At 52.7% G+C, this 455,494-nt stretch carries 466 protein-coding genes, 7 tRNA genes and 3 pseudogenes (2 of these 476 only partly in view); 244 read left to right on the top strand and 232 right to left on the bottom strand.

Features of this window, described 5'->3' with window-relative positions:
* From MCON_RS07480 to MCON_RS07455, 7 genes are all read right to left on the bottom strand, one after another.
* Positions 1 to 173, bottom strand: the start of a protein-coding gene (locus MCON_RS07480) for a hypothetical protein (RefSeq protein WP_232844361.1). The gene continues 343 nt to the left of window position 1, outside the view; 173 of the gene's 516 nt are visible here — the first part of the coding sequence; its start codon is at positions 171 to 173; its stop codon lies beyond the left edge, outside the window.
* A 95-nt stretch (positions 174 to 268) separates the two neighbouring features.
* A tRNA-Leu gene (locus MCON_RS16115) sits at positions 269 to 332 on the bottom strand.
* 76 nt (positions 333 to 408) lie between these two features.
* Positions 409 to 849 carry a nucleotidyltransferase domain-containing protein gene (locus MCON_RS07475; RefSeq protein WP_013719396.1) on the bottom strand — a complete coding sequence of 147 codons (441 nt, stop codon included), beginning with the start codon at positions 847 to 849 and terminating at the stop codon, positions 409 to 411.
* A 69-nt stretch (positions 850 to 918) separates the two neighbouring features.
* Positions 919 to 1,833 carry an ornithine carbamoyltransferase gene (gene argF / locus MCON_RS07470; RefSeq protein ID WP_013719395.1) on the bottom strand — a complete coding sequence of 305 codons (915 nt, stop codon included), beginning with the start codon at positions 1,831 to 1,833 and terminating at the stop codon, positions 919 to 921.
* Between the two features lie 30 nt (positions 1,834 to 1,863).
* The gene (locus tag MCON_RS07465) at positions 1,864 to 2,250 is read right to left on the bottom strand and encodes a molybdopterin dinucleotide binding domain-containing protein (protein ID WP_013719394.1); all 387 of its coding nucleotides are present in this window, start codon (positions 2,248 to 2,250) and stop codon (positions 1,864 to 1,866) included.
* 1 nt (position 2,251) lies between these two features.
* Positions 2,252 to 3,490 carry a formylmethanofuran dehydrogenase subunit B gene (locus MCON_RS07460; protein WP_013719393.1) on the bottom strand — a complete coding sequence of 413 codons (1,239 nt, stop codon included), beginning with the start codon at positions 3,488 to 3,490 and terminating at the stop codon, positions 2,252 to 2,254.
* A gap of 10 nt (positions 3,491 to 3,500) precedes the next feature.
* A complete protein-coding gene (locus tag MCON_RS07455; protein ID WP_013719392.1) occupies positions 3,501 to 3,962 on the bottom strand; it encodes a (Fe-S)-binding protein in 462 nt (153 codons plus the stop codon).
* Positions 3,963 to 4,066: 104 nt separating this feature from the next.
* On the opposite strand from MCON_RS07455, the gene MCON_RS07450 reads away from it, so the two are divergent.
* From MCON_RS07450 to yciH, 3 genes are all read left to right on the top strand, one after another.
* Positions 4,067 to 5,809, top strand: a complete 1,743-nt coding sequence (locus MCON_RS07450) for a BatA domain-containing protein (RefSeq protein WP_013719391.1) — start codon at positions 4,067 to 4,069, stop codon at positions 5,807 to 5,809.
* On the top strand, positions 5,806 to 8,166 hold the full coding sequence (locus MCON_RS07445; RefSeq protein WP_013719390.1) for a vWA domain-containing protein: 2,361 nt from the start codon (positions 5,806 to 5,808) through the stop codon (positions 8,164 to 8,166). The genes MCON_RS07450 and MCON_RS07445 overlap by 4 nt, the downstream gene beginning before the upstream one ends.
* A gap of 69 nt (positions 8,167 to 8,235) precedes the next feature.
* Positions 8,236 to 8,544, top strand: coding sequence for a stress response translation initiation inhibitor YciH (gene yciH / locus MCON_RS07440; protein ID WP_013719389.1), 309 nt, complete (start codon positions 8,236 to 8,238; stop codon positions 8,542 to 8,544).
* A gap of 89 nt (positions 8,545 to 8,633) precedes the next feature.
* Here the strand turns inward: yciH and MCON_RS07435 are convergent, their stop codons facing one another.
* The 4 genes from MCON_RS07435 to MCON_RS07420 all read right to left on the bottom strand — a co-directional run bounded on the left by MCON_RS07435 (position 8,634) and on the right by MCON_RS07420 (position 9,914).
* A complete protein-coding gene (locus MCON_RS07435) occupies positions 8,634 to 9,035 on the bottom strand; it encodes a helix-turn-helix transcriptional regulator (protein ID WP_013719388.1) in 402 nt (133 codons plus the stop codon).
* Between the two features lie 9 nt (positions 9,036 to 9,044).
* Entirely contained in the window at positions 9,045 to 9,269 is a 225-nt protein-coding gene (locus MCON_RS07430) for an LSM domain-containing protein (protein ID WP_048132106.1), read from the bottom strand.
* Between the two features lie 83 nt (positions 9,270 to 9,352).
* Positions 9,353 to 9,580: a NifU family protein gene (locus tag MCON_RS07425; protein WP_013719386.1), complete on the bottom strand. Its 228-nt coding sequence runs from the start codon at positions 9,578 to 9,580 to the stop codon at positions 9,353 to 9,355.
* Positions 9,564 to 9,914 (bottom strand): MJ1244 family protein, encoded by a 351-nt coding sequence (locus MCON_RS07420; protein ID WP_013719385.1) that lies wholly within the window; start codon positions 9,912 to 9,914, stop codon positions 9,564 to 9,566. The genes MCON_RS07425 and MCON_RS07420 overlap by 17 nt, the downstream gene beginning before the upstream one ends.
* A 95-nt stretch (positions 9,915 to 10,009) precedes the next feature.
* On the opposite strand from MCON_RS07420, the gene cobZ reads away from it, so the two are divergent.
* From cobZ to MCON_RS07400, 4 genes are read left to right on the top strand one after another with little or no spacing between them, the layout of a single operon-like run.
* Positions 10,010 to 10,489 carry an alpha-ribazole phosphatase CobZ gene (gene cobZ, locus MCON_RS07415; RefSeq protein WP_052297539.1) on the top strand — a complete coding sequence of 160 codons (480 nt, stop codon included), beginning with the start codon at positions 10,010 to 10,012 and terminating at the stop codon, positions 10,487 to 10,489.
* Entirely contained in the window at positions 10,486 to 11,250 is a 765-nt protein-coding gene (cobS, locus tag MCON_RS07410) for an adenosylcobinamide-GDP ribazoletransferase (protein WP_013719383.1), read from the top strand. The genes cobZ and cobS overlap by 4 nt, the downstream gene beginning before the upstream one ends.
* On the top strand, positions 11,250 to 11,837 hold the full coding sequence (locus MCON_RS07405) for an NTP transferase domain-containing protein (protein ID WP_013719382.1): 588 nt from the start codon (positions 11,250 to 11,252) through the stop codon (positions 11,835 to 11,837). Before cobS ends, MCON_RS07405 begins: the two co-directional genes overlap by 1 nt.
* A complete protein-coding gene (locus MCON_RS07400) occupies positions 11,834 to 12,196 on the top strand; it encodes a hypothetical protein (RefSeq protein ID WP_013719381.1) in 363 nt (120 codons plus the stop codon). Before MCON_RS07405 ends, MCON_RS07400 begins: the two co-directional genes overlap by 4 nt.
* Positions 12,197 to 12,438: 242 nt before the next feature.
* On the opposite strand, the gene MCON_RS07395 is transcribed toward MCON_RS07400, so the two are convergent.
* Together MCON_RS07395 and MCON_RS15175 are read right to left on the bottom strand one after the other, a co-directional pair.
* Positions 12,439 to 12,888: a hypothetical protein gene (locus MCON_RS07395; RefSeq protein WP_013719380.1), complete on the bottom strand. Its 450-nt coding sequence runs from the start codon at positions 12,886 to 12,888 to the stop codon at positions 12,439 to 12,441.
* Positions 12,889 to 13,038: 150 nt separating this feature from the next.
* Positions 13,039 to 14,082 carry a C1 family peptidase gene (locus tag MCON_RS15175; RefSeq protein WP_157863718.1) on the bottom strand — a complete coding sequence of 348 codons (1,044 nt, stop codon included), beginning with the start codon at positions 14,080 to 14,082 and terminating at the stop codon, positions 13,039 to 13,041.
* Between the two features lie 325 nt (positions 14,083 to 14,407).
* Here MCON_RS15175 and MCON_RS07385 point away from each other — a divergent pair, with 325 nt between their 5' ends.
* Together MCON_RS07385 and MCON_RS07380 are read left to right on the top strand one after the other, a co-directional pair.
* Positions 14,408 to 14,959: a hypothetical protein gene (locus MCON_RS07385; RefSeq protein ID WP_162145008.1), complete on the top strand. Its 552-nt coding sequence runs from the start codon at positions 14,408 to 14,410 to the stop codon at positions 14,957 to 14,959.
* A gap of 68 nt (positions 14,960 to 15,027) precedes the next feature.
* Complete coding sequence (locus MCON_RS07380; RefSeq protein WP_013719377.1) at positions 15,028 to 16,365, top strand: signal recognition particle protein Srp54; 1,338 nt, start codon at positions 15,028 to 15,030, stop codon at positions 16,363 to 16,365.
* Between the two features lie 83 nt (positions 16,366 to 16,448).
* Here the strand turns inward: MCON_RS07380 and MCON_RS07375 are convergent, their stop codons facing one another.
* From MCON_RS07375 to MCON_RS07365, 3 genes are all read right to left on the bottom strand, one after another.
* Entirely contained in the window at positions 16,449 to 16,985 is a 537-nt protein-coding gene (locus MCON_RS07375) for a hypothetical protein (RefSeq protein ID WP_048132100.1), read from the bottom strand.
* Positions 16,986 to 17,185: 200 nt separating this feature from the next.
* Positions 17,186 to 17,779 (bottom strand): hypothetical protein, encoded by a 594-nt coding sequence (locus MCON_RS07370; protein WP_013719375.1) that lies wholly within the window; start codon positions 17,777 to 17,779, stop codon positions 17,186 to 17,188.
* Positions 17,780 to 17,879: 100 nt separating this feature from the next.
* Positions 17,880 to 19,955 carry an acetate--CoA ligase family protein gene (locus MCON_RS07365; RefSeq protein ID WP_048132098.1) on the bottom strand — a complete coding sequence of 692 codons (2,076 nt, stop codon included), beginning with the start codon at positions 19,953 to 19,955 and terminating at the stop codon, positions 17,880 to 17,882.
* Positions 19,956 to 20,113: 158 nt separating this feature from the next.
* On the opposite strand from MCON_RS07365, the gene MCON_RS07360 reads away from it, so the two are divergent.
* The 10 genes from MCON_RS07360 (at position 20,114) to MCON_RS07315 (ending at position 27,536) form a co-directional block, all read left to right on the top strand.
* Positions 20,114 to 20,857: a proteasome assembly chaperone family protein gene (locus tag MCON_RS07360; protein WP_013719373.1), complete on the top strand. Its 744-nt coding sequence runs from the start codon at positions 20,114 to 20,116 to the stop codon at positions 20,855 to 20,857.
* A gap of 6 nt (positions 20,858 to 20,863) precedes the next feature.
* The gene (locus tag MCON_RS07355; protein WP_048132096.1) at positions 20,864 to 21,253 is read left to right on the top strand and encodes a DUF473 domain-containing protein; all 390 of its coding nucleotides are present in this window, start codon (positions 20,864 to 20,866) and stop codon (positions 21,251 to 21,253) included.
* A gap of 52 nt (positions 21,254 to 21,305) precedes the next feature.
* On the top strand, positions 21,306 to 22,757 hold the full coding sequence (locus MCON_RS07350; RefSeq protein ID WP_013719371.1) for a dihydropteroate synthase-like protein: 1,452 nt from the start codon (positions 21,306 to 21,308) through the stop codon (positions 22,755 to 22,757).
* A 28-nt stretch (positions 22,758 to 22,785) separates the two neighbouring features.
* On the top strand, positions 22,786 to 23,643 hold the full coding sequence (locus tag MCON_RS07345) for a hypothetical protein (RefSeq protein ID WP_013719370.1): 858 nt from the start codon (positions 22,786 to 22,788) through the stop codon (positions 23,641 to 23,643).
* A gap of 113 nt (positions 23,644 to 23,756) precedes the next feature.
* Positions 23,757 to 24,125, top strand: a complete 369-nt coding sequence (gene rpl7ae / locus MCON_RS07340) for a 50S ribosomal protein L7Ae (protein WP_013719369.1) — start codon at positions 23,757 to 23,759, stop codon at positions 24,123 to 24,125.
* A gap of 10 nt (positions 24,126 to 24,135) precedes the next feature.
* Complete coding sequence (locus tag MCON_RS07335) at positions 24,136 to 24,348, top strand: 30S ribosomal protein S28e (protein ID WP_013719368.1); 213 nt, start codon at positions 24,136 to 24,138, stop codon at positions 24,346 to 24,348.
* 5 nt (positions 24,349 to 24,353) lie between these two features.
* Entirely contained in the window at positions 24,354 to 24,524 is a 171-nt protein-coding gene (locus tag MCON_RS07330; protein WP_013719367.1) for a 50S ribosomal protein L24e, read from the top strand.
* Between the two features lie 12 nt (positions 24,525 to 24,536).
* Positions 24,537 to 24,986: a nucleoside-diphosphate kinase gene (ndk, locus tag MCON_RS07325; RefSeq protein ID WP_083804686.1), complete on the top strand. Its 450-nt coding sequence runs from the start codon at positions 24,537 to 24,539 to the stop codon at positions 24,984 to 24,986.
* 98 nt (positions 24,987 to 25,084) lie between these two features.
* Entirely contained in the window at positions 25,085 to 26,893 is a 1,809-nt protein-coding gene (gene infB, locus MCON_RS07320) for a translation initiation factor IF-2 (RefSeq protein ID WP_013719365.1), read from the top strand.
* Between the two features lie 43 nt (positions 26,894 to 26,936).
* Positions 26,937 to 27,536: a TMEM165/GDT1 family protein gene (locus MCON_RS07315; RefSeq protein ID WP_013719364.1), complete on the top strand. Its 600-nt coding sequence runs from the start codon at positions 26,937 to 26,939 to the stop codon at positions 27,534 to 27,536.
* A gap of 86 nt (positions 27,537 to 27,622) precedes the next feature.
* Here the strand turns inward: MCON_RS07315 and MCON_RS07310 are convergent, their stop codons facing one another.
* A complete protein-coding gene (locus tag MCON_RS07310) occupies positions 27,623 to 27,817 on the bottom strand; it encodes a cold-shock protein (protein ID WP_013719363.1) in 195 nt (64 codons plus the stop codon).
* 174 nt (positions 27,818 to 27,991) lie between these two features.
* Here MCON_RS07310 and thsA (MCON_RS07305) point away from each other — a divergent pair, with 174 nt between their 5' ends.
* The 3 genes from thsA (MCON_RS07305) (at position 27,992) to MCON_RS07295 (ending at position 31,253) form a co-directional block, all read left to right on the top strand.
* The gene (thsA, locus tag MCON_RS07305) at positions 27,992 to 29,671 is read left to right on the top strand and encodes a thermosome subunit alpha (RefSeq protein ID WP_013719362.1); all 1,680 of its coding nucleotides are present in this window, start codon (positions 27,992 to 27,994) and stop codon (positions 29,669 to 29,671) included.
* Between the two features lie 191 nt (positions 29,672 to 29,862).
* Positions 29,863 to 30,648 (top strand): phospholipase D-like domain-containing protein, encoded by a 786-nt coding sequence (locus MCON_RS07300; RefSeq protein WP_013719361.1) that lies wholly within the window; start codon positions 29,863 to 29,865, stop codon positions 30,646 to 30,648.
* A gap of 32 nt (positions 30,649 to 30,680) precedes the next feature.
* Positions 30,681 to 31,253: a HemK2/MTQ2 family protein methyltransferase gene (locus MCON_RS07295; protein ID WP_202795847.1), complete on the top strand. Its 573-nt coding sequence runs from the start codon at positions 30,681 to 30,683 to the stop codon at positions 31,251 to 31,253.
* A 23-nt stretch (positions 31,254 to 31,276) separates the two neighbouring features.
* On the opposite strand, the gene MCON_RS07290 is transcribed toward MCON_RS07295, so the two are convergent.
* The gene (locus MCON_RS07290) at positions 31,277 to 32,239 is read right to left on the bottom strand and encodes an NOG1 family protein (protein ID WP_013719359.1); all 963 of its coding nucleotides are present in this window, start codon (positions 32,237 to 32,239) and stop codon (positions 31,277 to 31,279) included.
* A gap of 153 nt (positions 32,240 to 32,392) precedes the next feature.
* Between MCON_RS07290 and MCON_RS07285 the strand changes: the two genes are divergently transcribed.
* Together MCON_RS07285 and MCON_RS07280 are read left to right on the top strand one after the other, a co-directional pair.
* On the top strand, positions 32,393 to 32,677 hold the full coding sequence (locus tag MCON_RS07285) for an H/ACA ribonucleoprotein complex subunit GAR1 (protein ID WP_013719358.1): 285 nt from the start codon (positions 32,393 to 32,395) through the stop codon (positions 32,675 to 32,677).
* Complete coding sequence (locus MCON_RS07280; RefSeq protein ID WP_013719357.1) at positions 32,656 to 33,669, top strand: transcription initiation factor IIB; 1,014 nt, start codon at positions 32,656 to 32,658, stop codon at positions 33,667 to 33,669. The genes MCON_RS07285 and MCON_RS07280 overlap by 22 nt, the downstream gene beginning before the upstream one ends.
* A gap of 43 nt (positions 33,670 to 33,712) precedes the next feature.
* Here the strand turns inward: MCON_RS07280 and MCON_RS07275 are convergent, their stop codons facing one another.
* Positions 33,713 to 34,432: an acylphosphatase gene (locus tag MCON_RS07275; protein ID WP_013719356.1), complete on the bottom strand. Its 720-nt coding sequence runs from the start codon at positions 34,430 to 34,432 to the stop codon at positions 33,713 to 33,715.
* A gap of 199 nt (positions 34,433 to 34,631) precedes the next feature.
* On the opposite strand from MCON_RS07275, the gene MCON_RS16110 reads away from it, so the two are divergent.
* The 3 genes from MCON_RS16110 to MCON_RS07260 all read left to right on the top strand — a co-directional run bounded on the left by MCON_RS16110 (position 34,632) and on the right by MCON_RS07260 (position 37,083).
* The gene (locus tag MCON_RS16110; protein WP_157863717.1) at positions 34,632 to 34,940 is read left to right on the top strand and encodes a hypothetical protein; all 309 of its coding nucleotides are present in this window, start codon (positions 34,632 to 34,634) and stop codon (positions 34,938 to 34,940) included.
* 218 nt (positions 34,941 to 35,158) lie between these two features.
* Positions 35,159 to 35,926: a heparan-alpha-glucosaminide N-acetyltransferase gene (locus MCON_RS07265; RefSeq protein WP_013719355.1), complete on the top strand. Its 768-nt coding sequence runs from the start codon at positions 35,159 to 35,161 to the stop codon at positions 35,924 to 35,926.
* Positions 35,927 to 36,102: 176 nt separating this feature from the next.
* Positions 36,103 to 37,083: a carbohydrate kinase family protein gene (locus MCON_RS07260; RefSeq protein WP_157863716.1), complete on the top strand. Its 981-nt coding sequence runs from the start codon at positions 36,103 to 36,105 to the stop codon at positions 37,081 to 37,083.
* Positions 37,084 to 37,126: 43 nt separating this feature from the next.
* Here MCON_RS07260 and MCON_RS16105 read toward each other — a convergent pair whose 3' ends face one another.
* The 3 genes from MCON_RS16105 to MCON_RS07250 form a co-directional block, all read right to left on the bottom strand.
* Positions 37,127 to 37,288, bottom strand: coding sequence for a hypothetical protein (locus MCON_RS16105; protein WP_013719353.1), 162 nt, complete (start codon positions 37,286 to 37,288; stop codon positions 37,127 to 37,129).
* 140 nt (positions 37,289 to 37,428) lie between these two features.
* Positions 37,429 to 37,587, bottom strand: a complete 159-nt coding sequence (locus MCON_RS16490; RefSeq protein ID WP_193373742.1) for a hypothetical protein — start codon at positions 37,585 to 37,587, stop codon at positions 37,429 to 37,431.
* A gap of 57 nt (positions 37,588 to 37,644) precedes the next feature.
* Positions 37,645 to 38,652: an ATP-grasp domain-containing protein gene (locus tag MCON_RS07250; RefSeq protein WP_232844360.1), complete on the bottom strand. Its 1,008-nt coding sequence runs from the start codon at positions 38,650 to 38,652 to the stop codon at positions 37,645 to 37,647.
* A 62-nt stretch (positions 38,653 to 38,714) separates the two neighbouring features.
* Between MCON_RS07250 and MCON_RS07245 the strand changes: the two genes are divergently transcribed.
* Genes MCON_RS07245 through MCON_RS07210 form a run of 8 tightly spaced genes read left to right on the top strand, consistent with a single transcriptional unit; the run spans position 38,715 to position 45,093 of the window.
* On the top strand, positions 38,715 to 39,227 hold the full coding sequence (locus MCON_RS07245) for a methyltransferase domain-containing protein (RefSeq protein WP_013719350.1): 513 nt from the start codon (positions 38,715 to 38,717) through the stop codon (positions 39,225 to 39,227).
* Positions 39,221 to 39,829 (top strand): cobalt-factor II C(20)-methyltransferase, encoded by a 609-nt coding sequence (locus MCON_RS07240; protein ID WP_013719349.1) that lies wholly within the window; start codon positions 39,221 to 39,223, stop codon positions 39,827 to 39,829. The genes MCON_RS07245 and MCON_RS07240 overlap by 7 nt, the downstream gene beginning before the upstream one ends.
* A complete protein-coding gene (cobM, locus tag MCON_RS07235; protein WP_013719348.1) occupies positions 39,826 to 40,536 on the top strand; it encodes a precorrin-4 C(11)-methyltransferase in 711 nt (236 codons plus the stop codon). Before MCON_RS07240 ends, cobM begins: the two co-directional genes overlap by 4 nt.
* On the top strand, positions 40,503 to 41,414 hold the full coding sequence (gene cbiG / locus MCON_RS07230; protein ID WP_332829096.1) for a cobalt-precorrin 5A hydrolase: 912 nt from the start codon (positions 40,503 to 40,505) through the stop codon (positions 41,412 to 41,414). Before cobM ends, cbiG begins: the two co-directional genes overlap by 34 nt.
* Before the next feature lie 29 nt (positions 41,415 to 41,443).
* Positions 41,444 to 42,874 carry an SAM-dependent methyltransferase gene (locus MCON_RS15170; protein ID WP_013719346.1) on the top strand — a complete coding sequence of 477 codons (1,431 nt, stop codon included), beginning with the start codon at positions 41,444 to 41,446 and terminating at the stop codon, positions 42,872 to 42,874.
* Positions 42,875 to 42,885: 11 nt separating this feature from the next.
* Positions 42,886 to 43,518 carry a precorrin-8X methylmutase gene (locus MCON_RS07220; protein ID WP_013719345.1) on the top strand — a complete coding sequence of 211 codons (633 nt, stop codon included), beginning with the start codon at positions 42,886 to 42,888 and terminating at the stop codon, positions 43,516 to 43,518.
* The gene (locus tag MCON_RS07215; protein WP_013719344.1) at positions 43,499 to 44,524 is read left to right on the top strand and encodes a cobalt-precorrin-5B (C(1))-methyltransferase; all 1,026 of its coding nucleotides are present in this window, start codon (positions 43,499 to 43,501) and stop codon (positions 44,522 to 44,524) included. Before MCON_RS07220 ends, MCON_RS07215 begins: the two co-directional genes overlap by 20 nt.
* Complete coding sequence (locus MCON_RS07210) at positions 44,521 to 45,093, top strand: cobalt-precorrin-7 (C(5))-methyltransferase (RefSeq protein ID WP_013719343.1); 573 nt, start codon at positions 44,521 to 44,523, stop codon at positions 45,091 to 45,093. The genes MCON_RS07215 and MCON_RS07210 overlap by 4 nt, the downstream gene beginning before the upstream one ends.
* Before the next feature lie 10 nt (positions 45,094 to 45,103).
* Here MCON_RS07210 and MCON_RS15165 read toward each other — a convergent pair whose 3' ends face one another.
* Together MCON_RS15165 and MCON_RS15160 are read right to left on the bottom strand one after the other, a co-directional pair.
* Positions 45,104 to 46,054 (bottom strand): Ada metal-binding domain-containing protein, encoded by a 951-nt coding sequence (locus MCON_RS15165; RefSeq protein ID WP_052297538.1) that lies wholly within the window; start codon positions 46,052 to 46,054, stop codon positions 45,104 to 45,106.
* A 315-nt stretch (positions 46,055 to 46,369) separates the two neighbouring features.
* A complete protein-coding gene (locus MCON_RS15160) occupies positions 46,370 to 46,840 on the bottom strand; it encodes an Sjogren's syndrome/scleroderma autoantigen 1 family protein (RefSeq protein WP_013719341.1) in 471 nt (156 codons plus the stop codon).
* A 96-nt stretch (positions 46,841 to 46,936) separates the two neighbouring features.
* Here MCON_RS15160 and MCON_RS07195 point away from each other — a divergent pair, with 96 nt between their 5' ends.
* A complete protein-coding gene (locus MCON_RS07195; protein WP_193373741.1) occupies positions 46,937 to 47,212 on the top strand; it encodes a UPF0147 family protein in 276 nt (91 codons plus the stop codon).
* Positions 47,213 to 47,985: 773 nt separating this feature from the next.
* On the top strand, positions 47,986 to 49,215 hold the full coding sequence (locus MCON_RS07190) for an ORC1-type DNA replication protein (RefSeq protein ID WP_013719339.1): 1,230 nt from the start codon (positions 47,986 to 47,988) through the stop codon (positions 49,213 to 49,215).
* 139 nt (positions 49,216 to 49,354) lie between these two features.
* Here MCON_RS07190 and MCON_RS07185 read toward each other — a convergent pair whose 3' ends face one another.
* From MCON_RS07185 to MCON_RS07175, 3 genes are read right to left on the bottom strand one after another with little or no spacing between them, the layout of a single operon-like run.
* Positions 49,355 to 49,597 (bottom strand): pro-sigmaK processing inhibitor BofA family protein, encoded by a 243-nt coding sequence (locus tag MCON_RS07185; RefSeq protein WP_013719338.1) that lies wholly within the window; start codon positions 49,595 to 49,597, stop codon positions 49,355 to 49,357.
* 42 nt (positions 49,598 to 49,639) lie between these two features.
* A complete protein-coding gene (locus MCON_RS07180; RefSeq protein ID WP_013719337.1) occupies positions 49,640 to 52,825 on the bottom strand; it encodes a sodium:solute symporter family transporter in 3,186 nt (1,061 codons plus the stop codon).
* A complete protein-coding gene (locus MCON_RS07175) occupies positions 52,822 to 53,028 on the bottom strand; it encodes a hypothetical protein (RefSeq protein ID WP_013719336.1) in 207 nt (68 codons plus the stop codon). The genes MCON_RS07180 and MCON_RS07175 overlap by 4 nt, the downstream gene beginning before the upstream one ends.
* Positions 53,029 to 53,175: 147 nt before the next feature.
* On the opposite strand from MCON_RS07175, the gene aspS reads away from it, so the two are divergent.
* Positions 53,176 to 54,438 carry an aspartate--tRNA(Asn) ligase gene (gene aspS / locus MCON_RS07170; protein ID WP_048133015.1) on the top strand — a complete coding sequence of 421 codons (1,263 nt, stop codon included), beginning with the start codon at positions 53,176 to 53,178 and terminating at the stop codon, positions 54,436 to 54,438.
* Positions 54,439 to 54,601: 163 nt separating this feature from the next.
* On the opposite strand, the gene MCON_RS07165 is transcribed toward aspS, so the two are convergent.
* Positions 54,602 to 54,868 carry a non-histone chromosomal MC1 family protein gene (locus MCON_RS07165; protein ID WP_013719334.1) on the bottom strand — a complete coding sequence of 89 codons (267 nt, stop codon included), beginning with the start codon at positions 54,866 to 54,868 and terminating at the stop codon, positions 54,602 to 54,604.
* 219 nt (positions 54,869 to 55,087) lie between these two features.
* A complete protein-coding gene (locus tag MCON_RS07160; RefSeq protein ID WP_013719333.1) occupies positions 55,088 to 56,500 on the bottom strand; it encodes a sodium:solute symporter family protein in 1,413 nt (470 codons plus the stop codon).
* A 309-nt stretch (positions 56,501 to 56,809) separates the two neighbouring features.
* Here MCON_RS07160 and MCON_RS07155 point away from each other — a divergent pair, with 309 nt between their 5' ends.
* The 5 genes from MCON_RS07155 to MCON_RS07135 all read left to right on the top strand — a co-directional run bounded on the left by MCON_RS07155 (position 56,810) and on the right by MCON_RS07135 (position 61,947).
* Positions 56,810 to 57,043 carry a hypothetical protein gene (locus MCON_RS07155; protein WP_048132087.1) on the top strand — a complete coding sequence of 78 codons (234 nt, stop codon included), beginning with the start codon at positions 56,810 to 56,812 and terminating at the stop codon, positions 57,041 to 57,043.
* 378 nt (positions 57,044 to 57,421) lie between these two features.
* Positions 57,422 to 58,192: an MFS transporter gene (locus MCON_RS07150; RefSeq protein ID WP_013719332.1), complete on the top strand. Its 771-nt coding sequence runs from the start codon at positions 57,422 to 57,424 to the stop codon at positions 58,190 to 58,192.
* Positions 58,193 to 58,194: 2 nt separating this feature from the next.
* Entirely contained in the window at positions 58,195 to 59,865 is a 1,671-nt protein-coding gene (locus MCON_RS16100) for a hydantoinase/oxoprolinase family protein (protein WP_048132085.1), read from the top strand.
* Entirely contained in the window at positions 59,866 to 61,230 is a 1,365-nt protein-coding gene (locus tag MCON_RS16095) for a histone deacetylase family protein (protein WP_013719330.1), read from the top strand.
* A 105-nt stretch (positions 61,231 to 61,335) separates the two neighbouring features.
* Positions 61,336 to 61,947, top strand: coding sequence for a hypothetical protein (locus MCON_RS07135; protein ID WP_048132083.1), 612 nt, complete (start codon positions 61,336 to 61,338; stop codon positions 61,945 to 61,947).
* A gap of 34 nt (positions 61,948 to 61,981) precedes the next feature.
* Here MCON_RS07135 and MCON_RS07130 read toward each other — a convergent pair whose 3' ends face one another.
* Complete coding sequence (locus MCON_RS07130) at positions 61,982 to 63,076, bottom strand: glycosyltransferase (protein WP_013719328.1); 1,095 nt, start codon at positions 63,074 to 63,076, stop codon at positions 61,982 to 61,984.
* Positions 63,077 to 63,153: 77 nt separating this feature from the next.
* On the opposite strand from MCON_RS07130, the gene MCON_RS07125 reads away from it, so the two are divergent.
* Together MCON_RS07125 and MCON_RS07120 are read left to right on the top strand one after the other, a co-directional pair.
* On the top strand, positions 63,154 to 63,408 hold the full coding sequence (locus tag MCON_RS07125) for a hypothetical protein (RefSeq protein WP_013719327.1): 255 nt from the start codon (positions 63,154 to 63,156) through the stop codon (positions 63,406 to 63,408).
* Positions 63,409 to 63,461: 53 nt separating this feature from the next.
* The gene (locus tag MCON_RS07120) at positions 63,462 to 64,130 is read left to right on the top strand and encodes a site-2 protease family protein (RefSeq protein WP_013719326.1); all 669 of its coding nucleotides are present in this window, start codon (positions 63,462 to 63,464) and stop codon (positions 64,128 to 64,130) included.
* Between the two features lie 66 nt (positions 64,131 to 64,196).
* Here MCON_RS07120 and MCON_RS07115 read toward each other — a convergent pair whose 3' ends face one another.
* Positions 64,197 to 65,510: an IS4 family transposase gene (locus tag MCON_RS07115; protein ID WP_083804753.1), complete on the bottom strand. Its 1,314-nt coding sequence runs from the start codon at positions 65,508 to 65,510 to the stop codon at positions 64,197 to 64,199.
* Positions 65,511 to 65,688: 178 nt separating this feature from the next.
* Here MCON_RS07115 and MCON_RS07110 point away from each other — a divergent pair, with 178 nt between their 5' ends.
* Together MCON_RS07110 and MCON_RS07105 are read left to right on the top strand one after the other, a co-directional pair.
* A complete protein-coding gene (locus tag MCON_RS07110; protein ID WP_013719325.1) occupies positions 65,689 to 65,919 on the top strand; it encodes a hypothetical protein in 231 nt (76 codons plus the stop codon).
* Positions 65,920 to 66,135: 216 nt separating this feature from the next.
* Complete coding sequence (locus MCON_RS07105) at positions 66,136 to 66,846, top strand: DNA alkylation repair protein (RefSeq protein WP_013719324.1); 711 nt, start codon at positions 66,136 to 66,138, stop codon at positions 66,844 to 66,846.
* A gap of 12 nt (positions 66,847 to 66,858) precedes the next feature.
* Here MCON_RS07105 and MCON_RS07100 read toward each other — a convergent pair whose 3' ends face one another.
* Positions 66,859 to 68,889, bottom strand: a complete 2,031-nt coding sequence (locus tag MCON_RS07100) for an adenosylcobalamin-dependent ribonucleoside-diphosphate reductase (RefSeq protein ID WP_013719323.1) — start codon at positions 68,887 to 68,889, stop codon at positions 66,859 to 66,861.
* A 168-nt stretch (positions 68,890 to 69,057) separates the two neighbouring features.
* Between MCON_RS07100 and MCON_RS07095 the strand changes: the two genes are divergently transcribed.
* Positions 69,058 to 69,834 carry an ATP-binding protein gene (locus MCON_RS07095; protein ID WP_013719322.1) on the top strand — a complete coding sequence of 259 codons (777 nt, stop codon included), beginning with the start codon at positions 69,058 to 69,060 and terminating at the stop codon, positions 69,832 to 69,834.
* A gap of 27 nt (positions 69,835 to 69,861) precedes the next feature.
* On the opposite strand, the gene purM is transcribed toward MCON_RS07095, so the two are convergent.
* Both purM and MCON_RS07085 read right to left on the bottom strand, forming a co-directional pair.
* Positions 69,862 to 70,857 carry a phosphoribosylformylglycinamidine cyclo-ligase gene (gene purM / locus MCON_RS07090; RefSeq protein WP_013719321.1) on the bottom strand — a complete coding sequence of 332 codons (996 nt, stop codon included), beginning with the start codon at positions 70,855 to 70,857 and terminating at the stop codon, positions 69,862 to 69,864.
* Positions 70,854 to 72,248 carry an aspartate kinase gene (locus MCON_RS07085; RefSeq protein WP_048132081.1) on the bottom strand — a complete coding sequence of 465 codons (1,395 nt, stop codon included), beginning with the start codon at positions 72,246 to 72,248 and terminating at the stop codon, positions 70,854 to 70,856. The genes purM and MCON_RS07085 overlap by 4 nt, the downstream gene beginning before the upstream one ends.
* A gap of 207 nt (positions 72,249 to 72,455) precedes the next feature.
* Here MCON_RS07085 and MCON_RS07080 point away from each other — a divergent pair, with 207 nt between their 5' ends.
* The 4 genes from MCON_RS07080 to MCON_RS07065 all read left to right on the top strand — a co-directional run bounded on the left by MCON_RS07080 (position 72,456) and on the right by MCON_RS07065 (position 76,534).
* Positions 72,456 to 74,651, top strand: coding sequence for an elongation factor EF-2 (locus tag MCON_RS07080; RefSeq protein ID WP_013719319.1), 2,196 nt, complete (start codon positions 72,456 to 72,458; stop codon positions 74,649 to 74,651).
* Between the two features lie 72 nt (positions 74,652 to 74,723).
* Positions 74,724 to 75,998: a translation elongation factor EF-1 subunit alpha gene (gene tuf / locus MCON_RS07075; RefSeq protein ID WP_013719318.1), complete on the top strand. Its 1,275-nt coding sequence runs from the start codon at positions 74,724 to 74,726 to the stop codon at positions 75,996 to 75,998.
* Positions 75,999 to 76,020: 22 nt separating this feature from the next.
* Positions 76,021 to 76,329 carry a 30S ribosomal protein S10 gene (gene rpsJ / locus MCON_RS07070; protein ID WP_013719317.1) on the top strand — a complete coding sequence of 103 codons (309 nt, stop codon included), beginning with the start codon at positions 76,021 to 76,023 and terminating at the stop codon, positions 76,327 to 76,329.
* Between the two features lie 131 nt (positions 76,330 to 76,460).
* Positions 76,461 to 76,534 (top strand) — tRNA-Arg (locus MCON_RS07065).
* A 165-nt stretch (positions 76,535 to 76,699) separates the two neighbouring features.
* Here the strand turns inward: MCON_RS07065 and MCON_RS07060 are convergent.
* Both MCON_RS07060 and MCON_RS07055 read right to left on the bottom strand, forming a co-directional pair.
* Positions 76,700 to 76,909, bottom strand: a complete 210-nt coding sequence (locus MCON_RS07060; protein WP_013719316.1) for an AbrB/MazE/SpoVT family DNA-binding domain-containing protein — start codon at positions 76,907 to 76,909, stop codon at positions 76,700 to 76,702.
* Between the two features lie 214 nt (positions 76,910 to 77,123).
* The gene (locus MCON_RS07055; protein ID WP_232844359.1) at positions 77,124 to 77,819 is read right to left on the bottom strand and encodes a hypothetical protein; all 696 of its coding nucleotides are present in this window, start codon (positions 77,817 to 77,819) and stop codon (positions 77,124 to 77,126) included.
* 134 nt (positions 77,820 to 77,953) lie between these two features.
* Between MCON_RS07055 and MCON_RS07050 the strand changes: the two genes are divergently transcribed.
* The gene (locus MCON_RS07050; protein WP_013719314.1) at positions 77,954 to 78,817 is read left to right on the top strand and encodes an HAD family hydrolase; all 864 of its coding nucleotides are present in this window, start codon (positions 77,954 to 77,956) and stop codon (positions 78,815 to 78,817) included.
* A 79-nt stretch (positions 78,818 to 78,896) separates the two neighbouring features.
* Positions 78,897 to 79,451, top strand: coding sequence for a hypothetical protein (locus MCON_RS07045; RefSeq protein ID WP_013719313.1), 555 nt, complete (start codon positions 78,897 to 78,899; stop codon positions 79,449 to 79,451).
* Between the two features lie 301 nt (positions 79,452 to 79,752).
* On the opposite strand, the gene MCON_RS07040 is transcribed toward MCON_RS07045, so the two are convergent.
* On the bottom strand, positions 79,753 to 82,131 hold the full coding sequence (locus MCON_RS07040; RefSeq protein WP_013719312.1) for an efflux RND transporter permease subunit: 2,379 nt from the start codon (positions 82,129 to 82,131) through the stop codon (positions 79,753 to 79,755).
* A gap of 100 nt (positions 82,132 to 82,231) precedes the next feature.
* On the opposite strand from MCON_RS07040, the gene MCON_RS07035 reads away from it, so the two are divergent.
* Together MCON_RS07035 and MCON_RS15155 are read left to right on the top strand one after the other, a co-directional pair.
* The gene (locus MCON_RS07035) at positions 82,232 to 82,738 is read left to right on the top strand and encodes a GbsR/MarR family transcriptional regulator (protein WP_048132077.1); all 507 of its coding nucleotides are present in this window, start codon (positions 82,232 to 82,234) and stop codon (positions 82,736 to 82,738) included.
* A gap of 208 nt (positions 82,739 to 82,946) precedes the next feature.
* On the top strand, positions 82,947 to 86,519 hold the full coding sequence (locus tag MCON_RS15155; RefSeq protein ID WP_324322217.1) for an ATP-binding protein: 3,573 nt from the start codon (positions 82,947 to 82,949) through the stop codon (positions 86,517 to 86,519).
* 16 nt (positions 86,520 to 86,535) lie between these two features.
* Here MCON_RS15155 and MCON_RS07025 read toward each other — a convergent pair whose 3' ends face one another.
* From MCON_RS07025 to MCON_RS07015, 3 genes are read right to left on the bottom strand one after another with little or no spacing between them, the layout of a single operon-like run.
* Positions 86,536 to 87,549, bottom strand: a complete 1,014-nt coding sequence (locus MCON_RS07025) for a pentapeptide repeat-containing protein (protein ID WP_013719309.1) — start codon at positions 87,547 to 87,549, stop codon at positions 86,536 to 86,538.
* 50 nt (positions 87,550 to 87,599) lie between these two features.
* Entirely contained in the window at positions 87,600 to 88,337 is a 738-nt protein-coding gene (locus MCON_RS07020; RefSeq protein ID WP_013719308.1) for a thymidylate synthase, read from the bottom strand.
* Positions 88,331 to 88,558 (bottom strand): hypothetical protein, encoded by a 228-nt coding sequence (locus MCON_RS07015; RefSeq protein ID WP_048132075.1) that lies wholly within the window; start codon positions 88,556 to 88,558, stop codon positions 88,331 to 88,333. The genes MCON_RS07020 and MCON_RS07015 overlap by 7 nt, the downstream gene beginning before the upstream one ends.
* Positions 88,559 to 88,687: 129 nt before the next feature.
* On the opposite strand from MCON_RS07015, the gene MCON_RS07010 reads away from it, so the two are divergent.
* From MCON_RS07010 to MCON_RS06995, 4 genes are all read left to right on the top strand, one after another.
* Entirely contained in the window at positions 88,688 to 89,242 is a 555-nt protein-coding gene (locus MCON_RS07010) for a hypothetical protein (protein ID WP_193373740.1), read from the top strand.
* 129 nt (positions 89,243 to 89,371) lie between these two features.
* Complete coding sequence (locus MCON_RS07005; protein WP_013719306.1) at positions 89,372 to 89,869, top strand: rubrerythrin family protein; 498 nt, start codon at positions 89,372 to 89,374, stop codon at positions 89,867 to 89,869.
* Positions 89,870 to 89,908: 39 nt separating this feature from the next.
* Positions 89,909 to 90,928, top strand: a complete 1,020-nt coding sequence (locus MCON_RS07000; RefSeq protein WP_157863715.1) for a DUF6612 family protein — start codon at positions 89,909 to 89,911, stop codon at positions 90,926 to 90,928.
* 206 nt (positions 90,929 to 91,134) lie between these two features.
* Complete coding sequence (locus MCON_RS06995; RefSeq protein ID WP_013719304.1) at positions 91,135 to 93,105, top strand: ATP-binding protein; 1,971 nt, start codon at positions 91,135 to 91,137, stop codon at positions 93,103 to 93,105.
* Positions 93,106 to 93,357: 252 nt separating this feature from the next.
* Here MCON_RS06995 and ribC read toward each other — a convergent pair whose 3' ends face one another.
* From ribC to MCON_RS06965, 5 genes are all read right to left on the bottom strand, one after another.
* Positions 93,358 to 93,846 (bottom strand): riboflavin synthase, encoded by a 489-nt coding sequence (gene ribC, locus MCON_RS06990; protein WP_013719303.1) that lies wholly within the window; start codon positions 93,844 to 93,846, stop codon positions 93,358 to 93,360.
* Between the two features lie 336 nt (positions 93,847 to 94,182).
* Complete coding sequence (locus tag MCON_RS06980) at positions 94,183 to 94,443, bottom strand: hypothetical protein (RefSeq protein ID WP_013719302.1); 261 nt, start codon at positions 94,441 to 94,443, stop codon at positions 94,183 to 94,185.
* A gap of 1 nt (position 94,444) precedes the next feature.
* Entirely contained in the window at positions 94,445 to 95,689 is a 1,245-nt protein-coding gene (locus MCON_RS06975) for an ABC transporter substrate-binding protein (RefSeq protein WP_013719301.1), read from the bottom strand.
* Between the two features lie 162 nt (positions 95,690 to 95,851).
* Positions 95,852 to 96,616: a hypothetical protein gene (locus MCON_RS06970; protein WP_013719300.1), complete on the bottom strand. Its 765-nt coding sequence runs from the start codon at positions 96,614 to 96,616 to the stop codon at positions 95,852 to 95,854.
* 351 nt (positions 96,617 to 96,967) lie between these two features.
* Positions 96,968 to 97,831 (bottom strand): ion transporter, encoded by an 864-nt coding sequence (locus tag MCON_RS06965; RefSeq protein ID WP_013719299.1) that lies wholly within the window; start codon positions 97,829 to 97,831, stop codon positions 96,968 to 96,970.
* A 53-nt stretch (positions 97,832 to 97,884) separates the two neighbouring features.
* Between MCON_RS06965 and MCON_RS06960 the strand changes: the two genes are divergently transcribed.
* From MCON_RS06960 to MCON_RS06915, 10 genes are all read left to right on the top strand, one after another.
* A complete protein-coding gene (locus MCON_RS06960; protein ID WP_013719298.1) occupies positions 97,885 to 98,619 on the top strand; it encodes a nitrilase-related carbon-nitrogen hydrolase in 735 nt (244 codons plus the stop codon).
* A gap of 24 nt (positions 98,620 to 98,643) precedes the next feature.
* The gene (locus tag MCON_RS06955) at positions 98,644 to 99,831 is read left to right on the top strand and encodes a DNA primase small subunit domain-containing protein (protein ID WP_013719297.1); all 1,188 of its coding nucleotides are present in this window, start codon (positions 98,644 to 98,646) and stop codon (positions 99,829 to 99,831) included.
* 72 nt (positions 99,832 to 99,903) lie between these two features.
* Positions 99,904 to 100,470 carry a hypothetical protein gene (locus MCON_RS06950; RefSeq protein WP_013719296.1) on the top strand — a complete coding sequence of 189 codons (567 nt, stop codon included), beginning with the start codon at positions 99,904 to 99,906 and terminating at the stop codon, positions 100,468 to 100,470.
* A gap of 6 nt (positions 100,471 to 100,476) precedes the next feature.
* Complete coding sequence (locus MCON_RS06945; RefSeq protein WP_013719295.1) at positions 100,477 to 100,758, top strand: 50S ribosomal protein L44e; 282 nt, start codon at positions 100,477 to 100,479, stop codon at positions 100,756 to 100,758.
* Between the two features lie 2 nt (positions 100,759 to 100,760).
* Positions 100,761 to 100,928 carry a 30S ribosomal protein S27e gene (locus MCON_RS06940; RefSeq protein WP_013719294.1) on the top strand — a complete coding sequence of 56 codons (168 nt, stop codon included), beginning with the start codon at positions 100,761 to 100,763 and terminating at the stop codon, positions 100,926 to 100,928.
* A gap of 6 nt (positions 100,929 to 100,934) precedes the next feature.
* Entirely contained in the window at positions 100,935 to 101,708 is a 774-nt protein-coding gene (locus tag MCON_RS06935) for a translation initiation factor IF-2 subunit alpha (RefSeq protein ID WP_013719293.1), read from the top strand.
* Complete coding sequence (locus tag MCON_RS06930) at positions 101,705 to 101,866, top strand: RNA-protein complex protein Nop10 (RefSeq protein ID WP_048132069.1); 162 nt, start codon at positions 101,705 to 101,707, stop codon at positions 101,864 to 101,866. The genes MCON_RS06935 and MCON_RS06930 overlap by 4 nt, the downstream gene beginning before the upstream one ends.
* Positions 101,863 to 102,633: a proteasome assembly chaperone family protein gene (locus MCON_RS06925; protein WP_013719292.1), complete on the top strand. Its 771-nt coding sequence runs from the start codon at positions 101,863 to 101,865 to the stop codon at positions 102,631 to 102,633. The genes MCON_RS06930 and MCON_RS06925 overlap by 4 nt, the downstream gene beginning before the upstream one ends.
* Positions 102,608 to 103,942 (top strand): TldD/PmbA family protein, encoded by a 1,335-nt coding sequence (locus MCON_RS06920; RefSeq protein ID WP_013719291.1) that lies wholly within the window; start codon positions 102,608 to 102,610, stop codon positions 103,940 to 103,942. The genes MCON_RS06925 and MCON_RS06920 overlap by 26 nt, the downstream gene beginning before the upstream one ends.
* A 13-nt stretch (positions 103,943 to 103,955) precedes the next feature.
* Positions 103,956 to 104,807 carry a ribose-phosphate diphosphokinase gene (locus tag MCON_RS06915; RefSeq protein WP_013719290.1) on the top strand — a complete coding sequence of 284 codons (852 nt, stop codon included), beginning with the start codon at positions 103,956 to 103,958 and terminating at the stop codon, positions 104,805 to 104,807.
* Positions 104,808 to 104,825: 18 nt separating this feature from the next.
* Here MCON_RS06915 and MCON_RS06910 read toward each other — a convergent pair whose 3' ends face one another.
* From MCON_RS06910 to MCON_RS06895, 4 genes are read right to left on the bottom strand one after another with little or no spacing between them, the layout of a single operon-like run.
* Complete coding sequence (locus MCON_RS06910; protein WP_013719289.1) at positions 104,826 to 105,329, bottom strand: adenylate kinase family protein; 504 nt, start codon at positions 105,327 to 105,329, stop codon at positions 104,826 to 104,828.
* Between the two features lies 1 nt (position 105,330).
* Positions 105,331 to 106,386 carry a histidinol-phosphate transaminase gene (gene hisC, locus MCON_RS06905; protein ID WP_013719288.1) on the bottom strand — a complete coding sequence of 352 codons (1,056 nt, stop codon included), beginning with the start codon at positions 106,384 to 106,386 and terminating at the stop codon, positions 105,331 to 105,333.
* Positions 106,373 to 107,521 carry an acetylornithine transaminase gene (locus tag MCON_RS06900; protein WP_013719287.1) on the bottom strand — a complete coding sequence of 383 codons (1,149 nt, stop codon included), beginning with the start codon at positions 107,519 to 107,521 and terminating at the stop codon, positions 106,373 to 106,375. Before MCON_RS06900 ends, hisC begins: the two co-directional genes overlap by 14 nt.
* Positions 107,522 to 107,540: 19 nt before the next feature.
* Positions 107,541 to 108,179, bottom strand: a complete 639-nt coding sequence (locus tag MCON_RS06895; protein ID WP_013719286.1) for an MBL fold metallo-hydrolase — start codon at positions 108,177 to 108,179, stop codon at positions 107,541 to 107,543.
* A 53-nt stretch (positions 108,180 to 108,232) separates the two neighbouring features.
* On the opposite strand from MCON_RS06895, the gene thiC reads away from it, so the two are divergent.
* Positions 108,233 to 109,522 (top strand): phosphomethylpyrimidine synthase ThiC, encoded by a 1,290-nt coding sequence (thiC, locus tag MCON_RS06890; protein ID WP_013719285.1) that lies wholly within the window; start codon positions 108,233 to 108,235, stop codon positions 109,520 to 109,522.
* A gap of 79 nt (positions 109,523 to 109,601) precedes the next feature.
* Here thiC and MCON_RS06885 read toward each other — a convergent pair whose 3' ends face one another.
* From MCON_RS06885 to MCON_RS06875, 3 genes are all read right to left on the bottom strand, one after another.
* The gene (locus MCON_RS06885) at positions 109,602 to 110,117 is read right to left on the bottom strand and encodes a hypothetical protein (RefSeq protein WP_013719284.1); all 516 of its coding nucleotides are present in this window, start codon (positions 110,115 to 110,117) and stop codon (positions 109,602 to 109,604) included.
* A gap of 32 nt (positions 110,118 to 110,149) precedes the next feature.
* The gene (locus MCON_RS06880) at positions 110,150 to 110,539 is read right to left on the bottom strand and encodes a hypothetical protein (protein ID WP_157863714.1); all 390 of its coding nucleotides are present in this window, start codon (positions 110,537 to 110,539) and stop codon (positions 110,150 to 110,152) included.
* A gap of 269 nt (positions 110,540 to 110,808) precedes the next feature.
* A complete protein-coding gene (locus MCON_RS06875; protein WP_013719282.1) occupies positions 110,809 to 112,431 on the bottom strand; it encodes a DNA-directed DNA polymerase II small subunit in 1,623 nt (540 codons plus the stop codon).
* 32 nt (positions 112,432 to 112,463) lie between these two features.
* Between MCON_RS06875 and MCON_RS06870 the strand changes: the two genes are divergently transcribed.
* Positions 112,464 to 113,237 (top strand): S24/S26 family peptidase, encoded by a 774-nt coding sequence (locus MCON_RS06870; RefSeq protein ID WP_013719281.1) that lies wholly within the window; start codon positions 112,464 to 112,466, stop codon positions 113,235 to 113,237.
* A 25-nt stretch (positions 113,238 to 113,262) separates the two neighbouring features.
* Here the strand turns inward: MCON_RS06870 and MCON_RS06865 are convergent, their stop codons facing one another.
* Both MCON_RS06865 and nikR read right to left on the bottom strand, forming a co-directional pair.
* On the bottom strand, positions 113,263 to 113,943 hold the full coding sequence (locus MCON_RS06865; protein WP_013719280.1) for a fibrillarin-like rRNA/tRNA 2'-O-methyltransferase: 681 nt from the start codon (positions 113,941 to 113,943) through the stop codon (positions 113,263 to 113,265).
* A gap of 45 nt (positions 113,944 to 113,988) precedes the next feature.
* Positions 113,989 to 114,411, bottom strand: a complete 423-nt coding sequence (nikR, locus tag MCON_RS06860) for a nickel-responsive transcriptional regulator NikR (protein ID WP_048132064.1) — start codon at positions 114,409 to 114,411, stop codon at positions 113,989 to 113,991.
* 127 nt (positions 114,412 to 114,538) lie between these two features.
* Here nikR and MCON_RS06855 point away from each other — a divergent pair, with 127 nt between their 5' ends.
* Both MCON_RS06855 and MCON_RS06850 read left to right on the top strand, forming a co-directional pair.
* The gene (locus MCON_RS06855) at positions 114,539 to 115,099 is read left to right on the top strand and encodes a hypothetical protein (protein ID WP_013719278.1); all 561 of its coding nucleotides are present in this window, start codon (positions 114,539 to 114,541) and stop codon (positions 115,097 to 115,099) included.
* Positions 115,063 to 115,362 (top strand): hypothetical protein, encoded by a 300-nt coding sequence (locus MCON_RS06850; protein ID WP_157863713.1) that lies wholly within the window; start codon positions 115,063 to 115,065, stop codon positions 115,360 to 115,362. The genes MCON_RS06855 and MCON_RS06850 overlap by 37 nt, the downstream gene beginning before the upstream one ends.
* A 99-nt stretch (positions 115,363 to 115,461) precedes the next feature.
* Here the strand turns inward: MCON_RS06850 and MCON_RS06845 are convergent, their stop codons facing one another.
* Positions 115,462 to 115,794, bottom strand: a complete 333-nt coding sequence (locus MCON_RS06845; RefSeq protein WP_162145006.1) for a hypothetical protein — start codon at positions 115,792 to 115,794, stop codon at positions 115,462 to 115,464.
* A 542-nt stretch (positions 115,795 to 116,336) separates the two neighbouring features.
* Here MCON_RS06845 and MCON_RS06840 point away from each other — a divergent pair.
* From MCON_RS06840 to MCON_RS06775, 14 genes are all read left to right on the top strand, one after another.
* The gene (locus MCON_RS06840) at positions 116,337 to 116,606 is read left to right on the top strand and encodes a monovalent cation/H+ antiporter complex subunit F (RefSeq protein ID WP_013719274.1); all 270 of its coding nucleotides are present in this window, start codon (positions 116,337 to 116,339) and stop codon (positions 116,604 to 116,606) included.
* Positions 116,594 to 116,908 (top strand): monovalent cation/H(+) antiporter subunit G, encoded by a 315-nt coding sequence (gene mnhG / locus MCON_RS06835; protein WP_048132059.1) that lies wholly within the window; start codon positions 116,594 to 116,596, stop codon positions 116,906 to 116,908. Before MCON_RS06840 ends, mnhG begins: the two co-directional genes overlap by 13 nt.
* Before the next feature lie 16 nt (positions 116,909 to 116,924).
* Positions 116,925 to 117,449, top strand: a complete 525-nt coding sequence (locus MCON_RS06830) for a Na+/H+ antiporter subunit E (RefSeq protein WP_013719273.1) — start codon at positions 116,925 to 116,927, stop codon at positions 117,447 to 117,449.
* A 13-nt stretch (positions 117,450 to 117,462) separates the two neighbouring features.
* Positions 117,463 to 117,708, top strand: coding sequence for a Na(+)/H(+) antiporter subunit B (locus MCON_RS06825; RefSeq protein WP_048132057.1), 246 nt, complete (start codon positions 117,463 to 117,465; stop codon positions 117,706 to 117,708).
* Complete coding sequence (mbhE, locus tag MCON_RS06820) at positions 117,705 to 118,304, top strand: hydrogen gas-evolving membrane-bound hydrogenase subunit E (RefSeq protein WP_048132055.1); 600 nt, start codon at positions 117,705 to 117,707, stop codon at positions 118,302 to 118,304. The genes MCON_RS06825 and mbhE overlap by 4 nt, the downstream gene beginning before the upstream one ends.
* Complete coding sequence (locus MCON_RS15150) at positions 118,301 to 118,786, top strand: MnhB domain-containing protein (protein WP_052297537.1); 486 nt, start codon at positions 118,301 to 118,303, stop codon at positions 118,784 to 118,786. Before mbhE ends, MCON_RS15150 begins: the two co-directional genes overlap by 4 nt.
* A 50-nt stretch (positions 118,787 to 118,836) precedes the next feature.
* Positions 118,837 to 119,211, top strand: coding sequence for a sodium:proton antiporter (locus MCON_RS06810; protein WP_202795834.1), 375 nt, complete (start codon positions 118,837 to 118,839; stop codon positions 119,209 to 119,211).
* 8 nt (positions 119,212 to 119,219) lie between these two features.
* The gene (locus tag MCON_RS06805) at positions 119,220 to 119,579 is read left to right on the top strand and encodes a hypothetical protein (RefSeq protein ID WP_048132053.1); all 360 of its coding nucleotides are present in this window, start codon (positions 119,220 to 119,222) and stop codon (positions 119,577 to 119,579) included.
* Positions 119,580 to 119,676: 97 nt separating this feature from the next.
* The gene (locus MCON_RS06800; protein WP_052297536.1) at positions 119,677 to 120,921 is read left to right on the top strand and encodes a proton-conducting transporter transmembrane domain-containing protein; all 1,245 of its coding nucleotides are present in this window, start codon (positions 119,677 to 119,679) and stop codon (positions 120,919 to 120,921) included.
* Positions 120,921 to 122,423: a monovalent cation/H+ antiporter subunit D family protein gene (locus MCON_RS06795; protein ID WP_013719271.1), complete on the top strand. Its 1,503-nt coding sequence runs from the start codon at positions 120,921 to 120,923 to the stop codon at positions 122,421 to 122,423. Before MCON_RS06800 ends, MCON_RS06795 begins: the two co-directional genes overlap by 1 nt.
* A gap of 137 nt (positions 122,424 to 122,560) precedes the next feature.
* A complete protein-coding gene (locus tag MCON_RS06785) occupies positions 122,561 to 123,790 on the top strand; it encodes a hypothetical protein (RefSeq protein WP_052297609.1) in 1,230 nt (409 codons plus the stop codon).
* 34 nt (positions 123,791 to 123,824) lie between these two features.
* Positions 123,825 to 123,986 (top strand): hypothetical protein, encoded by a 162-nt coding sequence (locus tag MCON_RS16090; protein WP_157863711.1) that lies wholly within the window; start codon positions 123,825 to 123,827, stop codon positions 123,984 to 123,986.
* Between the two features lie 43 nt (positions 123,987 to 124,029).
* On the top strand, positions 124,030 to 124,344 hold the full coding sequence (locus MCON_RS06780) for a hypothetical protein (protein WP_048132048.1): 315 nt from the start codon (positions 124,030 to 124,032) through the stop codon (positions 124,342 to 124,344).
* Positions 124,345 to 124,349: 5 nt separating this feature from the next.
* Positions 124,350 to 126,071: a Na(+)/H(+) antiporter subunit D gene (locus MCON_RS06775; RefSeq protein ID WP_048132998.1), complete on the top strand. Its 1,722-nt coding sequence runs from the start codon at positions 124,350 to 124,352 to the stop codon at positions 126,069 to 126,071.
* Positions 126,072 to 126,484: 413 nt separating this feature from the next.
* On the opposite strand, the gene MCON_RS06770 is transcribed toward MCON_RS06775, so the two are convergent.
* From MCON_RS06770 to MCON_RS06755, 4 genes are all read right to left on the bottom strand, one after another.
* Positions 126,485 to 126,802 (bottom strand): DUF1646 family protein, encoded by a 318-nt coding sequence (locus MCON_RS06770; protein ID WP_013719267.1) that lies wholly within the window; start codon positions 126,800 to 126,802, stop codon positions 126,485 to 126,487.
* A 97-nt stretch (positions 126,803 to 126,899) separates the two neighbouring features.
* On the bottom strand, positions 126,900 to 128,072 hold the full coding sequence (locus MCON_RS06765; protein WP_048132045.1) for an RNA-guided endonuclease InsQ/TnpB family protein: 1,173 nt from the start codon (positions 128,070 to 128,072) through the stop codon (positions 126,900 to 126,902).
* A 135-nt stretch (positions 128,073 to 128,207) separates the two neighbouring features.
* On the bottom strand, positions 128,208 to 128,585 hold the full coding sequence (locus MCON_RS06760; RefSeq protein ID WP_013719265.1) for an LIM domain-containing protein: 378 nt from the start codon (positions 128,583 to 128,585) through the stop codon (positions 128,208 to 128,210).
* Between the two features lie 119 nt (positions 128,586 to 128,704).
* Positions 128,705 to 129,148, bottom strand: coding sequence for a zinc ribbon domain-containing protein (locus tag MCON_RS06755; protein WP_048132043.1), 444 nt, complete (start codon positions 129,146 to 129,148; stop codon positions 128,705 to 128,707).
* A 206-nt stretch (positions 129,149 to 129,354) separates the two neighbouring features.
* Here MCON_RS06755 and MCON_RS06750 point away from each other — a divergent pair, with 206 nt between their 5' ends.
* Complete coding sequence (locus MCON_RS06750; protein ID WP_013719264.1) at positions 129,355 to 129,660, top strand: DUF2551 domain-containing protein; 306 nt, start codon at positions 129,355 to 129,357, stop codon at positions 129,658 to 129,660.
* On the top strand, positions 129,657 to 130,058 hold the full coding sequence (locus tag MCON_RS06745; protein ID WP_013719263.1) for a hypothetical protein: 402 nt from the start codon (positions 129,657 to 129,659) through the stop codon (positions 130,056 to 130,058). Before MCON_RS06750 ends, MCON_RS06745 begins: the two co-directional genes overlap by 4 nt.
* A 64-nt stretch (positions 130,059 to 130,122) precedes the next feature.
* On the opposite strand, the gene tfe is transcribed toward MCON_RS06745, so the two are convergent.
* The 9 genes from tfe to MCON_RS06700 all read right to left on the bottom strand — a co-directional run bounded on the left by tfe (position 130,123) and on the right by MCON_RS06700 (position 141,648).
* Positions 130,123 to 130,620 (bottom strand): transcription factor E, encoded by a 498-nt coding sequence (gene tfe, locus MCON_RS06740; protein WP_013719262.1) that lies wholly within the window; start codon positions 130,618 to 130,620, stop codon positions 130,123 to 130,125.
* A 515-nt stretch (positions 130,621 to 131,135) separates the two neighbouring features.
* Positions 131,136 to 131,525: a hypothetical protein gene (locus MCON_RS06735; protein WP_013719261.1), complete on the bottom strand. Its 390-nt coding sequence runs from the start codon at positions 131,523 to 131,525 to the stop codon at positions 131,136 to 131,138.
* Between the two features lie 366 nt (positions 131,526 to 131,891).
* Entirely contained in the window at positions 131,892 to 133,214 is a 1,323-nt protein-coding gene (locus MCON_RS06730) for an AIR synthase-related protein (RefSeq protein ID WP_013719260.1), read from the bottom strand.
* 42 nt (positions 133,215 to 133,256) lie between these two features.
* Positions 133,257 to 134,972, bottom strand: coding sequence for a DNA mismatch repair endonuclease MutL (gene mutL, locus MCON_RS06725; protein WP_013719259.1), 1,716 nt, complete (start codon positions 134,970 to 134,972; stop codon positions 133,257 to 133,259).
* A 3-nt stretch (positions 134,973 to 134,975) separates the two neighbouring features.
* Positions 134,976 to 137,609, bottom strand: coding sequence for a DNA mismatch repair protein MutS (gene mutS, locus MCON_RS06720; RefSeq protein ID WP_013719258.1), 2,634 nt, complete (start codon positions 137,607 to 137,609; stop codon positions 134,976 to 134,978).
* Positions 137,610 to 137,742: 133 nt separating this feature from the next.
* A complete protein-coding gene (locus tag MCON_RS06715) occupies positions 137,743 to 138,426 on the bottom strand; it encodes a hypothetical protein (RefSeq protein ID WP_013719257.1) in 684 nt (227 codons plus the stop codon).
* A 182-nt stretch (positions 138,427 to 138,608) separates the two neighbouring features.
* Entirely contained in the window at positions 138,609 to 139,100 is a 492-nt protein-coding gene (locus tag MCON_RS06710) for a hypothetical protein (protein ID WP_013719256.1), read from the bottom strand.
* Positions 139,097 to 140,914, bottom strand: coding sequence for a PINc/VapC family ATPase (locus MCON_RS06705; RefSeq protein ID WP_013719255.1), 1,818 nt, complete (start codon positions 140,912 to 140,914; stop codon positions 139,097 to 139,099). The genes MCON_RS06710 and MCON_RS06705 overlap by 4 nt, the downstream gene beginning before the upstream one ends.
* Before the next feature lie 50 nt (positions 140,915 to 140,964).
* Positions 140,965 to 141,648: a hypothetical protein gene (locus tag MCON_RS06700; protein ID WP_013719254.1), complete on the bottom strand. Its 684-nt coding sequence runs from the start codon at positions 141,646 to 141,648 to the stop codon at positions 140,965 to 140,967.
* Positions 141,649 to 141,920: 272 nt separating this feature from the next.
* On the opposite strand from MCON_RS06700, the gene MCON_RS06695 reads away from it, so the two are divergent.
* Together MCON_RS06695 and MCON_RS06690 are read left to right on the top strand one after the other, a co-directional pair.
* Complete coding sequence (locus tag MCON_RS06695) at positions 141,921 to 143,129, top strand: ammonium transporter (RefSeq protein ID WP_013719253.1); 1,209 nt, start codon at positions 141,921 to 141,923, stop codon at positions 143,127 to 143,129.
* Positions 143,130 to 143,144: 15 nt separating this feature from the next.
* Entirely contained in the window at positions 143,145 to 143,474 is a 330-nt protein-coding gene (locus MCON_RS06690; RefSeq protein ID WP_048132997.1) for a P-II family nitrogen regulator, read from the top strand.
* A 15-nt stretch (positions 143,475 to 143,489) separates the two neighbouring features.
* Here the strand turns inward: MCON_RS06690 and MCON_RS06685 are convergent, their stop codons facing one another.
* The 8 genes from MCON_RS06685 to MCON_RS06650 all read right to left on the bottom strand — a co-directional run bounded on the left by MCON_RS06685 (position 143,490) and on the right by MCON_RS06650 (position 151,786).
* A complete protein-coding gene (locus MCON_RS06685; protein WP_013719251.1) occupies positions 143,490 to 144,614 on the bottom strand; it encodes a geranylgeranyl reductase family protein in 1,125 nt (374 codons plus the stop codon).
* 53 nt (positions 144,615 to 144,667) lie between these two features.
* Positions 144,668 to 145,171 carry a hypothetical protein gene (locus tag MCON_RS06680; RefSeq protein ID WP_013719250.1) on the bottom strand — a complete coding sequence of 168 codons (504 nt, stop codon included), beginning with the start codon at positions 145,169 to 145,171 and terminating at the stop codon, positions 144,668 to 144,670.
* Positions 145,172 to 145,360: 189 nt separating this feature from the next.
* On the bottom strand, positions 145,361 to 146,680 hold the full coding sequence (locus MCON_RS06675; protein WP_013719249.1) for an SdrD B-like domain-containing protein: 1,320 nt from the start codon (positions 146,678 to 146,680) through the stop codon (positions 145,361 to 145,363).
* Between the two features lie 288 nt (positions 146,681 to 146,968).
* Positions 146,969 to 147,823, bottom strand: a complete 855-nt coding sequence (locus MCON_RS06670) for an SPL family radical SAM protein (RefSeq protein ID WP_013719248.1) — start codon at positions 147,821 to 147,823, stop codon at positions 146,969 to 146,971.
* Positions 147,820 to 149,460, bottom strand: a complete 1,641-nt coding sequence (locus MCON_RS06665) for an ATP-dependent DNA ligase (RefSeq protein ID WP_013719247.1) — start codon at positions 149,458 to 149,460, stop codon at positions 147,820 to 147,822. Before MCON_RS06665 ends, MCON_RS06670 begins: the two co-directional genes overlap by 4 nt.
* Positions 149,461 to 149,769, bottom strand: coding sequence for a winged helix-turn-helix transcriptional regulator (locus MCON_RS06660; protein ID WP_013719246.1), 309 nt, complete (start codon positions 149,767 to 149,769; stop codon positions 149,461 to 149,463).
* Positions 149,770 to 149,987: 218 nt separating this feature from the next.
* Positions 149,988 to 151,100, bottom strand: coding sequence for a cell division protein FtsZ (gene ftsZ / locus MCON_RS06655; RefSeq protein ID WP_013719245.1), 1,113 nt, complete (start codon positions 151,098 to 151,100; stop codon positions 149,988 to 149,990).
* A 290-nt stretch (positions 151,101 to 151,390) separates the two neighbouring features.
* On the bottom strand, positions 151,391 to 151,786 hold the full coding sequence (locus MCON_RS06650; RefSeq protein WP_048132993.1) for an ArsR family transcriptional regulator: 396 nt from the start codon (positions 151,784 to 151,786) through the stop codon (positions 151,391 to 151,393).
* A 199-nt stretch (positions 151,787 to 151,985) separates the two neighbouring features.
* On the opposite strand from MCON_RS06650, the gene MCON_RS06645 reads away from it, so the two are divergent.
* Positions 151,986 to 152,831, top strand: coding sequence for a methanogenesis marker 8 protein (locus tag MCON_RS06645; RefSeq protein ID WP_013719243.1), 846 nt, complete (start codon positions 151,986 to 151,988; stop codon positions 152,829 to 152,831).
* Positions 152,832 to 152,882: 51 nt separating this feature from the next.
* On the opposite strand, the gene MCON_RS06640 is transcribed toward MCON_RS06645, so the two are convergent.
* Entirely contained in the window at positions 152,883 to 153,518 is a 636-nt protein-coding gene (locus MCON_RS06640) for a hypothetical protein (protein ID WP_013719242.1), read from the bottom strand.
* A 43-nt stretch (positions 153,519 to 153,561) separates the two neighbouring features.
* The gene (locus MCON_RS06635; RefSeq protein WP_013719241.1) at positions 153,562 to 154,455 is read right to left on the bottom strand and encodes an NOP5/NOP56 family protein; all 894 of its coding nucleotides are present in this window, start codon (positions 154,453 to 154,455) and stop codon (positions 153,562 to 153,564) included.
* Positions 154,456 to 154,678: 223 nt separating this feature from the next.
* On the opposite strand from MCON_RS06635, the gene MCON_RS06630 reads away from it, so the two are divergent.
* From MCON_RS06630 to MCON_RS06585, 10 genes are all read left to right on the top strand, one after another.
* A complete protein-coding gene (locus MCON_RS06630) occupies positions 154,679 to 155,908 on the top strand; it encodes a replication protein A (RefSeq protein WP_013719240.1) in 1,230 nt (409 codons plus the stop codon).
* A 1-nt stretch (position 155,909) separates the two neighbouring features.
* A complete protein-coding gene (locus MCON_RS06625) occupies positions 155,910 to 156,800 on the top strand; it encodes an RPA family protein (protein WP_013719239.1) in 891 nt (296 codons plus the stop codon).
* A gap of 48 nt (positions 156,801 to 156,848) precedes the next feature.
* Entirely contained in the window at positions 156,849 to 157,079 is a 231-nt protein-coding gene (locus MCON_RS06620) for an Lrp/AsnC ligand binding domain-containing protein (protein WP_013719238.1), read from the top strand.
* 19 nt (positions 157,080 to 157,098) lie between these two features.
* Complete coding sequence (locus MCON_RS06615) at positions 157,099 to 158,934, top strand: DNA topoisomerase VI subunit B (protein WP_013719237.1); 1,836 nt, start codon at positions 157,099 to 157,101, stop codon at positions 158,932 to 158,934.
* A gap of 47 nt (positions 158,935 to 158,981) precedes the next feature.
* Complete coding sequence (locus MCON_RS06610; protein ID WP_013719236.1) at positions 158,982 to 160,109, top strand: DNA topoisomerase IV subunit A; 1,128 nt, start codon at positions 158,982 to 158,984, stop codon at positions 160,107 to 160,109.
* Complete coding sequence (locus MCON_RS06605; RefSeq protein WP_013719235.1) at positions 160,110 to 160,901, top strand: amidohydrolase family protein; 792 nt, start codon at positions 160,110 to 160,112, stop codon at positions 160,899 to 160,901.
* Between the two features lie 106 nt (positions 160,902 to 161,007).
* Positions 161,008 to 161,190, top strand: coding sequence for a methytransferase partner Trm112 (locus MCON_RS06600; protein ID WP_013719234.1), 183 nt, complete (start codon positions 161,008 to 161,010; stop codon positions 161,188 to 161,190).
* Between the two features lie 148 nt (positions 161,191 to 161,338).
* Positions 161,339 to 162,616 carry a hypothetical protein gene (locus MCON_RS06595; protein ID WP_013719233.1) on the top strand — a complete coding sequence of 426 codons (1,278 nt, stop codon included), beginning with the start codon at positions 161,339 to 161,341 and terminating at the stop codon, positions 162,614 to 162,616.
* 3 nt (positions 162,617 to 162,619) lie between these two features.
* Positions 162,620 to 164,224 carry a CTP synthase gene (locus MCON_RS06590; protein ID WP_013719232.1) on the top strand — a complete coding sequence of 535 codons (1,605 nt, stop codon included), beginning with the start codon at positions 162,620 to 162,622 and terminating at the stop codon, positions 164,222 to 164,224.
* Positions 164,225 to 164,312: 88 nt separating this feature from the next.
* Positions 164,313 to 164,663 (top strand): hypothetical protein, encoded by a 351-nt coding sequence (locus MCON_RS06585; protein ID WP_048132033.1) that lies wholly within the window; start codon positions 164,313 to 164,315, stop codon positions 164,661 to 164,663.
* A gap of 167 nt (positions 164,664 to 164,830) precedes the next feature.
* Here MCON_RS06585 and MCON_RS06580 read toward each other — a convergent pair whose 3' ends face one another.
* The 3 genes from MCON_RS06580 to MCON_RS06570 all read right to left on the bottom strand — a co-directional run bounded on the left by MCON_RS06580 (position 164,831) and on the right by MCON_RS06570 (position 166,098).
* Entirely contained in the window at positions 164,831 to 165,337 is a 507-nt protein-coding gene (locus tag MCON_RS06580) for a type II toxin-antitoxin system VapC family toxin (protein ID WP_013719230.1), read from the bottom strand.
* 2 nt (positions 165,338 to 165,339) lie between these two features.
* Complete coding sequence (locus tag MCON_RS06575) at positions 165,340 to 165,552, bottom strand: hypothetical protein (RefSeq protein WP_013719229.1); 213 nt, start codon at positions 165,550 to 165,552, stop codon at positions 165,340 to 165,342.
* Positions 165,553 to 165,879: 327 nt separating this feature from the next.
* Complete coding sequence (locus tag MCON_RS06570; RefSeq protein ID WP_157863708.1) at positions 165,880 to 166,098, bottom strand: AbrB/MazE/SpoVT family DNA-binding domain-containing protein; 219 nt, start codon at positions 166,096 to 166,098, stop codon at positions 165,880 to 165,882.
* Between the two features lie 376 nt (positions 166,099 to 166,474).
* Here MCON_RS06570 and MCON_RS15145 point away from each other — a divergent pair, with 376 nt between their 5' ends.
* Positions 166,475 to 166,834 carry a type II toxin-antitoxin system death-on-curing family toxin gene (locus MCON_RS15145; RefSeq protein ID WP_013719227.1) on the top strand — a complete coding sequence of 120 codons (360 nt, stop codon included), beginning with the start codon at positions 166,475 to 166,477 and terminating at the stop codon, positions 166,832 to 166,834.
* A 2-nt stretch (positions 166,835 to 166,836) separates the two neighbouring features.
* Here MCON_RS15145 and MCON_RS16870 read toward each other — a convergent pair whose 3' ends face one another.
* Positions 166,837 to 166,971 (bottom strand): hypothetical protein, encoded by a 135-nt coding sequence (locus MCON_RS16870; RefSeq protein ID WP_269798853.1) that lies wholly within the window; start codon positions 166,969 to 166,971, stop codon positions 166,837 to 166,839.
* Positions 166,972 to 167,227: 256 nt separating this feature from the next.
* Here MCON_RS16870 and MCON_RS06555 point away from each other — a divergent pair, with 256 nt between their 5' ends.
* Positions 167,228 to 167,650, top strand: coding sequence for an SOUL family heme-binding protein (locus MCON_RS06555; RefSeq protein WP_052297535.1), 423 nt, complete (start codon positions 167,228 to 167,230; stop codon positions 167,648 to 167,650).
* A 97-nt stretch (positions 167,651 to 167,747) separates the two neighbouring features.
* Here MCON_RS06555 and moaC read toward each other — a convergent pair whose 3' ends face one another.
* From moaC to MCON_RS06540, 3 genes are all read right to left on the bottom strand, one after another.
* On the bottom strand, positions 167,748 to 168,176 hold the full coding sequence (moaC, locus tag MCON_RS06550) for a cyclic pyranopterin monophosphate synthase MoaC (protein ID WP_013719224.1): 429 nt from the start codon (positions 168,174 to 168,176) through the stop codon (positions 167,748 to 167,750).
* A 148-nt stretch (positions 168,177 to 168,324) separates the two neighbouring features.
* The gene (locus MCON_RS06545; RefSeq protein WP_013719223.1) at positions 168,325 to 169,722 is read right to left on the bottom strand and encodes a bifunctional ADP-dependent NAD(P)H-hydrate dehydratase/NAD(P)H-hydrate epimerase; all 1,398 of its coding nucleotides are present in this window, start codon (positions 169,720 to 169,722) and stop codon (positions 168,325 to 168,327) included.
* 103 nt (positions 169,723 to 169,825) lie between these two features.
* Positions 169,826 to 170,839, bottom strand: coding sequence for a sulfurtransferase (locus tag MCON_RS06540; protein WP_013719222.1), 1,014 nt, complete (start codon positions 170,837 to 170,839; stop codon positions 169,826 to 169,828).
* A 283-nt stretch (positions 170,840 to 171,122) separates the two neighbouring features.
* Here MCON_RS06540 and MCON_RS16085 point away from each other — a divergent pair, with 283 nt between their 5' ends.
* Entirely contained in the window at positions 171,123 to 171,377 is a 255-nt protein-coding gene (locus MCON_RS16085; protein ID WP_013719221.1) for a hypothetical protein, read from the top strand.
* A gap of 8 nt (positions 171,378 to 171,385) precedes the next feature.
* Positions 171,386 to 172,423, top strand: a complete 1,038-nt coding sequence (locus tag MCON_RS06535; protein ID WP_013719220.1) for a glycosyltransferase — start codon at positions 171,386 to 171,388, stop codon at positions 172,421 to 172,423.
* Between the two features lie 338 nt (positions 172,424 to 172,761).
* On the opposite strand, the gene MCON_RS16400 is transcribed toward MCON_RS06535, so the two are convergent.
* A complete protein-coding gene (locus MCON_RS16400) occupies positions 172,762 to 172,977 on the bottom strand; it encodes a hypothetical protein (protein WP_162145005.1) in 216 nt (71 codons plus the stop codon).
* Positions 172,962 to 173,270, bottom strand: coding sequence for a winged helix-turn-helix domain-containing protein (locus tag MCON_RS06525; RefSeq protein WP_013719219.1), 309 nt, complete (start codon positions 173,268 to 173,270; stop codon positions 172,962 to 172,964). The genes MCON_RS16400 and MCON_RS06525 overlap by 16 nt, the downstream gene beginning before the upstream one ends.
* 872 nt (positions 173,271 to 174,142) lie before the next feature.
* Here MCON_RS06525 and MCON_RS06515 point away from each other — a divergent pair.
* The gene (locus MCON_RS06515) at positions 174,143 to 174,616 is read left to right on the top strand and encodes a hypothetical protein (protein ID WP_013719218.1); all 474 of its coding nucleotides are present in this window, start codon (positions 174,143 to 174,145) and stop codon (positions 174,614 to 174,616) included.
* Positions 174,617 to 174,677: 61 nt separating this feature from the next.
* Here the strand turns inward: MCON_RS06515 and pstA are convergent, their stop codons facing one another.
* From pstA to MCON_RS06490, 5 genes are all read right to left on the bottom strand, one after another.
* Positions 174,678 to 175,925, bottom strand: a complete 1,248-nt coding sequence (gene pstA, locus MCON_RS06510; RefSeq protein ID WP_013719217.1) for a phosphate ABC transporter permease PstA — start codon at positions 175,923 to 175,925, stop codon at positions 174,678 to 174,680.
* A gap of 1 nt (position 175,926) precedes the next feature.
* A complete protein-coding gene (gene pstC, locus MCON_RS06505) occupies positions 175,927 to 176,835 on the bottom strand; it encodes a phosphate ABC transporter permease subunit PstC (protein WP_157863707.1) in 909 nt (302 codons plus the stop codon).
* A 100-nt stretch (positions 176,836 to 176,935) separates the two neighbouring features.
* Positions 176,936 to 178,039: an ORC1-type DNA replication protein gene (locus tag MCON_RS06500; RefSeq protein WP_013719215.1), complete on the bottom strand. Its 1,104-nt coding sequence runs from the start codon at positions 178,037 to 178,039 to the stop codon at positions 176,936 to 176,938.
* A gap of 26 nt (positions 178,040 to 178,065) precedes the next feature.
* Positions 178,066 to 179,970: a Glu-tRNA(Gln) amidotransferase subunit GatE gene (gene gatE / locus MCON_RS06495; RefSeq protein ID WP_013719214.1), complete on the bottom strand. Its 1,905-nt coding sequence runs from the start codon at positions 179,968 to 179,970 to the stop codon at positions 178,066 to 178,068.
* 3 nt (positions 179,971 to 179,973) lie between these two features.
* On the bottom strand, positions 179,974 to 180,204 hold the full coding sequence (locus tag MCON_RS06490; protein ID WP_013719213.1) for a histone family protein: 231 nt from the start codon (positions 180,202 to 180,204) through the stop codon (positions 179,974 to 179,976).
* A gap of 333 nt (positions 180,205 to 180,537) precedes the next feature.
* Between MCON_RS06490 and MCON_RS06485 the strand changes: the two genes are divergently transcribed.
* Both MCON_RS06485 and MCON_RS06480 read left to right on the top strand, forming a co-directional pair.
* Positions 180,538 to 180,873, top strand: a complete 336-nt coding sequence (locus tag MCON_RS06485; protein WP_013719212.1) for a hypothetical protein — start codon at positions 180,538 to 180,540, stop codon at positions 180,871 to 180,873.
* A gap of 67 nt (positions 180,874 to 180,940) precedes the next feature.
* Positions 180,941 to 181,189, top strand: a complete 249-nt coding sequence (locus MCON_RS06480) for a glutaredoxin family protein (protein ID WP_013719211.1) — start codon at positions 180,941 to 180,943, stop codon at positions 181,187 to 181,189.
* Here the strand turns inward: MCON_RS06480 and MCON_RS06475 are convergent.
* Positions 181,186 to 181,851 carry a DUF5612 domain-containing protein gene (locus MCON_RS06475; protein WP_013719210.1) on the bottom strand — a complete coding sequence of 222 codons (666 nt, stop codon included), beginning with the start codon at positions 181,849 to 181,851 and terminating at the stop codon, positions 181,186 to 181,188. The genes MCON_RS06480 and MCON_RS06475 overlap by 4 nt on opposite strands.
* An 84-nt stretch (positions 181,852 to 181,935) precedes the next feature.
* Here MCON_RS06475 and MCON_RS06470 point away from each other — a divergent pair, with 84 nt between their 5' ends.
* Genes MCON_RS06470 through MCON_RS06460 form a run of 3 tightly spaced genes read left to right on the top strand, consistent with a single transcriptional unit; the run spans position 181,936 to position 184,051 of the window.
* Positions 181,936 to 182,244 (top strand): transcription factor S, encoded by a 309-nt coding sequence (locus tag MCON_RS06470; protein ID WP_013719209.1) that lies wholly within the window; start codon positions 181,936 to 181,938, stop codon positions 182,242 to 182,244.
* A 50-nt stretch (positions 182,245 to 182,294) separates the two neighbouring features.
* A complete protein-coding gene (gene pcn / locus MCON_RS06465) occupies positions 182,295 to 183,029 on the top strand; it encodes a proliferating cell nuclear antigen (pcna) (RefSeq protein ID WP_013719208.1) in 735 nt (244 codons plus the stop codon).
* Positions 183,026 to 184,051 (top strand): DNA primase large subunit PriL, encoded by a 1,026-nt coding sequence (locus MCON_RS06460; protein WP_013719207.1) that lies wholly within the window; start codon positions 183,026 to 183,028, stop codon positions 184,049 to 184,051. The genes pcn and MCON_RS06460 overlap by 4 nt, the downstream gene beginning before the upstream one ends.
* Here the strand turns inward: MCON_RS06460 and MCON_RS06455 are convergent.
* Genes MCON_RS06455 through MCON_RS06445 form a run of 3 tightly spaced genes read right to left on the bottom strand, consistent with a single transcriptional unit; the run spans position 184,020 to position 188,153 of the window.
* On the bottom strand, positions 184,020 to 185,789 hold the full coding sequence (locus MCON_RS06455; protein WP_013719206.1) for a molybdopterin biosynthesis protein: 1,770 nt from the start codon (positions 185,787 to 185,789) through the stop codon (positions 184,020 to 184,022). The two genes, MCON_RS06460 and MCON_RS06455, sit on opposite strands and share 32 nt — an antisense overlap.
* A gap of 32 nt (positions 185,790 to 185,821) precedes the next feature.
* Complete coding sequence (gene aroC, locus MCON_RS06450; RefSeq protein ID WP_013719205.1) at positions 185,822 to 186,910, bottom strand: chorismate synthase; 1,089 nt, start codon at positions 186,908 to 186,910, stop codon at positions 185,822 to 185,824.
* Positions 186,900 to 188,153, bottom strand: a complete 1,254-nt coding sequence (locus MCON_RS06445) for a PAS domain S-box protein (RefSeq protein ID WP_013719204.1) — start codon at positions 188,151 to 188,153, stop codon at positions 186,900 to 186,902. Before MCON_RS06445 ends, aroC begins: the two co-directional genes overlap by 11 nt.
* Positions 188,154 to 188,270: 117 nt before the next feature.
* Between MCON_RS06445 and MCON_RS06440 the strand changes: the two genes are divergently transcribed.
* The 7 genes from MCON_RS06440 (at position 188,271) to MCON_RS06410 (ending at position 195,653) form a co-directional block, all read left to right on the top strand.
* Positions 188,271 to 190,409: a right-handed parallel beta-helix repeat-containing protein gene (locus MCON_RS06440; protein WP_013719203.1), complete on the top strand. Its 2,139-nt coding sequence runs from the start codon at positions 188,271 to 188,273 to the stop codon at positions 190,407 to 190,409.
* Positions 190,409 to 190,867 carry a siroheme decarboxylase subunit beta gene (gene ahbB / locus MCON_RS06435; protein WP_013719202.1) on the top strand — a complete coding sequence of 153 codons (459 nt, stop codon included), beginning with the start codon at positions 190,409 to 190,411 and terminating at the stop codon, positions 190,865 to 190,867. The genes MCON_RS06440 and ahbB overlap by 1 nt, the downstream gene beginning before the upstream one ends.
* 24 nt (positions 190,868 to 190,891) lie before the next feature.
* Entirely contained in the window at positions 190,892 to 191,593 is a 702-nt protein-coding gene (locus MCON_RS06430) for a precorrin-2 dehydrogenase/sirohydrochlorin ferrochelatase family protein (RefSeq protein WP_013719201.1), read from the top strand.
* On the top strand, positions 191,535 to 192,782 hold the full coding sequence (gene hemA / locus MCON_RS06425; RefSeq protein ID WP_048132023.1) for a glutamyl-tRNA reductase: 1,248 nt from the start codon (positions 191,535 to 191,537) through the stop codon (positions 192,780 to 192,782). The genes MCON_RS06430 and hemA overlap by 59 nt, the downstream gene beginning before the upstream one ends.
* Positions 192,779 to 193,735 (top strand): porphobilinogen synthase, encoded by a 957-nt coding sequence (gene hemB, locus MCON_RS06420; RefSeq protein WP_013719199.1) that lies wholly within the window; start codon positions 192,779 to 192,781, stop codon positions 193,733 to 193,735. The genes hemA and hemB overlap by 4 nt, the downstream gene beginning before the upstream one ends.
* Positions 193,736 to 194,067: 332 nt before the next feature.
* Positions 194,068 to 194,514: a hypothetical protein gene (locus MCON_RS06415; RefSeq protein WP_048132021.1), complete on the top strand. Its 447-nt coding sequence runs from the start codon at positions 194,068 to 194,070 to the stop codon at positions 194,512 to 194,514.
* Positions 194,511 to 195,653, top strand: coding sequence for a PDDEXK nuclease domain-containing protein (locus MCON_RS06410; RefSeq protein WP_013719197.1), 1,143 nt, complete (start codon positions 194,511 to 194,513; stop codon positions 195,651 to 195,653). Before MCON_RS06415 ends, MCON_RS06410 begins: the two co-directional genes overlap by 4 nt.
* A 266-nt stretch (positions 195,654 to 195,919) precedes the next feature.
* On the opposite strand, the gene rnhA is transcribed toward MCON_RS06410, so the two are convergent.
* Together rnhA and MCON_RS06400 are read right to left on the bottom strand one after the other, a co-directional pair.
* Entirely contained in the window at positions 195,920 to 196,369 is a 450-nt protein-coding gene (gene rnhA / locus MCON_RS06405) for a ribonuclease HI (RefSeq protein WP_013719196.1), read from the bottom strand.
* Between the two features lie 72 nt (positions 196,370 to 196,441).
* A complete protein-coding gene (locus tag MCON_RS06400) occupies positions 196,442 to 196,693 on the bottom strand; it encodes a hypothetical protein (RefSeq protein WP_013719195.1) in 252 nt (83 codons plus the stop codon).
* Between the two features lie 196 nt (positions 196,694 to 196,889).
* On the opposite strand from MCON_RS06400, the gene MCON_RS06395 reads away from it, so the two are divergent.
* Together MCON_RS06395 and MCON_RS06390 are read left to right on the top strand one after the other, a co-directional pair.
* Positions 196,890 to 197,333: a winged helix-turn-helix domain-containing protein gene (locus MCON_RS06395; protein WP_013719194.1), complete on the top strand. Its 444-nt coding sequence runs from the start codon at positions 196,890 to 196,892 to the stop codon at positions 197,331 to 197,333.
* A gap of 302 nt (positions 197,334 to 197,635) precedes the next feature.
* The gene (locus tag MCON_RS06390; RefSeq protein WP_013719193.1) at positions 197,636 to 198,700 is read left to right on the top strand and encodes an NAD(P)/FAD-dependent oxidoreductase; all 1,065 of its coding nucleotides are present in this window, start codon (positions 197,636 to 197,638) and stop codon (positions 198,698 to 198,700) included.
* Positions 198,701 to 198,722: 22 nt separating this feature from the next.
* Here MCON_RS06390 and MCON_RS06385 read toward each other — a convergent pair whose 3' ends face one another.
* From MCON_RS06385 to MCON_RS06365, 5 genes are read right to left on the bottom strand one after another with little or no spacing between them, the layout of a single operon-like run.
* A complete protein-coding gene (locus tag MCON_RS06385) occupies positions 198,723 to 199,187 on the bottom strand; it encodes a phosphopantetheine adenylyltransferase (RefSeq protein WP_013719192.1) in 465 nt (154 codons plus the stop codon).
* A gap of 41 nt (positions 199,188 to 199,228) precedes the next feature.
* On the bottom strand, positions 199,229 to 199,660 hold the full coding sequence (locus MCON_RS06380) for an adenylyltransferase/cytidyltransferase family protein (protein ID WP_013719191.1): 432 nt from the start codon (positions 199,658 to 199,660) through the stop codon (positions 199,229 to 199,231).
* A 34-nt stretch (positions 199,661 to 199,694) separates the two neighbouring features.
* On the bottom strand, positions 199,695 to 200,111 hold the full coding sequence (locus tag MCON_RS06375; protein ID WP_013719190.1) for a Mov34/MPN/PAD-1 family protein: 417 nt from the start codon (positions 200,109 to 200,111) through the stop codon (positions 199,695 to 199,697).
* Positions 200,108 to 200,977 carry a biotin--[acetyl-CoA-carboxylase] ligase gene (locus MCON_RS06370; protein ID WP_013719189.1) on the bottom strand — a complete coding sequence of 290 codons (870 nt, stop codon included), beginning with the start codon at positions 200,975 to 200,977 and terminating at the stop codon, positions 200,108 to 200,110. The genes MCON_RS06375 and MCON_RS06370 overlap by 4 nt, the downstream gene beginning before the upstream one ends.
* 2 nt (positions 200,978 to 200,979) lie before the next feature.
* A complete protein-coding gene (locus tag MCON_RS06365; RefSeq protein ID WP_048132018.1) occupies positions 200,980 to 202,464 on the bottom strand; it encodes an acetyl-CoA carboxylase biotin carboxylase subunit in 1,485 nt (494 codons plus the stop codon).
* 65 nt (positions 202,465 to 202,529) lie between these two features.
* Between MCON_RS06365 and MCON_RS06360 the strand changes: the two genes are divergently transcribed.
* From MCON_RS06360 to MCON_RS06320, 9 genes are all read left to right on the top strand, one after another.
* Positions 202,530 to 202,967 (top strand): pyridoxamine 5'-phosphate oxidase family protein, encoded by a 438-nt coding sequence (locus MCON_RS06360; RefSeq protein ID WP_232844355.1) that lies wholly within the window; start codon positions 202,530 to 202,532, stop codon positions 202,965 to 202,967.
* Positions 202,968 to 204,572, top strand: a complete 1,605-nt coding sequence (locus tag MCON_RS06355; RefSeq protein ID WP_013719186.1) for a replication factor C large subunit — start codon at positions 202,968 to 202,970, stop codon at positions 204,570 to 204,572.
* A gap of 200 nt (positions 204,573 to 204,772) precedes the next feature.
* Positions 204,773 to 205,471, top strand: coding sequence for an RAD55 family ATPase (locus MCON_RS06350; protein ID WP_013719185.1), 699 nt, complete (start codon positions 204,773 to 204,775; stop codon positions 205,469 to 205,471).
* Positions 205,472 to 205,478: 7 nt separating this feature from the next.
* Positions 205,479 to 207,263, top strand: coding sequence for a glycosyltransferase (locus MCON_RS06345; RefSeq protein WP_013719184.1), 1,785 nt, complete (start codon positions 205,479 to 205,481; stop codon positions 207,261 to 207,263).
* Positions 207,264 to 207,328: 65 nt separating this feature from the next.
* The gene (locus MCON_RS06340) at positions 207,329 to 208,567 is read left to right on the top strand and encodes a glycosyltransferase family 4 protein (protein WP_048132014.1); all 1,239 of its coding nucleotides are present in this window, start codon (positions 207,329 to 207,331) and stop codon (positions 208,565 to 208,567) included.
* A 2-nt stretch (positions 208,568 to 208,569) separates the two neighbouring features.
* Complete coding sequence (locus MCON_RS06335) at positions 208,570 to 209,553, top strand: galactose-1-phosphate uridylyltransferase (RefSeq protein WP_013719182.1); 984 nt, start codon at positions 208,570 to 208,572, stop codon at positions 209,551 to 209,553.
* 208 nt (positions 209,554 to 209,761) lie between these two features.
* Positions 209,762 to 210,925 (top strand): glycosyltransferase family 4 protein, encoded by a 1,164-nt coding sequence (locus MCON_RS06330; RefSeq protein WP_013719181.1) that lies wholly within the window; start codon positions 209,762 to 209,764, stop codon positions 210,923 to 210,925.
* A gap of 130 nt (positions 210,926 to 211,055) precedes the next feature.
* Positions 211,056 to 211,129, top strand: a tRNA-Thr gene (locus MCON_RS06325).
* Between the two features lie 87 nt (positions 211,130 to 211,216).
* On the top strand, positions 211,217 to 211,663 hold the full coding sequence (locus MCON_RS06320; protein WP_048132974.1) for an RDD family protein: 447 nt from the start codon (positions 211,217 to 211,219) through the stop codon (positions 211,661 to 211,663).
* Between the two features lie 110 nt (positions 211,664 to 211,773).
* Here the strand turns inward: MCON_RS06320 and MCON_RS16865 are convergent, their stop codons facing one another.
* The 3 genes from MCON_RS16865 to MCON_RS06310 all read right to left on the bottom strand — a co-directional run bounded on the left by MCON_RS16865 (position 211,774) and on the right by MCON_RS06310 (position 213,793).
* Positions 211,774 to 211,905 carry a hypothetical protein gene (locus tag MCON_RS16865; RefSeq protein WP_269798851.1) on the bottom strand — a complete coding sequence of 44 codons (132 nt, stop codon included), beginning with the start codon at positions 211,903 to 211,905 and terminating at the stop codon, positions 211,774 to 211,776.
* Positions 211,906 to 212,094: 189 nt separating this feature from the next.
* Positions 212,095 to 212,874, bottom strand: a complete 780-nt coding sequence (locus MCON_RS06315) for a tetratricopeptide repeat protein (protein ID WP_013719179.1) — start codon at positions 212,872 to 212,874, stop codon at positions 212,095 to 212,097.
* Positions 212,875 to 212,995: 121 nt separating this feature from the next.
* Positions 212,996 to 213,793 carry a 2-amino-3,7-dideoxy-D-threo-hept-6-ulosonate synthase gene (locus tag MCON_RS06310; protein WP_013719178.1) on the bottom strand — a complete coding sequence of 266 codons (798 nt, stop codon included), beginning with the start codon at positions 213,791 to 213,793 and terminating at the stop codon, positions 212,996 to 212,998.
* A gap of 155 nt (positions 213,794 to 213,948) precedes the next feature.
* Between MCON_RS06310 and MCON_RS06305 the strand changes: the two genes are divergently transcribed.
* Both MCON_RS06305 and MCON_RS06300 read left to right on the top strand, forming a co-directional pair.
* Positions 213,949 to 214,647, top strand: coding sequence for an SIMPL domain-containing protein (locus tag MCON_RS06305; RefSeq protein ID WP_013719177.1), 699 nt, complete (start codon positions 213,949 to 213,951; stop codon positions 214,645 to 214,647).
* Positions 214,648 to 214,683: 36 nt separating this feature from the next.
* Complete coding sequence (locus MCON_RS06300; RefSeq protein WP_013719176.1) at positions 214,684 to 215,385, top strand: SIMPL domain-containing protein; 702 nt, start codon at positions 214,684 to 214,686, stop codon at positions 215,383 to 215,385.
* A gap of 54 nt (positions 215,386 to 215,439) precedes the next feature.
* Here MCON_RS06300 and MCON_RS06295 read toward each other — a convergent pair whose 3' ends face one another.
* The 8 genes from MCON_RS06295 to MCON_RS06260 form a co-directional block, all read right to left on the bottom strand.
* A complete protein-coding gene (locus MCON_RS06295; RefSeq protein WP_048132010.1) occupies positions 215,440 to 215,928 on the bottom strand; it encodes a DUF2299 domain-containing protein in 489 nt (162 codons plus the stop codon).
* Positions 215,929 to 216,022: 94 nt separating this feature from the next.
* Complete coding sequence (fhcD, locus tag MCON_RS06290; protein WP_013719174.1) at positions 216,023 to 216,913, bottom strand: formylmethanofuran--tetrahydromethanopterin N-formyltransferase; 891 nt, start codon at positions 216,911 to 216,913, stop codon at positions 216,023 to 216,025.
* A gap of 33 nt (positions 216,914 to 216,946) precedes the next feature.
* Positions 216,947 to 217,558, bottom strand: coding sequence for an IMP cyclohydrolase (locus MCON_RS06285; protein ID WP_013719173.1), 612 nt, complete (start codon positions 217,556 to 217,558; stop codon positions 216,947 to 216,949).
* Between the two features lie 2 nt (positions 217,559 to 217,560).
* The gene (locus tag MCON_RS06280) at positions 217,561 to 218,436 is read right to left on the bottom strand and encodes a thiamine pyrophosphate-dependent enzyme (RefSeq protein ID WP_013719172.1); all 876 of its coding nucleotides are present in this window, start codon (positions 218,434 to 218,436) and stop codon (positions 217,561 to 217,563) included.
* Positions 218,437 to 218,449: 13 nt separating this feature from the next.
* Positions 218,450 to 219,667: a transketolase C-terminal domain-containing protein gene (locus MCON_RS06275; protein ID WP_013719171.1), complete on the bottom strand. Its 1,218-nt coding sequence runs from the start codon at positions 219,665 to 219,667 to the stop codon at positions 218,450 to 218,452.
* A complete protein-coding gene (locus MCON_RS06270; protein WP_013719170.1) occupies positions 219,667 to 219,924 on the bottom strand; it encodes a 4Fe-4S binding protein in 258 nt (85 codons plus the stop codon). Before MCON_RS06270 ends, MCON_RS06275 begins: the two co-directional genes overlap by 1 nt.
* Positions 219,924 to 220,460, bottom strand: a complete 537-nt coding sequence (locus MCON_RS06265) for a pyruvate ferredoxin oxidoreductase subunit gamma (RefSeq protein WP_013719169.1) — start codon at positions 220,458 to 220,460, stop codon at positions 219,924 to 219,926. Before MCON_RS06265 ends, MCON_RS06270 begins: the two co-directional genes overlap by 1 nt.
* A 97-nt stretch (positions 220,461 to 220,557) precedes the next feature.
* Positions 220,558 to 221,190 carry a hypothetical protein gene (locus MCON_RS06260; RefSeq protein WP_013719168.1) on the bottom strand — a complete coding sequence of 211 codons (633 nt, stop codon included), beginning with the start codon at positions 221,188 to 221,190 and terminating at the stop codon, positions 220,558 to 220,560.
* A gap of 227 nt (positions 221,191 to 221,417) precedes the next feature.
* Here MCON_RS06260 and MCON_RS06255 point away from each other — a divergent pair, with 227 nt between their 5' ends.
* Complete coding sequence (locus MCON_RS06255; protein ID WP_048131613.1) at positions 221,418 to 222,770, top strand: IS110 family RNA-guided transposase; 1,353 nt, start codon at positions 221,418 to 221,420, stop codon at positions 222,768 to 222,770.
* On the opposite strand, the gene MCON_RS15595 is transcribed toward MCON_RS06255, so the two are convergent.
* Complete coding sequence (locus MCON_RS15595) at positions 222,665 to 223,276, bottom strand: pentapeptide repeat-containing protein (RefSeq protein ID WP_157863704.1); 612 nt, start codon at positions 223,274 to 223,276, stop codon at positions 222,665 to 222,667. The genes MCON_RS06255 and MCON_RS15595 overlap by 106 nt on opposite strands.
* Positions 223,277 to 223,488: 212 nt before the next feature.
* Entirely contained in the window at positions 223,489 to 223,923 is a 435-nt protein-coding gene (locus MCON_RS15140) for a lamin tail domain-containing protein (protein WP_013719166.1), read from the bottom strand.
* 185 nt (positions 223,924 to 224,108) lie between these two features.
* Between MCON_RS15140 and MCON_RS16080 the strand changes: the two genes are divergently transcribed.
* Entirely contained in the window at positions 224,109 to 224,249 is a 141-nt protein-coding gene (locus tag MCON_RS16080) for a hypothetical protein (RefSeq protein WP_157863703.1), read from the top strand.
* Between the two features lie 39 nt (positions 224,250 to 224,288).
* Here MCON_RS16080 and MCON_RS06240 read toward each other — a convergent pair whose 3' ends face one another.
* Genes MCON_RS06240 through mcrC form a run of 13 tightly spaced genes read right to left on the bottom strand, consistent with a single transcriptional unit; the run spans position 224,289 to position 236,635 of the window.
* Positions 224,289 to 225,113, bottom strand: a complete 825-nt coding sequence (locus MCON_RS06240) for an ABC transporter ATP-binding protein (protein WP_013719164.1) — start codon at positions 225,111 to 225,113, stop codon at positions 224,289 to 224,291.
* Between the two features lie 2 nt (positions 225,114 to 225,115).
* Positions 225,116 to 225,877, bottom strand: coding sequence for an ABC transporter permease (locus MCON_RS06235; RefSeq protein WP_013719163.1), 762 nt, complete (start codon positions 225,875 to 225,877; stop codon positions 225,116 to 225,118).
* A gap of 17 nt (positions 225,878 to 225,894) precedes the next feature.
* Complete coding sequence (locus MCON_RS06230) at positions 225,895 to 226,839, bottom strand: glycosyltransferase family 2 protein (RefSeq protein ID WP_013719162.1); 945 nt, start codon at positions 226,837 to 226,839, stop codon at positions 225,895 to 225,897.
* Positions 226,840 to 226,841: 2 nt separating this feature from the next.
* Positions 226,842 to 227,942 carry a glycosyltransferase family 4 protein gene (locus tag MCON_RS06225; protein WP_013719161.1) on the bottom strand — a complete coding sequence of 367 codons (1,101 nt, stop codon included), beginning with the start codon at positions 227,940 to 227,942 and terminating at the stop codon, positions 226,842 to 226,844.
* Between the two features lie 15 nt (positions 227,943 to 227,957).
* Positions 227,958 to 228,662 carry a class I SAM-dependent methyltransferase gene (locus MCON_RS06220; RefSeq protein WP_013719160.1) on the bottom strand — a complete coding sequence of 235 codons (705 nt, stop codon included), beginning with the start codon at positions 228,660 to 228,662 and terminating at the stop codon, positions 227,958 to 227,960.
* Positions 228,663 to 228,701: 39 nt separating this feature from the next.
* Positions 228,702 to 229,601 (bottom strand): NAD-dependent epimerase/dehydratase family protein, encoded by a 900-nt coding sequence (locus MCON_RS06215; protein ID WP_013719159.1) that lies wholly within the window; start codon positions 229,599 to 229,601, stop codon positions 228,702 to 228,704.
* Positions 229,602 to 229,606: 5 nt separating this feature from the next.
* Positions 229,607 to 231,073 carry an argininosuccinate lyase gene (argH, locus tag MCON_RS06210; protein ID WP_013719158.1) on the bottom strand — a complete coding sequence of 489 codons (1,467 nt, stop codon included), beginning with the start codon at positions 231,071 to 231,073 and terminating at the stop codon, positions 229,607 to 229,609.
* Between the two features lies 1 nt (position 231,074).
* A complete protein-coding gene (gene argJ / locus MCON_RS06205) occupies positions 231,075 to 232,238 on the bottom strand; it encodes a bifunctional ornithine acetyltransferase/N-acetylglutamate synthase (RefSeq protein WP_013719157.1) in 1,164 nt (387 codons plus the stop codon).
* Complete coding sequence (locus MCON_RS06200; RefSeq protein WP_013719156.1) at positions 232,225 to 232,707, bottom strand: CBS domain-containing protein; 483 nt, start codon at positions 232,705 to 232,707, stop codon at positions 232,225 to 232,227. Before MCON_RS06200 ends, argJ begins: the two co-directional genes overlap by 14 nt.
* Positions 232,708 to 232,737: 30 nt before the next feature.
* A complete protein-coding gene (gene argC / locus MCON_RS06195; RefSeq protein ID WP_013719155.1) occupies positions 232,738 to 233,763 on the bottom strand; it encodes an N-acetyl-gamma-glutamyl-phosphate reductase in 1,026 nt (341 codons plus the stop codon).
* A gap of 39 nt (positions 233,764 to 233,802) precedes the next feature.
* Positions 233,803 to 234,768 (bottom strand): ADP-ribosylglycohydrolase family protein, encoded by a 966-nt coding sequence (locus MCON_RS06190; protein WP_013719154.1) that lies wholly within the window; start codon positions 234,766 to 234,768, stop codon positions 233,803 to 233,805.
* Positions 234,768 to 235,943, bottom strand: coding sequence for a cofactor-independent phosphoglycerate mutase (locus MCON_RS06185; RefSeq protein WP_013719153.1), 1,176 nt, complete (start codon positions 235,941 to 235,943; stop codon positions 234,768 to 234,770). The genes MCON_RS06190 and MCON_RS06185 overlap by 1 nt, the downstream gene beginning before the upstream one ends.
* 38 nt (positions 235,944 to 235,981) lie before the next feature.
* Positions 235,982 to 236,635, bottom strand: a complete 654-nt coding sequence (mcrC, locus tag MCON_RS06180) for a methyl-coenzyme M reductase I operon protein C (protein WP_013719152.1) — start codon at positions 236,633 to 236,635, stop codon at positions 235,982 to 235,984.
* Positions 236,636 to 236,720: 85 nt separating this feature from the next.
* Between mcrC and dph5 the strand changes: the two genes are divergently transcribed.
* From dph5 to queD, 3 genes are all read left to right on the top strand, one after another.
* Complete coding sequence (gene dph5, locus MCON_RS06175; RefSeq protein WP_013719151.1) at positions 236,721 to 237,518, top strand: diphthine synthase; 798 nt, start codon at positions 236,721 to 236,723, stop codon at positions 237,516 to 237,518.
* Positions 237,519 to 237,670: 152 nt separating this feature from the next.
* Entirely contained in the window at positions 237,671 to 237,841 is a 171-nt protein-coding gene (locus MCON_RS06170) for a ribbon-helix-helix domain-containing protein (protein ID WP_013719150.1), read from the top strand.
* Positions 237,838 to 238,185, top strand: a complete 348-nt coding sequence (gene queD, locus MCON_RS06165; RefSeq protein WP_013719149.1) for a 6-carboxytetrahydropterin synthase QueD — start codon at positions 237,838 to 237,840, stop codon at positions 238,183 to 238,185. Before MCON_RS06170 ends, queD begins: the two co-directional genes overlap by 4 nt.
* 19 nt (positions 238,186 to 238,204) lie before the next feature.
* On the opposite strand, the gene MCON_RS06160 is transcribed toward queD, so the two are convergent.
* Positions 238,205 to 238,618: a hypothetical protein gene (locus MCON_RS06160; protein ID WP_013719148.1), complete on the bottom strand. Its 414-nt coding sequence runs from the start codon at positions 238,616 to 238,618 to the stop codon at positions 238,205 to 238,207.
* A 241-nt stretch (positions 238,619 to 238,859) separates the two neighbouring features.
* Between MCON_RS06160 and MCON_RS06155 the strand changes: the two genes are divergently transcribed.
* The 8 genes from MCON_RS06155 (at position 238,860) to MCON_RS06120 (ending at position 247,280) form a co-directional block, all read left to right on the top strand.
* Positions 238,860 to 238,933: transfer RNA gene (locus MCON_RS06155), tRNA-Ile, on the top strand.
* An 80-nt stretch (positions 238,934 to 239,013) separates the two neighbouring features.
* The gene (locus MCON_RS06150; protein WP_157863702.1) at positions 239,014 to 241,797 is read left to right on the top strand and encodes an oligosaccharyl transferase, archaeosortase A system-associated; all 2,784 of its coding nucleotides are present in this window, start codon (positions 239,014 to 239,016) and stop codon (positions 241,795 to 241,797) included.
* The gene (locus tag MCON_RS06145) at positions 241,794 to 242,513 is read left to right on the top strand and encodes a creatininase family protein (RefSeq protein WP_013719146.1); all 720 of its coding nucleotides are present in this window, start codon (positions 241,794 to 241,796) and stop codon (positions 242,511 to 242,513) included. The genes MCON_RS06150 and MCON_RS06145 overlap by 4 nt, the downstream gene beginning before the upstream one ends.
* 171 nt (positions 242,514 to 242,684) lie before the next feature.
* Positions 242,685 to 244,322 carry a thermosome subunit alpha gene (gene thsA, locus MCON_RS06140; RefSeq protein WP_013719145.1) on the top strand — a complete coding sequence of 546 codons (1,638 nt, stop codon included), beginning with the start codon at positions 242,685 to 242,687 and terminating at the stop codon, positions 244,320 to 244,322.
* Between the two features lie 82 nt (positions 244,323 to 244,404).
* Positions 244,405 to 245,319, top strand: coding sequence for a phosphoribosylaminoimidazolesuccinocarboxamide synthase (locus MCON_RS06135; RefSeq protein ID WP_013719144.1), 915 nt, complete (start codon positions 244,405 to 244,407; stop codon positions 245,317 to 245,319).
* Positions 245,320 to 245,378: 59 nt separating this feature from the next.
* Positions 245,379 to 246,344 (top strand): hypothetical protein, encoded by a 966-nt coding sequence (locus tag MCON_RS06130; protein WP_157863701.1) that lies wholly within the window; start codon positions 245,379 to 245,381, stop codon positions 246,342 to 246,344.
* 29 nt (positions 246,345 to 246,373) lie between these two features.
* The gene (locus MCON_RS15135) at positions 246,374 to 246,829 is read left to right on the top strand and encodes a helix-turn-helix domain-containing protein (protein WP_013719142.1); all 456 of its coding nucleotides are present in this window, start codon (positions 246,374 to 246,376) and stop codon (positions 246,827 to 246,829) included.
* 181 nt (positions 246,830 to 247,010) lie between these two features.
* Positions 247,011 to 247,280, top strand: coding sequence for a winged helix-turn-helix domain-containing protein (locus MCON_RS06120; protein ID WP_013719141.1), 270 nt, complete (start codon positions 247,011 to 247,013; stop codon positions 247,278 to 247,280).
* Between the two features lie 124 nt (positions 247,281 to 247,404).
* Here MCON_RS06120 and MCON_RS06115 read toward each other — a convergent pair whose 3' ends face one another.
* Both MCON_RS06115 and MCON_RS06110 read right to left on the bottom strand, forming a co-directional pair.
* Complete coding sequence (locus tag MCON_RS06115) at positions 247,405 to 249,750, bottom strand: lamin tail domain-containing protein (RefSeq protein ID WP_048132002.1); 2,346 nt, start codon at positions 249,748 to 249,750, stop codon at positions 247,405 to 247,407.
* A 305-nt stretch (positions 249,751 to 250,055) separates the two neighbouring features.
* A tRNA-Gly gene (locus tag MCON_RS06110) sits at positions 250,056 to 250,127 on the bottom strand.
* A gap of 143 nt (positions 250,128 to 250,270) precedes the next feature.
* Here MCON_RS06110 and MCON_RS06105 point away from each other — a divergent pair.
* The 8 genes from MCON_RS06105 to MCON_RS06075 all read left to right on the top strand — a co-directional run bounded on the left by MCON_RS06105 (position 250,271) and on the right by MCON_RS06075 (position 257,915).
* Entirely contained in the window at positions 250,271 to 251,161 is an 891-nt protein-coding gene (locus tag MCON_RS06105) for an NAD(P)/FAD-dependent oxidoreductase (RefSeq protein ID WP_232844379.1), read from the top strand.
* A gap of 3 nt (positions 251,162 to 251,164) precedes the next feature.
* The gene (locus MCON_RS06100; RefSeq protein ID WP_013719138.1) at positions 251,165 to 252,124 is read left to right on the top strand and encodes an archaeosine biosynthesis radical SAM protein RaSEA; all 960 of its coding nucleotides are present in this window, start codon (positions 251,165 to 251,167) and stop codon (positions 252,122 to 252,124) included.
* 51 nt (positions 252,125 to 252,175) lie between these two features.
* A complete protein-coding gene (locus tag MCON_RS06095) occupies positions 252,176 to 253,039 on the top strand; it encodes a universal stress protein (RefSeq protein WP_013719137.1) in 864 nt (287 codons plus the stop codon).
* A 400-nt stretch (positions 253,040 to 253,439) separates the two neighbouring features.
* Complete coding sequence (locus MCON_RS06090; RefSeq protein WP_013719136.1) at positions 253,440 to 254,576, top strand: DUF1646 family protein; 1,137 nt, start codon at positions 253,440 to 253,442, stop codon at positions 254,574 to 254,576.
* 237 nt (positions 254,577 to 254,813) lie between these two features.
* Entirely contained in the window at positions 254,814 to 255,689 is an 876-nt protein-coding gene (locus tag MCON_RS06085) for a universal stress protein (protein ID WP_013719135.1), read from the top strand.
* Between the two features lie 83 nt (positions 255,690 to 255,772).
* Positions 255,773 to 255,901 (top strand): hypothetical protein, encoded by a 129-nt coding sequence (locus MCON_RS16860; RefSeq protein ID WP_269798850.1) that lies wholly within the window; start codon positions 255,773 to 255,775, stop codon positions 255,899 to 255,901.
* 232 nt (positions 255,902 to 256,133) lie between these two features.
* Entirely contained in the window at positions 256,134 to 256,523 is a 390-nt protein-coding gene (locus MCON_RS06080; protein ID WP_157863700.1) for a hypothetical protein, read from the top strand.
* A gap of 636 nt (positions 256,524 to 257,159) precedes the next feature.
* Positions 257,160 to 257,915, top strand: coding sequence for a DUF1646 family protein (locus MCON_RS06075; protein ID WP_013719133.1), 756 nt, complete (start codon positions 257,160 to 257,162; stop codon positions 257,913 to 257,915).
* 42 nt (positions 257,916 to 257,957) lie between these two features.
* On the opposite strand, the gene MCON_RS06070 is transcribed toward MCON_RS06075, so the two are convergent.
* Complete coding sequence (locus tag MCON_RS06070) at positions 257,958 to 259,067, bottom strand: RNA-guided endonuclease InsQ/TnpB family protein (protein ID WP_048131998.1); 1,110 nt, start codon at positions 259,065 to 259,067, stop codon at positions 257,958 to 257,960.
* Positions 259,068 to 259,795: 728 nt separating this feature from the next.
* On the opposite strand from MCON_RS06070, the gene MCON_RS06065 reads away from it, so the two are divergent.
* Both MCON_RS06065 and MCON_RS06060 read left to right on the top strand, forming a co-directional pair.
* Positions 259,796 to 260,896, top strand: a complete 1,101-nt coding sequence (locus MCON_RS06065) for a DUF1646 family protein (protein WP_013719131.1) — start codon at positions 259,796 to 259,798, stop codon at positions 260,894 to 260,896.
* 178 nt (positions 260,897 to 261,074) lie between these two features.
* Complete coding sequence (locus MCON_RS06060; protein ID WP_162145004.1) at positions 261,075 to 262,358, top strand: CBS domain-containing protein; 1,284 nt, start codon at positions 261,075 to 261,077, stop codon at positions 262,356 to 262,358.
* 6 nt (positions 262,359 to 262,364) lie between these two features.
* Here the strand turns inward: MCON_RS06060 and MCON_RS16075 are convergent, their stop codons facing one another.
* Entirely contained in the window at positions 262,365 to 262,523 is a 159-nt protein-coding gene (locus MCON_RS16075; RefSeq protein ID WP_157863698.1) for a hypothetical protein, read from the bottom strand.
* A gap of 71 nt (positions 262,524 to 262,594) precedes the next feature.
* Between MCON_RS16075 and MCON_RS16070 the strand changes: the two genes are divergently transcribed.
* The 5 genes from MCON_RS16070 to MCON_RS06040 all read left to right on the top strand — a co-directional run bounded on the left by MCON_RS16070 (position 262,595) and on the right by MCON_RS06040 (position 268,709).
* A complete protein-coding gene (locus MCON_RS16070) occupies positions 262,595 to 262,762 on the top strand; it encodes a hypothetical protein (protein WP_157863697.1) in 168 nt (55 codons plus the stop codon).
* A 688-nt stretch (positions 262,763 to 263,450) separates the two neighbouring features.
* Positions 263,451 to 264,587 (top strand): DUF1646 family protein, encoded by a 1,137-nt coding sequence (locus tag MCON_RS06055; protein WP_048131996.1) that lies wholly within the window; start codon positions 263,451 to 263,453, stop codon positions 264,585 to 264,587.
* 107 nt (positions 264,588 to 264,694) lie between these two features.
* On the top strand, positions 264,695 to 265,483 hold the full coding sequence (locus MCON_RS06050; RefSeq protein ID WP_013719128.1) for a DUF1646 family protein: 789 nt from the start codon (positions 264,695 to 264,697) through the stop codon (positions 265,481 to 265,483).
* 795 nt (positions 265,484 to 266,278) lie between these two features.
* Positions 266,279 to 267,379, top strand: a complete 1,101-nt coding sequence (locus MCON_RS06045; RefSeq protein ID WP_013719127.1) for a DUF1646 family protein — start codon at positions 266,279 to 266,281, stop codon at positions 267,377 to 267,379.
* A gap of 157 nt (positions 267,380 to 267,536) precedes the next feature.
* On the top strand, positions 267,537 to 268,709 hold the full coding sequence (locus tag MCON_RS06040) for an RNA-guided endonuclease InsQ/TnpB family protein (protein ID WP_013719126.1): 1,173 nt from the start codon (positions 267,537 to 267,539) through the stop codon (positions 268,707 to 268,709).
* 1 nt (position 268,710) lies between these two features.
* Here MCON_RS06040 and MCON_RS06035 read toward each other — a convergent pair whose 3' ends face one another.
* Positions 268,711 to 269,187, bottom strand: coding sequence for a bifunctional nuclease family protein (locus MCON_RS06035; RefSeq protein ID WP_013719125.1), 477 nt, complete (start codon positions 269,185 to 269,187; stop codon positions 268,711 to 268,713).
* Between the two features lie 28 nt (positions 269,188 to 269,215).
* Positions 269,216 to 272,377: an isoleucine--tRNA ligase gene (gene ileS / locus MCON_RS06030; RefSeq protein ID WP_013719124.1), complete on the bottom strand. Its 3,162-nt coding sequence runs from the start codon at positions 272,375 to 272,377 to the stop codon at positions 269,216 to 269,218.
* A gap of 129 nt (positions 272,378 to 272,506) precedes the next feature.
* Here ileS and MCON_RS06025 point away from each other — a divergent pair, with 129 nt between their 5' ends.
* Positions 272,507 to 273,478, top strand: a complete 972-nt coding sequence (locus tag MCON_RS06025; RefSeq protein ID WP_013719123.1) for a replication factor C small subunit — start codon at positions 272,507 to 272,509, stop codon at positions 273,476 to 273,478.
* 45 nt (positions 273,479 to 273,523) lie between these two features.
* Here MCON_RS06025 and MCON_RS15130 read toward each other — a convergent pair whose 3' ends face one another.
* The 3 genes from MCON_RS15130 to MCON_RS06010 form a co-directional block, all read right to left on the bottom strand.
* Positions 273,524 to 276,841 carry a PAS domain S-box protein gene (locus MCON_RS15130; RefSeq protein ID WP_083804678.1) on the bottom strand — a complete coding sequence of 1,106 codons (3,318 nt, stop codon included), beginning with the start codon at positions 276,839 to 276,841 and terminating at the stop codon, positions 273,524 to 273,526.
* Positions 276,786 to 277,484, bottom strand: a complete 699-nt coding sequence (locus MCON_RS06015; RefSeq protein WP_162145003.1) for a cyclase family protein — start codon at positions 277,482 to 277,484, stop codon at positions 276,786 to 276,788. The genes MCON_RS15130 and MCON_RS06015 overlap by 56 nt, the downstream gene beginning before the upstream one ends.
* 344 nt (positions 277,485 to 277,828) lie before the next feature.
* Positions 277,829 to 278,113, bottom strand: coding sequence for a peptidylprolyl isomerase (locus MCON_RS06010; protein ID WP_013719120.1), 285 nt, complete (start codon positions 278,111 to 278,113; stop codon positions 277,829 to 277,831).
* 155 nt (positions 278,114 to 278,268) lie between these two features.
* On the opposite strand from MCON_RS06010, the gene MCON_RS06005 reads away from it, so the two are divergent.
* A complete protein-coding gene (locus MCON_RS06005) occupies positions 278,269 to 278,886 on the top strand; it encodes a 2,3-bisphosphoglycerate-dependent phosphoglycerate mutase (protein ID WP_013719119.1) in 618 nt (205 codons plus the stop codon).
* A 36-nt stretch (positions 278,887 to 278,922) separates the two neighbouring features.
* Entirely contained in the window at positions 278,923 to 279,867 is a 945-nt protein-coding gene (locus MCON_RS06000) for an HPr kinase/phosphorylase (protein ID WP_013719118.1), read from the top strand.
* A gap of 31 nt (positions 279,868 to 279,898) precedes the next feature.
* On the opposite strand, the gene MCON_RS05995 is transcribed toward MCON_RS06000, so the two are convergent.
* Positions 279,899 to 281,704 carry a YgiQ family radical SAM protein gene (locus MCON_RS05995; protein WP_013719117.1) on the bottom strand — a complete coding sequence of 602 codons (1,806 nt, stop codon included), beginning with the start codon at positions 281,702 to 281,704 and terminating at the stop codon, positions 279,899 to 279,901.
* A 224-nt stretch (positions 281,705 to 281,928) separates the two neighbouring features.
* Complete coding sequence (locus MCON_RS05990) at positions 281,929 to 282,183, bottom strand: hypothetical protein (RefSeq protein ID WP_048131994.1); 255 nt, start codon at positions 282,181 to 282,183, stop codon at positions 281,929 to 281,931.
* A 76-nt stretch (positions 282,184 to 282,259) separates the two neighbouring features.
* Here MCON_RS05990 and MCON_RS05985 point away from each other — a divergent pair, with 76 nt between their 5' ends.
* The 3 genes from MCON_RS05985 to MCON_RS05975 all read left to right on the top strand — a co-directional run bounded on the left by MCON_RS05985 (position 282,260) and on the right by MCON_RS05975 (position 285,910).
* Positions 282,260 to 282,892 (top strand): acylphosphatase, encoded by a 633-nt coding sequence (locus tag MCON_RS05985; protein ID WP_013719116.1) that lies wholly within the window; start codon positions 282,260 to 282,262, stop codon positions 282,890 to 282,892.
* Between the two features lie 412 nt (positions 282,893 to 283,304).
* On the top strand, positions 283,305 to 284,450 hold the full coding sequence (locus MCON_RS05980; protein WP_013719115.1) for a right-handed parallel beta-helix repeat-containing protein: 1,146 nt from the start codon (positions 283,305 to 283,307) through the stop codon (positions 284,448 to 284,450).
* A 146-nt stretch (positions 284,451 to 284,596) separates the two neighbouring features.
* Entirely contained in the window at positions 284,597 to 285,910 is a 1,314-nt protein-coding gene (locus MCON_RS05975) for an IS4 family transposase (protein WP_083804753.1), read from the top strand.
* Between the two features lie 190 nt (positions 285,911 to 286,100).
* On the opposite strand, the gene MCON_RS05970 is transcribed toward MCON_RS05975, so the two are convergent.
* Positions 286,101 to 287,966: a threonine--tRNA ligase gene (locus MCON_RS05970; protein WP_013719114.1), complete on the bottom strand. Its 1,866-nt coding sequence runs from the start codon at positions 287,964 to 287,966 to the stop codon at positions 286,101 to 286,103.
* A 553-nt stretch (positions 287,967 to 288,519) separates the two neighbouring features.
* Here MCON_RS05970 and MCON_RS05965 point away from each other — a divergent pair.
* Positions 288,520 to 289,464, top strand: a complete 945-nt coding sequence (locus MCON_RS05965; RefSeq protein WP_157863695.1) for a hypothetical protein — start codon at positions 288,520 to 288,522, stop codon at positions 289,462 to 289,464.
* Positions 289,465 to 289,561: 97 nt separating this feature from the next.
* On the opposite strand, the gene MCON_RS05960 is transcribed toward MCON_RS05965, so the two are convergent.
* On the bottom strand, positions 289,562 to 290,248 hold the full coding sequence (locus tag MCON_RS05960; RefSeq protein ID WP_232844353.1) for a DUF169 domain-containing protein: 687 nt from the start codon (positions 290,246 to 290,248) through the stop codon (positions 289,562 to 289,564).
* 239 nt (positions 290,249 to 290,487) lie between these two features.
* On the opposite strand from MCON_RS05960, the gene MCON_RS05955 reads away from it, so the two are divergent.
* Positions 290,488 to 290,934 (top strand): DUF3795 domain-containing protein, encoded by a 447-nt coding sequence (locus MCON_RS05955; protein WP_048131988.1) that lies wholly within the window; start codon positions 290,488 to 290,490, stop codon positions 290,932 to 290,934.
* 585 nt (positions 290,935 to 291,519) lie between these two features.
* On the opposite strand, the gene MCON_RS05945 is transcribed toward MCON_RS05955, so the two are convergent.
* On the bottom strand, positions 291,520 to 292,824 hold the full coding sequence (locus MCON_RS05945) for an alkaline phosphatase family protein (protein ID WP_013719110.1): 1,305 nt from the start codon (positions 292,822 to 292,824) through the stop codon (positions 291,520 to 291,522).
* A gap of 93 nt (positions 292,825 to 292,917) precedes the next feature.
* Between MCON_RS05945 and MCON_RS05940 the strand changes: the two genes are divergently transcribed.
* Together MCON_RS05940 and MCON_RS05930 are read left to right on the top strand one after the other, a co-directional pair.
* Positions 292,918 to 293,103: a hypothetical protein gene (locus tag MCON_RS05940; protein WP_013719109.1), complete on the top strand. Its 186-nt coding sequence runs from the start codon at positions 292,918 to 292,920 to the stop codon at positions 293,101 to 293,103.
* Positions 293,104 to 293,380: 277 nt separating this feature from the next.
* On the top strand, positions 293,381 to 294,439 hold the full coding sequence (locus MCON_RS05930) for an IS5 family transposase (RefSeq protein ID WP_013718487.1): 1,059 nt from the start codon (positions 293,381 to 293,383) through the stop codon (positions 294,437 to 294,439).
* Between the two features lie 237 nt (positions 294,440 to 294,676).
* On the opposite strand, the gene MCON_RS05925 is transcribed toward MCON_RS05930, so the two are convergent.
* From MCON_RS05925 to MCON_RS16065, 3 genes are all read right to left on the bottom strand, one after another.
* A complete protein-coding gene (locus MCON_RS05925; RefSeq protein WP_013718494.1) occupies positions 294,677 to 296,242 on the bottom strand; it encodes an IS1634 family transposase in 1,566 nt (521 codons plus the stop codon).
* 209 nt (positions 296,243 to 296,451) lie between these two features.
* Entirely contained in the window at positions 296,452 to 297,639 is a 1,188-nt protein-coding gene (locus MCON_RS05920) for a bifunctional 5,6,7,8-tetrahydromethanopterin hydro-lyase/3-hexulose-6-phosphate synthase (protein WP_013719108.1), read from the bottom strand.
* A 35-nt stretch (positions 297,640 to 297,674) separates the two neighbouring features.
* Positions 297,675 to 297,815 carry a hypothetical protein gene (locus tag MCON_RS16065; protein ID WP_157863694.1) on the bottom strand — a complete coding sequence of 47 codons (141 nt, stop codon included), beginning with the start codon at positions 297,813 to 297,815 and terminating at the stop codon, positions 297,675 to 297,677.
* A gap of 49 nt (positions 297,816 to 297,864) precedes the next feature.
* On the opposite strand from MCON_RS16065, the gene MCON_RS05915 reads away from it, so the two are divergent.
* Positions 297,865 to 299,049 carry an RNA-guided endonuclease InsQ/TnpB family protein gene (locus MCON_RS05915; protein ID WP_013719107.1) on the top strand — a complete coding sequence of 395 codons (1,185 nt, stop codon included), beginning with the start codon at positions 297,865 to 297,867 and terminating at the stop codon, positions 299,047 to 299,049.
* Between the two features lie 28 nt (positions 299,050 to 299,077).
* Here MCON_RS05915 and MCON_RS05910 read toward each other — a convergent pair whose 3' ends face one another.
* Together MCON_RS05910 and MCON_RS15125 are read right to left on the bottom strand one after the other, a co-directional pair.
* The gene (locus MCON_RS05910; protein ID WP_162145002.1) at positions 299,078 to 300,316 is read right to left on the bottom strand and encodes a cytochrome c biogenesis protein; all 1,239 of its coding nucleotides are present in this window, start codon (positions 300,314 to 300,316) and stop codon (positions 299,078 to 299,080) included.
* Between the two features lie 101 nt (positions 300,317 to 300,417).
* On the bottom strand, positions 300,418 to 301,005 hold the full coding sequence (locus MCON_RS15125; protein ID WP_013719105.1) for a CBM96 family carbohydrate-binding protein: 588 nt from the start codon (positions 301,003 to 301,005) through the stop codon (positions 300,418 to 300,420).
* Positions 301,006 to 301,191: 186 nt separating this feature from the next.
* Here MCON_RS15125 and MCON_RS05900 point away from each other — a divergent pair, with 186 nt between their 5' ends.
* The 6 genes from MCON_RS05900 (at position 301,192) to MCON_RS05875 (ending at position 308,939) form a co-directional block, all read left to right on the top strand.
* The gene (locus tag MCON_RS05900) at positions 301,192 to 302,709 is read left to right on the top strand and encodes a right-handed parallel beta-helix repeat-containing protein (protein ID WP_157863693.1); all 1,518 of its coding nucleotides are present in this window, start codon (positions 301,192 to 301,194) and stop codon (positions 302,707 to 302,709) included.
* A 54-nt stretch (positions 302,710 to 302,763) separates the two neighbouring features.
* Entirely contained in the window at positions 302,764 to 303,912 is a 1,149-nt protein-coding gene (locus MCON_RS05895; RefSeq protein WP_013719103.1) for a sulfurtransferase, read from the top strand.
* Positions 303,893 to 305,782, top strand: a complete 1,890-nt coding sequence (locus tag MCON_RS05890; protein WP_232844352.1) for a S8 family peptidase — start codon at positions 303,893 to 303,895, stop codon at positions 305,780 to 305,782. The genes MCON_RS05895 and MCON_RS05890 overlap by 20 nt, the downstream gene beginning before the upstream one ends.
* A 4-nt stretch (positions 305,783 to 305,786) precedes the next feature.
* Positions 305,787 to 306,392 (top strand): aldolase, encoded by a 606-nt coding sequence (locus tag MCON_RS05885; protein ID WP_013719101.1) that lies wholly within the window; start codon positions 305,787 to 305,789, stop codon positions 306,390 to 306,392.
* Positions 306,393 to 306,538: 146 nt separating this feature from the next.
* A complete protein-coding gene (locus MCON_RS05880) occupies positions 306,539 to 307,636 on the top strand; it encodes a site-2 protease family protein (protein ID WP_048131983.1) in 1,098 nt (365 codons plus the stop codon).
* Complete coding sequence (locus tag MCON_RS05875; protein ID WP_157863692.1) at positions 307,563 to 308,939, top strand: TraB/GumN family protein; 1,377 nt, start codon at positions 307,563 to 307,565, stop codon at positions 308,937 to 308,939. The genes MCON_RS05880 and MCON_RS05875 overlap by 74 nt, the downstream gene beginning before the upstream one ends.
* Positions 308,940 to 308,943: 4 nt before the next feature.
* Here the strand turns inward: MCON_RS05875 and npdG are convergent, their stop codons facing one another.
* The 4 genes from npdG to MCON_RS05855 form a co-directional block, all read right to left on the bottom strand.
* A complete protein-coding gene (gene npdG / locus MCON_RS05870) occupies positions 308,944 to 309,615 on the bottom strand; it encodes an NADPH-dependent F420 reductase (protein ID WP_013719098.1) in 672 nt (223 codons plus the stop codon).
* Positions 309,616 to 309,932: 317 nt separating this feature from the next.
* A complete protein-coding gene (locus MCON_RS05865) occupies positions 309,933 to 310,994 on the bottom strand; it encodes a tRNA (guanine(10)-N(2))-dimethyltransferase (protein ID WP_013719097.1) in 1,062 nt (353 codons plus the stop codon).
* Positions 310,995 to 312,512 carry a right-handed parallel beta-helix repeat-containing protein gene (locus MCON_RS05860; protein WP_162145001.1) on the bottom strand — a complete coding sequence of 506 codons (1,518 nt, stop codon included), beginning with the start codon at positions 312,510 to 312,512 and terminating at the stop codon, positions 310,995 to 310,997.
* Entirely contained in the window at positions 312,460 to 313,812 is a 1,353-nt protein-coding gene (locus tag MCON_RS05855; RefSeq protein WP_013719095.1) for a phosphoribosylaminoimidazolecarboxamide formyltransferase, read from the bottom strand. The genes MCON_RS05860 and MCON_RS05855 overlap by 53 nt, the downstream gene beginning before the upstream one ends.
* A gap of 130 nt (positions 313,813 to 313,942) precedes the next feature.
* On the opposite strand from MCON_RS05855, the gene MCON_RS05850 reads away from it, so the two are divergent.
* From MCON_RS05850 to MCON_RS05840, 3 genes are read left to right on the top strand one after another with little or no spacing between them, the layout of a single operon-like run.
* Positions 313,943 to 314,260, top strand: a complete 318-nt coding sequence (locus tag MCON_RS05850) for a DUF167 domain-containing protein (protein ID WP_013719094.1) — start codon at positions 313,943 to 313,945, stop codon at positions 314,258 to 314,260.
* A 13-nt stretch (positions 314,261 to 314,273) separates the two neighbouring features.
* The gene (locus MCON_RS05845; RefSeq protein WP_013719093.1) at positions 314,274 to 314,714 is read left to right on the top strand and encodes a toprim domain-containing protein; all 441 of its coding nucleotides are present in this window, start codon (positions 314,274 to 314,276) and stop codon (positions 314,712 to 314,714) included.
* Complete coding sequence (locus tag MCON_RS05840; RefSeq protein ID WP_013719092.1) at positions 314,704 to 315,216, top strand: NTPase; 513 nt, start codon at positions 314,704 to 314,706, stop codon at positions 315,214 to 315,216. Before MCON_RS05845 ends, MCON_RS05840 begins: the two co-directional genes overlap by 11 nt.
* Before the next feature lie 31 nt (positions 315,217 to 315,247).
* On the opposite strand, the gene MCON_RS05835 is transcribed toward MCON_RS05840, so the two are convergent.
* Positions 315,248 to 315,970 carry a tetratricopeptide repeat protein gene (locus tag MCON_RS05835; RefSeq protein ID WP_013719091.1) on the bottom strand — a complete coding sequence of 241 codons (723 nt, stop codon included), beginning with the start codon at positions 315,968 to 315,970 and terminating at the stop codon, positions 315,248 to 315,250.
* Positions 315,971 to 316,020: 50 nt separating this feature from the next.
* Positions 316,021 to 316,254, bottom strand: a pseudogene (locus tag MCON_RS15590) (zinc ribbon domain-containing protein); the annotation flags it as partial.
* Positions 316,255 to 316,471: 217 nt separating this feature from the next.
* Between MCON_RS15590 and MCON_RS17110 the strand changes: the two are divergent.
* The 6 genes and pseudogenes from MCON_RS17110 (at position 316,472) to MCON_RS05810 (ending at position 322,088) form a co-directional block, all read left to right on the top strand.
* Complete coding sequence (locus MCON_RS17110; RefSeq protein ID WP_157863879.1) at positions 316,472 to 316,519, top strand: helix-turn-helix domain-containing protein; 48 nt, start codon at positions 316,472 to 316,474, stop codon at positions 316,517 to 316,519.
* 204 nt (positions 316,520 to 316,723) lie between these two features.
* Positions 316,724 to 317,977, top strand: coding sequence for an IS110 family RNA-guided transposase (locus MCON_RS05830; protein WP_048131817.1), 1,254 nt, complete (start codon positions 316,724 to 316,726; stop codon positions 317,975 to 317,977).
* A 53-nt stretch (positions 317,978 to 318,030) separates the two neighbouring features.
* Positions 318,031 to 319,106: pseudogene (locus MCON_RS05825) on the top strand (RNA-guided endonuclease InsQ/TnpB family protein).
* Entirely contained in the window at positions 319,087 to 319,668 is a 582-nt protein-coding gene (locus MCON_RS05820) for a NosD domain-containing protein (protein WP_013719090.1), read from the top strand. Before MCON_RS05825 ends, MCON_RS05820 begins: the two are co-directional and overlap by 20 nt.
* Before the next feature lie 16 nt (positions 319,669 to 319,684).
* Positions 319,685 to 320,425: a DcrB/PsbP domain-containing protein gene (locus MCON_RS05815; protein WP_013719089.1), complete on the top strand. Its 741-nt coding sequence runs from the start codon at positions 319,685 to 319,687 to the stop codon at positions 320,423 to 320,425.
* 172 nt (positions 320,426 to 320,597) lie between these two features.
* Complete coding sequence (locus MCON_RS05810) at positions 320,598 to 322,088, top strand: pentapeptide repeat-containing protein (protein ID WP_013719088.1); 1,491 nt, start codon at positions 320,598 to 320,600, stop codon at positions 322,086 to 322,088.
* Positions 322,089 to 322,326: 238 nt separating this feature from the next.
* Here the strand turns inward: MCON_RS05810 and MCON_RS05805 are convergent, their stop codons facing one another.
* The gene (locus MCON_RS05805) at positions 322,327 to 324,396 is read right to left on the bottom strand and encodes a heavy metal translocating P-type ATPase (protein WP_083804673.1); all 2,070 of its coding nucleotides are present in this window, start codon (positions 324,394 to 324,396) and stop codon (positions 322,327 to 322,329) included.
* Between the two features lie 249 nt (positions 324,397 to 324,645).
* On the opposite strand from MCON_RS05805, the gene mauJ reads away from it, so the two are divergent.
* The 3 genes from mauJ to MCON_RS05785 all read left to right on the top strand — a co-directional run bounded on the left by mauJ (position 324,646) and on the right by MCON_RS05785 (position 329,012).
* Entirely contained in the window at positions 324,646 to 325,680 is a 1,035-nt protein-coding gene (gene mauJ / locus MCON_RS05800; protein WP_013719086.1) for a methylamine utilization protein MauJ, read from the top strand.
* Between the two features lie 60 nt (positions 325,681 to 325,740).
* The gene (locus MCON_RS05795; RefSeq protein ID WP_013719085.1) at positions 325,741 to 326,736 is read left to right on the top strand and encodes a hypothetical protein; all 996 of its coding nucleotides are present in this window, start codon (positions 325,741 to 325,743) and stop codon (positions 326,734 to 326,736) included.
* A gap of 788 nt (positions 326,737 to 327,524) precedes the next feature.
* Entirely contained in the window at positions 327,525 to 329,012 is a 1,488-nt protein-coding gene (locus MCON_RS05785) for an ATP-binding protein (protein ID WP_048131977.1), read from the top strand.
* 447 nt (positions 329,013 to 329,459) lie between these two features.
* Here the strand turns inward: MCON_RS05785 and MCON_RS05780 are convergent, their stop codons facing one another.
* From MCON_RS05780 to iorA, 6 genes are all read right to left on the bottom strand, one after another.
* On the bottom strand, positions 329,460 to 330,575 hold the full coding sequence (locus MCON_RS05780; protein ID WP_013719082.1) for a glycosyltransferase family 4 protein: 1,116 nt from the start codon (positions 330,573 to 330,575) through the stop codon (positions 329,460 to 329,462).
* A 3-nt stretch (positions 330,576 to 330,578) separates the two neighbouring features.
* Positions 330,579 to 331,703: a glycosyltransferase family 2 protein gene (locus tag MCON_RS05775; protein ID WP_013719081.1), complete on the bottom strand. Its 1,125-nt coding sequence runs from the start codon at positions 331,701 to 331,703 to the stop codon at positions 330,579 to 330,581.
* A gap of 78 nt (positions 331,704 to 331,781) precedes the next feature.
* On the bottom strand, positions 331,782 to 332,018 hold the full coding sequence (locus MCON_RS05770) for a dodecin family protein (RefSeq protein WP_013719080.1): 237 nt from the start codon (positions 332,016 to 332,018) through the stop codon (positions 331,782 to 331,784).
* Between the two features lie 61 nt (positions 332,019 to 332,079).
* A complete protein-coding gene (locus MCON_RS05765; protein WP_013719079.1) occupies positions 332,080 to 332,709 on the bottom strand; it encodes a HEAT repeat domain-containing protein in 630 nt (209 codons plus the stop codon).
* Positions 332,710 to 332,726: 17 nt separating this feature from the next.
* Positions 332,727 to 333,314 (bottom strand): indolepyruvate oxidoreductase subunit beta, encoded by a 588-nt coding sequence (locus tag MCON_RS05760; RefSeq protein ID WP_013719078.1) that lies wholly within the window; start codon positions 333,312 to 333,314, stop codon positions 332,727 to 332,729.
* Positions 333,311 to 335,095: an indolepyruvate ferredoxin oxidoreductase subunit alpha gene (gene iorA / locus MCON_RS05755; protein ID WP_013719077.1), complete on the bottom strand. Its 1,785-nt coding sequence runs from the start codon at positions 335,093 to 335,095 to the stop codon at positions 333,311 to 333,313. The genes MCON_RS05760 and iorA overlap by 4 nt, the downstream gene beginning before the upstream one ends.
* Positions 335,096 to 335,149: 54 nt before the next feature.
* Here iorA and MCON_RS05750 point away from each other — a divergent pair, with 54 nt between their 5' ends.
* The gene (locus tag MCON_RS05750; RefSeq protein ID WP_232844350.1) at positions 335,150 to 336,289 is read left to right on the top strand and encodes a radical SAM protein; all 1,140 of its coding nucleotides are present in this window, start codon (positions 335,150 to 335,152) and stop codon (positions 336,287 to 336,289) included.
* A gap of 38 nt (positions 336,290 to 336,327) precedes the next feature.
* Complete coding sequence (locus MCON_RS05745; RefSeq protein ID WP_013719075.1) at positions 336,328 to 336,630, top strand: DUF2551 domain-containing protein; 303 nt, start codon at positions 336,328 to 336,330, stop codon at positions 336,628 to 336,630.
* Positions 336,631 to 336,795: 165 nt separating this feature from the next.
* Here MCON_RS05745 and MCON_RS05740 read toward each other — a convergent pair whose 3' ends face one another.
* The gene (locus tag MCON_RS05740; protein ID WP_013719074.1) at positions 336,796 to 338,298 is read right to left on the bottom strand and encodes a B12-binding domain-containing radical SAM protein; all 1,503 of its coding nucleotides are present in this window, start codon (positions 338,296 to 338,298) and stop codon (positions 336,796 to 336,798) included.
* 89 nt (positions 338,299 to 338,387) lie between these two features.
* Here MCON_RS05740 and MCON_RS05735 point away from each other — a divergent pair, with 89 nt between their 5' ends.
* The 3 genes from MCON_RS05735 to MCON_RS05725 all read left to right on the top strand — a co-directional run bounded on the left by MCON_RS05735 (position 338,388) and on the right by MCON_RS05725 (position 344,459).
* Positions 338,388 to 339,890, top strand: coding sequence for a homocysteine biosynthesis protein (locus MCON_RS05735; RefSeq protein ID WP_048131975.1), 1,503 nt, complete (start codon positions 338,388 to 338,390; stop codon positions 339,888 to 339,890).
* Positions 339,891 to 339,901: 11 nt separating this feature from the next.
* Positions 339,902 to 340,279, top strand: a complete 378-nt coding sequence (locus tag MCON_RS05730; RefSeq protein ID WP_232844377.1) for a 4Fe-4S binding protein — start codon at positions 339,902 to 339,904, stop codon at positions 340,277 to 340,279.
* Positions 340,280 to 340,598: 319 nt separating this feature from the next.
* Positions 340,599 to 344,459, top strand: a complete 3,861-nt coding sequence (locus tag MCON_RS05725) for a tetratricopeptide repeat protein (RefSeq protein WP_013719071.1) — start codon at positions 340,599 to 340,601, stop codon at positions 344,457 to 344,459.
* Here MCON_RS05725 and MCON_RS05720 read toward each other — a convergent pair.
* From MCON_RS05720 to cobD, 4 genes are read right to left on the bottom strand one after another with little or no spacing between them, the layout of a single operon-like run.
* Entirely contained in the window at positions 344,456 to 345,106 is a 651-nt protein-coding gene (locus tag MCON_RS05720; protein WP_157863690.1) for a hypothetical protein, read from the bottom strand. The genes MCON_RS05725 and MCON_RS05720 overlap by 4 nt on opposite strands.
* A 39-nt stretch (positions 345,107 to 345,145) precedes the next feature.
* On the bottom strand, positions 345,146 to 346,063 hold the full coding sequence (locus MCON_RS05715) for a cobalamin biosynthesis protein (protein ID WP_013719069.1): 918 nt from the start codon (positions 346,061 to 346,063) through the stop codon (positions 345,146 to 345,148).
* Complete coding sequence (locus MCON_RS15120; protein ID WP_052297531.1) at positions 346,060 to 346,302, bottom strand: cysteine-rich small domain-containing protein; 243 nt, start codon at positions 346,300 to 346,302, stop codon at positions 346,060 to 346,062. Before MCON_RS15120 ends, MCON_RS05715 begins: the two co-directional genes overlap by 4 nt.
* The gene (gene cobD / locus MCON_RS05710) at positions 346,290 to 347,384 is read right to left on the bottom strand and encodes a threonine-phosphate decarboxylase CobD (protein WP_052297530.1); all 1,095 of its coding nucleotides are present in this window, start codon (positions 347,382 to 347,384) and stop codon (positions 346,290 to 346,292) included. Before cobD ends, MCON_RS15120 begins: the two co-directional genes overlap by 13 nt.
* Positions 347,385 to 347,618: 234 nt before the next feature.
* Between cobD and cdhA the strand changes: the two genes are divergently transcribed.
* The 9 genes from cdhA to MCON_RS05675 all read left to right on the top strand — a co-directional run bounded on the left by cdhA (position 347,619) and on the right by MCON_RS05675 (position 356,590).
* Positions 347,619 to 350,036, top strand: coding sequence for a CO dehydrogenase/acetyl-CoA synthase complex subunit alpha (gene cdhA, locus MCON_RS05705; RefSeq protein WP_048131971.1), 2,418 nt, complete (start codon positions 347,619 to 347,621; stop codon positions 350,034 to 350,036).
* A 19-nt stretch (positions 350,037 to 350,055) separates the two neighbouring features.
* The gene (cdhB, locus tag MCON_RS05700) at positions 350,056 to 350,619 is read left to right on the top strand and encodes a CO dehydrogenase/acetyl-CoA synthase complex subunit epsilon (RefSeq protein WP_013719067.1); all 564 of its coding nucleotides are present in this window, start codon (positions 350,056 to 350,058) and stop codon (positions 350,617 to 350,619) included.
* 40 nt (positions 350,620 to 350,659) lie between these two features.
* A complete protein-coding gene (gene cdhC, locus MCON_RS05695; protein WP_013719066.1) occupies positions 350,660 to 352,066 on the top strand; it encodes a CO dehydrogenase/CO-methylating acetyl-CoA synthase complex subunit beta in 1,407 nt (468 codons plus the stop codon).
* 32 nt (positions 352,067 to 352,098) lie between these two features.
* A complete protein-coding gene (locus tag MCON_RS16050) occupies positions 352,099 to 352,269 on the top strand; it encodes a hypothetical protein (protein WP_157863689.1) in 171 nt (56 codons plus the stop codon).
* 84 nt (positions 352,270 to 352,353) lie between these two features.
* Positions 352,354 to 352,527, top strand: a complete 174-nt coding sequence (locus MCON_RS16045; RefSeq protein WP_157863688.1) for a hypothetical protein — start codon at positions 352,354 to 352,356, stop codon at positions 352,525 to 352,527.
* 13 nt (positions 352,528 to 352,540) lie between these two features.
* Complete coding sequence (locus MCON_RS05690; RefSeq protein ID WP_013719065.1) at positions 352,541 to 353,299, top strand: ATP-binding protein; 759 nt, start codon at positions 352,541 to 352,543, stop codon at positions 353,297 to 353,299.
* An 11-nt stretch (positions 353,300 to 353,310) separates the two neighbouring features.
* Complete coding sequence (gene cdhD / locus MCON_RS05685; RefSeq protein ID WP_013719064.1) at positions 353,311 to 354,663, top strand: CO dehydrogenase/acetyl-CoA synthase subunit delta; 1,353 nt, start codon at positions 353,311 to 353,313, stop codon at positions 354,661 to 354,663.
* Between the two features lie 5 nt (positions 354,664 to 354,668).
* On the top strand, positions 354,669 to 356,084 hold the full coding sequence (acsC, locus tag MCON_RS05680; RefSeq protein WP_013719063.1) for an acetyl-CoA decarbonylase/synthase complex subunit gamma: 1,416 nt from the start codon (positions 354,669 to 354,671) through the stop codon (positions 356,082 to 356,084).
* A 104-nt stretch (positions 356,085 to 356,188) separates the two neighbouring features.
* Positions 356,189 to 356,590, top strand: a complete 402-nt coding sequence (locus MCON_RS05675) for a hypothetical protein (RefSeq protein WP_013719062.1) — start codon at positions 356,189 to 356,191, stop codon at positions 356,588 to 356,590.
* Positions 356,591 to 356,617: 27 nt separating this feature from the next.
* Here the strand turns inward: MCON_RS05675 and MCON_RS05670 are convergent, their stop codons facing one another.
* On the bottom strand, positions 356,618 to 357,331 hold the full coding sequence (locus MCON_RS05670) for a class I SAM-dependent methyltransferase (protein ID WP_157863687.1): 714 nt from the start codon (positions 357,329 to 357,331) through the stop codon (positions 356,618 to 356,620).
* Between the two features lie 116 nt (positions 357,332 to 357,447).
* Here MCON_RS05670 and MCON_RS05665 point away from each other — a divergent pair, with 116 nt between their 5' ends.
* Positions 357,448 to 357,882, top strand: coding sequence for a flavodoxin domain-containing protein (locus tag MCON_RS05665; RefSeq protein ID WP_013719060.1), 435 nt, complete (start codon positions 357,448 to 357,450; stop codon positions 357,880 to 357,882).
* Positions 357,883 to 358,196: 314 nt separating this feature from the next.
* Here MCON_RS05665 and truA read toward each other — a convergent pair whose 3' ends face one another.
* Genes truA through MCON_RS05650 form a run of 3 tightly spaced genes read right to left on the bottom strand, consistent with a single transcriptional unit; the run spans position 358,197 to position 360,981 of the window.
* Positions 358,197 to 359,012 (bottom strand): tRNA pseudouridine(38-40) synthase TruA, encoded by an 816-nt coding sequence (gene truA / locus MCON_RS05660; RefSeq protein ID WP_013719059.1) that lies wholly within the window; start codon positions 359,010 to 359,012, stop codon positions 358,197 to 358,199.
* A gap of 55 nt (positions 359,013 to 359,067) precedes the next feature.
* Positions 359,068 to 360,357 (bottom strand): 3-isopropylmalate dehydratase large subunit, encoded by a 1,290-nt coding sequence (locus MCON_RS05655; protein ID WP_013719058.1) that lies wholly within the window; start codon positions 360,355 to 360,357, stop codon positions 359,068 to 359,070.
* A 45-nt stretch (positions 360,358 to 360,402) separates the two neighbouring features.
* Positions 360,403 to 360,981 carry a uracil-DNA glycosylase gene (locus MCON_RS05650; protein ID WP_013719057.1) on the bottom strand — a complete coding sequence of 193 codons (579 nt, stop codon included), beginning with the start codon at positions 360,979 to 360,981 and terminating at the stop codon, positions 360,403 to 360,405.
* 111 nt (positions 360,982 to 361,092) lie between these two features.
* Here MCON_RS05650 and MCON_RS05645 point away from each other — a divergent pair, with 111 nt between their 5' ends.
* On the top strand, positions 361,093 to 361,329 hold the full coding sequence (locus tag MCON_RS05645; RefSeq protein ID WP_013719056.1) for a hypothetical protein: 237 nt from the start codon (positions 361,093 to 361,095) through the stop codon (positions 361,327 to 361,329).
* A gap of 4 nt (positions 361,330 to 361,333) precedes the next feature.
* Here the strand turns inward: MCON_RS05645 and MCON_RS05640 are convergent, their stop codons facing one another.
* The gene (locus MCON_RS05640) at positions 361,334 to 362,599 is read right to left on the bottom strand and encodes a sugar phosphate nucleotidyltransferase (RefSeq protein ID WP_013719055.1); all 1,266 of its coding nucleotides are present in this window, start codon (positions 362,597 to 362,599) and stop codon (positions 361,334 to 361,336) included.
* Positions 362,600 to 362,876: 277 nt separating this feature from the next.
* On the opposite strand from MCON_RS05640, the gene MCON_RS05635 reads away from it, so the two are divergent.
* The 3 genes from MCON_RS05635 to MCON_RS05625 are packed head-to-tail and all read left to right on the top strand — an operon-like array spanning position 362,877 to position 366,988.
* Positions 362,877 to 364,094: an isocitrate/isopropylmalate family dehydrogenase gene (locus MCON_RS05635; RefSeq protein WP_013719054.1), complete on the top strand. Its 1,218-nt coding sequence runs from the start codon at positions 362,877 to 362,879 to the stop codon at positions 364,092 to 364,094.
* Between the two features lie 24 nt (positions 364,095 to 364,118).
* On the top strand, positions 364,119 to 364,988 hold the full coding sequence (locus MCON_RS05630) for an RIO1 family regulatory kinase/ATPase domain-containing protein (protein ID WP_013719053.1): 870 nt from the start codon (positions 364,119 to 364,121) through the stop codon (positions 364,986 to 364,988).
* Positions 364,985 to 366,988, top strand: a complete 2,004-nt coding sequence (locus tag MCON_RS05625) for a DUF460 domain-containing protein (protein ID WP_013719052.1) — start codon at positions 364,985 to 364,987, stop codon at positions 366,986 to 366,988. The genes MCON_RS05630 and MCON_RS05625 overlap by 4 nt, the downstream gene beginning before the upstream one ends.
* Before the next feature lie 335 nt (positions 366,989 to 367,323).
* Here the strand turns inward: MCON_RS05625 and MCON_RS16655 are convergent, their stop codons facing one another.
* On the bottom strand, positions 367,324 to 367,572 hold the full coding sequence (locus MCON_RS16655) for a hypothetical protein (protein ID WP_048131967.1): 249 nt from the start codon (positions 367,570 to 367,572) through the stop codon (positions 367,324 to 367,326).
* 205 nt (positions 367,573 to 367,777) lie between these two features.
* Here MCON_RS16655 and dgt point away from each other — a divergent pair, with 205 nt between their 5' ends.
* A complete protein-coding gene (gene dgt, locus MCON_RS05615; RefSeq protein WP_013719051.1) occupies positions 367,778 to 369,448 on the top strand; it encodes a dGTP triphosphohydrolase in 1,671 nt (556 codons plus the stop codon).
* Between the two features lie 143 nt (positions 369,449 to 369,591).
* On the opposite strand, the pseudogene MCON_RS05610 reads toward dgt, so the two are convergent.
* Positions 369,592 to 369,987 (bottom strand): annotated as a pseudogene (locus MCON_RS05610) (transposase); the annotation flags it as partial.
* 276 nt (positions 369,988 to 370,263) lie between these two features.
* Here MCON_RS05610 and MCON_RS05605 point away from each other — a divergent pair.
* The 5 genes from MCON_RS05605 to MCON_RS05585 all read left to right on the top strand — a co-directional run bounded on the left by MCON_RS05605 (position 370,264) and on the right by MCON_RS05585 (position 373,992).
* Entirely contained in the window at positions 370,264 to 371,085 is an 822-nt protein-coding gene (locus tag MCON_RS05605) for a TIR domain-containing protein (protein WP_013719049.1), read from the top strand.
* Between the two features lie 1,051 nt (positions 371,086 to 372,136).
* Positions 372,137 to 372,238: a hypothetical protein gene (locus tag MCON_RS17105; RefSeq protein ID WP_394296215.1), complete on the top strand. Its 102-nt coding sequence runs from the start codon at positions 372,137 to 372,139 to the stop codon at positions 372,236 to 372,238.
* A gap of 388 nt (positions 372,239 to 372,626) precedes the next feature.
* Positions 372,627 to 372,899 carry a hypothetical protein gene (locus MCON_RS05595; RefSeq protein ID WP_157863686.1) on the top strand — a complete coding sequence of 91 codons (273 nt, stop codon included), beginning with the start codon at positions 372,627 to 372,629 and terminating at the stop codon, positions 372,897 to 372,899.
* Positions 372,896 to 373,261 (top strand): toxin-antitoxin system TumE family protein, encoded by a 366-nt coding sequence (locus MCON_RS05590; RefSeq protein ID WP_013719045.1) that lies wholly within the window; start codon positions 372,896 to 372,898, stop codon positions 373,259 to 373,261. The genes MCON_RS05595 and MCON_RS05590 overlap by 4 nt, the downstream gene beginning before the upstream one ends.
* Before the next feature lie 410 nt (positions 373,262 to 373,671).
* Positions 373,672 to 373,992: a nucleotidyltransferase domain-containing protein gene (locus MCON_RS05585; RefSeq protein ID WP_013719044.1), complete on the top strand. Its 321-nt coding sequence runs from the start codon at positions 373,672 to 373,674 to the stop codon at positions 373,990 to 373,992.
* 154 nt (positions 373,993 to 374,146) lie between these two features.
* Here MCON_RS05585 and MCON_RS05580 read toward each other — a convergent pair whose 3' ends face one another.
* From MCON_RS05580 to trpD, 5 genes are read right to left on the bottom strand one after another with little or no spacing between them, the layout of a single operon-like run.
* The gene (locus tag MCON_RS05580; protein ID WP_013719043.1) at positions 374,147 to 374,878 is read right to left on the bottom strand and encodes an indole-3-glycerol-phosphate synthase; all 732 of its coding nucleotides are present in this window, start codon (positions 374,876 to 374,878) and stop codon (positions 374,147 to 374,149) included.
* On the bottom strand, positions 374,866 to 375,447 hold the full coding sequence (locus MCON_RS05575) for an anthranilate synthase component II (protein ID WP_013719042.1): 582 nt from the start codon (positions 375,445 to 375,447) through the stop codon (positions 374,866 to 374,868). Before MCON_RS05575 ends, MCON_RS05580 begins: the two co-directional genes overlap by 13 nt.
* Positions 375,444 to 376,898: an anthranilate synthase component I gene (trpE, locus tag MCON_RS05570; RefSeq protein ID WP_013719041.1), complete on the bottom strand. Its 1,455-nt coding sequence runs from the start codon at positions 376,896 to 376,898 to the stop codon at positions 375,444 to 375,446. The genes MCON_RS05575 and trpE overlap by 4 nt, the downstream gene beginning before the upstream one ends.
* Positions 376,880 to 377,521 (bottom strand): phosphoribosylanthranilate isomerase, encoded by a 642-nt coding sequence (locus MCON_RS05565; RefSeq protein WP_013719040.1) that lies wholly within the window; start codon positions 377,519 to 377,521, stop codon positions 376,880 to 376,882. The genes trpE and MCON_RS05565 overlap by 19 nt, the downstream gene beginning before the upstream one ends.
* Positions 377,518 to 378,552: an anthranilate phosphoribosyltransferase gene (trpD, locus tag MCON_RS05560; RefSeq protein ID WP_232844349.1), complete on the bottom strand. Its 1,035-nt coding sequence runs from the start codon at positions 378,550 to 378,552 to the stop codon at positions 377,518 to 377,520. Before trpD ends, MCON_RS05565 begins: the two co-directional genes overlap by 4 nt.
* Before the next feature lie 383 nt (positions 378,553 to 378,935).
* On the opposite strand from trpD, the gene modA reads away from it, so the two are divergent.
* Both modA and MCON_RS05550 read left to right on the top strand, forming a co-directional pair.
* The gene (modA, locus tag MCON_RS05555; protein ID WP_157863684.1) at positions 378,936 to 379,817 is read left to right on the top strand and encodes a molybdate ABC transporter substrate-binding protein; all 882 of its coding nucleotides are present in this window, start codon (positions 378,936 to 378,938) and stop codon (positions 379,815 to 379,817) included.
* A gap of 105 nt (positions 379,818 to 379,922) precedes the next feature.
* Positions 379,923 to 380,684: a Rossmann-like domain-containing protein gene (locus tag MCON_RS05550; protein WP_013719037.1), complete on the top strand. Its 762-nt coding sequence runs from the start codon at positions 379,923 to 379,925 to the stop codon at positions 380,682 to 380,684.
* A gap of 75 nt (positions 380,685 to 380,759) precedes the next feature.
* Here the strand turns inward: MCON_RS05550 and MCON_RS05545 are convergent, their stop codons facing one another.
* Positions 380,760 to 381,038, bottom strand: a complete 279-nt coding sequence (locus tag MCON_RS05545; protein ID WP_048131963.1) for a hypothetical protein — start codon at positions 381,036 to 381,038, stop codon at positions 380,760 to 380,762.
* A gap of 82 nt (positions 381,039 to 381,120) precedes the next feature.
* Between MCON_RS05545 and MCON_RS05540 the strand changes: the two genes are divergently transcribed.
* Positions 381,121 to 382,281, top strand: coding sequence for an EF-Tu/IF-2/RF-3 family GTPase (locus tag MCON_RS05540; RefSeq protein ID WP_013719036.1), 1,161 nt, complete (start codon positions 381,121 to 381,123; stop codon positions 382,279 to 382,281).
* Positions 382,282 to 382,291: 10 nt separating this feature from the next.
* Here the strand turns inward: MCON_RS05540 and MCON_RS05535 are convergent, their stop codons facing one another.
* The 6 genes from MCON_RS05535 to MCON_RS05510 form a co-directional block, all read right to left on the bottom strand.
* On the bottom strand, positions 382,292 to 382,546 hold the full coding sequence (locus MCON_RS05535; RefSeq protein WP_048131959.1) for a hypothetical protein: 255 nt from the start codon (positions 382,544 to 382,546) through the stop codon (positions 382,292 to 382,294).
* Positions 382,547 to 382,617: 71 nt separating this feature from the next.
* Positions 382,618 to 383,592: a methenyltetrahydromethanopterin cyclohydrolase gene (gene mch, locus MCON_RS05530; RefSeq protein WP_048131957.1), complete on the bottom strand. Its 975-nt coding sequence runs from the start codon at positions 383,590 to 383,592 to the stop codon at positions 382,618 to 382,620.
* A gap of 100 nt (positions 383,593 to 383,692) precedes the next feature.
* Positions 383,693 to 384,202 (bottom strand): hypothetical protein, encoded by a 510-nt coding sequence (locus MCON_RS05525; RefSeq protein WP_162145000.1) that lies wholly within the window; start codon positions 384,200 to 384,202, stop codon positions 383,693 to 383,695.
* Between the two features lie 112 nt (positions 384,203 to 384,314).
* Positions 384,315 to 385,091 carry an ABC transporter ATP-binding protein gene (locus MCON_RS05520; RefSeq protein WP_013719033.1) on the bottom strand — a complete coding sequence of 259 codons (777 nt, stop codon included), beginning with the start codon at positions 385,089 to 385,091 and terminating at the stop codon, positions 384,315 to 384,317.
* Positions 385,084 to 386,241, bottom strand: a complete 1,158-nt coding sequence (locus MCON_RS05515; RefSeq protein ID WP_013719032.1) for an ABC transporter permease — start codon at positions 386,239 to 386,241, stop codon at positions 385,084 to 385,086. Before MCON_RS05515 ends, MCON_RS05520 begins: the two co-directional genes overlap by 8 nt.
* A gap of 21 nt (positions 386,242 to 386,262) precedes the next feature.
* Positions 386,263 to 387,450, bottom strand: a complete 1,188-nt coding sequence (locus MCON_RS05510) for an ABC transporter permease (RefSeq protein WP_013719031.1) — start codon at positions 387,448 to 387,450, stop codon at positions 386,263 to 386,265.
* A gap of 109 nt (positions 387,451 to 387,559) precedes the next feature.
* On the opposite strand from MCON_RS05510, the gene MCON_RS05505 reads away from it, so the two are divergent.
* Complete coding sequence (locus MCON_RS05505; RefSeq protein ID WP_048131955.1) at positions 387,560 to 388,000, top strand: hypothetical protein; 441 nt, start codon at positions 387,560 to 387,562, stop codon at positions 387,998 to 388,000.
* Between the two features lie 104 nt (positions 388,001 to 388,104).
* Here the strand turns inward: MCON_RS05505 and MCON_RS05500 are convergent, their stop codons facing one another.
* The 13 genes from MCON_RS05500 to MCON_RS05440 all read right to left on the bottom strand — a co-directional run bounded on the left by MCON_RS05500 (position 388,105) and on the right by MCON_RS05440 (position 399,748).
* Positions 388,105 to 388,710 (bottom strand): class I SAM-dependent methyltransferase, encoded by a 606-nt coding sequence (locus tag MCON_RS05500; RefSeq protein WP_013719030.1) that lies wholly within the window; start codon positions 388,708 to 388,710, stop codon positions 388,105 to 388,107.
* Between the two features lie 96 nt (positions 388,711 to 388,806).
* A complete protein-coding gene (locus tag MCON_RS05495) occupies positions 388,807 to 389,364 on the bottom strand; it encodes a 30S ribosomal protein S7 (RefSeq protein WP_013719029.1) in 558 nt (185 codons plus the stop codon).
* A 5-nt stretch (positions 389,365 to 389,369) separates the two neighbouring features.
* Positions 389,370 to 389,798, bottom strand: coding sequence for a 30S ribosomal protein S12 (locus MCON_RS05490; protein ID WP_013719028.1), 429 nt, complete (start codon positions 389,796 to 389,798; stop codon positions 389,370 to 389,372).
* 29 nt (positions 389,799 to 389,827) lie between these two features.
* A complete protein-coding gene (locus MCON_RS05485) occupies positions 389,828 to 390,259 on the bottom strand; it encodes a NusA-like transcription termination signal-binding factor (protein WP_013719027.1) in 432 nt (143 codons plus the stop codon).
* The gene (locus MCON_RS05480) at positions 390,256 to 390,564 is read right to left on the bottom strand and encodes a 50S ribosomal protein L30e (protein WP_013719026.1); all 309 of its coding nucleotides are present in this window, start codon (positions 390,562 to 390,564) and stop codon (positions 390,256 to 390,258) included. Before MCON_RS05480 ends, MCON_RS05485 begins: the two co-directional genes overlap by 4 nt.
* A 5-nt stretch (positions 390,565 to 390,569) precedes the next feature.
* Positions 390,570 to 391,709, bottom strand: coding sequence for a DNA-directed RNA polymerase subunit A'' (gene rpoA2, locus MCON_RS05475; RefSeq protein ID WP_013719025.1), 1,140 nt, complete (start codon positions 391,707 to 391,709; stop codon positions 390,570 to 390,572).
* Positions 391,706 to 394,333: a DNA-directed RNA polymerase subunit A' gene (locus MCON_RS05470; RefSeq protein WP_013719024.1), complete on the bottom strand. Its 2,628-nt coding sequence runs from the start codon at positions 394,331 to 394,333 to the stop codon at positions 391,706 to 391,708. The genes rpoA2 and MCON_RS05470 overlap by 4 nt, the downstream gene beginning before the upstream one ends.
* 8 nt (positions 394,334 to 394,341) lie before the next feature.
* Positions 394,342 to 396,171, bottom strand: a complete 1,830-nt coding sequence (gene rpoB, locus MCON_RS05465; protein ID WP_232844348.1) for a DNA-directed RNA polymerase subunit B — start codon at positions 396,169 to 396,171, stop codon at positions 394,342 to 394,344.
* Complete coding sequence (locus MCON_RS05460) at positions 396,164 to 397,654, bottom strand: DNA-directed RNA polymerase subunit B'' (protein WP_013719022.1); 1,491 nt, start codon at positions 397,652 to 397,654, stop codon at positions 396,164 to 396,166. Before MCON_RS05460 ends, rpoB begins: the two co-directional genes overlap by 8 nt.
* A 10-nt stretch (positions 397,655 to 397,664) precedes the next feature.
* The gene (locus MCON_RS05455) at positions 397,665 to 397,901 is read right to left on the bottom strand and encodes a DNA-directed RNA polymerase subunit H (RefSeq protein ID WP_013719021.1); all 237 of its coding nucleotides are present in this window, start codon (positions 397,899 to 397,901) and stop codon (positions 397,665 to 397,667) included.
* Between the two features lie 53 nt (positions 397,902 to 397,954).
* Positions 397,955 to 398,045: transfer RNA gene (locus MCON_RS05450), tRNA-Lys, on the bottom strand.
* 87 nt (positions 398,046 to 398,132) lie between these two features.
* On the bottom strand, positions 398,133 to 399,257 hold the full coding sequence (locus MCON_RS05445) for a 3-isopropylmalate dehydrogenase (protein ID WP_013719020.1): 1,125 nt from the start codon (positions 399,255 to 399,257) through the stop codon (positions 398,133 to 398,135).
* Complete coding sequence (locus MCON_RS05440; protein ID WP_013719019.1) at positions 399,254 to 399,748, bottom strand: 3-isopropylmalate dehydratase small subunit; 495 nt, start codon at positions 399,746 to 399,748, stop codon at positions 399,254 to 399,256. Before MCON_RS05440 ends, MCON_RS05445 begins: the two co-directional genes overlap by 4 nt.
* A 723-nt stretch (positions 399,749 to 400,471) precedes the next feature.
* On the opposite strand from MCON_RS05440, the gene MCON_RS05435 reads away from it, so the two are divergent.
* From MCON_RS05435 to MCON_RS05420, 4 genes are all read left to right on the top strand, one after another.
* Positions 400,472 to 401,617: a formate--phosphoribosylaminoimidazolecarboxamide ligase family protein gene (locus MCON_RS05435; protein ID WP_013719018.1), complete on the top strand. Its 1,146-nt coding sequence runs from the start codon at positions 400,472 to 400,474 to the stop codon at positions 401,615 to 401,617.
* 14 nt (positions 401,618 to 401,631) lie between these two features.
* Positions 401,632 to 402,072 (top strand): hypothetical protein, encoded by a 441-nt coding sequence (locus MCON_RS05430; RefSeq protein WP_013719017.1) that lies wholly within the window; start codon positions 401,632 to 401,634, stop codon positions 402,070 to 402,072.
* 58 nt (positions 402,073 to 402,130) lie between these two features.
* Entirely contained in the window at positions 402,131 to 402,709 is a 579-nt protein-coding gene (locus MCON_RS05425; RefSeq protein WP_013719016.1) for a DUF523 domain-containing protein, read from the top strand.
* Positions 402,710 to 403,309: 600 nt separating this feature from the next.
* Positions 403,310 to 403,394, top strand: a tRNA-Leu gene (locus MCON_RS05420).
* 80 nt (positions 403,395 to 403,474) lie between these two features.
* On the opposite strand, the gene MCON_RS05415 is transcribed toward MCON_RS05420, so the two are convergent.
* Complete coding sequence (locus MCON_RS05415) at positions 403,475 to 404,182, bottom strand: hypothetical protein (protein ID WP_013719015.1); 708 nt, start codon at positions 404,180 to 404,182, stop codon at positions 403,475 to 403,477.
* A gap of 879 nt (positions 404,183 to 405,061) precedes the next feature.
* Between MCON_RS05415 and MCON_RS16040 the strand changes: the two genes are divergently transcribed.
* Entirely contained in the window at positions 405,062 to 405,493 is a 432-nt protein-coding gene (locus tag MCON_RS16040) for a hypothetical protein (protein WP_013719014.1), read from the top strand.
* 135 nt (positions 405,494 to 405,628) lie between these two features.
* On the opposite strand, the gene MCON_RS16855 is transcribed toward MCON_RS16040, so the two are convergent.
* Positions 405,629 to 405,760 carry a hypothetical protein gene (locus tag MCON_RS16855; RefSeq protein ID WP_269798846.1) on the bottom strand — a complete coding sequence of 44 codons (132 nt, stop codon included), beginning with the start codon at positions 405,758 to 405,760 and terminating at the stop codon, positions 405,629 to 405,631.
* 135 nt (positions 405,761 to 405,895) lie between these two features.
* Between MCON_RS16855 and MCON_RS05405 the strand changes: the two genes are divergently transcribed.
* Positions 405,896 to 407,041, top strand: coding sequence for an RNA-guided endonuclease InsQ/TnpB family protein (locus MCON_RS05405; protein WP_013719013.1), 1,146 nt, complete (start codon positions 405,896 to 405,898; stop codon positions 407,039 to 407,041).
* A gap of 204 nt (positions 407,042 to 407,245) precedes the next feature.
* Here the strand turns inward: MCON_RS05405 and MCON_RS05400 are convergent, their stop codons facing one another.
* The 5 genes from MCON_RS05400 to MCON_RS05380 form a co-directional block, all read right to left on the bottom strand.
* Positions 407,246 to 407,674: a hypothetical protein gene (locus MCON_RS05400; RefSeq protein WP_013719012.1), complete on the bottom strand. Its 429-nt coding sequence runs from the start codon at positions 407,672 to 407,674 to the stop codon at positions 407,246 to 407,248.
* A gap of 73 nt (positions 407,675 to 407,747) precedes the next feature.
* Positions 407,748 to 408,227 carry a peptidylprolyl isomerase gene (locus tag MCON_RS05395; RefSeq protein ID WP_013719011.1) on the bottom strand — a complete coding sequence of 160 codons (480 nt, stop codon included), beginning with the start codon at positions 408,225 to 408,227 and terminating at the stop codon, positions 407,748 to 407,750.
* A gap of 19 nt (positions 408,228 to 408,246) precedes the next feature.
* The gene (locus tag MCON_RS05390; RefSeq protein WP_269798845.1) at positions 408,247 to 408,786 is read right to left on the bottom strand and encodes a peptidylprolyl isomerase; all 540 of its coding nucleotides are present in this window, start codon (positions 408,784 to 408,786) and stop codon (positions 408,247 to 408,249) included.
* A gap of 152 nt (positions 408,787 to 408,938) precedes the next feature.
* Positions 408,939 to 409,193, bottom strand: a complete 255-nt coding sequence (locus MCON_RS05385) for a PRC-barrel domain-containing protein (RefSeq protein ID WP_013719009.1) — start codon at positions 409,191 to 409,193, stop codon at positions 408,939 to 408,941.
* 95 nt (positions 409,194 to 409,288) lie between these two features.
* On the bottom strand, positions 409,289 to 411,502 hold the full coding sequence (locus MCON_RS05380) for a CDC48 family AAA ATPase (RefSeq protein ID WP_013719008.1): 2,214 nt from the start codon (positions 411,500 to 411,502) through the stop codon (positions 409,289 to 409,291).
* Positions 411,503 to 411,659: 157 nt separating this feature from the next.
* Here MCON_RS05380 and ade point away from each other — a divergent pair, with 157 nt between their 5' ends.
* The 5 genes from ade to MCON_RS05355 all read left to right on the top strand — a co-directional run bounded on the left by ade (position 411,660) and on the right by MCON_RS05355 (position 417,301).
* On the top strand, positions 411,660 to 413,384 hold the full coding sequence (gene ade / locus MCON_RS05375) for an adenine deaminase (RefSeq protein WP_013719007.1): 1,725 nt from the start codon (positions 411,660 to 411,662) through the stop codon (positions 413,382 to 413,384).
* 384 nt (positions 413,385 to 413,768) lie between these two features.
* Positions 413,769 to 414,986: a Shedu anti-phage system protein SduA domain-containing protein gene (locus MCON_RS05370; protein WP_013719006.1), complete on the top strand. Its 1,218-nt coding sequence runs from the start codon at positions 413,769 to 413,771 to the stop codon at positions 414,984 to 414,986.
* A gap of 297 nt (positions 414,987 to 415,283) precedes the next feature.
* Positions 415,284 to 415,514 (top strand): hypothetical protein, encoded by a 231-nt coding sequence (locus MCON_RS05365; protein ID WP_013719005.1) that lies wholly within the window; start codon positions 415,284 to 415,286, stop codon positions 415,512 to 415,514.
* A gap of 381 nt (positions 415,515 to 415,895) precedes the next feature.
* Positions 415,896 to 416,171: an amphi-Trp domain-containing protein gene (locus tag MCON_RS05360; protein WP_013719004.1), complete on the top strand. Its 276-nt coding sequence runs from the start codon at positions 415,896 to 415,898 to the stop codon at positions 416,169 to 416,171.
* Positions 416,168 to 417,301, top strand: coding sequence for a TIGR04013 family B12-binding domain/radical SAM domain-containing protein (locus MCON_RS05355; protein WP_013719003.1), 1,134 nt, complete (start codon positions 416,168 to 416,170; stop codon positions 417,299 to 417,301). Before MCON_RS05360 ends, MCON_RS05355 begins: the two co-directional genes overlap by 4 nt.
* A 54-nt stretch (positions 417,302 to 417,355) precedes the next feature.
* Here the strand turns inward: MCON_RS05355 and MCON_RS05350 are convergent, their stop codons facing one another.
* The 4 genes from MCON_RS05350 to MCON_RS05335 form a co-directional block, all read right to left on the bottom strand.
* Entirely contained in the window at positions 417,356 to 417,682 is a 327-nt protein-coding gene (locus MCON_RS05350; RefSeq protein WP_232844375.1) for a hypothetical protein, read from the bottom strand.
* A 68-nt stretch (positions 417,683 to 417,750) separates the two neighbouring features.
* Complete coding sequence (gene mmp10, locus MCON_RS05345) at positions 417,751 to 419,094, bottom strand: methyl coenzyme M reductase-arginine methyltransferase Mmp10 (protein ID WP_013719001.1); 1,344 nt, start codon at positions 419,092 to 419,094, stop codon at positions 417,751 to 417,753.
* A 417-nt stretch (positions 419,095 to 419,511) separates the two neighbouring features.
* Complete coding sequence (locus MCON_RS05340) at positions 419,512 to 420,168, bottom strand: type I 3-dehydroquinate dehydratase (RefSeq protein WP_052297528.1); 657 nt, start codon at positions 420,166 to 420,168, stop codon at positions 419,512 to 419,514.
* Positions 420,165 to 421,286, bottom strand: a complete 1,122-nt coding sequence (locus tag MCON_RS05335) for a 3-dehydroquinate synthase II (RefSeq protein WP_013718999.1) — start codon at positions 421,284 to 421,286, stop codon at positions 420,165 to 420,167. Before MCON_RS05335 ends, MCON_RS05340 begins: the two co-directional genes overlap by 4 nt.
* 93 nt (positions 421,287 to 421,379) lie before the next feature.
* Between MCON_RS05335 and MCON_RS05330 the strand changes: the two genes are divergently transcribed.
* Together MCON_RS05330 and MCON_RS05325 are read left to right on the top strand one after the other, a co-directional pair.
* Positions 421,380 to 422,081 (top strand): DUF1614 domain-containing protein, encoded by a 702-nt coding sequence (locus MCON_RS05330; RefSeq protein WP_013718998.1) that lies wholly within the window; start codon positions 421,380 to 421,382, stop codon positions 422,079 to 422,081.
* A 105-nt stretch (positions 422,082 to 422,186) separates the two neighbouring features.
* Entirely contained in the window at positions 422,187 to 423,446 is a 1,260-nt protein-coding gene (locus MCON_RS05325) for a UbiD family decarboxylase (RefSeq protein WP_013718997.1), read from the top strand.
* A gap of 249 nt (positions 423,447 to 423,695) precedes the next feature.
* Here MCON_RS05325 and ftsZ (MCON_RS05320) read toward each other — a convergent pair whose 3' ends face one another.
* Complete coding sequence (ftsZ, locus tag MCON_RS05320; protein WP_013718996.1) at positions 423,696 to 424,778, bottom strand: cell division protein FtsZ; 1,083 nt, start codon at positions 424,776 to 424,778, stop codon at positions 423,696 to 423,698.
* A 72-nt stretch (positions 424,779 to 424,850) separates the two neighbouring features.
* On the opposite strand from ftsZ (MCON_RS05320), the gene MCON_RS05315 reads away from it, so the two are divergent.
* Both MCON_RS05315 and MCON_RS05310 read left to right on the top strand, forming a co-directional pair.
* Positions 424,851 to 425,288 carry a UPF0146 family protein gene (locus MCON_RS05315; RefSeq protein WP_013718995.1) on the top strand — a complete coding sequence of 146 codons (438 nt, stop codon included), beginning with the start codon at positions 424,851 to 424,853 and terminating at the stop codon, positions 425,286 to 425,288.
* Between the two features lie 136 nt (positions 425,289 to 425,424).
* Positions 425,425 to 426,126 carry a type 1 glutamine amidotransferase gene (locus tag MCON_RS05310; protein WP_013718994.1) on the top strand — a complete coding sequence of 234 codons (702 nt, stop codon included), beginning with the start codon at positions 425,425 to 425,427 and terminating at the stop codon, positions 426,124 to 426,126.
* Positions 426,127 to 426,168: 42 nt separating this feature from the next.
* Here the strand turns inward: MCON_RS05310 and MCON_RS05305 are convergent, their stop codons facing one another.
* Positions 426,169 to 426,672, bottom strand: a complete 504-nt coding sequence (locus MCON_RS05305; protein ID WP_013718993.1) for a hypothetical protein — start codon at positions 426,670 to 426,672, stop codon at positions 426,169 to 426,171.
* A gap of 422 nt (positions 426,673 to 427,094) precedes the next feature.
* Between MCON_RS05305 and MCON_RS05300 the strand changes: the two genes are divergently transcribed.
* Entirely contained in the window at positions 427,095 to 427,451 is a 357-nt protein-coding gene (locus tag MCON_RS05300; protein ID WP_157863682.1) for a hypothetical protein, read from the top strand.
* An 8-nt stretch (positions 427,452 to 427,459) separates the two neighbouring features.
* Here the strand turns inward: MCON_RS05300 and MCON_RS05295 are convergent, their stop codons facing one another.
* Positions 427,460 to 428,713, bottom strand: coding sequence for a lipopolysaccharide biosynthesis protein (locus MCON_RS05295; RefSeq protein WP_048132930.1), 1,254 nt, complete (start codon positions 428,711 to 428,713; stop codon positions 427,460 to 427,462).
* 378 nt (positions 428,714 to 429,091) lie between these two features.
* Here MCON_RS05295 and MCON_RS05290 point away from each other — a divergent pair, with 378 nt between their 5' ends.
* Complete coding sequence (locus tag MCON_RS05290; RefSeq protein WP_013718991.1) at positions 429,092 to 430,411, top strand: glycosyl hydrolase family 28-related protein; 1,320 nt, start codon at positions 429,092 to 429,094, stop codon at positions 430,409 to 430,411.
* Positions 430,412 to 430,461: 50 nt separating this feature from the next.
* On the opposite strand, the gene asnB is transcribed toward MCON_RS05290, so the two are convergent.
* The 16 genes from asnB to MCON_RS05210 form a co-directional block, all read right to left on the bottom strand.
* On the bottom strand, positions 430,462 to 432,297 hold the full coding sequence (gene asnB, locus MCON_RS05285; protein WP_013718990.1) for an asparagine synthase (glutamine-hydrolyzing): 1,836 nt from the start codon (positions 432,295 to 432,297) through the stop codon (positions 430,462 to 430,464).
* Between the two features lie 70 nt (positions 432,298 to 432,367).
* On the bottom strand, positions 432,368 to 433,543 hold the full coding sequence (locus tag MCON_RS05280; protein ID WP_013718989.1) for a glycosyltransferase: 1,176 nt from the start codon (positions 433,541 to 433,543) through the stop codon (positions 432,368 to 432,370).
* Positions 433,544 to 433,707: 164 nt separating this feature from the next.
* On the bottom strand, positions 433,708 to 434,172 hold the full coding sequence (locus tag MCON_RS05275; protein ID WP_013718988.1) for a glycosyltransferase: 465 nt from the start codon (positions 434,170 to 434,172) through the stop codon (positions 433,708 to 433,710).
* Complete coding sequence (gene pssD / locus MCON_RS05270) at positions 434,169 to 434,612, bottom strand: PssD/Cps14F family polysaccharide biosynthesis glycosyltransferase (RefSeq protein WP_013718987.1); 444 nt, start codon at positions 434,610 to 434,612, stop codon at positions 434,169 to 434,171. The genes MCON_RS05275 and pssD overlap by 4 nt, the downstream gene beginning before the upstream one ends.
* A gap of 75 nt (positions 434,613 to 434,687) precedes the next feature.
* Complete coding sequence (locus tag MCON_RS05265; RefSeq protein ID WP_013718986.1) at positions 434,688 to 435,575, bottom strand: NAD-dependent epimerase/dehydratase family protein; 888 nt, start codon at positions 435,573 to 435,575, stop codon at positions 434,688 to 434,690.
* Positions 435,565 to 436,287, bottom strand: a complete 723-nt coding sequence (locus tag MCON_RS05260) for a nucleotidyltransferase family protein (protein WP_013718985.1) — start codon at positions 436,285 to 436,287, stop codon at positions 435,565 to 435,567. Before MCON_RS05260 ends, MCON_RS05265 begins: the two co-directional genes overlap by 11 nt.
* An 8-nt stretch (positions 436,288 to 436,295) precedes the next feature.
* Positions 436,296 to 437,285, bottom strand: coding sequence for a GDP-mannose 4,6-dehydratase (locus MCON_RS05255; RefSeq protein WP_013718984.1), 990 nt, complete (start codon positions 437,283 to 437,285; stop codon positions 436,296 to 436,298).
* Positions 437,286 to 437,510: 225 nt separating this feature from the next.
* Positions 437,511 to 438,953, bottom strand: coding sequence for a hypothetical protein (locus MCON_RS05250; protein ID WP_157863681.1), 1,443 nt, complete (start codon positions 438,951 to 438,953; stop codon positions 437,511 to 437,513).
* A 113-nt stretch (positions 438,954 to 439,066) separates the two neighbouring features.
* Positions 439,067 to 440,173, bottom strand: a complete 1,107-nt coding sequence (locus MCON_RS05245; RefSeq protein ID WP_202795831.1) for a glycosyltransferase family 2 protein — start codon at positions 440,171 to 440,173, stop codon at positions 439,067 to 439,069.
* 14 nt (positions 440,174 to 440,187) lie between these two features.
* On the bottom strand, positions 440,188 to 441,120 hold the full coding sequence (locus MCON_RS05240; protein ID WP_232844347.1) for a glycosyltransferase family 2 protein: 933 nt from the start codon (positions 441,118 to 441,120) through the stop codon (positions 440,188 to 440,190).
* Between the two features lie 291 nt (positions 441,121 to 441,411).
* A complete protein-coding gene (locus tag MCON_RS05235) occupies positions 441,412 to 442,389 on the bottom strand; it encodes an MBL fold metallo-hydrolase (RefSeq protein WP_013718980.1) in 978 nt (325 codons plus the stop codon).
* Positions 442,390 to 442,667: 278 nt separating this feature from the next.
* Positions 442,668 to 442,940, bottom strand: coding sequence for a thioredoxin family protein (locus MCON_RS05230; RefSeq protein WP_013718979.1), 273 nt, complete (start codon positions 442,938 to 442,940; stop codon positions 442,668 to 442,670).
* Positions 442,940 to 443,404, bottom strand: coding sequence for an Lrp/AsnC family transcriptional regulator (locus MCON_RS05225; RefSeq protein WP_013718978.1), 465 nt, complete (start codon positions 443,402 to 443,404; stop codon positions 442,940 to 442,942). The genes MCON_RS05230 and MCON_RS05225 overlap by 1 nt, the downstream gene beginning before the upstream one ends.
* A 2-nt stretch (positions 443,405 to 443,406) precedes the next feature.
* Entirely contained in the window at positions 443,407 to 444,372 is a 966-nt protein-coding gene (locus MCON_RS05220) for a radical SAM/SPASM domain-containing protein (protein ID WP_013718977.1), read from the bottom strand.
* A 39-nt stretch (positions 444,373 to 444,411) separates the two neighbouring features.
* Positions 444,412 to 445,440, bottom strand: coding sequence for an aspartate-semialdehyde dehydrogenase (asd, locus tag MCON_RS05215; RefSeq protein WP_013718976.1), 1,029 nt, complete (start codon positions 445,438 to 445,440; stop codon positions 444,412 to 444,414).
* Positions 445,441 to 445,539: 99 nt separating this feature from the next.
* Positions 445,540 to 446,109, bottom strand: coding sequence for a gamma carbonic anhydrase family protein (locus tag MCON_RS05210; protein ID WP_013718975.1), 570 nt, complete (start codon positions 446,107 to 446,109; stop codon positions 445,540 to 445,542).
* Between the two features lie 417 nt (positions 446,110 to 446,526).
* Between MCON_RS05210 and MCON_RS05205 the strand changes: the two genes are divergently transcribed.
* Positions 446,527 to 447,771: an L-lactate MFS transporter gene (locus MCON_RS05205; RefSeq protein ID WP_013718974.1), complete on the top strand. Its 1,245-nt coding sequence runs from the start codon at positions 446,527 to 446,529 to the stop codon at positions 447,769 to 447,771.
* A 143-nt stretch (positions 447,772 to 447,914) separates the two neighbouring features.
* Here the strand turns inward: MCON_RS05205 and purF are convergent, their stop codons facing one another.
* Genes purF through MCON_RS05195 form a run of 3 tightly spaced genes read right to left on the bottom strand, consistent with a single transcriptional unit; the run spans position 447,915 to position 449,737 of the window.
* Positions 447,915 to 449,324 (bottom strand): amidophosphoribosyltransferase, encoded by a 1,410-nt coding sequence (gene purF, locus MCON_RS05200; protein WP_013718973.1) that lies wholly within the window; start codon positions 449,322 to 449,324, stop codon positions 447,915 to 447,917.
* 13 nt (positions 449,325 to 449,337) lie between these two features.
* Positions 449,338 to 449,508, bottom strand: a complete 171-nt coding sequence (locus MCON_RS15585; RefSeq protein ID WP_013718972.1) for a 50S ribosomal protein L37e — start codon at positions 449,506 to 449,508, stop codon at positions 449,338 to 449,340.
* A gap of 10 nt (positions 449,509 to 449,518) precedes the next feature.
* Entirely contained in the window at positions 449,519 to 449,737 is a 219-nt protein-coding gene (locus tag MCON_RS05195) for an LSM domain-containing protein (RefSeq protein ID WP_048131937.1), read from the bottom strand.
* Between the two features lie 91 nt (positions 449,738 to 449,828).
* Between MCON_RS05195 and MCON_RS05190 the strand changes: the two genes are divergently transcribed.
* From MCON_RS05190 to MCON_RS05160, 7 genes are all read left to right on the top strand, one after another.
* Positions 449,829 to 450,311, top strand: a complete 483-nt coding sequence (locus MCON_RS05190) for a PUA domain-containing protein (RefSeq protein ID WP_013718970.1) — start codon at positions 449,829 to 449,831, stop codon at positions 450,309 to 450,311.
* Positions 450,312 to 450,382: 71 nt separating this feature from the next.
* A complete protein-coding gene (locus tag MCON_RS05185; RefSeq protein WP_013718969.1) occupies positions 450,383 to 451,126 on the top strand; it encodes an aspartate/glutamate racemase family protein in 744 nt (247 codons plus the stop codon).
* 337 nt (positions 451,127 to 451,463) lie between these two features.
* The gene (ectA, locus tag MCON_RS05180; protein WP_052297527.1) at positions 451,464 to 452,033 is read left to right on the top strand and encodes a diaminobutyrate acetyltransferase; all 570 of its coding nucleotides are present in this window, start codon (positions 451,464 to 451,466) and stop codon (positions 452,031 to 452,033) included.
* A 12-nt stretch (positions 452,034 to 452,045) separates the two neighbouring features.
* Positions 452,046 to 453,398, top strand: coding sequence for a diaminobutyrate--2-oxoglutarate transaminase (gene ectB / locus MCON_RS05175; protein ID WP_013718967.1), 1,353 nt, complete (start codon positions 452,046 to 452,048; stop codon positions 453,396 to 453,398).
* Positions 453,395 to 453,856, top strand: a complete 462-nt coding sequence (locus MCON_RS05170; protein ID WP_013718966.1) for an ectoine synthase — start codon at positions 453,395 to 453,397, stop codon at positions 453,854 to 453,856. Before ectB ends, MCON_RS05170 begins: the two co-directional genes overlap by 4 nt.
* A gap of 19 nt (positions 453,857 to 453,875) precedes the next feature.
* Positions 453,876 to 455,114 carry an ornithine cyclodeaminase, nickel-pincer nucleotide-dependent gene (locus tag MCON_RS05165; RefSeq protein ID WP_048131935.1) on the top strand — a complete coding sequence of 413 codons (1,239 nt, stop codon included), beginning with the start codon at positions 453,876 to 453,878 and terminating at the stop codon, positions 455,112 to 455,114.
* A gap of 338 nt (positions 455,115 to 455,452) precedes the next feature.
* Positions 455,453 to 455,494, top strand: the 5' portion of a protein-coding gene (locus MCON_RS05160; protein ID WP_157863680.1) for a DUF7847 domain-containing protein. The gene runs 852 nt beyond the window's last position; 42 of the gene's 894 nt are visible here — the first part of the coding sequence; its start codon is at positions 455,453 to 455,455; its stop codon lies beyond the right edge, outside the window.

Here is a 455,494-nt window from a genome sequence, read left to right as displayed (position 1 = left end):
CTAATATTAAGATCTTCAGGTTGTTTAGGAGTATGAGTAGCCCTACGTAAAATTATATAGGTACTCTCGCCCTCGTTCCAAGACCACTCTAAGGTATCTGGGCCGCTCACTTCAGCATCTAAAGGTGGCGAATAGGCGCCCGTATCGATTGTATAGTTTTTCAGGTCGAACATCTTTGACGCTGCTGGTATTGTAGCCACTAACAGGCATGCAATAGCGAAAATCAAATATTTGGATCGCATAGTCCCTGGCCTCTTCCTGAGTTAGTTGCAGGATAGGGTTTATCCACAGGGTCCTAAGCCCTGCGCCTTTAACCACTTGGCAACCCCCGCGTTCTTCGGCATGCACCCCTTTTTGGGGCTCGGCCACATTAAAGAACTCAGCTCTACTAGAACTTTGCGATCCCCTTTAGGGCCCGCCTCCCGCCCGCGCCCTCCTGGCCGCCGCTATCAGCTCTCTCATCTCCCCAGGGGAGAGATCGTGCCTGTGCTTCTGATCATCCCACTCCCGCCGGAAGGGATAAAAGTACTCATAAAGCTCCAGAATAACCCGGGACCAGAGAACCGAACCCTCTTCTATCACTGCCATCTTGATATAAAGCGGCAGGATCTCGAAGATCCTCAGGTCGTACTTCTCGGAACGAAGATGGGAGACGAACTCCCTCCACAGCCCTGCCCTATCCTCTGCCTCCGGGGCCACCAGGCAGAGGTCTATGTCGCTATCCGGCCCGGCATCGCCCCGCGCCCAGGAGCCGTAGAGCAGCACTCCTAAAACCCTCTTCTCCCAGGAGGGCTCTGCCAGAAACTGCAGCTCTTTTCCTAGCCGTTCGGTAACGACCTCTCCAGCCATCCCTCCACCTCCTCTCCGAAGGCGACAATCCCACCCTCCAGATCCTTCATGCTCTGCATGGCCAGGAGATCACTTCTCGTTCTGCTTCTCTCCCATCAGCCAGGCCATCACCGCTTTGCTGGTGTGCATCCGGTTCTCCGCCTCATCGAATACCCGGGACCTGGGCCCGTCCATCACCTCATCGGTGATCTCCTGACCTCGGTGGGCAGGCAGGCAGTGCAGGGCAATGGCCCCATCACCTGCCAGGTCCATGAGCTGGGAATTGATCTGATACCGGCCGAATACCCTCAGCCGCTCTGCCTCCTCCGCCTCATCCCCCATGGAGACCCAGGTGTCGGTGACCAAAACGTCCGCTCCTCCGGCCGCCTCCTCCGGCTCCTCGACCACCCGCGGGCTTCCGCCCAATGCCCGGGCCTCTTCCAATATCTCGGCCTTTGGCCCATACCCGGGTGGGGAGGCTACAGTGATCTCCATCCTCAGGATGGCCGAGGCCAGAATCAAGGAGTTGCAGACGTTGTTCCCATCCCCAATCCAGCCGATCTGCAGGCCATCCAGAGCCTGGAAGTTCTGGCTCATGGTCTGGAGGTCGGCCAGTATCTGGAGCGGATGCTCCCAGTCGGACAGGGCATTGATCACCGGGACGCTGGCGTGCTCCGCCAGCTGGAGCACAGTGCCGTGAGAGTGGACCCGGGCGGTGATGCCATGCACATATCTGGACAGCACCCGGGCCGTATCGGCTATGGTCTCCCCCCGGCCCAGCTGCAATTCGTTGGCCGATAGGTATAGGGGATGGCCGCCCAGCTCCCAGGCTGCCACCTCCAGGCTGACCCGGGTCCTGGTGGAGGGCTTCTCGAAGATCATGGCCAGGCTCTTTCCCTCCAGGGGCTGGCCATGCCGGCCGCGCCTGGCCCGGAAGGCCTCAGCGCTCTGGATCAGCCGCAGTATATCCTCTCCAGAGAGGTCGGCAATGGAGATCAGATTCATGTCAGAATCCTCCTTTCCGGGGCCCTTGCCCTAGGCCCGCAGCCTCTGCAGGATCTCATCCATCTGGGTGATGCCCTCACTGCTGGGGGATACCACTGCCCGAATCCCCCTGAACCCCGAAGCACCGGCCGGGCAGGACTCATCCCCCTCCAGCTGATTGGACCAGGGGCTTTTTATCATGAACGCCAGACCCGGATGGGGCTTATCGACAGAGGCTGTGGCATTCAGCACAATCCGGTTCAGCTCGTTTTCCAGCAGAACCTTCCCCCCCTCTGCTACCCCCAGGCTGGCCATATCCCCCTTGTCCAGGATGATGCTGGCACTGAGTTTGAGATACTCCTCCGAGTGCAATCCCATCTTTCCCGCCCCGTACTGGAAGATATCCTGGTAGGTGACAACCTTCACATCCACTGCCATTTCAAATCGCCTCCATGATCCTGGTCAAAATCTGTTCATCCGCAAGCTGGTTGGTCTTCATTGATGGCTCGAAGGTGATCCGCACCCCATCCGTTCTCAGCGCCGTGCCCTTGGTCTCCAGACCTGATATGGCAGAAGGAATCACCACCCGGGCAACATCTGCGGTCAGGGACCGGCGGGGATCGATGGCGACGATGGGGGCAGCAGCAAAAGCCCTCGCCAGGCCAAGAGGCAGATCCAGCAGGGGATCAGAGCCCAGAACCAAAATGCCGTCCGCCCCCTTCACCGCCTCCACCAGGCTGGGGGCCTCCGCCGCCTCTCCGGAGGCAGTGAACTTGACCCCTTTGACCCTTCCTGTCCGGTCGAACAATAGCTGGCTGTACCCGCGGGAATTGTATTGGCCGGTCATGGGAACCACCTTGAATGTGGTGATCTCATTCAGCCGTCGAACCAACTCCTCGAACCGATCCATCTGATCCTGCAGGGAGACGAGCATAGCCGGACCGGGGAAGATCACCCCGTACTCGGTCTTCTTGATTATGGAGCCAAGCTCAATCATCTTCTTCTTGTCCCCGAACTTGGGGATTTTCCCCTCCAGCACCGCCAGGATCGCCTCCAGGAACTGCAGATCCTCTCCAGGCAAGACCCGATAGGTGGTGTTGGGACAAAGCCGGGCGGTGGGCGACTCCCTCACATCCACCACGATACAGGTCCTCTCCTCCTCGTAGCTCTTCTGCCTTTTCTCGCCTCGGGGGAAATAGGAGAACCGGGACAGATGCCTGGGCTGGGTGCTGGATGGGTCCGAACCCCAGAAGATGGAGGTATCAGCGAAGTTGCGCACATCATCCAGAGTGCAACTGGGAATCTTCCCGGAGAGGATCCTCTCCATGAGCTGCCCCTCGCAATAACTGGAGGGATCATCAACGAACGCCCCGATCTTCGCCGCCAGGGCGAGCCCCACCTCCTGCGCCTCCAGGGTGCAGTTGGACCAGCCGTAGATCACGGGCGCGCTGGCGTTCCTTAAAATCTCCGCCGCCCTTTCTATCGCCTGATCTAAAGAAACCTCACTGCCCTCCACCAGAGGCCCCGTCCTCTCGCTGAATAGGGCCTGATAGTGGGCCTGGCCTTTGCGGCAGAGGTTCCTGGCCTGGGAGACAGACCCAGAGCCAGCGTCCGGAAAAAGTATGTCCTCGCATATGAGCGAGCAGCCTGTACAGGTCTTATAATTGAATTCTGTCATCTGCATCACCTCAGACGAACTCTATGGCCTTGCTCGGACAGGTCGCAGTGCAGGCATTGCACAGAATCTTATTCGGCCCGAAGCGCTTGCATTCTTGCAGGTTATTGGCCACTACCACCCCGTCCTCCACCCGGAGGATGACACGATCCCCCTCCGGACCGAGGCCAGCGCCGACCCTGGTGGGCTCGGCCGCCACATTCACCGGACAGGCGATCACGCAGTTGCCGCAGCCAAAACACTTCTCCGGATGAATGACAAGGCCGGTCTCTGAGGCGCTCTCCAGTGGAGCCACGATCTCCTTCAGCTTGGCGAGCTTCGCCTCATATTTCTTCTCTTCGAATAGAGGAGTGCACTCCTCCAGCTTCTTCTCCCGGCCCAAGAGGCCCACGGCAAAAGCCATGCAGGTGGGAAGCCCGCACTTCTTGCAGTTGGTCTTGGGCAATAGCATATAAATCTCCATGGCGCTTACCATAACCAGATACCTCAGTTTGGGAAGGATACAGCAGTAACATCAATCTCGATCATATTTATTGCCTGCGCAAAGCTTTTCATACTTCTTCAGGAATTGTCTTTTCAATGCCCTTCAGCAATCCCATTGCCCTTTTGGGCCTCCTTGGCATAATACCCCTGGTAATAATCTACCTCATCCGGCCCCAGCCAAAGGAGATCCGCTTCTCCTCCATCCAGTTCTTGCGAGAGGGGGAGGCGAAGCGCACCGCCGTCCTCAGCCGTCTGATAAGCGATCCCCTCTTCTGGGTGCAGCTCTTGGCCATCTGCTCTCTCTCCCTCGCCGCAGCCGGGCCCTACACCAACGAACAGGGGCCGGCAAGCAGCCATCTGGTAGTAGTCCTGGACGGCTCTGCGAGCATGCAGTCCTCATTCTCCCCCGCCCAGAACATCATCCGTTCATACCTCGACCGCTATGAGAGAATCAGCATCATCTTAGCAAAAAACGTTCCACAAACGGTCCTCACCGAGGGCAGTCCAGCTGAGGCCCGAGATCAACTCCCACAATTTAAGCCGGCTGCAGTCTCAGCAGACCTCTCCAGCGCACTGACCCAGGCCAGCATACTCCTGGGCAGCACCGGGGGGGATATTCTTCTGGTCTCGGATTTCATCAGCTGGACGGGAGACGATCCCGATGTCACCCGCAATCTCATCGAGGCCGGCGGCCGGGTGGGAATAGTCTTTGCCGACTCATACCAGGGAGGGAACAACCTGGCCCTGACAGAGGGCTGGAATGTGCCGGGAACGGGATACGTAAACCATACTGCTCTGATTCACAACTACGGCCCGACAAGAACCATACCCATTACCATCACCGGCCCGGGCGGCAAGACCAGCCAGGCAGCTGCAATCCCACAGGACGGCGACTACTACCTATCCTTCACCGCCTATCCCGGGGTGAATGAGATCTCTCTGGACATTGAGGACGCCATCTCCTGGGACAACCGGGCTTATGTCTATGTGCCAGACCAGGCTAAGAGGGACGTTCTTTATCTGGGCGAGGCCGGGCCAGCCCTAAAAGCCCTCCAGTCCCTGCCAAATGTTATTGTTATGACCTCAGGCAGGTACTCGGACTTCGATCTGATCGTCCTGGCAAGGAATGCCTCGGCCGATGGCGAGCTCAACCGCTACATCGACGGCGGCCGGGTGATCTACCTCCCCTTCGATCTTGAGAGCCCCCAATATCTCCCGGTGAGGGTGACGGGAAAGCTCCCCGGCCCCACCAGGCTTTGGGTGAGAAATTTTGGTTTTGCCGAGGGCCTGCACTTCGATGAGATCGGGATTTACAGCTACCCGGACGCTGCTGCTCGCAGGGGCGCGACCACCATGGTGGAAGCCAATGGTGCCCCCATCCTCGCCTACTGGCGGCTGGGCGAGGGGATTGTGATCTATGACGGCCTGGAGATGGACTCGGACTTCTATCTGCGCCCCGAATACCCCATATTCTGGTATCAGATGATCAACTGGATGACGGGGGTGCCGGATATAGAAGACTCCAACCGGAAGACCGGGGAGATCATAGCCACAGGCGAGCAATCCACCATCCAAACCCCCAGCATCAGCCTCATCGCCAGCACTATTTCCCTGGACGAGGTGGGAATCTATCGCTTCCAGGGACGAACGGTGGCGGCGAACATGTACAACCCCACCGAGTCCTCCCTTCTCCGCAGCCGAGATTTCGAGCAGGGTGAATTTCTAGGAGTGGTTCGCAATACCATTGTACAGAGGGATTTATCCCCCTGGGTGATAGCCCTAGCCGCCCTGGCCATCATTCTGGAGCTGGCCATCATGCGCTGGAGGAGGGAGACATGATCCAGGATCTCTATTTCGCTCGGCCGGAACTCCTCTGGGCCCTGCCACCCCTAGCCCTGTTGGGGCTGGTCTACGTCCACCTTCGGGCCAGGAATAAGATCCTCGCCCTCTCCAGGCTGCTGATCTTCTGCTTGATACTGGCAGCGGCTGCAAACCCCTATTTTGTTCAAACCCAGGTCGTCCAATCGCAAAAGCCGAGCATCACCGTCCTGGATGACAAGACCGGATCGATGACGGTATTCGATCCCGATGTGGCGGCACGAGTTGCCGATCTGACCGGGGCTTCTTTGCGCACATTCTCCGGTGACTCGACTCCCCTGGGGGACAGGATCCTCCAGCATGCCCTTCCAGGAAGCACAATCCTCCTGGTGACGGATGGCTACAGCAATAGCGGCCGATCGCTAGAAGATGCCCTCGCCCTGGCCAGGAGCTCGAATAGCACTGTCTTTGCCCTGGACATCGATCCGGTGAAAGGCGATGCCGGGGTGGAGATATCAGGACCAAACACCGCTGTCCTGGGAGGGGACTACCCCTTCCGGGTGATGGTGAGAAGCTCCCTTGACTACAGCGGACCCCTATCGGTCTATGCCGATGAGAAAAAGATCTACAGCGACCAGATCCAGGCCAATGGGAGCGCCTCGATCAAGATCTCTCATTCCTTCCTGGAGACGGGAAACCATATCCTCAGAGCGGTGATCGCCCCGGATATGCAGCCGGCAAACGATGTTTACCAGAAGTCGATATATGTCGTCCCCAAGCCGGAGGTTCTCCTCCTCACCTCAAGCGACTCGTCCCTGGCCCAGAACCTGGATGATCTTTATAAGCTGACTGCAGCCTCTGAGCTTCCCCCCAGCCTGGATAGCTATAAGTCCATTATCCTTGACGATATCGAATACAGCTCGAGCCTCGACCGGCTGGAGGATTATGTGCGCGAGGGTGGCGGCCTGGTGGTAGTGGGAGGCAAGAATTCCTACGACCTGGGAGAATACCGCAACTCGACTCTGGAGAGGTTCCTGCCTGTGCAGTCCTTTCCCAGCCGCTTTGAGGGAGGCAAGACGCTCATCTTCGTCCTGGACATCTCCTTCAGCCTGCTGTCCACTCTCACCAAGGACGGGACCACCCTGCTAGACTATGAGAAAGCCCTGGCGGTGGAGCTGTTGCATTCCCCCCAGTTCCAGGATTACAATGTGGGACTGGTGGTCTTTGGAACCCGGGCCTATAATGTGATCGATCCCGTGCCCTTATCCCGGAGCCAGAACGTCCTCGCGGACAGAATCGCTACCCTTGCCCCCACAGGAACGGAAAACAGCTATCTTGACTCTGGCCTCGAGCTGGCCAGAGATATGATCCAGGCCAGCGGAGGCGAGGGGGAGATGATTGTCCTCTCCGATGGAAACCTCCAGAACTATGGGGATGTCGTAGTACGATCCAAGGAGCTGATCCGGGAGATGAACATCACCACCAGGCTGATTCAGGTCCAGGCCATCCCTGGCGCGACGGGTAGCTTCCCGGATATCGCCAGCAGCACGGGCTCGGAGTTCACCTATTTCGTTTATCCCGACTCTCTGACCACCATCAGCACCCCTCTGCCCGAGGAGACGAGGCCGCCGGAGAAGAACATCACTAGCTACGACCTGGCAGTGGTCAACCAGAACCACTATATCACCACCGATCTGGAGCTGAACGCCACCATCACTGGCTTCAATGATGTCACCCCCAAACCCGGCTCTTTGAGGCTGGTGGCACTGACCGATGGCAAGCCCGTCCTCACCGTCTGGCGTTACGGCCTGGGGAGGGTAGCGGCCCTGACCACAGACAACGGCATTTCCTGGGCCGGTCTGCTATATCGCAGCCCCAGCTCTCAGCTGATATCCTCCGTCGTCAACTGGGCGGTGGGCGATCCCCGGCCGCAGGAAGACAGAGTGGAGGGAGAGGATGGATGGCAGAACACTCCCTTGCAGATCACCATTGCCAGCAACTCCCGGCCCAGCCTGCCCGGGGCGAACGTGGAAAAGATAGGGGACAATAGATACACGGCGACGTTTACTCCCAACAGCAGCGGCATCTACTATATAGGAGACTACGGAGTTGCTGTCAACTACCCCCTGGAGTACAGATACATCGGATACAATCCAGATCTTCCCAGCCTGATCATGGCCAATGGAGGCAAGGTCTTCACCGAGGAGGAAGCGGGGAGGAGCCTGATTGCAGAAGCATCTCGGGTCAGCCAGAGGATGACAGAAGAGAGGGTATCCAGAAGGGACGCTCTGCTCATCATCGCCCTCTTGATATTCCTGTTGGAGATTGTATCAAGAAAGATCAATGACATACGAAGGCAGGGGCGGACAAAGCCGTGAGGTCACCATCAGATTTTAATAGCATAATCAGCCTGTAGTGAGATATATTATGGAGGTAACTGCCACCAAATGAGTTCTCAAATGTGTGCCGTCTGCGGCCTTCCACAGGAGCTATGCATCTGCGAGGAGGTTGCCAAGGAGCAGCAAAGGATCGTAGTCAAAGTTCAGAAGCGTAGATATGGAAAAGAGGTGACAGTTATCCAGGGCATTGATCCTCATGAGATCGATCTGCAGGAGCTGTGCACTCACCTGAAATCCAAGCTGGCCTGCGGCGGGACGGTAAAGGACAGTCTGATCGAGCTTCAAGGCAATCATATACAAAGGATCAAGGATATCCTGGTCAAGAAGGGATTCGGCGCAGACCAGATAAGCACCTGAATCCCATTTCGCAGGTTTTTATCGATGGGCAGGCAGATCCTAACTTACGTATTTTCTTTGCTCATTTTCTTTTCTTAAAAAAGGATTGATTATGATGAGGGAGAGCGCAATGCCTGGCTGCCCCCCTCCTCTTGAATTGCATTGGAAGGAGCCACCTCGTCTGAGCTCATAACAATTGAGAATATCCACTCGCTCAGGCTGGCGCAATGCTCGGGAATGCATTCCTCTATGCAGCCGGCGCAGGGCTCAAAGGCATCCAGAGCCATAAGAGGATCGAAACGTCTGCCGCTAGTCCTGCTGACGCAAAAGAGCCTATAAGTCCTGATGCCGTCGACCGACTCCACCTCTCGGGTAATATGGCGATCTTTGAGCAGCTTGGCCACTATGCGAGAGCATTTTCTGGAATCGATCTTCAGAGCCTTCCATAGATCGCTTTGCAGGGCTCCCTCAGGATGCGATTTAATGTAATCTAATGCTTCCTCGACAGACATCCCCGACACTCACTCCACTGGGCTGATTAGAATGATGTTATTGCCGCGCAGGATGACCGATCCCAAAGAGCGAGTCTTCTCGCCCCCGATCAGCTCCACGGTCTCCAGCAAGTGCAGGTTCAAGTACTCATCTACGCTGTTGAGAACACCCTCCAGCACGTATCGGGGTGATCCCTTCATCTCTACCTGAATCTTGCTACCTACCAGACTCTGTACCTTCTTAGTTGGGAACATATTTCAGACTCCTTGGCCACTTCGACGGATAACCCTTATGCAGTTTCACTGGTCTATATTGATGCGGTCGATACCCGTCATATCTAGACGGATACCACACCTTTTATCCCAGCGACGCTCTTCACGAGCTCCTTCTCGATGAAGTTCTTCAGGGTCATCTGGGAGAATGGACAGCCCGCACAATGCCCCTGCAGCCTTACGGTCACAATGCCATCACTGATATCGACGAGCTCAACATCTCCGCCGTCCACGCGAAGGCCCTCCCGGATCTTTCCCAGGGCCGCCTCCACCTCGTCATTTAGGTTTTGCATGAGTATTATCGTCTCCTTTAACCTTTATGGAATTAACCTGGTGCCCGATTATGGTAAACCTTATCCCTTTTAAAGCTTCCTCGAGCTCTTTTATGAGCCGCTGACACTTATCTGGGCCTACAACGGTATTGACCATGACTCCGGGCTCTGAATGATCTCGGATGGCCTTCAATGCCATATCGGGATCCTCGCTCAGCTGGAAGCTCTTCCAGTTGGTGGGTGCCATTCCTTGATACTCAATGAGATAAAAGCCGGTGATTCCAAGCTCCGTCAAGCTGTTGATGACTCTGACGAGATGCTCGTGATCTACAAAAATCTTGACCATGGTCTTCATGGAGTTTCCTCACCTATATATCGGCCATAAGACCTTATAAAACTTCGCGATACCGGGATATTCTTTTATCCTACCCAGGCCATGCATTCCCTACCATGCCATCCAGAGATATCAGAGACGTGCTGAAGAGCAGGGGAATCACTGAGGAAGAGATCATATCTGCAGCAATGGAGCTATACTTCCCCCATCCCGGAGTGGAGACGCGCGAGCGAGCAGAAGCCGTATTCCGCCGGGAGATGAACCTAGCTCTGTCCGACCCCAATCTGGCCCTGCTCATATACGCCGCCCTCCTCCTGGAGGTGGAGGGAGAAAGGCGCAACCTTCCCAACCTGAAACCGTCCGACTATGAGAACGATCTGACCTGCCTCATCGCGGACGAGGTCATAGGCCTGAGCATAGCCAAGTACGTGGGCGGATATAAGGGGCTGTTCGATTATGTGCGCTACGACAAGGCCAAACCGGGAATACTCTCCCGGCTGGGACCCTTCCTGGATGATGCTCTGGCCGGGCTTATCGGCGGAGTCTCAGCCAACATGTACACCAGAGCGGCAACGAATCCGGGGAGCGGGAATTGAAAGGCCTCTTGTTCGCCCTTAAATCCGGCTTCGGATGGCTATCCGCCATACCGGTAGGCATATCCATGGAGGGGGTGGAAGCCCTGATGAACCATGTCTATGTCTTTCCCCTGGTGGGCTTGGTTTTGGGGGCGATCCTGGGAACGGTATCCTACATCGCTCTGCAGGCATTTCCGGCGAGCCTGGTTGCCGTAGTGGTAATAGTCGCTATCTACTGGCTATGCGGCATAAACCACATCGACGGCCTGGCAGACTTTGCTGATGGTGTCATCGCTCACGGTACAAGGGAGAAGAAGATCGCTGCGATGAAGGACGTATACATGGGAACCGGAGGAGGACTGTATATCGTCGTTTTAATCCTGGCGGCATTTGCCGTCCTGTCCAGCCTGCCGGAAAGGCTCTTGCCCCTGGCACTTCTCACCGCAGAGGTCAGTGCCAAAGAGGCTATGATATCCTTTGCTGCCTTCTCCAGCTCCCTGCAGAAGGGATTTGGGCAGATAATGATTCAGAGGACGGATAAGGGCCAATTCCTCCTGGGCCTGGTCATATCGGCGGTCATCTGCTCACTCGCCCTTGGAGCTCTCGGACTGGCGATCCTGGCCGCAGCCCAACTGGCCGCACTTTACCTGGTATGGGTCTCGAAGAGAAACTTCGGCGGAGCGACTGGTGACGGCATTGGAGCGACAAATGAGATTGCACGGGTGACTGCTCTCGCTGCCGCCCTGGCGTTAGGAGGTGTTCTGCCCTGGACGCTCTGGTGATGGCTGGAGGAAGGGGCTCCCGTCTGAATAGGGGAGAGAAGCCCATGGTGACGATCTTCGGCAGGAGGTTGATTGAGTATGTAGCCCTGGCCCTGGAGGATAGCTCAGTGGAGAAGATCTACGTCGCCACCACTGAGAATGTGCCCCTCACTCGGGCCTGGGCACGGGATTGGAGCCTATCCGTGGTGGATACTCCGGGGATGGGCTTTGTCCCGGACATGATCTCTGCGGTGAATGAGGCAATGGTTACCGATCCCATAATGGTCATCATGGCCGATCTGCCCCTGATCACAAGCGAGCTCATCGATACTATAATCGAGGTCTATGAAGAACGTCCTGAGCCAGCCCTCTCCACCCACACTCCACTGGATCTGCACCGCCGTCTGGGCCGGAGGCCCGACTCCCTCTTCAACTACCGGGGCCAGCTGATCGTGCCCTCAGGGATCAATGTGCTGGACGGAGGAGAGATCGAGAGAGAGCAGGAGGATTATCATCTGATAATGGAGAGGATAGAGCTGGCAGTGAATGTGAATGTGGCAGAGGACCTCCGCCTCTGCGAGCGGATACTGCAAGGTGATTTTATTTGAATGACACCATAACGATTAACGGCGAGAAGTTCTCTCTCGGAGACCTGATGTTGCTCACCGGCGAGGATGAGGTAAAAGAGCCGAAGGGCTATATTCTCCTCGTGGCCCGAGCATTGCGCAACCCATTGAGGCTTCCCTGGCTGCTCAAAGAAATATGCAGCCTCTGCATCAAGGAGGATGAGCAGAGGGATATGAGGCTTAGCCTGATCCGAGTGCAGGTCGATGCCGAGCTGAAGATGAACCAGGATATCCAGAGATTCCAGCAGAGGCGTTATGTTGCCCAGGTGATTGAGATCCTGCTGTTCAACGATCTGATGCTTGCCCCCAGGGAGGCAGTGGAAGAAGGCGATATGGAGTAGACGATGCCTGTGCCCATGGACCATTCCATATCTATGGCGCAAGGGAACTCCGGTCTTTAGGCCGGAGAAGCTGACCTTCCTTTCATATAACACACAGGAGCAAAAAAATCTGATTTCCGGGGAGAGGACCACCTGCCCAAGAAGCCCTTCCTGACCTTAAGGGCCCCGAGGCCTTAATTCCGGCATGGTACGACGCCGGGATCATGCCAGGGGGGCCTGGAAGGTCCTCGCAAGCTCAAGATCTAAGTGGTCTCATTCTGCATTTCTGCGGCGCTCGGTGATGCTGCAGTGCTCCCGGGTGCGGATGGGCTCCCTCGCACACTGCTTCCAACAAAAGCGGCCTTTGTCGTCAATCCCACTCTGGCGGCATTGACGGTGATGTTGCTCTTGCCGGCATCAGGATCGCGGCTCAAAAACTCATTGATGCTCTCGGTATATAGTGCCGATGAAACGCCACCGGGGCTCTTGGCGAAGGCGATGTTCCCAAATACTGCCGGACTGATCCCGGATAGATCCAAAGCATATGGATTCTTCCATACATACGTGGGATCGAATTGATTTATGATGCTCCTGTTTATTGCAGAAATATCTTCGCGATTACTAGCTACTGCCTCAGAAGGCAGCTGGGCAATTGCAGGCGCTATCAATGCCAGCATGGTCGCCAGGACCATTATGCTAAAAATCTTTGCCATATTAATCCTCCTAAATGCGCATCCTGCCCTCATTCCCACTCCCTGGCACAGATGCGATCGGTGATCGATTGATGCTTCTATCGCGGGAGATGAATGCTATTTCATCACCGCAGATAGCGGTTCGAACTATAATGATAATAAACCTTGTGGTTATCGTTTATCCCGCTCCAGAACCCGGAACTCGTACTTTCCTCCATCCATCCTGAGAGTCCATATCCTCCAGCCCGATGGGAAGCAGACGTTCTTATGAGCGATTCCCACAAGGTCGAACTGGATGGTATCACCCCTCTTGAACTCCCCTGCAGTCAGGGTCTCGCCCAAGGTGAGCGCCCCGATCTCCCTATTGTTCACCAGCAAGATCACATCGCGTTCTCCGGCTCTGGTCATGGTTACATACAAGGTGCCGTCGATCGGGGCGGCGATGTCTGGTGACGGTGGGAAGGCTAGAACTGGACTCAAGCCTATGGCAGCGGAATAGAATGGGAAAGCTGAGCCTATGCCGCACTCTCCCTGCTTGATTCTGAACCACCCTCCCTCCCCCCAAGTGAGACCCCAGGAGTTCTTCCCTATCCAGCAATCCTCCCCTTCGTCATAGCCAACGATCAGAATGGCATGGTTGCCTACGAAGTTCCCATAATCCTGACTATAAATCCCCCCATCATGCTCGAAGAAGTCTGCATAGACCGCCATGCCGCTCATTAGAGGGCCGGTTGAGGCGATATGGGCTTTGGCCTGCTCCGGGCTGAAGATCGTCTCAGAGAATGTGATGGCAGTCAATCTGCTCTTGAAATCCGGGCATGGCTTCCAGTCTCCAGCATAAGGACAGCAGAGCTCATCGCAAACCCCGGACTCTGCAGCCGTGAGCATCCGCCCGAATTGAGCACCGCTCTCGCATTTTCCACCTCCTCGGGGAAAAAGATAGGCCTCAGAGAGATCGGGCTGCAATTTGGGGTCCTGATTTGCGATCTTTATCATGGACTCCATCAGGGCGATGGTGGCGAAGGCAACGGAGCTACTGCATTTTCCCTGATCGCGGATGGGGGTGGTAAAGTCTTCGCCCTCAATACTCCTCCAGTCAAAGGAAGAGGGATGCTCCACCGCCCTCAGAAGCTTTGCCATGGCAACAAACATGGCCATATTATGCTGAATCTCTGCTGGCGATACTATCAGCCCGGTCGAATATGTCTTTCCCATTGTCTTCATCTCCAATCAATGCTCAGACGGCAATTCTGCCAACATCGCTATCTCCGCCGCACAGTCTATTGGTGGCTAAGACGAAATGCATACGAAATATCCAATCCCCGGGGCTGCATTCCTTGGCTTGAGTTCATTTGGAGGGACGACATTTCTATAGCATAATAGGCTGGATGAAATATATACTTGTCCGCTTTTCAGGTAATGCCAACCGACTGGAGGTGGACGCCTCTTCCCTGGGATACGTTTAAAATTATAACGAAGATAATTGACAGGCAGGTGGGCAAAAGTGAGACGAACTGACATGCAAATGGCATTTGTTTTGATGTTGCTATCATGCTTATCGATTCAGGCCATAGCCCTGGATCCCGGCACCATCGCAGTGCCCAGTATCACCGGAGCCAACATGGATATGCCCAAGCCCCTGATCACTCCCCCCAGCATGGATATGGCAAATTCCCCCACCAAAGTCACCGTGGTGGAAGGGAAGAGAGATCCGTTCTCTGATGGATCGCCATTCAATGAGACTGAAACCAGCGAAGCAGATAAAGTGAGCGGGGATTGGACGGTGAGATTTGCCAATCGGAGCGATGTCTCCCTGGGCCTCGACCTCTGGGCCTCCGGTGGGAGCAAGGTGATGGGCTTTGGCGAACTGAGAGAGGGCCTGGCGAAGAACTCCGTATCTGCCAGCGGCTCCTTCGAGGGAGAACTGCTAATGCTGAAGGTCAAATCGGCGGCGCCAAAATTCCCGGATCAAAGGTATGACGGATGCGATCTTGATCTGGTTTTAGCGAATGAAACGCTATTTGGAGCTTATATACTGAAGTGGAATGGTGAGATCATGGACGAGGGAAATGCCACCGCCGTGAGGATATAGGCCCCTGGAATGGCTTTGCATCGAGAAACAATTTATATGGCTTAAAGACCACCAGAAATGGAAGCATTATGGTCCTGGACAACTTAGGCGGATCGCTGCGCAATGCCCTAAAGAAGATTGCCTCAGCGAATAAGATAGATAAAGCACTGGTCGACGAAGCGGTACGGGAGATTCAGCGTGCCCTCCTGCAAGCAGACGTGAATGTGAAGCTGGTGATGCAGCTATCCAACACCATCAAATCGAGAGCATTGGACGAGAAGCCCGCTCCGGGCATGAACCCAAGGGAGCATGTGATCAACATCGTCTACCAGGAGCTGATAAACCTTGTAGGCCGCGGTGCCGACATCCCTCTGAAAAAGCAGAACATCATGCTCGTGGGCCTGCAGGGCTCGGGAAAGACGACTACCGCAGCGAAGCTCGCCACCTTCTTCCAGAGGAAAGGCTTACGCACTGCGGTAATATGCGCTGACACCTTCCGGGCAGGAGCCTATGACCAGCTCAAGGCTCTGTGCGAGAAGCAGGGCATATTCTTCTACGGCGAGAAGGGCAACACCGATGCCCCGGCAGTAGCCAGGAACGGCCTGGAGGCCACAAAAAAATACGATATACGGATCGTCGATACCGCAGGGAGGCATGCCCTGGAGGGGGACCTGATCCAGGAGATGAAGGACATCCACGCAGTGGTAAACGCCGATCAGAAGCTGCTGGTGATGGACGCCGCTTTAGGCCAGCAGGCCAGCGAGCAGGCGAAAGCGTTTAACGAGGCGGTCAACATCACCGGGGTTATCATCACCAAGCTTGACGGCACTGCCAAGGGCGGCGGAGCCCTTTCTGCGGTGGCGGAGACCAAGACCTCGGTGGCCTTCATCGGAGTGGGCGAGACGCCTGCGGATTTAGAGCGGTTTGAGGCCGATCGCTTCATCTCCCGCATGCTGGGGATGGGTGATATCAAAACCCTCATCGAGCGGGCCCAGGAGGTTCAGACCGAGCAGGAGGTGGATGTCGAGTCCTTGATGCGGGGCAAGTTCACCCTCAAGGATATGTACCAGCAGATGGAGGCCATGAACAAGCTCGGACCATTAAAGCAGATCATGCAGATGCTGCCCATGGGAGGTCTGGGCTTTGAGCTATCGGACAAAGAGTATCAGATGACCAAGGACAGGCTGGACAAATACCGGGTAGTCATGGACTCCATGACCGCCGCAGAGCTGGATGACCCCAAGATCATCACCGCCTCGCGCATCAAGCGCATATCCCAGGGCAGCGGCGCTTCGCCTGACCTCGTCCGCGAGCTGCTCAAATCCCATCAGGCCATGCAGAAGGCGCTCAAGGGGATGAGAGGAGGCATGGGCAAGATGAACATGAAGAGGATGATGAAGAGGTTCAACCCAGGCGCCAAGACATAACGATGCTCTGGCCATTGCTGCTTTTGTAGATGCTCTTATCGATTCGGCCCGATTGGCTGCCTTTTCTCTAGATCACTGGCTGCCTATGCATAAGAGGTGCTTGCCGCCGGTAATGGTGTGGCGGCGCTGATGATGGTTATCTCTTTATCTTGGGGTGCGGAAAGGATCACACTTCCAGTCAACGTTCCCGATTCGATCGGCATCCCCCGGGAAAATGCCTCATACACCCCGGTGATGGCAGTCTTGCTTGCGGACAGCTCCATTCTTATGACCTCCTCCCCTCCCGCAGCCATGACGAACACCATCAGGTCCTTTGTCCCAACCGACCCGGCGGCAGTGATGTTAATTCTTCGGCCTTCAGAGCTAAGCTGCCCTGAGCCCATAACCAGGTCATCCTGCTGAAACATCTCCAGATCCAGATGTCTGGCGGGGCTGCCCTTAAGATTCGCCGACCAGCTTCCGGTGAGGTTTAGCCCCCCGGAGAGGCCGACCTGTGCCTGCGATGACTCTTCCTCTCCCACGGTGATTGGGGTGAGTATTCCCCTGCCGGTAGAGACGGTACCCATATATCCTTGTGATGCTGCCCCCGAGAGGAGGATCAGCAAGACCAAGATCGCCATCGGAATTCCTTTCAAATGCAATTGCATTCACCACTCAAGCCTCTTTTCCACAGATGATACGGCAATCAAATGATATAGCAATCTCTGGTATAATAATCGTGGGCTTGAAAGGCGCAACTGAAAAAAAGGGGGATCTATTATATCCCGCCAGGGTATTTTGCGATTTTGCCGGGCCGGCTCTTGCCGGCCTTAAGTCCGCACTATGCCATCGCTGGAACGGCCACCGGCTGAACCGACAGCAGCTTTCCAGAGGCTATGCCCGGTTGGGTCACTCCCGGAGCGGTGTAGACGAAGCTGCCGTTCATGGATCCCGGGGTTATGGTCAGGCTCAAGCGATAAAGGCCCTGGCTCTGCACCGGGGACACGAACAGGGCCACTCTGTCGCCCAGTATAGTGCCCGCAGCGGTTACCTGAGCTGCGTTTCCATTCTGCATCAGTATACCATATCCCGATACTGCATCTTGGTTTTGGTACAGATTAAGGGTGAGGTAGCTGGTAGCTGCTCCGGTAAGGGTAAAGGACCAGTTCCCTGCTATTGCTACATACCTAACAGGCACCTTGGTGACGGCATTGGGGCTCATCCCCGTCTGTCTGTCGATATAAAACAGGCTCTCATTTCTAAAAGATAGCGATGGATCATCTGCAACGCCATAGACTCCTTCTTGAACCTCTTCTCGGATCACACTGCCGGACATATCCTCAGTGGGAAACTCCGGAACTGCATTGGCGCCAAGAGCCGCAGCCGATAGGCATGCGACCAGGGCCAACGTCATCAATACAAACTTGAATCCCATTCTCCTAATACCTCCATGTCATAGCATACCTGGGAGATCTTAAACCTTGTCTCTTCTGGAAGGAGGCGATCATGCGAAATGATAAAAAAAAATTGGAAATTCAGTTCTTCGCCTGTTTAACCCTCTTGTAGTGCCGGTACATGATCCCCAGGGCATCTGCCACCTGCTCTGGGGTCGAGAAGACCGGTATTCCCGCCTTCTCCATCTTTATGACCCCGGGCATCTCAAACTCCTTTCCGGCAACGCAGGCGATGATGGGTTTTCCCTTGTAGTCGATGCTCTTCAGGGTATCAACATAGCTGTCCAGGATCTCCGCCTGGAGGATGACAATGAAGCTGCCCACATCAATGCTATCCACCCCGATCTCTATGGTGCTCTTCACAATCCTGGCATCCTGGCTGAAGGTGTAGTCCACCGGGTTCATGCCGCAGACATAGTCCGGCAAAAGGTCCATCAGCCTCTTCTTCAGAGGCTCCTCCAGCTCGGAGAGGCGCATGCCATTGTCGATGATGGCATCGGCAGCTATCACCCCCAACGAGCCGGCATAGGTTATGATGAAAACCCCCTCCCGGTCAGGCAGGGGCTGCTTGGATATGGCTCTGGAAAGGTTGAACATATGCTCATAGTCTCGGGCGCGGATGATCCCCGACTGGCGGAAGACGGCGCTGTAGATCTGGTCGTTTCCGGCCAGAGAGGCAGTATGGGAGGCCACGGCCTTCTTTCCCGCCTCGGTCCGGCCGGACTTTAGCACCACTATGGGCTTTTTCATGGTGATTTGGCGAGCCTGGTCTATGAACCTCCTGCCGCCTTTCACCGACTCCAGATACATGCAGATGACATTGATGTTCTCGTCCTTGCTCACCGCCTCCATGATATCGGTCTCATTGATGTCCAATTTGTTGCCAATGGTGGCTATGATGCCGAAGTCCATGATATGGCGCAGCCCCCAGAGCATCCCGGCTGCACACACCCCTGCCTGGGAGACCAGGCCGATGTTGCCCTGACTCAAGGCATCCACAATCCCTATGGACTGCACCATGCTGCAGTGAGTGTTGATGATCCCCGAGCAGTTCGGTCCGAGCAGCCGCACGCCATACCTATCTGCGATCTCTTTCATCTGCAATTCGATCTTCTTGCCTTCCGGCCCCAGTTCCGCAAACCCGGCCGACTCGACTACGATATAGCGCACGCCGCACTGGCAGCACTCCTCCACTACATCCGCGGTCATGCCTGCAGAGACCAGAATGATGGCCACATCCACTCGCTCGGGCACCGCGCTGATGCGGGGATAGGCCTTGATGCCATGAATCTCCTCTGCCCGGGGGTTAATGGGATAGAGCATACCCTTGAACTTGTGGCTGACCAGATTGGTGAAGACATTCCAGCCCAGCTTTCCGGGCGTACCCGAAGCCCCGATCACCGCTATGCTCTGAGGATAGAAGAGGTCATGCAGATCCTGCTTCTCTTTCCCGGCGGGTGGACTGGCCCTGGGCTCGCCCAGGATGATTCTGGCATCGACCACAGTGCAACCATGGGGATAGAGGAACACGGGATTAAGATCCATCTCCCAGATGCGGGGCTCCAAGTTCACAAAATCCGATATCCTCATCAGTAGATCCTTCAAGGCCTCGATATCCGCAGAGTGGCCCCGGCTGCCCTTGAGCAGGGAATACCCCCGGATCTCCTCGATCATCTCCTGTGCATCTGAGCGGGTGATGGGGATGGAGCGGAAGCTGACATCCTTCAAGACCTCAACGAATACCCCCCCCAGGCCGAACATCAGAACCGGCCCGAAGGTGGGGTCGTTTGCCACTCCCACGATGGCCTCTATTCCCGTCGGGGCCATCTTCTGCACAGAGATGCCCTCCACCGGCTTTCCCTGAAATGAGCTGACAATATCCCGGTAGGCTCGCCGGACGTCGTTCTCCTCATTCAAATGGAGCTTGACCCCACCTGCATCGGATTTATGGACTACATCAGGAGAGAGAACCTTCAAGGCCACTGGACTGGCCAGAGACTTGAATATCTCCACTGCCTCCTCTTCGGTTCTTGCTACCACGGAGCCGGTTGTGGATATCCCCAGCTCCTCCAAAATGGCCTTGCTCTCATGCTCCATGAGGTAAGTTCTGTCTGCTGATTTTGCCTGATCGATAATGTCTTTGATTACTTCTGCCATTTTCAACCCCAGATTGCTCTTTATCGTTCTGCTCTGCTCATCAATAGGAGAGACATTATTTTAAGAATACGCCCCGCCCATTGTCCTCTTTTGTCCAGTCCCTCGATCCCTCCAGGGGAAGCGATGATCTTATCTTAGATAAAAGGTTATTATCTTTCATGGAGAAGGATATTGTCCAGGTCATCCTTGAAAAGGAGCTCACTGTCAAAAACCCTATTCTGATAGAGGGATTCCCGGGAATCGGCCTGGTAGGTAACATCGCCAGCCAGTACATAGTCAACGATCTGAAGATGACCTATATCGGAGCGATGAACTCCAAATACTTCCCGCCACTGGCAGTCCTTTTGGGAGGAGTAGTGAACATGCCGGTCCGCATCTATGAGGATGCGAGCAAGGGGGTAGTGGTTCTGACCGCTGACATTCCCATCCATCCCCTGGCCTCCTATGAGGTTGGAAGGGAGATAGTGGCCTGGGCAGAGTCCATCGATGTACAGGAGTTGATCTGCCTGGCAGGAATAACCGTGATGGATGATCAGAACCGGGTCTTTGGCGCTGTAAGCCGCCAGGAGCTGCTGGATAAGATAAGGGGCAAAGCAGAGATCTTTGAGATAGGAACGATCACCGGAATTACCGGTAGCATCATGAATGAGTGCCGCATAAGAAACCTCCCTGCGGTCTGCCTGCTGGGGGAGACGGCATCAGCAGAACCTGATCCCCGCTCGGCGATCGCTGCCATCGAGACCATTAACAAGATCTATGGCCTGGGAGTGAACACTGCAAAGCTCGCTGAACAGGCAGAGGAGATCGAGGTGCAGATGGCTCAACTGGCCCAGCAGATGAAAGCGGCCGCACCCGAGGAACAGCAGACCCAGTTGCCGAAAGAGTTCCCAATGTACGGGTGATGCCAGATGATTTACACAAGCCTAACCGGATTATCCAGACATGTGATAAAAGAGATTCTCGCCGCCAGGGTGAGGACGGTGGAGATCAGGAGCCCGAACAATTTCTTTGCCATCTACAACTGCCAGCCTGGCGAGAGGATATTCATCACCGATTCAAGCGCCCTGGATGTAGTTCCAGGCACTACCGGCCTTATCACCACCATAAAGGCCCTTCAGGTCATAACCCACAGAACCATCCAGTCTGGGGAGAATTATTATGAGGAGAGCGAGTCTCAGGCAGCAAGGCTGCAGCTTCAGCTGGTGGGCGTCGGTCGGGTGAGAAGGATTGCGTCCATTGAGCCAGCAACGCCCCTCACTTTAGACGTGGATGAGGTGAGGTACTGCGGGGCACGGTAAAAGCCTCTTTTTTTAGAGGAGAACGACCGAGAAGATCGGCTTTGCTCAAGAGATGAAGGTTCTTCTCGTCACCGGAAGGCTGGCCTCTGAGCAGGTCAGAAGATCAGCCTGTGGCGCGGATGTGCTGGTGCTGGATGTCGATGTAGCAGCGTTTATCACCCCGGAGATGCTCTGCCGGGCAGGGCCTCAAGGATACGACCTGATTCTGATTCCAGGAGCCATAACCGCCGATTTCCGAGGGGCGGAGATGGCTCTTGGCACCAGTATCCGCCTGGGTCCGAAGCATGCTGTAGACCTGATATCGCTCTTGCCCCGCCTGGATGAGGTTGAGCTCTCCACTACTGTTCCGGCCTGCGTCCTATTGGAGGCGAAGAGAAGGCAGGAGGCCATCATTCAGCTGGAGCGGCAGGAGGCACAGGCCAGAGGGCAGTTGACCATTAAAGGTGTCAAGATCGGCGGCAGCTCGCGGATGAAGGTCCTGGCGGAGGTAGTCGATGCCACCAGGCTCCGGGATGAGGATCTGGTGGAGCGGATCAGATACTTCGAGGAGCAGGGTGCCGATCTGATTGACCTGGGCGCATCCTTGGACGCCACCTCTGCCAGCGTCAAAAGAGCGCTGAAGAAGGCAAGGGAAGTCACTGCCCTTCCCATAAGCATAGATGCCGTTCGGCCGGAGCTCATCTGTGCCGGCATTGAGGCTGGGGCGGACATGATACTCAGCCTGAACGGTGAAAACCTTCCCCTGGTGGGAAGCAGGGTGGCAGAAGCGGGTATACCGGCAGTGGTCATACCGGGACCTGGATCCGTCACCCTGGAGGAGAACCTGAACAAAGCAAAGGATTATGCAATCCAGATTATTGCCGATCCGGTCCTCGATCCCCCCTTGATGGGCCTGGCCCGGTCGATGATCAGATACATCAGCCTCCGTGAGGCCGATCCTGATATCCCTCTTTTCTTCGGGGTGGGCAATGTTACTGAGCTCTTGGATGGAGACAGCCAGGGGGCCAACCTGCTCCTATCCGTCCTGGCAATGGAGGTGGGGGCCTCATTGCTCTTCACCCCCGAATACAGCGCCAAGGCAAAGGGCTCCATTCACGAGCTGGCTGTGGCCTCGCGGATGATGGTTCTGGCCAAAGGGCGCCAGACTCCTCCAAAAGACCTGGGCCTAGACCTATTGATACTCAAAGAGAAGAGGAGAATTCCAGAGGAGGTTCCTCCCCGGGAGCTGGTGGAGGCCTCGGCAGACCATAAATTCGAGGCTGACCCTGCCGGAAGCTTCAGAATCTTCCTCTCCGAAGGGAGGATCGTGGCTGGAAACGGCAGGATCACAGTAGCTGGCACGAGCGCCCGGAAGGTGCTTAATACCCTCATCGACCGGGGATTGATAGGAAGGCTGGACCATGCCGGCTACCTGGGCCGGGAGCTGGAGCGTGCGGAGATAGCCCTGCGCCTGGGCCGGAGTTATATACAAGATGAGCCCCTATGGCCGATAGAGAAAGGTTAAATAATAACTATTTCGTGAGGGAGAGAGGATGAATCAGAAGGCTTTCGCTATCTTCGTAGGCGCTCTTATGGTGCTCTCAGGAATTGCTTATTTCCTACCCCTGGGCACCAACCAGAAAGAGATTGCTGTTACATCAGATGCCAATTCCCCTGAGACCTTTGGCGTTAAGGGGAGCCTGGTGGACTGGAGCTTCGATGGACTGGGAGACGTGCTGGAGATGGCACCGCAGAACACTGATATGGCATACTGGATAAATATCAGTTCATCTCAGAATCTGACCAATGCAGCAAGTATCGCCCTCCCGCAGTCCATCGGCCTGATCTATGGGGACCAGCTTTATTCCACCAGGATCGAAAGGCTGGGGGAGGTTCGCTTCAATAACACCTGGGCGGAGTTCCACTGGATCGAGCCTTATCCGATGGGCTACAACAGCCTGGTCATTCCCTATGAAGGCTATATGATGATCCCCATGGGCACCGACTTTGTCATGGTCATGGGCAGGCCAACTCTATTCGGGCCGCAAGAAGCAGTACAGCAGTCCATCGATGTCATATCCGGTGGCCAGCCATCGGAGAACTTCACCCTGGTTGATGACAGCGGAGCCGACCTGCAGGTAGCAGCCCTAGGTCGCGGTGGAGCGAGCATGCCCATGGCTGGCGGATATAAGGAGTTCAACCTGAGGATCACATCGTCCAGGAACGGTGAGGATGGTTTCGACATCGTCGCCCGGTATATCCAGCCAACAGCAGATACCAGCCGGAAAGCAAGCGATCTAGCTGAAAAGAGCGACCTAGAGTATTCCAGCAGTGGATCAGAAGGAGAGTTATCCGGATTTGTTTCCGAGGAAAACATTCGGTTTGTGCTGATGGGGCTTCTTGGGCCCTAGCGCAACCTTTTTACATGTGGAACTAATGGCAGATCTAGTCTTGAGGTATAATCCAAAAGGCGCTTTTGCGATGAATGATGATGGGCGTTGTCGCCCGGAAGGAGAATTAAGTTATGGCAAGACCAATATATGTAAGGTTTGATGTTCCAGCAGATTTGGCCACAAAATCCCTTGAGGCCTTAGAGCTGGCTCGCGATACCGGCCGAATAAAGAAGGGCACAAACGAGGCCACCAAGGCCATAGAGAGGGGTGTGGCCCGTCTGGTCATAGTAGGCGAGGATGTTCAGCCACCTGAGATCGTCGCTCATATTCCCGCTCTATGCGAAGAGAAGAAGACCCCCTATATCTACGTCAAGAAACAGAGCGAGCTTGGTGCCGCTGCAGGCCTGGGCGTTAAGAGCGCAGCCGCTGCGATCGTGGAGCCGGGGAAAGGAAAAGAGATTCTGGATGAGATCGTCCAAAAAATTGGATCTCTGAAGTAGGTGATATCCTATGGAGGACGATAACGGAATACCAGCAGAGGTAATCGAGGTCATCGGCGTCACCGGCATGCATGGAGAAGCAATGCAGATCAAGTGCCGTATTCTTGAGGGCAATAACAAGGGGAGAATCATAACCAGGAACAGCATGGGGCCCATACGAATCGGCGATGTCCTTATGCTGCTGGAGACGGCAAGAGAAGCAAAGAAGCTTACCAGCAGGTGAGGAAGATGGAAGAGAGAAAGTGCAGCTTCTGCAATAAGACCATTGAGCCTGGCACGGGCAAGCTCTATGCCAAGAAGGACGGAACGGTATTTTTCTTTTGTTCTGCCAAATGCGAGAACAACGTTGCCCTTGGCCGGGTAACGAGAAGAATAAAGTGGGCCCGCAAGGGGGCATAAGGCCTGGCGGATATCGAAAGAACATTCGTCATGGTCAAGCCCGATGGAGTGCAAAGAGGCCTGGTGGGCAAGATCCTGCAACGTATTGAAGAGAAGGGCTTCAAGATCGTTGCCATGAAGCTCGCTGCGATGCCTGAAGCGAAGGCTAAAGAGCATTACGCAGAGCATGTGGGCAAGAAGTTCTACCAGGATCTGGTGGACTTCATCACCTCAGGACCATCCGTCTCCCTGGTGGTCGAGGGAAGGGGTGCCATTGCCGCCATGAGAAAGATGAACGGCGCCACAAATCCAGTGGAGGCCGTACCGGGAACCATTCGCGGCGACTGGGGCATTGAGACGGGACGGAATGTGGTGCACGGCTCAGACTCCCCGGCGTCAGCATCTCGCGAGATCGCTCTTCACTTTGATCCCTCCGAGCTGGTGACATACAAGCGAATAGATGAAGAATGGCTCTACGAGTAGCTCCTGGCAGATGCTTCTGTCAAGCCCTCATGGGAGCCTTTAAATTCCCAAAAAATAAATCACTTTTTTAGGGCTAATTCTGTGAGAAGCGATATTTCATGCAGCAGAAATCCAAAAAGGCCGGCAAGGCAAAGGGCAAGCAATCAAACCTCAGGACACCGATAGTAGTGGTGATGGGGCATGTGGACCATGGCAAGACCACACTCCTGGATAAGATCCGAGGTACCGCAGTAGCCAAGGGAGAGGCCGGCCTGATAACCCAGCACATTGGCGCCACAGAGGTTCCTTTAGATGTGGTTCAGGATTTCTGTGGATCGCATTTCGGAAAGGAGATCGAGATACCGGGACTGCTGTTCATTGATACGCCGGGCCACCATGCATTCACATCCATGCGCAGCCGGGGCGGCTCCCTGGCCGATCTGGCAGTGCTGATCGTGGATGTAAACGAGGGCTTCCAGCCCCAGACCATCGAGTCCCTGAGCATTCTCAAGCGCTTCAAGACCCCATTTGTGGTTGCTGCCAACAAGATGGACCGCATTGGCGGATGGCATACCACCACCAATGCTCCTTTCGCCAAGAGCCTGAAGGTGCAGAGCGAGAGGGTCTCAGAGATCCTCGATACCAGGCTCTATGAGCTTGTGGGAGAACTCTACAAATATGGCTTTGACGCAGACCGCTATGATCGCATCACCGATTTCACCCGGACGGTGGGCATCGTGCCCATCAGTGCCATAACCGGAGAAGGGGTTCCTGACCTTCTCATGATCCTGGTTGGCCTGGCGCAGAGATTCCTCAAGGATAATCTGCAGCTCACCGCCACCGGTCCAGGGGTGGGCACCATTCTCGAGGTCAAGGAGGAGAAAGGGCTGGGCACTACATTGGATGTCATACTCTACAATGGGGAGTTTTTTGCCGGGGATACTGTAATCGTCGGCACCTCGCGCGAGCCCCTGGTTACCAAGATCAGGGCCTTGCTCAAGCCCAAACCGTTGGCTGAGATCAGGAGCGAGGAGAGGTTCCTTCCGGTAAAGCACGTATCTGCCGCTTCTGGGGTGAAGGTCTCCGCTCCAAAGCTGGATAACGCCCTGGCCGGATCAACCATCCGGGTGGTCTCCAATCCCGACGAGGTAGAGGCCCTATCCCTGGAATTGAAATCCGAGTTGGACGCAGTCAGGATTGACACCGAAAACGAGGGTTTAATCATCAAGTCGGACACCATCGGCTCGCTGGAGGCCCTGGTAGGGGAGCTAAAGGCAAGGGATATTCACATTCACTATGCAGATGTGGGGCCCATATCCAGAAGGGATGTGATAAGGGCCGCTGCCATCAACGATCCCCTTCTTTCCGCCATCCTGGGATTCAATGTGGATATACTGCCCGATGCCTTGAACGAGATACAGAAGACGAATGTACCTGTCTTCTCCAGCGATATCATCTACACCATCATCGAGAGCTACGAACGCTGGGTGGAAGATCAGAAGAATAAGATGGAGCAAGAGCGCCTTGAAGCGGTCATCCGGCCGGGGGCAGTGCGCATACTTCCAGATTGTGTCTTCCGGCAATCTAAGCCCGCTGTGGTGGGAGTTCAGGTGATCGGCGGGATCGTCAGGACCCAGGTCAATCTAATGAGAGAGGACGGGGCCAATGTAGGAGTGATCAAGGGAATCCAGGCCCACAATGAGAACCAGGGATCGGCAACCGTCGGCCAGGAGGTGGCCATATCCATCGACGGGCCCACTGTGGGCCGGCAGATCCATGAAGGTGATATCCTCTATGTCAATATCCCGGAAAAGCATGCCCGCATTGTGGAGCTGGAGCTGAAGCCGAAGCTGGCCGAGGATGAGAGAGAGGTGCTGGAGAATTTCCTGGAGATCAAACGCAAGAAGGACCCATTCTGGGGAAGGTAGGATATGACCTTGCAGCGAACTGCTTTTGAGCGGGATGACTCCAATGGCCATGCCGCTTAACGAGATCATAATTCCCCTCATCGCCATCGGCCTGGCGGAGATGGGCGACAAAACTCAGCTCTCTGTGATACTCCTCTCCTCCCGCACCCGGGAGTACATCCCGCTCCTGGCCGGAGTCATGCTAGCTTTTCTGATCACAGATGGATTTGCCATTCTCATAGGCTCCTGGATGACAGGCATAATTCCCCTCGATCTGCTAAAACTGATATCTGGCGGGGTGTTCATTCTGTTTGGAGCATTGATTCTCAGAGGAGACCAAAAGGAGGCAGAAGAAGAGAGGGGGCTATCGTCCGGGAACGCTCTTCTATCCGGATTTTCCCTTATCTTTTTATCGGAGTGGGGAGACAAGACCCAGATCGCATCCGCCCTCTTTGCCACGGAGTATAATCCAATCATGGTCTTCATAGGGGTTATGGCAGCGCTATTCATCCTCTCCGTTATGGCAATCTATCTGGGGCAAATCATCTCTCAGAAGGTCGACAGGAAGCTGGTATCCAGGATAGCGGGCACCCTATTCTTGATAATAGGCATCGCTATCATCCTCTCTCTGTTGGCGCCATATGCGTTTGCTATTGGATTATAACGGCCCAATAAAATAGATTATTGCAATAGCAAGGACCCTTGCCCTGCTATCGCTTTGCTGAATTTATGTAGTGGCTATATTATTATCTAAACCTTTTCTACCTTATCGGCCTTGGGGCCTTTCTCGCCCTCAATGACATCGAAGCTCACCTTGTCGCCCTCATCGATTGCGACACCGGGCTTCAAACCAGTCACATGAACGAAATAGTCCTTACCATCGTCACCAGCAATGAATCCAAAGTTCTTGACTCGATTGAAAAACTTAACTGTTCCATCTACCATTTTTTATTCCTCAATAAGATTAGACCCTCTGGAGGAGCTTCAACTACTTAAAGTTGCTGGCAGCTTCCCTTCAGGAGGCAAATAACAGCCATGTGAAGCCCAATCTATAAGAAAAGGTTTTATAGAAGAGCAAATACTGCTTAACGAGAATCATTTGCTGGAGGATTATTATACATGGCAGGAATGGGTGGAACACCAGTTATCATTTTAAGAGATACCCGCAGAGAATCGGGAAACGAAGCCATTTCGAATAATATAATGGCCGCCCGCGCAGTGGCCAATGCCGTGCGCAGCTCAATGGGCCCCAAAGGCATGGACAAGCTGCTGGTGGATTCCATTGGCGACGTCACCATCACCAACGATGGGGTGACCATCCTCAAGGAAATGGATGTGCAGCACCCTGCTGCCAAGATGCTCATCGAGGCTGCCAAGACCCAGGATAAAGAGGTGGGTGACGGCACCACCACTGTAGCTGTGCTGGCGGGGGAGCTTCTCAGGAAAGCGGAGGTGCTCTTAGACCAGAAGGTCCACCCCACTATGATCGTGCAGGGCTATAGAATGGCAGCTGATGAAGCAGTAAAGATCGCAAAGTCAATCGCCTTCGAGGCCCAGGAGTCAGATCGGGTGCTGCTGGAGAGAATCGCCCGGACCGCTATGACCGGCAAGCTGGCAGATTCTCCTGACAGCAAGATGGCCGGATATGCCGTTGATCTGGTCCTCAATGCCACCGAGGACTATGGGGATAAGAGGGTCTTCGACATGGACAGGGTCAACGTGGAGAAGAAGGTGGGCGAGAGCACAGCAGACTCAGAGATCATCGAGGGAGTGGTGATCGACAAGGAGATCGTCCACCAGAATATGCCCCGCAAGGTCACAGATGCCAAGGTGGCCCTGCTCTCCTGCCCCATCGAGTCCAAGGACACTGAGACCAAGACTGAGGTCCAGATCACCTCCTCCGATCAGTTCCAGATGTTCATGGAGCATGAGAAGAAGAGGGTAAAAGAGGCAGCAGATAAGGTGATCGCCAGCGGCGCAAATGTGGTCTTCTGCCAGAAGGGCATCGACGACCTGGCCCAGCATTACCTTGCACAAGCGGGGGTCCTCGCCCTGAGAAGGGTGATCAAGAAGGACCTGGACAAGCTTGCCAAGGCCACGGGAGCTAACATCGTCACCAGCCTGGATGAATTGAAACCCTCGGACCTCGGATCCGCCGCTCTGGTGGAGGAGCGGAGGGTGGGAAGTGGGATAATGACCTTCATCACCGGCACCAAGAAAAGCGCTGCAACCCTACTCCTCCGGGGAGGAACCCAGCAAGTCCTGGATGGCCTGGAGAGGGCCCTTGACGATGCCTTACATGCGGTGGCAGACGTGGTGGAGGACAAGAAGCTGGTGGTTGGCGGTGCAGCCCCGGAGATCGAGATCGCATTGCGCCTGCGCGAATATGCCGCCACCCTGAAGGGAAGGGAGCAGCTTGCCGTCGCCAAGTTCGCTGAGGCGATGGAGATCGTGCCCAAGACTCTGGCCGAGAACGCTGGCTTTGATGCCATCGATAAGGTGGTTGAGCTGAAGAGCAGGCACTCCAGCAACAAGAACATAGGGCTCAATGCCTATACCGGGGAGACGGTGGATATGTATGAGCTGGGCGTGGTCGAGCCCCTGCGGGTTAAGATTCAGGCCATTTTGTCAGCCACTGATGCTGCTTGCTTGATACTGCGCATCGATGATGTCTTAGCCTCCACCAAGGAACCTCCTGCACGCGGTGCAGGCGGCATGCCTCCTGGGATGGGGGGCATGGGTGGAATGGGAGGAATGCCCGGAATGGGGATGGGAGGAATGCCTCCCGGGATGTTCTGATCATCCCGAAACCATTTTTTTTATGGTACAGACATACTCTTTTGGTTTATTTTGGTTTGTTGATGATGCCGTTTTGGCTCAAGCATCCATTTTCACCTAATGAAAATGCAATAGTGCAAATCCGTTATGTATATCGATCACGTTATCTATATATAACTTACAATGAGATTTGCTTCTGAGGTCAAGCAGCAATGGAAGGATATTGGATCTGGCTGGCATTTCTGGCTTTAGCGGTGATATCCCTCAGCATCATCCAGCTGGAAGCTGGTCGCAATAAAAGGCTGCTAGCAGGCTATCGCCAGATGCAAATGGACGTAGAACAGCTGCGGGGCCGGCTCAGGGAAAAGGAGATGAAGCTGGACCAGCTCCAGCGGGAATGCGCACATCTGCTCAAGCTCAAGAGCCGCAACCTGGATCTGGAAGAGGAGCTCAAGAAGACGAAAAGATCGGCAGAATACAATTCGTCGGAAAGGCTGCAATACCTGGAGAGCTACCTTGCCCGCCAGGAGCAAAATCCTTCAGCCATCTTCCTGGGCACCTTTCCACCCCTTCGCCTCCACTCCATTGAGGACAGACTCTGCAGGATGCTGGAGGCGGCCAGGTTCGAGGTGGTGGTTGTATCCCCCTGGATAAAGAGGCAGACCTGGAATCGGATTGCTGCTCCATTGCAGAAGTTCTTCCGCCGGGGAGGGAGGCTGGTGGTGTTCATGAGGGGACGGGAATCGGACTACAGCTCAGGAATGAGCGATGACATCCAGGATGAGGTAAGAAGGCTGGGAGGAGAGCTCCTTTTCGTCCGGCCGCTCCATGCTAAGATCTATATGATCGACAGAAAAGAGGCGATAGTGACCTCTGCCAATCTCTCCCAGGGAGGGATCGATGACAACTACGAGGCAGGGGTATGGTTGAACGATCCCCAGGTCATCCATGATATCTGCTCTTATGTGGATGACCTGTACAGGTGCCGGCAGAGTTGAAAAAGGAAAGGAGCATTTAGGCGCGTTGGAGGATTGAGATAATTTGTCCAGGATTCGGGTCTTGTGAGGTTTATCATCCGGACGAGGATACATTTCTCCTCTTGCAGGCGGCCATAAAAGAGGCCCGCCCAGAGGATCATGTGCTCGAGGTAGGCTGCGGTTCGGGTCTCGTATCCCTGGAATTGGCCAGACAGGTGGAGAGCCTTGTCGCCCTGGACATAAATCCTCATGCAGTCAGGGCGACCAGGGAGAGAGGGGTGGAGGTGATAAGATCCGACCTCTTCGAAGGAATAAGAGGGAAATTCGATCTGATCATCTTCAATCCCCCTTACCTTCCCACAAAACAGGCAGAGAGAAGCGATCAATGGATCAACTATGCCCTGGACGGAGGGGAGAGCGGCAGGGAGACCATAGGCCGGTTCTTGCTCGATCTGGCGGAGCATCTCCGGCCGGGGGGAAGAGCACTGCTGCTCATATCCAGCCTGAGCGGACCGGAGGAGGTGGAGATGATGGCAGGGGACGCCGGGCTTATCACAGAGCGGGTGGCCAGCAAGGGATGCTTTTTTGAAAAGCTCATGGTGCTGAGGATCACAGTCCGCAATTGAGTTCTCCGGCGGGATAGTAGATATCATTTTATAAATATAGACTTATCAGCATCAGAACTGCCCGCAAGTCCATCGCCTTTACTATCCAGGAGAGCGATCAGCCTCTCCAGCACTAGAGAGACGCCTTCTCCGGTCTCGGTGGACATCTCTGCCAGATCACTGTATCTCTTGATATCAACCTTATTGGCGACGATCAGCATGGGCAGCCTGATCCAATTGGATAGATCCTCGGCCAGACGAAGCTGTGAATCCAGAGGATAGCCGCAGTGCTCGCTTGGGTCCAGAATGTATAGCACTACCCCCTGCAGATGGCTGAGGGCAGCCACGGTCTGCCTCTCGATCTCATTTCGCTCCGACATTGGCCGGTCGAGCAATCCGGGAGTGTCCACCACCTGATACCTCTTATCGTCCCGAACGAAGTGGCCCACAATTATCCCCCGAGTGGTAAAAGGATAGCTTGCCACTTCTGGTTTTGCCCCAGTGATGCGGATGATGAAGCTTGATTTCCCCACATTGGGATAACCGGCGATGAGAATGGTTGGAGCTTCCGGGTCTATGGTCGGCATCTTGCGAAGCAGATTCCGGGCAGAATTCAGGAACAGCATATCCTTTTCAATCGATCTCATCACCGATGAGAAGCGCCCAAAGGCCGACTTTCGGAGGGGAGTGCTGTCCGTCCCCCTGGCCCGCCGGATCTTTCCCACATATTCTCTGGTTATCAGTCTTGTCTGCCTGGAGGCCCAGCGCAGGCGAGATAAGCTGATACGGATCTTATCTACGCCAACCGTTATCTCCACCATCTCTCTGTAAAAAGGAGGCAGGTTCTCAAAGGAGGGAAACTTCCGGATCAAATTGGCAAGGTTATCTGAGAGGATATTGCCTGCATTCAGGACCATGGACTCATTGTCGGCAGCACGGGTGGCGCGCCGGAATGATTTATCTAAAAGCTCCTGCGATGTGGGGATAGTTGGAAGACGCTCAAACATCAGTGAGGACTAGCCGGCATTAACAGATAAAGCTTCGGTCCGGCCTTCCGTCTCCTTTGGGGCATGCGCGGCGCGGATTGCAGGATTCATTTAATAAATGGTTTTCGGAAGGCTTAAATAGTACTTCTTTATCTATATAGATGAGGTGACCTTTTGAAGAGACTAGGCACCGCGCTTCATGTCGTGCAGAATAAACTGATAGTCCAGAGTGAAGAGATCGTTGGAAGCGAGACCGCTATCCCCAGGGGTAACTCCTGGGTGGTGGATCAGAAAAGGACCAGGGTCGGAAAGGTTTTCGATATATTCGGTCCCATCGATCGTCCATATATAATCGTTCGGCCGAATAGAGGAACAGATGCCGCTGCCCACATCGGAAAGAAGCTCTATATCGATGAGGCGCCGGGGAGAGATAGCAAGTGGAAGAAATTGAAAAGCTGAGAGAGATAGAGAGGGCAGAGCCGGAGAAGCTCAAGGAGCGTACCCGGCTCAGACGCGAGAAAGAGAAGGTAGACGAGTTTGAGAAGTTTACAGTCGAGTGCCCAGAGTGCAAGAGCCACACCCTGGTGCGCGACTATGAACGAGCAGAACTGGTTTGCTCCGACTGCGGCCTGGTGATCGATGAGAACTTCATAGATCAGGGGCCGGAATGGAGAGCCTTCGACCACGATCAACGCATGAAGAGGTCGAGGGTTGGGGCGCCCATGACGTACACCATCCACGACAAGGGACTCTCCACCATGATCGACTGGAGGAACAGGGACTCATATGGCAAGACCATATCCTCCAAGAATAGGGCTCAGCTCTACCGCTTGAGAAAATGGCAGAGGCGCATCCGGGTCAGCAATGCCACAGAGCGAAACCTAGCCTTTGCCCTGTCTGAGCTGGACCGAATGGCATCAGCTCTAGGTCTATCCAGAAATGTGCGGGAGACGGCGGCGGTTGTCTACCGCAAGGCTGTAGACAAGAACCTCATCCGGGGGCGGAGCATTGAAGGCGTGGCAGCAGCAGCGCTCTATGCCGCCTGCCGCCAGTGCAATGTGCCTCGTACCCTGGATGAGATCGCAGAGGTATCCAGGGTATCGAGAAAAGAGATCGGCAGGACATACCGGTTTGTGTCCCGGGAGCTGGCCTTGAAGCTCATGCCCACCAGCCCCATCGACTACATCCCCCGCTTCTGCTCCGGCCTGAATCTGAAGGGCGAGGTGCAGGCGAAGGGAATTGAGATCCTCCGCCAGGCCGCGGAAAAGGAGCTCACCAGCGGGCGCGGGCCCACTGGCGTGGCCGCAGCCGCTATATATATCGCCTCCATCCTCTGCGGGGACCGGCGCACACAGCGCGAGGTGGCAGATGTGGCAGGAGTGACAGAGGTCACCATCAGGAACCGCTACAAAGAGCTGGCAGAAGAGCTGGACATAGAGATAATCCTTTGAAGGGATATCTCTAGCATCTTTTTTTCAGGCAATTGCCCTAGAATCAGATTCCTGTTTTAGCCTTTATCTGCGAGATGTCCTCTTCTATCTTTGCCAGCCTCTCGGTTAGATCATCTCTATAATCTGAACGGATATCATCAATACTAACTGCGATTTCCTCTTTGGCGGAGTCTATTTTTTCTGCCAGCAGATCTGCGGATGATTTGACCTGATCTCTTACCCCAACGATCTCCGCTTTCAGGTCGTCTCTTGTGACCCTTATCTCGTCCTTTAGTTCTACGCGGGTGGCTTTGACCTCGTCACGCGTGGCTTTCACCTCATCGCGAGTGGCCCTTATCTCTTCCTTGAGCTCCTCGCGAGTGGCTCGTATCTCATCTTTCAGTTCCACTCTGGTGGCTTTTATCTCCTTCAGCACATCCTTGTTTACAGAGATCAGCTCCTTGAGCAATTCCGCTGCTTGATCGATCCTCTGATCGGTCTCTCCACTGCCCGAGACCACCTTAAAAAATCCCTGGAACTCATTTGCTGCAGCTGAATACTCCTTCTGGATATCTGCCACCTGAATCAGAGTATTCTTGATGTCTATGGCGGCAAGTAGGCTCCCCAGGTCGTAGTCTTGCCCTTCTGCCACCACCTTGACCCGGCCGTCATCGAGGTTCTGGACGTAGCCGGTCAGTCCAAAGTCCCTGGCAATGGAAACCACCCTGGCCCGGTAGCCAGTCTTCTGAACCTTGCCGGAGATATAAGCGGTCAGCCTGCGCATTATAGTTAATTTTCTCACTCTCTTTATTTAAGCCTATGACCTGCCGTATTTTAGAGTAAGAAGGAGGGAGGCAAAAGTCAGTGATGTAGGAGGAAAAGATGCTTCGACCTTTGCCAATTACTATATACGGCAATTGCCGATATAAAAAACTTTCGCTTGATGGCAGCGGACGATTCCAGGGCAAAGAGATGCTCGGCTGGTGAAAAGATGTTGGAAGAAGATCCTCTGGGCGACATTGCAGTTCTCACAACTATTTGCCAGCAGCCTCCTGCAGCAGCAATTGTGCATCCCCATGCATGCCTGTGAGTTTTTTGGTGATGATGTGCTGCGGGCCATACTCCTGCTCCGCCAGCCCTTTAATCCGCCAGATATCGGAGAGGAGCCTGCCGATCTCCTTTTGAACGTACCTGCGGTTCTGCTCGCTCATGGTCAAAACATCTCGGTCTTCTCAAAGCCCCTCTTTCATTTTACCCTTTTCGCCGTCCTTCCCAAAGCCTGGGACAACTGACAGATCTAATTTGGCATAGTGGCAGCCGGGTGGGGCCTCTCCGAGCGCATGGCTAGAAACCTTCCTGGCGGCGGCACAGGAGAAAGGAATGCCGCTGTTGACACTGGACAGAAGACTGTACGAGAAAGTAAGAGGGAAAAGAGATGTCCGTTTGGTCTGACAAGAAAATTTAGCGATCAGAACCATACCTATTAAGCACTGGCCGCACATCATGCTCTATGGATGACCGCCGGACGGTCTGCCTCTGGGAGGTGGATTTTCTTCGAGGACTGGCCATTGTAATGATGGTCATCTTCCACCTGGCGTATGACCTGGACTTCTTCAGGATCCATGAGATTGATCTGTCCGGAGGATTCTGGTTTTATCTGGCCCGCTTCACTGCCTCCCTCTTTCTCCTGCTGGTTGGCATCTCCCTCACCCTGAGCTATTCCCGGGCGAAATTGGCCGGCCAGCGGAATCAATACCCTTTCAGGCTCTTGAAAAGAAGCCTCTGGATAATGAGCCTGGCCCTGGGAATTACCCTTGTAACCTATATCGTCATTGGAAGGGGATTTATTGTCTTTGGAATACTCCACCTCATCTCCATTTCCATACTCTTAGCCTATCCCCTCCTCCGCCTGGGCAGAATGAACCTCCTTTTAGGGCTGGCAGCGATCTTGCTGGGCCTGTACATCCAGGAGCTTGAGGTCGACTTTTTCTGGCTCATCTGGCTGGGCCTGGCTCCCCGAAGCTTCACCTCCCTGGACTATGTGCCTCTATTGCCCTGGTTTGGGGTGGTGCTGATGGGTATGGCCGGGGGAGCATTGCTCTACAAAGATCTCGGCCGCCGCTTTCCCCTGCCCGATATCAGTGCCTGGCCTCCGGTCAGAGGGCTCATATTCTTGGGCCGCAACTCTCTGGCCATCTATATCCTCCATCAGCCTCTGCTGCTTGGCCTGATCTACCTGGCAGAAGGCCCGTCTCTCTTCTCTTTTGCCTGGAAATGAAATGAGGAGAAATTATGATGAAATGAGGATGAAATAGGAATGAACCAAGGGAAAAGAGAGCCTTGTATACGACCGAAGATGATGGCCAGCATTCTGGAAAGCGTGAAGGCTCCCTTCGGCCCTTCGGGCGGATAGGGCCCTTAATGTTATCTATCAGCAGAGCTATCCATATCAGCATGCCATTTGAAGAATGCAGCATTAGCCATAAGGGCGTGCTCGTAGTGGGCGGTATAATCGTAGACCTGATTGCCAGATCTGAGAAGTTCAAGGTGGTAAATGACAACCTCTGTTTTCCCTTCGACTCCAAGATCACCCTCGATCAGCTCAGCCAGGATACCGGAGGCTCAGCACACAACCTGGCAACCAACCTGGCAGAATTGGGCACAACCACTTACATCCTCGGTTCAGTGGGCAAAGAGGACCACGGCGAGGAATACCTGAGAAACCTGAGGATTCACGGCGCAATCACCAAATATGTCACCTTAAAGGAGGGCCTGACCGGGATGTCTTTGGTCTTTCTCTATAACGGCGAGAAGACCGTTCTGACCAGCAGAGGGGCCAATGCCCTGCTGGGTGAAGAGGACCTCAATCCTGAGGTCTTTGATAAGATCGATACCATGGTCCTTACCAGCCTGATAAGCCAGGAGAATATGGCGCTGATGAAAAAGGCCATAGAAGAGGCGAAAAAAAGAGGTATCTACATCATCACGAATCCCAGCATGAGCATGGTCAACCACCGACCAGAGGAGCTGAAGCATGCCATGCATAACAGCCAGGTGATAATCATGAACGGCAAGGAGTCGATGCTGATAACCGGGGAGAAGGATGTCGATTCCGCTATCAAGAAGCTGAAGGATTATGGAGCAGAGACGGTGATCGTCACCCTGGATGTCAGAGGCGCGCTGGTTTTGGATAATGAACGGACCTTCCGGGTGCCCTCCTACAAGGTCAAAGTGGTGGACACGACCGGCGGGGGAGATAGCTTCACCGCTGGATTCATCCATGCCAAATACCATGGATACTCGAATGAAGAAGCTGTAAAGTTCGCCTCCGCTGTGGCCGCCCTGAACATCGTCACCCCGGGAGCGAGCACCGACCTGCCCAGCGAAAACGATGTGGTCGAGTTCATGAAGACGGCGGAGTTTCTGGAGGCTTGATTTGGGGGGCGAAGGGAGGGATCGCACCCGCATGGAAATCTCATCAGGCCATAAGGGCTAAGTCCCCTTTGCGGAATATGCTCTCTCCCCCCAGGTGCACCATCTCCGGCAATCCCCCAAACCGGGCCCTGACGATCAGCTCTCCGATCTTTTCTTTCATCACCCTGGCGATGCCGATGATGGATGTCGTGGGCCGGGCGTTCACATCCACCGCCTAGGGTCGTTCCCCCAGCACGAAGTCGATCAAACGCCATTTGGCGAAGACCAAAACGCGTGGCCGAATGTTGCATCACGATCCGATACAGGGAGGGGCCATTTTTTCCTCATATTCGTGGCTTAGCAGATTTAGCGGGATGCCGTCTCAGCCAGCGACACCTGATAGGCCTTCCAGCCGGGGCACCAACCGGTATGCCAGCGCCAGATTCTGGCTACCACGGAGTCTGGGTGCTTGTCAGAGTATCTTCGCAGGGGGCAGGAGTCGCAGGCGTGCTTTTTTTCGGACATGGTTTCCAATCTCTTATGCTCGCTATTATGCTTATCTCTCAATGGGATTACTCTTAATCAACCGAGCTCTCCCTTCAGGAACGTGTACTCCCCTGTCACATGCACCCGCTCCGGCATCCCGCCAAACTTTGCCTGCAGTATCAGCTCCCCGATCTCCTCTTTCATCACCCGGGCGATGCCGATGATGGATGTCGTTGGCCGGGCGTTCACATCCACTGCCCACGGTCGTTCGCCCAAAACATAATCTATGCCCGCGTAACCGCGCAAAGCCAGGACATCTGCCGCCTTCTCCGCCGCCTCCCAGATCTCCGCCGCCCGGGGAGTGCGGTAGGGCACCTGGCTTCCCTGATATCTCATCTTCCCATCGGCAAAGTCGATCAGCTGGCGGTTGAGGGTTAAGGGCAGAAAACCCTCTTTCCCCACGATGAAGCTGGCGGAGAGGTGCAGCCCCTCATGGTAGCGGGTGACGATCTCCTCCGGGCCCGCCCGGACAAAGGAGCTGATCCTCACCCCTTCCGAGCCCGAGCCGGTGCGCGGCTTGACCACATACTGCAGGCAGCCCTTATCCACCGGATCGGGCCGGTCCACGATTTCTGCCACTGGAACGCCGGAGCGCGCGAGCGCCTGGGTAGAGAGTAGCTTGTCCGCAGCCAGACTGGCGGCAGCGGGGCTAGAGCCAAGATTGGCCGTCCGGCCTTCGATTATCTCCAAAAAATGCGGCTGCAGGCCATCAGGAGCGATCAGCAGGCATGCTTCTGCCTCGATCGACTGCAGGAGAGACCCAAAATCCCTCCCAGCCTCAAGCATTATGGGCTTGCCCTCTTTTAACCTGGGCCCAGAGGTGGGATAGGCCACCTCGTGTCCGCTGGACGCGAAGCTCTCCACCAGACAGGAGAGCATGGCTCTGCCCTCCAGCTCATGTGTGCCGCCCAGACCCAGGGCGGATGCATACTCGGCAACGAAGATGTCCATGAATTCTCGAACTGCCAATGAAGAGCAGGCTATACTAGTCTTATGGCCGAAGAGGCCGAAAGACAGGGCTATTGAGAGGAGGGAGATCGGCAAGAGACAAAGAAGCAAGAGATCATCAATTAACCTTTTATTCCAGCCCACTTCTCCTAAAGCCCATGAAGCTTCCGGGCACGGCGACAGCAGAGGAGAACATCCACATCGCCATGGGGAAGCTGGCCATCAGGCCTGGCGATCTGTTCCTGGATATAGGCTGCGGCTCAGGGGCAGTCTCCCTGGCCGCCTCATGCTACACAGACAGGATCTACGGCCTGGACCGCCGACCAGAGGCGATAAATCTCAGCAGAGAACTGGTTGAATGCGGGAAATTCCTCCTGGGCGAGGCAGAGGAGATCATACCCCGGCTGCCAGCGGTGGACAGATGCTTTATCGGCGGCACCCGAGGAATAGACAGATTCCTTCCCCTTCTGCTGGAGAAGGCCAGCCCGGGATGCATGATCGTCGTCGACCTGGCCAGGATAGGAATTGCCAGCAAGGTGGCAGAGCTGATGAAAAAGGAAGGCATTTTCAGGGAGATCCTGCAGATTCACATCAATCGGGGCTACGACCTGGCGGGGGACATTGCCTTCAAGCCCATAAACCCCATATTCATGGTGATCGGCAAATGTTAATCGGCATAAGCCTAGGACCGGGCGATCCGCAGCTATTGACCTTCAAGGCAGCAGCGGCCTTGAAGAGCTGCAAGCGGGTCTATGTTCCAGGGGAGATGGCAGCAGAGCTGGCCAGGCCCTACTCCTCCCCCCAGATCCTGGATTTCCCCATGATCCAGGATGAACTGGAGTTGAAAAGGATCTGGCAGAAAAATGCAGATATCATCGCCCAGGACGCTGGCACCAGCCAGGTGGGCTTTGCCTGCATCGGCGACATCAACACCTTCTCCACCTTCAGCCATCTGAAGAGGGTGATAGAAGAGCGCCATCCGGGAATAGAGATCCAGACCATTCCCGGGGTGGGAGTGGTCCCAGCCCTGGCCTCCAGATTCGATGTACCTTTGGAGAGGTCTTTTCTGGTCTCGGACGGATCCCAGGTGCAGTCGGTGATCAGGATAAAGGCCACCAGGCCCAGGAAGCTGGCTGAGGAGCTACGAGAAGAGGGTTATGAGGATTTCACATTGGGCATGAGGCTCTTTACCCCGGAGGAGAGGATCGTCCGGGGAGAGATGCCGGAGAGGAGCGATTACTTCAGCGTCCTCTTGGCCCGGAGGAGAGAATGAAGGTCTACTTCGTAGGGGCGGGACCGGGCGACCCGGAGCTGATCACCGTCAAGGGCAAGAGGCTCTTGGAGGAGGCGGACCTGGTGGTGTACGCCGGCTCTCTGGTCAACCCCCAGCTCCTGGAGGGATTGAGAGCCATCAAGGTCGACAGCAATGGACTGTCTATAGAGGAGACCCAGGCAAAGATGGTCGAGTTCCTGCGAGCGGGAAAGAAGGTAGTGCGACTGCACAGCGGCGACCCTTCGATCTATGGCGCCATATTAGAGCAGATGAAACCCCTGGAAGAGATGGGAATAGAGGTGGAGGTGGTTCCCGGAGTCTCCTCCCTCTTTGCCGCCTCCGCCGCTCTGAAGACCCAGCTTACCCTCAAGGGGATCTCTGAATCTCTGATCGTAACCAGGCCCAAAGGGACCACGCTGGCAAAGGACGACCTGCCCACCCTCAGCCGCCTGGGAACGACCATGGCCATATTTCTGGGAATCGACAAGATCAGGGACATAGTCCAGTCCTTAGACCTGCCGGGCACAACTCCGGTGGCGGTGGTCTATCACGCCTCCTGGCCGGACCAGCAGGTATTGTGCGGAACAATAGATGATATCGCCGATAAGGTAGAAGAGGCGAAGATAGACCACAGCGCCCTCATACTGGTGGGCGATGTGGTTAAGAGAACGGGATACAGGAGGTCTCACCTATACCGGAGCCGCTGAAGTCCCTGGCCATCCTGGTCTTCCCCCGGGATAGGGATAAGGGAGAGAGGATTGCCCGGGCCTTAAGCGATCGCTATCAATCTACTCTAGTCCTTTATGAGGAGGAGAGGATGAAGAGGCTCCTTGAGAAATACGATCTGCTGGTAGCGATCATGGCGGTGGGGATCGTGACCAGAAGCCTCTGCCGCCATCTGCAGGACAAATGGCGAGACCGGCCGGTGGTGGCCGTCGACTCCGCCCTCAGCTGCGCTGTGCCGGTGGTAGGAGGCCACCACGGGGCCAATGACCTGGCCCTGCTTTTAGCAGAAAGGATGGGGCTCTATCCGGCCATAACCACCGCCACCGATGCCTCGGGCCGGCCCTGCCTGGAGAGCGTGGCCGGGCGGCTGAAGGCTGATATCGTGAACAAAAGCTCCTCAAAATCCATCAACCTCGCATTCTTGACAGAGGACGTCCCAATATTGAGGCTGAAGGGGCCTAAGATACTGCTGGTGGATGAAGATGTGGCGGTGCTCAAGGCAAAGGGGCTGGTTTTGGGTGTGGGGGCCAGAAAGGGCGTATCCTCTGAGGAGGTCCTCCAAGCGATAGACCAGGCCCTGGCGGAATCCGGCAGGAAGAGAGAGGATATAGCATTCTTAGCCACCGCCTGGCTAAAGAAGGAGGAGGAGGGCCTGCTGGAGGCGGCGAAGTCTCTAGACAGGGAGATCGTCTTTCTCTCCCGGGAGGAGCTCAACTCCCAAAAACCTTCCACTCCCTCGAGGGCAGAGGACCTGGGACTGGCGGGAGTTGCCGAGCCCGCAGTCCTCGCCCTGGCAAAGAGGCTCATTCTTCCCAAGAAGGCATACGGAAGGGTGACCGTTGCCATTGGAGAAAATTAAAATGACTGCCGAAAAGGGATTGGGATTCAATGAATGATTCTGCACTCAGCCGATCAATAGACCGTCATTGCGCTAACAGGCTCTCAATCGTTGGCATCGGGCCGGGTGATGCCTCCCTCCGCACCCTAGCGGCAGTGGATGCCATAAAAGGAGCTGATTATGTGGTCGGCTACCGGCCCTATCTGAAGCTCATAGAAGACCTCTTGCCGGGAAAGGAGGTCTACTCCAGCGGCATGGGAAAGGAGACAGACAGGGTCCGAGCGGCTTTGGATCTGCTCAGCCGGGGACCTGTGGCCCTGGTGAGCTCGGGAGACGCTAACGTCTACGGCATGGCAGGCCTGGGCCTGGAGATGGCAGAGCATCCAGCTGAGGTGGAGGTTATTCCTGGGGTCACATCATTTACCGCTGCAGCTTGCCGGGCCGGCCTTCTCTTCCGAGAATGCGTGGCGGTGATAAGCCTCAGCGACCTTCTCACCCCTTGGCAGGATATCGAGGGCCGATTGCGACAGGCAGCGGATTTTGGAATGCCCGTCGCCCTCTACAATCCCAGAAGCCGGAAAAGAGACTGGCAGCTATTGCGCGCCCTGAATATCTATGAGAAAAGAGATGTTCTGGTGGCAAAAGAGGTGGGAAGAGAGGGAGAAAGGCTCTTTTGGACCACAGCCGCTGCCCTCATGGATAGCGTTTCCCTGAGAGAGGAGATCGATATGACCACGCTTCTCATCCTCCCGGGCAGGGGCACTTACAGGGGGGATGTTGCTCGAGAGGCAGAGGTGAACCTGGTGGGCACCGGCCCGGGAGGTCAGGCAAACCTCACCGCAGAGGCCCGGACCATCCTCAGCTCATCTGAAAAAATTCTGGGAGCAGAGCGTTACCTGAACCTGATCGGGGACTATCCAGGGGAGAAGGTCGCTCATGCGGGTCCCTGCCCGGAGAGATCATACGCCCGCTTCCAGGAGGCAGAACAGCTCGCCCGCTCGGGAAAGAAGGCGAGCATCCTCACCGGCGGCGACCCGAGCATCTTTTCCGCGGGCTGGCGGATCATGGACCTGGCCAGAAATCGGCTTCCCGTTCACATATCTCCTGGAGTGAGCGCCTTCTCGTCAGTTGCCGCAAGGGCAGGAGCTCCCCTCTCCGGGGACTTCGCCCTTCTCTCCCAGCTGGATAATCCAGAAGCGCCATCCCTGCTGGCAGCAGCAGGCTTCGGCGTTGTGATCTATAATGTGAAAGGGCATGAGGTGCAGGCCTTCCTCCAGGAGCTGGAACCGGAGAGAGCGGTGGCCCTGGCCAGGGACGTGGCCCGGAAGGGAGAAGAGATGATCATAATGAAGGCAGAAGAGCTGATGGAGACAAAGCCATCAGGCTTCCGGTTCACCCTTCTGGTATCCTGCCCGAAGGCGGAGATAAGAGAGGGCAGGATCATAGCCCGAAGGGGATATGATACCAAATACAGCTACTAGAGCTGATTGATATGATAGAGAACTATACCGATATTGGGGCCAGCACACCTGAGGCGATAAAGATCAGCAGAAAAAGCCGGGAGCTCATATCCAGCATGATCGGGGACCGGAGCCTGGAGGACAGGATCACCCAGAGATGCGTCATTGCCACCGGCGACCCAAGCACAGCCGATATCATGAGATTTCAGAATGACCCTTTTCAGGCAGGCCTTAAGGCCCTGGAACGAGGCGCTCCCATCTACGTGGATATCAAGATGGTCCAGGCGGGGGTGCTAAAGAAAGGCCATACCAGCCCCATAGAGGCGTTCATCGATAAGGGAGACGAGCTGGCGGCATCCAGGGGGATCACCCGCACCTCAGCCGGTGTATTTGCCCTGAATGAGAAGCTCTCCGGATCAATAGCGGTGATAGGAAATGCCCCCTCTGCCCTGCTGACCCTCTGCGAGCTCATGGAGTCGGGACGGGTCCAGCCCGATCTGGTGATAGGAGTGCCAGTGGGCTTTGTCAATGCCCTGGAGAGCAAAGAGAGGCTCCGCGAGATCCCCGTCCCCTCGATATCCACTGCCGGTACCCGCGGCGGAACCCCCATCGCCGTAGCAGCCATAAACGAGATCATAAACACCTATGCCAGAGAAAGACCCTGAGCTGATAGCCGATCCAGTCAGCGGCTTTAGCATACCCCTCTCCTGGATCGAATCCTGTTCCGATCCCCGGGCCCGGGAGAAGATCCTGTCGGGCAGATGGACCATCCTCTCAAGCGGCCAATTATTAAAGCGCGGCCTTACCACGGGAACCACCGCCGCCGCCGCAGCGAAAGGGGCAGTCGTATCCCTGGTCCGGGCGACCGAAAGCCTGGAGGTGATGACGCCAGCCGGAATACCGGTCTCGGTTTCCGTTAAGGCAGAGAACGGCTACTGCAATGCTCGCAAGGACGGAGGGGACCATCAGTCCGATGTCACCGCCGGCCTGGGGATATCGGCCCGGGCAGAGCCATCTGGAGAGACGGTTCTGCTCGCCGGGGCGGGAATTGGAAGGATAGGAGCCGGAGGCCTGTGCGACCAGATCGGTCGACCGGCCATAAGCCCCTCAGCAAAAGGGCAGATCATGATGGCTATATCCGAAGGGCTGAAGGTGACAGGTCTTGAGCATGTTCGGGTGGAGATCTGGGTTCCCCAAGGAGAGAGGATTAGCCGCCAGACCCTCAACCCCAAATTGGGGATAATGGGAGGCATATCCATCCTGGGATCGACCGGATTTGTGGAGCCCTGGAATGAGCACCTGATAAATGAGAGGGCTGAGGAGCTGAAAGGGGCGAAGAAGGTGGTGGTCAGCACGGGCAGAACCGGACTCAAGCTCAGTCGAATTCTCTTTCCCGATCACGAAGCGGTGCTTATGGGAAACCAGCTGGGCCGGCTGGAGTTTGAGCCTGATCAGGAGAGCATCTTATGTGGCCTTCCCGCTCTGATACTAAAATGGGCTTGGCCCGAGATACTAAAGAATACGGATTACAATACCGTGGCGGAGATGGTGGAAAAGGAGCCGGAGCATGAGAACATTGCCCTGGGATTGAGGAGGGCCAAAGAGAAGCTGCCTTACACCCGGATAGTTCTCCTCCAAAGGGATGGGCGGATCTTATTGGAGGCTCCATGATCATTGTAGGAGTGGGCATCGGCCCGGGCATGATGACCCAGGAAGCCGAGGAGGCCATCGGCCGGGCGAGGTTGATCTATGGATCGAAGAGGTCGATAGACCTGGCCAGGGAATATATCGACCCGGACTGCATTGTCAGGGAGATAGAGGACTACAAGAGGCTCTCATCTCTGCCAGAGGAGGCCGTGGTTCTGAGCACCGGTGACCCCATGCTCTCCGGCCTGGGCTATCTGCCGGGCAGGGTGATCCCAGGGATATCCAGCCTGCAGGTGGCCTGCGCTCGCCTGAAGATCAGCGAGCTTGATGTGGTCCCCATCACAGTCCACGGGCGGAGGATGGACCCAGAGGCAATAGCATCGGAGCTGAGCCGGAACAAATCCGTCTTTCTTCTCACCGATGACAGCACCGATCTGGAAGGGGTCTGCCGGCTGCTGGAGGAGAGGGGGCTCGCGCGAAGCGTGCTCGCCCTAACAGATCTTGGCTACCCCCAGGAAAGGATCGAGAGAGGGAGCACTGCCTCTCCCCCTCAGGCCCCCGGTCTCTCCTGCGTTCTCATCGGACCGCTGTGAACGGATGAATTCAGGGATGGCAGCTCTTGCAGGGAAGATATCCCTGGCTTTTTGCCTCCTCGGCGCTCTGGAAATAGACCTTGTTCTCCTGCTTGATCTTCAAGGCATAGCGGCAGTCAGGGAGATGGTACTTCTTAGAGGTGCTGCTGCCTACGAAATTCCCTTCTGACTCCTTCTTTCCATCTGATTCATCCATGACCACAACGCTGCTGACTGATGCTTCGCCACCATCGGCATCGGCGCCGGCGCTACCATCAAAAAGCTCAGGATCCCCTGCACCATCTCCATCTTCGCCTGAACCAACTGATGCATCAAATTCATCTGCGACGCGATCATCGGCCTCATTCTCATCCTCTGACCTGGAGTCTTCTCCTTCTGCCGATATCTCTGCCTTTGATTCCTTCGAATCCTCTTGCTCGGCCTCTTCTGGAGCCTGAAGCTTGGTGGTTAGCCCTTCTCCTGACGATATCAGAGCACGAGCTTTCGTACTCTCGACACGCTCGATTTTTCTCTCTTTCTCGCCCTCTCTCCCTGCATCCTCCTCTGGCTCTTCTTCATCCTCATTTGACTCATATCTATAGAGAGATCTGCCGGCATAAAGGGCACGAGCATCAGAGATCGATATCAATTCCCCAGAGGAGATCCTTTTAGAGATCAGATCCTCCTGATCCTCAGCCAGGCTGCACCTTCTGTTCTCGCTGGCCAGAATGCCGCCAGGGCCTGATGCCTCCAGGGTGCAGGTGTAGTTGCCGGGAAGTAGTTCGAGGTTCTTGGCGATCTCGAAGCTGTAATCCCTGTTCGTCTCCAGCCTCATCAGCAGGTACTTGGTGCTTGAGATTGAGGCCTTCCCCTGGCGGAGGGTGGCATTGAGCAATAGATAAGGTAGAGTGCCATTCCCGGTGAGAACGACATTTCCCCGCAGGCTGAAGAGATCGATATCCAGATTGGGGTCTATCTCCATTTTCAGCTGACCCGACCACGCCTCTGACTGCTGAGCTGCACCGCCAGCGGATGAGGCATGCTGTGGTTGGGATCCCAATTCGATGCAGCCAGTGATGGACGATAATACCAGTATAAGGGGAAATAATATCGGAGCTATACCACACTCTCTAAACTTTTTCAAACACAATTGACCAACCCCTTGATTTCCAGTGGAAAGCAGAAGCCCTGAAATGCGCGCCTTATGAAACTGGCCCGAGCAAGGCAATCTTGAGCAGAGGGCCATTTGATCCTCACAGGAAGCTGCATTGCCTTCGAAAAAAGAGCTTGATTCTATTCACATCGATCGGAGCACACGCAGCAGTCCTTCTGCACAGTCCAGCATCTTTTTCAGCCTATCCAGATCCTGCTCAGATCTTATGCCTGCAGAGAGCTCGTCCAGCCGCGCGATCAATGATGCGCGCAGCCCAGCCTTCGCCTCCATAAGCCCGCCATCCATCCTCTCCTCATCAAAGGGGCCCGTACTCCTCGTTCCGCCAGGCAAACTCTTCCCTGCCGCCTGCAAGAGAGGCATACCGGGCTCGTGATCCGGCCGATCCTCTTCTGATCCCGAAGGCTCCGGAGCCTCTCTTCCAGCTCCGGAAAGCTGCTCACCATGGACCTGCTCATCCTGAAATGAACAGACCGGGCAGACTATCTCTCCCTGACAGCGAAATAGGGGCGCTCCGCAGTCATGGTGCGTAGCCAGCATTGTGCATCCCCTCTCAAGAAGCCTGGTTATCTTGCTGAGTACTTCATCTTCTTCCATCGTCCCATCACCAGCATTACCACATACGTTTAAATACAACGATATATCATCCTTGAATCAAAGGCAGATAAACATCATAACCTTTTTCCCATAGATATGGGTGGTGGTTCTATGACAGCTGAAAATGTCCTTAAGCAATGTGTTGAGGTATTAGAACGTATTATGAGCGATGATGCAGTCCCGAGGAATATCAGGCGCTCTGCAGAGAGCGTCAAGACCATCCTCATGGACGAGAGCGTAAACGAGGCGATAAAGGCCGCATCTGCCATTTCCATACTCGATGAGATAAGCAATGACCCTAATATTCCACTTCATACCAGAACCCTGATCTGGAATGTTGCTAGCCAGCTTGAGACCATACCAGTCAGCTAAATCCCTCTTTTGGACCAGATAGCCAAGCAGCTTTCCACGGCCTATGAGAGGGACCGTATGGTTTCCACTGGAACTCAAGCCTATGTGACCTCTGTCCCTCCGCTAATCGTTCTTGGTTGGATATGCAGGATGAGTTTGACTCTTCGATCCTGCATTCACTGAGGTCATCTTGGGCTCCATCCATTTTTTTGTCGGCATTCTCTATGCTTCAGTTCCTGCTATTCAAATATCTTCCATCCGATGGCAATAGCTGTAAATCCTTCGTGGTGATGCTCTTGAGATATCAAGGTTCAATTTCATCGGTTTAGCGCTTGCATTCAACTGGACGTGATCTGAAATTGCGATGAAGACGCTAGCTACGGATTCTGGTTTCATTAGCGTTTATTGATCCTGTTACTAACAGTCGACAAAAACTATTGAACTATCATCCGTATCGCGAAGAATATAATCGATATTCTCAGTAACTACTTACTTAAATTGCAGCTTTTTTATGTGGTTACGTATCATTTAGCTATAGATTTAAGATGTTTATCTGCATAGATTAAAACATAGTCTCTTTCTCTGTAGAGAGGAAGATATATATATGAATAAAAGAGAACCTAGAAATAGCTAGTTTTATTTTATTATCTATCAGGGTATTCGCTGGAGTTTTATCTCTTTTCCAGAGGAAATCATGGGGTAGGAGGCCAATATTTCCAGAGGAAATGAAGGGGAGTTAACCATAACTCTTAATATCCACCAGGACGATTTTAAAATGTTCAAGGGGAATTATCTTGGTACCTATATCCAGAGGGTTATTTGCTGATTTATTGGCGCAAGGGGAGATATTTCAATCCAGAGACATCCTGCGTCCTACATATACACCATCCAAACTGCCTCACAGAGAAGAGCAGATCAATAACCTTGCATCGATTCTGGTCCCAGCTCTGAGAGGTGAGACGCCCTCTAATGTCCTCATATACGGAAAGACTGGCACCGGAAAGACAGCGGTGGCCAAATATGTGGGAAAAGAACTGGAAGAGGCCAGCTTTGAAGATATGAAGTGCGTTGTGATCTACATCAACTGCGAGGTAGTCGATACCCAGTACAGGATTCTGGCCCACCTGGCAAGGCACTTCGACAGAGATATTCCGATGACCGGTTGGCCCACAGACCAGGTTTATGCAGAGTTTAGGAATGCCCTAGATGAGGAGAAGCAAGTTGTAGTGATAATGCTGGACGAGGTGGATAAATTGGTGCGAAAGGGAGACGATGTTCTCTATAACCTCTCCCGGGTAAACTCCGACCTCCTCCGATCGCGGGTGAGTATCATCGGCATATCCAATGACCTCAAGTTCACAGAGTTTCTTGATCCCAGGGTGAAGAGCTCTCTTGGTGAGGACGAGATCATCTTTCCGCCCTACGATGCTGAGCAGATAAGAGAGATCCTGGAACAGAGGGCCAATGTCGCATTCTGTTCCGGATCCTTGCAGGAGAGCGTAATACCTCTTTGCGCGGCATTCGCAGCTCAAGAGCATGGAGACGCCCGCCGAGCCCTTGACCTCTTGCGCATCTCTGGAGAGCTGGCGGAAAGGGCCCGATCTACTGTGGTCACGGAGGTTCATGTCCGCCAGGCCAGAGATAAGATAGAGCAGGATCGGGTAGAAGAAGTCATCAAGACCCTGCCCACCCAATCTAAGCTAGTGCTCTATAGCATCATTCTCTTAGAGGAGCAAGGAACGAGAAACATCACTACTAGTGCGGTCTACAATATGTACAAACAGCTCTGTCCTCTGGTAGAGACCGATTTTCTCACCCATCGCCGGATCACAGATCTCATTGCGGAGCTGGATATGCTTGGCATCTTGCATACCATTGTGATCAGTAAGGGCAGATATGGCCGGACCAAAGAGATAACATTGAGTGTGTACTCCGGCAAGCTCAAGTCAATACTGCAACAGGATTACCGGCTGAAGGATCTGACCAATGTCACTGTCCCCCAGCAAGCTCGTTTGGGGCTCTGATATATTTCCCAATATACATTTTTATTTATCTGATTGAATCTCCTTCTATGGCTTTCCTATCTCCGTTCATCCGGTTCCTGATGCCTCTCATCTCGATTGGGCCAATATGCTTTGTTCACCTCTCAGGGCACTCTCTATTCTAGATGCCTAATCCTATGAAATGAAGGGCTAACAAGAGGATTGCTCCAACTGCCCCGCCGATTCCGCAAATCAGTATGACCAGCCAGCTATAGCCGATATCCGCGCTGATGAACTGATTGGCCAGGAAAAGAATAAAGAGGCCGGCGATTGCGTTTATGACGAAATTTTTAAGGGACCTCAGCAAAAGAAAGGCTCCGAATATGAGAACGACCGCCAGCAAGACTATTCCAACTTCGATCATAGCTGTATATTAGGGTAGTCTAGCTATTAAAAATTCTCCTAATCAGCCTCTGAACGGCTCCATCTCGCTTGCCAGACGGTGGAGCTCTTTTGTATCCAAGGATAACGGATCAATGTGGATCAGCATTATTGCGTTCTTCATGGCAATCTCATCTCTCTGGAATTGAACGAACCGGAGCACAGTCTCATAGTTGCTCTGGGTGATCAGGTAGCCCATGCCTTCCAGGAGGATGATTGGATAGTTGGCCTGGTCGAGGAATTCGGAGATCATGCCGCTCAACCTGGGAAAGTTCGTGGGGTCCACCGTTCTGTATCCTGGTTCGCTCTTTTGAGTCAGCCATATCACAGTCTCCGGAGGTATGCTGAATCTCTCTTGCAGAGTCTCGGGATTGTGTCGGCTGAGGCATAACCCTTCCATTCCATGAGCTACCAGCTCGCTGAATACCTCCAGGCTCTTTTTGGGCTTCTCCTCCTCTACGATATACGTGGTCCCTGGGATAAGCGATACCTCAAATGGGCTCCTTCCATAGCTCTTCATGATCTCAGCCAATGTATCCTTGATATCGAAGGTGGGATCAAATGTTCTGATGATTCTGTCCAGCCTCCTTAAAGCGAGGAAAAAGCTATGCCTGGTCAGAACCAGTCCTGGTCTGATATTCAAACTGGGAATGGCGGTCAGAGCATCCTGCATATCTGGCTCGCAGGCCGGCCCGGCTTCGTCAGAGGGCCGATCTCTCTTTGGAGCCACCTCAAAGAATCCGCCTGCTGCAATAAGTTCATTGGCTTTCATGACCACCTCTCTTCTCACCCCTTCATTCAGTGCGGAGAGCATCGTATCTGAGAAGAGCCGAAAGAGGTACTCTGAGAGGGGACCCAGGGTGAACAATAGCTCCTTTGCCTCATTGACGCTGGAATTCAGTTCCATATGGACGAAATCCTCTCCCTCAGCCAGGATCAGATGAGTCCTTTTTCCCAGCAGCTCCATCTGATAGACGAAGTCCAGCATCTCCCTCTCTGGAACCTTGAACATGTTCTCATTCACCAGCTTTTCTATGCTGTCGATGAGCACAATGCTGTTTCTGCTGGAGTCGACGAACGATTTTATGGTTATGAATAGGAGGGGCAGATTTCGGGGTGAGATGTATCGATCGCTTCTCTTCTCGTCGCTCAGCTTGATGATGGGCGTCTCCTTGAATCCCCAGCGGAGCCTGACCTCCTCCGGGGAGGAGTGGGTGATACACAGCCCTTCTACACCGTGGGTGATCTGGTCGGTGAAGACCTCATAAGCGATATCAGGCACTATGTATATCCTTCCCCTCGTCAGATCATAGGTGGGAAGGGTCTCCTTCTTCTCTTCCACCACTGGCTTAACGGGAACCTGTTCCTCTACAATCATTCTGGTGGCAGAAGGTCCTACTGACCCGGTGAGGGTCTTTTCGAACTGGTTCCAAAGCTCCTGAAGTTGCCTGGGGCTAACCGTCTCTCTGGTCGCTCCCAGTTGCCTCAGATATAGATCGACCTGACGATTTGCTCTTTCCTCTCCTATATACTTTGCAAGGGTCGTCTCGATCTCGCTTATTGTCCCATAAAGCATAGCTCGGGGCTCAACTGGCAGCTCCTCGCCCTGTGCCATCGCTTTTTCTGCACCGTATATGAATGATTTAGCGATGCTTTCCTCCTCGAGACTGGGCTTAGTGAGAAGGGATACGAGGATGTAAAGGCTGGTGTTGACCAGCAGCGTCCAGAATACGGAGTTGGTCCACTGGTCAAGGCCGAGGCCGAATAGGTCTGTGGGTCTGAGGAAAGACAGGCCGAAGGCTCCATCTCTAACCAGGCTTGAGAGCATGCCATCGTCCCCGGCCATGGTGGGTATCAAGGCGGTGTAGGACCAGAGCAGAAATCCTGAAACGAGACCTGCCATAGCTCCTTTTCGGTTTCCTCCTCTCCAATAAAGGCCTCCGAGAGCAGCTGGCGCCAGCTGACTGGCAGCGAGAAATGAGACGATTCCGATATCTGCCAGTATCTGATAGGCAGCAACATGGGAGAAGAGGTATCCTAATAGGACAACCAGGAGTATATTCAGCCTTCTGGTGTTGAGGAGTGCATCGGCCAGGTTCTTCTGCTTTTTAATATGGCGCAGAATATAGGGGAGCTCCAGGTCGTTGAGCAGCATCGTGCCGACGGCCACGGACTCGACTAGGATCATGGCAGTGGCTGCCGATGTCCCTCCTATGAAGACCAAAAGAGATAGAAGGTCTTGATTGTGGCTATAAGGTATGGTTATTATGAAGGAGTCCTTGAGGCCGGGGGTATTGAGGAGCAACCCGCCCCAGGCGATGGCCGGAACGAAAAGGTTGATCAGCAGGAGGTAGAGGGGGAAGAGCCACATCGCCTTTTTCAGATGGCCCACTTCTGAGTTCTCCACAACCATGACATGAAACTGTCTGGGCAAGAATAATATGGCAAAAAAGGACACGAGGGTCAGGGAGAACCAAAGAGGATACTCCACGTCCATGAGGTTGGAATAATTCGGATTACTACGAGCCTGTTCAGCCATCTGGCTGAAGATATCCCCATAGCCTCCAAAGATTCCATAGGCAACGAATAGCCCTATCATCAGAAAAGCCACCAGCTTCACCAGGGATTCGAAGGCCACCACAGCAATCAGCCCCTCATGCCGCTCCATGGGGTCTAGCTGGCGGGCGCCGAAGATCATGGCGAATATGCCCAGGAGGAGGGCCACCACCAGGGTGCTCTCCCAGGAGAAGCTCAGGAGGGTATGGGATTCGGCCAGAGTCTCTAATGAGGTGGAGATGGCTATCAGCTGCAAAGCCACATAAGGGGTTACCATGACCAGGCTGAGCAGAGCAACCACTGCGCCGATGGCATAGCTCCTGCCGTAGCGAAAGCTCAAGAAATCGCTGATGGAGGTGAGGCGGTACTCCTTGGATACGCGAACCATCTTTCTGATGAGCACCCAGCCCAATGTCATAGCCAGGACGGGCCCTAAATATATAGGCAAAAATTCCAGGCCGGTAGATGCTGCTCTTCCTATGGAGCCGTAAAAGGTCCATGCTGAGACATATACGGATAGGGAGAGGGCATAGACATAGGGATTGCTGACGATGCTCTTGCCCTCTAGCTTTCTATTATCTGAGAACCTAGCTATTGCGAAAAGAAGGAGCAGATAGAGCACCATAACCACAAGAGCGGTATTCTGGCCTATCAACCAGAATTCCCCCGGTCAAAGAGGTACATCAGGAGAATGAGTATCATCCAGACTGCAGATATATAGACGAGTATCGCAGGCATGCCCAGCAGAATTATGGCATCGGCCAAGGAAAGCATAGGCCAGTTGAGCAGCACCCATCCTAAGAAGAAGAGCAAAATCCAGAAATCCTTCTGGCTCAGGAGGTCGTGGAGTGAGGCCATGGCTATAAACCCGGATAGGTTATAATCCCCTTAGCAGATATATCTACTGCATGTAGATCAGACTGCTTTTATATCAGGAATTCATTCTCGCAGCCGTGAGATGAATTGATCCTCAGAACTCATTATTCAGGCCAAATATCTGCGGATATGGACGGAAAAGAGGTCATGCTGGCGGGCTTCGCCCATGAGATCAGGGACCTGGGGGGCATAGCTTTCCTGGTGCTCAGGGACAGAGAGGGAATGGCTCAGATAACTCTGGTCAAGAAGCTCCTGGGAAAGGATGTTTTCAAGATGGCGCGCTCCATCAGCCGGGAGAGCGTGGTTATGGTCCGGGGGAATGTTAAGGCGGAGGCCAAGGCTCCGCGAGGATATGAGATCCTTCCCACGGAGATTCAGGTTTTGAGCGCCGCCCAGGTGCCTCTTCCTTTGGATCCCACGGAGAAGGTGGAGTGCGAGCTTGACACCCGCCTTGACTCCAGGTTCATGGACATCCGCCGGCCCTGCGTCCTGGCCGCATTCGAGATCGAGAGCGCAGTCCTTTGCAGTCTCAGGGACTATTTCCATAAGAAGGGGATAGTTGAGGTCTTCACCCCCAAGATCGTGGCCGCAGCCACAGAGGGAGGGACAGATCTCTTTCCCATCAGCTACTTTGAGAAGGAGGCCTTCTTGAACCAGAGCCCGCAGCTCTACAAACAGATGCTGATGGGAGCGGGCATGGACCGTGTTTATGAGATCGGTCCCATATTCCGGGCGGAGGAGCATGATACCAGGCGCCATCTGAATGAGGCCATCTCCATAGATCTGGAGGTGAGCTTTGCCGATGACAAGGATGTAATGGAGATCCTGGAGGAGGCGGTGGCCGGGGCATATAGCTATGTGGCTGATAACTGCCGCCGCCAGCTGGAGGTCTTGAATATGGAGCTGGAGGTGCCCCGGCTTCCCTTCAAGAGGATCACCTACACCCGTGCTCTGGAGCTGGCGGAAGAGAAGGCTGGGGCCAGGATGCAATGGGGCGACGACCTGGATACAGAGACGGAGAGATTCTTAGGAGAGAGCATTGGAGAGCATTACTTCCTGATAGATTGGCCATCATCAATCAAGCCCTACTATACTCTGCCTTATGAGGATAAGCCTGAGATCTGCCGGGGATTCGATCTCATGCACCCGAGGATGGAGCTGGCCAGCGGGGCGCAGAGGGTGCACGACTACAGCCTGCTGGTGGAGAGGATAAAGGAGAAGGGGCTGGATCCTGATGGCTTTGAATTCTATCTTCGGGCTTTTCGCTATGGAATGCCCCCTCATGCTGGTTGGGGTCTGGGGCTGTCCCGCCTGGTGATGACCATGCTCAATCTGGAGAACATTCGTGATGCGGTGATCTTTCCCAGAGATCGAAGGCGCCTTGTGCCTTAGGATATTCCTGGAATGGAGAGGGATTATAGTAGCGTAAGCTCAATTCATCCCCATTCTTATAAAATAAATATTTATGCCATTTTTGTTTTAGAGGCAAGGATGCGGCGCAGACCCGATAAGAGGGCTGCGCTCCTTTGCCTGAGGCTCCTGATATGGCTTAGACCTAATCCAGCTTCTCGATGCCCTCTTTCTTCACCTTTGGCTTCCATATTTTATCCGGCATCCAGGCAGGTGCTCCCGCAGGCTTGTCTACCTGCACCCTCTCTCCTGAGAAGATGTGTACCTTCTTGGTGCCACGCTCACGCAACTTAATCTCTGTGTAGCCGCGGTTGGCGGCTTTCAGTGCCGCTTGCCTGGGCGATTTTCCTGTGAAGACTCCAATCTCATTTCCCTGGGCGTCCCTCAGGGCAAAGTTTCTCATTTCAGCCAAATTTTTCCCTCCTGATGGTTATGATATGCCTCTCTGATTCGGTATATTAATTTAATCCAAAAGTGCTTTCCCCTGTCTCCTCAATGAGGTGGCGAGCAGCTGCCTGATCACTGCCAATTGATCTTCCATTCAGTCCATAATTCAATGGTATTCGGCAAAAAAATTGGCAAAATAGGCGGAAGAACGGGGCTGATCATCCTCCTATTAGCTGTTTTATATCTAACCTGTGGTCTTCACCCCTTCCGGCCGGCTCGTCGCCAGGCTGCCGATGAGATATGCTGCCGTTCCGCAGATCAGCCCTACAAATACGGGGTGGATGAGGGGGTAGCCGTAGAAGTACCAGACCACCACCGAGAGGAAGGAGGCAAGCAGGCTGGCAATGAAGCCGGTCTCATTGCCCCTCTGCCAGAAGATGCCCAAGAACAGTGGCACCAGGACGCAGCAGGCGATGATACCCATGCTGACCGCCACCAGGGGCACGATCTGTTGTGGCACATTGATCGCCGAGACGGCGGCGATGATCAGTATAGCCACCCCAATCATGCGGGTGAGTAGGAGAACCTTCCGGTCGGCAATTCCTGGATTCAGATAGCGCAGGATGTCCGAGGTGAGGGAGGTTGCAGTGACCAGCACAATGGCGCTCATAGTGGACATGGCTGCAGATATGGCTGCCAACAGGATGATCCCGTCAAAGCCCTTGGGCAGGATCAGTGTGGCGACGAATGGCACCAGGCCGTCGGGATTCTTGAGGAATGGAGCTATCTGCTCGGCGCTCAATGCTCCATAGGCCAGGATTCCCAGGGAGAAGATGCATACTGAATAGATGGCGATGGAGATGGGTCCGTAAATGCCCGCGAAGCGAACGACCCTCTTGTCCCGGGCGGAGAATATCATAATCAGCAGATCGGGAAGGGCGAGCAGTCCCAGACTGATGGAGAAGGCCTGTCCAAATGTCTGCTGCCAGGGGATATTAAGGCCATTCATGCTGAGCACATCAAGGGGAATTCTCTCCCAGATATCCAGTCCGCCGCCAGCGGAGATCAGGCCGCCGTAGAGGAAGACGGCCCCTATCAGCATCAATACGCCCTGGATGAATCCCACCCAGATTATCGCCGGCAGCCCGCCGATGGCGTAGTAAATGGCCACTATGGCTACGGTGATCAATAGACCCTCCAGGTAGGATACGCCAATCATTCCCTGAAATAGGGTAGCGCATCCTTTGAAGATGGGGACCAGGTATACGGTATAGAGGATGAGCATGATGATAGCAAGTATGACCTTTCCCAGGGGAGAGTTGTATCTTCTCTCCAGCAGCTGGGGAACCGTCTTGGCATCGTACTGCTTTGCCATGGTCCATATCCTCCCTGCCATGATCCAGGCGATGCAGGCGAATCCGACATGAAATAGGGAGCAGAAGATCACCCAGGGCATGCCGGCGGCAAGTCCGTAACCGCCTCCTCCCAGGAAGGAGGCTGCGCTGAAGTAGGCAGCAGTATAGGCAATGCCGATGACGGCAGGATAGGCGATGTTGCGGTTGGAGAGGACAAAGCCTGAGAATGTCCCCTGTCGCAGCTTAAGTGAGAGCAGGATTATCGCCAGGACGTAGGCCAACAGCAGCAATTGATTAATCATGGTATTTCCTCATTAATATAAATATAGTTGTGGATATCATAACTATAAGAGCGATCAGTAGCGCAATGTAGGGGGTGGGCATGCTCATTTTTTCTCACCCTGAAGTAGTCGATCACAGAGCAGGAGAAATGGCTGATCTGTGTCCCTCCATATCGAATTCATGTCTATGTCATTCTCCAATTTTGTACCTTAATGCACATTTTTTGACAGCGTATTGCTGCCTGGTTTAAAAAGCTTGTCTTCAGCCTCCGATCGGAAGATAGAAGTAGTAGCAAGATACAAATATAACAATAAATGAGGTGAAACTCTATGGAGCCTCGAATTCTTAAGGTCGGCGAGAAGGTCACAGGCAGATATAGCGGCATGGAGCTGGGCGAGAGCAGGAAGTTCTTCCGGGTGAAGCTCGGGGAAGAGGAGTTTTATCTGCCAAAGGACGTGGGGAACTCCCTTCTCAAGAGCCATCAGATGGGCAATCAGCTGTTTACCATTCAAAGGCAGCTGGATGTCTATGAGATAAAGCCGCTCATTGGTGCGCTGGATTAGATGGGACTGAAGCCTTTTGGCCTATCCCTCGCTCCCGGCAAAATGGCCATATATGAATCGCATGACTCTGATGGCATGATGAAATAGATCGGCATATTCCACTTAGCTATGCTTAGCAATATTTATATAAGACTTCATGCTGAAAAACATTGATGATTCAGAATATGGATATCTATCGTCTGAATTTTAAGTCCATATTGATATAACATCCTTCTATTCTAGCTCTGCCAAGAGCTTCCTTGGTCTGATTATCGCGTAGGATGTCGATAGGAGGGCGGAGAATATTTCGTTAGTGCAATGGCCGGATGATGCTATTGTATTTTTATCTTGTTTAATAATTAATAAATGATTGAAATTACGGATCGGAGGTGATTCGTTATGATGAACCGCACCATGAAACTGCTTATGCTGTCGGATATATTCGTCCTCACCGGATTTGGACTGATTCAGCCCATAATTGCCATTTATATTAATGGTGGCGGTGTAGCTGGAGGCAGCATGCTTTCCGCGGGACTTGCCAGTGCTCTCTTCCTATTCACCAAGTCCCTGGTGCAACTCCCCTTTGGCCATTATGTGGACAGGCAGTCTGATAAGACGAAGTGGCTGTTCGTGGGGACGATTCTCATGGCTGGTGTCCCCCTCATCTATGTCTCTGCCAGCAGCATATATCATATTTATATCGCAGAGGTTATTTATGGATTGGGAAGCGGACTCGCCTATCCAACCTGGCTTGGTTTGTGGTCTGCAAATCTCGATAAGGGACAGGAGAGCTTTCAGTGGTCAGTATACTCAACCGCTACCGGCCTGGGCACGGCAGCAACCGGGGCGTTGGGTGCAGCCGTGGCCAGCTTTGTTGGCTTTTCTGCTACTTTCATCCTGGCGGGAGTTCTATGCCTGTTGGGTTGCATAGCCCTGTTTTACCTGGATTATAAGAATGGCTGGAGGAGGATAATGGCAATGCTCGTGCCCTCTATTTGCTGGGGCGGCGGCAACTCCATCCGAAAGCTTTCAGACCTCCTCCACGGGAAGGGTCGGCACAATTTCGGCCTATGCCTCTATGGTTTAGCAAAGCCCTCTTTCATATATCCTCCAAAAGACCACAAAGCCGATATATATCCTGATCCAGAGCGCCTATCGAAAGGCGAATGAAAATGCTTATTGGAATAGATGTCGGCGGAACCACCACTGATGCTGTTTTGGTGGATGGCAGCCGGGTGGAGAAGACGGCCTATGTGCCTACGGATCACAATGATCTGCTGGGATGCTTGCTGGGGGCTCTGGATGAGCTGGTCAGAGGAGTGGACGTCAGCAAGATCGAGAGGGTGGTTTTAAGCACCACTCTGATCACAAATATGATTGCCGAGAAGAAGACGGATCCTGTGGCCCTGGTGCTGATACCGGGTCCGGGGACCAATCCTCAGGACTACAACCTGGGCCAGTCCATCATTCTTGATGGGGCCATAGACTTCCGGGGCAAGGAGATCGACCGGTTGAACGAATCCCAGATAAAAGATGCAGCCGCCAGGATAAAGGAGAGTGGAGTCTCGAGGGTGGCAGTGGTGGGAAAGTTCAGCCAGAGAAATCCGGCTCACGAGGAGAAGGTATCCCAGATCATGTCCCAAATCCTGCCCGGATCCAAGATCGAACTGGGCCACCGGGTATCTGGTCACCTCAACTTCCCCCGGAGGGCGGCCACCACAAAGCTCACCCTGGCCACCAAAGAGAGCTATGCGAGGTTCGCTCTAGCGATATCCAGGGCTCTGGAGGAGAGGCGGATCACCGCTCCCGTTTATATCCTGAAGGCAGACGGCGGGACATTGCCTTTAGAGGGATCGCTCCAGATGCCAGTGGAGACCATATTCTCCGGGCCTGCGGCCAGCATCATGGGGGTCATGGCCCTGACTCCTCCCGGCCAGACCTCGGTAGTGGTGGACATCGGCGGCACGACGACAGACCTAGCTCTCATCCTCTCCGGCAGTCCGCTGCTCTCCTCTAAAGGGGCGCGAGTGGATTCTATGCTGACTCATGTGCGCGCTTTTGCCGTAAGGTCCGTGGCCATTGGCGGGGACAGTGCAGTGGACGTCGCCGAGGACGGCCTGACAGTGGGCCCGCAGAGAAACGGCTCGCCCTTCTGTTTGGGGGGCACGGGCCCCACTCCCACCGATGCTCTGCGCGTCTTGGGCCGGTCGAGCGTCGGCGACCTGGAGCGAGCAAAGGAGGCGATGGCAGGGGTGGCAAGCAGGATGAACTGCACTGCAGAAAAGGCAGCAGAGATGGTGTTAGATTCTGTGGTGGAGAAGATCGCCTCACAGGTCAATGAGATGTTTCGGGAGTGGGAGCAAGAGCCTGCTTATCGCATCTGGGAGATCATGAAAAAGGAGAAGCTCGAGGCGCAGAATGTGGTTGGGGTGGGGGGAGCTGCCCCCGCTCTGGTGCCCCTCATCGCCTCCCGGCTGAAGGTGGCCTCGATTGTGCCTGAGCATGCTGCGGTTGCCAATGCCATTGGTGCTGCCGTTGCCCGGCCTACCATCACCCTTAACCTTCATATCGATACCGAGAGGGGTGAGTATGTGACTGCAGAGGATGGGATCATGGGCAAAGTGAATGAGAAGCAGATGTCTCTGGCTCAGGCTGAGCAGCTGGCCCGGAGGCTTCTCGTGGAGAGAGCAGGCCGCCTGGGGATTGAGGAGTATGCCGCTGAAGCTCTGGTCACTTCAAGCGAGGTCTTCAATATGATTCGGGGATGGTCGACGGTAGGAAAGCTCCTGGACGTCCGAATGGAGATTCCTGCTGGCCTGCTATCCTCATGGAGGTGCACGTAAATGGCTTCTAATGCAGGAGCGGGAAAGACCGGCCTGATATTCTTCCCCGCCTTCGACTGGGCCATCTCGCCCACCCATCCAGAGAGAGAGGAGAGGCTGCTTTATACCCGGGACCAGATCTTTGAGGAGGGGCTGATGGACCTCCCTCAGATCGAGGAGTACAAGCCCCGATTGGCAGAGAACAAGGACATCGCTCGCACCCATTTCTGCGTTCCAGATGTGGAGAGCCAGGTGACCGAGGCCCATCTCATTGCCGCCGGAAGCACCCTCACCCTGGCCGATGCCCTGGAGAAAGGGGAGATCAGAAATGGCTTTGCCCTGGTGCGCCCGCCAGGCCACCACAGCATGCGGGTGGTGCACGGCAACCGGGGATTTTGCAATATCAATAACATGGCCATACTGGTGGAGTACCTGAGGACCAAATACGGCCATAAGAGGCTCGCGGTGATCGATACGGATGTGCATCACGGCGACGGCACCCAGGAGATCTTCTGGCATGATCCCGAAGTCCTGTGCATATCCTTCCACCAGGACGGGCATACCCTCTATCCTGGATCCGGTTTCGTCAATGAGATCGGCGGGCCGCAGGCACTGGCTCGCACCCTGAACGTTCCATTGCCACCGGGAACTACCGATGAGGGCATCCATTATGTTCTGGACAATCTCATCCTGCCCATTCTGGAGGAGTTCAAGCCGGATCTGGTCCTGAACTCCGCCGGCCAGGACAACCACTATACTGATCCTCTAGCTAATATGCGGTTCTCTGCCAATGGCTATGCCCGGCTCAATGAGAAGCTTGCTCCGGATATCTGCGTCCTGGAGGGAGGCTATGCGGTGGAAACCGCGCTTCCCTATGTGAACACCGGCATCATCCAGGCCATGGCCGGCCTTGACTACTCCCATGTACGCGAGCCGGATTATGTTCCGGGAGCCTTTGTGCAGACCGATGCCATGTGGCGGGAGATCAAAAAGACGGTGGACCAGGTGAATGAGGCCTGGGCGAAGAGGGAGGAGATGGTCCAGATGGTGCGGGAGAGTCTGGGCGACTTCTACCGCCGGAAGAAGAGGGTCTTTTACGATACGGACATGATCAATGAGAGCCAGGAGGAGTCGGTCAGGCTCTGTCCGGACTGCCCGGGATACATGACCATCACCAGCTCTGCCCAGAGGGGATATGGCACTTTGAACAATGCCTTCTGCGTCTCCATCCCTCGTGGCGCCTGCTCGTCCTGCCGGGAGGATGCAAAAGAGGAGTATGAGGAGCATCTGGAGGACCGCAGGATTGGGTATGTCTATCTGCAGGACAAGGACCGGGACAAGTTCAAGTTCTGCAACAATATGACCCATACCCAGAAGGGGTACTGAGGGCCAGGCATATTGAAAGTTGGGCCATACTGGCCTATACTTGCCTTTTTATCCTTTCTTTTATTCTCTATTTTCCGGTTGTTTCTCCCGGAGTCTGAGAACTGTATGAGCGATAGAGCAAGAGAACTGGAGGCGGCGGCGGCATCGATCGATGCAGCCTCCCTTGAAGTGGCCAGGAAGGGGATCGTCACCGGCTGCCAGGAGCTGATCTACTGGCTGGAACTCTTATCCCGCCGCCTTGAAAAGGTCCCGCCCGAAAAGGAGCATAAGTTCGCCCGCGCATTCTCTCTTATAATGCTCGGCCACTTGCCCACCCGGCCCGAGACCTGCCCTTTTTGCGTCCAGTACGGGCAGAGCCGAAGCTGCCGGGGTTGCGGCTATGCTGCCACTCACGGGCGCTGCGATTCGGATCAGTCGTCTTTCAGCCTGTTCATCGAGGCCTTCAGTGAGTTGGGAAGGGTGATTTATCAGGATACAGGAGGCCTGAACTGCCATCCGGATGATGCCCGGCTGAGGCTTGATCATTGCATTCGCTCCTGCTGCCTACTGGCAGCGGATATGATGGAGGATATTGATTCCTCCTCCGCCGAGCGGCTGATGGAGAGGAAGGCCAGGTACCTAGAGCAGATGATCGATCTTTTGCCGAAAGAGCTCTTCGGTCCAGAGATAATGGAGAGTTGGCGTCGAGTGCATGAGATGCTTCGCAATTACTGGTAGTACTCAGTCTGCTGTAAAATAGTCAAATCACATTTCAGCTCAGATGCTGCACGAAGAGCTCCTCATAGAGCCTCTTGACGTTCTCCGCCGTCTTAGTCATCTCCGGGAAGCCCTGGTAGTTCATCGCCTCCTGCACGTCCTGGGGAAGGCGGAGCTTGTACTGGCTGCGGGAGAAAAACCAGCCTTGCCGGGCATAGTAGCGGGAGAGATACTCCTGCTCCGTCTGGCCGGGGGTGGGGATGAACAGCCCATGCTTTTTGTCCAGCTCCACCATCTCCATCATGGTGGTATAGCCGGACCTGGTGATCAGAAAGCGGGCCCGGTTCATCATCTCCACTTTATCCTCCGTTGATAGGTAAGAGTGAACTGTGGTATGCTCATCCAGCTTCTCGTGCCTCTCCTTCTGAGGGCTTCCCAGGAGCACCACCTTCTCCCCGGGGAGCTTTTGCACCTGCTTCATGATGATCTCCTCCAGCTTCGTCCTCTGGGGCTCGGGTCCTGAGACGATGATCAGATAATCCAGGTCTTCATCCAGATTCATCTTCCTGGTGCTGGTGAAGATTCCGGCGAAATAGGCTCTTTTGTTGGTGGCATCCAGGCGTGATCGGCTGAGCTTGCCGCTCAGGTTCGGCTGGCCCGCCCAGGGATAAATATCCGGCACAATGACTCCGTCGAACTTGACATGAACGAAGCTGTTCACGGGAATGGTGAGCATCTCAAAGGGGTAGAGGTACTGGGGCAGGCTGAAGCGGAGCTGATGGGAGATGAAGTAGCTGGGAATGTCGTGGCTGTAGACCCCCATGCGGTTGTCGCTTATTATCAGATCAAACTTATTCACAGAGAGGATCTCGTCCAGCTTCTTTCTCTCCCTGGCCAGAGCGCGGAGGAGGATGGGAATGCTGGCAGCGAACTTGGGCAGGAAGAACCGGGTGGAGCTGTAGGGGGCAGGATAGTCCTTGAATGTTATGAAATCGCATTCCGGGAATTCCCTCTTCAGAAGCGTCAGGGCATTGCCGCTGGTGCCAATGGTGACCTCGTGGCCCCTTCGTATTAGCTCCTCAATGATGGGAATGTCCCTGGTGGAGTGGCCCAAACCCCAGTTCAGAGGGCTCACGAATACTTTTCCCATGAGGCGGGAGATCAAGCTCTAGGTATAAATCGTTTTCTTGATAAGAGCTAAATATCAACCTGTTCCACCAATAGCCCGTGTACGAGCAGATAGTTCAAGCCGTCGACAAGATGAAGAAGGGAAGCCCTGGCTATGAAGGGATCAGCGCCATCCTGAATAGATATGCCAGGGGCGAGATCGATCTGGATGAGGCCTACTACGACCTCTTGGAGGCGGAGCTGATTGCTATGCCCAAGAGGTGCGGCATGTCCGCAAAGCGCCCGGTGACTGCAGAGGACGAACTGCGCCTGAAAGAGAAGATCCATGAGAAGATCAAAGAAGATCTCCATTAGACGGCCAACAGAGATGCAAAGCAAAAGCGGCAAGGGTAACAGGTCAAGAGCATATGTTGGGAATAAGCGTCACTGAATTGAGGGATCTGGTCATATCATTGATCGCCCTGGTAATAGCCTTCTCGGTGCTTTTTGGAGGGGCGGTGCTTGATATGAATATGATCATCGTCTCCACTCTGGGTGTTGCCAGCGGATTTCTCCTCCATGAACTGGCTCATAAGTTCACTGCCCAGCATTTTGGATATCTGGCCGAATACAGGGCCAATCTCCTGGGCCTTGGTCTGGCGGTGGCTTCAGCCTTCGCCGGCCTTCTCATTGCCGCTCCGGGAGCGGTGATGATCAGCCGGTCCCGGCCCCCTGTCCAAACATATATTCAAGATAGCATCTACGGCTCTACCGTCCCCGATCCGTTTCATCAGGAGGAGCTGGCCAGCCAGCTGAAAAGAGAGATGCTCTTAATATCTCTGGCCGGGCCGATGACCAACATCGTGCTGGCAGCTTTCTTCTTCATTCTGGGGATGAGCGGTCTGGCAGATGGCGAAGTCTGGGCGCAGGCGATTACATTTGCCCTCTTCATCAACCTGATCCTGGCGGCCTTCAATATGCTGCCCTTCGGACCCCTGGACGGCAAGAAGATCTTCGACGGCGACCGGCGGGTCTGGGCTTTGATCGGCCTGCCTGTGATACTGATCGCTCTGCCGGTTTATTTGGGGATTATATAAAAGAAGGCTGGTTCAATTCTGCAATTGTGCTGCTATCGAGGGTCAGTTATTTCCATGCGTCTTCGGTTAAGACCACAATCCCTCCCTGAATCGTTCTCTATTGACATGCGGATCAAGTGCCTCACTTGAACACACATTTAAGACTGTAGAGAAATCATGCTCTATTCCAAGGTAATCCAATATCGCAGACAATAGATGCGAGGAATTTTGGACAAAGATGTTACTCCATCTCAATTGAGTAAAGCGAACCATTTTGGCACCGGGATTTAGTTTTCGCACTATCGAATACAATTTTCTGCTGACAAGAAGCGTCAAAATTGAGACCCAGATTAAGGCCTCAATCGCGTATGGGCTCTTTGTTGTTATCTGATCTAGCGCATATCTGCTCTTCAATTCTTTGAAGATGAGTTCGACTTCCCATCTCCCAGAATAAACCGCTGCAACCTCTGAAGCATTTAATATATCTGATGAAATATTAGTTAGATAAAAGTGATGTTCTTCTGCTTCGGTATTATAAATGGCGACTAATCTAAATATCTTATTATCTTTTTTGCTCTCGCCGCGATAGGATCTTCGGTCAAATGATACTTCCACATTTACATCAAAAATATCATCGGATTTTTCTAGTTTAATATCTTTCAAATGTTTCCCGTTTAGATCAACGCCACGGGTATTGCGTACCTGATTTGTTCCTACTATTAAGGGATTTGCATTGCTCTTGAGGCGAGAGACAAAGGATCCGCCGTTTTCAACTATCCTGCTGAACAGTTGATATTTGTAAAATCCTAGATCTATTAATAATATTATATCTTTTACCCAGGGACCTATTTTTAAGGTCTTTACATCGTTGGTATTCTCAGGCAGTATCGAAATGCTTTTTGGACTATTGGCTATGGCACTTGTTAAAAATGCCACTTTTACTCCTGCAGCCACTTTTCGGGAACGAGTGGCTGGCCACTTATCAGCAAGGCTTTTATGAAGCCGAATAATAGTGCTATCTTGAATCATTACATCCCGAAAGCTAGCTAGACGGTCACCCAAAATCCTACTGGGTTCTTCAGAAATGTGCTCTATGCCGTGAATCACACATTCTCTGAGAAATTTTACCAGTTCTGGAGTGAAACGATCATGCCAACTGCTGTCTGAAATTGATACTTTCCCTCTGACTTCGTAAACGCGTTTCAACTCCACTATAGTTCGATACAACTGTGAGCCATAGCCGATAGCGAGAGTCCAAAACATTATCACTGGATCAATCTTTCTTTCTCTTTCGATCAATCCGCTCTCTCTTGCTTTATCTCGAATCCACTTGGATTCAAACATCCTGGTTAGTTCTTGCTCGACTATATCTTTCTCAATTTGTGATACTCCTTTTCGCATGCTAATCCCTTGGATTGAATATAGTATCACATATTCCATATAAATCTTATTAGATGAACTATTCCAGAAGATAAATTAATGTGCATTTATAACGATTGTGCTAGGAATGATCTGCTAACCGAAGACGCATGCAGTTATTTCAATACTCCATGCAGGACGGGAAGTAGGTGTTGAATGAATGACTCAAATTGAGGTTCTGCAGGAGATCTCTGATACCCTCATTTCCATCAATGATTGCCTGGAAGGGATTGGTGAAGAGCTTGAGGAAATCAGCATGGCCAGCAAGATGATGATATTCTTCAAGCTGATCGAATTGAAGCCGGAGATGAAGGACAAGCTCGGGCCTTTGATCAATGAACTGGCAGAATCTATGGATTTCACGATGGATGAGGCAGCAGGAGAGGAATAGCGAAAAAGCCCTCACTGAAAGGGCCGCCTGAGAAATTCAGGGAGGAGGTGGGCCCCGAATCTCTCGCGCATCTGATGATTTGATTTACTTAACAAAAACATCATAGATGTTTATTTTATTTAGCCCTTTCCATTTGAGAATGCTCGCCCTCCCATTTTTCTTGAGCCCTACTTTCAGCGAAGATCTTTTGATCTAAGCGATTCTGCAGTTGAGGACATGGATGAGCATGTCCTGACCAGGTTACGCCAAGAGCTGATTGAGGGAATCGATGAGAAGACCAGAGACGGAGCATCACGTTTTTTCAAGGAGGAGGTCAGGTTTTACGGTGTCAAATCCAGCCTGGTCAGGAAGATCGCGACCAAATACTTCCGGGAGATAAAAGGGAGGGACAAAGGGAAGATCTTCACCCTGTGCGAAGAGCTCCTCTGCTCAGACTATGGGGAGGAGGCGTTCATCGCTTTTGAGTGGGCCTATTCCCTGCGCAGCCAATATGAGCCCTCCGATTTCTTCATCTTTGAGGGCTGGCTTGAGAGGTATGTGAACAACTGGGCGAAGTGCGATACCCTATGCAACCATACCCTGGGAAGCTTCATTGAATTGTATCCTCAATACATGGAGAAGCTCTTTGGCTGGGCCCGGTCAGACAACCGATGGGTGCGGCGGGCCTCAGCTGTGACCCTCATCCTACCCGCTCGCAGGGGCGACTTTCTGCCGGAGGCATTCATGATCGCTGACATCCTCCTTCTGGATAAGGACGACATGGTGCAGAAGGGATATGGCTGGCTTTTAAAAGAAGCGAGCCGGGCTCATCAGGCTGAGGTCTTCGACTATGTGATGAAAAACAAGGCCGTCATGCCCAGAACGTCTCTGCGCTATGCCATAGAGAAGATGCCCGCGGAATTGAGAAGAAAAGCGATGGAGAGATGATATCCTCTGGAACTATCCGCAGTACTTGCACCCAGGAACTGTCTCCCCATTTCCTAGATAGAGCACCTGGCTTCGGCTTCCATATCTGAATACCGTTACTCCCTTACACCCTAAGTCGTAAGCCAGTCTGTAAACCTGGAGCACATCGCTTACCGTTGCCTCTGCAGGCAGGTTCACCGTCTTGGATACTGCATTGTCCGTATATTTTTGGAAGGCGGCCTGAATGCGCACATGCTGCTGAGCAGAGATGTCAAGAGCAGTGCGGAACAGCTCCTTTAGATCCTGGGGCAGGCCAGCGATCTCCTGCACACTGCCCCTCCAGGCCAGCTCCACCTTGAGATCTGGGGTATAAATCCCCCTTTCCATCGCCATCTTCTCAAAGAGCGGTGAGACCTCCAGCAGCCGCGCCCCCTCCAGCACCCGGCGCACGAATGCCAATGCAAAGAGCGGCTCAATGCCGCTGCTCGTCCCGGCGATGATGCTGATGGTGCCAGTGGGGGCGATGGTGGTCACCGTGGCGTTTCTCATTGCGCTCCACCCCCGCAGGCGCGAGCTATCAAACAGGGGGAACGATCCCCTCTCCTCACCCAGGCGCGCCGACTGGGCACGAGCGTGCTCGCTGATGAATCCCATCAGCTTCTCTGCCAGGGCCACAGCCTGGGGCGAGGCATAGGAGATGTTCATCTGGATGAGCATATCGGCAAAGCCCATCACACCCAGGCCGATCTTGCGGCGGCTCAGTGTGGCCTCTTCTATTTGCGGCAGGGGGAAGCGGTTCATATCGATGACATCATCCAGAAACCTCACCGCCAGGCTGACCAGCTCAGCCAAACGATCCCAGTCCAGCTCTCCTTTTCTTACCAGCCGGGAGAGGTTGATCGAGCCCAGGTTGCAGGACTCATACGGCAGCAAGGGCTGCTCCCCGCAGGGGTTTGTGGCCTCGATCTCCCCGGGGAGGGGGTGGGCGGCATTGATGCGATCGATGAAGATGATCCCCGGGTCGCCACCCCTCCAGGCGGAGGTGGCGATAAGGCCCAAAAGCTCCGCTGCCTTCAGCCGGCCCCCCGCCAGGCCCGTGCGCGGATTGATCAGGTCGATCTCGCCCTCACCCCGCGATTTTTCCATAAATTCGTCTGTCGCCGCCACAGAGAGGTTGAAGTTCTCCAGGAATCCCGGCCGCTCCTTGGCCTCGATGAACTCCATGATATCGGGATGGTCGACCCTCAATATCCCCATGTTCGCTCCCCGGCGACGCCCGCCTTGCTTGATCACATCGGTCGCTGTATCGAAGATGCGCATGAAGGAGACCGGTCCGCTGGCCACTCCCCCAGTGGCCCGGACGACATCGTCCTTGGGCCGCAGTCGAGAGAAGGAGAATCCTGTGCCTCCGCCGCTCTGGTGGATGAGGGCCATGTTCTTCAGAGCGTCGAATATGCCTGGCAGCGAATCCGTCACTGGAAGGACGAAGCATGCCGATAGCTGCCCCAGCTCCAGCCTGGAGTTCATCAGGGTGGGGGAGTTGGGCAGAAACTCCAGGTTCCTCATCATCTGCAGGAAAAGAGATCGATAGCTTTCAACATCGCCGCCATATTTGGACTCAGCCTTGGAGATATGATCGGCCACCCGTCCAAACATCTCACCCGGGGTCTCCACCACATCTCCCCGCTCGTCCCTTAAGAGATACCTCTTCTTCAACACCTCCGCAGCATTGACCGAGAGCTTCAGGTCATCTGCCACTCCTAGATAGCGTTTGGCTTCTCTGATCTCCGTTCTTTTTTGGCGGTAGAGGATATAGGCCTTGGCCACATCGGCGTAGCCAGCGGATATGAGCGCTCTTTCCACCAGGTCCTGGATCTCCTCCACTCCGGGAATGGTGCGGGAGAATCGTTCTTCTGCCTCTTTAGCCACCCTCTCTGCCAGCCTGAAAGGAGCATCTTCCTCCTCTCTGCCCACGGCTCGAAAGGCTTTGGATATGGCCAGAGCAATCTTCTCGGTCTGGAACTCGACCACCCTTCCCTCCCGTTTTCTGATGCGCTCGATCATCCCTGTTCATCCTGCGGATTCGAAATCCATCAGCTCTATTAAATCCGGATTATCCCGCATCCTATACCTATCATGCATAATCGATATAAACCTGCATCTCTCTTGCCCGAGCCGTTAAATTTCTATGGCTTGACCGCTGACTTACTACAATTACAGAGGTTAAATGAAATGAAAATTGCCATCTCAGGAAAAGGAGGCGTGGGCAAGACCACCCTCGCCGGAACCCTGGCCCGTTTATTTGCGCGCGACGGCTACAACGTCCTGGCGATCGACGCCGACCCGAGCATGAACCTGGGCTCGGCTCTGGGCATTCCTGATCTGCCCAAGCCGGTCACTGAACACAAGGACCTGGTTGAGGAGCGAGCGGGCATGCCCATGGGCATGTTCAAGATGAACCCCAAGGTCGACGATGTTGTAGGCATGTGCGGCTGCACCGGGCCGGACAACGTCAAGCTGGTGGTCATGGGCACCATCGACTCCGGAGGATCGGGCTGCATGTGTCCTGCCAATGCCTTCGTCAAAGCCCTCCTTCGACATGTGATAACCCGGGAGAAGGATCTGGTGATCCTGGATATGGAAGCGGGCATAGAGCATCTGGGCCGGGCTACTGCCAGAGGCGTAGACGCCATGATCGCAGTGGTGGAGCCGGGGATGAGGTCCATTGAGACCGTGGAGAGGATAATGCAGCTGGGCAAAGAGATAGGCATCTCCAGGTACTTTGCTGTCATTAACAAGGCGGACGACCCCGGTCCTGTGGCGGACAAGCTCTCGGCAATGGGAATTCCAGTCCTCGGAACCATACCCTTCGATCGCTGCCTGGTGGAGGCGGACCTGGCAGGCACCCCTCCTATAGATGCCGACTGCCCTTCGGTCCAGTCCATCAAGAGGATAAAAGAGAAGCTTGAAGAGATGTTCGGCGAGAATAAAATAGAGAAGAATGAATAGATCGAGAAATAGATGAAACAGGCAGGCCTAGAAGGCCAGATGGCCTGCTCTTAATCCCTCTCCTACCACCGACCCTATGACCCGAGAGCCAGGTCCCATGATCCGGCAGGCTTCCTGGGCCTCTTCCTCCGCCAGCACCACTAAAAAGCCCATTCCCATGTTGAACGTCTGGTACATCTCCAGATCCTCCACCCTGCCCTGCTCTTGCAGGAAATGGAATATGGGCTGGGGTTCCAGCGGATCGGTGATCTCGAATCCGAGATTGCTGATCCGGCGCAGCTTTAGTAGTCCCGAGCCGGTGATGTGCGCGAGGCCGTGGACATCGCACCTTCCCACCAGCTCTACCACTTCATGATATATTCTGGTGGGAACTAAAAGCTCCTCTCCTATGCTTTTTTCCCCTCCGGGCAGGCGATCGAAGTAAGTGTATCCGGATTGGGCCACTATGGCCCTGGCCAGAGTGTAGCCGTTGCTGTGCAGGCCGCTGCTGGGGACCCCAACCAGCACATCCCCCTTCTTGATCTTCTCCCCGGTCACCACCTTATCCTTGTCCACGACGCCGATAGCGGTTCCGGCCAGGTCGAATCCCCGGATGATCTCCGGCAGGGAGGCGGTCTCTCCTCCCACGATGGTCATATTGGAGAGTTCAGCACCCCGGGCGAGACCTATGGCTATCTGCTCAGCGCGTTCGGGATCGACCTTCTCCACCGCCAGGTAGTCGACAAAGGCTATGGGCTCCGCGCCGATGGCATACAGGTCGTTCACATTCATGGCTATGCAGTCAATTCCCACGGTATCCCACTTGGAGATGGCATTGGCGATCAGAACCTTTGAACCCACCCCGTCTGTGGTCATGGCCAGGGCAAAGCTTCCCATATCCAGGAGGCCTGCATAATGGCCTATATCGGTCAATGGCGCCCCGAACCCTTTGCGCCTGGTGGTGAGAACGGACTTCATGGCCTCGATGGACCTATTCTCCAGGCTGATGTCCACTCCTGCCTGGGCATAGGTGAGCTTCTTCATGCTTCACCACCCAGACCGAACTCGCGATGAAGCTCCCGGACTGCTCTTTCCCCATCCGCCGATGCCACCACAAAGGAGATGTTATGCTGGCCAGATGCCTGGCTGATCATGACCACATTGATCTTAGCCTGACCCATGGCCTTGAACACCCGGGCGGCTACCCCAGGAGTCCCGGCCATTCCCGAGCCTGTCACCGCTACTGTGCAGACATCATGGTCATGGGAGATCTCCTTGACCACATCTCTGGGGAACTCGGATCGCAGAGCCTCATCCGCTCGATCTGCCTGTCCCTCCTCTATGACCATTGATATGTTGGCCTCAGAGGAGCCCTGGCTGATCATCACGATATTGATCCCCGCTTCGGCCAGAGCGGTGAAGGCGCGAGCAGCAACGCCCAGTGTCCCTATCATCCCAGCGCCGGAGATGTTCAGAAGCTCGACTTTCTGATGCAGTGTGACCGCCTTGATCACATCCTCTTTGGGAACATCGTCCCTCACGATCTGAGTTCCTGGGTCCTCGGGATCGAAGGTGCACTTAACCCTCACAGGGATACCCTTTTTTATGGCTGGCTCGATGGCTCTGGGATGGAGGACCTTAGCCCCGAAGTAGGAGAGCTCCATCGCCTCCCGGTAGGAGATGGTGGGTATCGTCTTGGCCTCTGGCACTATCTTGGGATCAGTGGTCATGATGCCGGAGGTCTCCTTCCAGAACCAGATCTCATCCGCATTGATCGCCGCACCGATCAGTGATGCGGAAAGGTCGGAGCCACCACGGCCAAGGGTGGTATTCGTCCCCTTCTCGTCCTGGGCTATGAATCCGGTGACCACTGGGACGCCCTTCAACGGCAGTAGCTTCTGGGGGATAAGGCCATAGGTCTTCTCCAGGGGTCTGGCATCCCCGTAATTGCTGTCGGTGATGATTCCCGCCTCTCTTCCGGTATAATGCTGGGATTCGATTCCCATATCCCGCAGCACCCCGGATAGAATGGGTGCAGCCAGCTGCTCGCCATAGCCGGAGATATAGTCGAGCGAGCGTCTGGTTAGCTCTCCCAGATAGCAGATGCCGATGTAGGCCTTCTCGAGCAATGAGAGCTTCTCAGATATTATACCCTGTACCTCTTTGGCGATTGCAGGATTCTGGATTGCATCTGCTATCGCTTGGTTGTGTCTATCTGTGATCCTCTCCATGAAGTCCATCACATCTGAGACATTGCCTTCGCTGGCCGCCCTTCTGGCACAGGCCAGAAGCTCATCCGTTACCCCTTGAAGGGCAGAGGTGACGAGGACTATCTCATTGTCGCGATGGAAATGCGCGACAAGATCGCCCACATGCCTCAGCCGGTTTCCGTCAGCAACGGAAACACCACCAAACTTCATTACCAAGCGCGCCATCTTAAAAACCGAACCACAGCTATCTTCGCATCGATTTAAGCTTTGTCCAGCGATGGTTCAAGAGGGCGGTCTGCCAATATGAAGGATCGTATATTTCCCTTTACAAACCGCCCGAAGAAGGGGCCGAAGGCTTAAATACATTGAGCCCGAGGAGTCTCAGTCCTAGTCAGGATTATATGATTTATCTCAAACTTCGCGAGGCGTATTATGGGCAAGAGGAAGAAGATAGCAGAACGCGTAACCACTCTGATGGATAAACCCCAGTTTATCAGGAACATCGGAATCGTAGCACATATCGATCACGGCAAGACAACCCTTTCTGATAACCTGTTGGGCGGGGCAGGCATGATCTCCATGGATCTGGCAGGAAAGCAGCTATTCATGGATTTCGATCCCCTGGAGCAGGCCCGAGGAATCACCATCGATGCCGCCAATGTCTCCATGGTCCATGAGGTGGACGGCAAAGAGTATCTGATCAATATGATTGACACTCCCGGCCACGTGGACTTCGGGGGCGACGTCACAAGAGCCATGCGCGCTGTGGACGGTGCTGTGGTGGTCGTGGACGCGGTAGAGGGCGCCATGCCCCAGACGGAGACCGTGCTCAGACAGGCTCTGAAGGAGGGCGTTCGGCCGGTCCTTTTCGTCAATAAAGTGGACCGGATGATCAACGAGCTCAAGGTGGAGAAGAAGGACATGGCCGCTCGCCTGGGCAAGGTCATTGACAATGTCAACAAGCTCATCTTAGGAATGGATGAGGAGAAATATAAAGCCGGCTGGAAGCTGGATGCCGCCAAGGGAAATATCGCCTTCGGGTCAGCCCTCTATAATTGGGCAATAAGCGTTCCCCAGATGAAGAAGACGGGGATCGGCTTTGATCAGGTGGTAGACTACTGCCATGAAGGAAAGATGAAGGAGCTGGCAGAGAAGGTTCCCCTGTACATTGCAGTCAACGATATGGTGGTCAAGTTCCTGCCCAGTCCCATCGAGGCCCAGAAGGAGCGGGTCGGGGTCATCTGGCACGGCGATTGGGACAGCCCGGTGGGGAAGGCCATGGCTTCATGCGATCCGAATGGGCCGGTGGCTTTCATGATCAACAAGGTCAAGGTCGACCCTCATGCTGGCGAGGTGGCCACAGGAAGGCTCTTCTCCGGGACACTCAGGCGGGGCATGGAGCTTTATGTATCTGGCTTCGGTGGAACCAACCGCATTCAGCAGACCGGCGTGGTAATGGGTGCGGAGAGGGTAGAGGTAGAGGAGATCCCGGCAGGGAACATCGCAGCGGTTACCGGCCTTAGGGATGCGATCGTCGGATCCACTATATCCTCAGAGGAGAATATGACCCCCTTCGAGCAGATCAAGCATGTCTCCGAACCGGTCATGACCGTGGCGGTCGAGGCCAAGAACACCCGCGACCTGCCCAAGGTGGTCGAGGTATTGAGGCAGATCGCCAAGGAGGACCCAACTTTGCAGGTCACCATCAATGAGGAGACCGGAGAGCATCTCATGGCAGGCATGGGTGAGCTGCATTTGGATGTCACCGTCACCAGGCTCCAGCGCGATCGCGGTGTAGAGCTGAAGACCTCTCCGCCCATTGTGGTATACCGGGAGTCCATAGCCGGCCATGCGGGGCCAGTAGAAGGAAAGTCGCCCAACCATCATAACCGCTTCTATATCGAGTTTGAGCCTCTGGAAGAAGGAGTGATCCAGTCCCTGAAAGAGGGCAAGATCAGCATGAAGATGGAGGAGATTGAGCGCAGAAAGCTGCTCATCGAAAATGGCATGGATAAGGATGAGGCCCGGAACATATCCGGCTACTACGGGACCAATATCCTTCTTAATATGACCAAAGGCATTCAGTACCTGAGAGAGACCATGGAGCTCATACTGGAAGGCTTCGAGGAGGCCTTGAAGAACGGCCCCATCTGCAGGGAACCGGTCCAGGGGATAAAGGCCAAGATCATGGATGTGAAGCTGCACGAGGATGCAGTGCACCGCGGCCCGGCTCAGGTCATTCCCGCAGTCAGGCAGGCAGTGCAGGCAGGGATCCTAATGGCAGATCCCGTGCTGCTCGAGCCCTTCCAGAACGTCTATATACAGGTGCCTCAGGATCAAATGGGTGGAGCCATGTCTGAGATCCAGGGGAGAAGAGGCGTCATCCTAAACATGGACAGCCAGGGCGATATGGTGATCCTTAAATCCAAGATGCCTGTGGCTCAGATGTTCGGTTTCTCCGGGGCGATAAGATCGGCCACCGAAGGGAGAGCCCTCTGGTCGACGGAGTTCGCAGGATTCGAGCCCCTGCCCGCAAACCTGCTCTTAGAGACTGTCAAGCAGATCAGGACCAGAAAGGGCTTGAAGCCGGAGATGCCCAAACCCAGTGATTACCTGAAGGTCGTATAAGCGAACCCTTCGAAAGGATTAAAAGCAGAAATACCGAAAAATATGGATAGTGCCAGTTGGAGGAGATAAGTTATGGCAGATACTAAGCCGCATCTCAATCTAGCATTCATTGGACACGTCGACCACGGAAAGTCGACAACCGTAGGCAGATTGATGTTCGAGACAGGGGCTGTAGACCCCCACGTCATTGATGAGTATAAAAAAGAAGCAGCAAGCAAAGGTAAGGCAACCTTCGAGTTCGCCTGGGTCATGGACAGCCTGAAGGAAGAGCGCGAGAGGGGCGTTACCATCGACATCGCCCATCATCGCTTCGATACCGCCAAGTACTACTTTACCGTGGTGGACTGCCCTGGCCACAGGGACTTCGTGAAGAACATGATCACCGGGGCCAGCCAGGCAGATGCTGCCGTATTGATCGTGGCCGTCCCGGACGGAGTCATGGCTCAGACCAAGGAGCACGTCTTCCTGTCCAGGACCCTGGGAGTCAACCAGCTGGTTGTGGCTATGAACAAGATCGATGCCACCACCCCACCCTACGACGAGAAGAGGTACAACGAGGTCAAGGAAGAGGTAGGCAAGCTCCTCAAGATGGTTGGATACAAGGTAGATGATATACCATTCATACCCCTCTCCGGTCTGATGGGAGATAACCTGGCCAAAGCCAGCACCAATACGCCCTGGTACAAGGGCCCAACCCTACTCGAGGCCTTAAACAACCTCAAGGTCCCGGATAAGCCCACCAACCTGCCTCTGCGCGTACCGGTGCAGGACGTCTATACCATCTCAGGTGTCGGCACTGTGCCCGTGGGCAGAGTAGAGACCGGTGTCATGAGAAAGAACGATAAGATAGTCTTCCAGCCCGCAAATGTGACCGGCGAGGTCAAGTCCATTGAGATGCATCATGAGGAGGTGCCTGAGGCATTCCCCGGAGATAACATCGGATGGAATGTGCGTGGCGTCTCCAAGAAGGACATTCGCCGGGGAGATGTCTGCGGATCGGTGGAGAAGCCCCCGACCGTTGCCAAGGAGTTCAAGGCCCAGATAGTGGTGCTGCAGCATCCAAGCGCCATATCCGCTGGATATACTCCAGTATTCCACTGCCATACAGCTCAGATCGCCTGCACCCTGACAGCCATTCTGGCCAAGCTGGACCCGAGGTCCGGTGCAGTTAAGGAAGAGAATCCCGCCTTCATCAAGGCTGGAGATGCGGCCATCATCATGGTCACTCCCTCCAAGCCCATGGTCATTGAGCCGGTGAAGGAGATTCCCCAGCTGGGCAGGTTCGCCATTAGAGACATGGGCACGACCGTCGCAGCCGGCATGTGCATGAGCGTGGTACCACGCTGAACCAACTTTTTTTGGTGTAAACATGCAAAAGGCTAGAATTCGGCTCTCTGGCACCAATCCCTTGATGCTGGACGATATCTGCAATCAGGTCAAAGGGATTGCCCAGAGGACGGGCGTCCATATGGCGGGCCCCATCCCTCTTCCCACTAAGAGAATGGTTGTACCATGCAGAAAGAGCCCTGATGGAGAGGGAACAGCGACCTGGGACCACTGGGAGATGAGGGTGCACAAGAGGCTTATCGATCTAGATGCCGATGAGCGCGCTCTTCGGCAGCTCATGAGGATTCAGGTTCCTAAAAACGTGAATATAGAAATCGTTCTGGAAAGCTGAGATCAGTAGGTGGGGGTGCTTCCCGGGAAGAGAGCCCGCTGCCTATATCATTCTAAATTTTCAGAGGAATGTTCCAGTATCATAGGATTATTTGCATAAGATGCTGGATTGAATGAGATTAAAGGGGATGTGGACTCGTAGTATAGTCTGGATAGAATAGAGGCCTCCGGAGCCTCGGGCCCGGGTTCGAATCCCGGCGGGTCCGTAACATTTTTGCAGTTGATTCTAAATTTTGGGCTTTCTGGGATTTACTGAGTCTCGCTAAAGATTTCCAGAAGTGACCGCTGTGGCAGTACACTCTCCGGAAATTTCTTAAGTTAATTAAGCAGGATCGCCGATCGGTAGATTCCGGTTGATCTTCTCTCCGCTATCAGCTGCTGGATGCCTTTTCTGCCCTGGCATTTGACCTGTCTGCTCCTTTTAGAGTAACCCCATCATCGATCTTTTTGAGAATGATGGTCCCATCGCCCAAATGGTCTATGGCAATCCTGTCTCCAGTGCATAGGTCAAGGCCATATCTGATGGCTAGGGGAAGCTGAACCCTGCCGTTAGCATCGATATTGGTAATCAATCCACTCACCTAGGCCATCCATCCCTCTTGTTTATAAAAGGCTTATTCTGAGATGAGGTTCATATGAAGGCAATGCGATAAGATGTCTGATCTAGAAGATGGCAAAACCGTGAATTTCTTGTCGATCCATCGGGGAAGCAGGCTGCCGGCAAGGAGGCGGTCGCAAGAGCTGCCCTGCTCGCTGGCATGGCCGGAGAGCATGACTTTTCATCGAATGAACTCTCTAGCAGTCTATGCCCTCGCATCCCGCCTCTCGCTTCTCCTTAGCTGGATCGTCCCGGAAGACCAGCCTCTTTTCCACATCGAACGTGCCGGTAAAGGACTCGTGCACCTTGACATCCTTGGAGAACATCTTGTGCAGATGGGCATCGGTCTGCCAGGTTCCATTAAACGAGTTCCTGGTCGATATGCCTACCGAGTCAACCGGGCTGGTGCTGAGGAGCCGTGCGATCTCATTCGGGTCAGCGGTATAAGAGGAAGGATTTGTGGAGGCGAAGAATGTGCTTCCTTCCCTCTCCATCTCGGTGACGGAGAAGGACTCCTGAACCTCAGCTCCTATTCCTCCCCAGAAGGATTTGGAGTTGATGTACTTGGTTCCCACCATTGGGGTGGTGCCGGAGTAGGTGATCCGAGTGTTCTCCCAGAGGTTCAGGGGAATAGTTGAGTCATTGCTCATGCCCGGCATCCGCCCAGCTCTCTGGGATTCAACGGTTCCCGTATCCATCTCCAGGTCGCCGTCACCGGTCATGAAGCTGTTATACTCCAAAGCCAGGTTTCTGTCCTTTACTGAGACGCCAACCTCGAAATAGCCCGTTCCTGCCACCTTCAGGCCGTTGGTGAACTCCCCCTCCTGGACCTGCCCGGATAGAGCAGATGCTATGCCAGTTTGCTCCAGGGTGAAGAGGAATATCAGCAACAAAGCCAACGCTACTCCCCTCGTAATCCTACCCCATTTTTCTTACTGGAGATCTATTTGGATCTTCTAGATAAAAAAGTTATTGCACTGGGGGGGGCGATAGTTTGATCTCATTCCTTTGCCCAAACTCATGGCTGATGTCAGGGGATCTCGCTGTGGTCATGGATGTAGCAGGGACCATTATGAGGATGTATCGCGTGGCCAAGGACATACCAGGAGATATTATCCTGGAGAAGGTCGTCACCTGGGAGCTTATCATGGAGAAGAGTGGCCGGGCACTGGTAGTGCCTCAGATCGATCCGGATATGATAATATCCTGCAATCCCGACCATCCCATCAGAGTGCTGGTCTTGGGTCGCGAGGATTGCATCAAGATCAGCTGCTCATCCTCTCAGATCTCCCCAGATGAGGTCTTGAGGATTCTGAAGAGCTCTCCGGTCAAGATGCGCGAGCTGCAGGAGGCCTGTGCAATAGTGAAAGCGAAATGCCCGGGGAACTATCGCACTGCAGGATTCATCGTTGACCATGATCATGGAGAGATCGCCTATGCAATCAGCACTGGTGGCATTCCATTTCCTGGATTGGAGAGGGTACTGCTTGATTTAAAGGCTATGGGCGCAGATGTTTATCTAGCCTCAGGAGATAGCAGAAGGAGCCTGAACAGCCTGGACGATCTGGGCATAGATCCATCGCGAATGAATCCAGTAGCCAACCCCTGGCGGAAGAAGGAGATTGTAGCAGAGCTCAAGGAAAGGTATGGCCATGTGGTCATGGTTGGCGATGGCTTGAATGATATCTATGCCTTGAAGGCGGCAGACCTGGGAGTTTTGACGGTGGAGCAGCACACTCGCCCCTCTCCCAGGTTGCTGGATTCCGCTAGTGTCATCATCAAGAGCATCCGTGACCTTCCCCGAGTCATTAAAGAATCTGGATCTATCGGCCAGAACGAATCTACTCCTTCCCGACAAGGCGAACTACAAGAAAAGTATTATATACCTTGACAGTTGACCCTCTGTCCGGCAACCTTTTAATTCGCTTCGAAATGAGATTGAACTAGAAGATACTAGGAGTAGCCAATAAATGTTCGAAGAGCTTTTAGAGCTATACAAAACAAAGGCCGAAGAGATTGAAAGAGATCGTCGAGAAGCACAGGCTATGATAATGCTCGTCTCCGCTATCGACAAGATGTCCCAGGACATGGACTCTAAGAAGAGCGATGTCGAGCTTTTGGGCAGGCTGATCGATCAGGTTGACCGCTTATCCAAAGAGGTATCCGACCTGAAGAGCCAGTTTCGCACCAGGCAGGCCCGGCCTTCTGCTGCAGTGGAGTCAGGCGCAGGCGATGGTAAGGCCCTGGATAATCATGCCCGATCTCTGATCGATATCATGGCGGAGAAGCCGGGCAGATACACCACCAGCGAGCTGGTGGACATGCTAGGTCTGAATAAGACAACGGTCATAAGCGTGATGAAGCGCGCTTTGGAGCTTGATCCCAAGCACGTCAAGATGAGCCAGGGCAAGAGGCGTAAGCTCTATTTGTCCTATGTCTCCGATGAGGATACGCAAAAGGTAGAATCCTCATCTGGGACTGGTGAATCTGACCGGATGAAGCTTGAGCTCATGGCCATGACCTGAGGGTGAAGCTCATATAAGCTGCAAAATTTGATACGATCGAGGCCGAACAGCCGGAAAACATCCGGCAGCCTTTCGCTTTGCGGGTTGCCCTTATGCCGGACTTTCAGAGATGTTTTCTCCCCAAATCGCCCTAATTCTATTTAGTCATTTAATGTCGACCTGCATATTAACAGTGGATCTTGGGTATCTTGCTACTTATATATAGCAATCTTGACTTATTATGATATTCGGTTATGACATCCGCAGCAGATGATTATGATCCTGACCGGCAATATAGAATCTCGAAATGATGGGAATCATTTCAGCTCTCCTCTGGACGGATGAGCCGGAAGGCTTTGAATATTCCGGCAATTGCATTCTTCACTAGCTCTCTTCTCAATTCCATGCGGTAGATCAGCACCACAAATACGGTGAAGGTGGTGGCCAGGGCGAAGACTATGGCCAGAACGGTCACCATGCCGAAGTTATTGGTGATCAGAAATGGGGATGATATCAAGGCGGCAAATCCGAATATGGTGGTAAGCCCTGAGGCGATCAATGCCGAGCCTATGGCCCTGGTGGCTGTGGAGAGGGCCTTTCTAGGTTCGCCGATCTTCTCCAGCTCTTCATAGAACCGCTCCATCATCAGGATGGCGTACTCTGATCCTACTCCCAGGATCAGGGCTCCCAGGCACGCAGTAAGAGGGGTGTATTTCATGCCTGATATGTACATCACACCACCCATCCAGCCTATCACCACCAGCATGGGAAGCACAGGAAGCAAGGCCTTTATCAGATCCCGGTAAATCGCCAAGAGCACAATGAATATCAGCAAGAGTCCGAAGAGAGTCATCTCTGTTCTTCCTTTGGTCAGGGCGGTTATGACCGTGGTCATCACCACTGCGTCTCCAGTCATTCTCACCGAGACCCCTGCGGGAGGAGGATTCCAGGCGATGTCTTTATCGATCTCTTTCATCAGCCGGTCTGAGCCCTCGGTGCCCAGGTTGGTTATGGTCTGGCCTACATTGAGGTCGATTATGGCGGTGTTGTGTCCATCCAGGTATATATCCCGCCAATTGGCAGGAAGGGCCTCGATTAGCGTGCGGATGATTGTCCTATCCGTGGGGAGAGTTCCCTGGTTTGCCTCTTTTGTCAGGCTGGCAATGCTCGTATATCCCAATATCTGATCTCTGGAGCCTTTCAGATAGATGGAGAACTCCTCCATCCACTCCAGCACCCGCGGATCGGTGACATCATCGGCCTGCACCAGCAGCTGGATGCTGTCAGTGCCCCCGAAGGTCTCGCTCATATGCCAGTAATCTATCAGAGGAGGCAGATCCTGGGGCACATAGTTCTTGAAGTCGGTGTCCACGGGGACCTGGGTATCTGAATATATGCCGGCCAGGGAAAGAAGTAGGGCTAAAGCCAAAACGAGCTGCCACCTCTCAATGCAAAAGCCTGAGATTCCATCCAGCATCCTCTCAAAGATCGTCTCCTCTTCCCTCCGGCTGCCTTCTCCCCGGTCGCCTGCATTCGTATCTTGGGTCGAATGCTTATCTATTGGCTGGTGGTTCAAGCGCTTTCCCACGGCAATGTAGAGGATGGTCACCCCCACGAAGAGGGCAGAGAGGAAGCAGAGGATCAGTCCGATCAAGCAGAGCAATCCGAAGTCCCTGATCATGGGGATGGAGGATGTGAGCAGAGAGATAAAGCCAATGGAGGTTATGATCAGGGCGATGATCACCGGTTTGGTGACGTGTTTGACCGTTTCTACCACCGCTTTTTGCGGCTGGCCGGTGCGAGTGAACTCCTCATTTATCCGGTTTTGGAACTGGATGGCATAGTCGATGCCTATGCCTATCAGGACTGGAAATGCGGACATCGACACCATGGTGAATGGTATATGCAAGAGGCCCATGGCACCGAAGGTCCAGCCAACTCCCAGGAAGACGATTGGTATAGGAAGTAGGGACCACTTCACCTGGTTGAAGGTGATCAGCAATGCCACGATCATCAGAAAAGCTGCCAGGAGAAGAATGGGACCGTTGCTCTCGGCCATCTCTGCAGTTATCGAATTCATCAGGGCAGGATCGCCGGTGACCGTCAGCCTGGTGTCAGCAGGAAAGCTGGCCAACAGCAGCTGGCCTTTTGTCTCCTGGTACAGCTCCCCTTGCTCGCTTTCCGTGAGGGAGACCGGCAGCTCTATGGAGAGCATGGTATGGCTGCGATCGGGCAATATAGCCGCCAATATGAGATCGTCCGCGGACAGGATCTCATCTATCCTCTCCTGATCGGGAATGGCTCTTATTCCGCTGCTCTCTTTCTCTGTATCGGCCACTATATCGGCTATGCTGGTGACGGAGAGGACATCCGGAGCCTCTTTCATCTTATCGGAGAAGGTGAGCATCGACCGGAGGACCTCTGGCTTTGCCACATCATCCGCCTCGATCAATACGGCGATGGATGCGGTTCCAAAGTTCTGCACATAGAGATGGTCATAGACCTGATAAAGGGCGGAGTCCTTGCCCACCATGCTTTCGGTGGTCAGCCCTTGCATCTCGATCTGTTGGGCATAGTGGACGGCGCTGAGGGTGATGAGCAGTGTGGCAAAGATGATAATAATGGGATTGTCTGAGATCCACCGGCCGAGCTGTTCTGAGCCGTTCATTGCATATGCCTCGTTTCCTCTTTGAACTGCCATAGCCCGGGATCTTCCCGAGCCAGCATGGCAAAAGTTCGGATATTATCGACCAATCGAAACATGCGAAAGATAGATAAAAGTTGTGGTCTTCTCTATATTGATGGAGCAAGAGGCAAGAGCCGTCTTGAAGAGGCATATGATAGATGCCTGTGTCAAAGGGGCCAATAACCGCGGCTGCTGTGATGCAGTTGGGGTTTTGCAGGGCACACTCTTTCTGACGGGTGTTCCCCTGTCCATGGACCAGCTGGTGGAGGAGACTGGCTACAGCAAGTCCACGGTTAGCACCAATATGGGCATCTTAGAGAGGATAGGCCTGGTCAAGAGGGTGGTCATACCGGGCGATAAGAGATATCACTATATTCCCGTCACAGATGCCGATTCATTGAGGGGAGATATGATAGCCAACATCCGCCAGAATCTGCAATGCATACTGAATGCACTTGACCGAACGGAGGCAGATCTGAGGGCCTGGGAGAGTCCAGACCCATCGGTCATGCAGAGGATTGAGGAAATTAGGCATTTTTATCGGCAGAACGATAAGTTGTTGGATCTGATATCAAGGCACAATACCGAGGATTTGATCCAGCTGCTAGAGACGTCCTTCTGAGGGTATGAATTTTTTTAAATGGAATGAAATAAACATTTTTCTACTATGATTAGCTCGAAGCTTAGACCAGAGGGCTTCATCGATTTTGAATACGTTATAAGGTGCATTCAATACATTGATTAAGGAGTTGATATGTTAATGAACTGAAGAGCTGAAATATAATGGATTTTAATTGGAGAGGAGCTTTGGGCATTGGGATCTTGAAGAGATGATCGGTCAGATGCAGTGGCGCATAGATAGTTGCACGAATGGCGAGGGTGATGATCAGTCGCGGATCGCCCTCTTTAAGAGCGATCTGGATAGGATCTCTGCCCGTTTATGTGAGCCAAATAGCAGTAATCTTGGCAATACCCTCCTAGATGATCTGATTTCAGATAATCCTTGCTGCCTCTTTTTGCAGGATCGAGGTCTTCGCTACACCTGGCTTTCATTTGAGAGGCCTCCTGGAATGGATGGCTTGCTGGCCCTGGGAAAGACGGATGAGGACATTTTTTCGCCAGCGGAGGCAGATCGGCAAAGGAGGATCAAAGAGAGGGTGATAGAGACTGGGAATCCCGCCCGGGGCGAGGTCCATATCTCGAAGGATGGGATGGAGCAATATCTTGATTACGTCTACTATCCCTGGCAAGACGAAGACGGAAGGACTCTGGGTGTGGCAGGCTGCATCAAGGATGTAACCGAGCGAAGGATAGCCCAGATCCAGCTGCAAAGAATGGTGCAGTCGGTGGAAAGCTCTCCAACAGCGATCGTTTTATTTGATTTCGAGGGCAGGATCGAGTATGTAAATCCCCTCCTCCTTCAAAGCTGTGGATATGATGATGCCTCTCCTGTGATGGGCTGGTCAATATTCGATTTCACCAATGAGGATGGCAAAAGCAAGCTGCGAGAGGTGATCATTCCTGTCCTTCTATCCCAAGGGAATTGGCAGGGAGAGCTGCCCATACAGGGGACTGACGGACAATATTATACTGCAGAGATGATCTGCACCAGGATCGCGGCGTACTCTGGAGGTTCAGTCTATTTCCTGGCCAACTTCTGCCATTTATCCGATAGCATGAGGGCTGAAGAGGCACTGCTTTTAGATGAGTCGGGGCTGGGGGCATTGCTCCAGCTTAATCCGATGGATGAAGCCTTCCTCAAGGAGCTTGCCGACTATGCTATTCAAGCGGGTGCAAAGCTCACTGGCTCGAGATTTGGCTATCTCACCTTTATGGATGAAAGCGAGGGCATCATTTTCATGAGCCACTGGTCCAAAGATCCCCTGCCTGAGGATGGCGCGGATCGGAGCAAGATGGCATATCATCTGGGTGAGCCCTGCCTCTGGGGCGAGTCCCTGAAAAGGCGTCGAGCGGTGATCGTCAATGACAATTCCATTTATTGCGGCAAATCTCACCTCTCGCCGGATGAGGCTTGGGTCCTGCGATATATCAGCGTTCCCATCATGGATAAGGGAAAGATCGCCATCGTAGCTGCAGTCGGCAATAAGGAGGAGGAATATAATGATGCCGATGTGCGCCAGCTCACATTGCTCATGAGCGGCATGCACAAGCTCATTCAGAAGCGCAGGACCGAGGAGGAGCTGCGCCAGCGGGACCTGCTGCTCAGGAGGGTGGCCACCGCCACCACAAATCATCTTCTTGCCACCGATCCTGATGCTATCAAGAAAGCTCTGGGAATTCTGGGGATTTCAATAGGCTCTGATCGGATTACGATCCTGGAGAGCGCTGAATGGACGGGCACCGAGTCCGTATTTGAGGAGTCGATCCAGTGGCTTAGGGAGCCTGCAGAGCCATTCCGGGGAAGGATCTCCTGGGACCAATTCATCGGATGGCAGGATGCTCTCTCCCGCGGCAATCCCATTCAGGGCATAACATCCAAGGTCATCGATCCGGGACGGAAGCTCCTGGAGGATAACGGTATCATCTCCTTTCTCCTTCTGCCTGTATTCATCGAGAGGCGTTTTTGCGCCGTCATCTCCATTGATGACTGCCATTTTGAGCGGCGGTGGACGGAGAACGAGGTAGCAATTCTACAGGCGGCAGCGGAAAGCATAGGAAATGCTTTGCTGCGCCGGCGGACTGAGGTGGCCCTGAGGGAGAGCAAGAGAATGCTCACCACCCTTATGAGCAATCTGCCTGGGATGGCTTATCGCTGCAGGAACGATCGCCAAAGGACCATGGAGTTTGTAAGCGATGGATGCCTGGAGCTGACCGGCCGCCCATCACCCGAGCTTCTTCATAATAGCGCAATTTCGTATGCCGATCTGATCCATCCTGATGACCGGGATCGCGTCTGGAGTGAAATCCAGCAGGAAACGGAAAAGGGAACTCCGTTCCGTCTCACCTACCGGATTAATGCAGGCTCAGAAACGAAATGGGTCTGGGAACATGGTCAGGGGATCTTTGACGCCTCTGGAAAGCTTCTCGCCCTTGAGGGCTTCATCCATGATATCACTGAGAGGAAGCTGGCAGAGGATGTGCGGAAAAGGACCCAGGAAGAGCTGGAGATGAGGGTATCAGAGAGGACTGCCTGGCTTTTGAGGATCAACAGGGCCCTCAACGAGGAGATGTTAGAGCATAAGGAGACGGAAAAGAAGCTTCTTCAGGCTCAGCAGGCAGCGGATGCAGCATCCCGCTCGATGGGGGAATTTTTGGCCTACATGAGCCATGAGATACGCACTCCCATGAACTCTGTTATCGGTCTTGCCGGCTTGCTGCTGGAAACCAATCTGTCGCCTGAGCAGCGCGATTACGTGCAGACCATTCACAGCAGCGGCGATGCCTTGCTGAGCATCATCAATGATATCCTCGACTTCTCCAAGATCAACGAGGGAAAGATGAAGCTGGAGCTCGAGCCCTTCTCCCTGCGCAAGTGCATTGATAGATCTATCAACATGGTGGCGGCAAAGGCGGCTGAGAAGGGTCTGGAGATGGGGTTCTATCTGGATGATCTCGTCCCTCAGACCGTAGTTGGAGACTCAGTCCGGCTGCAGCAGATCCTGGTCAATCTCCTGGGCAATGCGGTCAAGTTCACAGAAAGGGGCATGGTATCCCTTGAGGTGAAGATGGGTGACGAACCAGGAATGCTACACTTCTCAGTGACCGATACCGGCATCGGCATCTCCAAAAGCGACATGAAAAAGCTGTTTCACTCCTTCAGCCAGGTAGATGCCTCCACCAGCAGAAAATACGGTGGCACTGGCCTGGGCCTGGCCATCAGTCGCATGCTGGTGGAGCAGATGGGGGGAAGGATATGGGTGGAGAGCGAGATGGGGAGCGGCTCCACATTCCATTTCCAAATAAAGGTTGAGGAATCATCCGGGGATGATGCATCCAATCGAATCCTGGCGGGCAAGAGGATAAGCGCGATAAAACCCGGCTATCAGGAGGTTGATCACCGGGATTTGAAAATTCTGCTGGCTGAGGATAATCCGGTCAACATGAAAGTTGCTCTCCTCATGCTCAATAAGCTGGGATACAAGGCAGATGTGGTCTCCAACGGGGAAGAGGCGGTTCAGGCTCTGAGCCATAAGCATTATGATGTGGTTTTAATGGATGTGCAGATGCCTAAGATGGATGGCCTGGAGGCGACAAGGGCTATATTGGATATGGATCTAGTTGATCGCCCCCGAATCCTGGCAATGACCGCTTATGCTCTGGAGGGGGATCGGAAGAGATGTCTGGACGCCGGCATGGATGGCTATATCTCCAAGCCTGTGCAGATCGATGAACTCCGGGCCGCCCTTCAGGCATTAAATATCGGCCGCCAGAGGGCGGATTGAGCGGGGGAGGATCCCCTCACCGGAGCATCACCTTGCTCATGGTCACCAGGAAGAGGGCCATTAGCAGCCATCCGGCCAGGGTCTCAAAAACGGTCAGGAACTCGAAGCCCTCAATGATGCTGATGTTCTGGGGGGCCCGGCCAAGAAACCACATGCTGCTGAAGTAGAAGGCATCGTTTATCGATATGCTGCTACCGGGGCTTGCAGAAGCAGAAGGTTGCAGGGCGTGTGCTCCCCAGAAGATCGCTGTGAAGAGGATGATCAGAGACAGGCTGAGGATCACGGTGTGGGATGGACGGACTCCATAGCCGCAGGAGAGCCAGGCCAGGCGGTCGATGATTCTGGGAAATGCCTTCGTGGTCCGGGCATGCTTCTCCTTTCGATACTGATAGTAACAGTCGTCCTCGTCCTCGAACTGCTCCAAGTTTCTGAAGTTCTTTATCAGGGTGAGATAGACTGAGCCGTTGTAGGGCAGATGTTCGCGGATGGTGTTCCAGCGGACCACAATGCGGTTGTAGTTCAGGTCCTTTAGGTGGATGCTGGCGTCCTCTTCGAAGATGGCGTCGGAGAGCCGCAGGGTGTACACCCTGGCATTGGAGAGGTGAAAGCTGCGATGGAATTTCGCCCGGCCGAAGTCACCATCGTTGAACCTGGCTCGGGAGAAGTTGGCCTCGGTAGTGAAATGAGCGCGGGAGAAGTTGGCTTCCCCGTGAAACTGGGCCTGGGAGAAACCGGCGTCTTCCTGGAAGAAGGAGTCAGAGAAGTTGGCCGCCTGAGAGAATACGGTGCCGTCAAAATCCACCAGCCCCTGAAAGGCGGAGTGGTCGAAGAACACATTTCCCTTGATCACAGAGTACTCTATCTTGATTATCGATTCTACGATCTTCCGCTTGTTTCTGTTCAAAGGTAGGTCCAGATTGTGCAGGTCCAGGTCACCGTAGATGATGACATTCTCATACTCAACCGGCTTGCCCTCTTCTATCCTTTTGTGGATCTCCTCTGCCTTGATCATCAGAAGGCTATCGACCATAAGCGTAATGAGTATTCGATAAATGCAGATATGCCTTTCGCTCGACCGGTCTATGCCTCGCCTCTTCCCAGGAGCATCTCCTCGATCCAGTCCCAGTCGTGCTCATAGATGTGGGCAGAGGAGCTGGTGGTGGAGATGGAGCCCGGCTGGGCACCCACTTCTCGTGCTGCATATTCCAGCAGCCTGGCCAGACCGTAGAGGTTGGCGGGATAGGCCCCGGCGAAGTCATGGCTGCGAAAGAAGATGGCCAGGTGCAGCCTGCCGCCGCGTAATTTGAAATCATCAACGATCATGCAGGGGACTTCATTCCTCTCCCCATCCACCGGGGGGATCCAGGTCACTGACGTGGCCCGGCGGGTGGCAGGAGATTCCTTCAGCCGTTGAATGGCCATATCGATCTGATCCAGGGGTGGGGTGCCTGGCAGGCGCCAGGCGCGCAGCCTCTCGCCATAAGTATACTCAAATCCGGGATTGTCGCCGCAGAGCAGTTGATGGGCATACTCCTCCAGCCGCTCCTCATTCCAGGAGTACTCCTCCGGAATCATCTCTTGATATGGATTCTCCACCACTACCTGCAAGGATAGAAGCTCTCGTATCTTGGTCCCTCTCTCATCCGAGATCTCTTCACCCTGTCTCCAGATGAGGTTCAGACCTCGATGCCAGGCATCGGAGATGGAGCGGGCGCGTATAAACCTGCCCAGCCCATTGCTCTTCAGCTCTGATGATGCCGTATGCGGCAAGATCTGTCCACCCCTCCGTCCATGTGTTGTTAATCCACTTTTCAACATATCAAGATAACCCTCTTCGCCAGATGACTGGTGAGATGGTGGATCGCCAAGCCCAGTTCGCTGTAGCTGAACTCTATCTCGATCAATCCTGAGTATGCCATTAACAATATGATTATCAATATTAACTCAATAAATATTAGCAAAGCTATGAGAAATAAGCCGAATCCCGGCGTGCGAATGACCTCAAATGCAAAGTCCCACAGAGTCCTTCCCACAACCATATGAATCCTCACAGAGAGCAACAGGAAGTGTTACTGTCCAAAGGCTATAAAGTGTAGCAATGAGGGAAGGGCGAAAGTGAGTTACACGGGAAAAGATACTTTAATAAGGGCTTTGAAATATCTTTGCTGATGGGTGACTTTGAGTGGGCAATGGTCAATTCTCTAAACTCCTTCTTCGAGAGGGAAGGCATTAAAGCCATAGCCTACCGGCTCCGACAGTCGCGGTTTGCCACCCAGCTGGCCGATATCCTGGTGGACTCTAAAATTGCCGAGTACTACCTGGCAATCGAATGCAAAAGCCTTGATGCCCGCAAGACCCGGTCGCTTTATTTCAAACAGCACTTCAGCGAGGCCTCCGGCGGCCATCAGATAGAGAGGGAGACGGATTTCATCACCCGTTCTGGCCGTCAGGGCATACTGGCGGTGGAGCTGCGTTATGGGGTGGGGAAGAGCAGAACTGCCCATCTCGTCCCCTGGGGGCAGATATTCGACCGCTACAATGAGGGTGAGGCGGGGATAACATTGCAGGAGGTCCAGGTCAATCCTCCACTGGAGAGAAGGGGTGGAGCTTATGAGATATCCCGTCTGGACATACTCAGGATCACCGGATACTATGATCTGGCAGGTAACGGTCTCTTGCATGAGGTCGATCTTTACCCCGAGGACCTCAGTTTGGAGGAGTAAGCGGTGCGGGACAGATCTGAAGGCCCGGAAATCAGTGGCTGGATTCCAAGCCAGCAATTTTCAAAAGCTTTATCTCACTAAAAAAACCGAATCAAATATCGACAGAATCATGCACAGGAGTGAAAGGATATGACCCGAACAGAGGATTTCTTGAGGGAGGCGTTTGCCGGCGAATCTGGAGCGAACAGGAAGTACAGCATATTTGCCGCTCAGGCGGATAAGGAGGGCTACGCTCAGGCCGCCAGGCTCTTTCGGGCCGCTGCCGAGGCGGAAGCGGTGCACGCAGCCAACCACCTGCGCGCCCTAAAGGCCATCAAGACCACCAAAGAGAATTTGCGTGAGGCGATCGCCGGAGAGACGCATGAGTTCAAGGATATGTATCCAGAGATGATAGCTATAGCAAAGGAGGAGGGCGCCCGGGATGCTGAGAGGTCGTTTAACTATGCCAATGCGGTGGAAGAGCATCATGCCTGGCTATATCATGATATGCTCGAGGGGCTGGATATCCAGAAGGAGCCATTCCCCTATTACGTCTGCCCGGTATGCGGCATGACTGTGGATCACAAGGCTCCCGACAAGTGTCCGGTCTGCGGGGTCAAAGGAAGCATGTTCAAGAAGATCGAATAGAGCAAAACGGATTTATCCTGCACCCCCATAATCATCCATATGAGATATCTAATGATTCTGGCAATGGCCCTGCTGCTTTCAAGCTCTTGCGCTTTATGCCAGTCAACTGACCGCTCCCTGGATGATCCGGTATCAACCATTTTGAGGGAGCTGGTGGTCGCATCATCGGACGACCTGAAATCCTACACCTTCTCCATGGAGATGGAGCAGGATATGACGCTTGAGAACCTCTCTTCTGGCCAGTCTCAGCAGGTTCAAACCCGGTCCATCGGCTTTGGCCTGGTAAATGTGACCGATCAGGCCCTAAAGCTCGTCATGGCCACTCTGACTTTTATTCCCGGTGATGAAGGCAACTCCACGGCATCAGCCCTGGAAGAGTATCTGCAAAACGACACCATTTATATGAAGATGGATGGCAACTGGACCGCTATGGAGCTATCCGGATTGGGTGATGCATGGTCCCAACAGAATTCCCTGGACCAGCAGATCGATATGCTCAATCAGTCCCGGCTCACTTTAGTCGGCTCGGAGATGGTGGGGGACGAGGACTGCTATAAGGTGCGAGCAGAGATTGACATTGCCTCTTATGCTGATCCCCTTTCCCAGGAGGTGGCTTCCATTGTGCCATTCATCCCCCTGAATTTCTCCGATATCCTGCGTAATATGACCATGGAGGTCCATTACTGGATATCCAAAGAGAGTCAGCTCTTAAAGAGGGCGGATGTGTTTGAGACCCTTTATATGACTCCCCAGTCACTGGGATTGCAGCCATCAGAGGAGGAGAACATGGCGGTTCGCATGAGCTCCACCACTTCCGTGGTCTTCGATGGATTCAATGAGAGCGTAAATATCGTTCTGCCGCCCGAGGCCAGCGCTGCTCAGCTCTTCAATATGTCATCTTATCCTGAGAGCGAGGCGGTTGCAGTCTCTTTATTGGATCAGGACGGACTGAACGAGACTGCGGTCATCGAGGCGCTCCCCGCAACGGTGTCCGATGATGCTCTGCCCCAGGATGAGGCAAGCGTTGTTCTGCCGGAAAACCAGTCCCTCTCGGCCTGAGGGCTCACAATAGGACGATTGCGCCATCCGAATCGAGCCTTCACCTGTTCGATCAGCGCAGCTGATCATCCTGGGTGGGCTCAACCATACCTTTTCCGAGAAAAAACTCACAAGCTGCAGAGCCCTTGCAGCTCTATCGAATAGTTATTATATGCCATACTCCGTATCGACCTTTCAACGCTCAGCAAGCACTGATGGTGCGACAGATGGCAACCTTGGACAGAGATAAAGTATCAACGGCCGGCGATAACTGTGACCAGCAAACAGATCCTGAAATAGACAAGGACTTTGCCCACCAGGTCATGGCAACTGTAGGGCAGGGAATAGTGGTAAGCAGTGAAGGATGGCGCTTTGAATACGTAAATCCTGCCTTTGCCCGCATGGTAGGCAGGATGCCAAAAGAGCTTATTGGCAGATCCATGGATGAGCTCATCCACCCCCATGACCGCCCTATCCTGATCCAGGCAAGGTCAAGGCGGCAGGCGGGAGAGACATCTTCCTACGAGGCCAGACTGATACGGTCCGATGGATGTGTGTTCCCCGTTCAGGTAACCGGCACGCCGCGCTGGCAGGATGGCAAATTTTTTGGATCCATTGTCGCAGTCACAGACTTAACAGAGCGCAAAAGGTTTGAGGACGAACTCAAGAAGAGCGAAGCCGAGAACAGGTTGCTCCTCGATTCAATTCCCGATTCCATCTTTCTCCTCGACAAAGAGGGCAACTTCCTTGATTATAGAACCCCCAATTCTTCAATCCTTTACGCCCCTGCGGAGCTGTTCATGGGGAAGAATATACACAGTATAATGCCGCAGGATCTGGTAGAGTTAACGATGAATAATATCGAGATGGCAAGGCAAAGCGGAAAAATGCAGGTCTTCGAATATCAGCTGCCGGCAAATGGTGAGATAAAACATTTTGAGGCGCGCATTAACCTCTGCGAAGGGGGGGATTTCCTGGCACTGGTACGGGACGTGACAGAGCGCAAAAGGTCTGATGAGATGCTCTGGAAGGCCAAAGAAGAGGCTGAGGCTGCTGCCAAAGCCAAAAGCGAGTTTTTGGCCAACATGAGCCATGAGATAAGAACCCCTTTAAACGCCGTCATAGGCCTGACAGGGCTTCTCCTTGATACCGATCTGACTCCTGAACAAAGGAATTACTTGGAGATCGTCAGGAACAGCAGTGATTCATTGCTCAGCGTCATAAACGACATACTGGACTTCTCCAAGATCGACGGAGGCATGATGGAGCTTGAACATAGCCCCTTCGATCTGCGCAGATGCATAGAGTCTACAATGGACCTGATGGTGACAAGAGTGGCGGAAAAGGGGCTGGTGCTAAAAGTTGTCCTGGACGACCAATTGCCGACGATGCTGGTGGGCGATGCCAGCCGGCTCCGCCAAGTGCTAGCAAACCTATTGAGCAATGCCGTCAAGTTCACAGATAAAGGATTTGTAGAGGTCTCAGTTAGAGGAAATGCCATTCCGGAAGGATTTGAGCTTCGCTTCGATGTGTTGGATACTGGCATTGGCATGCCCCAGGATAAGCTGGACCGCCTGTTCATGCCGTTCAGTCAGATCGATTCATCAATAACTCGAAGATATGGTGGCACGGGCCTGGGACTTGCCATCTCAAAGCGCCTTGTGGGGATGATGGGGGGAAGGATCTGGGCTAAAAGCAATCCAGGAGTGGGCAGCACATTCACATTTACAATAAAAGTCAAACTGCCATGCATGCAGCCGGTGCAACATGAGGTCAAGGACTTAAAACCTGATATAAAGCCTCCAATCGAGGGACATTTTCAACAGGCCCTACCTTTGAGCATACTTCTTGCCGAGGATAACGCCGTCAACCAGATGGTTTTGCTGCAGATGTTGCGCAAGATCGGCTACCAGGCAGATCTTGCTTCCAATGGTTTCGACGTCCTGGCGGCCCTGGATAGGCAGGCCTACGACGTTGTTCTGATGGATATACAGATGCCCGACATGGACGGCTTTGAGGCAACCAGGAGGATTTTGGCGCGTTTCCCCAAGATGAAGCGCCCCAGGATCATCGCACTCACTGCTCATGCTTTAAATGGAGATAGGGAGAGATGTCTGGAAGCAGGCATGGACGGCTATCTCAGCAAGCCTGTAAAGATAGAGGATCTGCAGTCAGCGCTGCGGCCCACAGGGCATTGAAACAAGTCTTTCCCCAATCAGGCTTGCCTATGATCCGCCTGGTTTTTCATCTTTTGGGCATGATCCCTGCCTGAGGATCATGTTTTTTTTTTGGCTTTTCGCTGAATTAAGTGGGTGGGCCCAGCAGAGATTATAGCCTCTGTTTCTCTGTGTCTCTGCGGTTGGGTCAGAGCATAGCGTTTCACCACGAAGGCGAAAAGATACAGAGAATTTCCAATTCAAGTTCACCCATGCCAAGTGGCGAGGGGCCGCTCAATGTCCCGGGTAGCCAGCCGAGCCGCCCTCGATGGGGCCAGCGTCCTCGTAGCCCTGCCGCTGTCCAGTTCCTGCCAGGCGAGTGAGTGTCTGGGGATGAAACACCAGACTGAGAGCGTTCAAGGCGTGCTCTGCCGTCCTCTTCTCCGCCAACCAGGCGAGCGTCTTCTCGTCCTTGGCCTCATCCTCATGCACGAATACCTCCAGGATATGCTTGTTGGTCATGAGCTGGGCCATGATCAGGCCGCTGGATGCCTCATGGGCGCACATCTTGTCCTTATCTGCGGGGCCGGGCATCCCTAAAGCGATGACGATATCGCAATCATCTTCCTCCAGCAGCCTTTTGGCTGCCACAGGCAGGTCTTTGATTCCGGGGACGGTGTAGCGGACGATCTGGACTGATGCCTCCTTCTTGATGGTGCTCACTGCCGCCCGGGCCATATCGACCCGGGCGAAGGTGGTGTCGGCAATGCCGATGCGTTTCATAAAAGTACAGTTAGATGGGTTGGCTTTTAGGTTTATCGGCATCGTCTGGACCGCAGAGCACTCTTGAGTGCCTGCTGGCTGCTAGATGAGAGGCGGCAGCATAAGCGTGAACTGAGCGAAAGAATTAATTAGTATTAATATCTTCGCTACAGTTCCGTGGCCAGGGGCGGCTTTTCCTAACAATCTTCCTCCTTTACCTTTCGCCGCTCTCGGCCCTCTTCTCATTATTTTCATTGTCAGGATGACTGGATTTGCGGTCATGTGGCTATTATGGATAGATTATGGATGTGGACCAAAAGATTGAAGCATATTTGTGGTTGGGTGAGCTTTGGCGCGTCAAATATCAGCCCGATTTTTTAGTGCCGCACTGAAATTTGTTGGATGAACGCTCCCCGGGCAGAGGGCGGGAGGCAAAAGGGCTGCTAATTCTCCCGCCCCCTGAGCGTTCTTCCGGCCCGAAATTGACTCTCTCCAGGCGTCCAGACATATAGGGCCGATGAGATCGTTCATCCTGCTCTCTCTGCAGACAAGATTGCGGTCATATCTCTGGCCGCAGAGTCGAACAGTGCTCTTTCTGAGCTTTTGCTTCCCTCTCATCTCATTCTGGATAGACGAAGGCTCCATTTTCAGTCGGATCGTAGTCCAGTTTCATCAGATCGCTGAGGAACTCTCTATGGACCTGGACCGGATCGACATCCTGGAACTGCTCCGGGTAGAGCCACTTGGCCACGGTCAATGCACCCACCACCAGCTGGGGGCCGATGGAGAAGTCTCCGGAGATGATATGGACCCGTCCATCCCTCACTGCGGATATATTTCCGAATCCCTCGGTTTTCATGATCTCATCGTAGTAGGCCTTCATCGATTCGGGGTCGCTTGACTTGTAGCCGCCCTTATAGGAGAGGCCGATGATGACCTGAGGATCCTTATCGATGACGAACTCCGTCTCCAGATCTTTGTTGCCTTCCATATAGCCGCTGGCGATGTTTATGCCGCCTGCCAAATCCACCAGATCGGTAAAGCCGGTGCCGCTGGCATAGGCCCATCGGGCAGTAGGACCGGTATCGGCGCTCCTCTCCCTCTCCATTAGGACCCTCGCCCTGTCTTCGTCCTCTATTCTTGCTGCCTTATCCTGAATCTCTCCGATGTAGCGATCATACCAATCCAGATATCTTTGGGTTGAATCGGGATCGTCCAGCAGGAATCCCAGGACTGCCATCTCCTCTCTTAAGCTGGATGATCGGGATAGGTCGAATCTGAGCACCGCCATTCCTTCTGGCAGCTTGTCCTCAAGCGCATCGGTCGATGGAGCATTGGTAAAGGTGACCACCAGATCGGGCTGCAATGAGATTATGCTCTCGATATCCGGCTCGCTTGTGGTGCCCACAGCGGGAAGCTGGCTCAGCCTGGGAAAGAGCTCCACTCTCTCTCCTACGGTATTGTCCACTCCTACCGCCTTCTCCTCCCCGCCCAGCACGGCCAATGCAATGGCATGGCGCATGTTAAGGGTCAGGATACGCTCCAGGGGCAGCTCCAGGGTCAGGTTCTGCTTGTTGCCATCGATCAGGCTGATCCTCTCCGCTCTGTCTTCTATGAGCTCCTCTGCCAGCTGAAGGTCGGACAAATCCACAGTGCCATCCAGGTTAACATCGGATAGCATGGTGGCCTCCTTTGAGCCATTGATGATCTCCTGGATGTAGTCGATATCTGTTTGGTCTATTCTGTCGTCCATATTGGCATTGCCGAAGATATTCAGGGTGAAATCGGAGCCGATCGCTATGCCAGCCATTGATGCGGTCAAGGCGATCAGCAGTGTTGAGGCGATACATATTGGTCTATTCATGAAATTCCTCCTGAGGTTCATTTAATTATACCAAACATTTGCTTCTTATTATCTTATACGAATCAAATCAGGCATTTATAGCTATCTGCGATGAATAATCCGGGCTATGTCTGTTCTCATGCCCGCAGAGCAAAAAATAGATTTTAGCGATTGAAGCTGGATTTAGATCTTGAAATTCTCCTCCCCACTGATCGCTTCCATCTGCCTCTGACAGGCTTTCAGCTCCTCGGGGCTGCCCTGCACTGCCAGCCAGACCGCTCCCTCTGCCCCTCCTACCCCGCCTGCGGCCAGGATCTCCGCTTTGGCTCCAGATAACAGCCTTATGGCCTCGATCTCGGTGAAGACCTCACCTGGCAGGGGCAGAAGCCTGTGGCCATTGCTGCCGGGGGCGTTCAATCGCGCCGCCAGATCGATCAGATCTCCTGGTATACGTTTTTCCAGCCCCACGGGAAGGATCAGACTCACCCTGCGGCCCACTGCCGCCTGCAGGGCGGCGATTGCCGTGCCCCCCTGGGGATGGCCGATTAAAACTCCTGCCTGATGGCGGACGAGATCCAGAGCATTGGCCCCCTTGAGGATGACATCCCCCTCCTTCAGTCTGGCGGAGACATCGAATATGGTAGCGCCCTTCATCCAGATCCCCTCCTCTATCACCACGTCTCCAGGAAAATGGCTCTGGTCGGCCAGCCTGCCTTCAATTGTGGTCCTTCCCGGCAGGAGGGTGACCCCGCGGAAGAACCGATTCTTAGAGAAGCCCTTCTCCTGGCCCAGTGCCTTTAAAATCTCCTCTGCAACGTAGCCGTTGGTAGTGCCGGCGATGATGACTATGGTATGGGAACGCATCGCTTCTAAAATGGCAGGGTGGGAGGCCAATGCTTTAGCAATCAGCCTTTTTCCTGCCGCCGGGGTGAGGACGAACTGGTACATACCATTAGTGTGGCATCTTGATCAAGATAAATCCAATGACCAGAGATCTGGGGGGAATTGCACTCTCTCCCTTCAACCGATAGAATTAATAAGCATAATAGCACCGCTACTGGTTTGTGGCCAGGGGCGGCTTTTCCTTACAATCTCTTCCTTTACCTTTTGCCGCTCCCGGCCCTCTCCTCATTGCATCCAACCATCCGAACGGCTGGACCGAGGAATCTTATGGCAATTATGAGAAGATCAATTTGTCGGACGAATCCCCCAGGGGCAAAAGGCTTTCATCTGATATCTTCGAGCATAAAGGAGCCTGTTCTGCTGCAAAAATGATGCCCCTGAGGCCAAAGACCAAGGTCACCGCATTCGCCACTCCAGAATCCTTCCATCCTCCTCCGGGTCTCGGCTGCGTCCTTCTATCTGGCGGCCGCAGTAAGGGCAGACCAATCCCGGCGAATGTTCTGCTTCCTTTCTCTGGGCCTGCACCTGGACAAATCCCATGGCCAATAGCCCTGCTGGCAGGGCAAACAGGCCAATTCCCAGGATGACCACCACCGAGCCGATCAGCCTGCCCCAGGGAGTGATTGGATAGATATCTCCATACCCTACAGTGGCTAGTGTCACAATGCCCCACCACATGGCATCAGGAATGGAGGCGAAGGCCTCGGGCTGGGCGTCATGCTCCGCCTCGTACATCAAGCCGGCGGATGTGATAAGCAGAACGATTATGGTGAAGAGCATAAGGCCGAGCTCCTCCTTCTTCAGCCGGAGGACGTCATCGAATGTCTGCAGGGCGCGCGAGTAATGGGCCAGCTTCAAAATCCGGAAGAGACGGAAGAGGCGCATGGCTCGAACGAACCTCAGATCGGCGATGACGAATGGAAGATAGAAGGGAAGCACAGCTATAAGGTCCACCATAGCCAGGGGAGTTATCGCAAAGCGCAGTCTGTTGCCCTGAGGAGCGCGGTATATTGGATCTTCAATGCAGCTCCAGATGCGCAGGATATACTCGATGGTGAATATTCCTATGGAAAATACATTGAATGCTTCAAAAATGGGTCCGTAGGCGGAGTAGAGCCATTGCACCGTCTCCATGATCACCGCTACGACATTGAGAACCACTAAAAGCATGAGTGCGAGGTTGACCCGATTCGGCCAGCCGTTTGCATGGTTCTCCTCTTCCAGGATCTCATATATCCAGCGCCTATAGCTCTTGGGCATCCAGGCCTAGCTTATGTTCATCTTAATATATACGAACTTGCCTCTTTTTCAGCATGCGTGCTGCTCTCCTTCAGCAGACCGTCCTGCCCTGCCAGGATCTGAAAAACCTTTCTCAAGCCCTCTATTTGGCCAGCTCCGCTCTTGAGATGGGTGCAGAGATACTGGTCTATCCGGAGCTCTTCCTATCCGGATTTTGCTATGAGCCCATAGATCGCTTCTGGGAAAGAGGGACCCGCGCATTTGAGGAGCTCGATCCCTTCCGTGCTCTGGCAAAAGATTCTGACTGCCTGATCATCGGCTCGGTGCGCGGCGGCCGGTCAAACCTCGGCTTCTGCCTGGACCGCACCGGCCTGAAGCTGCGCCCCAAAATCCATCCCTTCGGCGAGGAGAAGAAGCACTTCGATGGGGGGGATTCGATCTCCCCCATAGCCACCAGGTGGGGCCGGGTGGGGCTGGAGATCTGCTACGACCTGCGCTTTCCCGAGGTGGCCCGCTCCCTTGCCCTGCAGGATGCTGACTTCCTGGTGACCGTGGCCCAGTTTCCCGCGCAGCGGGAGGAGCAGTGGCGGGCGCTAAGCCTAGCCCGGGCGATAGAGAACCAGATCCCTCACCTGGCCTGCAACTGGGCAGAAGGAGGCGGCTCCATGATCATCAGCGCCCGGGGCACTGTGCTGGCAGAGGCGGAGAGCGGCGAAGAGATCATATTCGGCGAGGTCGATCTATCCGAGAGGGACCAGGTACGAGGTGAGATCCCCTGCTTTTCCGACCGCCGGCCCGAGGTGTATTGAGGTGATGGCATAAACCCCCTGACCATGAACTTCCTCATATCGAAGTTCCGGGAGTATTATATCCAGGCCACCCTGGATGCCCCTCCAGGCCTCCAGTCCAGGGAATGGGGTTTTCTCTTCTTCGATGACTCAGGCATGCGCCGGCACAAGTCCTTCTTCAGCCGGGGGGAGCTGGTGGACTATGTGCGCTCCATGATTCCTCGCCATGTCTATCATTCCGCCGCCTATTACCAGCGGCCCGGTGCGCCGACGATGAAAGAGAAGATATGGCAGGGAGCGGACCTAATATTCGATTTGGATGCCGATCACCTGCGCGGTGCAGCCAGTAGCTATGCCGGGATGCTGGAGCAGGTCAAGAGGGAGACCCTAAAGCTCCTCTCCTTTTTGCTATCCGATTTCGGTTTTGCGGAAAGTAAAATTAGCGTCGTCTTCTCCGGCGGCCGGGGATATCACATCCATGTCCGGGACCCGCGGATCTATAGCTTCGGGGGGGATGAGCGCCGGGAGGTGGTAGACTACTTATCAGGCAGGGGCTTGGTTTTGGACCGATTCATTCACGAGGCTCCGGTTGAAGGATGGGGGCGGGAGGGGGGCAGGCGTCTTATAGCTCCTGCTCGGGATTCGCCTGGCTGGGGGGGGAGGATCAACCGCTCGATCATCTCCTTTGTGGAAGGGCTGCGCACCCTCGACGAGCCCGGAGCGGTAGCCGTCCTCACCAGGGTCCGAGGCATCGGCCCCAAGAAAGCCTCCAGCTTCTACCGCAGCCTAGAGGGTGAGGGGGTGATAGAGGAGATCCGCCGGGGGAACCTGGACCTCTTTCGGGGCAGTGCAGGCATCTGGAAGCTTCTCTTGAAGGAATGCCTGGACAGCGAAGGAGTGGTAGTGGGACTGAACCTGAACCAGGAACGGGGGGAGACCGACGAGCCGGTGACCGCTGATGTCCGTCGGCTGATTCGATGCCCTGGGAGCCTGCACGGCGGCTCGGGGCTGAGGGTGACTCCCTTATCGATTAGCGGCCTGGAGGAGTTCAACCCCCTGGAGGATGCGGTGGTCTTCGGGGATGAACCGGTTTTTCTAGAGATCTCAAAGCCCTTCAGCACTCAGATGAAGGGGAACAGCTACAGCCTGAAGGAGGGCACCGAGGAACTGCCAAGTTGCGTGGCCGTATTCCTCATGGCCAGAGGGGTGGCAGAGGCTAGGACAAGACACTAGAACGATGAAAAGCTATTATACTATCCAGCCACTTAAGATCAGTCCGCATAAATTTGATGATGAGGTGGTGAAATGGATCTGGCCAATGCGCTCCGGGAAGAGCGCAAGTCCGCGGAGCTTCAGCCGTTGGATGAGGATTTCTATCAGCAGGTTGGCACTTATCTGACCGGCATGGGCCAGGAGCTCTCTCAAATCATAGATCCCTTCAGCGTTGAGGCTCAAATCCTGCAGGATACCCTCAAGAGTGAGAGAAGCAGTCTGAACAAGCTCATCGACCAGAGGATAAAGAAGATCGTCCGCCGGGCGCTCCGCAATGCGAGATCAGCTTCTCGGGAGGAGGTCTTCTCCGGCATGACTGCAGAGGAGACGGAGATCTACCGGCAGATGCTCTCGACCATTGCCCTCGGCCGGGAGTCCATCCTCTCCCATATGACTCCCACCGAAAGGCCTTTAACGGGCAAAAAAGATATATTGCGGGAATACGAAGTCGTGCGGTTGCTGGATGATGTTCCTATGTTTGCGGGAGTTGACGGGAAGAATTACCTTCTCGCCAGGGACGACGTGGTCGTCCTCCCTGCCGTCCATGCCAGAAATCTGCGCAACAAAAATTTAGCTTCAGAAGTGAAGATCCAGAGATGATAAGAAGTGAAGATGCCAAAGAAGCTTAACGCTTACTGTCCGTTCTGCAAGAAGCACACCGCACAAACGGTGGAAAGGGTGAGAAAAGGCCGGGCTTCAACCTTGACCCGCATTACCAGGCAGAAGCTCAGAGCCAATGGAATAGGGAATCAGGGCAAGTTCTCCAAGGTTCCAGGCGGAGACAAGCCCACGAAGAGACTTAACCTGAGATATCGCTGTGGTGAGTGCAAGAAGGCCCACAACCGCCCTGGATTCAAGGCGGGCAAGTTCGATCTGGTGGAGAGCTAGATATGCCCAGCAAGTTCGTCAAGGTAAAATGCAACGACTGCGAGAATGAGCAGGTGATCTTCGCCCATGCCTCAACTGTGGTGAAATGCCTGGTATGCGGGCGCACATTGGCTGAGCCCACTGGGGGCAAGGCATTGATCAAAACTACCGTAGTAGAAGTGCTCGAGTGATTTCTAATGCAACGTGAGGGCTGGCCAGAGCCCGGATCTCTTGTGGTCTGCACCGTCACTCAGGTGGTGGACTTCGGTGCTTTCGTCTCCATAGACGAGTATGCAGGCAAGCAGGGCCTGATTCATATCTCCGAGGTAGCCAGCGGATGGATCAAGTACATTCGCGACCATGTGCGAGAAGGGCAGAAGATAGTTTGTAAGGTACTGAATGTAGATACCTCCCGCCATCACATCGATCTATCTCTCAAGGATGTGAATGAGCATCAGAGGCGGGAGAAGATCCAGGAGTGGAAGGCGGACCAAAAAGCCTGGAAATGGCTGGAGATGGCCTATAAAGACCGGCCCGAGGATGCCAAGAGGGTGGCTGATTCTCTCATGGCCGCCTACGACAGCCTCTATCTGGCCATGGAGGAGGCGGCGATCAGTGGCGCTGAAGCTCTGAACGAAGCCGATCTCACCGAAGAGGATGTCAAGATCTTAGAGAGCCTATCTCGAGATAATGTCAAGATACCGTCGGTTGACATCAGCGGCTATGTGGATATCACCTCTCCCGCTCCGGATGGTGTAGAGGTTATCCGCAAGGCTTTAAAACAGGCCAGAAGGACCAAGGACAAGGATGCTACCCTCTCAGTTTCGTATATCGGAGCACCGCGATACCGCATTCATGTAACTGCTCCGGACTATAAGCATGCAGAGTCTGTTCTCAAAAAGGCCGCTCAGGCCATAGTAAGCTACATAGAACAACACGGCGGAGAGGGCGCTTTCCACAGAGAGGCATGAGATCCAAGATCCTGCGGTGCGAGTCCTGCGCTCGATACACCCTGAAGGAGATATGTCCAGCCTGTGGCGGCCGTGCCGCGCCAACCAAACCAGCGAGGTTCTCCCCTGATGATCCTTATGGCAGATACAGGAGAGCCCTAGCCCTGGAGGCAGAATGAAAGAGACCCTGGTTTTTCGCATAAAAGATGTAGATCTCACCGATCCCATTATGATTGAGGGGCTGCCTGGGGTAGGCCACGTGGGAAAACTGGTGGCAGATCACATGGTAGAGGAGCTGCATGCCGAGAAGATCATTGAGATCTACTCTCCCCATTTTCCTCCCCAGGTGATGGTGAAGGAGGATGGAACCATCAAGCAGGTGAAAAATGAGATCTATGCGCGACGGGGGCAGAATGGGGAGCCCGATCTATTGATCATCATCGGCGACTATCAGAGTGCCACCAATGAGGGCCATTACGAGCTGACCAGCATATTTCTGGACATCGCCGAGAGCTACAAGGTTCGGCGAATCTATGCTTTGGGCGGCTATGGTACCGGCCAGTTCGTGGATAAGTCCTCGGTGATGGGCGCGGCCACCAGCATCGAGCTGGTGGAGGAGATGAAAACGCAGGGGGTTCTCTTCCAGGAGAACGAGCCCGGTGGGGGCATTATAGGCGTCTCCGGCCTCTTGCTGGGCCTGGGAGCCCTTCGTGGTTTGGATGTGATCTGTCTGATGGGTGTTACCAGTGGCTATCTGGTCGATCCAAAGGCAGCATCAGAGGTCCTGCGCGTTCTGTCCGGGATCCTGGGCATAGAGGTGGGAATGCATGCTCTTGAGGAGAGGGCGAAGGAGATGGAGAAGATCATAGGCAAGCTCCAGGAGATGGAGCGGGCCCAGTCTCCCTTCGAAGCGGGTGGGGATGAGGATCTCAGGTACATCGGATAGCCTCATTGAATCCGCCCACCGGCTACTATCCCTGGCCTTAAAAGAAGGGGCAGCAGAGGCTGAGGTCTATGGTATGGTGGGACGCTCGGTTGATGTCGACCTCCGCAGGGAATACGTGGAGATGGCGAGCGAGAGCTACCACTGCGGTCTGGGATTGCGCGCGGTAGTGGATGGTGCTGTCGGATTCTCCAGCAGCAGCGACATGGCTCAGCTGAAGTTCGTAGCCATGAGCGCTGTTCGATCGGCCAGGGCACGGGGCAGGGATGACACCTGGATCGCTCTCCCTCAGCCGGAGAGGGTAACAGAGCCCGAGGGGATCTATGACCGGCGGCTGGATAAGATCAGTCCCGAGGAGTGCATCGACATCGCCCATAGCCTCTTGGCGGGCTGCAATGAGGTCGATGGTGCAGAGCCGGTCTCCGGCGGTGTGGCCTGTGTCTCAGGCACAGGATTTGTGCTCAATTCTCAGGGGATAGAGCTGGTGGAGACTTCGACCCTCATGCAGGCCTCAATGGAGGCCATAGCCCGGAGGGAGGACGTGGCCACAGGCAGCGAGTTTTTCAATTCCCGCCACTTAGAGCTATCGATGAAGTCAGTGGGCCGCTTGGCAGGGGAGATGGCCCGTGCCTCGTTGGGTGGAGCTACAGGGGAGGGCGGAAGGTTCGATGTGCTGCTCAGGCCGCTGGCGGTAGCGGAGCTCTTAGAGGGTGCATTCCTGACCTCACTAGAGGCGGATAGCATTCAGAAGGGGCGTTCCTCTCTTCGGGGTCGGCTGGGGGAGATGATAGCCTCCGAGGATCTCATGATCGTAGACGACGGCCTTCTTCCCGGGGGCATAGACTCTTCCGCCTTCGATGGGGAGGGAGTGCCCTCCCAGAGGACGGTCCTGGTCGAGCGTGGGATCCTGAAGGGATTTCTCTACGATAACTATACTGCAGGGAAGGACGGCGTCCGCTCCACAGGAAACTCGGTGCGTTCGGGCTACTCCGATCTCCCTCGGGTGGGATCGAGAAATCTGATCATTGACTCACCCTCAGCCTATGACCTCCAGGCGGAGACAGAGGGCTACCTGGTCCATGGCCTCATCGGCGCTCATACCGCCAACCCCATATCTGGCGACTTCTCAGTCGAGGCGCGCAATGCTTTTCGAATCTCCCCGGGTGGAGAGGCCCAGCCGATCAGATCCTTGATGCTCGCGGGGAACATATTTGAGATCCTGAAGACGATTGAGGTGGGCATTGACCGCCGGTCCATAGGCTCCATAGTCACCCCCACATTGAAGGTTAAAATGATGGTAGTAGGAAGCTAAAGGAGGATAAAGAGTGATCATAGGAGGTCCGGCTTCCCAGCTTTTGGCGGGCAGGGTGGCGGCGATTTTGGGTGAGGTGCTGGCGTTATGCGACTACAAGACCTTTCCCGATGGGGAGTCATATACCCAGGTGACGGCACCGCTCGACGATAAGGTGGCAATAATCCAGTCCACCCCTACTGATAGGGATCTGGTCTATCTGCTCCAGCTCCTGGATATCTGCCAGGAGAGCAGCATCGATCTGGTTATACCCTACTTCGGCTATGCCCGCCAGGATAAGATCTTCAAGCCCGGGGAGCCCATGACCGCCAGGGCGGTGGCCAGAGCTCTGAATCCCTTCTTGAAAGAGGGCCGGGTCCATCTGGTAAACATCCATTCTCCATCCATCCTGAATCATTTCTGCTGTCCGGCGGACAACCTGGATGCAACGCCGCTTTTAGCGGAAAATGTGGCCTCCCTCGGCCTGAAGGACCCGGTGGTCATATCCCCGGACAAGGGAGCAGTGGCCATGGCCAGGACTGCCGCCGCCGCCCTGGGAGCGGATAGCGATTACCTGCAGAAGACCCGCCTCTCCGGCACCGAGGTCCGCATGGCTCCTAAAGAGATCGACGTCCGGGATAGAGACGTGGTGATATTCGATGATATGATCGCCACCGGCGGCACCATGGCCACGGCCATAGAGATGCTGCGTGCACAGGGCGCCGCCCGGGTCTATCTGGCAGCAGTGCATCCCGTCCTCACCGGATCGGCGGTCCTTAAGCTTTACCGCTCCGGGGTTGAGGGCGTCTTGGCCACTGACACCCTGGATAAGGGAGTGAGCACCGTCTCTGTGGCTCCGATAATTGCCCGGGCGCTCGAGTCCTGAATTTTGAGATAACTCGATTTACCCAAAGAACTCCTCCAGCCAGTCCACCTGGCCTGGAGGCATCACCAGTTTTCCCTCGATTATCTTTGCCACCAGATCGGCCACTTCCTGGGGGGTCCGTCCGGTGGCATCTATCTCGTCCACCCGCTGGCAATACTCAACGGCCTCCACTAAGATCACGTCCAGAGCCTCAGCCTCCAGGTTCTCCCTTATCTTTTCGGGCGAGTAACCTCTCTCTTCCAGCCGGGATTCCAGCTTCCGTGGAGCCAGCCGGAGGACTATCGACCATTGGGCGAAGTGATGGGAGAAGTGGCCTTCAAGGATAGAGATCTGGTCAGAATCCATCTCCACCAGGCGCTCAGCCAGTCCATCCATGTCCGCCTCCAGGCAGCCCCTTTTCGGATCGGTGCCGAAGTTCAGGCCCTCCCTAACTAAGGCGTTGATGTCTATCACCCGGTAAGGCAATAGATGAGCAACGGTGGTCTTGCCCGTCCCTGGAGTGCCGGTCAGGGCGATCTGCATATCAGCGCCGGATCTCCCTGAAGGCGGCGAGGAACCGGTCGTTCTCCTCTGCCGTTCCCACTGTTACCCGGACGTGATTTTCTCCCGCTCCCCGGAATGAGCGGCAGTCGCGGATGATGATACCTTTTTGCAGGAACTTCTCTGCAAATGAGTCCGAGGCTTCCTCGGTTTTCAGGTAGAGGAAGTTGGCCTGGGAGGGATAAGACCTGATCTCTTTTTGCAGGCGACTGCGCTCCATTCTTATCTTTCTCACCGATTCGTTCATAAAGTCCAGATCCGCGAGCGCTGCTGCGCCGGCAGCAACTGAGGCGCTGGAGATGCCAAAGAAGGGCGGAGCCGCCCGGCAGAACTCCTGGGCTATCCACTCGGGCATCAGAGCATAGCCCAGGCGCATCCCCGCCAGGCCGAAGGCTTTGGATAGAGTCCGTCCCACCACCAGGTTCTCGTATCTACTCACCAGCTCCGCCAGGCTCCGCTCTGCAAACTCTACATAAGCCTCGTCCAAAAAGACGATGGCTTCCGTCGTCTCCAGCAGACGGCACAGCTCCTCTTCTTTAAGGGCGTTTCCGGTGGGATTGTTCGGCGAGCAGATGAAAGCCATCTTTGCCTCCTTTGGAACCGTCTCCTGAATCCGGAAGTCCGGTCCCAGGGGGGAGAATACCGGCTCTGCCCCTGCCAGAACGGTCAGGATCTCATAGTAGCTGAAGGTGGGGGTGGGGATGAAGGTTCGGTCGCCCTTCTCCAAAAAGAGCCGGGTCAGGGTGTCCATCACCCCGTCCATGCCCGCTCCTATGACCAGCATCTCCTCCGGAGAGCCGGTGTATCTGGCCAGCCCTTCCATCAGCTCCTCGGGCTCCGGATACCTCTCCGGGGAGACATTCTGCAGGGCTTCAAAAACCTTAGGGCTGGGACCGTATGGATTCTCATTGCTTCCCAGCTTTACGATATCCGCCGGGTCGAGACCATAGCGGCGTGAGATCTCAGTGAAACCCTTGCCTGCCACATAGGGGCGCAGCCTCTTCAGGCTCTCCCTGGCGCTTTGCCTAGAGGAGCTCACCTATTACCTCCACCACTCTGTCTATCTCCTCCTTCGTAACCACCAGGGGCGGGATGAGGCGGAGGGTATGCTCTCCAGTGTTGTTGATCAGCACTCCCTTTTGCAGGGCCTTCTCCACCAGCGATTTGCAGTCGCAATTCAGATCCAGGCCGACCATCAACCCCAGGCCGCGAACCTCCCTGGGATTGAGCTTCTCTATCTCTGACTTAAGATATCTGCCCAACTCCTCTGAGCGCTCGACCAGCTTCTCCTCTCGTATGACATCGATCGTTGCCAGGGCGGCAGCACAGATCAGGGGGCCGCCGGCGAATGTCGAGCCGTGGTCTCCTTTCTGGAAGGACTCAGAAGAGCTGCCACGGGCGAGCATCGCTCCCATGGGCAGGCCTCCGGCAATGGCCTTGGCCAGGCAGATGATATCAGGGACAACCCCGGAGTGCTCCTTGGCAAACCACCTGCCGGTCCGTCCAAATCCGGTCTGCACCTCATCCAGGATGAGAAGGGCTCCTTGGTCATCGCATATGTCTCGCGCTGTTCTGAGATAGTCCCCGTCCGGCACATAGACTCCTGCCTCACCCTGTACCGGCTCCAGGAACACCGCTCCGGTCTCGGAGGTGACTGCTGCCTTCATAGCCTCGCTATCGTTGTAGGGGACGAACTCCGCTTCCCTCAGCGGCCGGAACGGCTCCCTATAAGCGGCTTTATGTGTTAGGCCAAGGGACCCCAGGGTGCGACCGTGAAAGGCCCTCTCCGCCGCCACGATCTTCGCCCTGCCCGTTGCCCGGCGGACGAGCTTGAGCGCCGCTTCTATGCTCTCCGCTCCAGAGTTGCAGAAGTATGCCCGGTCCATGCCGGTGAGCCCCTTCAGCTCTTCCGCTAAAAGGACCTGGTTTTCGGTGTAGTAGAGGTTGGAGGTGTGGATGAGAGCTGCAGCCTGGCGGCTGACCGTCTCCACCAACTTCGGATGGCAGTGGCCTATGCTGTTCACCGCTATGCCGGCGACGAAGTCCAGGTATTCCCTGCCTTCGCAGTCCCAAACATGAGCACCGCTTCCCTTGACGAGGAGCACGTCCTGGCGGCCGTAGGTCTGGAATATGGATTCGGATTCCCTTTTCACTAGATCTTTCTTGTCTGTCATGAGATTGACACCCATCCCGCTAGATGCTCTTGGCAAACCTCAGGCTCATTTGAATCTGGCGATTGACATTTTGGCTGGTTATATCCATATGGCCGGGATACATAACCTTGACATCCAGCTCTGTCAGCCTCTGGATGGAGCGGACCAATTCGTCGGTGCTTCCGCCGAACATATCCGTCCGGCCGATGTTACCGTCAGGGAATACTGTATCTCCGGAGAATAGCACCTTTTCCGTTCGCTCATAAAGGCACAGGCTTCCGGTGGAGTGCCCTGGGGTCTCCATGACCTCCAGCTTCCATTCCCCAATATCCAGGACCATCCCCTCTTTCAGGGTCTCGTCCACTTTGTACTCCGGGGCCTGCTGGCCGAAGAGGTATGCAACCGATGCCAGCTCATCTCCTATGCAGCCCACCTCCTTCTCGCTCAGCATCAGGCGTGCTCCTGTCGCCTCCTTAAGGGCGGGAGCGGCACCGGAGTGATCGTGATGGCAGTGAGTGAGGACGATCAGCTCGATCTTGGCTGGATCGATGAATTTCTTGATGTTCTTTAAGGTCGGCCCTGCCATCATGCCCGCGTCCACCAGAATGGGCTTCTCATCCAAGACCAGGTAGACATTGCCATCGAAGGCGGCACCGCTAACCTTATGCACTTCAACCATTGATAAACACCTGCAGCGAGAAAGTTGCTCCTACAATATATTAGTTGGTAACAATGACCCTGATGGAAGAGGCAAGCAGTGGGCGCGTGCCCCAAAGTATCGAACGGGTGGCAAGAAAAGAGGGAATAGATCCGGCAAAGCTGGCCCGGCTGGTGGCCGCGGGCAGGGTGGTCATCCCGGGAAATGTCCGCCGCGAGGGGCTGGATCCGGCAGGCATAGGGGAGATGCTAGCCGTTAAAGTGAATGTCAACCTGGGCACATCCCAGAACCTCGACTCCGCGGAGGTAGAGGTGGAAAAGGCTCTGGCTGCATCTGAGGCGGGAGCGGATGCTGTGATGGACCTGTCCACTGGAGGTGACCTGGACCTGGTGCGCAAGAAGATCTTGGCAGCAGTGAAGGTGCCTCTGGGCACAGTGCCCATCTACCAGGCCGCCGTCAAACAGGAGCTGACCAGCCAGGGGATGTTTGATGCCCTGGAGCGACATGCTCGAGATGGGGTGGACTTCGTCACCGTTCATGCCGGGGTGAACAAGATATCCCTGGAGCGGCTCAGGCAGGACCCTCGACTGATGGGGCTGGTGAGCCGGGGCGGCTCTTTGACCATGAAATATATCGCCGATACTGGAGAGGAGAATCCCTACTATCAGGAGTTCGACTACCTGCTGGAGATAGCTAGGGAGTATGAATTGACCCTCTCGCTGGGCGACGGTCTGCGGCCAGGGTGCATCGAGGATGCATCTGACCGGGCCAAGTACATGGAGTTCATCATGCTCGGTGAGCTGGTTAAAAGGGCGCGAGCTGCGGGAGTGCAGGCCATGGTGGAGGGGCCGGGGCATGTGCCCGCGGATGAGATCGAGACCAGTGTGAGGGCGATGAAGCATTTGACCGGCGGAGCGCCCTTATACCTTCTCGGACCCCTGGTGACGGACGTCGCCCCCGGGTACGACCATATCACCGCTGCCATGGGTGGCGTGATCGCTGGCATGGCGGGAGCGGACTTCCTCTGTGCCACAACCCCCTCCGAGCACCTCGACCTGCCCAATAGAGAGGACGTGATCGAGGGAACCTATGTCACCCGGATCGCTGCCCATGCAGCCGACCTCACCCGGCCGGGGGTGCGAGAAAGAGCTAGATCCTGGGATCTGCAGATGTCCCGGGCGCGAGCCGCTCTGGACTGGGATGGCCAGTTCCAGGCGGCGATAAATCCGGCAAGAGCTAAGCAGATCAGACACAGGCGAGGATTGGAGACCGACACCTGCACCATGTGCTCTGAGCTGTGTGCCATCCGGCTGGCAAAAGAGGCGATGGAGAAAGAGAGGGATAAGGATCCGAAGCGTGCCTGATACAGCCATCCCGGCTCTTGTCGGGACACTGTCGTGATCTTCTGGACCCCTTCTCCCCATAATCTTTAGCGGCCCTTGATCATCTCAGCTTATCTGCTGCTTGGCAAGGGAGCTGGATGATCTGCACCGGCTCGATGATTATGTTGGAGGTGGCGGTGGCCTTCCCACCTTCCACGGTGTTGATGGCGCGAACGGATATTCCTGATACTCTTATGTCCAGGCGGTTTCGAAGCTGGCCCTCAAGGCCTATATCCTGATAGCTGAGATCCGGATCGCTGCAATTGCTGCTGCTCTTCTGGAGGCTGTTGGGAAAAAGCTCCCCTTGCCTCTGGGCGTAGGCTGCGGATAGATTTTCCAGTTTTGCGGTTAAAGCAGCCATATCTGGCATGAGCATCTCTCTGGGTTGTGAGAGCAGAATGGAATCTGTTCTTGGGCCGATGAAGGCATCGGTTGGCGTTTGATCAAGGTGATTTGAGATCTCACATGAGGTGATGGGCCTGTCTTGGCTCTGCCCGGCTAAGACTGGGCCCGATAAGAGAAAAACTATTAGAAGACCCGCTTTTATTGCATCGGCGGGTCTCCTTGAAATCTTCATGTCCAATCCTGTCTGATTCGACTGGCTTGATATCACTGCTGGTTGGCTATCACCTTGACGTTGTTGGTGGCGGAGGCAAATCCGAATGCAAGAGCGTCTCTATTGCCGATCTTGATCTGGTCTATATTGACCTTGATGCAGCAGTCCTGGCATTCTTCCTCGCAGCATTCACAGTCACCAGTGTCTTGGTTCTTTATGACCTCCAGGTTATTGGTAGCTAAAGTTACTGGAGCCCTGTGCCATGGCACTCCAAAGGCCATTGCTCTGTCATTTCCGATTACCATCGTATCCGCATTGGTATCCTGAAATTCCGGGAAAAGGTATGCTGAACCTTCTGTCTGGAATATCACGCCGTTCTTTCCGAAGATATCTATGCTGCCACTGCCGCCCATGCCCTGTGCAAATGCAGGTATTGACAGCATAGCTATGGCCAGCACTAAAATAACACCCTTCTGTCTAATAATTTCACCCCTTTCGTTGTTTGATATCGATACAATTTCTCTCTATAATATTTATCTTTTTTGGTAAGAGATACTAACCGCCATCGATTGTACCTGCAGTTTGAGGAGCACTCATTGCCCGGTGATTTATTCCGCCATATTCGTATTCCTCCTACCTATGATCGTATTCGCCGGATATACTACTCTCTCTATTACTATAAAAATTTTTTTGTTGTGTTTATAAAGATGAATCAGGCGAATATTAGCTTTCGAACCTTTAATGTGGCCAGGTCTACCATTGGCGCCACTGCACAAACCGGCTGAATGTTCATCTTCTTCTGAAAATCAGTCTGCGACTGCCAAGTGCCACTGTTTATCGCTGCCACTCCTTTATAGCGGGCGATTCCCACGGTATGGACGTGCCCGCAATGGAGAATTGCCGGGGGATGGGAGATGACATAATGATCCTCGTTCTCCGGTGCGATAGACACCCGGCTGCCATAGATTGGGGAGAGGTGCCTTCTTCTCAGCATCTCTATCATCGCCTTCTCTGGGTTGGCATAGGCGATTCCGGGCAGGCGGAGGACGAGATCGTCTATGCTCCGGCCATGGTAGATCAACACCGATATGCCGCTCAATGTAACCCAAGCGGGATTGCCCACGAAGAGCATATCAGGTCGGAAGTATTTCTGCACCTCGGGAGGGAGTGCGGGCTGGGGTTCCGCCTGGCGCACTATGTCGTGATTGCCCGGGGAGATGATGATCTTGATGTCGCTTCTTATGGCATTTAGCAGCCCTGCAGCCGCCTCGTACTGGGAATAGATATCCATTATCGCCAGATCGTTCTGCTGGCCAGGATAAATTCCAATCCCATCCACCAGGTCTCCGGCGATCACCAGGTATTCCACCTGGGAGGCAAGCCCACTGGGATCATCCGCTTCTCCGTTCAGCCAGTCGGAGAACCTCTGCCAGGCCTCATCCATGAAATACTTGCTCCCCACATGAAGATCGGATATGAGTATGGCATGGCCGCTACCTTTCTCCAGGGAGGCGGTCTGATTGGGCATATCGGGCCAGAGCAGCGATTTGACGAAGATCCTTCCATTACCGTCTGAAATGCCCGTGACTCCTATGACCTCATCCGGAATTATCTGTCCTGACTCCTCATAGGCCTCCCCATCCTTTTGGATGACCGCCACTATCATCCCGGTGGGATCCTCCAGCTCTATCACCCGGTTGCCTTTGGAGGTATTTCTGATATCCAGGACCATGCCGATTAGAGAGACCTCTCTGCCCGATGTGCTCTTGCTCAAGGACTCTATCGGCCGGGAGTTGATCCGGCGGGAGAGGATCTCTCTGATCTTTGCATATCTGTCCCGAAAGTAGCAGACGAAATCATCGTACTCGCCTACACAGGTCGACCGCCCGGTTATGTCGCAGCTCAATTGAGCAGAGCCCTGGGTATGAGGATCGGAGGGCGCTGAGTCCAAGGTGATCTCAGATGCTGATGGTTCGATCGAGGAGGGCGGGGTCCTGGAGGCGGAAGGGAAGGATGGACGGGAAGGAGTTCTGGATGAAGCTGGCAGGATGTGGGTGCTCCTTCTCTGGATGGGGGTGGTGGATGCGGCATGACCAATTCCATTTTTTGGAGAGGACTGGATGAGGCCGTTGATGTGCTGCATTCCGATCACCGCCAGGGATCTATCTATGCTGCCGATTATGCGCCGGAAGAGCTCTTCCTGGCTGCCCTGATAGCGGCATATGGCCTCAAGGGCCTCCGGCTCCAGCTGGTAGCCCTGTTCGGCGAACCTCTGCACAGTCTCCCTGCCCTGGGCTGGAACGCTCTTGGCCGACTTGGGGGATATCTGCAGCATCGAAAGGAGTATAAGAATGTACCAACTGATAAATGTGGCTGATGAAGATCGGAGAATGGTTTGACAGTCTGCCTATCCCCCAGCTGGCCAAAGATATAATTTTCGTTGTAGTGGTGGTGGGAGCCATATCCCTCCTCTCCCAGATAACTCTGGGCCTCTGGACGCCTATGGTGGCTGTGGAGTCGGGAAGCATGGTGCCCAATCTCAATGTGGGAGATATTATCCTCGTTCAGGGGGCAAGCCGCACCGAGGTGATTCCCTGGGATGAGGGAGAAAAGATGAACTACACTGCATTCAACAATCCTGGGGACGTCATCCTCTATCGGCCTTATGGCAAGGAGAGCCTGAACCTCTTCGACCAGCTCAAAATGGTCCTGGGAATGCCTCCCGGCCAGGGCAAGGCCATACCCATAATCCATCGTGCTCTATATCACGTGGAGGAGAATGAGCCGATGTGGGAGGGAGGGCCTGGAGCGCCGTTTGCTGGCTATATCACCAAAGGGGATCATAATGAGGTCATCGACCAGATGGCAGGCCAGACCCTGGGCATGGCAAATATGTCGTACTTCGATCAGCATCGCGATGATATCATGCGGGTGGGCGATGACGTGTATCTGGACAAGAACACCGGCCTGCTCCTTTACCAGACCGAGAATGGAACCTTTGTGGGAGATGGGATCAGCTATCTGACCCCGGTGAAGGATGAGTGGGTCATAGGGGTGGCCAGGGTGAAGATACCATTGGTGGGCTACGTCAGGCTGCTGCCCAATATAATCTCTGATGAGATTCACAAGATAATCGGTTAAATAAAATAAATATAATATCCGGGTATCAATGGCCCTCTTCTGATGGGCCCGGATTCCACCTGGCCCGCACCGCCCAGTGGTCCAGGTGGAATGGCTCCAGGTTCATGATCTTAATAAGCTCCAGCCCTTCCAGCTTTTTTAGCTCTGACTGGAGAACTGCTTGAGGCGGGGCGGTCGTGTCCACCGAGCGGCTCTTGAGCATGAGACACAGCTCGCCTCCCTGGCCCAGGTACCTCGCGCAGTTGAGAGAGGCGATCTGGGCCTGATTCTTCTGAGCTACATCCTGGTAGACCAGATCCACCGGTTCCAGGAGAGGAGCATACTCCTCCGGCTTTGCCGCATCGGCGAGGATGGGAATGATGTTTTTGCGTCTCTCGCACAGCCGGACCAGGTCGCGCATGGAGCGGGCCGAGAACTCCACCGCATAGACCAGGCCTTCTGAGACAATATCCGCCACGTGGCTGACGGTGGTGCCAGTGGATGCTCCCAGGTAGAGTACCCGGGAGTTGCTCTTCAAGGGGAGAGTCTGCCATTTTCCCTTCAGGATGAGGGCGGCGAGCTTCGAGCGATATGGGTCCCAGAGGCGATATCCATTGTGGATGCGTTCGCCGTAAACGGGCACGGGATCGGACGATCTCGTCGCTAGCCGCGCACCATCCCTTTCATGCAGGATATATATCCCTGGAGCAATCTCTTCCGGTGGCATCGGGATATTGCTTTTCTCTTGGGTGCCAACTTCTCGATGCAGAGCCTACAGCTCCTTTCCCATGGAGGTGGTGGTCAGTTTGACATGCTTCACACCCTTCAGGGACATCATCTTCTCCGCCGCCACTCTCACGTCCTTGCCCTCTCCCCGCAAGACAATCACCTCCAGGCAGTTGTCGTGGTCCAGATGGACATGGAGGCTGGACTGGATGATATCGCCCGAATCATGCTGGATCTCAGTCAGATTCTCCACCAAGCCCCTTTGGGAATGGGAATAGACCAGGGTGATGACCCCTACTCTCTCCCCCTGCACGTCGCTCATCCATTCGTAGTGGACGATGTAGTTTCTGATTGCATCCCTTATACCCTCGGAGCGCGAGGAGTAGCCGCGCTTCAATATTATCTCGTCGAACCTGGAAAGAAGCTTTTCAGGTAGCGAGACGCCTATCCTCATTAATTCCTGTTCCATGTATAATCGCGTTTAAAATACAGGTGATATTTAGTAATAAGCTTTATGGAGCAAAATCATAATTGCAGAGATATTAAACCATGGGAACCATAAAGATTTTCCCCTTGCCTGGCTAAGATAATGGCATATGCCAGACATCGCACTCATCGGCCAGAGGACTCTGCTCTTCGAGAAGCTCTTCCAGGATGTAGGGGCCAGCTACCAGTTCCTGTCGCCAAACATCCTGGGAAGCCCATTTTTGCCCCAGTACAAGATGGTGATGATTCCCTCCGGCTTTGCCAATCCGGATTATTCCCAGATCCTTCCCGGTCTGGAGAGGATGAAATCGAATATAGAACGCTTTGTCATGAATGGCGGGGTGCTGACGGTGTTCGGCCCCCTGGTCCCGGAGCATGACTTTGATTGGCTACCTCTCCCCTTGAAATACAAGTGCGAAATGAGCACTCAGAGTGTCAATCCCTCTGAGGGGGATTGCTCCTGCCTGATCTGCACCACCAACCCGGAGTGCGACGGCTACCTCATTCCAGGAGAGGGCTTCGAGACGGTGATAAAGGACGATAAGGGCAGGGCCATTCTGGTCATGGCCAGGCACGGAGAGGGTCTCATTGTGGTCACCACGGTGCATGAGTTTCCTGCGGCAGAGTACATAAGGTGGGCTTTGGAGTTGGCCAGGCCCGCCCGTATATGAGGGATGCGGCGGCGATGCCAGACTGCAGTCCTGAGAAAGAGCATCTCCTGATCAAAAAGAAGAGCAAGCTGCGCCAGGAGGTCGAGGATTTGCTGGAACAGAAGGGATTCGTCATGGAAAGGAGGATCTCTGTGATAAATTTGGATAGTGGAGAAGCTCATTACTTTGAAGACTATGCGGCATCCATGGAGTTCCTGAAAGGCAAGAAGGGAAGGTGGTATATTACTACACCTGGTTTAAGGCACTCCAGAAAAGATCGCTAATGCCGCAGATAACATTCTTCTATATTTATTCAATAAGATTTATTCTAAGTGATCGCTGCTATATGCAAATGTAGTTCTCCATGTCGGAATCCTCTCGCATCACCTCAAGCGCGCCAAGAGGTCTTTGGTTTTTGAGGTTATTGCAGCTTGCATCCCTTGTTTCCTCCTGGAGGGATAAGTTTCCTCATCGATGCTTAAAGCCAGAGCATCCAGCGCTTCAATAGCCTCTGATTCATCTATTCCCCTGATCCGGCAGACTTCGGGCAACACCTCTTTGGGATCTTTTTGTTTAGATTTGGCGAGTACTATGGTCTCCCTGCATACCGCGGCATATTTGCGAGGAAGCTCCATCCGTCCAGGAAACTCAGGGTCCCAGGATCTGGCCGCCCTAGCGATCAGCTCGTCTTGAGAATGTGAAGTCTTAGACCTCACTAAATGCAAGATCTCCATGCTATTTACTCCAATCATGATCAATAACATTTATTAATTAAGAAGTTTTCGCCAATCTCGTTGAATTTATCAAAAACAAAAAGATAATTATCATGTTGTGCGTTTGGTTGCAGGTGACGTCTGCTGAAATCATCGCCGGAAAGCAGTAGCAAAAGGTATATTTCTTCCAGCAATATTCACCATCTCGTATGTTGGCGGTTTTCAGCCACTCCTGTGCGCGACCAGGGATTCGATAGACTCCGAACTCACATCTACGAGTCGATATGCATTAACTCAGGCGACTTATCAATTACACTGTTATTATCATTAAATCTATATTCCTAAATTCAATATTTACAAGGATCATCATCTCACTGAGCTAGTAAATTAATTTAGTTTCAATTGACACGATAAATTATTGACTAAGTGCAGATAATTGTTCGCAGAGACTCGTCGAATCTATATATATTTCCAATTAAGAATATACATATCGTCGAACACGGCTTCGAAAACTACATATATAAGTATTATCAACATTATCAGTGATGATTATCCCATTTCTTGTCGTTGGAATTATAATAGCGAGCACAATTCTAGTGTGCTCGTACAGAGCTATCTATGGACCGGGGACGTTCAACCGTATCGTTGCTGCGAATGTGATAGGCACGAAGGCGATTGTGCTCTTGATCGTGGTGGGCTATATCATCGAAAGACCGGAATTCATCGACATTGCACTCATGTATGCTGTAATTGCATTTATTGGAACGATAATTATCGCCAAATATGCAGAAAGAGGAGAACTATGCTTGCGATAGACTTGGTAGCTACAATGTTTTTGGCGGCAGGAGCCTTCTTCATGATAATTGGAACAGCGGGGCTGTTGAGGTTTCCTGATTTCTATACCAGGTTGCATGCTACGGGAAAATGCGACACACTTGGACAGATCCTCATAATAGTAGGTTGCATGACCTATGAAGGATTGAGCTTTATCACGATTAAACTGATCTTCGTGTCGGCTTTTTACCTGTTGGTCGGTCCTACAGGTACGCATGCCTTGATGAAAGCTGCATATGCTAGCGGCTTGCCGGTTTGGAGGAAGGGCGACAAGAGGATGTGATGGAGAGATGACAGCTATGAAAAAAGAAAGCATGGCCTTCTCAATTGCCCTGACTTTTTGCGTCATGTTCGCATTCTGGATGCTCCTATCTGCCTGGACCGTTTATCTTCTCGAACCCTACGATCTCTTAAAAGTATCGTCAAGAGGTATATTGGCAGCATTGATTGTCTCATTCCTCACCTACGAGATCTTCGTGCCCAGCCGAGGCGAGAATGTGCTCTTGAAGATACGAAGATTAATTCCTTATATCGGATGGGAGTTATGGCAAATTTATCTGGCCACTATTGATGTGACAAAACGTGTCCTGGGCATTCTGCCGGTAGACCCCAGAATCATAGAATTTGATACAACTCTGAGAAGCGACTTCGCCCTAGTCACATTTGCAAACTCCATCACATTGACTCCAGGGACAATAACCATAGATATCGAGCCTGAGAAAGGGAGATACATAGTGCATGCCATTGCCAAAGAGCCTGCAGAATCTCTTACCGTAGACCAGACCATGCAAAAAAAAGTGGGTCATGTCTTTATGGAGGAATAAAGGAGGCAAAGAAATGATACTTCCTATTGACTTATTGTTACTGTTATTCCTTCTTATTATTGCCGTGGCAGCGTTATGGGTAAAGGACCTTTTGGCTGCCATCGTCCTGATGGGCGCTTATAGCTTTATTATGGCCAATGTTTGGCTGCAGATGGGCTCATGCGATGTAGCATTTACCGAGGCGGCAGTAGGTGCCGGTGCCTCGACTGCCCTAATGATGGCCTGTTTATCGAGAGTGCCGAGGTGGGAGAAGAAATGAAACCATCCGCAATGAAACCACTGACGATATCGGGATTCATTACCGCCATCCTCTTGATTGCCTTGTCGATATATGTGGTCGAGGACCTGCCAGCTTTCGGTGATGAGAATTCTCCTGTTAATAAATATGTGAAGCTTTTCAACGTTGATGCCGATGGCCTGGTGGAGAGCTTAAATGCAGGCATTCTTCCTTTGCAAATCAAAATCAAAATAGAAGATATGGGATTTAATAAAGAGGAGAATTATCCAACCCTGGAAGAGGGGAATTACAGGATCGAGTGGAGCGAAAAGGGATCGTTCGAGGGGGGTCGGCTCTCAGAAGGGGGTTGGGATGTTCTTATCAATGAAGGCGAGATATTTTATAATGAACTTATACGATATTATTTTATTAAAGAAGAAAATAGAAATTTGACCGTCTACAGATATAATTTTCCGGTTAGGATCAATGAACTGACTGAAGAGGAGACGGCCACCATAAACATCGTGACTGCCGGGCTTGCTGATTACAGAGGTTACGATACAATGGGCGAGGAGACCGTCATCCTCACCGGCGCTATTGGCGTTATATTGCTGCTGAGGAGGCGAGGGAGACTATGACCCAGGAGAAGAGGGCATATAAAAGGGATGTCGTAATTGAGGTGACGGCGAGTCTGATGTTCCCTTTTATCTTGTTATTTGGGCTCTATGTTATGATGGGGACGGGTGGGACTGGAGGCGGATTTCAAGGTGGGACAATACTCGCCACAGGATTCATCCTTTACATAACCGTCTTTGGCACGGACAAAGGCAGAGAAAAAATGCCCGAGTCAGTGAATGTTTTCTTCAAGAGCTTCGGCTTGTTCCTGTATAATGGTGCCGGTTGGTTGTGTATCCTTTTCAGCCTCGCCACTGCGCAGTGGCTTAATATGCCCGCATTTTGGCCTGTGACGGAATTTACAGGCATAGCAGGAGCTAGGGGGTTTCTAATAGCATACATGATCTCTGTGGGGATTGGATTGACGGTGATGGCGTCATTCGTCTCTCAATATTTCGACCTGTCTATGAAAGAGGATGATGAGATGGACGGTGATGAAGGATGATGGAATGGCTAATTCAACACGTCCTCGAAAAATATAATTTCTGGATTGCCATGCTCATCATCATCATAGGCCTTACTGCAACGATAGTAAAGGAGAACTTGCTTAAAAAGCTCATCGGCTTAAGCATATTTCAGACGGCTATGTTCCTTTGGTTTGTATCCCTTGGAGATGTGGGGCGGAATATTTTAACCACCTGGGGATTGAAAACGGGAACTCCGCCCATTTTATGGGAACAAGCAGCAGAGAAAGGCTACATATACGTTAATCCGCTGCCTAATGTGCTGATGCTGACGGGAATTGTGGTGAGCGCAGCCACAACCGCAGTCGCCCTAGCCATTGTGATAAGAATATATCAAAAGTATGGGACCATAGAAGAGGACGAGATAATAGAGAAAGAGAAGGAATTTGAGCGAGTGGGGGGGTGATGTGAGAAATGTATCCAGTTGAACATTTCCCCGTGCTCATAGTCGGACTGGCATTGTTTTGTGGCTTTACTATGCTGCTTGCTGGATACACGAGCAGGAGGCTGCCCTTCTTCATGTCTTTGGCCATGAACTCGGTCTTCCTCATCATGTCTCTATTCATATTGGATCATGTCCTTACAGTGGGACCCATCCGCTACTGGCTGGGGGGGTGGAGGCCGCCCTGGGGCATTGAGTACGTTGTAGATGCGATGAATGCCTACCTGCTGATCATAGTTATATCAATAGTTATATTAGGATTAATATATTCTCGTGGTAACGTAACTGTACTTTCCAAGTTTTTCATTTCAACCACCAACTTTATAAACTGAATCCGATTCCCACATAATTGACCAGTGATAGATATCTTTTTTGTGCTAATATCTTGTTATTTAATAACATTTGCTTTACCTCTCGACTGCATTGCGTATGCAAAATCAAAAACTTGGAAACTACAGTAACGTAAGGCATGAGATAGAGGAAAGGAAGCATGTCACCTTCTATACCCTTGTCCAGCTCATGGCTGCCGGGATGTACGGAATAACCGTTACTGGTGACCTGTTCAACATGTTCATATGGTTGGAGATTGCGTCCTTGACCGCATATGCATTGATAGCTGTGGCCGGTGGAAGAGCATTGCGGCCGGCTTATAATTATGTGATAATGGGTTCCATCGGTGCAGTCTTATACATCTTTGGCGTTGGTTGGATTTATTCCGTCACGGGCACCCTCAATTTCGCTGATATGAGGCTTTTGCTTCCACTCGTATATGACAGTAGAGCAGTTCAAATGGGCTTTGCCATGATTGTTGTGGGTGTTATGATAAAGGCATATATTTTCCCTCTTCATTTATGGCAGCCCGATGTGTATACCTATGCGCCGTCCACTATAAGCTCAATGATGGCTTCAGTGCATGTGAAGGTCATGTTTTACATGCTTCTTAGGATGTTTTACTCCGTCTTTACATTGGATTTCATTAGACATTATATCGGTCTAGATTTGTTGATATGCTGGGTTGCGGCGATAGCCATATTGGCCGGTTCAATTTGGGCCATTAAGCAGAGAAATCTGAAGAGAATGCTCGCCTACTCCTCGGTATCACAAATGGGGTATATACTCTTGGGGTTGGGGCTGTCTCCCTTATCTCCTTGGGGGCTGGTTGGCGTTGCGGCTCACATACTAAATCATGCCATCGGGAAAGGCTGTCTCTTCATGTGCGCCGGCGCTATCAGTCAGCAAGAGGGACTGAGGGACATAAGGGACTTTGAGGGCCTCGGGAAAAAGATGCCGCATGTCTGTGCAGCCTTTACTATTGCCGCACTCTCGATGATAGGAATTCCGCTTACTGCGGGGTTCGCATCCAAGCTTTTCTTGATTGTTGCCTCCCTGGATGCCGCACAATACCCCTTCGTGGCCGTATTGCTGCTAAGCGGCCTCCTCAACCTGGTATATTTTTGGAGGGTGATTGATCAAATGTACTTTGTGAAGCACAAGGGGACAGAGAATGCGGCAGAGGTCAGAGAAACGGGCAAATCTCTCCCGCTCTCTATGGTTGCACCGATACTGATCCTGGCGTCTCTTTGTATCATAATGGGCATCATCTGGCTCACAAATATTCCTATGCCTTTGATTAATCACATATTATCGAATCTGAGAATGGGGGTGACGCTCTAATGGAGCTAATGACGCCGCTTTTTGCCATCCTGTGCCCAGCGATCGCGGCCGCTTTAATTCTGCCATCCCGGAATCATCCCAACATAAGAGAGGCTTGGACAATAGCCGCAAGCTTAGCGATGTTCCTGCTCGTTCTGTCCATGGCACCATTGATCGTGAAAGGAGAGACGATAAAACTCATCTTATTCCAGTCGATGTTCAAGGATATCTATATTGGATTCAAGGTTGATGCCTTTGGCGAAATCTTCGCCATAACTGCATCCTCCCTCTGGGTGCTGGTCTCCATTTACTCCATAGGATATATGCGAACGCTCAAGGAGCATGCTCAAACTAGATACTACTTCTCATTCTGCTTTGCCATAATGGGTGCGGTGGGTGTTGCGTTATCGGCAAATTTGGTTACTCTGTTCATATTTTTTGAGATAATAACAGTCTCTACCTACCCACTGGTGATTCATGAGCAGACGCCGGAGGCACTGCGGGCAGGGCATAAGTACCTGGCCTATCTGATGCCAGCAGGCGCCTTCCTCCTTTTCGGCATCATGATCACTTATTACCTGGCAGGCACTAAGGATTTTACCCCCAGCGGGATAAGGCAACTCGCTGATGCCTCACCACTGGTAGTAACCGTGCTATTCTTCGCCTTCCTTCTAGGATTTATGAAGGCGGCGTGGATGCCCTTTCATTCCTGGCTGCCCTCGGCGATGATTGCACCTTCGCCCGTGAGCGCGCTACTGCACGCCGTGGCTGTGGTCAAGGCGGGAGTCTTTGGAATCGTGCGCATAGTAGGCTACGTCATAGGTATGGACCTGATGCAGGAGCTGGGGCTTTGGCTGATCCTGGCAGGCATTGCCGGCTTCACCATGATCGTTGCCTCCTTCTTCGCCATCACCCAGGACAACCTCAAGAGGAGGCTAGCCTACTCCACCATAAGCCAGTTATCCTACATAATCTTGGGTGCGGCATTGCTGACCAGAGACAGCATGCAAGGGGCGATGTTACATATCCCATTCCACGGATACATGAAGATAACCCTCTTCCTTTGTGCCGGTGCCATATTGGTGGCTACAGGTAAGACGAGAATAAGCGAGATGGCGGGAATAGGGAAGAGGATGCCCCTGACCATGCTCGCATTCAGCATAGCTGCCATAGGCATGGCGGGAATTCCCCCCGTTTGCGGATTTATCAGCAAATTGTATCTCTGCCTGGGCGCATGGGCAGTGGGCTCTCCATATGGGATGATATTCTTAGCAGTCATCCTGATAAGCTCTTTGCTGGATATAGTTTATTTCTTTCCTATAATACTGACAGCTTTCTTCAAGAAACCTGCTGAGGATATCAGCGTATTTGGAGAAGAAAAGATGAAGGAGGCACCACCGTTGGTGGTCGTCCCCTTGACAATAACTGCAATTTTTTCCCTAATATTTTTCATATATCCAAATATGTTCTATATATATGATTTGGCAAAAATGGCTATATCAGAGCTGTTCGGAGGTGTATGAAAGAATAATCCAAGACAGCATCAGAATGATAATTATAGGCAGATATATTGGGATTGATGATAGAAAATATGGAGAATGCATCGATTCGGACATAAGGGGGATGCATGATTATAGGGAGATTTGTGATTGTGCTGTGGATGGCGATATGCTTAGCATCAGCCAATCCCGATACTATGACTTCCGGCCAGCTTAACACATCCCTCAGCGGCCCAATTCCTCAAGAGGAATGGAACAGAACCTATGGCGGCTCCAGTGACGATGTGGGCACCTATGGCCAGCAAACCAAGGATGGCGGCTACATCATTACCGGCTATACCTCCTCTTATGGCGCCGATGCACCATTTTCCTGGCTTATCAAAGTCCAGCACAGGGGAGATCTCTGGCTGATAAAAACGGATGCGGAGGGACAAAAGGAATGGGATAGAACATACGGCGGCCTGGGAAAAGATCTGGGCTTTTTCGTCCAGCAAACTAAGGATGAGGGGTACATCATCGTGGGAGGAAAGAAGTCCTTTTGGATTATCGGCAGTTATGACTTATGGATTTTAAAGACCGATGCAAAGGGGAATGTCTTGTGGGATCGAACCTTTGGAGGATCCGGCGAGGATTTGGGGTTCTCAGTGCAACAAACCAATGATGATGGGTACATCATAGCAGGTTACACGTCATTTACCAATGGCAAGAAGGCCTGGATCATCAAGATCGATTCGCAAGGAAACAAGCAGCTGGATATGGCCACGGGCAGAGCGGATTCAGAGGCTGCATCGATCGGGCTGACCAAAGACGGCGGCTATATCATTACAGGTTACACACCGTCTTCTGGATCCGGCAAAGAGGATGTATGGCTGATAAAGACCAATTCGAAGCTGCATTGGGATTGGCTCAAAACCTTCGGTGGACCTAACCGGGATTTGGGTTTGTCAGTGCAGGAAACGGAAGATGGCGGGTATATCATTGCTGGCTTAACAGAGTCCTTTGGTGCGGGAAAAGGAGATGTCTGGCTAATAAAGACCGACTCGAAGGGAGACCGAGAATGGGATAGAACCTTTGGGGGGAGCAATTTTGACTCCGGTGCTTCTGTGCAGCAGACGAGAGATGGCGGGTATATCGTCACCGGTTATAACACCACAACTATCGACAATGTTGGTAGCTATTCCCGGCTGTTCAACTCTGACAATATTGGGCGTGTATGGTTGATAAAAACCGATTCAGAGGGGATTGAGCTGTGGAATGAGACGTTTGGCGGCACCCGCAATGACTGGGGAAATTCCGTGCAGGAGACGCGGGATGGTGGCTATATCATAACCGGCGTCACCGAGTCTTATGGCGCAGGAAAGGAAGATGTCTGGCTGATAAAAGTAAGATAAGAGAGATGATGATGGGATGTCAGGAGAGAGATCGATGGAAAATACCGCAGAAGAAGAGAGGGAAACGAGGGCGAGAAGCGAGTACTTTTGGCATACCTATTACGGCTTTCCCTCGGAGATGCTCGGTTGGGCCTTGCTAGTTGTGACGCTGTTATTCTCTGCATTCGTGATATCAGTAGCTATGGGTATGTTATGATAATTATTGGAAATGAGGGATCAATTATATCCAAGATGAGGAGATGATGAAAGTGGATTTATTACTCGCAGTTCTCGCCATATTGGGCATTATTGGATATGTATTTCTCTTTCTCGGGACCGCTGAGCCACGTCACCGGCACGGGAACCTATTCCTCACAATCGTTGCGTTCTCCCTCATAATAATGGTAATAGCTGGCTTATTTGTTCAGTGGCCCGTCGAGTTCGCATGGCAAGAAGTGACGGCATTTTATGCTATATTCGGTTTCTCTGCATTCACCTTCCTCATCTATGCCGCCAAGGGATTGCGTCTTTGGCTCTCGAAAGATGAGGACTATTATAAGAAGAAGGGGGTGTGAAGCTGATGATCGGCTGGTTGCATCCTGGATTTATACTGATCATAGGAGCGTTGCTCATACCGCTCTTCAAAGGTAAGTGGAAGCAGGCATATTTAATTATTCCTCCCTTAGCAGCGCTAATAGACGTAATACTCATGTATACGGGAGTGTTTGGAGAAATTCCCTTCTCTTCATGGCATCTGCCATTCTTGGGATACGATCTCGTCTTCGGAAGAGTGGATAAACTGAGCTTTCTATTCGCATTGGCATTTAGCCTGGCCTCCGTCCCGGTCATGATCTATTCGCTTCATGTAAAAAGTAGCAGCGAACATATGTGCCAGCTAGTATATGCGGGAAGTGCGCTGGGAGTAGTCTTTGCCGGTGACTTAATAACCTTATATTTCTTCTGGGAGATAATGTCGGTCGCGTCCATGCTCGTTATCTGGCATGGTGCGACGGAGAACGCGCATAGTGCCGGGTTTAGATATATCATGTGGCACATTGCTGGAGGCATAATCCTTCTGGCAGGAATTGTCATATATATAGCCAGCACTGGCTCAATAACCTTTGATGCCATTGGCTGGAATTCGGGCAGTACTTATCTGGCTGCTATGTTAATCTTCTTAGGGTTTATTATAAATGCTGGCGTTCCTCCGCTGCATGCCTGGCTACCTGATGCTTATCCCGAGTCAACTGTTACGGGATCTGTATATTTGAGCATCTTTACAACCAAGTCCGCCGTGTATGTTTTAGCGAGGGGTTTCACTGGTTTTGGGCCTTTGATGTGGCTGGGGGCAATTATGGTTATATATCCTATATTTTATGCCGTCCTGGAGAATAACTTGAGGAGGGTTCTCTCCTATAGCCTCATCAACCAGGTGGGTTTCATGCTATGCGGCATAGGAATGGGCACAGCTCTTTCCCTCAATGGCGCGACTTCTCACGCTTTTGCCCATATCATCTATAAGTCACTGCTCTTTATGAGCGTGGGAAGCGTGCTTTTTAGGACGGGAACTGCAAAGATCACCGACCTTGGCGGATTATATAAGACCATGCCGTTAACTACCATTTTCTGTTTAGTGGGAGCGGCATCAATTTCGGCATTTCCTCTTTTTTCCGGTTTTGTGACCAAAGCCATGGTCGTTCAAGCATCTGCATTTGGGGGTCTGGCAATAGTCTATGTTCTCTTGCAGCTTGCCTCTGCAGGCGTTTTCGAACATGCAGGCATAAAGGTTCCATTCTTCACCTTCTTTGGCCAAGACTCAGGCCTGCGGGTAAAGGATCCACCACTCAATATGCTATTCGGCATGGGGATAATGGCATTCTTATGCATCTTCATAGGCCTGTATCCGTATCCACTATACCAGCTTCTCCCCTACCCTGTTGATTTCGATGCGTACACAGCGCCCCATGTTATAGAATCACTTCAACTGCTGTTATTCGCTTCATTTGCGTTCTTCCTTCTCATAACCTCAGGAATATATCCTCCAGAGGGGAGGACGATTAGTCTCGATACAGACTGGCCTTTGAGACTTGCTGGGGGGAAGTTCATATGGTTCGTAAAGGGGCCTTTAACGAGCTTCTCAAACTGGATGGACGGCAATGTCAAGAGGATAGCGGCTGATTTCTCTCTATTAGGAGGAGAAAAGGAAGAGAGAGTGTTTATTGGAGTATCTGTGATGCTGGCGCTCTTATTCCTGGCGTTCTACTTGATCGTGGAGTTGCTATACCAGTGGATTTTCTCTTAGTCTCAGCGAAGGAGGAATGAGTATGCGATATAGCGGAGATACTACTATAGGATCGATGAAATGAAGGCAGAGCAAAGAAGAGAGCTGAGCCGAAGAGCTATCTAATATAAGTAACTATAAGTTTCAATGGTGATAGTATGCGAGTTCAATCACTTGGTTATATCCTGATGGCACTCATTACCCTGTGGATATATGTAACCACGGTAATAGATGCTGTTATTTAGGGGACTGAGAGGATATGGATGCTGATGAGGGATTAGTGTTTGCAGGAGCATCGCTTGGGTTAAGCATGCTGATTGTTTGGGTTATTTTTATTATCATCCTTTTATGGAATGGGGGGGCAGGATGAAGCAACCGTAATCAGGTGAAGACTCAGGGGAACCTGTTGACCATTCTATTAAATAAGATTCGGATCAAAGACCCCCGGAGACGGCCGCTTGAACTGGCGAGCCCATCAGCTTGAGCGCGGCTATCTGGGAGAGAGGAAAATCCATCGTTGCCAGGGCTGCGCCTATAACTATTGAAATGCATCCGATTATTGCTAAGCTTGTGCGCACCCTGCGTTCAATGGGCAGGAGTCCGACTGCACCAAATAGTGCCAAGAATGCCAATACGGGTGAAATGGTCCATGCAAAGAGCCCTAGCACAGCTACGATTGCAGTGAGCAACGCTTTGAGAGAAGTCCCCTTTAAAAAAGAGCCCTCGGCCCAAATTGAAAACATCCTTCGCATGCCGTCATATCTCCATTACAGGCCAATTCAGCCCAATTTTCGATATCATAGATCAGGCCTTTGTTATACATTCTCCATATTAAATGGTTTTGGTAAACTACTCCGGCCTAAAGACCGGAGCTTTCAGTAGCCCTGAAAGGACTGCCTTGATGCTTGGAAGTCCTTCCGAGCCTCCAGGCCGGTCTACATAGCGGCCCAAGAAAGCTATATTCTTAGCACCATTGAAATCAGCATCGCCCGACCAGCCACACACAGGACACTTGAAGCTCTTGCCGTTCCTGATTCCATGCTCACCGCACTGATGGCACGTCTGGCTGGTGTATGCGGGGTCCACCAGAACCAGAGGAACACCAGCCGCGAGAGCCTTATAGCTAAGGAACTCCTTAAGCTGGTAGAAGGCCCAACCATTGACTCTTCGTCTATGGTTTTTTCCTGCTTTCTGGTTGACGCCTTCTCTAATTCCGGTTAGATCTTCCAGAGCTATCTTTGCAGGAATCTCCTGGGCTCTGGTCACAATGGCTTTGCTGATTTCGTGGTTGATCTGCCGTTGGTAGCGTGCTTCTTTGCCTGATAGTCGTTGCTGAAGCTCTCGGCATCTTCGCCTTGAACTCCTTGTACCTTTCACGGCTTTCTGTTGAAGAACAGCACGCATAGACGCATAATGATTCTTGATTAGCTTGATAGTCTTTCCGCCAAACTTCTGGCCTTCGGAGGTCACAGCTATATCAGTTATACCAAGATCGACACCAAGGACCGTATCAACATGTATCTGCTCCGGTGCTTCGCTTTTAACCTGGATGTTGATATAGTATTCAGATCCTTTCTTACAAAGCGTTGCGCTTGTCGGTTTAGAATCCTTGAGTCTGGTTCGCTGATAGTCGCCTAGAACCAACTTGATTCGTTGTCTCGATCTAAGAAGAGTCACGCTGATTTCTTCGTCTTTCTCTCTGAAAGCAAAGATCCTAGTATCATAATCTATACTGGTTGGTTCAAAGTTCTTAACTGATGAATGATCCTTCATGGCAGTCTTGTGGTTAGATGCAACGCGATTGATAGCCCTGATTGCCAGATTGGCAGAAAGACCAAACTTAGCTCGAACATCTTGGTATACAATGCCCTGAATACGGACCTTATTTCTGAGCTTAGCAGGCGTATTCTGGTTTATCCAATTGCAGGCATCCGCAAAGGCTTTCAGAGTATCCTCCATCTCTTCGGCCTGGGAGTCTGTTGGACTTAACTTGCATCGGACGGTTAACACCTGCTCAGTCATCAGTAGGCAGTATAGTCACTGAGTGATATAAAGGTTTTGGTGGGCTACTTACGGCTTTCCTCCCCGCCCTGAAGAGCGGGGCTTCCAGCCTGTGTTTATGTGATGGAGGTAGAGGAAGTGCTGGCATCGGCAGCTCTACCAGGGCACGATATAGACAGAATCTCCCTCTTTCTTCCCCTTGAGGAGCTGACAGTGTCTGAGGATGGCGAACTGATTGTTGAGCTCGGCTTCCGATAGGTTGAACCTCTTTCCTATATCGGCCATGGTGGCCTTGCCCTGAGACTGGATGTACTCGTAGATCTCCTTTTGCTGATCGGTTAGCCCGTCCGTCCCTTCCAGGCCGTGGCTCTCCCGGTATATCTTCTTCGACCTCTCGCCCCAGGGATCGCAGACCCGGATCCTGTTGTTGACATCGATGTAACAGTCCTCGCAGAAGGTCTTGCCCTCTGTCGCGAAGACCTCATCCTCCGGCACATCTTTGCCGCACTTCTGGCACCTTATGCAATCAGACATTCAATCCACCTGGTAGCCTTATTGCACCTCATGGTTTAAGTCATCATCCTTCCAGACGGGGGACCAAAAACCATCCGCTTGCCTGAATCCAGAACATAGACGATCTCGTATTGAGTGAACTACCGCGTCCTGAAGGGCGCAGCTTCCCACTCCATCGCCAAAACTTGCATCACTGATATGTGATGTTGCGGTTTTGGTTCTATGGGCGTTAGGGGCTGTTCCATCTCTGCGAAGAGTATGTTCCTGGAAGCATTGTAGTCTCGATCACATGAAAATCCGCAATAGGGGCACTCATGCACTCGTACCGACAGATCTTTCTTTACGATGCTTCCACAAGCAGAACACCTTTGAGTGGTATCTCTGGTATCTACTTTTATCAAATTTCGAGCAGCACTTTTAGCCTTGTACGTGCAGCGGACTCCGTCAGCTGCTCCCCTGTACGAAGTCCAGGAGAAAAGCATGAATATGAACTTTGACCAGGATGCATCATGGATGCTGCGATGCATACCAATATTATGGCCTTTCTCTTTCAGACTGATCATGGCAAGGGACTCCGCTTTCATCCTTCGCAATCCTACAAGTTAAACAAATAGCGGTGAGTCTGGTCGGATGCAAGGATTATGAATGGATCTCACCCATCCTGATAGCCTAATCCTTTGCCAAAAGCATAAGGATAGCATATATTCTGGATTCATATTAGTAAGGTATATATATAATAAATATTACTAAAGTATTAGCAATGTAAGGGAGTGGTATGGAGGGAGGTTCCATGAAATCGCAGCGATCTGAGATACAGGGCAGAATGATGAATTTCCTCGATCTGGATAGCGATGGTCTGAGGAGGGTAGTTCTCGAGTCCATGGTCCAGTCTCAGGAGTTTACCGTTTTATCTCTTCATGAAGAGGTGAGCAAGGAGGTCAACGTATCCAGGAAGGTTGTGGCCTCCATGACCGGCTACATAGGCTCCCGCTTGGGGATATTGCACATGAACAAGAAATCGTATCGTACGCCCAGAACCTATGCCCTGAAAGATGAATATGCAGATATAGCCAGAGCAGTACTGGCTAGCTTATGACCAATGTGCTCAAGGCCCCAAGGACTGCCACTACATTAAAGGTCCGCTCCAAATCGGAGTATGCAATCAGCCGATCTCGAGATCCATACCATGAGCTGATGCTGCGCCTTTTCCAGGAGGAGGCAACCGCAGAGAGGGGGCAGAAATTCCTGGTCATTGTTGAGGAAAGGCAGAAGAGAGGAGATCCATTGAAGGCCAGTGAATGGAGGGAGCTTTTGGTCGAACTAAAAGTGAGCCGGTCTGCCTTTTATGCCATGAGAAACAAGCTGCTGGGTGCGGGAATGATCACCAATAAGGGCGGGGAGTACAGACTCTCGGGCATATTCAGCCGAGATCTGATGGATATGGCCCGGTGGTGGTGGACGGCGGTTCTGGGCAATAATCTGGAGAACCTGTAGCTTTGAAACTCCAATGGAAACCGCCCTTAGCCGGTATTCCAAGCCCCGGGTTCATGGGAAAGGCTCATACGCAGGCCTTTAAATCCGTGATCTGCCTTTCTATGGCCTCTACCACTTTTGCGTTCTCCATATACTCCAGGCTACCCTGACAGAAGGGGCAGACGAAGTTGGCATCGCTTGCTTCGTCGAATATGAACCTGGCACAGCCCTCCGTGCAGGCATAAAAGATGTTCTCCTTCTCATAGGCTAGCCTCTCTTCCAGCTTTCGCAACAGCCTTTTGGCCTCCGACTGCAGGGCTTTATCGAAGTTCTCCGGACAGAGCTGCCAAAGGTATGTGAGCCAACCGGAATCGGGATCTCGCTTCCGCCTGTATATGGCAAGCCTGTGCTCATAAAGCAGATAGAGAGTACGCCTTACTGTGTTCAGGCTGATTCCAGTGAGCTCAGCCAGTCGCTCATCGGTTATCTCCTCTTCTGGAATGCATTCTACAATTCTAAGACCCTCTTCACCAACAAGCTTGTTTAAATAAGCCCTGTGGATAACTTCCTCAATGACCGCCAATGAATCACTACCATGGTGTGAGCTGTGTGATATAGGATTATTGCCGACCCCTAAAGCCGCATCCGATCCGACTCTTGGCCCTTCGGGATACGGCTGATCCAATTGCTGCCTCTCATGTTCCTGCATACTTCTCCCTGGAAATTGGAATGCATCGGTCCCTGATACATTTGATTAATATAGGAACCTCCTTCTATATATCCCCATCGTGAAAATGTATCATACATAGTTTCAGGGATTTTAATGAATCGGTCGGATATACGAAGATCTCTTCCAGTTGATCATCTGCGAATATGTGATGACGATAACCGACATCCATAAAATAAAATCAAGTATTTATAAATATTGTATTTTCACATGCGTTCCTCTCAGAAACATTTAGATAATTATGATCCAATTTATTATTTTTTAAAAATGAGAAATAATAAGAATATTAATTTAATAATATACGATTGGATGTTACAGATTTGAAGATCGTGTATTAAAAATTTTTAAAAAAAATTAGAATTTATATCATCTCATATCGATTCAGCTTCGCTGAAGAGGGACTTCAGCCTCTGGATGGACTGCAATGCCTGATTTGCCTCATTCATCTTTTGTTGCTCGTAATGCTGCAGGATCTCTTCGATGGGAGTCTTGAGGCGATAGACCTTCATCGGCCTTCCTGTCCCATCGCTCCTGCACATCTTCTCTTCGATCCAGTTATTCTTGCGCAAGGTGCGAAGGGCGATGCTCACCTCCGGCTGGCGCAGATCTGAGCCCCTCTCTATCTCGCGTGAGGTAGCCTCTGTGCCGCTGGCCAGGAATGCGATCATATTGGATACCTTCCTTGGCACTCCCAGGCTTTTCAGAGTCTCTACGACCTCGATATCTCTCTCGTCAAATCTCATTACAAATGATTCTTTCATTGCTATCTCCTCCCTAATTTTTTTCCCTTGTAATAATTGAGAGAGCTTATGATATAAATAGTTTATTAATGTCAATAAATTTTTACTATTATTATTACATGTGGCAAAGGCTATACAGATAAATAGCTTTATAAAAATTTTCTTAAGTTCACCTCCCTGTCGGCTCCGCCTGAGCACATCTGCTGGAAATACTATTTGGCTCTTCGTTGAATTATGTGGGTGAGTTCAGGCAGAGAATATGGCCCCTGCTACTCTGTGACTGTGTGGTTGGGTTAGAGCATAGCGGTTTATCACAGAGTCACAGAGACACGGAGAATTTCCGATTCAAATTCACCCATAACAAATCGCGGGTAGCCTACCATTTGTTCAGAATCCTTTCTGGCCCCCCCTTATCCTCTCCACAAACCTCTTCTTCTTCTGCACAGCATTTTGGGCTGCCAAATCCACCTTCCTGGTCATCTCCGCCACATCCCGCACCGCCTCCTGGCCGATCGCCTTTTTTATGGGAGTGTAGGCCGCCTCTCGGAAGCGGGGGGAGAAGTCGGACCGCTTGCCTTCGATATCCAGATACGCTCCCTCTCCTTCCTCAACCCTGCCGATCTCGTCCACCTTCACCCCCACATCCCGGATGGCGGCTGCGATCGCCTCCGCCTCCTCCGGTGGGGCGATGATGAGCAGGGCATCGATGGACACCCCGAGATAGTCGATTTTCAGCTCATTGAGCATCTCCAGCACCCGGGGGTTGACCAGCTTGCGCATCCTCTCCTCCTCAAAGACAAGCCTCACCCCGGCAGTATAGGAGATCTCCTTGGCGTCGCCCCGGATGCCCCCGTTGGTCACATCGGTCATAGCATGGATCCGAGCATTAACTTTAAGCAGCGCCTCGCTTGCCTCCAGGAACTTGATGTTCAGGGTTTCATCCACCACCTCATGCCGGTTATAGTACAGAGCAGCAGAGCAGATCGTTCCCCCTCCCGCTCCCTCGGTCATCATGATCACATCTCCAGGCCGGGCGCTCTTTCTGGCGGTGAGATTATCCGAGACGCCAACCGCCCCCACGCACCCGGTTAGTCGGTCCCCGATAACCATGTCCCCACCGATGCGCAGGGTGCTCCCGGTGATGAGAGGAACGCCGATCAATTCCGAGACCGTGGCAATGCCTGCGATATGGTCGAATAGCTTGGAGACATCCCCATCATCGGCCAGATGAACATCCGAGAGAAGGGCCACCGGCTTGGCTCCCATGACATAGACATCGCGCAAGGCCGCTCGGGTTACATGAAATCCGGCCAAAAACGGATAATCGCTCAGTCGGGAGTGCATGCCGTCCACGGTCACCGTTATGTATTTGCCCCCCGCCTGGACCACACCCGAGTCGTCCAGCTGGCGGGAGTCAACAACTGCTTCTGTGCGGCCGATGACCTCGGCGATCTTGGTGTGGGTATAAAAGTCGCCTGAGCCACGTGAGCCCACCCCAAAGTCGCCCATGCTGACCCCCACGCTCTCAAGAGTGAAGACCTCCCCCCGGGGATCAAGGGTCGCTTCCGCCTCCGTCAAGACCGCTTCCGCCAGGGTAGCAGCCCGATCGCTTGGGATCTCCTTTACCTCTCTGATCAGATCGATGAGCTTGGACTTTATCGACCGGTCCCGTCTCCTCAAACCTCGCTTGGCAAATCCTTCCAGATCCATGAGAGGTCATTTGACCTCCCCATAGATATTATCATCTCCTGATTATCTTCTGCCAAATAGCCTCTCCAGCTGGCTCTGGTCCAGGATGACCATCACCGGCCTGCCGTGGGGACAGGTTGTGGGGTTGCTGCATTCCTGCAGATCATGCAGCAGCTGCTCCATCTCTTTTAGGGTGAGTTCCTTTCCCGATTTTATGGAGCCCCGGCAGGCCAAAAGCTTGAGGACCTCATCCCGGCGGCTCGAGTCCGGCCCCGGCTTTCCCCGCAAAAACAGCTCCTTTAAGACGTCATGTACCGATTCTGCGCTCTCGGTCCTCTGGCCGAGTGCTGGAACGGACCGGACGCTGTAGGACCTCCCTCCAAAGGATGAGATCTCAAAGCCGATATCATCCAAGACCTCCTTCCAGGAGGAGAGCATGATCTCCTCGCTGGCCATAAGCTCGATCGTCACCGGACAGGCCAGCTCCTGGCGGATCAACCCTTCCCGATATCGCTCTTCCAGCCCCTCAAAACGAATGCGCTCTGCAGCAGCATGCTGATCGATAAGAACCAGCCCTTGATCGCTCTCCGCCACAATGTAGAGCCTCTTGATCTGGCCCAGGATCTTCAGGCTTGATCTTTTCTCCCTTTCCGGCAGGGCTTGGTCCAAAGCGGTATCCTCCTCTACATCCAGGGGAAGAGTACTCTGCATAGCATTCTGGGCCAAGGTCTCCTCCGAGGCGGTGATCTGATCGCTGGGCTTCAAGCGTTCGGAGGCTACGCTCTTGGCATAAGAAGAGAGGGTAAGGGCAGCTTCCTGGGTGACCGCAGAGCAGATCTCATTCTCATGGAGCAACCGGATCTCCCTTTTAGCCGGATGGACGTTCACGTCCACCAGATCCGGGCTTATCTCTAAGGAGAGGACGGCGATGGGGCTCTTTCCCGGAGGGATGATGTTTCTGTAGGCCTCTCGCAAAGCCCCGGCCATGGGCCGGGAGGAGACTGCCCTGCCATTGACGAAGATGAATATCCTGTCCGGGCTGGCCCTAAGGTTGAAGGCATCGCCGATCATACCCTCTATTCTCCAGCCCCGGCCGGATGCCTGCAGAGGGGCCATACCTGCCACCGCCTTCAATCCGAAGATGCGGGAGAGGATGTCGTCCCAGGAATTGGATCTTGCCGATTTGAAGTGAGTGCGGCTGCCTGAAAATAGCTCAAAAGCGATATCGTAGTGGATGATGGCCAGCTCGGTGATGACATCGATGATATGGACCAGCTTCGCCTCCCTTCCCTTGAGGTGTTTTCTCCTTGCCGGGACATTAGAAAAGAGATTCCAGACGACGATCGATGTACCCACAGGGCTGCCCACCTCCTTTGTCTCCGCCACCTTTCCGTTCTCTATGCGAAGATAGCTGCCAGATAGAGCATCCCTGGTCTTGGTCCGCACCTCGACCGCTTCCGAGACGCTGGCGATGCTGGCCAGGGCCTCGCCCCGAAATCCCAACGTGCCGATCGTTTCCAGGTCCTGAGCCCCGGAGATCTTGGAGGTGGTATGCTTTTGGAAGGCTAGGGGGAGGTCGTCCGGATCTATGCCGCTGCCATCATCTGTCACCTTGATGAAGCTCTTTCCGCCATCTCGGACCTCGATCAACACCTTATGGGCACCGGCATCAATGGAGTTTTCCACCAGCTCCTTTACCACCGAAGCAGGCCTCTCGATCACCTCACCGGCAGCGATCTTATTTACCGTCTCCTCATCCAGGGCCCTGATCCTCTTCATCTCTTATCCTTCCTCTCTCTCCCTTTGCATCCGCTGATATTGGGCGAGGCGGTCCAAAGCCTCCCTGGGGGTCATCATGTCCAGGTCCAGTGATTCGATCTCCTCTAAGATGGGATCCTTCTTATCCCTCTCCACTTCCCCGGCCGTATTCCCGTCCTCATTGCCATCGAAGAATATGAGCTGGGTGTAGCGAGAAGATCTCCTCTGACTTCTCCCGCCCGATCCCGGCTGCATAAGGGCCTCCTTTTCTATCTCTCTCAAGATCTGGTCTGCCCTCTTTGTCACCGTCCTGGGAACCCCGGCCAGGCGGGCGACATGCACTCCATAGCTCTTGTCCGTCGCCCCCGGGACCACCGTTCGCAGGAAGGTGATCGTACCCTTATCCTCCTTTACGGCAATGCTGTAGTTTCTCACTCCGGAGAGGATGCTCTCCAGATCAGTGAGCTGATGGTAGTGGGTGGCGAAGACGGACTTGCATTTGATGCTCTCATGCAGGTACTCGGATATGGCCCAGGCCAGGGACAGGCCGTCGAAGGTGCTTGTCCCCCGGCCCACCTCATCCAGGAGAACCAGGCTCTTTCTGGTGGCAGAAGTGAGGATGTGGGCGATCTCAGTCATCTCCACCATGAACGTGCTCTGTCCTGCGGACAGGTCGTCATATGCCCCCACCCGGGTGAAAACCTGGTCCACCAGTGAGAGGGAGGCATAGGCAGCAGGCACAAAGGACCCGGTCTGGGCCATGATCGCCGTCAGGGCTATCTGGCGCATGAAGGTGGATTTGCCCGCCATGTTCGGGCCGGTGAGGATTATCAGACGGTTGCGATCTGTGTCCAATAGGACGTCATTGGGCACAAAGGCGCCTCGCATCGCCTTATCCAGCACCGGGTGGCGGCTGCTGCGAATCGAGATTCTTCCCTCTTGATTGAACTCCGGCCGGATCATATTGTTCTCCTTAGCGGAGGTGGCCAGGGAGATCAGAACATCGAGCTCTGCCAGTGCCGTGGCCCTCTCCTGGATGACTCCCGCCTTTGAGGCGACTAGATCCCGCACCTTATAAAACAGCTCCTGCTCTAAAGATACCGACCTCTCCTGGGCGGAGAGGACTCGAGACTCCATATCCTTGAGCTCTGGGGTCACAAATCTCTCCCCATTGGCCAGGGTCTGCTTGCGAATATAATTCTGGGGAACCAGGTGCAGGTTTGCCCGCGAGACCTCGATATAGTAGCCGAAGACATTGTTAAAGGCGATTTTGAGGGATTTGATGCCCGTCCTCTCCTTCTCCGAACCCTCCAGGCGGCTGATCCAGCCTCTGCCGTCCCTCAAGAGCTCCCGGAGCTGGTCTATCTCCGGATCGTAGCCCTCCCTGATCACCCCCCCATCCCGAACATGGACGGGCGGATCCTCCATTATCGATCTCTCTATCAGGGAGACGATATCATCCAGGGGAGAGAGCCTGCTTGAAAGATCCTGCAGATATGAGCTTTGAGCCGAGGACTGATCATCCATGAGGATCTCCTGCAGACGGGGCAGCATCTCCAGAGTGCTCTTCAGGACGGACAGCTCTTTAGGGCTGGCGGATTTGCATGATATCCGGCTTAAAAGCCTCTCCAGGTCAGAGGTGCCCTTGAGCTCCTCAGCCAGGCTGCGGTGCAGCAGGGATTTGCTGGCAAGCTCCTCTACTCCATCCAGCCTGCGGGCTATTGCCTGCTCGCTCTGCAGGGGCATTTGCAGCCAGCGGGCAAGGGTTCTCGCCCCCATGGCCGTTCTAGTCTGGTCCAGGAACTCCAGCAAGGTGCCCCTGCGAGAGCGGTCGCGGATGTTTCTGGTGATCTCCAGGTTTCGCACTGTGACCTCATCCAGAACCATATAATCCGATCCCGAGTAGATCTGAACATCCTTCAAGTGACCCAGAAGGTCGAAGCGAGAAGCGTTCAGATAGGAGAGGACTGCTCCGCAGGCTCTCTGGGATAAACCCCTTCCCTCCAGCCGGAGCCTCTCCTTCCAGTCCGGTCCGTAGCGGTCGGCCAGGGCGGCCTCTGCTCTCTCCGCGGAGAAGCAGGGCTCCTCCAGGATCTGCAGGCTTGTGCCCTCCCAGTGGAGGGAAAAGGCTGACAAGCACTCCGCCGGCCGGAAACGGGCCAGCTCGGAGTAGAGGCGGTTATGTGGAACCTCCGTGGTCAGAAACTCGCCAGTGGAAACGTCCACAAAGGCAAGGCCCACATTCTCATCCCCCTTCACTATCGCCGCCAGGAAGTTGTTGCTGGACTCGTCCAGCATGGAGGGCTCGATTATCGTTCCCGGGGTCACCACCCGGGTGATGGCTCTTTTCACCAGACCCCGGGCAAGTTTGGGGTCCTCCACCTGGTCGCAGATGGCCACCTTATGCCCCGCCCGGATGAGCCGGGCGAGGTAGGCATCGAGGGAATGATAAGGGACCCCTGCCAGAGGGATCTTCTCTCCCTGGTCGTCTTTCTGCCGGGAGGTGAGGGTGATGTTCAGATCGCGGGCAACGATGACTGCATCGTCGGCAAAGGTCTCGTAAAAGTCGCCCACCCGAAATAAGAGCAGAGCATCTGGATAGAGCTTCTTATTCTGGTAGTACTGCTCCATCAGGGGAGAGAGCTTAACTGGGGGCATTGTGATCTATTGATCTTCTGTCTGCCAAAAAAGGCTTTGGTTGAGCAAAGAGATTGCGAACGGAAGACAGAAAGGTGGGGAAAGAAGAGTAGTGAGAGGATGCCGAACTTTCGGCATCGTTATCTCCCCTCAGTTATGCTGTCTTCACTCCCTCAAAGTCTCCTGTCCAGGACTTTCCGCTGGCAGAGAGAGCGTCGTAGTCTCCGCTGGCCATTTCACCGTTCAGATTGAGATAAAACATATAAAGATCAATGGGGTTTATGGTGATGATATCCAGCCTCGCGGTTCCATTTCCGTAGACCTGTCCCGATACTGTTGCATCGATGGTGCTGTTTTCCACCCTCATCTTCCCCGCGCCCAAGAGCTGATCATCCTTCTGGAATAGGGTCAAAGCCATGCTCCTCTGGAGGCTGTCGTTCAGGGCAAATGACCAGCTTCCTCCCAAAGAGGGCAGCGCGACCTCGGCCGGAGGAAGCTCTGTAGTCTCTGCCATAGCGGTGGCATTCTCCTCAGAGGTGGCGTTGTCCACGGTGGATGCACTCTCGTTCTCCGCCCCTATACTCGCCGCCTCGGCCTCAGCTCGGGAGGCCTTGGGGTCCTTTGAGGTATCGCTCAGAGTCTTCGGCATGCTCCAGTCCATTGAGCTCTCGTTCTCTCGAAGCGCTCTGGATTGTTGCGGGGTTGTGGGAGCTTTAGAGGTCTTTTCTTCGCCGCTTATCAGCTCATCAGCGCTCAGATACTGCTGGTTGGTCCAATCGGCAGATAGAGCAGTCACTGCCAGAAAGGCAATGAAGAACATGAATAATGCAATTGACAATTTGAATCTCATGGCATCTCGACCTATATTTGATCTTCATGAATGGATCTGGATGCTGGGTATTTAATCTCGGACGGATCTAAGCCCGCTGTGTGCTATCCGGGGCACTCCATTCAGATCCGGCATGAGCTTTATAGTTGATAAGCTTAATGGTTATACGACAAAGAACGTATTTTTTCGATCTATTCAATCTTTCCCATAGCTATGCCCTTCTCGGTAATAAATCTGGCACTATGGACATGATAGTCCCCATAAATGGATTTCCCGTTCATGGTAAGGGAAAGGCGGAATAGCGAGAGGTCTTCTGAGAGGATGTCCAGATCCAGCTTGTTTCCTGAGATTATACCGCTGGCAGAGACGTTCTGCTCTATTCCGTCCGCCATGATCCTGCCCTTGCCGAATAGGGCATCGTTCGATTGGTACATCTCCATTTCCACACTCCTATCAAGGCTATCTTTCAGATCCAGCTCCCATCGGACCATGGGGCTCAAGAGCCGGGATTTTAGCCCGGTAGCCTCCTGGCCTACTTCTGCTTCCTCTACATTCTTTCCCATCAGAACAGGGGTGGCATTGCCTCTCTGGTCCTGCCAGGGTTCGGGATCCTGGGCGCTGGCGTTAAGAGTGAGCACCGCTGCCAGGAAGAGGAGGATGAGGATGCTGACTGGATATCTCATCCATTCCATTCCGATCCCGACCTATGCACCTCTATACTCTCACCCTTTTTCATCTTCTTTATGATCCTCTTGGCCATCTCCGAGGATTTGGCTATGCGGATATCTCCTCTTCGGCCCACAGTGGCGGTGAAGGCGGGCTCATCCCCTACAGAGACATCGACTGACTCACCGGCCATGCCGTCCAGCCAGAGGATGATATGCTTTGCCGTCTCCTCCATCCTCGGCTCAGGAACAGAGGGCTCGTCCCTTGCCCGGACATCGATATGCATCCCCAGGCTCCTCTCGATCTGGTCGATGTTCTTTCCCGCCTTGCCGATCACCCTCGCAGCATCCTCTTGAGGTACATGGATCACTGCGCTGGAGTCGGTGAGCATCTCCACCTTGAAGGGGCCACGTACATGGTGAGAGATCTCCTTCTCAATCTCCCTGCTGGCCAGATTCCAGGAGGGCTTTCTCTCCTCTCTGGTGACGGGCATCACCACGATCTCCTCTCCGTAAGAGTACATCTCGTACTCCGCCTGGCCGCTCTCGAAGTCCTTGACCACGATCACCGGCCGGGCTAAATCAGCCTCCACCATTCCCGAGGGAACCTTGACCACAAACTCCACATCCAAAACCTTAGTGACCTCCCCTCTCTCGATGAAGACCACGGTGTCCACCACCTGAGGTATCATGCCCAGTTCCACCCGGCCAAGGAGCCTCTGCAGGGAATCGATGGGTTTGTTGGCATGGACCACGCCGATCATGCCCACCCCGGCAAGCCTCATATCGGCAAAGACCTGGAAGTCGCGTGTCTTCCTGACCTCATCGTAGATGGTATAGTCGGGCCTGACCAGGAGCAGTATATCTGCCGATGCCTCCATGCTCCCCTCCAGAGGGCCGTACTGGGTGATCTCCGGGGGAACCTGCAGATCGCGAGGAGACTCAAGAGTCTTGACCACATAGTTGCAGTCCAAAAGGTATTCGGCCAATCCTGCTGCGAAGGTGGACTTGCCCGACCCTGGCGGACCGGCGATGAGAATTCCCCTCTGACCTTCCTTGAGGCGGGTCTTGAGCATGCTGCTATGGCGGTAGGAGTCAAAGCTCACCTTGGCCACCGGTCGAACGGCGGTGATCTCCAGGCCGTCGGAGAACGGCGGCTTGGCGATGGCGATCCTCATCGGCCCAATCTGGATTATCGCTGCCCCCATCTTTTCCATCTCCACATAGCCATCTGGATCGGCTTTAGCCCGTTCGTATATCTCCCGGGATAGGTCCCTCAGCTCCCTCTCCGATGAGGGTCTTTCGCCCAGCCGGACCAGGGAGAAGTCCCCTACATGGCCCCTCTTGGCCATGGGTATTGCGCTCTCCTTGAGGTGAATGGATAGGGTATCCTCGGTGAAGTATCTATCCAGGGACAGAGGCTTGATCGCCTCCCTTTGGGGACGGACGTACTCCACATCCAGGCCCATCGCCTCTGCCACCCGGGATTGAACCTGATCGCTGGTGAGGAAGGAGGCGCCCAGCTCCAGGGCAACATCCCTGATCATAGCATCGATCTCTCCACCACCGGCGAGCTTGATCTGATCCAGGTTCGGCCTGATTCCTACATACTCCAGTTCGATCTTGCCGGCTTTGGCAAGCTCGGAGAGCTTTCTCAGCTCCTCCAATCCCTTCAGGCCGATCTCTCGGCCGTGGTTGGCCTGGGCTTCCAGCTCCGCCACCACAGCCTCGGGCACTACAATTCTCCTGCCCTGGAGCTCTCCAGACTTGATCCTAGCAGAGACTCTGCCATCTATTACCACGCTGGTATCTGGCACTAGCGGTTGCGCCATTGTCGAAAACATCCTTTAATTATCAATTATTGTCTAAATCAAAAATAGAGCTAGAGATATACTATATCCATCTTTCGCTTTTTGGCAATCCACTCCAGGACATAGTCAATATCAAGCTGCCTTCTGATCTGTAGGTTGGCCTCAAGCGCCATGACGGGACCTTTCTTCAAAGCCTCGGATATCTTGCGAGAGGCATCCTCTCCAAATCCCGGATCGAGCCTCTTTATGATGTAAAGCCTGATATCGCTGCAGGTGAACCCGCCATCCGTAAGATGCCCAAACTCAATGCAGATATTTCCCGGATTGGAGAGCATGCGGAAGTCTACGCTGTAGCTGGCGAACTTGCTCCTATCATATAGCTTTCTATCGCTAAATCCAGGCCTGAGGTCCTCATCCAGAATATCCTGGCCCAGCTTCATCAGCTCCTCCCTTTCCTGACATGAGTATTGATGGCAGCCGGCCAGCTTCAAGGCATTCAGGTTCTTCAGAGAGGTCTTCTTCTCATGGCAGTGCTCATTTTCGTCGACCGCCCAAAAGTCGTTGCTCAGGGGAAATGAGCCTCGTGCATAGCTATCGCAGTTTTTGCATTTCAATCCAATTATGACCTCTTTATCCAGAAACGGTGCGATGCCTTCCATTGTCTCCATGACATCAGCGATGCGAAAGTCTGATCCTTCTCCGAGATGCTTCTTCGCCTCCCGGATTGCCTGGAGTATCTCGTACTTGTTGTCCATAGGCTGCCAACACCTTCCAGGTCCAAACCTGGACATGTGAACCTAATTAAAGAAGCGTATCACAGATAAATAGATTGCCGCAGCCTTATAGCAGATCGCCTCCATGAGTTGCAGTATGATATTTTCATATCATTTATGCAATAATATCAAATATCCTTTTATTCCCCTGAAAAACAGCTCTAACTGGCAGAGTGCAATTGAGCATTGTCCTCACAATGCTGCATGGCTAGAGGCCGGTGCAGTCTGCCAGCTATGGTGCAGGTGATACAAATATGCCAATAGACAGCGGAGACACAGCCTGGGTCTTGGTCTCAACCGCCATGGTCATGCTCATGACCCCGGGGGTAGGCCTATTCTATGGCGGCCTGGTGCGCAAGAAGACTGTGGTATCGATGATTGGCCTCTCCTTCCTGGCCTTTGCCCTGGCCAGCCTTCAGTGGGTTTTCCTGGGCTACAGCCTCTCATTTGGCCAGGATATAGGCGGAGCAATAGGTGCTCTGGATTACCTTGCCTTGAATGGCATAGGCCTGGGCGAAGCGCCACTGGCGGGAAATCTGCCCCATCTGCTCTACGTCGCCTTCCAGATGGTCTTCGCTGCGGTGACCTTGGCCATCCTCACCTCAGCGGTGGCGGAGAGGGTGCGCCTTGGCTCCTTCATCGTGCTCGCTCTGCTCTGGACCACCCTGGTCTATGATCCCCTGGCCCACTGGGTCTGGGCAGGTGGCTGGCTGGCTCAGATGGGGGCCCTGGACTTTGCCGGTGGGACGGTGGTCCATATAAGCTCCGGCTTCTCCGCCCTGGCCATAGCGATGGTGATTGGAAAGAGGGTGGGCTTCGGCTCCTATGTCATGGAGCCCCATAATATCCCCATGGCCATGCTGGGCGCCGGACTGCTGTGGTTTGGCTGGTTTGGCTTCAATGCCGGCTCCGCTCTGGGAGCGAACGGCCTTGCTGCCTCTGCCCTGGTGGTGACCAATACCTCCGCTGCTGCCGGTGCTCTGACCTGGCTCCTCTCCAGCTGGCTGAAGGGCAAGCCCAGCGCCCTGGGAATGGTGAGCGGCGGCATAGCCGGCCTGGTGGCCATAACCCCTGCCGCTGGCTTTGTGGACGTGCTTGGAGCCCTGGTAATCGGAGCGGTGGCCGGGGTCCTCTGCTATATGTCCCTCCTCTTCCGGGTGAGCCGGGGGCTGGACGAGAGCTGCGATGCCTGGGCGGTCCACGGCATGGGCGGCCTGTGGGGAGCGGTAGCTACGGGCATATTCGCCACCTCCGCAGTCAACAGCTACACCGGCCTATTGCAGGGCAACTTCAATCAGTTCGCTGTGCAGATCATGGCCGCTGGCATATCGGTGGTCTATGCCTTTGTGGTGACATATGCCCTGGCCAAGCTGGTGGACTCGTTCATGGGCTTGCGCGTGACTGAGGACGAAGAGTATGTGGGCCTGGATATATCCCAGCATGGGGAGAAGGCCTATGCCTGAAGGCGGTGAATGATAATGAAAAAGATCGAGGCAATAGTACGACCGGAGAGGCTGGAGAGGGTCAAAGAGGCTCTGGAGGAGATAGGCGTGGTCGCCCTGACCACCACTGAGATCCAGGGCAGAGGTGAGCAGAAAGGAATCAAGCTCCAGTACCGGGGAGGCACAATGGATGTCGACCTCTTAACCAAGCTCAAGCTGGAGCTTTACGTAGCTGACGAATCTGTCGATCCAGTGCTGAAGGCCATCTGCGATGCTGCTCGAACCGGCAAGTTCGGGGACGGCAGGATCTTCGTAAGCCCGGTGGAAAGATCGGTTAAAGTGAGGACAGGTGAGGTCTTCACCTGACATTTTTTTATAGGTTCAACGGGCGGACAAGATCCCCATGGGCAGCCTGGGCACCAGCCAGCGCACAAAATCCTTATAAGACCTTTTGGCAGCAGCAATCTCAATATACCTGTCTAATACCTCATTATGCCGTTCCAGCATCCAGGAGAAGGCTTTGGGATGGCGGTGCATGGCCTGGGATAGGATCAAGGCATATCTGAGCTCCTCGCCAAGCTCCTTGTTGCATCTCTTCTCATAGAGCCGGGCAACATCTCTCTCTTTCTCCTCTCCTATCGCCCTTGCCGCCATCTCTCCCGAACGCAAAGCATAATAGATGCCCTCACCAGAGAAGGAATCCACCAGGCTGGCTGCGTCCCCCGTCAAGAGCACCCTGCCCAGGGAGATCCTCTTCTTCTTTCCTCCTTGCGGTATGGTGTGGCCATGAATTATCTGATCCCGGTCAAAGCCGTTGTTCTCAAGGAAGCCTTTCATTATCATGCGGGGATGGCGAAGCTGGGATGCCAGGCCCCCTATGCCCACGGAGTAGTATCCACGGTGAGGGAAGATCCAGCCATAGCCTCCGCCTGCTATCCCGAAATGAATATCAAGAAAGCTGCCCAGTCTGGCCTCAATATCCCTATCATCCGCCTCGATCTCTGTTACCAGACAGACCCCGATATCATCTCTTGAGGCCTTTCCCGATATCCGGCTTCTTAAAGAATCCTGGCAGCCGGAGGCAACGATCAAAAATCGTGATCTATAGATCTGATCATCTGTCTGAACGGATACATGATCCTCTTTGCTGCTGTAGTTCAGAACACGAGAGAATGAGACACTGGCTCCGGTCTCGATTGCCTTCTGAAGTAGGAACTGGTCAAAGGCGCTCCGGTTGATCAGAGTACTGAGTCTGTAGGCCTTGACCTTGTCTTGAACCCATTCGTGGTAGTGGATCCGAGCTCCGGTTATGGCCTTCTCGCATACGGCCTCGGGAAGGCGAAGGTCCAGCCAGGAGGTCGCCCTCTCCGATAGAGCGCCCCCGCAGGGCTTGTAGCGGGGAAACTTTTCCTTTTCCAGGATTAAGACCTTAAGGCCCATTCCGGCTGCTATCCGAGCAGCAGTCGAGCCAGCCGGCCCAGCGCCCACCACAACTAGGTCAAACACAAGTAATCGTCTCCCTTTGAAGCGAATGCCTCTAAATACGGAGTGATATCGACTTAGGATGTGCTGTATCCTTTGCCATAGGCGGGGCCGTATCCAGTACCATAACCTGCGCCGTAATCAGTGCCATAACCTGTGCCGTATCCTTGGGCATAAACCGGCCAGTAATAGGAGCTGCCCAGATCGCTATTCCAGTAGGGATTGGAGAGCTGATTAGCATAAGGATTGGCATAATAGGAATATCCCGTGCCCGGCACATAGTATTGTCCATATGGTGTGAAATCCCCATAAAGGAAAGCATAGGCCTCCAACATCCAAAGGGCATCCTCATAATACTCTTTGCCAGGACAGGTTCCCCGGTAGAAGGACTCCAGATCGCAATAACCGCCGTCCGGGAAATAGCAGTTTCCGTCTTTAGGACATCCTCCATGGTTAACGCAATAGGCCTCCAGAGCGTTTCTCGCAACGCAGCCACTACCGCTGCTCATGCCTATGGCAGCCGCTGGACCCATTATCATCAGGAGCAGCGCTATAAATGCAAGTGCAACTCTTATTCTCATGATCTTCCCCCACTAGTCTGTGATTATATCTTTTGCCCAATCTATGAAAGATTTTTGGTTGAACGCCGAGAAATCTTCAACCTGACCATAGGGATTCCTGCCAGTGGACTGAAAAAAAGAAAAGGGTCTGGCAGACAGCCCAGACCACTGATCTTGGGGTGATGCGGCCCTTGAATAGGCTAAGGCGGCTCAGGATTGGTTATTGGCGAACTCCAGGTGGGTCACGCTCTCGTTTATGACCTCTGCGGTGAACTTGCCATCAGCGGGTGAGATAAGCGTCCAGCCTGCTTGAAGGACCTCTTTGATTGTATATACACCAGGAAGCTGGTTGAGGAAGATGAACTTTCCGTCTGCTGAGGTGTTGACGCTCGTGATAATCACACCCTCAGGTTGCTCCAGGTTGACTGTCCAATTGGCAAGGCCAGATTCGTTGACATTCATTACCCCATTTCCGTCCAGATCCTCGAATACAACGCCCTCAATGGTGTATCCCCGTACCGCTTCAGCGACGGCATCAGTTGCGGCGGTCTCATTCAGAGCTACCGTCTCATTCAGAGCTACCGTCTCATTCAGAGCTACCGTCTCATTCAGAGCTACCGTCTCATTCAGAGCTACCGTCTCATTCAGAGCTACCGTCTCATTCAGAGCTACCGTCTCATTCAGAGCTATCGTCTCATTCAGAGCTACCGTCTCATTCAGAGCTACCGTCTCATTCAGAGCTGCCGTCTCATTCAGAGCTACCGTCTCATTCAGAGCTGCCGTCTCATTCAGAGCTACCGTCTCATTCAGAGCTGCCGTCTCATTCAGAGCTGCCGTCTCATTCAGAGCTGCCGTCTCATTCAAAGCTACAGTCTCATTCAAAGCTACAGTCTCATTCAGAGCTGCCGTCTCATTCAGAGCTACTTCCTGGACCTCTGGTGTCTCGACCGCGGCAACAGACGGGGTTTCGCCTGCCAATGCTACGGCCTCTTTGCGGGCAATGCTGCCCAGCTTCGTTGGCTCGAGCTTCACGGTCTGATAGGTGCCTCGTAGGGTAGCGTTGGTCTCATCCATCAGCTTGATAGAGTACGAAGCATATGATCCCATCTGGATCGAGTAGGGAACGATGGATCCCAGCTTTGACGAGTATGGGACAATGAATCCTTGCTGGATGGAGTAAGGAACCATGGATCCGTCTTTGATGGAGTAGGGAATCCTGATGCCCAGTTCTGGAGAGGCGCTCACAGAATTTACTTCTGTTACCATATCCGAGGTGAGGTTATGAGCGGCAACTCCGGTTGAGAAGCTAAAGCCTTTTCTTCCAGCATTGGCTGCGGTATTGGACAGCACTCCTGCTGATGTGGCGGTATAAGATTGACTTCCTGCAGAGCCTGCAGAATAAGACTGATTCCCTGCCGAGGCCACTGTATAAGACGGATTTTCTGCCATCTCCTCAGAATAACCTAGAGCAGGCATCATAACAATGGCTGCTATCATGATGGCCATGCTGATGGCCAGAATGTTTTTCATATCGAATCCTCCTTTTGCTCTTGCATATGACATTTATGACTATGGCTTGAACATCCTCCCTTTTGAGAAGAATTGTCGTGGATTCTAGTTATTCTTCATATAAATAAACTTTCGTGGGCAAAGGGCACCATAAGGTTGACGCATTGCATTTATGATTTTTTTTAATATCCAGCAAAAGGAATCCGGTAGAAGGGAGAATACCGATTCGAATTAGCCGATTGTCGATATCTATATCTTATACAAACTATTTAATTTATTTTTTATCCACTTCGTTAATTTAGCTGCTGATTACAGAGGCAGGAGATGAGAGCCATCGCAGCTTATGCCCTCCTCAAATGCGAATCCCTCCCTGCAGGTGGAGAAGGTGATGCCAGTCTGATGGGCATGGGATGCTACATCCTCCAGAATGCTCCTTCTCAAATCCGCCGGAAGATAGCTGCTGCCCGAATATCTCCCTCCCCGGGAGAAGAGCGCTTTTAGGGCCGCTCCCTCCTCCGGAAAGGCAGCAGTGATTTTTTTTATGCTATCTGGCCGTGCCTTATATGTGGAGGAGGTTATATGCCTGACCCCAGCGGAATGAAGAGAATAGACCAGGTCCTCGATCCCGCAGTCATTGATTCCCGGGATGATGGGATCGATTCTGGCTGACAGGGGAATTCCCGCTCGAGATAGCTCATTCAGTGCAAAGAGCCTTCTTTTTGGCGATGGCGCCCCCGGCTCCAGCCTCAGGCTTAGGGAATCATCCAATGTGGTGACTGTGACGGCCACCGCCGCCTTCATTGCGGCGAGGAGATCGATATCCCTGGTGACAAGATCGGACTTTGTGACGATCTGCACCCGAAAGTTCCTCTCTTTCAGTATCCTCAGGCATCCCCTGGTCAATCCCAGCTCCTTTTCTATGGGAGGATAAGGATCGGAGCTGTTGGAGATAGCAATAAAGAGTCCGGGGACGACCTTGGCCGCCTCTCGGTCAAGCCTCCTCAATAGATCGACCTTCGGCCGGCAGGAATGGAACCGGGGGATATAAGATGAGGCATAGCAGTAAAGGCAGCCGTGCGGGCAACCGGTATAGGGATTGAGGCTGAGCTTGGCAGGGCAGGTGCACAGCTCGCTCTTCCAGGGGTCAAATGCTCTGAGGATCATCGGCCAGAGGATGAAAAAAGCCTAGTCAGTTCATCCGCATCCTCCCAGGAGGCAAAAAGATCGATCCCTAAAACCTGAGGGCGGACGATGGCATAGCCCTTATCGTTCCTGCGAGCACCCTGGATCTTCAGCTTGAGGAGAACCTGGGGATTGACACAAGCACCAGTATCATCCCATTCTCTGGCTAGGGCTTTCAACTGGCGATCCAGCTCCAGAATATCCTTCTGGCCCGATTGACCCCCTATCCAGCCCACTGGCACGAGGTCGTCCCCTTCTCGCAGGGCGACGAGAAATCGAGAGAAGATCTGATCACTGCTCCTCCGGCCCCACTCCGCCCGGACGATAACGGCTGATATGGACATCTCTCTTCCCACAAAGAAATCGCATCTGCTGCATTCTCCAGGCCGGTAGAGGCCCAGAAGGCTCCGCACCATCAAGCCCACTCCGCCCTCTTCCACCATCTGGTCCAGATGGCTCTGAATAGAGTCCTTCTTTAGCTCCTTCTCCAGGACGATACATTCACGGGTCGCAGATATTCCCTGAAAGGGCATGGACCTGGGCTCGCCCAAAGCTTTCAGCATCCTCTTTCGCCTCTCCTGGAAGGGCAGGGAGATGGTGTTCTCGCCAGAAATGTAGATAAGATCGTAGGCTAGCAGGGCAGGCGATATGCTGCTTCTTCGGGAGAGGCGGCGGCGGTTGATATATCTGAGCATCTCCGATTGAGAGCACATCTTCCCCTCATGAAAGCCGATCAGATCGGCATCGATTATGAATTCATCATCCATGCCGCTCAGCCTTTGGGCCAGGCCGTTTAACGAGGTGGTGATGTTCTTCTGCCGGGAGCTGAAGATATAAGCCCCATCTCCTGTATTATGAACCTGCACCCTCAGGGCATGATACCTGGGTAAAACCGCCCATCCCACTGATTCCTCTCCCGCTTCTCTGACGGTCTTTAGATCCTCTGCCTTCAGGGCGCATAGCGTCATCGGCTTTATGGGAATGCCCGGCTGGATGGACGCTCTTTCCAAATGGTTTCCGGCAGCCATGATGGCGATCTTGCCCGGGTCCGGCAGGAGGCTATAGGCCCTATGAATCTGATCCGGGTCACAGCAGAAGGCCAGAGCAAAAGCAGCAAGCATGGTCTTATCGCCGATTCCGGCGAGCATATTTCCTAGAACTGTGCGAGCGATATACTTTCCCTCAAGGGGACTCGCATCCTGGAAGAGGCCCCGGAGAAGAGCGTTCTTTCTCTGCTCGGAGTCCTTGCCCCGAATCAGAGAGATCCGCCTTAGCTGTTCGTATACGGACATGGACTGTAGAGGCTCACTGGAGAGCGAATGCTGGCCTTTTTCCGCCAGTGCAGCCTCCGCCACCAGCCCCATCTCCCCCATTCGATCTCTGAGCAGGGATATATTCTCTTCCGAGATTTCCTCCAGAGCGGCAGCGACTCCCTCTGGCCCCACCCCCATCTCCCTGCCCTCCCAGGGCGGCCAGAGCTGGCCCAACAGGAGACGGATCGTAGGGCAGAGCAATTCAGGTTTCATCTCAACAATCAGGCGGGAGCACAACTCCGCTTTGCAGCTGCGCGGGGCGGAGGATAGCTCCTCTATAGACTGGGCTATTTGGCGATAGAGCATTTACCTCGCGATCTTGATCTTTTTCAGTTCATCTGCTCTCTTAGAAAGCTCTTCGATCATCGAGTCCAGCTCCTTGAGGAATGGACCGGTCTCGTGGGTTGTGGTCGCGCCGGGAGCGGTTGCCTTGATCAGACCCTCTTGTTCCAGTATTCTTAAGGAATAACGCACCTTATGACTGGGTATGCTCGTCTCCTCTGCCAGCTTGAGAATACCAATGGGCTCGTTCTCTACCACATGCTTGAGTATGAGCAGGTGCCTCTGCAACATCTCAAGCTCCCCGCTCACCTTCTCAGTCAGAATGGATATCACATCCCTTCAATAGATAAACAGATACTGATAGGGGGAGCGCACTTATAATTCCATCGATTGACATGGTGCATGCTAGCACGGCTAAAAGAGATGATCAAGTGCAGCAACGGGCATTGAGGGGGTAATCGAAAGGAAAACGAGAAGAGATGCTAATATGAGCGAGCAAAAGGGGAAGGCAGAGCTATAGGGAGGCAGTGGCACCTCCTATATGAGCTCCATCAATAACGTGCCCGCCGGGATAGGAAGTCTATGCCATGCCTTGAGGTCACCCTCTTGCTCATGTCCTTTCCCAGTATTTGGGGAGACGAGACTCCTGTAACCACCAGCATGGTCCTCAGGGTATGGTCGAGGTTCTGGTCTATTTGTGCTCCCCAGATGATCCGAGCCTCAGGATTTATCTTCTGATAGACCTCATCCACCACGGTCTCGGCATCGGTGATGGTCATGTCAGAACCTCCAACCACGTTAACCAGGGCGGATGTCGCGCAGGATACGTCCACATCCAGGAGGGGACTTCGCAGGGCTTTCGATACCGAGTCCCGCGCCTTCTCCTCTCCCTGTGCCTCACCCATTCCGATCATAGCCACTCCGCCGTTTGTCATCACCGTTCTAACATCGGCGAAATCCAGGTTGATCAGACCGGGACGGGTTATGAGCTCAGTAATCCCCTTGACCGAGCGCATCAGCACCTCATCCGCCACCTTGAAGGCCGCCTGCAGGGGAAGGTTGGGAACGACATCCAAAAGTCGATCGTTTGGCACCACGATCACGGTGTCTGAGACCTCTCGCAGCCTATTTAAGCCCGCTTCTGCATTCTGCATTCTTATCGTCCCCTCTGCGCTGAAGGGAATGGTAACGATGGAGATGGTAAGAGCGCCCGCCTCACGGGCCGCCTCTGCCACCACCGGCGAGGCGCCAGTGCCTGTGCCGCCCCCAAGGCCGCAGGTGACGAAGACCATGTCCGCTCCATCCACTGCCGCTCTGATCTCATCTATATCCTCTTGAGCAGCCTCTTCACCGATGGCAGGCAGGCTGCCCGCGCCCAGGCCGCGAGTTGTACGCCTGCCGATCAGGAAACGGCGATCGGCATTGATATGCAAAAGGTGCTGAGCATCGGTGTTCACCGCAAAGAGCTCTGCCCCCTGGATGCCGCATTCTGCCAGGCGGTCGATGGTGTTCGAGCCTCCTCCACCACAACCAATTACCCTGATGACCGTGGTCAGTTCCTCGAGAACTGACACTAGCTCCTCATCGCTCTTAATCATGCTGGAAGGCTTGACCCTGCTCTCAGCCTCAGCCCTGCCCATGGCATCGTCGATGATGTACTTCATATCCATCCCCTCTTCTTTATTCTGCCATATTCTAGTAATCTATTAGTATATAGATTTTTGCATAGAGTAAATTGGCGCATCTTGAAATATTATATAGATGTTTAGGTGAGTGCATTTGAATTTGGTTATGCATAATCAACTTGAAGTATGTGAAAATCATCTGCATGCATATCAGAAAATTTCATTACTTAATTAATATCAAAATATTAAAAATAAACTTTTGTAATAGCTCCGTATGCCGATTTCACCTCGAGCCAACTCGGGCGCGCCTTATCCTTTGATATATAAAATCAATTCGATTTCAAAGACTTGAGCTTCTCAATCTGCTTCATCACCCTCTCCGCTTCCTTTGCATTCTCCGACTCCAGATACTGGACGATATCAGGAAGGCTGCGGTTCAGCTTATAGATGCGATAAGGTCGACCTTTTCCAGGATTCCTCTCATCCCTCTCTCTAACCCATTCCAGCCTTCTAATCTCTCTCATGGCAATGCTAACTTCAGGCTGGCGCAGATCGGATCCGATCTCAATCTCCCGGCTGGTTGCCTCTGGCACTCCCGCTAGATAGGTCAGGACCTTGGCCACGTTCCTCTTGAGGCCTATCTTCATTAAGATGGATGCAAACTCGTCGCGCTCGGCAGCGATATCAGCGGATGCTGATGTATTCAAAGCTTTCACCAGGCGCATAATGAATGATAACATATATATAAGTTTCGTCAAAAATAATTCGGTTGAGATAGAAAATTTACCTTACATAAATATTATATTTAATCTCAAATATTAGAGAATCATGGAGAAATTGCATTGGCCATGGATAGGCAATGCAAAGAGACAAGAACAGGCAGACAAGGATATAGCCGCTGTAGGCCCTCTTGAGGTGGACGATATGCATAAAATGGAGCTACTGGGAAGATCAGCCATAAAGGTGAGCGAGGAAGAGGTAACGGAAGCCACCGAGCCGGTGATCGAATGGTGTCCTCTTTTCGATAAGGTCCGGGGAATAAAAAAGGTGACAAAGGAGTCCGCGGCTGCCAATATGGAGTTTCGCATTAAGGAGCATGGAATGTTCTCCGCCCGCCGGAAGCTGGAGATGGACACATTCGTCGGCTTTGGGGCATCCGAATCGATGATGACCGGGCTTATGAGGGGTATTATCGATGCTGCCGTTACCGTGTGCGATGGCGCTGGAACGGTCATCACCTCCAATGGATCACTGGTCCAGGGCATGGGCGGATACATCTCCGGACTGGTGGAGACGGACCCCATCCCAGAGGTGATAAAGGGCATAAAATCCAGGGATGGGCATGTCCTCTCTCCCGAGAGTGGCAGGATCGATCAGCTGGAGGGCGCGGCCTATGCCATAAGCGCTGGATACTGCCGGTTCGCGGTGACGGTAGCAGATGCCCAGACTGCAGAGAGGCTGAGGGAGCTGGAGAGATCAACTGGAGTGCGGATAATGATAATCGGGGTCCATCTCACAGGGATCAGCAAGGATGATGCCAGAAGGCTCTTGAAGGCGGCGGATATCGTCACCAGCTGCGCTTCCAGGCATATCCGAGAAGAGGCAGTACCCCTGGTGCAGGTAGGAACCGCGGTGCCTCTCTTCAGCCTGACCCCCTGGGGAAAGGAGCTGCTGGTGGAGAGGGCAAAGGATGTCTCTTCGCCGCTGCTGATAAACACCATGCCCCTTCCCGTCCTCCCGGAGAAAAAGCAGCCCAGGCCTCTGGTCTAGATCTTGGATAATGGAATCCTCAGCAAAGAGACTCTGAAAAATATAGCTGCCTCATGGGCAGGGAAGGGTCATAATGGAGGCGTTGCCGCTCTCCAGCTGCATCCTCATATTTGTATAGCCCTGATAGCTTCCGGTCATGATGTAGGCAGGAGCTGAGCTGGTGCTTCTCTGCACCCGCGCTCCCACCCTTGCCGTTCCATCCGCTTCGGTGTGGATGCTGTACACTGAGTTCTCATTGGTCTGGCTCACGGAGGTGTCTTTGACCAGGTCCCGTATCTCAGAGTAGCTCTCGGAATAGATCGATCCCACCTCGTAGTTCTTGGCGCAGAGGGCGTTTCTCAGGTCGCTCTTGGTGATGGGCTCGCTGTATGAAGATGGCTTGTTCTGGTAGACTCCCCATTCATTGGCCCAGATCTCATTGAATCCATCCTCAAATCCGCCATAGACATGAGCGTCAATGGAGCGGGATATTGTGCCTGTACCTCTGGTCCCAGTGACCAACTTCTGGCCGTGAAAGCCGCTGGTTGTCTGGTAGATGCGCATATCATCCGAGTATCCCTGATTGTAGATCCAGGAGTGCTCAGTCATATTCTGAGCAACTCCCGCTGCTGGGGGAACCAGAAGGCCCAAGCAGGCGATGATGCTAAATACCGATATCATCAGAAACCCGGATTGCCACCATTTCATATGCGCAACTTCATCTCAATCGAATATAAATTTGATCCTGATTCTATCCTTGCTGCTCATTCCTTTCTCCAGCCAATCTGATGCTCTCCTTTCTATTCCCTCCCCTGCGTTTGATGTCATTCAGCCGCCTCTCCAGGGAGGCTGCCAGGTCAGGTGAGGGGCTAGCTCCATAGTAGTCCAGCCGGGCGGCAAGGGCGAGCTTTCCAGCCAGAGCGCGTGCCACCTTTCCCCGCAGCCTTCTTGGGGCTCCCATGACTGCTGGATGGCGGAAGATTATCCCGTGCTTGGGGGAAGGGGCATGGCCGTCAAGATGCTTGAAGAGGGACTTCTCCGCCCCCATGACCTGCACCCGGGAGGAGGGCATCTTTGCCAGCCGGCTCAGGCCTCCTGCCCTGGATATGAGCCTCGCTGCCAGGATCGGTCCGGCAAGAGCGGAAAGGTTTGGGGCGAGTTCCTCTGCTCGAAAGCTCACCTCCTCCTCCATGCTCTTCCTCGATTCCATCAATCGGAGAATGGACCTGGCAAAGGGTCCCATAATCCGATCCTCGCATAGCAACTCCGCCAGATCCTTTCCATGAACGATCCTCTGATGGTGCAGGCGATGCCACTCATAGAGCCTCTCATCCAGTAGATTTATCGCCTCAGTCATATCGTCTATGGCCTCTACCGCCTGGAGGAGGTCCTGTTCTGTGGTAGCCAACTGGGCAAGCTGGCGGCGAACGAGGCCCAGGGCGATCTCTCTGAGGCGGGCGTTATATTCGATATCATCTGCCGCATATCCATGCATTAGGGCCAGGCGGCGCAGGTCGGGCTGAACGGATGGGCCGGCAGGAAGAGGCTTCTTTAAAAGGGCGTCTATCATCCTCTCCCCATCTTCAGCTAAGAATACTGATCCAGTCTCCGAATCAATCCTTCCAAACCAGGTCGCGATCTCCATACAACCATACCTCCCGGCAATAAGCCATTTGTTTTCTCTTGGTCGTCTTTTATCTTCTCTCTAATCTATATTATCCTCTTCCATTTCATCCCGTTTTCTGAAATCTGCAAGGCTTGTTTATGAAATCTCCGGAGATTACTTTCTCTCTGCACAGATCTTCCTTAAATAGTTCAAGAGCCAAGTTACTATCACCTCTCAATGAAAAACAGGGGGCATACGGGTAATGAAAGAAATAATAGATCAGATATCGGCTCGTCTCAGGGAGCAGAACATCCTTGTCCCTGATGAGGAGATTGAGGTTCGCCTAAAGAAGCTAATCGACGATTTTCGCGTGCCGGAAGGAGAAGCAAGAAGATCGGTCTTGAACTACTTCCAAAAGGAGCATGGAATTATGCCTCAAGCCAGGGCCAGCTCGGAGAAGGTCAAGCTCTCCGAGATCAAGGAATCCGGCCGGTGGGTGGATTTGGAGGTTAAGGTTCTGGATCTCTGGGAGCCGGCGACTGAAGCCATCTCTCAGACCGGCCTGGTCGGCGATGGCTCGGGAGCAATGAAGTTTGTTAAATGGAAGAAGTCCGATCTGCCCGATCTGGTCTTAGGCCAGAGCTATTCTCTGAAGAAAGTGATCACGGATGAGTTCCAGGGCCGGTTCAGCATAAAGCTGAATCGCACCAGTCAGATAGAGCCCCTGGAAAATGAGGTGGAGGCAAGATCGGTCAGCAAGGCAGCGCAGGAGATGAAGGTGATCGAGATCAGCGAGCCCGGACTATGGGTCGATCTGAAGGTCAAGGTGGCTCAGCTCTGGGAGCCGAACAGCGATTCCATCTCCCAGTCGGGCCTTATCGGCGATGAGACCGGCTCTATAAAGTTTGTGAAATGGACGAAAGCTGATCTTGCCAACCTGGAGGAGGGGAAGAGCTATCTTCTTCGAAACCTGGTTACAGATGAGTTCCAGGGGAGGTTCAGCGTAAAGCTGAACCGCACCAGCCAAATCGAGCCGTTGGATGTTGACATAGAGATAGGCTCCCAGGCGGCAGAGTTCTCCGGGGCTCTGGTGGATGTGCAGAAGGGCTCGGGATTGATAAAGCGCTGCCCGGTATGCAAACGCTCCTTAGCCAAGGGGGTATGCACCGAGCACGGAAAGGTGGATGGCACATATGATCTGCGCATCAAAGCGGTGCTGGACGATGGCCGCCGGGTGCAGGATGTCCTCATCAACCGGGAGACCACTGAGCGGCTGGTTGGGCTTACCCTGGATGAAGCCAGGATGATGGCCATGGAGGCGCTCGATCACGAGGTGGTGCGCTCCCTCATCGAGAGCAAGCTGGTGGGCAGATACTTTGCCATCGCTGGGCCAAGGGTCGATCGCTATCTATTGGTGGAGACCATAAATGAGCTCATGCCGGTGACAGAATCGAGTGTGGACGAGCTCATGAGCCGGGTGGAGGCGATCTAGGATGGCGGGATTTTCCAGAGAGGTGGCGCGCAGGATATTCGCCGAGGAGCTGAAGAGTTCAAACTACTCCTTCCGGGAAGGTGAGGACCAGCATCAATATGCTCCTCAATACCTTCTCACCCCTACCGGGGCCAAATGCAATCGGGTCTTCTTCGTGGGAACGCTGACCGAGAAGGACGATATCGGTACAGATGTGGAGTACTGGCGGGGGCGAGTGGTGGACCCGACGGGCAGCATCTTGATCTATGCCGGGCAGTACCAGCCAGAGGCCGCTCAGATACTGGCCAGCATGGATGCACCTGCTTTTGTCTCCATCGTGGGAAAGCCCAACCTCTACCAGACGGAGGACGGCAATGTCATCATATCTCTGCGCGCTGAGTCCATCCAGAGGGTGGATGAGGCAACCAGAAACCAGTGGATAATGGATACCGCCAGGCGCACTCTTGAGAGGCTCTCACTCCTCGAGAAGGCTGAACCAGCTCCATTGTCAAGCGACTTTACCACCGCAGACAGCGCTTATCCCTCCACCAATCAGCAGGATGCGTCTCGGGCCCGGGTGCACTATCATACCGATATAGAGCGCTACCGCAAAATGGTCGCTCGGGCCCTTGCCTCTCTGAAGGCGGACCTGGGCAAGACTGTAGGAGATGATTCCGGGTCTCTTGCCTCTTCCGCCGAGTCCGAAAGGATGGGGGAAGAGAATGGAGATGAGCTGCACGAGCCCATTGAAGAGGGGTTCGAGGCGAAGCCGGAAGCAAAGCAAAAGGAAATGCCAGAGGAAAAGCAGCCCAATAAAAAGATCAAGCCCAAGAAGGGTGGATCGCTGGACTCCTGGCCCGAGGCCGGGGGGGACGAAGAAGTGGAGACCTTCAACCTTGGAAAGAAGAGCTGAAAAGTCTTATATAATCTACAGGAGCTCATAGAGCAGAGGTGAGTCAATATGGTAATTGGTGTAACGATGGTCAAGGTGGTGCCAGGACAGGAGAAGACTGTCTACAATGCTCTGCAGGAGATCGACGGCATCAAGGATGTATATCATGTCTTTGGCGAATTCGATTTCGTGGTGATCATTGAGGTCGAGGGCCTGAGCATGCTCAACAAGCTGGTCGATGTTATCAGAGAGATCGACAACGTCAATGCCACCCAGACGGTGGTCGGGGCCGAGCTTTAAGCCCCGTCATCCCCCTCTTATGGAGATCGCTGAGGAGCTGGCTAAACAGCAGAAGGCCATCTCCGTAGCTGAATTTTTTGAGAAGAACCGTCAGATCCTTGGATTCGACTCCGCGCCTCGCGCCTTAATCACCTGTGTGAAAGAGGCGGTGGACAACTCTTTGGACGCCTGCGAGGATGCGGGCATTCTGCCGGACATATTCGTGCAGATAAAGAAGAGCGGCGAATACTTTCAGGTCATAGTGGAGGACAACGGCCCGGGGATTGTGCCGGAGGAGATCCCGCGCGTCTTTGCCAAACTGCTCTATGGTTCTCGATTTCATACTCTGCGCCAGAGCAGAGGCCAGCAGGGCATAGGAATCTCCGCCGGGGTGCTCTACTCCCAGCTCACCAGCGGCAGGCCTACGCGAGTTATATCCAAGATCGCTCCGGACAGGCCTGCATATTACTGTGAGCTCATGATCAACACCTCCAAAAACGAGCCTGAGATCATTAAAGCAGAGGAGGTGGACTGGGAGAGGCCTCGGGGAACGCGGGTGGAGATGGAAATGGAGGGCTCTTATGTCCGCAGCCGCAGGCAGTCTGTCTATGGCTCATTGAAGAGCGCCGCTATCGTCAACCCCCATGCCCGCTTAACCCTGGTGGAGCCGGAGGGAAATGTGGAGGTCTTCGAGCGGGCGACGGAGAGCCTTCCCAAGAAGGCCTATGCCATCCAGCCCCATCCAGAGGGAATAGAGCTTGGGGAGCTGATCAAGCTCTTGCGCTATACCGACAAGAAGAAGCTCCGGGTATTTCTTAAGGAGACCTTCTCCTCCATCGGAACGATCTCCGCCCAGGAGCTGTGCAAAAAAGCGGATCTGGACCCTGAAGCTCCTCCTGCAAGCCTGGACCACGATGAGGCGGTGCGCTTGCTTTTGGCCTTCAAACAGATCCGGGTTAAGTCGCCTCCAGTGGACTGCTTGTCTCCCATCGGCGAGGAGCTGATCCGGGCGGGGCTGGAGAAGGAGTTCCGGCTGGACTTCATCGCCACCACCACCAGGCCGGTATCCGTCTACTCAGGCAATCCCTTCCTGGTTGAGGTGGGACTGGGCTATGGCGGTGAGCTGGCCCGAGAAGGCCGCATAGAGATACTCCGATTCGCCAATCGAGTCCCCCTGGTCTACCAGCAAGGAGCCTGCGCCATAACTCATGCTGTGGAGTCGGTCTCCTGGAAGAACTATTCTCTGAGCCAGTCCGCAGGAAGCGGCATTCCCGTCGGTCCGGCAGTGCTGCTGGTGCACATCGCCTCCACCAATATCCCCTTCACCTCGGAGAGTAAGGATGCGGTGGCCGATATGCCGGAGATTCTCGTTGAGATCGACCTGGGGCTCAAGGAGGTGGCTCGAAAGCTGCGCCGCTACCTGAGCAGGCAGAGCCTGCTATCCGAGAGACGGGAGAAGGAGGAGATCATCAGAAAGATCCTTCCCCGGATAGCAAAGAAGCTCTCCGATGTCCTGGACCGCCCCGAGCCGGACATAGGACCGGTGGTGGCCAAGATCATGGGCAACCTTCTGGTTTACAGGGAGAGCGAACAGCAGGACGGCCGGATCTCGGTCCGGCTGGTGGTTGAGAACCACAGCGACCTTGTAAGATCCTTCAAGCTGCATGAGCTTTTGGGGGAGAAGGCGGAGGCGATCAGTCCCCCTGCCAAGGTAATTTCTCTGGGGGATGGATACGACCACCACTGGAAGCTCTCCGTAGGCCCGGGCCAGAAGGCCATTATCAGCTACCAGATCGGGGCGAATAGCAGCGGGCCAGCTAAGCCGGTGGTAGAGGGTCTGGACCCGGAGATCGTCACCGGCGCCAGAGCGATCTGATAGGGAGATCTGATAGATGACAGGATCCCAGCGATTGGAGTGAGGGCATGGCAGGATCAGATGACAGGAAGAGTTCGGAGAGAGCGTTGAGGGATTCCCGGTCGAAAAAGGCAGAAGAGAACCTTCTCCGTCTGGCCGATTCGCTCTATGGCCAGTTTCAGCGGGGAGTTGTACCTCATATATCTCTGCCCTCCCGGACCAAGGGAAATATCGAGTTCTCCACTAAAGACGATGTCTGGATCTACGGAGACCAGGAGACGATGCGCAGCGTCAAGACGGTTCGGGGAGCCAAGACCATTCTTAAAACCGTCCACCTGACAGAGCTGCTGATAGATGAGCATCTCAAGAACAATCGGGGCTCGACATTAAGAGAGATCTATTACATCTCCGAGAACTGGGATATAGCCAAGTTCCATGAGCAGGCAGAGAGCGACCGGCTGATCGAGGATCTGGAGATTGTAACCGATCTGCACCGGGAGGACTTTCACGTCCGTCCGGAGGAGGACGGAGCGGCTGTCTTCGGGCCGCTTCGCCTGAAAGAGCAGACCCGCCGGGGGGAGAAAGAGATGCACTGCCAGGAGGACGTTGGCGAGGCCGGCTACCAGATACCCTTCAACGTGGATAACATCGAGTTCATCAACCATGATGCCCGGATGGTCATGGCCATTGAGACCGGCGGAATGTACGCCCGGCTGATAGAAAACGGCTTTGATGAGGAGTATAATGCCATCCTGGTGCACATCAAAGGCCAGCCTGCCAGGTCCACCCGGCGGATCATAAAGAGGCTGAACACGGAGCTGAACCTCCCGGTTGTAGTCTTCACCGATGGCGATCCCTGGTCCTATCGCATCTTCGCCAGCATAGCCTATGGAGCGATCAAGAGCGCCCACCTCTCCGATCATCTGGTAACGCCCAAGGCCCGCTTCCTGGGAGTGCAGCCCAGCGATATCGTGGATTATAACCTATCCACGGACAAGCTTACGGACAGAGATCTTCAGGCCCTGAAGAGCGAGCTTTCTGATCCGAGGTTTGCCAATCCCTACTGGGAAAAGCAGATCCACTTGCAAATAGACCTCAAGAAGAAGGCCGAGCAGCAGGCTTTTGCCGGAAAGGGGCTGGACTTTGTAACCAAGACCTATCTGCCGGATAGGCTGACGGAGATGGGGATCATCTGAATGATCATCGACTTTCATGCCCACATCTATCCTCCGCCAGTGGCAGCCAAGATCCTTCCCGCGGCCAGAAGAAAGCTGAAGGTAGAGGTGCCGGGAAGCGGAGCGCCCCAGGACCTCTTGGGGCACATGAGCCGTTCCGGGATCGCGAGATCGGTCCTCCTCCCCCTGGCCAAAGGCAGAGAGGACGTCTCCAGCCTCAACGACTGGATCCTGTCAGTATCAGATGAGGGCCTGATCCCCTTTGGAGCCATCCATCCGTTTATGGAGAACCTGGAGGCGGAGCTGGACCGGCTGGCTGGTTGCGGCGTGCGGGGGGTCAAGATAATGCCTCTGCTGCAGGAGTTCTATCCCGATGATCAGTGCTGCGAGAGGCTTTACGAGGCATTGATCAAAAGAGAGATGATGCTAGTCACTCACACGGGCCGGGATCCTCTGGAGAGGGAGGAGGTCTTCGGGACGCCGGAGCGCTTTGCTAGAGTCGTCCAGTGCTATCCAGAGCTCAAGCTCTTGCTGGCCCATCTGGGCGGGATGCGAATGTGGGATGAGTCGAGAAGGCATCTTCTCCCCGCTGGAGGAAATGCCTATTTTGATACCGCTTATGTCTCCTTTTATCTGGATGAAAAGAATATGGCGGATCTGATCCAGGATATTGGGGCGGATCGGGTGATATTCGGCAGCGACTATCCCTGGGAGATTCCGGGCAGAGCAGTGGAGATAATCCAGAGGCTTGATCTATCAGAGGGAGAGAAGGAGGCCATACTCTGGAAGAATGCCTCCATTTTATTGGAGTGACTGCAGGGGAAAAATAGGTCCATTCCCATCATGTCAGGTCTCCAGGACCGGATGCTTCGGATGTGAGACAAAGATTTATACTTTATAAGAACAGATGTTGCCAGCGATGAAACGCGATCTTCTCGATATTCTGGCTTGCCCTATGTGCAAAGGAGACCTGATACTGGAGGTATTCGAAGAGAACGAGTCGGAGATATTAGCCGGCAAGCTCTGCTGTCGTGCTTGCAATGAGATCTATCCCATTGAGGACGGGATTCCAAATATGCTGCCCCCAGAGCTTCGAGAATGATCATATTCTAGATTGACCAGATGGACGCCTGGCCGAATCCGCGCTAAGAGCCCCAAAATGGTGGATGGGGGCAGAGAAGGGGCTTGGGATTCACAGGCGAAATATTTATACAATATTATGTAACAATAGCGAGTGAGGGGTTTTGGGATTGGATCATATTGTTCGCATCAACGAGGGAAGCGATACCAAGACACCCATCGTCCTCCATCTTCTTCCTGGCGAGGAGACCCTCTTCAACCTCGTGGTCATCAACGATGGAGAGCCTTTAGATGTCTCGCTTCAGGCCAGCGATCCCGTCTTCAAGGCGGTTCGCTTCAGGAGATCGGATGACTATGTGGATGGAAAGCAGATCATACCGATCTTCGCCCGAATGCCCGACGATACAGACCGGCTGGATGGAGAGATCATCCTGAAGAGCAGCATTGGCGATAGCCGGGTTCCCATAACCATCCTGCGGGATTCCCTGGTATCCAAGCCAGATCAGCTCCCCGGCATCCAGTCCGAAGGTCTCGGCCGCCAGGGCCCATCAGATAGATTGGGCAGGGTCCCCTCTCGAGCCTGGATCCGGGATATCGCCCCGGCAGAGGAGGCGCAGACTGAGGATTACCGGGAAGAGGAAAGGAATCCTGACGAGGATGAGATCGGCGCCGATGGGATTGATCCAGAGATAATTGATCCCGAGGGCATGGATGATGGCGGGGAGGATGAGGATCGCAGTCCATACGAGTCCTCCGAGGATCTGGATACGGAATTCGTCCCGGCGAAGGATGGACGCGATGAAGAGGATGAGAGGGAGAGCCGGAATATATCGTTCTCAAAGGATCAGGATCTAGAGAGATATCGATCTGCCCGCCGTTTTCGCAGGATTGAGGATCTCTCGGAGACGGACGGAGATAATCACAGTAAAGAGCGCAATGGCCCGGTGAGGGATAATGAATACTCCAGAGAAGCCGATGATTATTTTGGTGGGGATGATTATCCTGATCGCGATCGGATCGACCGCCCCATCGATCCCCTGACCAGCCAAACGCAGGGCTCAAATGGAGAGTTTGATCCTTTTAAGACCCCCCGAGAGGACCGGCGGTTTCAGAGAGACGAGGCAGCACAGGACCCTGAGAACCGCTTCAGACCAGGGGTAAGGGAGCCACTCGGATCGGTCGAAAGGGAAGAGAATTCCACAGAGCAGTTCGAATCCGATCAGATTCGTTCTGAAGAGGAGGCGGGAGAAGCAGTTGAGGATGAGGACGGCTTGCGAGCGATCGGAGCGATGCAGGTCATTCCCGCAGTCATATTCTTGGGCCTGGTTAGCGCATTGGTTCTGACCTTCATCACCGAGAGCATTCCCGAGTTTCCCGGAGCATTAGTGTCGTCGATTCTGATCGTCACCCTTATCATATACGGAGCGGCTACGCTCCTGAAGGCGTAAAAAATGAGATATATCGTGGTCACTGGCGGGGTTATGAGCGGCCTTGGGAAAGGCATAACCGCGGCTTCCATCGGCAGGCTGCTCATGAACAGGGGCTATAAGGTCACGGCCATAAAGATCGATCCCTACATCAATATCGATGCTGGCCTCATGAGCCCCTTTCAGCATGGAGAGGTCTATGTTCTCAAGGATGGGGGAGAGGTGGACCTAGACCTGGGGAACTATGAGCGATTCCTTGATGTCGAGCTGACCCGAGACCACAACATCACCACCGGCAAGGTCTACAGCACAGTGATTGAGAAGGAACGGCGAGGTGAGTATCTGGGCAAGACGGTGCAGATCATCCCCCACATCACCGAGGAGATTAAGAAGCGCATCCGTCAGGTCTCCCGAGACGGGGGCTGCGAGATATGTCTGGTCGAGGTGGGGGGCACAGTGGGCGACATCGAGTCCATGCCCTTCCTGGAGGCTATGCGCCAGCTCAAGTACGAGGAGTCGGGAAACATATTCTTCGTCCACGTAACCCTGGCCCCCTCCACCACCGATGGAGAGCAGAAGACCAAGCCCACCCAGCATAGCGTGAAGGTGATGAGGGAGCTGGGTCTGCAGCCGGACATGATCGTGGTTCGATGTGAGAATCCCCTGCTCCCAGAGACCAAGCACAAGATCGCCCAGTTCTGCGATGTGCCTGCAGAGGCAGTGATCAGCGCCCACAACTCTGATGACATCTACAAGGTGCCCCTGCAGATGGAAGCCGAGGGCATTGCCAAGTACATAATGAAGGAGATGAGGCTCTTTCCTCTGGAGGAGAAGAAGGACTGGGACCAGTTTGTAGCGAAGATGGAAGAGGTATCAGGATCGGTGAAGGTGGCGATCGTGGGCAAGTACACCGTGGGTCAGCAGTGCGCCGATCCCATGGAGGATGCCTACCTCTCCATTCGGGAGTCTCTGAAGCATGCGGGGATTGAAGCCGGCGTCCGGCCGGAGATCGTCTGGATCGATGCTGAGGATCTGGAGCACGGATCATCTGACCTCATCCTGCGGGAGGCGGACGGCATTCTGGTGCCGGGTGGCTTTGGCTCCCGGGGTACGGAGGGCAAAATCAAGGCGGTGCAGTATGCCCGGGAGATGAAGGTTCCCTATTTGGGTATCTGCTTTGGAATGCAGCTGGCGGTGATCGAATATGCCCGGAACGTCTGCGGCCTGGAAGAGGCGGGAAGCACTGAGTTTGGAGAGACCCCCCATCCGGTGATTGCTATTTTGCCCGAGCAGGAGAAGATCAGGCAGATGGGGGCAACCATGCGGCTGGGAAATTATCCCGCTCACCTGTTGGAGGGCAGCCTGGCGCACCAGATCTACGGCAAAACCAATATCGTGGAGAGGCACAGGCACAGATATGAGGTCAATCCCGCTTATATCAAACCCATCGAGGAGAAAGGGATGATCTTCTCCGGCAGGAACGGTGATCTGATGGAGATCTGTGAGATTCCAGAGCATCCATTCTTCTTCGGCTCTCAGTTCCACCCGGAGATGAAGTCCCGGCCGGGCAAGCCATCTCCGCCGTTCCTGGCGTTTGTAGAAGCGATGAAGGAGCGAAAAGCTAAATAGGAATATTTTTCCAGATTTTTATATTTTTATTTTTAAAGAATATCCCGCAGCTTGCTGCAGGGTATTCTTTAAAAATAAGACGATTGAATTGATTGATGTTCTCTGGCTTCAGGGCGAGGCAATAGTCGCAGCTTTCGAGGTGGAGCACACAACAACAATTTATTCGGGCTTATTGAGGATGGCGGACCTGGTGAGCATGCAGCCCAATCTCAAACTCGATCTGTTCATTGTCGCGCCTGATGAGCGGAGAGAAAAGGTGTTCTACGAGATTAACAGGCCTGCATTTGCCAGGCTAAAGCCTCCCCTCCCGAAAATCTGCCGATTTATTCCTTACCTGGAATTGAAGAAGGAAGTCGAGCAGATCGGAAACAGAATTCGTTACATGAGACCGGAGTTCATCTCAGAAATTGCAGAAAGCTGCGAGCCCGACTACACATAATCTACTTGCGGTCCTTCCAGCTCTGCTGCCATCATCCACCAGCCACGCGTCCGCACCCGCAAGCGAGGGAGGATACGGGCAGATGCCATTATTTGGGGAAACGGCTGGATAGGGATGGCACAAGAATCGAAAGAGAAATGGGCTATGATATTTCCCGTCCTGCTCACTTATGGTTTGTATATGCTAATGTCTTCTGCTAGCTGAAAATCGTTGTCATTAGTAGCTATATTGGAAATGCCGTTCATCTTCATGACAGCCAGGTGAGATGCATCTGATATGAAGAGCCCATATCTGCTCGAAAGATCTGTTGCCATATCCATTGTAGCCTTGTCGATGCTGTGGATGACCAAAGGATATGCTCTAATTACAGCGTAGGTCTTCCAGACCCTCGCAAGGCTTGAGATCGTTTCCGACTTGTCTTCTATTAGTTTCCTGGCTTCGCTCTCACTTCGCAGATGATATGTCTTTGTAGTCTCGGCTAGAATTAGCTTGTGGATGATCTCGTTTAAGACTAGGGCAGAAGTGGCTGCAAAATAGGTGCCGGATTCAATATTTTGCAGGAACGCACGACATGTAGCTCGGTATTTTGTATAGTCCAGTGCACCATACAAAAATATGTTCGTATCTATAAATATATTGGATTGGGGCGCAAGCGAATCCAGAGAGCTAATCACAGCTAATCCTCGGATTCGATTATCTCTTCTATAAGTTTTTGGTCATCTAATTTGATTGAGCCAATAAGTTGATCAGTAAGACTCTTGATCGGCTTGATGAGCAATTCTCCGCCTTTCACGCTCAGAGCTACTCGTTTGCCTTCACAAAGGTTAATCTCAGATAATATTGAACTCGGAAGCTCAATTATCCCGCCTTTCTTAACAAGAACCTCCATCTATCTCACCAAAGCATTAACATGTCTCTGCCTCTAAAAAAAGATTTCCAGGAAATAAGGGATTGGTAGGATCTCGCTTTAATGCATTCGCAGCATCATATTCTGAGTGCAGACCATAGGTATGCGTGGCTTCGGCAAGCATTAGTTTATGGAGCACTTCATTGAGCACAAGTGTTGAAGTGAATCCATTATACGCACCTGATTCAATTGCCATAAAAAATTCGTGGCATGGCAGGAACCATTTAGGGCGCCTCATTATATGATATAAAAATATATTGGCGTCGATAAATACATCGGAAGATCTAGGCAGTGCTTCAAGAGAATTTATCACAGCCAATCCTCGGATTCCACAATCTCATCAATAAGATCAACATCATCCAGTGCGATTGAACCTGCCAGCCTTTTTGCAATGTCTTTGGCCGGTTTGATGAGAATTTCTCCATCCTTTACGTTCAGAAACACTTTCTTGCCTTCGCTTAGACCCAACTCAACCATAAAGGAGTTAGGAAGCTCAATTATACTGCCTTTCTTGACAAGAACCTCCATTGATCTCACCACGATCCTATTGATATGCTTGGCTTCTAAAATAGATTTCCTAGATCTAAGACCAGAGCCCAGGCACTCGCGAGCAGCAGGCCATCGGCCATCTCTGACAGAAGGCAATTTTCCTCCTCTAGCTAGGCCCGACCACGCCGCCATCCTCTCAATCCAAATTTACTTCATGCACGAGACAGTGCCGCTATCCTCCAGTCACACGCCCGCCCTCCATCATGCGCACGCGCACTCCTGTGGGTGGGCGGGGCCACCAGGCTATGTACTCCTGAAGCTCCGGTCCACAGTTTTTCTTTATCCGGAACGCGGATCGAAACCAATATCTCCTCGGTCAGTGAAATTGTTCCCTGCCCGAGGGAAGTCCAGTCCAATGGTCGAATTAACTGCAAAGATGATCATCGAGATCCATGACACCATCATCCAGCGCTATGGAGGCTTGCCAGGCATCCTTTGCCAGGGCACCATTGATTATCTCGTCTCCATGATCAATGATGAGCCCGATCACTTCAAGAAGGCCGCTCTTGCTCTTCATCTAATAGCCCTTCATCCCTTTAACGATGGCCAGAAGAAGACTGGATTTCAGCTTGCAGACAACATTCTAAGGATGAACGGCCTTCGCTTGTCTACTAGCAAAGAAAAGATATGCGGGGTTCTCTGCAAAATAGCTGAATACAATTGCATGCTCGATGAAATCGAGAGACGGCTCCGAGAAAACACGCTGGAGACCTGACCTCACAATCTGGCCAGGCATTTCATTAACTCATCGTTCTCTTTCAGGCTCTTCTCCAGATGCCTGCGCTGCTCAGCGGTGAGACCTCTGCCTTTATCATCTTCCTTCCTTGGGCGGGAAATCATCTGCTCTAACATATCTAATGTCTCTATTTATCCGCCTGGATTAAATAGCTTCTTTTGTGGACGATCCGGGCTGGGTGCCAACTGCAATTCGTACTCCAATATGAGCGCGCCTATGGATGAACTGGACCCCCTTGGGCGGCGATTACCGGAGGCAAAAGTTGTATAATCGTGGTATTCTGGTCAAAAATCCCCGCATTTGTCTGGCCATCTCCCATCTTGACTGCATGGATAATGGATTGCTCCGCAATCACCTGGCGGTAGCTGAGGAGTGGAGGATGAGAATGGTGCCTTCAGCCCATTGTTCAGATACATCTCCGGAGAGAACGAGAAAGGGGAGAAGATCGAGATGACTGCACCGGTGGTCACAACCAGTACCGAAAAAGGCCTGTCCATGGCTTTTATTATGCCGGAGCGCTTCGATATTCAGACCATCCCCCGGCCCACATCAAGCAATGTCGAAATCCGGGTGGTCGAGCCCCGAACCCTTGCCACCATCAGGTTCTCAGGCTACATGAATGAAGGCAGTTATAGAGATAATCTGGAGCGATTGAATAAGACCCTGAAGGAAAGGGGGATCCTGACCAAAGGAGAGCCTTTATTGATGCAGTATAACGAGCCCAGGACGCCGCCCTTCTACCGCAGAAATGAGATTGCATTGCTGGTGGCCAATGATACTGTAGAGGAGAAATAGAAAGGAGAAAGGAATCGGAAAGGGCTCAACAGCTGAGAAGGGATATTATACGCCGACCAACATAATTCCAGAGCAGTACGACTTTCCGCATCGAGAGCTATTCCCCTTTCACCTTCTCCAGCACCCGGATCTCCTCAATTTCCGTCTCGGGATAGTTGCCCGTCTCGTCCTTCTCCAGATACTTGACCATATCCCAGATGTTGAGCAGAGCTACGCTCACACCTGTGAGGGCCTCCATCTCCACCCCCGTCCTTCCAACAGAGGTCACTGTGACTGTGGCTCTGATCCTCATCACCTCCAGCTCAAGGCCAACCACCAGGCCGGTTATGGGAATGGGGTGGCAGAGAGGAATCAAACGAGGAGTCTCCTTCACTGCCAGTATGGCCGCCAGCCTGGCGGTAGCCAGTGGATCGCCCTTCTTTATCTCTCCACATCTAATAGCCTGGAGAGTGGACTCCTTCAGCCTTATAGATCCAGTAGCAGTGGCCTTTCTATAGACCAGAGACTTAGAGGTGATATCCACCATGCCCTCCAGTTTTTCTGCCCCGGCCACCTCTCCAAACCAGCCGTCCTCTTCTTTCATCCTCTCGTCCTCAATTCTACTGCCCATTCTCAATTCTGCTCTCTTCCCAATCCCTGCCCACCGTTTCCCGTCTTTCTATCTCAGCTCCATCCTAAAACCTCATGGCCTGAGGGATCATCTCCACCACATCGGTGGCCAGCATGCCGAATCCCTTCTCCAGATAGACCAGATCGCCCGCCCTGCCATTGACGAAGGCTGCTGCGCTCGCTGCCCGCAGGGCAGAGGCGCGGGCATAAAAGGCGGCCGCAATCCCCGCCAGCACGTCCCCTGTCCCGCCAACGGTCATTCCCGGATTCCCGGTGGTATTGGCCCGAACTATCTCTCCATCGGTGATCAGATCGACCTTTCCCTTGAGGAGAATGGTCACGCCCCTCTCCCAGGCATAGCCCCTCACCAGCTCAGTCCTCTCCTTATAGTCCAGGTCGATGAGAGATATGCCGCTGATCCTTTGAAACTCCCCGGCATGAGGGGTGACGAGCCCCTTTAAGGGAAGGCCCGGCAGGAGGGCATCGGCATCGATGACCACCTTCTCAGCCAGAGGAATTATGCTGGCAATGGCATCTCGGGTATCGGGATGCCTTCCCAATCCCATGCCCATGACCACCACATCATGAGCGGCGATCAGATCCTGGAGAGGCTGCAGGTCATTTGCGGAGAGGTGATCCTCTGAAAGCTCTCTCACTATGAGGTTAGGAGAGAAGCAGGAGATGGTCTTTGCCGCCCTTGCCGGCGCAGCCACTGTGACTATATCTGCGCCCGCTCGCAGAGCGGCGAGGGCGGTGAGGGCAGGAGCGCCGGTATAGGGGCCGCCGCCGATGACCAGAATCCTGCCGCTATCCCCTTTATGGCTCTCTGAAGACCTCTTCTTCAACAGCCCCAGATCTCCCGGCCCTACAAAAAGCTCGGCCCCTGGAGGGATGCCGATGTCTGCCACGATAACCCTCTCCCCCAGATCCGGCTTTGGGCGGTGAAATGTGACCACATAATCAGCCCGCACCGCCTTATTGGTCCCAAGGCCGCTGGGAATGTCCACAGATAGCACCTTCTTTCCCGAACGGTTTATAGCATCGATTGCTTCCGCCTCCAGCCCGGACACCCTTCCTCTCACCCCAGTTCCAAAGATGGCATCTACTATCAGGTCGCACTCATCGAGCATAAGGTCCTCTGCATCCTTTATCTCTCGCAAATCCAAGTGCAAGCGCTCCAGGATCTCCCAGTTCCTCCTTGCCTCCTCAGTGGATATATCGCGGGAGCGACCCAAAAGGTAAACGGTAGCATTATAGCCTGATAAATGGCGGGCAGCGACGAAGGCATCGCCGCCATTGTTGCCCCGGCCGGCCACAATTGCGACTCTCTTTCCCGGAGACGATGCGACAACCTCTCTGGCTATGGCAGCACCCGCATTTTCCATCAGCTGGAGAGGAAGCAGACCGAAATACAGGCAGTTGGCGTCCAGGGCCTGCATCTCTTCCCAGGATATAATTCTCATAGATAAGAATTAGTTGGGCTAAGAGCATAAAAGTATTGGCAGAGAAACGAGCAGAGAAATCAAATCGAGGACTAAAAAAGAGGATCAGAGGGAGGTGTATGAATCATTTCGATCGATTCATCTCCTCTAATTGCCTTCTCTCCTCCCTTTCAGCCTTCTGCCAGTCCCTGTAGGTGTACATCTTGGCATCATAGCCGAGCATATCCAGAGAAAACCATATCACAGAGGCTTTGGTCCCTGTAGTGGTAAACACAACCACCGGTTTATTCTTGGTCAGGTTGCTGAATATTCCCTCAAGCTCGCTCTCCGCCCGAATGATCTTTCCATCCAGGGCTTCATCATAGGGAATATTGATGGACCCAGGTATTGTTCCGCGCTCGAATTCCTCCACCGATCTAGCATCCACTATTTGAGCCTTACCGCTCTTTGCATAATCATAATTGGCATACAAATCCTCTCTGAATGCGGGCGAATAGGTGCTCTTAGGCCTGGTTGTAGATGAGTTTTCCACGGGCAATCCCGCCTCCATCCAGGCATCTATCCCACCGTTAAGCACTCTGATATCCTCATGGCCCATGTAGCGAAGCAGCCAGTAGACGTAGGTGGCAGTGGAGGGGCCTCCCCCGCAGGGCTGGCACTCGCCATACACCACCAGAGGATCGGTTCGGGAGATGCCAGCATCACCCAGAATCCTGGCGATATCCGAGATGTTCTTAAGGCAGGCGGTATTGTTGATATCTACGAATTCCCGATATGAGATGTGGACTGCACCCGGTATGAAGGAACCCGGATAATCACTGCCATCCAGTATTATAGCATTCCCAGCGATATTTGAAGGCTTTACAAGCATGTCGATTGAAGGGGCCACCATATCCTCTGAATCCTCAGTTACAGCCGGATTTCCATCCTGATTTGGCTGGCCGGAGGAATTGGCTCTCCCGGCTTCTGAAATGGAATCACTTGATAAGATGCTGGTGATCGTCTCTTTTGCCAGACTATCTAAAAAAGTGCATACATAGCACTCGGCGCTTGCTGATGAGCAGAATAATGCGACTGTCAACAGCATTATTGCAGGTGCTCTCATGCCACCCCAGGCGGCCGGTTTGAGCTCAGACATAGATCATCTTTCCTTCGCTAGGTATCATTTGTGCGGTTGATTGCTGAGTATGATTGCTTCCTGTTAAAAATCCTTTTGTCCAGGACAGGATGCATCCTTAGTTCAGATTATGATAGGAAATAATTCAATATCATCAGATCTTGGCCTTCTGCATCGTTTATACGCCAAAAAGCTCATTGAACACGCAATCAGATCTCTGCTAGACAGAGCCAATCAGAGGATCTTCCATGAGGTTAAAGAATCTGGGCGTTGCGGCGGGATCGATAGGCAAAGGGAATGAAATATGAACATAACAACAGTAGCAATGATCTTAGCAATAGTATTGACCGGAATAGCATTTGGTGAAGATGAATTTACTCAACATTTAGGGAAAAATGTAACTGTAAATGTATGCAATATGACAGTATATCAAGGAAACATGACTGAATGGTGGAACGACTCGATAGTAATTAACGAGTTGTGTGATCCATCGATAGGAAATATTACAATTAAAAAAAGCTGCATAGTGTGGATAAAAAACGGATTTGTATGTGATTAGGCAAGAATATGAAGATCCTAACGATTGTACCAGCACATAATGAGGAACCGACATTAGATTCATGCATAAATGGAATACGAAATCAAACCATCGAGACAGATATCCTAGTAGTGTGCGATAATTGTACGGATAAAACAGAACAATTGGCACAATCGCTAGAAGTAAATACGCTAAAAACTATAAACAATGTACACAAAAAGTCTGGTGCATTAAATCAAGCGTTAGATAAATACTTACTGGATTATGATTTAATTTTAGTACAGGACGCTGACACAATAATTGATCATAGATTGCTGGAAAACGCCGTAAAAGAAATAAATAAAGATAAGAAATTGGGTGCGGTTTGTTCAAAAGCAGGAATAAAAGATATCATGTCATCTAAATGGAGTGAATTGCTCTGGTGGCACCTGCAACGAATAGAATATGCGACATTTGATAGTTCAAGAATCGAAACCGCTGGATCGATAAAAGTAGTACATGGAATGGCCGCGGTTTATCGAACAGCCGCATTACAACAAGTAAAAAATAAGTGGGGCAGAATATATGATGAGAATAACATCACTGAAGACTATGAACTAACAATATGCCTAAAAGAGCTGGGGTGGAAAACAACCGCATGCATGGATATGCGGGCATGGACCGAAGTGCCGGTAACATTAAAAGAATTATGGAAACAACGAGTACGCTGGTTTAGGGGTGGGATTGATGTACTAAGGACTCACGGAATAAATAAAATAACAATAACTGAATATCTCCAACATATATTATTTATTATATTGACTGTGTTGAATGTACTAATAATATACTATCTTTCAGTTGTACTAATATCCGGTGGCCAACTAGGTATCCATCCGTTGTTCTATCTAGTAGTGGCAATTGTAACACTAGATGGATTATATAGATTACGCTATGCAGAAAATGTAAAAACAATAGAAATTGTTATACGATTAGCCATATTACCTTTTAGTATATATATGATGTTATACCAAGCACAACAACTATGGGCATATTGGTTATCAATAACAAATGCAAAAAATGAATGGTGAAAAAATGTATTCAATATCAAACGGAGTCATTAGTGCATCTTGTCTTTGTACATGCGCTTGCGCGGTAGAACCAAGCGGCATGTTTTCAAATGTAGGCATACATACAGTACCTATATTTATAGGAGGATTCATGGTAATTGATACCAGCGTTAAATTACTGAGACTGTGGTACAAAGAAAATCACAGATAGAAATAACCAATTTTTCCTGAAGACCGGTGTTCTCCCAGCGCCTGCACCCCCCATTCCTACAAGTCCGGAGCTCTGAGTCCATGCCCAAAATCTCCATCCAGGCGACGCTTAAGCTGGTTAGATCATTCCTCTGGTTCTTTTTATATAGTCAGTCAATGGGCAAGGTCAGGTCGATTCTACATCTTTTTTGATGCGAAAAGACCATTAGTGCCAGAGCATTAACTGAAACGCCAAGCAGAGATGATATAGAGACCACCATAACAATGAGAACGAGCCGCTTTCTCTGCTGTTCTACGCGCTCTATTAGATCATATACCGCATCTGCCGAGGTATTATCTTCCATTATTCTCACTCGCTCGCCCATTCATTTAGTACAAAGAGCTCATCATTGATGGTCTTGAACCATTCATATCTCGATTTGCCCAGGGGAGTGAGCTCAAATACTATTACCTCTCTTGCCCCCCATGCGAGCCTCTTTTCCTCAATATACCCGGCATCTTTCAGCATATTGATATACTTCTCAGCCGAAGTCGTCTTCAGATTGGCGCACTGAATTATATGGGTCTTCAGCGCCCGGCCTTTTGACTGGCCCTTTGAAATGCACTCAAGGAGCTTGAGGACGATCTTGATTGCAGGCCTGTATTTCGCAACAACCATTAAGTATCCCCATCACAGCTCTTAAAAGGCTTCCATACCTTTAGTACATCACTACTATATCAGAATGTAGCTGCTCTGGTATATCAATCTTTATTGCTCAATATTGATTGAATCTAATTTTTTAACTGTTTAGCTTCTCAAATTCATCTTTATGATGGAAGAAGCCATTAACATTGGATTAACCTGCATTGCAGGGAAGATTGCCGCTATAATGAGGCCCAGACATCTGAGTAATGGGCCCAATTTGCCCGGTTGGACCACCAGAATTATAATTATTGTGATGGTTTTTATTAACCTGCTCGACCTTCAACATCCAAAATTTTTATATAATATTAATATCATCATTAGATATTGATCCTTTAAGACATAAATACCTAGAGAGATTGCATAGAAAAAAAAAGAATGTGGCAAAAACATAAAAAGAGGAAGCAGTCAAAAAAAGGTTGCTATTTCATTAGCATAATTGCCATTAGAATCGCGAATACGTATATTCGTAGACAATTGAGATCCAAGCCATGATTGGATCCGCAGCTCCATTATGATAAATCCTAGCAGTAATCCTGGCATGAATGGTTTTCCCTGGTCTTCCCAGGATGATCAAGCCGCTGAATGGGATGGACCCACGTTTCATTCTTGCTATACACCAGACCTATATGATCTATATACCTGATATAGACCTATATAGTATAATGGGACAAGGAATATATTGGGTGGATTCAATCGCTGATTGGTGCCTAAGGATTTGACAGATAACTCAGGATGCAGTGTCTGCACCAATTCTCTTGCAGGCAAGATTGCCGAATCGCTGTTATGCATAAATTCCGATCGATTCTCATCTAATCCGATTTTCATCTTCTATGGGAGGTTAATGAATGATTAATGCAATTGGTTATTGTGACATACGTTATGTTGATAGCCTCTCTGGCCTTCTCAAGTATTACGAAGCACTAATGCAGCGGGGTGGTCTGGTAGCAAGAGCTGGTGAGGTGAGATCTCTTAAGCTCGGCCTGATTCTGGATTTATTGAAGGCGGTGGGAATTCCAGAGGGCCACAAGTCCGGCCTGATCTCTGCCGTTCTGAGGGGCTGGGATATGAACTGCAGGAACAGGAGCATCGTGCAAGTGGAAGAGGAGCTGCAGGCAATTTCGATCAGCATCAATGCCCTTCAGAATGAGCTGGCAGCAGCAAAGAGCCAGTGGGGGCCCAAGGCCAGGCTGAGGCTGGATACAGCAGTGCTGGTCGCCCTTCCTCTTATGCCAACCGACCTGAAAAGCGATGAGGTGGGGACGATCCAGGACCTTCTTCGTCGAACAATGAACTGCCTTAAGGCAAAAATGGATGGATGATCGCTCTTTTTCCATAAACTATTATCTTGCAGATCAATTTGTTTTTTGTCTCATGAGCCATTTACCAGGAGATCTTCTTGCGGTAGTAATTTCTCACCACAATGGCCAGAAGGTTGGTGCTTAAAACCAGCGATATCAGCACCAGAGCCGTACCCCAGGCCCGAGCCTCCACATCCCAGGCCCCCAGGAAATAGATCAGGTTCAGGAGATGGTAGTTCAAGTTGTTCACCGGCTGAAATAGATCGGGGATCACCCCATAGATCATCTGCACTGGAGAGGCAGTGAAGGTAACCGCCGTCCACATGATGGGCGCAGTCTCGCCCGATGCCTTGGCCACTCCCATGATCACCCCGGTGAGAATGCCGGGCATGGCAGAGGGCAAAACCACCTTTCTTATGGTCTGCCACTTCGTAGCTCCTAAAGCCATACTCCCCTCTCGCAGAGAGTTGGGAACGCTCTTTAATGCCTCCTGGCTGGTCAGAATTATGGTGGGGATGTTTATAAGGCCCAGGATGATCGATCCGGAGATCAATGATACTCCGAACAGGCTCACCAGAAATGCCAGTCCGAAGAGGCCATAGACCACGGAGGGAACTCCATTCAAGCAACTCACCGCAATGGTGATCAGCCGGTTGAGCCTCTCGCTCTTGGAGTACTCATGCAGGTAGATGGCCGCTCCAATTCCAAGAGGAGAAGAGATGAGCATAGCCCCCAGAACCATCCATAAGGATCCCAGTATGGCAGTGCTGATACCCCCCGCCTGCCCCAACCTCCTGTGGGGTGAAGTCAGAAACTCCCAGTTTATGACCCATATGCCTTTGTAGATGATGATGAACAGGATTCCGCCCAGCAGGATAATGGAGAGCATCGCCGACATCCTGATTCCCAGAAACACCAGCGCCTCTCTTCCCCTGGCGGTATAGCCATAAACTATATTGAGGGCATCCTTGATGCATAGCAGGCTGGCGACCAGGACCAGCAGAGGAAGCAGGAATGAATACTCGAAGGATGCCCCGACACCAAGCGGTCTTTTAATGATAAAATCCGGATTAAGAGCGCCTGAATAGGACAGGTAGAAAACCGACCCGCAAAAAAGAATATCCAGTATGAACAAAAGCGCTGTTCTTACGCTGGCGCCTTTCATTGTCAGATATGAGCCCAGAATTAAGAGAGGACAGAGGATGAGACTGGCCTCCCAAATCGGTTTTATCCGATCGAGTTCCGGCTGGAGGATGAGGCAGATTAGGGAAGAGACGAATAAGAATGCTGATATGACCACTGAGGCTGCTAGTGCAGGCTTCAGCTTCAACTCAATATCCTCCGAACTTCTTTCTGATCCGCGCCCTGGCAAAATCCGCAATCAAGCTCAGTATGGAGACCACAAGCAATAGAATGAGACCCACGGCAAAGAGGGCGTGATAGTGGGTCGATCCCCTGGCAACTTCACCCATCTCTCCGGCAATGACGGAGGTGAATGTCGCCCCCTGGTCGAAGATATCATAGTAGGGAGAGGCTATCCTGGCCACGTTGCCCACCACCAGCAGCACTGCCATGGTCTCGCCTATTATGCTTCCTATATTGAGGAGCACGGCAGCGGTGATTCCGGATGATGCCGCGGGTATGGTGACATTTCTTATTGTCTGCCACCGGTTCGCCCCCAGGGCGAGGGATCCCTCTTTGAACTCCCCCGGCACCGCCCTTAGAGCGTCCTCGCAGATGGTGGTGAGGTAAGGGATGAACATCACTCCCAAAAGTATTGATCCGGCCAGAATTGACCTTCCGGTGAGCATATCAAAGCTATCCTGCAGGTAGGATACGAGGATGATCACTCCTAAAAAACCATAGACAATGGATGGAACCCCTGCCAGGAGCTCTATAGCCGGCTTGAGGATCGCCTTGCTCCTGGGGCCAGCCAGCTCGGCGAGGTAGATGGCCAGAGGAAATCCGATGGCGATGTTGATGAAAAGGGCCAGAATGGTGATGGTGAGGGATGCGGTGATAAGGGGCAGAAAGCCGTAGATATCACCAGAAGGATGCCATTTCATACCCGCTAAAAGAGAGATGATGCCAAGCTCCGAAAATGCGGGAATGCTCTCGTGAATGAGAAAATAGAATATTAAAAGCATGACCAGAATCGATGTGATGGCGGACACAAATAAAAGCGTCTCTACGAAAAGCTCGCTATACCTGCGGGGCATCATCATTCGTGGCCGATTCATTGAAGGTCAATTGAATCCACCGGTTAAAGTCCTTATGCATTGTATCTATATAGATGCATTACTCAGGACGGAGCATATGGGCACAACTTTTTTCAAAAATTCATTGATTCAATCTGCTGAGGATCTCCTCAGCCTCATAGCGCACCCTAATTATGCGGCTTCGTCCTCGTTCACCCTGCCCGGTAAAATCGGCATTGATTAGCCGGATCGCATCCAGCTTATTCAGGATCTCATGAAATCGGGTGTATCCCGCACCCGTCTTCTCATGGAAGAGGCGGAATAGCTCCCCTGCGCGCCAGCTCTCCTGGAGGGTCGCCATGCGCAAGACCTCCTTCTCATCCGCCTTCAGAGATTTCAAGGCATAGGTGAGGTGGACCAGACGGGAGCGCTCCAGCGAGCTGGCCACGTCCTCAGGGGATATGCTCTTAGAAGCGCGTTTTTCCGCATTCAGGCCAGCCCTCTTCAGAAGGTCGATTCCCACCCTCAGATCCCCGGACTTCTCCGTATGGTCGACAACAGTCTCCAGGATATCATCAGCAATCACCCCCGGATAGAAGCCCATCTGCGACCGGCGGCTGAGAATATCCTTGATCTCATTGCGGCTGTAAAGAGGAAATATCACCTCTTCCGCCTGAAATACCGAGACCACCCTGGGATCGAGAACATAGTTCAAAGCCAGCTCGCTCATGATGCCTATCACTCCCATCCTGGCCCCGGGACAGGTCTCGTGCGCCCGGAGAAGGGAGTATAGGACATGGTCCACCTCCTTTTCTGGGAAGAGGTAGTTGATGTCGTCCAGGGCCACTATCAGCACCTTATCCTCATCTGCCGAATGCTGGGCCACCTTCTCGAAGACCCGCTTGAAGGAGATGCCGCTGGATGGAGGGGCATGCTCGAAGATCTTCTTGTAAAGCTGGTAGAAGACCGCATATCTGGTGGAATCCATCTGACAGTTGACATGCACCGGGACGATCCGAGTGGAATGGGCCTCGATCTCCTCGAAGAGCTTGAAGATGGCCGTTGTCTTTCCCGTTCCCGGCGGGCCGAGACAGAGGGCATTTACCGGCCGCCCCCCCTGCAGAGCTGGCCGGATGCAAAACTTGAGGCTGTCCAGCTGCCTTTCTCTATGGAGGAACTGATCGGGCAGGTGATCTAGCTCGAAGATGTCCCTGTCCTTGAAGAGGGTCTCCTCCCAGAGGAGCATATCCGGTTTTTTAGGTCTTTCTGGATTCACTCGCTCAGTATATTATTTATTTCCTTCTTCAATATGGCGCTCACCAGGGCGCCATCGGCCTTGCCTCTCAGCTCCTTCATCACCAGGCCCATGAGCGGGGCGGCTGCCCTCTCCCCTTTTGAACGCACTAGATCCATTTTATCCGCTACAATGGCCTGGACGATCTTGGCCACCTCCACCTCGTCCACCCCTGCCAGCCCGGAAGCAGCGGCTGCATCAGCTGCCGATCTGTCCGGACGCTCGGCAAGGGCGCGAAATAGTTCGGCCAGCCCTTCCTTGGCGATCCGTCCCTCCGCCACCAGCCCCAGGGCGTCCTTGAAATGATTATCTGAGAGCGCTGATATGTCCACCCCATCTCTGGCCAGCTCGATTGGAATCGTCTCCAGGGCCCGGACTGCAATGGATGGTGAGAGCTGGATATGGGATACGATCTCCTCAAAGAGCTGATAGTTGGGAGAGGCGGCCATCACCCTGGCCAGCTCGGAGTTCAAGCCATAATCGCGACCAAAGCGCTCTGATCGGGCCCTGAAGAGCTCGGGAAGCTCAAGGCCTTCCAGCGTCTGCTCGTTGATCGCCACGGAGGGCACATCCGTCTCCGGATACATCCGGGCCGAGCCTGGCAGGGGCCGCATATACTCCGAGCAGCCATCGGGAAGAGCGCGGCGCGTCTCCTCAGGCACCAATTCCATGGCTTCCCTCGCCCGGACCAGGACCGCATCCATGGCCTTTCTGGCCCGGTCCTCGGGTCCTGTGACCATGATCACTGCGTATTCCTTCCCTGCTTGGAGTTGAACTCTTACCGACTCGACCTCTGCAGCGGTCACGCCATAAGCGGGCAGCTCATCGCTATGGAAGATCCCCCCCACCCCCGCTCTCTTGGCCCGATCGGACATCTCTGAGCCAAGCCTTCTGCCTGGCTGGACCTCCCTTCCCACCAATCCGGCAAATCCCGCCAGCCTGCAGGCCAAGACCACGCCGCCTTTCTTGATGGATCTGGCTAAAACCTTGGAATCGGTCTGGGAGAAGAGCGATGTGACATCAAATACGGTATCATCGACTGCTGCCCCCCGCCTTATAAGCTCCTCTTTGATCTGCAGCAGCCCATGCTGGCGGAGTGCCTCCAATTCCACAATCTTGTCCACCAGGTTCAGGGCCTGTACCCCTTTGATCTCCACCCGGGCCCCGCCTTTTATGGAGACATTCACATCCTGGCGAATGGTGCCCAATCCCCTTTTCACCCGGCCAGTGGAGCGCAGAATCATGCCCAGGTACGAGGCCACCTCCCGGGCATGAGCAGGAGAGATGATATCAGGCGCCGTCCCAATCTCCACCAAAGGAATGCCCAAGCGATCGAGGGAGTAGACCAGGCTGTCTCCCCGGTCCTCGATGATCCTCGCAGCCTCCTCCTCCAGGCAGAGTATGTCTATGCCCACCGGTCCCTGGTTGGTCTGAATGCTCCCCTTAGAGCCGATGTAGGCCGTGCGTTGGAATCCAGAGGTGTTGGAGCCGTCTATCACCATCTTCCTCATGGTGCAGACCTCATCCACGATCTGCATGCTCAATAGACGGGCGATGACTAATGATATCTCCAGGGCCTCGGGATTGATCTGGGACGGCGGCTCCTCGTCCGCTTCCACCAGGCAGGTGGTGTCATAGCACTTGTAATGGAACTTGCGCGAGACCAGTACTTCCTCCAAGGCAGCGCGATCGATCTCCCCAAGCTCGCTTCTCGATGGGCGGAGATAGCGGAAGAACTCAAAATTGGAGTCCTCTACCTCTCGATGAGCGGTGGGGCAGCCGCAAAAGAGCTTGCAGGCGGTATCCAGCTGCTGATGAATCTCGATTCCACATATGAGGCCCAATTGGCGGTAGTCCAAACCGGGGGGGTTATCAGTTGCCATCGATCACCTTTCTAAAACCGCAGGAGGTTTAACTCTTTTGACTGCTTCTCTTATGTCCTCCGCTTTGACAGTCTTCCTCTTGGCGTGGTTCGCCCAGCCCGCGGCCTCTCGAGCCACCTCCAGGCCATAGCTCTCCAGAACCTCTGCCAGCGCATCTCTTGCGCCCTCGCTCACTCTTTTAGCCCCTGCTTCGCGAATCAGTCTGCTTACCGGGGCAACAGGAAGTATTGGCATATCTCAAACACCCCATAAATCCGGATAATGAATCCAGAAGAGCCTTAAATTGAACTCCTCTGGACTTAAAAGCCAGAATACCGTCTTTAGTGGCCTTTAATTCCATATATAATTTTTGTTTTGCCAATAGCTTCTATTTATTTGGACGACCAGTTGCATTTGCTTGATTTTTAATTTTTTATTAAAGAACGGCCCGTTTGATCCCATCTTTGCGGATATTATGGATATCATACAGCCGTTTTGGATATAACGCCAGAATAATGCAATTGCCTTTGAAATTGGACGGGAAATGTTATTTAGCTTGCCGCGATACAAGGTTGAGAGGAGAGGACGATGATTCAGTGCATATGTAAAGCTATTATTTATGAGGATTTCGAGGATGTGTATGGCCCCTGCGGCTGCGGTATGACCCTGGCCACATTGCCAGTCCTTCTTCCCCGGGACTGGGTGGTGCTGGAACGGCCCCACCAAGCAGAATGCGATGACTTCTGCAAGGGCCTGGATTACCGCAGGATTTCGGGAATGAGCTGCAGCAATATCTTTGAGCATGAGATGGAAGGCGTCGAGTACATGGCCAACTTCTCCTGCTGCCGGGAGTGCGCAGAGAAGGCTGTGGCCCAGGGATATGCGGTCTGGTCCAAGAAATCCTATCCTATGGCACTGCGCTGAAGCCTTTTGTTTTGAAACCACAAATCTAATATTTTACAACATGAAAAACAATGGCCGAGGTTTACAATTGGTCTATAGAGTCTATTCCACCAAATCCTGCCCCAAATGCGAGCAGCTCAAAGCAGCTCTTGTCAAGGCTGGCATCGCTTTTGAGAACATCGATATGGGCACTCCCGAGGCCCTCACCGAGCTGCGCATAAATGGCGTTTTCACCCTCTCCGCTCCAGTGCTCCAGGAGGAAGATAATTTCTATACCTTAGAGGACCTTTTCTCTGGCGATAACCTTCGCGATCTGGCGGGCATCCTCAAGGGCTAGAACTCCCTTCCTCTCACCCGGGCGATATCGAAGACGGCGGTGCTGGCCACATGCATAACGGCAAATGTGCCTGCCTGAATGGGGTCTGTGACCACCATATCCGCCTGACCGGGAACTGAGCCCGCCATCTTCAGGGCGATGACCGGTATTCCCTCCTCCTGAAGCCGGGCCACCTCCTGAGTGATGCGCCCTCCCATGAGAGCTCCTGCTAGGACCAGAATGCTGGCCCTGGGCAGACGGCTCACTGCGCTTACGGCATCGGCTATGGCCACTTCACCAACCAGGGGGATGGTATCCACGCTGATCCTCTCCCCCCGCAGATTGTGCCGATCGGCCTCATTGACCGCTCCTACTGCCACCTGGGCTACCTGGGCCCCGCCCCCTATTATTATCACCCTGGATCCGTAGATCTTCTCGAATGGATCATGGACTGAGACCTCGGTGATGGAGTCAAACCCATCCAGCTCCTCGATCATTCTATTGACATCCTGGGTGGAGCAATCGATCTCCATGTAGACCGATGCTTTGTCGCTGTTGATTCCTCTCTCCACCACAAACTGCTGGGTGTAGACTATATTGCCACCCATCTTTGCCACCACGCCGGCAATATCGCGCAGCATTCCCGGGCGGTCCAGGCAGATCACGTTTATCGCTATGCTCATTTCTCGCCTCTGTGCTTTTTTTGCTCTTCACGCCAATAGCGCACCTGGCAAACTTTAATATGACGAGTGTCCACCCTAATCTCAATGGAATTTTGTCCCCAATGCAAGAGCATGATGATGCCCAAAGATGGAATGATGGTCTGTCGCAAGTGCGGCCATAAGCTGCCCAAAGCCAACAGCGAGTCCCTGGTCAGCAAGACTGAGCAGCTCTCTCGCATAGTTCCCGTGCTGGAACAGGAATCTGCTGGCCTTCCCACCACCACCGCCCGCTGCCCGGAATGCGGCAATAATGTCGCATACTGGTGGCTGCGCCAGTTGCGCAGTGCAGATGAGAGCGAGGTTAGGTTCTTCCGATGCACTAAATGCAGCAACACCTGGCGAGAGTACGACTAGGCATCAACTATATTAAATATTAAATTGTCATTCCCCAGGAGGCTCAAGGAATGTTCAAGGCAGTAATCAATGCAGAAACTCTGCGCGATGCAATCGACTCAGTCTCTTCTCTCGTGGATGAGGTTAAGTTCTCCATATCCGAAAATGGTCTGGAGCTGAAGGCAGTAGATCCTGCGAACGTAGCCATGGTGTCTCTCAAGATAGGCAGCGACGCCTTCGAGTACTTCAAGGCCGATCAAGGAGAGATCGGCGTGGACCTGGTTCGCTTAAGCGATGTCTTGAGCATGGCTGACAGGGGTGAGAATGTGCAGCTGGAGCTGGACGAGGAGAGCCACAAGCTGAAGATCGGCGTGGGCTCACTTTCCTACACCCTAAGCCTTATCGATCCCACGGCCATAAGGAAGGAACCACGCATCCCCGATCTGGACCTGCCGGCTCATGTGACGCTTCCCGGCGGGGAGTTGAGAAGAGCAGTAAAAGCAGCGGAAAAGGTGAGCGACCACGTGATCCTGGGCGTCTCTGATGAGGGCTTTTATATGGAAGCCAAGGGGGATATCGACTCCCTCAAGCTCAAGATCCCCAGCACTGAGCTCTTAGGCATGAAGCCAGGCGAGGCCAGGAGCCTCTTCTCTTTAGACTATCTGCAGGATATGTCAAAGTCCATCAGCAAAGCAGGAGAGGTCACGCTGGAGATGGGCATAGACTACCCCCTGCGGGTAACCTTCAAGCTAGGCCAGTCCGTGGACATCAACTATCTCCTCGCTCCCCGAATTGAGCAGGAATGAAGATCTCGGACTATCCTTTTACTCAGGAGGCGGCAGAAGCAGTCCGCAGCCGAAATATCTCCCTGGATAGCCTTCTGGACAAATCCCTTTTCCAGTCGGTGCGATCCAGAGCGGCAGAACGCCTGCGAGGAGCGGTCGGCGGTGAAGCCATTCCCGATGGGCGGGCGAGCAGCGAGTCTGAGCAGCTCTTTGAACTTCTCAGCTATCCACTGGCCAGGGTCATGGTCTCCTGTCTGAACGATCCCATTCTTCTGCGCCGATACGCTCTGGCAGAGGCGAAGCTGGCCTTCCGGAGGATGCAGCATGAAAAGGAAGGGCTGGTCGTCCTGGCCAACGACCTGGGGATCAATCCTCAGGGGCAGGGGCCCTGGAAGATCCATTTTTCTGAATACATCCGGGCAGCACACCGCATGCACAGCCCCAAATGGAAGCTCACCAACCGCGATCTGTCTGAGGGATATCTTACGGTCACCGATGTCGAGCTCAGGCGGTTGTTGGAGGAGGCGATCAGAGAGAAGGTCCTCAAGGGTCTGCCAGTATCTGTGGACGAGAGGATCTGCCAGGGCCTGGAGGAGTATCTTGCCCCGGTCAAGAGAGACCTAGAGGCCCTGGCTGCCAAGCAGAAGATCGATTTGGGAGAGGTCAAAGAGGGCGCTTTTCCCCCCTGCATCAAAAAGATGCTCTCTGAGGTCTCAAAAGGCGCCAACCTAGCTCATAGCGCCCGGTTTGCTCTGGTCAGCTTCCTCTTGCAGATCAATATGACCCCTGATGAGGTGATCGCCCTTTTTGCCACCAGCCCGGACTTCGACCAGGATCGCACCCGCTACCAGGTTGAGCATATCGCTGGAGCGACAGGAACCCGGTACAAGCCGCCTGCATGTGCTACCATGGCCACATATGGCAACTGCCCTGGGGAGGACGATCTCTGCCGGAGGATTCGCCATCCTCTCAGCTACTATGAGAGAAGGTCAATCATGCTCAAACCAGGAGCTATATCGTCTGCAAAGGAAGGGCAGACATAAGCGATTTTATCCGGGGATTTCCCAGGCCCTTGGGCCCTGCCAAGAGGTACAATTCGTCCTCTACTACCGGCTTGAATCCCAGTCCGGCCTGGCTTGCTGCCTCCTTTTCCCCAAATCCAAGGTCCGCCCGGCCGGAGGCAACGATGGCCGCCATGGCAGTGTGGGTCTTGGCCAGGCGCACGTAAACGGGAGCGCCGATGCCCATTTCCGTCAGGGCCTGCTCGAATGCCTCTTTCATAGCGGAATCCCTCGGCCAGCCCACTATCCTCTGACTGGCCGGGTCGACCGGAGCTGAAGGGTCCCGGTAGATCAGCCCCAGCTCTCTTTTGCCGCTCCAGACGACCTTCGCCTCGCCCTTGGGAGCCTCTTCCAATGGGCTTGAAACCGCTGCCAGGTCTGCAATGCCATCCTCCAAATAGATCCGTCCCCGGTACGAACCGGTGTTCAAGAGCATCAGCCTCCAGGGCAGATCCTCTGCCAGCCGCTCGAGGAATAGGGAGTTCTCTCCTGCCACCACCAGACAGGGACCCTGGGCTGGCGAGAAGAGTCGGACCTGGACCGGTGATCCTCCCTCTAAGAACTCCACACCTGCCGGAATCTCTATCACTCCGTCAGCCAGGGCCAGGGTGGTAATCGAGCCGCTGCCCTTGTCCACCGGATAGACCAGATCCCCCGATACGCCCACTGCCAGCATCTGCTGCCTTCCTTCCGTGCGCAGAGGGCCGGCCAGCCTTCCGGCGGTTTTGTTCTCAGAATGCCCACGGCCCAGGACAGAGCGTATGGCGGGGGCGGCCAGCTCGGCAAAGACGGTCAGAGCGCTAGTGGGATAGCCTGGCAGTCCGATACATGGCTTGCCCCGGATTATCCCGAAGATGGTGGGCTTTCCCGGCTTGAAGTTTACCCCGTGAAATATCAGTTCTCCGACCTCCTCTATAACCTGATAGATCATATCCCCTGCCCCGGCTGAGGTGCTGCCGCTCACCAGGATCATATCGCACTCTTCTGCCATCCTCAGCAGGGTTCTCGCCATCTGTTCCTTATCGTCCGGCAGAATGCCATAGCTCCTGGGACGGGCGCCGCAGTCCTCCACTCCCGCAGCTATGGTGTAGCTATTGATATCATAGATCTGGCCGAGCAAGAGCTCCCGGCCGGGGGGAATTAGCTCCGCTCCGGTGGAGGCCAGGCCCACATCCAGGCTTCGTACCCGGACGCTCTCCCTTCCCAGAGCGGCCAGAACGCCTATCTCGCGGGCTGCAATCGGCGTTCCGGGAAAGAGGACTGCCTCCCCAAAGGATATGTCGCTTCCAGCCGCCTGAACGTTCTCCCCCCCAAAGGCCGGCCTGCGGATGTAAACGATGCCCTTCTGGGCCAGGGAGTACTCGATCATGACCACCGCATCTGCACCTTTGGGCATCATGGAACCGGTGGAGACCTCCGCTGCCTCGCCCCGCGAGATCTCAATCTCAGGCCTTCTGCCCATGGGCACCGATCCCGCCAGGCGGAGAGATACAGGCCGGTCCTCTCTCGCTACGATAGTGTCCTGAGAGATGACCGCATAACCGTCCATAGAGGCGCGGCCAAAGCCGGGAACATCCTGGCTTGATATCACCTTCTCCGCCAGGATACAGCCAAGAGACGAGCCCAGGGCAACGGCCTTTTCCCGGGCTGGCGGCAGGTGGTCTGAGATGATCGATTTGGCTTCCTGTAATGAGATGAGGCTGCGAAACTCCTTGGGCATGCCGCCCCAATAAGCCCCGAAAAGATATAAAATCAGAGCCTTGACATTCTCTGACGCAGAAGGTGGTCTGCCAGGACTATTGCGACCATGGCCTCGGCTACCGGTACCATCCTGGGGGGTATGGCCGGATCGTGCCTCCCTTTGATCTCTATCTCCGCATCCATTCCGGCAGCTAGGTCCACGGTATGCTGCTTTTTGGCGATGGACGGGGTGGGCTTGACTGCAATCCGGCAGACTATATCCATTCCCGTGGATATTCCGCCTAAAATGCCACCGGCATTGTTGCCCTCAAAGCCGATCTTCCCTCCCTCCATTCGGAGAGGATCGTTCATCTCGCTTCCCCGCATACCGGCGCAGCCAATACCCGCCCCTATCTCCACCGCCTTTACCGCCCCCAGGCTCATGAGCGCTTTGGCCAGGTCAGCATCCAGCTTGTCGAAGACCGGATCTCCCAGGCCCGGCGGCACCCCCCGGGCGATGATCGTTACCATGCCCCCCAGGCTATCACCCTCCTGCCGGACAAGATCCAATTGCTCCATCATCCTCATTGCAGCATTAGGATCCGGGCAGCGTATGGGGTTGGCCTCCACCCGGGCGCGAAGCTCAGCCAAATCTACCGAATCGGTCCTGGACTTGATCCCTCCAAGCTCGGTCACAAAGGCTGCGACCTCCACCCCAAAATGCTGCAGCAGCTTCTTGGCCACCGCTCCCGCAGCCACCCGGCCAGCCGTCTCTCGAGCGGACGACCTGCCCCCGCCCCGATGGTCGCGCAGGCCATACTTCATCTGATAAGCATAATCGGCATGACCTGGCCGGGGCCTGTTGCGCAAGAGGTCGTAGCTGGCCGAGTCTGCATCCCGGTTCCAGATCAGCATGGATATGGGGGTGCCGGTGGTCTTTCCCTCGAAGATGCCGGAGAGGATCTCCACCCGATCCGCCTCCGTTCTCTGGGTGGATGCCCGGCTCTGGCCCGGACGCCTGCGGTCCAGCTCCTTTTGAATATCATATTCCGTTAATGCCAGTTCTGCTGGGCAGCCGTCTAAAACAACGCCCACCGCTCTGCCATGAGACTCGCCCCAGGTGGTGATGCGAAATAGGGTTCCAAAGGAGCTACCAGGCATATTTCATAACCTCGATCTCGTTTTCGGAGAGAATGGTGGGGGGCTTCTCAGATCGATCCAAAATATATCCGATGCGCAACGATGCTCTTTCCAGAAAATGCAGGCATTCAAGCTCCTCGCAGGCCAGGACCAGCGCCCCCTTCTTCTGCGCTCCGGAGATTATCGGCGCTGATATCCAAGATCCCCTCGATCCATCTTTAACCTCGTGAACCAGAGGCTTGCCGAGAAGGTCGCAGCCTGCCTGGATATCATTGACGAACTCGATCAAGACCTCCACCGATCCATGCAGAGCCCTCAGCACCAGGCCCCTATTCTCCTGGAGGAATATGCCCCCGACATCCGCCCCGCCTGCCCCAGAGACGATAAAGGCCAGGGAATCGGCTAGCACCTTGTCCAGATCTTCCTTGGAGGAAAAACAGATCTCAGATATCCGATCCATTGCTTCCAGTTCCCGGTTGGCCCTGAGGATCTCGATCTCCCTCTCCTTTCTATCCGTTATATCCAGGAGATTTCCCAGGACCGCCCTCTGCCCCTCGTGCTCTATGGGCATCGTCCGGAACTCTATCCAGCGACATGTTCCGTCCTTGCGCAGAACCCTTGATTCATAAATCGGCACGCCGGACTGCCGGTCTTTTTCCAGCCGGATCGCGCACTGAATGTCATCAGGCGTGATCAGCTGCCAGAAGGGCATCCCCAGGAGGCTATCCGCAGAGCAACCGAAGATCTCTCCCAGCCTCGGATTGACCAGCTTGAAGACCCCCTCCTGGAGGATATAAATGCCAGCCAGGGCATTCTCCACAACATTTCTGTGAATTCTCTCCGACCTTTCGATGCACTCCCTCATCTGCCTCTCATTTGCCTTGAACCGTGCCTCTTGTATGAGGTTTTCAAAGACATAGGGGAGGCTCTTGAAGCTCTCCAGGCTCTTGACCACATATTTAGTCGCCCGATTCTCGAAGGCAACCACTGCCATCTCCGTTGTGCCGTGGCCGGAGACCATGACCACGGGGATATCTGGGTCCAGCCTTCTGATCCTCACTAAAACATCCAGGCCTCCAATCCCCGGCAGAACCAAGTCCACAGAGATCAGATCGTATCTATCCTGGGATATCATCTCCAGGCCATTCTCTCCTGTGGCGGCAAAATTCAAGAAGAACTCATCATGCCTTCGGAAGCCCATTTTGATCAGCTCTGCATGCTCTGGATCGTCCTCAATGATGAGAATGCGATAAGGCCCTGCCATTAGAAACCATCCTTGTCAAGAAGAAGGATGCTTTATCTGTATTTTATATCTTTCTGCTAAAGTCTCTGCTGGTTCACTGCATTAGGTTTAATAGGCAACAGGGCATAAACAAGAACGATGAGACCAGTTGCCGCCTTCATTCTTATTTCGATTCTCCTGGCAAGCTCAGTCCAGGCGCGCGTCTTGATCGTCGATCCTGGCGACAGTAGCGATGCTAAGACCATTTCTGCTGCCGTATTTAAAGCCATTCCAGGAGATACAATTCAAATTCAGCCCGGCAGATACCCTGGCGCAATCATCGATCGAAGCCTCAAGATCTATGGACAAGAGGGCGTCTCCATAGAGGGGCCGCTCAGCATCAATGCACCGGGATGCGAGATATACGACCTCAAGATCAACACCAGCAGAAGTGATGCCTCTTTAAGCCTGCTTTCAGGTGACTGTCAGGTCATCCGCTGCACCATATCAGGGGAAAAAGCGGCAGTAAGCTCAGAGGGTAGCAACAATACAATTGCTAATTGCAGCATCAGCTCCCCCGCGGGAATAGAGATCTTCGCCCCGGACAACCGGGTCCTTGGCTGCCACATCCAGGGCAGTGGGATTGGGGTAAGGATAAACCAGACCTCTGGCTGCTGGGTTGAAGATTGCACAATCGCCGCTTTGCAGGGAGTGCTAATCGAGGACTCGGATAGGAATGGGGTGGTTAACAACACCATTCTCACAGACGGACTGGGCCTGGTCCTCACCCGGTCGGATGGAAATGTGGCATCGGGAAATAACCTCAGCGGGGCTTTTGTGAGCGGCATAGATATGCTCAATTCCCGGTTTAACGATATCGCGGCGAATAAGATCGAAGGGGGCAAGGTGGGCATCAGCTTGAGAGTGACGGAACACTGCAATGTGACCTCCAATTGGTGCCTGGGAAATGAGAGGGCAGGGATCTACGGCAACGAGGCAAGCGGATTGATGCTGGCAGAGAATGACCTTATTGAAAACGGCAACGGGATACTCCTCTCTGCCTCAGCCGACAACATCATCCGGTCCAATCTCGCCTCTCATAACGTCTACGGTATTTCATTGCGCGGATCAGCGAAAAACCTCCTCCAGGATAACCTCATGGAATTGAATCGCTACAACCTGCGCATTGACGACGGCGATGGAGCAGATTTGTCTCTTCAAGACTATTATGATCAGGACATAGACAGGAGCAATATGATCGATGGCAGGCCTATCTATTATCTGGTGGGAAAATCGGGGATGAATGTGCCGGAAGACTGTGCCTTTTTGGGATTGATATCATGCCGGGAGATATCTGCTAGGAATCTGACCATATCCAATAGCAGCGTAGGCATGCTGCTGGTGAACTCCTCTGGCTGCCGCATTCAAAACAGCAGCATCGATCTATCCGAGGAGGGCATTCTCCTCCGGGCCAGCAATGACTGCATCATCTCCGACTGTCGGGTCCGGGAGTGCAATGTCGGCTTCGACAGCCGGGACTCTAGAGGAATTCAGTTTGTGGCTGACCATGCCCAAGACTGCGCTGCCGAGGGCTTCAGGGTGGACGGCTCGCTTAACCTGCTTCTGCTCAAGTGCAACTCCACCGCATCTAATAGCGGCATATCCCTTCACAGCTCCCGACTATGCAGAGTGCAAGACTGCAGCGCAGTTCGAAATGCAAAGGAAGGGCTCCTTCTGAGCCTCTCCCATCGGTGCTCTCTGGTGGGCAACCAGGCCGCCTCAAACGACCGAGGCATCGCCCTCACCGGCAGCAACGCCTGCGCTCTTGAGTCCAATTTCGCCATCTCTAATCAGAAAGACGGCATATCAATAGAGCAGCTATCCGATGCAGAGGTTAAAGGCAATAATGCCACCAATAATGGCCAAGGCATCTTTGTCCAGTCGTCCAAGAGATCGAAGATCAGCGGAAACGTCCTCTGTAACAATAGCCGCTACGGCCTGCGCATGAGCACCAGCACTAGCTGCAACATCACCGGAAATGAGATCTGCTCAAATCAGATAGCTGGCATCAATCTGGTCGACTGCACTGACAACTTCCTCTATCATAACATAATCAGAGATAACATCATCCAGAATGCCGCGGACAATGGCAATAACCACTGGGACGCTGGGGCTGAAGCGGGAGGCAACTACTGGAGCGATCATGAGGTGGTGGGCGATCCGGGAAGCGTGCCCCGCACCATTCCCGCCCAGGGCCAGGATCGTTATCCATTCCAGCATCCAGGAGGCTGGGGTTGATGGACGAGTTGGACCTAGAGCTTCTCAAGGTCGCTCAGGATGGATTGGATCTGACGGAGAGGCCGTACCGGGTTTGGGGTGAGGTCTTGGGGATGGGGGAGGATGAGATCATATCCCGTCTCCGCGCTATGGAGGGGGAGGGCATCATCCGCCGTTTTGCTGCCACCATAGGGCACAGAGCCCTGGGAATTCTGGCCAACGCCCTTATCGCCTGGAGGGTGCCGCCAGAGAAGGTGGATGAGGCAGGAGCGATCTTTGCTGCAGCTGAGGAGGTCACTCACTGCTATGAACGGGCAACCGCCCAGGACTGGCCTTATAACATTTACACCATGGTCCATTCTCGCAGCAGAGAAGAATGCCTCCAGATTGCAGAACGGCTCTCTTCGCGGTCCGGCATAAGCGACTATATCGTCCTTTTCAGCGAGAAGGAGTACAAGAAGATAAGCGCCAGGATATGATGCCTAATATGATACGGGAGTCTTATGGTTGCACCGGATGACTGCTCTTATAGGCCCCTCCTCCCCCTTTTTCTGGATATGAGCCAGAGGCTGGTGGTGATCTTCGGTGGGGGAAAGGTGGCGGAGAGAAAGGCCCTCCTCTTTTCCGATTACGGGCCGGTGCAGGTGGTCAGCCAGAGTTTCACCCCTAAACTCCTGGCATCAAAGGATCGGTGGGAGCTGACAGAGTGCGATCTTAGGGTTGATTTCAAGAGATATCTGCAGGGCGCATTCATCGCCATTCCCGCCACCAGCAACTCCCAGTTGAACCGGTCGATAGAGGAGGAGGCGATCCGGGTGGGAATTCTGGTTAACCGGGTGGAGGGCAGAGGGGAGGTGGTGGTTCCTTCCATTATCAGAAAGGGCCAGATCTCCATCGCCATTTCTACCGAGTCCCCCGGCTTGACCCGGTACCTCCGCCTCCGGCTGGAGGAGGAGCTGACCGAGGACTACCAGGGTATGGCAAAGCTTCTTGGTCGGTTGAGGCCTGAACTGAAGGAGCTCATACCCGGACAGGAGGATCGCGCCCGGGCAATCAGGAACATCCTGGAGGACAAAGAGGTCTGGAGGCTTTTGGGCCACTCCTATGAAAAGGCCTATATGAGAGCCCGCTCACATGCATGCCAGGATGAGCGAGATAGCCTCGATGCTGGTTACTCACCGCACCGCCTCCATAGACGAGATTGAGAGAGCCTGGCACGGTGACGTAGAGACCATTCTTAAATGGGTGATGTCTCAGGACAGGGTAGAGGAATGCGCTGTTCTCAAGACCTGCAACCGAGTCGAGGTTTATGTGGTGGCACCGCGAGGGGAGAAGGTGCTCTTCGACCTGGCCAAGAAAGCGCGCGTATCATCTCGAATCATCGATTTTCATGATCACGACGAATCCCTGCTCCATCTTCTCCGCCTGGCCTCGGGCTTGGAGTCCATGATCATCGGAGAGGACCAGATCCTGGGACAGATGAAGGAGTTGACCCAAATCGCGATGAAGGCGGGAACAACTGGCTGGATGCTGGAGACTGCTTTTAAGAAGGCCATTCAGGTGGGCAAGAGGGTGCGCAAAGAGACCCGCATCAACGAGCGCTCGGTGTCGGTAGGCTCTGCAGCTGTCGACCTGGCTGAGGAGATCCTGGGTGACCTGAAGGGCAAATCAGTGCTGGTAATAGGCGCTGGCGAGACTGGGGAGCTAATATCCCGGGCACTGCTCAGCCGGGAGATCGGATCGCTGGCAGTCACCAATCGGACCCTTAGCTCAGCGGTCTGTCTGGCGGAGAGCCTGGGGGGAGAGGCAGTTCCATTTGATGATATGCCCCGCCGCCTTCATACTGCAGATGTGGTGATCAGCGCCACCTCTGCCCCCCATTACATCCTCCTCAAGAGCGACATAGAGATGGCCATGGCCGATAGAAGCAACAAGCTTCTCATAATCGATATCGCTAACCCCAGGGACGTGGACCAGGCTGCTGCCGAGGTTTCAGGGGTCGAGCTGCATAACATCGACAGCCTCAAGAACATCAGCCGGGAGAACATGATGCAGAGGATGGCAGAGGCGACACGGGTGGAGGAGATCATAACAGAAGAGCTGCAGCTTCTCCGGGCCAAGTACAAGAGGAAGGAGGCGGAAGAGCTGCTGGCTCGGCTTTACTCTCAGGCGGAGCTGATCAAGGACCAGGAGGTCAGAAAGGCCATGAACAAGCTCTCAGCCAGGCATACCCTGGGCGAGATCGAGCAGCAGGTCCTGTGCGATATGAGCCGCTCCATTGTGAATAAAATATTATCGGAGCCGACCAAATCGCTGAAGAGCGCTGCGGAGAGGGGAGACCTGGAGATACTGAAGTCATTGTGCGAGCTGTTCCGGCTGGAGGAGAAGATATGAGGAGAATGAGGCGGCTGAGAGTGCCGGGGATCAGAGAGATGGTTTCCGAGACGGATCTGGGCATCCAGAACCTGGTCCAGCCCATATTTGTAGATGAGAGGATAACCGAGCCGAGGATGATCGAATCCATGCCCGGCCAGTATCATCAGAGCATAGAGAGCGTGGCAGCAGAGGCAGGAGCGCTGGAGGATCTGGGGGTGCCAGCAGTGCTGCTATTCGGCCTGCCCTCCACCAAGGATGAGATGGGCTCGGCTGCAGCCGATCCCGATGGCGTGATCCAGAAGGCGGTGCGGGCAATCAAGGAATGCACCAGTCTTTTGGTCATAACCGACCTGTGTCTGTGCGAGTACACCAGCCACGGCCACTGCGGCCTGGTCCGGGGAGAGCGAGTACTGAACGATGAGACCCTTCCCCTGCTGGGTGAGGTGGCAGTGAGCCAGGCCCAGGCGGGAGCGGATATAGTCGCCCCCAGCGGAATGATGGATCATATGGTGCGAGCCATTCGCACCTCTTTGGACTGGGAGGGATTCGCCGATACCCCCATTCTCTCTTATTCCGCCAAGTATGCCTCCACATTCTACGGTCCCTTCCGGGAGGCGGCCCAGTCGGGCTTCGCATTCGGCGATCGCCGGGGATACCAGATGGATCCGGCCAACTTTGCCGAAGCCCTGTGGGAGGTGCAGCTGGACATCGAGGAAGGGGCGGATATGGTGATGGTCAAGCCGGCCATGCCCTATTTGGATGTGCTCCGGGCAGTAAAGGAGATGTTCGGCATGCCCACTGCTGCCTATCAGGTATCTGGAGAGTACTCCATGATCCAGGCCGCCGCTGAGCGGGGCTGGCTGGATGAGCGGGCCGCCTTTCTGGAGTCGTTGATGTGTATTAAGAGGGCGGGGGCGGATATGATCATCACCTACTGGGCGAAGGAGTATGCCAGGCAATGCGAAGGATGATCCTGCAGATAATCGATACGGCTCCTCGCTATTTAGTATGGGTAAACTCTAATCGTATATTCTCTGTGTCTCCGCGCCTGTGGTGAAGGGCTATGCACTAACCCAACCTCAGAAAGCAGAGGTGCAAAGGCAATAGTTTCAGCTGGACCTCACCCACACAATTCGGCGAGGAGCCACAATAAGGCTATTGAAGTCTTTGCCAAAGCCAAAGAGCTGGGGCTATACGAGCTGATTCCAGCCCTCATGAGTACGTGTAAGCTACAAGATCCCATCTCTGGCGGAGGTATCACGGCCAGTTATAGTAGTTCTGACGAGAAGTCTGAGTAGTAAATGTGATTAAATGGCCCCTAACGAATGATTCACTGGAAGAGGTTGTAGAGCCCCTCATTTCTGAACTCAGGTGCCCAGAGGACTTCCGAAATCTGGTTCAAGCTCGAGACTCAGGCCAGATCGTCATGGCATTGAATGGCAGCGTATCATTTGTATACAAAGCCGTAGACAGCACGATCATTGGCCGCATGGAGTTCAGGCTACCCCCAGAAGTTCTGAAACTTCTGCAGCTGACACCCAACCGGCCGATGGCATTGCAGGGGAACGCTCGGGAGCTGGCCAGGATGATGAAAGCAGAGGTGTTGGGGATCCAAGGAGATAGGACGAGTGCAGAGACGAAGGTTACTATAACCAGTAAATGTTATGGGCAGATAATGAGGTCATATGTCCCCAATGCAGAGCCTTGTCTCACATTACTTATGATGCTTGAGGAGACGATGATGCCATGAAGAAAGCCTTCCGAATGAGAGAAGAACAGGACCCTGCTGGCAAAATAGCAGAATCGGAAGAGAATGAGGTATCCGTTGCCTCCGAAGAGCTTGTCGGCAGCATCCGGCCACTCATAGAGCAGGCAAAGGCCCGTGTCGCTCAATCAGTAAACTCCGAGCTTGTGCTCCTCTACTGGCAAATCGGCAAGCGCATCCGCTATGATCTGCCAGCCGAGAGCCGGGCTGAGTATGGGGCGAAAGTTGTCGAGCTGGTGAGCGAGAGGCTGGCTGCAGAGTACGGGAAGGGCTTTCGCCGCAGCAATGTCTTTCACATGATCCATTTTGCCGAGGTCTTCGATGATGCCAAGATAGTCCAGACACTGTCTGGACAATTATCATGGTCCCATTTCATTGAGATCATCTACCTCAAGGATCCTCTGCAGCGACAGTTCTACACCGAGATGGCCAGGGTGGAGCGCTGGAGCGTGCGAACCTTGAGAAAGAAGATCCAGGGCATGCTTTATGAGCGCACCGCCATCTCCCGTAAGCCGGAGGAGCTGGCCAGACAGGAGCTGGTGGCTCTGCAGGATGATGACCGCATGACCCCCGATCTGGTCTTCCGGGATCCCTATCTACTGGACTTCCTGGGGCTGGAGGACATCTACAGCGAGCGGGATCTGGAGGCAGCCATCCTCCGGGAGCTGGAGAGGTTCCTGCTGGAGTTGGGTACGGACTTCAGCTTCATCGCCCGGCAGAAGCGTATGACCATCGGAGACAGGGACTTCTACCTCGACCTGCTCTTCTATCACCGCAGCCTGCATCGTCTGGTGGCCATAGAGCTCAAGCTGGGCAGCTTCGATGCTGCCTACAAGGGCCAGATGGAGCTTTATCTGCGCTGGCTGGACAGATACGAGCGTCGGCCGGGTGAGGAGCCGCCCATAGGGCTGATCCTGTGCGGCGAGAAGAACCGGGAGCAGATTGAACTTTTGCAGCTCGACCGGGGCGAGATCAGGGTGGCTGAATATCTGGTGGAGCTACCACCGAGGGAGATGCTGGAGGCCAAGTTGCATGAGGCCATACGGCTGGCTAAGGGGCAGGTGGAAGCAAGAGAAGAAAAGCCTCCTGGATGGGATCGCCACAATAGCGGTTCTTCAGGATGAACGCCCGGTCCTGAAGAGAAATCGGAAACGCATAAAACCGCATCTACTAAGGCATAGTGCTGCTTCATGGTGGCTGGATGCCGGGATTCATATCGGGGATGTAGCCGGGCATCTCGGACATGCCAGCCAAGCTTTTTGACAATGAACTCCTTATAGGCAATACTGCGCCCGTTACGGTGTGTATCTTTTCTGTCCTTATCCAAAGGATCGCTCTGCAACTCAATTTATCACTCAGCTTCTAAGCCAAGCAAAAGGCACAAGCGGCATCAATTAGCAGATACCGAATCAGAGCCGCTCTTTTTCCTTCGCACATAGCTCTCATACGCCACCCGTGAGAGCCGGTCTGCCTCTTCGTTCTTCTCTCGCGGAACCCATTGAAAGCTCACCTCCTTTCCCACCAGAAGCTCCTTGATCTGGGGGACATACCTCTTGGAGGTGGCCGAGTTCACCCGGTACTCCCCTTTCATCTGCTTGATCACCAGCTCCGAGTCCCCCCGGATCTGTATCTTCTCATCGATCTCCTCGTCATTCAGCCACCGGGCTGCGGCCAAGAGGCCCTCGTACTCCGCCACGTTGTTGGTCATCCCCCGGCCCTCCCCTACAGCGCCAAAGCCCTTCCAGATCGGCTCCTTGTCGCGGCAGATCAGATAGCCATAGGCCGCCACTCCACCGGGATTTTTGGGATAGCAGAGGCCGTCGAAGTAAACAGTGATCATCTCAAGAGTCAGACTGCATGTGCCATTATAAAAATTGTATGCAACTGTTCCTGTCCCATTAAAAAAACATTTTTATTCTTTTAAGACATCCCGGATGAGATTATCTATATCAGCCTTCTTTTGCGGGTTCAATGACACATGAAGGCCATAACCAGTTTGCTTGGGAAGCAAGAACTCCCCTATGATAAGCTCTTCTGCTGCGTCTTTCGCTTGGCCGCGAAGATGTTTCGGGATGCCCTTTGTGAGATCGTCGTATGCGGTATGACGACCGCCCCAATACCCATGCCTGCGGAGCTTCTTTAAGATCTGCGCTTTTAAGATCAAATTTATATCTTCGCTCAGCCATTCAACCCCTAAATATTCAGTTATATTTTATTTGTGTTCACTTTTTAAAACAATACTAGCAAAGTATTTAAACCTTATTGCATACTAGTACATACTAGTACATATTAGTATCTACTACTTATCCGTACACCCATGTGCATTGATATGGGGAAAACGGAAGAGGAGGAGGAAGAAAATGGATGAGTCCTTATTCATAAGAGTACTTGGAATTAAAAGCCCAGTGCTAAAGGTACTGGACTTTTTAATGGATAACGAGTGCTTTGATTATTCAAAAACAGATATAGCAGAAGGTGCAAATCTAAGTAGAGCCACACTATTCAAGGCGTGGCCTAAATTAGAGGCGTTGGACCTGATTACCGCCACCAGGTCAGTAGGCCAAGCGAAGATGTACAGGTTGAATAAAAAGAACCCCATCGTAAAGAAGCTCATGGAGCTGGATGACACGATCTCCGAGTATTTTGCTCTGAAATACTGCGACTCTAGGGCATGTTCCTGCAATGACATTTCAGATGTAGTAGGGCCGGGCCAGGATTTGATAAAAGAGATCATCAAGTATGAGAGCGATTCGCCCAGTGATGAAAGAGACCGGAATGAACAGCTGCTGTTAGCTAATGAATGAATATTGATCCAGCTTCTAATTTCACCGGGACCGTCAACTTCATAGTTCTGGCCTTCTGCCTAGCCGTCTCCGAATCAATTTTCCTAGTGCTTCCCAGGTGCTCATTTTGAGTCTTATCACCCTCGCCCCAGGAGGCACTCCAGTAGTGTAGATCTGAATTCCCTTTTGCTTTCCCTGGCCTAATGAAAATACATCATCGATAGGCTTAAAAGAGGTCTTCAGATTCGATGCATTTATAACCGACGTGTCCAATCAGAGAAATCGACGATTCACAGCCACGGGTCTGAGAGGTTCAAAAGATCATGAAGGTAGCGGTTATTGGCGGAGGCATTGCCGGCGCAGAGCTGATAAGAGTGGCGGCACCCTGCCCACTGGAGTTCACCCTGATCGAGCCCAAAAAGCAGATAGAGATGCAAGCCCTCTATCCCGAGTATCTGGGAGGGGTCGCCAGGCTGCAGGACCTGGCCGCCCCCCTCAAACCATTTTGCGAGCGGGTGGGAGCCCATCACATCCAGGAGAAGGCCCTCCGCCTGGAGGGAAGCACCGTGGTCTGCGAGAGGTCACAGGTGGAGTTCGACTATGCAGTCATCGCCACCGGTGCCGCTCAGAACTACTTCGGCATCCGGGGCGTCGAGAACACCTTCTCCATCAACACCCTGGAGGAGACCAAGAGGGCCCGACGATTCGTGGAGGATAACTATCCGGAGAGGATCATGATCATGGGCTCGGGCCTCACCGGGGTGGAGGCGGCATCCATCCTGGCGGAGAGCCTTGATGCCAGCATATATGTCATTGAGGCGAGGGAGCGCGTCCTGCCCCAGTTCTCAGCTCAAACGTCCGAGCTGGTGGAGAGGGCCCTGTCCAAGAGGGGGGTGAACATCCTCACCTCCACCCAGGTGGCTGAGGTCAAGAAGGACTGCATAATGTTCACCGACGATACCTGCCTGGACTGCGATATGGCCATATGGACGGCAGGAGTGAAGCCCTCCCAGTTTATCCAGGATCTGGACCTGCCCAAGAAGAACGGCTGGCTGCTGGTGGACCCCTACCTCAATTTAAAGAGCAATCTGTTTGCTATAGGCGATTGCGCCTGGGTGGAGATCGATGGCCGTCTGGCCACCAAGACCGGTCTGGAGGCGGAGAGGCAGGCCAAGTACCTCGCTCGCCATCTCTCTCATCTGATAAAAGGTAGGGCCCTGGAGAGGTATTCGGTCCGGGCCAGCACCGACAGCCAGGTAGCGCTCATATCCCTGGGCTCGGACTGCGCAGTGGGTGTGGTGGGGAAGACCTGCATTGGAGTGCCCACCAGGCTGATCTACTCTCTGAAGAGCTGGATCGATAAGTCATTTATCAAGAGATTTAAGTAGAATATAGGGTTTCGATCCGTCTTCAGCCAACTAAGACCCGACCATGCCGGTCGATCTTCCCCTCAGATACCCTGGTGGAGCTAATCCGGACCTTATCCTGGGCCATCTGATACTCTATCTCTGATATCTGCAGGGGCGGCAGGTTCTTCTTGGCCCGGAGGCGGTTTATCTTCTCCGCCATAGGCAGGGTCTCAGGGGATACCACAATAAAATCGAAGCACTCATAGATCGATGGACCGCATTGGTCTGTGATCTTCGTGATATGAACATCGTCAATCCCAAAGCATTTCTTGATTACCGCGCGCAGGTTCTTCTCTCGTACCTCATAGTTGCGCACCGATCTGGTCCTGCTCGACCTGGCCATCTCGTCTGAGGTTAGGCCTATAACCACCTCCCCATCTCCACTCAACTCAAAAGCGCGCCGGAGCAGGGCTAAATGACCGTCATGAATGGGATCGAAGGTGCCTCCTACCGCGACTCTGGCCATACAGGCCCGCAAACTATCAGTGCCGTATAAGTACTTGGCGGCTAGATACGACGACCCCGGAATCGTTCAAGGATCTTGTTGACGATACGCCTGGAGCTGCACAGCTCACAGGGCTCCTGCTCTTCTATTCTCACAATCCTGGGATGCAGGCCGCGACGGAAGAGATCATGCTCCAGGCGTAAGGGATCGAAGTGCTGGTCAAAGCCCAGGGTGATTATGTCCGGCCGGAGGTCCTCTATGGTCCGGAAGATATCGCCCACCTCGCCCAGAATCGCTCTATCCACCGGCTTTAAGGATTCTATCATCCTCCGCCTCTGCTCCTCGGGCAGGATGGGTTTGGCCTTATGGCGCACATTTACATCCCTGGCGACTATCACCACCAGCTCATCTCCCAGGGCTTTTGATCGCTCCAGATAAAGGACATGCCCGGGATGGAGAAGGTCGAAGGTGCCGGTGGCAACTACCAGCGTCACTGCTCAATCTCCGTTCCCGGCTTGTGCCGCCTCTTCAATCGAGATCATCATCAAAGTCATCGTCATCGAACTTTACATCCAGGATAGGAAGGTCTCGCCTCACTCCTGATGCATTATAGCAGACCCAGCTCTGCTCATCGAACGGCGGGCCGACGATGATATGGTAGTCGCCGGTGCGAGAGAAGAACAGGAGATCCGGCTCTGAGGGGCGGAGCGCTCCTGAGGGATGGCTGTGAACAGAACCCGCAACCTGCATATTGGGAAGCATATAGAGCCGGACCAGAGCGCTCATGCGGGAGCTCTCTGTGCCAGGCAGTATCAGAACCTCGGTTATGATCTCACCATCCGCCTGGAGAAGTCCGGCGAACTCCGACGGGGCTGTGGACCGCGATGCCTCCAGTATAAAATTCAGAGTGTCTCTGGCAATGCCAGCTATCCGCTTCCTTCTCATAGTCCTCCCATTCCCCGCAGATGGATACAGTCCCCTGCCAGAACTCGAACCAGCTCGTCATCCCTCCTCAACAATAAGGCCCCATCTTCCGCCAGGTCCTCCACCTCACCCACCAGCTCTCCAGAGTTTGCAGAGATGCGCACCATCCTGCCAATGGTTACGGAGCGGCGGCGCCACTCATCATAGATCTCCATCGATCCCAAATTCTCATATGCCCTCTCTATCTCCAGGAGAGTTCTCTGGATCAGAGCAGTGCGAGAGACCTCAGATCCACCCTCTCGGGACAAAGATGTCGCCATCCAGTCATCTGGGAAAGCGGACGGATCGATATTGGCGTTGATGCCCACACCCACAACGGCATATTCCAGCCGTTCCCCCTCTGCCTGAACTTCCATCAATATGCCTCCCACCTTCCTCTCCCCGATCAGAAGGTCGTTGGGCCACTTGATTCCCGGATTGAGGCCGAGCAAATTGGATATGGCTCTGCAGACGGCAACGCAGATTGCCATATTGATCTGATAGGCGAGAGCTATGGGGATATCCGGCCTCAGAATGAGGCTCATCCAGATTCCTCCTGATGGCGATTCCCAGTGTCTGGAGAGCCTGCCCCGCCCCCTGGTCTGAACCTCAGCCAAGATGACTGTGCCACTCTCGCCTTTTTGAGCCAGCGAAATGGCCAATTCATTGGTGGAGGCAAGCTGGGCAAAGAGGCGCATGTCCCTTCCCAGCCACCTGGTACCGAGGCAGGAGAGGATCCGATCTTTGTCCAGTGGAGCCAACTCTCTATCCCTGTGATGGGGACCGGCGCTCAGCTTGGACCTCCGGCGAGCCTCAGCGGATGATGCATCACCCCCGTAAGCAGCCACTATCAGCTCTTCTCCTCCAGCTTCTGCTGGCTCAGGTATGAACCCACTGCAGCTGCGATCGCTGCCACTTTGCGGTTATCAGCCCCAAGAGCAGACGCTAAAGACTCGTTCTTGTCATGATCCTCTGCTGCTACCCTCTTCACCGCTTCGGCGATGTTCTCCTCCTTGATGAAGCCGGTATTGAAGTCACCACTTCTGAACCTGGCATTCCTGAGCACTGCCTTATGGAAGATGAGGTTGGTCTTAACCCCCACGATGATATACTCATAGAGGGCCCGCTCCATTCTGGCAATTGCTTCTCTACGGTCCTTGCCATGGGCGACGAGCTTGGAGATCAAGGAATCGTAGTAAGGAGGAATCAGGTAGCCGGAATATACCCCGCTGTCCACCCTGATCCCCGGACCGCCGGGACTCCTGTATCCCTTGATCCTCCCAGGAGCAGGAGAGAAATCGTTTAACGGGTCTTCTGCATTTATTCGGCACTCTATTGCCCAGCCCCGTATTTGCATGTCGCTCTGATCGTAGTTCAGGGGCTGGCCGGCGGCGATGAGGATCTGCTCTTTGGCCAGGTCCACCCCGGTCACCATCTCGGTGATGGGATGCTCAACCTGCAAGCGGGTGTTCATCTCCAGGAAGTAGAAGTCTCCCCGGGAGTACATGAACTCCACCGTCCCGGCGCTGGCGTATCCAATGGCTTTGGCCGCTTTGACGGCGATGGAGCCCATCCTCTCGCGCAGCTCATCGCTCATCACCGGCGAGGGTGACTCCTCTATAAGCTTTTGGTGGCGGCGCTGGATGGAGCACTCCCGGTCGGAGACATATATCGTCTTTCCCATCTCATCCGCCAGGATCTGGAACTCGATATGTCTGGGCTCGGTGAGATACTTCTCGATGTATATCGTATCGTCGCCGAAGGCATTGCGGGCTACGGACTGAGATGAGGTCAGAGCGGGCAGCATCTCCTCCCGGCTTCCCACGATCTTCATGCCGATTCCCCCACCGCCTGCCGCCGGCTTGAGGATGATCGGGTAGCCGATGCCGTCCGCCAGGTCCATCGCTTCATCCGGATCGTTGATCCCCTCTTCAATGCCCGGAACGATTGGCACCCCTGCCTCCTTCATGGTCTGACGGGCGGTGATCTTCGAGCCCATAGCGTCAATGGCAGTGGATGGTGGTCCAATGAACACGATGCCATTTTCCTTGCAGGTGGAGGCGAAGACGGTGTTCTCGGATAAAAAGCCATATCCAGGATGGATAGCCTCTGCACCGGTCTCCAGGGCGGCCTTGATTATGTTGTCTATCTTCAGGTAGCTCTGGCTGGATGGAGATGGGCCTATGAAGACTGCTTCATCAGCGTACTTGGCGAAGAGGGCATTTTTGTCCGCTTCGGAGTAGACGGCCACGCTCGGGATGCCCAGCTCCCGGCAGGCTCGCATAACCCGGATGGCGATCTCTCCCCGGTTGGCTATCAGGATCTTGTTGAACATCCGCATATGAAAGTCTCTGCCAGGGTAAAACCTTTTTGGCAAAAGATAAAAACCTGGAGGACCAAATGCAGATCATGAAACCCAGGGAGCTATCAGATGATGAATGCATAGCACTCCTCTCCTCAGCCAGATACGGCAGGCTAGGACTATCCAGAGAAGACCAGCCTTATGTGGTTCCAATGTCCTTTGTGTACCACGAGGGCAAAATCTACCTTCATTCCCGTGGGATGGGAAGAAAGGTCCAGTATGCTGCTGAAAATCCGCGGATCTGCTTTCAGGTAGACCATCTGGAGAAGGGAAAATGGACGAGCGTCAATGCCTTCGGCAGGGCAGAGCTATCGGATGACATAGAAGCCAAGCAGAGGATGTTCGATGTCTTCACCAGAAAGGGTTTGGGCGGCCATGGAGGCAAGAGCTTTCAACGCCAGGACCTGGAGAGGATGGATATGACCATATGGGAGATTGTCATCGATGAGCTGACGGGAAGAGAGGGCGTCTGGTAGATGCCCGCACCTTTAAAGTGGACGGAGAAGTATCGTCCAGCCACCCTCAAGCAGGTTCTTGGCAATGGCAAGGCGATAGACGACCTGCGGGAGTGGGCTCTCTCCTGGGAGAGAAGCGAGCCCATCACCGGCGCGGTCATTCTATACGGCCCGGCGGGAACGGGAAAGACTTCGGCGGCTTTAGCCCTGGCACATGATTTCGATTGGGATTACATTGAGATGAATGCCTCAGATGCTCGCACCGCAGGCATGATCGAGAAGATTGCCGTTCCAGCATCGCGAAGTCAGACGTTCTCCGGAAAACCGAGGCTGGTTATTTTAGATGAAGCAGACAACCTCCATGGCACTGCCGACCGAGGCGGAGCAGCGGCCATGCTCCGCCTGGTCAGGAATACTCTCCAGCCAGTGATACTGATTGCCAATGAGTACTATGAGATCGATAAGTCACTCCGAGATGCGACCCGGGGAATTCAGTTCCGGTCGGTGCGCTCCACCACCATCGCCCAGGCATTGAGGGCGATCTGCCAGGCTGAGGGCATAGACTGCAATCCCGATCTGCTGGTTACGATCGCCGAGAGGGCAGGGGGAGACATGCGCTCCGGGATCAACGATCTGCAGGCAGCCGCCGAAGGCCAGGAGACGCTCAGGGAAGAGGATCTGGCCACTGCCCAGAGGGATGTCAAATCCTCCATCTTCCGGGTGCTGGAGGTGATCTACAAGGGCAATAACGCCAAGGAGGCCCTGGAAGCGTCCTATAATCTGGACGAGAGCCCGGAGGATCTGATCAACTGGGTGGATGAGAACCTGCCCCTGGCATACTCCGGCCAGGATCTCCTCCGGGGCTTCGAGACCCTGGCTCGAAGCGACATATTTCTGGGCAGGGTACGGCGGAGGCAGAACTACGGCCTGTGGCGCTATGCCAGCTATCTCATGACCGGCGGAGTGCAGGCGGCAAAGAAGGAGCGCAGGCATGGTTATGTGGCCTTCCGTCCACCCAGCCTGTGGCGAAGGATGGGCCAGACCCGCAAAGTCAGATCGATAAGGGACTCTGCCGCCAGAAAGATCGGCAGGCACTGCCATGTATCGCTCGCCTTCGCCCGCTCGGAGCTGATGGACTTTGTGGGAATGCTGCTCAAAGACAAGAAAGGCGCTCCCCAACTGGCCGCCCGGTTGGATCTGACCGCAGAGGAGATCGCTCTGCTCATGGGAAGCTCTCCTGGCACAAAGAAGGTGCAGAACATCTTCGAGGAAGCGATGAGAATTCAAAGCAGAGAACAGATCGAGGAGATAGAGCTGGCATGGCGGAAGAGCAGCCAACCCACCCTCAATAAGAGATCTGATGGCCTTCTCCAGACGCTCTCTGTGGAGGGCCTGCCAGATGATGAGACTCGTCACCCTGCAAGGGCGCCGGCAGGGCAGGACAGCCAGTCTGCTGCCCCTTCCGTTCACCGCCCGGAAACAGGGCTGAATGGACCGGAGGCGAAAGAGCCTGGGAGAAGAGGCAGGCCAAGGAAGACAGAGGGTGAGGCTAATGAAGGCAAAAAGGATATCAAGGAATCCACCTTCAAGTCAGGGAAAAGGCAGAAGTCCCTATTCGACTTTTGATCTCTGGCGGGAGCCTAAAGCTTCTTGAGCAGTGATCTGTCTGAAGATTCCCATATTTTCAGACGGAATAACCAGCAAGCTTAACCGAAAGGGCTAACTAGCATAATTGAGAAAATAAACTGCAGCGGGCGCTGCAAACTAAAGCGCAAGAGCTGCAAGGGGTGTTAATTATGGCAGTACAAGGCAGCAAATTTCCTAGAATGAAATCCGGCATACCTGGTTTTGATGAAATGGTAGGTGGCGGATTTCATCAAGGAACTGTAAATACCATAACCGGTTCCTCAGGCACCGGCAAGACTGTTTTCGCCAGCCAGTTCATTCACCATGGCATAGGACAGGGGGAGAAGGGAATGATCATCACACCCTCTGAGAGCGCAGAATACATGAGACGGGAGATGATGTCCTCCTTTGGCTGGGACTTTGGCGCATTGGAAAATGATGGGAAGCTGAGCCTCATAGACGTTACAGACCCAGTTCTCAGGCTGCAGAAGAGCATCGATGTCGATCCGGTGGATTTTCTCATCAACTTCAGAAAGCTTGTGGAGAGAAAGCTGCAGGAAGAAAAGCCTAAAAGGCTATTCATCGACGATCTGACTGCATTTTTTATGGCGGTAGAAGCGCCCTTCAAGATCCGTTCGCTGACGGATGACCTCTTCGGCACCATCCGTTCCAGCGGAGTGACCTGCTTGGTCACCATAGGCACCGCTTTTGGCACCAATCAGTTCCTGGAGTATGGAGCAGACTCCGCCACCATGCTGAACCGGGAGAGAATAGGCAATACGCTCATCAGATCGATCTATGTAATGAAGATGAGGGGCTCGAAGATCGCTAATAGCATCCGGGTGCTGGACATATCGGACGATGGCATCTCCGTATCAACGCTCTCCCCTTATCCATGAGGTTAGAATGATAGAAAGGTGGATCATCCTGGCAGCAGAGGAAGCGGGCCCCGTCTCCAATAAAATGGGAGGCATATGGAATGTGGTGGATGCCGAGGCCACGACCCTCGCCCGTCTGGTGGCTAAAGGGGAATTAGATAGCGAATTTCGTATCCTGGTGGTCGGCCCCAACTATCCCACTGCCGGATCGGATTGGAATACCGGCCGAAACCGGGTGACGGACATATCGGCACTCAACCGGCTGGACATGGGTGAGGAGCTCGCCCTAACCCTGGCGGAGTTGAACTCCCTGGGAATGGAGAGCGTCACCGGCCAACGGGTCGAGGAAAGCGTTCCCATCGGCTATGTTCTGTTTAATACCAATTACTATCAGTCTCGATTGGTGCGCTGGAAGGACCGAGAGATGACATTGAATAATGCCATTAAGACAGAGGCCTTCGATCTATTGGGACTGGACTCAATGAGATTTGAGAAGGAGCACTATGGCTGGGAGTATAATCACTATTTAAACCTCTCCTATGCGGTCTCGGAGCTGGTGCGTATCCTCGCTCAGTCACCTGAGGAGAGCACAAAGAAGTATGCAGATAAGGCGGTGGTCGAGTTTGCCCGGTCGGTTATGCCCAGGGTGAGGGCCTCACTGCACTGCCATGAGTTTGGGATCTTCTATGCCGCCGCCAGGCTGGAGAAGCTGGGCATTCCGGTAAGAACTCTCTGCACCTTCCATGCAACCGTTCCCGGCAGGACGGCAGGCTACCGGTCGCTGGAGAAGATCAGAAAGAATGACTCAAAAATGGAACCTGGAACCCCTCTGGGCTTTGCCGCTCTGGAGGCGCTGGCCCGCTATGCCGATGGGGTCACATTCGTGGGCGACTCGACGATGAAGGAGGCAATGCTCTTTTACCGCATGAAAGGGGTCGTCATTCGCAATGGAATCGATGTTAGGGTCGATCGAATCGATTGGAATAAGAAGGAGCGCTGCCGGGCACGGATTCAGGATTTCATCATCAATAACCTCTATAAGAACTGCGAGGGCAGCTGCCCGGAGAGGGAAAATATCATTCCCGTATTCTCCATTTCCAGGATAGAGATAGAGAACAAAGGTTATCCTCAGCTTCTCGATGCCCTGGTGCTTCAGGATCATCTCCTGCGGCACAGAATGATGGGACAGCGACATGCAGATCAGACTCGGGTGGTGTGCTTCCTCATCGCCTCCCATGGGCCCAAATCCAAGGATAAGCTTCCCGAGGGCTTTCCCATCAACCTTCCCATAGAGGTTCTGTTGGGCGATGAGATCCGCCTGGAGAATATGATCAATGATCGACGGCTCAACAAGGATGAGCTGATCTCCGGCCGGAGATCGGTGGCTGCCGTTCTGTATCCCCAATGGCTGGGACCGAATGACGGCGGCCTGGGAATGAGAACGGACGAGGTCATGGCCGGCTGCGTCGCTGGCATCTTCCCCTCACAGTACGAACCCTTTCTTCTCACCGCATTGGAGGCGGGAAGGGAAGGAACCCCCAGCATCGTCAGCCGGAGCGCAGGATTCAGCGATGCCCTGAAAAAGGTCGAGCATCGGGTGCCAGGGCTGGGTGGGGTTGTAGTTGTGGACAACATCGAACTGCAGCCTCAGGAGACGGTTATGGACTATGCCCTAGCTCTGGATTACTTCTCCCGGACCTATCTGGAGGACGATGTGAAATACCGGCTGCTGTGCGAGGAGTCGTTCTCCCTGGCCAGGCAGTTCAGTTGGGACCAGCCCGTAATGGAGTATTATAAAAATCTGACCGTCTGACCTCGGATAAAATTCCGGTCTGAATTAAAATAAACCATCATCAGGAGTGACATCGATTGAAGTCAATGCGAATCGCCTATTTCAGCACCGAGTACCCCCCCCTAGTCTATGGTGGGCTGGGGGTCTATGCAGATAACATATCTCGCTCTTTGGTTGCCCTTGGCCAGAAGGTCACCGTCTTCTCCTGGGGTTCGAAGGAGTCTCCCAGGCATGAGATGCTGGTCGGGGTGGATGTCTTCCGAGAGATGCCCCTTGCGATGAGGGACGGAATGGAGATCTTTCTCTCCCCCCAGACCTTGCGGTGGGGTCAGGGCTTGGATTATCTGCTCAACCTGTTCAGCTACAACCAGCTCGCTCTTGACCATCTGAAAGAAGAGGATCGTTTTGATCTGCTCGTCTCCCATGACTGGCTGGCCCTCCCTGGTGGCATGGCTGCCAGGAGAGAAGGGACTCCACTGATTTATCATGTCCATGGCCTGGAGACCGGCCGGTCCTCAAATCCTAACCCGCAAATCGTGGCTCTAGAGCACAAGGGCCTAGAGGTAGCAGACCTGGTGATAACCGTATCCGAGGCCATGAAAAGGGAGCTGGCCGGTCAGGGGATTTCTGAGGACAAAATCCGGGTCTGCTATCATGGAGTGGACTGCGAGTTCTTCGATCCTGAAAAGGTAGATCGAGAATCCCTGGTTGCTTTGAGAGAGAGATACGGCTTTGATGAGGATGATATCGTAATTCTCTTCGTAGGACGGCTGGAGCCGGTCAAAGGTATCAGAGAGCTCTTCTCCGCCCTGCCCAGTGTTCAGTCGGAGTACAATAGGGTTAAGCTCCTGGTGCTGGGGGTCGGCAGCCTGGATGGATGGGCTAAAGTAGAGGCTGAGCGGCAGGGCAATATAACTCTCGTCACCGATTTCGTCGATGCCGAGGAGAAGAGGCTTCACTATGCCCTTGCCGACCTATGCGTATTTCCCAGCCTGTATGAGCCGTTCGGAATAGTGGCCCTTGAGGCAGCGGCCATGGGCAAGGCGGCTGTGGTAGGGGCGGCAGGCACCAGCGGCCTGGCGGAGATCGTCAAGAATCCGGCTGAAGATGAGCCGACGGGGGTTCATGTCAATGCCCGCGATCCAGCCGATCTGGCCTGGGGAATCAACCTCGCCCTGGAGGATAAAGAACGTCTCCTGTCCTGGGGAAAAAACGCCAGAAAGAGAGCCCAAACCAACTTCAGCTGGCAGAAGGCAGCGGAGAGCACCCTGGCCATCTACGAGGAGGCAATCGCGTTTTTCAGAAAGAGATCAGAGGGATTATAGGCATGCCCGAGATCAGACGGCACTATTTTCTGGAAGAGTACTGCATCATCGCCGCCGAACGCAACAAAAGGCCCTCAGATTTCCTGGTGGCTAAGGCGGTCCCAGGAGACGAAAAGGACTGCCCTTTTTGCCCGGGCCACGAGGATAGGACTCCGCCCACCATCGCCGCCTACACCGACGATGGCATCCTGCTCCAGGATGAAACTGGATCAGATCTCTGGCAGATCAGAGTGTTTCTCAATGCTTATCCCACCATGATCCCCAGGCCCGAGCCTCCGGCGGCAGAATGGATATCCCTGCCCGGCCAGGGATATCACGAGGTGATTGTGGATTCAAGAGACCACCGCAAAAATCCGAGGGATTTCGGCAAAAAACACCTGGAGATGCTCGTTTCGGCCTACACCGATCGTTACCGACGCTATTCCACCCATGAGGATGTGAAATATATCACCATCTTTAAAAACTGGGGCAAAGAATCGGGGGCCTCGCTATCCCACAGCCATTCTCAGCTCATCACCCTTCCCTTTCTACCCCCGCAGATGAAGAGAGAGGAGGAGGCCATATCCAGGTCATCCTTCTGCCCTTACTGCAATATCGTGGACCGAGAGAGTGCGTCATGCCGGCTCGTCGCCGAGAACAATCACTGGATCCTATTTGCCCCCTTCTACTCTCTTATGCCCTATGAGACCTGGATTCTACCTAAAAGGCATTTGGGAAACCTGGCGGATTTGAGGGACGAAGAACAAAAAAGCCTGGCCAGTATGCTGGCAGAGATCCTTCGGATCCTCTATTCCACCCTGGACGATCCCCCCTACAACCTGATGATCTTCCAGCTTCCAAAAGAGTATCACTTCAACATCAGGATCCAGCCCATAGTCTCCAGGATAGCAGGCTTTGAGAGGAGTTCAGGTATATATGTGAATCCCGTTCCCCCGGAATTGGCAGCAGCAGAATTGAGAAATTTTTGCCTGCCGCCGAAAGATTAATGAATTATCGGACTTAAGTGATTTAAGGATTTGATCAGCTTGAAATGCTTTTAAACAGGCAAACAATAAGAAACGATAGCAAAAAAATGGTCGTACTGATAATAATTTGGCATCCTTTCAGCAATACGCTCAGCAGAACGACCTGCGCACAATCTGCAACATGCTCGGCAGCATGCGCTGGATGCCTTTAGGGATGAATGGTGAATAGATGCGAATTGGAATGCTCTCCTGGGAGAGTCTGTATTCAATAAAAGTAGGTGGCGTTGCCCCTCATGTCTCAGAGCTATCGGAAGCGCTGGCCAGGCGGGGCCATGAGGTCCATATTTTTACCCGAAGAGGGGACTTTGAGTCCTATGACAAGATAAACGGGGTGCACTACCAGCGGGCTGATGTAGACGACCATGGCGATATCGTCGATCAGATGAACCGGATGTGCGATGCCCTCTATCATCGTTTCGGTGCGGTGCAGCAGCTCTTCGGCAACTTCGATGTAGTGCACGGCCATGACTGGCATCCCGTCCTAGCCCTGACCCGAATAAAGAGCGACTATCATCTGCCCTTCCTGCTGACCATGCATAGCACTGAATGGGGTAGGAACGGGAACACCTTTGGATACGGCATATCCGAGGAGATATCTCATCGAGAGTGGCAGGGATGCTATGAGGCGGCTAAGGTTATTGTGACCACCAGGAGGATGCAGGACGAGCTGATGCAGATCTACAGCCTGCCCAAGGACAAGATTCCCATCATTCCCAATGGCATTATCGTGGGCAAGATGCGGAGAGGCGTAGACGCCGGCCGGATCAAGGAGAAGTACGGCATCCATCCCCTGGCCCCTGTGGTGCTCTTCTGCGGCAGGATGAGCGTCCAGAAGGGGCCGGACCTGCTGGTGGAGGCCATACCTCAGGTGCTGAGAAATAGACCAGATGTCTGTTTCGTCTTCATCGGCGAGGGGGGCATGAGATCGGAATGCGAGCAAAAGGCTCGCTATCTAGGCATCGCAGATTCCTGCCGGTTCCTGGGGTACACATCCAGTGCGGAGAAGCAGATGCTGATCAATGCCTGCGATATGATGTGCGTTCCCTCTCGCAACGAGCCCTTTGGAGTGGTCGTGCTGGAGGCATGGGACGCCTGCAAGCCGGTGGTGGCCACTGATGCGGTGAGCATAATCAACAACTTCCAGGATGGGCTGCTGGCTTATATCCAGCCCGAGTCCATAGCCTGGTGCATAAACCGGATTATCAGCAATCCGAAAGAGATGAAACACCTGGCCCGGGCCGGTTGGACCAGGATAGAGAGCGAGTTCTCCTGGGATCACATAGCTGAGAGTACGGAAAAGGTCTATGAGCAGGCTATTGAGCAAAGCCACTGAGCAAAACCGTTGAGCAAGGGTCGCCATGGGTCGTGGTTTGCTTGCCAATTTTGCTGAAAACCTTATCCCACCTCTTTTTCCTCATTCAGACCGAAAGGTTCATGAAGGGCGAGCACAAGGGGCTCTTGGCGCCTCGATAGCTTAGCCCGGTATAGCGCGTCCTTGGTAAGGACGAGGTCGCGGGTTCGAATCCCGTCCGAGGCTTAAAATCTCATTTTTTTAAAAACCTGTCCTAGGAACTCAGAAAGTTATTTGATGTTTGCGGTCCAGCATATATGCAAGGTGAATATCATGGCAGGTCAGGTTGAATTGGAGGTCAACGGTCCGGAGCAGATGGAATACCAAGGAATAGGAATTAGATTGGTATCGCTGGTGATAGACAGCATAATTTTTGGCCTTATATTTGGTGCTCTGGGAAATATTTTGGGAGCTGGAGGTATGCAGGGGGATATGTTTCCCTGGTATTGGGGGGTGCTTTACTTTGCGATATACATAGCATACTTCACCCTACTGGAGGGATCGAAAGGCCAGACCGTGGGCAAGATGATCACCAAAATAAAGGTGGTCAGAGAGGATGGCAGCCCCATAGACATGAGCCAGGCGTTCACAAGAAACATCCTGCGCATAATTGATGGCCTATTTGCCTACCTCATTGGCGCAATATTGATCTGGCGATCCGATAAACAGCAGAGATTGGGCGATAGCGTGGCCAGAACGGTGGTGGTGAAGGCTAGATAGATCATCAATGGATCGCTAGATCAGCAGATCATTTAATGCATCAGAGACCGGCTCCGGGCAGGGCTGGATCTGCCTGCCCGGGAGCACCTGAGATGGATCTGGTTTGGCCTTCAACTATGCCAGGGATCTGAGGAGACCTCCTCAGTCTCCTCCTCCTGCTGGATGCGGCGGCGAAGTAGTCTTTTAGCAAGCCAAGTGAAGGCCATCAGGCTGATGAACAATTTTAATAGACCTTTGATCATGATTTATATCACCTGATACTAGTATTGGCTTTTGAACCTATAAAAATACTGGTATTCGTTCAGTCGCTAATAAGCATAAATGAGATGATCCAGAGGCATATCTTGGATTTTGCGGAAATATCAGAGTAGCGGAATGCCCGAGCGCCATAATCTCAGCAACTGATGGATCATGGCGCATCAGTAATGGGCCTAGGAGAAGTCCAATACCTTCTCCGAGATTACTCCTGGAGAGTTTACGATGGGCTCAACCCCGCCAAGATCATTCAAATTCTCCCGATAGAGCTCATTTGAGGGATCGAGCTGGATCGCCCTCTGGAAGCAATCGAGTGCCTCCTCATTCCGTTCCAGTTTCCTCAAAACCACGCCCTTATCATTCCATGCCTCTGCGTTCTCGGGGTTGAATTCGACCGCCTTATCCAGGGAAGCGAGAGACTCATCGAATCTCTGGACTATCAGGAGGACATGGCCCTGACGGTACCAGGCTCGATCTAGATCCCCATCCAGATCAATCGCCTTTCTGTAGGCTTCCAGTGACTCATTGTACCGTTCCATCTTCTCCAGAACCATTCCTTTGTTGTACCAGGCGTTAGCATTAAGGGCATCGATCTGCAGGGCCGCTTCCAGAGAAGCCAGTGCCTCTTCATCCTGGTTCAGCCCACCTGAGAGGACGAGAGCGCGATCATTGTAGGCTTTTGCATTGGATTGGTCCAGAGAAATGATCCTGTCAAAGCTCTCCAGCGCCTCTTCGTATCTTTCCATCTTCAGCAGGAGATTGGCCCTGAAGCTCCAGGCCCAGGTGTCGCTCTGATTGATCTTCAGATATTGATCGATATCATCCAAGGCAAGTGGGTATGAGCCGTTATAATAATCGCTTTTCGTCTTGGCGATCCAGTGCTCAGCATCCTGGCCCATTGCAGCAGGGATGGCAAGCATCAAAATGGCAAGAAGAAAGGGAGCTATGAGCTTCATGCTTCCTAATGTATTCGAATAAGTGGATATAGGTTGCGGTCGATTTGGCTGTCATCGAGCAGACGGATCAATTCAGAGTTTTATAGTCATGATATAAAAATTATTAGAAGGAAGGCCCGCCTTAGAGGGTGACCTTCTCCGCCTCATCCGGGGTATATCCCTCGTGGACTACCTTGCACAGCCTTCTTACAAGGAGAGTTGGATTCTCTGCCTGGAAGACATTGCGGCCGAAGGCCACCCCTGCTCCGCCCACCTGAACCGCATAGTAGACCATCTGCAATAGATCCCGTTCAGTGTCCATCTTCGGTCCGCCGGCGATGACAACAGGCACGCTGCAGCCTCTTACCACCTCCTGGAAGGTGTCAGGCGAGCCGGTGTAATTCGTCTTGACTATATCCGCCCCCAACTCCGAGCCTATGCGTGCGGCCAGCTTCACATGTTCTACATTATGCTCAGACTTCACCTTTGGCCCGCGTGGATACATCATGGCGATCAGGGGTATGCCCCATTGGTCGCAGCTTCGTGCCACCCTTCCCAGGTCATGGAGCATCTCCGCCTCATCGTCGGCGCCGACGTTAACGTGGATGCTCACGGCATCCGCTCCCACTCTTATGGCGTCCTCGACGTCCGTCACCAAAACCTTGTGATTTGGATCAGGACCTAGTGAGCTGGATGCAGAGAGATGAATGATCAATCCCACATCCCTTCCATATCCCCGGTGGCCATGCAATGGCAGGCCCATATGTCCCAGGACGGCGTTGGCCCCGCCTTCTGCCACTTTGTCTACCGTGGCCGGCATATCTATCAGTCCGGCAATGGGTCCTACAGATATTCCATGGTCCATGGGAATGATGATGGTCCTGTGCGTCTTGCGATCCAGGATGCGCTCCAGCCTGATCGCCTTTCCGATCTTGCTCATGAAGGTGGTGGATGTTTATTCTGAAATTAAAGATGGTGGTCGAATGAAGAAGAGGAGAATGAAATGACAGGAGTGGATGGAACGGGTCTCTGATGGGCAACGAGACCAGCAGAGCGCTTAAATATCTTCGAGTATTTCCATAGATGGGGATTAATATGAAGTGGTCGGTTGTCTTATTCTGCGTTATAATATGGAACGCGCTCTTTGGAGCTGCAGTGGGTGACGTCTACCCTCTGACGGTTGAGGGGGTGGGAACGGTGACCGTTCCTGCAGATATAGTCACTATCTCCGTCTCGGTTGAGAGCAGCAATGAAAATATTACTCAAGCCCAGTATGAGGTCGGAGAGGAGATGAACCGGGTGATATCCGCCTTGAAGAAAGCGGGGGTCAAGGACGAGGAGATCCTGCCCGGCCAGGGAAGCGGCATATCCAGCTTCCAGTCATCGAGCAAAGTCTGCAAGACGGTGAATAACACCACTGTATGCGAGAATGTCACAGAGAGCGCATCCACTCTGCAAAGGTCCACAGTCATCCGTCTCCAGGCCAAAGATGAGTCCGGGATCGATAAGGTGCTGGATGCCGCTCGATCGGCAGGGGCCAACGCCTATGTGGCGGGATACTACCTGAAGGACTCAAGCGACGCCCGGGCAGAAGCCCGCAAGAAAGCTCTGGCCGATGCCAGAAAGAATGCAGCTGCCATAGCCGCGGATGCTGGGGGAAGCCTGGGAAAGGCCATGGATATCTTCGCTTATCCCGATCTGGGAATAGACTATTCCTATGGCGGAGGCTCGGGCGAGGGCAGGATGATGGATGTCAACTCCAGGGTCATGGTGACCTATGAGTTTATCTTATAAGACACTTCAATGACATCGGTATAAAGGGGTTAGTCTATGAAAAAGATATGCAGTGTATTAATGGGGATGCTGCTATTGTCATTGGTCATACCTGCAATGGCGGCGGATAATGGAACAGATGTATCTAAGCTGAGAGTGGATGGCGAGGGCAAGGTGAAAGCTGCCCCGGATATGGCAACGATAGTTCTTGGGGTTGAGACCCGGAGCACAAGCGCAGCAGAAGCAGCTGAAGAGAATGCTATCCTGATGAACCAAACCATCAATGCCCTGCTCGATGCGGGCATCAATGAGAGCCAGATGCAGACCAGCAGGTTCAGCCTGACCACAATGCCTCAGGACGAGCCCCGGGGCGCTGATGCAACGCAAGAGCCTCCGACCTTCCTGGCCACGAACCAGGTAACAGTGAGGCTGGAGAATACTGCGGACGTGGGCCGGGTCTTGGATGCGGCGGTAAGCGCGGGCTCAAACAGCATCCAGGAAGTCAAGTTCGACCTCAAGGATCCAACCCCTCAGAATGATGAGGCCATGACTATTGCCATCAAGGATGCGCAAAGGAAGGCTCAGGTTGCCGCCAGCGCCGCCGGATTGGAGCTGGGAAAGATCCTGGAGATAACAGTAGGCTATGGATATGTCATGGAGGCTTCCAGAAGCTATTCATATGCAATGGATGCTACCCCGATCCAGCCAGGAGAGATGGAAGTGACGGCCAGCGTGAATCTGGTTTATGAGATCTCTTGAGATGTCCTCAAGAGGCCTCATGCCTCTATTTTCTATCCACCAGATCCATATCGGCTAGATATACATCGGTTCAGGCGGCTTTGAGTCCTTTGCTGCTGATCCCTCGCCAAACAGCTCCTGGAATTTCCAGACCACGTAAAGCTCACACTTGAAGTTCTCTCTTATCGCTTCCATCAGCCTGTCCTTGGTCAGGCCGTCGTAGTAGATCTCCCGGGTGAAACGAATGCTCCGCATATCCTCTCCTGCAGGCTCGATCTCGAAGCTGGACTGGCGGAACAGGAGGTCGTAGCGTATCTGCCACATGAGCCTCTCTTTCTGCTGAGGCAAAAGATGCATGATGGCCTTTTGATGGACATCAGCCAGCATTATCCGGCTGAAGATCACAACCATATCCTCGTGGCCCTGGGGCTGAATGATGCTCAAATGCCTGCCTGACCGGGCAGGATATTCAGCAGCGATCTGATAGTATAGGCTCTCGCTGGGGCACCTCTTCCTTGAATATGTCCTCCTGTACAAGCCAGGTCTTAATTCGATCCCGAACATCGGCTATTTCTGGGGCGACCATCACGAGCTATCAACTCCTATGATTCAAATATTTTAATAAAAACTAAAAAAAAGAATGTGTCTGGGTCTTGCTCTACTCCAGCACGCTATGCAGCGGGAAATGATGAATGCCCAGCTTCCCCTCGTAATTGGCTGCGGTTATCTTCAGAATGCCAGGCACTTGACAGGCAGCATGGATTCCCGCCCGCATGGCGTTCTCTATGGCCTCCCGGTCAACGCCATTGATCACTATCTCAAAGACGCAAGAGACATCCTCCGCCAGAACGCAGACACCATCCTCCCGGAGCGATGTGCAGAAGGCGGAGTTGGTGGAGGCCTTGAGGAACTTGTACTTTGAGCCCACCTTCGATCCGCTGGAGACGACACCTCCCGGGAAGGGGGTGATAGCGCCCTTGACCTTGCGAATGGAGTCTATCGCCGCCTCGGCTGCCATCAGGCCGGACATCTGATTCTGGCCCAGTATCAGGAAATTGCCTCCAGCGATTCCTTCGACCGCTCCAAAGCTGTTCTCGATGATGAAGTCGCCGGACATGAGAAGTATCTTCCAGATGTTTCGTCCAAACATCTCCTCTGTCTTCTGGTAGCCATCCCCGAAGAAGCTCAGCTTCTTGCCGGTATCAAACTGTTTTTCCGCATCATGCATGCCGCTAAAAGCAGCAGCAGTGGGCGCAGTGAGCACGCACTGGCCCAGCCTCATGAGCAATGAGTTCTCCAGGTTCTTGAAGCCCATGTTGCATAAGAGGATGTTCACACCAGGCCGGCCGTCGACGGTCTCTCTTCCATCCACGAGGCATTCTATGCCCGCCTCGGCAGGACATCCAATCACTGAGGTTCCAAATCCCGTGGCTTCCCTCGCCGCCTCCAGTGCCCACCTCTCTGTCACTGCTGTGATCTGCACCCTTGCCATCTTAATGGGAAAAGCTTCAGCAAAGGTATCATCAATTTGCACACCATTGATCTCCATAAACAACACCTCAAAGTTCACTTCCGGTGCCTTTCAATCCGGATTATATGCCGCGAGAATAAATCCCCCATTAGGCTCAGCAGAGCAAGCCAGGGCAGCAGCCGCGCAGACCGGCCTCTCAAAGGAGAGATCATAGGCTTTGCGGGCTATCCCGGCCACATCCCAGGCCGACATCGAGACATCCTCGAAATTGGTCTTCTCATATGTCGCCACCATTAAGGCCTGGTCCTCATCCAACCTGAACTGCTGCACCCGGAGCTCGTCCTTCCTGGCGATCCCCAGCCATGCCCTGTTCCCGCGCACAGCCCCAGCGATGCGGGGTGTGTCCAGCTCATCCCTCTCGTGGCCGTAAGCGAGCAGGCTCAAGGCCATGGAATCTCCCGGACTCTGCCCGTCCTCTATCCTCTCTGTGATCATATCGGTATGAGTGCCATTGGTGACCACTGCCACATCATCTGCCACCCGAATGCAGTTGTAGGAGATGTAAGGGTTCCGCGCCAGGTCCGCAGGATCCAAAGGCATAACTGTTATCGATTTATCATGGACCTCTGCCCTCCGGTTGGGAAAAGAGCGGGAGGAGACTCTGTAGGCGACAAAGCTCCTTCCCTGGGCACGGCCTGCGACCACGATCCGGCCTACATACATCTTCAATCAACCAGATTATACCTGGCGATGTTTCCATCTGCCAGTGCTTTGATATGCTTCAACATATCCGCGCCATTGGGCTTCTTGAAGAGATGCTTGTAGCGGCCCTGCAGGCGGAGATACTCCTCGACAGGTTTGGGTCGGCGGATCTTCTTCACCCCCACCAGCTTTCCATCGACATACTCCGTGAGGGGCCACAGGCCAGTCTCCACTGCGAGACGAGCTAGCTCAATCATGGTTCCAGCATCGAATGTCCAGCCAGTGATGCAGGGAGCGTTGACCTGGATATAGGATGGTCCATTGGCCTTTAGAGCCTCCTTGACCTTCCTTCTCAGGTCCACCGGATAGGCCACTGAGGCGGTAGCCACATAGGGCACACCATGAGCCAGGGCGATGGCCGGCATATCCTTCTTGGGCCGGGGATTGCCCATCGATTCTGATCCTGATGGGGTGGTGGTTGTGTGAACGCAGAAGGGCGTGGAGCCGCTGCGCTGCACTCCGGTGTTCATATAAGCCTCGTTGTCATAGCAGACATAAAGCACCTTATGGCCGCGCTCGAACATGCCGGAGTTCGAGCCCATACCGATATCGAATGTGCTCCCGTCTCCTCCTATCACCACAACATTGGTATCCTGGCCCCGGCGCTTGAGCATGACCTCCACGCCAGAGGCCACTGCAGCTGGGTTTTCGAACAGGGAGTGAATCCAGGGAACGCACCAGGCGCTCTCCGGGAAGGGGGTGGTGACAACCTCCAGGCAGCCGGTGGGCGAGACCACAATGGTATTCGGCCCGGCCGCATCCAAGACCAGCCTGATGGTGGTGGGCATGGCGCATCCCGCACAGGCCCGGTGGCCCGGTGCCAGCAAAGATCTTTCCATTTTTAGAAGCCTCCTAAAGAATCTCCTTTCTCAGATCCAGGAACTCGAACTCGCACTCGATTCCCTTCTCGGCGGCAAGGGCTTTCTCTACTATCTTTCTTATGTCCTTGAGAGTGATGTCCCGGCCTCCCAGACCGGCGGCAAAGCCGATAATAGGCGTTCTGATCTGGGTGTTATAGAATGCTGCCTTGAGATCCGTCAGCAGACCAGCCTCGCTTCCTATGGCGACGTCCTTCTCCAACACCGCGATCACCTTGGCGCCGGACAGGGCCTTGCGCAGGGCTGCAACCGGGAAAGGCCGATAGCATCTGATCTTGATCAGGCCCACCTTGAGGCCCTCCGCCCTCAATTCATCGATGGCATCCTTGACGGTGCCGATGACTGAGCCCAAAGTGACTAAAACCACCTCTGCATCATCGGCGTAATAGCTGTCTATGAGCCCACCGTAATATCGGCCAAAGGCCTTCTCGAAGTCCCTGGCCACCTGCTCTATCTTTTCCAGCGCCTTTTGATGGGCCTCGAACTGCTGATAGCGGAACTCCGTATAGGTGGATGGATCGGCGAAGGCTCCAAAGGTAAGGGGATTGTTCGGGTCCAGGATGTTTGCCGGCTTGAAATCAGGCAGAAATTCCCTTGCCTTCTCTTTGTCCAGGAGCTCCACCGGCTCGTAGACATGGGTGAGGATGAACCCGTCCATGCAGACCATGATCGGAGTTCGGATCTCCGGATCTTCGGCGATCTTATAGGCCTGAAGGGTGGCATCCACTGCTTCCTGCACATTCTCCACATAGATCTGCAGCCATCCCACGTCGCGAGCGCCAATGGAATCCTGCTGGTCGTTCCAGATGTTCAGGGGAGCCCCAATGGCGCGGTTGGCCACGGTCATCACAATGGGAAGCCTCATGCCTGAGACGTTGTAGAGGACCTCGTACATCAGAGCCAATCCCTGGCTGGTGGTCGAGGAGTAGCCTCTGCCGCCGCATGCGGTGGAGCCGACCAGGAGGGAGAGCGCCGAGAACTCGGAGTCAACCGTCAGGAATGCGCTGTCCAGCTCGCCATCAGCCACCAACTGGGAGAGGTTTTCCACAATATGGGTCTGAGGGGTAATGGGATAGGCGGAGATCACATCCGGCCGGCAACACATGACCGCATGGGCCACTGCATAGGAGCCCTCAACCACTCTCATATTTGCAGTATTCTGGGGCATACTGCTATCGCTTCCTTTGCTCATCACTTATCCTCCAAGACCATGGTAATCGCCATGCGTGGGCATTCATTGGCACACACGCTGCAGCCTTTGCAGTAATCCAGGTCAGGGACAAACTGCCCATCTACCTGGTGGATGCAGCCCTCTGGACAGTAGATCGCACAGAGGCTGCATTTTATACATGCCTTATGATCGACAACGGGCACAAAAGTCCGCCAGGCACCGGTCTTCGTTATTCTGGTGCTGCACGGATCTACCAGTTTACCAGCCTTAATTTCCATCAAGAAACCCTCTCGTAGGCTGTTTTAATGGCCAGCAGGTTTTTCTTCCCCAATTCTCCCCGGAAACGCTCGGATATGGCTTTGTTCAGGCTCTCCAGCCCCACCTCTCCGCTGGCACCGCAGAATGCGCCCAGCATTGTGGTGTTCACAATGGGCCTTCCCAAAACCTCCATGGCGATCTTGGTGGCATCGATGGTGATGACCTCGGCCTTTGTGTCAAGCTTGAGCTGCTCACCTGAACGGTCGGTGTTGATTATTATCTTGCCGTCCGGTTTGAGTCCACTGGCCACATCGACCACGTCCAAAAGGGTCACGTCCTGGACGATGACATAGTCTGGTTCGTATATCTGGCTCCTCACTCGGATGGGTTTATCGGCTATTCGGGCAAAGGCCATAACCGGCGCACCCCTCCGTTCTACTCCAAAGGCAGGAAATGCCTGAGAGAACCTCTTATCCTCAAAGGCGGCAACGGCTATTATCTCAGCTGCCGTGACCGATCCCTGACCTCCACGGCCGTGTAATCGTATCTCTTTCAAGGGCTGACCTCCTGTATCTTGCGCACTGATCTCCTCAACTGCTGCGAAAGAGAGATGAGCAAATATATCTCTTTCGGAGCCATATCTATGGCGCCACCTAAGAGGATCTAACTATTGTTCCGCAGATGGCGATGAATAACAATATGGAAAACAACGCTCCGAGCAGCCTCTCAAAAATGAAAGCCCATTTTGTCCAGAATCTGGATCTTCCTTGTATTAGAGGCAGGAGAGGGGGATCGATAAATAACCGAGTACCGGACAGGAAGACTGTGAAGCTGAAGCCCAGGATATCTAAGATATCATTATCAATCCACTCTTCGCCCCCCGGCAGAACGGATGGCGTCATATCGTTGGGACCGCCAAGCCCCTGTCTCCACCAGAATAAGGCATAGACCAGAACAATGGCGATCGAGAAGAGAAGCGCATTGAACGGCTTTGTGCCATATCCATAAAACCATTCCAGCGGATAGTCTATGAGCTTCCTGAGCCATTCTTCTCCCGCATTTGCCGCGGGCCAAGGCTCTGCTCTATGCTCCTTCCGGTACTGGAAGTAGCAGCTATCATGATCCTCGAAATAGCCCAGGCCGTTAAAGTTCTTCATCAAAGACATATAAGCAGCATCGTCATAGACAAGGTGCCCTGCAATGTCATGCCATCTGACAAAGAGCTCATCATATCTCGTCCTTGTCAGCGAGAGCTTGCGATGAAAGGTGGCATTCTCGAAGATCAAATCTTCCTTAAACAGACTGCCATTGAAACGCCCATGAGCCCAGGCAGGGGCTCACACGTGACGGATGGAAAACCAGATATTTTAATCCGTCCATGTTAAGTCTGATATGGGCAGTGAAGGCTGACAAGTTTATGGGACGCTTGATCCCGCGATTGAAACCAGCCAATATCCCTCGAATACGGGACTGCGTCATAGAACGCGTATGGGAAATTATCCCATATAAGGGAATGATCATCTGCCCATATCAGGCAGAGACATATATGAAAAAACGAAGAGAAAGAGTTTGCGGTGCAGATGTCCATAAAGATCTGATCGTTGCCACAATAACTGGCGACGAAGTGCCGTCGATTCGAGAGAATTTTGGGACAACAAAATCCGAGCTTGATAGATTCAGAAACTGGCTTGCAGACAACAAATGCGAACAGGTTGCATTTGAAGCTACAGGAGTCTATTGGATCCCGATTTATGATGTTCTGAGCCGAACCATAGATACCATTGTTGCCAATCCGCTGCAGATAAAGTCCATTCCAAACGATAAATCAGATTCAAAAGATTCAAAGCGTATTGCAACTCTGTGCTTGAATAATCAAATCAAGAGATCTCGGGTTTTTTCCGATGAAGACCGAGAGCTCAGGAACCTAACGCGAGCCAGGTCAGGATATGTCAAGACACGAACTCAGTTCAAGAATCGGATACACAAATATCTCTCATCAAACGGCATTAAACTCAGCTCTTCTATGGACGACATATTCTGCAAATCAGGAACACATATCATAAGAGGTCTGGCTGAAGACAAGCCCGTCGAAGAGATCCTGAAAGGCATACCCTCCGGAAAGATCAGGAAAAAGCAAGACGAGATCAGATCAGCACTTGCCAATGAACTGAGCGAGACAAATCGAATGCTGATCAGCGATTCTCTTGAAATCATGGACAATGTCGAATCCAAAATAGAGAAGACAAGCCTAAACATTCTGAAAAAGATTCAAAATAAGAGCAAGGATCTGGCTATCGTTATGTCCATTCCTGGAATCGCATTTATCTCAGGTTCGGTCATCCTGTCAGAGATCGGAAATTACAGAGATTTTCAGACCCCTGAACAGCTGGCGAAATGGTGTGGCCTCAATCCTGGAGAAAATGAATCTGCCGGCAAAAAGAGGAAATGCGGGATCACAAAGCGCGGTTCCAAGTATATCCGAGTTGTACTTGTCGAGGCTGCCCAGACAATAGCTAATATGAAAAATACAGGGCTGTCCAGATTCTACAAGAGGCTGAGCAAAAAGAAGGAGCACAATGTGGCAATCGTTGCCGTAGCCAGGAAACTCATCTGTCTGATTTATCATCTTCTGATCAACCAGGAGTTCTATCAAGAGGTTGATTGCAGAAAGAGGAAAAAAGGTCGAAATGAGTCCTGCCATGAACCTTCTTTGAAGGATGAGCATCTGACGGATAAGGTAGCTGCAATTGTAGATGCCTTTTATGGAATGAGCGATAGTAGCCGGAAGAAGGCTCTCTTGCGAGCGCTTGAAGATATTTCTGTGAACAAGCCCGACCAGAAAAGGTCATCTGATGGAGGTGGATAGCTAGCCTCTTGCATTTGATTTTTTTTGGTTTTCCATGGGAAACTGGCATCTTTATTGAACACCACATCGCTAAAGTAGGTATCTCTATAAAATCGATCATTAATGAATCCGGCATCGCCGTTGAATTTCGAGCCCCAAAAGTAGGCAGATCCGTTGAATTCCGAGAGCATGAAGCTCGCAGGGCCGTTGAACTCAGAGAAAATGAAGTTCGCATTATCTTTGAATTCTGAGTCTCCGAAGTAGGCATGGCCATTGAATTTTGAGCGCATGAAGTTGGCATCTTTATGGAATTCCGAGTGCCCGAAGTGGACATCTCCATTAAAGATGGTTGAGTCAAAATCTACTGAATCCCGAAAGACTGCCTGATCAAAATAGACTGGCGGCTCAATCGTCATTCCCTTGAGGCTCAAATCACCTTCAATAGTGCAATTTTTAAATTCCGCGGGCTTGCCAGACTTGATGACCTCTAAAACATCTTCCGCCGGAATGATTCTATCATCAGGCATCCCTGCCGATAATCCGATTATAAAAAAAAGAAAAGCCAGGACCAAACCATGAATTCGACTCAGAAGCTCTGCCTCCTGGGAGAAAATGGACAGTTTAGCTAGATAAATTTTAGGCTCCACATAATTCAGCGAAGAGCCAAATTTTATCTGAATGGATGGTCGAATCGGTTTGTTCTACCACAAAATCGGGATAAAAGAAAAAACGTGAGGCCTCAGGCCTCGTCCTCGGGGTACTGGGAGACCATGTTGCCCTCGGGATCCAACAGGACGGCCAGATCGCCGCTGTTGTTCCAGATGGATGTGCTCCGGTCCCAAAAGAGGTTCTCTGTATCGTCGTCTCCCTCGCCCGTGTGCACGACAACTTTAGCCCCGGCAGCAAGGGCGAAGTCGGGGAAGGTATAGGTGTGGTTCTGCGCATCGGCTAGAGTCCATCCGGCCATGTTCACGTCTGAAGAGCCTTTGTTGGTGATCTCTACCCACTCATCATCCAGGTTCTCCTTCTCCGGACTGGTGGCCACGAAGTTGGCGGAGGTTATGGCGATCTGGAGATCTGTCGTGCTGGCGTTCTCCTCTTCGGCAAGGGCTGTGCCGAGGAATGTGATGGCAAGAAAGATGCCAAAAATCCCTGCAAGTAGTTGTTTTTTCATTTTTTATTCTCCTTAATGTCAATTCCCTGATTTAAGGTGTGGATCAGAATTCTCTTAAGTTATATAAATTTTTCTACAGTAATACAGCATAATAATTAGGCTTTGCCCAGTTATATTGCACTACCTCAAACCATGGCTGTTTAAGCGCCTGAGCGTTCTGGATTTTGATATTGAGAGGCGATAGCATGCATCTGTGCTGTCAATCCGCCAGCGCCTGCGAGCTCATCATACTGCCAGACATCGAGATGGAGACCGGAGACGAAAAGTGGATATCTCTCCAGGCAGAGAGGATTTTTGTGACAGAATCACCGGCTGTCTGGCCATAGCTGCATCCCTTCTCCTTCCAGGGGACTCATTCATATGCCTTATGTGCCGGCCCCCCTCATCCTTTCATACTCCGCCAAGACCCCCTCAGTCTCCCCCAAGGCCACTACCTGGCCGCGGTTCATGAGCATGCAGCGGCTGCATAGCGAACGCACCGTGGCCAAAGAGTGAGAGACCAGGAGGATGGTCTTGCCCGCTTTGCGAATCTCATCTATTTTATCGCTGCATTTCTTCTGGAAGGACTCATCCCCCACCGATAAGACCTCATCCACCAGCATGACATCCGGATTGGTCTGGATGGCAGTGGCAAAGGCCAGCCGCACATACATCCCCGAGGAGAAGTTGCGCAGCTTCATGTTCTCGAAGCGTTGCAGCTCAGAGAACTCCATTATCTCATCGTATCTCTGGTCTACCTCTTTATGAGTCAGGCCCATTATCGCCCCGTATAAGTAGACGTTATCCCGGGCGGAGAGCTCCGGCTGAAAGCCAACTCCCAATTCCAGAAAAGGCGCGATTTTTCCGTTTATCTCCACTCTGCCGCTATCCGGATAGAGAACTCCCGCCAGAACCTTAAGCAGAGTGCTCTTGCCGCAGCCGTTGGGCCCGATCACCCCAAAGGTCTCGCCATGTTTTACAGCGAAGCTGACATCCTGCAGGGCCATGAACTCATCATAAGAGCTGGTGCCTCTCCCCACCAGCCCGGCCAGGTGCTCGAAGACGGTGAGCTTCTTCTCTTTCGGTATTCTAAAATTCTTGGAGATGCCCTCCACCACTATTGCATTGCCGTTAGTCCCCCGGCCTATGCCGCCCTTCACCAGGTTCAACTTATCCAGGCCCTTATTGATCTCGGCGAGAGGCAGAGACATATTCAGATCTCCTCCGCAAACCTACGCTCCAGCTTCTTGAAGACTAAAGTGCCAACAACCATGATGAACAGACCAGCTGCAATTGTTACGGCCACATCCTGCGGTGCAGGCAGTTGATGGTAGAGCAGCACATCCCTATACATCTGTATCAATGCGGTCATGGGATTGAGCATATAATAGTCCAGATACTTCGGCGGCACAGTGCTGAGGGGATAGACTATCGGCGAGAGGAAAAATCCGATCTGAATGAGCACATCCCATATCTGGTTAAGATCACGGTAATAGACATAAAGAGCTGCCAGGATTAAGCTTATTCCATATACGATAAGGAAATAAATCATATGTATAAAAGGGAAGAGCAGGATATAAGGCGAGATTCCCGCGCCAAGGATAATGAGCAGGGGCACAAGCACCAGGAACTCCAGAATTGAGCTTATCAGGTTGGACAGAACCACGCTCGTCACCAGAACCTGGCGTGGGATATAGATCTTGTTCACCAGGCTGGGTTTGCCCACGATAGCCCCCATGGCAGCTGAGCTTCCTATGGCCATGAATCGCCAGCTTACGATGCCGATCAGCAGGTAAAGAGCGAAATTGTCCTGATTAGCATTGAACACATTACTGAATACCAGATAGAGGACCAGCATCATAAGAAGCGGATTCAAGAGCGACCAGGCAAAGCCCAAAACGGAGCTCTGGTATTTTACCTTAAGGTCGCTGATGGTGAGAATCTTGATCAGCTCCCTATATTCAAAGATCCACATCTTAATACCTCTTTATCCTAATGCCCCTTCATCCTGCCCCAGATCTCAACGAATCTCTTGATCTGGGAATAATCTGCCCGGCACACGACATCCTTTCGCTTTTCCATCATCTTTACGACGCCCTTCAGAGCATCGAGCTTCGATTTAAGGATGACCCCACCCTGGCCGCGCAGAGCATAGTAGGGGATAACTGCCAAATTTCTGGCCACTATAAAAGGCAGAGAGGTGATCAGAAGCCTGAACGGAAAATCCTTGATCGGATACCATACAATATTCCTGTTGCCATAATAGACGGCCAGATCCGATCCCACTCCGGCAGTTCCTCCATGGTGGTGAATTACCCTGGCACCAGGCACATATAAGCACTTCCAGCCGGCCAGACGGGCCCGAAAGGCCAGATCCACATCCTCCAGGTATAGAAAGAAATCCTCATCGAAAAGACCGATCTCATCCAGCATCTCCCTTCTGTAGAGCGCCGCTCCCGCACAGGCTCCAAATACCTCTTCCACGAATTCATACTGCCCTCGATCCGGCTCGAACATCCCCCGGTCCCAGGCAGCTCCGCTCCTGGAGATGCATATCCCGGCAGAGTTGATGCGCCCATCGGGAAACAGCATCTTTGCAGCACAGACTCCGACCTCGGGATCGGCCATGGGCTTGATCAGCTCCTCTATGAATCGGCTGTCCGCCCTGGAATCGTTGTTCAGGGTGATGACGAATTCCCCTTTCGCTGCCCTTATTCCGACATTGGTTCCACCGGCAAACCCCAGGTTCTCATCGTTTTTGGCCAGCCTGACCCAGGGATAATTTTCCTTAACATACTCAGGACTGCCGTCCCTCGATCCATTATCCACCACTATCACTTCAAAATCTGAATAGGTCTGGGAGGCAAGGGAGGAGAGGCAGCCATCCAAGAATCCTTTGCCATTATAATTCAGCACGATTACGCTAATCAATTCCATCTCTAGAGCAATTCCCGGTAGACCCTTTCAATCTGCTCTGCTGCTCTTCGCCAGCTATACTTTCCAATTGCGAGCTTCCTGCCTTCGGCTCCCATCCTTCCTGCCAGGTCATCATCCTTCAGGATGGCGAGCATGGACGATGCCAGAGCCTCTTTATCATTGCATCTCACCACCATTCCTGCCCCACATTCATTAATGTCTCTGGCCATGCCCATGATCTCGGTGACAACCACCGGCCTTTCGCAGGCCATAGCCTCCAGGGGAACGATCCCAAAACCCTCTCTACTGGGATCGGTGGAGGGGAGGGCAAAAAGCTTGCATCCATTGTAGTACTCGATGAGCTTCTCGGAGGGGATAAAGCCAGCGAAGCTTACGTTATCACCGATGCCCAGAGAGTCGGCCATACGCCTATAATGGTCGAACATGCAGCCCCTCCCTCCCACCACCAGTCGCACATCGGGCAATTCTTGCTTCATGATCTTCAAGGCAGCAAAGAGGACCTCCAGCCCTTTGTACCTATGGAACTCATCCAGGACGCTGAGGAAAAATATATCGCCTTTCGGGGGAGCCTCCTTGGGCCTGAAGGCATCAACATCTATGCCCAGGGGTACGAAGAAGACCTTGCTGGCATAATCCTTAAGATATGGCGATACATACCGGTTTCGGGTCACAATGATGCCGCCGGCGGACTTCAAGAGCAGCTTCAGAGCGGTTTTATTGTAGATCCAGGCGATCTGGCCTGCCCATCCTTCACCCACTATGTCATTATGATATGTCAGGACAAGAGGCCTTTTCTTTAACCGTGAGATCAGGCCGCTCCAGTCAGCGCTCCAGGGAGTGGGAAGATGAGTGTGAAGGATATCGAAATCCTCCCTATACAAGGCCAATGGCAAATACGGGTTGATGCTGGTATTGGCTATTTTCCCCCTGCTTTTCAGTGTTTTTGTGTGAATACGCTGATCAATATCGTTTTCCCCCGGCCCGTCCGCGCATATCACCCCCACATCATGCCCCATCCCGATGAGTTCTCTGGAGAGGTTGCGAACATAGCTCTCCACTCCGCCGGTGGCAAAGATCCTCGCCGGGGTCTGTAGTATTTTCATGTCTACTGCCTTATGTTAGATCATTTTTGCCGCTTTGCGCACTTTCATAGTCAGATAGACGGAATGAATCCTATCCAGCCTCGAGAGAACAGAGGCCAGCGGACCGGGAAAGGGATAATACCCCACTCCAATCAGTTGCTCCACATCAAATCCATGGTAGCTGAACAGCTCTCGCAGAGATTCTGGGGTGAAGATCCTCAAATGAACCTCACCCCTGCTCGCATGAAGCATTCCGCATTTAGGGTCCAGAGAGTTGCCCACAATCACCTCATTGCTCACATGGGCAGTGAACGGCTGCTTGCCAAAAACTAAGGATAATATGTTATGCAGACCGGCGAGATTGGGTGTAGATATGACAGCATAACCACCGGGCTTGAGAATTCTGTGAACCTCTTTGATGAACCGATCTGTCTCGGACAGGTGCTCAAGCACCTGATTGGCATGAACGACATCAAAGCTCTCTGCTGCCAGGGGCAGGATTTCGTTCAGATCCGCCTGGCAGACTCTGATTCCTCGGCTCCTGGCCCGCTGCGCAGCCTCCTTTAAAAACTCGACTCCGAAGATGTTCAACGTTTTCGCCTTCTGGGCAATCCTCAGGGCAAACTCGCCATCAGAGCACCCCAAATCCATTATCTTCGCCCTCTCGTTCACCTCGATCAGGTCCAGTACAGTCTTGCGGTTCTCCAGATCGACGTTATGGTATAAAGATAACAGATTCATGGCGGCAGAAAATTCCTGATTCGCGAATATTATCTGACATCAGTAGAACCGGATCAGCTCTCCGATTCCCTCTTTCAGGCCGAACCTCGACCGGAATCCAATCGTGCTTTTCGCTTTGGCGGTATCAGCCAGGGTTTGCAGGACATAGTTTTTTATGGGATTTTCGGTGTACTGAGCTTCCAGGGACAGATCCATCATCCGGTTCAAGAGCTCTATCACCTCATTGAAGCTCCAGGCCTCGCCCGTTCCCACATTCAGTATCCCATGGTAGTCCGAATCCATGGCCAGCCGCATTGCCCGCACTACATCCAGAACATAGGTGAAATCCCTGGTCTGAGTGCCATCTCCGTATACAAGCGGCCTTTTGCCCGCTTTCATATCCCAGAGGAACTGAGTGACCATGTTCGCATACTGCTTTTTTGCCTCCTCCCGGGGACCGTAAACGGAAAAGAACCTCAAGCCCACCGAGGCTATGCCGTAAAGCCTCTGATAAAGCTCTGCCATGCGCTCCATGGCCAGCCGGGCCTCGGTGTAGTAGTCGGCCACCCCAATGGCCATATCCTCGCGGTGGGGAGGAAGAATACCATTGTAAAGAGAGGAGGATGAGGCATAGACCACCCTCGATCCTGACCTCCGGGCCAGCTCATAGATCGAGATAAAGCCGTTAATGGCCTCCCCCACCAGGTATGGATTCCTCTTGTACATGGGCGAGGATGAGGGTATTCCCAGATGGTAGATCTTCTGGGGATGAATATCCAGGGTGGACAGATCGTTGCAGCTCTTCTGGATCAGCTCCAGGCGGCCCTCCAAACCCGCCAGGTTCTCAGCGCTTCCGGTGTGCATATTATCCAGTACAAGCACATCCTCTCCTGCCCGCAAGAGATCCTCAACCAGATTCGAGCCGATAAAACCCGCGCCACCTGTCACCAGTGTGCTCATAATCATCAATCTCCTTTCAAGTCCCTTAGGATATCCGACCGCCCTATGGCCCGCAGAACCTCAATCGCTCCGTCCACTCGACTTCGCATTCCGGCCAGATTCTTTTCCTCCTCTGCGATCAGTCTCATCCTCTCTTCAATCATCCTTGCAGTCTCCTCCGGAGCAGGGCCGCCGGCGTTCGCTCGCAGAGCCACATTGCTCACCGGGTCCAACGCCCTCAATAGATGGTCATTGGAGAAGCCCCGTTCGCTGGCAGGAGACCCCCAGATCTCCAGACTGATCTCATCTAAGGTCCTCATTGTGGGCTCACCCTTTCCGGCCGCGATCCGGCCCACGATACTATGAGCGGTGCGAAATGGCATTCCTGTGATTCTCACCAGTGAGTCGGCCAGCTCGGTGGCGGTGGAAAAACCCAAGACTGAACTCTCTTTCAGATGCTCAAGGTTGAACCTCGATGAGGATAGGCATCCATCCAGGATCCTAACTGTGCTCAGCGTCCAGTCCAGGCTTCGCCATAGATGGGGCGTCACCTCCTGGAGGTCCCGGTTATAGCTCATTGGCAGAGCCTTGCAGATGGATAAAGCGGCCACTAGAGATCCTATCACCGAGCCGGTCTTGGCGCGGGCCAGCTCCGCAGTATCCGGATTTTTCTTCTGGGGCATGATGGAGCTGGTGGTAGCATAGAGGTTGTCCAATTCCAGATAGCCGAACTCGGATGAGGACCAGAGGATCAACTCCTCTGCCAGGCGGCTGCAATTGACCATGGCAATGGAGAGTGCCGCCAGGACCTCCAGGACGAAATCCCGGCTGGAGACGGCATCCATGCTGTTCTCCACCAGGCTGTCAAATCCCAGGAGATCAGCAGTCCGGGCACGATCGATATCAAATCCAGTGGATGCGAAGGCAGCTGCGCCCAGGGGGCTCTTATTGACCCTCCTATAGGCATCCTTTAGCCTATCCAGATCCCGAAGGGCAGCATCGGCATGGGCCAGTAGATGATGGGCCAGGGTGGTGGGCTGAGCATGCTGGGTGTGAGTGAACCCAGGGATGACGGATTCCCTGTGATTCGCCGCCAGGCGGACGAGCGTCTTGATGAAAGAGAGCTCCCCGTCCATCAGATCGAGCAGATCATCCCTCAGTGCGATGCGAATGCATGTCGCCACCTCATCGTTACGAGAGCGGCCGGTATGCATTCGCCCCCCTTCAGGACCCACCAGAGCAATGACTGCCGCCTCAATGGCCTCATGAACATCCTCTCCAGCCCCAAGGGCAGATCCCTCTTCGATCTCATCCAGAGCAGCAATGATCTTCGATGCGACCTCTTCGGATATCTGGCCCATCTCTTTCAGCATCACCAGGTGGGCCCTGTCCACCAGCAGATCGGCCAGGAATATCCTCTGATCAGCCTTACGGCTGGACAGATAATCGAGAATGTCCTCGCTGATCTCCCCCAAACGCTGATCCCGGAACATATCAGGTGGTATAGTTGGCGTTCACATTCACATACTCATGGGTCAAGTCGCAGCCAAAGCTGCGCGCGCTCCCCATTCCCAGGCCCAGGTCGATGTTTATTATGATCTCCTCCCCGGACATGATCTCTCGGGCCTTGTCCAGAACCTCCTCTGCGATCCGGCCCTTCCAGACGAGATCGACCTTCAGCCCCGAGCCTTCCAGCCCCAAGGTGACCAGGTCCGGATTCATCTCCGCCCCGGAGTAGCCCACAGCGCAGATGATCCTTCCCCAGTTGGGATCCGCCCCATAGACTGCAGTCTTAACCAGACTGCTCTTTGCCACCGCTTTGGCCGCCAGCCGGGCATCAGCCTCATTGCGGGCCCCGGTAACCAGGGTCTCGAAGAATTTGCTCGCCCCCTCCCCGTCCCTGGCCATCTGGCGGGCGAGATCCACGCAGACGTACCGCAAAGCCTGCTGGAAGTCCTCTATCCTGCCCTGCGCCCGACCGGTCGCGGTGAGGAGGACTATATCATTGGTGCTTGTATCTCCATCCACGGTGAGCATATTGAAGCTATCCCGGACGGCATCAGCCAGGCAGCTCTTGAGCACTTCCGGGGAGAAGTCGGCATCGGTAAATAGAAAGCATAGCATAGTAGCCATATTAGGCTCGATCATGCCCGCACCCTTGACTATTCCTGCCACCCGGAGTCCCTGGTGCTCTACAGCTACCTCCTTCTCCCTGGTGTCGGTGGTCATGATCGCCCTCTCCGCCTCCAGGCCGGCCTCCCCATCAGACCTCAAGCGCCCTCTTGCCTCCTCGAAGAGGCGGCCGATGATATCCATATCCATATAACGGCCTATGACCCCAGTCGAGGCCACGGCGATCCGCTCCTCATCGCTCTTCAGAAATCCGGCCAATAGAGAGGCCATCATCCTCGCATCTTCGACCCCCTGCGGCCCGGTGTAGGCGTTCGCGCAGCCACTATTAGCGATTATGCCATCCAGATGGCCTTTGGCCAGATGCTCTGCGGTGACAGCCAGCGGAGCAGCCTTTACCCGGTTGGTGGTGAACATGCCGGCTGCTGTTCCAGAAGCAGCAATTAGAGCCAGGCCGTACTTGCCCGCCCGCACTCCGCAGGCGCGCACCCCGTCAATGGCGCATATCCCGCCCTTAATCCTCTGCATGGGCCATCCCCAGACCGGATATGATATCGCCACGGGTCACTATCCCTACCAACCGACCGTCCTCGACCACCGGAAGGCGGTTGATCCGGTGGCGGGTCATAATGCTTGCTGCCTCCTCTATGGAGTCGTCCGGCCCGATCTCATGCAGGTTCCGGCTCATCACATCAGCAACCTCCTTTTCGGGGATCTCTTTCAAACTGGACCGCATCCGCTCCCATTTCACCAGGTCCCGAAAGGGGACCTCGAATATCTCGAAGGGGCTGGGGAGCCACAGACTCCCCTCAGACTCGTCCTCCACCGATAAGAGACGGAGAAGGTCCGACTCTGATACAATTCCCACCAGCCTCTCACCATCTAAAACCGGCATCCCGCTGATCTTGTTTTCCTTGAGGAGCCTGGCTGCCTCGCTCACGTTCGCCGATGCCTGCACCGAAACCGGCATGACGTTCATCACATCTCTGACCTTCATTTGTATCCACCTCTTCTACGTTTGCCTCTTTTAAGGCGCCATTCCCGGGAACCACAACCCAGTCCTCTGATCCAGTCCCGCCATGAGGTTCATGTTCTGGATGGCCTGGCCGGATGCGCCCTTCACCAGGTTGTCTATGGCGGATACTACCACGATTCTGTCGCTGCCCTTCTCCGGCTCGAAGCTTATATCGCAGAAGTTGGATCCCCGGACAGCGCCAAGGCGGGGAACGACATCTGCCATGCGGACGAAGGGGGCATCTTTATAGAAATCCCGGTATATCCGGGCCACAGCCTCACGATCCTGCAGGGTGGTCTCTGCCCCCTCTTTGGCAAATACGTGAGCAGTGGTCAGAATACCGCGGACTGAGGGAATGACATGGGGGGTGAAGTTCACCTTGATCCCAGGCGAGAGAAGCCCAAGCTCCTGCTTTATCTCTGGGACATGCCTGTGGGTAGTGATCTTATAGGGAATAACATTCTGGGACATATTGGGATAGTGGCTGGTCTCCGTAGGCTCAATGCCTGCACCAGAGATCCCCGATTTGGAGTCATAGACCACCCGATCCACCAGCCCAGCATGGGCGAGAGGTGCCAAGGCCAGGATGGCTCCCGTAGGATAGCAACCAGGGTTACCGATAAGCTTTGCCTCTGCCACCTCAGAATGAAGCTCCGGCAGGCCAAAGATAGCATCCCTTGGAGCGCGGTGTTTCATGCCATAGGTCTTCTCGAACACATCCACTGGCAGGCGGTAATCGGAGGATAGATCGATCACCCTCGTCCCGGCATCCAGGAGATCGGGCACCCAATCCATTGCCGTCCCATGGGGAACCCCAGTGAAGATTATATCGCAGCGCTCAGCCGCCTCTTTCGCGTTGAGCGCCTCGAAATTCAAAGCGTAAATGCTCTTAAGATGAGGATGAACCAGGCTCACAGGCTTTCCCGAGAGCTTGCGGGAGGTGACAAGCTTCACATCGACCTCGGGATGGTTTGCAAGGAGACGCAAGAGCTCCCCACCGGTGTAGCCCGATCCACCGATAATTCCTACATCTATCATGAAGGTTCCCAGAGAGCTACTGATATAAATTCGCCGCGCCTATTGGGGACAGCAGGATTCACATAGATGGAAAAGCTCCTTTGCGATGCCTTCAATCCTCTCCTTCTGCTCGAGGCTCACGAGCCAGCGCTGCGGTATCCATCTGGTTCCATAAGCTGCGCCAAATAGGTTTCCAGCGATGGAGGCGATAGAATCGGTGTCACCTCCGCCGCTGGCTGCAGCAATCAGCCCCTCCTCCGGCCGGAATCGCAAAAAGCAGTAAAAAGCAGATACCACCGTCTCTTTAGACAGAGGAGAAGTTCTGATCCGGCCCATGGCCTCCTCCGGCGGAAGATCGAGAAGGGATTGGACCCAAATGAGCCGCTCTGCCAGTTCCCGATCCACCCGGCCAGCCTGGCGGGCGGCACTCTCAAGGATTGTCTCCTTGGGGAGGTCGATAAGACAGAGGGCGACGCCCACTGCTACAGCGACCGCTCCTGCCCGAGAGGCGGGTGCGGAATGGGTGGGCAGGCTCTGCAGATCGGCATAGCTTCTTACCAGGTCCAGGTCGGAATGATATAATAGACCGATGGGAGCCGCGCGCATGGCTGATCCGCATGTGGGGATGCTGATGCCCGACTCCTGCCAGGGGGTGCCAGCGATCATGCTCATTATTGCAGAACGGGTGGCAAATCCCACTCCGCTCCAGAGCCGCTCGTTCAGGCACCAGCTAGATCCCCAACTGGCGAGCTTGCTGGAAAAACCGTCTGCTGAGAAGCCGGAGTGCTCAATGAGCGACTCGGCAAGGATCAGAGTCTCTTCTGTATCATCGGTGAACTGGCCGGCCCGGAGGCCAGCATGAAAATGCCCCACCGGAGGGGGCATCATATCCACCATCCGACCGAAAATGGATTGGATCTCTCCTGCTGTATACCCTTCTGTAGGCATCCCCAGTGCGTCCCCTGCTGCACCCCCCAACAGACAGCCTCGAAAGCGATCCAGCTTATCCATACCCAGAAGAGCCATTATGCGGCCAGCATTCGGACTAGAGCGGTTGCATCGACCCTGCCATATCCACCCTGCTCCGCCGACTGCTCATCAAAGCGGTCTAAGCCGTCCGGCTCGATGCCCCGTCCCATGATGACAAAAGGAACCGGATCCCGGCTATGGGTCCTGATGGATATGGGGGTGGCATGATCTGGCAGGAGGAGAATGCGCCAGTCCTCTCCGCTCTTTTCCAGCCCCTCGATCACCGGTCCCACCACCATCTGGTCCAGAAGCTCAATAGCCCGGATCTTCCCCTCCAGGTCGCCCTCGTGGCTGGCCTCGTCCGGGGCCTCGACATGCAGATAGGCGAAGTCGTGACGGGAGAGAGCCTCAAGAGCTCCCTTCACCTTACCGGAGTAGTTGGTGTCAATCGTTCCCGTGGCTCCGGGAACCTCTATCACCTCCAATCCGGCATAAACGGCGATGCCCCGGAGGAGATCCACGGCAGAGATCATGGCCCCGGTCAGGCCATACAGGCTCAGGAAGGAGGGCATCGATGGCCCTGGACCCTGGCCCCATAGCCAGATGGCATTGGCTGGCCTCTTATTCTCTTGGATCCTTTTCCGGTTCACCGGATGGCCGGACAGCACCGATTTTGCCGACTCCATAAGCTCTAAAAGCACCTCTGCGTCCTCTCCCTGGGGCAGATAGTCAGCCACCGGCTGGTCGCTGATGTCATGAGGCGGGGTGCAGACTGCTCCCGCCCCCTTTTGCAGGACCAGGAGATGTCGGTAGCTAACACCGGCATACAATCTCTCATTCGGCATCAGGGGCTTTATTGCCTCGATCAGCTCACTGGCCTCTCCGGTGCTGATGTGCCCGGCACTGTAATCTCTCATTATGCCATCTTCTATGGTGACCAGGTTGCAGCGAAAAGCGATATCACTCTCACCTAGATGCACTCCCATGGAGGCCGCCTCCAGAGGAGCGCGGCCGGTATAATACCTGCGAGGATCGTAACCGACCACTGAGAGGTTGGCTACGTCGCTGCCCGGTGGAAATCCATCCGGGACTGTCAATGCCAGTCCGCTTCTCCCCAGCCGTGCCAGTAGGTCCATATTGGGCTTTTTTGCCACCTTTAGGGGAGTTTTTCCCTGCAGCTCCCCCAGGGGGAGATCGGCCATACCGTCCCCTAAAATCACCATCAGCTTCATTCGCGCCATCCCTATGAAAAAATAGTATTAAAATCCATTCATCGCTTCTGCTTTTTGGCCAGTTCTCGCGCTTCGCGCTCGCTTATCTCTGCCAGATGCTTGTTTAAAACCTTGGCCAGCTGGTTGAGCTTGACCCGATTGCAGGTCGCCCCCCTGGTGATGCCGGTGACAAGATCCACCACCTCCCCAAGGGTCTGCGTCTTCTGGCGGGAGGGCTTGACCAACCTGGTCTTCACCCCCTCTTTAGCGAAGTCCTCCAGGTCCATGGGACACTGGGCCACCACCACCGCGGGAATGTCCACCTGAGAGAGGATCTCCTTCGCCTTAAAGATCACATGGGATCGCACGTTTCCCAGATGGAAGACGGCGATCTTATGGCGCGCTATCTGCTCTACCTCTTTCTCGGAAAGGCCGAAGGTCGGGCCGTAACCTCGCGACCCCTGAGGAAAGCTCTCCGGAACCCCGGTCCCTGCCTCTAAAACCAGAACGCTGGTCTGGATCCCCTCCCTGCGCAGGCCATATGTCATCTCGCAGACGGGCTTGGTAATATGTCGCCGCCCCGGTGACATGGCTATAGCGATTACATCCGGTTTTGTCGCCTCAGAGAGTGTGCCCCTCTGGGCCAGTCCGCCCCCCTTGGCCAGGCCCATGCTCTCCCGGCAATCGACTACTTGAGTTGTCCTGCCAATCATACCTCCATCTCTACAGGGATGGAATATAGATCTGACGAACTGCCTCCAGAGGGAGTTTTTTAAACCGGCGACCCCAGGAATAACCATGCTCCACTTTGTTGGTCTCGGGCTTTATGATGAAAGAGATATATCTCTCAAAGGCCTGGAGGCGGTCCGCGCCGCAGACTGCATCTACGCCGAGTTCTATACCTCCCGGCTGATGGGAACCACATTGGAGAAGATGGAAGCGCTCTATGGGCGAAAGATCCATCCCCTCTCGCGACAGGAGGTAGAGGTGGACCCATCCTGGCTGGAGGAAGGCCGAAATAAGGATATAGTCTTTCTCTCCGGGGGCGACGCCATGGTCTCCACCACCCACCTGGACCTGAGGCTCAGAGCGATCAAGATGGGAATTGAGACTCGCGTGATTCATTCCAGCTCCATTGTCACAGCCGTGTCCGGCCTGTGCGGACTGCAAAACTACCGTTTCGGCCGATCAACCACCATTCCCTTCCCCTACGTCTCCCGTGGCCGCAGGATCATTCCTCAGACACCATACCAGGTGTTGAGGGAGAACCAGAAGCGCAATCTCCATACCATGCTATTCCTCGACATCCAGATGGAGCCGGTTGAGAGGTACATGACGGCGAATGAGGGGACAGCTCTGCTCATGGAGATGGAGGCCAATGCAGGAGAAAGCGGTCTTATGGAGGCGATTGCTGTGGGCATCGCCAGGGCAGGAGCCCCTGACGCCTCAGTGAAGGCTGACCTCCTCCCCCGTCTGCAGGGCTATAGCCTGGGCGGTCCGTTACATATCCTGATCATCCCTGCAAGACTGCACTTCATGGAGGCAGAGGCTCTGCGGATTCTGGCGGATGCACCCGCAGATGCCGTCCAGTGCTAAGGGGATGTGGATACGAAGCGATGAGCCCATTAATCGGGATCTTATCTGCTGCTATGAAAAGCTATTAATAAGCCCGGAGTATTCTTTGGGCCATGCTGCAAGAAGGCGCCTTGCCAGCTTGCGCCCAAGATCGATTTCCATAGAGAGGATTTATGCCCAAGGTCACAGTGGAGATACCCCAGCACATCTTCGATGATGTTCAGGCCCATGTAGGAGAGAGAAAGAAGTTCGTGAGCTTCTCAGATGCAGTTAGATCTGCTCTGCGAAAGATGCTCGATCAACTGGATGAGATAGACAGAAGGCGGGGGCGCGCTCAGGAATGAAGCTAGGCCTGACCACAGAGTTCGATGCCGCCCACAGCCTTCCCGGCTATCAGGGCAAATGCGCCTGCATGCACGGGCATACCTACCAGGTGGAGATGGTGGTGGAAGGGGAGGTAGGAGAAGACGGCTTTGTCATCGACTTCTATCAGCTCAAGAAGATAATTGGGGCCACCTTGCAGGAGCTGGATCATAGCTGCCTGAATGATACTCTTCCAAATCCCACCGCTGAGAGCATCGCTTTGTGGATTGCAGAGCGGCTGAAAAAAGAGATGGAGACCACATCGATCAAGCTCTATTCCCTGAAGCTCTGGGAGGGAAAGAACAAATGGGTATTGATAGATTGATTCTTGATAGAAATCGCCATCAATCGGAAGTAAGCTCCCAGTTGCTGACTGCATCTGGATTATCCTTTACCTCCTTCAACCTCAGACGGGACTGCTCCTCATAGTACTTCTTATATTTCTCTTCTTTATCAGTGCTATTCCATTCTGCAATCTTCCTGTCCAGGGCCTCGAACATGTACTTCTCGACCGCTTTAACAGTCTCCAGGTCCCCCCTAAGCACCAGTATCTCTCTGTCCATCACCTCGCCGGTCATATCCATCTTACCCGGCCGCAATACAGGCTCGACATCGAACTTCTCCACCAGCTCGCGTATAACGGTAATCGGCATGCTCAAGGGTATAGCCAGATCGTAAAGGCCTTCGAGATCTCCCCTATTCTCCCTGTCCTCTCTAATCTCTTTAGCATCATCATTTTCAATATTGGTAGAGTCCATAAGCACCAGTACTTAATCAATCTGCATCGATTTAAGGCTGTCGAAGAGCTGAAGATCTGCCCCCACCCGCCATCGCTAAGCAGACGCCGCCTCTGCGAATCTTATCGATCCGCAACCCCTTGAAGGCAGTCAAATCCAGCCTAGGTTCGCCTGACAGCATTTATCCGGGCTCCCTTCAAGCGATCGGGAGCTCTGGCAGGGAAACAGTTATTAATGGGTCCATCAATGCAGAGTGCGGACCGGGCCCGTAGCTTAGCCAGGTTGAGCGCACGGCTGATAACCGTGAGGTCACGCGTTCAAATCGCGTCGGGCCCATAATTTTTTTTGCATATCTCTGCTTTTGGCTACCGGTGATTCAAAACGTTTATGAGGATAGAATGGTCTTGTGGGCTCTGATGTCTAAGAGATCCGTAGGAAAGGGTGATGATGGCAAAAAAACCGCCGCTGGCGTTCAGGAGGCCAAGCCGCAGGATTTGCCGCCTACCCCTTTGGAAAAGAAGGCAAAATCAAAAAGCGCAGCGTGCTTGTGGCAGAACAACGATATCCTGATTTACGCAGGATTAATTGTTGCTGCAGCAGTCTCGCTCTTTTTGCGCACCTATTACAATTGGAAATTGGTATTCACAGATAACGGCGTCGTCTTCAGCAGCGAAACTGATGCATGGTACCACATGATGCTGGCCAGAGGAGTGGTGATCAACCATCAGAGGCTGTGGTTCGATCCCATGACCAACTTCCCCAATGGAACGACATTGCATTTCGGCCCATTTCACAGCTGGGCAATCGCCCTGGTCTCTGAAATACTGGGCCTGGGCAACCCCAGCATGCATCTGGTGGATACGGTTGGAGCCATTATGCCTGCTGTTCTGGGAGCGCTTCTGGTCTTCCCCATCTACTTCATTGGAAGGGAATTGGCAGGCAAGAACTGTGGACTGATATCGGCATTAATCATCGCCGTCATTCCCGGCCAGGTATTCAGCCGCACCACATTGGGATTCACTGATCACCATGCGGCCGAGATCCTGCTCAGCACCATAGCCATGATGTTCCTGCTCATGGCACTCCGCTCCGGAAGACGCATGACCTTCGATTCCCTCAAAGATGACTGGTCCAAGTTCAAGAGCCCACTCATCTTCTCCGCCCTGTCAGGGCTTTTCTTGGGGCTGTACATCGATGCCTGGTCGTCTGGATTCCTGTTTGTAGGCGTGATACTCTTCTTCGTCTTCTGGCAGAGCATCTTCGATCATATGAAGGGGAAGAGCATCGATTACCTGGGCATCATCGCAGCCATCGCCTTCATAGTGGCGATCATTCCCATTCTTCCCTTCGTCAAGCCCTACTACGGATTCAACCATTATTACTACAGTCTCTTCCAGCCGACCAGCCTTCTCATAGGCGCGGCAGCGGCGTTGGTCTTCGCCCTTCTGTCCCGATATCTCAACCAGAAAGGCCTCAAGAGGTACTATTATCCTGGATCGATCGCTGCTGCGACGCTGATCGGCACAGGCATACTCTATATCGCCATCCCCCAGTTCACCCGTCCCCTGCTGGCGGGACTGTCCATCTTCCAGCAGAAGACAGGAGGAGCTGCCACCATCGGCGAGGCATCGCCATTATTTGCCAATGTCAACAATGTTCTAACCTGGTTCCCAGGCATCGGCTGGATAGAAGGCATCTTTTCCTTCCATACCAATAGCATGATCGCCCTTCTCCTGTCGACATTCACCTTCGCCCTGGTGGCTCTTCTCCTGCTTGCATTCAGGAATATCTGGAGGCAGAGGCCTGTGGATATAGCGATATTATCATGGTCACTGATCATGCTGGTCATGATCCTCGCCCAGAACAGATTTGGCTATTACTATGGGGTTAATGTGGCCGTGCTAACGGCATTTCTGGTGGTATATATCCTCCAAAAGCTGGGCATCGAGGATATGGACCTGGATATTGGTAACCTGAAGGATCCCTCCAGGCTTGTAAGGTCAAACCTCAAGACAATTGCCGCTGCGATATTCATCTTCGCTTTGATCATACTGCCCAGCATGAGCTGGAGCACAGTCTACGCTCGAGGCGCAAGCGGCCCGGAATCTGACTGGCTGACCTCCACCACCTGGCTAAAGGACAATACCCCCAGCCCGGGAATGGAGCTCTATGAGAAGTACCAATACCCTGCCAGCGGCAAGTACGAGTATAATGATTCTGCTTACGGCATTATGTCCTGGTGGGATTACGGCCACCTGATAGAGGTCGTTGGCCACAGAATTCCCAATGCCAATCCCTTCCAGCAGGGAATAGGCAGCGTCACCCAGAACACGCCGGGATCATCTCCCTTCTTCCTGGCGGAGAACGAGAGCCAGGCGGAGAAGGTGCTGGCTGAGCTGGACCAGAATAGATCTAAGTATATGAATACCAAGTACGTCATGGTCGATCAGCAGATGGCCACCGGAAAGTTCCATGCCATGGCCGCATGGAGCGGCATATCTAATTCGAATTATGTCGGCGGATTTTTGCAGGAACAAGGTGGAGAATATGGCCAGTTCCAGATCTGGCGAGAGCCCTACTTTAAATCCATGACTGCGCGAATGTTCTTCTTCGATGGATCGGAGATGGCAGGAAATCAGGGAATAGGATTGTCCTATAAGGGAGTGGAGATGGAAGAGGGAGTGATAGTTCCCGTCCTCACCGAAGCGCCTAAGATAAGCAGCAACTTCACCGAACTGGAGGAGTTCGTCCGAACCAGCAAAGAGAAAGGATATATGGCAGAGATCGGTTCCACCAGCCCGGCAGTTTCCCCCGTACCCTTAGAGGCCCTGCAGCACTTCCGCCTGGTGCATGAGTCAGAGACGCCAGTCACCTCCAGCGGCCAGAAGTGGGTCAAGATCTTCGAGAATGTGCCGGGTGCAGTGGTCAAAGGGAGTGCTCCGGCAGGAACTCCGGTTATGGCCTCCATAGACATCCAGACCAATCAGAACAGGATGTTCGAGTACAGACAATCAAATGTGAGCAATTCAGATGGCCAGTTTGTCCTGGTGCTGCCATATTCGACTGAAGGCCCTATATCCGGTGGGACGCAATTTGACACCAAGGCGGGGGGGAACTACACCCTATACGTAGGCAATGTCGTCTACGGTCTGAGGGTCCCAGAGGAGTATGTTCTGGCAGGAGCGAGCATCAACATATGAAGCTCTTGGAGGAGATGAGCTGGCCGGAGATCGAAGAGGGGCTGAAGGTAACCAGAACGGTGATCCTGCCCGTGGGAGCGACCGAGGAGCATGGCCCTCATCTCCCCACGATCACCGATACCATCCAGGCCATGGAGACGGCACGCACTGTTGCCCAGAAGCGAGAGGTATTCCTGGCTCCGCCCATCCACTACGGGGTCTGTCGCAGCACCCGAGGCTTTCCCGGCACCATCACTGTGGGGCATGATGCCCTGCGCTCATATGTGAAAGAGGTGCTGATATCATTTACAGATAGCGGATTCGAAAATGTCCTGATCCTAACCGGCCATGCCGGGAGCCAGCATATGTCCGCCCTAAAAGAGGCCTGCCAGATGGCATTGGAGGAACGCGAATTCCGGGTCAGCCTGGTATCTCTGTTCGATCTGATCGATCCTCAGGCAGCAGAGACGCCACATGACGGGCATGCCGGAGAGATAGAGACCTCGATGATGATGGTCATTCGCAAAGACCTGGTCAAGGGACTGCCAGAGGAGCATTTTCCCCCAAGGCCCAGATTCCTGATAATGAAGGATGTCCGCCACCTGATGGGAAATGGGATCATGGGAAATCCCGCCCCAGCCACCATAAAGAAGGGACAGAACTTCCTGGCAATGGCGGCGGAAGGGCTCATAGAGGCTCTGGAGGAGCTGGAGTCCGACTGCTGGAAAGGGCGATAGAATGGTGAGATAGGCCCCGATTTGGGGCATTTCGACTGCATCTATCGTTCCTTATTTTCCTTTTTATCTTTAAGCTCGCAGCTGGAATGAGTTGCTCACCTATCGCAATATTCATATAGAAGTTTAAACACCGGATATCACGCTTTGAACTAATTCAACGGAGGAGATTAAATGGCAGCAGGACAACTGGGCGGACAGCCCATAATTATTCTTAAAGAAGGAAGCCAGAGAACTGCAGGTCGTGAGGCACAGAAGTCAAACATCATGGCTGCAAAGGCAGTCGCAGGTGCCGTGAGAACCACACTCGGCCCCAAGGGCATGGACAAGATGATGGTCGACAACTTGGGAGATGTGGTAATAACCAATGACGGCGTCACCATTCTAAAGGAGATGGACATCGAGCATCCGGCAGCCAAAATGATGGTAGAGATCGCCAAGACCCAGGATGCTGAGGTCGGAGACGGCACAACCACTGCCGTAGTCCTGGCAGGAGAGCTCCTCAAGCAGGCAGAAGGACTGCTGGACCAGGAGATTCATCCCACAGTCATCGCCGCGGGCTACAGGGCAGCAGCAGACAAAGCCATGGAGATCCTAAATAAGATTGCCGTCAGCGTCACTGTCAATGATGCCGATTTTCTCAAGAAGATTGCCATCACCTCCATGACGGGCAAGGGATCAGGGACCGCCAGAGAGGAGCTTGCCGCGCTGGCCGTGGAGGCAGTTAAGGCCGTGGTGGATGAGGACGGCTCTGTGGACACCGATAACATCACCGTGGAGAAGAAGGTAGGAGGAGGGATAACTGACTCCGAGCTGGTTCACGGCATGGTCATCGACAAGGATAGGCTCCACCCCAATATGCCAAAGAAGGTAACCGGGGCCAAGATCGCCCTGCTCAATGCTGCCATCGAGATCGAGAAGACCGAGGTCGATGCCAAAATAGAGATCACATCCCCAGATCAGCTTCAGGCCTTCCTGGATCAGGAAGAGAGCATGCTCAAGGGCATGGTGGACAACGTAATCAAGACCGGGGCCAATGTGGTATTCTGCCAGAAGGGCATCGATGATCTGGCCCAGCACTTCCTGGCCAAAGAAGGGATCTACACTGTGCGCCGGGTCAAGAAGAGCGACATGGAGAAGCTGGCTCGCGCCACTGGCGGCAGGGTTGTCACCAGCATCCATGACCTGACGGAGAAGGATCTGGGAAGAGCAGGCCTGGTCGAGGAGAGAAAGATCGGCGACGAGAAGATGACCTTTGTCGAGGAATGCGAGAATCCCAAGTCGGTCTCTATCATCCTGAGAGGAGGCACTGAGCACGTAGTGGATGAGCTGAACAGAGCGATGGAGGATGCCCTGCGAGTGGTGGGGGTCGTAGTGGAGGACAAGATGCTCGTTCCCGGCGGCGGCGCTCCAGAGGTAGAGCTGGCGCTTCGTCTCAGAGAGTATGCAGCAACCGTCGGTGGCAGGGAGCAGCTGGCCATCGAGGCCTTCGCCGACTCCATGGAGGTCATACCCAAGACCCTGGCCGAGAACGCCGGTCTGGACCAGATCGACTCTCTGGTTGCCCTGCGCAGCCAGCATGAGAAGGGTATCAAGAGCTCCGGCCTGGACATGGATACCGGCGTTCCTGTAGACATGATGAAGCTGGGTGTGGTCGAGCCCCTGCGGGTCAAGACCCAGGCCATCAACTCAGCTGCCGAGGCAGCAGTCATGATACTCAGGATCGACGATGTCATCGCCTCCAAGGCAGGCGGGCCTGCGGGCGGACCAGGCGGAATGCCCGGCGGCATGGGTGGAGAGGACTTCGAATAAACCTCTCCGATCATCCCCTTTTTTTAAGTCTGCGAGACATAATAGCAAAAGTGTTATCTTCTTGCCAGGTTCATCTCCGGCAATGGAACGCACGCTTCTATTGAAAGGCAAGGTTAAAGAGGCATACGACCTGGGAGACCGACTGGAGTTTCAATTCACTGACAATATCTCCGTCTTCGACAAGGTAATTCCGAGCACCATTCCCTTTAAAGGCGAGACCCTCAGCCGGGAGGGGGTCTACTGGTTTGAAAGGGCAGATGAAATGGGCATCAGGACACACTTTTTGCAGTATCTGCCGCCGGCCGGTATGCTCTGCAAAAAGGTGGATATCCTTCCCACGAATAGGATCACACCCCAATCCAGAAACTATCTGATTCCCCTGGAATGGATATGCCGCTGGTATGTGGCTGGATCCCTCTTCGACCGGGTAAAAGCCGGTGAGATAGCAGCTCAAGATCTAGGCTTTGCATCAGGGCATGTGGTGAAACCTGGAGAAGAGCTGCCCGAACCATTCCTGGAGGTCTCCACGAAGCTGGAGAAGACCGACCGACTTATTGCAAAGGAAGAGGCACTGCAGATATCCGGCCTCTCCCCTCAGGAGTACGAGGATGCCCGGGATATTGTTCTCAAGATCGATGAGGATATCAACCGCAGCGTCGCCAGTCGTGGCTTGATCCACGCAGACGGCAAAAAAGAGCTGGCCTTCGATATGGATCGACAGATAATGATCGTCGATGTCTATGGAACCGCAGACGAGGACCGTTTCTGGGATAGGAAGCGCTACGATGAGGGAGAGCTCGTTGATCTCTCCAAGGAGTATGTGCGCCAGTACTACCGTCAGACGGGCTACAAGGACCGGCTATACCAGGCCCGAGAAGAGGGAAAAGCGGAACCTGCTATACCCGCCCTTCCGAATGATGTGGTTGGGGAGACAAGCCGGATCTACATCAAGCTGTTCGAGATGATCACAGGGGAAAAGTTCAAGGCTAAGGGATGAGGTTAAGGCTAATTTTGAATAAGCGAAAATTTAAAGGAAATCTATCAAGGGATGATGATATGAAGAGAGTGCTATTGGTAATTCTGATACTTGCTGCCCTGGCTATATCCGGTTGTACCGAGAACCAGGATACGCCGGAAAAGAGCGTGGAAGACTTAAAGGCTTTATCCCTGTCCGCGGCAGAGAACCTGACCAGCTACAGTCTCAAGAGCACAATATCCAACATCAGAACGCTCAATGACAGAGGGGAAAATGCCACTGCAGAGAACGCAACCATAATAAAAGAGAGTGCGGAAACCACGGCCACTGTAAACCTTGCCGGCAAGCAGGCCCATGCCAGAGGCTCAACCACTATTGAGGTGGAGCATCGTGGATCGGAGAGGAACACCACCACCAATGAAGCAGATCTCTACCAAATGGGCAACTCGACCTACATTAGGGATAACGGCAACTGGACCCATCTCCAGGATCCGATGACAGCAGAGGAGATCTGGAAAGATGGCAGAAATAACCAGATAAAGGCCATGGCCGAGACCTTCAATATCTCTCAGGCGGAATTGGCTGGCTCGGAGAACATAAACGGCACCGACGCCTATAAGCTGCGAATCATAAACGGTGCGGCTGAGAGCGATGCCCTATATGAAACCGCTTTTAGCATGGCCGCCAATCTGGTCTCCTACCCCATGTTCATGCCCTCGGTCAACCGAACGGAGTTGAACGAGACAGGCAGGATGGAGAAGACCATCTGGATCTCAAAGAACACCTATATCCCCGTCAAGTACGAGAGCAAGACGAGCTTTAAAATGACTCCAATAATCGTAGCTGGCCTTGACATGAACACCAGCCAGATGACCATGTTCAACGAATCGATTGAGCTGGGAACAGTCGAGGTCAGCATGGAGTCGAGCGACATGTATTATGACTTCGACAAGCCAGGGACCATAGCCCCACCGACTGAAGCTCTAGAGGCGGTCATTGTTCGTCCGGTTTCGATTCGGCCAGAGGATAGCCAGCAGGCAGAGTGAGAAGGGCCGATAGACCGATAGCATCCAATATGAAGGATCCATTGCAGCGGCTTTTCCTCAGGGAAAAGCCCTCCCTCGCCGTCCTGGCCTTAAGCGAGATGGAGCCGGCCTATGCCGCCCAGATTGCCAAGCACATAGACTCCACCTTTCCCCATACCTCCAGCATCCTGGGCGAGCTGGAGGAGCAAGGGCTTATAATCTCCCGGCCAGAGGGTAGGGTCAGATTCCTGGTGCTGACCGACCGGGGAAGGCAGGTGGCAGGAGCATTGAGGGAACTGTCCGATCTATTGCATAAACCGGATGCTATGATGCAAAGATTGGAGAGGCTAAAAGAGCTGGCATCTTCTGCCGATGGGTCAAAGGATTATCTCATCCTGGGGCCCCTGCGCAGAGATCTGGCAAAGCTGATGACCCTTGAGGACCCTAAGCTGCGACAGGGGGCAGAAGAGCTTGACCGCAAGATCCTCGCTATCCTGTCCCGATGACTATCTTCGGGTGATTTAAATCTGTTTTTTTGTTTTCATGTGACCTCGTTCATAGCCAGTTTTCTATCCAGCTATATTACAGAACCTATTGATATCGATTCAGTATTCAGTAACAAAAGTACAAAAGGTTTATCAGTATTCAAATCCAGCTATAGTAGGATATTTTTTTAGAGGGAAAAAGATGGCAAGGAGAACCAGGCTGGAGGTACTGAGCAGCATTCTGGAAATATGCAGTGGAGAAGGAGCGAGTAAGACCAGGATAGTCTATCAAATAAACCTCAATTTTAAGAATGCAGGAGTTTATCTGAAATGGCTGACCGATAAGGGCTATCTGGTTAAGGAGGGTAAAATGTATAAAATCACACCCGCAGGCAAGGAGATGCTGCTGGGCCTCAAAGAGATCTGCAGCATACTGAACATTGAGGAGCACATGACAGAGGACAAAGTTTAGCTGTGCCATGGATGGCAGAGGAATGCGGCGGAAAAGCGCTAACCATTTCCCAATGACTTAATCAAGTTCGGATAATTGGAGAGGGAGTTCAATTTATCATTATCCTTCAGAGAATCTCTCGTTATCACCAGGAACAGCATTTGATCTCCGACCTGCTTCCGGCATCTACTTTTGCCAGGGATTGATACAGAGCGCTATCACCGCATGGCAGCCATTGCATAGACTGCAACGATTCTATATTTGATGCCCGGGGAGGCTTGCCTACTACAACAAGGGCGGAGGAACTGGTAGATATGCTTTCGTTGCCCTCGGTGGAGCTACCAGATACCAGTGCTTTGACCTCGAAAAGGCCCTCCCTTTCCGCCCCTGCCATGAAGCTCACCGTCCTTCTTCGTCCGGCGTCGATCCTTCGAATGCTCCATTTGACCACACCAGAATCATTCTCCAGGGTAGCAGTGGTGGAGTTGATGAAGCTCATGCCCTCAGGCAATAGAGCAGTGATGTTCGCGCTCATAGTATAATCAGCGGTGTTATTCAATATCAACCGGTAGCTTACAATCTTCTCGTCTACTGGGGAGAGAGTAGCAGTGAAGTCCAAGGGCAGCAATTCGGCAGGACAGCCGCTCCAATCCAAATCCAGGGTGGTGCTGTTGCTCACCCTGAGCTTGCGCTCTCTGGGCGTTCCCCGAGAGGAATAGACATAGATAGTGTTAGCCCTCGCCCGATTCGTATAGTTCTCTTTTCTGGTGATAACCTTGAACTGCATATCGATCGTGAACGAATCCCCCGAGCCTAGGGCTGGTATCGACCAGTTGCCATAGGTCCGGGCGAGCTCCATCGGCTCAACAGAGGAGCCTATGAAGCGGGTTCCCGAGGGAAATGTATCACGGACATATATAGGCGCAAACGTCCGATTCCCGTCATTGACCACAGTGACGGCGAATCTGAGGACATCACAGCGATCTGGATCGACATAACCCTGCTTGTACACAGACATATGGGGCGAGTCATACTTGGGAAGGATGAAGATCGTCCTGTCGATCTTGTAGTCACCAATATAATCATCCTCCAGCAGGGCAAGATCGGTGCTGTTGTTCCCTCGTCTGAAGACGGACTTCAAGCTGGCTTGGCCTATGAAGCTGGAGGATGTCCTCACCTCATTGGGCCATTTGACCTCGACCTCTTTCTCCAATTTCGCCAGGTTGGTATAGTGCTCCTCTGCATAGAGGCCATTGGTGGCATTCAGCCCGAACCCCTCTTCCCACATATGAGATCGATTTGCCACTGAGTCATTAGAGTATGAATAGCCGGCTGGCATGTAGTCTAAGATGACATTCTTTCGGGCATAATCTCCCGCCTCGATGATTTCCTCCGCCTGATAGAGTCCGCTTCCCCTCTCATAGCTGGAATAGTCCTCACCCACCTTCTTGTATACATCCACATAGCCCGATTCGTCTGTGGAGTTCACTGCCCTCTGATATTCACCCTTGGTGATGGTTTCCTCAATATGGAATCCGCCCAAGTACTCCTCGGAGAGCTTAAGCTTATCTGAGCAGTATTCTACATTGGTCCTGCCGACCGAGTCTGAGCTGAGTTTCATCTTAAGAGATCCATATTTGGATTGGACCGCAACGTCCTTTGATATCGAGTTTCCATAAGTGGTGGACTGAGATGCCATTGATCCATCTTCGCCCCCCTCATTCATGCTCTTGATCGAGGACGATTCTGCCCATAAAGAGTCATAATATACAGTCCTATTGCCAGGCAGACCATTGAAGGTGCGGTTGTAGCGCATGGAAAGGGCATCCTTTTTCAGATCAATTCTGCTGACATTTATGACATCGTTTATATCCATCCGGAAAGAGGAATCGGCACTGTAATCGCCTGATCCATGCTCATGAGAGATAAAACTGCCGCCAACCGGATCGCCGCCTCGGTTCTGCAGGTTCAAATAGCCTCTGCCGGATACGCTGCCATCCATATTGAATATGACCGCCTTGCTCGCCGTCACATCGCATTGAACGCCGGAATTGGGAGCGCCTGGTGTGGATTCCATGAACATCCATTCAGAAGCGCCATCTGGATATTTGCCCCAGGCGCAGCCATCCTCCTGGCTATCATATATGCTGATAGTGCGATCAACCCCATGATCAAAATCGTCCTCCAGGATTATGACTGCACCATAGTTGCTCAGCCATTTCTCCCCAAAGTACATCAGATAAAAATCTCCAGGAGAAAGTATAGTTCCCTCATCAATGAACTCCTTTCTGGATCGATCATCACTGGACATGATCGCCCAGCCGCTCACATCAACCTCCTCCTCGCCATTATTATATATTTCAACCCACTGGATCTCAGCATCATCCTCGATATAATCCAGCTCCACCTCGTTTATCACTACGGATCCAGAAGCAGAGGCAAAAGAGCATGCATTCAGAGCCAGCAGGATCAAAATATACATGAGCCTCATAATTCATGCTCGGATATCATCTCTCAGAATAAAAGAGCATACCTACCAATTGTAAGGATTTGTGGGCAGAATAATGCAATTTTATTTATCTCACCAATCCCCCGGGCGGACCGATGGGATCTGAAGAATTATGTTAGTCGCAAGATTGGTGAACCGATATGCTCAGACACAACCACAGAGACGCCGAGTAGCAGAGGCGATTATCTCTGCAGGACTTCATCTATATAATTCAGAGAAGAGCAAAAAAAATTGTCAAGCAAACCTGCCAGACGGACCCTGTCGCCAGGATATGACTTGCCTTTATATGCGCCGATCGGGATTCGAACCCGAGTTTAGGCGTTGGCAACGCCTAGTGATAACCGCTACACTATCGGCGCGGCGCTTGCTGGAAGCATCCCCATCAACAACCTTCTAGTCTAAAAACATTGCGGGCAGATAGAACCCCGAAAGCCTACCACATTACTGAACACTTTATCTACCTTGAAGGGGTGCTGATTTATGGTGAATTCGCTTGTATGATGTGGTCATAGTAGGAGCAGGCCCGGCAGGGCTGACCGCTGCCATGTACTGCGCCAGAGGAGGGAAGAAGACTCTGGTTTTGGGGAGCATTTACGGCTCTCAGACCGCCATGGGTGGCCTCTATGAGAACTATCCCGGCTTTCCGGAGGGCATTAACGGCATTGAGCTCTCGGAAAGGATGCTGGCCCAGGCCCAGAGGTTTGGAGCGGAGAACCAGACGGAACTGGTGGAGAAGATCGTGAACCTGGGAGACTTCTTCCGCCTGAAGACTGAGAACTGGCAGTACGAGTCCAAGACGATCATCCTGGCCATGGGGGCCAGCCATCGCCCGATAGGGGTTCCAGGCGAAAAGGAGCTGACAGCCAGAGGGGTCTCCTATTGCGTCCATTGCGATGGTGCCTTATTCCGGAACAAATCAGTAGCGTTGGTAGGCTACGGCAATGGCGCAGCCAGAGCAATTCTCTATCTGGCCAATATCGCGAGCCGAGTCCACCTCATATCACCCAAAGAGAAGCTGGTTGCAGAGCCGGTGTATCTGGAAAGGATCAAGTCGCTCACCAACTATGCCGCCACCTTTGGCGCGCAGATTGCCGAGATCCGAGGGGAAGAGTTCGTGGAAAGCGTGGAGTTCAATGTGGGGGGAACCCCCCGTTCCCTGAAGGTGGAAGGGGTCTTCGTGGAGATGGGCATGAAGCCCAATGTGGAATTGGCAGAGAACCTTGGCCTGGATATGACCTCTGGAGGCTTTGTGAAGATCAACCGGCTCAACCAGGAGACGAGCATGCCCGGTGTCTTCGCCGCCGGGGACATGACCGGCGGACGGATGCAGGCGGCAACTGCTGTGGGTGCGGGCGCCTCCGCCGGCATCAGCGCACTGCAGTATCTCGGGTAGACGATGACAAGATCTGAGGAAAGAAGGGACCCAAGAAGGCCGGTCAGCGTATGGCGATCCCAGGATCTGGTGGATGGACGCCCTGCCCAGGCTCTGACCATGATCCTGCGCACGGTGGGATGCAGGTGGAACCGCTGCACCATGTGTGGCTATGCCGGCGAGGGCGCACCCGCTTCGGCAGACGACCTGATAATCCAGTTCGAGAGCGCCATGGAAAAGTGCTCTCCAGAGGTGACAGTGGTCAAGATCTACACCAGCGGCAGCTTCCTGGACTCTGAGGAGATGCCCGCGGGGGCCAGGATCGAGATACTGCGCCGCTTGGAGAATGCGGGGATCGAGAAGCTGATCATTGAGACCCGGCCGGAGTACGTGAACCCTGATGCGGTGGAGGAGTGCCTCTCCCACCTGCAGACCGAGTTCGCCATGGGCCTTGAGAGTGCAAACGACCTGATCAGAGAGCACCTCATCCGCAAGGGTTTTCTCTTCCAGGACTTCGTCCGCGCCTCGGAGATGGTGCACGGCCAGGGAGGAGGGGTTAAGGCCTATCTGCTCCTGAAGCCGCCCTTTCTCACCGAAGGGCAGGCTATGCGTGATGCCATATCCTCCGCCCGGGCAGCACGCCCTTATGCAGACATCATCTCCCTGAACCTGTGCAATGTGCAGCGCAATACAGTGGTGGAGAGGATGTGGGAGAAGGGCGAGTATCGGCCACCATGGCTCTGGTCCGCCCTTGAGGTGCTGAAAAGCTCCCCAGGCCCCATCATCTGCGATCCGGTGGGTGCAGGCACCAGGCGGGGGCCCCATAACTGCGGCCAGTGCGATGCCGCCCTGGCGGAGGCGATCAGGAAGCACGATCTTACCCAGGATGCGAGGCCCTTCGATGATCTGCACTGCCAGTGCAAGGAAGCATGGCAGAAGCTGATGGAGCTGGAAGAGCAATCCTTCGGCACCCCACTCTGCTGAAATAGATTGAAATATCAGGAAATGGAACTAATTCATTAAGGTGAGCTAGAAATGTTTGAAAAGGTGTTGATCGCCACAGATTTCTCCAAACATGCCAAGAAAGTGATCGAATGCATCGGCGAAATGCCGGGATTGAAAGAGGTACTACTTCTCAATGTCATTTCTAGAGATCCGCTCGCCCGTGTCTGGGATCCGGTATCGGAGATAAAGGATATCGAGAAGAAGCTGGAAGAGGAGAAGAACGCCATTAAATCCCCCGGGGTAACGGTTAATGTAAAGGCGGTATCCGTTTTAGAGGGCGAGGTGGCAAGCGCCATCAATAAAGTGGCAATGGAAGAGAACGTCTCCCTGGTGGCCATGGGAGCGCGGGGAAGGAGCCTGATCATGAGCACTCTGCTGGGAAGCTCTTCACGTAATGTGCTTCGCTTCGGCAGGACGCACCTCTTGATCATGCGCTACAAGACCCTGGATGATAATACCATGGAGAAGTATTGCGCCCGAGTCTTTGCCAGAATTCTCTTCCCAACCGACCTCTCCCAGACTTCTGAGGTCGCCCTGTCCTTCCTGAAAAGCCTGAAGGGAATTGGAGAGATAGTGCTGCTCAATGTCGTCTCCAAGGGGGAGACCGACGAGGAGATCGAGGCCAATGTCGCATTGGCCAAAGAAAGGATCGAGGAGATCGCCCAGAATCTGAAGATGGCAGGCATGCAGGTATCATCCAAGGTGGTTGTGGGCCAGCCTACCGAGGTTATCAGATCGGAGGCTGAGAAAGAGGATGTCTCCTTGATTGCCATCAGCTCTCAGGGAGCCTCGGCCATAAAGAAGGGCAGAATAGGAAGCACCGCTTATGACGTGGCCAACTCCGCTTCCAGGCCGGTCCTGATATTGAGGCAGGAGAAGATGGCTGCTTATTAGCCATTTTTCTTTTTTATCAAATTTTTATTGGTCCAATTCAGCTTTTTGAATTCTTGTATCAATTACCACATTTTCTAGATGCTTTATTTTTCAGATATATAACTCGATCCAGGCTTTTTTTGGGTGTCAGATCCGTTTGAGCTCCCAAAACAAAAAACCAAAAGCATTTAATATTGGGTTGAGCATCCAAATAAGAGACTCTCCGAATGAGGGAGCCTGTCTATGCAGGGATAGAAGGAGTGGTCGTATGGTTTCGCTATATAGTGAGCTTGAGTGGAGTTGGGGCAAATGGATACACATTGCCATACCACCGGAGCCATGAGCCCCATTGACAGCCTCTGGCCTGCAGAGACAGAGACCATTGATGCTGAAGATTTTATAAATATTGGAGGGAATATTTGTGCAATTTGACCCGCTGGACATTGGCCTATTTGTCATTGTACTAATTGTTCTTCTCGGACCTTTCCTGGTCAAGAAGATAGAACATAATCTGGAAGCCTTTCTGTTCGTCATGGGCGTACTGGCAGTAACCATATCAAGCTTCTACAGCAAGCCCGATCTCATGGCGACGCTGGGATACACAGAGCATCAGGTTGAGCTCATTGGCTGGAATATGGAGATTGTGATGGAAGCCCTCGAAGAGCCCATAATAAAGGGAATAGTTCCCGCAGTTCTCGTGGCCGGCATTCTCTTCCACTATGGTCGTTCCTATGCTCAGATGGCGATGAGTAAGATCACTAAGGTGATCCCAATAAAGATTATCGTATTTCTGATCGTAGTCATTCTGGGATTGTCCTCCAGCATAATAACCGCAATCATAGCCTCGCTCCTCCTGGTGGAGCTCTTGAACTGCATGCCATTTGACCGCCAGACCAAGATCAATCTGGTCATCATCGCCTGCTTCTCCATCGGCTTGGGAGCAGTTCTCACGCCAGTTGGCGAGCCCCTTTCCACCATCGCCATCACCAAGCTGCAGGGTGAGCCCTATAACGCCGGATTCTTCTTCCTGTTCAATCAGCTGGCCGTATATATCATACCGGGCTGCCTGGCCTTCGGCCTTCTGGCCATGTTCTTCACCGGCAAAGCCAAGCTCTCTGAGTGCATGGTCGCTGAGGAGGAGGACGGCGGCTTAAGAGAGGTAGTGGTCAGAGCAGGCAAGGTCTACATCTTCGTCATGGCCCTCCTGCTCCTCGGCTCGGGAATGAAGGTAGTGATAGATAAGTACCTACTCGGCATATCCCCACAGATCATCTACTGGGTCAACATGATCTCGGCCATATTGGACAATGCCACACTGACTGCGGCTGAGCTCAGCCCGGCCATGGACATGGTCCAAATCCAGGCGGTTCTGATGGGCCTTCTCGTATCAGGCGGCATGCTGATTCCCGGCAACATCCCCAACATCATCTCTGCAGGAAAGCTGGGAATCACCAGCAAGGAGTGGGCGAAGCTTGGTGTGCCTCTGGGCCTAATCGCCATGCTGATCTACTTCGTGTGGATCTTCTACATACCTTTCCACGTTGAGTTTGCCCTTTAGAAGTGATGCTAGCATCACTTCTTTTTTTTGTGAGGAGCATGTGATTGCTCCAGAAAGTCTCCCTTGAAAACGTTTGGCAAATTGCCAGTGGATTGCATTTTCGAGTTTCATCTGATCCAGATATCTCCCCTTCTAATGCGCCCTCTTGAAGGCAAGCATTTAACTAGTTCATTATTAATTGTTATAGTCGATGAATTGAAATATCATAATGATGAATTAATTCCGGAGATGGTTGATATGTTTGAAAAGGTTTTATTCCCCACGGATTTTTCCAAGTACTCCCAGAAGGTCCTGGAGTGCGTAAAAGAGCTTCCGGGCGTGAACGAAGTGGTGCTCCTGCATGTGATCGGCCCTGCAGATCCTCTCGCCAAGGTATGGAACCCAGGAGGGCGGATCGATGAATCTAAAGCAAACCTAACGGAACAGAGCAAGATTCTGAGCAGCCGAGGCCTCAGCGTCAAGACGAGAACAGAGGCCATAATGGAGGGGGATATCTCCAGAGTGATCCAGAAGGTAGCGGATGAAGAAGAGAGTTCCGTTATCGTCATGGGCGCGAGAGGCAAGGGTGTCGTGGAGGGCATATTTTTGGGAAACGTCGCCAAGAACGTTCTTCGCTATGGGAACACAAATATTCTTCTTATGCGCTACAAGATCCTGGAAGGCAGGAGCGGCCCAAGCTTAGAGCAATTCTGCTCGCATCCCTTTTCAAGAATACTCTGTCCCACCGACTTATCGAAGCCGGCCGAAGAGGCGATTGCTTTCATCAAGAGGACTAAAGGGGTAGGAGAGATATTGCTCCAGCATGTAGTCTATCGGGGAGAGACCTGGAGAGAGATCGAAGCCCAAACAGAGGAGACAACCAGGAAGCTCAATGTCATCCGGGATGAGCTTGAGGAGGCCAGAATAAAGGTCAAAATCCACACAAGCGTGGGAAATCCCGCTGAGGAGATAATCTCCCTGGCCGAGAAGGAGAATGTGTCGCTGATTGCGATGAGCTCCCATGGAACGGGCTGGTTGAAGCAGTTGGGTGTGGGGAGCACGACCTACGATGTGGCGAAGATTGGCGATCGGCCGGTCTTAGTGATCAGAGCAAGAGCTGAATGCACGACCTAGAAAAGATTCTATTATAAGAATCTGTGCAGGATTCGACAATGCAATAAGAAAAGCATAAATACTAAAATTGTTAATGTTTATTAATGGTTAATTTGGTCTGGATAGGAGATGAAATGAGCGATAAAATACCTGCAATAGCCTTCCTCGTTGCAACGCTGTGCCTGGCAATTCTAGTTACCATAATGTTTCCAGATTTGCCTGGACTGCCTTAGGCTTCAATACGAAGCTTCCGACCCGAGATTATTCAAAAACTCAGCAGAAATTTATCTAATATAACTAATGCAATGCGTTTCATAAGTATGTCGAGTTGAGCACCTAGCAAGCCATTTGCCCAGGATTAGGACTGCAATACCCCCTCCTTCGTGGCTTCGAGGATATCTCCAGAGAATCCCTCGACGAGGCATGCTTTTTCTGCGTAATTAGCCAAGTCAATTCGGAGCGCCGATGATAAGAGGAAGATCTGCAGCTACAGCCACGGGGTGGCTCTTGTTGATGCTTGGTGGAGCGATGGCATTGATCACTGGCAAGGGTGATATTACAGTGATCACTGCGGGTTTGCTGATCGTATTTAGTGGTGTATATGTGCTAAGCTTGGTCAAACCAGCTTCCAAGCAATTCATAGGGGCGGGATGGCCAGAGAAATTCTGCAGGATCTCGGCAGTTGCCATTGGATTGATAATGGTGGCCAGCGGATTCATCAGCTCAACAAGCGGTATTAGAGATATTTTGATCTTTTATGACTTTGCAGGGATCTACTTCGTGCTAATCGGCCTTCTGCCATTTGGTTGGGGGCTTTACATATTGAAACTAGCCATTTATGGTGTCCGATCTTGATGTCTCTTCCTGCCACCCCCAGCCCGAGTCTTGGATTCTTATGCATTGCTGAAACATCTCAGGCGCTCAGTCCATTATTTGACTCGTTGCTGAATTATGTGGGTGAGTTCAGGCAGAGAATATGGCCTCTGTTCCTCTGCGCCTCTGTGGTTGAGTTGGAGCATAGCGGTTCACCACAGAGGCAAAAAGATACAGAGAATTTGCGATCCAAGTTCTCCCATACCAAATAGCGAGGAGCCCATTATTTGTCTAAGATGAGCTGAAACCCTCTTTTGTTCCACAAATTTCCAGAACAAGGACTCCCTGTGTGGAGACGGAAAAATGAGGACGAAAAAGTGGATCAAGATCGGCTAGATTTACTTAACTATTAATAATTATCATGTATTGCCAGAATAAAGACCAAAACATTAAATATGATCAGGAGACCAATATGACTTTTGCGAGAAACTAAGATAGAAACCATCAAACTAGACAATCCTTATTTCCGGATATCCTATATAAGATAAGCATCATGAATAATAATTAGCAATTGATCCCACACAGGGTATCAAAATGCTTTAATATGAGAATATCACTAATTTCAATTATAGTTTGAATTGAAGCTAAAAGACGTATTCGTCAACAGGTGATCTCAAGATGGTGTTAATCCCAGTTGAAACAGGATTGATTGCGATATTTTTGGCTGTGCTCTTAGGTCCCCTGTTGATCAAGAGGATCGAACGCAATCTTGAAGCATTCTTGTTTCTGATAGGTGCCTGCGCCATTGTATTGTCAAGATCCTGGCACATAGACCTGGTTGAGGAAGCGGTCCAGGAACCAGTAGTAATTGGCATACTGCTTTCTGTCTTAGTGGCTGGATTGATAGTGCACTACCGAAGGCCGCGCTTTTTGCAGGGCATAAACGACATTCTCCTGGATGGGATCACCATGAAAGTGATATTCCTGGAGATTGTAGTTGTGTTGGGACTATCCGCGGCCATTATCACACCGATAATTCCATTCTTCGTGCTCGTGGAAGCGGTGAACTGTCTGTCCCTCCCACGCGGGTCAAGAGCGATCATCACGGCATTGGGATGCATTTCCATCATTCTAGGGGCTGCTCTGCCTTATGTAGAAGGGCTTTCATCGGAGATTGCTGTTACGAAAATGCAGGGAGAACTTCCTTCAGCAGGCATCTTGCCATTGGAGCTGCAAAGCCTATACATACTACTGATTATTCTAGTACTTGGCTTGATAAGCATATTCTTCTCGGAGGAGAAGGTAAAAGCCATGGAGATGCAGGCTTTTGAAGGAATAGCAGCTCATGAGAAAATGGCAATTTGGGGTGTTAGATTATTCATGTTTGCAGGAGCCCTTCTTCTTGTTGGTGTGGCATTCGGAGTCGATATCTAAGGATAACAACATGGGCAGCGAGTTCAAGAAAGCAAGGGTCAACTACCCCTCCCTGAAGGGATGGGCTTGTAGCTCCGCAAAAAGTCGGGCCACGATGGGCATATTGACTGATACCCTTGCAGCAATATTCCGTGCTGCGATTGTGTCAGCCGGACCAGAGAAGCCGCAGCAGACACACGAAAATTCGTCCCTTGTAGGACGGTTGGATCGAGATATAAGATGACAGATAGGGCATTCCTGGGAAGTATAAGCAGGATCAATGCAGATCAAGGGCACACCAGCTATGGCGGCCTTGTAGTCGATATACTGCCTGAGTTGATAGAAGCTCCAGTTATGCTGTTTGCGCCTCTGAGCCTTTGGAACCGTTATCCTCTCTCTTATGCCAGAAAGATCTTCCAACACGATAGCAGACGAGGTGTCTATGGCCTTCGCAACCAGCTTCTTAGAGATGCAATGATTAACGTCTCTATGGAACCTAGCTTCTTTACCGGAAAGCTTCTTCAGATGACGTTTTGCGCTATCTGTTCCACAGCTCTGAAGATCGGCTTTGAGGTTATCGATTTTGGATCTAACCTTTTCAATCTTCTCACCAGAGAACTCTTCACCCGAAGAATCTACTGCAATATTCTTGATTCCATGATCAACACCAAGAACATTTTGAGGAACAGACTTCTTTGGCTCGGGAACATCGACCACAACACAAAGATAGAATGTCCCATTCTGGAAGATGAGATCCGCCTGACCTCGGATTCTATCAAGCCTTGGAGCATGGTAATCACAGATCACGACAGGCAGCTTAATTCTGCCATCGAGCGTCAGCAAGGATACCCTATCGAGTCCCTTCCAGGACATGATTCTCTGATCATAGATAACAGCTCCATTGGGATCAAATTTGGGCTTAATGGACTTATCTCTCTTGTAGGCTTCGCAGGACTTGGATATGGCCCTAACAGCCATCTGAGCAGAGATGCCAAACATTTCCCGAATATCACGATAAACAATCTTCTGCAATTCGATTTTGTTGGCTGTATGGAGTTCAAAAGCCTTTTCCCCCACGTAATTGCAGGCGGCGTTGAACTGATGCATAGTCTCAAGGAGCGCACGGTTATCTTCAGCCGAGGTATCCAGTTTGACTTTGAGGGTTTGCATCATTGCATAGATAATAACGATCCATATACATATAGAACTTTCGGCATTCCTCCCCACCCTGAAGGACGGGGCCTCCTGCCGAATTGAGGTGAACGAATATGTATGCAGGGATAGAAACCGCAAGCATAATAGCCTCGATTGCAGCATTGACGAGCTGGGGCTTATCTTTCGCGGCGATCAATAAATACCTTAGATCGCACGCCACCCATGACGACAATGGGTTTTACATGCTCTTCTCCATATTTGCAAGTCTCGCAGTGGCAATAGCAGTTGCAGCCGGAAGTAAGCTGTTAATGGTACAGACTGCTCCCTCCGGCATGCGTTTGATGACAACGGCAGACATCATTTTGGCAATAGCGGTGGTGTTAATCTGGGGCATATCCTTTGTAGGCATAACCAGGCACTTGAAATTGCATTCCACTCAAGCTGACAATGGGTTTATAATGCTCCTCTCCACTGCGACGAGTCTGGCTGTAGCGATAGCGTCTGCCGCAGCCGGAAGGGAGCTATTGAAGATGCAGACCACTCCCCGTGCCATGGATTTGATGACAACGACGAATATCGCTGTAGCCATGGCAATAGTTGCGACCTGGGCCGTGTCATTCGTGGCCATAACCAGGCACTTGAGATCGCATTCTACCCAAGCTGACAATGGATTTTATATGCTCCTATCGGCTGCGGCGAGTCTGGCTGTGGCCATAGCGTCTGCCGCCGCAGCAAGCAGAATCTCGATGCTCCAGACTGCAACGGTCAATCTGGGCTATGGCATAACAGCGGTCGATATTGGTTTGGGATTGGTAGCCCTGGCAGTGCTGATTGGACCCTTCACCGTGAAGAAGATCGAGCATAACCTCGAGGCATTCTTATTTGTGATGGGAGTGCTCTCCGTCACCATAGCCGGCGTCTGGGAGATGAGGCTGGTGGAAGAGGCGGTTATGGAACCGGTGGTAAAGGGCATCGTGCCTGCGGTGCTGGTGGCAGGGATGGCCTTCCACTACGGCCGTAGCCGAGCTCAGAGCGCAATGAGCTATGTATTGGATAATACCTCAATCAAAGCGGTGGCCTTTGTGATGATCGTCGGCCTGGGATTGATATCCAGCGTCATCACGGCTATCATCGCTGCCCTTCTGCTGGTGGAGCTGGTCAATTGCATGCCTCTGGAGCGCAAGGACAAGATCAACCTGGTGATCATCACCTGTTTCGCCATAGGACTGGGAGCTGTGCTCACACCGCTGGGCGAGCCGCTCTCAACCATTGCCATATCCAAGCTGCAGGGGCCACCATATAACGCCGGATTCTTCTTCCTCTTCGAGAAGCTGGCTTTATACGTAATTCCGGGGGTTCTGGCCCTGGGAGTGCTGGGCGTATTATTCACCGGTAAGGCGACCAAGCAGAAGTGCGTTACAATGGTGGAGGACACTGAGACTCTGAGAGATGTGGGCGCGAGGGCTGCCAAGGTTTACGTATTCGTGATGGCCCTCCTCCTATTAGGCGCCGGCATGAAGATCATCATCGATAAGTACTTCACAGCCATACCGTCCGAGGTTCTCTATTGGGTGAACATGTTATCGGCGATCCTTGATAACGCCACATTGACTGCAGCGGAGATTGCTCCCAGCCTGACCATAGGTCAGATCACCGCGGCGCTGATGGGGCTATTGATCGCTGGGGGCATGCTGGTTCCAGGAAACATACCCAATATCATCGCCGCGAACAAGCTGGGAATAACATCAAAGGAGTGGGCTCGCCTGGGAGTGCCTGTGGGATTAGTACTGATGCTGGTCTACTTCGTGTGGATCTTCTACATACCCTTCGGCCCGTTAGCGGGCTGAAATTTTTCGTACATTTATGTCTTTAATGCATATCCACGAGTCTTATGGGAGACGATCGATGAACGACTTTGATAACCGCAATGGCTAAATCCAGGAAAAGCCAATGGTCATTCCTAGTGGGACAACAAAAATGCTACGGCAGTATTTATCTGAGCTATATTCGGCTGCAATGAAGATTATGGCACCAGCTAAGCCTTTAGTAGATGCATTAGCTCGCCGCAGGGAATTATGGTTCGATGGCAAATTGGGCTCTGCATTGCAGGAAATCCCTTTGAATGTATTACTTGCCACGATCATAGTCATGCTGGGGCTATTAGCTATCTTCATCACGCCGATACTTCCGCTCTTGGTGCTTTGTGTGGTAGCATTCATGCTTTCCTTCAATCGCAAGGCTACAGCAAGGTTTGTCGTGATGGGAGGGCTCTCGACAGGCTTTGGAGCATTAACCACTGTTGGTTTGCCTCCCTCCCCAATAACGTCCCTAAGACTTGAGGGATCGGCATCTGCTACGAATTTCTTGACAAATCTAGACCCATACACGATATTCGTCATTGCAGCTATCGGAATACTTAGCCTAGGGCTCCAAATAGATTTAACACCAGTTCAGAGAGATACTCTATCCACTTTGGTTAACCTCCACCGTACAGATAGCCGGGCAGTCAAGGCCAAGGAGATCGGAGAGTTGATGGACCGCAATCCAGAAACGATAAGGATCCAAATGCGATCTCTTAAGGCCTTAAACCTTGTAGAGAGCGTCACTGGCCCCAGGGGTGGGTATACGGCCACGGCCACAGCGTACGACGCATTGAGCAGGGGCCACAATGGGGACGGAGACGAAGTTGCAGTGCACATAGTTAAGAATGGCATTGTGGTCGAGGGCGCGAGCGCAACCGAAATTGTCTTCAATAATGCCATGCGCCCACCCTGCCAAAGCTGCATATCCATTCGCGTAAGCGGCAATATCAAAGACTTCAGCGTAGGGGATGAGGTTGAGGTTGGACCTACTCCTATTAGCGAGCTATATATTCGCGGCAAGGTTGCGGCATTAGACATCACCGCGAGCAGGATTGTCCTGGATCTCACTGAAATGATCTCGATTCCCAGACGCTCAGTCAAGACGGTTGCCCGGCGTGCAGTCCGCATCAGTCCTAACACCACTCTGAGAGAAGCATCGAGGATATTGGTCATCAACGGGGCCCAGGAGGCTTTAGTGGAAGATAGATCCCCCGGTCTTGTGAACATGGTAGATATAGCCAAGGCGGTAGCAGAAGGCAGAACTGATAGAGAGGTGCGCGAAATCATGACTCCGGGCTTCCTTACAATCAACTCCGATGCGCCCATCTTCGAGGCGGTAAGGATGATGGGAAAAACGGGTGCAAGGCAGCTCGTAGTCTCGGATAATGGCGCGCTGTGGGGAATTATCACGCCCAGAGATCTGATGGAATCCCTAGCACACGCCTAAGTGCCATCATATTCTCCTGAGCATATTCTTAAACAAGCCAGATATGGTCCATCGCTCAAAGATATCTCTGGAATCCATCTTCACGCTCTCGAAGATCTTGGCCCGGCCCTGGATCACCTGATCCGCCTTGCCCGGCCGGGCATGGAAGCCTTTTCGAAACATCATTCAGGTAAGCAATGAACACAAACTTTTTCATTTATTACATCTAATACATCCGTGCAGGAGTTCTGAGGAGAATGAATACACTTACATATATAATAGTGTTATTTATTGGAGCCGCTGTGGGATACTTTTTGGGCACCCCCGGAATTATTGGGATGATCGCAGGAGCAATTGTTGCAACGGTGATTTTCTTTGATATGAATCGCAAAGGTCTGCCTTCGATGAGTGATAAGATAGAGTAGATAAAAAAGACCACCCTCGTTGGGTTTCGAAGCCCTGGTGGAAATCATATTAAAGCTTAACGCTTTCTGCCGTCGTGTTTTGGGCGGCTCCATATTGAAGTTAGCTGTAAGCGTTGTTTGAGTGCGATAGCAGTCCCTTCCGTCCCAGATAAAGCCGGGGCCAATCTCCTGCTGCTCCATCCTGTATTCATGGAATTCGCGACGATATCAAGAAAAAAATTCGGAGTGAAGATCTTTAGCAAAAGCATTTCAAATGGGATTATCATTGGAAAAAGATTCAATTTTTAGCGGCATCAAATTTTTTTATGATGATTTATTAAAATCTATCGAACAGTTGCAGAAAAAAACGAATAGATCCAGTTAATGGTTAATTATTATGATTATTTGTAAAATTGTTTATAAACTCAAAAAATCGTTAACATTAGTTAATAAAATTAGCACTAATTTTCGTTATATATTTTAATAGGCTTTATGCCATCGATTTATGCGAATCGAGGCGCCAATAATAGCCAATAATAATTGAGCTTTTCTAGAAAGGATGAGCCTATTTTCATTAATAATATCATGAATAATAATTTGCAAACATTGGTATTTGTGCCCCAAAAATGTTAAATATGGGTAAATATGAATTCTCGATTAATAGAAATCGGAAAGATTTGAGAATGAATTGTGATTTGGAGGTATTAAGGTGGTTTCACCTACACTGGTAGATATTGGGTTGTTTGCCATAGTTCTGGTTGTGCTGGTAGGACCCTTTATGGTTAAGAAGATCGAGCACAATTTGGAGGCATTCCTATTTGTTATGGGTGTATTGGCGGTTACGATAGCCGGTTTTGAAAGCAGGGCAGTTCTGGAGGCCATAGGCTACAATCATGAACAGATAGCCGAAGTCGGCTGGAACATGAAGCTGATAATGGAAGCTGCTATGGAGCCAGTGGTAAAGGGCATCGTGCCTGCGGTTCTGGTTGCCGGTCTGCTCTTCCACTATGGCCGCTCTTACGCTCAGAACGCCATGGCCGCTATCCTGGACAAAGTCTCCATCAAGCTCGTCGTGTTCCTAATGGTAGTCATCCTGGGACTGGCATCCAGCGTCATCACGGCCATAATCTCTGCCCTGCTGCTGGTAGAGCTTGTAAACTGTATGCCCATCGACCGCCAGACCAAGATCAATCTGGTCATCATCGCCTGCTTCTCTATCGGCCTGGGTGCAGTCCTTACTCCGGTAGGCGAGCCACTGTCCACCATCGCCGTTACAAAGCTGCAGGGAGCGCCCTATAATGCCGGATTCTTCTTCCTCTTCAATCAACTTGCCATCTATATCATCCCCGGCGTACTGGCCATGGGCGCATTGGCCGTGGCCTTCACGGGCAAGAAGAGCCAAGAGGCCTGCCACGTCGCCGCTGAGGAGACGGAGACTCTCAGAGATGTGGTCATAAGAGGCGCCAAGGTTTATCTCTTCGTGGCAGCCCTGTTGCTCCTGGGTGGCGGCATGAAGATCGCGATCGACAAGTATCTTTTGACTGTGCCGCCTCAGATCCTTTACTGGGTGAACTCGATCTCGGCCATATTGGACAACGCTACTATGACTGCAGCTGAACTCAGCCCAGCCATGGAGATAACCCAGATTCAGGCGGTTCTCATGGGGCTTCTCATCGCCGGTGGTATGCTGATCCCAGGAAACATCCCCAACATCATATCCGCCCAGAAGCTGAACATCAGCAGTAAAGATTGGGCAAAGCTTGGCGTCCCCCTGGGACTGGTGATGATGCTGGTCTACTATGTGTGGGTATTCTACATACCTTTCCACATTGAGTTTGCCCTTTAGAGGTGATGCTTGCATCACCTCTGTTTTCAATAGTTAAGGCGGCGTACTGAGTCAACTTCTGGAAAAGAATCAGAAATATGAATTATGGATTAGAAAGGTGAACGAAAATGTATGCAGGAGTCGAAATAGGGTTGATTCCCATATTTTTGGCCGTGCTCTTGGGTCCTCTATTGATCAAAAGGATTGAACAAAACCTTGAGATGTTCTTATTACTAATGAGCATATGCGCCGTTGCTATCTCAAGATCCTGGCATATAGGCATAGTTGAAGAAGCGATCCAAGAACCATTAGTAGTCGGCATAGTGCTAACTGTATTGCTGGCTGGATTGATAGCACACTATATCAGGCCCGACTTCTTGCACAACATAAACGCCATCCTCTTAGATAGGATCACAATGAAAGTGATCTTCCTGGAGATTGTCATTGTGCTGGGACTATTGGCTGCTATTATTACACCAATACTCTCATTCTTTATGCTAGTGGAAGCAGTGAATCATCTGCCACTCATGCGGAAGACGAGGGCAAAAATTACCATATTGGGATGTCTTTCCATTTCTCTAGGAGCCGCTCTGGCTCTGGTAGATGGATCATCCTCGGCAATAGCTATTACAAGAATGCAAGGTGAGCTTCCTTCAGCAGGCTTCTTGCCGCCGGAACTGCAAAGCCTGTACATATTCCTGAGCATATTGGCCCTTGGCTTGATATCTATGTTCTTCGCCGAGGAGAATATGAACTCGATAAGGAAGCAGGCTCATGGAAGAGCGTCCGCTCATAAAAGAATAGCAATTTGGAGTGCAAGGGTATGCATGTTTGCAGGAGCCCTCCTTCTTATTATTTTTTTGCCGCAATACCCCGATGCTTGCATCGGGGATAAAGGGCATCCGTGTCCAACTTAGGGATTTGATCAGATCCGAGTAGTACTATCTTTATGCGGCGACGCCTCGGATGCCCCGTCTGCTTGCAGCGGGGTGCGTCGCCGCCGTTTCACTGGTGTAGCGTTTGGAGTCAACATCTGAGGAGAATGGACGGGAGAATTAAAAAATCAAAGGTGAACGAAGATGTATGCAGGCATAGAAACCGCAAGCATAATAGCCTCGATTGCAGCATTGACGAGCTGGGGCTTATCTTTCGCGGCGATCAATAAATACCTTAGATCGCACGCCACCCATGACGACAATGGGTTTTACATGCTCTTCTCCATATTTGCAAGTCTCGCAGTGGCAATAGCAGTTGCAGCCGGAAGTAAGCTGTTAATGGTACAGACTGCTCCCACCGGCATGCGTTTGGTGACAACGGCAGATATCATTTTGGCAATAGCGGTGGTATTAATCTGGGGCATATCCTTTGTAGCCATAACCAGGCACTTGAAATCGCATTCCACTCAAGCTGACAATGGTTTTTATATACTCTTCTCCACTGCGACGAGTCTGGCTGTAGCGATAGCGTCTGCCGCAGCCGGAAGCGAGATATTGAAGATGCTGAACTCTCCTTCCACCATTGGTTTGATGACAACGACTAACATCGCTTTGGCCGTGGCAATAGTTGCGACCTGGGCCGTGTCATTCGTGGCCATAACCAGGCACTTGAGATCGCATTCTACCCAAGCTGACAATGGATTTTATATGCTCCTATCGGCTGCGGCGAGTCTGGCTGTGGCCATAGCGTCTGCCGCCGCAGCAAGCAGAATCTCGATGCTCCAGACTGCAACGGTCAATCTGGGCTATGGCATAACAGCGGTCGATATTGGTTTGGGATTGGTAGCCCTGGCAGTGCTGATTGGACCCTTTACCGTGAAGAAGATCGAGCATAACCTCGAGGCATTCTTATTTGTGATGGGAGTGCTCTCCGTCACCATAGCCGGCGTCTGGGAGATGAGGCTGGTGGAAGAGGCGGTTATGGAGCCGGTGGTAAAGGGCATCGTGCCTGCGGTGCTGGTGGCAGGGATGGCCTTCCACTACGGCCGTAGCCGAGCTCAGAGCGCAATGAGCTATGTCCTGGATAATGTATCCATTAAAGCAGTCGCCTTTGTGATGATCGTCGGCCTGGGATTAGTGTCCAGCGTCATCACCGCTATCATCGCTGCCCTTCTGCTGGTGGAGCTGGTCAATTGCATGCCTCTGGAGCGCAAGGACAAGATCAACCTGGTGATCATCACCTGTTTCGCCATAGGACTGGGAGCTGTGCTCACACCGCTGGGCGAGCCGCTCTCAACCATTGCCATATCCAAGCTGCAGGGGCCACCATATAACGCCGGATTCTTCTTCCTCTTCGAGAAGCTGGCTTTATACGTAATTCCGGGGGTTCTGGCCCTGGGAGTGCTGGGCGTATTATTCACCGGTAAGGCGACCAAGCAGGAGTGCGTTACAATGGTGGAGGACACTGAGACTCTGAGAGATGTGGGCGCGAGGGCTGCCAAGGTTTACGTATTCGTGATGGCCCTCCTCCTATTAGGCGCCGGCATGAAGATCATCATCGATAAGTACTTCACAGCCATACCGTCCGAGGTTCTCTATTGGGTGAACATGTTATCGGCGATCCTTGATAACGCCACATTGACTGCGGCGGAGATTGCTCCCAGCCTGACCATAGGTCAGATCACCGCGGCGCTGATGGGGCTATTGATCGCTGGGGGCATGCTGGTTCCAGGAAACATACCCAATATCATCGCCGCGAACAAGCTGGGAATAACATCAAAGGAGTGGGCTCGCCTGGGAGTGCCTGTGGGATTAGTACTGATGCTGGTCTACTTCGTGTGGATCTTCTACATACCCTTCGGCCCGTTAGCGGGCTGAAATTTTTTTTTTGGGGTTTTGTTTATATTTATTTTAGTATGAATTCAATGGCACTCACATAAACACAGGCTGGAAGCCCCGCTCTTCAGGGCGGGGAGGAAAGCCGCAAGTAGCCCACCAAAACCTTTATATCACTTAGTGAATATACTGCCTACTGATGACTGAGCAGGTGTTAACCGTCCAATGCAAGTTAAGTCCAACAGACTCCCAGGCCGAAGAGATGGAGGATACTCTGAAAGCCTTTGCGGATGCCTGCAATTGGATAAACCAGAATACGCCTGCTAAGCTCAGAAATAAGGTCCGTATTCAGGGCATTGTATACCAAGATGTTCGAGCTAAGTTTGGTCTTTCTGCCAATCTGGCAATCAGGGCTATCAATCGCGTTGCATCTAACCGTAAGACTGCCATGAAGGATCATTCATCAGTTAAGAACTTTGAACCAACCAGTATAGATTATGATACTAGGATCTTTGCTTTAAGAGAGAAAGACGAAGAAGTCAGCGTGACTCTTCTTAGATCGAGACAACGAATCAAGTTGGTTCTAGGCGACTATCAGAGAACCAGACTCAAGGATTCTAAACCGACAAGCGCAACGCTTTGTAAGAAAGGATCTGAATACTATATCAGCATCCAGGTTAAAAGCGAAGCACCGGAGCAGATACATGTTGATACAGTTCTAGGTGTCGATCTTGGTATAACTGATATAGCTGTGACCTCCGAAGGCCAGAAGTTTGGCGGAAAGACTATCAAGCTAATCAAGAATCATTATGCGTCTATGCGTGCTGTTCTTCAACAGAAAGCCGTGAAAGGTACAAGGAGTTCAAGGCGAAGATGCCGAGAGCTTCAGCAACGACTATCAGGCAAAGAAGCGCGTTACCAACGGCAGATCAACCACGAAATCAGCAAAGCCATTGTGACCAGAGCCCAGGAGATTCCTGCCAAAATTGCTCTGGAAGATCTAACCGGAATTAGAGAAGGCGTCAACCAGAAAGCAGGAAAAAACCATAGACGAAAAGTCAGTGGTTGGGCCTTATACCAGCTTAAGGAGTTCCTTAGCTATAAGGCTCTCGCGGCGGGTGTTCCTCTGGTTCTGGTGGACCCCGCATACTCCAGCCAGACGTGCCATCAGTGCGGTGAGCATGGAATCAGGAATGGCAAGAGCTTCAAGTGTCCTGTGTGTGGTTGGTCTGGCGATGCTGATTTCAATGGTGCTAAGAATATAGCTTTCTTGGGCCGCTATGTAGACCGGCCTGGAGGCTCGGAAGGACTTCCAAGCATCAAGGCTGTCCTTTCAGGGCTACTGAAAGCTCCGGTCTTTAGGCCGGAGTAGTTTACTGCAAATAGTTCTCGATGCTAATCAGCTTCTCAGCATCGCTTTTGCTGATGCTCGCATCCGCCACCACCCTCTCCCGAACCTCGATCGATGCCTTTGCCCGTAAGGCCAGGGCCAGGCAGTCGCTGGGCCGGGCATCTATCTCATTTTTTTTAGAGTCGCTCTTGATGGTCAGCCGTGCATAGTAGATTCCCCCGTCCAGGTCGTCGATCAGCGCATTGGTGATGCTGGCGGACAGGCTCTCCAGGGTGGAGATGAACAGATCGTGAGTCATAGGCCTGGGGGCCAGCTCTCCAGACAGGGCATGATGGATGGAGATGGCCTCGGACAGCCCCACGAATATGGGCACTATCCGTCCCTTCTCATCCTCCAGCAAAACCACTGGCGCGGGATTGCTCTCATCCGATTCCGCTATGTAAACCCCTTTGACCCTGACCGGGACTGGCGTTTCCATGAGATCCTCATGATCGTTCATCTTATAAAACTCCGACGATCAATATCCATCACGCCCTGTCTATGCCTATGTGCATGCATACGCCCTCGACATCCCAGTCCTTAATCAAAGAGCCCCGTATCTGCAGTCCCAGACCCATCTCCAGTTCTGCCGCCCTAACCTCTCCCGCGATGTGCTCTTTCCCTGAAACAACCAGATCGAGTATGGTCTTGCTCTCGATATCCACCACCGCTCGGATCTGATCCTCTACTCTCAGATCCAGCTCCTTTCTCATATCCTGAATGCGCCGGATGATCTCCCGGGCATAGGCCTCTGCCTCAAGCTCCGGGGTGAGGGCAATGTCCACATATACAAATCCCCGGGAGAACTCCGCGGCCGGCAGGTTCTTCGGAGGAAGCTCCCGGAATTGCACCATCTCTGAGGTGATCGCAAACTCCCGGCCCTGATGCCTTAAGGTCGCCTGGCCGCTGCCGTCCAGATCGGCTTTAACCCCAAAGGGCTCAGCGGCTGCTATGGCCTCTACCACCAGCTTGGCCTCTCCCTTGTACACTGGCCCGATCTTCTTATGAACGGGAGCCATCTCCAGATCCATCCTGGGCTTCTCTCCTGGAGAGAGCACAGTAATCTTTTTGGAGTTGGTCTGCCCCCGGAGGACATCCTCCAGGCCCCCCAGGTCCAAAGCCTCTTTGGAGGGGGCGATTACAATCTCAGAAACCGGCCAGCGTAGCTTTCTCCCGCCCTTCTGCCGGGCATTGGAGGCGGCCATAGACACCTCCCTCACCAGATCCATGCTCTCCTCCAGGCGTACGTCTATCAGTCCCTTATCGCCCTCTAGCCAGTCGCACATATGAACTGAAGGCCTGGCATTCTCGTCCAGACCCCGCACAAGGTTCTGGTAGATGGACTCGGCGATGAAGGGGGTGAACGGAGCCATAAGCCTAGCCAGCTTCGTCAGCACCTCATAGATGGTAGCATATGCAGCAAGCTTATCCGGATCATCCTGCTCAATCCAGGTGCGGGGCCGGACCAGCTGGATGTACCAGCGACTCAGGTCCTCTAAGATGAAGTCGGATATGGAGCGGACGATGCGGTGAAGCTGATAGCCCTCCATCTCCGCGGTGATCTCTTCCGCCAGGCTGTTTACCCGGGAGAGGATCCAGCGATCCTCGGGACGCAGGCTGCTCTTGTAAAGGTCCAGATCCGCCCGTTTCAAGTCGAAATCGTCCAGAACCATATAAGGCAGGGCAAAGCGATAGGCATTCCAGAAGATATTGATCATCCGGCTGGTGTTCTCCACCGCCTCCCAGGAGAAGTGCAGATCCTCCCAGGGGGCATTGGCTCCCAGGACATAGAAACGCAGAATATCGGCACCGAACCGCTCCACCACCTCCTCCGGCTGGACGATGTTCCCAATGCTCTTAGACATCTTCCGACCCTGGTCATCTAAGGTGAAGCCATGCATGAGAACGCTCTTGTAGGGCGCCCTGCCAAATGATACCATTGAAGCCCCCAGCTGGGAGTAAAACCAGCCGCGTGTCTGGTCGTGCCCCTCGGTGATGAAATCCGCCGGCCACCATTCGCCAAACTCCTCCTCGTGGCTGGGGAAACGGAGGGTGGCCCAGGAGGCCACTGCGCTGTCAAACCATACATCGAAGACATCTGGTGAGCGCAACATCTTCCCCCCGCAGGGACAGTCCAAGACAATAGCATCCACATCCGGCCGGTGCAGATCAGCTATCTTTTTGCCTGACCTCTCCTCCAGCTCCGAGGCGGTTCCTATAACTTCCATATGGCCGCAGTCAGGACAGGTCCAGATGGGCAGGGGAATGCCCCAGTACCTCTGCCTGGAGATGCACCAGTCTCTGGCATTGCTTATCCAGTCGGCAAACCTCGCCGAGCCCGCCCACTCCGGATACCATTTCACCCGGGAGATCTCATCGAGCATCTTATCTCGAAGATCGGATATCCGGAGGAACCACTGGCTGGTGGCGATGAATATTATGGGGGTCTTGCAGCGCCAGCAGTGGCCATAGCGGTGGGCGAGCCTCCCCTGAGCCAGCAGCTTATCCCTCTCTTCGAGATCTGCGATGACGTTGCTGTCCGCCTCCTTGACATACTGGCCCAGGTACTTCTCTCCCGCCTCGGCAGTGTACCGTCCGTCCCCGCCTACCGGGCAGAATATCTCCAGATGGTGGTCCAGCCCGAGCTCATAATCCTCAAGGCCGTGCCCGGGAGCGATGTGAACGCATCCTGTGTTCTCAGCGGTGACGAAGTCTGCGGCATAAACGCCATGCTCTATCTCCTTCTGTCTGGGCACCAGATCGAGCAGAGGATGCTCGTACTTCAGTTTCTGCATATCCTTGGCTGAAAGGCCCTGCAAAAGCTCGTAGTCCTGGTAGCGGCCCGTCCTGAGGACTGAATCGACCAATTCTGAGGCCATGATCAGGATCTCGGATTTGCCATCCTTCCAGGCCCTGACCCGAGAGTACTGGAAGGAGGGATTGACTGCCACCGCCACATTGGCGGGAATGGTCCAGGGGGTGGTGGTCCAGATCACTATGTAGGTGTTCTCCTCCCCGATCACCGGGAACTTGACGTAGATCGAGTAGTCGGTCTCATCCCAGTATTCCACCTCGGAGTCAGCGATGGCCGTCTGGCAGCGGGGGCACCAGTTGACCACCCTTGAGCCCCTTTCAAGAAGGTTATGCTCGTGCGCCTTCTTCAGCGTCCACCAGGCAGCCTCCAGATACTCGTTCTTCAGCGTCATGTAGGGGTCGTCCCAGTCCATCCAGGCCCCTAGAATCTTGAACTGGGCTGTCATGTCATCTTTCTGGCGGAGGGCGAACTCTTTGCATCTCTGGATGAACTTGTCCACCCCATAAGCCTCGATATCCTTTTTGTTGCGGAAGCCGAAGGACTCCTCTACCTTAACCTCAATGGGCAGGCCGTGCATATCCCAGCCCGCCCGGTCCTTGACCTCAAAGCCGTTCATAGACCGGTAGCGGAGCACGGCGTCCTTGATCACCTTGTTCCAGGCGGTTCCCAGATGAATGCGGCCTGTGGTATAGGGCGGCCCATCCACAAAGAAGAACTTCTTGCCGCCCAATCTCAATTCCCGAACTTTGCGGTAGCTATCCGCTCGCTCCCACAGCGATCTGACTTCATTCTCAAGATCTTGCGCATTATACTGTCCAGCCACCTCAGAGATCACTTGCAATCCTCCGAAAAACGATTTGCATGCATGTAGCACCTCTATATTTAGCCTTCGTTGTCCCATTATAGAGAGGAGATTTAGGGAGGAATATTGATATACAGATAGCCAAAACCAATAATTGAGGGGTTGTATATCAAAGAGGAGATCTGGATAGAGAAGTACCGGCCGGAGAGGCTGGACGATATTGTGGGCCAGGACGAGATTGTCCGCCGTCTGAAGTCCTATGTGAAGACGCGAAACCTGCCCCATCTTCTATTCTCCGGGCCGCCAGGGGTGGGCAAGACCGCTGCATCCATCTCCATTGTCAAAGAGATCTTCGGCGAGACCTGGAGGAACAACTTCATCGAATTGAATGCCAGCGATGAGCGGGGCATAGATATCATCCGCCACAAAGTCAAGGACTTCGCCCGGATGGCGCCCCTGGGAGAGGCGGATTTCAAGGTTATATTTCTGGATGAGGCCGATGCCCTGACCAACGATGCCCAGAGCGCTCTGCGCCGGACTATGGAGAGATACTCCGCTACCACCAGGTTCATACTCTCCTGCAACTACTCCTCCAAGATCATCGAGCCCATTCAGTCCCGCTGTGCGGTTTACCGCTTCAAGCCCCTCTCTCCTGAAGCGGTGACCAAGAGGATCAAGTTCATTGCCAGTGAGGAGGGACTGCGGGTTTCAGATGGAGGTCTGTCCGCTATAGAGTATGTCGCCGGCGGAGACATGAGAAAGGCAATCAACGCCCTGCAGGCGGCAGCTCTCTTGGGCGACGAGGTGGACGAGGAGACGATCTACCAGATCACATCCACCGCCAAACCGGAGGAGATCAAGAGCTTCATCAAGACCGCAATATCTGGAGATTTTGTGGGAGCGCGCGCAATACTGGATGATCTCCTGCTATCCAAAGGGCTCTCCGGCCAGGATGTGGTGATCCAAATCCACCGGGCTATGCTGGACCTGGATGATATCGCAGACAGGGATCGGGTAAAGCTCATCGACCGTATCGGAGAGATCGATTTTCGCATGACTGAAGGAGCAAACGAGAGAATTCAGCTCGAGGCTCTCCTGGCCTACTTCGCCCTGATGGCTTCAGAGCAGAGATGAGCAGCTGAATTATAATTCTGTAGCATATTGAACCAGTCAGGGGGCTCAGCCATTGAAAACCGGCATTCTGCTATGCATAAGAGCCGCTTTCAGCTCCTCAATTCTCACCGGTTTGGCTATGTAGTCATTCATCCCCGCATCGAGACACACCTCTCGATCCCCTTTCATGGCATGAGCGGTCATGGCGATGATGTAGGGCTGATGGCATGCGGTGCTGCGTATGCTCCTCGTGGCCTCCAGGCCGTCCATCTCCGGCATCTGCACATCCATCAGCACCACATCATAAGGCCTGCTCTCAAGTGCTGCCAGAACCTCCTGGCCATCAGCAGCGATATCAGCCGTATATCCCAGCCGCTCCAGCATTCTTATAGCGACCTTCTGATTGACCAAATTGTCCTCGGCAAGCAGTATTCGCAGGCCTTTTTGGATCTCTTGATCGGACAGATCGAGGGTCAGGTCAGGCCGATCCCCATGGAGCTTCGGATAAGGCTCGATGGAGGCCTCGGCCTGGATGGTGAAATAGAAGCTTGAGCCCTCTCCAGGAACGCTCTCCGCCCAGATTCCACCTCCCATCAGCTCAGCCAGATGCTTGCAGATGGCAAGTCCCAGTCCCGTGCCTCCATACTTGCGGGTGGTGGAGGCGTCTACCTGGCTGAAGGACTGGAACAGCCGGCTCATTCGGTCCTGGGATATGCCGATCCCTGAGTCCGTCACCCGGAACTGGATCTCATGGCCGTCCTCGACTGGAAGAGCGGATACATCCAACCGGACGAAACCCTTATCGGTGAACTTAACGGCATTTCCCAGGAGATTGACCAGTATCTGTCTGAGCCTGGTCATGTCGCCCATCAGATATCTGGGAACCTGCGGCTCGACTTCATAGCTAACGGAGAGGCCCTTGCGAGAAGCGTCCTCTGCCACCAGGTTCAATGAGGTCTCCAGGCATTCAATGAGGTCAATGCGCTCCTTCTCCAGCTCCATCATCCCTCCCTCGATCTTGGAGAAGTCCAGGATATCGCTAATAACCTTAAGCAGAGAGTCACCACTGCTGTGGATGGTCTCAATGTAGTCCCTCTGCACAGAGTCGATGTTGGTATTGAGAAGCAGGCTGGTGAAGCCTATCACCGCATTCATAGGGGTCCGGATCTCATGGCTCATATTGGCCAGGAACTCTGACTTGGCCTTCGTCGCCGATTCCGCCCTTTCTTTGGCATCGCGCAGGTCCTGCTCCACCTTCTTTCGCTCAGTGAGGTCGGTGCTCACAGAGATTATTCCTATCCGCCTTTGCCTATTATCGCATATCGTGCTGAAGATATACGAAGCAGGGAACCGGCTGCCATCCTTTCTTTTAACCAGGTACTCGCATTCCAGGTAGCCTTTGGCCAGGATCTCTTTCGTCACCATCTCCACGTTATATTTCATCTCCGGAGGAAGGATGGTATCTTTAATGGACGCGCCCAGCACCTCCTCCGCCTTCCACTGGTAGAGCGATTCGGCAAACCGGTTCCAGTATATGATCCTGCCATCGAAATCAGTAGCAATAACAGCATTTCTGACCTGGTCGAGCAATGAGGCCTGAAATGCCACCCTTTCCTCTGCCATCTTCCTCTCGGTGATATCCTGGCCCTGAGCAATGGTGGCAATGACACGCCTCCCGGCCTCATCATATATATTGGCCGAGTTCCAAAGGACGGTTCTTACCTCTCCATTCTGGTGGCATATGGGGATCTCCACTGCGTTCCAGCTTTCCCCGGAGAGGGTCCTCTCGATATAAGCGAAAGACTCCGTCCGGCTCTCATCGGGAAAGAGGATTCCCAGCGATCGACCCAAGACCTCATCCGCCCGCCAGCCTGTCAGCCTCTCGAAGGCATGGTTGAACCTGGTGATGCAGAAGTTGGGGTCCCAGACGATGATGGGGGCGTTGGCATGGCTGAGGAGATTATCCAGATAATCCCTGGTTTCCCGCAGGTCGGCTGCCACCCGCTTGAGCTCCTCGGAAGAGCGCTTTTTTTCAGTTATGTCGTTGCCGATGCACAGAACCTCTACAACCTCTCCCCGCTCGTTTTGGACTAGCCGGTGGGCCCAGGCAATCCAGACCAGCTCTCCATTGGATCTTATGTTCTCCGCTATATGAGTGGAGCATTCTTCTGGATTCTCCCTTATATGCCCGATTATCGCCTTGAGGTTGCAACCTATGCCTCCTGGTGGAAAGATGGTCTCGGTTACATTCCGTCCCAGGATATCCTCCTCATTGTAGCCGAAGAAATGCAGGCCGAACTTGTTGATGAACCTGATAGCTCCGCTGGTATCCACTCGGATGATGACGCTGCTTGAGGTCTCCACCAGCTCCCTGTACTTCTCCTCGCTCTCCCTGAGGGCGGATTCCGCTTTGAATCGGCCGATGAATCCTCCTATGGCGCTGGCCATGGTCATCAGTATGAAAGCCACACTCCAGCTCCAATCCCTCTCCAGCCTATAGTCCTCGAAACCGATGAAACCCCAGAATCGGTCGGTAGTGAATATGGGGACGATCATGAATGATCTCACCCCCATCGTCTCCAGCGGTCCCCTCGCCGACGGGGGCAGGTCGCGGGTTCTTCCCCAGATGGGCATTCCTCCGGAGAGGATCTGGAACCATTGGGGAATGGAGCTGTATGCCTCGTAGCTCAGATCTGGATGGCGAATCTTGGCCGAGCGTGCATCTCCATCATTGCCGGATATCCATTCATACCCAAGCGAGATCTGATCTCTTCCCTCCTCGTCCAGATAATGCTCAAATATGCAGGCCCTGTCCACATTGGCCGAGCAGCCCAGTATCTCCAGGGACAGATTAAGGGCAACATCCATCTCCCGAGAGATCAGGAGCTGGTTTGTAGCCAGGGCAGCTCCTGCCATGATCCTATCTCTCTCGCGCAGATCGTCATTTCGGCCTTGATGCTCTATCCAAAAAATTGCATTTTCAGAGGGAGGATTATTATCATGCACCTGCCCAGAAGAGGGATGCGCTTCTCTAAATGTGATTATGGATCTGCCTTCATAGCCCTTCCCCTGCATAGTAGCAATGGAGTACTCAATTCTCCTTCTCTGGAGATCGACATCTCCTCGATGGATCGGGCCATCAGCGCTCTTCGCGGTCTTTAGGATGCCTGAGCACAGGTCCTTCAAGACCCCGCCCTTGCCACAATTCAGCTCTTCCAGAGATCTTGCCATCCTCTCTGCAGCAGGGTTCGAATAGAGTATCTCCCCGGATGGATCGCAGATGCATATCCCATCCTCCAGTATCTCCAGGGTGGACTGAAACATCCTCTCAGGATTCATGAGATCGCCCCACCAGGACCGCCCGGACGGGAGCGGCCTCAGCATCTTTTATCTTCAGGGGAAGGCAGATCAGCCAGTATCTGCCAGGGGAAACGGCAATAAGATCGATCCCCTCCAGGATTAGAACGTCGTTTTTCAGCAGGATATTGTGAACGGGGAGGGATTCATCCTCATATCGATCCACTGAGATATAGTCGATTCCCACCAGGCTGGCTCCCAGACTGACGCATAACTCTGCTGCAGGGGGAGAGAGGGAGACGTATTCATCCTGGAATGTGGGGTTATGCATCAACCCCTGGAAGGAATTGCTGGTCTTAAAAAGGATGGCCTCACCTCTCTGGATATTGACATCCTGCAGCGCCTGGGCGGGGACGGCATCGATTTCCCGGACGGCGATCACCCAGGCAGGAGTGATGAACCTTTCCGGTGGATAGCTGTCCAGAGGGAAGCCGTCCCTCAGTATATGAGAGGGGAAGTCAATATGAGTTCCCGTATGGGAGCCCAAAGAGAGAACAGAGAGGCTATAGTTGGATCCCTTCCCAAGTCCCGCCATCCACTGCCTGGAGAAGGGACTGTCTCCGGGATAATTGGGAGCTATCTCTATCGGCGCGCTGATATCATACTGCTCTTTGCTTAGCAGCGCTTCATAGAGGCCAGGCACTGATGGCTGAGGCAATTGACATCCCAAATCTTTTTTGGCCTCTCTGTTCATAAATATTTCTGCCAATTGGCATCTTCAAAATAGGATATGCTTGCAGTGGCCATCCAAAAAAAGATGCACTGAATGGATATGTTCTCCCGGACCAATCCATTCTTGCCGGCACCGGCTGCTTTAGCCCTGCAGTTCCGGCGAGATCAATCATTATGGCTCTTCGCTGAATTATGTGGGTGAGTTAAGTCAGAGAATATGGCCTTTTGTTCCTCTGTGTCTCTATGTTTGGGTCAGAGCATAGCGTTTCACCACAGAAGGCACAAAAGATACAGAGTTTTTGCGATTCAAGTTCACCCATTCTAAATAGCGAGGAGCCATCATTATTTCTTGTCCAGGACCCGGATGAGGTGATAGCCAAACTGAGATTTGACCGGCCCGATGATCTTTCCTTTCTCCCCTTCGAAGGCGGCCTTTTCAAACTCCGGGACCATCCTGCCCTTGCCAAACCAGCCCAAGTCTCCGCCACTCTTGCCGGAAGGGCACTGGGAATATTTGCGGGCCATCTGAGCAAAGCTCTCCTGGCCGGATGCCAGCAACTCTTTGACCTCTAATGCCTTCTTCTCCGTTTTGCACAGGATATGTGCGGCATGGACTTCTTTCGTCATAGCACGGAGTTGATGGGGAGATGGGATAAAAAGATAGGGGTCTAGAGATCTGCTGCTGCAATCTCATGCACCATTCCCCGCTCGGCCCTTCTCCAAGACCGCCAGAAATATCCATTAAAAGCCTCTGGATAAAGCAGCAAGGCTAGGTTATTGCGTTGTCAAGGCTGGTATTGCTCAGGCACGGCCAGAGCCTCTGGAACCGGGAGAGAAGGTTCACCGGCTGGACAGACATCGATCTCTCTTTCCAGGGAATCGAGGAGGCCCGCGATGCCGGGCGGATCATGAAGGGAGCGGGCATAACGATTGATGTTGCCTATACATCCCTTTTGAAGCGGGCCGTCAGGACCATGTGGATAGTCCTGGGTGAGATGGACCTGACGCGGATTCCCGTCATCAAGAGCTGGAGGCTAAACGAACGCGCCTATGGGGATTTTGAGGGTCGGAGCCTGGATGAGGCGGAAGAACTGTATGGCGCTGAGCAGGTGCGAAGATGGCGCAAAGGATTTCTCCATCGTTTCCCTGCCCCTTCATCAGAATCCCTGAAGGATGTACAAGAGCGTCTTCTGCCCCTCTGGCAGGGCCAGATCGCAGCCGATCTGAAAAAAGGGAGAGGCGTTCTTGTGGTCTCCCATGGCAACACCATCCGTGCCCTTGTTAAGCATATTGAGGAGATCTCCGACCAGAATATCGAAGAGCTGGAGGTTCATACCGCTTCCCCCATCCTCTATGAGCTTGACGGCCGGCTGAAGCTCATGAAGCGCATCGATCTATAGCATATCGGAAATGGCATGAATTCGAGAGGGTTGCAGATGGCATACGATGTTATTCACATATCCATGGAGATGAAGGAGGAGCTGGTTGATCGATACACCAGCCAGGTGCTCTATGAGATAAAATCGGAGATATATGGATGCTGCATCAAGCTTTTGACCGGCATCCCATCGATCAAGGACGCCTGGGAGGAGAGCTTCTATTCGGCATCGCAGAGCATTCGCTCCCACGGCCGGCTTTATGTGATCAGGGATCAGGATGTGGGAGAGAATCAGGTCCTGTACAACCCCCAATCCAGAACGGCATTTCTGATCAACATGGACTATTACGGCTGGGTCAAGTCCCTGGCCCTGAGCGTGGCGGGAGATATCCTGGAGGATTATCACAACATCTATTCTGTTCATGGAGCCTGCCTGGATATGAGGGGTCAGGGGATATGCATATTAGGTGGATCGGGTGCGGGCAAGACCACCCATACCTACGGCCTGCTGCGCAACCCGCGGATGCGAGTGGTCTCTGACGACTGGTTCTTCGGAAGGATATTCGGTGATGATGTCTTAGCATATGGCTCAGAGAAGAACTTCTATATCCGGGCTGATCTGGCTGAGATCTGGAAGGAGTTTGCCGGTCTGGTTGATAAGGCGTCCTTTGATTCCAAGGGGCGAGCAGTGGTGGACCTCCGCCAGGCCATAGGAAAGGGGCGCATAATGCCCCTGACAACCATTGAGAAGGTGATCTTACTCAAGCGAGACCCTGAACAGGAGGAGATCGTACTCCCCTTGGAGGGGGATCAGGCTCTGGCTATTCTGGAGGAGAATGGCTACTATAATCCTCATCTTCTAGTGCATAACGAATTCAAGGCCAATCGGCGCAGCCGCTTTTTCCGGACGCTCTTTCTCCACTCAAGGGTGATTGAGGTGAACACCACCGGCACCCCCGAGGAGACTCAGAGAAGGATATTGGAGATCTTAGAGGAGAAATGAGATTGATCCAGGATTCTGTTCGAGACTGGTTTTAATGCTTTGCTCCTCTATATCGGGACGGAATGAGGCATTTCTCTCCCTCTCCTATGAGGTCTTTCCTTCCTATCCTCTCCAGCCCCTCCCGGACAAGATCGTAATTCCCTGGATCTCTGTACTGCAGCATAGCTCTTTGGATCCTCTTCTCCTCCCCCCGGGGAATGTGAACCGGCTGGAGGGTGAAGGGATCCAGGCCGGTGTAATACATGGCAGTAGAGATGGTCATGGGTGTGGGGGTGAAGTCCTGCACCTGCTCGGTGTACATGCTGTTATCGCGCAAATACTCCGCCAGCTCGACCATATCGGCAATGGTGCAGCCAGGATGGCCTGACATGAGATAGGGGAGAATATACTGCTCCCTTCCCGCCGCCTGCGAAGCCGCGCGAAACCTCTCCCTGAAGTCGTCCAGAACCTGGCGGGGAGGCTTATGCATGCACTCCGTAACCGTTCTGGAGATATGCTCCGGGGCGATCTTCAGGTGGCCGGAGACATGGTGCCGGCAGAGGTCCTCCAGATAGCCCGACCGGTCCGCCATCACCAAATCATGCCTAATCCCCGAGCCGACAAAGACCCTCCTCACCCCGGGAATGGCCCGAAGCCGGCGCAACAGCTCCACCTGGAGGGAGTGGTCTTTCTCTAGGGTGGGGCAGTCCGCGCTGCAGAGCCTGTCCGGACATGCCCCCTGCTTCCAGCGGGGGCAGACCAGGCCGTACATATTGGCAGTGGGACCGCCCACATCCTGAATGATCCCCTTGAATCCGGGCATCTGGGCCAGCCTCTCTGCTTCCCGGACGATGGAGCTTATGCTTCTGCTCTGCACAATCCTTCCCTGGTGATGGGTGAGGGCGCAAAATGAGCAGGATCCAAAGCAACCCCGGTGGCTGGTGATGGAGAAGCGGACCGGCTCTAATGCAGGAATGGGCTCCCGATAGGAGGGATGGGCCTTTCGGCTATAGGGAAGTTCGTAGATTTGGTCGAGTTCTGCCGTACTGAGGGGAAGAGCGGGCGGATTCTGGATGACCACCGTCTTGGGATGGGGCTGGACCACCGCCCGGGCGTGATAGGGGTCCTGCTCCTTATAGTGGGCGGCAAAGGCTTGGGCGTACTTTCTCTTATCCCCCTTGACCTCTGCGAAGCCGGGGATGATAACAGCGTCCTGACGCCCAGCCTCTCGCCAGCGCCGCACCTCCTCTTTAACCGCGGTTCCGGGGACATCTCCGATCTGGGCGATCTCTTCCCCGGCATTCAGGCGCCGGGCCACCTCCAGGATGGGCTTCTCCCCCATGCCATAGACCAGAAGGTCGGCGGGGGCGTCCGCCAGGATGGACTGGCGGACAGAGTCCGACCAGTAGTCGTAATGAGCGAACCGGCGCAGGCTGGCCTCGATTCCTCCCAGGACGACAGGAACATTGGGAAAGAGGGAATGAACCCGGTTGGCATAGATGATCGCCGCCCGGTCCGGCCGGAGCAGGCGGCCGCCAGGGGAGTAGACATCCCGGCGGCGGCGCTTGAGGTTGGGGGTGAAGTTGTTGACCATGGAGTCCACGTTGCCGGAGGTTATGCCAAAGAAAAGGCGGGGCCGGCCCAGCCGGAGGAGGTCCTCATCTTTTTTCCAATCGGGCTGGGCGACAATTCCCACGGCGTAGCCCGCATCCCAGAGGACCCGGCCCAAAAGTCCCGACCCGAAGGAGGGATGGTCCACATAGGCATCTCCGCTGACGAGGATGATATCGAACTGCTCGATGCCGAGGTTTTTTGCCTCCTGTATAGATATGGGCAGGAAAGAGGGTTGCTTTATCATGTCAGCTTATGGAAAGGCCTTGGGGCAACATATACCCTTCGAAGGCAGGTTTAGTTATCAATTTTAATTGGCTTAAGCAGTTTAATGGGATTTAATTATCATTCCATTCCTGTACGGAACACAGGGTGACGCAAGAGGTATCAGGACTGATTTCACATCTGCAAGTAAGTTATTCAAATATCCATAAAAGTTAGCTACGTAGTATGTGCATCTAACACAATCGATCAGGATGAGCCTGAGAGTTTGGAGTATTTTGCAGAGAAGATGCTTATTCCTAAATCCCGCGTAGGCCTGGAGAACCACCTCTCCAGCCGCAATCTGTGGATGGGCGTATAGGCGGACGACCGCTTCCGCTGGCAGGAAGATGGCTGGCAGATAAAGACAAGTGTATATGCCAAGCCCTCGTCTCCCGCAGCTTTGACAGCAACGCAGTGCTGCAGATCCAGATCGACATCAACGATGCCGTGCACCGCGCTCATGATGGGCTCTTCACAGTCCGGCCTGATGGGAAGGAGCAGAAATTATAATACAAAAGAGGACAATCTTTCATTCCAGATGAAGCTCAAGATCACAATCACAGGCCCTAAGGTCCACGACGTCGGATACCGGCCCTGGCTCACAGAGAAGGCTGTTGATCTGGCCCTCAGGGGCTTTGAGGTCTACAACGACGCAGAGGGCGATCTGCAGTCAGTCGTGGCCCTGGTGGATAGCGACAAAAGACGTGCCACCCAGTTCTTCGAGTTTGCCAAGGCCGAACTCCCGCCTTTAGCCAGGATTGACGATATAAGGTCAGAGCCCTACGATGAAGAGATACAACCTTTATGGCAGTCGGCCACCCTGGGGACATTTGTGCAGATAAACAAGGCTGTCCCTATACTCCAGGAGATGAGGGAAGATCTCCGGGAGGTTAAAACGAATACGAATCTCATCCCAGAGATCGCGGAGAATACCCGACTCATCCCAGAGATCGCGGAGAATACCCGACTCATCCCAGAGATCGCGGAGAATACCCGACTCATCCCGGAGATCGCGGAGAATACCCGTCCCATTCCGGAGATCGCAGAGAAGCAAGATGTGATCATCGACGAGATCAGGGGCTTGCACCGGGAGATGACCTTCGATGCCGGCTGGAGGGCGAGGATAGAGAGCGATATCCAGGCGATAAAAGCCAAGATCGGCATCAGATAGACCCTAAGACCAATTCAGGCAAAGATCCTCAAGAAGGGAAATTCATAACGTTCTCTGGGCCTGGCAACTGTGATAGATCTTTGACAATCGATAGCCCCTCGCTTTTGAGAAACGTATTTTTCCGTAACCTGGCCTGACGGCTGCGCAGGTGCATCCGAGGGGCAGGGAATCAGCCGGAATTACTCCCAGTTCTGCATTAAGGACGATTCGGTATTGAGGAGCCAGCAAGAAGGCCATTGCGCACTTATGATCTGAAACCATTTGGGCGATAGGCACCTAAAATCCTCTAAAGGCAAGCTTTAAGCTTCAACTGTCCTGTGCGAGAATTATACCAGAGATAAGTCTTAAGACAAGAAAGACCATCGTAGTATTTAAATCCAATAGGGATACAAGAAGCTATGAGGGGAAGGCAATGAGGGAGAGTCGAGTGCATCCAGCTATGCTGGCAGTCGCTATCATCCTTTTGGCATCAATAGCCGGTGGGACAACTCATATCGTCCGCCAGGGAGAGAGCCTCCAGGGGGCCATAAACCGGGCGGATTCCGGAGACACTATAATCGTCCGGGAAGGGGTCTATCGAGAGAGCCTGAATATAACTCGGCCGATTGTCCTGGAGGGCAGGGGACGGCCTCTGCTGGACGGAAGCGCCATTGGCAACGCATTAACCATCAATGCGGATGGGGCAAAGGTATCCGGCTTTGAGATCAGAACTACTCGACGAACTGGGGTCCATGTCCTCTCTGGAGGGAATATCATAGAGAACAACAGCATCTCCGGTTGTCTGGACGGCATTCGCCTGGAAGGGGCCCATTCCAACATCATTGCCAATAACAGCATAAACAACAACACCAACGGCATAACCCTCTACAGCTCAAAAGAAAATCGGATACAAAATTGCGATATCCGGGACAACTACATAAATGAGGAGAGCGACTGCGGCATATTTCTCATCTACTCCTCAGGTAATGTCATCCAGGATAATCAGCTGAGAAATAATGGCGACACCTCCATCTCGCTTCGCTCTGCCAGCAACAATTCGATCATAAACAATACCGTCATCGAGAATGATTGGTATGGCATTTCTCTGTCTGAATCCAGCAACGGAAACCGGATTGCATACAACAATGCCAGCAACAATATCGATGCCGGCATATACCTGGACTGCTCCCGGAACAACCACCTCCTGGGAAACCGGGCCGTGGACAACAGCAAGGGAATTTATCTCTCTTATGACAGCAATGACAACATCCTTGAGGAGAATTATCTCTCCCAGAATGGGAAAGGGCTCTATCTGGCAAATCATGCCAGCAATAACACCATTTTGGGCAACACCGCCCAGGATAATGGGTATGGCATTTACCTGACCTTCTCCTCCCGCTGGGATCTGGTATATGCCAATCATCTCATCAATAACGGCTGCAATGCCTATGACCGGGGGGAGAACAATCGCTGGGACAATGGAAGCCAGGGGAACTATTACAGCGATCTGGGAGGGAAGTTCTACATCCCCGGGGGACCGGGGATTGACAATCACCCCCAGGCGGAGCCCACCGGCTGAAGATCAATTTCCCTGCATGCGTCTTCGGTTAGCAGATCATTCCTAGCACAATCGTTATAAATGCACATTAATTTATCTTCTGGAATAGTTCATCTAATAAGATTTATATGGAATATGTGATACTATATTCAATCCAAGGGATTAGCATGCGAAAAGGAGTATCACAAATTGAGAAAGATATAGTCGAGCAAGAACTAACCAGGATGTTTGAATCCAAGTGGATTCGAGATAAAGCAAGAGAGAGCGGATTGATCGAAAGAGAAAGAAAGATTGATCCAGTGATAATGTTTTGGACTCTCGCTATCGGCTATGGCTCACAGTTGTATCGAACTATAGTGGAGTTGAAACGCGTTTACGAAGTCAGAGGGAAAGTATCAATTTCAGACAGCAGTTGGCATGATCGTTTCACTCCAGAACTGGTAAAATTTCTCAGAGAATGTGTGATTCACGGCATAGAGCACATTTCTGAAGAACCCAGTAGGATTTTGGGTGACCGTCTAGCTAGCTTTCGGGATGTAATGATTCAAGATAGCACTATTATTCGGCTTCATAAAAGCCTTGCTGATAAGTGGCCAGCCACTCGTTCCCGAAAAGTGGCTGCAGGAGTAAAAGTGGCATTTTTAACAAGTGCCATAGCCAATAGTCCAAAAAGCATTTCGATACTGCCTGAGAATACCAACGATGTAAAGACCTTAAAAATAGGTCCCTGGGTAAAAGATATAATATTATTAATAGATCTAGGATTTTACAAATATCAACTGTTCAGCAGGATAGTTGAAAACGGCGGATCCTTTGTCTCTCGCCTCAAGAGCAATGCAAATCCCTTAATAGTAGGAACAAATCAGGTACGCAATACCCGTGGCGTTGATCTAAACGGGAAACATTTGAAAGATATTAAACTAGAAAAATCCGATGATATTTTTGATGTAAATGTGGAAGTATCATTTGACCGAAGATCCTATCGCGGCGAGAGCAAAAAAGATAATAAGATATTTAGATTAGTCGCCATTTATAATACCGAAGCAGAAGAACATCACTTTTATCTAACTAATATTTCATCAGATATATTAAATGCTTCAGAGGTTGCAGCGGTTTATTCTGGGAGATGGGAAGTCGAACTCATCTTCAAAGAATTGAAGAGCAGATATGCGCTAGATCAGATAACAACAAAGAGCCCATACGCGATTGAGGCCTTAATCTGGGTCTCAATTTTGACGCTTCTTGTCAGCAGAAAATTGTATTCGATAGTGCGAAAACTAAATCCCGGTGCCAAAATGGTTCGCTTTACTCAATTGAGATGGAGTAACATCTTTGTCCAAAATTCCTCGCATCTATTGTCTGCGATATTGGATTACCTTGGAATAGAGCATGATTTCTCTACAGTCTTAAATGTGTGTTCAAGTGAGGCACTTGATCCGCATGTCAATAGAGAACGATTCAGGGAGGGATTGTGGTCTTAACCGAAGACGCATGAATTTCCCTGCTAAAAATCCTCTTCCCCATGCTTCTCTTCAACCTCTTTCTGACTTCTCGCCGAGGAGCGAAGCGATATGAAGTTATATTTGCAAAAGAGGGATGGACCATACTCTTCTGATCCATCCTGCCCTTTTACCTGGAGGGCTGTGCTCTTTGCTCTCGCTCTTGAATCCTTCAGATGAACCTGGGCCTCTCCGAGAGCCTCATGGCCATAGGCAGTCTGCGCCAGGGCTTTCCTTTTGTCTCTCCAGTGAGCCTCTCTTTGAGCTCATCCACAGTCATGCTCTTCTTTGCCGGCGACTTGGGGGTGGATTCGCTGCGAATGGTGACGGCCAGCCGACCGGACTGGAGCTCCTCGTCCCCGATCACTGCCACATATGGCACCCATTCCCTTCCAGCATCGCGGATCTTCTTGCCCACGGTCTCGTCCCTGTCGTCAATATCTGTGCGGAAGCCGAGAATCCCGGCCAGGGCAAGAGCCCTCTCCTGGTGGCGCTCAGCCACCGGTATGATTCTCACCTGGGTTGGAGACAGCCAGGTCTCGAGCATGGGCAGCTTGCCCTGAAGAGATAGTCGGGCCGCCTTCTCCAGTATGGCGTACATAACCCTCTCTATCGCTCCGGAAGGAGAGCAATGCAAGAGTATGGGCCGCCTTCTCGCACCAGACTCATCGATATAGTTGATATCGTAGCGCTCGGCATTCTCCACATCGATCTGGACGGTGGAGAGGGCGCTGGCCTTGTCCATGGTATCCACGAAGTTGAACTCGAACTTGAGGACGAAATAGAAGAACCTCTCATCCCACATCTCGATTAAGACCGGCTTTTTGATGATATCCACCAATCCAGCAATGAACTCCTGATTCTCCTTATAAAAGTCCCGAGTGAACCTGATGGCCACCTCATAGTCTTCAACCTCCAGGCCCACCTCCTTCAGGACGCTGATGCTGGCGAGATACTGCTTCCTGAACTCCTCGATGGCGGAATGCATATCCCGGCTCATGGTGTGCATATCGGGCATGGTGAAAGCCCGCAGGCGGCGGATGCCCACCAGCTCCCCCCGCTGCTCGCGCCGGAAGCTGTATCTGGTCATCTCTATCATCTTCAGGGGCAGGGACTTGTAGGATATGGACATGTCATGGCCCATCAAGAACTGGCCGAAACAGGCGGCGAAACGGAGGAAAAGCTTTCTCTTGTCCGAGTCGATCTGATACTGCCGGGCGGGAAAGCGGTCCAGATACTTTTTCAGAGTGGGATGCTCCATATCGTACATGATGGGGGTCTCCACCTCCATGGCGCCCATGTCCGCCGCCTTCTCCAGTACCAGGGTCTCCAGGAGGGACTTGACCAGCCTGCCTTTGGGGTAGTAGCGCATGTTGCCCGAGTCGGAGCCAGGCTCGTAGTCCACCAGCTCCAGCCGTCTCATCAGCTCCACATGGGGCGGGACCTTGTCCACTGCTCTCGCTTTGGAGATCTCGTAGTTGGCGAACTTCTGCAGGTTAGTGTGCCCCTCGAAATTGAACTTGTCTGCGTCCACCAGCTTTCCATCCAGATCTAAGACCCTCCAGTAGGATACCGCTTTGGCCTCAGACTTAAGGGCCTCGGATACCACCTCACCCTCGCCCAGCCTTATGGATCGGGAGAGCTCGGAGAGCGGATGGCCCTTGCAGCTGATGGTGAAGGCTTTGTACCAGCCGAAGGGGGCACGCATGACCTCATAGTTCTGGGAGAGGACATCTGCCATTCCCTTGAGTATCTTGACTGCCGTGGCCGGGGTGGAGAGGCTGGAGCTCAAGTGGGCATAGGGATAGATCATAATGCGGTGGGCCTTGACCTGGCCGGCCACATCTGCTACCTGCTTTGCGCCCTCGGCGATCACAGCATCGGTATCGTCCTCGTCGAACTTCTCCACGGCGATGAAAGCGCATAGCGCCTCATCGAGGCGGCCTTTCTTGGCCGAATCTTCGACCTCTTCTGCCAGCTTCGTGGGCCTCTTGGCCTCGAACTCAATGAAATCCGAGTGAATTAGGAGCAATTGCAATATCGGTCACCTGAACTCTTGAAGGATGAGTGTGGGTGTAATTCAATGTTTCTATCTAGCTCCAGGTGCTCCAGAGGAGAAAGCCTCCTGCTGCCAAGGATCGGGCGTCTGAAGCGGTCCTCTCTCACCCTGCCAAACGCCAGGCTTCCGAGGTGAAGCTTTGATCGTTCCGGGAGAGAAAGCCTTAAATATAAACAATTGCCGTATATAGTAACGGCAAAAGTCGATTTATTTTCTCTCCCTCCATACACTTGACTTTTGCCACCCTCTCTTCATCATTCATAGGCAAAGAAAGCTGGATCGTGCAGATTAAGGGAAGGCCATTGAGAATTAATCTCCCATTCCAGCATGGCAGTTTTTCTTTCCGGATTGGGATTGATTGTCAATATAGGCCTAATGTGAAGAATAAGGCTTTATCTTTGGGCCGCCATTTCATCATGGATTCAGAAGAGGTACCATGAGTAACCCTCACTTGGATCTGATGAAAAAGTGTTGATGATATGCTACGGGCAAAAGCAGCAGCTTCTCGATAGCATTGTATATGGTGATTGATATGAAACGGATTAGAGAATTAGTCTTCGTTTACTTATTTATTCTCGTCATATCGCTGGCGGGAAGTGCCTGGGCTGCGGATGGACCGGGCGTAGAGCTGAGGCCAGGCGAAGCAAGAGCAGAGATGCTTTTCAATATTGGGATCGGTGAAAAATGGATCGGTGGCGATCCACCATCCAAAGATTCCGATTCCATATACGCTCAGTATTACTCGATGGCTAAAGCCTCCTCTGCCAGAAAGCATCTTGAAGCTCCAAAAAAGAGCGACATCAAGGATCTGACCCCAGCCACGGTATATTTCACCTACCAGATGAATGCCATGCCATTTGACCAATATCGGTCTTATGCCACCTACACCGGCGACAATTCGCTGTGGATACAGGGCTCCTCCAGCTGGACTCAGTATGCAAAAGCTCCAGGGGGATCCGCTCTCTCTTTGATTGTCATATCATCCGCCGGCGGCCAGGGAGTCCTGTATGAGATAAATCCTGATGGAAATCTGAATAAGAACTCATTCTACTTCTATCCAGGGTACAATCAGATGGACTTTTATGCCGATTCCATCGGCCAGCACATCCTGTTCTATACAATTGACGGTCTGGTCAGCAATTCGGTCGTCATCGATGTTACGGGCTACTACCAGCCACCATATCAGCATCCTCTTCTATCCACCTATCCCGGAAGTCAGGTTCAGCCTCCAGAGTTGCAACCATCTCCAGCCGACGTAGAGGTGACGATAATATCGGAGGAGATGCGCGGATATCAGGTATTCGTTGACGGCACATTTATCGGCACAGAGGGCACCGGAGGAGACGCCCTGGATGGGAGGTTCATCTTTGGGGTGGCTGGCGATCGGAACCATGAAATAAGAGTCTACGATGGCCAGTACAGTTACCTGAATACCATTTACTTCCCTCGGGGAATGCAAAAGATAATCAATGTGTAGCCAGGATTTAAATTTTAAATTAAACCATTCTTTTTAAATAATATTTAAAAAATATAAATTTAAAAATTATCTGAAAAAAAGAGACGAAATCCGATCCTCATCCTCGCATGAACTTGTCCCAGCCCTGATAGTTCTCCTTGAGGATGATGCAGATCTTCTCCATCATGTCGTAGGGTATTCCCACCACGAGCTCCCCGTCCTCCAGGCCGGCGTTCCTCACCGAGCCGTCGCAGCCTAGTGATACATTCACCTCTCCTTTCAGGTAGGGTGAGCTGGTGGCATCGACGCAAAAGGACTGAATCCCTGCAGTATTAAAGCTCATCCTGCCCCCCTTCTCGAACATCGCCGCCTGAACGATCCTCCTTGCCTGAAGTGGATTTCCCACGAATATGACCACATCAGGCCGCACCCTCATCTTGTCCAGGGGGGCCACATAGCTGGCCACGGTGCTGCCGGGAAGGATGCGGGGCATATTGGCTGCTATCATCGCTCCCGATTCTTTTGTGGAGCACTTGTGCAGTTTGTCAAAGTACAGGGCTCCGGTGCGGATGTTCTCCGGGCATTCCAGCAGGCCCAGGCCCGAGGCACCGCCTTTGCACTGGTGATAGTCGGCATGAGCGAGATAGCTAACTCCCTCTCGCCTCGCTCCCTGGATCATTGAGCAGTAGCGGAAGGGCCTCTCGACGATTTTAAGGTCCTGTGGGATCTCCTCCTCACTCTTGAACAGCCTTACGCCTACGATATTATCCCGGATTCCCAGGGAGGACTTCAATATTTCCGACATCTCTTCAAGATTCATCATAGTACACCGGAATTTAAGTGGGGGGCATGGAATTTGGAGCTTGCGCTCTGGAATGCATCCCATCAAATGCTCTTCATCCTTAAGAGAGCATTGATATCCGCCTGGATCGCTTGGGCAGCACTTCCTCTATCCCGCAAACACCCTTTTTCGCCTTAATGCGAATTCCTGGAGGATGTCATCAGGCCGAAGAATATAAGAATATTTCAAGCAATGTACATTTTATGGATGAAAGGCTGAACAGCGCCGAAAATCAGGCCGGACCCTGCGGAATATTATGCGGCTCATGCCCCTTGGGAGGCAGCATAGTAGCCGAGTCCGCAAGCCGGACCAGAAAGCACATCACTGAATGCGATATTCCAAACTGGGCTCCATTTGTGCCTGGGGGAGAGGCGATCGACTGGGCGGCAGTGGATCTGGGCCTGGCCTGGATGGAGACCTATGCCCGCTGCGCAGGATGCGAGAACGGCGGAGGTCCACCTGATTGCACCATAAGGATCTGCGCTCGAGAGAAAGGATACGACCTATGCAGCTCCTGCGAAGAATTGGAGGGCTGCACCAAGTTCGAGTGGCTCAGAGATCAAGGCCAGATGATAAAAGATAGGCTGAACGAGAACCGCGGTCTTTCTAAGGAGGAGTACATCAAAAAGATGACCGCAAAGATGCCCTGAGGGGCATGATAGGAGGAACGACTGGAGCGGAGATTCGAAGTTCACCTATCAAGGCACAAACTATATGTATTAATCGTGCCTATAGGAACAAGTCGTGTTTTGCGCTGCAAGAACCAGAGATCCAGCAATCCGACTGGGCTCTTTTGCCCGAAGATAGATCGAGAAGAGCATCCCTGCAAATAGATGCGAATATGCATGCCATGATGGGCGTTGAGGCATGCCCAAAAGCTGGGTCGTAGTTCATGCCCGCCAGGACATGACAGATGCTGATAAAGAGGCGAATTGCAGGCCCGGCATCCTTCGGTGAATCGGGCTCCCGCGAGATGGACGCTGCGTGATAGTCCAGTGCTGTACCGCCTTAAAAGCAGCATCATGTCGAGATCTTGGGCGAGGTCAGGCCTGCCACCCTGGTGGTACTGGCTCCTGGAAATAGGACATTGTGGATCGGTGTTGACCCGCCCGAGAATCGACTGTACTGATTTTGCAGGCCCAATGCCATGGTATTCTCTAAATCTCTCCTAGCCTTCTCCTTTTCACTACTTAACCAATTTGAATAGCGAATCATTCTTCAAGCGAGCGGCTTATTCATTCAGAGCGCCGCCAGATCCTCAAAATGGTCGCCATTCCCCCCAGGTTTATGACCAGGATCATGATCACTCCAAAAGCTCGCCTCATACCCACTGGCATGGTCGCCTTTCCTGCCAGGTCTATGGTATCATCCCCATCCACCAGCACATCCCAGGACTGCCCTCCAGCCTTCAGAGTGTACTCTCCCCACTCAAGACCCCGGAAGATATACTCGTTATCCCCAGAGGCATTGGCCAGACAGGTCCCTTGCCCCCACAGTTCTACCCCTGCTGGCGCGCCAGCAACTCGCAGAATGCCTCCCTTCCTGACCGGAAGAGCCACTCCCTCAGAGGATGTATTCGAGGATACATCCAGCAATGCAAGCACTGTGGGGGCAACATCCATCTCCGACCACTGGCCGCCAAGGTTCAGCTCCTCAATTCCCGGTCCCTGAAAGACCAGAGGGACCCGCAATGCCTCCAGCCGGGTGGCGTACTTCTCTGCCGAGTGGCCGCCCTTTCCTTCCCTATCCGGAAAGACCATGCCGTGGTCAGCGGTGACCACCAGCAGGACGTTGTTTTTCTTGCAGGCCCAAACCAGCCGGCCCAGTGGCCCGTCCAGGGCCTGCACCGTCTCCAGGTAGCCGCTGGCGTTCAGATTATGGCCGGCGCTGTCCACCGCTCCGGCATTGACCAGCATGATGAATGGCTTTCCTATGAGATGCTCTACAGTATCCGCCGCCGCATCCAGTGCCCAGGCGTTGTAGCCGGCATAGCCTGCCATGCCCTCACGATTGGAATATCCAGCGAATCTGTCCCGCCATTCCTGAAAGAGGGTACGCAGGCCCTCTGGAGCATCGGGCCGAAATCCCGGTGTGGGCTCAGCGCCCTGCAGGGCGTTATCCTCCAGGTAAAGGACTGCATCCATATCCTCCATGATCGACATAGAGTCTCCCCGCTCCATAATGGCAAGGCATAAATATCCCTCCTCCCGGGCGAGGTCGAAGATGGTGTGGCCGAGCTGGTCCCAGTCCGCTTCCGATCTGCCGGTGACAAGAACGGAATGGCTCTTTGTGGTCTCGGGGACTGGCACTCGCACATCCACCGCCCGCGCCCCACCGCCGGTGAGGTTGAATAGCACCGCCTTATCCAGAGGCGAGCCGTCCAGAGCATAGGCATTGTGCTCCGGATAGACGTAAGATGAACCCAGGCCGTCTATGACCAGTATAACTGCGCCCGCGGGCTGAGCCATGGGCCCCAGCTGGATGTCCCGGGCTGCGCCGCCGGGCAGCAACAGCAGCAAGAGGAGGAGGGCGCGGATCATCCCTCCGGGCTTAGTCAGCTAAATATTAAAATCTTTCATATGTATCGCTTTTAGGGAAAACTCTATTTACTTACAATCCTTACAACATTATCCATGCTTGCTACAAAAAGAATCCCTGTAACTGAAGCCGTATGGATTGAGCTGTCAGAGCTCAAGTCGGCAGGACAGACCTATTCTCAACTCCTTGAAGAGATGATTGAAGAGAGAAAGAAGGCTAGACTATTCAGAGATATGGAAAAGATTGAGAAAGAGGGTGAGTTTGTGGAGCTTCCGTGGTAGCCTTTCATATTGTTATCGATAAGGATGCTTTGGAGTTCATCAACTCGTTGCCCTCTAAGAGCCACCGAATCGTGGTCGAAAAATGCAAAACACTTGCATTCAATCCATTTCCTGGCCAGGGAGACAAAGAAATTATTCAGCGAAAGGACCATGAAGATATTTATAGGTTGCATATTTCAAGGTCATACACCGCTTTTTACAAAATATATAAAGGAGGGTTTCGAAAAACTAATCAATCGAAATGTTTATATACTATTAATATCATAATATTTGATGTATGAGGACGCTCATAGATTTTGCCATGCGAGAAGAATATTCTCGGGTTAAAGCTCTCGGCGATGATCTCTCCGATATTAACTCTTTAATCAATTGGGATCGATTCAGATTTTTAGAACCATTGATCTATAAGAATAAAACTAGCCGTGGAGGTCGTCCAAACATTGATATTGTAATTATGGTGAAGGCACTTGTACTTCAGAGTTGGTTTGGTTTATCAGACCCAGAACTGGAACGCCAAGTTACGGACAGAATCTCATTTCGAATTTTTCTTGGCACCACAGAAGTGATTCCAGATTTCAGCACAGTTTGGCTATTTCGCGAGCGACTGATCGAATGTGGCAGATACGAGGATCTTTGGAAAGAGCTCCAGAATCAGCTTGATGAGAAAGGATTTGCCGTAAAGAAGGGCACAATTCAGGATGCTACTTTCATAACATCTGATCCAGGGCAAAAGAGGAATAAAAAAGATCAGAAAGACCAAGATAAAAAGGATCCCAATTTAGAAGCCATCAAGGCGAGACCGACTCCTGATTTTGATAAAGACTTGCTCAATATTTCTAATAATATCGTTAGCAGCAATGCCAAACCAAAGAGACTCGATGATGGTCCAATAAATGAGGGGACTTGGGCAAAAAAGGGCAGCAAATCATTTTTCGGTTATAAGGGCCATATTCTAATCGATACCGAGTACCATCTTATCCGAAAAATCGAGACAACAACAGCATCTCTTCATGATAGTCAGGTGGACCTTGGAATCAATGGATTACCACGTTACGCCGATAAAGGATATAGCGGTGCCAAGACACAAGGATACGATGCTGCGATGAAAAAAGCTGCAAGAGGTCATAAGCTGGGAATCAAAGACATTCTGAGAAATAAAAGGATCAGTAGAAAGCGATCGCAAATCGAAAGATGTTTTGCGGTTATGAAACGAGCCCATAATGCAGGTCATGTTTCTGTAACGACTATCGCCAGAGCAGGGATAAAATTCATGATGAATTCAATCGTTTACAACATAGAGCAGTTGAAATATTTAGGGCGTGTTCCTTCAACATAGCGGAGGCTATGAAAGTGCACGAGAGAATAGAGAAAAAGCAAGGCAAAATGCAGAAAAAGAGGCTACATAATGGATGAATTGACCTAAAAACAACCATAAAGATTGAAAATATTAACGCAGGAATTTAAAGCTCTTCTAATTGGTGCTAAATCGAAACCCTCAAAGATGAAAAAATTGTCAAGATCTTGGACATTATGACTATTGAGCAAGCACACAAAATATATGGTCGAATTTGACCTAAACTCCGCCCTTTTTAATAACCATATTTGCCTCAACAGGCACGCTAATTTCCATCTTTTCCAAAATCATCCTCTGTTTTTTAGAGACTTCTGTAAGCCTCCACTTTCCACCGACTTTAACTGCTCGCAACTTTGACAATTCCATCAGAATCTCCTCGATAGAACTCTTATCGAGCAGCTTCGCCTCCCTGGCCCTCCGGAGCAAAATCGCTCTCAGTATCAGCGATATGAAGAAGATGAACAGCAAGCCCTGCAATGTTTCGACCTTCTGCACTCTCAGAGGCATAACCTCAAGTTCATTCTTCAGATCATCGAACTTCTTCTCGACCTCGTCTCTCTCTCGATAGAGAGAAAGAACCTCATCCCAGTTTCGTCTTGATGAAGAAAGTAGAATTGTCTTTCCAAATCGATTTACAGCCTGCGATATTGCATTCACTCGTCTGCTAAGATGAATCTTCTTGCCTTCCAGAGTGTACTCAAAATATCTTTCAAAATTTCCTGCTGTCCGCTTGAATTGGTCGATAGGGTTTCGGAACTCTTTTCCGTCAATGGCGCATTCGATATCGATTAATCGATTGTAGAACGAATTTGTCTCTAATCCTTCCCGCTTCTTGTTAAACAGGACATATCCATAGGCATCGACAGAACCAATTTGAATCTCACTTTCCAGGACATAGAAGATGTCGCCACCAAATCTTTTAGCATTAGCTGGGCTCTCAATTTCCCTATTCGTCTCACTGATCAAGCCCTTGCCGACATTGACGCTAAAAGGAAGAGGAATGATGAAATCGATATTCGCGTCGTTCATTTCTTTTATATTATTCTCACTGTAGAATCCGCGATCCAAGATGAATAGACTCTTCGATATTCCAAGCGCTTTGACCTCAGCTACAAGGTTTTTCAGAGTCACAACATCGCTGATGCTGCCTGGAAACAGTTTGAAATAGAGGGGCAGATGCCGATGCAATGAGAGAACCAGGCCGAGGTTAACTTGGGGCAGGTCAAGACCATCGCGATTGTATCCCCACTCCAGCCAATCGATATTTCGGGAAGCCGATGAGAGCGATGTAATATCGAATATCAGCGTCTCATCCTCGCCGGCGATCAAAGAATTATAGAACGAATTCATGGACTTTTCTTTTGTGGCCAATCGCTCCAGAAAATTAGACAGCCATTGGGAACTGAAGGATTCTTTCAGTGAATACATCTCTGGCAGAAACGAGTCATCAAGAACGGTGTTTAAATTCTTAAGAGAGGTTTGATGAAGCAGCTTGCTCATTGCCATGGCCAAAATTATATCGCCATCTTCGCCAAACGATTCTGAAAGCTTCTTTCTGAGCTGAATCTCACTACTTACCGAATCCAGAAGATATGCCGGGCCCAACGATTTCGTTGTCTTGACATCTCGTTCTGCTGTTTTCGGGATGATATGGCCTGTTGCTTCATCCCAAACGCCAAGATATCGCCGTTTCTGCCGGGATTGTTTCTTCTCTGGATCCCAATAATTTTCGGCTTCGTAAGCATATGTCCGCCCGCGGATCTTCTGCTTGACCAGATATGTCATAGCTAAGAGTAATAACCATAATAGTATAAATAACCTTCGGTCAATCCGCGGGCAGAAGGATTCAGCGAGAAAAATGGTTATTGCACAAGGCGGAGTTTAGGATTTGATGCGTGGATGCTTGTATTTCGAATTTCTTTGTATTATCCGAGCTGTGATGCCCTAATCGTGACGACATGCAAAAAAAAATTGGATCGCACCAATCCAGGATCTCAAAAGTCGGTCATGACCCTGTACTGGTCGATCTCCGTCTGCTTCAGGCCGGTCAGGAATTGCTCGGCCATGTCGCGAATGTCCCGGGATCGGGTGATCGCCCGGCCCACCACCAGGATGTCCGCCCCCGCCGCCAGGGCAGCACCCTCGGTATCGGTGCGAATTCCTCCTGCCACCGCCACCAGAAGCCTTCTTCCCTCCTCGGCCAGGGCCTTGATATCGGGGATGTTCTGCCAGGCATGGGCGCTCTTCTCCATGTCGATCGCCCGGTGCAGCTCGACCACATCGGGCAGGACATCCAGCCCCTTGAGCACCGCCAGCGGGTCAGTCACATTCAGCATATCGATTATCGAGTAGATCCCCGTCTTTCTGGCCTCATTGATGGACAGCTCAATGGTCTTCTTGGGAGCGAGCCCGGATATGACCACCGCGTCGGCAGTGGAGTCCGCAGCCAGGCGCACCTCCAGGTTGCCTGTGTCCAGCGTTTTGAGGTCCAGGATGATGAAAGCCCCCGGCCGGATGGCGCGAATCTCCTTCACAACGCTCATCCCCAGCATCTTGACCAGGGGGGTCCCCACCTCGATTAAGATGTGGTCGCTATCCGGCAGGGCAGAGAGGACGCGCCTCACCTCGGCCACATCCACCAGGTCGAAGGCCACCTGCAGATAAGGCGGATCCCAGAGACGGGTGACTCTGAACCCCATGATGGGATGGGTGGAGCGCTCCTTCTCATAGAGGACTTTATCGATATCCGGGAACCCGGCCATGGCCCGAGCCACCGCCAGCTTGGTGGCCCCGTAGTTATAGCGATAGATGGCATCGTAATCCGTAGCCTTGGGATCGATGTAAACGGATACAATGACCAGCAGCTCTTCTGCTCGATCCTTGGGAATGACACCCTCTGCCACTGAATCTGCCACTGCCTTGGCTACTGCCGTCTGAGCCGGCCCAAAAATCTGAGCCGCCTGGTCCATGTTCTTCACTGTCACTTTAGGAACGATAAGGGTAGAAGGCTTAGGCGGCAGGTTCGGCCTGATGACCCCCAGGAGAGGGGTATGCCCCGCTGAAAGCTGGGTGAGACCGGAGGCGAAAGCCGTTCCCACCGGGCCCTCCTTCTCCCCTATAATCAGATCGATATGTGCTACCTCAGGCCCCTTTCCTATGAGAGCCTCTCCGACCAAAAACAAAAAGATTCACCTCGCCCACCGAGTGAGCAATCTCTCTATTTTAACTTGTGGGATTGCGAAGGACGAAGCGGGAAGTCCCCATCCTTTGGGGCGGTCTCCCGGACTGCGAGTCCGGGGAAGTTGCGACGAAGTCGCAACAGGATGAAAGCGGAGTCCTTTGCCATGATTACTTTCACGCCGCCCTCAGCTGATATAAGTATAGGTATCCATAACTGTATTCGTTTGATGATCAGCTACAAGTACCCCATATTCCCGAACAAGATCACTCAATGGAAGTTAGCGGAGAATTTGGATGCTTGTAGGTGGCTCTATAATCGGCTTCTCCAAAACCTGAACGAAGCAAAAGAAAAAGGCATCAAGCTCAAGACCTATGATACTCAGAATATGATTCCTTCTCTGAAGCTTGAGAATCCAAAACTCAACCAAGTCTATTCCAAGGTTCTTCAGATGGTGAATTACACTCTTTGGTCTAACATCAAAGGCCTCTTTGCATCAAAGAAGAACGGTCGGAAGATCGGTCATATTCGCTTCAAAGGATATGGATGGTATGACACCCTGAATTACAACCAATCCGGCTTCAAAATCGATCAAGATCATGGCATATTGCATCTATCCAAGATCGGGGACATGCGGATCAAGATCTATCGAAAGATCGAAGGATGCATCAAAGCAGTCATAGTCAAGAGAGAAGGCGAGAGATGGTTTGCCATAGTCCAGGCCAATCAGGAACCACAGCCGTTACCAGAAACCGAGGAAGCAGTAGGTTTGGATGTCGGTTTGACTTCCTTCGTGGTTGACTCCGTTGGCAATGAGATAGAGAATCCAAGATGTGCCAAGCAATCTGCTGATAAACTGGCAAGACTGCAACGAAGGCTAGCCAGAGCGGTGAGGGGATCGAATAATTATAAGTCCCTCAAGGGTAAAATCGCGAAGCTGCATAAGAGAATCAATTGCCAACGAGATGATTTCCTGCATAAGTTATCTCGGACCTATGTCAATAACTTTGATATCATTTGCGTTGAGGATCTTGATATCAAAGGTCTGAAAGAGAAAGGCCATAATAATGGTATGCATCGCAGCATCCATGATGCATCCTGGTCTAAGTTCGTATTCATGCTTTCGTATAAGGCTCAAAGTGCTGGTCGGAAGCTGATAAAAGTAGATCCCAGGAACACCACTCAAAGGTGTTCTGCTTGTGGAAGCATCGCAGAAAAAGATCTGTCGGTACGAGTACATGAGTGCCCCTATTGCGGATTCTCATGTGATCGAGACTACAATGCTTCCAGGAACATACTAATCTCAGGGATGGAACAGCCCGTAGCGCCCATAGAGCCAAAACCGCTACATCACATATCATTGATGCAAGTTTTGGCGATGAAGTGGGAAGCCGCGCCCTTCAGGACGCGGTAGTTCACTCCTTTTGCCGGTTTTGGAGGTTTCAGATTATCTGCCAGTAGATGAGAGGAGCCAGCACCAGGAGCATCAGCCCGGTAAAAAGCCTCATTCCCACCCGGTGATCCTTACGGAAGCGGTCCACCCTATCCGGGCTCATTCCCAGGGCGAGGAATCCCCCCACCACAATGATTGGCAGTATCACCCCCAGGTTGAAGAACATCAGGTAGGCGGCGCCGACAAAGTAGCTTTTGGCGGAGATGAGATCCAGTATGGCCAGATAAAGCCCGCCCACACAGGGGATCTTAACCAATGAGAAGAGCGCCCCCGCCAGGAAGTAGGAGCTAAACCTTCCCTTTTCCACTCCCGCCTGGAAATACTGCAGCGCCCAGTCCGTCCGGAAGAGCGATGCCTTTCCCTGCTTTAAAAGGATGGCATCGATGACCTGAGATAAGCCCGCAGCCAGGAGTAGCACAGTCAAAGCGTAGCGGAATGTGGCAGCTATAGCCTCAGAATGCAATAGCCTTTGCATTCCCAGGCCGAAGAGGAAGTACATGGAGAAGATGCCAAAGGAGAAGAATACCACCATCATGATCAGCTCCCGCCTCTTTCCGGAGGTTGAGAGGATGGATGCCGCCAGAAAGACCAGAATGCCGAAGAGGCAGGGATTGAAGCCGGCCACAAACCCACCAGCAGTGACGGCCAGGGCAGTGGAGAGGGAGAGGTCCTGCAGATCGTATCCGGGCAGAGCATCCTCCCGCTGCTGGATGGGGCTAGTGTTGCCTGGAAAGCCTATAGAGGGAGCAGTCTCAGATCTCTGGCTCTGATTGTGCAGGGCCCGAAGAGCCTTATTCTCGAGGATGGATGCGTCTCCTCCATAGTCCCTGTAGTCTATGACCTCGGTCCCGATGATTATGGCTGGAATATCCCGGGCGTTAAGCTGATCGATTATTCGGTGGCCCTCATCGGTATAATAGTAATAGCTGCTGACATTAAGTGGCACCGTCTGGCCCACCTTCTCCAGGGTCCTCTCAGCAGCGGCGCATTTGGGACATCCCGGCGAGATGATGATTATGACCTCTACCGGGTCCGCGCCCGATGCATATCCTTCCACGAGGGCCAATTGGCTGGTGGAGGAACCGATTCCGCCGTCCGCACCCTCGCCGCCTGCCGCATGGATGCAGCCAAAGAGGGAGGCCATCGCAATGCCCACAAATAAGAGAATTCCAATGATTCTCCCGGCAGGAATGATAAAGAAAGGCCCTCTGGAAGGGATCGGTGGCATCAGTCCCCTTATGGCATGGAAGTGATATAAAAAATAGGTCCTCAACAGATGAGTCTGGCCGGGAAGGGGGCGAAAATCCCCTCTCCATCTGCCAGATTCATTTACTCTTCAGTTACGTACTCAAGGACAGGCATATCCTCATCTGATGCCTCACTGGACACGAATGCCACAGAGACATCATCCTCACCGACCAGGACTATGCTGTAGGGGCACCCTTCTGCACAGACCTCGACCGCCTTTTTGATTATGGGTGTTACATCCAGCTCAATCACATCCTCTGCCTCATCTATCTCAACGGAATCTGATGAGACATCAAGGTCATATTCTGCCTTATCCTTCCAGGTCAGGGTGTTTAATGTCGCTCCCTCCAGGAAGTAAGCCTTGATCTCGCCCTCGTCATCCACCCGGGCGACGTTAAGGGTGAGAGTAGCAGATTTGATCTGATCCGGATTGAAGATTCCCTGCGATCCGAAGAGATTCACATAGCTGAGGTAGGTCTCATTTATAGAAGCATCATCATCGTCATCGTCCTGGGAAGACACCCACAGTAGATCGCTATCGCCATAGCTTTCTTCCTCTTCAATAGAATTGACGTAGGTATCCACATCGATTTTCGCTTCAAAGCTCCCTGCGCTGCAGGCGGCCGCCAGCAGGAGAAGTGCGCCAATAATCGCAAGCCAGTATCTCAAACTCTATTCCTCCATTGAATTTACCAACACTGCATATACCTTTCAATTGATAAAAAAGCTTACCTTCATATGTAGCCTATATTAGAAGATCCTAAGACTTTTTACCCCCTATCCTAAACCCATATGAGCCATGAATCTTTATAAAATAGATCGATCATCAATAGATGGATCTCTATGAGCCTCAAAATGAAACCATCATTAACCCATCCCAGTGCCACGGGGAAATGCCATGCTCCGGCTTTATCGAATGCATATCATCCTTCGCGCGGCATAGGTCGCTCGACCATTTGGGCGGTATCCCTTATTTATTCTTTTATGCTGATCGCCTCCCTTGCCAGCGCTGCTTCCATAACCGTCAGCTCCGATCTGCAAGCGGCAATCAACGCCGCCCAGCCTGGCGATACCCTCCTGGTGGCTCCGGGGACTTACGAGAAGATATCCATAGGAAAGAGCCTGAACCTGATAGGCAATGGGGCAGTCATCCAGGCGGGAGAGAGGGACGCCTGCGTGAATATAGAAGCGAGCGATGTCAGCATATCCGGCTTTCTCGTCAGGAATGGGTTTTATGGCATAAAGCTGAACAACGTTCGGGGCTGCACTGTGGCCAACAATACCGTCATCCGGTGCACCCAGCCAGGGATTGCCCTCCTTTTTTCCGACGGCAATATCATCCAGGGAAACAACGCCAGCTTCAACGGACTGGGGGGTGAGGGGTGGTATGGAATATACCTCTCCAACTCCAATGACAATCTGATCCTTGATAATGTGGCCTATGGCAATGGCGCCTACGGCATAAACCTCTTCCCCTCCTGCAGCAATAACACCATCCGGGGCAACGTCCTTCAAGGAAATATGTACGGCCTGTACATGTTCACAGATTGCAGCAATAACATAATAGAATACAACGACCTCTCCCGGAACACCAACTCCGGCCTGGACCTCCGCTTCGACTGCACTGATAACCTGATCCGAAATAACAGCATGATCGAGAACGTAGTCGCCGGCCTGACCCTCCTGGACTCTGGATATAACAGCATATCCGGCAATCTGATAGAGGCAAATGGGCGCTATGGCCTGCAGATCCAGAGCAATTCGAACGGCAATACCATCATCGATAACACAATCTCGGACAGCCAGACCGGCATCTTCCTGGATTCGAGCCAGAACCTGATCTACAGAAATAAGATCAGTTACAATGTGATCCAGGCGGAGGATAGAGGAGAGAACTCATGGAATGCCAGCTATCCGCTGGGGGGCAACCTGTGGAGCGACTACCATGGGAGCGATGATTACCAGGGACCGGAACAGAATGTTCTGGGTGCGGATGGATTTGGCGACCTGCCCTATGAGATAGACAGTTCCTCCTTAGATCGTTATCCCATTATGGGCGATCAGGTCCGGCAGATCTCCATCATCGATAAGGCTCTTAATCCCACCCAGGCCAGAGTGGGAGACGATATAAAGGTCACCGTGCGTATGGAGGCTCTCTATGACCTCAACCAGCTGACGGTTAGAGCATATCAGTCGGGAGAAGAGGCAAAGGGCTACGGCCGCCTGGTAGCCTCTGGGGATGCATATCAGGGATCCTTCTCCACCGCCCTGCTCGATCCGGGCGAGTACGACCTGGTCTTGAGGGTAAATGATGTTCGTGGATTCGAACTGGAGGAGACGTTAGGAAGTTTCTCCGTCACCCCCAGGAGCTGATGAGCACTTGCATAGTATGGAGATGAGAAGTTTGAGAAATTCAAGAGGCTTGCCATGAGAGTTATCAGAATCGCAGGCTGCAGCTTGTTGCTGGCAGCCTTATTCATGATGGCGATCATATGGAATGCATCACCTGTGGCCGGGGAGTGCGCATCCTGCAAAGCCGCTGGCTCGAGCGCAGAGCAGGATCCGCTCAATCAACAGTGGGCTTCGTTCCTGGGTGAGGTGGGGGCATGGTCTCAGATGCCATTCCATCCGGGCCTGCTCAGAGCACAATCCGATTCATCCAACTGCTCGTCACTGTGGGGAGAGAATGGGGAGCGGGGATTGGATCTGAACCTTTCTGCTCCCAAGGACGGTCTGCAGAAATATCAGGGCAATCGATCCGATATGGCCCGGGGGATGGGATTTTCCACAATTTTGATTTCACCAGAAGAGATCAAAATCCTAGATAGCTCCGACATAATCATCGATATCAGCCCCAGATCGACTGAGTACATTCCAGGAGCGATAAGCATTCCTTATGACAGGTTCATCGATCCTGCAGGAAGGCTCGAGCCGATCGGCGAGATGGCCCGGATTTTGGGGGAGGCAGGCGTGTCCGAGAACGATTCGATCATCATTTATGGTGAATGCCAGCCCTGCGGCGGCGGCCCCTCAGCAGCCACCTACGTCTTCTGGATGCTGAAGTTCTTGGGGCATGAGGATGTCAGGCTCCTGGACGGGGGGATAGACGACTGGGTGGCAGCGTCGAATCCCACCTGGTCTGAGCCTGCACGCCTTGCGCCCAGGAATTATACTCCCGCTATAGATGCCGATCTTCTGGCAACATATGATTTCGTTTGCAGCGGCATCCCCCAGATAATCGATGCCCGAACGGGTAGGGATTTTGAGGCAGGGTCGATACCAGGAGCGATCAATATTCCTTATACAAGCGTTCTGGATGGCAAGAAGATAAAGGATCAGTCAGAGCTGGAAGAGATATTCTCAGATCTGCAAAGAGAAAGGCCGGTGGTGGTCTACACCAATACCGGGGTCAAGGCCTCCATGATCTGGTTGCCCCTCTCCCTTCTTGGCTACGACGCCAAGGTCTACGCCTGGCAGGACTGGAAGGCGGATCATTCCAGTGGTGAAATGACACCAGCAAATATAAGAATATCGAAAAGGATAGCTGGAGTTAAGAGTGAGACCATTGAATCCTAGCCATATCCTCCATTTTGTTCTCCTGCTCAGCCTGGTCAGCTACGCATCCGCTTTTCCGATACAAAATGCCCTGGAGAACAATAAGGCAACCGCCTGGTTTCAGAAGGAGTACGAAAATCGCCTCAGACCAAGCGTCGACGATGGCGCTGCTCCGGTCATCTATGGGGTGAGCGTGAGCCCCTCCATTCTCAAGACAGGCGATCCCAGGAGCGAGATAAATGCCCGGGTCCATGATCCTTCCGGCCTGGGAATGGTCTATGCTGATATAGGCAATCGGATGAACCTCATGATAGATTTAGACCGAGATGGCACTTTCACCGGCTATTGCGGCTCCAATATGCCTGCTGGAACCTACAATGTGACAATCATCGCCGTAGACAAGTTCGGCAATGCGGCGAAGGACGAGTCCAAGAAGATCACCATCCGCGATCCCAGGGATCTCAATGGCAATGGAATAGAAGACAGCCTGGAGGAGCAGAAAGCCAAAGACCTGAAGGTCATTGTGCTTCATGAGGACGACCTTAAAGGGAACCTTACCGGCGTCGGCTCCTCTCTGGAGAAGAGGTTCAAAGTCCTGCCCGGGAGCGCAATGACCGTCTCCTCGGACAACCTGGAAAAGATCGCCAAGACCGACGGCGTCCGAGGGGTGTACACCGATCAGAAGCTCACCGTGCTCTCTGCTGCCAGCATGAGCAGCCCGAATCCTGGGCCTTCGATCATAGACGATCCCAGAGAGATCTCCGGCCCAAAAGGCGAGGGGGTTACTGTGGCTCTGATCGACACCGGCGCAGATGCCGATCATGAGGCTCTTTCTCGTAAGATCGTCGCATTCCAGGACTTCGTGAACAATCAGACAGAACCCTATGACGACAACGGCCATGGCACACACTGCGCCAGCCTGATCGCCGGCGACCTGGGCATGGGGGTAGCGCCGGGAGCGGAACTTGTGGTGATCAAGGTTATGGACCGGGATGGAGCATGCTATCTATCCGATGCTCTTAAAGCTCTGGACTGGTGCCTGGATAATCGGGATCGCTACGGGATAAAGATCATATCGTTTAGCGTGGGCGGAGAAGGGCCTTCTGATGGAGCATCTCTGCTAGACGAGGCCTGCGACCGGATGGTCGAGGAGGGGCTGACCATGTGTGTCGCCGCTGGAAACTCCGGGCCTTCGCCCTCCTCCATTGTCATGCCCGGTGGCGCAGAGAAGGTGATAACCATTGGGGCCATTGATCGCACCGGATTGATATTCGAACAATCATCACGCGGCCCGACCCTGACCGGAGAGATCAAGCCGGACCTGGTCACCCTGGGAGTTGATGTCCCTTCCGCCCTGGCCGGCTCCAAGAATGGCCTGAGCTCAGTGAGCGGTACATCAATGGCTGTTCCTCAAGTCTCCGGAGCATCAGCTGTTTTGCTGGAGGCGAATCCTGAACTGCAACCAGCAGATATCAAGAGGCTGCTGCTCAAGACCGCAGATGAGCTGGGGCAGGAGGGAAAGGATAACCTCTATGGCTATGGAGCTCTCAACCTGACCCGAGCCCTCAAGAGCATCAACGCCCCGAAAGAGGAGCTTTATCCTCCGGATCTGGTCGATGTAAGGCTGAACCGGGATGAGGCCACAGAAGGCGAGCCGGTGATGGTAGAGGCCCAAGCCTCCGGAGAGATCAAGTCCTTAAACACCAAGATCATCGGGCCGGACAGAAATCTGGAGATTCCCATGGACGACCTGGATGGCAACGGCATATACTCCGCCCGCTGGGAGACGAGCTTCTGGACGGCCGGGGATTATAAGATATCCGTCGATCTGGTGGGTGGATTTGGGGAGATGGAGTCAATAGCCGTCCCTTTCCGTCTGCTGGAGAGGTGATGAGATGACGAGCGATGCCTGGCAGGAGATCGCGCGGTTTGGCAGAAAGGTCGTCTCCTCAGGACTCACAAGCTCTCGATTCGGAAATATCAGCATCTGCCAGGATGGCAGGATATTCATCACCGCTACGGGATCGATGCTCGACGAGCTGGATTCGTCCACGGTGGTGGAGGTCAGCTTAGAGAATCCCTGTGAGATGGATAAGATTGCCAGCATAGAGACCTGCGTTCACCGGGCGATTTACCTGAATACTGGGAAGATGGCCATCATCCATACCCATTCTCCATATGCGGTTGTCCTGTCTATGGTGGAAATGGAGAAGGTGGAGCCAATTGATAGCGAGGGCGTTCTCTTTCTGGGAGAGGTGCCTATAATCGAGGGCAAGCTGGGGACCGATATGCTCGCTAAGGCCGCATCTTTAGCCCTTAAGTCCCATATGGCCTGCATCGCCCGCGGGCATGGCGTATTTGCTGCAGGCGGGACCCTGATGGAGGCCTATACCGCAGCCTGCATGGTGGAGCATAGCTCTCTGGTGAGATATCTGGTGAATTGCTACCCCCAGGGGAAAAATTTATATCTTAACCAACACACTTTTAAATCGAGCGGGTAATCCTAGTTTTTAGAATCCACACTGAACCCCCACTCTCCTACCCGCTCACTTAATAAATTAATAAAAATTGCTTTCTGCGTGGTGCCCACCATTTGCGCCATAAATTATCAAAAGACCTATTAATGTTTGGGTGATACTAGCACATGATGAACTCTTCATTGCAGTTAGGGAAGATCATGGGAATACCGGTGCAGCTGCACTGGTCCTTTCTGCTGGTCATCCTCTACATAGCCTGGGCCTTTGCCTCATTCAGCCAGCAGGTCCTGGGGAGGAGCTATGGCTTTGGCGAGATCGAGCCAGCCGGCCTGAGATGGGCCTACTCTCTGATATTCTCATTGGTCCTCTTCACCTGTGTGGCCCTTCATGAGCTGGGGCACAGCTATATCGCCCTCAAGAATGGAATCGCTATAAGGAGCATCACCCTTTACTTCTTTGGAGGGGTCTCTGCCATGGAGGAGATACCTAGAAATCCCCGCCTGGAGCTCCAAATGGCCTTCGCCGGGCCTGCAGTGAGCGGCATCCTGGGTCTGATGGGAATTCTCCTCGCCACATTGCTGGATGAAGGCAGCCCTCTTGGCATAATGCTCTGGATGCTGGGCCTCTTGAACATCATCCTCATGCTCTTCAATCTGCTGCCCGCTTTTCCCATGGATGGGGGCCGTCTCCTGCGGGCCTGGTTTGCTACCCAGATGCCATACATAAAAGCCACCCAGCGGGCGGCCAGCATTGGAAAGCTCTTCGCGATCATCATGTTCGTCCTCGGCTTATTCTCCTTCAACTTCATCCTCCTCTTTGTGGCCTTCTTCGTCTATGTCGGAGCCTCAGAGGAGGAGAAGGCAACCCAGATCAGCGTGAGCCTGGAGGGTACGAGGGTCATGGATATAATGTCAGATGATGTGCACACCGTCGACCCGGATATGACCCTGCAGGACTTGAAAGAGCATATGTTCGAGGAGAAGCACCGGGGCTATCCTGTCATGTCCGGTGATGAAGTGATCGGTGTGGTGACCCTTTCGGACCTGCAGAGGGTTCCCCAGGTGGATCACGCAGATACCCGAGTGGCTGAGGTTATGACAAGAAAGTTATATGTGATCGGTCCTTCAGAGGAGGCATCTGCTGCGATGATGATGATGAACAAGATGAATATCCGCCGGCTGCCTGTAATGTCTGATGGCCGCCTGGTGGGCATCGTCTCCAGAGAAGACCTGGTCAGGGCCATCGAGCTATGCTCGGGGCAGGACTGAAGAGGTAATCGATTTGGATTTTGATAAGACGGAAGCAAAGGAAGACTGCCCGGAGCCGACATGCAGGATAATAGAGCCTGATGCTGGCGCCGACCTGACTGAGGGCCTCTCCCACGAGATAACCATAGTGGGAACGGCGCATGTCTCAGAGAAAAGCGCTCTGGAAGTGGTCAGAAGGATCGAGGAGACAAGGCCGGACATAGTGGCAGTGGAGCTGTGTCTCTCTCGCTACAAAGCCCTGACCGGACAGGAGGAGAAGTCTGAGATCGAGATCGGCAAGCTGTTGAGTGGCGGAAAGCTCTACGTGTTCCTGGTGCAGTTGCTCCTTGCCTATATGCAGCAGAAGATCGGTCAGGAGATGGGGGTCAAGCCCGGCTCGGAGATGCTGGCGGCGATTAGGGCAGCGCAGAGCACTGGAGCCAGGGTGGCTCTGGTGGACAGGGATGTGGGAATTACCATTCAACGCTTCTGGTCGGCTATGGGATTCTTCGACAAGATTAGGCTGATCGGATCCCTGATCCAGGGGGCCTTGTGGGGGGAGGAAGAGGAGATCGATATCGATAACATCACTCAGGATGATGTCGTATCCCAGATGATAGGCGAGTTTCGCAAGATCTCTCCCGGGGCGGCCAGCGTTCTGGTCGACGAGAGGGATGCATACCTGGCCCGAAATCTGCTCAGCCTCTCCAGGCAAGGCAGGGTGCTGGCAGTGGTAGGGGCTGGCCATAAGGAGGGAATAGAGAGGCATCTTAGCAACCCCGAGGCCATTCCCGCCATAGAGAGCCTGAATGTGAAGGCCAAAAAGAAGATCACCTTTTCCCAGGTATTCGGCGCGGTGGTGACATTGACCATACTGGTGATGATTGCCCTGTTAGTGATCACCGCTCAATCCAGCAGAAGCCTGGTCTTAGCCTTTGCCATATGGTTTGTGATAACAGGCACTCTATCCGCCCTGGGGGTGATCTTGGCCCGAGGCCATCCGCTCTCCGTTTTAACGGCATTCGGCATCGCCTGGATGACCACACTCAATCCATTTGTGGCCGCTGGCTGGTTTGCGGGCATGGTAGAGGCCTGGAAGATCAAGCCCACCGTCTCTGACTTAAAAGAGCTTCCCCAGGCGGAAGGCTTCCGCCAGATGATGAATAACCGCCTCTTCAAGGTATTGCTGGTGGCATCGCTGTCCAATCTCGGCGCCATGGCAGGCACCTTCATCGGGGTCTATGTCATCTGGAAGGTGATGAATTTGATCAATCCGACCGAGCTGCCAGGCATGGTGATAGAAGCTCTGAGCGGAATGATCTAAAATATCAATTGGGAGCAGGCGGTCTCTCCGATATTATACTCACCCCAGCCTCTTTGATCTTATTCTTCCGGGCGACATTAAGGAGCATGGGGGTCAAGCTCTCCACCTGGGACGAGGCAGCCAGAGGGCCGACAAATAGAGGCCGGAGGTTCTTTATATCCATGGTCAAGCTCCTGACCATATCCACTGCCTCTGCATCGTCACCGCATATCAGGACATCGCCTTTCAAAATTCTATCCTTCGCCTGGAGAGCGGCGGCAGGCACGGTGTGAAAAGCGGCGACAACTCTTATCTGGGGAGGGAGGAGCGACTTGGCCTGCAGGGCGGAGCTGCCCTCTGGCGGAGGATTGAAGCGGAAGAACTTGCCATCGTAGCTCATGGGGACTACGGGAGAGATCACAAGCTGGTGGTTGAAGGATGTGGATAGATCATAGGTTACAGATTTCAGATGTTCAGGCGGGACACAGAGAATGACCGCGTCCGCCACCGCTACTGCGCTGGCGTTATCAGTTCCCCATATGTTCCCATTCGCGCCCTCAAGCTGCATAATTGCACTGGCGCTCTCACGGGCCTTATCCTCTTTACGCGAACCGATGATGATCTCATGAGAGCACATCAAGCGCAGGGCAAATCCCGTACCTATGTCACCTGTCCCACCGACAAGAGCAATCTTCATGAGTGACACGTTATCCCGCCCATTATTACATTTTTGGGTCAAGCCATTGGGGGATGAGAATGGATAAGATAGGATCAGGTCGAGAACGGATCATATAAGGATAAAACTGAGCAACTCCGGATTATTTTACTCATGTTATAATACGTAATAAGGGATGGCACGAGATGCGAAAGGGAGTAGCAATGAAGGGGGTAATAAACGTCACCTCGTGCCGCGAATTCCTGCATTATCCTATCATAATGCAGCTATCACTATTACATCTCTTCTCCTTTATTAAGTTTTAGGTGGAAAAAAAGAATATCAATTTTTATAAATTCTCAAATATTGTTCTCTCTCAAAACCTCCTCCAGCTCGGGAAGGGTGGCATTGGTCTTTATGCCAAGGCCGGTGAAATGAGTACGTGAGGCCTGATGACCCAGGGACTTCAACCTCGATATGACATCCTCAATCTTGCCGGGAGTGATTCTGAGCTTCTCACAGATGCAATGATGGTCATAGTACATGGGCACATCCACCTCCTTCGCGCAGGTGCTGAGTATCTTTTTGGCTCTGGGGCCAAGATCCCCCGCTACCAGGGCGCTGGTAATGACATCTGGATCCTGTATTTTGCCCAGCCATAGGGGCCCGGCCAGGGCGGTTCTGGAACGACAGTGGCGGCATATACCCACAGGATGCAACAACCTGAGAGTCTCAAAGCTTCCGCAGCTATTGCAGTGCTCCAAATATCCCAGGGACTGCAATGATCTGTCTGCTGCTTCGGCCCCTTTGACCACTCGAAGGTAGGTGCGCACATAGTGATCGGTGACGTGGGTGAGCAACGGCTCTGTACCCTTGTCCAGCCGGGCCAGCTCGCGCGCCGCCAGTCCAAGAAGGATTCGGGCCCCCATCTCCCGGTGATAGTCGGTGCACAGGGGAACAGCCATATATTTTCGGATGCCGCTTTTCAGATGAGCGCCGCAGAGAGGTGCGGTATCTGTAGCGGTGATGAAGAGGTATGAGCGGGCAGATCTGCTGGCAGCAGAGATATAGGGGGAGGGAGAGCCGAATGGATCCAGGTCTACCGCCTGAAAGTGCTCCTGGTGCATCAGGACATTGGCGTTTTTTTCGCTGACAACGCAGTCCAGCTGATTTCGGGCCACATTCCTTCGCATCACCTGAACCGCCCGGGGATCGAAATCATTGAGAGTCACCTTCTCCGTCCCTGCCTCTGCTGCCACTCTCATCCCCCGAATACCGCTGGCGGAGAGGGCATCAAGATACTCGCTGATGCCCAGGGCTTTGGTCATGGCTACCCCTATATCCCGATTGAGTTGCATCCGGGGATTGAAAAAGGCCCCCGTGGCTTCGAATGTGATTGAGCCTTCCGTATGGAGAGTCATCTAAAAATCATTCACTTCCTGGAAGGGAGAACTGCTCCCATCCAGAGGTTCAGAGTCCTTCCACTGGGGCGGAGAGCTGGGCTGGGGATGGGATATGACCATAACCCCTTCTACCAGCCGGGCCGCAGTCACTGCCTCCTCCTTAGGCTCAACGATGGCATATTTTTCTACCAGTTCCCCTATATCCGCCCGCTCCAGCCTTCCTTCATCGAAGGGACGGATCGAAGGCATGCGGTCGGATGAGCTGGATTCCGGTCCGGGAAGGGAGTAGGGCACATCTCCTATGCCGTCCTTGTTCTCATCTTCACCCTTATAATCGCTATAATAGTTGCCCAGAGTGGTATTCCAGATATTGCAGCTCTGGTTCTCATAGGCATTGATGTTATTAAACTGAAAATTATTTCCAAATATGAGGTTATTCCGGTTCTCATTCATCCTTATGCCGTGCTTGTTCTCAGCGGCATTATTGGCATAGACGGCATTGAACTGGCAGCCTTTGGAGATCTCCAGGCCATTGTAGTTGCCCCGGGCAACATTTCCTATGACCATGTTATGGCAGCTGTTCTCCTGCAAAGACAAGCCGATGCCAAATCCATCGATGATCTCACCTCTGCTATTGTCGATTAGGAGGTTGTCGGTGATGTTATTGTAGCTGGACCAGTTCGTCACCAGAATGCCGTAATAGTTATGGTCGAGCTGGTTTCTCCTCACCTGATTGAATGAGGCATTCCACAGGGAAAGGCCGAAGGTGCACTCCGATATCAGATTATCATCCATCTCTGCCCATTTCCCCTCTCTTAAGAGGATGCCAATATTTGAGTTTCTTATGATGCTGTTGTTCTTTACCACTATTTCTCTTGACTGCTCTATATCCAGCCCATATTTTTTGCAGTTCACTATGCTGCATCCTGAGACATTAAGGCCCCTTCCACCATGAAGGAATAGGCCCGTATCGCAGCCATCCAATGTGGAATCCTGGAGGGTAATCCCCTCTGCATCCAGGGCATAAATCCCGGCCTGGGCTCCGTAAATGCTGCTGTTTTTAATGGCGAGGTCGCTGCCCTCAACTACTACTGCCGAGTTGGGCATATCCAGGCGCTGGCCCCTGGCAGCCTCGCGGTTTTCCATATAGTATTCGAACTTGGCGGTGGTGTCCTTTCCCACTCCGTAGATCTCGAAGCCATCGATTGTCACCCCATCGCTCTTCACCACTACCGCCGGATTCTGCTGGGTAGCATTCAACACTGGTCTGCCCTCGCCGATCAAGGTCAATGGCCTGTCAATGGTGATGGAAATATATGTCCCCGGGCCGACTGCAATGATATCCCCCGCCTGAGCGGAGTTTATCGCCGACTGGATGTCCTGGCCAGCTTGAATACGATCGGCAGAGGCTGGGCTGAACAGGAGAGAATGGAACAGCAACAGAGCAAGAAGGCCCGTCCACGCCTTCCCCCCTTTGCAGATTTTAATGTCTGAAATGGCGCATGCCCGTGAAGACCATGGCCATATCATGCTCATTGGCGGCATCAATCACCTCAGAGTCCCGAATGGATCCGCCGGGATGAATCACTGCGGTCGCTCCTGCCAGGAAGGCCTGATCCAGGCCGTCCCGGAAGGGGAAGAAGGAATCTGTGGCAGCAACAGTTCCGTTCGTGGACAGGCCGTGCTCCTCCGCCTTCTCTGCCCCAAAGCGGGCGGAGTCCACCCGGCTAACCTGGCCGGATCCTATGCCGATGGTCTGATTCTCAGTGGTGTAGACCAGGGCATTGGACTTGACATACTTGGCTATCTTCCAGGCAAAACGGAGGGCCCGGGCCTCAGAGTCTGTGGGGGCTCTTCTGGTCACCACCCTCCACTCCTTGATGTCGCCGGTATCAAAATCCTGCAGCATCATACCACCGAAGATGGTCTTTTTGTAGTATCCCCGGTACAGTTCGCTCTTTCTTTGCAGCAGGTCTCCTATGTCCAGGATCCTGCGGTTGGGCTTCTTCTCCGTGAGGAGCCGCAAGGCCTCTGCCTCGTAACCCGGAGCGAGAAGAACCTCAACGAAGCTGTCCCCTATGCACTGGGCCGTCTTCACGTCCACCATCCTGTTGAAACCTATCACCCCACCGAATGCAGACTTGGGATCGGTGGCAAAGGAGAGTCGGTAGGCCTCATCAAGGCTTGTGCCATAGGCCACGCCGCAGGGATTGGCATGCTTTACAATGACAGAGAGTGGCCTATTGCAGGCTTCCCCATCGTAATCCGAGAGGTCGATGAGCATCTCCAAGACCGTTTCTGCATCGACCATATTATTGTAGGACATCTCTCGGCCGTTCAGCTTCCGGGCGGCGGGCAGCCCCAGACCCTGGTCATTTGTGTAAAGAGCAGCCCTTTGATGCCAGTTCTCTCCATAGCGCAGGTCCTGCACCTTCTCATAGGCAGACGCTACGTAATTTGGCAGGCCGTCTGCTTCAGGCTGAAGGCTGGCCAGCCTCTGGATATCCTTCTGCAGGCACCGGTACAGCACCCGAGCCTCCAGCATGTCTCTCGTCTTCTGGGAGAGGTCGCCCGTACTCCTGATCTCCTCCAAGACGGAGGGGCAATTCGAGTTATGCAATAGCACCGCACAGCCTCTTTCCATCGCCTGCCTGATGAGGGCAGAGCCAATCGAGGTATCCGCATAATCCTGATCGCATACCAGGAGACAATCTTCTTTATGATCTTGGGGAGAAAAGCATTCGCACATCTGCAGGCCAAGCTGCTCTAAGCCCGAGGAAATGGAGCAATCAATGTGGTCCTTGCCTGCCAGTACGACGACCTGTTTGATCTTCATCGAACCTCTCCCCCTTCATCGCTAACGGTATTTTAACCTTTTCCCATTAACACAGGAACACCCCTGCAATCTCCTCCCATCAGCAGATTGTGATCGATAGTATTTAAACTCCCGGAGCATTATAAAGAGCATGGACTATGCTGAGGCACTCGATTCTCATCCTCTGGGATGTATCATCCGCTTTGAAGTGGTGCCTGGCTCATCCCGGCTGGCCGTTCCCTCGGGCTTTAATCCCTGGAGGAGGTCTTTAGAGGCCCGGCTGACTGAAAAGCCATCTCGAGGCAGGGCAAACCGCCAGCTGGTCGAGGAGCTGGCAAGGATTTTGGGCGTGGACGAATCCGGAATCGAGGTGATTAAAGGAGAGAAGAGCGGTCGAAAGCTTCTGCTGGTTAAGGGAATAGAGAAGGATAGAGCGGTCTTAATCCTCAAGCCTCTGCTGGATCAATAGAGAGGAAGATGAAATGAAGGGATCGGTCAGGGACAGAGAGCGAGAGGAGTGCAAGGAGAAGGGTACCTATGATCTGGAAGCCTTAGAAGAGCTGCTGGCTGCCCTGGTCGAGGCATCGGGCCAGGGGGCGGCGACCATCGTTGAGGGCAGGCGGGATGAACTGGCCCTGCGCGCCCTGGGCCTGACCGGGCCGGTGATCATGGCCTCGCGCCGATCGGCCCTCGACCTGGCCGAGGATGCTGCCCGGAGCTACCGGGAGATCATCCTACTCACCGATTGGGATCGCAAAGGGGATGAGATGGCCAGGACCATCGAGCAGCATCTGTGGTCGGTGGGTTCCCGTCCCGATGGGGAGATCCGCTCTCGCATCAAGAAGCTGGTCCGAAAGGAGATTAAGGACGTGGAAAGCCTGCATCGTTACATGGAAAGGATGAGGTATCTGTATGGCCCTTAGAATTGCAGTCACTGGCAGCCCAGGCGTCGGCAAATCAACTCTGGTGGCAAAGGTGACCTCCGGGACGAAATTGAGAGTTGGCGGGGTGCTGGCCAGAGACAGGCGCTACAAGGATCGGCGAACTGGCTTTGAGCTTTTGGACCTATCCACCGGAATGGTGGGGATACTGGCCGACGAGTCCGGGGACGGTCCGCAGCTGGGAAAGTACCGGGTCCATCTGGATGACCTGGACCTGATAGGAGCGCAGGCGGTGGAAAACGCTCTTGGCTGCGATTTGATAGTGGTGGATGAGGTGGGTCCCATGGAGCTTTCCAGTCACAGTTTCGTCCTTGCGGTGGAGAAGGCCATTGCCTCACCCAAGCCCATGCTGGTGGTGCTGCACCAGTGGTCCAACCACCGCCTGGCAAAGAAGATCCGGGGATCCTTCCGGGTATTGACAGTAACCAGGGAAAACAGGGATTCTCTGGCCGATGAGATTGCCAAGGCCCTGAAATCGGGGTGATGCTGCCAAGATCAAAATCCCGCCGTCTGGATCAGCTCAACCCCAGATCGCGGGCGATGCGAGCAGCCTCTTCTGCCTCTTGATCGCGATGCAATGATCGGTAGGCTACTGCCAAATTCTTCCAGGCAACTGCATACTCAGGATCGATCTCGATCGCTTTCCGGAAGCATACCACCGCCGCCTCCTGTCGGCCAAGGGCTGATAAGGAGACTCCTTTGTTATTCCAGGGATAGATGTCGAATGGATCGATCATTATCGCCTCCTCATAACTCTCTATGGCCTCCTCATGCCGGTGCAGGTTGTCTAAGGCAGCTCCTCGATTGTTCCAGGCCCTCCTCCCGTCCGGTCCAAGGGGATTCAGCTCGATGGCCCGGGCATAGCTCTCCACCGCCTCCTCGAACCGGCCGAGGATGTGAAGGGCAAAGCCTCTGACAATCCAGGTCCGTGGATTATCAGGATCGATGGCCAGAGCCTTCTGGCATGATTTAAGGGCATCAGCGCCACGATCAAGCTGGTTTAGTGCCACTGCATGGTTTCTCCAGGCATCCGCGCTCTCAGGATTCAGGGAGAGGGCCTTCTCCAGGGCACACACTGCCTCTTCATTACGGCCAAGCTTGCGCAGAGCTACACCTTTCCAGTAATGATGCTCAAATCCTTCCGTTCCCTTCTCTGATCGCTCCCAGGCAGCGACCGCTTCCTCGTAATCTCCCCGCAGATAGAGGCTCTCTCCGCTTGATCCATCATCCTCTGTCATAGCACCGCCAAATCCATTGCGCTATATCCATATCCCTATTTCTCCGTGAACTACCGCGTCCTGAAGGGCGCGGCTTCCCACTTCATCGCCAAAGCTTGTATCACTGATATGTGATGTAGCGGTTTTGGCTTTATGGGCGCTGGGGGCTGTTCCATCCCTGTGATGATTATGTTCCTGGAAGCATTGTAGTCTCGATCACACGAGAATCCGCAATAAGGGTACTCATGTACTCGTACCGACAGATCTTTCGTTACGATGCTTCCACAAGCTGAACACTTTTGAGAGCCACCTATAAGCATCCAAATTCTCCGCTAACTTCCATTGAGTTATCTTGTTCGGGAAGATGGGATATTTGTAGCTTACAATCATACTTTCTCCATTTGAAGATTCTACAGTGCTGGGGCGCAGGGGTAGAGAGGGCTCCGGTCTTTAGGCCGGAGATGAATCGTACCCCGCCCTACGCTATGAACCTTAATATACTATAACAGCTTAGAACTGTACATGCTTAAGGCTTACAAGTTCAGGCTTTATCCCACAAAGAGCCCATGATCCTCAGGCGGGGATCATGCCCAAAGCATGAAAAACCCATAGAGCCATAGGCAAGGCTGATATGGGCAGTGAAGGTTGATCTGTGACCTGATCTCGACACAAAGACAACCATGATCTCGTGGATGCCCAAATGCGTCTTTGAACGCGTATGTGAAGTTGCACGCACGAGTGATCATCATCTGCCCATATCAGGCAAGTGAGACGATGGACTCAGATAAGGAAATAGTTTGCGGAGCAGATATCCACAGGGATTTTCTTATTGCTACAATGATATCCCGAAGTGGATTGAAGCTCCAAGAACGTTTTAATATGAACCAAGATGGCCTCTTGGCATTCAGATCCTGGATAATAAACCACAGATGCCAGAGGCTGGCTGTAGAATCCACGGGAGGTTTTTGGTATCCTATCTTCACCATTCTAGAAGGTCATGTCGAATTTATCCTGGCCAATGCATATCAGATCCGGAATATTGAGCACAAGAAAACCGATAAACTTGATTCGGAACGAATCGCGATATATTGTCTCAATAATCTCATCACGCCCTCCAGAATCTATCCAAAAGACTACCGAGATCTAAGAAGCATAACTCGTGCTCGTGAGACACTGGTCAATGCAAGGTCCAAAATCAAGAACCAGATTCATCAATCACTTTCGACCTGCTGCATCAAGCTCTCCTCAGTCATATCCGACTCTTTTGGCAAATCTGGAAGATATATCATTGATAGGCTTCTGGAAGGAAAGACGATCGATCAGATCATATCTGGAATACCTTCGAAGAGGATTCGGAAAAAGGAGGACGAACTCAGAGAAGCCATCAAGAATGGATTAGATCCCGTTCAGGTATTTTTGATCAAGGCAAATCTTGATGTCATAGATGATATTAGCAAGAAGATAAAAATTCTGGAAGCTGAGATCGCCGAAAAAGTCAAACCCTTCGAGGATGATTTGAAAATTATTTTGTCTGTTCCAGGTGTTGGATTCATTTCGGCAGCTACCATTATTGCAGAAATGGGAGATTACAGGGACTTTCCGAGTGCGGATAAGATGGCAAAGTACTTCGGTATTGTGCCTTCGGTCTACCAATCGGCAGGGAAGCTGCGAACTGGGAAGATCACTAAGACGGGATCTAAGCATATGCGAAGGATCTTGGTGGAAGTTGCAAAAGCCATATCCAGGACCAAGAAGAATTCAAGGTTAATGAGATTCTTCCAGAGGATATTGGCGAGGTGCGGAAAGAAGAATATTGCAACCGTTGCGCTCGCCAGAAAAGTGCTCTGCATCATCTATCATTTGCTTATGAATCACGAGAATTATCAAGAACCAGAGGTCACGAAAACCAAACCAAAAATTCCCAGCTCTGTTTCGCCCATAAGAATGATGGATATCGACGAGATGATAAAGATCATCAGTCAGGCAGGATACTTGGTGGAGAAAGATTTGAAGGAGGGATGCGGATGATCCGCAGCATCTTGTTTTTTTAAGTTTTTCATGTGAAGTCTCAGATAGCCAAGATGGAGCGAACGCTGGACTTGTGCCGATGGACATACAACCAGACTCTAGCATACAGAAAGAACGCCTGGGAGAATGAAGGCAAATCAGTTTCCAAATATGAAACGAACGCTCTTCTTCCTGGTTGGAAAGAGGATAAACCCGAACTGAGAGACGTATATGCTCAGACCCTTCAGAATGTTCAGGAGCGGGTAGATCTAGCCTTTAAAGCCTTTTTCAGAAGGGTTAAGGCGGGAGAAGAACCCGGATATCCCAGATTCCGAGGGAAGGGTTGGTACGATTCATTTACTTATCCACAACCTGAGAAGGGCGGCAATCTTGTTAACGGCATGGTACGTCTTCCCAAGATAGGGATATCAAGATCAAGCTCCATCGCCAGATAGAAGGCAAGATCAAACGGCTGACCGTCAGAAGGACAGCCACAGGCAAATGGTTTGCATGCTTCTCCGTCGAAACTGAAGATGTTCCTCTCCCCCCCTGGAAAGATGGGGCTGTAGTAGGTATTGATGTCGGCCTTGAGAGCTTCGCCACCTTTTCCAATGGTGAGACGATAGCTAATCCTCGATTCTTCCGAGAAGAAGAACACGAGTTAGCTAGAGCCCAAAGGAAACTCTCTAAGGCTCCTAAAGGAACTCCAGATCGCAAGAAAGCTCTTAAGGTTGTTGAGCGAGTCCATGAGCGGATAGCTAACAAGCGATATGAGTTTGCCCATCAGGTTAGTCATAACTTGGTAGATAGATTTGGTCTAATAGCTTTTGAAGATCTTAACATCAAAGGCATGGTTCATAATCATTGCCTGGCTAAAAGCATCTCAGACGTAGCTTGGAACATGCTAGTGACTTTAACCTCTTACAAGGCTGCAAGTGCCGGTTCGGTGGTGGTCCTGGTAGATCCAAGGAATACGTCTAAGATGTGTTCCAGGTGTGGTACTCTCATTGAAAAGTCGCTGTCCGATAGAGTCCATAACTGCACTCAGTGCGGGCTGTCGATGGACCGGGATTGGAACGCAGCGATAAATATTCTCAGATTGGGATTGCAATCTGTCGGCACAGGAAGCCGTGGAAGCCCTGCTCTTTAGGGCGGGGAGCAGTCACGTCCTGCATTCAGTAGCTCTGATAGGCGTAGATACCGGCAGCGGACGGCCAGTGATAGATGCCAACGGATCGTCGAGCGCCATCACATTGAGGGCCAATGGAACGAGGATTGAAGGCTTCAACCTGACCGGCTCAGGAGGATGCGGATGCGGAAATGCCGGCATATTCATCGACTCTTCTGATAACATCATCCTGAATAATATCCTCTATAAGAATAGGTATGGCATTTACATTGAGGAAGGGGCGACGAACAATACCATCCATTCCAATGACTTCCTGGAAAACAGGGTCGCAGCAAACGATACTGTTGGCAACCGGTGGAGCATGGAGATGAAAGAGGAGGGGCTCATGGGACTGCTGAAGGGCGCAAAGATCATCGGAAATCATTATAGCGATTACGACGAGCCAGGCGAGGGCTGCAATGATACCAATTCGGACGGCTTTTGCGATGAGCCCCGGACGATAGGGAATGGGCCGGGGATCGACGAGCATCCGCTGGTCGCTCCCATAATAGCTGGTCAAAAGGAATCTTCATATACTTATTGATGATGAAGCAATACAGGTGATCTTTACGATCAATAATAAGCTTCTAGCCATAATTCTAGCAGCACTGAATCTGGCGCTGCTTGGTTGTGCTTACGGTTCTATTGACTCCTCTTTAAATGGCAGCATTCAGGCCCAGAGCGAGCCTCTGGACACCTCCGGGGCCCTGGACCTCTCCGACCTGGATGAATGGCTGTTTTATGAGAACTATGACTATGGATTTGAGCTGATTTATCCGGCAGATTGGATCGAGCAGGAGGCCGAAGCCAATGATCAAGGAATGATCGTGGGCTTCCTGGCCCCTGGAGAGGATGTCGATAATCCGACGGTATATCTGTTGCTCCAGAACGAAGAGCTTCCCGCGGGGCAGGATGTAACCCTGGAAGTGTATAGCCAGGCAGCGTTGGGAGTTCTCAATGACATCATGCCAGATCTCCAGATCCTGACCGAGAGCGATATCACAATCAATGAAGTGCCGGCTCATGCCATAGTGTATAGCCTGGAAAGCGAGGGTGTGACATTCAGAGTCTTGGAGGCCTGGACTGTGATTGACGAGTATGCTTATATATTCACATATAAAGCTCCTGATGAGGTTTATGATCAGTTTGCCGAAGATGCCGCCGATATCATAGACTCCTTTGATGCTGACTTATTTGCTCGAATCCCTGAGAGCTCAGGACCATTGGAGGAAGCGGCTGAGAATGAGAGCCTGAATGAGACGTCGAAGCTGATGGAACAGAACACCAGCGTTGTCCTGTAGGATGGAAAAGGGGGATATGAGGAGAAAAGGAGATCGCCAATCAGGGAGTTTTCCCGCCGATTGTTGCTAACCCTTTTCCCTCCTAAAACCGGCATTTCAGTGGTTTGCGTTGATCGGCAATACCGTGATCTGCGCAAAGAATATGTCCAGGAACTTGCATGAAGGCCGGTAGATGTCCTGGCAGTCTCTCGCATTCGCCATTGTTCTGGCGATGGCATTGGTATCCCTGGGCGGCGCCCAGCAGTCTCTGCCCGCCCAGAAGATCCTATCCCAGATTGCGGCTGGGCAGCCGGTCCATTACGATGGCATTGCCATCACCGGCGATCTCGATCTATCCACATTGCCCGGAGCACAGATCCCGGCAGCATTCGCACTTTTCAACTGCACCATCCCCGACGCCTCCTTTGAGGGAATTACATTTGCAGAGGATGCCTTCTTCTGGGGAAGCTCCTTTGGCAATGCCAGCTTCCAGGGGGCCACATTCCTGGGCCGGGCGGACTTTGCCAATACCTCTTTCCGCCAGGCCAGCTTCGCAGGCTGCACCTTCTATCAGCCGGCGCTCTTCGGTGGAGCGCTGTTTGAGAACGATTTGAGCTTTGAGGATACCGCCTTCGGCCTGGATGCCTCCTTCCATGACGTCCGCTTTCTGGGGAGGGTGGACTTCAACTACTCCGATTTCGATTCCTATTCCTACTTCGCAGCAGCAGAGTTCTCAGAAGATGCCTTCTTCTCCGATGTCGACCTTTCCGCTACCTCGGACTTCTCTGCTGCCACATTCTCCGGCCAGGCCAACTTCATCCGCTCCCGCCTGAATGAGCCCTATTTCGGAGATGTCCTATTCTCCGGTCCAGCCCAGTTTGGCATGGCTCGTTTTTCCGGCCTCACCTCATTTGGCGGGGCGGTATTCGCCGATGAGGCGGGCTTCGGCCTGGCCAGATTTTCCGATGCCGCCTACTTCTCCGGTGCCCACTTTCAGGACCTGGCCCTCTTCGGCCTGGCCAGGTTCGAGGACATCGTAACCTTCCAGGATACCCGGTTCGATGGCGACCTCAACTTCAAATCCGGATCCATCACCTCTCTGCTCTTCGACGAGGCAGAGCTAAAAGAGGGCTCCCGCATCATCCTAAACGATACTGAGATCAACCTCTTCCGGGCTCACTGGAAGGAGATCCAGGATCATGTGGCCTGGCAGCCGGGAGCATACCTGGCCCTGGTGGAGAACTACCGCCGGCTGGGCTGGCTGGAAGATGAGGACGACTGCTACTACCAGTATCGAAAGCTCGATCAGGCCAGCAAGGGCTGGGGCTGGTCAAAGATCATAGATATCCTGGCCTGGCTCTCCTGCGGCTATGGAGTGCGGCCAAGCTATGCCGTGGTATGGTCTTTGGTTACTATTCTGATCTTCGGCCTGGTCTTCTGGATAGGGGACGGCATCCGTCGCTCGTCCAAACCCCTGAGCGGGCCGGTGGAGAAAGACAGCATCCCCGAGCGGGCTACATTGCGAAATGCACTCTTTTTCAGCACCATGATCTTCCTCTCCCAGGGCCCCATCGACTTTCTGCCCGTGGGCAGGCACAGGTACTATGTGATGCTGGAGATGATATTGGGCTGGCTGCTCTTGGCGCTGTTTTTGGTAACCTTAGGAAAGGTGATGATTCGATAGCTTTGGGGTGCTGCAATGGGTCAGACCGAATCGATCCAAAAGATGGCTCCTCACTATTTAAAATGGGTGAACTTGAATCGCTGATTCTCTGTGTCTCAGTGACTCTGTGGTGAGCTGCTATGCTCTGACCCAACCACAGAGGCGCAGAGGAACAGAGGCTATAATCGCTGCCGGGCCTGACCCACATAATTCAGCGAAGAGCCCAAAAGATGTTCGAGCATGGCAAATCCAGCTCATGTTACATTTCCAGCCGCCTCGCATTTATAGCCACTATCACCGTGCTGGCGCTCATGAGAATAGCCCCGATGGCGGGACTGAGAATTATGTCATAGCCGTAGAGGACGCCTGCGGCCAGAGGGATGGCCAGTGCGTTATAGCCCGTTGCCCATATCAGGTTCTGGAACATCTTGCTGTAAGTCCTTTTCGACAGGCGGATGATATTTGCCATATCCCTGGGATCGTTCCTGACCAGCACTATGTCCGCCGATTCAATGGCTACATCAGTGCCCGCTCCGATGGCAATTCCCACATCAGCCTGCGCCAGGGCAGGTGCATCATTAACCCCGTCTCCAACCATAGCCACAATGTATTCCCTCTGAACATTCCTTATGGCCTGAGCCTTTTCATGGGGCAATACCTCTGCAAAAAAGTCGTCCAAGCCCAGATCCTCCGCCACCCATCGGGCGACGAATCGATTGTCTCCGGTGAGCATCATGCAGTTGATGTTCATCGACCTGAGCTCTTCGATTGCCTCTCTGGATTCTTTTCTTATCACATCGGCCAGGGCTACGGCCCCGACAAGCCGATCCTCTTCCAGTAAAAAGACGACTGTCTTCCCCTGCTCCGCCAGCCTGTTCACTCTATCATCATCTAGCTTGATGTTGTTCTCTCTCAGGTAACCTGGGCTTGCCACCATCCAGCTCCTTCCCTGAATCTGACCTTCAATCCCTTTTCCGGGAATTGACTTAAATCCCTGGATGGGAATGAGATCAATGCCCATTTCTTTTGAGCCTTCTGCAATTCCTGCTGCTATGGAGTGCTCCGAGTTTGCTTCCAGAGATGCGGCCATTCTCAGGACTTCGGTCTCATTCAGGCCGGCAAGTGGTATGATATCGGTGACCCCAAATCGGCCTTCGGTCAGAGTCCCCGTCTTGTCGAAGACCACCGCCTGGATGTCTCTGGCCCTCTCAAAAGCGGATCTATCCCGGATCAATAGACCTGATTTCGCAGCCAGTGAGGTTGAGACTGCAACCACAAGAGGAACTGCCAGCCCCAGAGCATGGGGACAGGATATGACCATCACTGTGACTGCTCTCTCAATGGCAAAAGCCGAGTCTTTGCTGAAGTTGAGCCAGGCGGCAAATGTGATAGCTCCGACGCTCAGAGATATTATGGTAAGCCATCGAGCGGCATTGTCTGCCAGGTCCTGAGTCCTGGATTTGCTCTCCTGAGCCTGCCTGACAAGCTCGATGATCTGACTGAGGTAGGTCTCGGATCCGATCTTCTTAACTTCTATCGATATCGAGCCCTCGCCATTGATGGACCCGCCTATCACGTCGTCTCCCGCTCTTTTCCTGACCGGCCTGGATTCGCCTGTGAGCATGGACTCATTTACGCTTGTCTCTCCCTCGATCACCGTTCCGTCGATGGGTATCTTCTCCCCGGGTTTGACCAGGACTCGGTCTCCCGGCTTAAGAGATTCGACCTTGACCTCCACCGTCTGGCCATCTTTTATCAAGTGGGCTTCCGAGGGCATGATCTTGACCAGCTCCTCTAAGGCTCGGGAAGCTCCGAGGATTGAACGCATCTCAATCCAGTGGCCAAAAAGCATGATATCGATCAGCGTGGCCAGCTCCCAGAAGAAGGTCTCGCCCATAAGGCCAAAGACGACCGCCGAACTGTAAAAATAAGCTGCACTTATGGCGGTGGCGATGAGAGTCATCATCCCTATATTTTTATCCTTGACTTCTTTGAAAAATCCTTTCAGAAAGGGATAGCCACCATAAAAATAAACCAATGATGAGAGCAGGAACACCACATAAAGGGAGCCCGGAAACTGCAATTCGAACCGGAATAATTCCTGGATAAAAGAAGAGAGGAGCAGGATTGGTATCGTTATAATCAGAGAAATTATGAATCGTCTTTTAAAATCCTCGGTTTTATGGCCTTCATGTCTGCCACGGTGTCTCTTGCTGGATTTGTCCGGATGCCGGGCCATGCCCATTTGGTGATTCTCATGCATTTCGCCTGCATCATCCGTCTTATGGCCTTTGGCCGTGCCATGCATCCCATGTATGTTATGCTCCATTCCCCTATTCGGCGACTTGGGCCTCTTGCTCTCTTCCGCCACCTCTAATCCCACCAGTACGATATATTAATGGACGGCAATGGATTTAACTCTTCGTAAAGAGAATTCCTATTCCGATGGTTTGTTCTGGAGACGGTGTTTATGCTAGATTTAGCGATAATGGGCACTGGTCGACAAAGAGGACCCGCAAACTACCTAAGTTTCAAATTACCAAAAAAAGTATAAATCAGCTAATTAAATTCTTGCTCCATGAAATATAGCCCTCTGGGTATAAAAGATCATTTTAAAAAAGTCGACGACAGAACAGTTGGGATTTCCGATCTGCCACTAAAATTTCAGGGCTCTACAGTTACTATCGATTTTGATGATGTTGGCACATATAAGGGACCCTTTGTTGTCAAATGTTTTTTGGCTTCCGAGTTCCTTATATATTTTAATGATACTGAACACCACGTTAACCCCTGGGAAGGTTTTTCCCATTTGCTTTTCCATGAGCATTGCGACCATCGATTAAATGAAATCTCGTTTGAGTATCGTTATCCTGATGTTAATGCCGATTTGCACCAGGCCACTGTAGAGTTGAAGAGCATAGAAGGCTTGCTTCGAAGCATCGTTATGACAATACCCGAAGATAATATAGATTCCGCTCTCGATATTGCTCATAAGACGTTTATTGGAATTCTTGATGCGATATGCCTCCGAAAAAGAATACCAATTCAAATACAACGTATAGAGGTTTTGACAAAAAAAGGGCGAATGCAGCGATCTTATACAACAATGCCATACATGCCAGTTGAGCTTGATGTGGATGACATAATTACTGTCAATTACATTCCGCAAGTATTGCGTCCTTGTCTAACGCTTTATAGAGAAGCAATTAACTCATGCAATCCATACTATAGATTATTATGTCTTTTTAGAATAAGCGAGCGTTTAAGAGAAATACAAAATGAAAACGTGATGAAATTGAAGCAAGATTTAAGCTTCAAAAGGCCATCCATTACGATACCGGATAATGATCTTACTAGAATATTTTTCAAAAGGTTTATTGGCAAAAGCTTAAATAATTTTCTAGAGAACCACGTAAAGACCGAATATAGAAATAATATATCGCATTTGGGCTTAAGGAAGGGCAGCTTTGACGCATATGGAAATATGAAATTACCTCCCGCAGATAACAAGATTAATAGCTCAGTTGAAGCAACCAATGCAGTCCTTATAGATGCCATTAATGTGGCTATCAAAGAAGAAATCACCATAATGAAAAAATATAATCTAGCGTAAAAGAACGAGAGGATCGATCAATTAATCTTTCTCCAGAACTGTCACCGGAGCCTATGTATTTTGGCTGCCGTTCCCGAGGGGATGTCGCAGCAGGAGAGCTCGCAAGTCGTCAATCTGATGATCGATGTGAGCGGATCCGCAACTCCTACAGAGGAGCAATCGGCAGACGACAGGGACAATATCGCCAACGTGTACAACTCGATGATCAAGGATAAAATACCATCAACCATGTTCTTGACCCAGGACGTTTCCGCATCCAGTCTGGTTTTGTATCTAACCCAGCTGGGCCTTTATGGGAATATCGAGTTTGGCATGGCGGGAAATCATTCGGATGAAAAATTGAGCACAATGCCATATAAGGAACAGCGGGCAATACTTGAGAGCTCCTATAGTTATGCGAGTGCGGCTCATGTATGCGGCAAGAACGAAAAGCCCATTCGGGGATACAAGCCGTTGTCCTTTGATCAGAACGAGGACACCTACAAGGCACTGGACGATCTGGGCATCGAGTATAATGCCGGCTTCCAGGCAGGGATCATTTATGCTCCCGGCCATGAGGACGATGTCTGGCCCTATCCGGTTGACGGCCACGATTTCTATGCTGTGCCAACAAGCAGCTATACGGTATCGGACGGTTTGATGCCGCTTCAGGACAGCTGCTTTAAGGATAACGGTCTGGGGGCCGATGAGTGGTATGATGCTCTTGCCGCCAAGTATAATGAGATCAAGGGCCGGGACGAGCCCCTGGTGATAAGCCTGACCACATCCATATCGGGCAATGGAGATTATCTGGATGCCCTGAAGAGGTTCATCGAGTTGGCCAAATCGGAGAATGCCGCATTTGTCAACACCACGCAGCTCGTGGACATGACCCGAGCAGGAGTGGACCGCGTATCGGCAATACCTGTCAGGACCAGCGATTCCGCCGCATGTCCTGATTGCGAAGAGAAGAAGAGCGCCGGGATTGATGACGATATGAATATTGGCAATGCGAGCGCCAGCAACGAGACGATCACAATATTCGTGGATATGTATAATTCAACCACGTCCGGCTGATATGGGAAGTGAGGATTGGATTTCATATCAAATGTTACATTTTTTTGCATTAGGGATAAATCGATTTTGGCTCCTCTCGCTATTTGGCATGGGTGAACTTGAATCGGAAATTGTCTGCATCCTTTTGCATCTGGGGTGAACCGCTATGCTCTGACCCAACCACAGAGGCGCAGAGGAACAGAGACTATAACCGCTGCCGGGCCTGACCCACATAATTCAGCGAAGAGCCCCTTAATTGAAACTAGCACGTAGTTGCAGCAGCTTCAATGATGTCCGCTCTTGTCGACCAACCAACACAAGTGCGGGGCAAAAATTTTTGCCTGATCGATGCATTACAGCATCCTCTTCGTCCCATATTCCTTATCGACCACTCCGGCGGGAAATCTTCAGAGCGGCGGCCTCGGCCTTTGCAGCTTCTCGCTCCTCCTCCGGGGGAGGTATCCTGCTATGGATAGCATGAAGGGTGATGATTTGACAGCCGCTATCTGAAAGATTGGGAAATTCGGGGCATGGCTGCGGGTTCTCTGCCGCGTTAGGCATTGGACATGCACCCAAATCTTCAAAACTGGGATGAGGTGAGAGCATATCACGGAGCTGAGGGGCGATCTAAAACAATTAAAAGAGGCTTATTTGGGGTGCATACCACCACAGGGAATATGAGGTGTTCTGCAAAACATAATCAATCTCAGGAGGATATCGAAGTATCGAAGATGTTCGACAAGGTATATATTTTGGCTGAAGCTAAGACGAAGACTGAATGATTCAGAGCTTGCCCGTGAGGGATATTAATTAATGAACGTACCAACGACTACATTATCAGTTTAGTACATGAGCTATCCAAACAGCCTCGAGAAGCCGAATGGGTAGAGTTCAAAAGCAATTACGCTGAACCTCATGATATCGGTGAATATATTTCTGCATTATCGAATTCCGCTGCGCTGGCTGGTAAAAGCTCGGCCTATATAGTGTGGGGGGTGAGTGATGGAAATCATTCAATAATAGGCACTCAGTTTTCGCCAAAAACTACAAAAGTAGGTAATGAGGAGTTGGAAAATTGGCTGCTCCACGAATTGTCACCTAGAATCCATTTCCAGTTCTTCGAAGTCAAGGTGGAGGGGCTATCTGTGGTGTTGCTAGAAATTGGACGCGCTTCCCGCCAACCTGTGCAGTTCAAGGGTAATGAGTTCATCCGGGTAGGCTCATACAAGAAAAGACTCAAGGATTTCCCAGAGAAGGAACGAGCTCTTTGGCATATTTTTGATCGATATCCATTCGAGAGCAGTATGGCGGCAGAGCGAGTTAGCGGAGAGGAAGTACTAAAGCTGTTAGACTACCCTGCCTTTTTTGATTTGCTGAAGCTTCCATTACCTGAGAGTCGTGCTGGTATCTTGGAAGCGCTGGCCAATGATAGTCTGATTGCACCCTGTGAGGCAAGTGGCTGGGATATAACCAACCTTGGCGCGATTTTGCTTGCCAAGAGGATAGATAGCTTCACAGCACTTAAGCGCAAACCTATACGAGTGATTCAGTATCGAGGAAATAATCGAATTGAGACTATCAAGGAATATGTCCTTGTGAAGGGTTATGCTAGTGGTTTTGAAGGTCTTATCGAATACATCAATGGTTTGCTGCCTTCTAATGAGCTAATTGGACAAGCTTTACGCAAGAAAGTACCTATGTTTCCCGAGTTGGCGGTACGCGAACTTGTGGCCAATGCGCTCATCCATCAGGATTTTTCAATTGCAGGTGCGAGCCCGATGGTGGAAATCTTTGCGGACCGCATAGAGGTTACCAATCCAGGTAAGCCATTAGTTGATACATATCGCTTTGTGGATACGCCTCCTCGATCTCGTAACGAGGCATTGGCTGCACTCATGCGTCGGTTCGGAATTTGCGAAGAGCGTGGCAGTGGATGGGATAAAGTGGTGTTTCAAACAGAGTTGTACCAACTTCCAGCTCCTTTGCTGGAGGCTACAAGTGATCATACTCGAGTAGTGCTGTTTGCGCATCGTCCATTGACCAAGATGGACAAGGCAGATCGCGTTAGAGCCGTGTATTTGCATGCCTGCCTGCGCTATGTTAACAGGGAAAATATGACAAATACCTCAATTCGAGAGCGGTTTGGCATCGAGCAGAGGAACCTTGCTCTTGCCTCTCGTCTCATCCGCGAAGCAGTGGATTCCGGCCTTGTCCTTCCCTACGATCCAAGCGCAGCGCCGAAATTGATGCGATATATCCCGTTTTGGGCTGACCCAAGAAGGGACAAGATTACTTGATGGATACTTGATAGAATCGAACTAATTGGCATGGCAAGGCAGTCAGAAATCACGGAAAATCGAAAGGCTCTGGTGGTTTTCATGCACTTGATGGGTACTTGATGGGTACTTGATGGGTACTTGATGATTGCCATGATAGGTGCTCCTTCCTCGCCTTTGGGCTAATAGGATTGCGAAGAAGGCCGGACTTGAGTGACTTTTAATTCAAGCTATTGTTGGTTGGTTCCCGCCTTTTGCTAGTGGTTCTGCCCGGGACCGTTATATTTATAGTTGTATACAATACAGTTGGTAATATGGTTAGCTTTTAAGATGTAATATATTATTCGGCTCCTCGCTCTGAGCAATCAGTATCGGTCTGGTCAGAAGATCCACCTTATCCTCCTCTAAAATTGGGTTGTCCGAGTCTCGCAGAATTCCTCTCTTCCTATCTGCATCTTACCCTCAGATCTACTCCTCCTCATAGATCTTTTCCACCAGATCGCAGATCCTCTCCCAGTCGTAGCCCTGTGCCAGCTTCAGGCAGGGCCTGCGCATCCTCGGGCTCTCTTGAAGAGCCAAAAGGAGGCCGTCTGCCAGATCCTCGGGCGCAGGCGGGCAGATGATCCCGGTATTCTCTGTGACCAGATCCATCACAGCATTCATCCTGTGCTCGACAGTCACCACCGGCAGGCCGCAGGCATTGGCATCCAGGGCGGCCATGCCGAATCCCTCTCTGGTGGAGGGTGAGGCGAAGGCCCGGGAGGACTTCATCAGGGCCAGAGCATCATCATAGTTCTCCAGAAATCCGCAGAACTCGATATTTTTCTCCAGCCCCAATTTCCCTGTCAGCGATCTCAGCCTCTCCATCTCCGGCCCGTCGCCAATGATCGCCGCCCGCACATCCGGGATCTCTGACTTCATTATGCTCACCGCCTGAATTAGGAGGTGGATATTCTTATGGGCGGCCAGCCTTCCGGCAAAAACGATATCAAAACTCTTTGGGGAGGGCGCTATCCCCTCGATCTTTTGCCAGTCGATGCCGTTTGGCACCACCTGTACCCCTCTTGCCCCCAGGCTCTCCAGATCCCTGGCCGTCCTCTTCGATACTGCCAGGTTGCGATCGGTCAGCCGGGCAGCGATCAATTCCGTGATCCTGCCAATTTCTCCCTTCTTTCCCAGGTACTCATGCCAGTAATCTTTCCAGACCTCATGCCAGGTGATAAAGAGCTTCTGGTTCTTCTTCCTCCAACTGTTCAAGAGACGAGCGGAAAAGCAGGACAGATAAGGAAAATTCTGGCAGTCGACCACCGCCTCCTTTGAGGGGTGAGAAAGCAGCCTGGCGGCAAAGTAGGCAGCCTCTCCAATCGATCTCTTTCCATTGACATAAAGGGGCCTGGGCTCGCATATGCCATGAAAGCGAACGCCCTCTCTTTCGATCTCGTCCTCTCCCTGCCACCATTTCATGCCGTAGCAGTGGACGACATGCCCGCGCGCCGCCAGCCTTCGGGAGATCTCATAGATCCTCTTCTCCGCACCGCCTTTGACCCAGGGATAGACGGCATCGTACACATAAGCGATCTCCACCTCTTATTCGCCATCCTGGTGCCCATTGTAAAGCAATAGCAGGCTGATGAACATCCCGGAGAAGATGGTCTGAATTCCAAGAATGGTGAGTATCATGGCCACCATAGCGTTCTGGGCGGCATCCAATGCACCAAAGCCCGCCCCTCTCCACCTCATGAGGACCACGAGGCCAATGACAATTCCCGCTGCCAGCAGAGCCAGCCCTATTAAGAGCTCTTTTTCCAGGGAATGGTAGCTGATAAGCTTCTTCATTCCGCTCGACCTGGAAAGGCCCCAGGCAGCGCCAAAAGCTCTGAAATGCATCCCGGCAAGAAGCATCTGATAGCCGATGATCAGCAGCAGTCCCCCCAGGATCAAGGAATGCATCCTCGAGCCACCCTCTATGTAAACCACCACTGCCAGGATCAGGCCGAGGAGGAGTGCTACCAGGCCCGGGACGAGCAGAAAGGGCCCTGGCCGGTAGAGCATCATGAATCGCATATGCCTCCAGCCATCGGTGAACGAGTTCAGCTTGGAGTCTCCCCGGCGGGGATAGTAGGTAATGGGAACCTCAGCAATCCTCAAGCCGCGGGAGGCGGCCTCGATCACCATCTCCGAGGCGAACTCCATTCCCCCGGACCTGAGGTTCAGCTTATAGAGGGCATCCCTGGTTATGCCACGCAGACCGCAATGGGCGTCGGAGATTCCGGCAGAGAAGAGCCTGTTCAAAATCCAGGTCAAAATAGGATTTCCTACATAACGATGAAGGGCGGGCATCGCTCCTGGGATGATCCTGCCTTTGAGCCTCGATCCCATGACCAGGTCATACTCGCCGCTCTCCAGGCAGGGAAGCATATCCAAAATGGTCTCGGGGTCGTAGGTGAGGTCCCCGTCCATGAGAAATATATAGTCCCCTCCAGCCTCCTGGAAACCCAATAGGTATGCATTGCCATACCCCAGCCTCTGGGGGAATACAACCTTCGCCCCGCAGGAGGCAGCGATATCCGCCGTCTGGTCGGTGGAACTGTCCGCAACGATTATCTCTCCCTCAAGGCCCGCCTTCTCGAAGGCCTCCAGTGCCCTTTGGATACACTGGCGTATGGTTTGGGATTCGTTTCTGGTGGGGATGATCAGGCTTATCCGGGGCACATTTTCCCTTACTTTAGTTTAGCTGTTAAGCCTTTCCTTTTATAGATCATCTCCCGGAATCCGGGGATTATTTTGAGCTCAGAGCGTCTCGGGCTCGACCTCATGCTTAAAGGAGAGAGTCACCCTTACCCTGTACTCCATTATCCCTCCCTCTCTAAGCCTGGTGTCCATCCTCGTGACCTCGGCAATTCTTACGTTGGTCAGTTTTCGGTTCGCAGTATTGATTGCAGATTGGACAGCGTCCTCCCAGCTTTCATTTGAGGTTCCCACGAGATCGATAAAATTGTACACGCTCTTGCCTATTGGGGCTTCCATAACATATTCTATGCTCTTATGATTGATATATTTTGTCTGAAAAGAAAAAAGATTCGCAGATCTATTCTGCCTTCTTCTCTTCGCTCTTCTCTGCCTCTTTGTCCCCTTCTTCGGTTGAATCTTCAGACGTCTGAGCCACAGGAGGCTGAGCCTCTGGCTTCTTGGGTCCCCTGCCCATGGCGATCAAAGAGGCCTTTGCCTGGATCCTGGCCAGGGGATAGTCGTCCTTGGCCACCTTCTCTAAAGCAGCCACCGCCCGGTTCTCCTTCAGCTCACCGATCACCCAGGCCGCTCCCGCACGCACATCCTTGTCTGCATCTTCCAGGGCCTCGATCATGCGATCGGATACCTGCTTTCCATATCCGGCAATGGCCACCATGGCATTGCTCTTTACCAGATACTCCTCGTCTTTGAGGGCCTCAATTAAAGCCTCCAGGGACTCAGATATATCCCGTTTAGAGAGGAGCATGATGGCGTTGGAGCGCACAAGCATATGCTTGTCCTTGGTGGCGGCGATCAGCTTCTCTATGGACCAGCTCATGTCGGGGAGGACGGCAGGCATGGAGGGCTCTGTCGCTCCGCAGGTTGGGCAGGCCTCTTCCCTCATGCTCCGGGTGATTACAGGCTCTGCCTTCTCCTCAGTTTTGTTTTCTTCTGGCTTGTTCTCAACCATTTTTTTCTCTTCTTCCATAGACTGGTCTATCTCCCCTATTCTACTTCAGCTTTTCCCAATGCAAATGCCCTCTTATTTGCCTCCAGATGCTTTGGCGGCACAACCTCAACCAGGGCTTGGATGATATGCTCCTCTGAGAGGGGAATATACTGGGAAAGGGCGCCGAGCATCACCACGTTCATGGCCTGAGCGGTTCCCGCCTTCCGCGCCAGGGCGGTGGCATCCAGGGCCAGGACCCTCTGGCATTGGCCACAAAGCGGCTCTATCAGATCATCTAAAGAGGGATACCGGGCTCTTCCGGTGGTGACAGTTACCGGCAGGACCGGCTGGTTGCTGATCAGGGCCACCCCATCTGGGGAGAGGAAATGGCCAAATCGCAGGGCCTCAGCTGGCTCCAGGGCGATCAAGAGATCGGCGCTGCCCGGAGCGACCAAGGGGCTGAAGCGGCATCCTATTCGGGTGTGATTGATCACGCTCCCCCCTCTCTGGGCCATGCCGTGGGTCTCCGCGCCTCGCACCGGCTTTCCCGCCAGGACTCCTGCCCTGCCGATCACGTCTGATATCAATATCACTCCCTGGCCGCCGACGCCGACGATCACCATATCGCATTCTGAGGTTCTCATATCTCCACCTCCAAAATGGCAGAGCTGGGGCAGATCTGGGCGCAGATCCCGCAGCCGGTGCATAGATTGTTGATCTTTGCCATCTCTCCCTCAAACTCAATGGCCGGGCAGCCGTACTCCACACAGATCCTGCATCCCTGACACTCATCGCTCACCTTGAAGGCCCGTGGCCGTGTCCCGCTTCGGCGGGCCTTGATCACGCAGGGCTGTCTGGCGATGACTACCGATAGGCCGGGAAAATCCTTAGCCCTCTGGAATCCCTCCATCGTCCCCTCAAGGTCGTAGGGATCAACGGTCTCGACCAGCCCTGCCCCCAAAGCCCTGGCCAGCTCCTCCAGCGAGACCTGGGCCGTGGGCTCGCCGGTGGCAGTGACCCCGGTTCCCGGATGAGGCTGATGGCCGGTCATGGCGGTGGTGGAGTTGTCCAGAATTGTCACTGTGATCCTGGCCTTATTGTAGGCGGCATTCAATAGGCCGGTCATGCCTCCATGCAGGAAGGTGGAGTCTCCGAGGCTTGCGCAGATCCCCTCCGTCTCACCGCCGAATCTTATGCCGCTGGCGAGGCTGATGCTCGCCCCCATGCACAGACAGGTATCAACCGTCCCCATGCCCACTGCCATGGTATAGCAGCCTATGTCGCTGGGATAGATCGCCTTCTTGCCATAGACCCGTCTCATGGCATAGTAGGTGGCACGGTGGCTGCAGCCTGGACATAAAGCCGGAGGCCGGGGTGGGACTATCTCCGCTGCTGCAAAGGATGCTCTCTCCATAATACCCAGGCCGTTCATCCTGGCCAGGGCATTTCTCACCGTAATAAGGTCCAGTTCTCCCTCGCGAGGGATCTCCTTTTCCTTGCCCAGGATCTGTATGGAGGGATTTATCTTCCCTGCCAGCATCGCCACCTGTTCTTCGACCACCGGCTCCAGCTCTTCTATCACCAGCACCCTCGAGACATGCTCGAGCATGCGGCATATCAGCTTCTTTGGGGCGGGATAGGCTCCAATCCTGAGCAGAGTGTGGTCAAGGTCCAGATCCGTCAGGGCCTCTTCGGCATACAGACCGGCAATCCCCGAGGCTATCACTCCCGTCTCCCCCCGGAGGGTTAGCCTGTTCCAGGGGCACCCCTCCAGCTCCTCTTCTATTGCTGGCTGCTTGGCCAAAAGCTCGTGGTGGAGCGGCCGGGCATGGCTTGGCAGGGCCACCCGTCGCGCAGGATTCTTGACGAAACGGCGCTCGACTGGAATTGGTCGATCCTGGCTCACCTCCACATCCGCCCGGGCATGAGAGACGCGGGTGGTGGGCCGGAGCATTACCGGGATGTTGAATTTCTCCGACAGCTCCAGGCCATAGATCGCCATATCCCGGGCCTCCTGGGGGTCGGCAGGATCCAGACAGGGAATGGAGGCGAACTGGGCGAAGCGTCGTGAGTCCTGCTCATTCTGGGATGAATGGCAGAAGGGATCATCGGCACAGATCACCAGCAGCCCTGCTCCTACCCCCAGGTAGGCCAGGGTCATGAAGGGGTCGGCGGCCACGTTCAGGCCCACATGCTTCATGGTGGCCACGGAGCGGCAGCCGGTCCAAGAGGCACCTGCCGCCACCTCCAGCGCCACCTTCTCGTTCACAGACCATTCTATATGTAGGGGCAGATCGCCTTTCAGCTCCACCAGGCCCTCAATGATCTCTGAGGAGGGAGTTCCCGGGTAGCCGGCGGCAAGTCCGATCCCCGCCTCCAGCAGTCCTTTGGCGATAGCTGCATTTCCGAGGAGATATTCTCTCACAAAGAACCATCCTTTTAAATATATTTTAATTATATTCTTTCTTTGAAAGGATCAATGCCCTTCTCTCTGATAACCGTTTTGATGCCGCTGCCCCTGTGCTCAGCCGATTCCACAAAATTGATAATCCAACCCACCTTTCCTGCAATCATGCTCCAGTGGCAATCCGATTCTGTGGGATCGATCTACAACTACCTCTCCCCTGGCTGCCAGATCTGTCGGCAGGGGGCGGGCCTGGTCCTCTTCGTCACTGGCCGGTGCGAACGGGGCTGCTTTTACTGCCCAATCTCCGAGGATCGAAGGGGAAAGGATGTGGCATATGCCGATGAGCAGCCGGTGGGAGAGCTGGCTGATATCCTGAGCGAGGGCAGGGCCATCGGCGCCCTGGGCACGGGGATCACGGGAGGAGAGCCCCTCTTAAGGCTGGACTATGTCTTGGATTGCATCCGGGCATTGAAGGAGGAGTTCGGAAGCGAGCACCATATCCACCTCTACACCGGCATTCTGCCCAACAGATCTGTCCTGAAGAGGCTGGTAAGAGCCGGCCTGGATGAGATCCGCTTCCATCCGCCTGATGAGGAATGGTCTGATCCAGTCGGACTAAAGGAGGTCCTGGAGGAGGCAAAGGCATTGGGATTGCAGGCTGGGGTGGAGATCCCGGCATATAAGCCAGCGCCCCAGATCGTTCATGCCGTCCGAGAAGCAGATGCCTTTCTGAACCTAAATGAGCTTGAGTTCTCAGAGACCAACTTCTCTCGTCTAATGGAAGAGGGTTTTTTGCCCCTGGACCTGGGCTGCGGTGCAGAAGGCAGCGAAGAGATGGCCCGAGGCTATCTATTGGATGACATCAAGGTGCATTACTGTCCCTCCCGCTTCAAGGATGCTGTGCAGCTGAGAGAGAGACTGCGACGCCGGGCGGAGAGGACATCCCGGCCGCTGGACTACATCACAGAAGAGGGAACCATAATCCACGGCATAATTGAGGGTAAGGAGGGTGATCTAAAGTCAGCGCTGGGGATCATCGATGGGCTGGAGGTGCCTGCTGAAATGTACTCCTGCCTGGAAGGAAGGATCGAGATCGCCGCCTGGATTCTGGAGGAGATATGCCCGGATCTAGAGGGCTGCAAATGCGATCTTTGTATAATTGAGAGGTATCCTCTGCAGGATGGACCGGTCGTGGAGAGAATACCTTTATAATCCTTAAATCCATTCTTTCGAGGCGGTGATTTTGCCGGATGGAGAGCGCGGAAGAACGAATCCAGGAAAGACTGAGGAATTATCTTAAGCGAGATGGCGTGGGAATCCGGAAGGCGGTCTTGAAGCTTTTCCTAAGCGATGGTGCCTATACCACGGAGGACGTCTTCACCTATCTCGCGAAGGAGGGCTTTGACGTCAGCTACCGAGGGGTTTCGGCGATGGTCGGGCTCATGAACACTCGCCTGGGCATTTTGAGCATTGATGTCTCTGGGGATCACAACGTTTACTCCCTAAAGGGGGACCACAAAGGAGTGGTGAGGTCTGTTTTGGAGAATTATTGATCTAATATCTCTGAATCCGGATGCGCGCTCGGCAATTCCGACATGTCAATGGCAAAATATTTGTGTTTGCATAAGAATACCTCTAGTACTATAATGATAGCGTGACGCTGGTGCTAGAACGTCTCTTCCGCTTCTCAGCTCCATATGCCACCGCTAGGCAGGGGCTCAGTTGGGCGGCTCGCCTCTTTTCATTCTCTTCAGATATTTATTAAGTGCGACGTCTGCGATCAAGTTCACTCCGGTCAAGGCAGCGTGAACCAGTGGTCCTGCAGTCATCCTCTCTTTGTATAGCTGGTGCAGCTTCTTCAAATGCTTTAGGTTGTACTCAAGACACAGACCTACCAGATGCCAGTGCTCGGGCAAGGCATCGGCCTTTGAAAAGCCCCTTGTGCCGCCCAGTTTCGTCTCGGCGATGGTGGTGAAAAAGAGGGGGAGCATTAGGCCGGTGTAATCTTTCAGAGACTCCACCAGCTCCGTGGTCCGGATGACATCCTCTGCCGTCTCTCCAGGCAGGCCCAAAACCAGGCTGGCCACGGGAAGCCAGGATTCCTCGTCGAAGAGGCGGTAGCAGTCCTCTACGATCTGGGGCCAGTTCTCCGTCTCTCCAGGAAGCGCCTTTTGGGGCATATGCATCTTCAGGATGCGGCAGCTCCCCGTCTCTATCCCTATCCAGGCAGACATGTGGTTCTGATCCGAGCCTATGCCCACGATCTTGGAGATCTCTCTTAATAGACCCTGGTTGGAGTGGACCGAGGCCAGGCTGAGATGGGAGAAGTCCATCGTCTTCGGCCCCAGCTTCTTGACTTCGGTCACGAGCTCAGTCATCTTCTTTTCATTCGGCCTTGTGCCTTTGGAGCCATAGGAGAAGACGTCCTCGCTGTGGAGGATGATATCCTCTTGGCCGCATTCCAGGTTCACCCGCACGTCTTTAAGAATATTTTCAATAGGCCTGTGGCGCACAGAGCGCATGGTGGGCGAGCAGAAGGCGCATCCTCTCCAGCAGCCCCTGCCGATCTCCACAATTCCGCCAATGGTCGCTCCTCTGTTTACCGGTATCTTATCCCCAGGCACCGCCGATCCCCGCAACACCTCCGGAACGTTCTCTCCTCTTATGATCTGCCGGCAGATCTCGGGAAAATCGCTCTCGCCCTCTCCCAGGTAGATGTGGTCGACATCCACCTTCTCCCCCATGACCTCCCAGGCGCCGTTTCCACCCAGGACTACTCGTGGCCGGTGCTCTCTTATCAGGGGGTGACTTAAAAGCTCGATGAACCGAGAGCGGTTGAAGGGCGGGCCGCGGCGGATGATATCCTCTATTTCCCGGAGGGCGATCTTTCCCATGGGGTCATCATGGGTTATCCCCACGATCCTGGTCTCCGGTCCGATGGCCCGGTCAAGGTGAAGGGGATGGGCCACCATCACCTCATCCCTGGAGAATCCGGACTCCAGGAGTGCCGCTTCCACCTTTCTCATGCCGCAGGGGGCAGTTGCCGCCGATCCGTCCTCCAACGCCGGCACTGGCGGGCAGAAGAAGTTCTGGAAGATCCAATCGGGCAGGGTTGCCCTGGGCATGATGGCAGCAAAGCCGAGCATCACCCCTCCATGATAGCTGCTCATCATGGTGGTATCGCTGGTGAGGACGATTCTCTTCCCTGGAAATTGCGCCATATATCGACCTCTGATTCTCTTTTGGCAGATAACGTTATTGGCAGTGCTAGCCCAATAAGTTTTTATCGGATCGCCCCCCCTTTGCCGATGTGCAAGAGAAGTCGTTATCGGAGATCAACGAACGCATTCGCAACGGCTCGGCCCGCGTTGTTACGGCTGAGGAGATGCCAGATCTCGTGGATGAGCTGGGCACGGCGGGAGCGGTGCGTGAGGTGGATGTCGTCACCACTGGTACCTTCGGCGCCATGTGCTCTTCCGGGGTTTTTCTCAATTTGGGCCATAGCGATCCTCCCATAAAGATCGCCCGCGCCTATCTGAACAGGGTGGAGGCCTATGGGGGCATCGCCGCCGTCGACCTCTTCTTAGGAGCGACCCAGCCCTCTGAGGACCGGGGGATCGAGTATGGCGGGGCGCATGTTATGGAGGACCTGGTAATTGGAAAGCAGATTGAGGTCGAGGCTCATGGATCTCCCTCGGACTGCTACCCTCAGATGGATCTGGAGACCAGCCTCAGGCTGGAGGACTTCAACCAGGCCACAGTGGTCAATCCCCGCAATGCCTATCAGCGTTACAATGCCGCTACCAACTCCTCCGACCGGACGATGCACACCTACATGGGCACCCTCCTTCCGGGTCTTGGCAATGTCCATTACAGCGGTGCAGGGGTGCTCTCTCCCCTCTCCAACGATCCGGGCTTCGAGTACATCGGGGTAGGTACGCGCATCTTCCTGGCGGGGGCTCAGGGCTATGTCATAGGCGCGGGAACCCAGCATAATCCTGAGAATGGCTTCTCCACTCTGATGGTCACCGGCGACCTTAAGAGGATGAACAACAGCTTCCTGCGGGCAGCAACATTTCATAAATATGGCCCCAGCCTTTACCTGGGGATAGGAATTCCCATACCGATGTTAAATGAGAGGCTCGCCAAGAGCACTGCCGTGCGGGACAGCGATATCACCGTCCCGGTGCAGGACTATGGCATCCAGCGCAGGGATAAGCCCTCGGTGAGGATGGTCAGCTATGAGGAGCTGAAGTCGGGCACGATCGACCTGGGGGGCAAAGAGGTCTCCTGCTCTCCTCTATCCAGCTTCCAGATGGCAAGAGAGGTTGCCCGGACATTAAAGGAGCAGGTGGAGCGGGGCGAGTTCCTGCTCAGCCAGGCAGCAGAACCCCTATCCCGGGTGGGAAGCAGCCGGCCCATGAAGCAGACCAAGGAGTCGCCCAATGTGGGAGATGTCATGAGCAGGGATGTGGTTACCGTCTTTGAGGATATCCCGGTGGAGAAGGCGGCAAAGCTGATCATCAGCGGCAGCTTCGACCATCTGCCGGTGGTCTCCCGGGATGGAAGGCTGATCGGCATTATAACTGCCTGGGATATATCCAAAGCGGTGGCCAGCGGAAAACCATCCCGCATAGCGGAGATCATGACCCGTCGGGTCCATTCGGTCCGCTTGGATGAGCCAATTGAGCTCGCTGCCCGCACCCTGGATACTCATAGCATCTCTGCCCTGCCGGTGGTGGACAGAGAGCATAAGGTGATAGGAATGATTACCAGCAATCATCTCTCTCGCCTCTTGGCCCGGAGGCGATAGCCTTGAAGCTGATGCTTCATGTGGCTCCGGGCATTGTCCGCCATCCCCTCATCGCCTCAGTGATTCTGGAGACTGAGGCTCTGGTTAACATCGAGAGGGCGAGCATCAATGCAGTGAGCGGCGAGATAGTCCTGGAGGTTCCGCCTGAGAAGGTCCAGGAGGTAATGGAGGCCTTTGAGAGGCGGGGAGTAAGGGTGGTTCCTCTGGAGATCCCGGTGATCAGGGATGAGTCCGAATGCGTGAACTGCGGGGCATGCGTATCAATATGTCCCACCGGAACGTTTCGCTTTGAGGATTGGCGGGTGGTCGCCGACTCGGGAAAGTGCATTCAATGCGGAGCCTGCGTTGTGGGCTGTCCGCAGAGGGCCCTAAAGCTGGTCTTGAAGTAGCTCCCCCAACGGGAGCCGAGCTTTTTTGTCTTTTGTTTTATATGTTAATTCCAATATTAATATTAAGGTGCACACATTTTTTGATTAACATTATGAAGAAATAGAAGAATTTATATGGTCGAACAGTATATAGTGGTGTGGTATGTCGGCCGAAGAATTTTAAAACGATTGTGGGGATGATATAATATGTTATTTGATGCCGATCTCATGGCAGGTGATAATGCAGCCTTCCTTAAGCATAAAGGGGTATTCAGACATGCTGCAGTCCTCAAATCGAATAAATATCCTTCAATTTCCCATCCTATCTTGGGGGGCGAATATGGACTCGAGCTCTGAGAGCGTCGTCTCCTCCCTCGGCTCCTTCGCCGAGATGCTCTCCGATCCCGAGGGCTACGATCCCGAGAGGCTGAAGAGCCTATCCGTTGGCGTTCCATCGTTATTATCCTCTTTCATTGAGGCCATGCTCTCCTCCGATGAGGAGGTTATGAAAAGGCGCCTCACCGACCTGGAGGATTATGCCTCTGTGGTCAACAGCGTTCAGGCATGGTTCAATCTGGGAAGGCTTGCTCACCATCTCTTCTTTCATCAGGCGGCAATTGAATACTACAGCAATGCTTCGGATCTGGCCCAGATTCTCTCTGATGATGATTCATTAGCCAGTATCCTCCTATGCTTGGGGGCCCTCTACGGTGAGGAGGAGGACTGGGCCCGGGCCTGCCAGTGTTATGAGAAGGCTCTCGTTGCTATCGATATGGCTAAAAGGCCACGCCTTCTGCCTCAGGTCCTGGAGAGGCTGGGCCGCGCCCGCCGCCTGCAGGGTGAGTACCATCAGGCCCAGATCTGCTATTCCCGCATCCTGGAGGTGCTCGATCCAAGGGACAAAAAAGGGCGGATGGAGGCTACCAGCAACCTGGCAGAGCTCTGCCAGATTCAAGGCGATATGGAAAAGGCGGAGAAGCTGTATCAGACCATTCTGAAGGAGAGGGAGCTGTCGGATGATCCCGTGGGGGCAGCTCGGGCTCTTGCCTCCCTCGCTAGCATCTACTCTCAGACCGGCAACGGCAAGAGGGCCCAGATCAGTCTGCAATCAGCCAGCCATCTGCTGGCCGATCTGAAAGATCAATCCGGAGCGGCAGAGATGCAGTGCCGTCTTGCTGATATCTATTTTCATGAGGGAAGGCTAAAGGAAGCTCTGGAGCTCTATGGCCGGAGCTTGGCGGCATTGCAGAAGGGCCATCCCTCTCTCGCCTCCAAGGCCCTCTGCCGGATGGGTCAATGCTTCCTGGAGGACGGGAATTGGACCCTGGCAGAAGACCACCTTCAAAGGGCAATAGCGATCATGAAAGAGCATAAAGATTCCTCCTCCCTTGCCCGGGCTCTGGTTATTCTGGCGGGCGTTCACCATAAGCAGGGGCAGTTGGAAATGGCACTGCAATGCTCCCGGGAGAGCCTGAAGATCAGGGAGAGATCCAAAGATCTGAGTGGATCTGCAGAGGCTCTGAATTGCATTGCCAGGATCTGCTGCGACTGCTCTGATTGGCCGGAGGCGATCGAGTGCTACCAGAGGGCGGCGGATCTCTTCATGGAAATGGGCGAGGTGACAGCAGCGGCTGAGGCCCTATCCAATCTGGGCGGCGTATATCATCTGAAAGGAGATCTGGATGTTGCCCTGCAGATGTATTCTCATGCCTATAATTCATTCTGCCAGCAGGGAGACAGACAGGGTGCATCGATGGTCCAGTCTAACATCGGCCTTGTCTATCAGAGCAGGGGCGATCTTCACCTTGCGGGGGAGTTCTTGGAAAAGAGCATTGCCACAAAGGAGGATCTGGGGGATCAAATTGGTGCTGCCGGCAACAGGCTGAGCCTGGGGCTGATCTATCAGCTCGGAGGGGAGTGGGATCAGGCCCAGTCCTGTTTTGAAGGGGCGGCCAGGGCATTTGAGGATAATGGGGACCTGCGGGGTCTGGCTGCAGCGGAGAACAACCTGGGAAACCTCTACTCCGATCGAGGGGATCTCATGCATGCCATCTTATGCTACCGTCAGGGCCTGGAGGCGAGGCGTGTTCTGAACGATGGGCACGGCATGGCAGTTACCCTGGGAAATCTGGCAGGCGTCTATCTTCAGTCTGGGGAGGAGGAGCGAGCAGAGGAACTGTACCAGCAGAGCATAGATGGCTTCAGGGAACTGGGTGACGCTCGAGGGGAGGCTAGATCGCTCTATGGCCTGGCAAGGAGCATGGCCGAGAGAGGCGATCTGGAGGGAGCACTGGAGTGCTACCGAAAATGTCTCGATCTGCAGATTGTGGGAGGGGACTCCAGGTCGATGATCGAGGCGCTCGAGTCCATGGTAAATCTGCTCCTGAGAAGGGGTAGATGGCAGGAGGCTCTGACCAGGTATGCTCAGGTTCTGGAGGCCCTCCGTTCCAGAGATGATCTTTCGGCAGTGGCGGCAGTCCAGTGCGCTCTGGGAAATCTCCATGCCGATCTTGGCCAGTGGGATGAGGCCCTGGAGGACTACAATGAGAGCCTGGCGATTATGGAGGGGCTGGGGGACGAGTACTCCGTTTCGGTAGCCAGGAACAACCTGGGCAATATGTGCTACCGGCAGGGTGACTGGGCCGCTGCCTTAGAGAACTATCGCTTGAGCCTGGAGGGCTTCGGGAAGGCAGGGGATATGGAGAGCGAGGCCTCGGTCCTGAGCAATGTCGCAGGCCTCTGCTATAAGAGAGGTCAGTGGGCGGATGCTCTGGATAGCTATAGCAAGAGCCTGAGCCTCTTTGAAAAGCTGGAGGACTCAGCCGGCATTGCCCAGGTGCTGGGAAACATGGGAAACCTCTACCACCGCCAAGGAGAGCGCGATCTAGCAGCAGAGCACTTTCAGAGGGCTCTGGAGATATACCGGCGCCTCAAGGATCAAGCGGGCGCGGCGGAGATGCAGGCCAGCATCGATATGATCCGGGCAGGACGGGGCGAGATTTCCCCTGATATCGAGGAGTACAAGAGACAGCTGGAGGAGTTGGAGGAGACAGGCGACCTCTCCGGCCAGGGGGAGGTCCTTTCAGCCCTCGCCGGCAGCTACACAGATAGCGGCCAGTGGGCAGAAGCCATTGCCTGCTATAAGAGGAGCGTGGAGAGGTTTGACCAGACTGGAGAGGTCTACAACCGTGGCCAGGTTCTCTTCAATATGGCCCTGGTCTACAAGGATATGGGAGACCTCAACCGGGCCAGAACGCTATTTGATGTGGCTTTGGACATCTTCCAGGATCTAGATGCCCTGCCCTGTGTAGCTTCAGCCAAATTGAACCTGGGAATCATCTCCGGCCAGATGGGCAGATCGGATGAAGCAATTGAGCTTTTCTCCCAGTCAATAGGCATTCTGGAGGGCCTGGGGGCATTGCCCGATCTATGTGAGGGCTACATCGCCGCCGCTCTGTTCAATATTCAAGAGGGGCATTCGATGCAATCCCGCTTCTATCTCTCCCAGGCAGAGACTCAGGTCTCTCGCACTGACTATCCGCCTTTGAAAATCCAGCTTTATAGAGCTCAGGGAGAGCGCTTTCTTAAGGATATGCTCTATCCGGAGGCAAAGAGCTGCTTTGAGAAGGCCCTGGCTTTATCTCGGAAGCTGTCTCTCTCCTATGAGGAGGCAAAAGCCATCTCATCTCTTGGTCGGCTAGCCCTGGCCAGCGGGGATTATGAGGATGCTCTAAGAAGGATGAAACAGGCTCTTGTGATCTTCGGCCGGCTGGGTGCATCGCTGGATCTCATAGAGGTCTACCGCGATATGACCCTCCTCTTCTTGGCTCAGGATGATTATCAGCGAGCAGAAGAGATGGCCATGTTGAGACAGCGCCAGGCCAGGATTCTGGGACATGCTGATCTCAGTCTCCTGGCTACCGTCGATCTGGCGGAGTGCGAAGCCCGCACCGGAAAGAAGGAGGAGGCACGGGCGGACTATGCCGGTGCATTGCGGCTGGCCGGGAAGGAGGGGGATCGGATTCCTTCATCCACCATCCGCCAGATCTCAGAAAAGGCGATAGAGTTCCTGGAGGCTGAAGCGTCTCAGCCGGAGGAAGGCCGTCAGGCCAGCCTACTGCGAGAGAGGCTTGGAGAAGAGGATTATGAGAAGCTTCTGGAGGAGCTTCCCCATAAGCTGGAATGCAGAAGAATTGGCTAGAGGCCCGAATCCATCATGGAGGGGAGAAGGCTGAGCTGGAGGTCGACCTTGGCCAGATCCTGCCTGATATGGGGATCTTTTAAGAGCAGCTCCAGCTCAGTCAGCCTGCCGATCACATCGCCCAGCCGGGCTCCCTTGTGCTCGCTCATATTGCGTATCGGTGCATAATATATCTGTCCGCCATTGCCGTCAGCCTCTACTCCGAAGAAGTCCTTGCCATAGAATCCCTTGAACCTTTCGATTATGGGCTTGTAGACGTTCTTTATCGCCGGGATATAGAACTCCTCCAGCATCACCTGAACCATTCTGTTCTTTGTGTCTGCCACCCTGAAGCGTATGTATCCCTGGCCGTGAATATAATTTCCGTAGTTGATTGAATACTTTATGCGAGAAGTGAGGTCAGTCTTCAGGCTCAGGATGAACTCACAGGTATCATCGGTCTGAGAGGGATCGAGGTTTAGGAAGTACCTGATGAAGAGCATAAAATTATTATTAAATATGATTAGAATGTGATTTTCATCTTCCTTCGAGCTGTTGACCAGTATCTCTGCGACATCCCAGCCGAAGAGCTTTTTAGCCTCTTCTTTGCCAAAATCATGAAAGGCAAACTCTTGAACTTTCTCCAGGAGATCTTGCATGGTTTCCATTCTCATTTACTCCATCCTCGAATTGGATAAACATTATGGTTATAGGAGCAGGCAGATGAACGCCGCTGCCAGTGTGAGGGCGATGGCCGACTGGACGAGGCCTGTGGCCCGGAATATATCCCTTGTCTCTGGATTCGGATTCTCTCCCAGCAGGATATACTGGCCAGGCTTCTCTAAGCGGATTTTCAGGCTCCCGGCAGCTGCGGCCATGGGCCAGCCGGAGTTGGGGCTGGGGGTGGCGCTGTGATATTTAAAGGCTTCTCTAATGGCCGAGCGGGCGCCTCTCGGTCGGGCCAGGGCGATCAGGATTATGCTTAATCGAGCGGGAATCCAGTTCGCCAGGTCGTCCAGCCTCGCTCCAGCATATCCCAGCTCCTTCAATCCAGGCTTCTTGTAGCCGATCATCGAGTCCATGGTGCTGATGGCCTTGAAGGCAATGGCCGCCTCCAGGCCTAGGCCTATGGGTGCGAAGAGAATATAGTAGAATATGGGGGAGAGAATGGAGTCCACATAGTTTTCAGATAGCGACTCTATCACCGCTGAGCTGGCCTGGGCAGTTGTTAGGGTGGAGGTGTCCCTTCCCACCAGGGCGGGCAGCATCTTCTTTGCTTCTTCCATATCCTGGTCTATCATCCTGCCGATATTGCTGGAGGTCTCCAACAAGCATCTGATGGCAAATGTGGACTTCAAGAGATATGCTCCTACCAAGAGAGGCAGCACGGGCATAACATGCGCCGCCCTGACCAGCAGATGAGCCGCCAGAACTGAGACTGCAATCACGGTTATGGCCAGCAGGATGCCCTGCACCTTAGTGGGCCCCGCCCGGGCGCGCAGGAAGGAGATCAGTCTGCCGATCCAGACCACGGGGTGAACTCGAACCGGAGGCTCGCCGATCAGTATGTCAAAGGCCACCGCTAAAAGAAATACAGTTAAAGCCTCCTCAATGGCCAGGGTCATAGCCGCTCCTCGAGGCTCTTCCAGACCTGGGAGATGGGCAGGCCCTGCAAGAGCCCATCCAGCACCATCTCAGCCACATCTTTTTGGTGAACGATCTGGCAATTCTCACAGCACCAGGAGCCATCTCGCTCAAAGCCTCCCGTTCTCACATCCCGGCAGGGGTAAAATGGGCAGAAGCATAATGAGCAGTCCTGCTCGGGGTGGTGGCAGGGAAACCTCTCGCAGCTCAGTCTTTGCATCTTAATGCCCTCTCCAGGACATCGATTAGCCGCTCGTTATCCTCGTGGCCTCTCACTGCCACCCGGATGTAGCTCTTCTCCAGGCCGAAGGACTGGCAGTCCCGCACCAGAACGCCACGGGCCATGGTGCGCTCTGCCAGGACGTCCGAGCCAAGGCCCGCCGATTCGATATTCACCAGGATGAAGTTGACCTGACTTGGCAGCGGATCCAGGCCCAGATTCTTCAGGGAGGGGATCAGATAATTCAGCTCCTCGGCTATCAGCTCTCTAGACCTGGTCAGGTGATCCTCACATCCCAGGAGATATTCTGCTGCAGCGGCGGCAATGGAGCCGATGGACCAGGGGATCTTTGCCCGGTTCATGATTCCAGCTAAAAGGGGATTGGTCACGCCGAAGCCCAATCTCATCCCCGGCACTCCAAAGGACTTGGTCAGGGATCTCATCACAAAGAGATACTCCCTGCTGGGAGCAAGCTGAGCTACGCTCTCCTCCGGGCGGCTGAGCTCTATGAAGGCCTCATCCACCAATAAGAATACCTCTGCCTCCTCGCATCTGTCCGCCAGATCGTGAACCTGATTTTGGGAGAGCAGCCGTCCGGTGGGATTATTGGGATTGCAGAGGAAGAGGGCTTTGGCCCGGTGCAGGTCGGAGTCGCGAAGGAGGGGGGTGCCATCCTTACCAATCGCCAGCCTTTCCGTCCTGCCTCCGGCGAGCTGTGATTGATTCTCATACTCTCCAAAGGTGGGGGTGGGGATTATTGCCAGGTCCCCCTCTTCCAGCACAGCCTCCGCGAATATCCTGATCAGCTCAGATGATCCATTGCCTGGAACGATGCATCCCGGATCGACCTGGACGAAGCGGCTCGCTGCGCGACAGAATCCCTGGTAGCTGCTGTCAGGATAGTGGCCGACCTGCTTGAGCTCTCGGCTGACCAACTCCTTCAGGGGGGGCGATCCCAGGGGATTGATATTGGCGGAGAAGTCCAGCGGCTCAGCCCCCAATCTTCTCTTCGCTTCCTGCACCTTGCCCCCATGCTTGCATTCGGCAGCATTGACAAAGCTCTTCCGCAATCGATTTTTCATAGGTCGTTGTGGCCTTCAATGTATTGGCATTTCAAGCTTGTGGGCAGAGTACACTTCATTAACAATAGTGATCTTATTGAGTCGCTGTTAACTGAAAATTTATTTATAAAATTAATACTATGATGTTTAATCAAAATTAATAAAATTCTATATTAACTGGTATCCGAAAGTGTTTTATCTACTCTATGCGAACTCAAGCGGCGTATATCAAAGGAAGAGGAGGCTAAGATTCCGATGGCAACAAGAGAAGGCAGCTTTTCGGTTGAGGACATGAAGAACGTCCAGATCAACATAGGAGCTGTCGTAAAAGAAGAGGATGAATGGGACCAGGAGATGGGCCCCTTCCCCAAGCCAGGTGTGGCAACGCTTCGTGACTGGGACTTCAAGATTTGTAACCGGTACAAGATCATGTATTCACCGGCAGATGATACATGCACCCTCTGTACCTATGGACCATGCGACCTGACCGGCAACAAGAAGGGGGCCTGTGGCATTGACATGGCCGCTGCCTGCGGTAAGATCGTTCTGGTTGCGGTTTTAATGGGAACCTGCGCCCATACTGCTCACGGCAGGCACCTTTACCACTGGTGTCTGGACAAGTTCGGAGATATGCCCTTCGATATGGGCAGCGAGATCCTGGTGGATGCGCCCCTCACTCGCACCATCCTGGGGATCAAGCCCAAGTCGCTCAAGGACTTCGGCGAGGCCCTGGAGTATTGCGAAGAGGAGATCGTGCAGCTCCTGGCGGCCACTCACACCGGTCAGGAAGGCTATTTTATGGACTTCGAGTCCAAGTCGCTGCACGGCGGCATGATCGACTCCCTGGGCAAGGAGATCTGCGACATGCTGCAGACGGTGGCTTACGATATGCCCCGCGGCGCAGCCGATGCACCCCTGGTGGAGATCGGCATGGGCACCCTGGATCAGAACAAGGGCGTTCTCATCGCCTACGGCCACAACCTGGCAGCAGGCGCAGAGGCCATGATCTATGCCGAGAACAATAATCTCTGGGACAAGGTTGACATAGGCGGCGTATGCTGCACCGCCATTGACCTCACCAGGATCACTGAGACCGGCAGGGAATCCAGGATCCCCCCCAACCTGGGACCCAAGGCCAAGGTGGCTGGTGCCATGGGCTGGTGGAGAAAGATGGTTCGCGCCGGAATCATGGATACAGTGATTGTGGACGAGCAGTGCGTATTCTGCGATGTGCTGGAGGACTGCCAGCAAAGGCACATCCCCGTCATCGCCAGCAACGACAAGATCATGCTCGGCCTGCCCGACAGGACCAATGACTCAGCCGATGCCATTGTGGAGGATCTGGTCAGCTTCAAGATGCCCGGTGTGGCAATCCTCGATCCAGTAAAGGCCGGAGAGGTGGCCATCAGGACCGCGGTTGCAGTCAAGCCCAAGCGCGAGCAGTACAAGAAGGAGAGCCTCTTTACCGAGCAGCAGTTCAAGGATACCCTGGCAACATGCACAGAGTGCAATCAGTGTGCCTTCGTCTGTCCGCCCCACATCAGGATCAGCGAGATGATAAGCGAGGCACTGAAGGGCAATCTGGAACCATTCTCCTCTACCTATGAGGTATGTGTGGGCTGCCAGAGATGCGAGCAGACCTGCCCCCAGGAGATTCCCATACTGAAGCTCTATGAGTATGCCAACCGCGAGTATATCAGGAACCAGAAGTTCAAGATGAGAGCGGGCAGGGGACCTGTGCTCGATACCGAGATCAGAAAAGTTGGTGCACCCCTGGTTCTTGGCCAGATTCCGGGAGTTATAGCGCTGGTAGGATGCTCGAATTATCCCAACGGCACCAAGGAGTGCTACGACATCGCCAAGGAGTTCGTTGACAGAGGCTACATCGTCGTTGCCACGGGCTGCATGGCCATGGACATGTCCCTGTATAAGGATGAAGATGGCAAGACCATCTGGGAGCAGTACGAGGGTGCCTTTGATGGCAGGAACATCTGCAACATAGGCTCATGTGTGGCCAATGCCCACATTCATGGAGCAGCAATCAAGGTGGCAACCATCTTCGCTCACAGAAATGAGCGTGCCAACTACGATGATATCGCCGATTATATCATGTCCAAGGTCGGAGCATGCGGCGTGGCCTGGGGAGCATACTCCCAAAAGGCAGCATCCATCGCTACCGGCGTTAACAGGCTCGGCATTCCAGTGGTTGTTCAGCCAAGCTCAGTCATATACCGCAGGACATTTATGGGCAGGACCGACAAGCCCGAGGACTGGATGGTCATAGATGCCAAGAACGGCAATATGCAGCAGATCGAGCCAGCACCTGAAGCCATGCTCTATATCGCCGAGACCAAGGAGGAGGCCATGCTGGAGATGGCAAAGCTCTGCTTCCGCCCGTCTGATAACACCCAGGGCAGAGGAATCAAGCTGACCCATTACTGCGATATCTCCATGAAGTACTTCGGCAAGCTGCCCGATGACTGGCATCTCTTTGTCCGCGATGTCAAGGATCTGCCCCTGAACTACCAGACGCAGATGATGAAGGAGCTGGAGGAGAAGCACGGCTGGAAGATCGACTGGAAGGCGAAGAAGTTCATCTCCGGACCGCTCAGGCCCGCAGACGTCAGCTTCGATCCCACGAACATCCCGCGCAAGATAAGGGCCAAGAAGTGAGGACGAGGAGGAGATAGAAATGGCAGCAGAAGTTAAGAAGGGCATTGACACCACCAAGAATCCCATTCCCTTTGAGATGGCTCAGATCCCTGGGCCAGAGATGGCGAAGACCTATTTGCCGAAGGTAATCGGCGCGATCATCAGAAAGGCGAAGAGGCCTCTGCTCGTGGTAGGAGCAGAGCTCTTCGACGATCCCGTGATGTTCGATAAGATGATTGAGATGGGAAAGATGGGAATTCCCATCGCCGCCACGGCGCATAGCGTCAAGGGCTTTGTGGATAGAGGCTACCTGGAGAACGTCTATCAGATCGGCCTGCATCCGTTGACCAACTTTTTGAGGTTCCCCGACTGGAAGGGCCTGGATGGACAGGGACAGTACGATGTGGTCATATTCCTGGGCATCTACTACAAGTTCGCCAATGGCATGCTATCCACATTGAAGAACTTCAACCGGGACATCAAGCGCGTCTCCATAGACCGCTACTATCATGTCAATGCCGATATGACCTTCGGCAACCTGGCCTTCAATCCGGACGACTATCACGCAGCCGTAGACGAAGTAATCGCAGCGATGAAGAAATAGAGTTTATCCTATAACAGAAGAAAACAGAAGAGGTGTATTAATGGCAGATATAAAGTTGGACATATCCCCCATGTATGAGGGCGAGAGAATCAGAAAGGACGATCTATGGGTAGAGCTTGGCGGTCCCAAGGCAGATGGATTTGAGCTGTCGCTTGCCACGCCCATGGACGAGATTGAGGATGGAAAGGTAACAGTCATCGGTCCGGATCTGGGAGAGACCCCTGAGGGCACCACCATGCCCTTCGGCATGATCTTCAGAGTCGGCGGCGAGAAGATCGAGAAAGACCTGGAGTCCATCATCGAGAGGCGCAACCATGCCCTGCTCTCCTATATAAGTGGCCTCATGCACCTCAACCAGAGATACGATATCTGGATGAGGATTGGCAAGGGTCTCAAGAAGAAGGGAGTCACCTCCTGGAAGGAGGTCTACGCCCCGGTCATCGACCTGTACAAGGCAGAGATGCCATTCATTGAGAAGATGGACATCACCATCGTCACCGATCCAGCAAAGGTCAAGGAAGAGCTGGCCAAGGCCATGGCCGTATACAAGACCCGCGATGAGCGCGCCAAGGGACTGCACGATGAGGATGTGGATGTCTTCTATGGCTGCACTCTCTGCCAGGCATTCGCTCCCACCAGCGCCTGCGTGGTCACCCCGGACAGGCCATCACTGTGCGGAGCTATCACCTGGTTCGACGGCAGGGCTGCCGCCAAGGTGGACCCAGAGGGCCCCCAGTTCGCCATTGAGAAGGGATCGGCGATGGATGAGGTCAGCGGCGAGTATGAAGCCATTAATCAGATGGCTGAGCAGAGGTCCGGCGGCGAGTACAGCAGAATGCTCCTCTACACATTCTTCGATGCACCCCACACCTCCTGTGGCTGCTTCGAGACCATTGGATTCTATATGCCTGAGGTTGACGGCATCGGCCTTGCCGATCGTGACTTCAAGGGCGCAACCCCCAACGGACTGCCTTTCTCCACCATGGCAGGACAGACCGGCGGCGGCAAGCAGGTCGTGGGCTTCCTGGGCATGGGTATTCTCTACTACTTCTCCCCCAAGTTCCTCCAGGCGGATGGCGGCTGGAGAAGGATCGTCTGGATGTCCAAGGGCCTCAAAGAGAGGGTAAAGGAAGGCATTGATGCTGACATGATGGACAAGATCGCCACCGAGGACGATGCCAAGGACATCGCAGCCCTCAAGGCATTCCTGCTCAAGGTCAACCATCCCGTGGTGGATGGCGTCACCAGAAAGGTGGACAACAAGAAGATCACCGAGGGCTGGAAGCTTGAAGAGGTCGATGATGATATCAAGGGGAAGGTCATGGCCTATATCGAGAAGACCGGCGGAGACATCAACATGGATACCGTCAAGTCCGAGCTTGCCCTGACCGAAGGCCAGTTCATGCAGGTCGTCGAGGCCTTGCAGGAAGACGGCGTGCTCGAGTGAGCAGATTCAAATTTAAGAGAGGGTGTTAAACTATGCAGCTAAAACTGAAACCCAAGGCACCTGCAGCGGCGGCTCCAGCAGCCGCACCTGCAGCAGCAGGCGCAGCAGCACCAGCCATAAGCATGTCCGGCAGCGCCGGCGGCATAAAGCTGATCCTGAAGGATGCCAAGATAAGCATAGATAAGGTAGTACTCGCCAAGTAGAGTACCGCCTTTTTCTCCCTTTTTTGGGAGATGCGGTTTTCCTGCGAGTGCGATTATCTGATCAAAGAGTGAGGGAGAGATATTATGCAGCTTAAGCTTAAGAAAAAGGAAGCGGCTCCGGCCGCAGCAGCAGCACCTGCAGCAGGCGCAGCAGCTCCGGCTTTCGCTATGCCAGCAGCAGCATCGGGTGGAATGACCATTGAACTGAGGGGCGCATCCATCCACGTAGCGGAAGTTGTAATAAAACCGAAAAAATAAGGAAGGCTAGACTTTGGGGAAAGTAATAGCGATAACAGGTAAAGGCGGCACCGGCAAGACCGCAGTGACCGCAATGCTCATCAGACACCTGAATAACTCTGAAAAAAAGTTTCGAATCCTTGCTATCGATGCCGATCCTGATGCCAACCTGGCAGATGCGCTGGGCGCTAAGGTGGAAAAGACCGTTGGCGACATGAGGGAGTTCATGCAGGATTCCCGGTTCACATCTTCACCGGACACTGATAAGCAGGCGCTTTTCGAGGCTAAGATCTTTGAGATCCTTTTGGAAGAAGATGGTTACGATCTTTTGGTGATGGGCAAGCCCGAGGGTTCTGGATGTTACTGTTATGTCAATAATCTTTTGCGAGCCATTATGGATAAGACCGCCAAGGATTATGATCTGATTGTAATCGACTCGCCCGCGGGCCTCGAGCATTTCAGCAGGAAAATTTTTCCAGACCTCGACGACCTTATCGTCGTAACTGATGAGTCCAGAAGAGGGCTTACCACCGGCGAGAGGATTCGGGACATTGCCCGCGAGATGGGACTGAAGTACAAGGATCTGTATGTGGTTGTGAACAAGATCACCACCGGAAGGCGGGATAAGGTCATCGAGAACGCAACCAGCCTGGGCCTTACTGTTATCGGCACTATCCCCTATGATGAAAGCCTGGCCAAATTCGATTTAGTGGGAGATCCATTGACCGGCCTGCCCGATGATTCGCCTGCAGTTAAAGAGATGGCGAATGTCGTCGGGAAACTGGGCCTGTGAGGGTGATTCGAATGGCAGACAAGATCACTTTATCTGACCTGAATAAGACATTAACAGAGATGAATGTTCAATCCCTCGAGGGACTGAAGATCGAGGGAGATGTTGAGATAGACCTGGACGTGGGCGCAGGTGGCGTAGGCCCGCTCTTCGCATACTACTTTGGAGAGCAGGCAGCCAAGATCGCCATGCAGCTCATGGACTTCGCCAAGGCAGTGGGATATCCAGTACAGAACCTGATGCAGCCGGTGGCTGTCGCTCAGGCCATATCCCCGGCGCCTAAGGACATAGCAGCAGCCGCTGCCGCAGTCCCCGCTTTTAAGGTGGCCTCGGCGTTAGCCAGCGCCAAATTCAGCGTGGGCGTTGACAAGACCTGGAAGCATCCCATCCAGGAGGTAACCCTGGGAGCGACCAAGGCAGACGGCGGGAGCCGCGGCCATGTGGTAAAGCTGGGCGGCGAGAAGGCCATGCCCTTCTTCCCGGATGCAGCAATGCCCCATGCCCCCAAGATCACCATGGACGTCTTCGACATGCCCATCGGCATGGCCAAGGCAGTCAAGATGCATTATGAGGATGTAATCAACTCACCAGGCGAGTGGGCCAAGAAGGCAGTCAGGGATTTCGGCGCCGACATGGTCACCGTTCACCTGATCAGCACTGATCCGCTCCTCAAAGACACTTCCGCCCAGGATGCAGTCAAGACGGTAGAAGAGGTCCTGCAGGCTGTGGACGTGCCCATCTGCATCGGCGGATCAGGCAACCCAGACAAGGATCCAGTAGTGCTATCCAAGGCAGCTGAGGTCGCACAGGGCGAGCGGGTTCTTATCGCTTCCGCCAACCTGAACATGGACTGGGAGAAGATCGGCAAGGCCTGTGTGGACAACGGACATGTCTGCCTCGCCTGGACCCAGCTGGAGATCAACTCTCAGAAGGAGCTGAACAGAAAGCTGATGAAGGTGGCTGGTGTTCCGCGCGAGTCCATAGTTATGGACCCGACAACCGCTGCCCTCGCCTACGGCTTGGACTTCGCTTACTCCAACATGGAGAGAATAAGGCTCGGCGCTCTGAAAGGCGACGATGAGCTGACATTCCCCATGTCCTCCGGCACCACCAACGCCTGGGGTGTCAGAGAGTCCTGGATGGTCCGTTCACCGAACAAGGACGACTCCGACTGGGGAGACAGAATGCTGAGAGGCCCGATCTGGGAGATTCTGACCGGCTACTCTCTGGCCATGGCTGGAGTGGACATCTTCATGATGATGCATCCAACGGCGGTCGCATATCTGCATGAGATCACCCAGTCTCTGATGGGAAGAATAGAGGCCAAGACGCCTGAAGCCAATGCCTGGCTCAAGATGGGGGTGTGAGGAACATGAAGGAAACAAGCCCGCTTAACCTTTACAAGCAGCTTCCACAGACCAACTGCAAGAAGTGCGGAGAGGAGACCTGCATGGCCTTTGCCGCTGGCCTGATCGCCAGAACCCGCAAGGTAGAGGAGTGCACTCCGTTAATTGAAGAGAAGAAGTACGCCAAGAAGCTTGCGACCCTCAGGAGCACCGTCGCTCCCGAGCTGAAGATGGTCTATGTGGGGGTCGGAGACAAGCAGGTCAAGGTAGGTGGCGAGGACGTCATGTACCGCCATCAGATGACCTTCTTCAACAAGCCGCCATTTGCCTTTGATGTTGCCGACAACATGGAAGAGGCAAAGCTCATAGAGCGGGTCAAGAAGATCACCACCTGGCGAAAGTTCTACATCGGCAAGTGGCAGGGCGTGGAGATGATTGCCGTCCGGTCTGTGACCGACGATCCGGCCAAGTTCGCCGCCTGCGTCAAGACTGTCATGGCCAATGGCAATGGCTTCCCGCTCATCCTATGCTCCTTCAATCCGGCTGTTCTCAAGGCAGGCCTGGAGGTCGCATCCAAGGAGAAGCCACTCATCTATGCCGCAACAAAGGACAACTGGAAGGAGGTTGCTCAGCTGGCTTATGATTACAAGGTCCCAGTCACATTGAGCGTTCCCTTCGACCTGGATGGCCTCAAGTCCATGGCCGTCACCTTCGCCGAAATGGGACTGACCGATTTGGTCTTAGACCCCGGAACGGCACCCAACGGCAAGATGCTGCAGCAGACCCTCACCAATTTCATCAACCTGAGAAGAGCTGCTGTAGAGGAGGCCCAGAGGGATATCGCCTATCCGGTAATGGTCCTGCCCATCAACGCCTGGCTGACCACCGATGATCCGGTTCGTGCTGCTTACTGGGAGTCAGTGCTCACCGCAGCCTTCGTCATTCGCGGAGGTGCGATCATGATCAAGCACTCCACAGAGCCCTACAGCATGATGCCCGATATGCATCTGCGCTTCAACATCTACACCGATCCGAGAACTCCGGTGCAGGTCAAGCCCGGCATCTACAAGGTCGGCAATCCCGGACCGGAGTCGCCAGTCTTCCTGACCACCAACTTCGCCCTGACCTACTACACAGTGGAGTCGGACGTGGCCTCAAATGGCATCGATGCTTACATCATCGCCATCAACACCGATGGCATAGGCGTGCAGGCATCTGTCGCTGGCGGCCAGCTCTCCCCGGTCAAGATTCAGGACTCCTTCAACGAGGCAGGCTTCGACTGGGCCGGTCAGAAGTACCCGGCCATGGTCCTGCCCGGCATGGCAGCCAAGTTCTCAGGCGAATTGGAGGACCTCTTCGCAGGCAAGGCCAAGATCATGGTCGGCCCAGAGGACTCCGGACGCATCATCGGCTGGATGAAGGACTTCTGGCCACCCAAGTAAAGCGAACTCGAAAAAGGGTATTGCATGTGCCCCAAAGCGGGCACATACTCTTATTTTATGGCTTCTTGATCTGAAAGTCAATTTCAGGAGGAAAACGATCTTCTATGTTAGCCCTAAAAAATTCTGCTTTGAGCCTGGCTCTGATGCTCTTCATTCTGGCAGGAAGCGCCCAGGCCCAGCCGTCTGATGGGGCGGAGGTCTATCTGGGTGAACTCGATCTGCTGGCAAATATCAACTCCACGAATTCCAGCTTGATAAACAGCACCCTCATAAATAGCACAGCGGCCAATAATTCCACATCGATCGATGTCGCTCTTGCCCTGCCCCAGAACCTATCTGCCTCCATCGGAAAAGAGGTTCTTGACCTCACCAGCTATGCAAGAGACAGGGTAAACAAGAGCCTGGCCGGCTACACGAATATCATGTATCCCATCACCGGCTCTCGGGGGACCACAGCCTCTACCTCAGGAGGAGGAGGCGGTGGAGGTGGATGCGGCTGCGGTTAGCTTCCCGCGCGTCAATTTTTGCGATGTCTATATCTTTTTGCATAGATACAGGCCTAAGAACCCCTCTTTTTGTTCCTCTCTCTCGATCACAAAGCCCGCCCTCTCGATCAAGCCGCGCATGATCCAGTCCATGGTGGAGAATTCCTTATTGATGTGGCTGGTCATACTCTGGGCAAATCCAGGACCAGCCTTCTCCATCGTTTTAGATATGAACCTCTCTATCTGCCTCTCATAGTCGCCCGGATCGAAGGAATAGACGATGTCCCTCAGACAGAGCCTTCCTCCCGGCCGCAGCATGCTGGCTATGTTCAGCAATGCGATCTGTTTCCAAAAATCTGGCAGGTGGTGCATGGCTATCTGGCTGACGATGGCGTCAAGCGGCCCGTCATGGTGGTGGTAGGTGAGAAAGCCGCCGACTAGGAAGCTGATGTTGGAGATTCCCTGCCCCTGGGATTTTTCCCGGGCATACTGGAGCATCCCCGGGGATATGTCGATGGCATAGACCCGGGCGCAACGGCGGGCGGCGGCCAGGGCGAACTCGCCAGTGCCTGTTCCTATTTCCAGCAAGGAATGATGGGGCTTGATCTCCAGGAATGATAGGATCTCCTCTATCTCCCCCTGGATGTCTCTGAACCTTTGCATATTTCGGTCGTAGGATGGGGCGATGGCATCGAAGTCCATGCCGGGATGGTCCGGCTCGTGGTAGCACCATTCGGGTGGAGGTAGTCTATCTTCTTGCATTGAGTTCACCTTTGAAGCTCGCATAGAGCATGGGTTGTCATATCTAAAAGTATGTAAAATGTGGCTCAACAAAAATTAGTTATAAAATGCAGGATAGGTTATCTAAGGGGATCGAAATGCCAAAGATAGCTATAATCTACGCCACAGGCATGGGAAGGACAAAGAAAATGGCAGAGGCCATAGCCAGCGGGGCAATGACCATCGAAGGGACTGATGTATTGCTGAAAGAAGTCTATGATGCATCTTTAGATGATATAGCGGACGCAGATGCAATCGTTCTTGGTGGCTCGACTTATAACTATAAGCTCATCAAGTCGATGGATCCATTCTTAAAAGAGATGGTAAAGCTCGACTTGAACGGGAAGGTGGGAGTGGCATTTGGCTCGCATGGGTGGAGCGGTGAGGGAGTTGTAACCTTGATCGCCCGCATGAAATCCTTTGGCATGCGAGTAGTGGAGCCAGGGACGACAGCCATACAGGTCCCGGGCAAGGAGGATATTGAGAAGTGCTTCCATCTGGGAAGAACGATCGCTGCGGGACTGGGAAATTAGGTCCCTTCCCGGATGGCTGAGAAAGAATGCGGGATGCACTGAGGCTCAGGAGATAATTCAATTCTCCTGCAACTGTTTGCTCCTGGCACCAGAGCTTCAGGCTGCATCCTTCCGCCGGCTGAGCTGCTTTATCATCTCTTCCTGGCTTGCCCCTTGGCCTAGCAGTTCTTTAAGTCGGCTCTTCGCTATATGGGCGATTTAAGGTAGGGAAAATGGCCTTTTGTTCCTCTGTGTCTCTGTGGTTGGGTCAGAGCATAGCGGTTCACCACAGAAGGCACGGAGACATAGAGTTTTTCCGATTCAAGTTCACCCCTTCAACTCTCATCCGGGCGACATACCTCCATCGCCCTCTCCAGCTCCAGCGCTACCATTGCCCCTGCCATCCTCTTCTGCACCGTCCCTGCCAGCATCCGGCCCGCCCGGGCCCGAGAATACTGGTCCACTTGCCAGTCCAAGCCATCGTAGCCCACTTCCATGAGAATCAGCCCCTCTGCTGGGGCGGTAGGAGCGCCGTGGTTCAATTCGGGACGGAGGAGATCCTTAAACCAGCGCATATCCTTCTGGCCTGAGCCCACCTTTTCGGTGGCTCCCACGATCTTTCGCACCATATTCCACAGAAAGCCGTCTGCCCGGATGTCGAAGATGAAAAGGCCGTCTCTCTCTCTTATCTCCAGCTTCTCTACCCTCTTTACCGTTCCCACCTTGGCGGAGGAGAAGTTTCGAAAATCGTGCTCCCCCAAGAGCATATCCGCTGCCTCTTCCATTAGATCCCTGTCCAGGCCGGGGTGCCAGAGAAGATACTGGTACTCCCGCCAAAGGGCATTCCAGCGGGCAGAAAAGCCCACTGGGGCGATGGACCATGCCCAGGTCCAGATGTCCCGGGGCAGCCTGCCGTTCACGCACCGCGGCCTGGTCAGATCGATTTTATCCTCATCTATCCAGAAGTCGATCACCTGGCCCAGAGCTGAGACTCCCCGGTCCGTCCGGCCAGCATAGCAGAAGTCGCCGTGGATGACCCCTATCTGGGCCAGCGCCCGTCGGACCTGGCTGTCCACAGTCACCCGGTCGGGCTGCTTTTGAAATCCATAATAGTTATCTCCCAGATAGGCGAGCTTGAGGGCGACCTTCATCCTGATCTTATCCTGAAAAAAAAAGATGGATTGGCTGGCTATTCCTTGATCCCTCTCAGATCTCCCTGGGATCGGTGATATAGCCGGTAATGGCGCTCGCTCCTGCGGTGGCGGGGGAAGAGAGGTAAACGAAGGCCTGGGGGCTTCCCTGCCTGCCCACGAAGTTGCGGTTGGAGGTGGCCAGACAGCGCTCTCCTGCCCCCAGGAGGCCGAAGCTTCCTCCCATGCAGGGGCCGCAGCAGGGCGACTCCACCATCGCCCCCGCCTCCATGAACCTCTCCACCAGGCCGGCTCGCAAGCATTTCATGTACTCATCCCGGCTGGCGGGGACCACGATCATCCGTACTCCTTTGGCCAGGGGCTCATTCTTCATCATCTCGCTGGCAAGCTGCAGATCCTCGAATCGGCCGTTGGTGCAGGAGCCCAAGAATACCTGATCGATCCGGGTTTGGGGAACCTGGCTGATGGGCAGGACGTTGTCTACATTATGGGGCATGGCGATCTGCGGCTCGAGATCGGATACATTCCACTCCCTCCGGGAGAATGCTGCATCCTCGTCTCCCTTGACGAATCCTGCCTCAATTGCCTCTCGATCCTGGACTCGTCCCTCCAGGTAGCTCTTCGTCGTCCCGTCCGCCGGGAAGATGCCCACCTTGGCCCCCATCTCTATGGCCATGTTGGAGACCGTCATCCTCTCAGGGATGCTCATCCTCTCCGCGGCCTCACCCCGGAACTCACAGGCCAGATAGTTGGCCCCGTCGGCACCTATATCGCCGATGATGCGCAGGACGGCGTCCTTTGATGTTACTCGGGAGGGCAGCTGGCCCTCGATCATTATCTGGAGGGTCTTGGGCACCATAAACCAGAGCTTGCCGGTGGCGAAGACTGAGGCCATGTCCGTCGAGCCGACGCCGGTGGCAAAAGCCCCAAAGGCTCCATAGGTACAGGTGTGAGAATCGGTGCCCAAAATCACGTTTCCAGGAAGCACGTGCCCTTTCTCAGGCATCACCTGGTGGCATACGCCGCAGAAGATATCGTAGTTGAGAATATCCTGCTCGGCAGCAAACTTGCGCAGCTGGATGTGGTTTTCTGCTGCCTTCAGGCTGTCTGCCGGGACCTGATGATCGAAGAGAAGAACGATCCTGGTTGGGTCCCAGACCCGGGCATCCCTGCCTGCAATCTCATAGAATCCCTTCACTGCCAGGGGGCCGGTTATATCATGAATCATGGCGCCATCTACATTCGCCATGACGAACTCGCCCGCCTTTACCTCTTTGTTTGCCGCTCTGGATAATATCTTCTCAGACAGGGTTTGGCCGCTCATGGTGACTCTGTTGCCCTTCATGATAATAAATCTTGACCTTTAGCCCGGCCATGCCGCGGGTCATCCTCATTCAGCAAAAGCGTCCTTTGATAGTTTGAGGCTCTGAATCTTTGCTTCTCTTAGGTCGGAGACGAAATCCGCCATCAGATTTCGGTTTCTCAGGACGGCCGCCGGATGATATGTCACAAGAAAGCGATCGCTCAGAATCCGGCCGCGCAGGACAGTAACCCCCACAACTCCCAGGACGGCTTGAATGGCAGTGTTCCCCATCAGGCAGATGATCCTGGGGCGGATGGCATCCATCTGATCCTCTAGATAGGGCAGGCAGAGTTCGATCTCCTTTTTATTCGGCTTTCTGTTCTGGGGTGGACGGCATTTGATGACACTGGTTATGAAGACATCCTCTCTTTTCAGGCCGGCCTCGTTCAGAGCCTCGTCCAGCAACCTTCCCGCCCGGCCGACGAACGGCAGTCCTTTCAGGTCCTCCTCCCGACCGGGGGCCTCTCCCACCAGCATGATCTCGGCCTTGGATGGGCCGCTTCCGGGCACAGTGAGGTTTCGGCTGAGAGAAAGAGGACAAAGATCGCAGGAGGCGATCTTCTCCTGCAGCAGGATCAGGTCTGGCGGGCACATGCTGGCAGCCATTGAAGCTTGTCATTGATAACCCTTCTCCATCGATCCTTCCCCTATGAAAAATCAATCGCAACGAAAGGTTCTTATTTATTCAAGCCCTCTAGCCAGATGAGGAGGGTACTGATGCAGTTCGCAGAGTGGACATATCCCCTGAGGAAGTTTGACGATATATATTATACTATTGAGAGAATAGTTTATGGCAAAGGGGAGCTGAAGGGCTTCACCACCGAAGATATCTACAATAACCTGCGGGATAAGCGCTTTTTCAATGATGTGCAGGATCTGAATCGATATCTGCTGGAGAACGGGCGGAAATATAAGATAAGAAAGATCGATGATACCTGGGAGCGCTATTACTAGCGCTTCATCTGATCTTTTCTTTGAAGTAGATATTTCTCTCATCAATTCCCAGTTCATTGAACCTACCAGTGGCCAGGATGCTATGGCTGTACTTGAGCAGGGCCACCCTTACCCCCGGTGCCACCACCGACTCTGAGGGGAGGACCACATTCTCGCCAACAACCGGAACACCCCCTTCCGCACCATTATTCAATCCTAGAGCACTATGCTCCTCTAAGATGCAATGGCGGCCCACTATTGCTCTGTTGATAATGACTGAATGCATAATATGAGCAAAGCTCATCACCATGCTATCCTTTATCTCAACGTCGCGGTCGATGAGGCTGGTATGGCCGATATGGGAGTTCTCAATGACCACACCCCTCTCTATGCGGCAGTTTCTTCCTATGGAGACATTCCCTTTCAATATGATATCCCCTGAAGCAAGATCCGGCTCGATCCTGGCCAGGGTGCTGGGATGGATCCACTGATTGGTCTTGTAACGGTACTTGCGGTCGAAGTGCCTTACCCGGCCGGAGAGGCAGTCCATAGCCGCCTGATGCAGTCTCTCCGGTGTTCCTATATCTATCCAGTATCCTGCGACGGGGAAGCCGTAGACAGGATAGCCGTTCTCAGTCAGGTAGGGGATCAGATCGCCGCCTATATCCCTGGCCTTATCACCCATCTTAGCCAGGACCTCCCGGACCTCGGGGCTGAAGAGATAAAAGGCGGTGTTTATCATCCGGCTGGGCTCGCTGCCTGGCTTTGGCTTCTCCACGAAACCGCTGATGCGCATATCCTCATCCACCCGCGCTACGCCATAAGATGAGATGCTCTCCCCCGGTGCTATCTCCTTCAAGGCGACGGTCAGAACCGGCTTATGCAACTGATGGAACTGGACAATGCTTGACAGATCGATATCGATAAGGTTGTCTCCTGACACCACCAGAAGGTCATCTTTTATATCAAAATAGTTCATGCAATAGCGCAGAGAGTCGGCACTGCCTACGTCATCATAGAGCGGCTGATAGCTGAAATCCTGGTGGTCGGCGATTCCCAGACGCTTGAAGAAGCCCTCACCGGCCTTGAAATAGTTGCTCAGGTTGAGGGTATTGCTCGCTCCCTTGCTGCCTAGAATGAACCGGCGACAGCCTTGGCTGGCCAGAACCCGGAAGAGGTTGGCAATTATGGCCGTATCGCATAGCTCCACCAGCGGCTTGGGCTGGTCCAGGGTCAAAGGATAAAGGCGCGTCCCCGAGCCGCCGACGGTTGCTAGAACCTGGGGAAACATGCTCCATAATTGAAGCTGGCAGGAATGATAAACCTATCCCCGCAAATCATACCGGTTGCATCTGTTCTATCTCTTTCATTCTATATTCAGTACCCTCGCATGATCTTCATAATGATGCGGGCGATCATGAAAGCGATAAGGAACAGAATAGCATAGAAGGCTATTGTAATTACATCCATGGCAGGTAATCAGTCATTTCTGGTTTATAGATTTGATTGCCATACAAAAAGATTGATCAGCCATAAGTGCCCCAACCCAGAGCAATCAGGTGCGATTCATGAATCATACAGGGGCCATAGAGAGGGCGAAGGAGCACTTCGCTGAACTGCTCAATGAGCAGCTCAAGCGCGTTGATCAGATGAAAGCAGGAGAGGACTGGGCGGACTACAGCCGGCTTATGCCGATAATAATTGGGGTGGTAGGAGGAGACGGCATTGGCCCCTTCATCACCAAAGAGGCAGTCCGGGTGCTCGAGTACATCCTGGCTGAGGAGATCCAGTCGGGAAAGGTCGAGCTGAGGTGGATCTCGGGCCTTACCATCGAGGAGAGGGTCAAAGTGATGAAGGCCCTGCCCGAGGAGACCCTGGCGGCGCTGAAGGAGTGTCATGTGATACTAAAGGGTCCCCTCACCACCCCCAAGAAAGGGGATAAATGGCCAAACCTGGAGAGCGCCAACGTATCCATGCGCCGGGAGCTGGACCTCTTCGCCAATGTCCGGCCGGTCAAGGTGCCGGAGAAGGGTATCGACTGGATCTTCTACCGGGAGAACACCGAGGGCGAGTATGTCCTGGGCAGCTCAGGATTCAATGTCACTGAGGACCTGGCAGTGGACTTCAAGGTTATCACCAGCCAGGGAGCGGAGCGAATCGTGCGCCTGGCATTCGAGTATGCCAGGAATAATGGCATCAATAGAGTCTCTGCGGTCACCAAGGCCAATGTGATCAAGACCACTGACGGCAAGTTCCTGGAGATCGCCCGGAGGGTGGCGGCGGAGTATCCGGAAATTCAGTTCGATGACTGGTTCGTGGATATAATGGCGGCAAAGCTGGTGGACGAGAAACGGAGGCGCGACTTCAAGGTGATCGTCCTGCCCAACCTGTACGGGGACATCCTCACCGATGAGGCCGCGGAGTTCCAGGGCGGAGTGGGCACCGCCGGAAGCGCCAATATCGGCAAGAGGTATGCCATGTTCGAGGCCATCCACGGCTCAGCTCCGCGCATGGTCGACGAGGGCAGAGCGCAGTATGCCGATCCGGCGAGCATGATGAGGGCCTGCGTGATGATGCTGCGCCACATCAGCTTCATAGATCAGGCCAGCCGGATGGAGATGGCGCTGGATATCTGCGGCCAGTTCGAGAAGAGAGTATCTCTCACCGGCAGGCCAGATGGTGCCACTGGAGCCCAGTATGCAGACTATGTGCTCGAGACTGTTCAAGATCCAGATCTACAGAATCGCTGGCAGAGATATCAGGCTTCTGGAGAGGTAAAGCTTTAGCTGAATGATCCCATATTAATTCTCGTGGAAAACCTTGCAGAAGCATTTCTGGGCTTGAGCCGAGAGGATTTCTCTCTGCTGGGCGCGATTGAAACCGGGATGAGGACTCACGAGTGGGTCCCCACTTTTATAATATCCAAGCTTGCCGGCCTCTCCGCCAGCAAATCAGAGTATCGCCTGCAGCATCTTTTTGAGAAAAAGCTGGTGGTACGAGAGGCTCAGCATTACCTGGGCTATCAGATAAACTTCGATTCCTACGACCTTTTAGCGCTCTCAGACTTCGTCCGGCGCGATCAGGTAAAAAGCATCGGAGAGCGGATCGGGGTGGGCAAGGAGTCCGTGGTCCTTGAGGCCCAGGGATACGCCTCTTTAGCCATCAAGTTCCACCGCCAGGGACGGACCAGCTTCAAGCACGTCCGCCGCCTGCGCGATCACCTCAAGGACAAGCCTCGGGTTCCGTGGCTCTATGCCGCCTCCCTGGCGGCGAGACGGGAGTTTGCAGTGATGGAAAAGCTCTACCCAAAGGTCTCCATCCCCCGGCCGGTGGCCATCAGCCGGCATGCTCTGGCAATGGAGTATGTTCCCGGACCCCTGCTCAATAAGATCACCCTCTCCGATCCCGAGGAGGGCTTAAGGTTGATCCTTCAGGAGGTGGGACGGGCTCTAGATCTGGATATCGTCCATAGCGACCTGAGCGAGTTCAATATCATGATCACCGATTCCGGGCCGGTGATCATCGACTGGCCTCAGGCGGTGGATGCCGCTCATCCTCATTCAGATGAACTCCTGAAGAGGGATTTAGGCAATGTGCTGCGCTTTTTCCGGAGCAAGTACCGCATCGATATGCCGCTGGAGGAGGCGCTCACAGCGGTCCGGGAGGCAGAGAGGATTTGAGCATCTTTGGGGTGGATATCGCCAGCGGATCGCCGGGCAGCCGCAGGGCTCCCAGCTACTCACTGGTGGTCCTGGAGGGGGATGCCACTGCCCTTCACCATATGATCAGCAGGCATAAGCTGATCCGGATGATCCGGGAGCGGCAGCCGGAGATCGTGGCTATGGATAACGTCCATGAGCTGGCCCAGAGCCACAGGGATCTGATCAACCTCCTGCGCCGTCTCCCCCCTTCGACCAAACTGGTTCAGGTGACGGGCGGGGATCGGCCGGAGTCCCTGGTCCGTCTGGCCCGCTGGAATGGCATCACCTTCGACCGCACCAGGCCCCTGGAAGAGGCGGAAGCTTCGGCCAGGCTGGCGGCCAGGGGCGTTGGGGCCGTGGTCTCCGCCTTTGAGGACAAGACTCTGATCAAGGTGAGCCGGAGGCGGTCATTGGGTCGGGGCGGCTGGAGCCAGAACCGCTACACCAGAAAAATCCATGGAGCGGTGATGGCCATGGCTCGGGAGGTGGAGAAGCAGCTTCGCGAAGCCGGTTTGGAGTACTCTCTGCGGACGGTGGAGGGCCTCGGTGGCTTCACCCGGGCGGAGTTCGTGGTGGAGGCCACCAGGGATAAGGTGCACATCAACCCCGGCTATTCGGTCGATGCCCAGCTGAAGGTGCAGAGCATCGAGAGGCCTGCTCTGCAGTATAAGCCGCTGCTGCACCGCAGAGGCTACATCATTGTGGGCCTTGACCCAGGCACCACCACCGGCATTGCCGCCCTGAACCTGCGGGGGGAATTGGTCGATCTGATCAGCTCCCGGGCTATGTCCTCATCCGATGTCATCGAGTGGATAGCTGCCAGGGGAAGGTCGCTGATTGTGGCTACCGACGTCTCGCCCACGCCGGGGGCGGTGGAGAAGGTAAAGAGGGCCTTTAATGCCGTCTTATTCAGTCCGGGGGCGGATATGGCCGGGGAGGAGAAGATAGCCCTGGGAAGAGAGGTCGGCTACAAGAACGACCATGAGAGGGATGCTCTGGCTGCTGCTCTATCCGCCTTCAGGAAGTACAAGAACAAGTTCATCCAGGTGGAGAAGAAGGCTCCGGCGGAGGTAGATCCCGATGAGATCAAGGCACTGGTGGTCCGGGGCTATTCCATTGAGAACGCCATCGCCGAGTTCACCCATCCGCCCCCGGCGGAGGGCAGGCCAGCCGCCCCGGCGGCCTCCGGGGCCCCTGCTCCAGATCCGGATACCGCCGGCCTGAGGCAGCATATCCAGCAGCTATCCGAGCAGGTGAAGACGCTGCGCACTTACGTGGATGAGCTGCGGGCCCAGCTGGCGGAGAAGGATGCTGATCTGCAAAAGGCTATCGAGAGGCTGGACCGGCTGAAGGATAAGACCTCCAGAGAGATCAAAAGGGACCATGAGATCAGGATCCGGGACAAGGAGATCGGACGGCTGCGCTCCATCCTGCGCTCGGAGAGGAAGTACACCAAGAAGCTGAAGAGGACGGTGGCCGCCCGGAAGAAGGCGGAGAGGATTGAGGAGGTCAAAGGGCTGCGCCGTCTGAAGCCGGTGGCCGCCTTCTCCAAAGAGGCGGTTCTGGCTGCGGCGGAGCGCTACTCTCTGGCTGAGGGGGACCTGGTCCTCTTGGAGGACTCCAGCGGCGGGGGAAAGAGCACGGCTGAGATGTTTCGGGAGAGGGGGGTTGCCGCCATAGTGGCAGAGGGGGAGATGGCCCAGGCGATGCAGGAGTATTTCCTGGACCTGGGCCTGCCCGTATTCACATCCTCGGAGATTGCGGTGCAGAGGATCGATGGGCTGCCCTTTATCCAGCCGGAGGAGCTTGAAGCGGCGCGGGAGAGGTGGGAGGTGCAGCAAAAGGCCAGGCAGGCGAGGCTGGAGGCCGAGAAGCTGGAGAGCTTATTCCAGGATTACAAGGTGGAGAGGATGAAGGAGGAGAAGAGGAAGAAGAGGATGAAGATGGCTGAGAAGATGGGGGCGGAGGGGTATGAGTGAGTCGAAGCTCTCCGACAATCCATCCCTATCTGACCTATTATTGAACGGCTACACCCCAGTATTGAGGATAAACGCAAACCAGTAATCAAATCTATTGCGGATTTTGTAGATGAATTTCTGGACATTCATTTACGGGTACACTCCATAGACCCAATGCGATAGTGCTTCTTGCGCCGATTGCCAGATATTTATTCTTATTTATGGCAAAGGATTGTTTTCTTAAGACTTGGTCTGCGATTCATTAAGCACCTTAAGTGCTTCATGCAGAGGAACCGTTTCTTCAAAAAGGAAGGTTAAGATTTGCTGCGTAATCCGGACATAGATCGGCTGCAACCTCAGATTGACGATCCGGAATAGCTAACTGTCTGGTCACACCCTATGCCCGACCTTTTGGCCAGACTTTCCCTGATTGTTCTTATCCTTTTTGAGATTGCGGCCACGTCGAAGGTTCGGAGGAGTATGGGCATTCTCATATTAGCTAATCGGGCTTCTAGCTCACTTATCCTCGCCTTGAGCATTTCATTTTCAAGCCTTAATAGCTCATTTTGCTCTCGAAGTTGCCGGATAATCTCTAATTCGTCCATATTTTCAATAAAAGAACATTACCATAATATTACTTAATTTTCCCAGTCTAATTTAATTCTGTTTGATGGGTAGATCTAAAAAGGAAGGGGAGCTAAACACGTAAGCTATCTTTAATAGACACGAAGCATAATCGATAGATTTCTATAATAGTATTCATCAAAGCAAAATAAGCAGAGAGCATAGGAAATATAAATGAGGGATTAAATGGATGAACAATATGCAAACCTTATTAAAATCATAGAGCAGAACTATAAACAGGTTCCTAATAAGAACTCTAGAAGGAATAATTCGATAGATGACGAATATCACTTTAACCGATACAGTTACTCTAATTTTATATCTAGGAGCGAATTTTCGCGCGATAGAGATAGAATACTTTTTTCGAGGGCATTTAGACGCTTAGAACATAAGGCACAGATTTACTCTCATGAAAGAGGAGACCATTTTAGAACAAGGCTTACACATACATTGGAAGTGCTTCAGATAGCAAGAAATATTTCAAGATACTTAGGGCTAAATGAAGATTTAACAGAGGCGATTGCCCTAGGTCACGATATAGGACACACCCCATTTGGTCATGAAGGGGAGAGAGTATTAGATCAGATTCTAAGCGGAAAAGCAGAATACAAAGAATTAAAATATGAAATTAATTATACTGGATTTAAGCATAATTTTAATAGTTTAAAAGTGCTAGATGAAATAGAAAAAAAATATGATAATGAAAGCGGCCTAAACTTAACTTGGCAGGTTCTCGAAGGAATCTTGAAACACACAAGAATTAAACGAAATAATGAATTATGGTGTGATATTGATAGATTTTTGCTCAATTTAAGCAACTCTAAATTTAATATTAAATTTGAAAATTTGCTAAATTATGAATACTCGGTTACATTGGAGGGACAGGTCGTCGCGATAGCGGATGAAATTGCACAACGACAACACGATCTAGATGATGGCATGCGAGATTCAGGCTTAGGATTAAATTATGATGATATTTTTAAAGAGGTTAAAAAGTATATAATTGAGATATTAAATAGTCATAGAGATGAATCAGAACACCATTTCGTAGACTTATTGAAAAATTTACGTGATATCTTGGATATAAGAGATAAAGGAACTAACGTATATAAAAGAAACACTATAATTCGAGATATCATAGAATATTTTATTTGTGATGTTACCCTGATGTCGTTTAAAAATATAGCAGAAATGGCAGAAGATTGTCTAATTACGGAAGAAGATTACAAATTTTTTGGTAGAAAATTAATTACATACTCTCAATTAGGAATAGAATTAGATAAAAAATTAGATCAATATATTAAGAATAGAATAGTGAATTCAAATGAGGTAAATAAATTTGATGGGAAAGCGAATTACGTGATCAAAAGACTATTTAAAGCTTATTATTCTAATCCTCGGCAGATGTCAAAGTATGCTTTAGAACGGTTGTCTACTCTTATCTCATATAATTCAGAGATATATATTATACGATTTAGTGAATTAAAAGATAATGATACTGGAAATCCACTCGAGGTTAAGAATATAAATTTCTCAAATAATAGCCCTGATGAAGTCAATAAACTAATTGATTATTTGAAAATGGATATAGATATAAAGGAAATATTATGTCCCGATGATTTCTTTAATTCTGATCTAACTGAAGTAAGAAATAATGGCATATTGCTAAAAGTTAATAAATTGGATGAAATACAAAATATGTCCTTGGCGGAAGTAATGCTAATGGATGACCATACTAAATTTGTTAAATGCATGTTAGAGGATCACTACGCTTTCCTTTCAGTAATTTGTGATTATATATCCGGCATGACAGATAATTATGCTGAAGAAGAATACCAGAAATTATATCAAACTTAATATTATCTTTTTAAAGTTCAAAATTTCTTCGATATCTTTTTTATACATAAATAATAATTATAATAGCTTTTATTAATTGTACAATTGGCAGGTAGTGTCCCGAAATTGCTGTAATTTCGTAGCGGCCCTGTATCCTACTATCATTACTCTACGTCCATCGTTAAATACTCTTTACCTGTGACCCATTCTTCATTTATATTTATCATGATGCATCCTGCTAATCTCATCAGGGATTGATCGCTCGGGAATGCTCCCACAGGTCTGCTTCTGCGCCCCAATTCCTTATTGATGCGCTCAATGACGTTTGTGGTTCGTATCCTCTTCCAATGGGCCTTGGGATACGCCTTATAGTTCCAGAGATCGAATCTGAACCTGTCGATTGTCTCTGCAGCAGGATCGTACCCTCGATCTCTCAACTCCTTCGCCAGTTCTTGCATCTTCATCTCGTCATACGATGCCTCTTTTAGCTTATCGGCAATCTCCTGTTTGTCTTTGTTGGGAATGCTCTCCAAGATCGCCCTACAATGATGAACATGGCAATGTTTCGACTATGCCTCGACTGCATCGAGGCTGCCACCGATCGCATGATGGCTGTAATCGGTAAATAAATATTACAATAACAAATTTTTTGCTCCCCTAGCTAGGATATGCAAAAATTAGAAAATAATTTCCTAAGAATTTTTGCAAGAAACGATCTTGATTTTAGTAATCTCAAGTTTTAATGTATTGCCTATTTGTACTTAATTTCTAGTATATGCTCTTTAAAGTTTAGATAGCCTAATATATTAAGAAAATTGAAACTAGTTCAATGAATAATGTGGGTGGGACAATGTGTGAAGATCTTTATTAGTTGGTCAGGTCCAAGAAGCAAAGCTATGGCAGAGGCCCTGAAAGATTGGCTTCCAAATGTGATACAGTCAATTGATCCATGGGTTTCCTCATCAGATATCGACGCAGGTATGAGATGGACTCCAGCTTTAGCTGAGGAGTTGCAGCAAACTCAATTAGGAATCATATGTCTCACAATTGAAAACCTGAGTGCCCCCTGGCTTCTCTTCGAAGCTGGTGCATTATCAAAAATAATCGACAAAACAAGAGTATGTCCTTACTTGATGGGACTCGAACCCACTGAGGTCACGGGTCCACTTGCCCAGTTTCAAGCAGTTAAAGCAGAGAAAGATGGCACAAAGAAACTACTGCAAACAATTAATCATGTTCAAGGAGAAAACCCTTTATCGGAGGATAGGCTTAATATAATATTTAATACATTTTGGCCATCGCTCGAGCAAACCCTAAAAGATATCTCGAATAGCCCTCAAGAAAAGACAGAGCCAAAACGCTCATTGGATGACAAGGTTGACGAAATATTGAATATCGTTCGCGAGCAGTCCTGGGCAATTTCATCAATTTCGTTGAATACAAATCTATCAGATGCAACCAACAAAGTGAAAAATGAGTTGGCCAAGTACAAAGTCGAAATGTCAGATGGTGAAATAGAGAGTCGGCTTGAGAAGCTTATCATTGATTTTAGAGTTCCTGAGTCAGAAGCAATTAAAAGCGTCCAAAATTATTTCCTTAAGGAAGCAGGTGTCAAAACTAGGCGCAAACGAGTGGAACCTGGTGATATAAAAATTTAAGGGTAGACATATATGATCCATATACCCCAAGGATAATAGATCGTATGAGGAATTGCTATGAACATCACTAGGGAAACGAGATGAAGGATAGTATATTGTCTTCTCTTGAGGGGAATGCCGTTAATTATAAACTTATATTTATAAGAAAAATCTCAAGTGCCCTTTCAGCATCCGAAAACACTCATCATATTGCTTCCCAAACCTTGAACGGCTCCCCTCCAATTGTATCCAAGCCACCCCGGCGTTGAGGGGCCCAGGGCATTAGCGCGGGAGGCCAGCAGGCCGACTCGCGGCGTGCACAAAAAAAACAGTCTGTTTAGATCAATCTTAGCCTTGATAACAGCCCTGGATTCGAGAACTCAACTATGCTGAAAGTCCAGATCTTTCGAGCCTCATTAAAGCAGTTCAAACTTCTGGCCCGGCCCGCCTGGCGAATTTTTCCTTTAATATATCACAATCCAAAACCATCGACGGCTTATTCTGATCTCCCTGGCTTTGAGGGGCCCTATTTGCCTGCGTCCCGGAGGGCCGACTCGCGGCTTGCACAAAAAGAAACAGTCTGTGTAGATCGATCCTAGCCTTGATAACAGCCCTGGATTCAAGACCTCAACTATGCCGACAGTCGAGATCTTTCAAGCCTCATAAAAGCAGTTGAAGACTTTGGCCAGCCCCTCCTGGCGAGTTTTTCCTTTTATATATCACAATCCAAAACCATCGACGGCTTTTTCTGATCTCCCTGGCTTTGAGGGGCCCCCATTGCCTGCCGCCCGGAGGGCCGACTCGCGGCACCCACTGAAAAGAATCCAAAATGATGAATATCTGTAGAAACCTGATGCATACTTGGAGGCACAAATGAGGATCAGAGATGCCATAAAACTGATCGAGGCCGATGGCTGGCGATTGGTGAACACCAAAGGCAGTCACAGAGGATATCTTGGATGGCCAAATACACGATAATCATTGAGAAGGGTGAGGGTAATTACTCCGCATACTGCCAGATCTCCCTGGAGTGGTTTCCGCGGGCGAAACCGAGGAGGAGACGGCAGAACTGATGAAAGAAGCTATAGAGTTGCATCTGGAAGGGCTGAAGGAGGATAGGATACCTATTCCAAAGCCAACGATCTCTGCAAGATATGAAGAGGTCATGGTATGAAGGCGTAGTCGCGCCCTGCGCTTGCCAAACAGCTCTTTCATAACCATTCCGGTCTCCGGGGACCTCAATATAGGTCTCCTCGAATCGGCAATAATAGACTTTAGGACGCGCTCTATGAGTCCACAGCTTAACCGCCCTCGCCTGGCCGGCCGCGACCATAAGCCGCGCCCCCAAACATAGCGCAGGAGGTCAGCAGGACAACTCGCGGCGTGCACTTAAAAAAAGCCTGCATGGATTATGTTAGCCTAATCCAGATTCATAAAATAGACTCAGAAATGTATAACCTTAATTAATTTATAAATCAGTAATTGATCAAAACAACAATGTCTTTCCATTGATCTCATTCTTTCATAAGTCTTATATGTCTCCTGAGCAATCTATTATTATAATGAGCGCAAAAGCAGTTGATGATGCACAACTCATCATTAAGAGATCCCTGGAAAGAGAAATAAGCCTCCTTGATATGAAGATGAGGCTAGCCGAGAATGAAATTCGAGAGTTCGAAGAGCGATATGGGATGGACTCTCATAAATTCTTGTCTAAATTCGAAAGCGGAGAGTTGGGCGATTCTCAAGACTTCTTTGAGTGGTGGGGTCTATTGAGGGGCAGGGATGCAGTTGCACATGAGATACAAAAGGCAAAAGCGGTGCTCTCCCTTTGATCTCTGACTATTTTAGAATAGTTGATTTCAGATTAATAGATGCAGAAATAATTGCTGATAAAAAGGTCAGTTACAGCGAATTCAGTCCTGATCAAGGCATGCTGCGTGGAAGGTTGCTCTTTATCGACGGATCAACTCTGGAGTTCATGGAGTATCTTCACAGAGACCAGAGGCTAAAATATAGATTTCACTTAATAGATAAGAATGGGCAGATGGTATTTCGATATGATAATGCCCCACATCACGAGAACTCCACCTTTCCCCATCACAAGCATATTGCCAATGATATTTTGGAATCCGAAGAGAAAGGAATTTTGGATATACTCAGGGAAATAGAACATCTCATATGTAAGAGTGTTTGAGTGTATGCTCCCTGCCTAAAGCACCTAATCATGGATTATAGGGGACATAAGGCCGTATGGATGCCAGAATGAGAATATCGACTAGGATTAATTACACCCTAAACGGCTTGCCTCCGATTGTATCCAAGCCACCCCGGCGTTGAGGGGCCCAGAGCACTAGCGCGGGAGGCCCGCAGGCTGACTCGCGGCGTCCCATAAGAAAATTTGCAGCCGCTTTCCATGCAAGCACAGGCCAGGCACGCCGGCCAGCCCCTTCAAGTCGATTCGTTAGATGTCAAATTTTAGTTCTTGGTTTGAGGAGCAGGTCCATCAAGCGAGCGGAGAAAGAGACCGAGCAGGAGGATAGACTGAAGAGGCCGCAGTCTGAGTCTTAAATACAATGAAAACATAACTTTTCTGGAGAGATGTCCATGGATTCCAGCAAGCAAAATGCCATTGATGAGTTCATAAAGAGGGCAGTTCAGTCTTACGGAGACCAAATCCAGAGCATCACCCTCTTTGGCTCTGTTGCCAGGGGCACAGATCGGCCCGACTCGGATATCGATCTTCTGGTAGTAGTGGACAGAGAGGACTTCCGGCTGCGCAGAGAGCTGATCGGCCTGACCTTCGATATTCTGCTGGAAACAGGAGAAGATATATCCGTAAAGGTTCTCTCTCAGGATGATTTTGAAGCCAAAAAGTCTTTTTCATTTTTAAGCAACGTCCTATCTGAGGGTATCAAGATTGCCTGACGATGAGATAGCGCATCTGCTCTCGGAATCGGAGACGAGGCTTGATGCCGCCCCCGCCACCTCTTTGAAGAGGGCTTCTATGACGATGCTGTAAGAAGCAATTAGCAATCAGGAAATAGAAAAATCGTGAAATAATGAGATGTTTTCGGCGTTTTCAAAGCCTGTTTAGCTCCCCCAGCCTCTCCGGCCCCGCCATCAGCTCCGTTCCCACCAGCAGGGCATCCGCTCCAGCCCGCACCATCCGCACCGCATCCTCCGGGCTGTGCACCCCGCTCTCCGCCACCAGGAATACCCCCGCATCTCTTGCCCGCGGCGCCAGCCGCTCGAAGGTCTCAAGGTCAACCTCCAGGGTCTTAAGATTGCGATTGTTTATGCCGATGATCCTGGCCTCTGTCGACAGGGCCCTCTCCATCTCTTTCTCCGAATGGACCTCTACCAATGGCTCCATTCCAAGATCCCTGGCCGCGGCCACGAACCGATCTAAATCGATATCCAGGGCGGCGATGAGCAGCACCAGATCCGCCTGGACCTCCGAGAGTTGCACCTCACTGAATATGAAGTCCTTTCTCAGTACCGGCAAGCCCGCCCGGCGAGCAGTCCTTGCATTCTCAAGACTGCCCTTGAAGTGGGTGGGCTCGGTGAGAACGGATATGGCGCAGGCACCGTACTGCGCGTAAGCCCGAGCGTAGGTTGCCACCTCCTCCTGAGCGAGGGTCCTGCCAAGTGCCTTGGGCTTGATCTCGGCGATGATTGGTATCAGGCCATTTCTTTTAGCCTCCGCGGCAGAGGCAACCAGATCTCTCCTCTCCTCCGCCGGCCATAACTCCGTCGCCGCCGGCCCCCGCGCCCGCGAGGCCTCCAGGATGCCGTCTATCAGGGAGTGCATTCTTCCACCTCCTCCACCCAGTTTCGGATGATCCTCTTTCCCGAGGGGGTAAGCACTGATTCCGGATGGAACTGCAGGCCGCAGTGAGGACGATTCCTGTGGCGGATGGCCATAACCACCCCTTCAGCGCTCCGGGCACAGGCCTCCACCTCCGGGCTGAGCTTCTCGATGGCCAGGGAGTGGTAGCGACCGCCCTGCAGGGGATTTTCCACCCCCCGGAATATCCCCCGGCCATCATGCTCGATCTGGGAGGTCTTCCCGTGAAGAGGCCTGGTGTGAGAGATGGTCCCCCCATAGGCCAGGTTCATGGCCTGGTGGCCCAGACACACCCCCAGGATGGGCGTTTTTGGATGGCCGAGAATTATCTCCAGGCAGCTGCCTATATCCCTGGCCTTGGCCGGATGGCCCGGCCCAGGCGAGATCACGATCCCCCTGGGGTTCAACCTCTCCACCTCCGCCATAGAGATCTCATTGGAGCGGACGATGGTGTTATCATAAAAGACGGAGACATAATCCACCAGGTTCCAGACGAACGAGTCATGATTGTCCACGAAGAGAATCGGCCTCATGCCGCCACTCCCAGGGCCCTTTTCATGGCCGCCATCTTCCTTTCCGTCTCCTGGTACTCTTTCTCCGGATCCGAGTCCGCCACTATCCCCGCTCCCGCCTGCACCGTGGCCACGCCGTCCTTGACCAGAACGCTTCTTATGGCTATGGCGAAGTCTGAGCTCCCGTCTATGGAGAAGTAGCCTATGCCTCCCCCATAAATTCCTCGGGGAGCCCTCTCCAGGTCATCGATGATCTCCATCGCCCGCAGCTTGGGAGCACCGGATAGGGTGCCAGCAGGAAATACCGACCGCGCGGCATCAAATTGGTCGCACTCCTCCCTCAGTTCGCCAATCACCGTGGTCTCTATGTGCTGGACATGAGAGTACTGCAGAACGGACATGAAATCTTCTACCTGGACCGTCCCCGACCGGCAGACGGAACGCACGTCGTTCCTGCCCAGGTCCACCAGCATCACGTGCTCCGCCCTCTCCTTCTCATCATTGAGCATAATCCGAGCATACCGGTCGTCCTCAGACCTGGTCCTCCCCCGGGGACAGGTCCCGGCGATGGGATTGACCTTCAACATGCGGTTGTAGGTATTGAAGAGGGTCTCAGGCGACGCTCCCACAATGGCCAGATCACCGAACTCGAAGAGATAGGTGTAAGGGCTGGGATTGATGCTCCTCAGCTTCAAATAGAGCTTGACCGGGTCCGGGCATTCAATCCTAGTCGATCGGGCCAAGACGACCTGAAATATGTCCCCGTCGATGATATGCTCCTTGGCCCGGGATACGGCATCCTTATACTCCTCAGGCGCCCCGGCCGAGAGCACCCTGCCTGATATGTTCGGATCCTCTTCCGGATTATAGTCGGGATCTAATCCGCCGATGGTCTCAATCAGATTGACCTTGGGGCCGGGCAGAATGGGGGCGATGGAGAAGTAGACCTTGCGGTCCAGGTGATCGAAGATGAAGGTGCTCTCCGCCAGGCCGAACTGGGCATCAGGGGTCTGGGAGGTCGAGCCTTTCCCCAGCCTCTCTTTCACCAGGTCGTAAGCCAGAAAGCCTATCCCTCCTCCAGTGAACACCTGCCTGGAGAAGCTGTTGGGCGCTCCACGGCGGGAGGGTATGGCCGCCCTCAGCACATCGAAGAGATCATAGCCATCCTTTATCGATCCCTGGAGAACTGAGCCCTTTCTTTCCACATCCACGCAAACCGAGAGCCTCTCCGTCATCGGCCCCATTCCGCCGCTGAAAAACTCCATTTCAAGGAAGCGGTTCTTGATCGAGATCATGGCCGATGGATCGGCTCCCACAAAAGAGAACCTGGCCTTCTGCCCGGACTTTTCCACCGACTCCAGGAGATAGGGGTACCTGCGATCGCGCAGAGCCATATACAGGGACAGGGGAGCGTCCACGCTGACCTTATTGCTCACATCTATGAATACCGGAGCTACTGGGTCGCTGGGCATCTTCTCACCTTCTCTACAAATGCTCTGACCTTGAAGGGGTCCTTTCTGCCCGCTGTCTCTGTGCCGCTGGAGACATCCACCGCATAGGGCCTCACCCGCTCTATGGCCAAGAGGACATTATCCGGATCAAGTCCCCCCGCCAGGATCACCGGCACCTGGAGCGATCTCGCGATCCCGGCGCTCTTGTCCCAGTCGTGCACCCTTCCCGTACCGCCCAGCCTTCCTTCGACCATGCTGTCTAAGAGTATTGCGTCCGCCACCCTCTCATATCTCTCTGCCTGCTGGCCGCCGTCATCTGCGGCCACAGCAACCACCAGCTTGGAGCCAGTCCTGCTCTTTAGATCAGCTACATCTGAAGGCGGCAGCGACGAATGCAGCTGGAGAACATCTGCCCGCGTTATATCGGCCAGTCGCAGCGCATCATCTAAATCACAGGGATGGATCACCGCCACGCTCTTGGTGTAAACCGGCACCTTATGGATCAGATCCGCTGCTTCTTCCGCCGAAATGCAGTGCCTGGAGTCTTTGATCTCCACCACAAATCCCACGGCATCCGCTCCTGCTTGAAGGGCAAGGGCTAGATCGTCACCGCTCATAATTCCGCAGATCTTGACCCTGGTCATAAGAAGCGCTCCAGCTTCTCAGGCTCTCCACTTGCCTTAACCATTCTCTGAAGGGTCTTTAAGGCCTCTCCGGAATCGATGGCATCCTCGGCCATGCTCGCTCCCTTCTTCATAGTGGAGACGAGGCCGGATACATAGACAGCCGCCCCGGAGTTGATGACGATGATATCCCGGGCTGCTGAGGTCTCTCCTTTCAATACTTCGACTAACCTCTTGGCATTCTCATCGGGCATACCGCCGGCGATATCAGCGCTCTCGGCCTGGGGGTAGCCCAAATCCTCAGGACGGAGGGTGTAGCTTTTTACCGATCCGTCCTTGAGCTCAGAGACGCGGGTCTCTCCTGTGTTGGTGATCTCGTCCATGCCCTCGCCGTTGACCACCATTGCCCTCTTCGCCCCCAGGATTTGCAGCACACAGGCCAGCTTCTCGCACAGGCTCGGATCGTAGACTCCCATCACCTGCGCCTTCGCCCCGGCGGGATTGGTGAGGGGTCCCAGGATATTGAAGACGGTTCGAATTCCTAAATCCCTTCTCACCGGGCCCACGCGCTTCATGGCGGGGTGGAATGCCGGCGCCAGCATGAATCCTATTCCCACCTCCTGAATCAGAGACTGGACCTCAGCCGGATCGGAGCTAATCCGCACCCCCAGCGCGTCCAGGACGTTGGCGCTGCCGCACTTTGAGCTGATGGCATAGTTGCCGTGCTTGGCCACGGGCACACCGCAGGCGGCGGTGACGATGGCGGCTGCGGTGCTCACATTGATGGTGTTGGAGCCGTCTCCTCCTGTGCCGCAGGTATCGACCAGCGTGCCGCTGACAGAGGGCTCTATGCGGATGGCGGACTCTCGCATCTTCCTGGCAAATCCCGCGATCTCGGATACTGATTCGCCCTTTCTTCGCAATGCTACCAGAACTGCTCCGATCATGGCATCGGATGCCTTATTGAATATCTCGTCCATCAGGGCCTCAGACTCCTCCAGGGATAGGTCCTGACCTTCCATGATCTTTTGAAGATAGCTCAAATGAATCACCAGATCGATTGATGTACAACTTTGTACTTTACTGAGTAAAAACGTACATTATATTTATAGATTATGCATTGCTGGCATTATGGGTTCATGGTCCGGAGGTTCTGCCCTTGGATCTCAACCATTTTCTCGTCCTTGTCCTGTCATCCAGTGAGTATCAGGCTCTTCGCTGAATTATGCGGTTGAGGTCCGACAGAGGTTATAGCCTCTGTTCCTCTGCGTCTCTGTGTTGGGTCAGAGCATAGCGGTTCGCCATAGAGGCGAAAAGATGCAGGGAATATCCGATTCAAAATTCACCCACCAAATCCGGAGATCAGCGATCTCTGCCGCAAAGGGGATAATCCAGTAGTCCGCATTCCGGATCTCAAATGAAAGCGGGTGGATCTATGAATGAGAGAATGACTTCAATGATATTGGTGGCGATGTTATTGGCTGGGACGATACTGTCCGTGACCATGGCTATGGAAGCATCGGATCTCGGCTCTCAGACCGCTCCAAACGAGGAGCTGGTAATCTTTTGCGGTGCAGGATTTACCGGAGCTATGAGCGAGATCGCCGAGCTCTATGAGAATAGCAGCAATTCTCAGGTACGATTCAACTTCGATGGCCTTCCCGCCCTCCGGGTTCAGATCGAGGAGGGTGCCTATGCCGATCTTTTGATATCGCCGGATCAGAGGTACATGGATCCATTGGTCGATGCAGGCTTTATTGGGGAGGACACAGTCGAGGCTTTTGCCAGCAATAAGGTGGCAGTGGTCTTACCGGTGGACAATCCTGCCAATATCACCACCATCCGGGACCTGGCCACTCCCGGGACGAAGATCGTGATGGGAATAGAAGAGCTTCCCATAGGGGACTATGCCCTGCAGGTCCTTGACCTTATGGCAAAAGATCCCGAATACGGCCCTGCCTTCAAAGAGGCGGTCCTCGCCAATGTGGTATCTTTAGAGACCAGGGTCACGGGCATAGTCTCCAAGGTCGCCATGGGGGAGGCGGATGCCGGCTTCGCCTTCATGTCCGATGTCACACCTCAGATGAGAGGAAAGATCAGAAAGATTTCCATTCCGGAGGGTTACAATATACGGGGAAACTGCAGCGCTGCTGTGCTCTCGCAATCTGATAATTCTGAGGCTGCAGAGGCATTCATCGATCTATTGATATCAAATGATGCTCAGGCCATATTAGACGAATATGGATTCATTTCCCTGGAGGGCTGGGAAGAGAACGCAGCCTTGCCGGCCGGGGACCGGGCCGCGGCCATCGATTAATGCCGAGAGGATCCAAATCGCATGACCTGATGGGGCGTTGAGGCTCAAAGATATTATGAGGCTATAAAGCACGGGGATACCATCAGCTTTAAGAGGGGAATTACTATGACCGGCGGAGAATTGTTAGAGGAGACAAAGAGGCGTTTCATTCAGCTGCTCAAGTTCCAGGGCGATGGGGTATATCGCCGGGAGCTGCAAAGCGAGGTGGTCATCAGCCGGCCGCTCAGCGTGGCGGAGGCCATCGGGGATCCGGGAAGGGACGATTTTCCCATAATCAGGGGACGAGAGGTTCTCATGCAGGCCACATTTAAGGGAGTTGCCGGGCAGGCGTTCACTGCTGCTAGTGGGGATTTCCAGGGAACTTTAGGAGATGTTCTGGCCCTGCCCCTGGATGAGAACTTCGAGCGGGCGGTCTTTATTGCCACCATGAATGCTGCTCTCAGATATCTGGGCAAGATCGAGAAGACAGTTCACTGCCGGGATGATGGCCCGAAGAGGTGCTCCTCTTTGGCAGTGGACTGGCTGAGAGATCAGGAATGGGAGATGGTGGGGCTGGTGGGCCTGCAGCCCGCTATTCTGGAGGCTTTGGTCAAGGCCTTCGGCAGAGAAAGGGTGATGGTCTCGGACCTGGCTGAGGCGGGCAGCGAGCGCTGTGGGGTCAGGGTGCTGGACGGCCTGAACTCCGAGGAGATTTTCGAGCAGTGCCAGCTCATTTTGATCACCGGGTCGACCATAGTGAACGGCACCATCGACGACCTCCTGGACCGGGCAGCTGAGCATGATAGGAGGGTGGTGCTCTTCGGAGTGACCATAGCAGGAGCGGCATATCTCATGGGGCTGGAGAGCTGGTGTGCCTGTTCAACCTGAATGCTTAAGGCAAGAGAAATATGCTAAAAATATATAATCGTATGTGGGCCGGTGTGAATAGGTCGGATATCGGGCCTACCACCTGCCGGTCTCGATTACATTGAGCTTATCTAAGAGTTGAGCTACCGCCTCCGGGCTGAGATTGTTCTTCCGGCTTATCTTCAGAACGCGCATCAGCTCGGTATTCTGATCGGTTCCCGTTAGCTGGGCGGCATATATCTCCGCTGCATCCAAGCTCTTTTCTAATACCACCCTCTTGGCCTCCTTGAGAACATCTCCGGTTATGCAGCTCTTGGCAGCACCGATCTCCTCAATCGCCTTTCCCATATCCTCCAATTCCTTTGAGCTCAGCATATCCTTCACCTCACATATTACTAATGAATAATGATGAGGCTTGATCTGATAAATATCTATTGTCTACTGCCTGCTCTTTTCCTTGGGTACGCCCTTCGCTGCAGGGGATGATTCAGTACTCTTCTTCCGGGATTCTCTCTCCTCCTCCTCCAGGTCAGACAGATCTGCTCCGCACATCGCTGGATCTCTTCTTTCTCCCTATAAAAGCAGCATAGATGGGAATGAAAAGGCCCTATCCTGCCACCGCAAGACCTATTATCCCAAGGATAGATTCAGGCATTGTATGTCCAATCTCAATGTGGCGATCCTGGGCGCCCCGGAATATGGCAAGGAGCTGGGAAAGAAGGGCACCGTCAGCGATCTTACCTTTTACAATCTGAAGAAAGGGGAGAATACCGTTACCCTCATCGAGCCGAGCAGATATCCGGAGAGGATAGCACCCTTATTCTATGCCATCTCCATGTCCCAGAAGATTCTATTGATTGTGGATCAGATGGATCCCGCCTTTGGGGAGACGGTCCTCATGCTGGACTCTCTGGGCAAGAAAGACGGCATGGTGATACTGAGAAACTTCATAGACAAAGATCGGGTCATGCCCTTCATCAAGGGCACTGTGGTCGATAGCTATGAATTTTTGGATGATGATAAGAATGCCCTTCGCGAGAGCCTCCTGGCCCTTTCTGAAAAGATCAAGACCAGCTACGACTCTCCAACCGGGACCATGCCCGTGGATCACTTCTTCAATGTGCGGGGCATAGGCACTGTGGTCTTGGGATCGGTGGCGGAGGGGACCCTGAAGAAGCATGATGAGCTGATGGTTCTCCCGGGAGAGAAGACCGCCCAGGTCCGCTCCATCCAGAAGCATGATGAGGACTTCGATGTCGCCGGGGTGGGTGAGAGGACTGGGATCGCCCTTAAAGGGGTCGATGTTGAGGACCTGGACCGGGGGACCATCCTCACCAATGACAAATCGATCAAGAAGGTCTCAGAGATCTCAGCCATGGCCCGGATAGTTAAATACTGGCCAAGTCCCCTCAAAGAGGGAATGGTGCTTCACATCGGCCACTGGATGCAATTCGTCCCGGCCAGAGTGCAGGAGGTCTTGCCGGAGGCTGACTGGCATCGAGCAGAGCTGAAACTGAAGCTGGACAAGATGCTCGTCTTCCGGCCGGGAGCAAAGGCAGTTCTGACGTATCCTGAGGGTGGAAAGCTCAGAGTAGTGGGAACGATAGACCTTCCCTGAAGGCTAAAAGCTAGTCCTCCGAGGACGAGGAGCTGATCTCCTGCCAGTGCTTTCCCCTGGGCGGAGCCAGCCTCAATGCCTCTTCCCGCTCGGCATTCATCAGGCCGTCCAGCCAGTCGTTGAGCTTTTTGCCGGTGTTATGGGCTGCCCAGTACGACTGGAGCCTGACATGCTGGTCGCAGCGGTGGTTGAGGCTTATGCCGCGCTGGCAGAGAGGCCCGCCGCACGGCCCATGGCCCTTGAGGTCGCATTCCAAAGAATTCATCTCTTTCACGGGCTGCCCGGAGGTTTATCTAGATTATCCCGGATTTCCTCTAAACTGAATCCACTCTCCCATCAGACCGACGAATCGAGACATTCCAGGTGGAACGACTCCATCAGCACCTCATGATCGGTCTTGCCGCATACGAAAGTCCGTCGCGATTTGATCTCATTCATCACCACTTTGGCCGGTGCAAAGACGTTATGGTCCACCTTGAAGAAATCAAAACCAGCTGCCTTGAATGTCTGGTAGAAAGGCGCTCCCCAGTCCCGGGATGCAGAGGAAGGCATACCCTTCAGATACCTCTGCAGCTCTTCAGTATCCTCATAGAGGAGGGTGTAATAGGTCTCTCCGCCATAGATTATGGCATCATTGGAGGAGCCCATGCAATTGGTCGCGTCTCCGGTGATGGGCGAGATGGGCGCTCTTCCCCAGCCGCTCTTGATGGTGTTTATGTCAAAGCCCATGGTGAAGAGCTTGTGCAGGCCGGTCTCCACCACCCGCGCTGATACCTGCACCAGGCCGGCCACGGAGTCCGTGGGGGCAATGGCAATTCTAAGGTCAGCGGGATCGATTCCACACTTCTGGGCAATCGATGCCGAAACCTTCTCATCCGGCAGCTTGTTCGACTCCAAGACGATGACCCCTATATCAGAGAACTCCTCGAATCCTATCTTCTCATATAGATCCCTGGTCTTTCCCGCCAGAACCCTTGCCGGTCCGCTGCCCATGGCGAAGTACTTGTCTGCCTTGATCTGCCACATGGCGCACTGGGAGGCCATACAGGATACCGCCGGATAGTCCGTGGCCACCTGCACTCCTGGGAGAAGAATTCCGCCTATATCGCAGGGAGCGAGCTGGATGTCGGCCAGGTCGCTCATGCACAGGCGGGAAAGGTAGATGCCGGCTCCTATTCCGCCCTGAGCCTTCACTCCTGCATCGATGACTACGGTGCCATTCTCAAGCTCATAGACCTCTATTTGCAGCTCATCTCCATAGTCGAGCATCTCCTCGAAGACCTCGAAACCCATCTCATTGATTCCCATCAAGAGGAACACCTTTCCCCATCGAGAGGGACATTGTCCATAAAAGTCTATCGACAGTATTTTGAATTCAGTTCAATTCGGTTTATTCCAGAGGCGACCCATTTCAGAGGGTGATCATCGACAAGGCTGCTGAGCCAACTGGATATGTCACTCTGGCCTTGGTGCTGCCCACCTGGGCTGCTTCTCTGAAGGTATTGCTGCTGCCGATGGCATAGGTCGATTTTGCCGTTAAGCCGAGCAGTATTGGCGGAGCCTGTTCAGTCTCCATCTTGCCGAGGATACTGGTTACGGGTGCTACTGTCTGGGCGGTCTCAACTGCAACTTCAACAGGGGCAGCAACCGTCTCATTCTCCGCGGGCATGGCATCAACCACAGCTGGAACGGTCTCATTCTCAACAGCCACTGCATCATTTAAGGGAATGGTCTGTACAGGAAGGAGGGCAGTTTCATTCTGCAGCTCTACCGTCTCGTTTGCACTCACATTGATGGTCTGATTGGCGGATAGATTTATGGTTGTATTGTTTAATGTAGTGTTGTTCAGCGTAGTGTTGTTCAGAAGGGTGGCGTTCAGGGAGTTATCCTGGGCAGAGACGGCCAGGACCGCAGTCATCATCAGCAGGAGGACGCCTGTAAAATATATTAATTGTTTACTCATATAATACCTCGGCCTCCTTTCAAGCCTCTAAGCTTATCAATTTTGCCACTCAAAATGATATGGATGCCCTTCAATTCTCCCTGGAGATCTGAACGACCTTGCCATCATCCTCGCCCATCACGCACAGATCGCTGGCAACAAAGCCGTCATCCTTTCGCCTCATCTCGCATACGATCTTCCCATCCACGATCCTCAATATGCGATCTGTCTTCTCCGCCAGGGTCATGTCATGGGTCACCAGGATGAATGTCTGGTTGATCTTCTGGTTCAGCTCTCGAAGCAGATTGTATATGAGCTCAGAGGATTTGGTGTCCAGGTTTCCAGTCAGCTCATCGCCTATGACGATGGAGGGATTATTGGCCAGGGCCCGGGCAACTGCTACCCGCTGGTTCTGGCCGCCGGATAGTTGATTGGGCCGGCTGTGCAATCGGTCCCCCAGGCCGACGGCTCTGAGCAGCTCCTCCCCCCGCTTATGGGCCTCGGTCTTGCTCTTATTGGCGATGAGCATGGGCATCATCACATTCTCCACTGCGGTGAACTCCGGGATCAGATGGTGGTACTGAAAGACGAATCCAAGCTCCTGGTTTCGCAGACGGGCGCGCTCATCCGGGCTGGCTCGGCTGACATCGATCCCCTTGAGGAAGATATGGCCGGAGCTCGGGGTATCCAAGAGGCCGATCATATTGAGCAAGGTGCTTTTACCGCTGCCGCTTGGGCCGACGATGGCCACGAACTCTCCTGCTTTGATCTTCACGCTCACCCCATCCAGGGCGCGGACCTCCACCCCGTTTCCGTAGATCTTGGATAGATCCTTCAGCACAATTATGTCATCATCCCTGTTATTCACTGCCAATCGCCTCCACCGGGTCGAGCCGTGCCGCTGAGTATGCTGGATAGAGCCCGGAGACGAAGTTGAGGGACAGGGCGAAGGCCAGGGCTATGACGAAGTACTCCGGCCTGGCGGCTATAACGATCCCCTCTCCTGCTGCTGCGCTTGTCACATTCAGGGGGAGAAGAGTTATCGCCCAAGCAGCAGCATAGCCCAAAACCGCCCCCAGGATCCCAGCCGGCAGGCTGATGAGCATGTTCTCCAGCAAGAATATCATCAGTATGGAGCGCCTTTTCGCCCCCATGGCCATTAGAATGCCTATCTCCCGTCTCCGTTTGCTCACCACCATTATCGTCGTATTGGCTATGACGAAGGCTGATATTAAAAGGATGAACATGTAGAAGAGAATGTTGGTGACTCCCTGGTTTCCCACGAACCTGGCTATCTCTCGGCTGAAGTCCTGCCAGCTGGTGGCCTTGTACCGGCTAGCATCATTTAGCTTTTTGGCCATGGCCGGGGCTCGGGTATAGTCCGCGAGCTTCACCCCGATCTCAGATACCACATCCCCCTCGGCCACCAGCTCCTGGGCGGTGCTCAGGGAGAGGTAGACCAGGGTCTCGTCCTTGACTGTATCCTTCTGCAGTATGCCTATCATCTTCAGTCGAAGGGAGTCGTTCTTGAGGTAGAGATAAAAGTCCCCGCCCTCTCTGATGTTCAGATTCCTGGCCAGCTCAACTCCTAGAAAAGCGCCCCTGTTATTGAATCTGAGGTCGGAGAAGTTCCCGGAGATCGTGGACTCCTGAACGCTCATCAGCCGGTCCTCAAGGGCGGGATCGACCCCTACAAACTCCACCGATTGCACATTATCCTGAAAGCGGGCCGCCCCCTGCCCGACCAGCCTCGGGGAGACGGCGAGCACTCCGGGATAGGATCCGACCTGATCAGACAGGGAACGGTACATGTTGATGTAGCTCTCGCTCTCCTTTGGGCCGATCAGAATATGAGGATTCTTGTTCACTGTATTCTCGATGATCTGGCTGCTTACGCTCTCAGTCAGACCCAGGGACATGATGATTATCGCCACTGCAATGGCTACCGAGATCAGGGTAAAGGCAGTGCCTCTCCTATTGGTCACTATATGCCGCAGGGCCACATCCAGCTCGAACATCGCTCTGCATCAGCCCCGTGCCTATCCCCCTCTCAGGGCTATGACCGGATCGATTCTGGAGGCCTTTCTGGCCGGATAAAGCGCAGCCACCATGCTCAGAGCTACCACTACAATATTGAGGAGCAGGATATCCCAGGGGTTCAGGATGAGAGGAAGGGTGGTGATCACGCTTCCCCCGGCAGCGACTTCGAAAGGGACCCGTCCCAGATAATAGATCCCCGCAAGGCCCAGAAGGGATCCTGCTGCTGCGCCGATCAGGCCCAAGAGGCTGCTCTCCGCCAGAAAGATATTGCGAATGTCCTTTGTTCTCGCTCCCATGGCCATGAGCATGCCGATCTCCTTTGTCTTTTCCACCACCATCAGGTTCATGATGCTGGCCACGCCGAAGAATGCCACCACCATGAAGAGCAGTATGGAAAGCCTGGTCCAGAACCCGCCGATGTTTATCGCCCGCATGATCTCCGGGTTCTTCTCCTCCCAGCTCCTGGCGTTGTAACCCCATGAGGAGATCAGGCCGGCCAGGCTCACTGACTGGCGGATGTCGTTCAGGCTTATCTCCACCGCATTTATCACATCCCCTTCATCCCTGAAGTTGCGGGCGGTGTCTAAAGAGACAAAGGCCACCCGATCGTCTAAGGGAGTGCCGGTCTGGAAGATCGCTGCCACCGTCAGATCGGTGCTGCGGGACCTGGGAAAGGTGGCCAAGAGCTTATCCCCCAGCTTCAGTTCCAAAGAATCGGCCAGCTTCACCCCGATCGCTGCATTTCGGTCCTGCTGAACGCTGACAAAATCGCCCCGGACCAGGGACCCTTGAATCTTGTATATCTTATCTATATCTAGAGGATCAGCTCCTTTTAACAGGGCATTCTTGGTCTTATCCTTGCGGGAGAGAGTGGCCGGGGTGGAGAGGGAAGCAGCAGTGGACCTCAGGCCCGGCTGGGAGACGATCCGATCCAGCAGGCTGTTATAGAGATGAATGAAATCCTCTCCCTCTCTTGGCTCGACCACCACATGAGGCAGCTTCTCCTCCACGAGATTGGTGAGTATCTGCTGCTGGCCGTTGATGAGTGAAGAGAAGATTATGGATATGCTTACCGCCAGGGCGACCGCCAGGACGGAGAGGAACGTCTGTCGCCTTCTCCGAATCACATGCCGCAGGGCTATGGTCAGGGGAAGTGGGTTTAGAAGATGGGGAGAATTCGGATCCATTTTTTGCCAATCATCAGGGAATTGCTCCTATCCATTTAGACCTGACGCCAGTGGATAAAATATTTAAGGAATTTCTGCAGTGGTGAACAGAGGCAAAGAGGGGGATTGAATGGCACTGGAAGGGATTAAGTCAGCAGCAATCTTGCTCATACTGCTGGCGTTTCTCTGTGCACATGCTTCGGGTGTGGAGAACAAGACGGCTTACACCCGGGATGGGGTGCACTTTGTGAGCAAGGAGCGGATGGAGGAGAACATATTGTATGAGTATGCCCGATCGAGCGATTATCGTGAGGTTCAGGTCCCTCTGGATACAATCGTTGTCGGCGCATCTGTCATTCCTGAGCTGGGGGGAGAGGAAGAGATGCAGGAGGCGAAAGGGGATGAAGGAGAGAAAGGGAAAAAATCTCCAAATGCCGAAGAGAATGCTCCCCGATATCCTTATGCTGCTATTGGCGTTGGAGTGCTGTTGATCTGCGGCCTGGTTGCATCGGTGGCCTGTATCTGGAGCAAAAAAGGTCGGAGGGGTCGCCGAAAGCTCAGGCGAAGGTAGAGATCATGGCCAATTGATTGGAACGGGAGATCAGCTATCAGGCCTTGTCTGGGCACTGGCCCATAGAATCTTTTGATAGCGATCTAGATGAAAAGAGCTATCGGCTATTCCCAGCCCTTAAGAAAGATCGCTTCTATCTGGGATCGAACCAGATACCTTCCTCTCACTCGCATATTCCAGCAGTTGCTCTCGATCGAAGCGGGCACCAGCCGGCAGAATAGCTCACTGGTCTCAGATTCAGTGAAGTAATGGGTGATTATCCCAGAACCCCGCAGGAATGTAGCTTCTTCCACCTCCTGGCCTTCGCCCATACGCATATCGAGCCATCCAAACTCCCGAAAGAACAGCTTTCCACCGGATTTGAGCACCCTCGAAACCTCGCTGGCGAGGGCCCTGCGCCCCGGCAGGAAGAGGTGGCCGGCCACATGGTAGGCGAATACGCCGTCGAAGCTCTCACTTTTGAATGGGAGTCTTTCAGCATTGGCCAGGATCAGATCGGATTGGGGATGGGATCTACTGCACAGGCGCAGGGCAGGAAGAGATATGTCCAGGGCAACGATACTCCAGCTGCGAGGCATAGCGGAGAGGGTCTTGCCGTCTCCGCAGCCCAGCTCCAGGACACGGGTCCCCTCGGGCAGATCGGGCAGGTTGCGGACTCCACCTCCCCAGAGCCGACCCCGGGTAGAGTAGTCACTATCCCAGGACTTCATGGTCATATTCGCCCGGCCGATCGTCCTAAAAACAGATTTAATAGGCGCTATCTGCCTGATTGGCCAGCGCCTATCCTTCTTAATATGTAACCTATCTTATCTTGCTGCTTTGGCCACGCGCTCCACGCTGTCCTTGTGGTTTATGGCGTAGCTCTTAACATCGCGGTTAGCAGCAGCGATGATCTCATCGGCCAGGGCCGCCTCTGCAGTCTTGGTCTTCTTGAATGAGGCAGCGTGAGCGCCCTTGGCGATAAACATCAGTGCGGTGTCCACCCTTCTCTGAGGTGCGGTGTCCACTGCTTTGGGCACAGTTATGCCGCCGTACTTGAGACGCACGACCTCTTCCCGCGGCCCGGCGTTGGCAATGGCCTGGCCCAGAACGGTAAGGGGATTCTCCTTGGTCTTTTTGGCGATGATGTCAAAGGCCCCTTCCACTATGGCATAAGCTTTGAGCTTCTTGCCGGTGTTCTTCTCCTTGCGCATCATCTTATTGACCAGACGCTCGACGATATGCTGCTCAGACTTCTTGAACTGCTGCTTTGCATGCTTTCCGCCGGAGTGCATGACCGCTTTTGGCGCAAGGTTCATGTATCCTCTCACTCCGGGATCCAGGACCTCTGTCTCAATATTCTCCCATTTGCCGAATACCTTCATGTCGATCACCTCACCGGCTTCTCTTTCCTGCCCCGCACAAGCTCTTGCAGGGATACGTTATTGACAGCGATGACCTTGAATCTGACTCCAGGGATATCTCCCATGGATCGGCCCTGACGTCCGCCGATGCGGTCTACTAGGACCTCATCGTGCTCATCTATGAATCCGATGGCTCCATCGCCCGGAGCAAAAGCCGTAACCTGACGGCCGTTTTTAATGAGCTGAATGCGCACTGCCTTTCTTATGGCCGAGTTGGGCTGTTTGGCCTCAATGCCGACCTTCTCCAGGACAATACCCCTTCCCATGGGCGCTCCACCCAGGGGATCAGCCTTCATCTTGCTCCCTGACATCCTGCGGATAAACTTGGGATGGCTCCACCTCATTGTCTTCCTATCACTCTCCAGTTTCCTGGCTGCATAGATTCCATTTCCCATTCATTTCACCTTGAATAAATCGTGATCCATCATTGAATTATAATATCGTCAACGCCATGGTGCCTCTGTGCAAGCATCTTGGCCTTAAGTATGTTGCGACCATCCCTGCCGATGGCAATGCCCTTGTCCTTATTTGCTACCTCTACATAAGCCAATCGCTTGCTATTCTTGTTCACGACCATGACGTTCTTGATGGCCGCGGGCTGGAAGAGGTTTTCCAGGAACTCTTTAACGTCCTCGCTATACTCCACGATTTCTATCTGCTTGCCGACTGATTTCTTGACTCGGTTGATGTTCGAGCCTTTTCGGCCAATAGCGGCGCCCATATCTCCTTTCTTGATGACGAAGATGATCCTCTCGTTCTCCTCGTCTACCACACAGTCCCTTGCCATGCCTCCCGTGAGGCTCTCAAACAGAGCTATATATCTTATTCCTTCTGTGGTGAGCTTGAACTCACTCATGCCTCAACACCCCGGATCTCACGCTGCAGTGCCATTATCTCCGAGTCGCCTGGCTCGATGATGGCCAATGCAGCCACGGAGAAAGGTTTTCCGCAGGCAGATCCGAGGTCCTTGCCCATTCCCTGATAACCGTAGACCGGCAGGTCCATGGTCTCCAGCTGCATCCGCACGTCTGCAGGGCAGTCGAGGGCATAGACTATGAGCTTTGCCTGTCCGCCAAGTCCTGCTTCAATGGTCCTATTCGATCCTAGCATCACATTTCCAGTTCTGATGGAACTTCTTAACGCTCTATCTACATTGATCATCGTTATTACCTCTTGCTTGCTACCAGCTTCACGTCTCCGGTGCCGAGCTGTATCGGCTGGCCCACGATGACGTTTTCCGTAACACCCTTGAGATCGTCTACATCTCCTCTCACAGCAGCATCCAGGATGTGATTGACAGTGACCTCGAAGGCCGCTCTGGCCAGAACGCTGGCCTTCTCACCCGATACGCCATGTCGACCGATCTGCTTGAGCTCTCCGTCTACAGTCATGATGTCCGCCACCAGCATGATATGGCGGACATCCACCGATAGGCCCTGCTCGCGCAGGGTATCTGTGGCCTCGTTGATGATGGCGTTTCTGGCCGCTTCTATACCCAGAACCTCGCCGATCTCGCTTATATTGTTGGTCTTGATTCGGGTGGGGTCCACTCCCTCGAACTGCATAACCTTCTTGAGGGACGAGCCTTCAGTATAAAGGATATACTCGTCTCCCTCCTTCCTGATCACCACCCTCTTGATTCCTTCCACCCCTTTTAGGGAGAGCTTCTTTATCTTCTCCACCAGCTGAAGCAGTTCCCGGTAGGAGGGCTCTTCCGGTGCCATTACCAGGAGGTTCTCCTTCTGGTCCACATCCAGGCCCGTCTCTTCCTTCAGCTTTGCTGCCACCTCCTCTGCAGTGATCTTGCGTTGCTCGAGGGCCCCGGGGTTGAGCTCGATGATCACATTCATCTCCGCGAGATCAGTGGCAATCGATCCCAGATGGAGTATGGAGGAGGACTCTATGGCCCAGGCGACCTCCCTGGCCAGGTCACGATCATGAGCATACTCTGGAGTCAGTTTGATGGTCATTGTGGGGGTGGAGGGGATCTTTCTTGCGTCCACGATCTCGATCAGCCTGGGGAGCCCCAGGGTGACGTTGATCTCGGCCACGCCGGCGTAGTGGAAGGTTCGCATCGTCATCTGGGTGCCAGGCTCGCCTATGGACTGGGCGGCGACCACACCCACCGCCTCGCAGGGCTCAACCCGTGAGTGCTCGTAGTCAGCCTTCACCTGGGATACGATCTCATCGATCTCCTCAGAGCTTATTTCTGCTCCCTTCAACTCGTTTTGAATTGACTCTTTGATGCTTTGGGGAAGCTCTACTCCATCCAGTCTCTCCTGGATCTCCTTTTCTGATAGGCTCATGCCGACTCCTTCTTCAGCACGTTCTTGATGATGCGCTTGACGTTATCCGTGCTGGCATAGTCCCTCCTGGAGGCATCAACCCCATCCTCGCCGTACTTGAACTGGACGATCATCCCTCTCGTCTCCTTGACTGTGCCATCATATTTGACCTCCAGATCCTGCAGGGCGTTGACCAGCCTTCTTTGCAGGTAGCCGCTCTGGGATGTTCTGATGGCCGTATCCACCAGACCCTCGCGACCGCCTATGGCGTGGAAGAAGAACTCGGTGGGATTCAGGCCGTCCTTGTAGCTGGACTCCACGAATCCGTGTGCTTCTGCTCCCAGGTCTCCCCGCCGGAAGTGAGGCAGGGTTCTGCCAGCATAGCCGCGCATGATGCGCTCGCCTCTCACCGACTGCTGGCCGACGCAGGCCGCCATTTGGGTCAGGTTGAGCATGCTGCCCCTGGCTCCGCTCACCGCCATCACCACCCCGGAGTTGTCCAGGCCCAGGTACCTTCCGGCGATCTTGCCGGCGGTGTCTCGAGCTTTGCCCAAGGTCTGCATGATCCTCATCTCCAGGGTCTCATCCAGGGTGCGGCCGGGCAGAGGCTCGAGCTCTCCTGCGTTATAGGCCTCGATGAGCTGCTGGGCCTTCTCCCTGGCAGTACGGGTAGTCTCTTCGATCTGATCTACTGCTTCAGGGGGAATGTCCTCGTCATCTATTCCGAAGCTAAACCCAGCGTGCATTATGCCCCTCAGGGCCAGGCGGGTCATTCTGTCCAGGAACTCGCTCGCCACGGAGGGGCTGTACTCCTTTATTATCCTGTCTGTTATCTTGCCTTTGAAGGCCCCCACCGCCTTGGCGTCTATGGTCCCTATCTTGAGCTGGCCGTCCTGGATGACTACGTAGGCATCGTTCTCGCACTCCTCGTTCTTGCAGACATCGCAGTTGTAGCAGAAATCGGCCTTGAAGTTCAGGTCCAGGCCTCGAGGGAGGATGAGGCTGAATATCTGCTTTCCCGTCCAGTAGGGCTCACCATTAAGTTCTCCCTCGGGTGCGGGAAGCTCGGTTATATCGAACTTCTTCAAGAGTTCCATCGCCCCCCGGCGGTCAATTGGCTTTCGCCCGTGTGTCAGCAAAAACGAGCCGGTCACATAATCGTGGATGCCGCCGATGATGGGGCCACCGAACCTGGGGGATAAGATGTTCTCCTGCACCCTCATCAAGATCTCAGCCTCTGCCCGGGCCTCCTCGGTCTGGGGCACATGCATGTTCATCTCGTCGCCATCGAAGTCGGCGTTATAGGGAGGGCAGACCGCCGGATTGAGCCGGAAGGTCTTGTAGGGCATTACCTTCACCCGGTGGGACATGATGGACATCCGGTGCAGGGATGGCTGGCGGTTGAACAGGACTATATCGCCATCGGCAAGCTGGCGGTCGATCTTCCAGCCGATGTCGATCTGCTCTGCGACCTCCTCACAGTTCTTGTCTGTGACCTTGACCCTCCTCTGGTCGGGACGGGTGACGTAATTGACTCCCGGGTGCCGGTCCGGACCGCGGCGCACAAATGTCTTCACTATCTCCATGTTCCTGGAGTTGGCAATCATGGGCACAGATAGCTCCATGGCTATATCCATGGGCACGCCCACCTCGCCGATGCTGAGGTTGGGATCGGGGGATATGACCGTCCTGGCGCTGAAGTTGACCCTCTTGCCGGATAGAGATCCTCTGAATCGTCCCTCCTTCCCTTTCAATCGCTGGGAGAGGGTCTTCAAGGGCCTGCCGGAGCGGTGGCGGGCAGGAGGAACGCCGGAGACGGTATTGTCCAGGAATGTGGTTACATGGTATTGCAGGAGCTCCCACAGATCCTCTATGATCGGCTGGGGAGCTCCAGCCTCCCGATTCTCCTGGAAGCGTTGGTTTATTCTGATGATATCCACCAGTTTGTGAGTGAGGTCGTCCTCGCTCCTCTGGCCCGACTCCAGGGTGATGGAGGGGCGCATGGTCACCGGTGGCACAGGGAGGACGGTCAGGATCATCCATTCAGGCCTCGCAGTCGCCGGATTCATGCCCATGACCTGGATATCCTCGTCCGGGACCTTCTCAAACCGGTCGCGAATGTCTGAAGCGGTGAGCTTGTGGCCCTCCTCTATATATGATAAAGGCCGCTCGAACTTGATCTCCTGCTGGGGAGCGCCGCAGTAGGGGCAGGTCTTATTCTTTCTGGCCTCGGCGAATACCTTGTTCACCGTATCGTCGGTCATCTGGCCCAGCCGTTCCAGCTCTTGGATCTGCTCCAGGTACATCTTCTTCTCATTGTCCTTGAGCATCAAGCGGGAGCAGTCTCTGCATATGGCCCGCAGGACCTTCCGGATCAGCTTGGCAAAACCAACGTGGATGACCGGGGCGATGAGGTCGATGTGGCCGAAGTGGCCGGGGCACTCTCCAGGCCTCCCGCCGCAGGACCGGCAGCGCAGGCCTGGGTCGATGACGCCAAGCCTCGGGTCCATAAGCCCCATCTCAATGGGAAAGCCGTCATCATCGTAAGTATCAGCGGTGATGATCTTGACCACGCTCATCTTTCTAAACTCTTGGGGCGAGATCAGGCCGAAGCGGATCTTGCCTATTCTCTTGGGTACAGTCATATTTACACCTAAACAGCGTCTTCAAGGATCAGTCGTGGTGCTACTCCCAGCGATTTGATCTCGTCCAATAGGAGCTTGAAGGCATAGCTCATCTCCACCGGATAGATCTCAGTGTCTGCTCCGCAGGTCGGGCAGAAGTCAGCATTTCTTCGCCGGTCGTGAATGGCGATCATGCCGCAATGGCTGCAGACGAGCTCTGTGACCTTGTCCGACTCGTCCACCAGGCGCTCTTTAAGCGCCAGAGCGGCTCCATGGGCGATGAGCACATCCCTCTCCATTTCCCCAAACCTCAAGCCTCCTTCCCTTGCCCGGCCTTCTGTTGGCTGGCGGGTGAGGACCTGCACTGGGCCGCGGGAGCGGGCGTGCATCTTGCCTGTGACCATGTGGTAGAGCTTCTGATAGAGGATCACTCCCACGAAGAGGTCTGCCATGATCTGCTCTCCAGTGGCTCCATTGTACAGTATCTCCCTGCCGGTATGAGAGAACCCGAACTTCGTCAGAGCGGTGCGGAGCTCCGGCTCGTTCTCTCCTAAGAATGCGGTGGCATCGATGAACCTCCCGTCCAATGAGCCGACCTTGCCGCCGATCATCTCCAGGACGTGTCCAACGGTCATCCGGGAGGGGATGGCATGAGGGTTTAGCAAGAGGTCCGGCACTATGCCCGACTCGGTGAAAGGCATATCCTCCTGGGGGACGATCAGGCCTACCACGCCCTTCTGGCCGTGGCGGGAGGCGAACTTGTCGCCCAATTCCGGGATGCGCTGGTCGCGGCTCTTGACCTTGGCCAGGCGGTTGCCGTTGGAGGATTCAGTCAGGATGACCATGTCCACCACACCCTTCTCGTTGGAGCGCATGGTCACCGAGGTCTCCCTTCTCTGCTGGGGGGTCAGTCCGAACTCCGAGGGCTCTTCCAGGAAACGAGGAGGGCTGGTCTTGCCGATCAGGACGTCATTGGGGCCCACATAGGCATTGGGGTTGACCAGGCCGTCTGAGTCGAGCTGGTCATAGGCCTCGCTTCCTCTAGCCCCCCGGACCTCAACATCCGGGATCTCGAACTTGTCCTCCTGGCCGCCGGGGTACTTGCGCTCCTCTGCCTCTGAGACCCGGAAGAAGTGGCTGCGAGCCAGGCCACGTTGGATTGAGCCCCGGTTCATGACCAGGGCATCCTCAATGTTGTATCCCTCATAAGCGAGGACTGCCACCACGAAGTTCTGGCCTGCAGGCCTCTCGTCAAAGCCGATGGCCTTGGAGGTCTTCGTCCGCACTATAGCCTTCTGAGGGCTGTTGAGATAGTGGCCGCGGGTGTCGGGCCGGAGCCTCATGTTGGCGGTGGACATGCCCAGGCACTGCTTGACCATTCCCGCGCCCATGGTGTTTCTGGGGCTGGCGTTATGCTCGGGATAGGGGACCAGGCCGGCAGCGATTCCCAGAATCATGGATGGGTCGAGCTCCAGATGGGTATGCTCGGGAGTGATGTCCTCCTCCCAGATAGCGATGAGGCTGTTCTCCTCCTCCTCTGCATCCAGGTACTCCACCAGGCCCTCAGCCACCAGGTCATCGAATTTCATCTCTCCCTTCTGGATCCTGGTAACATGCTCATCGGTGACCAGGGCCCGGCCATCCTCGACCACGATAAGGGGCCTCCTCGCCCGGCCAGAGTCGGTGTTCATGAAGATCTCACCGGTATCCTCGAAATAGGCTACGTTCGTCTGGCTGCTGATGCTCCCCGAGTGCCGGAGGCGGCGGAGGTTCTCGACCAGAGTCTTGGGATCATCATGATAGCCCACTATCTCACCGTTCACATATACTCTAGCGCCGCCCGTCAATACTTCAGCCAATGCTACCACCTACCGAAATTACCCCTAAATCCATGAGAATCTTCTTGATGTCTTCCGAATCGTCTATCCCTTTGGAGAGCTCGACGCCCTGGGCGAAGTTCTTCACCAGGCCGCAGTTTGGACCCTCTGGCGTCTCAGAGGGACAGATGCGTCCCCACTGGGTGGCATGCAGATCTCTGGCCTCGAAGTGGGGCTGGGACCGGGATAGTGGAGATATCACCCTGCGCAGATGGGAGAGGGTGGCCATATAATCGGTCCTGTCCAGGAGCTGGGAGACTCCGGTTCTCCCTCCTACCCAGTTGCCTGTTGCCAGGGGGTGAATCATCCTCTCAGTGAGGACATCCGCCCGGACGGTGGTCACCACATTCAGGTCTCTGTTTCTCATGCTAGCTCTCTCCAGCTGATACTTTATGTCTCGGGTCAGACGGTTGAAAGCCACCCGGAAGAGGTCTTCCATCAGGTCTCCTGAGAGCTTCAGCCTCTTGTTGGAGTAGTGGTCCTTGTCGTCCTCGTTCCTCCGGGCCAAGGCCAGCTCGAAGCAGGCCTCGGCCATGCGGGAGAGGAAGAGAGCTTTTGCATACCTATCCTTCTCATCGACGCCTATGTGGGGGAGCAAGTAGCGGTCCAGGACATAGGTCGCCCTCTTCTTCTGGTACTCCTTGGCCTGGCCGGCTGCGACGCGAGAGCCTATCTTCTCCAGGGCCTCATCGTTGGTGGAAACCTCTGCTTCCTCCAGGTTCTCCAGCATGAACTTGATGATCTCCGGGTTATCTGATACCGATTTAACGATATCCATATCCGTCTCCATCCCCAGCGAGCGGAGAAGGGTGACGAAGTTCAATCTGCCCGAGACGGAGGGGAATGAGACCTCCAGGATGGATCGGCGTCCCCTCTCCACAATGACCAGCGATCTGTAGCCCTGCCTCTGACTGAAGACCTTGGCCACCTCGATGTTCTCATCGTAGCGCTGGTTGTACTCCACTAGAATCTTGTTTGGCGCCAGATCCTCCAGGGTCATGATCACTCTCTCCGATCCGTTGACCACGAAGTAGCCACCGGGGTCAGAGGGGTCCTCTCCAAAGGATATCATCTCATCTGCGCTGAGGCCGGAGAGGTTGCAGACCTTGGAGTTGAGCATTATGGGCAGGGTCCCTATGTCCGCCTCAACCGGATCTTTCTCCGTCTCCCCCTCAACGATGGTCATCTCCAGCTTTATTGGCGAGGCATAGGTCAGGTTGCGAAGGCGGGCATCATTGGGGTAGAGCCTTTCCACGGAGCCGTCCGCCTCGCGAACCATGGGCTTTTCCACCCGGATGTTCCCCAGCTTGACATAGGTGTTCTCGATGTTGGTTTCGATGATGTTCACCTCGTCGATCACCTTTTGTAGGCCTTTATCTATGAAATCGTTGAATGAGTTGATATGATGATGCACCAGCTTATCCCTGGTAAAATAAGCGCTATAAAGAGAATTTCTGTCGAGCAAAAGATCACCCTTAATCGATTACCAGCCGGTAAAAGGTCGAATGCTTGGCTGTTGTGCTTTTTCGTATTATTTTGATTATGTCGCCCACTTTGGCCCCGATCTCTTTGGCTGCGGGGTCACTTATATGGATTTTTGGTAGCTGTGGCGCGCCGATGCCGAACTCCTTCAGCACATCGAGGCCCTCTTCCGGAGTGAGCAGAATATGTTCCGGAACCATCTCATGATCTTTTACGGCAAACTTGGTCACTAGAACCACCAACTCTTAGAAAGAGCAGCATACAGGCTCAAGGAAACTCCAAACGGGCTCGGGGGGATTTGAACCCTCGACCACCTGGTATCTTCATGCAAAAATTTAAAAGCCAGACGCTCTGCCTAACTGAGCTACGAGCCCTCGCGGCCTGGCATGCCTCAAGCCTCATGTGCTGCACTAACTGAGGAATGAAGAGATCCCCCATAAAAGCTTTTTCCCTTGTGGGACTTAGATAAGCCCCACTAGGCGAGCAATCTCCGATCCCACCTCGGAGGTGGTTGAGCTTCCTCCCAGGTCATATGTCTTTATACGGCCTTCAAATAGGTTCCGCTCTATGGCTGAGACTATATCCTCGGCAGCCGCCGGCTGGCCGAGATGCTCGAGCAGCAGAGCCCCCGCCCAGATAGTGGCCAGGGGGTTGACCATATTCCGGCCCTTGTACTTGGGAGCAGAGCCATGTATGGGCTCGAACATGCTGGTCCCCTCCGGGTTGAGGTTGGCTCCCGGAGCCAGGCCCAGGCCGCCCTGGATCATGGCTCCAAGGTCGGTAATGATATCTCCGAACATGTTGGGGGCGACGACTACATCGAACCACTCCGGGTTCTTGACAAACCACATGGTGATGGCGTCAACGAAGTTGAAGTCGTATTTGACCTCTGGATATCCTTTTGCCACATCTAAAAGGACCTCTCTCCAAAAGCCGTAGATGTCGCTGAGCACATTGGCCTTGTCGACGCTAGAGACCTTCTGGTGGCGCTTTCTTGCCAGGTCGAAGGCGTACTTTATCACTCTCTGGCAGCCCTCCCGGCTGACCTCGCCTATCTGGTAGGCGATCTCCTCGCTGTCCGAGTCGATATCCAGGCCGAACTTGATGTTATAGAGGTTACGACGGATCTGGAAGTCGGCGTGGCTCTTGCCCTTCTGTGCGCGACTGCCAATGCCGATGTAAAAATCCTCAGTGTTCTCGCGAACTACGACGAAATCGATATCCTTCGGCGTTTTATCCTTAAGAGGAGTCCAGACCCCCTCCAGGAGCTTGACCGGCCGGAGGTTGATGTACTGGTCGAGGTAGAAGCGCATGGTGAGAAGGACGCCCTTCTCCAGCACGCCCGGCTTGACCCTCGGGTCGCCTATTGCTCCCAGGTAGATGGCCCGATATCCGGATAGCTCTTTGAGCGTCTCCTCGCTTATCAGCTCGCCCGTCTTCAGATAATGCTCTGCGCCTATGGAGTAATCGATCCACTCCAAAGAGAAGTTGTGCTTGTCTGCGGCTGCTTCCAGGACCTTCTGGCCCTCGGCTATGATCTCTGGGCCGATGCCGTCGCCACTGATAACTGGTACTTTATAGTTCATGTTTTCGCTCCGGATACCTGTCGTCTGGTGTACTCCACCAGCCCTCCCACATCCACGATCTCCCTTAAGAAATCAGGGAGCGGGGTGGTATTGTAGGATTCTTTGCGGGTTATGTTCTTTATCACTCCGCCTTTCATATCGATCTCGATTTGATCGCCATCTTCGATCCTGTCCACATCCGGGCAGATGAAGAGGGGCAGGCCTATGTTTATGGCGTTTCTGAAGAATATTCTGGCAAAGGATTTGGCGACGACAGCCGAGATTCCTGCTCCCTTCAGAGCCAAGGGGGCGTGCTCTCGCGATGAGCCGCAGCCGAAGTTCTCGCCAGCCACTACGTAGTCGCTTTCTTTGACCTCTGATGCCATCTTTGGCCTGACCCCTTCAAAGAGGTGTACCGCCAGCTCCCTGGGGTCGTTCATTACCAGGTAGCGACCGGGGATGATGGCATCGGTATCGATATCGTCCATGAACTTCCAAGCTCTGCCCGCCAAAATATCAAGCTCCCAATAGTGAAATACTCCCAATGAGATTGAGGTATATTAAAGTAATGCACATGAATTTCCAGGAGAGGCTGCTCTTCCCGTCTGCGATACCTGGAAAATGCCCAAGCCTACGTATGGTGCAGGCGGACTATCATACGATCTTATGATCCTTTAGATCCATGGAGCGGTAGTGATATAGCAGAGGAGGAAAAACAAGGCCAATCCCGCCACCCAAAGATAAGGAGACCGAATCTGAGGCTGCCGGATTGAACGGACCCCTGCGGCTCTATGAACTTGGCTGATACTTATTCGGACGGGCAGCGGCCGAGCCCGGACGGGCGGCATGACATGAGGGGCATAATCTTTATCGCGGTGCGAGTACTTGGGATGTGCGGATTGGCAAAAGGCAGCAAGATGCTCTAGTGTCTGGCCGGAACCGGCGGGATTTCTGCCCCTGAGCATCTTCTGCATTGTCTGGAGGGAATCGGCGGCTATGATAAGAGCAGGTTATTCTGGAGGGCGAAGAGCTGTGGTTATTTGCGCAGACCAAGTGGATTGTGTGTGGATTCATGCAGCTTTTCAGGGGGAAGGGGAGAGGATCTTTGGTGACTCAAAGGGATCGGAGCAATGAGGCGGGAATTGAGAAGGTCAGTTCTTTGTATGATAGGGTCACCTTGATAAATTGGGATGGAAATATGAGGGACCAGTATAATTATTTTGAGGTGTTCAGACTTGATTGATCGCAGTAAGGTTCTGGAGGTATTGAGGGGATACGACCTCAAGAATCTTCGAATCGGAATGATAGCATCCCACTCTGCCCTGGATACGGCAGATGGCGCAGTGGAGGAGAATTTCAAGACCCTGGCGGTATGCCAGGAGGGGAGGGAGAAGCCCTATATCAAGTACTTCCGGGCGGAGAGAGACCAGAAGGGGAATGTCATAACCGGCATGATCGATGAGGTGATGATGCTGAAGCGGTTCCCGGATGTCTTGGATCCGGAGAACCAGGATATTCTCAAGGAGAAGAACACCCTGTTCGTCCCCAACCGCTCATTCACCTCCTATTGCGGGATAGACGCGGTGGAGGATCAGTTTACGCTTCCGCTGCTCGGCTCTCGCAACCTGCTTCGCTCCGAGGAGAGAGGAGACAAGAGGGACTACTACTGGTTGCTGGAGAAGGCGGGTCTGCCATATCCTGAGCCGATCGAAGCGGAGGACATCAACCAGTTGGTTATGGTCAAGCTGCCCCACGCGGTTAAAACCCTGGAGAGGGGATTTTTCACTGCTGCCTCCTATGAGGAGTACTGCCAGAAGGCGGATCTCCTCTTGCGCCAGAATGTGATCGACCAGGATGGGATTGAGCTGGCCAGGATTGAGCGCTATGTCATTGGGCCGGTCTTCAATCTGGACTACTTCTACTCCCCCATAACGAAGAGGATTGAACTGATCGGCATAGACTGGAGGTTTGAGACGAGCCTTGACGGCCACTGCCGACTGCCTGCGCCCCAGCAGCTAACCCTTAATGAACAGCAGATCAATCCTGAGTACACCGTCTGTGGACATAACTCCGCCACCCTGCGCGAGTCGCTCTTGGAGAAGGCGTTCGTCCTGGCGGAGATGTATGTGGAAGCGACCCAGGAGTACTACAAGCCCGGGATCATCGGCCCCTTCTGTCTGCAGACCTGTGTGGACAAGGACCTGAACTTCTACATCTACGATGTCGCACCCAGGATCGGCGGTGGGACCAATGTGCATATGGCTGTCGGCCACCCCTATGGCAATGCCCTCTGGCGGACCAATATGTCCACTGGCCGCAGGCTCGCTCGCGAGGTGAGGATCGCTCTGGAGAACGATTGTCTGGAACAGATTGTGACCTGAGGCCACTGGAGAAGATGAACGAAATCGCAAACAAAGGCGAGGGCAGAGGCCCGAGCCCGGTTGTTCCCAAGAAGCTCGGCCGGATAGCCAAGAAGCTCTCCGCAGCTGGGGAGGAGCTGGTGCTCATCGCCCCGGCCATTCTTCACAGCCAGGCATCTGAACAGATGCTGGCCATCGCCAGGATGGGGATGCTCGATAAGATCCTGGGATATCTCGTCACCACCGATAAGAATGTGCATTTCGTCCGGCCGGGGATCGCCTGGGATAGCGTGCGCACGGTGCCCCTGGATGTGATTACCGGCGTGGAGTATGTGGAAGAATTTCATACCAACACCCTGAAGCTCCTGGTGGGGGAGAGGGCGGAGAAGATCATCTTTTATGAGGACCTGGATGGCATCCGGTTTTATCAGTATATCCAGGGAGTTAAGCGAAAGGACCAGTCGGCAGGGGTGTGAGCTGGTCTGGACCTTCTTTTCTGGCCTCTGACTCAGTACGCGATGATTCGGTGATTTTATGCCGCCGTCAAGAAAGAGCATTCGGGCCGGGGCAGAGGAAAAATCGCCTGCTACCGGCGGAGAGGAGGTGGCACTGGTGGCTCACTGCCTTCTGAATCCTTTGACCCGGGTCAAGGGTCTGGATACTCTATCCTTCTCTCCCGCAGGACCAACGATGCAATTGCCCTGTCCGGAGGCGCTCTATCTGGGCACCGAGCGCTGGGCGGTGACCAGAAACCAGCTGGATGTGCCCCAGTTCCGCCAGTTCTGCCGCTCGCTGATCGTTCACTATGCAGATCTACTGGAGATGCTGGCAAAAGAGGGAGTGCGGGTGCGCGTGGTGGGGGTGGCCGGTAGTCCGAGCTGCGGCGTGCAGACGACGAGCTTTGGCTATGCGGGCGGGCGGGTGCATGAGGCGGAGCACGAGCATGTGCCCGGGAGGGGGATATTCATGGAGGAGCTGATTGGGGAGCTGGAGAGGCGCGGAATTCCCTATGAGGCGGAAGAGGTCGGGAAGAAGTGCATGAATGAGGCCGAGTTCGGGAGCATGCCGGGAATCGAGCCCTTCATGAGAGAGGAACGGGACCGGTTTGAATGAATGGTAAAATGGATGGGTGCAGATAATCTTCTTTTGGTGACGCCAAAAGCGGTATTGATCTAGATTGCTCGCTTGTGATGCTCATCTCCCTCGACCCTCCGGCAGCGCTGCGTCCAGCACATGGCCTACCTGCTGATCCGGGCTAGGCCGTTGCCGGATGATTTGAGCAATCAGTTCTGTTTGATCTATTCTTACGAACCGATTTTTCAGTGGACGCCGCGCGCGATTAAACGCGCGGTAGTGCTCTGGCCCCCTCAACGCCGGGGAGTCTTGGATACAGCGATTGATATGGCTAAGTCGGAATAACTGCGACCGGAATCCCGTTGATGTGTGTCCATGTGGGCAGGCACATGCGCGGGGGCGAGGCAAATCCGGCCACCTTTTGTGGGAAGAAATGAAGGCGGTTCTGGTATAGAGAAATCACTCTCTTTTCCGGTGGCAGATGCTGTAGACAGCCTGTCAGCCATCAGAGGAGGTTGATGAAATGAAATAGGAGAAAAGTACTCTGGGAGAAAAGTAGCCACCCTTGAGGCACAGGCATGCCAGGCCTACGAATACCATTAAATACTACTACTGCATGAGATTGGGCTGCATCCTTTTGCGGGGATTGCCAAGCCAGGTCAAAGGCGCTGGATTCAGGGTCCAGTCACGAAGGTGTTCGTGGGTTCGAATCCCATTCCCCGCACCTAATCACTACTAATCCATAAAGGCCGTGAGGCGTATTTTTTCCTTTGATATGTCTGACTATTTGGCAGCCTTCTCTAGCTATACCTTTAACGATTCTTTGATTTGTCTTTTAATCTCTGAGAATTCTTCATCACTGATGCGATAAGACTCGATTTTAGAACCACTCCACCAGTCGAATTTAGCCTCATTAAGAATGCTGATGAGCAGTGTATGTGTCTCAAGCCAATCATAATCTATGCCATGCTCACTCAGTGCTTTTGTGAATTGGGGGCAGATGTAAGCTATGCATTTTGGCGTCTTATGCGTTTTAAGAATGCAACCTATATCGCTGGAATAAGGGCAAGATCTTGTTAAGTCGCCCACGCCATAAATCCTTATTCGCTCTTCATCCAGCTCGCTGCAACCGGCGATAATTTTTGGATATTCAACGACATTTTCATTGCAGCAACCATTACATGTTCTGCCATAATTCTCTTTACAGTAGCCAGTACTCTCAAAAAAATTATGAAGCAATAACTCCAGCTCCAGGTACCTGGCCAGGGGCTTGCTTAAAACGGGGGAGATTCTCTCAGGCATAATGGCTTTCTCGGCTCCTCGCCATTTGGTATGGGTGAACTCGAATTGGAAATTCTCCGTGTCTCGGTGCCTCTGTGGTGAACCGCGATGCACTGACCCAACCACAGAGGCGCAGAGGAATAAAAGACCATATTCTCTGCCTGAACTCACCCCCATAATTGAGCGAAGAGCCGCTTTCTCCCTGCCGGTTGGAATTGGATCCGATTTCAATTATCCTACCTGCATTTTCTACACTATTAAGCCTGTTCCTTAATAACTATTCCTGATACTAACGTGACCATTTGGATCTGCAGAGTTTGGCGCTATTAGGACAAGGACGTTATTGCCAATAAGACTCCCCGGCGAGAAGAAGCCGATAAACTCATTCCGCCCGGATCAACCCGAAATCCTCGCCATGCAAAAGCGCAGCATAAGTCCATGTGGCGGAGCAGCAATAGGTACAGCGTCTCACAATGCATGTGAGAGGTGTATCTGGGAGATATATCCGGGTCTATAATTATCATCTTTTGTAAAATTAAAATATTTTTACTAATCAATCAGTGAAAATATAATTACTTTTAGGATCATATGGCATAAAATGTTGTTTATTCTTCACATTGGTACTTAATGCGGTTTCTCGAATCCGTTGCAGAAGAGCTCGAAGGACCTGATCTGGAGATAAGAGTTGCGATGGCTAAGGGGGCGTTCAAGCGGACCTAGGAGAATGATCGAAGAAGGCTAATCATTTTCCGGCAGCTCCCTCCTCAGCCTGGCTGGAAAGAGCACCGGTTGCAGGTCGATTCAAACCTGCAGAACCGGTGCCGCCCATTCCACTGAAAAGTGCCTTTGCCCATCCAGATGATAAACACGATATATCGATCTGAGGAGGTCAGCATCATCTTGCCGGCTTAACCGGATGGAATGCAAATCCTTACCTTACGCCGGCGCGGGTGTCAGACCATTTATTCAATCCCCAGGGCAATAAAACCACCATTGCTCCAAAGAGAATTACCGCATATATTTGGGACATCATATCCATGCATCATCACCTCCGTTCTATTCCTCATCTCGCCCTGGTACATCTTGCACTATAAATGCTGCGGTCAAATAGTGAAAAATATAGATCAAAAATGCCTTCAAAGCAAAATTATCCTCCCAAATAATGAAAAAATTGGCATATTATTAAATGATAAATTAACCAAAAAAGGAAAATGGATTATTGGACAAAAAGGTAAATTGCCAGAAAATATGCGCAGCTCTCCTCAGCCACAACCGACATCTAGCGTGCAAGTGGCCTATTGCTCAGGAGATCCATCTGGCGAGATCAAGCTCGCGTCCGATTATCCTGGGGCCTTCAACGCCATCGGCTGGCAGGCCAAATGCACCCCGATGAAAGCCGCTGGCCTGAGGGCTCCTCGCTATTTGGAATGGGTGAACTTGAATCGGAAATTCCCTGTATCTTTTCGCCTCTGTGGTGAACCGCGATGCTCTGACCCAACCACAGAGGCGCAGAGGAACAAAAGACCATATTCCCTGCCTTAACTCACCCACATATTTCAGCGAAGAGCCCATAATTGCCTGCCGGTCCTGGCACAGCTTGCGCTGGATGTATAATATTATGGCAGATACACCAGCCTGTTGGACGGATCGGCCAGGACTGCTCTTGAATTTGAGGATTCACCCATACAGCACAGATTGTGTCTCATCCGCATCCAGTGTGGTATCATCATCCTGGGAAGACGGATGCTGCAATATGGATCCCACGGCGGAATTGTGATCGCCCATGATGAATGCCTCGCTCTTGATCACATCCGGCTCATCCTCTTCGGTTATAACGTCGGGGTGTAGGGGCAGAGAAGACCCCTCTCCTTCAGGGGAGGGGACGAATCGTGCCCCACTATTATGCAGAAACTATAAATATAATAAAATGCATAACAGATATCTATGCTCAAGGCATACAAGTTTAGGATCTATCCAACAAAGTCCCAAAGGACGAAGATGGAGCAGACCCTAGATCTATGCCGATGGACATACAATCAAACATTAGCCTATCGAAAGAATGCCTGGGAGAAAGAAGGCAAATCCATCTCAAAATACGAGACTCACAACCTTCTTCCAACTTGGAAAGAGATTAAACCAGAACTCAGTGGTGTCTTTTCCCAAACCCTTCAGAATGCCCAGGAAAGGGTGGATCTTGCCTTGAAGGCGTTCTTCCGAAGAGTCAAAGCCGGAGAGAATCCTGGATATCCAAGATTTCGGGGAAGAGGTTGGTACGATTCTTTTACCTATCCTCAGAAGGGGTTCAAGCTCAATGCTGGTAAGCTCTATCTTTCCAAGATTGGTAATATCAAGATCAAGCTACATAGACCCATTGAAGGCAAGATCAAGCGACTAACCGTAAGGAGAGCCGCGACAGGTAAATGGTTTGCATGCTTCACCGTCGAGATGGAAGATCAACCTAAGCCCCCCTGGAAAGACGGTTCTCTCGTCGGTGTAGATGTTGGCCTTGAGAGCTTCGCCACCTTTTCTAACGGCGAGAAGATAGCTAATCCTAGATTCTTCCGAGAAGAGGAAAAGGAACTCACCAGAGTTCAAAGGAAGCTCTCAAAAGCACCGAAAGGTACTCTGGAGAGGAGATCCGCCTCGAAGGTCGTTGAACGGGTCCATGAGAGGATCGCTAACAAGAGATATGAATTTGCTCATCAGGTTAGCCGGGATCTGGTTAACAGGTTCGGATTGATCGCTTTTGAAGATCTTAGTATTCAAAATATGCTCAAAAACCATTGCCTGGCAAAATCCATCTCAGACGTGGCTTGGAATATGCTTGTGACTCTGACCTCGTACAAGGCTGCAAGTGCCGGTTCGGTGGTGATCCTGGTAGATCCAAGAAATACATCTAAGATGTGTTCCAGGTGTGGCATTCTGGTTGAAAAGACGCTTTCTGATCGCGTCCATAACTGCCCTCATTGCGGGCTTTCGGTGGATCGAGATTGGAATGCGGCAATCAATATACTCAGATTGGGACTACAATCTGTCGGAATCAAAACCGTAGAAGCCTGCCCCTTTAAGGGGGCGGGAGTGGTCACGTAATAAGCATAAATCTGTTCCCCGGACTCACCATTCACGAGAGTGTTGCTGAAGGCAAATCCCAGTATGGTATCCTTGGGATGAACAATGGCCTGCACAACTGCCCTATCTGCCAGGTTGGACACGCATGCCAGGGCTTGAATCAGCCGGTCTTTCGATACCGCAAATTCTGCCAATAGATTGGACTTGACCATGATAATTCTCCTCTCAATATAGTCTGCGAGCCAAATATCCACTGGAGAGGTAGTCTGGGGGATAGTAGTAGCTGCTGGGGTAGATGCTGCCAAACAAGTAAGGATAATTGTATCCAGGATACCATCCGCTTGCGTATGGATATTTCCATCCCGCCCAATAGCCTGTGCCGTTTTCTGACTTCCAGATATAGCGCAGATCCGGTATCAGGTAGCCATTGACCGCCATGCTTCCTTTCGGGCCGCCGCCCCAATTCCACAGGTCGCTATATGTGCTCTTCGCAGGTTGAGCACTTAATTGGCCAATGTTGCCCAGCCACGCCCTGCCAAAATCGCCACCCACATATGGTGCAGAGCTTGAGCCTTGTGCATAGCAGCTCCCGGCCAATGCGATTACCATTAGCGATAGCATTAGCAATGCGATCATTGATGTAGCTATTTTCATTCCAACTCTCCACTTTATAATAGTCGACAGAGCGATAAAAGGCTTTTGATGCAATATATCGAAAAAATAAAGATCAAGCGATCACTTTTGCGCTCATGATCTTGACCTCTTTTGCCGGCCGGTCCATGGCACCGGTCTGGACCTTACCGATCTTGTCCACCACATCCATCCCCTCGATCACCTTGCCGAAGGCGGGATGCTTGCCATCCAGGAAATTGTTGTCCACCAGGTTGATGAAGAACTGGCTACCCCCGGTGTTGGGCCCGGCATTGGCCATGCTTATGGTCCCCCGGGCGTTTTTGCTATTTGGGGTGAACTCGTCCTTGATGGCATAGCCCGGCCCTCCCCGGCCTGTTCCGGTGGGATCCCCGCCCTGAATCATGAAGCCGTCAATGATCCGGTGAAAGATCACCCCATCATAAAAGCCCTTCTCGACCAGCTTCTTGAAGTTGCCTGCGGTGATGGGCATATCGCTGTAGAGCTGAATTGTGATATCGCCCATGCTGGTAGCGAGCAGAATCCGATCTCCTGCCTCTGTACTCTCTGTTGCCATAATCAAATCATCCCCAAATTTAGACAATCGCACCGGCCCGAACGATCACAACTTCCTCCAGGGGCCGGTCGTTGCTGTCCGTCTCGACCTTACTGATCTTGTCCACCACATCCATTCCCTCGATCACCTTGCCGAAGGCGGGATGCTTGTCGTCCAAGAAATTGTTGTCCACCAGGTTGATGAAGAACTGGCTGCCCCCGGTGTTGGGCCCGGCATTGGCCATGGCAATGGTCCCCCGATCGTTTCGATTATTATCAGTGAACTCGTCTTCGATGGTGTAGCCCGGTCCACCCATGCCCGTTCCCTCGGGATCTCCGCCCTGAATCATGAAGCCGTCTATGATTCGGTGGAAGATCACCCCATCGTAAAAGCCCTTCTCGACCAGACTCAAGAAGTTACCTGTGGTGATGGGCATGTCGCTATAGAGCTGAATTGTGATGTTGCCCATGCTGGTCTCCAAAAGGACCTTTGCACCTTCATCCTCTTCGCCAAGGCAGCCTGCCTGGACCACGGCGAGCACAAGGATGCCGATGGCCAAATAAGATCTAAGTCGCATCATCGAAAAATGGAGGACCTAAGAAGAAATAAGCTTTCCGGAGAGCAGAGAGTGGTGCTGAAGAACTCTGGCTGTGTCCAGATGAGCGCTATGAGTCAGGGAATATGTGCAAAGATACGTTTTAAGGCAAAGAAAAGGAATTGAGCCCCAGCCTCCTACTTTTTCATAGCCCGGCTCTCATCCACTACGATGTAGTCTTTGACCGCCACCACTGAGCTGAATGGTATCAGCACAAACTTGCCGTCCTCTCGGTACTTGCTGCGATCAAGGCCCGAGTTTGGCTTTACCACCAGGTCCACCAGCTTGCCGGTCATGACCTCGTAGATAATGTTCTCCAGATCTCCCAGGACTGTGCCATCGATGTTTACGATCTCTTTATCTCCAATGCTTCCCGCGAACACCTTTCCCATGCCCCTAAAACCCTCCTCTCCAATTTAATTGTCAAGACTTGAGCATCAATTCAAGCATCATGCACAGATTCAAGCCATCATTCTATTCCGCCAGGCTACCGGTAGCCAGCGAGCGAAGCCGGCTCAACCTTGATTCCGCCCTTAAACCTCTCGCCGATGCGCTCATAGTAACTGAGCATATGCTCCTCCACGCTCGGCCTCACCTTCTTCAAAGCCTCCCGGTAGTGTCTCATCTCCACCCGGTCCAGCCCTTCCCGCAGAGCAAGCATGGCCGCCTCCCGGCAGAGGTTGTCCAGATCTGAGCCCACATAGCCATCGGTCAATTCCGCCAGCTCCTCCAGGCTCACATCCTCTCCTTTGGGCGTCCTGGAGGCGTGGATCTTGAGGATCTCATGCCTCCCCTGCCGGTCAGGCGGCCCCACCAGGAGCATTCGGTCGAACCTTCCCGATCTAAGCAGCGCTGGATCGAGTATATCCGGCCGGTTGGTGGCGGCGATCACCACCACATCCTTCAAGGCTTCCAGGCCGTCAAGCTCTGCTAGAAGCTGGTTTACCACCCTCTCCATCACTCTGCCCCCCTCGTCCATTCCCCTCATAGGGGCAATGGAGTCCAGCTCATCGAAGAATATGATTGCCGGCGAGACTTGCCTTGCCTTGCGGAATATCTCTCTGATCGCCTTCTCCGACTCGCCCACCCATTTGGAGAGCATCTGCGGCCCCCGGATGCTTATGAAGTTGGCGTTGGTCTCATTGGCCACCGCCTGAGCGATCATGGTCTTTCCCGTGCCCGGCGGGCCGTAGAGCAGAATTCCCTTTGGGGGCCTTATGCCCATCTTCTGGAACTTCTCCGGCTGCTTGATGGGCCACTCTATGGACTCGATCAATTCCTGCTTTAGTGCTCCCAATCCTCCCATGTCGTTCCAGTTGACCCGGGGCACCTCCACCAGAACCTCTCTCATGGCCGAGGGCTCGATCTCCTTGAGAGCCTCCTCGAAGTCCGCACCCATGACCTGCATCTGATCGATGATCTCCTGGGGTATCTCATCCTCTGAGGTGAGATCGGGCAGATAGCGGCGCAGGGCTTTCATGGCCGCCTCTTTGCACAGGGCGTTCACATCTGCCCCGACGAAACCATGCATCCGGTCCGCTAATCCCTCCAGGTTCACATCATCCGCCACGGGCATGCTGTGCATATGTATCTGCAGGATCTCGATTCTGCCCTCCCTGTCCGGAACTCCGACCTCGATCTCCCTGTCGAACCGGCCCGGCCGGCGCAGAGCGGGATCAATGGCCTCTTCCCGGTTGGTGGCTCCGATCACAACCACCTGGCCTCTCTCTTTCAGGCCATCCATCATGGCCAGGAGCTGGGCCACCACTCTTCTCTCCACCTCCCCTGTAACCTCACCCCGCTTAGGGGCAATGGAGTCGATCTCGTCTATGAATATGATGGATGGAGCGGACTTTTGCGCCTCCTCGAAGATCTCCCTCAGCCTCTGCTCGCTCTCTCCATAGTATTTGGACATGATCTCCGGCCCGGCAATGGAGATGAAGTTAGCTCCACTCTCATTGGCCACTGCTTTGGCGATGAGGGTCTTTCCCGTGCCCGGCGGGCCATAGAGCAGAACACCTTTGGGAGGCTCAATGCCAAGCTTCTGGAAGATCTCAGGATGCTTCATGGGCAGCTCGATCATCTCTCTTACCCGTTGCACCTCTGAACCCAGGCCGCCCACATTCTCATAGGTGATTCCCGTGGCTTTGACCGATCGGACGCTCTTGGCCGGCTTCTCCAGGAGAACGATCTCCGTCCTCTCGCAGACCACCACCACATTATCGGGATGGGTCTCAGTTACCACTAAAGGCACGGGTTCCATCCGGCCTACAAAGGGATGGGTGCCGGAGCTCATGATGGGAAGTATATCTCCCGCCACCACCGGCCGCTTGAGCGTCTGGCGGCGGATCATATCAGCTGCCTCATCCCCATAGTGCATATGCGATCCGGAAGGAGGAGCGAGGACGATCCTCTGCGCCTCGGCGAACTTGGCCTTGCGGATCTTCACCTTGTCCCCGATGCCAACGCCGGCGTTCTGGCGGATGAAGCCGTCTATTCTTATATAATCCTGAGACCAATCCTGCCGGTCGGCGCGCCAGACCTTGGCTGCGGTAAGCCTCTTCCCCTCAATCTCGATGATGTCACCCGGACTGAGCCTCAGGGTTAGAAGGGCATTGGGGTCCAGGCGGGCGATGCCCCGGGCGGAGTCGTTGGGATAGGCTTTGGCCACTTTCAGAATTATATCCTTGAATTCACGCACAGTTTAGTTTATCTATGCTTCTCGATTTAAATTTATCTGGTGTCGATGAGGATTTTTTTATTCAAACAAGGGGAAGCTCCCTTCATCTCGCTGGACAAGAGGTGATCCGGGTCATTCAAATATCGCATTTAAATAGGACCGACTGTAATTGATTATCATGGGCCAGATGGAAGAATATGAGGAGTTGATAGCTGCCGCCAGGTGTGAGATCGAGGTGGATCTTCTCCTTCTTGGGGGATCCGTAGCCAATCTCATATCGGGCGAGGTTCGCAGATCAGACGTTGCCGTACACAAGGGCAGGATCGTGGGCTTTGAATGCAGCAGCGCTAGCCAGATCATCTCCCTGGAGGACCAGATCCTGGCTCCAGGGTTCATCGACGGCCATGTACATATCGAAAGCAGCATGGTCACAGTTCCAGAGTACGCGCGAGCAGTGGTTCCACAAGGCACCACCACAGTTATCGCCGACCCGCATGAGATCGCCAACGTCTGGGGTGAGGAGGGGGTTCGCTATATCCTGCAGTCATCAAGAAATGTCCCTCTGAACGTCTTCGTCATGCTCCCCTCCTGTGTCCCAGCCACCGACATGGAGACTGCAGGGGCAGCCCTGGGCCCGGATGCCCTGGTCGGTCTCTTTGAGGAGGAGGGGGTCATAGGCCTGGCCGAGGTAATGAACTGTCCTGGCGTAATCTTCCGGGACCCGCAGATCATGAAAAAGATCCAGCTGGCAGGGGGGCGGCTCAAGGACGGCCATGCCCCTGGCCTTTCCGGCCCGGACCTGTCTGCCTATATCTGCGCCGGAATCCGCTCCGATCACGAGTGCACCACCCTGGCCGAGGCAGAAGAGAAGCTGTTTTCCGGGATGTTCATCATGCTGCGGGAGGGAAGTGCTGCCCGGAATCTCTCCGATCTTCTGCCGCTGGTCACGCTGAAAAACTCTCGCCAGTTTTTATTCGTCTCAGACGACCGCCACCCGGCAGATATCCTCCGGGAAGGGCATATCGACTTCATGCTGAGAAAGGCGATAAATGAGGGTCTGGACCCCATAGTTGCCCTGCAGATCTCCTCTCTCAATGCTGCCCGCTACTTCGGCCTGGCCGACCTGGGGGCAATAGCACCCGGCTATCGGGCAGACATCGCCGTCTTGGACGGTCTGGATGAGCCGCGGGTTACTCATGTCTTCAAGGACGGCAGGCTGGTGGCCAGGGATGGAGATTTCCTCGCCCCTATGAATAGACCGGTCAAGGCAATGCATAAATCGATCCATCTCGCTGCTCTCAGCCGCCGGTCGTTTGAGATTGTGGCACAGAAGGGGCCAGCCCGAACAATTGGCATCGTCCCCGGCCAGATCATCACCAGATCTCTGCCCCTCTTTCCCCTGATCCGGGAGGGAAAAGTGGTATCGGACACCGACCAGGATATCCTCAAGCTGGCGGTGGTCGAAAGGCACAGGGCCACTGGCAATGTGGGGCTTGGTTTGGTGCAGGGCTTCCGTCTGGTGAGGGGCGCTCTGGCCACATCCGTCGCCCATGACTCCCATAACATCGTTGTGGTCGGAACCGGGGACGAGGAGATGCTGGCTGCAGTCTCAGCAGTCACGGAGATGGATGGCGGGCTGGTGGCGGTGGAGGATGGTGAGGTCCTGGCCAGCCTGCCTCTGCCCGTGGCAGGCCTGCTCTCGGAGAGTCATATGCAAGAGGTGGCAGAGGGCATAGCGGAGTGCATTGATGCCGCTCACAAGCTGGGATGCACGCTGGAGGACCCGTTCATGACGCTATCGTTTCTGTCACTGCCAGTGATCCCAGAGCTGAAGCTGACGGACAGGGGGCTGGTGGATGTGAGGGTGTTTCGGTTTGTGCCTTTGTTTTTGGAGGAATCCTGATAATTGTCAGTAGTGTGGCAAAAACTTCTCTAATGGCCACCATTCTTGAATCCATTCACGCTTGAATCTTGCATCTCCGTTTTGTGACTCCGGTGCAGGTCAGTGTAGATAGCAATAGCTTGATCCTGGATTCCCTGTTGAGCAACCAAAACGTTTTTCCTCCAATAATCGTATTCTGATGTAACGCAAAACGTCTGATTGGGTCAGAAAGGAAATGGTACTAAGGCCAGAGTGTCAGAATGGGATTAATGTATTATGCGATTCAGCTTCTCAGTCCCTGGCAACGTCTCTAGGATTTGGTGCATGAGTCACCATTACTTGGCTTAGATGCGCGTTAATGTAAGCAAAAGCGATTAAATAGAAATGCTGAATGAGGATATCCCAATGGAATTCAACGAATTCATAACTTTAAATATAGAATATTGGAATAAATATTTCAAAAATCTGTATACAAAAATAAAGAAAAAGGAAATTAATCTAGAAGAAGGCATGCTATTGTATCCAAATATCATGCTTTTCACAGAGACTGACAAGCATTTCATCCTTGAACTATTTGGCGCACAACGTGATTTTAAGGGTTTAAAATCTAAAACAAACAAAAAAAAGGGAATATCAACCAATATATATTTGTGTCAATTCGATATAAGGGATCATGAGGAACCTTTCTTAAATCTTGCGGATACACGTGGTTCTCATTTTAGGAACTTATGGCTTTCCAGAGAAATTGATTACGAATCCCTTAATAAGAGATTCATTTTTCGTGACATATGGCCAACAAAATTGATTCAAAAAAGCGAGAAGAACGGTTCCCTATTTGCATTTGGGGAAAATTTTAGATCCTGCTATATAGATAATTGTATTATCGTGAATAGACTTGAAGAAATCTATCGTATTAAATATGTTTTGCACCTCACAATAATCGGAAAATCGTTTTCGAAATGCGAATATTTGAAGGATATTAGCCGTAATCTTGAATCTCCATTAGAAACGTCAGATGATCTAACAGGTATTCATTACATCAAAAATGAATCAGAAGAAGATCATATGTTGGCCGGACAATTTGCAAATCTATTTCTTGTTCCTGGATTGAGAGAAACAACTATTGGAGATTTTCTTGAAAAAAATCCGGATTTCCTAAGAAGGGCCTTTCGAACTTTGTCTTGTAGAGATGTTTTGTATCAAAAGGAACTCAAATGGATTGAGGGAAATCCATACCCGGAAAAATCAATAAAACCGGATTTATTATTTGAAAGAAATGATGGTTGCTTTGATATTGGTGATTTAAAGACACCATTGTTAGATAAAGGCAAAATTACTAAAAGCGATCATAGGCGGAGAAGATTTACTGATGACGTGAACGAAGGAGTAGCCCAACTGGCAAATTACAGAGAATATTTTAGTTTTCAAAAAAATAGAGCATATGCTGAATCCAAATATGGCATAAAAGTTTCAGAACCTAAATTAATACTCATCGTTGGAAGCTATGAAAACGTTATTCAAAACGAGGTTAACGAAGCTTCAAGGACGCTTCCCCTCAATTGTATGGTCATCGATTATGATACCTTAAACCTAATGTACTTATCATCATTTGATGCTAGATGAAGCTGTCCATCAAAGCATATCGATCCTGTTCATCGGGGATTAAGGGGCACACCAGGAACGCGAGCAAGCTCCGGCACCTTTCGTACGAGCTTCCCGGTCATCTCTGCTCGATCGGATTGCTGCCAGCCATACCCGCCGCCCAAGCAGCATCGCTGCAGCCCCGCCCGGAGTCTCCGGAACAGCGAGCCCCCCGAGCATCGCGGCAATGCTCGCTGCGACATACTGCCATGGCGCAGGGTATTTACTCTCTTCAACTTGATTATGATTCATGACACGGCCCCAAAGGCGGAGATAAATATGCCCTATGATATTGCTCTGGGCCTGGCCTGGGTAGAGATGGGAGGATTATCGCCGTCATTAAGATATGCTGTCCCTCTTCTCACGGAGACCTATGAAGTCGATATAGATAGCCGCACAGTGCTTTCCATGTCATCCGGCATTCCTGCAGAGGAGAGCATAGCAGTGCTCATCCTCCATTACCTCATGGGCATGCAAAAGCAGCAGGGCTTCAGTCCCCGCGGAGATTAGATCTCTTCCAGGGAAGTCGAAGGAGGAATCTCCTTTCTGCCTGCTTTCCAGGAGTCAGTCATTAAGCCCCTGATCGAATGTCTCGGAATAGATCCTGATGGGATAATCAGGAACCTGATGGAAGGTCTTGGGGGCATCTGGCCCCCTATCGTGCGGGTGTCCCCTACAGCCATGTCTGCCAGATATGGATGCGCGCGATGAGCGCTCAATGCTGCTCGCTGGCCTTCCGGATGGTTCCTCTCTTCCTGGGAGGATCCCTGGAGGATGATTGAGGATTTGATCTCGATTTAGATAGCTCATGGTGCCCCGAGATTTGGAGTGCTCGCTAATGCGGAAAATGTTTTATGGAATAGGCCATAAAATGCGAACCGGTGATCGCAAATGGCAAAGATAAGAGGAAGGCCGGGAAAGACTGCGGGAAGCCCCGCCGAGGGAGTGAAGTTCGAGCAGGAGATCTATATGACTGCGGCAGAGATGGCTGACATGCTGCGGGGCCTGGCGGATGAAGTCGAGGCCCGAGGGCGGGTGGAAGCCTCTTTTGGCGATTGGACTATAGGAGTGAATCCCGCTGAGCCCCTCAAGGCGGAGATACAGTACAAGCATGATCCAGCTAATAGAGAGCTGGAGGTGCAGCTGAAGCTCAAAGAGAATCCGTGAGGATATGGTTTCGCTCCAATAGCAGGAACTCCTATAGCATCGCTGCTCTCATACCTCTGGTAGATGCCTCTCTGGCTCCGGGGCCCAGGGCGGGAATCATGCTCTACAGCTTTGCCACCCCTCAGGCGGGGGAGGTCTATCAAGAGGTCGATACGGCAAGGAAGGCAAAGCTGGATGCCGTCTTTGTCGCCGGCGGCCCCCACCCCTCCGCCCTGCCGGAGGAGGTCCTGGAGCACTTCGACTTTGTGGTGGTGGGCGAGGGCGAGGAGACCCTGCCCGAGCTGATCAGGGCGATAACCGATGGCCTGGATCCGGGGATGGTGAAGGGCATCGCCTACAAGTCCCAAGGTCTGATCTGTTTCACGGAAAAGCGTGCCCCGGTGAACCTGGACCTCTATCCTCCTTTTACCAGGATCCTCGCCCCCATAGAGATCTCCCGCGGCTGCCCCTGGGGCTGCACCTACTGCCAGACCCCCCGCCTCTTCGGGCGCTGCATGCGCCACCGCACTATCCCCGTCGTTGCCAGATTCGCCCGCCGCCATAAAGACATCCGCTTCACCTCTCCCAACTCCCTTGCCTATGGCTCCGACGGCAGGCGTCCACGGCTGGAGAAGGTCAAAGCTCTGCTGGAAGAGCTGTCCGAGCAGAAGAAGCCCATCTACTTCGGCACCTTTCCCTCCGAGGTCAGGCCCGATTTCGTATCTGATGAGGCCCTGGAAATAATAACCAAATACTGCGCCAATAAAACGATCAGCCTGGGAGGCCAGTCCGGCAGCCCCGCGGTCCTGAAGAGCATCGGGCGGGGGCACGGCCGGCAGGAGATAGAGTCTGCCTGTGAGCATATCCTGGATCATGGCCTCATCCCCCTGGTGGATCTGATATTTGGCCTGCCCATGGAGTCAGCAGAGGATCAGCATATGACCCTGGACCTGGCCAGATGGATTGAGGAAAAGGGAGGAAAGGTGAGAGCGCACCGGTTCATGCCCCTGCCCGGAACCCCCCTCTGGGAAAAAAAGCCTGCGCCCCTATCCAGCGATGCTGAGGCGCTCCTGGGCAGCCTGGCACAGAGAGGCCGTCTGACAGGATCCTGGGGCCGCAAGATCAAGGCGGAAAAGGATGAAACGGCATGACCTGTATCTGATCCGGACCAACTCGGACCAGTGACCGGCCAGGGGAAAAGGTCGCTAGAGATAGAACTGCTTGAAAGGCTTGCGGTATTCGTCTTTTAATTCGTATTTTATTGTCATCCTCTCAGGCATTACCTGAATCTCTTTTACAGATTGTGAGAATAGGAACCAGATGAATCCTCTGTCCGGGAGCCGGTACCTGTCTGGCAGGGTGGAGGTGAACTCAGACTCTCCCAGAATATAAGTGCGCAGCATCTCGCTTCCTGAGGCGAAGAGGAAGGGGAAGCTCACATTCTCAATCTCCCTCTGGCAGGTGCCCTTAAGCCGCAGGCGGTCCGCAAGAAATTTCAAATAATCGTCCTTATTTATCACCAGTTCTCTCATCTCGCTCAATCTAAGTCACCTCTTGCTGGCACTGGCCGGGATGTGAGATAAAATTAATCGTCAGGGAGTCAGCCGACGGTCTGCTTGATATCCTCTTCATCCACTATTATCGGGTTTTCATGATAGTGAGATCTGTCCATTCTCTCACAGCTACAATTATCACGATCTTTCTGGACCGTGGCGGATTCTGTCTCTTCTCCGCCCAGCTCATTGATCTGGCATATCAATCCAGAGAATGCCTCCACCTCTCTGGCGATAACCTCCTCGGTGGTCATGTAGATGCTTCTCTCGGATTCGACTGTGAGGGCATCAGGACCTCTGAAGACCAGCCGGCGCACTCCATCACGGCGAAGAGCCCTTCTGATCTCCTGGTCATGAGCTAGAACCATTCCCGGTATTAGCACCCTCTCTTTTATGTTCCCCAGATCCAGGAAGTTGAAATCCTCCAGGGTGATCAGGTTTCCTATCTCCTTATTCACTGCTACCACATTCACATCCTCTCCTATCTCCTCGAATATGGTCGATAGGAATGGATAGGCCACAGAGCTGGTGATGATGGTGGCGCTCCTCTCGATGGCCGGCAGTCGATTCAGCTCTTTTCTATGATGGGCCAGGGCGAAAGGAGCTCCTGTCTGTGGATCCCATAGAGGCGTCCCTATGACCCTCATATCATATCGTTCATTTATTTCAGTGGCAATCCTGCGGATCTCCTCCACGGAATAGGGAACAATGCCCGGCATTAACGGCTCGTTTCCAAAGATGAGCCCTTGCTCTTTGCTGTTGGCAAATGACATGAGCATCAGGCCTTTTGCTCCCATATCGCAGAGGTCCTGGCAGGTCTTCTCCAGCTGAAAGCCATCGTTTATGCCCGGTATGAGGACGATCATGGCATATAGATCGCATCTTTCGCAAAAGGTTCTGAGGTTTGAGAGCGCAGCCTCTGGATGTTTATCATTCACGTACCTTCGCCGAAGCTCAGGGTCAGTTGAGAAGACGGAGAAGCTTATCCTTCGCAATCCGGCTTCGATCAGGGGACCGGCTTCATCCCCCTTAAAAAAGCCCTTTCCGCTGGTGTAATCCAGGTGGATGGGTACAACGCCGTTGCTGAGGGTTTGAACCAGTTTAAGCAAATCTGGATGAAAGCTGGCATCACCATTCCCTTTTATGGTTATGGAATCCGGCCGTGATAATATGCATTGCTGGGATGCTTCAAATACCAACTGATCCAGGGACTTGAAGCCTGGCTGGATCTCAACTACTGCTCTAGAACAGTAATCGCACCCCTTTTTATGGGGTGGGCAATATTTGCATCCCAGCGGCTCAACCGTTTTCACTCCTTTAAAATAACAGAAGCTGCAAAATCCCCCGCAGTTATAACCAGGCCTGCCTCCTATATCAACGACTGCATCCATGTCTTTTAATTTGCAGTTAGAGTAATTAAATCTTGCGTCAAATATTCAGATAAGTATTGAAGAACGAATATGGCAAATCATAGCGCATATTCGGTCAGCCAATTGGCCAATTACATATTATAATTAATACAGAAAATTAATCTTCAAATAACATTTATGTCTCCCTATAAGGAGCGATTATAGGGCTGAAATTCGAATAAATATTAAATTTAAATATATAATATTCTCTATCAACCATTGATTTTAGTAACATATCTATAATTATTTTTTAAAAGATAGGGGAATTTCCCAGGTTTTAAGCAATCTTCATCCGATCTATTATGCAGGCAGCATTATCAGAAAAAATCATGTCCATTAGGCGACTTATTTTTTCATTTTTAATAATATTTTCCATAAATACAAAAAATTTGGCTAATTTTACCATTTGAGCAACTCTCTGGCACTAGAGAGCTCTGCCAGGCTCATCTGCCCGGGAGCGGTGCTCTCTCTAACATAACCATATGCCAGAGCAGAACCATACAAAGGAGCCACTGCCCGCAGGTGTCTGCCCAGATCTCCCATCGCGATCAGACATAAGGGCAAATCTGCAGCTAGCAAAAATTCTAGGAGATCCAGGTCGTCTTTCAGGCTCCTGGGCGTCACGGCGATCTTAGCAATCGCCGCACCTGCCATCTTCATCCTCTCTTTTATGGCAGCGAGCTCATCGATCCCGGGCATTCCCTGGAAGTCATGAAAAGAGACTATGACCGGCCTGCTGACTTGAGAGATGAACTCTTCTCTTAACTCTGCCTGAAGCTCGATATCCACCAGATCGGCGTACTCAGAGGCCTGAACGAGCAGCTCGATCCTCTCCCTCTCTGACCCCTGGAACTTCCCTCCCTCCGCCTGGAGGCGATTGGTGGCGATGATCGGCTTTTCTGTAGCCTCTCTGATGGCTTTTATCGTCTGAATGGGCTCAGTGGCCAGATCCAGCCTCAGCTCAATCATGTCTGCATCGGATGCCGCCTTGAGGTCGTCTGCTGCCCTCTCTCCCAGGACGGCAACGATCTGCGACCTTTTCATAACGTATCTCATCTCTCCACGATGCTCTCCTCAATCTTCATGCCGAAATGGCGGGCAGCCTCCTCCAGATGGACCAGCACCTCGTCCCCGGCTTTGAGCTCCGTCACCGGCCTGGGGGTGCCATCGCTGCTCACCAGCTTTATGGTCTCAGCATTCTGCAGCAGCGTGCTTATGAGCACACCATCTGCCTCCGCCTCGATGAGGATCATGGGCCTCTTCTCGATCTTCGCCCGGCCCACGATAGCGCTCCTGGAGAGGCCATCCTTGCTCACAATGGTGACCTCGTCACCAGATTTTAGCTCCGATAGATAGCGTGTCTTCTCCCCCACCCGGATATAGGCGTGAACCGCGCCGGCGTTCACCCGGAAGGGACGCGCAGCCACATAGGGGCTGTCCTCTGACTCGCTATGGACAAGGAAAAAGCCCTTGGCCTGGGAGCCGATGAGCATTCCCTCTCCTGGGACCATCATGTTGGCGGTATCCACACAGACCCGGTCGCCCATCCCCACCGGCTTGACCGAGACCACCCTGGCTGGTATGAGGTCCAGGCGCCCTTTTTCCGATTGCTCTGCTGCCCTCATAACCCTCTTGATCTCAGAGAGGTCAGAGCTGTCCAATAGCACTCCATCTGCTCCCTGCTCCAGTGTGGCCAGGGCCAGCTTTGCCTCATCCGAACTCTTGACCCCACTGATGATCTTAACCTGGCATCCCTGCAGGCCGGCGATCATATTCTCCAGGGGGATCACCTTCCAGTCGGTGCCGATCACCAGCAGATAGTCCACATGCTTTCCCATCTCCACTGCGAATTGCTCATACTTCTTGCCGGCAATGACCACATATGCGGCCTTGTTCCCGGAGATGGTCTTGGCCAGAGCATAGTCCATGGAGCTGTTCAGGTCTTTGGGCAGAGGCACCGAACCATCGCCCTCACCGTGCCTGCCGATCACCAGAATGTCCTCCGCACCCTTCTCGGCGCCAAAGCATGCTACCTGGATATTTCCCAGCTCCCGCACCCGCTCGACGTTCTCCCGATCCACGATTACGCATTCGAATCCAGATTCAAGGGCGGTGGTTATCTGGGGTTTGATCTCCTCCCATGATCCTCTGGCCATGAGCCACTTCTCTTTCATATGCGACTCTTTGACATACCATTACAAATCTCTTTTGCAGCTGCACGCCCTTATACAAAAGGTTATACGCCTGGGATGGCAATATAGAGGAAAATGGAAAACCGTCTGATCTACTCTCCAGTTGGCATATTGATCATGCTGGGCTTCGCGTTCTTGATTGCAATAGTAGTGAGCTTTCTTTTCCTTGATCTGGCCAGGACAGCCTTCACCAAGATCGGTTTCTCCTGGAGCCAGGCCCTCTTTGTGCTTTTGGCGTCTCTGGTTGGATCCAGCATAAACATACCATTGACCAACCTAGAGTGCAGCACTCCCATGGTCCATGAACGACACATTCGGGCCTTTGGCGTATCTTATCATGTCCCTGTGGTGAAGAGCTGCAATACCCTTTTGGCCATAAATGTGGGTGGGGCCCTGATTCCCTCATTGATCTCCATGGCACTCATCTACCGGTTTCCAGAGTCCATCTATTATGCACTATCGGGCATTGTCTTGGTGGCCATCATCACCAACCGGGTGGCGAGGCCGGTTCGAGGGCTGGGGATAGTGACTCCTGCCCTGGTCCCACCCCTTTGTGCCGCCCTGGCGGCGATCCTCATGGTCTATGTGCTGGGCGCACCTCATGATCTCATCTTCTTAATTGCTTATGCGGCAGGAACCCTGGGCACTCTGCTTGGGGCGGATATTCTCAACCTGGGAAAGATCCGCGACCTTGGGGCTCCAGTGGCCAGTATCGGCGGAGCTGGAACCTTTGACGGTGTATTCCTGAGCGGTCTGATCGCTGTGCTCCTGGTGTGAGATGGATCTAAAATAGTGGAAAGAGATAGAATGACAAGAGATTATTAAAAAGATGAGAAAAGGTGGCGGAATGAAGGCAAGCGTAATAAAAAGGAGGGTAAGATCATGAGCTTCAGGGGCTTTCTGGATGATCTGGAAGGGTCAGGTTTGATGAACCACGTGCGTGACCCTGTATCGCCCGTTGAAGAGGTCACAGAGAGATCCTGGGGTAGTGGGCCGATTCTATTTGACGATGTCTCCGGCCATAAGTGCTGCCTGAATATCCTTGGGACGAGGGACCTCCTGGCCCGGGCCCTGGGCATCCCTGCTGAGGATATGGTCCGCCACCTATCCCAGATCGGATGCCAGGGTCCCGTGCGAGAGGTGGATTGGTCCAGTTTCATGGAGAATGTCTCCCAACCGGATCTCAGCAGGCTTCCCATCATGACCTACTTTCCGGGGGACGGCGGCCCTTATATCACCTCTGGAGTGGTGGTGAGCCGCTTTGAGGACAAAATCAATGCCTGCGTTCACCGCCTGATGGTCCTGGGAAAAGATCGACTGGCAGCAAGGTTGGTCCCGGGAAGGCATACCCATCAGCTCTATGAGGCCGCTCTGGCCAAGGGCAAGGAAGTTGCAGTGGCTGTGGCCATAGGAGTGGATCCGCTGGTATTGATGGCTGCCTCCACCCGCGTTCCTCCAGAGATGGAGTTTTGTTATGCTGCCGCCCTGCGAGGCTCTCATGTGGAGCTGATTGCTCTGGATAATGGGGTTCTTGTTCCCCATGCACAGATCGTTTTAGAGGGATACATCACCACTGAAAGGGCACCGGAGGGGCCGTTCGTGGACATCACCGGCACTCGGGACCTGGTCCGGCAGGAGCCGGTCATCCGGCTAACCAGGATGATGATGTGCAATGAGCCCATCTATCATGGCCTTCTGCCTGCAGGAGGTGAGCACAAGATGCTGATGGGAGTGCCCTATGAGCCGCTTATCTACCGGGAGGTCTCCAAGGTGGCAAAGGTGAAGGACGTCATGCTTACCGAGGGAGGATGTTGTTACTTCCATGCCGTGGTGCAGATTGAGAAGGAGACAGAGGAGGATGCCAGAAGAGCGATCGATGCCGCTATCAAGGCCCATCGCTCTTTGAAGCATGTGCTGGTAGTGGACTCAGATATCGATATTCACGATCCTCGAGACCTGGAGTATGCCCTGGCTACGCGCATGCGTGGTGACGAGGATATAGTTCTTTATCCCAATGTGCGCGGCAGCACTCTCGACCCCAGGAGCAATGAGGGAATGACCACCAAGGTGGGTGTGGATGCCACAGCCAGGCTGGACCGGCTCTGGAAGTTCCAGAGGTTGACCCCCGCAGGGCATGGCTGAATGGGGCATGGATATCGCCAACGAATTGGCAATGGGCACTGCATGTGGCGATGCTATTTCTTCGGACGCTGAGCCTGAAAGCTGCAATTTGCAGCTAAAGCCAAATGACCCGCTTTCCGCTCAAATCTCCAGATAGAGGCGGATGCTGTAGATCGCGGCAATGCCCAGGATTATCGCCAGGATTAAGGCCATTATCTGAAACAAGAGTTCATCCATGCTATCACGCTCATCTTTATTCCCCTAATATCCTCATTTTATGACATCAGTCCTTGTCCGGGCAAGGCCAATGCACCGATCGGCTGGCAGACTCATCTCCTCCAGTGGATCCATCCCCGCCTCGGTTGACCCCAGCACCTGGGCAGATTTCACCCCGGTTATTATGGCCATCAGCTTCACCCTGCCCTTGAGCTCAGGCTTGATCTTTGCCCCCCAGATGACATTCGCCCTCGGGTCAAGGTCCTGGGTTAGGCTGCTGGCGATGGAAGCTGCCTCCTTCAGGGTCATATCCGGTCCACCGTCAATGTGCAGCAGACAGGCTTTTGCACCTCTGAGCTCCACGTCCAGGAGGGGATTGTTCAGAGCGGAGCGGACGATATTCTCCGGGCTCTTCTTCATGCTCCCCTCTCCTACCAGCATAAAGCTGGCCCCGCCGGTGTTCATGATGGTGTGCACATCGGCATAATCCAGGTTGATTAGCGAGGGGGTGGTCAATGTCTCGCAGATCCCCTGGATGATCTCGCCTGTAATACCGTCGACCAGAGAGAATGCTTCCTGGAAGGGCAGGTGGGGGGCGCGCTCCAGCAGGCGATTGTTGTCCATCACAATGGAGGTGTTTGCGTAATTGCGCAGGTTCTCCAGGCCTTCCTCGGCGATGAAGATCCTCTTCCTCTCCATGTGAAATGGCGTGGTGACCATGGCCACCACCAGGGCGCCCTCTTGCCTGGCAATTCTTGCCACCACCGGCGCTGAGCCGGTGCCAGTGCCTCCACCCATGCCCGCGAGGACGAATACCAGGTCTGCGCCGCGCAAGAGGTCCTCGATGTCCGTTCTTGCGCTCTCCGCCGCCTTCCTTCCCACCTCGGGGTCTCCTCCTGCTCCCATCCCCCGGGTGAGCTTCCGGCCAATCAGCATCTTCTCATCCGCAGAGACGGTCTCCAGGTGCTGGCGGTCGGTGTTTATGGCTATGGTCTTCGCCCCCATCAGGCCCATTCTTTTGAGTCTGTTGATGGTGTTTCCGCCTGCGCCGCCACAGCCCACGATCAGTATTCTGGGGATACCGAAGTCGTCGCCTGAATTTGAAAAATCCATGGCCTCCCGTATATCAAGTTCCATCCCTATCCCTTCATTGCTTTCTCATAATCAATTAGTGCCATCTGTTAATAACAATTGCGGATAGAGATAAGAATGATCAGACGAGAAGTGGCAACCAAGATGACGGGACAGACGGCTGCCAGGGACCTGGCGGAGTTCATCGCCAAAAACTACCCTGGCAGGGTGGTGGAGGTGGGTGTGGGCCATTTTCCCCATGTTGCTCAGAGGCTGTCGGATATGGGCCTGGAAGTGATCCTTACGGATCGGGTGGAGAGGCTTCTGGCGGGCATGATGGTGGAAAAGGACGACATCTTCGCCCCCCGGAGGGAGATCTATCAGGGAGCGGGCCTCATCTACTCCATTCGCCCTCCTCTGGAGATGCAGCTTGCCATGGGGGAGCTGGCGGCTGCGGTGGGTGCGGATGTCATCGTCCGGCCCTTGCAGGATGAGATAGCGCAGCTCGCTGGATTTGGCAGGAGGCTGGTCAATTACCGGGAGGCGAGGTTTTATCTGTTCAGAGAAAACGAGTAGAATTTATAGTTTTGAACTTTTAAACCTAAGGATTTCTCATACATCCCCTCAAATCTTCTTAAATCCTCTCAAAAAAAGCTATAATCCATTATTCTCACCTTATCAAGGACCATCGTAATGCAGGGAGAGATGAGCGATGAGATTGCACTACATCCAGCACAATCCCTTTGAGGACCCGGCAAATATCGCCCTCTGGGCGGAAGATTCCGGTCATGATGTCTTCGGGACTAAAATATTTGCGGGCGAGAGGCTCCCCAAAGATGCTGATTTTGATCTGCTGCTGGTTTTAGGTGGGGAGATGAACATCTACCAGGAGGATCTTTATCCTTGGCTGGCGGAGGAGAAGAGGTTCATACGCAGGGCTATGGATAGCAAGAAGACTATTCTTGGAATCTGCCTTGGCGCCCAGCTGATCTCAGATATCCTGGGAGGAATGGTGCATAAAAATCGCTATAGGGAGATCGGCTGGCATGAGGTGAAGCTGAATCGTGCTGCCTTTAGCTCTTCTGCTTTCAAGGGGTTTCCTGATAGATTCACGGCATTTCAATGGCATGGGGATACATTTGACCTGCCTAGAGGAGCGACTGGGCTGGCATCGACTGCAGCCTGCGCTAACCAGGCCTTTGAGATCGGGCGAAATGTTGGACTGCAATTTCATCTGGAGTCGTCCAGGCAAAGCATACGAAGGCTGATAGACAACTGCGGGGACGAATTGACTCCAGGAAGGTTCGTGCAGGAGCCAGAGGATATGCTCTCTGCAGAAAAGCATCTAAAGGAGTTATACAAGCATTTAAGAATTTTTATGAAAAACATCGAATTAATGGTGGGTCAGGATTGATCCGGATTGCCATCTTTGTGCCTTACCTAAGCATTTGCTGAACTAATTTGTATAAGCCTCCCCGCTCCAGAAGATATCGTTTCCCTTGCTGTCGTCTATATCCTGGCTGTCGAAAGCCATCAGGGAAAAGATGATATTGCCTCCTCTGATCTCCGGAAGAATCTCGTATCTATCTCTGATCACCTCAAAGACATCTCCCAGCATGTCCAGACCGTGCTCAACCTCAAAGGCATTTATCTCTTCCTGGGAGATTCCATGATCTTCTGCAATCTCTGACATAAGCTCTTTTATGGCATCCAGCTCCTCTGAGGCCATCAAGTAGATTCTAAAACCGCCGATATTGTCATCGATCGGATCGATCTGAAGCCACATTTGCCATGGTTCTGTCGATATCTTCCGCTCTCTTGTTCTCAAAAGATCATCGATCAGAGCCCGGGAGAGGGGTAGCTCTCTTGCTGCTTCATGCATGATGGAGAAGAGAGGCGCATATTCAAAAGCTATATCCTCGATCATCTCCTGCCAGAGATCGTAGTTGAGTTCATACATGTTCAGATGTCCTGGTGTGTATTCGATCTGGGATTCTTTGATAGCAGCAATAGCCTGAAATCCATTTCTACTTTTCTATTTGCCTTTTGCGGTGGGTGACTACTCCCCGCCGATAAAGGGTATGGCTTCTACGTTTTGATTCCGACAGATTGTAGTCCTACTCTAAGGAATCGATTATCGCGCAAAGGTTCATCAAAGCATTTTATCAAGGAATACTATTATTAAACAAAAAAATTATAATTTTAAATATATATTGCTCTGGTTAAAATCCTAACGTCATGTTATATAAAAGTTTAATAAAATGTCATTAAAAAAATTTGCCTCTCATATACGGCATCCTTCCCATGATACTGCAATTGTCTCGCAGTTCCATAATTTAACCAATGGTTTTTTAAAGCTCTTGAACTCCTTATGGTATGAGTATGAATTGCTGCGAACATAAGATATCAGGGAGCAAGGAGAAGATCTGGCTACCCCATTACTTTGAAGGGCGGGATCGAGGACTCAAGCCCCATCCATATTGTACGGAGTGCGGTCTTGTCAAGAGCCTCTCCTCTGATAGGTTGCACAGCGTTGGCTATTTTATGAATGTCATTGCAGAACTCGGCAAGCATCATAAAATCACCCAGGTGCAAACGAGATTAATCGCCCTGGAGATGGAAAAACAGTTGATAAGCGATGCATTCGGGATCGATCGGCACCAACAGGAGATTTTGTTTATTGAGATAACCACCCGTATCCTCAATGTCTCAGCAAGGTCGGTAACTCAGCTTCTTTAAATATAATTTCAAATCCACTTTTCCTTTAATGCCACCCATCCCACCCAAATAACGATCACCATATAGGTTATCATCCAGGCATATCCAGCTCCCAGGATGCCGTATCGATTTACCATAACATAGCTCAATCCAAGTAGCAGGATGCACCTGAGGGCATTCAGCTTCACTATGCTCTCAACCCTCATCCTCACATTCTGAATGGGGATGAATAGGGAATAACAGGCCACAGGAAAGCTAGAGAGGGCGATGATCTTCAGAAGGCCGAATCCCTCCACGTACTCTCCCCTGAGAAGTCCAAGTAGCTGGTCGCCATAGAAGAAGAGAACCAACACGGCGGGGAGCATTATCATCAGGCTTGCGCCTCCTGCGCGAAAGGCGCTCTTCTTGAGGCTATTTCCATGACTCCCCTCCACAAAGAGGGAGGTCCCAAAGGAGCTGGGGATGATAAGCACCAGAGTGCCCAGAGCGAAGGCGATATAGTATTTTGCGGCTTCAGCTTCATCGAGCAGGCTCAGCACCAGTATGGGCATCATGAGGGTAGGTGCAGCATATAGAAGGCTAGAGAGGTAGTTTAAAGAGGAGAATCGCAAGGACTTGCGTATGAACTCCCGGTCTGCCTGTGGCCTGATCCGGCATATGCTCAGCTGAATCTTCGTCAGGCTGTAGAGCGCTGCGGTCAAATACCCCAGGCCAATAGCGCCGAAGATTCCGAAGACGCCCAGGAAAGCGAGAGGCACAAGGGCTGGAATTCGAATTGCCTGCAAGAGATTCTGCAAGAAGTAATGGTCCGCTTTTCTGTCAGCAACAAAGGCGTATCCTCCCATGACAGCGATTGAGTTCAGGGCTGCTACCAGAATGAAGGCCAGAGAATTACCCGGATCCTGCCAAAATGGCATGGAGGGAGTCATAATCATCATCAGTAAGATGCATATTCCACCGAAGATGATGCTGGCTCCGGTGGTAACAAAAAAGCTCGTACTTATGACCTTCCCCTTATCCTCCAGGGGAAGGAAGCGGATGATGGAGGAGTCAAAGCCAAGGGTTGAGAAGAGAGCGACGAGTGCAAGAGATGATATGAGCGCTGTGGCCAGGCCCACCTGCTCTAGGGCATAAAGCCTGGCAGCGATAATCCAGAAGAAGAAGCCGCATCCTGCGCTCATGATGTTGGCGAAGGCCATGAAGAAGGATGTTCTATATAAACCATCTCCGGCCATTCCTGCGATTGCTTTGCAGCTCAGATAACGGTGCAGATTGAAGTTCATGACTGGTTTCCAGGCCATAAGACATTGTAGGCCAGATTTATGAATTGGACGCCACTGATTCGTATCTAATCTTGTATCTGATCTTGGTTGTATAAATGCTTTCATGCAAGAGCAGTCGAAAGCCCAAGCCATATATGGTCAGACGATCATTATTACATATATCGAAAAATCAAAAAGTTATTTATATAGCAACGAGAAATAGGTATTAGAGGCTCAAGTGTGCTAATATGGCCGTTGTTGCCTTTACGGGACTGAGTCTGAAGCGGAAAAGGCCTGGTGTCTGCGGCCAGATAGGGTGCGTTCACTTGCGCTCAACTGGGAGAAAATTGATGACTGTGCAGATCGGTGTGGACCTGATTATGTTGGGAGGACGGCAAAATGAGCTCACTATCAGAGGGATCTGATATAAAAAATTTGAATGATATTGTATATCATGTTATCGTATCTATCGAAGGCGGATCGATCATTGCTAGGGATGTTGGTGGCAATGTGATCTCCAGCGGTGTGGCTGGAACTGACGACTCTCGAGTAATAACAGAGGCCATAACTTTCGTCCCCGATAATGGCAATGTCTTAATCTCCAATGGGGAGTACCTTCTCAGCGCGGACACTCAATTCTACTTGGACGAAGGGGATTTGAATCCTTTCTGGATCTGCATTCCTATATTGGGCAACAAGAATGTCCACATCTTCGGCTATGGGGCAGGCATAACCGTACTAAAATTAAAACCAAACCAATTCTCCGTCGGCCATCCTGTAGCGATGATGCTCAACCGTGCAATCTCTCTGGATCCGGGTTTTACCGCCTTTACTGTTGCCAATATGACCTTTGATGGCAACAGGGACAATCAGGAACAATGGTACAAAGATGGCGCTTCGCTGATATTGACCGGCAGCCCCAGGTCCGGCGGCAATTACTACAACCTTGAGTTTAAGAACTCATATGGAACCGGCTTGTACCTGGGAAATAATGGGATGGGATCTGAATCGCATTCTTCCATAACCAATGTAGTTGCCAGAGACTGCAGCCTGGAGGGCATACTCCTTGATACCGCACAGGATACTGTTGTCTCTGATTGTGTTTTTGAACGCTGCAGAACCGGGCTAACAATCCATGGGAATAACGATTACCAAACTCGGACAAAAGACCGCATTGTGGTAAAAGACATATCGTGCATTGCCTCCCCTCTCACCATATGGTGCATAAATGATCTGCAGATGTCCAGCGTCAACATGGATTGTACTGCGAGTCCGAATGCATATGGTCTATTGATTCATAGCTCGATTGGAGTCCATATCAAGGAGTCCTTCTTCAAATCGGACCGGAATAAAGCCAGCTCTTATGGAGGGGCATCTTATATAGACGCCGACATCGATGGTCCCACGGCAGCAACCCTTGAAAATTGCGTTTTGGATGGATATTATGCATTGCATGTATTGGGATCTGCGACAGCAACTCTGCGCGGGGGCGCAGTCAATGCCTCATATGCCTGCGCCTATCTCCGGGGCATCGATCCAAGCACAGCAATGGCAACGCTGATCGGAACCGTATTCATACCTGCAAAGCATACCATAGACTGTGCTCCGGGGACGAGCATTAATATCATGTACTGCTATTCTTCCTCCATTGGATCGATGATTGTGGAGGGAACGCTCAATAATCAGGGATCGTATGGATTCGGTCTTCCAGATGTCTGAATGAGAATATTTCAAGGCTCTCGGGGTCCATGAGCCTTGGCCCTCGAGGCTTACATCCGATTCCTGTTGGGAAAAAAGGTTTTAAGCCAGGCTTCCAGGAAGATGGCCTTCCATAGATTTCGAGCGTGATTTTTGTTCTTATGTATATGCTCTTTTATCTGATGGCGCAGCTTTTTCAGATCAATGTACTCTCTGCACAGGGGTTCGCCCCTTAAAAACCAATCGCTCAAAAGCTTTTCGAAGTCCTCGGTCTTCAGCCAATATGCATCAGGGGTCTCATATCCGATCTTATCCCGTCTCTTTAATATCTCACTGGGCACGATATCGATCATCGCATCCCTGAGCAGTGCCTTAGTTCTTCCTTCTCTTATTATGAAGTCGTCAGGCAATCCCGATATGAATTCAATTATTCTATAATCAAGAAACGGAACTCGTGATTCGGTTTGATTTCCCATTGAGTTTCTGTCCTCCCATTTCAATAGCTGCTCTAGCCGGTATTTCAGATGGAACTCCAGGGATTGTCCCAAGGATCTGCAATCGGAAAAATTTTTAAAGTATTCTGTCGTGGCAACGGATCCGTTCATCATTTCTCTGGATAGCAGGGATTCGCGCAGAAAAATCTGCTCTCTTATAAATATGGGCAGCAAAAGATATAATGAAGACTGGATGCCGATCATATATTCCTTGCCCTTAATCAAATTGTAGCATTCAGAGGCGAACCTCTTTAGCCTTAAGGTTTTTAATAAGTCTACTAGATAAAAACCTAGAAAATAGTGATATCCAGCCAGAAGCTCATCTGCACCCTGACCGTCCAGCACCACAGTGACATCATTGCCCTTGGCCAATTTCTGCACGCAATTTTGGGCATAAATGGAGGCGGAGGGAAAAGGCTCTCCAATTAATTTAATAATTTTAAACAAATCCTCTCTCAGCTTTTCCGCAGTGGGGTGAACTCTGTAGTTGGCCATGCCCGTCTTCTCTGCCACAATCGATATGTATCTTGATTCATCTCTCTCATAGCCATTGTAGACCGCTGAAAATGTCTTTATCTTCATTTTCCTGTTTATCAAGCATGCAATGGCAGATGAATCGATTCCCCCGCTCAGACATGTGCCCACTGGAACATCGCTGATCAATCTGATATCCACACTATCCACCATCAAATCTCTAAATGTAGATATTGCCTCCTCGTATGTGCCTGCGAATCTCTCATTATATTTTATATTATACCACTCTTTTATCTCTAACTCACATCGCATGAGATCAAAGGTGGCATAGCAGCCTTTGGGAATCTTCTTTATCCCGCCAAAGAAAGTCTCGTCAGTGTGATCCGATACATTATAAAGTAAATAATCTTTTATCAACTTTTTGTTCGGTTCGATATCGATCTTGTGTTCCAGCAGGGGTGGAATCTCCGAAGAAAACAAAAAAACTTCGTTTTTTTCATCGAAATAATAATATAGCGGCTTAATTCCCATACGATCTCTCGCCAAAAAAAGTCTCTTGCTTTCAGAATCGTATACTGCAAAGGCAAACATTCCATTGAACTTTTCCAGACATCGCTCTTTCCATTGCATATAGGAATATAATATGACCTCTGTATCCGTATTGGATTTAAATGAATATCCCAGTAATTCCAGCTCCTCTCTAAGAGCCTGAAAATTATAAACCTCTCCGTTATATATTATAAAAAATTTATCTTGACGATCAGACATCGGTTGATGGCCATTTTCGGATAGGTCGATGATGGACAGGCGCAAGTGCCCTAATGAAACCTCTTCATCGACATAAATTCCTTCATCATCTGGACCCCTATGCCGCAAACTGGAGTTCATTTTTTCTATTATATATTCGTCTTTCCAGTTAAAACCATTGATTCCACACATAATCGTCCTCAGAATCCTCTAACTAAATCCAAATGGCTCTTATATTATTGCATGACTGCAATTCAGCTGATCACATGAATTTTTTATAAATTTCAAGCAGGTTCTGTCTCTGTCTGTCCCATTCATATTGCAGTGCATGGCTTTGGATTGCATCTCTATTCCATTTTATATTCAGCGCATCGAGCATTTTATTGCATAAATCCATGCAATCATTGCACTCGCATATGAGGCCATACTCTTTTGATGTGATGATATCTGAGACCCCGCCCACATCGGTGCTAACAAAAGGTATGCCGCAGGCCAGAGCCTCAAACATCACCGTAGGGTTTCCCTCGTTCAAGCTTGGCAGCACAAATATGTCACAGGCATTTATCCACAGAGGGAGCTCCTCTCTGGGCTTCCTTCCAACGAGCTTTATGACCTCTTCGAGGCCACATTTTTTTATCTCCTTCTGCAGTTCATTTCTGAGATTTCCCTCTCCTAAGATTATACATAAAATGTCTTTTGATCTTCCTTCAAGCTCACTGATGGCATGGATGAGGTCTATGTGCCCCTTAACCTTTACCAGGCTTCCAATGGTCAGGATTATCCTTTTTTTCTCAGGCAGTCTTAATGTTCTTCTGCATGCCTGCTGATCGCGGGGATAGAAGCGTTTGCCATCATATCCTGTTGGCAAGATCTCTACCGGTGTATTTACATCTAGTTTCCTAATATAATCCGCGAGGCGGTTGCTGACGGTGATTATGCAATCAGAATCGTTCAATATGCCCCGGATTCTCTCTCTCCATTGAGGATTCTTGAATGGTAGATCATATAGGTCATATCCGTATCCTGAGATGATCAGTGGTATATGGTATCTTTCCTTTAGCCTGGCTCCCACATAGCCCGATGTCCATACGAAATGAGAATGAATAAGGTCGGGCTCCCGCTTCTTCTGGACAATCATATTTAAAATCTTTCGATAATGCTTCTCTCCTAAATGGCGGTATTGATAATCAATGGGGATAAAAAAGGTCGGAACTGTTGATACCGACACATTCTCTGGCTTGCCAGAATACTCTATTAGGGACTTTTTTGTAAAGAGGCTCAACTCGTGAATGGGCAAATAATTTGATATCTCAGTGATTGGATTATGGTATACGAAGACATCAATCGATTTAAAATCACTGGATATGGACTCTATCTGATCTTTGACAAAATAGTTGTAGGTAGGGGTAATTGCCAGGAGGCTTTTTCGGTTTGACATCGATTTAACCCTCGTTATCTACCTTGTTTCGTTATCCATAAAGATGCTGGGCATTTTTTTTGATCTAACCATAAACACATCATGTCAATGAATGTGTAATTATATGCTCGCAAATTATTTTTTATATAGATTTTTTCATGTCAATAACCGTATTACCCACAACGTTATTTTGTTATGTATTTTTTAATATTAATAAGCAAAGTATTCTCAAATTGGTCGCTATTTGCAGCTTTTGCTTCTCTAATTAACTCTGGAGTAAGCAAAGCAAGATCTGTTACCAGATGTATCTTTTTCATCTTATGCAATTCCAAAGCCAAATCCAATTTATTGTCATATCTGCATTCATTATACTCCTTCAATCTTGGCACGACAATAGTCCTTTTTTTATTCAGGAGGCAGTTGAGAATAGAGCCTGCACCATCATGGGTTATTACTGTGGAGGATTGTCTTATGAGCTTCAGGAATTCTTCATTGCTGGCAAAGTCGAAGTATTCGGCATTTCGCGGGCAGTAACTGGTAGATCCCTTTTGTATTATCATTTTATCCTCGATTTGTCCTGCAAGAAGGTCGCATTTTTCTATTAGTCTGTCGAAACCCTGATTATGCATGCCAACGGTCACGAAGATCATATTAAAGCCCCCTCAAATACCGCTTTCTTTCCATATTTGGAAATCAACTGCGGCCATTGAACCAAAAAATGATCCGCAATAGGATATACAAGCCTGCCGGTGAGGGAAGGATTATTCACCCTTGCCCAGCTCTCTATGAATATGATTTTCGCGCCCAGTAGTCTCCCAATGTATAATGCAGGGATGGCTATCTCAGATCCATTGCTGATTATAAGATCGGGCCTGTATCTTGAAAATACTCTGAGAAATGTAATTGCTGCCGTGAGCATCCTCACAGGATTATAGCCTATATTTTTCACTAAATATTTTTTATAATCCAACTCTTGCGTTCTCTTGGAGTCATAGGTAATAATTATAATATCGTTACCTTTAAATGCATCCATCAGATATAGCATTTGAGTGAGATGTCCTCCATGAGAGCATACAATCGCTATCTTCATAGATCCTCTACCATTAATTGCTATTTTCATCAGCTCGTCTTATGAAGTTGTCTCTTGAAGATCGGACGCGAATCTTCAGCATGGATTCAGGCTATTTATCATCAGTCTCAAGCCCTCATCTATATTAATGTGGGGGCTCCAGCCAAGGATATCTTTAGCCTTTTTGGTGCTCGAATAGCAGTCCATTATCTCGTTTCTGCGCCTTTCTCCTCGGTAAATTACCCTGGTCTCTGATCCATGTAGCTTTATAATTTTTTCAATTATCTCCTTAACGCTATAGCTCTCCCCATATCCGATATTAAATATATCAAAATCGCCTTCGTATTCGCCTGCTCTGATATAGGCATCGATCATGTCGGTAATGTAAATGAAATCCCTTTTGGGTTCTGGGTCTCTCACGATAACTTCTCCGCTTTTAATGCAGGATATAATCATTGGGATCAGAAAATCGGATCTTTGACCGGGCCCATAGATATTGAACGGCCTGAGAACTATACATTCTATTCCAAAATCATCATGATATGATTTGCAGAGTTCTTCGCCAATCAACTTGCTTCTCGAATATGGATTGGTTGGATTCGTCATGTGATTTTCGTCGATGGGCAGATAATGCGGCTTCCCATAAACATAAGAACTTGCATAAACAATTTTATTTATATCATATAATCGGCAAAGCTCCAATATATTTAAAGTACCCAGAACATTTGTCTCATAGGTATCGTGGGGATTCTCATATGATGAGTTTACCGAAGCTATCGCTGCTAGATGATAGATGACATCTACATCGCTTAAATAATCTAAACTGCTTTTGATGAGATTCTTTTTCCTTATATCTAAGCTATTTCCATTGATGTCCTTAAGCAATGTGACTGACGAGCCCATTCCGTTGAGCGCATTGACCAGATGCCTGCCCACGAATCCATTAGCGCCAGTGATTATCACTCGCTTTTCGCTAAGCCTCATCTATGCTTACTCCCAGCTCGCGATATATTTTCTGTATATCTTCATTAGCTTTAATGTAATCATCTGGCCTTCCGATATCCAGCCAGTATCCATCATGGATGAAACCATTGACCTTCTCCCCTTCGGAGAGCAATCTCTTCATCAAATCTGGGATATCCAAATATTCGTGTGACGGTATATATTCGAGAATGCTTTCATTAAATGCGTAAACGCCCATGCTTACCAGATAATCGATCTTTGGCTTTTCGATATATCCAATGAGAGTCCTGTTCTCATCGAGCTCAACCACGCCGAAATCAATATCAACGTGTCTTCTATTGAGCGCTATGGTTGCTATTGATCCCGTTTCTTTGTGAAATTCAAGGAATTCAGAAAAATCCAGGCCTGTCAGGACATCACCATTCATCACCAGAAAATCGTCCTCTAGCTTGTTCTTTAGCAGGCCCAACCCCCCGGCGGTTCCAAGTTTCTTCTCTTCTTTAGAATATTCTATCTTTAGCCCGTATTTGCTGCCGTTATTAAAAAAAGCCATAATCAATTCCGATAGATGTCCAACTGCCAGGGTGATCTCATTGAAGCCTTTGGCTTTCAATTGCTTGACGATTATCTCCAAAATGGGTGACTCTCCAATAGGCATGAGAGGTTTGGGAAAAACGGTAGTATAGGGCTTGAGTCTCGTGCCCAGCCCACCCGCGAGGATCACGGCCTTCATTTACTCTCCTAGCATTTTACTAATTTGATCATTTTTTTATTCTCGGAAATCCATTCTATTGTCTCCTTCAGGCCCTCATCTAAGGAGACCTGCGGTTCCCATCCCAGCAATCTCTTGGCTTTTGCATTGTCACACCACAGTCTCTTTACCTCGCTTTTAAGAGGTCGGACTCTTGACGAATCCTGCATTATCATAATATCTTTGTTCAATAATGATGAGATTCTCTGGGCCAGGTCCCCCATGGATATCTCAAAATTTGAACCGATGTTGATCACCTCTCCAATGGAGCTTTTTGATTCAGCCGTCCTTATAAATCCATTTACGGTGTCTTTGACGAATGTATAATCCCGTGTAGGGAATAAGGATCCCAATTTTATCTTCTCTTGCTCAATAGCTTGAGTTATGATCGTGGGGATTATCGCTCTCGCAGACTGCCTGGGTCCGTATGTATTAAAGGGCCTGATCGTTGCCACAGGCAGATCAAAAGAGCAATAAAAGCTCTCCGCTATTTTATCCGCTCCTATCTTGCTGGCGGAATAGGGGGACTGGCCCTGAAGTGGATGCTTTTCGTCGATGGGCACATATAAGGCTGTGCCGTAGACCTCGCTGGAGGATGTATGGACGACCTTCTCCACACCCAAATCCCTCGCTGCCGTGAGGATATTCAATGTACTTAATATGTTATTTTCAATAGTATCTCTGGGCCTAATATATGAGTAAGGGATTGATATCAACGATCCGAGATGAAAAATAACATCTACGTCTCTAACTGCGCTAAATACCGCATCATAATCCTGAAGATCTCCTGAAATGATCTGCAGAGAATCGAGCTTTTGGGATGGGATTATCTCCAGCAATCCCCAATCGTTCCTCGAATTGTATCTTGCAAAGCCCTTTACATCAGCGCCTAAATCTATAAGACGCTCAATAAGATGGCTCCCTATAAAGCCACCTGCTCCAGTGACTAATACCTTTTTTCTGCTCCAATGATTATCCATTCTACAGCCTCTAATCTATTCATTATATACAAGCCATTTAGCACTTAGGATACCCTGCATCATGGTGATCTATCCGGATTCAATCGGCTATCTTTATAGCTATATTTATAGTCTATGCAGATCTTCCTGATATGAAGTTTAATTTTGCATACAGGAATCTGAAAATGCAGGGTCATTGATCGCAAATCTGTTAAAATATAATTATCTAGTCAAATAGAATGTGAATCAACGTTTCATGTAAATGAAGATCTTGTCCGTACTCAAAACCTTATTTATTTTTTTATTTCCATTCAATATATCGTCAGAGATTCTCCAGGGTTTTATCTGAATCCAATTTCCTATATTCAATATATTTAAGTCTCTGTTTATAACAAAAAGGTCATTAGGACTATGCTCTCTCCTGTTCAGGAGGAATGCAACGTCATTCTCATCAAAGGTCTGGAAGTTATTAGATCTGTATTCCAAAAGATAGAAATTTTTTGTGAGCTCATCGCTTTTCGTCTGGGCCCCATTCGTCTCTTCTTTACACCACGATAAAGGCATATTGATATAGTCAAACTTATCTATATCTTTATTAGATAGGTTTGAATTATATATGAGGATGTGATAGATAGGATTCAGGATCAATAATATTATCACGCCAATCGTTGCCCATCTCTTAAAAGATCCTCCGTTCCTATACAGCCAGGCTATGCTGAATATGGCTGGGTAATAAAAAAATCCGATTTCAACATGACCTATTAATAAGCGAATGGCTGCCCAAATCAGCATAGAGGACAATATCGATATAACAAATGCCGTCTCTCTTTTATACCTTACATTTGTATTATATATAAAACTAATCAAAAACAAAACAAGGAATGCTAAAAGAATGAAATACTTAATATAGCCATAGAAATTTATAGATCCTGGGTATTGAATATACATATCTCTTATAATGTTATCTTTAATATTCGTAGAAAAATAGGCTAATAAGAACTTATCCAGCACAGACATAGTGAAGGATTCGGGTGATTTCAGAGCATAAATAAAATTATCGTAGACGAATTCTGTGAGCCCCATCTCAATAATTATCAACAAAGTGAATAATTTTATCGATTGGCTCTGCCTATAATCAGGTTTATACCTATTTAAATATGCAGGATTATTAAATAACATTGTATAAACTATATATGAAGACAAAAAGAGAAGATATGTGAAAATAACATCATATGATGTAAACACCAGGGAAATCCCTATCAATACGGTCATGAGGTGATATTGCCACCCGGATTTATCCTTATTATAAAAAGTTAATAAGAATAATATTAGTAGAGCAAAATATAATATATTTCCTACACCGTGCGGCCAAAAGAAGATCCGTTGGGTCCCTGTGAATCCAGTCATCAACTCAGCAATCGATACCAAGCTAGCCAAAAAATAACTGTTGGAAATCTTTAGCATCAGAACAAAAAAAAGCACTGCATAGGGTATGAGCTGAACTGGGGAATATAATAAAAAGCGGCAATTTTCATTTAATACCATTGCCAGCTCTGAACCCAATACATAAAATGTAGGAACGGTATTTCTGTATGCATCGAGCAGAACTCCCCTGTCAACCGTTTCATCTATTGCGCCTACTTGAAGCGGTGCAAAACCATCAATCGAGCTATTGAAGTGCAGGAGCAAATAGCAACAGGAAATAGCGAATGTGATCAGATATAACTTCTTAATTCTCGAATCATTGAGGGCAATTGGCAGATTTAGCATATATGTGCTTCAGTCATATGATTCAAATTTATTCAATCAACGGGATTATTCAGCAATCTATGAGATATCTGCAACACTCTCTTCTCGATCTGCTTTTGATACGACATCTTTATGGCCTTTAGACAAGAAAAGTTAAATGAATATATAAAATTAATTGACCTTATGATAAAGACATCCAGCTTGTATGTGGTCAGTTGATCATCCGGAATCCTATCATCTAATGAACCAATCAGAAGGTGAGAATTTCCTTTAACAGGCGTGATTTCATCCGTTAAGCCATGCAACATGGCAAGCATCTTATTATATAAATATGCCATGCCATGTCTTGAGGCAAAGCCGAATGTTAGTATTTCTGTGATCAGCAAAGAAGGACCAAGCAGCAACAAACACTCTGTGGAGAGGTATTTTCTCAGGATTGTGTATCTTCCTTTCTCTAAATGGTATAGTTTTTTAGGTGACATTTTCAGAGTATAATCGTGCTTGACAGTCGATTGAGGGATATATAGTATTTTGAATCCGTTTAAATTGGCTCTCCACGACAAATCAGCATCATCATTATACATGAAAAATCTCTGATCAAAACCGCCAAGGCTTAAGTAGAGATCTCGTCTAATTGCAAAAGAGCAACCAGAGAATCCGCTAACCCGCGTTTTGCAGAATGGCATATCAATGGGACATCCCAATCCTCTGGTGAAAGTTAAGCCTGAGAAATGATTGATAGCGCCACAGGTATTGATAAGCTCACCGTCATATGTAAGGATTTTAGGAGTGGTGATGAGTTTATCCTCATTTCTTAATGGTTCGATGAGCTCTCTTAACCATCTCTCTTCCACAATGGTATCAGGATTGAGAATGACGATATATTTGCCAGATGCATATTTAACTCCTTCATTATTTCCTGCCCCATAACCAGCATTCTCCTGATTTTTGATCAGCCTGACATGGGGGTATTTTTCCTTCAGGATCTGGCAGCTATCATCTCTGGAATTATTATCGACTGCAATGATCTCATGAGGATAGTCCTGCCTCATGATAGATTCAATGCATGGTTCAATATAGCGACTGCTATTGTAAAGGACTATTATTATGCTGGCTAATTCGTCCCCGTCTCCGGCGTGCCCTCTCATTTGTCTCTCCATAGTGATCCTCTTAGCTAGTCCGCCTCCTTGTTTTGCCTTCCCTGCGCCATGAGCTCTCTTTTAAACTCGTGCATAACCCTCGAGAGTATATGGAGAACCATACCTGTGAGCGCGAGAAATGATCCCAGCAGCACAAGCAAGATCATTATTAAAGCAAGGCCGTATTGCAGGCTCCCTCCATGAGCAAAGGCTTGGAGGAATTCCAGCCCCATTAATATTCCTGCCGCCGCCATTGCCAATCCAGGAATGGTGAAGCATATTAGAGGCTTTCGCAGCTGCATGTCCTGTAAGACATTGATCAGTACCCTGAGTCCATGGACCACTGGGTTCTCTGAGGAGCAATTCACATCATAGCGCACCCCGATTTCTACCTCCTTGATGCGCAGGCCCGCAGAAGCGGCGTCGGCCAGCATCTCGCTCTCTATTGCCAGCCCCTTCTGTTCAAAACGGAATATCCCCTTGGTCCGGCCAGCAAAGGCCCTGAATCCGCTCTGGGTATCGGTTACTGATAGGCCACAGCCTATGTTGGTGGCCACATCCAGAACCTTCTGGCCCATTCGACGATATATGGGCGTATCTCTCTTATTGCCGTTGAGATAACGGCTGCCGTTGACCATATCCGCTTCTCCCTTTAGTATGGGACGAACCAGGCGTGGGATGTCAGCCGGATCGTGCTGCCCGTCGGTGTCGATGGTGACGATAACTGCATCGCCATTGAGTAAGGAGAAGCCAGTCTTGAGGGCCGCTCCCTTTCCCAGGTTCATTTCATGGCGCAGCACCTGAGCGCCTGCCAGCGCTGCAACCTCAGCGGTTCGGTCGAGACTGCCATCATCTACTACTATCACCCGGTCAGCGAACTTGCGGGTGCGCAGGACGATGCTGCCTATGGATACCTCCTCGTTATAGGCAGGCAATATGGCTGTGATCTCCCCCACCAAAGTCTCCACCCATCCTTGCTATGCAATAATAATAAAAATGGCCATTACTGCATTACGATTCGACCAATTAATTCTATAATATTCTGGCAGCATAATCAGCTGACTATTGCAGGGCACAAGGAATATAAAAATGCTTTGGGCTATCATTTTCTGTAGCATAAGCTATTGCGCCAGTGCCTCTTATCATCGAATCAATTCAGCTGCTGGCATGGTCATATATATTGATGCAGGTAATTATTGTATATATGATCGGGAAAATTGGATAAGTAGCTTGCTTTAATTCTTTTCATATCTATGATCTCACCTTACATACTCCTCGATCAGATCAAGACAGGTCGTATCCATGCCGCATTGCTGCAGATAGTGAGCCAAAAGGCTTGCCCTCTCGCTGGCCGGATGGTAGACCAGGAGCTTCCGGGGCGATATATGCTCTATCATCCTCATCAGTCCCCGAAAGTCCAGATGGTCGCTGAGCTGGATGGTGGGGTAATGACTATCCCTTCGCCCGGTTAAAAAGTACTTATTTCTTCCCGGAACCTGATAAAGGCTCCAGGGTGTGACCACATTAAAGCCGCTACCGTTAATCGGGGTCAGGGGTCCTGCCACCTCCTTCATCAATTCCTGTGTCAGGGCCAGGCACTTCTCGTCCATGCCGATCTCATCCTTGTAGCCCATGGCCCTCATCAGAGCCACAGCTCTCTGGGCTTTGCCGAAGGCATAGGCCCCGAAGCTCGCCCCCTCCTCCAAAGCCTCATAAAATCCGGCCAGATCATCCTCGAAGATGCAGGAGGGATCATAGGGATCGCCATAGTTGGCCTCGGTGACCAGATAGTCGCAGCGAGGAAGGTGATGGTAGTCCTTAACATCCCCGGTGACCAGCACCCTCTCCCCGGTCTCCGTCTGCCAGGAGAAGGCAGAGGAGCCTATGGTGTGGCCGGTGGGATGGGTGTTAATCCTGACCTCATCCACCATGATGCTCTCGCCCACCTCAAAGGTTCGGCCCATGTACTCCCGGCCATAACGAATCTCCAGAGCGCGGGCCGTTTGGACGGAAGCCACCGCTCTTGGCGAGTTCATGGCCGACTTGCCATAGTGATCGCTATGGGCATGGGTGATGAGATAGGCATCCGGCTGGGTGCAGGCCTTGGGAGCGCGGCTGGTATCTATGGAGAATAGATGGGAATCGAAGCGAATGGCGAGGTGGGGCGCACAGCTGCCGCGGCTGTTGATCCTTCTGACTGGCTCAATTCCGCCCTTCGATTTGCCGCCTTCCTGCATCCTCTTTGTCCCTCCTCTTCCCTAAGCTTAGAAGATGTCGCTTTTTTCAAATAATATCGATGCTAATTAAGCTGGGACCCTGGGAAGGTCTCCTAAATCTAGCAGGCTCCTCGCTATTTGGCATGGGTAAATTTGAATTGGAGATTCTCTGTGTCTCTGTGCCTCTGTGGCGAACCGTGGTGCACTGACCCAACCACAGAGACGCAGAGGAACAGAAGCTATATTCTCTGCCAGACCTCACCCACATAATTCAGCGAAGAGCCGTCCAGCATCTTATATTACTCTAAGGACTTGTTGATGGCATCGGCCAGCTCCTTCTCAGAGGCGAGCCCCATCCATCTATTGATCTCTACGCCATCTCTCTCCAGTATCAATGTGGGCACCACAAATATGCCCTTCTCCATGGCCAGGTCTCCCTCCCGGTCAACATTGATCTTCTTGAAATCAGCCACATCCTTCATCTTCTCGGCCAATGCCTCGAAGATGGGACCCTGCTGCTTGCACGGCCCGCACCAGTCTGCATAAAAGTCCATCAGTATTGGCTTTGTCATTATTCCTCCTCTTCACACATTATATCGAATTTGACTCCGATCTTAAATATCCTGCCCGTGGGGAGAACAAGCATCCTTCGCCCGGTGCTTTTTCTGATCTCCTCCAGCACCTCTTGAATGCGCTCCTCAGTTGCTGAGACGGTAAACCACATATTGTAGCCGCTCTCATTTGGCCGGAGGTAGTTATGAGAGACTTCTTGGTACTGATTAACGAACTCAGCCAAACCATCCGCTTCTTCTGGGGAGACCTGAAGAGCGGCCAGAATTCCGCTCCGTCCCAGCCTGCGCAGGTCGAGGATGGGGCCGATCCTCCTCACTAGCCCCTCTTTTTGCAGACCGTCCAGCCTTTCAATGACCTCCTTCTCCTCAAGGCTTAAGAGTCCTCCCAGATCCTCGAAGGGTTTGGGAGTCAGAGGGAATCCCACCTGAACCAGGGAAAGCAGCCGAAGATCGATCTCATCCATCCTTATGCCTCCAGGCGGCATGAAGGATCGGACTGCAGATAATCCCCAGTCAGGGCATAGGCCCGGGCCCGGCAGCCGCCGCAGCTTCGGGAAAATTCGCACCGGCCGCATTTTCCCTTCAGCCTTCCCTCACGCAGGGCTTGAAGCTCGGGAGAGTTCTCCCATATCTCTATAAAATTCTTTTCCCTGACGCTTCCGACCCGGAGAGGAAGATAGCCGCAGGGATAGACCTCACCCTTGCGGGATACGAATACAAACCTCCTTCCGGCAAGACATCCTCCGCTTCCTCTTCCATGACCCGGCTTCTTCAAGCGGGCGTACTGGGGAGCGCAGGTGACCTGCACCTCCAATGTCCTTCGATCCATCTCTCCCTCGATCTGGCGGAGCATCTCCTCCTGCCGCACGGGAGTGATGACGTCCTCCTCCCTTCCCCTGCCCGTAGGTACCAGAAAGAAGATGTGAAGCGCAGCTGCACCCAGCTTCTCCGCCAAGTCGAAGATCCGGATGAGCTCGGATTGGTTCTTCTGGGTGACTGTGAAGTTGATCTGGAAGTCGACCCGGCCGCGGAGATTTTCTATTCCCTTAATCGACCGCTCGAAGCTCCCCTGGCCCCGGCCATGGTCGTGCATTGCTGCGTCCGCTCCATCCAGGCTAATGCTCACCCGTGATACCCCGGAGTCGGCAATCTCCTCTGCCAGCCCCGAGGTTATCAGGGTTCCGTTGCTGGCCAATGAGACCCGGATGCCAAGAGATACGGCAAGCCTGATGATTTGAAATAGGTCGGGCCGCAGCAGAGGCTCTCCCCCGCTGAGGATGAGCATCGGCTTCAGGGGAGCAATGCTCTCTACGAACCTTTTGGCCTCATCTGTGTCCAGCTCGCCCTGGTCCGGCTCATGAGAGGCAGAAGCGCGGCAATACCGACAGGATAAATTGCAGGCGGCCGTCAACTCCCAGGCTATTATCAACATGTTTCGATCAGAGCATACTGCTTTTCAAATGCCGCCAATTTAGAGCAGTCCTTTCTTTACCAGAAGCTCGGCATTGAGTATGCTCGCCCCTGCTGCTCCGCGCACGGTATTGTGGCCCATGCAGATGAACCTGATTCCTGAGCGGATCCGGCCCACGGAGACGGACATCCCGTTGCCCCGCATGCGGTCCAGCCTGGGCTGGGGCCGGTCGGGCTCATCCTTGACGATGAGCGCCTTCTTGGGCGATGTGGGCAGATCATCGAGGCCCGGATCGAAGTCCAGCATGGCCTGTCTCACCTCTTCTGGGGTGGGGTTATCTCTCATCTTCACCCAGAGGGCCTCGGTATGGCCGTCCATCACCGGAACCCGATGGCAGCTTGCGCTTATGGAGAAGTTGGCGTTGATGATCCTCTCCCCGTCAAAATGGCCCAGGATCTTCTGGGGCTCGGTCTCACACTTCTCCTCCTCCCCGCCGATATAGGGAATGACATTTCCCAGTATCGCCATGGATGGCACTCCCTCATAGCCTGCTCCGCTCACCGCCTGCATGGAGGCCATATGCACGCTCTCTATCCCGAACTTCATCAGGGGCTTGAGAGGAAGGGTGAACATGATGGTTGTGCAGTTGGGATTGGTGGTGAGGAATCCCTCCCAGCCCCTCTTCTCCCTTTGCACCTTTATTATGTCCAGATGTTCGTGGTTGCACTCCGGTATGAGAAGGGGGACATCCTCCACCATGCGATATGAGCTGGTATTGCTGGCCACAGCACAGCCAGCAGCAGCAAAGGCAGGCTCGACGGACATGGCATCGGCAGCGGGAAGAGCGGAGAAGACTATATCGGCATCCACCTCTCTCGGGTCGACATTGACCACCGTCATCTCTGCTATGTCATCGGGAAGCTCGCTCTCCAGACGCCATTTTGCCGCCTCGCGGTACTTCTTGCCCGCGCTCCTCTCCGATGCGGCAAGGCTGGTGAGCTCAAACCAGGGATGGCTCTTCAGTCCTTCTATGAAACGCTGTCCAACGGCACCGGTGGCACCTAAGACGCCTGCTTTGATCTTGGCCATTATAAATCACCTAAATTCTGATGGGGACTTAAGCTAGGGATGTATATATTTATTGTCTGGATGATGAAGCAAAAAAAGTTCTGGGTTTTCAGGGGGAACTCACTGCCCCACGCAGGACTTCCTCCGAATGCCATAGCTTTTGGCGAACTCGCAGTTTACCTCCACCACCTCCTCATTGAAGTCCTTGAGGCTCTCCGGCACGCGGCCAAGAGCATCCGCCTTCTCCTGAGTATCGACGACTTTACCGTGGGGCACAAAACTGCCATCCTTCAGATTGACGCCTATGACTGCTGCCAGGTGGCCGACAAAGCATTTCTTTCCCAGGGTTGAGGCGTGAACCACGGAGTTGAAGCCCACAAAACACTCGTCTCCCATCTTGATGGGCCCATGAATGACCGCTCCATGGGCGACGGAGACATTCTCTCCCAGCTCGATGGAGCTTCCCTTGAGGCCGTGAAAGACGGCGCTATCCTGGATGTTGCATTCATCACCAATGATTATGGGGCTGGCTTCATCCGCCCGCAGGGATACGGATGGAGCGATATAGACATCTTTGCCGACGCGCACATCGCCTATGATCGTCGCCGACTCATCCACATAGGACGAGGAATGTATCTGGGGCATGATCTCAGTGCTATTCCATGAGGTTCTGCAATTGGCCTTGAGCATATTTACCACCTTTTCGCATATTCACCATTCACCTTAAAAGAGATTGCCATTAACGACGATTGCAAAAGGAGCTATATGTCATCGTAGATATTGATTAATATAGTGTCTCCTGAAGGTGCGTCATATTCTGATCATTAGAATACATATCGAATCCGATTGTCAATAGTGCTGTCCATTTTTGCGATATGTGCAATATTATAATCTATAATCCAGACAATTGCCGCTAATTTTAAATATAGGGGGGGGCAAAATAGATTCAAAGCCATTGAATAATCCTTCGAGGGTGATGAGGGGGATAAGGAGGTAAGCAAGAGGACGAGTGCAAAGTGATATACAAATTTGCAATGATTACATTCATTCAAAGTATTGTTTGATGATTATTGATATTTAGATGTATTCAGTGAGGTGAATTAAATTATGGTTCAGAAGGACCCGCCCGGCGGGCGGTGGTTGTTTGTAATTCTAGGCACCATAATCATGTTATGCCTTGGTAGCGTTTATTCATGGTCTGTCTTCGTCAATCCTCTGACTGCTCACTTCGCGGCAATGGGTCAGACTGTATCAGCGAGCGAAGTACTATTGCCGTTTTCAATCTTCCTGTTTGTATTCTCTGTTGCCATGGTCTTTTCCGGAAAGTATATCGAAAAATACGGGCCTCGCAAGATGGCTATGCTGGGTGGAATCATATGCGGATTGGGCTGGTTGCTGGCATCCATGTCCAGCTCAACCTCTATGCTCATCCCCACTTACGGCATCGTCGGAGGCCTTGGGGTGGGAATTGCCTACGGCTGTCCGGTTGCAGTATCAGCCAGATGGTTCCCCGATAAAAGAGGTCTCGCGGTAGGCCTAACTGTGCTTGGATTCGGCTTTTCGGCTTTCTTCACCGCCAATATCGCCACATACCTAATCGAGGCATTCGATGTCATGAGCACATTCCGGTTCTTTGGAATTGCGTTCATCATAATCATCACCCTCTGCTCAATGCCATTGGTCTTCCCGCCAGCAGGATACAAACCAGCGGGCTGGAACCCTCCGGCGCCCAAACCAGGCGCAGCAGTGACATGCGAGTTCAAGCGCGAACAGATGCTCAAGTCCACCACATTTTACGGTCTCTGGCTCTGCTACTTCATAGGATGTGTGGCAGGATTGATGGCCATAGGCATATCTAAACCGGTGGGCCAGGAGGTAATCCTGATTGAATCTGGACTGGCTTCCATGCTGGTGGGATTCTTCGCCATATTCAACGGTGGTGGCAGACCTATATTTGGAACGCTGACGGACAAGATCACCCCCAGAAATGCTGCCATAGTGTCATTCGTACTGATCGGCCTGGCATCATTGATGATGTGGCAGATGGCTGTGCCTGGTGCAACCACGATCTACATTGTGGCATTTGCCATTCTGTGGATGTGTCTGGGAGGCTGGCTGGCCATAGCACCCACGGCAACGGCAAGCTTCTTTGGCACCTGTGACTATCCCAGGAACTACGGCGTCGTCTTCCTAGCATATGGTATCGGTGCCATCGTAGGACCACAGCTGGCTGCAGCGATAAAGGAGATGTCTGGAAGCTATGTGGGCGTATTCCCCTATGTCGCCCTTCTGGCCGCTTTGGGAATAGTGATAGCCTTCACAATGCTGAAGCATCCAAAACCGCCAGAGTAGCTGATTTAACCCATTTAGAATCAAGTAATCCGATGCAAGAGGATGCTGCTGCAGCCATCCATCCTCTTGCCATGATCTTTTTTCCCAATAATCGAAAGAGGAAATTCAGCTAGAAGATGATCACCAATCCAGATACCTTGTATCTAGTCCAGATATTCCGAGAGCCTTGTCTGCTCCGCCAGACACTTCTCTCCAGGTATCGGGACCGGGTACAGGCCGGTCAGGCATCCCATGCACAGGTTCTCCTTGGGTATGCCCACTGCATCCACCAGCCCCTCGTGGCTTACATAGCCCAGTGAGTCGGCTTCTATTACCGCCTCCACCCCTGCAACCGTCTTATGGGCGGCGATCAGCTCATCCCGGCTGGCCATGTCTATTCCTAGATAGCAGGGGGCGAGGATGGGGGGGCTGCCTATGCGGACGTGCACCTCCTGGGCTCCGGCCTTGCGGACCATGTTCACTATCCTCCGGCTGGTGGTGCCGCGTACAATGGAGTCGTCTACCAGGATAAGCTTATGCCCCTCGATGTTCGGCCGGATGGTGTTCATCTTCAGGCGCACCGCCGTCTCCCTCATGTTCTGATCGGGCATGATGAATGTTCGGCCAATGTAGCGATTTTTCATCAGGCACTCCCGGTAGCTTATGCCGGAATGCTGGTGGTAGCCCACGGCCAAAGTTATTCCTGAGTCGGGGATGGGAGTGACGGTGTCCGCACAGGCGGGATGCTCCCGAGCCAGGTTGGAGCCGATGTTCACCCGCACATCATAGATCAAGCGGCCATCCATAATGCTATCAGGCCGGGCAAAGTAGATGTACTCGAAGATGCAATGAGCCGGCCGGGTGGAACGGGCCAGTTGATAGGACTTCATCTCGCCGTTCCTTATCACTATCAACTCGCCTGGCTTGACATCCCTTACCAACTTCCCGTTTAGTGTATCTATGGCCACGCTCTCCGAAGCCACCATGAACCCTGAATCGATCTCTCCGATGCAGAGGGGTTTGATTCCCAGCGGATCGCGTAGCGCAAGGACAGTGTCCCCCCAGAGAAATACCAGGGAATAAGAGCCCACGATCTTTCTCATCAGGGCGCGGGCTGCTTCCGGCAGGTCATAGTGAAGGAGCTCTTTGACAAAAAGGTGAGCGATCACTTCGGTGTCTGAGGTGGAGTAGAATATGTCCCCTGCCTCCTCCAGCTGCTCTCTGAGCTGTGTGGAGTTGACCAGGTTACCATTATGGGCGGTGGCTATGGCACCGTCCTTATATTTCACTAAAAGAGGTTGGCTGTTCTCTATGCAGGATCGGCCGCTGGTCGCATATCGGACATGGCCGATGCCAACATGTCCGCGCAGAAGGGCGATCTGGGCATCGTCGAAGACCTCCGAGACCAAGCCCATGGCCCGGTGGGTGCGAATGGATTTGCCATCATGCACTGAGATGCCAGCAGCCTCTTGCCCCCTATGCTGCAGAGCATAGAGGGAGTAATAGATGGATTTGGCTGCGCCATTGGCAGTCTCATTTAATGAGATCCCTACAACGCCGCAGGCATCGTGCAAATTTCGCCTCTCTCTAGTAGTCCGCTTTTCTCATCCACTTATGGCTTCTGAGCTTTGCTGAGTTGCCAAAGCCGCATTGAACGCAAACCTTTCTCTTGAAATTAAACGAGATGCTACCACATCGCCGGCATCTTATATGCGAGCTCTTGTGGCGCTTGCCCATTGAAGGAGTACCCTTGGTCATCTAAAACACCTCAAGGTGAAATATAAACTACATTGTCTCCGCGCACGATTACCGTACCGATGTTACGGGCAACCGCCCCTTCTGCTACTTCTTCCGTTTTATCCATCACCAGGTTCATGTGGATATCATAACCCTGAAGCTCTCCCCGGAAGACTCTTCCGTCCTTGAGCTTAACTATGACGGGCCCATTCAGTGATTCATTCAGAATATCAAGCGGTCTCTGACCCATTAATCCTCTCTCCAGCATTGATAACCGCAAAAGGCTACGGTTTCCAAACTTGCTCGTTGCATATTTAAACCTATCGGGATATCCACAGCATATGAAGATTAAATCCAGGCACCACCTCAAAGGAAGCGATGCCAGGAAGGTTGTAGCATGCATTGAGCCATTCCTGGATGACTCATCTGTCCTGCGCAAAGCATCCCTGGAGAGGGCGGTCAGCGACGAGGGTCTTGATCTTATCTTCGTGAACGGCCGACCTCTAATGATGATTGTGGATGATGAGCCCTTCTTCACCGTTCTGGGGGCCATCGATCTGGGGCCCAGCAAGAGACTGGTGGTGGTGGATTCAGGCGCCGTTAGGTTCGTGGTGAACGGGGCGGATATCATGAAGCCGGGAATAGTCACAGCTGACCCGGAGATCGCCCCCGGAGACCTGGTGGTGATAGTAGAGGAGAGGCATAAGAAGCCTCTGGCCATTGGACGGGCACTGGTCGCTGGGACGGAGATGAAGGGGGAGGGAAAAGCGGTAAAGTCACTCCACCACGTGGGGGACCTTATCTGGAAGGGTCTGGAGGGCTGAGGCAAAGGTCGCCCGAACAGACGCATGTAACATTGGAGCTGGGCAGATGATTAAAGTCAAGGGTATTAATAATGATTTATAAAGCTAGATCAGGACAAGCCAGCTACGGCGAAGCTATCGGCATCCTCCTTTTGGACTGCTTCACTCCCTTTATTCCAGGGGATGTGGCCAATGCCACCACCTACTGCTTTCCCGTGCGATTCCAGAAGGTTGAGGGTTTAACGACGAAAAGAACCCTCGGAAAAGATCGGACGGCCTTTGAGCTGCTCCACACAGCGGCAGAAGAACTGGTCAGCCAGGGTGTCAGAGCCATTACCGGAGATTGCGGATTTCTTGCCATTCATCAGAGGAGTCTTGCTGCGGTCCTCGATGTCCCCGTCTTCCTCTCAAGCCTCCTTCAGATTCCCTTTATATTCAGCATCCTTGGTCGCGACCAAAAGGTGGGGATCATAACCGCCGATTCGAAGAGCCTGGACGAAACCCTCCTTGAGGCTGTTGGGATCAGTTCAGGCGAGCGTCTGGTGATAAGGGGTATGGAGGACCGAGAAAACTTCTCAAAAGCCGTTATCGAGGAGACTGGATTCCTCGACTCGGAGAAAGTTAAAAGGGAGGCATTATCTGTCGCCAGTGAAATGGTCGAGGAGGAGCAGAATGTCCGTGCCATCCTGCTGGAATGTAGCTGTCTTCCTCCTTATGCAAGGGCGATTCAAAAGGCGATCGAACTCCCTGTCTTTGATTACATTACAATGATTAACTATGTCCACTCGGCGCTCGTCAAGGAGAGTTTTGAGGGTAAGATCAGATCGGAGGCATAATCGGCACAAGTAACTGCGCTACCTCTTTGGGCACCGGTCTTATTACCATTATTATCTTCATATCATCTTAATTAGAATCATCCAAAGGATTCAATTTTTTGATCTTTGCCAGGAAATATGCTAAATTTAATTTGCATTAACTACAAGTAAATTGAAAAAACCCAAACATTTAAGGCAGATCAATTTAAACAACAGTTAATTGCAGAAGCATCTGACCTTATCAGCATCACTGAGGGCAACGAATGCATTATGCACAATAGCAGGTACAGCTCACCCTGAAAAAGATGGGAGTAGACAGCAACCATAGTTCCGGATTTACCATCCTGGAGGTGAATAGATGGTGCAGTTATCAAAACGACTGCAAGAAGCCAGATCCATGAAGAGCGATCAAGGATCTTCAGATAGCGAAGATGTGGGTCGGCTGAAGTTTCGAAAGCCCAGGCTCAATGATGGGGCCAGGATATCTGAGCTTATCAGGTCTTGCAAGCCGCTGGATATCAATTCAACCTACTGCTATCTCCTGCTCTGCCGTGACTTTGCTGACACATGCGTTGTCGCTGAAGAGGGAGGGGAGATCGTAGCATTCCTTTCAGGCTACCGACCACCGGACCGATGGGACGTCTTCTTCATCTGGCAGATTGCTGTAGATGTCGATTCCAGGAATAGAGGCATCGCAAAACGGATGCTATTTGATGTATTGAATAGGCCTTCGACGAGAGACTGCCGATATATCGAGACGACGATATCGCCGTCAAATGAGGCATCAAAGAGGCTCTTCAGGGGGCTTGCACAAGAGCTAGACGCTCATTGTGATGTTTCTGATTGCTTCTCTGAATCTGATTTCGGGGATTTTGATCACGAAGCAGAATGTCTGTTCAATATAGGGCCGTTCAAGATGAACGGATGAGGTGACACTATCATGAAGGATACTAGGATGGAAGCGGAAAAAGAAGGAAATGAGAATGATATTAGCATGGTGAATAATCATGAGTCAGAAGTTCGAAGCTACTGCCGTCGCTTCCCGGTGGTATTCACCAAAGCCAAAGGAGCCACCATCGAGGACGAAAAAGGACGTGAGTATATCGATTTCCTGGCAGGTGCTGGTGCCCTCAACTATGGCCATAACAATCCAGCTATCAAGGAGAAGCTGCTCGAATACATAGAGTCGGACAAGATAGTCCACAGCCTCGACCTCGTGACGGAGGCAAAGCAGGCCTTTATTGAGACCTTCGACTCCCTGATCCTCAAGCCAAGAGGCATGAGGTACAAGATGCAGTTCACCGGACCGACCGGAACGAACGCTGTCGAGGCTGCGATGAAGATTGCTCGAAACGTCACGGGAAGGTCGACCATCATCTCCTTTACGAATGGCTTTCACGGCGTGACCCTCGGATCGGTCGCCGCAACCGGAAACAGCTATTTCAGAGACGCATGCGGCATACAGCTGCATGGCACGACATTTATGCCCTTCGATGGCTATATGGGTGAAGAGGTCGATACAACCGAGTACCTGGATAAGGTGCTAACAGACAGAAGCAGCGGCCTTGACCAGCCGGCGGCAGTGATTGTCGAGACGATCCAAGGCGAGGGCGGAATAAATGTAGCAACTTCAGAGTGGCTGAGATCTCTGGAGAGGATCTGCCGAAAGCACGGTATCCTCCTGATCATCGACGACATCCAGGTAGGATGTGGAAGGACAGGGACTTTCTTTAGCTTCGAGGAAGCTAAGATCTCACCAGATATCATTATCCTCTCAAAGTCGCTAAGCAGTTACGGCATACCCTTCTCTATGGTCCTGATGAAACCAGGTATTGATCAATGGAAACCCGGCGAACACAACGGAACGTTTCGGGGAAATAACCTGGCTTTCGTCACCGCGAGAGCGGCGATTGAAGAGTACTGGAGTGATGCCTCGTTCTCAAGGAAAGTGAGAATGAAAGGTGAATTCGTCAGGGAGCACTTTGATAAGCTGGTTGACCTCGACGATACGGGAACGCTCTCTGCCCGTGGCCGGGGGATGGTCCAGGCTCTCGATTGCAGGACGGGTGAGATTGCATCTATGATCTCCCATGTCGCATTTGAGAAGGGTTTGATAATAGAGACATCTGGGGCAGAGGACCAGGTCCTCAAGTTTCTGGCACCGCTCACGATAAGCGACCACGAGCTCGATAAGGGCCTGTCCATACTAGAAGAGAGCATAAGAGATGTGATGGAAAAAATGCGTCTTAAAGCGACGAGAAAGATGGATAGCGATATCGAGGTTCTGGCATGATATTAAGAAATCTCGAGGACGCCGAGAGGTCCGATCGGAGGGTAGTCGCCGAGAACTGGGAGAGCGTCCGTCTCCTGCTGAAGGGGGACTGTATGGGATTCTCTTTCCACATAACAACCATCTATCCGGGGACGGAGACCCACATCTGGTATAAAAACCATCTCGAATCTGTCTACTGCATCGAAGGAGAAGGAGAGGTGGAAGTCCTGGATGGAACAGATGACGGTGGTGTGGCAGATGCCGTGCGAATTGGTGAGCCGGGGGGTGTCGAACAAGCATGCGTGATCTATCGAATCGCACCCGGGACTATCTATGTGCTTGATAAAAACGACCGCCACATCCTTAGAGCGAAGACCACAATGAAGCTTGCATGCGTATTTAATCCACCCCTAAATGGAAGGGAGATCCATGACGAGGACGGCGCCTATCCGCTCGATGGAGAGGAGATTGCAGGATAATTCTATTGTGGGTGGGGTTATGAGAGAGCTTGCTGAGATCGAGATGAATGGCCATCTCATTGATTCGCAAATGCTTGCTAAAGTATTGGATAAGATCATGGATATGGGGGGTGAGTTCGAAATCAAGAACTTCCGCATAGGCCTAAAGAAGAATGACACCAGCTATATCCAGATAACTGTCGCCGGCGAGGATGGGTATCATCTGGACCGCATACTCCTGGAGTTGCATGCCTTGGGAGCCCGGATGGTGGAGATGGTGGATGTCAAGACCGAGATTGCGCCAAGGGATATGGTTGTGCCTCGCGGATTTTACTCGACCACCAATCATCCCACCTATGTGCGCTACCAGGGTACATGGGTAGAGGTGGAGCACAACCACATGGACTGTCTGGTGGTGCTGGAGGATGGTAGGGCCATTTGCACGCCCATCGGCCATATCAAGAAGGGCGATCGGGTGGTCATAGGTACCGCCGGGGTCAAGGTAGTTCCGCCGGAGAGGCCACGCCAAAAAACGTACTTCGAATTCATGTCCAATGATGTCAGTTCAGAGCGGCCCAGCTGCGAGCTGGTGCGGCAACTGGCTGAAGAGATCGTGCGCACTAAAAAGGCAGGCGGAAAGATCGCCGTGGTCTGCGGTCCGGCGTTAGTGCATACTGGGGCTGCGCCCTCGCTTGCCTGGCTGATTCGAGAGGGCTACATTGACGTTCTTCTGGCTGGAAATGCCGTAGCGGTCCATGATATCGAGCGGCAGCTATTTGGCACCAGTCTCGGGATGAACTGCGAGGGAAATGCCATCTCCGGAGGGCATCGAAATCACCTCTATGCCATAAGCGAGATTATGGCCAGCGGATCCATCAAAAACGCCATAGCCGAGGGCAAGCTCAAGGGCGGCATAATTTACGAGGCTATCAAGAAAGGCATTCCTTGCATCCTGGCGGGCTCCATTCGTGACGACGGCCCACTTCCAGAGGTTATAACGAATACGGTGGAGGCCAAGTATGCTATGGATAAGGCACTGCAGGGTGTGGAAATGACCATTATGCTTGGGACAATGCTGCACTCCATTGCGGTGGGCAATCTTTTACCATCCTTCGTAAAGACTATATGCATCGATATCAACCCTGCCACGGTGACTAAGCTCATGGACAGAGGTTCTGCCCAGGCAATTGGACTCGTTACGGATATTGGTATCTTTCTCCCCCAGCTAGTTAAGGAGATAGATGGACAAGAAGCCCACCATGAAAATTTATTAAAATAGAATCGATGTTCTCTTCCTCAAGATCATATCTGATGCCTTATACTGGGAGTTGTGCAAATAATAGGAGGAGGATTGAGAACGATACCGGCGCAGCAACCAGTCTTGTCTCCTCTCATAAACCAGTTATGGACAAAGCATTATATGGTCAGAAAGGGGATGATAAACGATGAAGACGCAAAGGACCATCGAATGATCTTTGTGCAGCATTGGCAAAGAGACTCAAACCGTCTCTGGCAAATCCGCGCTCTGCATCAGGGACTGAGATAATTGGAGGGAAAAGCTATAAAGCCATTGCAGCATTTTGGCCACATGAAACAGAAGACAGGAGGAGGAATGAGATGGAAGAGATTGGAAAGTTGATAGGAAAAGGCTTTGGCATC

The sequence above is a fragment of the Methanothrix soehngenii GP6 genome, from assembly GCF_000204415.1.
In the GTDB taxonomy this organism is placed as follows: Archaea; Halobacteriota; Methanosarcinia; order Methanotrichales; family Methanotrichaceae; genus Methanothrix; species Methanothrix soehngenii.
This window is presented reverse-complemented; position numbering and strand designations above follow the sequence as displayed.

Bases quoted from the DNA above. Each gene is read 5' to 3' on its own strand.
- MCON_RS07160 (WP_013719333.1), bottom strand. From the start codon at position 56,500: ATGATTAATCAATTGCTGCTGTTGGCCTACGTCCTGGCGATAATCCTG.
- MCON_RS07420 (WP_013719385.1), bottom strand. From the start codon at position 9,914: ATGAAGACCATGGTCAAGATTTTTGTAGATCACGAGCATCTCGTCAGA.
- MCON_RS05975 (WP_083804753.1), top strand. From the start codon at position 284,597: ATGCGAAAAGGAGTATCACAAATTGAGAAAGATATAGTCGAGCAAGAA.
- MCON_RS06665 (WP_013719247.1), bottom strand. From the start codon at position 149,460: ATGCTCTATCGCCAAATAGCCCAGTCTATAGAGGAGCTATCCTCCGCC.
- MCON_RS05635 (WP_013719054.1), top strand. From the start codon at position 362,877: ATGAATCATACAGGGGCCATAGAGAGGGCGAAGGAGCACTTCGCTGAA.
- pstC (WP_157863707.1), bottom strand. From the start codon at position 176,835: ATGAATCGGCCACGAATGATGATGCCCCGCAGGTATAGCGAGCTTTTC.
- MCON_RS06230 (WP_013719162.1), bottom strand. From the start codon at position 226,839: ATGGAATTGATTAGCGTAATCGTGCTGAATTATAATGGCAAAGGATTC.
- MCON_RS05985 (WP_013719116.1), top strand. From the start codon at position 282,260: ATGAAGCTCAAGATCACAATCACAGGCCCTAAGGTCCACGACGTCGGA.
- MCON_RS06630 (WP_013719240.1), top strand. From the start codon at position 154,679: ATGAAAGAAATAATAGATCAGATATCGGCTCGTCTCAGGGAGCAGAAC.
- MCON_RS05385 (WP_013719009.1), bottom strand. From the start codon at position 409,193: ATGGGAAAGGTGTTCGCGGGAAGCATTGGAGATAAAGAGATCGTAAAC.
- MCON_RS05955 (WP_048131988.1), top strand. From the start codon at position 290,488: ATGGATGAAAGGCTGAACAGCGCCGAAAATCAGGCCGGACCCTGCGGA.
- MCON_RS05370 (WP_013719006.1), top strand. From the start codon at position 413,769: ATGGAATTCAACGAATTCATAACTTTAAATATAGAATATTGGAATAAA.
- MCON_RS06900 (WP_013719287.1), bottom strand. From the start codon at position 107,521: ATGACAGACAAGAAAGATCTAGTGAAAAGGGAATCCGAATCCATATTC.
- MCON_RS07175 (WP_013719336.1), bottom strand. From the start codon at position 53,028: ATGGCCTCACTCCACGACCTCCTGAGCCAGAAGGATTTCTGGATTTTG.
- cdhB (WP_013719067.1), top strand. From the start codon at position 350,056: ATGGCAGCAGAAGTTAAGAAGGGCATTGACACCACCAAGAATCCCATT.
- MCON_RS06240 (WP_013719164.1), bottom strand. From the start codon at position 225,113: ATGTCTCTGCCTCTCGCCGAGATCAATAAGGGCCTGGATAAGTTGAAC.
- MCON_RS16050 (WP_157863689.1), top strand. From the start codon at position 352,099: ATGCAGCTAAAACTGAAACCCAAGGCACCTGCAGCGGCGGCTCCAGCA.
- MCON_RS06930 (WP_048132069.1), top strand. From the start codon at position 101,705: ATGAGATCCAAGATCCTGCGGTGCGAGTCCTGCGCTCGATACACCCTG.
- MCON_RS05585 (WP_013719044.1), top strand. From the start codon at position 373,672: ATGGATTCCAGCAAGCAAAATGCCATTGATGAGTTCATAAAGAGGGCA.
- MCON_RS05360 (WP_013719004.1), top strand. From the start codon at position 415,896: ATGGCAAAGATAAGAGGAAGGCCGGGAAAGACTGCGGGAAGCCCCGCC.
- MCON_RS06760 (WP_013719265.1), bottom strand. From the start codon at position 128,585: ATGTCTGATTGCATAAGGTGCCAGAAGTGCGGCAAAGATGTGCCGGAG.
- MCON_RS06440 (WP_013719203.1), top strand. From the start codon at position 188,271: ATGAGACCAGTTGCCGCCTTCATTCTTATTTCGATTCTCCTGGCAAGC.
- MCON_RS06880 (WP_157863714.1), bottom strand. From the start codon at position 110,539: ATGCTGTCAATACCTGCATTTGCACAGGGCATGGGCGGCAGTGGCAGC.
- MCON_RS06640 (WP_013719242.1), bottom strand. From the start codon at position 153,518: ATGAAATGGTGGCAATCCGGGTTTCTGATGATATCGGTATTTAGCATC.
- MCON_RS05255 (WP_013718984.1), bottom strand. From the start codon at position 437,285: ATGGATAATCATTGGAGCAGAAAAAAGGTATTAGTCACTGGAGCAGGT.
- MCON_RS05875 (WP_157863692.1), top strand. From the start codon at position 307,563: ATGGCCGCCTGGTGGGCATCGTCTCCAGAGAAGACCTGGTCAGGGCCA.
- MCON_RS07385 (WP_162145008.1), top strand. From the start codon at position 14,408: ATGTTGCTATCATGCTTATCGATTCAGGCCATAGCCCTGGATCCCGGC.
- MCON_RS06335 (WP_013719182.1), top strand. From the start codon at position 208,570: ATGCCCGAGATCAGACGGCACTATTTTCTGGAAGAGTACTGCATCATC.
- MCON_RS06855 (WP_013719278.1), top strand. From the start codon at position 114,539: ATGCCAGACATCGCACTCATCGGCCAGAGGACTCTGCTCTTCGAGAAG.
- MCON_RS05480 (WP_013719026.1), bottom strand. From the start codon at position 390,564: ATGATCAATGTAGATAGAGCGTTAAGAAGTTCCATCAGAACTGGAAAT.
- MCON_RS07265 (WP_013719355.1), top strand. From the start codon at position 35,159: ATGGATGACCGCCGGACGGTCTGCCTCTGGGAGGTGGATTTTCTTCGA.
- yciH (WP_013719389.1), top strand. From the start codon at position 8,236: ATGAGTTCTCAAATGTGTGCCGTCTGCGGCCTTCCACAGGAGCTATGC.
- MCON_RS07335 (WP_013719368.1), top strand. From the start codon at position 24,136: ATGGAGGACGATAACGGAATACCAGCAGAGGTAATCGAGGTCATCGGC.
- MCON_RS06670 (WP_013719248.1), bottom strand. From the start codon at position 147,823: ATGATCCTCAGAGCATTTGACCCCTGGAAGAGCGAGCTGTGCACCTGC.
- MCON_RS05655 (WP_013719058.1), bottom strand. From the start codon at position 360,357: ATGAAGGGCAACAGAGTCACCATGAGCGGCCAAACCCTGTCTGAGAAG.
- MCON_RS05910 (WP_162145002.1), bottom strand. From the start codon at position 300,316: ATGCCACCGATCCCTTCCAGAGGGCCTTTCTTTATCATTCCTGCCGGG.
- MCON_RS06780 (WP_048132048.1), top strand. From the start codon at position 124,030: ATGATGAAAGTGGATTTATTACTCGCAGTTCTCGCCATATTGGGCATT.
- MCON_RS05315 (WP_013718995.1), top strand. From the start codon at position 424,851: ATGATCAGACGAGAAGTGGCAACCAAGATGACGGGACAGACGGCTGCC.
- MCON_RS05770 (WP_013719080.1), bottom strand. From the start codon at position 332,018: ATGGAAGCCCCAATAGGCAAGAGCGTGTACAATTTTATCGATCTCGTG.
- MCON_RS06095 (WP_013719137.1), top strand. From the start codon at position 252,176: ATGTTTGAAAAGGTGTTGATCGCCACAGATTTCTCCAAACATGCCAAG.
- MCON_RS07240 (WP_013719349.1), top strand. From the start codon at position 39,221: ATGTTAATCGGCATAAGCCTAGGACCGGGCGATCCGCAGCTATTGACC.
- MCON_RS05170 (WP_013718966.1), top strand. From the start codon at position 453,395: ATGATATTAAGAAATCTCGAGGACGCCGAGAGGTCCGATCGGAGGGTA.
- MCON_RS06285 (WP_013719173.1), bottom strand. From the start codon at position 217,558: ATGTATGTAGGCCGGATCGTGGTCGCAGGCCGTGCCCAGGGAAGGAGC.
- acsC (WP_013719063.1), top strand. From the start codon at position 354,669: ATGAAGGAAACAAGCCCGCTTAACCTTTACAAGCAGCTTCCACAGACC.
- MCON_RS05220 (WP_013718977.1), bottom strand. From the start codon at position 444,372: ATGTTGATAATAGCCTGGGAGTTGACGGCCGCCTGCAATTTATCCTGT.
- MCON_RS05190 (WP_013718970.1), top strand. From the start codon at position 449,829: ATGAAGATTAAATCCAGGCACCACCTCAAAGGAAGCGATGCCAGGAAG.
- MCON_RS16070 (WP_157863697.1), top strand. From the start codon at position 262,595: ATGAATACACTTACATATATAATAGTGTTATTTATTGGAGCCGCTGTG.
- MCON_RS06605 (WP_013719235.1), top strand. From the start codon at position 160,110: ATGATCATCGACTTTCATGCCCACATCTATCCTCCGCCAGTGGCAGCC.
- MCON_RS05740 (WP_013719074.1), bottom strand. From the start codon at position 338,298: ATGGCGCAATTTCCAGGGAAGAGAATCGTCCTCACCAGCGATACCACC.
- MCON_RS06830 (WP_013719273.1), top strand. From the start codon at position 116,925: ATGAAAAAAGAAAGCATGGCCTTCTCAATTGCCCTGACTTTTTGCGTC.
- dgt (WP_013719051.1), top strand. From the start codon at position 367,778: ATGGATGAACAATATGCAAACCTTATTAAAATCATAGAGCAGAACTAT.
- MCON_RS06225 (WP_013719161.1), bottom strand. From the start codon at position 227,942: ATGAAAATACTACAGACCCCGGCGAGGATCTTTGCCACCGGCGGAGTG.
- MCON_RS07155 (WP_048132087.1), top strand. From the start codon at position 56,810: ATGGAGCCTCGAATTCTTAAGGTCGGCGAGAAGGTCACAGGCAGATAT.
- MCON_RS16870 (WP_269798853.1), bottom strand. From the start codon at position 166,971: ATGTTAGAGCAGATGATTTCCCGCCCAAGGAAGGAAGATGATAAAGGC.
- MCON_RS15120 (WP_052297531.1), bottom strand. From the start codon at position 346,302: ATGCAAAGACTGAGCTGCGAGAGGTTTCCCTGCCACCACCCCGAGCAG.
- MCON_RS06170 (WP_013719150.1), top strand. From the start codon at position 237,671: ATGCCCAAGGTCACAGTGGAGATACCCCAGCACATCTTCGATGATGTT.
- MCON_RS05280 (WP_013718989.1), bottom strand. From the start codon at position 433,543: ATGTCAAACCGAAAAAGCCTCCTGGCAATTACCCCTACCTACAACTAT.
- MCON_RS06690 (WP_048132997.1), top strand. From the start codon at position 143,145: ATGAAAAAGATCGAGGCAATAGTACGACCGGAGAGGCTGGAGAGGGTC.
- MCON_RS06310 (WP_013719178.1), bottom strand. From the start codon at position 213,793: ATGAGCAAGATCGGAAAGGCGATCAGGCTGGAGCGCATCCTGGATCGC.
- infB (WP_013719365.1), top strand. From the start codon at position 25,085: ATGCAGCAGAAATCCAAAAAGGCCGGCAAGGCAAAGGGCAAGCAATCA.
- MCON_RS16075 (WP_157863698.1), bottom strand. From the start codon at position 262,523: ATGATGTTTCGAAAAGGCTTCCATGCCCGGCCGGGCAAGGCGGATCAG.
- MCON_RS06470 (WP_013719209.1), top strand. From the start codon at position 181,936: ATGGAATTTTGTCCCCAATGCAAGAGCATGATGATGCCCAAAGATGGA.
- MCON_RS07000 (WP_157863715.1), top strand. From the start codon at position 89,909: ATGAGATATCTAATGATTCTGGCAATGGCCCTGCTGCTTTCAAGCTCT.
- thsA (WP_013719362.1), top strand. From the start codon at position 27,992: ATGGCAGGAATGGGTGGAACACCAGTTATCATTTTAAGAGATACCCGC.
- cobM (WP_013719348.1), top strand. From the start codon at position 39,826: ATGAAGGTCTACTTCGTAGGGGCGGGACCGGGCGACCCGGAGCTGATC.
- purM (WP_013719321.1), bottom strand. From the start codon at position 70,857: ATGAAGAAGCTCACCTATGCCCAGGCAGGAGTGGACATCAGCCTGGAG.
- MCON_RS16865 (WP_269798851.1), bottom strand. From the start codon at position 211,905: ATGATCAAAGGTCTATTAAAATTGTTCATCAGCCTGATGGCCTTCACT.
- MCON_RS05395 (WP_013719011.1), bottom strand. From the start codon at position 408,227: ATGGCAACAGAGAGTACAGAGGCAGGAGATCGGATTCTGCTCGCTACC.
- MCON_RS05265 (WP_013718986.1), bottom strand. From the start codon at position 435,575: ATGAGGCTTAGCGAAAAGCGAGTGATAATCACTGGCGCTAATGGATTC.
- modA (WP_157863684.1), top strand. From the start codon at position 378,936: ATGAATGAGAGAATGACTTCAATGATATTGGTGGCGATGTTATTGGCT.
- MCON_RS06515 (WP_013719218.1), top strand. From the start codon at position 174,143: ATGATTAATGCAATTGGTTATTGTGACATACGTTATGTTGATAGCCTC.
- mutL (WP_013719259.1), bottom strand. From the start codon at position 134,972: ATGAAGAGGATCAGGGCCCTGGATGAGGAGACGGTAAATAAGATCGCT.
- MCON_RS05915 (WP_013719107.1), top strand. From the start codon at position 297,865: ATGATCAGCTACAAGTACCCCATATTCCCGAACAAGATCACTCAATGG.
- MCON_RS15155 (WP_324322217.1), top strand. From the start codon at position 82,947: ATGATCGGTCAGATGCAGTGGCGCATAGATAGTTGCACGAATGGCGAG.
- MCON_RS07025 (WP_013719309.1), bottom strand. From the start codon at position 87,549: ATGGTCGATAGCCTTCTGATGATCAAGGCAGAGGAGATCCACAAAAGG.
- MCON_RS16045 (WP_157863688.1), top strand. From the start codon at position 352,354: ATGCAGCTTAAGCTTAAGAAAAAGGAAGCGGCTCCGGCCGCAGCAGCA.
- MCON_RS06980 (WP_013719302.1), bottom strand. From the start codon at position 94,443: ATGAGAGGGAAGCAAAAGCTCAGAAAGAGCACTGTTCGACTCTGCGGC.
- mnhG (WP_048132059.1), top strand. From the start codon at position 116,594: ATGCTTGCGATAGACTTGGTAGCTACAATGTTTTTGGCGGCAGGAGCC.
- MCON_RS06615 (WP_013719237.1), top strand. From the start codon at position 157,099: ATGGAGATCGCTGAGGAGCTGGCTAAACAGCAGAAGGCCATCTCCGTA.
- MCON_RS05525 (WP_162145000.1), bottom strand. From the start codon at position 384,202: ATGATGACTGCGGTCCTGGCCGTCTCTGCCCAGGATAACTCCCTGAAC.
- MCON_RS06385 (WP_013719192.1), bottom strand. From the start codon at position 199,187: ATGGCCAGAGTCGCGGTAGGAGGCACCTTCGATCCCATTCATGACGGT.
- rpoA2 (WP_013719025.1), bottom strand. From the start codon at position 391,709: ATGAGCCTATCAGAAAAGGAGATCCAGGAGAGACTGGATGGAGTAGAG.
- MCON_RS16100 (WP_048132085.1), top strand. From the start codon at position 58,195: ATGCTTATTGGAATAGATGTCGGCGGAACCACCACTGATGCTGTTTTG.
- MCON_RS05340 (WP_052297528.1), bottom strand. From the start codon at position 420,168: ATGAGATACGTTATGAAAAGGTCGCAGATCGTTGCCGTCCTGGGAGAG.
- pssD (WP_013718987.1), bottom strand. From the start codon at position 434,612: ATGAAGATAGCGATTGTATGCTCTCATGGAGGACATCTCACTCAAATG.
- MCON_RS05305 (WP_013718993.1), bottom strand. From the start codon at position 426,672: ATGTATGAACTCAACTACGATCTCTGGCAGGAGATGATCGAGGATATA.
- MCON_RS06455 (WP_013719206.1), bottom strand. From the start codon at position 185,789: ATGCCCAAGGAGTTTCGCAGCCTCATCTCATTACAGGAAGCCAAATCG.
- MCON_RS06645 (WP_013719243.1), top strand. From the start codon at position 151,986: ATGCATAAAATGGAGCTACTGGGAAGATCAGCCATAAAGGTGAGCGAG.
- MCON_RS07315 (WP_013719364.1), top strand. From the start codon at position 26,937: ATGGCCATGCCGCTTAACGAGATCATAATTCCCCTCATCGCCATCGGC.
- MCON_RS07430 (WP_048132106.1), bottom strand. From the start codon at position 9,269: ATGTTCCCAACTAAGAAGGTACAGAGTCTGGTAGGTAGCAAGATTCAG.
- MCON_RS05535 (WP_048131959.1), bottom strand. From the start codon at position 382,546: ATGAATTCTTTGGAATGCGACCTCAAGGGCCATGGGCCGTGCGGCGGG.
- ribC (WP_013719303.1), bottom strand. From the start codon at position 93,846: ATGAAACGCATCGGCATTGCCGACACCACCTTCGCCCGGGTCGATATG.
- MCON_RS15595 (WP_157863704.1), bottom strand. From the start codon at position 223,276: ATGCCTGATGATAGAATCATTCCGGCGGAAGATGTTTTAGAGGTCATC.
- MCON_RS06925 (WP_013719292.1), top strand. From the start codon at position 101,863: ATGAAAGAGACCCTGGTTTTTCGCATAAAAGATGTAGATCTCACCGAT.
- MCON_RS05670 (WP_157863687.1), bottom strand. From the start codon at position 357,331: ATGCAAGAAGATAGACTACCTCCACCCGAATGGTGCTACCACGAGCCG.
- MCON_RS05860 (WP_162145001.1), bottom strand. From the start codon at position 312,512: ATGAGCATGATATGGCCATGGTCTTCACGGGCATGCGCCATTTCAGAC.
- dph5 (WP_013719151.1), top strand. From the start codon at position 236,721: ATGCTCCACTTTGTTGGTCTCGGGCTTTATGATGAAAGAGATATATCT.
- MCON_RS16095 (WP_013719330.1), top strand. From the start codon at position 59,866: ATGGCTTCTAATGCAGGAGCGGGAAAGACCGGCCTGATATTCTTCCCC.
- MCON_RS07455 (WP_013719392.1), bottom strand. From the start codon at position 3,962: ATGGTAAGCGCCATGGAGATTTATATGCTATTGCCCAAGACCAACTGC.
- truA (WP_013719059.1), bottom strand. From the start codon at position 359,012: ATGAAGGTCGCCCTCAAGCTCGCCTATCTGGGAGATAACTATTATGGA.
- MCON_RS06050 (WP_013719128.1), top strand. From the start codon at position 264,695: ATGTATGCAGGAGTCGAAATAGGGTTGATTCCCATATTTTTGGCCGTG.
- MCON_RS06350 (WP_013719185.1), top strand. From the start codon at position 204,773: ATGAAATCCGGCATACCTGGTTTTGATGAAATGGTAGGTGGCGGATTT.
- MCON_RS06460 (WP_013719207.1), top strand. From the start codon at position 183,026: ATGAAGATCTCGGACTATCCTTTTACTCAGGAGGCGGCAGAAGCAGTC.
- MCON_RS05595 (WP_157863686.1), top strand. From the start codon at position 372,627: ATGAGCGCAAAAGCAGTTGATGATGCACAACTCATCATTAAGAGATCC.
- MCON_RS06840 (WP_013719274.1), top strand. From the start codon at position 116,337: ATGATTATCCCATTTCTTGTCGTTGGAATTATAATAGCGAGCACAATT.
- MCON_RS05195 (WP_048131937.1), bottom strand. From the start codon at position 449,737: ATGGGTCAGAGACCGCTTGATATTCTGAATGAATCACTGAATGGGCCC.
- MCON_RS07360 (WP_013719373.1), top strand. From the start codon at position 20,114: ATGGAGAAGGATATTGTCCAGGTCATCCTTGAAAAGGAGCTCACTGTC.
- MCON_RS06010 (WP_013719120.1), bottom strand. From the start codon at position 278,113: ATGACGAAAGAAGTCCATGCCGCACATATCCTGTGCAAAACGGAGAAG.
- MCON_RS16860 (WP_269798850.1), top strand. From the start codon at position 255,773: ATGGTTAATTTGGTCTGGATAGGAGATGAAATGAGCGATAAAATACCT.
- MCON_RS07045 (WP_013719313.1), top strand. From the start codon at position 78,897: ATGTTCGAAGAGCTTTTAGAGCTATACAAAACAAAGGCCGAAGAGATT.
- MCON_RS07195 (WP_193373741.1), top strand. From the start codon at position 46,937: ATGGGTGGTGGTTCTATGACAGCTGAAAATGTCCTTAAGCAATGTGTT.
- MCON_RS05855 (WP_013719095.1), bottom strand. From the start codon at position 313,812: ATGAAGATCAAACAGGTCGTCGTACTGGCAGGCAAGGACCACATTGAT.
- MCON_RS06485 (WP_013719212.1), top strand. From the start codon at position 180,538: ATGATTCAGTGCATATGTAAAGCTATTATTTATGAGGATTTCGAGGAT.
- argJ (WP_013719157.1), bottom strand. From the start codon at position 232,238: ATGCAGAGGATTAAGGGCGGGATATGCGCCATTGACGGGGTGCGCGCC.
- MCON_RS07215 (WP_013719344.1), top strand. From the start codon at position 43,499: ATGCCAGAGAAAGACCCTGAGCTGATAGCCGATCCAGTCAGCGGCTTT.
- MCON_RS06300 (WP_013719176.1), top strand. From the start codon at position 214,684: ATGAAAAAGATATGCAGTGTATTAATGGGGATGCTGCTATTGTCATTG.
- MCON_RS15160 (WP_013719341.1), bottom strand. From the start codon at position 46,840: ATGGAAGAAGATGAAGTACTCAGCAAGATAACCAGGCTTCTTGAGAGG.
- MCON_RS07345 (WP_013719370.1), top strand. From the start codon at position 22,786: ATGAATCAGAAGGCTTTCGCTATCTTCGTAGGCGCTCTTATGGTGCTC.
- MCON_RS05390 (WP_269798845.1), bottom strand. From the start codon at position 408,786: ATGATGCGACTTAGATCTTATTTGGCCATCGGCATCCTTGTGCTCGCC.
- MCON_RS06340 (WP_048132014.1), top strand. From the start codon at position 207,329: ATGCGAATCGCCTATTTCAGCACCGAGTACCCCCCCCTAGTCTATGGT.
- MCON_RS05210 (WP_013718975.1), bottom strand. From the start codon at position 446,109: ATGCTCAAGGCCAATTGCAGAACCTCATGGAATAGCACTGAGATCATG.
- MCON_RS05350 (WP_232844375.1), bottom strand. From the start codon at position 417,682: ATGAGAGAACTGGTGATAAATAAGGACGATTATTTGAAATTTCTTGCG.
- MCON_RS07210 (WP_013719343.1), top strand. From the start codon at position 44,521: ATGATCATTGTAGGAGTGGGCATCGGCCCGGGCATGATGACCCAGGAA.
- MCON_RS07275 (WP_013719356.1), bottom strand. From the start codon at position 34,432: ATGCGCAGGCTGACCGCTTATATCTCCGGCAAGGTTCAGAAGACTGGC.
- MCON_RS07050 (WP_013719314.1), top strand. From the start codon at position 77,954: ATGTCAGGGGATCTCGCTGTGGTCATGGATGTAGCAGGGACCATTATG.
- MCON_RS06080 (WP_157863700.1), top strand. From the start codon at position 256,134: ATGATAAGAGGAAGATCTGCAGCTACAGCCACGGGGTGGCTCTTGTTG.
- MCON_RS06800 (WP_052297536.1), top strand. From the start codon at position 119,677: ATGCAAAATCAAAAACTTGGAAACTACAGTAACGTAAGGCATGAGATA.
- MCON_RS05295 (WP_048132930.1), bottom strand. From the start codon at position 428,713: ATGAACTTCAATCTGCACCGTTATCTGAGCTGCAAAGCAATCGCAGGA.
- MCON_RS16080 (WP_157863703.1), top strand. From the start codon at position 224,109: ATGCATCTGTGCTGTCAATCCGCCAGCGCCTGCGAGCTCATCATACTG.
- MCON_RS05245 (WP_202795831.1), bottom strand. From the start codon at position 440,173: ATGGAGAGACAAATGAGAGGGCACGCCGGAGACGGGGACGAATTAGCC.
- MCON_RS07380 (WP_013719377.1), top strand. From the start codon at position 15,028: ATGGTCCTGGACAACTTAGGCGGATCGCTGCGCAATGCCCTAAAGAAG.
- MCON_RS06920 (WP_013719291.1), top strand. From the start codon at position 102,608: ATGAGGATCTCAGGTACATCGGATAGCCTCATTGAATCCGCCCACCGG.
- MCON_RS06280 (WP_013719172.1), bottom strand. From the start codon at position 218,436: ATGGAAAGATCTTTGCTGGCACCGGGCCACCGGGCCTGTGCGGGATGC.
- MCON_RS05400 (WP_013719012.1), bottom strand. From the start codon at position 407,674: ATGAAAATAGCTACATCAATGATCGCATTGCTAATGCTATCGCTAATG.
- fhcD (WP_013719174.1), bottom strand. From the start codon at position 216,913: ATGGAGATCAATGGTGTGCAAATTGATGATACCTTTGCTGAAGCTTTT.
- MCON_RS07110 (WP_013719325.1), top strand. From the start codon at position 65,689: ATGACTCAAATTGAGGTTCTGCAGGAGATCTCTGATACCCTCATTTCC.
- MCON_RS06320 (WP_048132974.1), top strand. From the start codon at position 211,217: ATGGCAGGTCAGGTTGAATTGGAGGTCAACGGTCCGGAGCAGATGGAA.
- MCON_RS05490 (WP_013719028.1), bottom strand. From the start codon at position 389,798: ATGGGAAATGGAATCTATGCAGCCAGGAAACTGGAGAGTGATAGGAAG.
- MCON_RS15170 (WP_013719346.1), top strand. From the start codon at position 41,444: ATGAATGATTCTGCACTCAGCCGATCAATAGACCGTCATTGCGCTAAC.
- MCON_RS07035 (WP_048132077.1), top strand. From the start codon at position 82,232: ATGGAGCAAGAGGCAAGAGCCGTCTTGAAGAGGCATATGATAGATGCC.
- MCON_RS07220 (WP_013719345.1), top strand. From the start codon at position 42,886: ATGATAGAGAACTATACCGATATTGGGGCCAGCACACCTGAGGCGATA.
- MCON_RS15165 (WP_052297538.1), bottom strand. From the start codon at position 46,054: ATGGAGATAGACCCCAATCTGGATATCGATCTCTTCAGCCTGCGGGGA.
- queD (WP_013719149.1), top strand. From the start codon at position 237,838: ATGAAGCTAGGCCTGACCACAGAGTTCGATGCCGCCCACAGCCTTCCC.
- mutS (WP_013719258.1), bottom strand. From the start codon at position 137,609: ATGCCCCCAGTTAAGCTCTCTCCCCTGATGGAGCAGTACTACCAGAAT.
- MCON_RS06035 (WP_013719125.1), bottom strand. From the start codon at position 269,187: ATGAACGATCATGAGGATCTCATGGAAACGCCAGTCCCGGTCAGGGTC.
- MCON_RS05230 (WP_013718979.1), bottom strand. From the start codon at position 442,940: ATGACAAAGCCAATACTGATGGACTTTTATGCAGACTGGTGCGGGCCG.
- rpl7ae (WP_013719369.1), top strand. From the start codon at position 23,757: ATGGCAAGACCAATATATGTAAGGTTTGATGTTCCAGCAGATTTGGCC.
- ahbB (WP_013719202.1), top strand. From the start codon at position 190,409: ATGGACGAGTTGGACCTAGAGCTTCTCAAGGTCGCTCAGGATGGATTG.
- MCON_RS06235 (WP_013719163.1), bottom strand. From the start codon at position 225,877: ATGTGGATCTTTGAATATAGGGAGCTGATCAAGATTCTCACCATCAGC.
- MCON_RS05515 (WP_013719032.1), bottom strand. From the start codon at position 386,241: ATGTTCGAGCTGGATGTGGCCCTGCGGCATATAGTGACCAATAGGAGA.
- MCON_RS05980 (WP_013719115.1), top strand. From the start codon at position 283,305: ATGAGGGAGAGTCGAGTGCATCCAGCTATGCTGGCAGTCGCTATCATC.
- MCON_RS05235 (WP_013718980.1), bottom strand. From the start codon at position 442,389: ATGCAGGAAGGCGGCAAATCGAAGGGCGGAATTGAGCCAGTCAGAAGG.
- MCON_RS07465 (WP_013719394.1), bottom strand. From the start codon at position 2,250: ATGGCAGTGGATGTGAAGGTTGTCACCTACCAGGATATCTTCCAGTAC.
- MCON_RS05510 (WP_013719031.1), bottom strand. From the start codon at position 387,450: ATGGATCCGAATTCTCCCCATCTTCTAAACCCACTTCCCCTGACCATA.
- MCON_RS06765 (WP_048132045.1), bottom strand. From the start codon at position 128,072: ATGACTGAGCAGGTGTTAACCGTCCGATGCAAGTTAAGTCCAACAGAC.
- MCON_RS07450 (WP_013719391.1), top strand. From the start codon at position 4,067: ATGCCCTTCAGCAATCCCATTGCCCTTTTGGGCCTCCTTGGCATAATA.
- MCON_RS05185 (WP_013718969.1), top strand. From the start codon at position 450,383: ATGATTTATAAAGCTAGATCAGGACAAGCCAGCTACGGCGAAGCTATC.
- MCON_RS15150 (WP_052297537.1), top strand. From the start codon at position 118,301: ATGACCCAGGAGAAGAGGGCATATAAAAGGGATGTCGTAATTGAGGTG.
- MCON_RS07135 (WP_048132083.1), top strand. From the start codon at position 61,336: ATGAGCGATAGAGCAAGAGAACTGGAGGCGGCGGCGGCATCGATCGAT.
- MCON_RS06135 (WP_013719144.1), top strand. From the start codon at position 244,405: ATGGAACGCACGCTTCTATTGAAAGGCAAGGTTAAAGAGGCATACGAC.
- MCON_RS05665 (WP_013719060.1), top strand. From the start codon at position 357,448: ATGCCAAAGATAGCTATAATCTACGCCACAGGCATGGGAAGGACAAAG.
- MCON_RS05805 (WP_083804673.1), bottom strand. From the start codon at position 324,396: ATGGAGCATAACATACATGGGATGCATGGCACGGCCAAAGGCCATAAG.
- MCON_RS05810 (WP_013719088.1), top strand. From the start codon at position 320,598: ATGTCCTGGCAGTCTCTCGCATTCGCCATTGTTCTGGCGATGGCATTG.
- MCON_RS05995 (WP_013719117.1), bottom strand. From the start codon at position 281,704: ATGATAAAGCAACCCTCTTTCCTGCCCATATCTATACAGGAGGCAAAA.
- MCON_RS05365 (WP_013719005.1), top strand. From the start codon at position 415,284: ATGCCCTATGATATTGCTCTGGGCCTGGCCTGGGTAGAGATGGGAGGA.
- MCON_RS05930 (WP_013718487.1), top strand. From the start codon at position 293,381: ATGAGGACGCTCATAGATTTTGCCATGCGAGAAGAATATTCTCGGGTT.
- MCON_RS05845 (WP_013719093.1), top strand. From the start codon at position 314,274: ATGAAGGGATCGGTCAGGGACAGAGAGCGAGAGGAGTGCAAGGAGAAG.
- cobD (WP_052297530.1), bottom strand. From the start codon at position 347,384: ATGAAAAATCGATTGCGGAAGAGCTTTGTCAATGCTGCCGAATGCAAG.
- MCON_RS16090 (WP_157863711.1), top strand. From the start codon at position 123,825: ATGGAAAATACCGCAGAAGAAGAGAGGGAAACGAGGGCGAGAAGCGAG.
- MCON_RS07365 (WP_048132098.1), bottom strand. From the start codon at position 19,955: ATGGCAGAAGTAATCAAAGACATTATCGATCAGGCAAAATCAGCAGAC.
- ade (WP_013719007.1), top strand. From the start codon at position 411,660: ATGGGCCAGATGGAAGAATATGAGGAGTTGATAGCTGCCGCCAGGTGT.
- MCON_RS06745 (WP_013719263.1), top strand. From the start codon at position 129,657: ATGACCAATGTGCTCAAGGCCCCAAGGACTGCCACTACATTAAAGGTC.
- MCON_RS06750 (WP_013719264.1), top strand. From the start codon at position 129,355: ATGAAATCGCAGCGATCTGAGATACAGGGCAGAATGATGAATTTCCTC.
- MCON_RS05895 (WP_013719103.1), top strand. From the start codon at position 302,764: ATGAGAGTTATCAGAATCGCAGGCTGCAGCTTGTTGCTGGCAGCCTTA.
- MCON_RS06115 (WP_048132002.1), bottom strand. From the start codon at position 249,750: ATGAGGCTCATGTATATTTTGATCCTGCTGGCTCTGAATGCATGCTCT.
- MCON_RS07080 (WP_013719319.1), top strand. From the start codon at position 72,456: ATGGGCAAGAGGAAGAAGATAGCAGAACGCGTAACCACTCTGATGGAT.
- MCON_RS06975 (WP_013719301.1), bottom strand. From the start codon at position 95,689: ATGAATAGACCAATATGTATCGCCTCAACACTGCTGATCGCCTTGACC.
- ftsZ (WP_013718996.1), bottom strand. From the start codon at position 424,778: ATGGAACTTGATATACGGGAGGCCATGGATTTTTCAAATTCAGGCGAC.
- MCON_RS06960 (WP_013719298.1), top strand. From the start codon at position 97,885: ATGCGTGCTGCTCTCCTTCAGCAGACCGTCCTGCCCTGCCAGGATCTG.
- MCON_RS05720 (WP_157863690.1), bottom strand. From the start codon at position 345,106: ATGGAAACCATGCAAGATCTCCTGGAGAAAGTTCAAGAGTTTGCCTTT.
- MCON_RS06075 (WP_013719133.1), top strand. From the start codon at position 257,160: ATGGTGTTAATCCCAGTTGAAACAGGATTGATTGCGATATTTTTGGCT.
- MCON_RS07150 (WP_013719332.1), top strand. From the start codon at position 57,422: ATGATGAACCGCACCATGAAACTGCTTATGCTGTCGGATATATTCGTC.
- MCON_RS15130 (WP_083804678.1), bottom strand. From the start codon at position 276,841: ATGCTGAGGCCGCTCCCGTCCGGGCGGTCCTGGTGGGGCGATCTCATG.
- MCON_RS07010 (WP_193373740.1), top strand. From the start codon at position 88,688: ATGGGTGACTTTGAGTGGGCAATGGTCAATTCTCTAAACTCCTTCTTC.
- cdhA (WP_048131971.1), top strand. From the start codon at position 347,619: ATGGCAACAAGAGAAGGCAGCTTTTCGGTTGAGGACATGAAGAACGTC.
- MCON_RS05310 (WP_013718994.1), top strand. From the start codon at position 425,425: ATGAGATTGCACTACATCCAGCACAATCCCTTTGAGGACCCGGCAAAT.
- MCON_RS07015 (WP_048132075.1), bottom strand. From the start codon at position 88,558: ATGGTTGTGGGAAGGACTCTGTGGGACTTTGCATTTGAGGTCATTCGC.
- MCON_RS06375 (WP_013719190.1), bottom strand. From the start codon at position 200,111: ATGAGAAGGAAGCGGATAGCTGGCATTGCCAGAGACACTCTGAATTTT.
- MCON_RS05225 (WP_013718978.1), bottom strand. From the start codon at position 443,404: ATGGATGAGATCGATCTTCGGCTGCTTTCCCTGGTTCAGGTGGGATTC.
- MCON_RS05850 (WP_013719094.1), top strand. From the start codon at position 313,943: ATGGACTATGCTGAGGCACTCGATTCTCATCCTCTGGGATGTATCATC.
- MCON_RS06810 (WP_202795834.1), top strand. From the start codon at position 118,837: ATGCTCATCATCATCATAGGCCTTACTGCAACGATAGTAAAGGAGAAC.
- MCON_RS06160 (WP_013719148.1), bottom strand. From the start codon at position 238,618: ATGGACTCTACCAATATTGAAAATGATGATGCTAAAGAGATTAGAGAG.
- MCON_RS06935 (WP_013719293.1), top strand. From the start codon at position 100,935: ATGCAACGTGAGGGCTGGCCAGAGCCCGGATCTCTTGTGGTCTGCACC.
- MCON_RS05325 (WP_013718997.1), top strand. From the start codon at position 422,187: ATGAGCTTCAGGGGCTTTCTGGATGATCTGGAAGGGTCAGGTTTGATG.
- MCON_RS06680 (WP_013719250.1), bottom strand. From the start codon at position 145,171: ATGAGAATAAGAGTTGCACTTGCATTTATAGCGCTGCTCCTGATGATA.
- MCON_RS06060 (WP_162145004.1), top strand. From the start codon at position 261,075: ATGGCACCAGCTAAGCCTTTAGTAGATGCATTAGCTCGCCGCAGGGAA.
- MCON_RS07260 (WP_157863716.1), top strand. From the start codon at position 36,103: ATGCCATTTGAAGAATGCAGCATTAGCCATAAGGGCGTGCTCGTAGTG.
- hemB (WP_013719199.1), top strand. From the start codon at position 192,779: ATGAGGAGAATGAGGCGGCTGAGAGTGCCGGGGATCAGAGAGATGGTT.
- MCON_RS17105 (WP_394296215.1), top strand. From the start codon at position 372,137: ATGAAAGAAGCTATAGAGTTGCATCTGGAAGGGCTGAAGGAGGATAGG.
- rnhA (WP_013719196.1), bottom strand. From the start codon at position 196,369: ATGATCACTGTTTACTTCGACGGCCTCTGCTATCCCAAAAATCCCGGT.
- MCON_RS16085 (WP_013719221.1), top strand. From the start codon at position 171,123: ATGAACATAACAACAGTAGCAATGATCTTAGCAATAGTATTGACCGGA.
- MCON_RS06130 (WP_157863701.1), top strand. From the start codon at position 245,379: ATGAAGAGAGTGCTATTGGTAATTCTGATACTTGCTGCCCTGGCTATA.
- MCON_RS06525 (WP_013719219.1), bottom strand. From the start codon at position 173,270: ATGGTTGTTGCGAAATACAGGCCTGCAATCAAGATCGTCCTCAAGCTC.
- MCON_RS07115 (WP_083804753.1), bottom strand. From the start codon at position 65,510: ATGCGAAAAGGAGTATCACAAATTGAGAAAGATATAGTCGAGCAAGAA.
- MCON_RS06590 (WP_013719232.1), top strand. From the start codon at position 162,620: ATGAGATATATCGTGGTCACTGGCGGGGTTATGAGCGGCCTTGGGAAA.
- MCON_RS05485 (WP_013719027.1), bottom strand. From the start codon at position 390,259: ATGAGTGAGTTCAAGCTCACCACAGAAGGAATAAGATATATAGCTCTG.
- MCON_RS07085 (WP_048132081.1), bottom strand. From the start codon at position 72,248: ATGGCGCGCTTGGTAATGAAGTTTGGTGGTGTTTCCGTTGCTGACGGA.
- MCON_RS05500 (WP_013719030.1), bottom strand. From the start codon at position 388,710: ATGAAGTCCTGGGATAGTGACTACTCTACCCGGGGTCGGCTCTGGGGA.
- MCON_RS07095 (WP_013719322.1), top strand. From the start codon at position 69,058: ATGAAAATTGCCATCTCAGGAAAAGGAGGCGTGGGCAAGACCACCCTC.
- MCON_RS05675 (WP_013719062.1), top strand. From the start codon at position 356,189: ATGTTAGCCCTAAAAAATTCTGCTTTGAGCCTGGCTCTGATGCTCTTC.
- MCON_RS07310 (WP_013719363.1), bottom strand. From the start codon at position 27,817: ATGGTAGATGGAACAGTTAAGTTTTTCAATCGAGTCAAGAACTTTGGA.
- argF (WP_013719395.1), bottom strand. From the start codon at position 1,833: ATGAATCTGATCTCCATTGCCGACCTCTCTGGAGAGGATATACTGCGG.
- MCON_RS06065 (WP_013719131.1), top strand. From the start codon at position 259,796: ATGCTCCAGACTGCAACGGTCAATCTGGGCTATGGCATAACAGCGGTC.
- MCON_RS06770 (WP_013719267.1), bottom strand. From the start codon at position 126,802: ATGCGAAGGATGTTTTCAATTTGGGCCGAGGGCTCTTTTTTAAAGGGG.
- mbhE (WP_048132055.1), top strand. From the start codon at position 117,705: ATGAAACCATCCGCAATGAAACCACTGACGATATCGGGATTCATTACC.
- MCON_RS07105 (WP_013719324.1), top strand. From the start codon at position 66,136: ATGGATGAGCATGTCCTGACCAGGTTACGCCAAGAGCTGATTGAGGGA.
- MCON_RS06040 (WP_013719126.1), top strand. From the start codon at position 267,537: ATGACTGAGCAGGTGTTAACCGTCCAATGCAAGTTAAGTCCAACAGAC.
- MCON_RS15175 (WP_157863718.1), bottom strand. From the start codon at position 14,082: ATGGGAAAGACATATTCGACCGGGCTGATAGTATCGCCAGCAGAGATT.
- MCON_RS06305 (WP_013719177.1), top strand. From the start codon at position 213,949: ATGAAGTGGTCGGTTGTCTTATTCTGCGTTATAATATGGAACGCGCTC.
- MCON_RS06295 (WP_048132010.1), bottom strand. From the start codon at position 215,928: ATGTTCGGGATCGAATTAAGACCTGGCTTGTACAGGAGGACATATTCA.
- ectB (WP_013718967.1), top strand. From the start codon at position 452,046: ATGAAGGATACTAGGATGGAAGCGGAAAAAGAAGGAAATGAGAATGAT.
- MCON_RS06490 (WP_013719213.1), bottom strand. From the start codon at position 180,204: ATGCCAATACTTCCTGTTGCCCCGGTAAGCAGACTGATTCGCGAAGCA.
- MCON_RS06355 (WP_013719186.1), top strand. From the start codon at position 202,968: ATGCCCGCACCTTTAAAGTGGACGGAGAAGTATCGTCCAGCCACCCTC.
- asd (WP_013718976.1), bottom strand. From the start codon at position 445,440: ATGGCCAAGATCAAAGCAGGCGTCTTAGGTGCCACCGGTGCCGTTGGA.
- MCON_RS05765 (WP_013719079.1), bottom strand. From the start codon at position 332,709: ATGGAAGAAGAGAAAAAAATGGTTGAGAACAAGCCAGAAGAAAACAAA.
- MCON_RS06275 (WP_013719171.1), bottom strand. From the start codon at position 219,667: ATGAGCAAAGGAAGCGATAGCAGTATGCCCCAGAATACTGCAAATATG.
- MCON_RS05260 (WP_013718985.1), bottom strand. From the start codon at position 436,287: ATGAAGGCCGTGATCCTCGCGGGTGGGCTGGGCACGAGACTCAAGCCC.
- MCON_RS06695 (WP_013719253.1), top strand. From the start codon at position 141,921: ATGCCAATAGACAGCGGAGACACAGCCTGGGTCTTGGTCTCAACCGCC.
- argH (WP_013719158.1), bottom strand. From the start codon at position 231,073: ATGTTCCGGGATCAGCGTTTGGGGGAGATCAGCGAGGACATTCTCGAT.
- MCON_RS06360 (WP_232844355.1), top strand. From the start codon at position 202,530: ATGCAGATCATGAAACCCAGGGAGCTATCAGATGATGAATGCATAGCA.
- MCON_RS06970 (WP_013719300.1), bottom strand. From the start codon at position 96,616: ATGTACCAGTTCGTCCTCACCCCGGCGGCAGGAAAAAGGCTGATTGCT.
- MCON_RS05925 (WP_013718494.1), bottom strand. From the start codon at position 296,242: ATGACATATCTGGTCAAGCAGAAGATCCGCGGGCGGACATATGCTTAC.
- MCON_RS05650 (WP_013719057.1), bottom strand. From the start codon at position 360,981: ATGGCTGCCAGCATGTGCCCGCCAGACCTGATCCTGCTGCAGGAGAAG.
- nikR (WP_048132064.1), bottom strand. From the start codon at position 114,411: ATGGAACAGGAATTAATGAGGATAGGCGTCTCGCTACCTGAAAAGCTT.
- MCON_RS06600 (WP_013719234.1), top strand. From the start codon at position 161,008: ATGAAACGCGATCTTCTCGATATTCTGGCTTGCCCTATGTGCAAAGGA.
- MCON_RS15135 (WP_013719142.1), top strand. From the start codon at position 246,374: ATGAAGGATCCATTGCAGCGGCTTTTCCTCAGGGAAAAGCCCTCCCTC.
- MCON_RS06895 (WP_013719286.1), bottom strand. From the start codon at position 108,179: ATGGTTGAAGTGCATAAGGTTAGCGGTGCCGCCTTCGATGGCAATGTC.
- MCON_RS06730 (WP_013719260.1), bottom strand. From the start codon at position 133,214: ATGGATCTGGAAGGATTTGCCAAGCGAGGTTTGAGGAGACGGGACCGG.
- MCON_RS07460 (WP_013719393.1), bottom strand. From the start codon at position 3,490: ATGACAGAATTCAATTATAAGACCTGTACAGGCTGCTCGCTCATATGC.
- MCON_RS06145 (WP_013719146.1), top strand. From the start codon at position 241,794: ATGAAGCTCTTGGAGGAGATGAGCTGGCCGGAGATCGAAGAGGGGCTG.
- MCON_RS05605 (WP_013719049.1), top strand. From the start codon at position 370,264: ATGTGGGTGGGACAATGTGTGAAGATCTTTATTAGTTGGTCAGGTCCA.
- MCON_RS07355 (WP_048132096.1), top strand. From the start codon at position 20,864: ATGATTTACACAAGCCTAACCGGATTATCCAGACATGTGATAAAAGAG.
- MCON_RS05330 (WP_013718998.1), top strand. From the start codon at position 421,380: ATGGAAAACCGTCTGATCTACTCTCCAGTTGGCATATTGATCATGCTG.
- MCON_RS07405 (WP_013719382.1), top strand. From the start codon at position 11,250: ATGGCTGGAGGAAGGGGCTCCCGTCTGAATAGGGGAGAGAAGCCCATG.
- MCON_RS07100 (WP_013719323.1), bottom strand. From the start codon at position 68,889: ATGATCGAGCGCATCAGAAAACGGGAGGGAAGGGTGGTCGAGTTCCAG.
- MCON_RS07475 (WP_013719396.1), bottom strand. From the start codon at position 849: ATGGCTGGAGAGGTCGTTACCGAACGGCTAGGAAAAGAGCTGCAGTTT.
- MCON_RS05960 (WP_232844353.1), bottom strand. From the start codon at position 290,248: ATGTCGGAAATATTGAAGTCCTCCCTGGGAATCCGGGATAATATCGTA.
- MCON_RS06825 (WP_048132057.1), top strand. From the start codon at position 117,463: ATGATACTTCCTATTGACTTATTGTTACTGTTATTCCTTCTTATTATT.
- gatE (WP_013719214.1), bottom strand. From the start codon at position 179,970: ATGGCAACTGATAACCCCCCCGGTTTGGACTACCGCCAATTGGGCCTC.
- MCON_RS05940 (WP_013719109.1), top strand. From the start codon at position 292,918: ATGCTTGCTACAAAAAGAATCCCTGTAACTGAAGCCGTATGGATTGAG.
- MCON_RS06710 (WP_013719256.1), bottom strand. From the start codon at position 139,100: ATGAGATATCCAGTCAGCATCCTCATCCTCCTCTTCCTGGCAGCGGTG.
- thiC (WP_013719285.1), top strand. From the start codon at position 108,233: ATGACCCTGATGGAAGAGGCAAGCAGTGGGCGCGTGCCCCAAAGTATC.
- MCON_RS07435 (WP_013719388.1), bottom strand. From the start codon at position 9,035: ATGTCTGTCGAGGAAGCATTAGATTACATTAAATCGCATCCTGAGGGA.
- MCON_RS15145 (WP_013719227.1), top strand. From the start codon at position 166,475: ATGGTCGAATTAACTGCAAAGATGATCATCGAGATCCATGACACCATC.
- mmp10 (WP_013719001.1), bottom strand. From the start codon at position 419,094: ATGGATGCAGTCGTTGATATAGGAGGCAGGCCTGGTTATAACTGCGGG.
- asnB (WP_013718990.1), bottom strand. From the start codon at position 432,297: ATGTGTGGAATCAATGGTTTTAACTGGAAAGACGAATATATAATAGAA.
- cdhC (WP_013719066.1), top strand. From the start codon at position 350,660: ATGGCAGATATAAAGTTGGACATATCCCCCATGTATGAGGGCGAGAGA.
- MCON_RS06535 (WP_013719220.1), top strand. From the start codon at position 171,386: ATGAAGATCCTAACGATTGTACCAGCACATAATGAGGAACCGACATTA.
- MCON_RS06000 (WP_013719118.1), top strand. From the start codon at position 278,923: ATGGCATACGATGTTATTCACATATCCATGGAGATGAAGGAGGAGCTG.
- MCON_RS06330 (WP_013719181.1), top strand. From the start codon at position 209,762: ATGCGAATTGGAATGCTCTCCTGGGAGAGTCTGTATTCAATAAAAGTA.
- MCON_RS05545 (WP_048131963.1), bottom strand. From the start codon at position 381,038: ATGCTGAGCTCAAAGGAATTGGAGGATATGGGAAAGGCGATTGAGGAG.
- MCON_RS06795 (WP_013719271.1), top strand. From the start codon at position 120,921: ATGGAGCTAATGACGCCGCTTTTTGCCATCCTGTGCCCAGCGATCGCG.
- ectA (WP_052297527.1), top strand. From the start codon at position 451,464: ATGGTGCAGTTATCAAAACGACTGCAAGAAGCCAGATCCATGAAGAGC.
- aspS (WP_048133015.1), top strand. From the start codon at position 53,176: ATGGACGGAAAAGAGGTCATGCTGGCGGGCTTCGCCCATGAGATCAGG.
- MCON_RS16400 (WP_162145005.1), bottom strand. From the start codon at position 172,977: ATGGGCGAGCGAGTGAGAATAATGGAAGATAATACCTCGGCAGATGCG.
- MCON_RS16655 (WP_048131967.1), bottom strand. From the start codon at position 367,572: ATGGACGAATTAGAGATTATCCGGCAACTTCGAGAGCAAAATGAGCTA.
- MCON_RS05880 (WP_048131983.1), top strand. From the start codon at position 306,539: ATGAACTCTTCATTGCAGTTAGGGAAGATCATGGGAATACCGGTGCAG.
- moaC (WP_013719224.1), bottom strand. From the start codon at position 168,176: ATGGTGGATATCACCTCTAAGTCTCTGGTCTATAGAAAGGCCACTGCT.
- MCON_RS06675 (WP_013719249.1), bottom strand. From the start codon at position 146,680: ATGAAAAACATTCTGGCCATCAGCATGGCCATCATGATAGCAGCCATT.
- MCON_RS05425 (WP_013719016.1), top strand. From the start codon at position 402,131: ATGCCGCCGTCAAGAAAGAGCATTCGGGCCGGGGCAGAGGAAAAATCG.
- MCON_RS06215 (WP_013719159.1), bottom strand. From the start codon at position 229,601: ATGAGCACACTGGTGACAGGTGGCGCGGGTTTTATCGGCTCGAATCTG.
- MCON_RS06865 (WP_013719280.1), bottom strand. From the start codon at position 113,943: ATGCCACCGGAAGAGATTGCTCCAGGGATATATATCCTGCATGAAAGG.
- MCON_RS05275 (WP_013718988.1), bottom strand. From the start codon at position 434,172: ATGATCTTCGTGACCGTTGGCATGCATAATCAGGGTTTCGACAGACTA.
- cobZ (WP_052297539.1), top strand. From the start codon at position 10,010: ATGCCATCCAGAGATATCAGAGACGTGCTGAAGAGCAGGGGAATCACT.
- MCON_RS06190 (WP_013719154.1), bottom strand. From the start codon at position 234,768: ATGGCTCTTCTGGGTATGGATAAGCTGGATCGCTTTCGAGGCTGTCTG.
- MCON_RS07330 (WP_013719367.1), top strand. From the start codon at position 24,354: ATGGAAGAGAGAAAGTGCAGCTTCTGCAATAAGACCATTGAGCCTGGC.
- MCON_RS05205 (WP_013718974.1), top strand. From the start codon at position 446,527: ATGGTTCAGAAGGACCCGCCCGGCGGGCGGTGGTTGTTTGTAATTCTA.
- MCON_RS06885 (WP_013719284.1), bottom strand. From the start codon at position 110,117: ATGAAGATTTCAAGGAGACCCGCCGATGCAATAAAAGCGGGTCTTCTA.
- MCON_RS06045 (WP_013719127.1), top strand. From the start codon at position 266,279: ATGCTCCAGACTGCAACGGTCAATCTGGGCTATGGCATAACAGCGGTC.
- MCON_RS06910 (WP_013719289.1), bottom strand. From the start codon at position 105,329: ATGCAGATCGCCCTGACCGGCACTCCAGGGACGGGCAAGACCACCGTT.
- mauJ (WP_013719086.1), top strand. From the start codon at position 324,646: ATGAAATATAGCCCTCTGGGTATAAAAGATCATTTTAAAAAAGTCGAC.
- thsA (WP_013719145.1), top strand. From the start codon at position 242,685: ATGGCAGCAGGACAACTGGGCGGACAGCCCATAATTATTCTTAAAGAA.
- MCON_RS05300 (WP_157863682.1), top strand. From the start codon at position 427,095: ATGAATTGCTGCGAACATAAGATATCAGGGAGCAAGGAGAAGATCTGG.
- MCON_RS05430 (WP_013719017.1), top strand. From the start codon at position 401,632: ATGAACGAAATCGCAAACAAAGGCGAGGGCAGAGGCCCGAGCCCGGTT.
- MCON_RS06150 (WP_157863702.1), top strand. From the start codon at position 239,014: ATGTCTAAGAGATCCGTAGGAAAGGGTGATGATGGCAAAAAAACCGCC.
- MCON_RS06500 (WP_013719215.1), bottom strand. From the start codon at position 178,039: ATGCTCCTCTGGGAGGAGACCCTCTTCAAGGACAGGGACATCTTCGAG.
- MCON_RS05290 (WP_013718991.1), top strand. From the start codon at position 429,092: ATGAGCTCACTATCAGAGGGATCTGATATAAAAAATTTGAATGATATT.
- MCON_RS05565 (WP_013719040.1), bottom strand. From the start codon at position 377,521: ATGACCAGGGTCAAGATCTGCGGAATTATGAGCGGTGACGATCTAGCC.
- tuf (WP_013719318.1), top strand. From the start codon at position 74,724: ATGGCAGATACTAAGCCGCATCTCAATCTAGCATTCATTGGACACGTC.
- MCON_RS07185 (WP_013719338.1), bottom strand. From the start codon at position 49,597: ATGATCGAAGTTGGAATAGTCTTGCTGGCGGTCGTTCTCATATTCGGA.
- trpE (WP_013719041.1), bottom strand. From the start codon at position 376,898: ATGCCCAGCGACCCAGTAGCTCCGGTATTCATAGATGTGAGCAATAAG.
- MCON_RS05900 (WP_157863693.1), top strand. From the start codon at position 301,192: ATGAAACCATCATTAACCCATCCCAGTGCCACGGGGAAATGCCATGCT.
- MCON_RS06200 (WP_013719156.1), bottom strand. From the start codon at position 232,707: ATGAAGGTCAGAGATGTGATGAACGTCATGCCGGTTTCGGTGCAGGCA.
- MCON_RS06430 (WP_013719201.1), top strand. From the start codon at position 190,892: ATGGTTGCACCGGATGACTGCTCTTATAGGCCCCTCCTCCCCCTTTTT.
- MCON_RS06395 (WP_013719194.1), top strand. From the start codon at position 196,890: ATGGATGAGTCCTTATTCATAAGAGTACTTGGAATTAAAAGCCCAGTG.
- MCON_RS06185 (WP_013719153.1), bottom strand. From the start codon at position 235,943: ATGAAGCTGATGGTGATTTTAGGGGACGGTATGGCCGATCTCCCCCTG.
- MCON_RS06345 (WP_013719184.1), top strand. From the start codon at position 205,479: ATGATAGAAAGGTGGATCATCCTGGCAGCAGAGGAAGCGGGCCCCGTC.
- MCON_RS05745 (WP_013719075.1), top strand. From the start codon at position 336,328: ATGGAGAGCGCGGAAGAACGAATCCAGGAAAGACTGAGGAATTATCTT.
- mcrC (WP_013719152.1), bottom strand. From the start codon at position 236,635: ATGATTGGCAGGACAACTCAAGTAGTCGATTGCCGGGAGAGCATGGGC.
- MCON_RS06870 (WP_013719281.1), top strand. From the start codon at position 112,464: ATGTGGCTGATGAAGATCGGAGAATGGTTTGACAGTCTGCCTATCCCC.
- MCON_RS06940 (WP_013719294.1), top strand. From the start codon at position 100,761: ATGCCCAGCAAGTTCGTCAAGGTAAAATGCAACGACTGCGAGAATGAG.
- MCON_RS05760 (WP_013719078.1), bottom strand. From the start codon at position 333,314: ATGAGAACCTCAGAATGCGATATGGTGATCGTCGGCGTCGGCGGCCAG.
- MCON_RS06390 (WP_013719193.1), top strand. From the start codon at position 197,636: ATGAAGGTAGCGGTTATTGGCGGAGGCATTGCCGGCGCAGAGCTGATA.
- MCON_RS06315 (WP_013719179.1), bottom strand. From the start codon at position 212,874: ATGAAGCTCATAGCTCCCTTTCTTCTTGCCATTTTGATGCTTGCCATC.
- MCON_RS05505 (WP_048131955.1), top strand. From the start codon at position 387,560: ATGGCACTGGAAGGGATTAAGTCAGCAGCAATCTTGCTCATACTGCTG.
- MCON_RS07245 (WP_013719350.1), top strand. From the start codon at position 38,715: ATGAAGCTTCCGGGCACGGCGACAGCAGAGGAGAACATCCACATCGCC.
- MCON_RS06620 (WP_013719238.1), top strand. From the start codon at position 156,849: ATGGTAATTGGTGTAACGATGGTCAAGGTGGTGCCAGGACAGGAGAAG.
- MCON_RS07130 (WP_013719328.1), bottom strand. From the start codon at position 63,076: ATGGGAAAAGTATTCGTGAGCCCTCTGAACTGGGGTTTGGGCCACTCC.
- MCON_RS05830 (WP_048131817.1), top strand. From the start codon at position 316,724: ATGGACTCAGATAAGGAAATAGTTTGCGGAGCAGATATCCACAGGGAT.
- MCON_RS05750 (WP_232844350.1), top strand. From the start codon at position 335,150: ATGCCCTTCTCTCTGATAACCGTTTTGATGCCGCTGCCCCTGTGCTCA.
- MCON_RS05470 (WP_013719024.1), bottom strand. From the start codon at position 394,333: ATGACTGTACCCAAGAGAATAGGCAAGATCCGCTTCGGCCTGATCTCG.
- pcn (WP_013719208.1), top strand. From the start codon at position 182,295: ATGTTCAAGGCAGTAATCAATGCAGAAACTCTGCGCGATGCAATCGAC.
- MCON_RS05640 (WP_013719055.1), bottom strand. From the start codon at position 362,599: ATGTTTCCCCAGGTTCTAGCAACCGTCGGCGGCTCGGGGACGCGCCTT.
- MCON_RS06540 (WP_013719222.1), bottom strand. From the start codon at position 170,839: ATGTCTGAGCTCAAACCGGCCGCCTGGGGTGGCATGAGAGCACCTGCA.
- MCON_RS05945 (WP_013719110.1), bottom strand. From the start codon at position 292,824: ATGATCCGCGCCCTCCTCCTCTTGCTGCTGTTGCTGCCCGGCGGCGCA.
- npdG (WP_013719098.1), bottom strand. From the start codon at position 309,615: ATGAAGATTGCTCTTGTCGGTGGGACAGGTGACATAGGTACGGGATTT.
- MCON_RS06545 (WP_013719223.1), bottom strand. From the start codon at position 169,722: ATGAGAATTATATCCTGGGAAGAGATGCAGGCCCTGGACGCCAACTGC.
- MCON_RS05575 (WP_013719042.1), bottom strand. From the start codon at position 375,447: ATGAGGCCGATTCTCTTCGTGGACAATCATGACTCGTTCGTCTGGAAC.
- MCON_RS07300 (WP_013719361.1), top strand. From the start codon at position 29,863: ATGGAAGGATATTGGATCTGGCTGGCATTTCTGGCTTTAGCGGTGATA.
- MCON_RS05165 (WP_048131935.1), top strand. From the start codon at position 453,876: ATGAGAGAGCTTGCTGAGATCGAGATGAATGGCCATCTCATTGATTCG.
- MCON_RS07375 (WP_048132100.1), bottom strand. From the start codon at position 16,985: ATGGCGATCTTGGTCTTGCTGATCCTCCTCTCGGGGGCAGCATCACAA.
- hemA (WP_048132023.1), top strand. From the start codon at position 191,535: ATGAGCGAGATAGCCTCGATGCTGGTTACTCACCGCACCGCCTCCATA.
- MCON_RS05715 (WP_013719069.1), bottom strand. From the start codon at position 346,063: ATGACCCTGGCCATTGAGGAGGCTTTAACTGTATTTCTTTTAGCGGTG.
- MCON_RS06735 (WP_013719261.1), bottom strand. From the start codon at position 131,525: ATGAAAGAATCATTTGTAATGAGATTTGACGAGAGAGATATCGAGGTC.
- MCON_RS07120 (WP_013719326.1), top strand. From the start codon at position 63,462: ATGTTGGGAATAAGCGTCACTGAATTGAGGGATCTGGTCATATCATTG.
- MCON_RS05865 (WP_013719097.1), bottom strand. From the start codon at position 310,994: ATGACTCTCCATACGGAAGGCTCAATCACATTCGAAGCCACGGGGGCC.
- MCON_RS06410 (WP_013719197.1), top strand. From the start codon at position 194,511: ATGAAGAAAGCCTTCCGAATGAGAGAAGAACAGGACCCTGCTGGCAAA.
- MCON_RS06255 (WP_048131613.1), top strand. From the start codon at position 221,418: ATGATCATCTGCCCATATCAGGCAGAGACATATATGAAAAAACGAAGA.
- MCON_RS06955 (WP_013719297.1), top strand. From the start codon at position 98,644: ATGAACTTCCTCATATCGAAGTTCCGGGAGTATTATATCCAGGCCACC.
- MCON_RS15140 (WP_013719166.1), bottom strand. From the start codon at position 223,923: ATGAAAAAACAACTACTTGCAGGGATTTTTGGCATCTTTCTTGCCATC.
- MCON_RS05445 (WP_013719020.1), bottom strand. From the start codon at position 399,257: ATGAACTATAAAGTACCAGTTATCAGTGGCGACGGCATCGGCCCAGAG.
- MCON_RS06625 (WP_013719239.1), top strand. From the start codon at position 155,910: ATGGCGGGATTTTCCAGAGAGGTGGCGCGCAGGATATTCGCCGAGGAG.
- MCON_RS06785 (WP_052297609.1), top strand. From the start codon at position 122,561: ATGGCGATATGCTTAGCATCAGCCAATCCCGATACTATGACTTCCGGC.
- MCON_RS05885 (WP_013719101.1), top strand. From the start codon at position 305,787: ATGACGAGCGATGCCTGGCAGGAGATCGCGCGGTTTGGCAGAAAGGTC.
- MCON_RS05335 (WP_013718999.1), bottom strand. From the start codon at position 421,286: ATGAAAGAGAAGTGGCTCATGGCCAGAGGATCATGGGAGGAGATCAAA.
- MCON_RS07425 (WP_013719386.1), bottom strand. From the start codon at position 9,580: ATGCAAAACCTAAATGACGAGGTGGAGGCGGCCCTGGGAAAGATCCGG.
- MCON_RS06650 (WP_048132993.1), bottom strand. From the start codon at position 151,786: ATGCGCCTGGTGAAAGCTTTGAATACATCAGCATCCGCTGATATCGCT.
- MCON_RS07040 (WP_013719312.1), bottom strand. From the start codon at position 82,131: ATGGCAGTTCAAAGAGGAAACGAGGCATATGCAATGAACGGCTCAGAA.
- MCON_RS05580 (WP_013719043.1), bottom strand. From the start codon at position 374,878: ATGCACTCCCTGATAGACGGCATCCTGGAGGCCTCGCGGGCGCGGGGG.
- MCON_RS06875 (WP_013719282.1), bottom strand. From the start codon at position 112,431: ATGCTGCAGATATCCCCCAAGTCGGCCAAGAGCGTTCCAGCCCAGGGC.
- rpsJ (WP_013719317.1), top strand. From the start codon at position 76,021: ATGCAAAAGGCTAGAATTCGGCTCTCTGGCACCAATCCCTTGATGCTG.
- MCON_RS07445 (WP_013719390.1), top strand. From the start codon at position 5,806: ATGATCCAGGATCTCTATTTCGCTCGGCCGGAACTCCTCTGGGCCCTG.
- MCON_RS06950 (WP_013719296.1), top strand. From the start codon at position 99,904: ATGGATCTGGCCAATGCGCTCCGGGAAGAGCGCAAGTCCGCGGAGCTT.
- MCON_RS06070 (WP_048131998.1), bottom strand. From the start codon at position 259,067: ATGATGCAAACCCTCAAAGTCAAACTGGATACCTCGGCTGAAGATAAC.
- MCON_RS05730 (WP_232844377.1), top strand. From the start codon at position 339,902: ATGCTTCATGTGGCTCCGGGCATTGTCCGCCATCCCCTCATCGCCTCA.
- MCON_RS06120 (WP_013719141.1), top strand. From the start codon at position 247,011: ATGGCAAGGAGAACCAGGCTGGAGGTACTGAGCAGCATTCTGGAAATA.
- MCON_RS06445 (WP_013719204.1), bottom strand. From the start codon at position 188,153: ATGGCAGGGCCTTATCGCATTCTCATCATTGAGGACGATCCAGAGCAT.
- MCON_RS07395 (WP_013719380.1), bottom strand. From the start codon at position 12,888: ATGGCAAAGATTTTTAGCATAATGGTCCTGGCGACCATGCTGGCATTG.
- MCON_RS06085 (WP_013719135.1), top strand. From the start codon at position 254,814: ATGTTTGAAAAGGTTTTATTCCCCACGGATTTTTCCAAGTACTCCCAG.
- MCON_RS07350 (WP_013719371.1), top strand. From the start codon at position 21,306: ATGAAGGTTCTTCTCGTCACCGGAAGGCTGGCCTCTGAGCAGGTCAGA.
- MCON_RS06775 (WP_048132998.1), top strand. From the start codon at position 124,350: ATGATCGGCTGGTTGCATCCTGGATTTATACTGATCATAGGAGCGTTG.
- MCON_RS06635 (WP_013719241.1), bottom strand. From the start codon at position 154,455: ATGGAGATCGCGACCTGGTTTGGAAGGATTGATTCGGAGACTGGATCA.
- MCON_RS06995 (WP_013719304.1), top strand. From the start codon at position 91,135: ATGGCAACCTTGGACAGAGATAAAGTATCAACGGCCGGCGATAACTGT.
- MCON_RS06270 (WP_013719170.1), bottom strand. From the start codon at position 219,924: ATGGAAATTAAGGCTGGTAAACTGGTAGATCCGTGCAGCACCAGAATA.
- MCON_RS07290 (WP_013719359.1), bottom strand. From the start codon at position 32,239: ATGTTTGAGCGTCTTCCAACTATCCCCACATCGCAGGAGCTTTTAGAT.
- MCON_RS06610 (WP_013719236.1), top strand. From the start codon at position 158,982: ATGGCAGGATCAGATGACAGGAAGAGTTCGGAGAGAGCGTTGAGGGAT.
- MCON_RS15585 (WP_013718972.1), bottom strand. From the start codon at position 449,508: ATGACCAAGGGTACTCCTTCAATGGGCAAGCGCCACAAGAGCTCGCAT.
- MCON_RS06570 (WP_157863708.1), bottom strand. From the start codon at position 166,098: ATGGAGGTTCTTGTCAAGAAAGGCAGTATAATTGAGCTTCCTAACTCC.
- MCON_RS06220 (WP_013719160.1), bottom strand. From the start codon at position 228,662: ATGAATCTGTTATCTTTATACCATAACGTCGATCTGGAGAACCGCAAG.
- ftsZ (WP_013719245.1), bottom strand. From the start codon at position 151,100: ATGAAGTACATCATCGACGATGCCATGGGCAGGGCTGAGGCTGAGAGC.
- MCON_RS16490 (WP_193373742.1), bottom strand. From the start codon at position 37,587: ATGTCCGAAAAAAAGCACGCCTGCGACTCCTGCCCCCTGCGAAGATAC.
- cdhD (WP_013719064.1), top strand. From the start codon at position 353,311: ATGGCAGACAAGATCACTTTATCTGACCTGAATAAGACATTAACAGAG.
- MCON_RS07020 (WP_013719308.1), bottom strand. From the start codon at position 88,337: ATGTTGAAAAGTGGATTAACAACACATGGACGGAGGGGTGGACAGATC.
- MCON_RS06700 (WP_013719254.1), bottom strand. From the start codon at position 141,648: ATGGACAACAAGTACGAGATACTCCAGGCAATCCGGGAGGCGAAGAAG.
- MCON_RS05840 (WP_013719092.1), top strand. From the start codon at position 314,704: ATGGCCCTTAGAATTGCAGTCACTGGCAGCCCAGGCGTCGGCAAATCA.
- MCON_RS07005 (WP_013719306.1), top strand. From the start codon at position 89,372: ATGACCCGAACAGAGGATTTCTTGAGGGAGGCGTTTGCCGGCGAATCT.
- MCON_RS05550 (WP_013719037.1), top strand. From the start codon at position 379,923: ATGACCGGCGGAGAATTGTTAGAGGAGACAAAGAGGCGTTTCATTCAG.
- MCON_RS06365 (WP_048132018.1), bottom strand. From the start codon at position 202,464: ATGTTCAACAAGATCCTGATAGCCAACCGGGGAGAGATCGCCATCCGG.
- aroC (WP_013719205.1), bottom strand. From the start codon at position 186,910: ATGCCTGGTAGCTCCTTTGGAACCCTATTTCGCATCACCACCTGGGGC.
- MCON_RS05495 (WP_013719029.1), bottom strand. From the start codon at position 389,364: ATGAAGGTATTCGGCAAATGGGAGAATATTGAGACAGAGGTCCTGGAT.
- argC (WP_013719155.1), bottom strand. From the start codon at position 233,763: ATGATAGATGTAGGAATTATCGGTGGATCGGGCTACACCGGTGGGGAG.
- MCON_RS07370 (WP_013719375.1), bottom strand. From the start codon at position 17,779: ATGGGATTCAAGTTTGTATTGATGACGTTGGCCCTGGTCGCATGCCTA.
- MCON_RS05405 (WP_013719013.1), top strand. From the start codon at position 405,896: ATGCTCAAGGCATACAAGTTTAGGATCTATCCAACAAAGTCCCAAAGG.
- MCON_RS05835 (WP_013719091.1), bottom strand. From the start codon at position 315,970: ATGACAGAGGATGATGGATCAAGCGGAGAGAGCCTCTATCTGCGGGGA.
- MCON_RS06705 (WP_013719255.1), bottom strand. From the start codon at position 140,914: ATGGCGCAACCGCTAGTGCCAGATACCAGCGTGGTAATAGATGGCAGA.
- MCON_RS05725 (WP_013719071.1), top strand. From the start codon at position 340,599: ATGGACTCGAGCTCTGAGAGCGTCGTCTCCTCCCTCGGCTCCTTCGCC.
- MCON_RS06475 (WP_013719210.1), bottom strand. From the start codon at position 181,851: ATGAGCATAGCGATAAACGTGATCTGCCTGGACCGCCCGGGAATGCTG.
- MCON_RS06100 (WP_013719138.1), top strand. From the start codon at position 251,165: ATGACAAGATCTGAGGAAAGAAGGGACCCAAGAAGGCCGGTCAGCGTA.
- MCON_RS05965 (WP_157863695.1), top strand. From the start codon at position 288,520: ATGAAACGGATTAGAGAATTAGTCTTCGTTTACTTATTTATTCTCGTC.
- MCON_RS06965 (WP_013719299.1), bottom strand. From the start codon at position 97,831: ATGCCCAAGAGCTATAGGCGCTGGATATATGAGATCCTGGAAGAGGAG.
- MCON_RS06755 (WP_048132043.1), bottom strand. From the start codon at position 129,148: ATGAAAGCGGAGTCCCTTGCCATGATCAGTCTGAAAGAGAAAGGCCAT.
- MCON_RS06575 (WP_013719229.1), bottom strand. From the start codon at position 165,552: ATGGAGGTTCTTGTTAAGAAAGGCGGGATAATTGAGCTTCCGAGTTCA.
- MCON_RS05645 (WP_013719056.1), top strand. From the start codon at position 361,093: ATGCAGTTCGCAGAGTGGACATATCCCCTGAGGAAGTTTGACGATATA.
- MCON_RS05990 (WP_048131994.1), bottom strand. From the start codon at position 282,183: ATGAGCGCGGTGCACGGCATCGTTGATGTCGATCTGGATCTGCAGCAC.
- MCON_RS06805 (WP_048132053.1), top strand. From the start codon at position 119,220: ATGTATCCAGTTGAACATTTCCCCGTGCTCATAGTCGGACTGGCATTG.